Origin of the sequence: Bradyrhizobium sp. AZCC 2289 (assembly GCF_036924615.1) — a bacterium.
In the GTDB taxonomy this organism is placed as follows: domain Bacteria; phylum Pseudomonadota; class Alphaproteobacteria; order Rhizobiales; family Xanthobacteraceae; genus Bradyrhizobium.
In genome coordinates this window covers 3,549,664-4,011,036 of sequence record NZ_JAZHRY010000001.1, presented here as the reverse complement: position 1 = coordinate 4,011,036, position 461,373 = coordinate 3,549,664, and the positions used below count along the sequence as shown (strand labels likewise).

The window sequence follows — 461,373 nt, the reverse complement described above, 5'->3', positions numbered from 1 at the left end:
CCGGTGGCAGGTTCAAATAATCCGAATGCTCGCATTCTTGCCGGAGAATGTTTCTGCGGCGCGGTACGCTACGCCGTGGCGGACGCGTTTGCCTATGCCCTCAACTGTCATTGTTCGAATTGCCGGCGCACGACCGGCTCGGCGTTCAAGCCGTTTGCCGGAATCGAACGCGATAAATTCAGGGTGACCGAGGGCGATAGCGACCTGATGACATATGGCGAGGAGACCGGTCACGACGCGCACTGCAGGCGTTGTGGTTCCCTGCTCTATTCGGTGGTGCGCGACGGTACTTTCGTCCATGTCACGATGGGGACCCTTGCCGATGACCCCTCGATCCGCCCGACCGCGCATATTTTCGTCGGCTCGAAGGCGCCGTGGTACGTCATCACCGACGGCCTGCCGCAATATCAGGGGCATGTCACGGCGGACTGATCGCCAGCGGTTGGTGACATAACTCACAAAGCCCGGCTGCGGCTTCTGGTAGGCAGGCGGGTGTGTTAGAATATGCGAGCCTCCGGAAGCGGATCATGAAATCGGGATCGCTAAAATTGGATCGCTTTTTCCCTCGATTTTTCCCTGGAGTTTTGGCAGCCGCACTGCTGTTGCTGTGCCAGCCGGCCCTTGCCGAGAAGCGCGTGGCGCTGGTGCTCGCCAATTCCGCCTATCAAAACGTCGCGCCGCTGACCAACCCGGTCAATGACGGTGCGGTCATGGCGGCGACGCTGAAGGACGCCGGTTTCGAGGTCGTCGATTTCCGCCGCGATCTTCCGGCGGCCGAGACCCGCCGCGCGCTGCGCGACTTCGCCGACCGCGCGCGCGACGCCGATATCGCCGTGGTCTACTACGCCGGTCATGGCATCGAGGTGGACGGCGCCAATTATCTGATTCCGGTGGACGCAAGGCTGGAGCGCGACACCGACGTCTATGACGAAGCATTTTCGCTCGACCGCATCCTGATCGCGATCGAGCCGGTCCGGAAATTGCGGCTCGTGATTCTCGACGCCTGCCGCGACAATCCCTTTGCCAAGAGCATGAAACGGACGGTGGCGTCGCGCGCGATCGGGCAGGGGCTGGCCAAGGTCGAGCCGAGCAGCCCGAACATGCTGATCGCCTATTCCGCCAAGGCCGGCTCGACGGCGGCCGACGGCGACGGCAAAAACAGCCCGTTCACGATCGCGCTGTCGAAGCATCTGACGACGCCGGGGCTCGATGTGCGGCGCGCCTTCGGGTTTGTTCGCGACGACGTGCTCAAGAGCACCGGCAACCGGCAGGAGCCGTTCGTCTATGGTTCGCTCGGTGGTGATGACGTGCCGCTGGTTCCCGCGCCGGCCCGAGCGACGCAGCCACCCGCGCCCGCGCCCACGGCGCAGAGCGAGGCCCGCCGCGACTACGAGCTGGCGCTGCAGGTCGGCAACAAGAGCGCGCTGAATGCGTTCCTCGCGCAATATCCGGACGGATTCTACGCCAGCCTTGCAAAGCTTCAGCTTGAGAAGATTGCCGCCGAGGAAACCCGGGTCGCCGCCACCGAAAAGGCACGGCTGGCCGAACAGGAGCGCGCGCGGCTCGTTGCCGAAGGGGCGCAGAAGGTGCAGCAGGCCAAGGCTGACGCCGACGCCAGGGCCGCCGAGCAGGCGCGCCTTGCGGCCGAAAAAGCCAAGCAGATTGCCCAGGATCAGGCCGCCGCCGCCGAGCAGAAACGCGCCGCGGCCGAAACGCTCCCTTCCGACAAGGCGGCTGCCGCTCCGGCACCCGCCGACAAGGACATGAACCTTGCAGCCCTGAACGCCGGGTCGCCGCAAGCCGATGTCACCAAATCGGTGCAGGCTGAACTGCGCCGCGTCGGCTGCCTGACGGGTGCAGCCGACGGTGACTGGAATTCCTCGTCGCAGCGTTCGCTCACGCTGTTCAACCGCTATGCCAAGACCAAATTCGACACCAGGCTGGCCAGCACGGATGCGCTCGATGCGATCAAGCTGAAGACGTCGCGGGTCTGCCCGCTGGTCTGCGAGCACGGTTTCAAGGCCGATGGCGACCGCTGCAGCAAGATCGCCTGCGCCGAAGGCTCGTTCCTGAACAGCGACAATGAATGCGAGAAGCGGCGCGAGAAGAAGCCGGTCGCCAAACGCGACAGGCCGGAAGCAAGGCAAGTTATTGCCAGGCCTTCCCATGCACCGACTTCACCGCCAACGGCTGCGGGTTCACCGGGTGCGGGCCAGTCGGGCCAGCCGCTTACCGGCGAACAACGTGCGTGGGGTTGCAACACGAACAGCGCCATAATGTCGGGAAAGTGCCCATAACCACCGCCGCGTGTTATCGAACACGCTGGGTCCGAGCTTAAGGCCGGGACGACGCGGATGGATTTCGCGCGCTTCGCTAGATCGCACTCGCGGCGATGTTCACCATCAACGCCACCAGCGCAGTATTGAACACGAACGAGATGATCCCGTGCACGGTCGCCGTGCGGCGGATGATCTTGTCGGTGATGCCGACGTCGGACACCTGCGCGGTCATGCCGATCACGAACGAGAAATAAATAAAATCCCAATAGTCGGCATCGGCATGCTGGTCGCCGCTCGGAAACTGCAGGCCGCCGGGTTTGTCGCCGCGGTAAAATTCGTGGGCGTAGTGCAGCGAAAACGCAGTGTGCACCGCCGCCCATGACAGCGCGATCGTCCCCGTCGCCAGCGCCAGCCCGGGGACGCTGCGGTTCGAGGCGCCGAGTTCGAACACGATGGCGGCGATGCTGGCAAAGGCGCCGAGCGCCGTCACCAAAAGAATCAGAAAACGGCCATCGTCCTGCAGCGCCGCGTTGAGCCGGACATGCCGGACGCCGCTGCTCAAGACCATGGTGAACACCAGCACCAGATAGAACGCGACGAAGACGTCCCAGCCGATCAGCGCCCGCGTCACCAGCCGCAGCGAGCCGGGCAGCAGGAAGAACGCGACGATGCCGATCAGAATCGAAATGAAGGTGCGCGGCCGCCCATAGACCACGCGGACCGGCTTCGGCATTTTCCTGAATCGATGAAGGCGTTCCTCGAATTCCTTGCCGGACATCTGGTTCCCTAGCTCTTGCGTTCGGCGACGAAGTGCGCCGCCGCCCGCAGCACGTCACCCCTGGCGCCGAAGATCGACAGCGCCGAATCGGCGCGCGCCAAAAGGTCGCGCACACGCTGCCTGGCGCCGTCGATGCCGAGCTGGGTGACGAAGGTGGTTTTGCCGAGCGCTGCGTCCTGGCCGGTCTGTTTGCCGAGGGCTGCGGCATCGCCCTCGACGTCGAGCAGATCGTCGGCGATCTGGAACGCTTCGCCGAGTGCGCGGCCGTAATCGTCGAGCGCCTGATATTGTTTCGGCGTGGACTGGCCGAGGATCGCGCCGGCGATGCAGCCATAGCGCAACAGCGCGCCGGTCTTCATCTGCTGCAGGCGGGCGACGTCGACCGGCTCGCGGTCGCCGAACCGGCCTTCGCCGGCGAGGTCGAGCATCTGGCCGCCGACCATGCCGCCAAGGCCCGATGCGCGCGCCAGCGCCCGGGTCAGCAGCAGGCGGACCGTTGGGTCCTTGTGGATCTGGTCGCGGGTGATGATGTCGAACGCCAGCGTCAACAGCCCGTCGCCGGCGAGGATCGCGGTGGCGTCGTCGGTCTTCTTGTGCAGCGTCGGCCGGCCGCGGCGCAGGTCGCTGTTGTCCATCGCGGGCAGGTCGTCATGGATCAGCGAATAGCAGTGGATGCATTCGAGCGCGGCACCGGCCAAAAGCGCGGCCTCACGGCCGACGCCGAACACGGCCGAGCTCTCGACCACCAGAAACGGCCGCAACCGCTTTCCCCCGCCGAGGCTGGAATAGCGCATGGCGTCCATCAGCCGCTTGGGCCGCGCGATCTCGTCGGGCAACAGCACATCGGACAACAGTTTTGCCAGCAGGGCTTCGGTATCCTCCGCAGTCTGGTCCAGTCGTTTCGAGAAGTCTGCAATGGTAGCGGTCGTCATCAAGAATAACTCCAAATCGATTTCGGCCGGACAATCGTTGATGCCACCGGCTTCGTCAATTCCGCTGGCCGGCCGGAAACGCCTTAAAAGGGCTGGAAAAACCGGTAATTATCATGGAGATGTCAGCTGATACGGGCTTGTTCATCGGCCCCGGGGCCGGGCGGCTCGAACCGGAAGCATCCTGATTTGCGTTTGGTCCGAATTCTTTTGCTGATTTTGCTGGTCGTGCTGCTGCTGCCATATCTGCTGACGCCGCTCTATCGCACCGGCCATCCGGTCTCCACGCTGATGGCCTGGCGCTGGCTGAGGGGCGCCCAGGTGATGCGGTCATGGACCGATTTCCATGCGATTTCGCCGGCGCTGCCGCGCTCGGTGGTCGGCTCCGAAGACGCCAGATTCTGCAGCCATCGCGGGGTCGATTGGGGCGCGCTGCGCGAAGTGATCGACGACGCCGAGGATGGCGAGGTGGCGCGCGGCGGCTCGACCATCACCCAGCAGGTGGCCAAGAACCTGTTCCTGTGGCCGGGCCGCAGCGTGGTCCGCAAGGCGCTGGAGCTGCCGCTGGCGCTATGGATCGACCTCGTGCTGCCGAAGCAGCGGGTTCTCGAGATCTACCTCAATATCGCCGAACTCGGGCCCTCCGGGCAGTTCGGCGCCGAAGCCGGCTCGATCTACGCCTTCGGCCATTCCGCCGCGACGCTTTCACCGCGCGAGGCGGCCCTGCTGGCGGCCATCCTGCCCAATCCGGTCAAGCGCAGCGCCCGCAATCCCGGGCCCGGCGTGCGGCGCCTGGCCGGGACCTATATGGTGCGGGCGAACGCGGTTCAGCGATGTTGGAGCGAAAATCGTGCTTTTTGAGCCAATTTTTGGCCGTTTTAACCGCAACGCGGCCTAGCTTTACGCCACCCCATCCTCTATAAGCGCGGCCTTATCGGCATTTCAGCCCGCGCGGGATAAGCGCCGGGCGTCCGCACCCGGACGATGCCCTCCGACAACACCCCTAGAGGACCGTTATGGCCGTTCCCAGAAGAAAAACCTCGCCGTCGCGTCGTGGCATGCGCCGCTCGGCGGATGCGCTCAAGAAGCCGACCTATGCCGAGGACAAGGATTCCGGCGAATTGCGCCGTCCACACCACCTCGACCTCAAGACCGGCATGTACAAGGGCCGGCAGGTCCTGAAGGCCAAGAAAGAGTCCTGATCGGGCTTTGCGGGCGGGGCGCTGCGGCGCCTGCCCGAATTCGACCACCGAGAGGTATGACAGTTCCCGGTGGCGGCGCGGACAGCGCCGCACAAGGGAATGTTCCGGTTCTACCAACAGGGCCTCGCCGATGATCGGGTTTCCGCTGCTTCTGATTCCGCTCGCGGTCTACAACATCATCGTCTTCCTGATGCCCGGCGTGTCCTTCGCCGATCCGCTGATCAAGCTGACATTAGTGTCGGGTGCGGAATGGCAGGTGACGCTGAGCGACATTCTGCTCGGGCTCGGCATCCTGCTATTGCTGTTCGAAGTCATCAAGGGCGCTCGTCCCGGCGCGAAATATCTCACCGACCATTTGCTGTCGCTGATCGTGTTCGGCGCGGCCGCGGCCGAATTCGTGCTGTGGCCGAAATTCGCAACCTCTACCTATTGCCTGCTGACGCTGCTGGCGCTGGTCGATTTCCTGTCCGGCATTGCGCTGCGCACGCGCCGGTCAGCGCTCGCGACCTCGCCCGCCACCGTTTCCAGAAAGAGCGCCAGAAAAGCCGATCCGCCGGTGGCCGAGCCTCAATTCGAACCGGTCCACGCGCCTGCCGCATCGGTGCCGCCCGCAGTCTCCGTCGCCGAATCCGTGCTGCTGGATCACCCCGAACCGACGCTGGCGCAGCCTGCGGTGCAATCCCCGGGACTGCAGCCGGGCGGTAACCCATCGCCGGATACGCCGCAGCGCTAACTCAAATAATTTGCCGGGTCCGGAAGCCGACCCGCGGGCGCGGGTGCGGGCCATAGGCGGTCTGCGCGTCGGCCAGCGAGGCCCGGCGCAGGCTTCGGGTTTGCGGCGCCTGCTCGGCGGTCGCGATCAGTTGGGTGACAAAGCCCGGATCGGGGCGCGTGAGGGGTCGTTTCGGCGAACCAATGCACCGACGCGGTCACCGGCACGAGTTCGACAGAGGCGGGCCCAGCGTCATCCAGGACCTCGCCATCCAACACCTGCTCTGATCGATCGATATCCAGCACCGCACACCGTAACCGACTGAATTGTCACGTTTTGGGACGTTACGTCCCCTGCGATCTGACCCTCGCAAGCCCTATGCCGGTTCGTTGTAGATCGTTCCGGGCGGGTGTGAGAATGGTTTGAAACATGGTTTCCAGATTATTTATCAACTTTGCCTAGCGTGTGATTCGAAACAGCCACTATCCTTGGGATGTTAGAATCACCCGGCGGTGTGCCGAAACGAGGCGAATTTGATGCCCTCTGTCCCGCAAGCCTCCAGCATCCTCGCTTCGCTCGGGCAGGCGGCCTTCGTCTGGGATTTGGCTGCCGATACCATCGCCTGGAGCGACAACGCCGCCCAGGTTTTCACCGACATTCCCCAGGCCACGCTGGCCAGCGGCGCCGAGTTCGCCAAGCTGATCGAACCGGCGCGCTCGGTCCGCTCCGACGCGCTCGCGCAGTCGGGGCCGCCGCGCGGCGGCGAAGGCGTGGCCTACCGGATCGAATATGGCGTGCGGAACTCGACGTCCGCGCCGGTGATCTGGATCGAGGAAACCGGGTGCTGGTTTGCCGGCCCGGACGGCAAGCCCGCGCGTGCGCAAGGCATCGTCCGCGTCAACAATGAGCGCCGCGCCCGCGATGAACAATTGCTCAAACTTTCGCGGCACGATCCGCTGACCGGCGAGCTCAACCGCACCCATCTGATCGCCTCGCTGGCCGAGGCGATCGAGGAAACCGCGCGCTTGCGTTCGTCCTGCGCCTTCATGCTGATCGGCATCGATCATCTGGCGCGGGTCAACGATGCCTTCGGCTTCGATGTCGCCGACGCCGTGATCGCCGAAGTCGGGAAACGCATTCGCGCGCGCTTGCGCGGCGGCGACGTGCTCGGGCGGTTTTCCGGCAACAAATTCGGGTTGATCCTGCGCAACTGCACCGTCGACGACACCAATGTCGCGGCCGAGCGATTCCTGGCCGGCATCCGCGACGAGGTGGTGCCCACCAAATCCGGACCGGTGTCGGTCACCGCATCGATCGGCGCGATCAGCGTGCCGCGCTATGCCAAAAATGCCGACGAGGCGGTCAACCGCGCCCAGGAAACGCTCGACGGGGCCAAACGCCGCCGGGCCGGATCGTTCGCGCTGTGGCGGCCGAACGTCGAACGCGACGCCCAGCGCCGCGTCAATATCCGCGTCACCGACGAGATCGTGACCGCCCTCAACGAACGCCGGATCGTGACCGCGTATGAGCCGGTGGTCGAGGCGCGCTCGCGGCAGCCGGCGTTCTACGAGTGCCTGGTGCGGATGGAGCAGGACGACGGCCAGGCGCTGCTGGCGCCGGATATCGTTCCGGTCGCAGAGCGATTGGGCCTGATCCGGCTGGTCGATCACCGCGTGCTCGAACTCGCGGTGGCGGAATTGGCGGCCTCGCCGAATGTACGGCTCTCGCTCAACATCTCGCCCGACACCACGATGGATCCGGACTGGTGGAGCACGATTGAATCGCTGATGCGCGCGAGTCCCGGCGTCGGTGAACGGCTGATCGTCGAGATTACCGAAACCGTCGCGATCCAGGATATCGATGACATCAGAGGTTTCGTGACGCGGCTGAAGAATTTCGGCAGCCGGATCGCGATCGACGATTTCGGCGCCGGCTACACCTCGTTCCGCAATCTGCGCAAGCTCGGTGTCGACATCGTGAAAATCGATGGCGCCTTCGTGCAGAACATCGCGCGCTCGGGCGACGACCGCGCCTTCGTGCAGACGCTGATCGATCTGGCGCGCCGCCTGCAGATCAAGACGGTGGCGGAATGGGTGCAGGACGAGGAGTCCGCGGTCATGCTGCGCGAGTGGGGCTGCGATTATATCCAGGGCCGCCTGATCGGACTCGCTTCGCCGGAGCGGCCGTGGAGCGTGGCGGATGAAGCGGTGCTGCCCGCGGCGAGCTGAGCGTCGTCTCGCGGCTAAGCGAGCGCAACTTTATCCGCCGTCGTCCCTGCGAAAGCAGGGACCCATACGCCGCGGCTTATCGATAAGGCGATTGGGTAGACGCCTTCGCGCAATATCAAAGATTTGTGGTTATGGGTCCCCGCTCCGTGCGCAATTGCGCACTCGGCGGGGACGACGTGCCGAAAGATTTGCGCTTTTAGAACAACGAAAGAAGAAAACTACTCTTCCTTCTTCGGCTCTTTCGACATGCGCTCGAGGCGCTCCTGCATTTCCTTCATCTGGCGGCGAAGGTCGTCGATGTTGTCGTCGTCGACGGCAGGCTCCGGCACCTTCTCCGGTTCGGGCGCGGTTGCGCCAGCGCGCGGCGGCACGAACGGCTTGAACATCGAGAAGGTCTGCTGAAACAATTCCATGTTGCGGCGGACATGCTCTTCGAGCGGAGCAAACGGCGTTCCGCTGAACGTGTTGGTGAGCTGCTTGCGGAATTTTTCCTGCTCGCGCGTCAGCGTGTCGATCGACTGCTCGAGATATTTCGGCACCACCATCTGCATGCTGTCGCCGTAGAAGCGGATCAGCTGGCGCAGGAACGTGGTCGGCAGCAGATTCTGCCCTGCCTTGTTTTCCTGTTCGAAGATGATCTGCGCCAGCACCGAGCGCGTGATGTCGTCACCGGTCTTGGCGTCATAGACGAGGAAATCCTCGCCATCTTTCACCATCGCCGCGAGATCCTCGAGCGTCACATAGGTGCTGGTGCCGGTATTATAAAGCCGCCGGTTGGCGTATTTCTTGATCGTGGTGGGTTGGTCTGATTTCGCCATGGCTCACACATGCACACCGAGGACGGGGGAACCCGACGGCATCGCCGGCGGGCAGACGAGCAACGCAACGCAGCAAAGTAAGCATTTTCAATGCGGTTCGGCTACCGTTTTGTGCGGCACGGTTAATTCCAAGGCATGGAGGCTGCTCTGGAAAACCGCCATCGACGCTAATTTGAATGCGTCGCGGCGTAATTTAGGCCTCGGAACGATTGACATGCCTCAATGACGTTAACAGGATGAGGCGAGAGACTGGCCAGCCAATCCGGCCGCCCGCCGTCCAAGAAACCTCAACCCCAGGAGATGTCCATGTCAGACGATGTCGTCATCGTCAGCGCCGCCCGCACCCCGGTCGGCAGTTTCAACGGCGCGTTCGCCACCATGCCGGCCCACGACCTCGGCGCGATCGCCATCAAGGCCGCCCTGGAGCGGGCGGGTATCGAGCCCGGCCGCGTCTCCGAAGTCATCATGGGGCAGATCCTGACCGCGGCGCAGGGCCAGAACCCGGCCCGCCAGGCCTCGATCGCGGCCGGCATTCCGGTCGAAAGCCCGGCCTGGGGCGTCAACCAGCTCTGCGGTTCGGGCCTGCGCACGGTCGCGCTCGGCTATCAGGCGCTGCTCAACGGCGATTCCGAAATCGTCGTCGCCGGCGGCCAGGAATCCATGAGCATGGCCCCGCATGCGCAATATCTGCGCGGCGGCACCAAAATGGGTCCGATCGAGTTCGTCGACACCATGATCAAGGACGGCCTGTGGGACGCCTTCAACGGCTATCACATGGGCAACACCGCCGAGAACGTCGCCCGGCAGTACCAGATCACCCGGGCCCAGCAGGACGAGTTCGCGGTGCATTCGCAGAACAAGGCCGAGGCCGCGCAGAAGGCCGGCAGGTTCAAGGACGAGATCGTCCCGGTCACCATCAAGACCCGCAAGGGCGACATCATCGTCAGCGACGATGAATATCCGCGCCATGGCGCCACCATCGACGCGATGGCCAAGCTCAAGCCGGCTTTCGAGAAAGACGGCACCGTGACCGCCGGCAGCGCGTCCGGCATCAATGACGGCGCCGCCGCCGTGGTGTTGATGACCGCCAAGCAGGCTGCCAAGGAAGGCAGGAAGGTTTTGGGCCACATCGTGTCCTGGGGCCAGGCCGGCGTCGATCCCAAGATCATGGGCACCGGCCCGATCCCGGCCTCCCGCGCCGCGCTGAAGAAGGCCGGCTGGAGCATCGGCGACCTCGATCTGATCGAGGCCAATGAGGCCTTCGCTGCGCAGGCCTGCGCGGTCAACAAGGACCTCGGCTGGGATACCTCCAAGGTCAACGTCAATGGCGGCGCGATCGCGATCGGTCACCCGGTCGGCGCATCCGGCGCGCGGGTGCTGGTGACGCTGCTGCACGAGATGCAGAAGCGCGACGCCAAGAAGGGCCTCGCCACGCTGTGCATCGGCGGCGGCATGGGCATCGCGATGTGCATTGCACGCGACTGAACAACAGGCAGAGTGACCGGTTGAATGATGAAAAGATCATCTGTCAACTTCAGACCACGCTGATAAAAAAGAAATGCCCGGTCTTGCGCCGGGCATTTTCATCTCTGGCGTTTTCGAACGAAGCGGGGACCCTTCGTTAAAGAAATGCCTCACGTTCAACGATCAGGCTTCGTCAGGAGACCGGGACAATTCCGGCTTAAAAAACGACCGAGGAGGAGACCGACATGGCACGTGTTGCATTGGTGACTGGGGGTACGCGAGGCATCGGCGCGGCAATCAGCAAGGCGCTGAAGGCTGCGGGTTACAAGGTTGCGGCGAGCTATGCCGGTAACGACGCGGCGGCCGAAAAATTCAAGGCCGAAACCGGCGTTCCCGTCTACAAATGGGACGTCAGCTCGTTCGACGCCTGCGCCGCCGGGGTCAAGCAGGTCGAGGCCGATCTCGGTCCGATCGATGTCCTGATCAACAACGCCGGCATCACCAAGGATGGCGCCTTCCACAAGATGACGCTCGAGCAGTGGAACGCCGTCATCAACACCAATCTCGGCTCGCTGTTCAACATGACCCGGCAGGTGATCGAGGGCATGCGCGCCCGCAAATTCGGCCGCGTCATCAACATCTCCTCGATCAACGGCCAGAAGGGCCAGTTCGGCCAGGTCAATTATTCGGCGGCCAAGGCCGGCGACATCGGCTTCACCAAGGCCTTGGCGCTGGAGAATGCCAAGGGCGGCATCACCGTGAATGCGATCTGCCCGGGCTATATCAACACCGAGATGGTGCAGGCGGTGCCGAAGGAGGTGCTGGAGAAGAGCATCCTGCCGCTGATCCCGGTCAATCGCCTCGGCGAGCCCGAAGAAATCGCCCGTGCCGTGGTGTTCCTCGCCGCCGACGAAGCCGGCGCCATCACCGGCTCGACGCTCACGATCAATGGCGGGCAGTATATGGTGTGATTGTTGCTCATCGTCATTGCGAGGAGCGATAGCGACGAAGCAATCCATCTTCGCTATTGAAGACTGATGGATTGCTTCGCGGAGTTTATCATCGGGCGCGCATTTCGCGCGACCCGTTGGCTCGCAATGACGGATCAATGACCCCCCGCACCGCCACGCTGATCGGACTGACCGCAATCCTGATGTGGTCGCTGCTGTCGGTGATGACGGTTGCGACTGGAAAAATCCCGGCGTTTCAGCTGGCGGCGATGACGTTTGCGATCGGCGCCGCGGTCGCTTTCATCAGCTTCATCTGGCGGCCCACAGCGTTCGGCGCGCTGAGGCAACCATTGGTGGCGTGGGTGGTCGGCGTCGGCGGGCTGTTCGGCTACCACGCGCTGTATTTCCTGGCGCTGCGCTTTGCACCGCCGGCCGAAGCCGGGCTGTTGAATTATCTCTGGCCGCTGTTGATCGTGCTGTTCTCGTCGTTGTTGCCCGGCGAGCGGCTGGCGCCGCACCACATCATCGGCGCGCTGCTGGGGCTCGCCGGCACGGTGCTGCTGTTCGCCGGCAACAGCGGCGGCGGGTTCGCGCCCGGCCAGATCCCGGGACTGGCTGCCGCCTTCGTCGCCGCTTTCGTGTGGGCGGCCTATTCGGTGATGTCGCGCAAGCTCAAGGCGGTGCCGACCGACGCGGTGGCGGGCTTTTGCCTCGCGACCGCGCTGCTCGCAGCAATCGTCCATGGCCTGGTCGAGGCCACGATCTGGCCGGAGACCACGACGCAGTGGCTGGCGATCATTGGGCTCGGCGTCGGTCCAGTGGGGGCAGCCTTCTTTGCCTGGGACATCGGCATGAAACGCGGCGACATCCGCGTGCTCGGAGCGGCGTCCTACGCCACGCCGCTGCTCTCGACCGCGTTTCTGATTGTCGCGGGCTTTGCCGAGCCGAGTGCAAATATCGCCATCGCCGCGATCCTGATCGCCGGCGGCGGATTGATCGCAGCGAAGGATATGGTCTGGAAGCGCTGAATCACACTCTCACTCCCCGTCATTCCGGGGCGCGCCAACGGGTCCGCGCAGAGCGCGGCCCGATGACAGGCTCCGCGCGAGCTTTGATGTGCAATTGCACATCAGAGAATCCATAACCACGATCGTGAGTATGGATTCCGGGCCTGCGCCAAGGGGCGCATCCACGATGTGCAATTGCACATCGGGGAATGACGAGCTCACGTCGGCTCCCAGTCCTTCGGCGCCAGCTCGAACGTCGCAAAATCGAATCCGGGCGCGACCGTACATCCGACCAATGTCCAGTCGCCGCTGCTTTCGGCGGATTGCCAAGTGTCCGGCGGCACGATGGCCTGTGGCAATTCGCCGGCCGCGAGATCCGGGCCGAGCCTGAAACTCCACTGCCCGTCGTCATCCACAGTCTTCAATGTCAGCGCGCTGCCGGCGTAATAATGCCAGACCTCGACCGCGTCGATGCGATGCCAGTGCGAGCACTCGCCGCGCGCCAGCAGGAAATAGATCGCGGTGGATCGCGAACGTCCATTGGCGTCGGTGCGGGCATCGCGGAACGTCTCGCGAAAGTGCCCGCCTTCCGGATGCGGCCGCAATCCAAGCCGCGCGATGATGTCGGTAGCCGCCAGCGGAAGCGCCATCAGGATTTGTTCTTGCGTTCGCGCAATTCGCCGAACACATCGGCGGGATTGGCGCCCTTCATGTGCAGCTTGGCGGCGACCGACGGATCGTCGGCGCGCAGGAACACGTTGGCCTTCTTCTCGTCGCCGAGCAGCGTCGGGATCGTCGGCTGGTTGGCGGCGCGCAGCCGCGTCACTTCCTCGGCGCGCGCTTTCAGCGCGGCATTATCCGAATCCACCGACAGCGCGAATTTGACGTTGGCCGCGGTATATTCGTGGCCGCAATACAGTTTGAAATCGTCGGGCAAAGCGCGCAGCTTCAACAGCGAATCCCACATCATCGGATAGGTGCCCTCGAACACCCGGCCGCAGCCGATCGAGAACAGGGTGTCGGCGGCAAACAGCGCCTTTTCGCCGTCGAAGACGTAGGAGATGTGATCGAGCGTATGGCCCGGCGTCTCCAGCACCCGCGCCAGCAGGCCGCCGACCTTGACCACGTCGCCATGGGCGGCGCGCAGGTCGACATTGGCGATCTTGGCGGATTTGTCGTGCGGCGCCACGACGCGGCAATGATATTTCCGCTTCAGCTCGGCGACGCCGCCGACATGGTCGTGATGATGGTGGGTGACCAGGATATCGGTCAGCGTCCAGCCTTCGCGCTCCAGCGCCTTGATGATGGGACCGGCCTCCGGCGCGTCGATCGATGCGGTCGCCTGGGTCGCGGGATCGTGGATCAAATAGCCGAAATTGTCGTTGAGACAGGTGAAAGTACGAATTTCCGCGGCCATGATATCTCCGTAAGTAAGGCGAACAGCCCCATGCGCCCAAGAAATATGGCGTTAACGCTCGCAGGGCAATGCAGGAATTGGCGCGCCGCACCAGCCAGCGGCGTGCCCTGTTGTTTTGACGCGCTTTCTCGGCGCGAACCGGTATCCACTTCGCTCGAAAACGCTATAGATTAAGCTCATGACCATCGATGTCATCGACCTCCGTGATTTCTATTCGCAGCGCCTCGGCATCGTGGCGCGGCAGCTGATCAACCGCGGCATCCGGGCGCGATGGCCCAATGCGGACGGCCAGCGCGTGCTCGGGCTTGGCTATCCGACGCCCTATCTCGGCCTGTTTCGCGAGGATTCGGAACGCTGCATCGCGTTCATGCCGGCGGCGCAGGGCGTGCTGAAATGGCCGACGGCGCGGCCGGCGCTGGCGACCCTGATCGATGAATTCTCGATGCCGCTGCCGGATGCCGCAGTCGATCGCATCCTGCTGGTGCATGCGCTGGAAATGTCCGACGATCCGGAACGGTTGCTGCGCGAGGTGTGGCGCGTGCTGGCGCCGTCCGGCCGGCTGATCGCGGTGGTTCCAAACAGGCGCGGGGTGTGGACCCGCACCGACAACACGCCATTCGGTCACGGCCGGCCCTATTCGCGCGCGCAGATCACGCAATTGCTGCGGCAGACCTGGTTCACGCCGACGGCGTGGGGCGAGGCGCTGTTCCTGCCGCCGGTCGGGAAAGGCTGGTTCCTGCGCTCGGCCATGGCGTGGGAGCGCGTTGGCGCGGCGCTGTCGCTGCCGTTCGCCGGCGTGCATATCGTGGAAGCGACCAAGCAGGTCTATCGCGCGATCCCGGCCGAGCGCACGCGGCTAATTCCATCGCTGCAGCCGGTACTGGTGCCGACGTCAACGGCGACGCGGGGATGATTTTGTAGGTGGGCAAAGGCGCTCTTGCGCCGTGCCCACCATCTACTTTGCCAGATGAACTCTGGATTTGGCGGGCACGCGGAGCCTGTCATCGGGCGCGCGTTCGCGCGACCCGGTGGCTTTGCCCAGCCTACGGTCCGAACGCGCTACTTACTCATTCCCCGGATTGAAATCTTCGCTCGGGGCGGCCGGTGCGGCCGCGCCTTCGGGGCGCGGGCCGTGCGGCCGGCGGCGACGGCGCGGGAAGCGCTCTCCGCCGCCATTGCCTTCGAACCCGCCGGGGGTGCCATTTACCTGCGGCTGCGGGCCGGTGATGAACGACGGCAGGCGATCGACCCCGCCGGCATCGGCAATCACCGGCTGCGGCTGGGGCTGCGGCGGCTGATATTGCGGCTGCGGACGATGCTCGCGATCACGATCGCGATAATGTTCGCGCGGCTGCTGGTCGCGCGGCTGGTAGGGCTGGCCTTCGCGCTGATTGTTGTCGCGCGGATTATTGTCGCGAACGTAGGGCTGCGGCTGCTGCGGAACGAAGCCCGGCTCCTGGCCGAAATGCGAGAAGCTCTCGCCCTCGTCGTCGCCTTCCTCGGCGGGCATTTCGTTGTCGGTGCGCGGCTGCGGCTGGTTCTGCCGGAACTGCTCCTGGGCAGCGGCGATCAGGCGGAAATAATGCTCGGCATGCTGGTAGTAGTTCTCGGCGGCGACCGGATCGCCGGACGAGCGCGCGTCGCGCGCCAGCTGGACGTATTTTTCCGCAACGTGGGACGCGGTGCCGCGAATCTTGATGTCCGGTCCGTTGGATTCGAACACCCGGGTCATCGGGTTTTGACCGCGCCGGTTATTGTTGTTGTTATTATTATTGTTGTTATTCCGGTTACGCATCCGCTTGTTGTTCTGACCGTTTCTCATGTCTCGCCTTTTATTCCAGCCCTGAAGTTATGCAGTTGCCGTCGTAGCCTGATCCGATCCGCCGCGCGATTGCGCGCACCGAATCACGATGCCGTCCAGATTCCTGTCGATTTCGCCAACCATCGCGTTCAGCAAAGACGCGTTCCCCAACGGCCGACATTCGTGCCAGCCGGACCAAATCATTCAGCCCGCCAAAGCAGGCCAGGTTCCTATTGCGTACGTGTTTCTTGCGTAAGTCTTCAAGCGCAATATCAGGCTTTCGTTCGCTTTGCGGTCGAGAGCAGCACAGCTTTGGCTATTGCGCTCGAATGGACCTGCGTTTTGGAACCTTTCAATCGGCGGGCTCTCGTCTCGAGAACTCTGGCCTTCACCCGTACACCTACGGGGCCAGTACCCCTGGACCGATGCTGTGGCCGGAACGTAGTCGCTCCCGGGCAATATTCCAAGCGATTTTTTTGCGTTCCAATGGGACTTTATCGGGGCATTTTGCGGCCGGCGACGGCCCTCTGGATGCCCGCCAGGTCGGCTTTTGGGGCGCCTGCAGGCGTTAATCCCGCCGCCGTCATCAAACCCTGAATCGGGCCGCTTTGGCCCTGTCCGGCCTCCACAACCAGCGCACCACCCGGTGCCAGAAGACCCGCGGCCTGCGGGATCAGCGCCCGGTAGGCGTCAAGCCCGTCGGCGCCGCCGTCGAGCGCGGCGCGCGGGTCGTAATCCCTGACCTCGGCGGCGAGGCCTGCGATGTCAGCCCCGCGGATATAGGGCGGGTTGGACACGATCAGGTCGAACGGGCCGGAGAGCCCGGTTGCGTAATCGCAGGCCACGAACGTCGCGCGATCGGCGAGCCCGGCGCGCGCCGCATTGGCGCCGGCGGTCTGCAGCGCTTCCGCCGAGATGTCGGTGCCGAACCCGTGGGCCTGCGGCAACTCCGACAACAGCGCCAGCAGGATCGCGCCGGAGCCGGTGCCGAGATCGGCGATGCGCAATGGACGACGAGAGGCGCCGTCGTTGCGCAGCATCTCCAGCGCCAGTTCGACCACCGTCTCGGTGTCGGGCCGCGGCACCAGCGTCGCGGGCGAAAGTTGCAGCGGCAGGCCCCAGAATTCCTTGTGGCCGAGGATCCGCGCGACCGGTTCGCCGGCGAGACGGCGGCGCGTGAAATCTTCCAGACGAAGCGATTCGCCGCAGTCGAGAGGGCGGTCCGCTGCCATGATCATGCCGGTGAGGTCGAGGTCGAGAACCGCGCCGACCAGCATTCGCGCATCGAGTTCGGCGGAATCGATGCCGCCGGATCTGAAGCGCGCGGTGAGCGCGCGCCGCGCGGCTTCGACGGTTCGGCCGGCGAAGGGGTCGGTCATTTTCCGAGCTCGCTCACACCTATCGACCCGTCGTCCCTGCGAAAGCAGGGACCCATACGCTGCGGCTTCTCGATTCGGGTGGTGGATGTCGATATCTCGGGCAATAACGAAGGCCTGTGGTTATGGGTCCCTGCTTTCGCAGGGACGACAACTCATTTGTGTTCACGCCGCGGAGCCCTGGGCAGCGAGCTGGGCGGCCTGATGCTCGGTGGTCAGCGCGTCGATCAGCCCTCCCAGCGCTTCGCCCGCAATCACCTGCGGTAATTTGTAAAGCGTCAGATTGATGCGGTGGTCGGTGACGCGCCCTTGCGGGAAATTATAGGTGCGGATGCGCTCGCTGCGGTCGCCGGAACCCACTTTCTCCTTGCGATCCGCCGAGCGCACCGCGTTGATGCGCTGCTGCTCGGCGTCATAGATGCGCGAGCGCAGGATGTTCATGGCCGAAGCGCGGTTCTTGTGCTGCGAACGGCTGTCCTGCATCATCACCACGATGCCGGTCGGAATGTGGGTGATGCGGATCGCCGATTCGGTCTTGTTGACGTGCTGGCCGCCGGCGCCCTGCGCGCGCATGGTTTCGATCCGCAAATCGTCGTTCTTGATATCCACGTCGACATCCTCGACCTCGGGCAGTACCGCAACCGTCGCCGCCGAGGTGTGAATCCGCCCCTGCGTCTCGGTGTCGGGCACGCGCTGCACCCGGTGCACGCCGGATTCGAATTTCAGCTTTGCGAATGCGCCGCGGCCCTGCACCTCGGCGACGATTTCCTTGTAGCCGCCCATGGTGCCTTCGCTGGCGGAGATCACCTCGACCTTCCAGCCCTGCAGGCCGGCAAAACGCTCATACATCCGGAACAGGTCGCCGGCGAACAGGGATGCCTCGTCGCCGCCGGTGCCGGCGCGGATTTCCAGCACCACGTTGCGGTCGTCCATCGCGTCCTTGGGCAATAGCGCGACGCGGATCTGCTGCTCGAGCGCGGTGTTGCGGGCCTGCAGCGTCTCGAGCTCGGCCTCCGCCATGCTGCGCATCTCGGGATCAACCGCGGAGTCCGCGATCAAGCTCGCGGTATCGGCGATCTCGGCCCGGACGGCGCGATAAGCCTTGACGGCATCGATCAGCGGATTGAGTTCGGCAAGCTCGCGCCTGATCGCAACGTATTTCTCGGAATTGAGCTGGCCAAGCAGCTGGGCCTCGAGGGAGGCGTGATGGGCGAGCAGGATATCGAGTTTGGCTTCGGGTAACATTGGGGCGTTCTCAACTGCGAAAGAGGGAGGCGGCGTTGTCGCGACCGAGCCTCGCTACAACGACAGCCCCTCGGCTTCCGCGAATGCAATCAGCTTCTCGCGGATCGACACGCTGCCGGACGGTGCGTCCAATAGCGGCATGATCATCGCTTCGGCCTTTTTGGCATCGAGATCGAGGATCAGCGCCTTGACCGGACCATGCCCGGTGGCGGACAGCGACAGCGAGCGGTAACCCAGCGCGATCAGCGCCAGCGCGCCGAGCGGCTTGGACGCCATCTCGCCGCACAGGGACGCAGCTTTTTTCGCCGCGTTGGCTTTGCGCACGATGTCGCGCAGCGCGCGCAGGATCGGCGCCGACATGGTATCGAACCGTTCGGAAACTTTTGCGTTGCCGCGATCGACCGCGAACAGGAACTGGAACAGATCGTTCGACCCGACCGAGACGAAATCGACCTTCTTCAAGAGTTCGTCCATCTGATAGAGCAGCGCCGGCACCTCCACCATGGTGCCGACGTCGATGCGTTCCGGCAGCGCGTGGCCATGCTGGCGCAGATAAGTCAGTTCGCGCTCGACGATGCCCTTGGCCTGATCGAACTCGGCGACTTCGGAAATCATCGGAAACATGATTTTCAGCGCGCGGCCGCCGCCGGCGCGCAGCAGCGCGCGAATCTGGCCACGCAATAATCCCGGCCGATCCAGCCCGAGCCGGATCGCGCGCCAGCCGAGCGCGGGATTTTCCTCGATCACGGTCTCCATATAGGGCAGCGCCTTGTCGCCGCCGATGTCGAGGGTGCGGAACGTGACCGGCTTGGTGCCTGCGGCATCCAGCACCGTGCGGTACAGCGCGAGCTGGTCGCTGGTCCGCGGCAGGCTCTGGCCGACCATGAATTGCAGTTCGGTGCGGAACAGGCCGATGCCGGCGCTGCCGGTATCTTCGATATGCGGCAGGTCAATCACGAGGCCCGCATTGATCATCAGTTCGACCGGCTGGCCGTCCTTGGTCACGCAGGGCTTGTCGCGCAGCGCCGCATATTGCGCCTGCCGCCGCGCCCGGAACCGCACTCGCTCGGCATAGGCCGATTCGATCTCGGCCGAGGGGCGGACGTAGATCGAGCCCGAGGTGCCGTCGACGATGATGGCGTCGCCGGGGTCGGCGATCCCGGGCGCGTTGGGTATTTCGCCGACGGCGGGAATGCCGAGCGCGCGCGCCACGATCGAGACGTGGGAATTGGCGGTGCCTTCCTCCAGCACCAGGCCGCGCAGCCGCTTGCGGTCATAGTCGAGCAACGCCGCGGGGCCCATCGCGCGCGCGATCAAAATGGCGTTTTCGGGAAGCTGCTCGCGCGACGGCGCATGATCCTGGCCCACCAATTGCCGCATCAGGCGGTGGCCGAGATCCTCGAGGTCGTGCAGGCGATCGCGCAAATAGGGGTCGGTCGAACGCAGCATGCGCGCGCGGGTGTCGGACTGCACGCGTTCGACGGCGGCTTCCGCGGTCAGGCCGGTGGCGACCGCCTCATGCAGCTTGTGCGACCAGCCGTGATCGTTGGCGAACATGCGGTAGGCTTCCAGCACCTCGCGGTGTTCGCCGCCCTCGGCGACGTCGCCGCGCTCCAGCATGCGGTCGAGATCGGCGCGCAGCTTGGTGAGGGCGGCATCCAGCCGCTTGATTTCCTTCGGCAGGTCTTCGGCGATGTAATTGGTGATGACGACGCGGGGCTCGTGCAGCACCACATGGCCGAGCGCGATACCGTCGGACAGGATCGCCCCGGTTTTGTGCAGGGAGTGCCGCGCCGCGGGCTCGGCGCCGGGTTGCGCCAGCGCGGCCAGTTCGCCGGAGGCGATCATCTCCGCCAGCACCATCGCGGTGGTCTGCAGCGCCTCGACCTCTTCCTCGACGTAGGTGCGCTTGGCGCGGTTCTGCACCACCAGCACGCCGAGCGTGTTGCCGGCGCGCAGGATCGGCACGCCCAGGAAGGAATGGTAGATTTCTTCGCCGGTCTCCGGGCGGAACGAGAACGCCGGATGGCTTTGCGCGTCGCTCAGATTGAGCGGTGTCGCCTCGCTGGCGACCAGGCCGACCAGGCCTTCATGCGCGCTCATCACCGTCCTGTGCACGGCGTCGCGGTTCAGACCCTCGGTGGCGTAGAGTTCGAGCGTGTTATCGACGCGCAGCACATAGGTCGAGCAGACCTCGGCGACCATGTTGGCCGCGATCAGCACCACGATCTTGTCCAGCCGCTCCTGGGCCGAGACCTGCTCCGCCATGGTTTCGCGGAGCCGTCTTAACAAGACGCGGGGGCCTCCCGACGCGCTCCGCATGTGCTGGTACCCTCCCCCGAAAGGCCAGCCTGCCGGGTGGCCGGTAGCTGGCGTGAAACGCAAGAAAAACGACAATTTTATTCATTCGGCGCCGCCACAAGCTCGCTCCCGGCCGAATCAGGATCGCCAAAAACTGTGGCACAGTTTGCGGCAGCTCACCTATCAGGCCGTATAGCCAATCGAGGCTTGCTTTGCCAAGCAAAACACCTGCCAGACGCAATAACGCCTCTGTAACGTCTCTGTCAGCCAATGCTGCGCCCGCGAAGCGCGTTATCCGCCAAATGCGGGCGGTTTGGCGGTCAAATCACGCGCCAAGGCGTAAGGGAAAAATCTGCTACTTCGATCGCCGAAAATGGATTGGAAGTCCGCAAAACCCGGCTCAACCTTCCCAAAATCACACCTGATCGAGTCCATAGAGCGTGTGCAGGGTGCGCACCGCCAGTTCGGTGTAGGCGGCGTCGATCAGCACCGAAAACTTGATCTCGGAGGTGGTGATGGCGCGGATGTTGATATTGCGCGCGGCCAGCGCCTTGAACGCCTGCGCGGCGACGCCGGCATGGCTGCGCATGCCGCTGCCGATCACCGAGACCTTTGCGACATCGGTGGCGCTGTCGAGCCGCGCATAGCCTATTCTGCTCTTGGACGCCGTAATGGTGTCGCGGGCGCGGTTATAGTCGGAAGCCGGCACCGTGAAGGTGAGGTCGGTGGTCTTGCCGTCCTCCGAGACGTTCTGCACGATCATGTCGACGTTGATATTGGCTTCCGCCAGCGGTCCGAAGATCGAAGCGGCGACGCCCGGCTTGTCCTCGATCTGGCGCACCGAAATCTGGGCTTCGTCCTTGGAGAAGGCGATGCCGGTGACGACGTGGCTTTCCATGATTTCCTCCTCGCTGCAGATCAGCGTGCCCGGCGGCGTGCCGTGCGGGTCGATATCTTCGGGCTTGTCGAAGCTGGAACGGACGAACACCGGCATATTGTGCACCATGCCGAGTTCCACCGAACGCACCTGCAGCACCTTGGCGCCCTGGGAAGCCAGTTCCAGCATGTCCTCGAATGCGATCTTGTCGAGCCGCCGCGCCTTCGGCACCACGCGCGGGTCGGTCGTATAGACGCCGTCGACATCGGTATAGATATCGCAGCGGTCGGCGTGGATGGCGGCGGCAATCGCCACCGCCGAGGTGTCGGAGCCGCCGCGCCCGAGCGTGGTGATCCGGTTGGTCTGCGGATTGATGCCCTGGAAGCCGGCGATGACCGCGACCTCCTTGCGATCCTTGAAGCGCTTGACGATCTCGGAGCCGTCGATCTCCAAAATCCGCGCCGAGGCGTGGGCGTCGGAGGTCCGAATCGGGATTTGCCAGCCCTGCCAGGAGCGGGCCTGGATGCCGATGGCCTGCAGCGCGATCGCCAGCAGGCCGGAGGTGACCTGTTCGCCGGAGGCGACCACGGCGTCGTATTCGCGGGCGTCGTGCATCGGCGACGCGTCGCGGGACCATTCCACCAGTTCGTTGGTCTTGCCGGACATCGCCGACACCACCACGGCCACGTCATGGCCGGCATCGACTTCGCGCTTCACATGGCGCGCGACGTTGCGGATTCGATCGACATTGGCGACGGACGTACCGCCGAATTTCATCACGAGGCGGCCCATGACGACGCGTGCATTCCCTGCGAGGATAAGTAAGGTAACCCGCGCGGAAACTCGAGCGCCCGGGACGAAAGCGGCGTATACATAGCGGCGCGGTCGGGGGCAAGCAACCGGGTTCATTTTCACCCGGAAATGGCGCAAATTGCTGTGGTAGCAGGTTAATTCAGGGCAGTCGTATGGGGCGTTATATCGACGAAATCCTCCAGCCCGGCGAAAAGGTGCTGTATTCGACCAATGCGCACTGGATGTTCTATTTGCCGGCGATCGCGGCCTGGATCGTGGCCCTGATCCTGCTCATCCTGTCCCGCGCAGCGACGACCGAGGGCGTCGTCCTGTTGTGCCTGTCCGCCTCGGCCGTGGTGGCGATCGCCGCGCTGTACTGGAGCGCCAAAGCCTGGTTCCATCGCTGGACCACCGAGACCGACGTCACCAATCTGCGCGTGATCCACAAGACCGGGTTCATCAAGCGGCGCACCTTCGAGATGAGCCTGGACAAGGTCGAGAGCGTCGACGTCAACCAGAGCATTCTCGGCCGCATCATGAATTATGGCGACGTCACGGTTCGTGGTGTCGGTGAGGGCGCCGAGACGATCAGGACGATCGCTTCGCCTCTCGACTTCCGCAGCCACATCACCGCGCGATAGGGAGCGGCGCACAAACCCATGGCCATGCAACAAAATTCTTCCGCCAACATGTCAGGCGCTTCCACCAGCACCGTCGACCCCGCCGAAGTCGCGAAATTTTCGAAACTGTCGGACGAGTGGTGGGATCCCCGCGGCAAGATGGCGCCGCTGCACAAGATCAATCCGCTGCGGCTGACCTATATCCGCGATGCCGCCTGCCGCAAGTTCGAGCGCAACGTCAAAAGCCTGAATTGCCTGTCCGGCCTGCGCATGCTCGATATCGGCTGCGGCGCCGGCCTGTTGTGCGAACCGTTCACCCGGCTGGGTGCTCAGGTGATCGGGATCGATCCGTCCGCCACCAATATCGCGGCGGCAAAGCTGCATGCCGACAAGGGCCATCTGTCGATCGACTATCGCTGCACTACGGCGGAAGAGATGGATGTGCGTGAACGCTTCGAGATCGTATTGGCGATGGAAGTGGTCGAGCACGTCACCGATGTCGGCGTGTTCCTCAACCGCTGCACGGCGATGCTCAAGCCGGGCGGGATGATGGTGATCTCGACGCTCAACCGCAACTGGAAGAGCTTTGCGCTGGCGATCGTCGGCGCCGAATACGTGCTGCGCTGGCTGCCGCGCGGCACCCATCAATGGGACAAGTTCGTCACCCCCGACGAACTCGCCCAGCATCTGGCTGACAACAAGCTCGCCATCACCGAGCAGGCCGGCGTGGTCTACAACCCGCTCGCCGACAAATGGAACATCTCGTCCGACATGGACGTGAACTACATGGTGGTGGCGGAGGGGGGTTAAAAAGGTATCTCGTCGTCCCTGCGAAAGCAGGGACCCATAACCACCGGCCCGCGTAATTGAGCACGAACATTTCCACATCCAACCTCTGTTTCGAGCATGTACTACGTCTACATCCTCGCGAGTCGGCGTAACGGCACCCTCTATATTGGCGTGACCAATTCCTTACAAAAGCGGCTGGAACAGCATCGCGATGGGCAAGGCTCGTCGTTCGTTAAGACTTACCGGGTGTTTCGGCTCGTATATGTCGAGTCTTATGATCGCGCAGACGAAGCAATCACTCGCGAGAAGCAGCTGAAACGGTGGAAGCGTGACTGGAAGATCGAACTGATCGAGCGCGAGAATCTTGAATGGCGCGATCTCAGCGATTTACTGGTTTAGCGCAGGTGTTTTCGTTAGCCCGAGACCTTCCCGCGGGTCGTCCCTGCGAAAGCAGGGACCCATAGCCACCGATGTCGAGATAGAAAAAGGCGATTGCCGGCGTGCCTTTTAGCGGGGGCCGCGGCGTATGGGTCCCTGCTTTCGCAGGGACGACGACGGGGGATGTCGTATGCAATCGTGAAGGTTGACCGCATGCCTCGCGCCCGGCACGGTGGCCGCCATTTCAGCCGGTCAACGAATCCCCGCACATGTTCAGCATCGCCTCGCTCTGGATTCCCTTCACCATTACTGCCGCGCTCGGCCAGGTCGCGCGCAATGCGATGCAGCGGTCGCTGACGGGGCCGCTCGGCACCTGGGGCGCGACCAATATCCGCTTCCTGTTCGGCTTTCCGTTCTCGATTGTGTTCTTTGCGGTCGTGATCGCCGTGACCGGCGACCATGTGCCGTGGCCGACGGCCCAGTTCTGGCCGTGGCTGCTGCTCGGCGCGCTCACCCAGATCACCGGCACCGGCATGATGCTGCTCGCCATGAACGACCGTTCGTTCGTGGTGACGACGGCTTACCTCAAGACCGAAGCGATCCAGACCGCGATCTTCGGTTTCGTGTTCCTCGGCGATCATCTGACCTGGCTCAAGGTGATCGCGATCCTGATCGCGACGGCCGGCGTGGTCATTGCTGCGCTGCGGCCGGGTGCCGGAAAGGGCTTTGCGGATTTGAAGCCGACGCTGCTTGGCCTTGGCGCGGCCGCGTCGTTCGCGTTGTCCGCGGTCGGCTTTCGCGGTGCTGTTATCGTGGTGCCCGGCGTGTCGTTCGTGACGGCGGCGTCCTACACGCTGGTGTTCGGGCTGTTCGTGCAGACGCTGGTGCTGACGATCTATTTGTTGTTCCGCGCGCCCGACGTGCTCAGGAAGATCCTCGGATTGTGGAGGCCCTCGATGCTCGCGGGCTTCATGGGCGCGTTCGCATCGCAGTTCTGGTTCCTGGCGTTCGCGCTGACCGCCGCCGCCAACGTCCGCACACTGGCGCTGGTCGAAGTATTGTTCGCGCAGGGCGTGGCGTATTATTCGTTCAAACAGCCGCTGTCGGCGCGCGAATTGTCCGGCATCGTGCTGATCGTGATCGGCGTGGCGCTATTGGTCGCGGTCTAGTCAACGCTTGAAAGCGATCAGCACGGCACCCGCGGCGATCAGCGCGATGCCGAGCTAGCCGTTCAGCGACGGCCGTTCGCCCAAAAACACCACGCCGAACAGCGCCACCAGCACGACGCTCAATTTGTCGATCGGCGCCACCAGCGTGGCCGGGCCGAGTTTTAACGCGCGGAAATAGCAGATCCAGGAGGCGCCGGTGCCGAGGCCCGACAGCACCAGGAAGATCCAGCTCCTGGTCGAGATCGGTCCGAACTGATTGAACTGGCCGGTCGCGAACAGGATCAGCGCCAGGCTGAACAGCACGACGACGGTGCGGATCAGGGTGGCGAGATCGGAATTGATGTCCTCGACCCCGATCTTGGCGAAGATCGCGGTCAGCGCCGCGAAAGCGGCGGAGAGCAACGCCCAGACCAGCCAGGAAGGAAAGGTGTCGGGGCTCATGAGGTATCCTTCAAACGACACCGCCCGTCATTGCGAGGAGCGAAGCGACGAAGCAATCCCTACTTTCTGTGCGGAAAAATGGATTGCTTCGCTTCGCTCGCAATGACGTGGAGCCGCCAGCTACCGTTAACGCATCAATTTCGGTCGTCCGGCAGTACCGGCAGCGGCGACACCTCGACGCCTTCGTCGATCAGCGCGCGCGCTTCGTCCGGCGAAGCTTCGCCATAGATCGGGCGGTGCTCGATATCGCCATAATGCATCTTGCGCGCTTCGTTGGGGAAGCGCTCGCCGACATTGTCGGCGTTTTTCACGATGTGATCGCGCAACTCCTTGATCTTGGCGCGCAGCTCGCGCTCCTGCGCCATCAACAGCGGCGTCGATCCCGGCGCCGCTACCTCTGTGGCTGCAACATCCGCAGGTGCTGCGGGCGCGGCACTTTCGCGGCCCTTCTTGCTTACGATCTGCGGGGCCATGATGGCCCGCTCGACCTTGGCCGAACCGCAGGCCGGGCAGTTCACCAGTTTGCGCTTTTCCTGGGTTTCATAGGCCGAGGAACTCTGAAACCAGCTCTCGAACGTATGGCCGCGCTCACAGCGCAGGTTATAGCGGATCATGCCGATCCCCGGACGAGATGCAGATGTTCCGGACCGGCCTTGGGGTCGGCGATGCCAAAACGCCGACCGTGCTGCAGCGACGGCACGGCTTTGCGCGCCGTCTCGACCTTGGTGGGATCGATCCTGGCGAGGAAAACCCCGGGCTCGACGCCGCCCTCGGCCAGCACGACGCCCCAGGGGTCCACGATCAGCGAATGGCCAAACGTTTCGCGCTTGTTCTCGTGCATGCCGGCCTGAGCGGCCGCGAACACGAAACAGCCGGTCTCGATGGCGCGGGCGCGCAACAGCGTATGCCAATGCGCCTCGCCGGTCTTGCGGGTGAAGGCCGAGGGCACCGTGAGATACGACGCGCCGCTTTCGGCGAGCGCGCGATAGAGCGCGGGAAAGCGCACGTCATAGCAGATCGTGAGCCCGATCCGGCCCCATGGCAGGTCCGATATCACGGCGGTTTCGCCGGGCTGGTAATTGGCGGACTCGCGATAGCTCTCGCCGCCGGGCAGATCGATGTCGAACATGTGGATCTTGTCGTAGCAGGCGAGCAAATTGCCGTCAGGTCCGATCAGGAACGAGCGGTTGACGGCGCGCTCCGGCGAAAAGCGCAGCGCCAGCGAACCGATATGGATGTGGATCTTCAATTCGGCCGCAAGCGCGCGATAGGCCTTCAGCGACTTGTCGTCCTCTTCGGGCGCGAGATGTTCGAACAGCGCCTTGCGGTTCAACTGCATCATGTTGCTCACCTCGGGGGTGAGCACATAGTCGGCGCCTTGCGCCGCCGCCTCGCGGATCAGTTTTGTCCCCTGCTCGAGGCTGGGCTCAGGCAACAATCCGGTGCGCATCTGCACCATTGCTGCGGTGAAAGTGTTGTCAGTGCTCATGAGCCGGCCTTTTCGCCCGCCAGCAGCCCATCGAGCCTGCCCTCGCGGTCCAAGGCGTAAAGCTCGTCGCAGCCGCCGACATGGGTTGCGCCGATGAAGATCTGCGGAAAGGTCGAGCCGGCGCCGGCGCGATCCCACATCTGCTGTCGAAGTGTCGGGTCGGTCGCGACATTGAACTCGGTGAATACGGCATTCTTGCGCGTCAGCAACGATTTGGCGGCGGAGCAATAGCCGCAGCCCGGACGGGTAAAGATTTCGATGGCAGCGGTCATGACGCGCTCTGTTGTTGAGGGTTGCCGATTATATGGGAGCTTTATGGGTGTCCACAACCCGCGCAAATACCAGCACGTCGACTGCGGCGGCCTTGGCGCGCAATAACGCCCGCGCGCAGGCATCTACCGTGGCGCCGGTGGTCAGGACGTCATCGACCAGAATCACCCGGCGGCCGGCGATGTCGGCGCTCCGGTCGCTGGCGACCTTGAACGCGCCCTGGACGTTGCTGGCGCGCTGCGACCGGGACAGGCCGATCTGCTGCTCGGTGGCCCGGACACGGCGGAGCGCTTCGGAGGCTAGTTTCACGCCGCTTTGCCTGGAAATGATGCGCGCCAGTGCACCGGACTGGTTGTAGCGGCGGCTCCAGCCGCGCCGCCAATGCAGGGGAACCGGGACCAGTATGTCGGCTTGGTTAAGTAATTCCTGACCCGCCCGCGCCATCCAGCGGCCCATCGCGGGCGCCAGATCGGTGCGGTCCTGGTATTTCAGCGCATGCACCAGCGTGCGCGCGACATCGTCATAGCGCACCGCGGCGCGGGCGCGCGCATAGGCCGGCGGATTGGCGATCGCTTCCATCGACAATAATTCGGGGCCGGGATCGTAGACAAAGGGAATGCCGAGCCGAGGGCAGAACGGCGGCGCGATGAACGACAATTTTGCCCAGCACTCGGCGCAGACGCCTTCGCCGTCGACCGGTTCGCGGCAGGCCACGCACAGCGTCGGCAGCGCGATGTCGAGCGCCAGCCACGCCGTGTGGGCCCACACGCCACGGGCGGCGTTCAATGCGCCGCGCAAATGGCCGGTAATTGAGCGTGGTGGTGATGCCTCGGCGTCCATGGGCGAAAGCTAACGCCGCGGAGCGCGATGCTCAAGTGGCGGATTGCCAGATGTTGCGGGATCGGAGTACCAACCGGCATGGCTGCAAACCCCAATGCCGCGCCCATCCTGTTCGACCGCGCCTTGCTGCGCGCACGGCAGGCGCGTGCGCAGCGCGGCGAGCCTGCGACGTTCCTGCTCGACCGCGTCACCGAGGATATGGTCGAGCGGTTGCAGGTGGTGACGCGGAATTTTTCTGATGTCGCTGATGTTTGGACACCGGGCGCGGCGCTGCAGGAATTGCTGCGCGGTCGATTCAAGTCGGTCGGCCATGTCGGGCTGGGAGATTCCGAGACCCTCCCGCTGCAGCCGGAATCGCTCGACCTCGTCATCTCCGCGCTAGCCTTCCAGTTCGTCAACGATCTGCCGGGCGTGCTGGCGCAAATCCGCTGCGCGCTAAAACCCGACGGGCTGCTGCTGGCGGCGATGATCGGCGGCGATACGCTCACCGAGCTCAGGCAAGCCTTTGCGCAAGCCGAGGCCGAATGCGAAAGCGGGGTGTCGCCGCGGGTAGCACCGTTCGCCGATCTGCGCGATGCAGGCAGCCTGCTGCAGCGCGCCGGATTTGCGCTGCCGGTCACCGACGTCGATCGCACAGTGGTGCGCTACGACAACGCCTTCGTGCTGATGGAAGACCTGAGACGGATGGGCGCGACCAATGTCATGATCGAGCGGCGGCGGACGCCGACCCGCCGCACCACCCTGTTGCGGATGTCGCAGATCTACGCCAACCGGTTTTCCGATCCCGACGGCCGCATCCGCGCCACCTTCGACGTGATCTGGCTGTCCGGCTGGGCGCCACATGAAAGCCAGCCAAAACCGCTGCGGCCGGGTTCGGCGAAGGCGAGTCTGGAAGCGGCGGTGAGGAAAGCTGCACCCAAATCAACCTGACCCGTCATTGCCGGGCTTGACCCGGCAATCCATCCACTTCGCATAGCTCTTTCTCAAGTTCGATGGATGCGCGGGTCAAGCCCGCGCATGACGAGTGTGGGCGTTGCGGCCAGTTCACATCAGCAAATCGATCAAATGCGGGATCAGCGGGATGTCCGCCGGCGGCATCTTGTAGTCGCGCAGTTTGTTGGCGCGGACCCAGGCCAGTTGCTGGCCTTCGCGCGCGGTCACCTGGCCTTCCCAGCGCCGGCAGATATAGAGCGGCATCAGCAGATGAAAACTGTTATAGGCATGGCTGGCGAAGGTCAGCGGCGCCAGGCACGGCTCGCTGACGGTGATGCCGATCTCCTCGTGCAATTCGCGGATCAGCGTTTGCTCGGGCCGTTCGCCGGGCTCGAGCTTGCCGCCGGGAAATTCCCACAAGCCGGCCAGCGCCTTGCCGTCCGGGCGCTGCGCGATCAGCACCCGCTTGTCGGCATCGACCAGCGCGCAGGCGACCACGAGGGTAAGTTTGATGTCAGCCATGCGCCGATGTTTCGCTCACGACCGGTAGTCGCCATTGATCGCGACATATTCCTTGGTGAGGTCGCAGGTCAGCACGCGGTCGCGGCCCTTGCCGAGCCCAAGGGCGATCTTGATCTGGATCTTCGGGTTCTTCATCACTTCGGAAACTTCCGCCTCGTTATAGGACGGATCACGCGCGCCGCTCCTGGCGACGCGGATGCCGTTGAACGAGATCGAAAGCTTGTCGCGGTTGGCGGGCTCGCCGGCCTTGCCGACCGCCATCACCACGCGGCCCCAATTGGCGTCCTCGCCGGCGATCGCGGTCTTCACCAGCGGCGAATTCGCCACCGACATCGCGATTTTGCGCGCCGAGGCCTTGGTGGTCGCGCCGTCGACGATGATCTCGACCAGCTTTCGCGCGCCTTCGCCGTCGCGGGCGACCTGTTCGGAGAGGTCGGCCAGCACCGCGTGAAACGCCTTGGTGAAGGCCTTCAGCCTGGGATCGCCGGCGCGGCTGATTTTCGGCGCGCCGGTGGCTGCGGCAGCGCCGGTGGCAAAGGCGAGCAGGGTGTCCGATGTCGAGGTGTCGCTGTCGATGGTAAGGGCATTGAACGTGTCTTCGACGCCGCTCTTGAGCAGCGATTGCAGCACGCTTGAGGACAGCGGCGCGTCGGTGAACACGAACGACAGCATGGTCGCCATGTCGGGCATGATCATGCCGGCGCCCTTGGCCATGCCGTTGATGGTGACCTTGGCCTTGCCGAGCTTGACGGTCCTGGTCGCGACCTTCGGGAAAGTATCGGTGGTCATGATGGCCTTGGCCGCGCTCATCCAGTCGCCCGGTGATGCGCTTTCGGAAAGCGTCGCCAGCACGCCGTCGAATTTGGTCGCATCCAGCGGTTCGCCGATCACGCCGGTGGACGCCAGATACACCTCATTGGTGCTGCAGCCGACCGCCTTGGCAGCGATCTGCGCCGTCAGTGCGGTCGAGCTCTTGCCGGTCTTCCCGGTGAAGGCATTGGCGTTGCCGGAATTCACCACCAGCGCGCGGGCAGCGCCCTTGGCCAGTTTGGCGCGGCACCACTCCACCGGGGCGGACGGGCATTTCGACTTGGTGAAGACGCCGGCCACGGTGGTCCCCTTGTCCATCACCGCCAACAGGACGTCGGTGCGCCCCTTGTAGCGGATGCCGGCCGCTGCGGTCGCGAGCTTCACGCCCGCGATCACGGGCATATCGGGGACATCGGTCGGGGCGAGGGGGGAGATGGCGGTGGACATGGGGGCAAATCCGAAAGCGACAGGACAACAAAATGGTTCGTCATGGCCGGGCTTGACCCGGCCATCCACGTCTTTGCTCTCGCTGAACGATGCTTCAAGACGTAGATGGCCGGCACAAGCCCGGCCATGACGATCGTAAATACTATTGGCTTCGCCGAAGTGACAGCGAATTTTACTTCTTCGCCGGCGCCATCTTGGAATCGGCGGGCTTGGCCGGTTCTTTGGCCGCGTCCGGCTTGGCATCGGACTTGGCCGTCTCTTCCGGCTTGTCCATGCGCTCGACCTTGGCGGCTTCGCGCAGTTTTGCGACGTAATCGGCCTGCGCCTTGCGCGTCACATAGGTTTCGATCTGGGCCTTGACCTGCTCGAAATCGGGCGCCTTGCGGTTGCGCTTTTCCTCGACCTTGATGATGTGCCAGCCGAACTGCGACTTGACGGGATCGGAGATCTTGCCGGGCTCCAGCGCAAACGCGACCGCGGAGAATTCCGGCACCATCTGCTCCTTGGTGAAGAAGCCGAGATCGCCGCCGTCGGAGGCGCCGGGATCCTTGGACTTCTTTTTGGCCAGTTCGGCAAAATCGGCACCCTTGTCCAGTTCCGCCTTGACCGCCTTGGCGTCGTCCTCGGTCTCGACCAGGATGTGACGGGCGTGCACTTCCTGCTCGCCGGTGATCTGCTTGGAAGCGTCCTCATAGACCTTCTTCATGGCCTCGTCGGTGGTCGCAGCCTTGCCTTCGGTCGCCAGCAGGCTGTCCATCAGAAGCCGGCTACGCGTGAACGCCAGGCGTTTCTTGAAATCCTCGGAATTCTCGACCTTCTTGTCCTCGGCGGCCTTGGCGACGACCTTCAGGTCGATCAGGAAGGACAGCACGTTGTCCTTTTTGGTCGCCGGGTCCATCTGCGCGAGGCTGGGGCCGAGTTCCTCTTCGGCCAGGGCGACGTCGCTCTGGCGGATCTCCGCGCCGTTGACCTTGGCCAGCACGGGGTTGTCCTCGGCGCGGGCCGGCAGGCCCAAGCCCGGAGCAATGGCCAGAACCGCCGCCAGGCAGCCTGTTACGGCTAGGGAGGCCAAGCCGAAGCGCAGGCCGGTTTTCATTTCCGGGAACGGGGAGGTCATGCAAAATCCTTGTCTTGAAGATGGGATCCTAAAGGCGGCGGGACACTCGCCCAATCATGGGGCATTGGCAACGCGAAAAGTCTGTCAAAATGATGAATTCCCGGACAGGCCGGCGCCCCAAATCGGCGCCACCAGCCACGTTGACAAGCCCCTAACCCAGCCATATCTCTGCCCGATCGTGTCAACGGCGATAGCGCTTATTTTGCTGCGTTTTTGGCCGTTGAACCTTGGATTGCTTAATTCCCACTCATTAGGCGGATGACCCCTCGATTTGGGGCTTTTGCCGCGATGCGTCACGGTGAGTTGATAGGCAATCCGGTGGACCACGTCACGGCTGCAACGCAGAACCGCTAAAGACAGGAATTCGGTATGATCGGCGCGCTCGCCCGCAAGTTTTTCGGCTCCGCCAACGACCGGCGGGTGAAGGGATATCAGTCCCGCGTCAGCGCCATCAACGCGCTCGAGCCCGAGCTCGCCGCGTTGTCGGACGACGCGCTGAAGGCCCGCACCGCCGAATTCCGCCAGCAATTGGCCGAAGGCAAGAAGCTCGACGACATCCTGGTTCCGGCCTTTGCCACCGTGCGCGAGGCGGCCAAGCGTACCCTCGGCCAGCGCCATTTCGACGTCCAGCTGATCGGCGGCATGGTGCTGCATGAAGGCGACATCGCCGAGATGAAGACCGGCGAAGGCAAGACGCTGGTCGCAACGCTTGCGGTCTATCTCAACGCGCTGGCCGGCAAGGGCGTCCATGTCGTCACCGTCAACGACTACCTCGCCAAGCGCGACTCCGAATGGATGGGGCAGATCTATTCCTTCCTCGGCATGACCACCGGCGTGATCGTGCACGGGCTCGACGATGGCGAGCGCAAGAACGCCTATGCGTGCGACATCACCTACGGCACCAACAACGAATACGGTTTCGACTATCTGCGCGACAACATGAAGTACCGGCTGGAGGACATGGTCCAGCGCGCCCACTTCTACGCCATCGTCGACGAAGTCGACTCGATCCTGATCGACGAGGCGCGCACGCCCTTGATCATCTCCGGCCCGCTCGACGACCGCTCGGAATTCTACAACACCATCGACACCTTCCTGCCCAAGCTCGACAAGACCGATTACGACGTCGACGAGAAGCAGCGCACGGTGACGCTGACCGAAGCCGGCATGGAGAAGATCGAAACGCTGTTGCGCGACGCCGGCCAGCTCAAGGGCGATTCGCTGTACGACGTCGAGAACGTCTCGGTGGTTCACCACATCAACCAGGCGCTGCGCGCGCATTCCTTGTTCACCCGCGACAAGGATTACATCGTCCGCGACGACGAAGTCGTCATCATCGACGAGTTCACCGGCCGCATGATGCAGGGCCGCCGCTATTCCGAAGGTCTGCACCAAGCGCTGGAAGCCAAGGAGCACGTTCAGGTCCAGCCGGAAAACCAGACGCTGGCCTCGATCACCTTCCAGAATTATTTCCGGATGTACGAAAAGCTCTCCGGCATGACCGGCACGGCGCTGACCGAAGCCGACGAATTGTTCGACATCTACAAGCTCGAAGTGGTGGAAATCCCGACCAACGTGCCGGTGGCGCGTCTGGACGAAGACGATGAGGTCTATCGCACCCAGAACGAGAAATACGCGGCGATCCTGGCCGAGGTGGAGCGCGCCAACGCCCGGCTGCAGCCGGTGCTGGTCGGTACCGCCTCGATCGAAAAGTCCGAAGTGCTGGCCGATTACCTGAAGAAGAACGGCTACAAGCAGATCGATTTCGGCAGCGAACACGGCATGGAGAAGCTTTATGCCGCGGCGCGCGCGGGCAAGCCGGCAAAGCTGTTCGCGGTCCTGAACGCGCGCTTCCACGAACAGGAGGCGTATATCGTCGCCGAGGCCGGCGTGCCCGGCGCGATCACGATCGCGACCAACATGGCCGGCCGTGGTACCGACATCAAGCTCGGCGGTTCGCTCGACATGCGGATCCTGCAGGAGACCGTTGGCATTACCGACGAGGCCGAGAAAGCCGCCAAGATCGAACGCATCAAGGCCGATATCGAACGCTTCCGCGAACTCGTGCTGAAAGCCGAAGACGTCGTCGAGGTCGAGCCGGCCAAGGGCGCCAGGCCAGCGAAGACGGTTTCAAAACCGGGCGGACTCTACATCATCGGCTCCGAACGCCACGAATCGCGTCGCATCGACAACCAGTTGCGCGGCCGCTCCGGCCGTCAGGGCGACCCCGGCCGCTCGAAATTCTTCCTGTCGCTGGAAGACGATCTGATGCGGATCTTCGGCTCCGACCGGCTCGATTCCATGCTGACGCGGCTCGGCCTCAAGGAGGGCGAGGCCATCATCCATCCCTGGATTAACAAGGCGCTGGAAAAAGCCCAGCAGAAGGTCGAGGCCCGCAACTTCGACATCCGCAAGAACCTGCTCAAATTCGACAACGTCCAGAACGACCAGCGCAAGGTGATCTTCGACCAGCGCGTCGATCTGATGAAGGAGGACAGCGTCGCCGAGACGGTGGCCGACATGCGCCACGCATTCGTCGAGGATGTCGTCAACAAGCACGTGCCCGAGCATGCCTATGCCGAGCAGTGGGACGTGGCCGGCCTCAAGGAAGAATTGAAGCGTGTGCTCGACGTCGATCTGCCGGTCGACGCGTGGGCCAAGGAAGAAGGCATCGCCGACGAGGAACTGCTGTCGCGCATCGAGACGCGCGTCGACGAGCACATGGCGGCCAAGGTCGCGCAATGGGGCCCCGACGTGATGCGCTACGTCGAGAAAACCATCCTGCTGCAGACGCTGGATCATCTCTGGCGCGAGCATCTGGTGATGCTCGACCATCTGCGCCAGGTGATCGGCCTGCGCGGCTACGGCCAGCGCGATCCGCTGCAGGAATACAAGTCGGAAGCCTTCAGCCTGTTCGAGGCGATGATCGCGCATCTGCGCGAGGCGGTGACGGCGCAATTGATGCGCGTCGAGATCGTGCCGCCGGAGGAGCAGCAGCCGGTCTTGCCGCCGATGGAAGTCCACAAGCTCGATCCGAATACCGGCGAAGACGAGATGGCGTTCGCCAATGCCTCATTGGTGCCGGCCGCGGTCGGCGCCGATCGCGATCCCAAAAATCCCGCAAGCTGGGGCAAGGTCGGCCGCAACGAGGATTGTCCCTGCGGAAGCGGCAAGAAGTACAAGCACTGCCACGGCAAGTACGCGTAGGCTTGCGCTGACTGTCATCATCCGCGAAAGTGGATGATCCAGTACGCCGCGCTATCTCGATTGCTATCCAAATTCCCGGGATACTGGATGCCCCGCCTCGGCGGGTGCGACCCGCTTTTGCTGTGGCAGGGTATGTCCAACCGCGCTTGCTTCATCGTCCCGAAGCGGACGCTTGCCTCGTTAGTCAGCCCGAAGTGCTCTTAAATGCCTTTAACGCGAAAGCAATAGCGACGACCAATGCCAGAGCTACTATCATTGCAAGTAGCAGCATATTCCGCTCATGCTCGGTGAGGAGAAACTGCATGAGGAGGAAAATGAATATACCGAGGCCCGAGCCTGTGCGGCCAAAGCGCCGTGGTTGATTTTGCTTCGACGCTGTTGACGGCATCAACGGCTCGCGTTGCAGACCCTCTACTGCATGATAGTCCTGGTGGATAATCGCTGGGGCGAAGGCCCCACGATCGGCGCGCAGGTGCCAAATGTAGGCGCCGAGCATTGCTGGAATTGGAACGCCGTACGTCGTCAGGGCATCAAGCCAGTGCGGCATGTGAGCGGTAGTATCTCCGCCGTGGCCGCCCCAAATCGCGTCGCAGACGCAAAACACAAACCATGCCGAGATCGATAAGGCGCCATTCAGGAGTTTCTCGTCTGGTGCTATTTTCGCGGCAATGTAGCCCGCCGGAATCGGCGCCAGGAAGAAGATTAATGTCGTTGCGGCAAGGAGCCCAGTCGACGATTTCATCTGGCCGAAGATGGCCGCCACGCCTGCGGCCCCGTCCGACGAAATAGTTGCGCCAGCCCAATAAAGAACGATCGCGAGGACCCAGCCAGTCACAAAGAATATCCAATGCGCGAGGTTGGAAACGATAAACGCCTTTGGAGATATCATCCGGAGCATCAGTGCCTCACCGAGACGAAAGGGCTGCGCTGAATACAACCATAAATCAGTGAACAAAATTAAAGCTCAATCAACCAAAAGCTCTCGCATAGGTTGTCGAGTCTTTAATCATTCCGCTCGATGATGGCGACAGTGCCTTATGATCAGGCATGGCAGGCTCCCGCAAGCTTCGGCGTGAGGATACATGCATCGGCTCGGAATTCTGTTTTGTGCGACAGCTCCGTCACTCGTGCTCTTGCAGTACGGCATCGCCAAAGCGCGGGCCAGGTGGGACGACCGGACGATCTGGGAGGCATTCTTCAGTGGCGGCATGGCCACCATCTTCGTGCTTCTTCCCGAGATGCTGTTGAAGAAGGCGTTTCCAGTCGATGTCATGTCGCCGGTTCATGGCGCTGTGACGCAAGCATTCGTGATCGCGGCGATTCCGGAGGAGATCGCGAAGTTTGCTGCGATCCTTTACGCCATCAAGCGATATGGCGCTGGCGACGATCGGCATGACGTGATTACAACGTCGTTCGCAGTCGCGCTCGGCTTCGCTGCTATTGAAAATCTCGCCTACCTTCTCGCTCCCGGAGAGTGGCCGCTGTTGGCGGCAAGCCGGGCGGTGCTGGCCGTGCCGATGCATGGCCTCAACGGCCTTGCCATGGGTTCATTTTTGACGGTGGCGCAGTTTCATCCTCGTCAGCGGCGGGTCTGGCTCACGGCCGCCCTCGCCGTGCCGATGCTTCTGCATGCGGGCTACGATTTTCCGTTGATGCTGATCACCAGGAATGAAGCTTTCTTCGGCGTCCTTCCTGCCTGGTTCCTGATGGTGGTCCTATCGACCATCTGCGTTCTGTGCCTATGCAATAAGGTGAGAGCGTTTGCGGAGCGAGTCTATGTTCCGCTCAACGGGGCCTCCAGCCCTCGACTTTCCGGCGCAGTGTTGCTGCTGCTTGTGCCAATCCTGGCCAGTATCACCCTCGTCGGCGCTGGTAATTTTGGAATCGTGGGCGCCGCCGCATTCAGCATATTGCCAGCGATCTTGGGCATAGATCTGCTGCGCACGAGTTCGAAGGTTTCTCCTGCGGCGACGGCTAAGCGATAACATTCCTCCCTGCCATGCCGCTGTTGGCACATCGCGACATTTCGCTGCGCTGCGGAACTAGTCGGCTATCTCGATCTTAGCGAAATCGGAGCGCGTCTATGAGAAGTCGGAGCGCCGGAGAGAGCTGGCGTCGGCTTGGATAATAGATGTGATAACCCGGAAACGGCTCGCACCAGTCCTCCAAAACCCGGATCAACCGGCCGTCGGCGATGGCCTCAGCGGCCATGTCGTCCAGGCAGTATCCCAGGCCGAGCCCGTCGAGCACTGCGCGCAGAGCGAGGTTATTCGTGTTGAAGATCAACTGGCCTTCCACGCGTACTGTAATCGAGCGACCATCCTTGTCGAACTCCCAAGGCAACAGGCCGCCGTGGGTTGGCAGCCGTATGCCGATGCAATCGTGTTGTGTCAGGTCCTGCGGAGTTTCTGGCCGCGGGTGACGCTCGAAATAGGCCGGTGTGCCGACGATCGCCATGCGCATGTCAGGGGCGATCCGCACAGCAACCATGTCGCGCTCGACATGCTCACCCAACCGGATGCCCGCATCGAACCGTCCAGCGACGAGATCGGCTAGCATGTTATCGACATTCACCTCGATCTTGATCTCGGGATAGTCAGCTGCAAGGCGCGCCAAAACCGGATATATCACCGTGTAAGCAGCATGTTCGCTGGCAGTGAGCCGGATTGTTCCCGCAGGGATGTCGCGAAGCAGGTTCAGCGCGGACAACTCGGACTCAATTCCCTGGAGGTGCGGCAAGACAACGGTGAGCAGCCGCTCTCCGGCCTCGGTCGGCGCGACGCTGCGGGTGGTCCGTGCAAGCAGTCTGACGCCCAGTCTTTCTTCCAGGCCGCGCATCGCGTGACTGAGGGCCGATGGGGAAATGCCCAATCGTGCCGCCGCCTTGGTGAAGCTGTGAGCTTCTGCCACAGCAACGAATGCCGAGAGGTCGTTGAGGTTTTCGCGCGCCAATTGTGAATTTTCCTCACAAGCCCATCCCGATTTCCCTCTCTTATCGAAATAGTGCGGAAGCGCTACCTGGTCAATCTGACGGCACGAATGACGAGGTATGCAATGAAGACGCGGCAATTGGGAACCAACGGTCTCAAAGTCTCTGAAATAGGTTTCGGCTGCATGGGCCTGAATTCCACTTACAGCCACTCGCTCGCCAGTGAAGAGCGCATCGCGCTGATCCGATCGGCAGTCGATCTGGGCGTCACCTTCTTCGATACCGCCGAAATCTATGGTCCCTTTACCAACGAGAAGATTGTCGGCGAGGCTTTGCGCAACGTGCGCGACCAGGTCACTATTGCGACCAAGTTCGGCTTTGCAATCGATCCAACGACCAAGGCGAACACCGGCCTGAGCAGCCATCCGGACACCATCCGCAAGGCCGCCGAGGGATCGCTGAAGCGACTGGGTATTGAGGTCATCGATCTATTGTACCAGCATCGCGTCGATCCCAACGTGCCGATCGAAGATGTCGCCGGCACCGTCCGCGACCTGATCGCCGAAGGCAAGGTCAAGCATTTCGGCATGTCCGAGCCGAGCGTCGAGACGCTGCGCCGTGCCCATGCAGTCCAGCCCGTCACCGCGCTCCAGAACGAATATTCACGGTGGACGCGTGGCCCTGAGACCAACGGCATCCTCGGCGCCTGCGAAGAGCTTGGCATCGGCTTCGTGCCGTACAGCCCGCTGGGCAGGGGGTTCCTGACTGGCGCCATGTCATCGGAAACCAGGATTGCGGAGGGTGATTATCGAAAGCTTCTGCCCCGCTTTACACCCGAAGCGATGCAGAAGAACCAGGCGCTGGTCGACCTGCTGAAGCGGATCGCGCGCGAAAAGAACGCCACCCCGGCTCAGCTCGCGCTCGCCTGGCTGCTGGCGCAGCGCCCGTGGATCGTCCTATCCCAGGCACTACGAAGCTCCATCGCCTGCAGGAGAATATCGGCGCATCGACCGTCGAGCTGACCGCTGCCGATCTCGCCGAGATCGAACGCGCAGCTGCTGCGATCCAGGTCGAGGGCGACCGCTATCCCCCGCAGCTCCAGGCGATGATTGGTCGCTGATTGAGCTGCACTCTGCGGCCCTTGGTCGCCATACCCGATCATATCCAGCGAAGGATTGCCACGCTTACGCGGTGCGCGCCTCATCGCATGCCGTTGCAAGCTCCACCTGGAATTGTCGAATCTGCTCCCAGATGAAATCGATCACAAGACGCGTGCGTGGCGCGAGATGCCGTCGCGAGGGATAGAGCAGGCTGAACGGAATACCGGCAGCGGGAAAGTCCCTTAGTACGCGAACCAGCCTGCCATCGCGGAGGTCATCGGCCACTTCGACCAGAGCGAGATAGGCGATGCCGTATCCGGTCCGAGCGGCCAGGTGCACCGCACGCACGTCGTTGGCGAGAAAGCCGCCCGACACCCGAAAATTCTTGGAGCCATCCGGCGTAACAAAGGTCCAGACGTCCGAATTCGGTCCGACGCCGTGCACAATGCAGGTGTGGTTTGCGAGATCGGCGGGACTGGATGGTTCGCCGTGCCGCTTGATGTAGCTTGGCGCTGCCGCGGCAACGCGCACGGCGATCCCGCTATGGCGCACCACCAGTGACTCATCCTTGATCTCGCCGACGCGCAGGGCAAGGTCGAGCCGCTCTTCGATCATGTCGCCGAGCCGATCACCTACCACAAGTTCGACCTTCAACCCCGGATGATCGGCGAGCAAGATCGGCAGACGTTGCGCGAGAAAGCGGCTGGCCCTCACCGTGACACCCACCCGCACGAGCCCGACAGGTGAGGCGCTCTGCTGGCCGAGCGCTGCTTCCAGCCCGTCAACACCGTCCAGCACGGGCCGGGCCAGACCCAGCAGCATCTCGCCATCGTCGGTCAGGCTGAGCTTTCGCGTCGTGCGGTGAAAGAGGCGGACCCCGAAATGTTCCTCCAGCTGCGAGACCTGGCGGGCGACCGCAGCCTGGCTGAGCTCGCGCTCACGGGCGACGGCCGAAAACGAACCCGTCTCCACCACGCGGACCAGGATTCCGAGCGCGCCGAGAAGGTCCATCGATTTCCTCGAAGAACGCAAAGATCATTCAAGGAAATGTGGGCTAATCGCGCCGATTCAAGGGGATTATGTTGGCAAAAGCAGGCACGTGAACCAAGTCGCATTTCACTCTTGCGACGCAGCCCGGAAAAGAAAGCGGGGTGTCCGATGTCAAAGCTTCTCGCAATATTGGCCACTCTGAAGGCCACTCTCATCGCGGCCAGCGTCGCCTTTGCACGCGGCGACATGCTTCCGGTCATCCTGATCTCGATCTTGCTCAACCTTACCCAGTTGGGCGCGAAGCCGATTGGCGGTGTTGCGAGACCCGGTTGCGAGTCCGCCGAGCCAAGATCGAAACCGCTGACTTCGAATGCACGCAACCAAGTCTCTGGTGATGGTTATGGAACGACCAGAGATCCTCCAACATTTGGCTGACGCACATGCATCGCACCGTAGTTCACAGGAAGCTGAGGTTCGGCCCTTTTGAACTTTCGATTGGCGAGAGGGTGCTCCGGCGCGACGGTCGAGTACTTCCCCTCGGGGACCGGGCGCTGGATATTTTGAGCTATCTTGCCGACCGCCCAGGTGAGGTCATCGCGAAGCAGGAGCTGATGGATCACGTCTGGTCGGACGTAACCGTTGAGGAAGGGAGCCTCCGGGTCCACATTGCCGCCATCCGCAAGGCGCTTGGTGACGGCCAATTTGGCAATCGATACATCGCAAACATCAAGGGACGGGGTTATTCGTTCGTCGGCACCGTCGTCCCTCTCGCAGGCAGTACGGAGAGCGGGAACGACTATGTGGCATTGAGCATACTCGGCTGCCTGACGGCCCTCTTTTCTGGCGATTTCGATATTGCAAGGGAGATGGTGGACCGTGCGGTCGCCTTAAACCCTAATTCATTGCGCGCATGGGAACAGCGAGGTTGGACTTATGTAATGGCGGGGCAGCCCGAAGAGGCAATCCGGAGTTTTGCGCGCACCATTCGGCCAAGCCCATTTGACCCGTCGCTTTTTTCAGCGTTTACGGGAATGGGCGCTGCATTCATCGGTCTTGGTCGTTTCGATGAGGCAGTCGCGGCAACCAGGAAGGCCATCCGCCAGAACGAGCTTTATCCGGTGACGTATCGTTGCCTTGCAATTGCCCTGGCGCATCTAAGGCGCGAAGCAGAAGCGAGGGAGGCAGCAGCCGGTCTGCTCAAACTCGAACCCGGTTTTCGCATTTCTGAATGGCCTGCCGGCCGACGGCTACCTCAGATCTATATCGACGGCCTCCGCCAAGCAGGGCTTCCGGAGTAATGCGCCGCCTTGTCTCGCGGCACCAACGATCGAGTAGACCGCGACTTCCGCTGTGGGCACTTTTCGGACATGCCAACTGCATTGCGCGATGTCCGCTTCCAGGGGCAGAGCGGAAAACATATGCTCACATTGAGCTTTTCCGGTTTTGACCCACAAGCGACATTTACCATCTCGTTATTATCGAGCTGTCGGAAGGTTGATTATTTGGCCTCTTTGCTATGGACAAAATCTAGATACTCGGTCCGACATCCCGCTCTTGCGACGATATGATCTCCGAGTTCGAGGTACCGATCGGACCCAATCCGGTATGGCTGCCAATAAGGTAGATTGCCTCCATTTGGATCAGGATTAGCATCAAAAACGTACCATCATGCCGCGGCGTCGGCCCCAATTCCCGCAGCCGGAAATGATTGTTGCGAAACGTGCAAACAAATGTTGGAGTGCTGGTCGAAATCGACCAAAGCCCTCGCCGGAATACCGAATGTCGCAGGAAGCGGCCGATCGGGCGAGTGCTCGACGTTTCGTCGCAACGGCGATACGGAGGCGCCAAAATGGACTATCTGGGCGCGCTGCGTATGTTCGTGCGAGCGGTGGAGGTCGGCAGCTTTTCGAAAGCTGCAATTGCCACGAATACCAAGACATCGACCGTCTCGCGAGCGATCGCCAGCCTTGAAGAGGATCTTGGTGTCAGCCTGTTTCATCGCACCACGCGCCGCGCGCATCTCACCGAGCCGGGCGCCACATTCTACGAGCACGCACGCGGCGTTCTGCGGGGCCTGGAGGAAGCGCGGGATGCGGCCTCGGCAATGGAGGGGCGGCCACAGGGATTGATCCGCCTGCATGTCCCGAGCGCCTTCGCCCGCCTGCATATAATGCCGTTCGTGCCAGACTTCCTGGCCGCCTATCCCGATATTCGTCTCGATGTCTCATTGACCGATGTGCGAGTCGATCTGCTGGCCGTCGGCGCCGACTTGGCGATCCGTATCGGTCCACTCATCGATTCCAGCATGCTCGCCCGCAAGCTCGCGCCGCACCGTCGCATTGTCTGCGCGAGCCCGGCCTATCTGGACCGCAGGCCGCCGATCGCCGAGCCGATCGATCTGCTGCAGCACAATTGTCTTGTCTATGCGCTGCAGCCGACCGATCGTTGGTTCTTTCGTCACCAGGCCGAGCCAGGCGATGCTTTCGAGCAAGTGCCCGTCACCGGCACGTTGCGAGCCGACGACTCCGAGCCGCTGCGCGATGCGGCGGTTGACGGCGTAGGGGTCGTGCTCCTCCCGACATGGCTGGTCGGAGAGGATATCAAGGCGGGTCGTCTGCGGCATGTGCTTCCCGAATGGTCTTCTATGATCGCTACGAAGCCGAGTGGCATATTCGGGGTCTTTCCTCCGCATCGCATGGTGCCATCGAAGGTGCGGGCTTTTCTGGATTTTGCCCAGAAACGGTTTGGCAGGCCGCCCTACTGGGATCCTGATTGGACAGAGGACCGGAATAAGAGCTCGCACGACGTCACCGAATAAGACGGCTCAGAGAGCGTCTGACAATCGCGGTGCGTTGCGCGCCCCGCACTAATCTTTCCCAGCATCGGGCATAGAGCGCAGCCGATCGCTAACCCACATAAGCCTTACGCCTGACGGCGATGGTTTTGTTCTAGGTTCTTAAGGAGAAGCGTAATGTCGAAACTTGGTATTGTAGGGGCGACGGCCCTGTCACTCGCGTTAGCAGTTGCGACCCCGGCCTTCGCCATGGGGCTCCGCGGCGTCCGCGGTGGCGGTGCGATGTATGTCAGCAGCGGCGGGTCCCGCGTTGCTCAGACAAGCGCGGTATCGAGCGCTGATGCTTCCTATTGCCGGAGTCTCGGGGCGTACTACGACTCGACATCCCGGGAGTATATGGACGGCACTGGTCTGTGGCGTCCTTGCCCATAAAAGCAGGAAAAGAGCGGCTCAGGCCGCTCTTTTCTTATGCTCGACACTTTCCAAGCTCGACAATCGGCCGGAGTAGATTGAAAGCTATCAAGCCTCGCACTGTTCGGGCGGGTTTTCATTCGGCCGCCTCAGTTTGAGGGCTCGAACGAGCTGAGATGAACCGATGACCGTTGCGCAGTTCTGGTTATGGCACCCTTGAGACATGCCGGGCGGTCTGACGATGTCCGCTGATCGGGGTAGAGCGGAAGTCTCGTTTCGGGGCCGTCAGGGCCGTTGTTGACCCTGGCTGTGTGAAAACGTGAAATCTTGCGAACGCTGGAGAATCTACTTCTCAGATCACGCGGCACTGGAGCTCAGTATGCTCTCCGTAGTCTCAGAAGCGGCGTCAGAAGGAATGCTTTTCTCCGCAATTTGCGCGCCGTCGCGTTTTCACACGGCCAAGACCACGGCCAAGACCCACACCGGACATCGATCTCCAAGCGCAAACGAGTTACACTGAGATCACACTGGGTGCCAAACTATGCTCACCGCCCCGCTCCCGAGATCCGCGATGAGATCGACGAAGAGCCTAATACGCGGCGGAATCATAGGCCACGCGCGGCCCCCCAACGAGCATGGGAAATGAACCGATTTTGCGGTCCAATCTAGACGCCGAGCGTGCCTGCCTTCGCGGCGGCATAGCGCTCCGCGATCTTGCCCCAGTTCACAGTGTTCCACCAGGCTTTGAGGTAATCAATGCGGCGGTTCTGGTAACTGAGATAATAAGCGTGCTCCCAGACATCGTTGCCAAACAACACCCGCTTTCCATCCATGAGTGGAGTGTCCTGGTTCGGGCGGGTCTCGATCTTGAGCTTGCCATCCTTTGTGACAGTTACGAACACCCAGCCCGAGCCGAACTGGCGTCCGCCCGCAGCATTGAAATCGGTCTGGAACTTCTCCAGGCCGCCGAGATTGCGATCAATCGCTGCCAATACCTCGCCTTCGGGCTTGCCGCCGTTTGGTCCCATGATTTCCCAGAACATGGTGTGATTGGCGTGGCCGCCAAGATTGTTGCGCACACCGGTGCGGATGGACTCCGGCACCGCCTCAAGGTCGCCCAGCACTTCCAAGACCGGCTTTTCTGCGATCTGCGGATGGTCCTTGGCAAAGCTATTGAGAGCGGCGACATAGGCTCCATGGTGTTTGTCGTGGTGGATTTCCATGGTCCTGGCATCGATGTGCGGCTCAAACGCATTGGTCGGATAGGTGAGCGGCGGAATCGTAAATGGACCGCTCGGCACAGGCTCCGGTGCGGCTGCGGGCGCTTGAGCGAATACAGTACGAGGCGCCGTTACGGCGGCCGCGATGCTCGCAGCACCGCCGAAAAAATGACGACGCGACAATGATGATAACGACATGAATCCCTCCTTAAGATGACGAGTCCGGGTTGTTAGATACGGATTATGGCGTGAAGCGACTCCGCCGATTCAACCTAACGTCCCATCAAATTGACGTGTTGGCGTGGCTTCGTAGTGAACTGCTCATGCGAACGATCGACGAAGATCGAGTCTCATGGATTGCAGCGCAATACCGGTGCAAACATTGCTATCCTGTTGGTGAACCAAGTACGTCAGCAGCTGCGTCGTTGCCATTAAACAAGAATTTATAAAGCTGATCGCTTTCACCGAGCAGGTTAGGCTGCGCCTTCACTATCCATCATGGATGTCGGGTTGTGGCACGAACCGGACCTCCAGCGACGTCCGCTATTCGGTCGCTATCGGGTGTAGACCGGACATGGCGCAGACAGCCCAGTTCGGTCGTGAATGACCCCGGCTGTGTGAAAACGTGAAATCTTGCCAACGCTGGAGAATCTACTTCTCAGATCACGCGGCACTGGAGCTCAGCATGCTCTCCGTAGTCTCAGAAGCGGCGTCAGAAGGAATGCTTTTCTCCGCAATTTGCGCGCCGTCGCGTTTTCGCACAGCCAAGACCCATTTCGGAAGTAAGAAGACCAAAGCGCGAATTCGGTGATTGAGGGCTGAACCCGCGAATATCCCGATCAGTGGCTGTGGCTCACCACTGCTGGCGGTAACGCCCACATCTTGGATGGGATTACGGACCGCGGGCTTTCCAAGCCAAGCGCACCAGCGAACTTTGCCGTCCACCAAACGGCATCCTCGATGAGCTCACAGCACAAGCTCCGTGGCCCTCACGGAGGCACCGTCCAACTCGGCAATCCGGCGGTCAATCTCACTGATCACGCGCTTCGAGAACGGCCCGAGGTGCATGTACAGCGCCATCAGCATCACGATGTAACGCAGCGCGCCTGGATTGGACTTGGCGACCTCGACGAAGGTCTTCCAGAACGGCTCGCGAACCTCCGGCAGGGCACGCATGATCTTGTATACGCTGTCGATGCCGCCAAGCCTCTTGCGCACGTCGCCATCCGGCAGATCGCGGCGCCGGTTGGACCGGTCGAGCATGACGGCAAGCCGCGACAGCCGCCCTGCATATGCCGCCGGGCTGAACACGTGCCCGAGCACGGCCTTGTAATCCATAAGGATATCACGAAGCGGACGTTTGGTGTCGAAATTGCAGCCGAGCGTGCATTGATCGCCCGCGTGCTCGACCTTCATGAGATCATGGCCTTTGTGCAGGCGGCCTTCCTGGGCTAGCCGCCGCGTCAGCTGTGTGCCAGGCAGTGCATAGAGAAGTCCAACCATGCAGACTGGAATGCTCGCCTCCTCGATGAAGTCGATCATCGCCTGCTCGATCGAGACTTTCTCGGTGTCGAACCCGACGATGAAACCCGCGGTGACGAACATGCCGTAGCCGTAAATCTTGTGAACGCACTCGGCGATGTTGCGCCTGGTGTTCTGTTTTTTCTTCATCTGCACGAGGGTCTCTGGATCCGGGCTCTCAATGCCGACGAAAATCCCGAAGAAGTTCGCGTCCTTCATTGCCTGCAACAGCTCGCTGTCGTCCGCGATATTGATCGAGGCTTCGGTCGAGAACTCGAACGGATAGTCTCGCTCTTCCAGCCAGGCTTTGAGCCGCGGCAGTAAGATGCGGAGGTTCTTCTTGTTGCCGATGAAATTGTCGTCGACGAAGTCGACATGCCCGCGATAACCGTGATCGTAGAGCGCTTGCAACTCAGCGAGAATCTGATCGGGGGTCTTGGTGCGCGGCACGCGACCATACAGCTCGATAATATCGCAGAACTCGCAGGTGAACGGGCAGCCACGCGAATATTGCACGCCAATGAAGAGATAATGATCGAACTTGATCAGATCGTAGCGGGGCATCGGGCTTAGCGTGACGTCGATCTTGAATTTCTCGGCGATGAACACGCCCTTGCGCTCGCCGCTTTCCCAGGCGGCGATGAATTGCTCGATGATTTGCTCGGCCTCGCCGATCACCTGGAAGTCCGCGTCCGCGTAAAGATGCGGGCTGGAGGAGACGTCAGGCCCACCGACACATACTGGCTTGCCGTGCAGGTGGGCGAGATCGATCAGGTGAAGAAAATCAGGCTGCTGGTTGAGCATCCCGCCGATCATTACGAGATCGGTCCAGTCGAGGTCCTCGTCCGTCAAAGGCTCGGTGTTACGGTTGACGAGACGAATGTCCCAATGCTTCGGCAGCATGGCGGCGACGGTGATCAGTCCGAGTGGCGCCGCCGGATACTTCGCGCCGACGAGTTCGCAAGCTTCCGTATAGTTCCAGAACGAGTCCGGAACGAACTTCGGATAGATCATTAGGACGCGGCAGGGACTCGTCATGTTGCTCCGGCCTGGACGTTAAGGGTCACGATGCCATGCAGCTTGTCGGGACTCAAGTGTTCGTTTCGCTCGTCGATACAGGCGTTAAGTGCTTGAAATGGTGGAAGTGTGCAACTGAGGTTCCGTTCGCACACCCAACAGTTCGACGGCCGATTGTCAGACGATCTTGCGCATAAAGTCTACTACGTCGCTTATTGGCGATTTTCGGAAGTGACCGCTCTGACACGTGATATCCGTTGTTCGGGGTAGACCGGAAGTCGCGCGGCGGGGCCGTCAGGACGGTTTTTGACCCAAATGTATGGTCCGGCCGCGCGTTGCAAGAAGATTTCGTCGAATTGGCGGCGGCGGTCTTGCATCAATGTATCCGGCCTCTGATTGGAGCCCATGTGGTGCTCCGGGCCATCATGGATATCAGCGCGCGTGCGTTCTAATTAGCGGACAGGCCTCGATTGGGCCATTTGGGTCACCAGTGTTCGCACGCGCTCGGAAGACCGAACCTCCATCTCGTCTCATCCTCTCGCAGACCTCGGCTGGAAACTGTTGATAGGGTTACGTCATCGCTTGCTCCTCATGTCGCGCAGTTCCTTTGTTCGAGCCAAGGGCCGTTCCTTCGTCCCGGCCCGCAGAACGTCGATCGCGTCGCGCGCAGGGGCGGTCAAGGCCGGCCGTCGCGCCTGGCTTGCGGCGGGCGCCGGCGTCGCCAGGCTGCGCCTTGACCGCGCCGAGCACGGCGCGAGGATCAAGCGGGTCGGACGCCTGCATCGTCGGTCCTCGTCAGCTCGAAGGCGCGTCCTTTGGCCAGCACCGCCCAGGCGATCCGGGCAAGCTTGTTGGCGAGCGCGATCGCCAGCACGTTGTGGTGTAACCGCCTCTTGGCGGCTTCGATCCAGGATTTGAGCCCGTAACGTTCCCAGTCCTTTATCCTGACCAGCACAACCCATGCCGCCTGCACGAACAGAACGCGCAGGTAGCGATTGCCGCGCCTGGAGATTTTGCCGAGGATCGTGCGGTCTCCCGTCGAGATCTGCTTGGGCACCAGTCCGAGCCAGGCGCCGAAGTCGCGGCCTTTGGAGAATACGTCTCCAGTGCCGATCGCGGCCACCATGGCGCTCGAAATGATCGGCCCGATGCCGGGCACCGTCATCAGGCGCGAACATGCCTGATCCTGACGGGCCAGGGCTTCGATCTCGCCGGATAAGCCATCGATGCGCTGATCCAGCCGGCGCCAGTCGCCTGCCAACTCCTCGATGATACGCAACATGCGGGGCGACAGGGCATCGGTGCGCGTCGCAAGGATGGTGGGCAGTTCCGTGCGCAGGAAGCCGATCCCCTGGCGCACGGCGATCCCGCGTTCCAGCATGAAGGCGCGAATCTGGTTGATGATGCCGGTGCGTTGCGACACCAGCCGCTCGCGCACCCGATGCAGCGCCTGCAGATCCAGTTGCTCCGCGGTCTTGGTCGCCACGAACTTCATCGTCGGGCGCTGCACGGCTTCGGCAATCGCTTCGGCATCATTGAAGTCGTTCTTCTGTCCCTTGCTATAGGGGCGGACATATTTGGCCGGCATCAACCTGGCATCGTGACCAAGCGATGCGAGTTTGCGGCTCAGGTGATGGGCGCCGACGCAGGCTTCCATGCCGACCAGGCAGGGCGGTATATTGGCGAGCCGCGCTTCCACTTGGCCACGCGACCACTTTTGCCGCAGCACGATGGCGCCGCGCGCATCGTGGCCCACGGCGTGGAATGAGTTCTTGCCGATATCGATGCCGATCACGGCGATCGCGGTATTGGGTATCTGAGACATGGCGTGCTCCTTGTCCTTGGCGCCCCTTGCCAGCTTCGCTTGCTGGCGGGGCAGGAGCACGGCCGGACCATCCCATTAGAAGACTCTCGGCGGCGGCATCCTCGTCGCGTATGCCATCCGCACCTGCAATGTCTCTTGCGAAGAAACGAGCCTTAAGCCTTCAGATCCGTGATCCGCATGATTGCGACCACGCTCCCATCGTTGTGCGCCTGCTCCTTTGTGTCCTTGTTGCAGGTCCAGACAAAGTTCTTCTTGGCCGTAAAGGTTTTTCCCTCCTGCTCGATCCGAAGCTCCCCCTCGGGGATATGGCAGATCATGGCATTCATCATCGGGGGACCCATAGTCTTCGATCCCGGCTGCATGATGACATCGCGCATTGAGACGGTCTTAAAACCGGGGATGAGGGATGGTGTCTCGCCATCATAAGCACGCACTACGACACCTGGCCACGGCGTCGTATCCTTGTAGCCGGTGGTTTGAGCGGCGGCGGGCTTCATCATAGCCGCCGAAGCCGCTGCCAACCCGATTCCCAGTGCTGACCTTCGATCGATCTTGTTCATCGCTTTTCTCCCGAGGTTACGCAACGAGCCGTCGCAGAAGCGGCGTGTACGTGGTGAATAGTGGTGCGAAACCGGAAAAGAGGTCGGTCTCTTAAGAGCGCGTGCCTGCCGATGGCACCAGTGCTCGTTCGCCCCCAACGGTGATTTCGGCACGTCCCGCTTCAAGGGCAACTGCATTCTACGTCACCTGACGCGCCTGAGAAACGGGTGGCTTCGCCCGAAGGCCCGATTGGGATACCGCCCGGAGGCGGCGACCGCGGCTCCCAGGAATGTCCGGAGTTGGCCCGAATGCGCAGTGTCGGACAGCGCCGACGACGTCCGATCACGGCAACAAACCGGAAGCCACCGGCCGACCGTCAAAGCGACGCTTTTGACCCTGAGCCGACGTCGCCTGCTTGTGTTGCCCATCTGGCACCCAGGTCTGTCCTTCCTGCCGAGTTTGCATTGTGGACCTGCCCACCGCTCATTATGGTCGGCGTGCTGCTGAATAGGTAAAGCGGGAGCGGCTTATGAAGCGCCTAATACCACTTATCACTCTGATCCTGCTGCTGCTGCCCCCTGCCGCCGCCGGTGAAACCACCCAAAATACCTTCGCTCCCCAGCTCCGTGAGGAGATATGGGCAATTCCTTCAGCCGTCCCATTGTTGGCGTACATGATCCGTCCGATCGGCGAAGGACCATTTCCGCTTCTGGTCATGAACCACGGAGTTTCGCTTGATCCGAGGGAACGAAGCTACTTTCCCGTGATCGAGTTTCGCGACGCCGCGATTTGGTTCGCCAAGCAGGGGTACGTCGTCGTCGCGCCTGTGCGTCCAGGATATGGCGCCACAGCTATCGAAATCCCCGAGCGAGGCCTGTTCGGGCTCTTTTTCTCAGGCGTCGGCAATTGTTTGGACGCCAACTTTCGGGATGCCGGACTTGCGATTGCCTCGATTAACAAGTGGGTGATCGAATACATGTCGGTTCAGCCGTTCATCAAGCGGGATGAAGTCGTTGTCGTCGGTCAATCGGGAGGCGGCTGGGGCGCGATCGCACTTGCCAGCCAGAATCCAACATCAGTGCGTGCCATTATCGGCTTTGCGGCCGGGCGCGGCGGCCACTTAAACGGTAAACCGAACAACAATTGCGCCCCGGACAATCTGGTTGAGGCGGCGGCCCAGTTCGGACGAACGGCCAGGATACCGATGTTATGGATTTACACCCATAACGACAGCTACTTCGGGCCCGAACTTACGAAGCGATTGGCGGCGGCTTTTCAAGCCGCCGGCGGCAACGTCGAATATCACCTCCTGCCGGATTTTGGAGGAGACGGTCATTTCATGATCGACTCAGCCGATGCCGTGCAACTATGGGCTCCGCTGGTATCCGAATTTCTGAAGAACCATCGATAGGAACGACCGTCCGTTTGTAAGAGGGGTCTGGCCATGAATCTCCAAACCGCCCGATCAATCAACAGTCCCGAAGCATGGCGATCGGTCCTGGTTGCCTTCATGGCGCTGGGCATTTCAATGGCTGGGACAGTGGCGAATAGCCAACAAGTCATCCCGTTTGGTGACGTACCCGCAACGGCCGATTTTTCCGAAGCCGAGATTGCTGCGCGAGGACAGCAGAAGCTTCCAAACCTTACCTATTCGACCTGGAAGAAACTGTGCTTCCGGGGTGCACAGGGTGCAGATACGAAAATGGTCTGCCGCACATCCATCGAAGGCACGTCCGACCTGGGCCAAATAATCCTCAAGGTTGATCTCATCGAACGCGAAGATGCCCCTTCCACACGATTGCAGATATTCGTTCCGACTGGAAACCTTGTGCAGCCCGGCATCAGACTTACCGTAGATAAGGGTACCACGATTCTCGTTCCTTACACGATTTGCTTGGCAAACGGCTGCGTGGCGGCAACTGTTCCCGAACCGGAACTCCTAAGCGAACTCGAAACCGGCAGAATGCTTTCTCTTGAAGCAGTCAATTCCAATGTCGTTACCGTCATTGCTTCGCTGTCGCTCGACAACTTTGCAAGCGCCCGCCAAGCCGTCGCTGCCCAGGTTTTCGAGCAGAAGCTGGAAGGAAATTGGGAACGGCCCACGGACGAAGGCAACAGAAAATAGCTTTGCGAATTCGAGCGGGCGCGCCGTCTTGGCCCAAGCAAAACTAAAAGTGATCGGCAGAGGGTCAAAACTGCGTTAATGACCCAAATGTATGGTCCGGCCGCGCGTTGCAAGAAGATTTCGTCGAATTGGCGGCGGCGGTCTTGCATCAATGTATCCGGCCTCTGATTGGAGCCCATGTGGTGCTCCGGGCCATCATGGATATCAGCGCGCGTGCGTTCTAATTAGCGGACAGGCCTCGATTGGGCCATTTGGGTCACCAGTGTTCGCACGCGCTCGGAAGACCGAACCTCCATCTCGTCTCATCCTCTCGCAGACCTCGGCTGGAAACTGTTGATAGGGTTACGTCATCGCTTGCTCCTCATGTCGCGCAGTTCCTTTGTTCGAGCCAAGGGCCGTTCCTTCGTCCCGGCCCGCAGAACGTCGATCGCGTCGCGCGCAGGGGCGGTCAAGGCCGGCCGTCGCGCCTGGCTTGCGGCGGGCGCCGGCGTCGCCAGGCTGCGCCTTGACCGCGCCGAGCACGGCGCGAGGATCAAGCGGGTCGGACGCCTGCATCGTCGGTCCTCGTCAGCTCGAAGGCGCGTCCTTTGGCCAGCACCGCCCAGGCGATCCGGGCAAGCTTGTTGGCGAGCGCGATCGCCAGCACGTTGTGGTGTAACCGCCTCTTGGCGGCTTCGATCCAGGATTTGAGCCCGTAACGTTCCCAGTCCTTTATCCTGACCAGCACAACCCATGCCGCCTGCACGAACAGAACGCGCAGGTAGCGATTGCCGCGCCTGGAGATTTTGCCGAGGATCGTGCGGTCTCCCGTCGAGATCTGCTTGGGCACCAGTCCGAGCCAGGCGCCGAAGTCGCGGCCTTTGGAGAATACGTCTCCAGTGCCGATCGCGGCCACCATGGCGCTCGAAATGATCGGCCCGATGCCGGGCACCGTCATCAGGCGCGAACATGCCTGATCCTGACGGGCCAGGGCTTCGATCTCGCCGGATAAGCCATCGATGCGCTGATCCAGCCGGCGCCAGTCGCCTGCCAACTCCTCGATGATACGCAACATGCGGGGCGACAGGGCATCGGTGCGCGTCGCAAGGATGGTGGGCAGTTCCGTGCGCAGGAAGCCGATCCCCTGGCGCACGGCGATCCCGCGTTCCAGCATGAAGGCGCGAATCTGGTTGATGATGCCGGTGCGTTGCGACACCAGCCGCTCGCGCACCCGATGCAGCGCCTGCAGATCCAGTTGCTCCGCGGTCTTGGTCGCCACGAACTTCATCGTCGGGCGCTGCACGGCTTCGGCAATCGCTTCGGCATCATTGAAGTCGTTCTTCTGTCCCTTGCTATAGGGGCGGACATATTTGGCCGGCATCAACCTGGCATCGTGACCAAGCGATGCGAGTTTGCGGCTCAGGTGATGGGCGCCGACGCAGGCTTCCATGCCGACCAGGCAGGGCGGTATATTGGCGAGCCGCGCTTCCACTTGGCCACGCGACCACTTTTGCCGCAGCACGATGGCGCCGCGCGCATCGTGGCCCACGGCGTGGAATGAGTTCTTGCCGATATCGATGCCGATCACGGCGATCGCGGTATTGGGTATCTGAGACATGGCGTGCTCCTTGTCCTTGGCGCCCCTTGCCAGCTTCGCTTGCTGGCGGGGCAGGAGCACGGCCGGACCATCCCATTAGCGGACTTCGCCTTGGTTAGGCCGCCTCGGATGCTGGCGCGCCGCTCGCATGTCGCGCCGTTTGCATTTTGGAACCGAAACATTTTCCAGCCTGAGTGGTTTACTCTCGGGGCTTCGCAAGATGCGAGGCATTCATGAGCCCTCTCTCGCCGAGCGACGTGTTCCTTACGGTCGCGATCATGAGCGTCACTTTCCTGACCGAGGTCGGGCTTTTCATTTTGATTGGAATGCTTTGAAAGGAGCACGCGATCTGGGCAACGCGCAGCCGATGCGAGGTCTAGGACTCCGCAAGCTTGATGGTTGAGACTGGCCATCTTCCATCATGACCTTCGATGGAAATCCGAAGCCCGTGCAATTCATCCAGCCAAACGTTTTCGACCGTGCCAGCCTTTCCGTCGGTAAGCACGACGGCTTTGCCGATCAATTCGGATTGCGCCGCACCATACTCGTTCAGAATTTTTGACGCACGGCGCTTCACCGATGGCATTGCTCGTCCATGTTCGTCCGAGCCGTCTTTGGCTCAACGGCGAGGTTTCTTCCAATGCTCGGCACTGGGAACGATTGACGGTGAGCGCTCCTCCAATTCGCAGAGCCGGTCGATTTGTTTTTTAAATCTCGTTGGTAGTTCCGGCTCTGGTTTCAGCGACGCGTGCAATCTCTCGCCGATCTCTCGAACGATGGCTCGGTTGTGTGTGTGGTCGATGTCGATGCGGTTGAGCATAACGAAGCCTCGTTCGGGTAAGAAAGCGCCAGCATCCGCCGATCTCTCGAACGATGGCTCGGCTGTGTGTGTGGTCGATGTCGATGCGGTTGAGCATAACGAAGCCTCGTTCGGGTAAGAAAGCGCCAGCATCGGCACCCACCCCTCCCGCAGCTCTCCCGCTTGCGAGCACAGCTGGCAATTCTCAACGGAACCGGAGACCGCCGCTTTTGGCTATCCGCGCGAGCGCTTGGTTTTAGAACAGCGGGCCCTGCAGTAGGAACCTTTGGCTATCCGCGACATGCGCCATGTAGTTAACGGCGAGCGACGGTCTCGTAGTTCTAAAGTCTTGACCGGAGCTTTCGTTCCCAGACTTCGGATCGTGACGCCGTTCGGACGGATGGGGGAAACAATTGGAGCGCCGAGCCGACGCATTGAGGAACTTGCCCGCGCGGAACATCGGGTCATTGGGCCCCAAGTTCGGAAGCTTTTGTCCCGGCGGCTAGGGTCAAGCAGCGCTGTGGAACCATTTCAGAGAGTGTCCGGTTAGTCTGCGGGGCCGATGGAGGAACCATCACCATGAGGATCGAATATCTTGCTGCAATTGCGATAGCTGCCTTTGCCGCTGGTTCTGGACTGGCGGTCTATTCTGTCGGCTCGCTGCCGCCCGAAAAGCAGTCCACGCCTGCCGCCACCCAATTGGCGACCCTGCTAGCTGAGTCCGTGGATCCGTTTTTGCATCGGTCCGGTGGCTAACGGCCGGCGCAACTCAAAACGCATTGGCGGCGCTGCCTAAGTCATGGGGGCATCGCGCCCGTTCGGCAGAGCGATCGGCTCGTCGAATTCACGGCCAAAGTCCGCGCGCGACGATACTTAGCGCCTCGTCCGGCAAGGAACGCTGTAACGCCTTTGCCTCACATCCCATGGCGCTCGCATCTATACGTCGCGTTCCTCGTCTGTCGGATTGAACGCGAGAATAGTTCCGCTGTTTCTGGCTATGCCACCCAAAGCGGAAGTGGCGCCTTTTTACGATGTCCGCTACCGCCGCAGGAAACGACGCGGCAGTATGTTCATGTCGACGCAGCCTTCATGATATCCAATGTTCCGCGAAGCATCATCTCAACTGCGACGTAGAGAACGACGGCCAGACCAACGTAAGCAATCCATCGATGATTTTGCAGAAGGCGCGCAATGAGGGAAGCGGCCACGCCCATCATCGCAATAGAAAGCCCCAGGCCGAAAATCATGACGACTGGATGCTCGCGTGCCGCCCCTGCGACGGCCAAGACATTGTCGAGCGACATGGAAACGTCAGCCACGATAATCTGCCAACTCGCTTGGACGAGTGTTTTGCGGGGCTTGTCTTCGCCATATGTTCCTGCGACTGCTCCAGCAGCCTCCTTCGCTTCTATGGCCCCTGCCGGGGACGCGCGCAACTCCCGCCACATTTTCCAGCAAACCCACAACAACAGAATCCCGCCCGCGAGTAGCAGGCCGACGATCAGCAGAATTTGCCTCGCCAGCCCGGCGAACAGAATGCGCAAGATCGTCGCGGCGACGATGCCGATCAAAATCGCCTTGCCTTGTTGCGCCTGAGGCAGGCCCGCAGCAACAAGGCCGATGACGATGGCGTTATCGCCAGAGAGCATGAGGTTGATCAGAACGATCTCAAATAATGTGGTCAGGACATCTGTGCTGAGAAATTCAAACACGGCTCACGCTCCCCTTCTTGCCGGGAGAATGGCCCCTCTTTCGGCCCGGATTTTTTGGCAATGTGTGTAATGGGGTTCACCGACACGTGCCCCAATCCCGTGCCGCATATCAAAACAGGGCCACTCCAACTTAACTCCAGTCCGACACCGCAGCCTGATGGCTGCCAGAGGGGCCCGGCTTGGTGGCTATCTCCTACAGCGGTGTATCCGAATGATGTTCGAACAGTTGCTCGAAAAGCCGTACCACTTGATCCGGCTCGCTAAAAATCGCCGCTGCGCAACCCATCATGGTGAATGCGCCGGCAACATCCCATAACGTTACATTTTGCGAATTTCCGTGGGCGTGGATTGCGCGGGCCACGATGGCGGCGATCGCTGCGTCCGAGAAAAGCAGAATGCTGAACGCAGGCAAGACGAATCCGGGTTCCAGCAAGCGGATCATCATGAATACTTGGGCCGCGACCAATAGGCTCAACAACGCGAGTATGCCGAATGATTCCAGCGAAGGAACATTTCTCCTTATCCACCCTGCATTAGAAGCAATCATTTGTTCCCCTTGACATAAGGGCATCCTAACCGAGCCCGCGCCGTTGATTTACTGAACGCACTTCTCCTACGCTGGCCTGAGTGACCGGTTTGCCGACGTCTCCCCGGATCACTCTTTTGTCGGCCACGTTTATCGCCGCCGACCTTGCACCAGCGTAATAACGCCAGCACCCACCACGACAAAAACGATGACGGTGGCAAGCGCTTCCACCGAGGCCAGGGTCTGGTACCAATTGTTCCAAAGCTCAAGCATGCGCTCGCCTCTATCGAAGCCGCGCCCAGCACTGAGAAAATCCCAATGTGTCGAAAAGACCTGCCTCTGCAAGCAAAAATGCAATGCTACGTTTCGTCGCGCGCGCTTTCATCGCGCGGCAACATGACTTGTGCCGTACCGGTAGTGAGGCCGCTACCGTATATCGAGCGAAGGTAGATTGCGGTCGCCGCGCAGCGAGTTGGCCGGACCGAGAACGTGAGCGGTCTTGACCTTAAACCCCGTATGCTTGTCGAGACTGGTACTGGCGGCACTTTTCGGAAGTGACCGCTCTGACGCGTGATGTCCGTTGTTCGGGGTAGACCGGAAGTTGCGCGGCGGGGCCGTCAGGACGGTTTTTGACCCGAACCGGTCGTTGCGCGCGAGAGAAAATCAGTTCTATACTCTCAAGACGCCGACAGCTGTGGAGGCGGTCATGCCCAAAGGAATCCGTCATCCTTCAGGGGATGCTGTAGCTGGAAACGGTCTGATCGACCGGCGTGCACTGCTCGGGCAGGGCGTCGCTATAGCAGGCGCGCTCAGCACGGGCGTCGGGGCCTCGCTGACAAGCGCCGCGGCCGAGCCACTCAAGGATGATCCATGGAGCCTTGAGCCCGGTTCGAGCATCAAATCGTATGAGCTGCCGTCTCGGTTTGAGAAGAACGTCGCGCGGACGCTGAACAACCCCGACGGCCTGCCATTCGTTCAAACTGCGCGTACCCCGCATCACATGCTAAACGGAATGATCACGCCGAATGGCCTGCACTTCGTGGTCGCCTATGGCGGCCCGCCCGACATCGATCCGGATAAACACCGCCTCGTGATCCACGGCCTCGTCACGCGCCCCTTGATGTTCTCGCTTGAGGCACTTGCGCGCTATCCGATGGTGTCGCGTATCAGCTTCCTGGAATGCGGCGGCAACAGCGCACCGCTGTTTTCCCCCCAGCCGCTGCAGGGCAACGTTCAGGCACTGCACGGCCTCGCGTCTTGTGCTGAATGGACGGGTGTGAAGCTCTCCACCCTGCTCGAAGAAACCGGCATTGATCCAAAGGCGAAATGGTTCATCGCCGAAGGCGCGGACGCGCCTCACCTGACACGCAGCGTGCCCGTGGCGAAGGCCTTGGACGACGCCATGATCGCCCTTTATCAAAATGGCGAGCGCCTCACGCCGAGTAACGGGTATCCGGTGCGCCTGCTGTTGCCGGGCTACGAGGGCAACATGAACGTCAAGTATCTGCGGCGCATCAAGCTCGTGGCGGAGCCAGCCATGGGCTTCTGGGAGACCAAGACCTACACGCAGCTTCTCCCGAACGGCGAGGCATACCAGTTTTATTTCCTGCAAGAAGTCAAATCGTTCATCACGCAGCCGTCTCCTGGAATGACCCTAAAGCAGCCCGGCCTTTACCAGATTTCCGGTGTCGCATATTCCGGCACCGGCCGGATCGCCAGGGTTATGGTTTCGGCCGATGGCGGGCAGAGTTGGGCCGAAGCGGCGCTGCAGGAGCCGGTATTGGCGAAGGCTTTCACCCGTTTCCACATGGCTTGGCATTGGAACGGTGGCCCCGCAATACTTCAAAGCCGGGCCTGGGATGAAGCCGGGAACTTCCAACCCACACGCGCCGAGTTCGTAGCTCAGCGCGGCGAGTTGAAGAATGTCCCACCGATCGGGGCGTTTCCCAACCAGCACTTCAACGCGGTCACTAGTTGGGCGGTCGACGCCAAAGGGCAGATCAGCCATGCCTATAGCTAGAATTTTCGCCTATAGCGCTTCGTGGGTGTTCGCTCTGAGCATCAGCGTAGCGTTCGCCGACGGGCCCAATCTTGGCACGCCTATCGACCCCGCCGACGTCGCGGCTTGGGATATCGGCGTTATGCCTGACGGCTCCGGCCTGCCGGCAGGAAGCGGTACGCCGGCGCAAGGCGAGCGGATATACGCGGAAAAATGCGTCGCCTGCCACGACAAGGACGGCAAGAACAAATTCGGTTTTTCACCACTATTCGGAGGCGGCAAGATCACCGACATATCGGCCGGGATGAAGACCATCGCGAACTTTTGGCCTTATTCCACGACGCTCTTCGACTTCATCCGTAGAGGGATGCCGTGGCAGCAGCCGAAGTCACTCACCGACGACGAGGTCTACGCTCTGACCGCGTTCATCCTGGCGAAAAACAAACTCATAGGTGAGACCGACACGATGAACCCCGAGACGCTGCCCAAGGTGCGGATGCCGAACCGTGGCGGCTTCATAATCCGTTTCCCCGATAGAATTTAAGTTGAAATGTCGGCTCATGGCACATCGCGACATTTCGCTGCGCAGCGGGATTAGTCGGCCTTCGGGCGCAGCGGCCATTGGTCAAGTCAGCAAATTTATCGGTTCACGGCCTAACTGAACCAACCTGCTCAACAAAAACGAAACACTGTCACACTGGCGACGCAGCCCAAGGAATAGAGGCAGCTCTGAATGCGTTGCGCGAAAATCGCAAATTCCTGAAGCCGATCAACGTGATTTGGGTCGTCCAGTCCCCGTCGAAAAAATATTCCGCTTGTCGCGTCGGGCAAATCAGTGGTGTTTCTCCGCCCGTCTCACCCGACAAGAGGGGCGGCTCGCGATCGTCACGAAACGCGCGGTGGGATGCGGTGGACGCGGAAGCTGCGACTGACGAGCGCGGCTGATGCGGACGGCAAAATCGTGTGGTCCTGGCGCCCCGATGCTGGCGTCAAGTTTTTGAGAAGCAAGCTTCTCAGGGATGACGGTGGCAAGAAAACCGGTCACCGGGGAGAGCGCGCTATGAGCCGTAAAACCATTGCGCAGGGAAGGCCGGATGCTCTCCGCTGAACCTGTATGCTCGTGTGCGCATCTTTTTGCACAATTTTGCACACGAGACCGCGGGTGCAGCGCGCACCCGGCTTTCCCTGCGCCCTCTGTCGAGAGAGGGCGGAAAGTGATGCAAAGCTCGGGCATTTCATGCCGCGAGAATGCGCACGCATATTCTCAAGCTGTTTGACATTCGGATCAGAAATCTTATCCCGTCATTGCGAGGAGCGAAGCGACGCGGCAATCCATTCTCTCCCCGCGTAGAAACGTGGATTGCTTCGCTTCGCTCGCAATGACGGTTGAGGCTAAGGGCTGGAAGCGCGAGCCGCGCTTACTTCACCGCCCCGAAGCGGCTGTCGAACGAATTCGACGACACGATCGGCGCCGATCCCGCAACCAGGCTATCCTTCGCGGCGGGCGCAGGGGCAGGTGCCGCGGAGGCTGTGTCGGAAGCCGACGGCTTCAGCGCGGGCTTGGCGGCGGCCTGTTTGGTCTCGGCCTTTGGCGCGGCGGCCGGATGCGGCGTTTCGGTCCGCTTGGCTTCGATCACTTTCGGCTTCGCGGGCGGGGGTGGCGCGGTGCTTGCCGTGCTCGCCGTAGCGTCGGCCGTGCCGCCGATGCCGACCTTGCGGGCGAGGTTGCTGAAGAACCCGTCGGATTGCGCGTTCGGCGCTGCATTCGCCACCCGCGTCGGTCCCGCGGCAGGGGCCGCAGCCGCTGCCGCGATCTTTGGTTCCTGCGGCGCGCCGAGCAGAAGATTATCGGACGGCGCGCGCGGCGGATTGACGGTCGAGGGAATGGTGCCGGGCGCACGTGCCATCGACAGCAGCGACAGGCTCTGGCCGTCGCCGCCTTCGGACAAGCCGGTGTTGCCTTCGGGCACCCGGGCGGCAAATATCTTGTTCATGCCGCCATCGATGCCGGTGTTCAGCCGGGCAACCGGCGTTCCCTTTGAGATCAGCTTGGCGGTCTCGGCGGCGTCCTGTTGTTCCCTTTCGCGCGTGGCGTCGGCGAGCTCATCGGGAATGGCGTAGGCTGGGCACTTGGCGGAAGCGTCGAATACCGGATCGCGGGTGGCGTTCGGCGCCTTGATGGCATCGAACACGTATTTCTTCTCGCAGAAATCGACCTTCGGCTCCTGCCGCGTGATCTCGAAATGATCCCAGCCTTCCTTGATCATCTTCCAGAACGGCATGTTCGGGTTGTTGCGATGTTTCGCCATGTTGATTGGCGTCATCTTGAACGGATAGGCCTGCAGCTGGAACGCGCGCTGGCCGCCGAAGAAGGATTCGCGGCCGAGCGAATAGATTTCCGCGATCTGTTCGTCGGTCATCGCGTAGCAGCCGCGCGACGAGCAATCGCCATGTACCATCAGCTGCGAACCGGTGCGCCCAAGCGCGCGATCGAACGCGTTCGGATAGCCGGTATTGAACGACAGATAATAGGCCGACTGCGGGTTCATCTGCGCCGGCGAGATCGCATAGAAACCTTCCGGCGCCTGGCGGTCGCCTTCACGCACCTTCGGGCCGAGATCGCCCGACCAGCGGCAGATCGGATAGGTCTTGAGCAGCGCAAAGCGGCCGGAGCGATCCTGCTTCCAGACCTCGAGCTCCGCTTCCTCCTTGAACAGCCGGACCAGGATCGGTGAGTTCAGATCCATGTCCTTCTCGACCATCGCCTGGATCAGCTTGGGCGGGACCGGCTGGTTGGCCTTGGCGTTGGTGGCGAGCGAGACTTCGTCGCTGTTGCAGCCGGCCAGCAGCACACCGGCCGCAATGGCGGCCGATGTAACGAGCGCGCGAACCAGCGTGCGATATATCAAAGGCTAAGCTCCACACCCACCGGGCATTTTACGCACCCCAACATAGCGTTCATGCCCTGAAGCCATTGTTTAAAATACTACCCTTTGGTCCCTCGCCTCGCAACCCGAACGGGGCCCCAAGGCCGGTCACATGACAGGCATAGTCAACAGAGGTTAAAGACTGGGGTCTGGGCCTAATTGCGGCCGAATCGGCTGATTCGACCAAAAATCGACGATTTTCGAGGAAATGGGCCCAACTTGCCACCCGGATTGACGAACCTCCGTCGCCCCGGCCCCGCGGATGTAGGCGCAGATCGCGCGTGAGAAGGCGATGGAGAGAGCCGCAATTGTGTCGAAGGCGACAGGCAAGCCCGCGAATGGAGACGCCTTCCGCCTCGACATCAACGCGCTGCGCGCGGTTTCGGTGGCTGCGGTCGTTGGCTACCACTTCCAGATACCGGGGTTCGCCGGGGGATTTGTCGGCGTCGATATCTTCCATCACCGGCTACCTGATGACGGGCAAGGTGCTGAACGACCTGGCGCTGGGCCGGTTTTCGTTCATTGCGTTCCTTCTGATGCGGCTGCGCCGGATCTATCCGGCGCTGGCGGTGATGATCGCTTCGACCATCGTCGTTGGCTGGTTCGTGACCTTGCCGAACGAATATTTGAAGCACCTGCTGCAGGCGTTGTCGGCGCTGGTATTCCAGTCGAATTTCGCCTTCAACAGCGACAACGGCTACTTCGCGATGGCGGCCCAGACCAAGCCGCTGTTGCATACCTGGTCGCTCTCGCTGGAGGGGCAGTTCTATTTCTGGATGCCTCTGGTCGTACCGCTGGTCTGGCGCCTGGCTCCCGCCTCGAGGCCGAAGATCAGCGCAGTGATGACCACGTTTCAGGTTGTCGCGGCGGGCGCTGTCGCTGGCGTGGTGTTTGTGGGAGAGCCAGAACGACGCAACGGGCTCGTCCTTTTTCGCCCTGCCGGCCAGAGCCTGGGAACCGTTGGCCGGCGGATTGGTCGCCATCGCAGAGTTGCAGCGCCGATCCGAAAGTCCTGCCAAGAAATTTGCCAAGAATCTTGCCAAAGCCTCGTGGTTGGAAACGCGGATGATCGCTGTCCTCGGCTGGACGCTGGTCGCAGGCTGCATCCTCTCCCCTTTCCCGGAATCGCGATGGCCGGGCGTGCTCACCATCCCGCCGATCCTGGGCGCGGCAATGATCGTCGCGGCGCGACAGGATACCGGCGCGGGCGGCTTGCTGGCGATCTCATCGATCCAGCGCATCGGCGACTGGTCCTACTCGATCTACCTGTGGCACTGGCCGATCTGGGTCTTCGCGCTGAGCTGGCTGTCCCTGCGCGGTTATGGCGCAGGCGCCACGCAAAAGACATTGATGGTGCTGGCGTCGCTTGGGCTCGGCGCAATCTCCTATCGCTTCGTCGAACAACCGGTCCGATTGCGGCGGGATTTCTGGACGCCGCGCAGGCTGCTGGCGAGTTCCGGCGCTGCGTTCGCGCTGTCCATCGGGTTCGTGGCGCTGGCGTTCCTGAACCGCGGTTTCCCAAACAGGCTGCCGGAGTACATGTTGTCGGCCGAACTGGCGCGACGGACCAGCACGCCACGGGACGAGTGTTTCAGAGATTCGAATTCCACCAAAAAGGCGACCGAGACCTATTGCAGTTTCGGCAGCGCGGAGGTCGCGGGGAGGCCTTCCGCAATCCTCTGGGGGGATTCATATGCCAACCAGTACCTCGAGCCGGTTTCTGCAGCGGCGCTCGCCGGCGGAATCCATGGGCTGATCGCGACACAGAACGGTTGCAGGGCTTTCCTGGACGATCCTGCAGGGAATTCGGGGGATCAGCCCTCGTGCCGGAAATTCAACCGCAGCACGCTGGATTTCGCGCTGGGCCGGACTGAGCCGAGCATCGTCGTGCTGGCAAGTAACTGGGCCGATGGGCTCGAGGTCTCGGCCCTGGTTGAAAAACTGCTTGCCTCGGGCAAGACCGTCATCCTGATCATGCCGCTGCTGCACTTCGGCTTCGACCTCCCGCAGCGGTGGATTGAAAATCAGGTCCGGGCCGGCAGGGCGATCGACGAATGGAAGGTCAAGGCCGATCCCGTCCTGGCGATGAACTCGCTCAGGAACGCGATGGTGCAAATTGTGCAAAAGCACCGGAACAATCCGCGGCTGGTTACAGTGGATCCATTGTCCGTGATCTGCGAGCAGGGTGATTGTTATCTGGTCAGGAACGGGCAGGCCAATTTTCGCGATACCGCCCACATTTCCAACCTCAATGCGATGCAGTTCCGGGGCGTGTTCGACGCCGCGTTCAGGTCAGCTCTCCGCGCCGGACCTGACGCCGAGAAAAAAGCCGACTGAAATCAACCGAGCTTCCGGCCGATATCGAGAAACTTCTGCCGCCGCAGCCGTCGGATGCCGTCGCCATCGAGATTGCGCAAATCGTTGAGCGCCTGCGCAATGGCGTCGCCGGTAGCCGCGATCATGGCCTTGGAGTCGCGATGGGCGCCGCCGGCGGGCTCTTTCAGGATCTGGTCGATCACTCCGAAGCGCAGCATGTCCTGCGCCGTGATCTTCATGCTGGTGGCGGCTTCCTGGGCCTTGGTGCCGTCCCGCCACAGGATCGAGGATGCCGCCTCCGGCGAGATCACGCTGTAGATCGCGTGCTCGAACATCAGCACGCGGTTCGCGGTGGTGATCGCGATCGCTCCGCCCGACATGCCTTCGCCAGTGATGATTGCGATATTGGGCACGCCCAGCGACAGGCAGGCGTCGGTGGAGCGGGCAATCGCCTCCGCCTGGCCGCGTTCCTCGGCCCCGATGCCGGGATAGGCGCCGGCCGAGTCGACGATCGACAGCACGGGGATACCGAAACGGTCCGCCATCTCCATCAGCCGGACCGCCTTGCGGTAGCCTTCGGGGCGGGCCATGCCGAAATTGTGCTTGATCCGGCTTTCGGTGGTGGCGCCCTTTTCCTGGCCGATCACGCAGATGCTCTCGCCGCGGAAGCGGCCGAAGCCGCCCATCAGCGCCTCGTCCTCGCCGTACTTGCGGTCGCCCGCCATCGGCGTGAATTCCGGGATCAGCGTGGTGACGAAATCGGTGAAGTGCGGACGCTGCGGATGGCGCGCCACCAGCGTCTTCTGCCACGGCGTGAGGTTGGCGTAGAGGTCGCTCAGTGCTTGCGACGCCTTGTCCTCGATCCGCGAAATCTCATCGCCGATGTCGCTGCCGGTCGCGGCAAGCGCGCGCAATTCGTCGACCTTGGCCTCGAGTTCGGCGACGGGTTTTTCGAAGTCGAGATAGCTGCGCATCTGATCCGGCATCAAATCAATATAGAGAGGAACATGCTTGCGGGCGAAGCGGTTTCGGTAGGGGGCAGAGAACGTTCGTATCTTCAACGATTTAGCGTGCATTCGGAGAGAATGCGCGCCGCCGGTTGCGGGCGGGTGACGGCTCTTTCGGGGGAGAAGCCGCCGAAGTCAAGGCGCGCGCGCGTTTTCGAACCTACTTCTCCGCCAGCGGATGCAGGTCGCGCACCAGGCTTTTCAGCCGCTCCTCGACCACATGGGTGTAGATCTGCGTGGTCGAGATATCGGTGTGGCCGAGCAGCGTCTGCACGATGCGCAGGTCGGCACCGTTATGCAGCAGATGGCTGGCAAAGGCGTGCCGCAGCACATGCGGGCTGACCAGCCGCGGCGCCAGGCCGGAGGCGGCGGCGAGCTCCTTGAGGTCGCGCGCAAAATGCTGCCGCGTCAGATGCCCGCTCTCGCCGAACGAGGGGAACAGCCATTTCGAGCTGGCGGCGTTTTTCTTTTTCTCCGGTTTGAGCGCCTCGATCGCGGCCAGGTAATCGGCCATCGCCTGCCGCGATGCCTCGTTCAGCGGCACCAGCCGTTCCTTGTTGCCCTTGCCGCGCACCACGATCATGCGGGCGTCGCGGCGCGCGGCCGACAGCGGCAGCGAGACCAGCTCGGAGACCCGCAGGCCGGTGGCGTAGAGCACTTCCAGCAGGCAATACAGTCGCAGCGCGCGGAGCCGTTGCGCAGGCGAAACGTCCGTGCGCGTCAATTCCTGGGCGCGCGTCAGCATGCGGTCGACGTCCGAGATCGACAGCACCTTTGGCAGGCCGCGGCCGCGTTTCGGGCCCGACAGGATTGCCGCCGGATCGTCACTGCGAATCCGTTCGTTCAGCAGAAAGCGGAACAAATGCCGCATCGCCGACAGCCGGCGGGCCACGCTGGAGGATTTGAAGCCGCGCGAATCGAGATCGGCGAGGTAGTCCCGCAGCGTTTGGGTCTCGGCGCCGGCAAAGCTTTGGCCGGCGTGCATGAGGAACTCGGAGAAATCGGTGAGGTCGCGGCGGTAGGCGTCGAGCGTATTGGCGCCCGCGCCCTGTTCGGCCGCGAGCATGTCGAGGAACAGGCTGGTCAGTTTGGCATCTGGGGGGTTGGAACGCATTCCAGGATGATAGCCCCTATTTCTTGAGGAACTTATCTGCGGGGATGGTGACGGTGATTTCCCGGGGCTTCGGGTTCACAAAATTCGCCAGCGCGAAAATGATGCCGTAGATGATTCCGGCGATCACGGCCACGACCGTCAGGAAGCGGAACAGGCTGGGCATCAGGAAGCCTCAGGTGGCAAATTAACCATTGAAATCATCGGGGAAGCAGGGCCCGACTACCTACATGTTCCTCCCGGCGTTGCAAGAGTCTCTGGCAACGGTATCGGCGGGGGTAGTATAGGTGGCGTGAACCGCGGAAAATCCGCCGATGACAAGGTTTTGATGCCCGAGACAGCCACACCGGCACCCGCCAACGCACCCCAGGACGCCGCAATCACGGCGGCCCTCGGAAGGCGTTCGATCGTGCTGGTCGGCATGATGGGCGCCGGCAAATCCACCATCGGACGCCGGCTGGCCGGACGGCTGCGGCTGCCGTTCCTCGATGCCGATATCGAGATCGAGGCGGCGGCCGGGATGTCGATCCCCGATATTTTCGAAACCCATGGCGAGCCGCATTTCCGGGACGGCGAGGCGCGGGTGATCGCGCGACTGCTCGACAACGGCCCGGCCGTGCTGGCCACCGGCGGCGGCGCCTTCATGCGCGAGGAAACCCGCAACCGCATCCGCGACAAGGCGGTCTCGATCTGGCTCAAGGCCGATGCCGACATCATCATGCGCCGGGTCAAGCGTCGCGCCGACCGGCCGCTGTTGCAGACCGAGGATCCGGCTGCGACCGTTAGCCGTCTGCTCGAACAGCGCGAGCCGGTCTATCAGAACGCCGATCTGACGATCTGGTCGCGCGATGTGCCGCACGAACGAATTGTCGATGAATGTATCGAGGCCCTGCGCGCCCGGCTGTGCGGCGACGCGACGCCGCCGACCCAGCAAACAACCGACGGAATGAGCGTCACGTGATGACTGCGCCACTGAAGCATTCGAAACCGATCACCGTCGACGTCGCGCTCGGCGACCGCGCCTATGACATCATCATCGGCCGTGATGTGCTGCAGACGCTGGGCGGACGCGTCGCGGCGTTGCGGCCGGGGGTGCGGACCGCTGTTGTGACCGACCGCACCGTCGCAAAGCATTGGCTGGAGCAAACCGAAAGCTCGCTGGCGGCGGCCGGCATCGCCACCTCGCATGTCGTCGTCGAGGAAGGCGAGGGCTCGAAGACTTATGCCGGACTGGAGAAGGTCTCGGAAGCGCTGATCGCGGCCAGGATCGAGCGCAACGATCTGGTGATCGCGCTCGGCGGCGGCGTGGTCGGCGATCTCGCAGGCTTTGCGGCGGCGATCCTGCGCCGCGGCGTTGATTTCGTGCAGGTGCCGACCTCATTGCTGGCGCAGGTCGATTCGTCCGTCGGCGGCAAGACCGGGATCAATTCGCCGCAGGGAAAAAACCTGCTCGGCGCGTTTCATCAGCCGGTTCTCGTGATCGCCGACACTTCGGTGCTCGACACCCTGTCGCCGCGCCAGTTCCGCGCCGGCTACGCCGAAGTCGCCAAATATGGCGTGCTCGGCGACGAGGCGTTCTTCACCTGGCTGGAAGCCAATGCCGCCGAGATCTTTTCGGGAAGTGCCGCGCGCGAGCACGCGATCGCGACCTCCTGCCGCGCCAAGGCCGCAATCGTATCGCGCGACGAGCGCGAGACCGGCGAGCGGGCGCTGCTCAATCTCGGTCATACCTTCGGCCACGCGCTGGAGGCGGCGACCGGTTTTTCCGATCGGCTGTTCCACGGCGAAGGCGTGTCGGTCGGCATGGTGCTGGCGGCGGAATTTTCCGCGCAGCTCGGCATGATCTCGGAAGCCAGCGCCGCCCGGGTCGAACGCCACCTTGCTTCGGTGGGCCTGCCGACCCATCTGCAGGATATCGCCGGCTTTGCCCAGGAGGGTCTCGCCGATGCCGACGCGCTGATGACGCTGATGGCGCAGGACAAGAAGGTCAAGCGCGGCAAGCTGACCTTCATCCTGCTGGAGGCCGTGGGCCGCGCGGTGATTGCCAACGACGTCGAGCCCGCGCTGGTCCGCGATTTTCTTCAACGCAAGCTGGCGAAGACCTGAACTCTGTCCGGATGAATAACTTGGATTGGATCGCGCTCTCCATCGTCGTCGCCTGTCTCTTCGTCTCCGCGTTCTTCGCGGCGAGCGAGACCGCGCTGACCGGCGCCTCGCGCGCCAGCATGCTGCGGCTGTCGAAGCAGGGCAACCGCGAGGCCGGCGTGGTTTCCAGCCTCATCGCCATGCGCGAGCGCTTGATCGGCGCGCTCTTGCTCGGCAACAACATCGCCAATATCGGCGCCTCGGCGCTCGCGACCGGCATATTCACCGCCTGGTTCGGCGAGGTTGGCGTGCTCTACGCCACCGGCCTCATGACCGCGCTGGTCGTGATCTTTGCTGAGGTGCTGCCGAAGACCATCGCCATCAATGCGCCGGACCGGGTGTCGCTTCTGGTCGCCCGCCCGATGCGGCTGATGTTGTATCTGCTGGGCCCGCTGCTTGCCGTTGTCGAAGCGATCGTCCGACTGCTGATGCGGATGCTCGGCGTCAAGATCGGCCACAATCAGCCGCTGCTGTCGCCGACCGAGCGGCTGCGCGGTGCGGTCGATCTGCTGCATCACGAAGGCAACGTCGAAAAGCAGGACCGCGACATGTTCGGCGGCCTGTTGGACCTGCGCGAGCTGCAGGTGTCCGACGTCATGGTCCATCGCACCGAGATGGTGATGATCAATGCCGACCTGCCGCCGGAAGACCTGGTGCGCGAGGTGCTGGCGACCGAGTACACCCGCATTCCCTTGTGGCGCGACAAGCCGGAAAACATCATCGGCGTGCTGCACGCCAAGGACCTGTTGCGGGCGATCCGGGCTTCCGAAGGCGACACCGCCAAGATCGACGTCTCGACCATCGCGCTGCCGCCATGGTTCGTGCCGGAGATGCGGTCGGTGTCCGAACAGCTGAAGGCGTTCCGCCGCCGCAAGACCCACTTCGCGCTCGTCGTCGACGAGTACGGCGAGGTCGAAGGCATGGTGACGCTGGAGGATATTCTCGAAGAGATCGTCGGCGATATCTCCGACGAGCACGACGTGGTGGTGGCCGGCGTCCGCGCCCAGCCCGACGGCTCGGTCGTGGTCGATGGTTCGGTGCCGATCCGCGATCTCAACCGAGCGATGGATTGGCATCTGCCCGACGAGGAAGCGACCACCATCGCGGGGCTGGTGATTCACGAGGCGCGTTCGATCCCCGAGCGCGGCCAGAGTTTCACCTTCCATGGTTTCCGCTTCCGCGTGCTGCGCCGCGAGCGCAACCGCATCACCGCGCTGCGGATCGTGGCGGTGCCGCGCGAGGCCGAAACCGAAGAGAAAAAGCCGAAGCGGGCGGGGACGGCGTTCTGAGCGCGGGTCCTCGTCACCAATTCAGAGGTAGATGGCAGGAACCTTGAGCCAGTTGGCAGAGGTGGATTGCCGCGCCGGTCTTGACGACTATCCCGGTTCCCAAAAGCAGCAGGATGCAGCCCAGTGTGGAATAAGGGCTCTCGCCGCTCCGTTGCGAATGATTGTCCATGACCGCACCAAAATAACAGGAAATCGCCCAAGCCCGCGCATCGCGCGCCGTTTCCTGCGGCCAATATGAAAAGGCCGGCGTAGGAATTCCAGACGAACGGCGCGGTCACGTCATAATGGCGGAATAAGTGTCACTGCGCTCAACCCCGTCACCCCGTTGAGGCCGCGTCGCGGCCGTCTCGAAGGGCGCAGGTGACGGATTTCGGAGAGATTATTCGATATCGATGCTGACGCCGCTCAGCTTCCAGGTGCCGTCGGCCGGAATGAAGCCAAGCTGGTATTTCACCTGCTTGGGCGTCGTCTCGAAATGGCCTTTCAGCCGCAACACGCCCTTCTCGTCGATTTTGGCGTCTTCGTCGGAAACGATCGGCTTTGCGACCACGGCGTCGAATACGGCGTGCTTCTCGATCAAATCCTTGAAGATCGTCCGCAGCTTTTCCGGCGAAAACTGGTCGCGGAACGGCTTTGATATTTTGGCGTGGAATACCGTGAAATTGTCCGCCGCCACCGCGTCGTTGAGCGACACCAGGATGCTCTTGACCAGAACCTCCTGCACGAACGGGCTCGGCATGTCCTGCGCCGAGGCCTGGTCCGCGCCGCATACAGCAAGAGCGGCAACGACGGCAGCTGCAAATCGCAGATATGCCCAATGAACCATCGGACTGCCTCTTCGATTGGCGGCAACGGCCCGGGGTAAGCCTGATCCTCGTTCAAAAGGAACCGGTTCATCGCCTGCGCGATCATCCAAAATAATGGAAAATGGCGACGGCGTCTGCCGCGATCTTGATCGGCTCAGGCGCGCCGCTCCGAATTCAGCCGCTGGCTTCCCCTGGGGCCTCGGCCTTGATCGCCAGCGCGTGTACCGAGTCCTTAAGTTCCGCCGAAAGCGTCGCGTTAATCATGCGGTGGCGTTCGATCCGGCTCTTCCCTTCGAAGGCCGGCGACACAATATACACCCTGAAATGCGTCTCGCCGCCCGGCCGGTGGCCGGCATGGCCTTCATGCAGATGTGATTCGTCCGCGACGTTGAGGCTTTCCGGCGTGAAAGCTTCACGCAACTTGTTTATGATAACGTCCCTGGTGCTCATGGCGGCGGCAATACGCTCCAAAGCCGCTGTTCGTCAATGGCGCATCCGAAGTGAGGGTTTGGCAATGTCAAGACTTGAAGCCTTGGGCATTGCGTAGTCAAAGTTAGCTATGGCGATTGATTCATCCAAATTCTTCGACTCCATTCGCATCAAGCCCAACAAGCTGAGCGCGAAGCAGCAGGCGCAGGCGCGGGAAGAATCCGCGATGTGCGAATGGGCGGGTTGCCCGAACAAGGGGCCGCACCGGGCGCCGAAGGGCCGTGAGAACTCGAAAGAGTACTGGCACTTTTGTCTCAACCACGTCCGCGAATACAACCAGTCCTACAATTTTTTCCAGGGCATGAATGCCGACGCCGTCGCGCGCTACCAGAAGGATGCGCTGACCGGCCATCGTCCGACCTGGAAGATGGGCGCCAACGGCGGCAAGAAGGGCAAGGCAGGCGCGGAGGCCGATCTGGACGCGGCCGCCGATCCGTTCAGCATGTTTAGCGAACTCAACGGCCGTGGCCGCTGGCGGCCGGGCCCGGGCGGCGCGGCCGGCGAGGCCAAGCCTGAGACCCGGAAGGTGATGAACGCCGAGCGCAAGGCGCTGCAGGTGATGGGGCTCGGCCCCGACGCGACGCTGGAAATCGTCAAGGCAAAATACAAGGCGCTGGTGAAGCAGCACCATCCCGACGCCAATGGCGGCGACCGCTCCACCGAGGATCGCCTGATCGAGATCATCAAGGCGTATAATTACCTGAAAACGGTGGTGCGGGGCGCGAGCTAGCCCTTCTCATTCGATGATCTGATCGGCGCGGCCGAGCAGCGAGAGCGGCACGGTGATGCCAAGTGTCTTAGCGGTTTTCAGGTTGACGATCAGCTCGACTGTCGTGGACCGTTGCACCGGCAGGTCTGCCGGCTTTTCGCCCTTGAGAATCCGCCCCGCATAGATGCCGGCCCATCGATAGGATTCCTTGATGTTGCCGCCATAGCTCATCAGGCCGCCAGCACTGGTGAACTCGGTGTACTCGTAAATCCCGGGTATCGAATAGCGCAGCAATAGTTCGGCGAGCAAACGGCTCTTTGCATTGAAGAAGGCGTCGGCGCCGACCAACAAAACGCCGGCCTTTTGCCGAGGAAAGTCCGCGAGTGCGGCTTCGATCTCGGCCTCGGTGCCTGCGCGCAGGATATGAAGCTGCAATCCAAGGTGGGCGGCCGCAGCCTGCACTTCTGCCAACACCTTCTCAGCCCGTGGCGGGTCTCTTGGATTCAAAAGGAGCGCGATGAGGGCTGCGGTGGGCATCAGCTCATGCGCTAGTTCCAACCGTTTTGGTCCCAACTCGGCGTTCAACTGGCTCACCCCGGTGACGTTGCCTCCGGGCCGGCTCAGGTTTGGGACGAGGCCTATGGCCACCGGGTCGCTGGCGGTGGTGAAGACGATGGGGATTGTGTCGGTCGCCTTCTTGGCCGCGAGATTGGCAGGGGTGTTGGCGACAATCACCGAAACCCGCCGGCGCACCAGATCGGCGGCTATTTCTGGCAACCGATCATAACGCCCCTCTGCCCAGCTATATTCGATCGCTACGTTCTGACCTTCGATATAGCCGCTTTCCTTCAGACCATCGCGAAATGCGGTGACGTAGGGACCATAGCCCTCCGGCCAGGTGCCATTGATAAATCCGATCACGGGCATTGCCGCTTGCCCGCGTGCAACAAGCGGCCACGCCGCCGTGCCGCCGAGCAGCGTGATGAACTCACGGCGTTTCATCGTTGGTAGTTTCCGCGCCAGCAAAGGGGTGATGCTCTTGAGCAATAACTAACACACCACCGCAACATGTTGCAGTCAAGCCGCGCTCAATCCGGCATCGCTCCGATATAGGCCGAACTCGGCCGGATCAGCCGGCCGCCGCGCTGCTGCTCGCGGGCGTGTGCGGTCCAGCCGGCCGCGCGCGCGACCGCGAAGATCGGCGTGAACGCCTGCCGCGGGATCGCGAGCGCGTCGAGCAGGATCGCGGTGAAGAATTCCACATTGGTGTCGAGCGGACGGTCTGGATTTTTCTGCCGCAACGCCGCGCGGATATAGGCCTCGACTTCGCCGGCGAACGGCAGGTCGGTGCCATCGACCGCAAGCCGCTCGATGGCCTCCTTGAGCACATCGGCGCGCGGATCGCGGACGCGATAGACGCGGTGGCCAAAACCCATCAGCCGTTCGCCGCGTTTAAGCGCGCTGTCGACCCACGGCTTGATCCGCTCGCGTGAGCCGATCGCGTCGAGCATTTCCAGCACCGGCTCCGGCGCGCCGCCATGCAGCGGTCCGGTCAGCGCACAATATCCACCGGTGACGGCTGCGAACAAATCGGCCTGGGTCGAGGCGATGACGCGCGTCGTGAAGGTCGATGCGTTCATGCCGTGATCGCACACGGTGACGAGATAGGCGTCGAGCGCCGCGACCTCGCGCGCACCGGGTTTGCGGCCCAGCATCATCGACAGCGTATCGGCGGCATGGCCGAGCGTCGCATCCGGCGCGATGGGGTCGTTGCCGCGGGCGAGCTGCACCAGCGCGCCCGCGATCACCGGAAACGCGCCGACGATGGTGGCCTCATGCGGCAGTCCATTTTCGGCGCGCAGCCCTGCGATCGCGGCCCGGAAACCGTCGACGACCGACAGCCCACGGGTAATTCCGAGCAGGTCCGGCAACCTGGCAAAGGCGCGTTCGCGGGCGGCGCCCAGTGCGGCGCGGACCCCGGCTTCGCCGACCGGCTGGCCGGTTCCGCCGCTCCATAACCTTGCTGTGACACCTTCGAAGCCGGTCTTGCGGGCGAGGTCGCCGACGTGCTCGCCGGCAATGATCAGTTCGCCGCGCTCGCCGTCGACATGGCTCAGCACGGTTTCGGCGGCCGCAACGCCGTCGAGGCCGATCGGGGTTTTGGAAAGCTGGATGTTCATGACGGGTCTCCTTTGCTGTCCCGCAAAAATCGACCCTCTCGACAGATTGATCAATCATGATTATATAAATCAATATGAAAAAATCCGCAGGGCTTTACCTCTCCGCCCGCGAGGCCTCGGCCGAACTCGCGGTCGCCCCGGCGACGCTCTACGCCTATGTCAGCCGCGGGCTGATCCGCTCGGAGCCGTCGTCGGATTCGCGCAGCCACCGTTACCGGGCCGAGGACATCCGCACGCTGAAGGAGCGGCGCGTGCCGTCGCCGGAACCGCGCGGCCTCAAAAGCTTCGATGCTGATTTGCCGGTGATGGATTCGGCGATTGCGACCATCACCGAGGACGGCCCGATCTACCGCGGCGTCAACTGCGTCGATCTCGCGGAAAAAGACACGCTGGAGCATGCCGCGACGCTGCTGTGGGATGTCGCCGGCGTCGATCCGTTCGCGGCCGACAACGATCCGCAGATTTCCGAGGAGATGCGCGCGATCGCGGACGCCGCGCGCCGCGCCGCGCCGATCGATCGCGCCATCGCCGTGCTGGCGCTCGCGGCCAGCGCCGATCCGCGGGCGTTCACCCGCGCCGCTGACGGGCGCGCCATGGTCGGTGCGCGCATTCTGCGGTTGGTGGTCGCGACCATGCTCAACACCGCGCCGTCGCCGCAGCCGCTCCATCTGCAGATTGCGCAGGCCTGGGCGCCTGACAACAAACATGCCGCCGATCTGATTCGCCGCGCGCTGGTGCTGCTGGCCGATCACGAATTGAACGCCTCGACCTTCACCGTGCGGTGCGCGGCTTCGACCGGACTGAACCTGTATGACGCCGTGATCGCGGGCCTCGTCGCCCTGAAGGGCCCGAAGCATGGCGGCGCCGGCGTGCTGGCCTCGCGGCTGGTCAGGACGCTGGTCGATAACGACGTCGCGCCCGTCATCCGCGAACGGGTTGCGCTCGGTGAACGCTTCGCGGGCTTCGGCCACGGCGTTTACAAGCGAGGCGATCCGCGTGCCATTTCAATGCTGGAAGCGCTGGCGCGCGCCGGCGCCGCGCGAAAATTCACAAGGGAAATCCCGGAGCGGATCGCGGAAGCCACCGGCGAGTTCGTCAACATCGATTATGCGCTGGCGGTGCTGGTGCACAGTTTGCGGCTGCCCGCAGGCAGCGAATTGGCGTTATTTGCCATGGCGCGCACGGTCGGCTGGATAGCGCATGCAAGCGAACAGCTGCAGCACGGCGGGCTGATCCGCCCGCGCGCACGCTATGTCGGCCCGGCGCCGGGGCGAGGGACGGCATCGAACGACAGGTGAGGCTACTCGGCGGGCTTGGCGGGCTCGATCACGCCGCCGCCGTGACGGCGGTGGATGGTCCAGACCGCGAGCGCGACAATCAACGCGCCACCGAGCACCGCAAACATCCAGAGATGCTTGCCGACATGCTCATGATGCGGCAGGCCGGCATATTCGTGCAGCGCCGAGACCGCGAGCACGCCCGGCAGCACATGCGCCGGCGCCCAGGCCAGAATCGCGGGAACGTTGACACCGTAGAATCGCAACGGCGGCATCCCGAGCGCACCGGCTGTGATCGGCACGAAAGCGCGGATCGGCGGCACGAATCGCGCAAAGAACACCGCCAATGCGCCCCAGCGATTGAAGAACGCCTCGCTTTGCGCCACCACGCCCGGATAATTCGTCATCGGCCAGGCGCTGAGGATCTCGCGTTGCGAGCGATGGCCGACCCAGAATGCGGTCCCGTCGCCGAGCAATGCACCGGCGGCAGCCGCCGCCAATACCGGCCCGAGCTGCAACTCGCCGCCGGGCACCAACGCGCTCAGGGCGAGGATGATGGTCGAGCCCGGAACCAGCGAGCCGACCACCGGGACGGCTTCCAGCAGGGCGGCAAGGAACAGCGTGAGGTAGGCCAACCACGCATGGGCCGAGACGAACGCAATCAGGGGATCAAGGAATGAAGTCACAAGGTTCCTGTCTCAATAGGGGCCAGATGCTTGATGTTCAGAAGTAACAACTCGAGGCGGAGGTAGAAAGTGCCATCCAGCCCCACCGGTTCCGGGTGGGCGGCCCGGCCGCCGGTAAAAGTGCGGCGTGATTCGCAGGGCAGCCCTCCAAAAATCGAGTTCAGCACCTATCTCAATGATAAGGCAACGGAACTTTGATTGTGCCGCGGGCTTCTGCCGGCCGTTGCTCTCTGCTAGGTTTGTGCCTGCACCCATCCGCAGCCATGCCGCAAATCTGGTTTCGGGAATGCCCGGGACCTCGGAGGATTGATGACGACCGCCGCCATGACCAAAACTATCGAGCCCGTCGGTTTGCCTGACATGAAGGTGTCGGTCCGGCAGGTGTTCGGTATCGACAGCGACCTTGAGGTGCCGGCTTATTCCGAGGTCGATCCGCACGTACCCGACGTCGATTCGGATTACCGTTTCGATCGTGCCACCACGCTTGCGATCCTCGCCGGCTTTGCGAAAAACCGCCGGGTGATGGTGACCGGCTATCACGGCACCGGTAAATCGACCCATATCGAACAGGTCGCGGCGCGGCTGAACTGGCCCTGCGTGCGCGTCAATCTCGACAGCCACATCAGCCGCATCGATCTGGTCGGCAAGGACTCCATCGTCGTCAAGGACGGCAAGCAGGTCACGGAATTCCGTGACGGCATTCTGCCCTGGGCGCTGCAGCACAATATCGCGCTGGTGTTCGACGAATATGACGCCGGCCGTCCCGACGTGATGTTCGTGATTCAGCGCGTGCTGGAAGTCTCCGGCCGTCTGACCCTGCTCGACCAGAACAAGGTGATCAAGCCGCATCCGGCGTTTCGCCTGTTCTCGACCGCCAACACGGTGGGCCTCGGCGATACCTCCGGCCTCTATCACGGCACCCAGCAGATCAACCAGGGCCAGATGGACCGCTGGTCGATCGTCACCACGCTGAATTATCTGGCGCATGACGAGGAGGTCGAAATCGTGCTGGCGAAAGCGCATCACTACCGCACCCAGGAAGGCCGCGACATCGTCAACAAGATGGTGCGGCTCGCGGACCTGACCCGCAACGCATTCGCCAATGGCGATCTGTCGACGGTGATGAGCCCGCGCACGGTGATCACCTGGGCCGAGAACGCCGATATCTTCACCGACATCGGCTTTGCGTTCCGCGTCACCTTCCTCAACAAATGCGACGAGCTGGAACGGCCGCTGGTGGCTGAATTCTATCAGCGCTGCTTTAACGCAGAGTTGGCCGAGAGTTCAGTGAACGTGGCGCTCAGCTAGTCCATGCCGTCCATTTCCGTCGAGCGCACCATTGGAAAGACCAAGAAAGCGGTGTTCGGCGGACTTATCGGCTACAACACCGAGAAGATGGGGAAGCAAAAATACAAACGCCTCGCCGTTTCACTGACCGAAGGCAACAAGATCGTCGGTGGGATTGTCGGGGAGGTCTGGACTACGGTGCTGTTCATACAGTTGTTCTGGATCGAGCAGAAGCTTCGCGGCAAGGACTATGGAACAAAGCTGATAAGGGCGATTGAAGACGAAGCGAGACGCTTTGGGGCGACGAAGTCTTATCTCGACACGATGAGTTTTCAGGCGCCGGGCTTCTACCGCGCATGCGGCTATGAGGAATTCGGTTCGATCGAAGGCTATCCAGGCGGCGTGACGCGCCATTGGTTCACAAAAACGCTATGAGCACATCCAACTCCAAATTCCGCACCGGATCGAAGGAAGCGCCGACCGAACCGTTCAAGCGCGCGGTGACGTCTTGCCTGCGCGCGATCGCGAAAAAGCCGGAACTCGAAGTGACGTTCGCCGCCGAGCGGCCGGGTCTGGCGCCGGGCAAGGCGCGGCTGCCGGAGCCGGCGCGCAAGATGACCCGCCGGGATGCGGCGATCGTGCGCGGACACGCCGATTCGATCGCGCTCAAACTCGCGTGCCACGATCCCAAGGTTCACCGCAAGCTGATGCCGGGCAATCCGCAGGCGCGCGGCGTGTTCGAGGCGGTCGAGCAGGCCCGCGTCGAGGCGATCGGCTCGCGCCGGATGGCGGGCGTGGCGAAAAACCTCACCGCGATGCTCGACGATCATTTCCATCGCGGCAAGTTCGACGAGATCACCGATCGCGCCGATGCGCCGCTGTCGGATGCCTTGGCGATGCTGGTGCGCGAACGCCTGACCGGCCTGGCGCCGCCTGCAGCTGCGAAAAAAATGGTCGATCTCTGGCGCCCGGTACTGGAAGACAAGATCGGCGCGCGCCTCGACAAGTTGAGTCGCGTCACCGAAGACCAGGCCAGGTTCGCCGATCTGGTGCATGACCTGTTGTCGGCGCTGGACCTCGGCGACGACCGCAACGCCGATGCCGATGACGACGAGAACCAGGACGAGAATCAGGACGGCGAGAACGATCAGTCCGGCGCCGAGGGCTCGCCCGATAGCGACGCCGCGCAGGAGATGAGCGCCGATCAGGCGCAGGCGACCACCGACGAGATGTCGGAAAGCGCGATGGAGAGCGCCCAGGCCTCCACCAGCGACACCTTCGACGACGGCGAACTCGGCGACGACGAGACGCCGGGCGAAGCGACGCGGCCGAATTCGCGCGGTGCCAACGAACCGCGCGGGCCGGAATACCATGCCTTTGCGCCGAAATTCGACGAAGTGATCGCGGCCGAAGACCTCTGCGACCACGACGAGCTGGAGCGGCTGCGCTCCTATCTCGACAAGCAGCTCGCGCATCTGCAGGGCATCGTCGCCCGCCTCGCCAACCGGCTGCAGCGCCGCCTGATGGCGCAGCAGAACCGGGCCTGGGAGTTCGATCTCGAAGAGGGCATTCTCGACCCCGCCCGGCTGTCGCGCGTGGTCACCGATCCCTATCATCCGCTGTCCTTCATGCACGAGAAGGAAGCGACCTTCCGCGATACCGTGGTGACGTTGCTCTTGGACAATTCCGGCTCGATGCGCGGTCGGCCGATCACGGTCGCCGCGACCTGCGCGGATATTCTGGCGCGCACGCTGGAGCGTTGCGGCGTCAAGGTCGAGATTCTTGGCTTCACCACGCGCGCCTGGAAGGGCGGGCAGTCGCGCGAAGCGTGGCTCGCCGCCGGCAAGCCGGCCAATCCGGGTCGCCTGAACGATCTGCGCCACATCATCTACAAATCCGCCGACGCCCCCTGGCGTCGCGCGCGCAAGAATCTCGGCTTGATGATGCGCGAGGGTCTGCTCAAGGAAAACATCGACGGCGAGGCGCTGGATTGGGCGCACAAGCGCCTGCTCGGCCGCTCCGAGCAGCGCAAGATATTGATGATGATTTCCGACGGCGCGCCGGTCGACGACTCCACTCTGTCGGTCAACCCCGGCAATTACCTCGAGCGGCATCTGCGCCACATCATCGAAGAGATCGAGACCCGCTCGCCGGTCGAATTGATCGCGATCGGTATCGGTCACGACGTCACCCGCTATTATCGGCGCGCGGTCACCATCGTCGATGCCGAAGAACTCGGCGGCGCCATCACCGAAAAGCTCGCCGAACTGTTTAGCGAGACCCACGGCGCCGCGCCCGCGACACATGGCCGGCCGCGCCGCTTGCATTCCTGAGAGATGCGCTCGCGTCTTAGCCGCCGCCGCTTCCTGAACTTCACGGCGGCGGGGCTTTCGGCGATGACGATGCCTGCCGTCGCGCGGGCGCAAACCGCCGTCCAGCCGCCGTCGAAACCATTCAAGCCCGACGAATATTCGGTCACCGCGCCGGTTTCGATCGAGGTCAACGCCCGGCCGTTGCCCGCGTTCGATACCCGCGATCGCTCGCATGTGCGGTTCGGTTCGCTGGAATACCGCAGCGGGTTGATTCTGACCTCGGCGTTTCGTGGTTTTGGCGGACTGTCGGGAATAAGGCTCGACGCCAAGGGCGAGCGCTTCATCGCCATCAGCGACAAGGGGAGCTGGTTCACCGGCCGCATCGTCTACAAGGGCCGGGAGATGACGGGCCTTGAAGATGTCGAGGCGTCGCCGATGCTCGGCCCTGACGGCAAGCCGATCACCAGCCGCAGCTGGTATGATTCCGAATCGATCGCGCTGGACGGCTCGTTCGTCTATATCGGCCTCGAGCGCGCCAATCAGGTGCTGCGGTTCGATTTCTCCAAGGGTTTTACGCGCGCATCCGGCGAGGTCGTGCCGATGCCGCCGGCGGTGCGCAAGCTGCCGAACAACAAGGGACTCGAGGCGCTGGTTTGGGTGCCGAAGGGCCAGCCGCTGGCGGGGACGCTGATCGCGATCTCCGAGCGCGGCCTCGATGCCAACGGCAACATCATCGCGTTCCTGGTCGGCGGCAAGAAGCCGGGCCAGTTCAGCGTCCGCCGCACCGACAATTTCGACGTCAGCGATGCGGTGCTGCTGCCGTCAGGCGATCTGTTGCTGCTGGAGCGGAAATTTTCCTGGCTCGGCGGCATCGGCATCCGGATCCGTCGCGTCGCGCTCGCTTCCCTGGTGCCCGGCGCCCTGATCGATGGCCCGGCGATCTTCAACGCCGATCTCGGCGACGAGATCGACAACATGGAGGGCATCGACGCCCATGTGACACCGGAAGGCGACACCGTGCTGACCCTGGTCTCCGACGACAATTTCTCGCCGATCCAGCGCAATCTGCTGCTGCAGTTCACGCTGGTGGAGTGATATTCGAACTTGTTCGGGCTTTGCGCCGACCAACGATCATGAAAGTCAGCTGTATCCTGTCGGCCCTCCTCGCCGCGCTCGTCCTGTTCGCCGTTATGCCGGCCCGTGCCACCAGCGAGCACGACTATGTCAAGGACGAATACGCCATCATTCGCGACGGACTTGCGCCCAACAAGCAGCTGTCGTTGGCCTCTCATGGCGACGGCGATGGCGGACGCGAGAACTTCCATGTCTGGCTGATGGCCGAGCCCGCGCACCGCAAGATCGTGGCCCTCGACGATATCGGCGGCAGATTGGATACCGGCCCCGACGCCTACTACGCTTTCTGGTCGGCGGATTCGCGCCACGTCGCCGTCACCTTCCGCAGCGAGCGCCATGTGGTGGAACTCAATCTTTATCAGATCGAAAACCGCCGCGCGCATTTGATCTCCGGCCCCAGCCTGTTCCGCGATGTGACCAGCCGCGACCCCGGTGCGGGTGACGACGAGCGCCGGAGCGTTCCCGAGTTCGAGTGGAAGGGCACAAGGCGCTTTCTCCTCAAGGAGCGCCGGCTGTTCACGACATCCGATCCCGGCTTTGCGCGCATGATGGGCGCCTACGGAAAAGTGACCGACAAATTGGACGACGGCAGGTGGTTCGTCGAATTCTCCGCTGAAGCCGACTGCATGCTGATGCCGGGCAACCGCTATCGCATCGTTGATCTCCGGGTCGGAAAATTCGGCGAATAATGCCGCCAGCGGAATGGTTCTTGCATCGCTCTGGCCAGTGAAATCGGAGCGTTTGATGAACACATCCATTCGAATCGTCTGCGTGCTGGCGGGTCTCCTCGCCGTCACCACGGGGCATGCCGAAACCTGGCCATCCCGGCTGATCAAGGCGACCATTCCGTTCGGCGCCGGCAGCGCGGCCGATGTGGTGCCGCGGCTGCTGTTCGATCGTCTGGCGATCGAACTCGGCCAGCCGATCGTGATCGAGAACCGCGCCGGCGCCGGCGGAACGCTCGGCTCGGGTCAGGTGGCGAAGGCCGATCCCGACGGCTACAGCATTCTCTCCAACTCCAACGCGCTGACGATTGCCCCGGCCATCTTCCCGAACCTCGCCTTCGACGCCACTCACGACCTCGCCTCGGTGCTGATGATCGGCTCCAGCGCCAATGTGATGATCGTGCCGAATGCGCGGCCCTGGAAAACCATCCAGGATTTCATCGCCGACGCCAAGGCCAAGCCCGGCTCGATTTCGTTCGGCTCGGTCGGCATCGGCAGCGCCGTGCATATCAGCACCGAGAAATTCCGCCTCGCCGCCGGCATCGAGGCCACGCACGTGCCCTATCGCGGCGGGTCGGAAGTCATCGCCGATATTCTGGGCGGCCGGATCGACCTGTATTTCTGTCCGCTCGCGACCGCGCTGCCGCTGATCCGCGAGGGCCAGGTGCGCGCGCTGCTGGTATCGACGCCCAAACGCGTTCCCGATCTGCCCGATGTGCCCGGTACGGTCGAGATCGGCTTGAAGGATGCCGACAGCGTGATCTGGTTCGGCGTGTTCGTGCCGGCGAAGACGCCGCGCGACATCGTCGAGAAACTGCATATCGCCGGTGAAAAGGTGCTGGCCGATCCGGCGACGCAGGAGAACCTGAAGAAGCTCGGCATCGAGCCGCTGCCGATGACGCCGGCCGCGATGGACGATCTCGTCAAGCGCGAGACGGCGGCTAACTTCGAGCTGATCAAGGCCACGGGCATCAGGCAGTAGGGGGAGGGTTGCAGCAGGCGCGGGTTGAGGAGCGGGGGGTGTATGACTACACAGGAAGCGACATCTTCCCTCGCATCCGGACATCCTCCCATGAGCGTATTGTTTTCCCCGATCAAACTGCGCGGTTTGAACCTGCCCAATCGCATCATGGTATCGCCGATGTGCCAGTACTCGGCCGTCAATGGCGAGGCCAATGACTGGCATTTTACGCACATCAACTCGCTGGCGCTGTCGGGGGCCGCGATGTTCTGCATCGAGGCCACCCATGTGGAAGCGATCGGCCGCATCACGCCGGGCTGTCTCGGGCTGTACAACGACGCCACCGAAGCCGCGCTGAAGCCGATCCTGGCTTCCGTGCGCAAGCGCTCCAAAACCGCGGTTGCGATGCAGCTTGCACATGCCGGGCGCAAGGGCTCGAGCCATACGCCATGGGACGGCGGGCAGCAGATCCCGGTCGCCGAGGGTGGCTGGCAGGCGGTGGCGCCGTCGGCGATTGCGCACAAGGCAGGCGAGGCCGCGCCGCTGCAACTCGATGCGGCGGGCCTTGCGCGAATCCGCGACGCCTTCGTGGCTGCCGCAAAAAGCGCCGAGCGGCTCGGCATCGATGCGCTGGAGCTGCACGGCGCCCATGGCTATCTGCTGCACCAGTTCCTGTCGCCGATCTCCAACAAGCGTAGCGATCAATATGGCGGGTCGCTCGAAAACCGCATGCGCTTTCCGCTGGAAGTGTTCGACGCCGTGCGCGCGGCGTTTCCGGATACGAAACCGATCGGCATGCGGGTCTCCTCGACCGATTGGGTCGAAGGCGGCTGGGATCTCGCGCAGACCATCGAATTCGTCACGGAATTGAAGAAGCGCGGCATCGACTGGATCGACGCGTCCTCCGGCGGCGTCTCGCCGCTGCAGAAAATCCCGCTCGGCCCCGGCTATCAGGTGCCGTTCGCGCAGGCCATCAAGCAGGCCACCGGCGTCACCACCATCGCGGTCGGCCTGGTCACCGAGGCGAAGCAGTCCGAAGACATCGTCGCCTCCGGCAAGGCCGACATGGTCGCGCTCGCCCGCGGCATGCTCTACGACCCGCGCTGGGGCTGGCACGCCGCCGCCGAACTCGGCGGCCAGGTCGAGGCGCCGCCGCAATATTGGCGCTCGCAACCCTCGACGCAAAAGGCGCTGTTCGGCGCCACCACGTTCGGGACGCGGTGAGGGGTTCGGCGTAGAGCCGTTCCTCAATTAATCCCCGGCGCCGACGGCGTCGAGCGAACCTGCCAGAATCGCAGCAGCCGGCGCGCGTTCTCGAGGGTTAGCTTCGCGAACGCGCCTTTGGCCTTGGCGAGCTCATGCGGCCCCATCGCGCCGGAGGCAAATCGGCTTTCCAGCACGGCGGCGACCGTGTCCCAGCCGAGGCCCGCCACCCGGCACGGAATCAGGATGCCGTCGTCGCGCAGGCTCTGCATCAGCGGACGGATGACGTCGACGGTCGATTGCGACAGGACGGCCAGTGCCGCCACCGTCTCCTCGTATTTCCGCTGCTTCGCAAAGCCCAGCAACGCTGCTTCATGAAGCTGGCCGCTCTTGTTGAGTTGATCGACGAAATGCCGCGCCGCCTGGAAGTCGCGCACTTTTGCCATCTCGCGGCCGGCGCCGGCCGAGGCTGCGGCGATGGCGCTGCGGATTTCCTCGAACAGATGCGGCGGCGCGCGCGACAGCAATCGCGACCGCACCGCCTCGGTGGCGCTGCGCAATAATTGCTGCCGGAGCTCCGCCGGCAGATCGACCCGGATACCCATGTCGACCGCAAGCTCCGGATCGGATTCGGCCTGCGCCAGCACGACGGCATACCCGTTTGCCGAAACCCGCGCGCCGGGATTGTTGACGAGTCTGCGGCTGACGCTCGGATAGTGCCGCGCCAGCAGCGCGTCGGTGACCACTTCCTTCAGCCACCAGCGGCCGGAAATCGCCAGCAGATGCTGCTCGCCTTTGGAGCCTGCGAGTTCGACCAGATCGTCGTCGCTAAGCCGCGCCGATTCGGTCAGCACGGGACCTGCGACGGAAATCTCGTCATGCCGCGCCAGATGGCGGATCACGTCCGGCGGCGCCTTCGGCACCGACGCCAGCTGCGTGCTCATCTCGGCCAGCGCGATGCGCGCGCTGACATCGGTGAGCGCCCGGATCTCGATGGTCCGGATCAGGCGTTCGAGCACGTCGCCGAACAGCTCGATCTGTTCGCCATTGCAGCCGTCGGCGGACAACAGAAACAGGTCCGTCACGCGCTTGAAGGTTTCGAGGTGTTTTTCCGCCGAGCCGGCCCTGATGGCGGCTTCAACTTCGTCGGCGATCGATCGGTCCAACATCGCTCGTCCTGAGCGTTTTAAAGCCAATTCTGGCAGGCGCGCGATCATCTTGGAAATAGCTGAACGTTCGGTAAATGCATTCTTTCTCTGCGCTGAGCGATGGATTGCTTCCGCCTTCGCTCGTTGAGCTACGGCGGACAAGTCGCTTCGCTCGCAATGACGGGTGTGTCAGCGCGCCGCGCCGCCAACCCAACCCAGGCTGTCATGCCCCGCGAAAGCGGGGCATCCAGCACGCCGCGGCCTCTCGATTCAATCACCGGCGTCTCTGGAATACTGGATCACCCGCTTTCGCGGGTGATGACAATTGGGGGTGCGGCGCGAAATTCTCTCGTCATTGCGAGGAGCGAAGCGACGAAGCAATCCATTCTTTCTTTGCGCTGTGCGATGGATTGCTTCGCTTCGCTCGCAATGACGGGTGTGTTGGCGGCAACAATCAATCTTCAAACCTCATCCTTCGCTGGTTCGACCGCCGCCACCCCCTCCGTCGGCCCCGCCGGCATCGGGATCACCTGGTGCTGCGCCGGAAAATTCACCGGCTTGTAGTTCAGCGCCGGATCGTTCATCCGCTCGATCACCGACTCGTGGACGAACGCGCCGTCCGGAATCGGGCGCGGCTCGGCGTCGGGGATGTAGAACCCGAAATACACCTTGCGCTCCGGCCATTCCCTGTATTTCGCGAGTTTCGGGATGAATTCGAGCAGCCACCAGGCGCCGTGCAGCGAATTGTGCAGCTGGTCCCTGAAGTCGGGTTTGACGTAATGGAACGGGCTATTTTTCCTGTCCTTGCCCCAGGCCAGCGTGTTGACGGTGCGCTGGTCGACCTTGAGCCCGCATTTGACGGCCTCGTCGATCATCCAGATCAGCGGATATTTCGACAGCCCGCTTTGCTTCTCGGGGTAGCCGCCGCCGATGTCGGAATGCACGCCGGCGAACCAGCACTGCAGGATATCCTGCGGCTCGGCATTGTGGGTCAGGCTGAAGCGGTTGTGCATGAAGGTCTGCGGCTGGTCCCATTTCTTCAAGCGGAACATGCAGCGGCGCTCGTCGATCGAGATCGCCTGCCGGAACGTCTGCACGCTCGGATTTTGCAGCGTGAACGCCAGCTCCTCGAAGCTCGGCACGTAAAACCGGTCGGGCCGCGGTACGATCACGCTCGCCACCGTGTCCCAGATGCCGACGAAGCGGATGGTCGGCCATCGCGTCGACAGGATGCGCGCGAACTGCGCCGCCTGGTCATCCCTGTTCGCGGGCAGCGGCCCGGCTTCGTCGGCCGCGGTATCGGTCAGCGCCTTCTGATCGACGCCATGCTGGCCGTCGCTGGAAAACTGCTTGTAGGAGGTGAGCCCGCTGCCTGCGAGGTTGACCTGCTCCGGCGAGATCAGCCCGACCTTGTGGATCAGGCCCGCCAGCACGCGCACGGTGTAGGCGCCGCGGGAAAAGCCGAACAAATAGATCTGGTCGCCTTCGCGGTAATTGTGCACCAGGAAGTGATAGGACTGCAGCACCTTGTCATCGAGGCCATAGCCGGTGGCGAGCCCCAAAATGGCGCTGAAATCCTGCCGCAGCTTCTTCCACGGGTCCGGCCGCGCCAGCGTGCCGACGCCGGGATCGTAGAACACGAGCTGGCGCGGCTCGGTCTTCCCGGTCTTGCGCAGGCAGCGATAGAGCTTGAGCACATTGGAAATGTTCTCGCTGATTTCGTTGCCCGTGCCGTCGCAGCAAATGATGATGTTCCGCTTCGCCGTTTCCATCGTTTCCGTCATGCCGCAGCTCCCGCGCTTCGCGTCGCTCTCAACCACAGGATGCTCGCTTCGGATTGGGCGGGCAAGGGGAGATCGCGGTCCGCAGTGGGCCACGCATCGTGCGAAGGCGACCGCTCTGCCGCCCCACCCCGACTGTCATGCCCCGCGAAGGCGGGGCACCCAGTACGCCGCGGCCTCTCGATTGAATCACTGGCGTCTCTGGAATACTGGATCACCCGCTTTCGCGGGTGATGACGAGTGAGAGTGTACCGGCACACCTCCGCGATCCCGCCGCCCGATCCGCGCGAGGTTTTCCAAAACATCGCGCCATCTGAAATCAGAGGGCGCAGGGAAATGCCGGGGGCGCGCTGCACCCGCGGTCTCGTGTGCAAGATTGTGCAAAGAAACGCACACGAGCATACAGGTTCAGCGGAGGCACCCCGGCATTCCCTGCGCAATGGTTTTACGGCTTATAACGCGCTCTCCCCGGCGACGAATTCCTTTTGCCACCGTCATCCGCGGATTGAAGGTTTTGCGAAACCCGGTCGGGCCAGCAACACCTCCGCGGACTTGACACCAGCAACGGGTGCCAGGACCACACGCCTTCGCCGTCCGCCTCAGCGCCGTTCGTCCAGCGTTTCATTGGGTAGCTCACGGAGTTTACCCGCCCTGCCGCCCAATTCCGCGCCTGACGCTGCAAGCGTCCACCGCATCCCGCCCCACGTCCGTGACGATCGCGAGCGCCCCTCTGGGGGACGGGACGGCGGGAGTTCTACCGGTGATTTGGGGTCGGCGCGAAGAGGAATATTTTTGCGAAGGGGGCTGGACTCGGGCATCGCCGGAAGCGGCAAGTGATTTGCCCGTCGGGCTAATTATTACTTCGCCGTCCGCTTTAGCTGATTTACGGGTGCAGTGGTCAGCTCTCCCAAGAGGCAACTCTCAAGTGCTTAGAACAAGCAGAAAACTAGCGCTCTTAGTAGTCGAAGGGTACGGAAAATATCAACTATCGTCGCCTGTCCTGTTTGCGCAATTTTGCGATCTCACGAAGAAGCGACACCACCACGCCAGCGTCCTGACGACTGCCGTCCCAAATTGAGATCGCACTGTTAGCGATCTGCTTTCGATCTTCGTCCTCGCGGGTGTTTTCATAGTAGTTCTGTGGTTCCAGTCCAAATGTTATGCAAATTTTGATTATATTTGAGCTGAAGGTCTTGAAGTCTCCGGCTACAATTCGACTTATCTGACTTTGATGTACGCCAGAATTGGCGGCCAAATCCGATATGTTCCAGTCGCGCTGCTGCATATATCGCTGAAGGTCAGCGATAAGTTTCTTCTTTCCTTCGCTTGTAATCTTCATGCAAATCTGCATACATACGAGTATGAGTTTTTGCAACCCTTTCGGCTCAAGGCCATGTTCAGGTCGTCACTGACCGCCTATATTCTCAGGAGAGCGTAATGATTTGGAGACAGGGCCGAATGGCTGCTGTGAGGGTTGGTGTCGGTCCGACGATTATGCTTCGGAGCGGGGCATGGTTCGATTTTTGCGCGCCAGCGTCCAGCGACTTTACGATTGAGGACATAGCGCACGGGCTGGCGAACATTTGCCGCTATTCCGGGCAGTGTAGCAGCTTCTACTCAGTAGCAGAGCACAGCATTCTGGTGAGTGAAACGGCTGTAGGGTTTGAATTCGAGGCGCTGTTGCACGACGCGGCGGAGGCATTCCTCGGTGACATCACCCGTCCCTTGAAGCAGATGCTTCCCGAATACAAGAGAATAGAGGCAGAAGTTGAGCGCGCTATCCTTGATCGGTTCGGAATCACGGGGAAGCTTCCCGCGCAAGTAAAGAAGGCTGACCTGCGTGTTCTTGCCGCGGAGCAAAAGCAGATCATGCCGGAAGGCACCGACGGCTGGGTGCGCGGCCAGAAAGTCGATCCCGCCCCAATCGTCGTTCGCCACCTGCCTCCCAGCGAAGCCAAACGCGTCTTTCTGGAGCGTTTTGAGACGCTGCGTCCAGCGTATGTGTTACGCAAGCCCCAAGGTGGCGGATTCTCATCGGGCAGTGAACAACGGTGACAAGTCGGGGCGGCGATGGACCCCCCTACGGCGGCATCGTAGCGGTTGAGTGTCGACGTCGGCAGTTAATCTGACATTGCATTAAGGGATGCGTATCATGTCCTTCAGAAAGGACCGCTCGCTGGACGAGCTTGCCCGCGTTGGCAACGTAGCCCAGTTTGTAAGTTTCGCGCCCGGAGGCAGCGGAGCCGTGCAGCAATTCAGCCGCGTTGCGGGCTATGAGCCGAACCACGTCTTTGGCGCGAATTATGACGCCATCGCTTCCTTGCTGGCGTCTAGTCCCGATGGCACGATCAACTTGCGCAGCTTCACGCCAGACAGCCCACGCAGCCGTGATTTTCATTATGGAATCGCGGGTGTCGAGGAGGCGCACGCCATTGCCGAGCGTCTCTCGTCCGACGGACTGTTCGTGATTGCTAACGAAACCGTGGATGTTTCCGACGGTGGCGTGTCCGGCGTCATCCAAGGAGGTGTGATTGAGTTCGCGCCTGACGACACACCACGTTGTGTGGAGAAGGAAGGCACCGCCTCGTTGCCGATCGCGTGGGGCCTTTCGATTATCCGCCGCGTCTATGGGTTTGAGCCCGATATCGTGGATGCCGGAAGGGGACGTGTCGAATTCAGCATTCATCCCAAGCCTCGAGGCTGGAAGAAGACGCATACGTTGATGTGGGAATACGAAGCGTCTGATAGCCCCCCAGCGAGTCCGAATCTGACTTGGCCAAACAGATTCAGTCGCCACATCGGAGACAAGGCGTTCGGCCTGCTTGTGGCCGACGTTATGGGGCTGCCGATTCCAAAGACGACGGTTTTCGCGCGACGTGTTGCACCGTTCTCGTTCGGCCAGCCGACCGGTTCGTTCGAGGTATGGACGCGAACGTGTCCCATTGAGCAAGAGCCCGGTCGTTTTACGACTGTGAAGGGGTGGGTCGACCCATTCAAACTTCTCGCAATCGAGGATCCCGACGGTACTGTGATCGCTTCGGTTCTCTCGCAGTCAGCGGTGCAGGCGCGCTTTTCCGGTGCGGCGATAACCGATCGCGACGGACGTCGTGTGATCGAAGGCGCGCGCGGTGAGGGCGACCGGTTCATGCTCGGCCAAAGGGCTCCCGAAAATCTGCCCGCGCAGATCGTCGCCGATGTGGAAAGTACCTACACCGACGCGGCATCGGTTATCGGCCCCGTTCGATTCGAGTGGGTCCACGATGGTGAACGCGTTTGGATCGTTCAGCTTCATAAAGGAGGAACCAACAGCGACGCGGCGATGCTGGTGCCAGGCGAGGCTGCCGAATGGGCGGTCTTCCAAGCGTCCCAAGGGCTAGAAGAGCTGCGACAGTTCCTCGCCGGATTGCCGGATGATGTCGGAGTTAGGATCGAAGGCGAAGTCGGCCTAACAAGTCATTTTGCCGATCTTTTGCGCAAAACCAGACGCCCCGCGCGGATATCGAGGCCTACACTCGAAACGGCCTGACTCGTTACGGTCCGTCGCCGGCGGCCGTGCCCGGCTTACGCCAAAGCTCCTTCTGCTTTCCGTTGTGGATGTGATGCGCGGCGACGAGATGATCGGAGATGTCTGGCACGCCCTCGCGCACCACGAGCTCGACGACGGACTTGTCGACCGACCGCGTCTTGCGTCGTTCGTCGAAAGGGTAGCCTTCCACTGCAAGGAAAGTATCGCGCCCGCGTGGCTGAGGATTATATATCGTGGCTCCGCTGTTGAGCGGGCTAAGCTCGATCCGCTCTCTGTGCGCCTCCAGCAGACTGGCCGTGTCCACGGTCAGGACTGTCTGTGGACGGCCTCGATAGGCTCGCGCGCCGAGCAGTCCACGTAGCCGGTCACGCGACAGCCAGAAAAAGGCCCGGCCGTTGAGAATTTCGAACCATTGCTTCGGGGTGAGATCTTTCGCAAGGCACTTCTTCAACGCGCTTTCGGTCATCGGCTTCTGATCCCGCACGATTGCGTTCGGAAGTCCGGGTTTCGAGATGGTCACCGATTCCGGACGCCTCTCCGATTCCAGCACAATCCGCTTTTGTCCCGTGATGCCGTAGAGATCGAGCAAGGAAGATGTGCTAAGAAGCCCGTACTTCCTGATCGACTCGAAACTTCCATCTTCCGCCATGTGCCAAAGCCGCGGAAAGTGCTTAACTAGATCGGCCTCGTTCACCGCCACGTCCTCCGGTCGATCACGCTGAACCTGTGGAAGCGTGTCGCTATCATCGACACAGGCGCGTTTGCAACCCGCTCGACCTCCGCGATGAATTCCTTCGTTTCGACGGAAAGCTGATCGAATCGTCGCGCGTTCCGGTTCTCGGCCGTTATGTAGTCGGCGAACGTCAATGCGATGTCTGTCGCGCCATTGAGCACTGCAGAGCGCCGAAGCTGCTCCCAGTCGAATTCCGCCATCCGACGCTTCGTGCCTGAGATGGTTCCGACCTCAGTTTTCTCGATGTCGTCTAGAGGAAGACCCGAGCGGTCTGCAACGACCTTCGTGTCGATCGGCAGCGCCATTGGGCCTGACGTGCCGCCAACCCGGATGGGATAGGTCCTGGTCACCATCACGACGCGGCGCACACGCGTCGGAGCAATGCCGGCGTCGGCAAGGCAACCCGAGGCCGTTGTCTCGCGTGAAGTGACGTGCGGATAGCTTCCATGGTGAAGGCTCAAGCTTGTACCTTGGGTGCCCTCAAGCATCACGCGCTGCCCCGAGGTGTAGGCATTTTCGAGCTCTCGGGATACGGAGCCGAGATAAGGCTTCAGTGCGGGATGGTGTTTGGCAAGACGCACCTTTCCACCGAGATGCGATTGGTCGTCCCTCCCGATAATTTTTCGCGCGGTGGCGGCGCCGACGCCCTGCTTTGTCGATCCGATGACCCCGAGTGTCTTCGATTCCAGGTCGATGTCCGATTGCTCAATGATCATGGCCTGCTCATCGATGACGATGCGCTTGTCGGTCAGCCCGCAATCCTGGATCTCCTTCAGGATCTGATCCGGCCAAATCGTTGCACCGGCGCCGATCAGGATCTGGGCATTGGGGTTGGACTGAGTGCCGGAAGGGAGCTGCACGTATTTGTACTTTGGATATGCGACCTTGTGGCCCGCGTTGGGACCGCCGACCCGCAATAGCACGTCGTAATCCCTTGCCAGGTGAGCGCAGACGTTTCCCTTACCCTCGCTTCCGTACTGGCCGCCGACAAGAACATCGACGAGTCTCTCCGCCTCGAGCGGAAACAAGTTGAGACCAGCTACGGCCAGCGCAAGCAGAGATGCGGGGTCCTTCGCATCGTTGTTGTGCACGACCCGATTTGCGACCCGGTCGAGTGACCAAACGCCGCTTTCCGTGGGGTCCGCCCGGACGTCTTCATAGGGGACATTCTTGTCCCAGTCAGCCTTGCGGTCTTCGTAGCGCTTCTTTGCTACGCTGTACGGCACGCTCACATGAATGTGGAAGAACTTCTCCCCGAATTCTTCGCGTAGATGGTGGATCTGACGCTCGGTGCGGACCGCGTCGATCAGAATGATGTCGCAAGTTTTCTCGTTCTGCTGGATGTATGAACGACTGCCGTCACGGACCCAAGTTCCGTCCGTATCGCGGTCAAGCCGCTTCCCGGCTTCGATCAGCGCGTTTCGTTCATTCGGAGCGCCGGTGTCCGCGAGAAGCTGGCGAGTAGAGATGCGGTGAGTCTTGAAACGCTTGAGCAATTCGCCCGCGAGGGCCGACTTTCCCGATGCGACGGGACCGGAGACGGCAATCAGATACTTCACTGAGCTTTTTCCTCTCTAAGGCAGCGTTTCCATTAGGCACGTTGGCGCGAATCGATCCATTTCAGCGACCGATGGTTGCGGTGAGATATCGTAGTTCCAGCGTCGTTCCGCAAGTTCCAATAGGAGCCCGCGGACGAAACCAGCAGTTTTTAAGAAGTATTTGTGCTGTCCAAAACAAAAACGGCCGGGTCTTTCGACCCAGCCGCTCAAAACTCTCAACCGCTAAATCAGCTTGACGAGAAGCTCAGCTCGCCTGCGCCACCGGCGCGGCGGTCGCGGCCTTCTTCTTCTGGATCGCGCGCTTCAGGTCCAGCGCGCGGGGCGACAGGTTTTCCGCCTTGGCTTTCAAGAGGAAGCTGTCGAGGCCGCCATTGTGGTCGACGGTCTTGATCGCGTTGGTCGAGACGCGCAGGCGCACGTTGCGGCCGAGCGCGTCCGAGATGAAGGTGACGTTGCACAGGTTCGGCAGGAACCGGCGCTTGGTCTTGATGTTCGAGTGGCTCACCTTGTGACCCACCAGCGGGCCCTTGGCCGTCAGTTCGCAGCGCCGTGACATCTCAACAAATCCTCTGCCATCCCCGGCTACAGGCAACGCTCAAGGCGGCCACGCGGGGGTCCAAAATCATGTCCATTTCCAGGAACCGCGGACGTATAGGGGGAGATGCCCGGACCGTCAAGGTTTTAAGGCCGGTTTTCGAGAGGCGCCCGGGGGCCGGGATGGACCGGTTCACAAGCGGTTCCAGCGACTTAAGCCATCATATAAAGGGCGCATTCGCCGCCGACATCTTGGGCTTAGCGTTTCGACCCATGTTCTGGCCGGATCACGCCGGCCGCACAGGCTTTTGAAGTTACGCTTTTCGCCTAATGCGCGTTGTTTGCCGGATATTTCTGCTTAAATGAAGCCCGATCGCGCCAATACCAGGACCGCCAGTCAGTGACACGCTGCGCCATTTCGCCCCGATGGGTGTTTTTTTGCCTGTGCGCCGGCGCATTCCTGTCGCAGGCTGAGCCAGCGTTCGCGCAGGGGCGGCTGGATGCCCAATACGAGGCGTCGCTCTCCGGGATCCCGGTCGGCAAGGGCTCGTGGACCATCGAAATCGGCGACGACACGTTTTCGGCTGCCGCCCACGGCGCCACCGCGGGGCTCTTGAAGGCGTTTTCCGGCGGGACCGGCTCAGGCGCCTCCCAAGGCAGAATCGTCAACGGCGCGCTGGTCTCCTCCGCCTATACCGCCACCACCACGACGTCGAAAAAGTCCGAAACCATCCGCCTGGCGCTGGTCAACGGCAATATCAAGGAATTTTCCATCGAGCCGGAGCCGCCGGTCGATCCCGACCGCATCGTCGTCACCGATGCGCATCGCAAAAACGTCTACGATCCGATGACGGGCTCGATGCTGCGGGTGCCCGGCAATGCCGATTTGATGAGCCCGGACACCTGCCGCACCGCCGCCGGCATCTTTGACGGCCGGCTGCGCTACGATCTGAAACTCGATTTCAAGCGCATGGAAACCGTCAGGGCCGAGCGCGGCTATCATGGCCCGGCGATCGTCTGCTCGATCTATTTCACGCCGGTCGCGGGCTATATCCCCGACCGCCCGGTGATCAAATATCTGGCCAGCCAGCGCAATATCGAAATCGCCTTCGTGCCGATCGCCGGCACCCGCGTGCTGGTCCCGTTCCGGTTGACGATCCCGACCCCGTTCGGCCCCGCGATGCTGGAAGCCACAAGTTTCGTGACCACCGCCGCCCCGCCGCGGGTGGCGAAGACGCAGTAACTCGATGATACGGATGGAGCTGAACCTCTCTGCCGTCATTGCCGGGCTTGACCCGGCAATCCATCCTCTTGAGGAAGGCTTCTTGCCTGATGGATGCCCGGGTCAAGCCCGGGCATGACGAGTTTGGCGCCGACTCCGCGCTTGACTCTTGATGGCTTCTGATTCGACTCCGAGGCCGCCTGGACTTTAAGGATTCCGCCGGAAAACCGCCGCTTGTGAAGCGCCAGGAAACTTGATCTAGTGCCGCACCATTAGCGCCAACGCGAGATGTTGCGGTGAACGAAGCCGGTTCCGGGAAGAGTCAGCGATTCGGGCGCGATTCGTTCCGGACTCGTTCCAGAGCTTAAGCCGCGACCCCAATGCGTCGCAAAGTGAGACAAAATCGGCGCAAATGGTGCCAAAAGAAATGAACTCAGGTCTTTCCCGTCATTGCGAGGAGCGAAGCGACGAAGCAATCCACACTTGCTTTGTTGCTTGATGGATTGCTTCGCTGCGCTCGCAATGACGACAGGCGCCAGCACATAAAAGAACACCTGAAAAATATGGCTTTCTCTTACTCGTCTACGTTCGGCCACGAACGGTCAAATGAACGGGCCCCCGGCGCCGGCGTTACCGCTGTGCTGGGACCGACCAATACCGGCAAGACCCATCTCGCGATCGAGCGGATGCTGGCGCATTCCAGTGGCGTGATCGGCCTGCCGCTGCGGCTGCTCGCGCGCGAGGTCTACAACAAGATCGCCGCGCGCGCCGGCGCGGAATCCGTCGCGCTGATCACCGGCGAAGAGAAGATCAAGCCGAAGAATCCGCGCTTCTGGGTCTCCACCGTGGAAGCGATGCCGCGGGATCTCGACGTCTCGTTTCTCGCCGTCGACGAAATCCAGATCGCGGCCGATCTCGAGCGCGGGCATGTCTTCACCGATCGCATCCTGCATCGCCGGGGGCGCGACGAGACGCTGCTCTTGGGTGCGGCGACGATGCGCCCGATCATCGAGCGGCTGCTGCCGGGCGCCTCCATCGTCACGCGTCCCCGATTGTCGCAGCTCGAATTCGCCGGCGACCGCAAGATCACGCGCCAGCCGCGAAGAACCGCGATCGTCGCGTTCTCCGCCGATGAAGTCTACGCGATCGCCGAATTGATCCGCCGCCAGCATGGCGGTGCTGCGGTGGTGCTGGGCTCGCTCAGCCCGCGCACGCGCAACGCGCAGGTGTCGATGTTCCAGAACGGCGACGTCGATTATCTCGTCGCCACCGATGCGGTCGGCATGGGGCTCAATCTCGACGTAGATCACGTCGCGTTTGCCTCCGACCGCAAATATGACGGCTACCAGTTCCGCCGCCTGAATCCGTCCGAATTCGCGCAGATTGCCGGCCGCGCCGGCCGCGCGACGCGCAACGGCACCTTCGGCACCACCGGGCGCTGCGCGCCGTTCGAGCCGGAACTCGTCAACGCGCTGCAGAACCACACTTTCGACAGCGTCAAAATGCTGCAATGGCGCAACTCGAAACTGGATTTTTCCTCGCTCGGGAGCTTGCAGGTTTCATTGGCGCTGACGCCCAACCATGAGGTGCTGACGCGCGCGCCGATCGCCGAAGATCTGCGCGTGCTCGATCACGCGGCCCGCGACGGCGACGTCCGCGACATGGCCCATGGCGCTAGCGCCGTGGAACGGCTGTGGGACGCCTGCCAGATCCCGGACTACCGCAAGATCGCGCCCGCGGCCCATGCCGAACTCGTGACCACTTTGTACGGGTTTTTGATGAAAAAGGGCCGGATTCCAGATGCATGGTTTGCCGCCCAGGTCGAGCAGGCCGACCGGATCGACGGCGATATCGACACGTTATCGGGCCGGATCGCGCAAATCCGCACCTGGACCTTCGTCGCCAACCGGCCGGACTGGCTGTCCGATCCCGATCACTGGCAGGGGATCGCGCGCGAGGTCGAAAATAAATTGTCCGATGCACTGCACGAACGGCTCACGGAGCGTTTCGTTGACCGCCGTACCAGTGTATTGATGCGCCGCCTGCGGGAGAACAGCGTTTTGAATACGGAAATTGGCAAGACCGGCGAAGTGACCGTTGAGGGCCACGTGATTGGCCGGCTCGATGGATTCACCTTTGCACCTGATGCAGCCGAAGCCGGCTCGGATGCGAAAGCGTTGCAGGCCACGGCGCTGAAAGCGCTCGCCGGCGAGATCGATGCGCGCGCCGAAAAGCTTGGCGCAGCCCCGGACGATCAGTTCGTGCTGACCTCGGACGGCACCATCCGCTGGACCGGCGATGCGGTTGCGAAACTGGTCGCCGCCGACGACGCGCTGCATCCGCGGTTGCGCATCATTTCCGACGAGCGCCTCAACGGCGCGCCGCGCGAAGCGGTGCAGACGCGGCTCGATCTGTGGCTGAAGACGCATATCGAAAAGTTGCTGGGGCCGCTGTTCGGTCTCGCCAAGGCCGAGGACATCACGGGAATCGCGCGCGGCATCGCGTTTCAATTGATCGAGGCGCTCGGCGTTTTGGAGCGCACAAAAATCTCGGCCGAGATGAAGGATCTCGATCAGGCCTCGCGTGCGACGTTGCGCAAATACGGCGTGCGGTTCGGCGCCTATCACATCTATTTCCCCGGGCTGTTGAAACCCGCGGCGCGTTCGCTGGCCTCGCTGCTGTGGGCCGAGAAGCAGGACAATGTCGACATGTCGCTGCTGTCGAATGCGCAGCATCTGGCGTCGAGTGGCCGCACTTCGTTCCCGGTCGACAAGGCGTTGCCGCGCGACGCCTATCGCGTGCTCGGCTATCGCCAGTGCGGCGAACGCGCGGTGCGCGTCGATATCCTGGAGCGGCTCGCCGATCTCATTCGGCCCGCTTTGGCCTGGCGCGAGAGCTCGCCCGGTGAAAAGCCCACCGGCGCGTTCGACGGCCGCGGCTTTGTCGTCACGCAGGCGATGACCTCGCTGACGGGATCGGCCGGCGAGGATTTCGCCTCGATCTTGCGCGCGCTCGGCTATCGCATGGACAAGCGCCCGCCGCTGCCGCCGAAGCCGGCCGTGGTGGAGGCGCCTGCCGCGGAGACGCCTGCAGAGGGTGTCGCGGAGACGCAGCCCGTTGAGGCCACGGCCGAAACTCCAGTCGAACAAGTAGCCGCCGCCGATCTGCCGGTCTCCGGCGATCCCACGCCGTCGGCGGCGCTGCTGCCCGAGATCACGCTCGTGCCCGCCGCGAGTGAAGAGGCGCCCGCCGTTGAAGTGGCGCCGGAACCCGTTGAAGCTGCCGCCGAGCCTGCGCCGGTAGAAGCACCAGTGGCCGAAGCGCCGCAGGAAGCGGCCGCTGCCGAGCCGATAACCGCTTCTGAAACAACCGAGCCGGTCGCCGAGACCGCACCGGCCGAAGCCGCTGCCGCCGAGGCTGCGCCGGAAACGCCCGCGGCGCCCGAACTGATCGAGGTCTGGCGTCCCGGCGGCCGTTCCGAAGAACGCCGCCCGCCGCGTCACGATCGCAACCGCCCGCGGCATCAGGGCCGTCAGGAACGGGCGCCGGAAGGCGCGCAGCCCGTAGCCGCTGCGGCCGAAGGTGGCGAGGGCGCAAAGCCGGAACGTCACCGCCACGGACGGCGCGACCGCCACCGCGATTTCCGAAAGCCGCGTGAAGGCGCGCCGGCCGAAGTCGCCGCAACGCCTGCCGCCGAAGGTGCGCCGGCCGTCGAGCCGCGTCCGGATAACGCCCGCCCCGCCCGCGAGCGCTTTGAAGGCAAGGGCAGGGATCGCGACAACAATCGTGACAACGACCGCAACAAGGGCAAGTTCGGCGGCGATCGCAACAAGGACCGCGACCGCGGCGGTCGCGACAAGGGCCGCGATTTCGGTGGCCGCGACAAGGGCGGCAAGGGCGGCCGCGACAGCGGCCCGTCGCATCGCCAATACGCCACCAGCGCCGCACCGCGCGAGCGCGACCGGCCGATCGATCCGAATTCGCCATTCGCCAAGCTTGCGGCATTGAAAGAGCAGCTCGCGGGGAATCGCAAGGAGTAGCGTTTTCGAGCGAAGTGGGTACCGGTTCGCGTGAAGAAAACGCGTCAAAACAAATAAGACTAATCTGTTTCGAAGCAGGTCTATTTGGAGCGCCAGCGTCTCGATAAATGGTTGTGGCATGCGCGGGTGGTGAAGGCCCGCACCAGCGCCGCCGCGCTGGTCGAGGCCGGTCATGTCCGCATCAATGGCGTGCGCGAAAAAGCCCCCGGCCATGCGGTGAAAATCGGCGACGTGCTGACGATCGGGCTCGACAACAGCGTACGCATCCTGAAGGTCGCCGGATTTTCCGAACGGCGCGGCGATGCGACCGCCGCGCGCGTGCTCTACGAGGATTTGCAGGGCCGGCGGGAATGACTATCTGGGGGCCATGAAACGCGCTTATCCGCGTTCGGCTTCCCTTGCGGCAGCGCACTAGCTGCGCTACGCAAACCGAGAAATTGATCCCGTTCGGAGTCCTGGATGACTTACGTCGTCACTGAAGCCTGCATCAAATGCAAATATACCGACTGCGTTGAAGTCTGCCCCGTCGACTGCTTCTACGAGGGTGAGAACATGCTGGTGATCCACCCCGACGAATGCATCGACTGCGGCGTCTGCGAACCCGAATGCCCGGCGGATGCCATCAAGCCGGATACCGAACCGGGGCTGGAGAAGTGGCTCGAGGTCAATACCGAGTACGCCAAGGCCTGGCCGAACATCACCCAGAAGAAGGAATCCCCGCCCGACGCGAAGGATTTCGAGGGCATGGAAGGCAAGTTCGAGAAATATTTTTCCAAGGAACCCGGCACCGGCGACTGATTCGGTGACGGCCTGCAACGGCGAGTTGAGACCGTTTCGGACCTATTAAGGCCCGCCGATTTAACCCTGTTGACGGTCTTATGACGGAAAGCTCCCTGTATGCGCCCGGAATCGGGCGTAAATCATTGATTTTTGCGGAAAATGTGCTATATTGGGCACATTACAAGCCGAACCCCGGCCATGCGTATCTGTGGTCCCCTTGGGTTCCCGTAAAAACTCGAACAGGGGCGTGGCAGTTTCCGCGCGCAGGCTGTGTCACAGAAAACGCGTAAAAAGAGTGTTTCCAAGAGTTCGAAGAAAGTCGCTGCGGTCAGCCGCAGCGCACCCAAAGGCCGTGCCAAGGCGCCCGTGAAGGATGCCAGGAGGGCAGCGGCCACAAAGTCCTCGAAAAACAAAAGAAGCGCAATGCCAGACAAGACTGCCAAAACTGCCGCGAAAGCGACGGGTTCGAAGACCACTGCTTCGAAGGTCGCCCCCAAGATTGCCCCCAAAGCCGCTGCCCCTAAGGCTATCGCCCATAAAGCCGCGGCGCCTGCGCCGAAGGCTGCCGTCGTCGCTGCGAAGCCTGCCGCCAAGCCGGTGGCTGCAGCACCCCGGGTCGAAGAGCCGAAGAAGGTTCTGACCCAGCGTCAGGGCTTCAAGACCAATGAATTCGTGGTCTATCCCGCTCACGGTGTCGGCCAGATCCTGGCGATCGAGGAGCAGGAGATCGCGGGCGCCAAGCTTGAGCTGTTCGTGATCAATTTCATTAAGGACAAGATGACGCTGCGGGTGCCGACCGCCAAGGTCGCCAATGTCGGCATGCGCAAGCTGTCGGATCCGTCGCTGGTCAAGAAGGCGCTGGAGACCCTCAAGGGCCGTGCCCGCGTCAAGCGCACGATGTGGTCGCGCCGGGCGCAGGAATACGAAGCCAAGATCAATTCCGGCGATATCGTTGCGATCGCCGAAGTGGTGCGCGATCTCTATCGCTCCGAATCGCAGCCCGAGCAGTCCTACAGCGAACGCCAGTTGTACGAAGCGGCGCTCGACCGGCTGTCGCGCGAAATCGCCGTCGTGCAGCATTCGACCGAGACCGAAGCGGTCAAGGAAATCGAAAGCCAGCTCGCCAAGAGCCCGCGCCGCGGCGCCAAGACCGAAACCGAAGCCGGCGCCGACGGTGAAGCCGACGAGGCAGACACGGAAGCCGACAGTGACGACGCGGCCGTGGCCGACGAGGCCGCGTAAGCGGTTTTTACGAACTGGAATTGAAAAGCCCGGTCGAGAGACCGGGCTTTTTGTTTTTCGTCATTCCGGGGCGCGCGTAGCGCGAGCCCGGAATCCATAACCACGATCGTGAGCATGGATTCCGGGCCTGCGCCAAGAGGCGCATCCCGGAATGACGAGGTCGGATTTAGTTCACCGCGATCTTGACGCGGCCGCGCGGCTTGACCTGGGCGTGGTGCCGTCCGCTGAGCTTACGTGTGCGCATCTAAAATTAGGCACCGAGCAAGAACTGCGACGGCAGGCTGCTGCCAATGGCGTCATCGCAGCCGCTTCAATTCTCCATGCAATTGGCCTCGCCCAGCACGTCGTCAACCTTTCGATAGAGCGGGAGGGCGTCCTGGCGGAAATGTAGGAATCGCAGGGGTTCTCGATGTGGATACAGATGTAGGTCCAGTGAGTAGAGCTGTAGGATACACTGTGGGAATGGTCCGCTGAGTCGGAAACTGAGATGACACCGTTCGAACTAGGCCGCGGGCATGACCTCGATATCGAGCGGCAGCGCTTCGGGAACGAGTGGCTGTTCAAGTGGTACTGCCTGAACATGGAAGGGAAGACCGTGGATGTCCCGAGCTACGATGGCGGCCGGATTACGATTGGCGGGGTTCTGTTTCAGGGGCAGGCTCAGTCGATCTATTGGCAGGCAATCGGGCGGTATTTGAACGGAAAGGTCCATGAGACCTTCCAGAAATGGGATCAGGAGACCCGTTCCTACCCGCCAGCCTTGCGGGCGTCATCCTTGGACGGGACTGAGCGGATAGCGCGGCAGTTCGTTGCAGGGGTGGCCGAGCGGTCGCTAGAGACCTTCCGAGCGGTCGCAGGACGCGGCGTTCCGGTGACCGAACCCCCGCACGAGGGAAGCGGGATGCACAGTAGGGCCAATCTGGAGATACTTCGGCTTGTGCAGGCGCATGGGGGATTATTGTCAAGTGTGCAGGGTGCAGAGGTGAAATGGTGGCGACGGTTGGTGGATGCCCTGAACATTAAGCCGGGGATGTTCGGAATGAACATTGATCTTAAAAAGTTGTTCGGCCGGCAGAAGTAACCGCCCAGCAGGGGTCACTGTGGGGTGGTCCGCGAACGATTGAAGCCGAAGGCCGAGACCGGATGGGCTCAGCGCCCGCTACGCTCGCTTGGCCGGGACGACGAAACTGGGTGCGCGCGCCGATGGCGAAGTGCGTCGATCAGCATCGACAGGACCGACGAGCGCTGATGGCGGGTCGGGTAGAAGAGGGGATGAGTTGAACCCGCCTCGCTCCTCAGGTCTTGGTCGCCTTCGCGGAATCCCGGCGCGAACGCCACGAAGGGGCCGCCGAGATCCGAATGATGGAAGGGGGTTCGTGTCGGCCGTCGCATCTTGTGTCATGCTCTTTCAGGAGACGCGCGAATTCGGTGCGATAGAGCCTGCTCCAGCGCGTACTCAGGCTGGCGAGGAATTCGAGTTCGTGGCCTGTGGGAAGCGACACGTCGGATCGATCGCGAAATGTCGCTACATCCATTGCATTCCGGCGAATTGCCAGCCGCTGTAAGGGCCGACATAAACGCCAGTCTGCAGGCACTGGGCTTTGGCGGCCGTGCACATCGGGACCCTGTCCCTCCGCGCGCTGGAAACGCGAATGCACGAGGCGGCATAGGCGCTGCAGGTTTGGGGAATCGCAGCCCTTCTCGTCGCCATCCGGTATCGAAAAGAGCGCCCTCCATCGGACGACATGCAGCACTTGCCGTTCATTCTGCTGGCCGACGCGGTGGTGAATTCGGACGACAAAGCGAGGCCGGAAATGGCGAGCAACAGGATAACGGGGAATCGCTTCATGGTAGACCTCCCTGGTTAGCCGACCAGACCTGATGTCGGCGTGACGTCGGCACTTTCAGGAAACACGGTGCTTGCGAGCGCGCGCTCATCGACCCTCAAATGATCCCTGAGCAGGCCCTTGAGCACGGCGCGCAGATCGGTGGTTGGTTTGAGGTCGCGATCCTCATAAAGCTGGGCCTGCTTCAGTCCCGGCCAGTCGGCGATCACGCGCCCGCCGCGCAGCGCGCCGCCGACGAGAAAGGCGACGGTGCCGGTGCCATGGTCGGTGCCGTCGGTGCCGTTAATGCGCGCGGTGCGCCCGAACTCGGTGACGACGGCGACTACGGTCTCGCGCCAGGCATCGCCCATGTTGGTCTCGATCGCGGCCAGCGCGACGTCGAGCGCGCCCAGGAGATTGGCGAGTTGACCGGAAGCCGCGCCCTCGTTGATGTGTGTATCCCAGCCGACAAAGCCCGCGGCCCCGACGCGCGGACCATCCGGTTTGGCGAGAAAGCGCGCGGCGGTGCCTGCGGTTTCCGCGACATAGGCACGCAAGCGCGCAATGCCAAACTCCGGAAGCTCGCCAGGCGCTGGCGCATCCATGCCGCCGGTGCCTGCAAGGGCTGCAAGGCGCACCCGCGCTTGCAGCGCAACCGCAAGCTTCGGGTCGGTGTGCTGATAGAGGTCCAGTAGCCGCGCTTGGGTGTCGTCGCTGGCTGCGAGCAATTTTTGCGGGACCCAGGACATCACGGGGGCCTTGCCGCGCACCACCAGCGGCGTGACCGCGCCGACGCCTAGCGCCCGGCTGCCGCGCAAATCCACCTGGCCGTCCGACGCCAGTTCGACCAGCGCGCGATTGAGCCAGCCGGTATCGATGGCACCCGGCCGCGCGAGCCCGCTCTCGAGGACGTCCTGGCCATCGAAATGCGAGCGCTCGCGATAGGGCGTCGCGGTGGCATGCACGATGGTTGCCTGCTGCGCCTTGTAGAGCCGGTACAGGTTCGGCATCGCGGGATTGAGGGCGAAGAAGCTGTCGAGCGGCAGCGCCGGCGTTTTGCCGTCGAGCACCAGCGCCCGGTCGCCGCGCAGGCCGATCCAGTCGGGGTCGCCGACGGGTGCTACCGCACCAAGTCCGTCGAGCGCGCCCCTGAGCACGATGACGAGCAGGCGCGGATCGCGCCCCTCTGCCCGTGCCAGCCTGGGCATCTGGCTCCATGCGAACAGCGAACCGGCACCGAGCAGCGCCTCGCGACGGTTGGGCAAATGGTGGCGAAAGCCCATCTTCACCTCCTCTGAAACTCGGATGACATGAACAGCAGCGCGAGCGCCTGCTGGCGGCTCTCGGCGCGGCCCACCGCCTGCATCACCTCGGCCGATACGCACGATCCGAGCACGTTCTCGATGACATCCTGCGGATCCACCCGGTCTGACACGCGCTCCGCAAAGTTGTTGGCGACGTCGAGCCGCCGTCCCACGCCGTCAATCCAGGATCCCTCGTCGTCCGGAAAGCCTTTCGGCGACGGCGGACGCCACAGCGGTTCACCGAGCAGCGCCTGCCCATCCGTGAACCGCTGGGGATTGGCTTGCGTGATCCCGGTTGCCCGCACCATGCCGACGACCCACTCGCTCGGGCGCTTCAGCTTGGAGGCGGGCTGCGTCCAGGCTTCGTCGGACTTCACCATCGCCCTGGCAACCTCCTTGAGATCGCCCTCGGTATCGACGAACACCTTTGTCATCCGCTCCACCAGCGCAGGCGGAGGCGCGTCGGCAACGAAATGGCGGGCGAGCTTGGTGGCCACATGCGTGGCGGTCGCGGGATGCGCGGCGAGATCGCGCAGCACGGCGCGGCCCTGCTCCACCGTTTCGTCCTCGTAAGACTTTCCCAGCACCTTCTGCGCGCCGGGCTCGTGCAAGCGCGGATTGAAGATGAATTCGCCGCCATGCTCGGGATTGTCGCCCGGCGGCACCAGCGTCCATCCGGTCAGCACGTTGGCGAAGGCGATGACGTCATCCTGGGTGTAGCCGCTGCGCACGCCGAGCGTATGCAGCTCCAGAATCTCGCGGGCGAGATTCTCGTTGAGGCCACGGGTGCGGTTGATGCCGGCGATCGAATTCGTGCCCATCGAAACGGTCTGGTCGAGATAGAACAGCATCGCCGGATGGCCCGCGGCCGCCAGCAACAGATCGACGAACCGGCCAAGCACGTGAGGGCGGATCGCCTCGCGCTCATAGGCGCCGGACATGCTCCTGATCTTGTCGGCCGAGATGCAGAAATGATTGGACCAGAACCAGACCAGCCGCTCGACAAATCCGATCTCGGCACTGAACGCAGCCTCGGTGCGAATCCGCGCCTCTTCGAGATAGATCTGCCGTCCTGGATCAGGCACGGCTTCGGCAGCCATCTTGGCCGCCATCTCACCGGCACCCGGCGTGGATCCTTCGGTCATCGCAGGCGCTTGCGCCATCTGCTGCGTTTTCGCGTCCTGTTCCTTCCTGGCGAGGATCGCTTTGGCTTGCCGCTTGGCATTGGCGTCGTTTACCGCGCGGAAGGCCTTGGCACTCGACAGGCCGGGAAGCGCGATCTCGCTTGCGGCCGAGCGTTCGAGTTCGGCGATCAGCGCGCCGCGCGGGTCGGCCCCGATCGCCGCAATCGAACCCGGGCGCGGCCCCATCCCGAACCGGTGGAGGGCCAGCACTGCCTCGGCCTTTGCGGAACTGCTCATGGCAACGCCCCGAAGGATCGGGAAGCCCGCGCGCGCCGGAAATACCTGCCGCGTCGAGCCTCGGAAATTGTTACGCCCAGTAGTGCTACGTGTTGTAGCATTTGGAAATTGTCGATGCAAGTACCGATTGAGTGACGATGGCGGCGCTTGGCAGGCCGGGTCTGAAGCGTGCTGCTCGCCCGTGCCGGCGACGTGATCGAATGAGAGGGGCGATGTCCGCTATCGCACCATTGGGACACGCCGACGGGCCTTCGAAATTGGTCTGCTTTTCGGCGAAGATCGTACGAAAAACGATGCACTTTTGGCGATTGGGCACCGATCGGGATTGCGCCGTGCGCGGGAGATGATGACGGAAATCCTTGGCGAGCTTCTCGGCGCCTTGGGAAAACAAATACCGTTAAGTATGACGCTACGTTAGTTTTTCCCTAAAAACATTCCGGTTGCGAGCATTTTTGTTTTATGCGCAGCTAAAAAGTGATTTAATTTTGAACCAAACAAGAAACGGCCGGCTCACCTTAAATGGCCGGGCGGAAGCTGTCGAATTTTCACATACTGGCAGCGGATGCGGCGTCGATGGTCGCAGCAGAGAAAATGTTGCGGCGCAACATAACCAAGAGGCGTAGCGCCTTTTTAAACAGGAGTGCATTTTATGAAGCGTATTATGATTGCTTGTGTAGCAGTAGCAGCCTTTGCGGCCCCGGCGCTGGCCGGCGGTGCCCCGACTGCAGGGCAGCCAGGGTATTACGGTCAGGTTCGCTCCACCAATGCGAGCACAACCTATAATCCTACCAACACATCGAGCCCGGTTGCCAACATCGGCGCTTATTTCTCCGATCGAGGCGCCAGCAACTCGACAGACAATATCCTCTGGAAGAACGACTTTAGCGGCATGAGCATCCCGGCTACGCCGCCGGCTCCGGTCTGCTGGTCCGGCTGCTGAGTCAAAGAGATTGGGACGGGAGAAGCTGTACGTTTCTCCCGTCCGTTTTTTCGTAAATAAGCTCCGAAAGACCTGGACGGCCTAGACCTCCGCGTCCGACCCGGGGCCGTCTAATTCGTCAGCGCTTATTTCCGCGTTCGGTAGCCTTTATCATGAACATTATTCTTCGCGCTTTCTCGGGGATCGGCAGGTCTGCGCTTGTACTGACGGGCGCGTTCGCGGTGGTCGGAGCGATCTTCCTGTTTCCGCACTGGTCCAGTGCAAATGCCCCGGCCTACAAACTCGCTACGCTTGATCGCGGCCCAATCGTCAGCACCGTGACCGCGACCGGCACCATCAACCCGATCACGACCGTCATCGTCGGTTCGCAGCTTTCCGGCCAGCTGGTCGAGATCCTGGCCGATTACAACGACAAGGTCACCGCTGGACAGATTCTCGCACGCCTCAATTCCGATCAGATCAGGTTCAAGCGCGATGCTGCCAAGGCGGATCTCGAGCAGGCTCGCGCCGCGCAGGCCATGCAAGAGGCCAAGGTGGCCGAGGCTGACTTGAACCTTGCCCGCCAGGTACGGCTCAAGCCCACTGGCGCCGTCTCCGACGTGAGCTATGAATCGGCGCGCACCGCTGCCGTCGTCGCGAAAGCACAGCTGCAAGTCGACGCGGCCAAGATCTTGCAGGTGGAGGCGGTGCTTCGCCAGGTCGAGGTGGACCTGGCCAATACCGATATTCGCTCGCCGGTGGCTGGCGTGATCATCCAGCGCAGTGTCGAGCTTGGCTCAACGGTCGCTGCTTCCCTGCAATCGCCAACGATATTTACCATCGCGGACGATTTGCGCCGGATGGAAATCGCCGTTTCGATCGACGAGACCGACGTTGGCCGTGTAAAGCCGGGCCAGCGGGCCGTATTCACCGTCAGCGCGTACCCCGGGCGCGAATTCGAGGGCAAGGTCAAGCATGTGAGGCTGGGTTCGCAAACCGTGTCCAACGTCGTCACCTACACCGGTATCGTGTCGATCGAGAATCCAATGATGGAACTGCTTCCCGGGATGACGGCGAGCGTCAAGATCGAAACCGAGTCACGGTCCAACGCGCTGCTCGCGCCAAACGCAGCGCTGCGGTGGAAACCCGCGGGAGCGGTCGTGAAGGGACCGGGTGTCTGGGTGCTCGGCGCCGATGGAGATCCCCGGATGGTGCCGGTCCGCCTCGGCGTGGGTGACGGCAGCGTCACCGAGATCACCGCTGTGGAGCCAGTCCGCGAGGTCATCGTAGGCAAGAAGCAGTGATCAGGACCGAGAACCTTACCCGACATTTTCAACTGGGTGAGCAGGTGACGGCGCTTGAAGGGGTCAGCGTTTCTATTGACGATGGAGAGTACGTCGCGATTACCGGACCGTCCGGGTCAGGCAAATCGACCTTCATGGGAATAGTGGGATGCCTGGATCGGCCGACACACGGGAGGTGCTGGATTGATGGCGTCGATACGTCCGATCTTGCTTCCGACGATTTGGCCGCGATCAGAAATCGCAAGATCGGTTTTGTTTTCCAAAACTTCAATCTGCTTGAGCGGCTGAACGCGCGGGAAAATATCGAGCTGCCGCTGATGTACGCTGGCGTGCGCCGGCGGTCCCGCCGCGAGATCGCGGAAACGGCGCTGCGCACGGTCGGTCTCGCCGATCGCGGCGATCATCTCCCCTCGCAGCTTTCCGGAGGCCAGCAGCAGCGGGTCGCTGTTGCGAGGGCGCTCGTCTGCTCGCCTAAGATTATCCTGGCGGATGAGCCGACGGGAGCATTGGACAGCAAATCCGCAAGCGAGATGATGACGCTGTTCCAGCGGCTCAACGAATATGGCAAGACCATTGTCGTCGTCACCCATGATCCACAGGTTGCCCGGCACGCATCAAGGGTGATCCGCTTTTTCGACGGCAGGGTTTTATGAACCCGTTGGAGACAATCCATACCGCCGTCATGGCGCTTCGCAATCACAGGCTGCGTTCCGGTTTGACGGCTCTGGGCATCATCATTGGGACCTCGGCGACGATCGCGATGCTGGCCGTCGGTGCAGGCGCCCGTGCGCAGGTTGCGGCCCAAGTCCAGAGCCTTGGATCCAACCTGTTGATCGTTGTCTCCGGCAATGTCAACCAGTCCGGCGTCAGGCTCGGCGCGGGCGCAGTCCCAACGCTCACAGATGAGGATGCCGCGGCAATCGGCCAGGAAGTTCCATCGGTCCAGGTGACGTCTTCGCTGGTCAGCGGAAAAATCCAGATCGTTGCGGAAGCGGCCAACTGGGCGACAAATATATACACCGTGGATGTCGGCTATCTTGAAGTACGTGACTGGGGAGTGGAAAGCGGACGTTCGTTTGAGCCGGACGAAGCGAAGGCCGGTGCTCAGGTCGCACTGCTGGGACAGACGGTGGCAAAGCAGCTGTTTCCCGACGTCGATCCGATCGGACGCGAGGTCAGGATCAAGAACGTGCCGTTCAAGGTGATCGGGATGCTCGCGAAGAAAGGCCAGTCCACCGGAGGGCAAGATCAGGATGATGCGCTGATTGTGCCTCTAAACACCGGCAGGCGCGTGCTGGGAAGCAATCAAGCAAAGTCCCGGTCGATTGCCGCCATCCTGGTAAAGGTGCGCGATGGCGAGAGCATGGTTCAAACGAGCGAAGACGCCGAGGTGCTGTTGCGTCAGCGGCATCGCCTGGCGCCACTCCAGGACAACGACTTCACAATCCGGAATCTGTCGGCGATTACGGAGGCCAGGGAGGCCGGTGTTAGAACGCTGTCCATCCTTCTGGCATCGGTCGCACTTGTTTCGCTCGTAACCGGAGGAATTGGCATCCTCAATATCATGCTGGTATCGGTCACCGAGCGAACCAAGGAAATCGGCATTCGGTTGGCTGTCGGGGCCAGGCGGCGCGACATCCTTTTGCAGTTCTTGTTCGAGGCCGTGGGCTTGTCAGTCTTCGGAGGCGTTGCAGGCGTAATCCTGGGTTTGCTTGCCGCTTTTGGTTTTGCGCACGTGGCGGATTGGTCCTTGATTGTCGAGCCCTGGGCAGTGGCGTCGGCTGTCGTGTTTTCGATGCTGGTCGGGATACTCTTTGGTTGGTACCCGGCCCTGCGAGCCTCTCGGCTTGCGCCAATCGAGGCGATACGGACGGTTTGAAGTGCATCTAGCCTCTCGACGCCCGGAAACAGTGCGCCGCGCAAATCCCGTCCTGAAGCTATTCGCGCGGATGTAGCGATTTACAGGACCGAGCCATCGCCAAGCATGGCGGGGCTCGTCGAATGAATGCTGCACTTCCGGAATTGGCGGCACTTTTCGGACCTCACGCGATGCAGTTGGCAATTGTCGATGCAAGTACCGATTGAGTGACGATGGCGGCGCCGGGCAGGGCGGGTCTGAAGCGTGCTGCTCGCCCGCGCCGGCGAGGTGATCGAATGAGAGGGGCGGTGTCAGCTATCGCACCTTTGGGACACGCCGACTGGCTTTCGAAATTGTCGGCTGTTCGGCGAAGATCGGAAGTCCTCGCGGCGCGGTCAGAACGACGAGATTGACCCCCAACCGGACATCGATGTCATACGAAGGCCCACTCGTTTCGTTCCACTTGCGGCCGAGGTAAGCGAACTCACGGTCAGTCCGCAAGGCCTGCATTTCGGAGACCCCTGGCGAACGTTGCGAGGTCCTCCGCGCGGCGAAATGGTGTTGAATTTATCAGGTTGGAGGCGCGCAAATCGGGACTGCGTTCGAGTGCCCGCGCCATGGCTTTCTGTGCTGGCTCAAGCCGCCCGGCGAGCGCATTGCTGGCTGCGGAAACGCACATCGCCAGAAGGAAAGTCGGATTGTCGCGCGTCGCCTTCTCGGCGTATGACGACGCCATGTCATAACGGCCCGCGAGAAAATGGGCATACGCCATGGCTCCATGCATGCTGAACATGGACGGATCGAGTGGGCTCAGGCGCATGGCATGCGCAGCGTGATCGAGTGCGACGTCGGGCTCACCTCTCCAAACTCTCAGCCAGGCACTAAGATTCCAAGCTTGCGCTAAGTTCGGATTGACCGTCAGTCCCCGATCCATGAAAGCCACAGCGTCGTTGAACTCATGGGCTACAAAGGCGAGTGCATATCCACCCATACACAGCGCTACCGGGTCACCTCCACCGAGATGCACTGCTTTCCGGGCCAGCCGCGTAGCTTCGGCGCTCTCCTGCACACCCTCGATCATCCAGCCACGCGCCTTGCGCTGCATGTAGCACCAAGCGGCCATGCCGTAGGCGCAGGCTAGACGAGGGTCGAGCTCGATCGCCTTGCAAAAGAGCTGGAGCGCCTCGCTGTTCGAGTCCCTGTTCCAATAACGAGCTTTCGCCAGCCCACGCAGGTAATAGTCGTATGCATCCAGATTCTCGGTTGGTTTGCGAGTGGCCCGCTTGATATCCTCACTCTGCAGCTTGGGGGCGATTGCACCCACGACGCTGGAAGTCACATGGTCCTGTAGATCGAACATATCTTCGAGCGCACCATCAAACCGGTCCGCCCAGAGATGTGCTCCGGTTTCGGCATCGATAAGCTGCCCCGCGATTCGAATACGGTTTCCGGCCTTGCGCACGCTGCCTTCGAGTAGGTAGCGCACACCAAGCTCGCGGCCGATCTGCTTCACGTCCACGGCCCGGCCTTTGTAGGTGAAACTCGAATTACGTGCGATCACAAACAGCCAACGAAAGAGCGACAGCGCCATCGTGATATCCTCCACGACACCATCTGCGAAATACTCCTGCTCCGGATCGGCACTAAGGTTCTGGAAAGGTAGCACGGCAATCGAGGGTTTGTCCGGCAGCGCCAACGCGGGTCTTTGTTCTGCTGCCGCAACACGATCCTTCACTCTGAAAACCCGGACTGGTCGCACAATGTTCTTGAGGTTCTGCTCGCCGGCATCATCGAAGACAATATCGAGTTTGTCGCGGAGTTGTCGGTAGGCATCATACGAGACACAGATGCCGCCTGGCTCCGCCAGTCCTTCCAGCCGTGCCGCCACGTTCACGCCGTCGCCGAAGATGTCGCCACGATCAATGATGATGTCGCCGACATTGATCCCAATGCGAAACTCGATCCGCTTCCCCTCCGGCACGTTTACGTTGCGCCCCACCATGCCACGCTGAACATCAAGAGCACAGCGCATGGCGTCGACCACGCTGCTGAACTCGGCCAGCATTCCATCACCGGTGTTCTTGACAACACGGCCGCGGTGTTCGGTAATCTTGGGATCGATGAGGGTGCGTAGATGATCCTGGAGCTGGACGTGTGTGCCCTCTTCATCCAGGCCAGTTAACCGGCTGTAGCCGGCCACATCGGCTGCCAAGATCGCAGTGAGTCGACGCTCGACGCGCTCGCTGGCCAAGGCTCGCCTCCGAGATAGGTGGGATGCAGTTTACGCCTCCCAGTTCCGAGAGCCAAGTAATGAGAGACAGTGTTTGGCATCCACTGAGCCCAGCGCCCTGAGGGTCCGTCCGTGGCTGATCATGTCCGGATGTGGCACCTTTGAGACATGCCAACGCGCGCCGAAAATGTCTGTTTGTCGGTGTAGACCGGAAGTGACAGGTGGGCGGCCAAAACGACGCGAATGACCCGGAACGCACTTCAACAATCCCAAACATTTATCGTCTCAGACCCTAACCGGTTCGATCGAGGCTGCTATGATCCGGAAATTGGGCACGATACGTTCTCGGTGGTTCAAATGCGGCGGCGCCATTTCATCGGCCTGATTGGAGGCGCCGCAGCGTGGCCGCTTGCAGCGCGTGGACAGCAGAAAGCCCGCTATCCCACGATCGGCCTCGTGGGGTCTGCTTCGACGGACGACGAGGAGACACGGCGTAGCATCAGGGCGTTTGAGTCTGCTTGCTCCGAGTTTGGTTGGGTCGAGGGGCGCAATATCCACGTCGTCTATCGGTGGGCAGAATCTTCCCAAATGCGCGCCGTCGTGGCCGAACTTGTGGCCTCGGCACCGGATGTCATCGTTGCCAACGGGACATCAGTCCTGACTGCCGTGCGGGAGGCGACGAATTCGATCCCGGTGGTTTTTGTCGGGATTTCCGATCCGGAAGGTGTCGGCATCGTCGCGAACCTTGCCCGACCGGGCGGCAACATGACTGGCCTCGCAAACTTCGAGCCTTCCATGGGCGGGAAATGGCTGCAGACGCTGAAGGAGATAGAGCCGCACCTGACCCAAGTCGGCGTCATCAGGTTCGCGGGGACGCAAGTGAGAATTCTGCGGAACATTGAGGACAACGCTGCTTCGAACGGCATGAAAGTCGTCGATTGCCCCGTGCACGACGGCCGCGAAATCCGGGCGGCGATCGGTGCTTTCGACGGCGAGCCGGGCACCGGCTTGATTGTGCTCCCTGATCCGATCTTCGGGACTTACCGTTCATTGATCTTTGAATTGGTTGCAAAACAACATCACCCCACGATTTACCCGTTTCGGAATTTCGCGGAGGCGGGCGGGTTGTTGAGTTATGGGATCAACATATTGGATCAGGTGCGACGATCGGCCTTCTATGTCGACCGGATTTTGAAGGGAGCGCGACCAGGCGATCTGCCGGTACAAGCGCCGACCAAATTCGAGTTGGTCATCAATTTAAAGACGGCCAGGGCGCTGGGTCTGGATGTTCCCCAGACGCTGCTCGCCCGCGCCGATGAAGTGATCGAATAAGCCCGCCGACTTCCGCAATTGGGCACCTTTGAGATATGCCCGCCTATCCTGAGAATGTCCGTTCACGGAGGTGGACCGGAAGCCGCCGATGTCCCGCCAAACCAACGCGAATGACCCAAACCGGGCTTCGGGTCAAAAACTCAATTGCCGGCGGATGCTTCTATCCCGTCGATCAGCGACATCCGGTATTTGCTGAAATGATGTCACTCATGACCTGCTTCTGAATCGAAGGCGAAGTGGTCACAGAAACATGTCCGAGTTCAGGACTGCTCTTCAGGTCCACGTTTCGCAGTAAGCCGTGGAAATGCTCGCCAGGCTGTACCGGCACTCCCAAACCATCGGAAATATAAAAATTTCTCATAAGATGGACGTTGCCGGGGACGGCAGATCTGACGACGGGGTCAAACGTAACAGCCAGGGCGACGTGGAGGCCGGCTTGCTGCAGTTGCTCTGCCATACTCAGGACCGCGCTGGCACCAAGCGAGTGACCAACCAGGACAATTGAGCTTACGCGCCCGCTCCTGCAATCCTGAATTGCCTCGTTTGCAAGAGAATTCCAAAATAAATGATTGGTTACCGTCGCACTGATATTCCTCTGGCGGAGCTCATCTGCGAGTTGATCAATGCCCGGCGACAAAACGTTCGTTAATCCCCGAAATAAATAGACCTTTTTGTGTGTACCCGGACTGTCTTGCTCAGCGAACGTTGCCGATGATGCTCCGACAACGAACAGAGTTATCAGCAAACACTTGACCGCAAAACGTGACATCGCGGAAGCCCCAGAACGGTGTGATTACGAGACTATAAGGACTAATGCATGGCTGCGCACCAATCCAGAGGAAATGTTTCCAGTGCAGATATCTGCGGTGTAATTTCGTCAGCTTGATGTCGCTCGCCGGCACCCACCGGACCAAACGGGCCGGTCCGTTGGTGTCCGTTAATCGGGGCAGACCGGAAGCGGCTGGCAGAGGGTCAAAATGGAGCGTTTGACTCACAGCAGACATCGACGTGCAGCATGTTTTCTTTCGGTTCAGTCGATCACTTCGTCGGCGTGGATCTTTGGATTTCTCTGCTGCTGCGTCGCTTTTCAACGCCACTACGGAGGTCCGAGATCGATTTTGAATGAAACGATATGGTCCCTCACGTCGCCGCGCGTAAAGCGCATCAGCGGCTGTAGAAATTTACCTTCGCCACCCCAAAAAGACTTTTGCAATAATATGGCCAGTCGTCCGTGAAGAACGCTGATTTCAGGCGGGATTGATCAAAGGTCTGGGGTAGAGAGCGCTGAGGAGTTGCCGCAATAAAAGGCTGAGCCAGCGGATCAGGCGGCGGAAGTTGTAGCCGACGGCGGCGAGGACGGCGTTGTTGGCATCGCCCCGACGGTACCAGAGATAGTTGCGGCCCATGCGGTGCTCGGCCTTGAGATGGCCGATGACGGGCTCGACGGCGGACCTGCGGCGTAGTTCGCGCTTGATCCTGGGCGTCACGCCTCGCTTCTGGCCCGACATGAAGACCCTGAACTTGTAATCGGGCGGCGCGTTGTGGCCGCGGTACCCCTTGTCGGCGAGGATGCGCGCGATGGTGTTGCCGACCAGCGATCCATGTCCGGGATTACGGTTGCCAGCGTATGACCGTCATACGGGTTGCCGGGCAGCGCCTTGGCCACTTTTCGCACCTCGCGCGACGTCCGACACGAGTCCGGAGTGCGCACAACAACGGACATCCGGTGACCACCCTGAATTTATGGGCGCGCAGCCCTACTGCGGACCCAACGCAATTCGTCCGATGGTGCCGTCCTTGACCAGGCCAATCCGCCATTCCGCCATACCGTTGGCGAAATGGGCGATGTAGATGTCGTTGCCCATGCTCGTCACGCCCCGAAACGACATCGCGCGCAGCGCGCCAAGCCGGTTCAGAATGGCCTGGTTAAAGGGAAGCTGCTGACGCGTCTGCGCCGCCATTTCGGCGGTCATGCGATCGTAATTCGGCTCACCGCGCCCCACGGTCTCGATGTATTGCCGCAGCATCTCTTCGCTTCCGGCCAGGGGAGCGGTGCGCCGCCACGCCGGGTGCTCCGGCTGGCCGTCCACCCTGGCCCCCTCGACGGTGTGATAACGCGTTTGCTGTCCCGGCAGCACGATCTCGAGACATTTCCCGGAGGCGTCTGCGACAACCCAGGGAGCATTGACGGAGGTCAGGACCGAGGACGATATGTTCTCGCCGATGGTAGTGCCGTGGGCCGTCCGTTTTCCCTCGGCGTTCAGTTGGTACAGTTGGATGTCCGCGCCGGTGGCGTTATAAAACAACACATGGACCGGCGTGGTGTCGGCCCGGGGTCTCAAATCCTGTTCCTGGGAACAGGCGGCTGTTCAGCCGGGCGCATCATTGCCGTCTGCCCGGAAGGTAACATCGTCGGCCTTGCCATCTGCTCCGAGCAGCAGCCGAATCTCCGCAAAACCGTTCGCGAACTTCACGCCATAGACGTCATAACCACCGGGGCCGACGCCGCGAAAGAAGATCGACTCGACGGCACCGAGCGCATTGAATATGGCCTGCAGCTCGGAAACCTGGCGACGGAGTTTCGTTCCCAGCGATGCACTCATCCGGTCATAATTCGGCGCGCCGCGCCGCAGGTCCTCGATCCCTCGCAGGATGGCTTCCTTGCTGCCCGGCAGCGGGGCCTGGTCTCTGAAGCGATCCGGGACTTCCGCAATTCGCCGGGCGTATTCCTCTTCGATCGCTTTTGCCCTGGCAACGCCGACCCGCGGGGCGAGCCGGGCGCCGGACGACGGGTCCTGCAGCAACAATTGCGTCACCTTGGCCTGGCCATCGCGCAGGAAAATAATGAGGTCGTCATGGCCGCCGGAAAAGGCATCGGCGCCGTAGGCCCTGACCTCGACTTGCGGCCGTCCAGTCTCACGGACCTGGAGCCGCTCACCGTCGCGGCTGACCGTGAGCACGCGGCCCGACGCCAACTGATACCAGCCGACATATGAATCGAGCAGCTGTGCATCGGCCTCGATACCCTGCAACGACAATTCGGCGATCCGCGCGGCGCGCATGTCGCGGCCGTTCTGGCTCACCGTCAGTTCGGACGGTTCCCGGTCGCTGCCGACAGCCAGAGTGATCCGGCCGGCCGCCATCGGGTAGGAATAGCTCCCATCGCCTGCCGCGGCCAATCGGAGTTTCCGTTGCCCGCTCAACTGTCCGAACAGATCGTCGTCTTCCCTGGAAACGGTGAAGATCGAGGCCCGGCCCAATGAATAGAACGAGACGTGTTCGGGCATGCGCACCGTCGCAGCTGCTGCGCCGTCAATCGCCCGCGGCGATACCGGCGCCGTGGTGTAGGTGATGCTGCCGGCCGAAACGACGATGACCGGCAGGACGGCCGCGGCCGTCCATATCCGTTTCCGCCAGCCCAGCTTCGCCGGCGCCGTGGTTGCGGCGAGAATGCGCTCCACGCGCGCGCGTACCGTGCACGCCCTTGCCATTTCCAGCCCCACCGGGGCCGGGGCCCGCCGGACGTGCTGTACGAGATCGAGCAGAATCTCGGCGTAAGACAGCCTGTCGTCGAGAACTTCAAGCGCCCTTGCGTCGCTGATGATTTCGGCCAGTTCGGCCAGCCGGGTCAGGTGCCACCACGCGAAAGGGCTGAACCAGAACACCGCACGATTGAGCGAGGCCAGCAACAGGACATAGAAATCGCGGTTGGCGACGTGGGCCCCCTCGTGGGCGAGCACCGCCCGGCGCTTCAGCCCATCCCAATCGCTGCATTGAGGCGGCAGCAGGATGGTCGATCCGAACGTGACCGGACCGGCGATCACGCTGCTCACGCGCACGCTCCAGTCGGCGGTCCAGGGTTCGCGCATCGGCTTTGCGGCGCGCACCAGGCGCCAGGTCAAATAGAATCCGACCGCCAATCTCAGCAGCAGCAGGCCGGCAACCAACGCGTAGATCGCGGTGGCAACGGCCAGCCAATCGACCACCGCGTGGCCGGCGCCGCTGATAGTGGCGGGCGTGCCGGGATCCGACGGCAGCGGCGAGGGCAGGGGCTCCGTCAAAGGACCCGTCAACGGATTGTTGGCAGGCCACAGGCTCTCCGGCGCCGGCACCGGCAAAGCGTCCAGCGTGACGGTCACGGTGGTCCAGTGCATCAGCAGCGGCATCGACAGCGACGCCACCAGCACCATGACCCAGGATGTCATATGCACGTGCGGATTTCGCACGCGAAGAAGATTCAAACCGATCCACACGACGCTTCCGAGAATGAGGCAGCGAAGCGCCGACTCTGCCAGAATCGCCAGGATCATTTCTTCCCTCCCTTCGCCTTGGCCTTCGCAACCTGGTCGGCCAGCATGCGCAACTGCCGCTGGTCAAGCATGGCCGTATCCACCATGCCGACCAGGACCTCTTCGACGGAGCCGTTGCAGAACCAGTCGACGATGCGCTGGACCGCCTTGGCCGCCACCCGTCCGCGCGGCTCGGCCGCGTGGTAGACATAGGTTCGCCCATCCACCGTGTGCGTGGTGTAGCCCTTGTCTTCGAGCCGTCGCAGCACGGTGCGAACGGTCGATTCCTTGAGCCGACGCGAGAGCCGTTCGCGCACGGCCTCGGCCGTTATGGGCGCGTTGGCCCAAACCAGTTGCATTACCTCGCGCTCGAGGTCACCTAGCTCGGGCAGGCTGTCGTCCATGTTGCCACCTTGCGATCTCAGGCCGTTTTAATGCTACAGAGCGTCGCACACGTTGCCGTTTTCGGCAACGGCTATTCTACTCATGATGGCGGGATCAGTGGGTTGGGTGATCGGTTTGGTAGTTGGTCAGCGCTTTAGCGACGGCGAAGACTAGCAGCCACGTCATTGCGAGGAGCGAAAGCGACGAAGCAATCCATTCTTTCTTTGAGGGGTGAAATGGATTGCTTCGCTTCGCTCGCAATGACGGCACCCAGTCGATCGAGATCCCGGGTTCGCTTTGCGCCCTCAGATGCGCCATTGCGCATCGGAGATGACGCGCTCCGCCTCAATCCACCACGATCTTGACGCGGTCGCGCGGCTTGACCTGGGCGTGGGTGTCGAGGCCGTTCAGGACGCGGAAGCGTTCCGCCGGGCGATCGACGCCGGCCATGCGGTGCGACAGCGATTCCACGGTGTCGCCGGGCTGCACGGTGATGACCTTGATGCGCAGCGGGCGCGCGGCCTGGATTTCGTCGAGCGTGAGGCGGCGGAACGAATTCACGGTCTCGCGCGCGTTGCGCTCGCTCTCGGTGGTCTTCTGCTTGGCGGCGAAGATGAACCGGTAGACGTCGCTGCCGAAGCGCAGCGCATAGACCTTGAACTGCCAGGCGTCGCCATGCGCGGCGGCGGAGGCCGCCGGGAACCCGTTGATGGTGAGATCTTCCGTCGACGCCTTGTCGACGCCTTCCATCCAGCCCGAGTTGAGATAATCGGCGAGCGTCTGTTCTGCCGGCACCCGCACCACGTCGAAGCGCATCGCCTGGGTGCCGCCCTCGCGGACGCCGATCACGGCCTGCGCGGTGTTGTCCAGCGTAAACGTATCGGGCGCTGCGAAGGTGAAGCCGAGTTTGGGATGGAGGAATCTGCGGCCGCGAACAAAGCCTTCTGAGGGGTCTTCGCCATAGACGATGTTGTCGATCGCCGCGAGATAAGTCTCGCGGTCGCGCTCGCCGCCTTCGGGCGAAGTGTATTGCCGGGCGTTGGCTTGCGCGTTCGCCACCCGCTCCGGGGTTGCCGGATGCGAGGACAGGAAGTCCTGCGTGCGCGGATCGAGCGAGGTCTTGCCGGCCTTCAGCGCGGCGTTGCGCTCCATCGAGGTCAGGAAGCGCGAGGCGCCATAGGGATCGAAATGCGCGCGCGCCGAAATGCCGACGCCGATGCCGTCGGCCTCAAATTCCTGCTGGCGCGAGAAGCTCGCCATCGTCAGCTTGGTTTTCGCCAAGGCCAGCGCGGTCAGATCCGGATCGTTGCTCATGTCGGTGACGACGCGGGTCACGACCGCGGCCTGCCGCGCCTGGTCTTCGCGGATCGAGGCGTGCTTGGCCAGCACATGCGCCATCTCATGGCTCAGCACCGACGACAATTCGGAGGTATCGCTGGCCAGCGCGATCAGGCCACGCGTCACGTAAAGCTGGCCGGTCGGCAGCGCGAACGCGTTGACCGCGCCGGAATTGAGGATCGTCACCTTGTAGGCCTGGTCGGGACGATCGGAGGCGGCGACCAGCCGCTCGACGGTCTTGGTGATCAAAGCTTCCAGCTTCGGATCGTCATAGGCGCCGCCATAGGAGGAGAGGATGCGCTCATGCTCGCGCTCGCTCGCGGGCGTTTGCGCCACCGTGCGGTTCGGCTTCGCCGGCGACACCGAGGGGGTCGACGAGGCCGTCTGAAACCGGCCCATGTCGCCGCAGGCGGACAGTGTAAAGGCCAGGCACAGCAAAGACGCCGCAGCCAAAAGGCGGCGGCCTGTCCTTTGCTTGGGCCATCCTGCACGCTCAGACACGTCAGCTACTCGTAATTTGCCCTAATTCCCGCCGAGCATTTCAATTTGCCCCACCCGGAGCACCTCGATTCGGGGCCCACCCCGCGCCTCGACAAAGCCGCGGACACGAATCCTCTTATTTTCGAGGGACTTAGGCGCCAGTCCCGCCGCCTCGAACGCCGGCATCATGCGCCTCGAAATAGTCACAGCAAAGTCCCGTGTCCAGTTTCGGCCGAAATTCAGGTAGGTCGTTGCCCCTGCCTGACGCACGGACAGTACCTTGCCCTCGATAACCGTAAAGCGCCCAATCCCGGCCAAAATATCGCCCGGACTTTCGGCGTTTTTTATGGCGGTGGGATCGGCCCAGGTTCCCCTTTTGGCCCCGCGGGCCTCGGCCTCGGCCGCCACCAGCGCCGAAGCGCAGTCCTTGTCGGTCGCATCGGCCGCCACCAGCGCCTCGCCGCGGCTCAAAAGCTCACTCTGAACTGGAGCCTCGGAACCCGCGAGAAACACAAAGCCCGGCTGGCGGCCGTAGCGGTCCGGCATGTCGTCTGCGCCGCGCAGGGTGACGTCGCGCCCCATCAGGATCGCCGACAGCGCCGCCGCGCCCTTTGCCCTGTCCGGGCCGGCCGGCTCGATGCCGGCGAGGCGGATTTCGCGGCCATCCTCGAGCCGAAAGGTTCTGAGATCAATCACGGCGGCGACCCGGCCCTCGCCCTGCGGCTCGAAGGAACAGGCCGCCGACATCGCCGGGCCGATCGCACTCAGCAGCGCGAGGCCGACAAGCGCGGCGACGCATCGCCTGGAACGCAAGGCCGTAGGGTTGATCACGCGGCTTGCCATCAGGCCGGTTCCTGTATGCTGCCGGTCACCGGCGTCAGCTTATTATCCGAAATTGCGACCAAGGGGGAGGCCATGGAGATCAACGGCATCGCGCATGTTTTTCTCACCGCTTCGAATTTCGAGCGCTCGCGCGAGTTCTATCGCAAGCTATTGCCGTTTCTCGGGCTGACGCCGGTGATCGATACCGAGACGACCTATTACTGCGTCGGCGGACGCACCGCGGTTGGCATCAGCGCGCCGTCGCCCGAGCATGCGGGCACAGCCTTCGAGCAAAAGCGCGTCGGCCTGCATCATCTGTGTTTCCGCGCCCGCGAGCGCGCCCATATCGACGAATTGCATGGCTTTCTGTGTTCGCCCGACGTCAAGATCATTCGCGCGCCGCGCGAGGATCAATGGGCGCCGGGCTATTACTCGCTGCTGTTCGAAGACCCCGACGGTATCAGGCTCGAGCTCAATCATGTGCCGGGCAAGGGGCTGTTGGGGTGATGTAAGGATGCATGGGCCGCGCGCCTCATGGTTCGAGACGCGCGGCGTTGCCGCACTCCTCACCATGAGGGTCCGGTGTCTGAACCTCATCCTTAAGGAGCGGCGTAGCCGCGTCTCGAAGGATGAAGCCAACCAGTTTGCAGACGCTTCCAACAGTCATTCCGCTTAGCGGAAAAACGCCTGATCGCCGCATCCGCTCGCGCCTTGCCGCTCCGCATGCCATGCGGCATGATCGCGCCAACAGAAATTGAAGTCGCAGGCAATGCGGCACAGGGAGGCCTCTATGAAGCGAATTCTCACAAGCGTGTTCGCCTGCGCGCTGGCGATGTCGCCGACATCGGCGCTGGCGCAAGGCAAGCCTCCGCTCAAGCTCGGCGGCATCCTCGATATGTCGAGTCTTTATGCCGATATCACCGGCGCCGGCAGCGAGACTGCGGCGAAGATGGCGGCGGAGGATTTCGGCGGCGAGGTGCTGGGCCGCAAGATCGAGATCATTGCAGCCGACCATCTCAACAAGGCCGACCTTGCCGCCAACATCGCGCGCGACATGATCGACAACCAGGGCGTCGAAATGATCTGGGACGTCGCGGCGTCCGCGACTGCGCTGGCCGCCGGCGAGATCGCGAAAGCGCGGGGCAAGATCGTGATCTTCAACGGGCCCGGCTCGATCCGGCTCTCCAACGAAGCCTGCGGCCCCTATACCGTGCATTATGTGTTCGACACCTTCGCGCAGGCCAATGTGACCGGGCTTGCCGCGGTCAAATCCGGCCTCGACAGCTGGTTCTTCCTCACCGCGGATTATGCGTTCGGCCAGGACCTGGAAAAGGACACCGCCAATGTGGTGGTGAAGACCGGCGGCAAGGTGCTGGGCAACGTCCGCCATCCGCTCAACACCTCGGATTTCTCGTCGTTCCTGCTGCAGGCGCAGGCCTCGAAAGCCAAGGTGATCGGGCTTGCCAATGCCGGCGGCGACACCGTCAACGCGATCAAGCAGGCCGCCGAATTCGGCGTCATGAAGGGCGGCCAGAAAGTCTCGCCGCTGCTCGCCTTCGTCACCGATATCGACTCGATCGGGCTCGAGACCGCGCAGGGCCTGTTGCTCGCCGAAGCCTTTTATTGGGACCTCAATGACGACACCCGCGCGTTCTCAAAGCGCTTCATGGAGCGGATGAAACGGGTGCCGACCTCGGCGCAGGCCGGCGTGTATTCCTCGGTGACGCATTATCTGCAGGCGGTGAAAGCCGCCGGCACCACTGACTCCGCCGCGGTCATGAAGGTCATGAAGGAGACGCCGATCAACGACATGTTCGCGAAGAACGGCAAAATCCGCGAGGACGGGCGCATGGTGCACGACATGTATCTGTTCGAGGTCAAGAAGCCGTCGGAATCAAAAGGCCGCTGGGACGACTACAAGCTGCTGGCGACCGTTCCCGGCAACGAGGCGTTCCAGCCGCTGGAAGCCTCGCGCTGCCCGCTGGTGATGAAGTGATGAAGTGACGAAGTCACGCAGTCATTCCGGGGCGATGCGCAGCATCGAGCCGGAATCTCGAGATTCCGGGTCTGGTCCTTCGGACCATCCCGGAATGACGGTGCCAACCAATAACAAAGAAAGCCACACTCCATGAGCCAGAACGAAATGGTCCTCCAGAACCTGGACAAGGGCCTCCTCACCATCACCATGAACCGTCCCGACCGGCGCAACGCGCTCAATCCGGACATGACGCGCGGGCTGGTCGAGGCGGCGCGGCGCGCGGCCGAGGATCACGAGGTGCGCGCGGTGTTGCTCAAGGGCGCCGGCGGCACGTTCTGCGTCGGCGGCGACGTGAAGTCGATGGCGGAGGGGCGGGCGCCGTTGCCGTTCGAAGCCAAGATGGCCAATCTCCGCCGCGGCATGGAAGTCTCGCGCATCCTGCACCAGATGCCGAAGCCCGTGGTGGCACAGGTCGATGGCGCCGCGGCCGGCGCCGGGCTGTCGATCGCGCTGTCCTGCGATCTGCGCGTCGCCAGCGCCTCCTGCAAGATCACCACCGCCTTCGCCAAGGTCGGGCTGTCAGGCGATTACGGCGGCACCTATTTCCTCACCCAATTGCTCGGCAGTGCGAAAGCGCGCGAGCTTTATCTGACCTCGCCGGTGCTATCAGCGCAGGAAGCCTACAACCTCGGGATAGTGACGAAGGTCGTCCCCGACGCCGAAGTCGAAGAGGCCGCGCATGACCTGGCGATGTCGCTGGCGCAGGGCCCCTCGGTGACGCTGGGCTACATCAAGCGCAACATCAACAACGCCGAAACCATGTCGCTGGAAGAGTGTTTTGACGCCGAAGCGATCCATCACTCGCGTTCCGGCGAGACCGACGACCACAAGGAAGCCGCAAAAGCGTTCGTCGAAAAGCGCAAGCCCGCATTTCAAGGTCATTGAAGATGGCCGGCTATATGAGGCTGCGGCAGATCTGCCTGGTGGCGCCGCAGCTCGAGCCCGTGATCTCGGATATCGCCGGGATCATGGGGCTCAACGTCTGCTACCGCGACGGCAACGTCGCCAAATATGGCCTCGAGAACGCGCTGCTGCCGGTCGACACCATTTTGCTGGAAGTGGTGGCGCCGTTCCAGCCCGGCACCGCGGCGGGACGCTTCATCGAGAAGACCGGCGGCCGCGGCGGCTACATGGCGATCTTCTGCTGCGACGATCCCGATGAACGCGGCAAGCACGCCAATGCGATGGGCGTGCGCACCGCGAACGTGATCACGCACGCGCCCTATCACGGCGTGCAATTGCATCCGCGCGATTGCCGCGCCGCCTTCATCGAGTTCAACCACACCGCCGGCAGCGACGATGTTCTGGGGCCCTATCCGCCGGCTGGACCCGATTGGCAGAGATCGATCCGCAAGGACGTGACGCAGGCGCTGACCGGCGTCGAGATGCAGAGTCCCGATCCCCAAGGATTGGCCGAGCATTGGGGCAAGATCATCGGCGTTGCCGCGAGCAAGAATGGGAGCGGCGAGCCCGAGCTGAAACTGCCCAATTGCAGTTTTCGTTTTGTGAAGGGTGCGAGCGATCTGATGAGCGGACTGACGTTCAGGGTTGCCGATATCGCCAAGGTGCGCGACGCCGCCAAGGCCAAAGGCAACGCAGTGTCGGGCGACGGGTTCGAGCTTTGCGGCGTGATGTCCAAGCTCGTGGCGTGAGCCGTTTTGTCGTCATTGCGAGGAGCGAAGCGACGAAGCAATCCATTCTTTCTTTACGTGGTGAGATGGATTGCTTCGCTTCGCTCGCAATGACGATCTTGAGAGCCGCGCAATAACCATGAGAGCCAACAAAATGCCGCATCCGCTCGACAGTTTCTTCGCGCCCGAAAGCATCGCCTTGATCGGCGCCTCGCGCGACCAGGATAAGATTCCGGGGCGGCTATTGTCGATGCTGCGCAAGAACGGCTATGCCGGAAGGCTCTATCCGATCAATCCGAACTACGGCGATATCGATGGGCTGAAATGCTACCGATCGATCGCGGATGTCGGCCAGCCGATCGATCTCGCAATCGTCATCATTCCGGCGCGCGCCGTGCTCGGCGCGCTCGAGCAATGCGCTGCCGCCGGTGTCAGGAACGCGGTTATCATCTCGTCCGGATTCGCGGAGGAGGGCGGCGACAGCGCGGCGATGCAGGATGCCATCGTGGCGCTGGCGAAGAGGACCGGCATGCGGATTTCCGGTCCCAATGCCGAGGGGTTTTACAGCCAGGTGCAGCGCGTCGCTGCGACCTTCAGCCCGACCGTCGACGTCAAGCCGGACGCGCCAAATCTGGTCGCGACCAAAAGGCGGATCGGCATCGTCGCGCAAAGCGGCGGCATCGGCTTTGCGATCTACCATCGCGCCAAGGCGCTCGGCGTCGCGCTGAGCTACGTCGTCAGCGCCGGCAATGAGAGCGATCTCGGCGCCGGCGAGTTTTTGGATTACATGGTGCAGGATGCTTCCACCGACGTGATCCTGCTGTTCATCGAGGGCATCCGCGACGTCGACAAGTTTCTCGCGGCGGCAAAGCGCGCGGCGGAGATGCGAAAGCCCGTCATCGTGACCAAGGTCGGCCGCTCCGGTGCGGGCGAGCGTGCGGCGGCCTCGCACACCGCCAGCATGGCCGGCTGGTCGGCGGCCTATGACGCGGTGTTCGCCAAATTCGGCTTCATCGTTTCCAACGATCTCGATGAAGCCGTGACCATCGCCGCGGTCCTGACCACCAATCCGCTGCCGAAGGGCGACCGCGTCGCGGTTCTCACCGTGTCCGGTGGCGCCGGCATCTGGGGCGCGGACGCGGTCTCGATGCAGGGACTGAAAGTGCCGGAGCTGTCATCGTCGATCCAGGGCGAAATCAAAAAACTGCTGCCGTCCTATGGTGCGACGGGCAATCCGATCGATGTCACCGCCCAGGGCGTACACTCCGGCGGCCTGCAGCGGAGCATCGACCTGCTCGACGTCTCCGATGAGGTCGACGCCATCCTGGTGGTGCTGTCGCTGTCGAGCGACATCCGGATGCCGTTCAAGGAGGCGGAGCTGAAGCCGGTGCTATCGGCGCAGAACAAGCCGGTCGTGTTCTATTCCTACACGCTGCCGTCGCATTTCGCCCGCAGCGAGCTGGCGAAATCCGGCGCCGTCGTGCTGTCGGGCTTGACGCATGCCGGCGTCGCAATGCGGCAGGCGGCGGATTACGCCAAATTCAAACTGGCCCCGCCGGCGGATGTTGCGGCGCTGCCGCCGCGCGATCTCGCACGCTTTCTGACATCTCCCGTACTGTCCGAATTCGACAGCAAGTCGCTGCTGCGCGCCGCCGGCATTGCCTTGGCCGACGAGGTGCTGGTGACGGAGCGGGGCGGGCTCGACGCCGCGATCGCGCGCGCGGGTTTTCCGCTGGTCATGAAGATCCAGTCGCCTGACATCCCGCACAAGAGCGAAGTCGGCGGCGTCCGCGTCAACATCACCACCAAGGGCGAAGCGTTTACGGCCTTCCAGGCGCTGCTCGACAGCGCACAACGCCACCGATCCAACGCCGCGATCCAGGGCGTGCTGGTCGGCCCGATGGCCAAAAAGGGCGTCGAGATCATCGTCGGCACGTTGCTCGATGCAACCTTTGGTCCGATGATCATGGTTGGCCTCGGCGGCATCACCACCGAACTGTTCAGGGATGTGATCTATCGCCCGGCGCCGGTGAGTGCGGCGGAAGCGTCCGCAATGCTGGATGCGCTGAAGGCGGCCCCGCTGCTCCACGGATTCCGCGGCGCGCCGAAGGCCGACGTCGCGGTGCTGGCGCATTTGATCGCGCAAATCTCGCTGCTCGCGGCCCAGCACGCCGGGGAGATTTCGGAAATCGAGATCAATCCGGCGCTGGTACATCGGGAAGGCCAGGGCGTGACCATCGTGGACGCGCTGGTGGTGGGGAAGAACTCAGCTGTCGTCCCGGCCCATATGCGCAATTGCGCATCAGGAGCCGGGACCCATAATCCGCGGCCGTAGTTGTGTCAGCAGGTATCTGACGTCGGTACTCTCACCGAGACGACACGGCGTATGGATCCCGGCCCAAGGCCGGGACGACGCCTTTTCTCGTCACAACAGATGGAAATCCGAGGTGTGCAGCAGTGGAGACTCTGCGGACGGAACCGGAAGGCCTGCGTATCCGCCGGCCCCACTCACCACGTGGATCGCCACGGTGTCGGTATCCGTCTTCGGCCCGCCGCTTCCGCTGCTGCCGCCGTCGTTGCTGATCATGGTCAGCGTGTCGGTGCCGCCGAATCCCGTCTGGGCGACATAGACGAAATTATGCGCCGCACCCAGCGTGGCGTCGATCTGCGCGACACTGCCGACCAGCGTCACCGTGCCGGTCCCGCTGCCGCTGACGGCGGCGCCGCCGACGGATGCGAGTGTCAGCGTGCCGTGATCGACGTGAAGCGTGGCGGTCAGCGTCGTGGCGTCGGGGTCCGCGACAGAGAGTCCTGTGATCTCGAGCGCGACATGGGCGAACGTGTTCAACGGGCCTGGAACGGTGTTCACCGGCGGCTGATTGACGTGGTCGAAACGGAACGAATTGGCGGTCGCGATGGCGGTGCCGGGTGCGGGGTCCGTCATCGTTACCGTAATGGTGTCCTGCCCGGTGGTCGCATAGGTGTGGGTGCCGCTGACCGCGAATAATCCGTTGGATCCCGCGATCGTGCCCGCCGAGGTCGTTCCGTCGCCCCAGTCGATCGTTGCCAGGAAGTCGCTCGCCAAGGCGGCCGTGTCGGTGTCGGTGAACGTTGCGACTGTGGCGTTGGCGAGCGGCTGCCCCGAGACAGCGGTTAGCGTCGTACCCTGGCCGGCCAGAACATCGTGTTCGGCGACGGCGACCGGTCCCGAACTGGTGACGCTTGCATTGTCCGAGATGCGGGTGGTCGCGGTCACCGTGAAGCTGCCTTCATCGGCGTAGCTGTGTCCGCCTTCGATCGAGAACGCGCCGTTCGATCCCACGATCGACCCCGCCGAGGTCGTCCCGTCGCCCCAGTTGATGATCGCGGTGAAACCACCGGGCAGATCCGCCAGATTGCCGTCCAGAAAGCTCGCGACCACCGTGCCGGGCGCCAGCGCCACCCGCTCGGTGGCCGAATTCAGCACCTCCTGCCCGATCAATCCGATGGTGGCGGTGCCGGTGGCGTTCACGATGGCGGTGCCGGGTGCGGGGTCCGTCACCGTCACCGTGATGGTGTCCTGCCCCGCGTTCGCATAGGCGTGGCCGCCGCCGATGACCGCGAATGAGCCGTTCGAGCCCGTGATCGTGCCCGCCGAGATCGTTCCATCGCCCCAGTCGATCGTTGCGAGGAAGTCGCTCGCCAGTGCGGCGGTGTCGGTATCGGTGAATGTTGCGACCGTGACGTTATTGAGAACCTGCCCCGGATTGCCGGATATCGTCTTGCCCTGGGCAGCCAGCACGTCGTGTTCGATGACGGCGACGTCGCCGATGCTGGTGACGACCGTATTGTCCGAGGTGCGGGTGAGGGTCGTCGTCAGCGTGAAGTCGCCTTCATCGGCGTAGGTGTGCCCGCCACCCAGGATCGAGAATGATCCGTTCGACCCCACGACGGTGCCTGGTGAGGTCGTTCCGTCGCCCCAATCGATGACCGCGGTGAAACCACCAGCCAGATCCGCCAGATTGCCGTCGGTAATGCTGGCGACGACCGTGCCGGGCGCCGTAGCCACCTTCTCGGTGGCCGAAGTCAGCGACACCTGGGCGGCCAAGCCGATGTTGGCGGTGCCGATGGCGACCGTATTGGCGGAGCCGGGCGCTGTGTCCACCAGTGTCACCGTGATCGTGTCCTGTCCCGCGCTCGCATAAATGTGGCTGTCGTGGACCGCGAACGATCCGTTGGATCCCGTAATCGTGCCCGTCGTCGTGGCCGTTCCGTCGCCCCAATCGACGATGGCCTGAAAGTCGCCCGCCACGGCCGCCGTATCGGTGTCGGTGAATGTTGCGACCGTTACGTTATTGAGAAGCGACCCCGGGTTGCCTAATAGCGTCGTACCCTGGGCGGCCAGCACATCGTGTTCGGCGACGGCAATGTTTCCAGTGTCGGTGATGGTTGCATTGTCCGAGGCGCGAACGATGGTCGCGCTCAGCGTGAAGTTGCCTTCGTCGGAATAGCTGTGGCCGCCCAGCACCGAGAATGACCCGTTGGATCCGGTGATTGTGCCCGGCGAGGTCGATCCGTCGCCCCAGTCGATGGTCGCGGTGAAGCCGCTGAGTAAATCCGTGAAGTCGGTATCGGTAAAAGTGGCGACCTTGGTGGTGCTCGCCAGGGTCAGGCGTTCGGTAGCCGAAGCCAGCACGATGTGACCGGACAGGATTCCTGCCATCAAACTCTCCACACGCTAATATCAATGTCGTCTGCGACTATCAGAAGGCGCGTTCCAGAAAGGCGAGTCTCAGAAAGTTCGGCCAGGCGGGGCAAAAACGTCCCGCGGTCTCTACGATGCGAAAAGCATCGATCTATCCAAGCGAACAATCGCTGCGGCAAATTCCATGATGTGGGGCACACCCCACCAACGCCAGCACTTTAGCAGTCAAACGAGATCGCAAACAAGGTGTCTCGATGCCGTTCGATTGAGCACAACGAGCTTATTCCCCTACTTCGTTTGACGTAGGGGGTATTGTCATAGCCGAAGCGTCGCATTGGCGCATTGAAGAACGGCGGCCGGAGGTCGCCTATGGGGCACTTCTCCCGCAAGGGGAGAAGTAAAAACTCACCGCCCGCGGAAATTCGCGACGCGGCGCTCGGCGGTGGCTTTGACGCCTTCCTTGAAATCCTCGGTCGCGCGCAGTTTGGTTTGCTCGACGAGTTCGTGGTTGGTGGCGGCGAGCACGCGGTCGGCGAGGCCCGCGCGCATGGTGGCGCGGGTCGAGATCAGGCCGAGCGGCGAGCATTCGGCGATCTCGGCTGCAAGCTTCATCGCCTCGGCGCGAACCTGATCCTGCGGCACGCAGACATTGGCCAGGCCCATCCTCGTCGCCTCTTCGCCGGTGACGCGGCGGCTGGTGTAGAAGATCAGTTCCGCATTGTTCTTGCCGACCAGTTCGGGAAGCGTCGCCGTCAGCCCGAAGCCCGGATGAAATCCGAGTTTTGTAAAATTCGCGGCAAAGCGCGCTTCGGGGCAGGTGACACGGAAGTCGGCCGATACCGCAAGGCCGAGGCCGCCGCCGATGGCCGCGCCATGCACGGCCGCGACGATTGGCTTCTTGTTGCGGAAGATGCGGACGGCCTGGACGTAGAGGTGGTTGATCGGCAGGTTCGACGCCGGATCGGTCTTGGCCTTCTCTTCCTGCTCCTGCCGGGCAGGGTCGCCGAAATTGGCGCCGGCGCAGAACGCCTTGCCTTGGGCGGCGAGCACCGAGGCGCGGATCTCGATGTCCTTGTCGAATTCTTCCAGCGCGTCGGCGATCTGGTTGATCAGCGCGACGTCGAAGAAGTTCAGCGGGGGCTTTCGGATTTCGATCAGGCCGACATGGCCGTGCTTCTCGACGCCGATATCAGTATATTTGGTCATGAGGTTTCCTCGTTGAATTAGCGCAAACCGGGCCCGCGCGCCTAGCGCAAACCGAGCCCGCGGGCGATGATGCCGCGCAGCACTTCGGTGGTGCCGCCCTGGATCGTCAGCTTTGGCGCGGTCTTGATGGCGAACGACAATTGATTTTCCAGCGTCTCGTGGTTGGTCGCGTCCGCATCGACGAAGGCGGCGAGGTCGCGCACCCGATGCGGCAATTGCTGCTCCCACACCGTGCCGATGTCCTTGACGATGGAGGCTTCGACCACCGGCTCCTTGCCGGCCTGCAGCATGCCGGCGACCGAGACCGACATCCGCCGCATGGTGTGCAACTGCGCTACCAGTCGGCCGATGCCTTCGGCGCTGCGGGTATCCGGGTTCTTGCCGACCGCGCGGACCAGTTCGGTCAACACGTAATAGGTTTCGAGGAAACGCTCCGGGCCCGAGCGCTCATAAGCGAGCTCGGAGGTTGCCTGCTTCCAGGCGCCGTCGATTTCGCCGAGCACATGATCGTCGGGAACGAAATGGTCGGTAAACACCACTTCGTTGAATTCGTATTGCCCGGTGATCTGGCCGATCGGGTTCACCTGGATGCCCGGCTGCTTCATCTTGACCAGGAACTGGGTCAGGCCGTGGCGGCGGTTTTCCTTGGTCGACGGCGAGGTCCGGAAGATCGCGATCATGTAGTCGGCGATATGCGCCGACGAGGTCCAGATCTTGGTGCCGTTGATCAGATAGCCGCCGTCGGTCTTGGTCGCTCGTGTCTTGGCCGCGAACAGATCGGAGCCGGAATTCGGTTCGCTCATGCCGATCGCAAAGCAGACCTCGCCGCGGCAGATGCGCGGCAGGATGTCCATTTTGACGTGCTCGGGCGCGTATTTGAGCAGCACCGGGCCGCTCTGGCGGTCGGCGACGAAGAAGCGCCGGGTCGGCGCATTGGCGACGCGCATTTCCTCGGTGACCACATAGCGCTCGAGGAACGAGCGCTCATGGCCGCCATATTTCTTCGGCCAGGTCATGCCGAGCCAGCCGCGCTCGCCGACCTTGCGGGAAAATTCCGGCACGTCGGTGTCTTCGCGGTTGGGCTTGTGCGGATCGAAGGTGCCGGCGGCGATTTCCTCGGCGAGGAAGGCGCGCACTTCCTTGCGAAGTTTTTCGCATTCGGGCGGCAGGCGGATCGGATCGAAACGGAGGGCTGCGGTCATGATGGGTCTCGACTTCCAAATTTCGTGAATCTCAGCGCGAAGCCACCAGCGGCCACAATTCATCGGCGCCTCTGTTGGCCACGAGCTTGCCGAGCTCGACCGCCCAAAAACTCTCGGAGCCGAAATCGTCGCGCCATGCCAGTGCGCGCAGCGAATAGCGGTGCAGGATGTGCTCGATGGTGAAGCCGATCGCGCCGTGCACCTGGTGCGCGATGGCGCCGCCCTTCTCGGCCGCTTCCGCGCAGCGGATCTTGGCGGACGCGGCTTCGAGGAACACTTCGTCGTTGAACGAGGTGCTGTTGGCGATGGCATCCGCGGCCGAGGTGGCGGCAGCCAGCGCCGCCGCGGACTCGCCGGCAAGTCGCGCCAGATTGTGCTGGACGGCCTGGAATTTCGAGATCTTTTTCTCGAAGGCGACGCGCTCGTTGGAATAGCGCACGGAAATTTCCAGCATCGATTCCAGCGCGCCGGCGATCTGTAAGGAGCGCGCGACGCCGCCCATCAGCATCAGCTGGCTCTGGTCAAAACCCTTCGGCGCCGGCTTGATCGTGATCGGCTGCACCTTGTCTAGCGTCACGGTATCTGAGTGATCGCCGCCGAGATTGAGCCCGGCCTCGATCCGGCATTTGCCGGCCTCGACCAATGCGATCGAGAGGCCGCCGTTGCCGCTCGCCAGCACTGCGATATGTTTTGCAGCTTTGCCAAAGGGCACGCCGCGGGCACGGCCTGACAGGCTGCCGTCGGCATTGAGCGTGATGCGATCCTTCGGGCTCGCCGGTATCACCGTCATCTCGCCCTCGGGCGAAGAGATTTTGGCCTGCGCCAGCAGCCAGCCGGCCAGCATGGTCTCGGCCAGCGGCACGGCGACCGCGGAACGCCCGGCGGCGCTCAAGACGCTAAAACCTTCGGCCAGGCTTGCGCCGGAACCGCCGCAATCCTCCGGCACCCATGCCAGCGGCAATCCGGCTTCCGTCAGCGCCTGCCAGAGCGGTGCTCTCCACGCGCCCTTCTTGTCGTTGTTGATGGTTTGCGCGTCGGCGAGATCGGCGAAGATTTTCTCCGCGGTCTCGGCAACAATGTTCTCACTCTCCGCCACAGCGTTCCCCGATATTGATTTGGCACGCGTCAGGTCCGGCCGTTCCGCCGGCCCCAAGTGCGGTCTTTTCTTGCGCTCAATGATGCGGAAAAGCCATAGCCGTGACAAGCGCTGCCCGCAGGGCCGCTTGCGGGGGCGGCATGAGGCTCATCAGGCGATGAATAAATTCCGCATAGCGGAGTTTCGCGGATTTGCAGGGACTTGGCCGCGCGATATGGTATGCCACCGCGAGCGAAATTCAGCTCAAAACAACAAGAGGAAATGCGGATGTCGAAGGATGGTTTGTGCGCAATCGTAACGGGCTCGGCATCGGGTCTCGGAGCCGCGACCGCGGCGATATTGGCCAAGGGCGGCGCGCGCATCGTCGTCAACTATTCCAACAGCAAGGCCGAAGCGGAAGCCACCGCCGACCTCTGCCGCACCGCGGGCGCCGACGTCATCGTCGTGCAGGGCGATGTCTCCCGCGATGAGGATTGCAAGAAGATCGCCGCTGCCGCAGCACCCTTCGGGCGTCTCGACGTGCTGGTCAACAATGCCGGCACCACCAAGCACGTGCCGCACGGCGATCTCGATGGCCTGTCGGCGGAGGATTTTCAGCGCATCTATGCCGTCAACACCATCGGGCCGTACCAGATGATCCGCGCCGCGCGCGCGCAGCTTGAAGCTGGCGCCAAAGCGTCCGGACGGCCGTCCGCGGTGGTCAACGTGTCGTCGGTCGCGGGCATCTCCGGCGGCGGCTCGTCGGTGGCCTATGCCGCGAGCAAGGGCGCGCTCAACACCATCACGCTGTCGCTGTCGCGCGCGCTGGCACCCCTGATCCGCGTCAACACGGTTTGCCCCGGCTATATCGATACGCCCTGGTTCACCAAGGGGCGCGGCGAGGCGGGCGCGAAAGCGGTGCGCGATTCCGTTGTGGCGAAGGTGCCGCTGAAGGTGGCGTCGACCGCCGACGACATCGCCCAGCTCGTATGTTTCCTGGCGTCGCCGGCATCGAGCAACATGACCGGCGAAATCGTCCGCATGGATGCGGGAATGCATCTGGTGTTGTGAAACCGTCATTGCGAGCGAAGCGAAGCAATCCATAGTGCAACAAAGCAAGTGTGGATTGCTTCGTCGCTTCGCTCCTCGCAATGACGAGGGTTTGCGGTTACGCCGTCACTTGTTCATATCGGGAATCACGCCGCGGGCGACCAGCCGGTTCCAGATGAACAACACCACCAGCGCGCCGATGGTGGCGGTGATGAATCCGGCGCCCGTTGCCCCCTGACCTTCAGCGTAATACCCGAGTTTTTGGCCGACGTATGTCGCCAGCGCCGCACCGACGATACCAAGGATAGTGGTCAGCACGAACCCGGTGGGGTTATTCGGTCCTGGGGAGAGCATCCGCGCGATGATTCCTGCAACGAAGCCGACAATGATGACCCAGATAATGCCGCCCATGGCTGTCGTCCTTTTCAATGCCGCAATAACAACAATGCCGCGGCGCGAACGACGCCGCGGGCGTGAAACGTCAAATCCGGCCGGACAATTCGTTTTCGTCCGGCAGCCGTCCGTCCGGCGTCAGATGATTGACCGCGTCGGGCAGATATTGGCTGAGGCCCTTGAGCAATTCATCGCGCGACATGCCGCTTTGCGAGGACAGCTGGTCGATCTGATCGGCGCCCAGCGCGTTGGCGAGATCGCCCGGTGAAATCGGCTTGTTGGGACCGTTGCTCACCCAGGAGTTCGCGGTGTCGCCGTGGCCCTTCTGCTGGAGCTGATTGAGGAGATCGCCGAGGCCGCCGCTGATTACGCTGCCGGCCGCGCCGCCCGCGAGCAGTCCGCCCAATCCACCCTTGAGGACATCGCTGAGACCGCCGCCCATTCCGCCGGGCAGACCGGCAGTCACATTGCCGGGCGAGGGGGCAGGTGTTGGCGCCGGCGCCGCACCGGGCTGACCGGCGGTAAAATGCTTGACAGCCTTCCAGGCCAGCAACCCCAGGATGGCCATGGTCATCGGCGACATCCCGCCGTCGCTGCCGGATTGCGCGCTCGGAGTGCTCGGACCGCGCGGGCCGTTCTGCATGCCGTTGAGTACGTCGAGTAAACCCATTGTCGTCTCCTCCCGCGTACCAGCCCCGCCGGAAAACATAGAACCCGCCCATGACGGTTACAAGGCAGGCTCGGCCAAGCCCTTGCGCGTCGAAAGGTAGCGTCGATAGGCGGTTGGCGCCAACTCTGCTACCGATGCCGGTATGAGGTTGAACGGCACATGAATGCAGACTTGGCGAATGCAGACTTGGCGATTGGCGTGGCGGGGGCCGGCAGTATCGGCTGCTTCGTCGGCGGCATGCTGGCGGCCGCCGGGCGCAGCGTAGCGTTGCTGGCGCGGCCGCGCGTGATCGGGGAAATCCGGGCCGGCGGGCTGCGGCTGACGAGCTTTGAAGGTTTCGATCAAACGATTGCATCGAGCCGGCTCGCATTGTCGGATGATCCCTCCGTTTTTAGCGAAGTTGCCGCGGTGCTGGTCACGGTCAAAAGCGCGGATACAAGCGAGATGGCCGACCTCATTGCGAGACATGCTCCGGCCGATGTCGTCGTCGTCAGCCTGCAGAACGGCGTCGGCAATGTCGCGGTATTGCGCGACCGCCTGCCCGGCCGTCGCGTGCTCGGCGGCATGGTGCCGTTCAACGTGATTTCGATGGGCGAGGGCCGGTTTCACCGGTCGACCTCGGGCGACATCGTCATCGAAGCCGACGCGGCCGGTACGGCCGAAAGATTTTCGGTACCGGGCCTCCCTATGCGCGCGACCGACAACATCGACGGCGTGCAATGGGGCAAGCTGATCGTCAATCTCAACAACGCCCTCAATGCGCTGGCCGATATGCCGCTGCGCCGGCAACTGGCGCAGCGCGGCTGGCGCAGGCTGTTCGCCGACCAGATGGCCGAAGGACTGGCGGCGATCAGGGCGGAAGGCATCAAGCCGGTGTCGCCGACGCCGATCCCGGCGGGCTGGATGCCGCCGCTGCTGCGTCTGCCGGACACCATCTTCGAAGCATTGCTGGGGCGAACGATGAAGATCGATCCCGAGGCGCGCTCGTCGATGTGGGAAGATCTGCAGCGCGGCCGCCGCACCGAGATCGACTATCTGCAGGGCGTGATCACCGAAATCGCCGACCGGCGCGGGCTGCAAGCGCCGCTGTCGCGCCGCATCGTGGCGCTGATCAGGAAAGCCGAGGCGGACGGCAAGGGCTCGCCCGGCCTGACGCCGGAACAGATCAGGGCCTGAATTGCTGGTCGTGCCTTGAAATGGCAACGATCTGGGGCGACTTTCGCCCGATGCGGCGAACGGGAGAGACGAGATGAAACGAACTCGCGCAGCGCTTTTGGCCGTTGCCGCCCTCATCGGCGGGGTTGGTGTGGTCCCGGCCCATGCCGCGCCACCCACGGTGACGCCGTCGCCGGGCTATGACGCGCGGCTGCAGGAGCAACGGGCCGCCGCGCCGGCGACGGTCTATGAGCCGGCCGCGCCGGTCGTCAGACCGGTGGTGCGGCACCGCGCTAAGCACACCCACGCGCACTGATCCGGTCCACGCTCATGCGATTCCAGATGAGGCTGTTTCTCCTCGCGCTCGGTTTTGTTCTCGGCTTCGCGGCAACGGCGGACGCCGCCGATTATGCCGGCGCGATCAGCGCCTATCGCCGCGCCCATGGTTTTCCGTCGGTGAAGCTCGACGGCAAGCTCAACACGGTGGCGCTCAAACAGGCGCAGGCGATGGCCGCGTCCGGTTCCGTCAGCCACAGCGCCGCCGGCAGTTTTTCCTCGCGCGTGGCGCCGTTGCGCAAGTCGCGCGCCGCGGAAAATATCGGCGCAGGATTTTTGACGTTCGCCGAGATGCTGAAGGAGTGGGAAAATTCAGCCGGCCATCGCGAGAATCTGCTGTTACCGGGAATGCGCCGGGTCGGCGTCGCATCGGTCGACAATTCGCCCTACCGGAAATTCTGGGCGATGGTGATCACGGATTGACCCCACCGTCGTCATTCCGGGGCGCGCGTAGCGCGAGCTGAGATGTGCAATTGCACATCCGAGAATCCACACTCACGATCGTGGTTATGGATTCCGGGCCTGCGCCAAGAGGCGCATCCCGGAATGACGACGTTGGCGTCAGCCCCGCTTGCCCTTGCTCGGCGACGAAGTGAACAGCTTCTTCAAACCGTCGATTCCCTCCGAGAGCCACGGCCATTCGCAGGAGAACGAACTCTTTGCGCAGTTGGATGCCTTGATGCGCGCGGCCTGCTTGACCGGGCTCGCCACCGGCACCGGTATCTTTTCAGTCTCGGAGCGCAGGGACACCTGCTGCACGCTTTGCGGCACTTTCTGCGGCTGCGGCTGCGGCTGCTGCTGCTTGGCTACGAATGCCGCGGTGATGGTGCTGCGACGCTGGTTCTCCAGATAGACGGTGTATTGCTGGTCGATTTTCTTCTGCTCTTCCGGCGTCGGATTGGGACCGGCGATATCGAAGGTGCGGTCCTGCATGAAATCGTAATAGGTGTAGCCGCCGCCCGGCTTGCGGCGGCCGGCGAATTTGGCGTTGCATTCGGCCAGCGCCGCCGTCTTGTCTTGCTTGGTCGCGGCCTTCTCGGCCTTGTCGGCGCATTCCTCGAAATCGACCGGCGCGCTGCGCCACCATTGCGCCTGCGCGCGCAACGGCGTGAGCAGAGCGCATCCGGCGAGCGCGGCAACAGCAAGCGCAGATGGTCGCGAGGCGATCACGGACGAAAATTTCCTTTAGTGAGTTCCCAAGAAGCGAATCGAGAGAGGCGAATCGCAAGACACGAAGCTTGAGACACGAATTTGGCGGATTGTTGCCATTTTGGCCGGGCTTGTCACCCTGGAACCGGGCATTTTTCCCGCGCGGGTTACGCGCTTATATCCCGGATGTGACCGATGGAACATAGCCGCGCACCGTTGGAATTGTTGCGGAAATTCAAACGGACGACCCGCGAGCCTCAGCGGCGGGCGAGATCAGACCGAAACCGGCGCTGCGCCAAAAACGGAACTCATGGAACCCGTCGTGCTGGCGAGGCTGAAAAGTGTCGGGTAAAGCAATGGCAGGCAACGAGCGGTATTCAACAGTTCTTCAACAGTTCTTGGGTTGACCAAACCTGTTCGCTTGAATGGTCGATGGGGCGGAGGCGATACCAAAAAGGGCGCGGGGGATGATTTTCGTATTCGTTCGTCATGGCGGTGTCGCGGCGCTGCTGCTGGGCGTGGCGGCCGAAGCGCTGGCCTGGCTGTTCGGCGCCGTGGCGCTGCAACCCGTCATGATCGTGCTTGGCGCGCTGCTGTTCTATCTCAGCGAATACGGCATGCACCGTTTTGCCTTTCACGCAGCCCCGCTGTCATGGCCGCCGGCGCGCCGGCTGCAGCACCGTCTGCATTACGACCACCATGTCGAGCCGAACCGGCTGGATTTGCTGTTCCTGCCGCTCTGGTTCCTGGTGCCGAACCTCGCCGTCGCTGCCGGGCTGTTTGCGCTGGTGTTCGGGATCGAGGCCGCGGCCTCCGGCCTGCTCGGGATGATGCTGGCGATCCTGCATTACGAATGGGTGCACTACGTCGCGCATATTCCCTACCGGCCGCGCACGCGGCTGGGACGCTGGGTCAAGCAATACCACCTGCGTCATCATTTCATCAGCGAGAAGCACTGGTTCGGCGTCAGCAATCCCACGCTCGACGGCGTGTTCGGGACCTTTCGCGGCCCCGGCGCCAGCGAAAAAAGCGCGACGACGCGGAATCTCCATTCCTGATGACAGATCCGGCGGGACATGAAGGCTCGGCGGCGATTTTGTCCGCCCCTTGGAAGCGAGCCCGGTGACATTGTGGGCGTATTCAAAGGCTGGCGATCACGCTTCCGCTCTGGTATTTAGCTCGCAACACCCGCTCACTTAAGCGGGTTCGCGGTCCCGTAGCTCAGCCGGATAGAGCGACGGTTTCCTAAACCGTAGGTCGCATGTTCGAGTCATGCCGGGATCGCCATTTTCCACAACAGCTTCTACGCACCGCCTTCGAGCAGCGCCTTGAAATCGGCGCGGGCGCGTTGCGCCTCGCGCCTGGCGGTTTCCGAGGCCTCGCCGAGGCCGAAATAGCCGTGGATCAGGCCGGCGCCTTCGTAATATTTCGTCGCGACGCCGGCGGCGGCGAGTGCGTCGGCGTAGGCCTTGCCCTCGTCGCGCAACGGATCGAACCACGCCGTGCAGACGATCGCGGGCGCGAGACCGGCGAGATTTTTTGCGCGCAACGGCGAGACGCGCCAGTCGGTGCCCTGGCCGGTATGGCTAAGATAATGGCCGGCGAACCATTGCATCACCGCGCGCGACAGGAAATAACCTTCGGCGTTTTCCACGCGCGAGGGGAAGCGCGCATTCTGTTCGCGGTCCGCGTAATTGCCGGCGACGTCGGTGACGGGGTAGACCAGCAATTGCGCCGCGAGCCTGATGCCGGCGTCGCGGCAGGCGATCGCGCTCGCAGCGGCCAGATTGCCGCCCGCGCTGTCGCCGGCGACGCCGACGCGCGCGGCGTCACCGCCGAACTCGGCGATGCGTCCGACGATGTCCTTGACGGCGGCAAAGGCGTCCTCGAAGGCGCCGGGAAAGCGCGTCTCCGGCGGCCGCCGGTAGTCGACGGAGATCACGACGGCGCCGGTCTCGATCGCGAGCAGCCGCGCCTGCCGGTCATGGGTTTCGAGATCGCCGGCGACCCAGCCGCCGCCGTGGAAAAATACCACCGTCGGCGATTTCCCGTCGGCATTCCGGTAGACCCGTGCGGCGAGCGGACCGGCGGCGCCCTGCACCCTGGTATCGTTGGCGCTCCTCACCGCTGGCGGCGGTATCGCTGCGCGCGCCGCGGCGAGGGCGCGTAACGCATCGCGCGCGCTCTGCGGCGTCATTGTCGCGGGATCGCGCAGCGGCAGCAGCGGAATGATTTCGGCGATGACGGGATCGAGCGGCGTGATCATGCGGGTCCTCACAAAAGGCAACGGCGGCAGCATAGGGATCGCGTGCGGCGCCGGCAATTGCGGCCTGCCGCACATGCGTCTTGCGTTCTGGCTGGTTGCCTCGCGCCGGACAGAAGCGGAATATGAGGTTTGGTCGAAAGAGGAGAGTTGGATGCGATCCGAGTTTGAGACCATCGTCGTTAGCCGGTACGACGATCAAATCCTGCTTGTCACGCTCAATCGGCCGGACGTGTCCAATTCGCTGAATACGCGGATGGGCCTCGATCTCATGGAAGTGTTCGAAGCGCTCTCGATCGATCTGGAGGGCCTGCGCGCCGTAATCGTCACGGGCAGCGGCGAAAAGGCGTTTTGCGCCGGCGGAGATCTCAAGGAGCGCAACGGGATGACCGACCAAAGCTGGCAAGCGCAGCACGCGATCTTCGAGCGAATGGCGCGGGCGATCATGGGATGTCCGCTTCCCGTGCTCGCTGCGGTCAACGGCGCCGCCTATGGCGGCGGCTGCGAGATCGCCGCGGCTTGCGATTTCATCTACGCCGTCAGCCATGCGCGCTTTGCGTTGACGGAAGTGACGCTCGGAATCATACCGGGAACGGGTGGTACGCAGAACCTGGCCCGGGCGGTCGGCGAGCGCAGGGCGAAGGAGCTCATCCTTTCCGGCCTTCCCTTTACCGCCCTCGAGGCCGAAGCATGGGGGCTGGTCAATCGCGTCGTCGCACCCGAGGATCTTCTGGAGACCACGCTCGGCATCGCCCGGCGGATTGCCGCCAACGGGCCGATCGCGGTACGTCAGGCCAAGCAAGCCATCCATCGCGGCATGCAGATGTCGTTGTGGGACGGCCTGGCGTTCGAGATCGAGGCCTATAACCGTCTGGTTCCCACCGAAGACCGCCGCGAAGGGGTGCGGGCGTTCAACGAACGCCGCAAGCCGGTATTCCGGGGACGTTGAGCCGGGATGCGCGGCTGCTATTCGAAGCCGGGTGCAGGCTTTAGCCCGGCCGCTTTCACCGGTTTGCGCAAGCCGAGCTTAGCGAACTTCTGCTCCGACAGCCGATAGGCCTCGTCGTACACCTTGTTGCGCTCGACGAAATAGTTGAAATATCCCGCCGGCGTTTTCGGCTCGATTTCCACCAATTCGACTTTCTTGAATTTCGAATGGGTGATGAAGCCGTCTTCGATCAAATCGTTGATACGCCTGAGCGCGTCGACCTCGGCCTTGTAGCCGACCGAAAACCACATCTCGCACTGCCAATCCTGGACCTCGAACCAATTGCTCGGTGCCCTGCCGATCCAGGCATTCGCGAGCGGCCGCGCGACAAAGACGCGGTCGAAATTGTGCAGTTCAGAGACGATACAGGAGCGATGATAGGCGCCGTCCATCCTGCCGACGGGCATGTTCTGAAACCCGTACAGCGACAGCCACAAGGCGGATTTGACGCATTCCGCATCGATCGGATGAATTTCGGTCTCGGCGGTTTCATGAGATACATAGCGCATGTCAGTTTCGCGCGGATCCTGCTTCACCTCGGCGGCATGCCTGTTTTGGAAGGCCTTGTCCGGCGGCAGCGCCTTTCTCGCGGCGTCATTGCCGTAGAGAACGCCGGTTCCCTTGGCCAGGTCGTAGCTGTTGAAAACAACACCGGTCGCGCTTTCGTTGAATATATCGGCGACGGTTTGAAAGCATTTTTCGGGCCGGTCGGGCACATATTGCTGCGCGGGGAGGAAACGGTCGGCGAAGATTTCGATCGGGCTTTCCTTGAAATTCGGCAGCGAGGCGAACCTTGCAAACGCCTGCTGGTAGGCCGGTTTGAACACGCCGGGATAGCCGAACAACATCGTCTGGAGTTGGGCGACCGGATTGCCGTCCTGGCCGGGCGAGATCAGGCTTGCCCTTAGATCATCCGCGCCACGCAGCCAGTCCGCGAGCACGAGAATCTGTCCGCTGGTCGCGGTGACCAGTTCCGGCTGGATGCCCCACGCTTTGGCGGCGGCCAGGAATCCCGCGCCGTGGGCGTTGAACCCGCCGAGGCCGGCCAGGGCAAATGCGGTGCTCATCGAACCTCGCTGAGCCGTTAATGTCGGTCTCGATACTGTATGTCGCACCAACAATGCAAAACAAGGCCGCACCTCGATCCGCTCCAGGTCGGATCGATGAAATTTCGTGCAAGTCTCGCAAGACGCGATTCGCCCGCAGCATCCGCTCCCTGCGCAAAACGGATTTGTGAATTTACCCACACATACGCATAACAATTTTTAGTTGTATTGCTGAAAGACACCTAGCAAGATGACGGGCGCTGCGCCGGCGCACGGACATACATCGGCCTGTCGGCGCGGGCGGGCGGGGAGCGAAATGACACAACAGCCATTTACGGTCGCAGATTATCTCCTCACCCGATTGAAACAGCTTGACGTCACCGAGGTCTTTCAAATCCCGGGTGACTACGTCAAGCATTTCACCCAGGCGCTGGAGCATTTCCCCGGCGTCAATGCCATCGGCGCCATCAACGAACTCGATGCGGCCTACGCCGCCGACGCCTACGGGCGCACGCGCGGCTTAGGCGCCGTATCGTTGCAATATGGCGTCAGTACTTTCAGTGCGCTCAATGCGATTGCCGGGGCTTACGTTGAATTTAGCCCGGTGGTGGTGATCAGCGCGACGCCCGGCGCCGACGCAAGGCAGATCACCAGGATGTACGACGTGCTCTATCACCATTCCACCGGCAATTTGCCGGCCGACCAGGAGGTGTACCGGCAGGTCACCGTGGCGGCCGAGACGCTCAGCACGTCGGTCGGCGCGCCCGAGAAGATCGACAATCTGCTGATTGCCGCGATCACCTACAAGCGGCCGGTCTACATCGAATGTTACAAGGAAGTCTGGGGTGAGCCGTGTCTGAAACCGTCCGACGACGTGTTGCAGCCGCTCACGTTCAAGAGCGAACCGCTGGCGCTTGAAAATGCCGTCACCGCGGCCTGGGCGCAAATCACCGTCGCGAAAGATCCGATGATTTTTGCCGGTGTCGAGGTGCTTCGTCACGGCCTGTCGGATCTGCTGCAGCAAATCATCGATGCCAGCGGATTCCTCTACACCACCACCACGCTCGGCAAGACGGTGCTGGATGAAAAGGGCAACAAGTTCATCGGCACCTATTCCGACGCCGCCTCGATCCAGAGCGTGCGCGACCTCGTCGTGCAAGCCGATTGCTTCCTGACCTTGGGCGCGATCATTACCGACGATTATCTGTGGTTCATCGAAAACAAATATGCCGACATGGTGTTGGCCACCACGGAACAGATACGGGTGGGCTATTTCATCTTCGAAGGCGTCACCATGAAGGATTTCATGGAAGCCTTGCTGGCGCGCTTCAAGAACACCAAAGGCTATCCGCTTTCGACGATAGCGCCGCCCCCGCCTCCCTATCCTGAGCCGTGGGCTTCCAATTCGGATCCGCATTGGAATGACAAGCCCGAGACCATCACCTACAACCGCTTCTTCCAGCACTCGATGAAGTTCCTGCACGACAACAACATGCTGGATCAGATCGTGATGACCTATGGTGTCAGTTCGGCGCTGTATGTGGCGACCAACGCCTACGGCCTGTCGCAGGGCAGCTTCATCGGATCGGCGGCGTGGCAGTGCATCGGCTTCGAGACCGGAGCAGCGTCGGGCGCGCAGTTCGGCAGCGGCAAGCGGGCCTGGACCGTCGCCGGAGACGGCGGTTTCATGATGGTCTGCCAGTCGCTGTCGACGCTGGCCAGAAACAAGCTCAACGCCGTCATGTTCGTGATGAGCAACGCGGTCTACGCCATCGAGCAGGTCTACGTCGACATCACCGCCTTTGAATCCGGTCCCGAACATAAGTTCGATACCTTCGATATCCTGCCCAAATGGGACTATCTCGCTTTGGCCAAGGCGTTCGGCGCCAAGGGCTATCGCGTGACGACCGTCAGCGAACTGAACGCAGTGCTGCAGGAACTCAAGAAGCCGACCGACCTGCCTTCATTGGTCGAAGTCGTCATCCCCGAAAAGGACCTGCCCAGACAGATGCTCCGGCTTGGAGTGGAGTGAAATCATGGCGAAAACCTATTCGATCTTCGGTGCCGGCGCGTCCGGGCTTTATACCGCGTGGCGGTTGCTGGACGGCACGGTGGCCGGCGAGAAGGGCAAGGCGAAGCAGCTCGGCAAGGGCGACGTCCTCGAACTCTACGACTGGGGCAAGTACGATTTCTCGAAAGAATATCCGGGAAGCCGCGCCGCCGGCGCGCGCGTCTGCACCTGGCATTATAAGGACGACGAGAAGAACGCCTATCTGGAATTGGGCGGGATGCGCTATTCGGACTGGAACGGGGATAATGGCGGCGAGGCCGGTGGACACCGGGTGGTCACGACCGTGATCAAGCAGATGGGCCTCGACAAATATTCGGTGCCCTTCAACGAATCGACCAATCCGCTGTTCTACCTGCGCACCAAGAACATGTATCTCAACGCCATCACCTCGGCCAACCCCGCGCCGTATTACGTCGATCATTACGGCGCCGACGATTCGCCCGACAACGGCTTCAACACGGTGGAGAGTCTGGCCGGGACCCAGAAGACGCTGCCGCAGACCCGGGCTGCGTGGTGTGAGTTCTATCAGAACGGCCGCATAGCCGTGGACTTGCCGGAATCGTCGGTGTTCCAGCGCGGCGAACTATTCAAGGACATCGGCTACTGGAATCTGATGTTCGACCAGTTGGGCTCGGAAGGCTACGGCTATACGGCCGACGGCAACGGTTACACCTCCAACGTCATCAACTGGAATTCCGCCGTTGCGCTGCAGTCCAACAACGAATTTACCCCTGGCACCGAATACAAGACGCTCACGACGGGCTATTCCGGTATCTTCACCGCCTTGTTCGATGCGATCGTGAAACTGGCAAAGGAAAAGGGTATCAGTTTCGAATACCACCCCGATACGAGGCTGCATTCGATCCTGAAAATCGGCAATGCGACCCGTTATTCCATCGCCACCCGCAAGAGCCCGAACAAGAAATCGGCTACCAAAACCACGGACGCGGCGTGGTTGGCGATGCCGCGCCACGCCATCGATCTGGTGGCGCAGGCCACCCGCTACGAGGACCACGAGGGCCTCGACGTTCTCAATCACCAGAAAGTACAGCTCTATCTGGAGTCGGCGATCATGCAGCCGTCTTATAAGGTGGGCATGTTCTTCGATCACCAATGGTGGACCGATACGACGAATCCGGCGCTGCAATATCCGGCGCCGATCGAGAGCTACGAAGTCACGCTGGCCGTGCTTGATCGACTGGCCAAGGGAGGCTTTCCCGCCAACTATATCGCTGCGATGAAGAACAAGGATAACGCAGTTCTCGAAACGCCGTACGCTTCAGTGCCCAGCTTCATCCAGGCCGTCGAACACGCCATCCGGGAGCGCCTCACCGTGAAGCAGGAAGAGCAATTGCTCGCGGCGGCCGTTCGCAACACCATCGGGCCGAGCGTGACCGATACGCCGATTCGCCAGGTGGTCTATTTCGGCAACAACGCGCGCGATCAAGCCGTGGCGCCGGTCTATGGCCTGCTCGCCAGTTACGACGACGAGATGTACACCGATTTCTGGAAAGAGCTCGAACTCGGGCCGGACACCAACCGGAAAGTCCCGATTTCGGAGGATACCCAGCCGCTGGAAGGCCCGCGCAAGGCGCCGCCCGTCATGGTGAAAATGCTGCGCCAGCAACTGGCGGCCATTCATTTCGGGCCGCAATCGGATTTCAGCTTCGTGCCGGAACCGCTGGAAACGCGTTACATGGACTGGTCATTGCCGCCCTTCGGCGCCGGTTACCACGCCTATGCCGCGCACTACAATATTTGCGATGTGCAGCAGAAGATCCGCAAACCCTCGCAATTGATCGACGGTGCCGACGCCGACATCTTCATCGTCGGTGAAGCCTATTCGAACGATCAGGCCTGGGTGGAAGGCGCGTTTTGCACGGCCGAGTCGGTGCTGAACGATTTTTTCGGAATCGTCCCAATTATCGACAACAAGAATTATCCGTTCATTTGCCCGACGCGTTGAGCCGTGGCGCAAGTCTATTACGCCACGCAGGCACGGGGCAGGGCAGCCGTGAAACCCGAAAGGCGAGAACCCGGCTGAATTTTCCGAAATTGCCGTTTCTTAAATTGCGACCGAATCTCTCAAGCAAATTGGAGCCTGCGCTTGATACGCTGATACCCCATTTGGTTGGTTATCCCTGGAGACCGAGCGCAGGGAACAGCCGGCTCGGCCATCCATTACTCCTCATCCAGGGAGCGGTGCGATGCGTGAGCTGGCCGCGATGGATCGGGCGCTTGATGAGTTGCTGGTGCAGCTCGGAGGGATCGTCTTGCGACTGTCCAGTCCGCAGCTGACGAAAAGCGGGGAAGAGCGGCGCGCGCTCGCGCGATCGGTCAATCAATATTCCATTTGTGCGGCGAGTTCGGACGATCCCCGCGTCCAACGGCTCAAGCTAGAACTCCAGGACACCCTGAAGCCTCGATTGCGGCTGGTTGCCAGCAGATAATCGTCGATCGCCGATAAAATCGAGATCGCCGCAAGTCGCCTCCAGCATCGAATCTTCGACGCAAGACGATTGACTTGTCTTGTAACTTGTCCAGAGTTGACGCCGAAGGCAGGTCTGCTATCTTAGCGAGCGTTGTTGAAGAGTGACCATCTTGTAGTTGCCGGTGACGGCGAACAGCAAATGCTGTTATTCGCCGAAATTCGTCGGCGGAACTCGTACCGTTGCAGGTCCGTTTGGTTGGGACGATACGAGTGTTCAGCAGGCAATTCACCGTTGGCGCTTTGGCCCTAGGCAATTTTATTGTCGGTCTCAGCATCCTTCTGCCGACGGGAATGTTGGCGGATCTGGCGTCCGGTCTCGGCGTCCCGATCGGGACCGTGGGGCTGTTGATCAGTCTTGGCGCCATCGTCGTCTGCCTGTCGCCGCCCTTTGTGGCCTGGCTCACCAGCCGCTTCGACCGGCGCCTGCTGTTGAGTGCGATATTGCTGTGGCTTGCGCTCGGCCATTTCGCTTCCGCGTTCGCACCCGGTTACGCAAGCCTGTTGGGGATTCGCCTGGCAATGCTCGCTTTCGCCGGTGCCTTTACGTCGCTCGCAGCCGGTACCGCGGCGCTGTTGGGCTCGGATGACCAGCGCGCCTCGCTGATCGCGTCGGTCCTGCTTGGCTGGGCGCTTGCGATCGCCGTCGGATTGCCGTTGATTTCGGTGACGGCGCCGCTGATCGGCTGGCGAGAGACCTACGGCCTGATCGGCGCGCTCGCGGCAGCGGGCTTTCTTGCCCTTCTGCTCGCCATGCCGAGCGGGCTCAAGGGCGCTCCGGTGATTTTTGCGACCTGGCGGGCGGTCTGCCGCAGCCGGCAATTGCTGCTGCTGTTGTTGATCACCTGCCTGCTGGCCGCCGGGCAACTCGTCGTCATCGCGTTCGTCGGACCGCTGTTGACGCAATTCACCGGTGCGACACCGCACGGGATCGCGATCGTGTTCATGCTGTTCGGCGCGATGACGCTCGTCGGCAATGTTGCCGCCGCTCAGCTCGTCAAGGGATGGGGCGCGTTCAAGACGTCAGCCGTTTTCATGGTCTGCATCGTTGCCGGCGCCGCATTATGGGCCGCCGGTACCGGTCTCTATCCCCTGATGGCCGCGGGCGCCGCGATCTGGGGTCTCGGCTTTGCCGCCGCGAGCGCGATGCAGCAAGTAAGGCTGATTGCGACGGCGCCCAGGCTCTCGACCGCCTCGGTCGCGATCAACAACACGGCGCTGTATCTCGGCCAGGCTATCGGCTCCGGAATAGGCAGCGTGCTGTTTACCCGGGGGCAATCCGATATCATGGGCTTCGTTGCGCTGGCCCTGGTCGCTTCGGCTTTCGGCGTGCTGTGGTTGACGCGGTTCGCGCCGGAGGAGTGCGGAGAAGGTTTTGTCGAGGCGTCACCGCAGTTCGATTGACGTCCTCGCCACCGGTCTCTTCAGACCACCGGCACGCGCCTGGCGGCAACCGCTGCCGGTGAAATCACCTCGATATCCAGCGGCACGCGCCATCGCTCGGTCAACCGCACGCGCGGCGCTTCGTTGCCGGCGTTGGCGCCATCGATGACAAAACCTTCGAACCCGTTGGTCATGACCTCGTTGCACTTTTGAACGTAGACCGGGAAGCCGCCGATGTAAGGCATGAAGACGCGCGGTCGCCCCGGGATGTTGGCGCCGACATACCAGGAACTGCAGGTCGACCGCAGCGAGACTTTTGACACTTCGTTGACGTGCTCAACCCATTCATCCTCAAAGTCGGGCAGCGGTTCGACGGTCGCCGCGCCGACGTCGCGCAGATGCGCCATGAAATCGGCCATCCAGTCGACGTGCTGCTCGATCGCCTGGATCATGCTCGCCAGCACGGACGGACTGCCCGGTCCGGTGATCGTGAACAGATTGGGAAAGCCCGCGGTCGCCACGCCGAGATAGGCGCGGGGGCCGGCGCGCCACTTCTCGGCCAAGGTTATGCCATTGCGGCCGGTAATCCGGATCTTGTCGAACGAGCCCGTCATCGCCGCAAAGCCGGTGGCGTAGATGATGGCGTCCAGCGGGTATCCGACGCCGTTGACTTCGATGCCGTCAGCCGTGAAGCGCTCGATCGGCGTCTTCGACACATCGACCAGTTTTACATGCGGCAGATTATACGTCTCGAAATAGCCGGTATCGACGCACAGCCGTTTGCAGCCGAACACGTTGTCCGGGCATAGCAGCTCCGCCGTCGCCGGATCCTTGACGATGCTCCGGATCTTGCGGCGCGCGAACTCGGCGATGGTGTCGTTGGCGGCTTTCTCGAACAACAGGTCGCCATAGGCGCCGAGAAACGGCAGGCCGCCGCGTTCCCACGCTTCCTGATATTGCCGTTCGCGCTCCTCCTCCGTCGCCTCCAAAGCGGGTTGCATGTTGAAGGGGAAATAGAAGCCGGTCGGCCGCGCCCGGGCCTTGGCGCGAAGCGCCGGGTAGTCGGCCTTGATGCTGCTGCGATATTCCGGGGTCAGCTTGGCGTTCCATGCCGGGACGGAGTAAGTGGCCGTGCGCTGGAATACCGTTAGCTCGCAAGCCTGTTGCGCGATGATCGGGATCGACTGGATCGCCGAGGACCCGGTGCCGATGATGCCGACGCGCAGCCCGGTAAAGTCGACGCCTTCGTGCGGCCATTCGCCGGTGTGATAGACAGGGCCGCTGAAATCCTCGCGCCCGCTGAACGGCGGATGGTTGGCCGCCGACAGGCAGCCGACCGCCATGATGCAGAATTTGGCGGAAACCTTGTCGCCGCGGTCGGTCTCGATGCGCCAGCATTTTGCGGCTTCGTCGAAACTTGCCGCGGTGACGCGGGTGTCGAACCGGATGTGCCGGCGAAGATCGAAGCGGTCGGCGACATGGTTGGCATAGGCCAGGATTTCGGACTGGGGTGCGTATTTTTCCGACCAGTCCCACTGCTGATCGAGTTCCTCCGAGAACGAAAAGGAATATTGCATGCTCTCGACGTCGCAGCGGGCACCCGGATAGCGGTTCCAGTACCAGGTGCCACCGACGCCGCCGCCGGCTTCATAAACCCGCGCCGTAAAACCCAGGCCGCGAAGGCGGTGCAGCATGTACAGGCCGGCGAAACCCGCGCCGACGACGACCGCATCGAAAACCGCGTCGACTTCCGGGCGACGTTCAGGCTCATTCAGGGGGCTGGGAACCATGGAAAATTTCCTGCCAGAGATTGTTCTTGTTTTTTTGGGTGCGCTGACGCGGTGGTCGCGGCAATCAGGCGCGTTACATCAGCCCAAAGCGCGCCGGCGGTCAATCGCGTCACGATGCCGGCGGGCCGGCGATGGTTCCGTCGCGGTCGCGGCCGGCCGAACCGCAAGTCGCACGCCGCGATCCCTGCACCCAATTGTCGCCGCGCGTAACGCTTTTCTTGTCGCGAAAATTGGCGTACAAGCATGAGCGTCAATCTATTTTCTTGGCAACTTTAAGTTAAGAGTCATTTTGCGCTTTCGCGCGCTTCGAATTTTTGCAGGGGAATGGATATGGCAACCACGCCCAATTTGCCGACGCCCGATTTTACCTACGATCCCACTTTGCCCGGCGCATGCATTGCGGGTGTGAGGCCCTACCGCAACGGCTCCTATCGGCTGGATAGCGAAACCATCGGGAGCAAGTTCATCGTCCATAATTACGGGCATGGCGGCGCCGGCATCACCCTGAGCTGGGGCTGCGCGGGCAAGGTGCACGATATCGTCAAGGGCTTTCTGGTCGGCACGCAGGATACCAAAGTGGCGGTGCTGGGCGCAGGCGTGATGGGCCTGACCGCGGCCACAAGGATGCTCGATCTGGGATTGGCGGTCACGATCTATTCGGATCGCAAGCCGCTCGAGACCACATCCTCGAAAGCGGGCGGCCAGTGGGCCGTGTCGGTCGTGGAATACTCCGGCAAAGAGCGCGAACTGACCGACATCATCAAGACCGCCTATACGACCTTCAAGGCGAGCATCGGTCAGGGTTTTGGCGTCTCCGAACGGCCCAATTACACGGCCACGTCGTCGCACAATCTGGATATCGTGATCCAGCTGGCGCCGGGCCTCATTCCACCACGGAAGTCGCTGGCGCGACTACCGTTCGAGGGCCATACCCAGCCCGGCTTCGTCTACCAGACCCTGCTGATCGAGCCGCCCATCTTTCTCGCCAGGTTAGAGGCGGACTTAAGGGCGCGCGGCGCCGTTTTCGTGAACAGGAAATTTACCGGCAAGTCCGACATCCTGGCGTCGGTGACGGAGAACATCCTGATCAATTGCACCGGCCTCGGCTCGATGACGCTGTTCAGCGATACGAAAATGCAGCCGATCAAGGGACAATTGGCGATGCTGCCGCCGCAAGCCGCGCTGAAATATCTCTATGGCCAGAACGGATACATGTTTCCGCGCGCCGACCACGTCGTGATCGGCGGGACTTTCGAGGTCGGCGTCAACAATGAGACGCCTGATCCCACGGTGTGCCAGGGTCTGGTCGATCACATCGCATCGCAATTCGGCAAGGCGCCGGTCAAGCCGCTGCCCGATATCCATATTCACCATCCGGATCATGCCCCGATCGTCAATCCGGACATCCCGGTGGCCTGAGATTTCAAGACGGATGATTTTCATCGATTGTCGGGGGCAGAGGCGTGGCTTTCACCGTTGCCGATTACATTTTGAAACGGCTCAGCGAACAACGTGTCGACCGGTTGTTCGGCGTGCCGGCCGCCTACTGCGCGCCCTTGTTCGATGCCGCGCCTAACCACGGCATCAAATCCATCGTTGCGGCGAGCGATCTGGAAGCCGGCTACGCCGCCGACGGTTATGCGCGCACCAAGGGGCTTGGCGCGGTGTCGGTTGCCTACGGTGTCGGAACGCTGAGCATGATCAATGCGATCGCCGGCGCCTATGTCGAACGCAGCCCCGTCGTCGTGATCAATGGCGGGCCGACGGCGATGAATATCGCCAATCTGCACCAGTACGACATCGTGTTCTCCCACTCGCTCGGCAAGGATGCGACCGATCTCGCCGCCTACAAACTGGTCACCGCAAAGGCTGCGCGCGCGGGCAAGGCCAGCGAGGTGCCCGCCATCGTCGACGACGCGATCTCGACCGCGATCAGGAGCAAGCGGCCGGTCTATATCGAGATCGACATGAGCATCTGGGATGCCGCCTGCCCGATGCCGGGCGGACCGCTGCCTGTCACCACGCCGCCTGCCGGCACCGAACACGCGCTTGCCACCACCATTGTCGCGCTGATCCGCGCCGCGCAATCGCCGCTGATCCTGGTCGGGACTGAAATTCAGCGCTACGGCCTTGCCGATGCGGTGGCCGGCCTGATCGCCAAACTGGGCGTGCGATGGGCGACCGCCCTGCAGTCCAAAGCCACGCTCGCGGAGCAGGGCGACGGCTGGGTCGGCGTGTACGACCCGCCGCATTCGCATGCCGATGTGAAGAACGCGGTCGAGCAATCCGATATGCTGCTGACGCTGGGATGCGTCTTTCCCAACACCTTTGCCAACCTGGTGCAGTGCTCGTTCGGCCGTATGGTCCAGGTTTATGACGGCAAGGTGAGGATCAAAGCCGGCGCCAAGCAGAATGCGGAGCTTGCTACGCTGGTTGCCGCGCTTATTACGGAGGCCGCGAAAAAGCCGCCCGCGCCGGCGCCGATCGGGGCATTGCCTGTGCCCCCGGGGCCGGCTGCGGGTGCGCTGACCTACAGCCAGGTGTTCGAGCGCATCGCAGCCTCGCTGGACCATTCCTGGCTCGTCATCCCCGATACGTTCCTTGGCGTCTATTCGGCGGCCAACCTCCCGGTGATGGGCCGCGATGGTTTTCTGTGCAGCGCGGTGTGGGCCTCGATCGGGCACTCGGTCGCCGCCGCCGTCGGTGCGTCGCTCGGCTCGAACCGCCGCCCATTGGTCGTCTGCGGCGACGGTGGATTTCACATGACGGCGCAAACCCTGTCGACCATGGTGCGGCATGGCTGCGACCCCGTCATCGTCGTGATAGCCAACGGCATCTATGGTTACGAACAGTTTCTGGTCGATCCATCATTCTTCAACAATGCGGCGAACCAGCCGCGTTCCTACGCCGTCCTCAATCAATGGGATTTCGTCAAATTCGCGGGCGCGCTCGGCGTGCCGTTCACGCAAGCAGTCGATACCGCCGCCGCGCTCGATGCCGCGCTGGCCGCGGCAAAGGCCTTCAACGGACCGGCGCTGATCGCAGCCGCGGTCGATCCGCACGGTCTGCCCGCGGAGCTGCCGTAATATTGCTGATTGCCGTTTCGACGTCGATCAGATCGCAGGAGGGAATGCCATGGAACATCCGCTTCGCGTCGATGAATTCGATGCCTCCGAAATGCCGTCATCCGTCGGCGTAGAGCCGGCCGCAGCCGCTCCGCCACCGCCCGCTGCCGCCAGCGCGCCGCTTCCGCCGCTGCCGAACCTTCCGGCAACCGACGTGCTGTTCCTGAAGCCGTCAGATGCGCACTATGCCGACTATCTGCCGGCCGCCAACAGGCGCACGCAGCTCAGCCCGTCGCTCCGCGCGGTGTGCAAGACCGAACACGCCGTCGCCGTCATGGTCGATTGGGTCCGTACCAACAATCTGAAATTTGCGGTCCGCTGCGGCGGCCATTCCTACGAAGGCTTTTCCCAGTCGGTCGATGTCGTGATCGATGTCCGCGGCCTGAGCACGATTTCGGTCGACAAGACCGCCGGTCTGGTTACCGCAGGCTCGGGCGTTTCGCTGTATCACCTCTATCAGGCGCTGGCCGCCCAGGGCCTGGCGCTGCAGGCCGGAAGTTGTCCGACCGTCGGCATCTCCGGGCACCTGACGGGCGGCGGCCATGGGCTGCTGGCGCGGTCGCACGGCCTGACCTGCGACAGCCTTCAGCAAGTCACTGTCATCGACAGCCAGGCCCGGACCTTGCAGGCGAGCGCCACCTCCGAGCCTGATCTCTATTGGGCCTGCCGCGGGGGCGGTGGCGGCAGTTTTGGTGTTGCCACGCAATTTGTGATCCGCGCCTTTCCGCTGCAGACGGCGCTGGTGTTCGGCGTCTCCTGGACCCTGTCGCAGGCGCATGCCGCGCGGATGTTCGCGGCGTGGCAGGCCTGGGCGCCGAACGCGCCCAGCACGATCACGTCGATCATGAAGGTCGGCCCCGCGGGAAATGGCCTGATCACCATGCGTTGCATCGGCCAGTCGGTCGGCACCGAGACCGAGTTGCGCAATCAGCTGCAGACGCTCACGACACTGGCGACGGCGTCAAGGCCGTTGTCGGTGCAGTCGCTGAGCTTCCTCAATGCGGTGCTGCATTTCGCCGGGCCGCTCGACTATGAGTCGGTCTACATGAAAGCCAAGTCCGATTACGTGCTGACCCCGCTCGACACGGCCGGCATAAGCGACATGATGGCGGCGGTCGCGCCGATCCCTGTCGGCGGCGTGGTCCTGTTGTGCGATTCCTATGGCGGCAAGATTGCGGATGTCGCGGCCGACGCCACCGCGTTTCCGCGCCGGGCCGGCACGCAATATTGCATCCAGTATTATTCGAGCTGGACCCGCGCGGCGGATACGCCCGTGCATGTTGCGCAAGTCGCAAAGGTCTACGCCGCGATGCGGCCCCATCTGCCGGGCGCGTCCTATGTGAACTATTGCGATCTCGACCTGCCGGATTACGCGACCGCCTATTGGGGCTCCAATCTCGGCCGCCTCGTTGCCGTGAAGCAGGAATACGATCCCGACAATCTGTTTCACCACGCCCAGAGCGTGCCGGTCAGTCTACCGGCCGCCTGAGCTTCAATGGCCTCAACTCAAAGCGTCTTGAGGTACTCGATCAGCGCCTTTCGCTCATCGGGCGCCAATGCGCGTCCGACACGGCCGTAGGCCTTCTCGTCGTTGGTGAATTCATGACCCCTGTTGGAATTTCCGCGTAGCGAGGTATCGAATTCGAACCCGTTGGTGAGGGGTTCGATGCTGTAACCGAGATTCACGGGATCGTACTCGCGGTTGCCGAGATAGAATGTTTTCGGCCGGTTCTCAGCCGCGCCCAGCAGCGCCTCGATGTTCGGGACCGAACCGTTGTGGAGATAGGGCGGCGTGGCCCAGACTCCATTGAGCGAGCGGACCTTGTAGGCGAGTTCGCCCTGGATCTTGTTGGGCATGTTTCCGTTGATGTTCGCCTTCTCCTTGTCGCTCAAGGGCGGCGGTTCCTGCTCCTTGATCCAGAAATTGACGGTGTTCTCGACCACATCCTTGAGCGCGTCCGCGAACGCGTACGCCTTGATACCGAGATTTGAGGGAAGCTCGACCGTTCGATTGATCATGTCCGTCGCCTGGGCGGGATCGGTACCGACATGGCTGATCGGGATGTTTTCGACCACGACGATCGGCTGGCCGGCCTCGTTCGTCGTCCACCATTTCTTGTTGTTGAAGTCGAAGAACTCCTTGCTCGTCACAGGCGGGCGATGACAATCCTGACAAATGGCCTTGTAGAGTTCGGCACCCTGGGCCGCCCGCGGCTCGTCGATGGGCGGGAGGATAGTGCCGGGCCATTTCGGGGATTTCAGGCCCGAGAAGCCTTTTTCCGCGCTCGGCGGATCGCCCTTGATCATGCTTTCCATCTTGTCCAGCGTCTTCACCTGCACGCTCGATTTGTACAGGCCTTTCGACGGGTCGATCAGATTGAGCTCCGCCGACACGCCCAGCGCTTCGCCGGCATTACGCACCATCGGTTGCATGATGGAGCCGTTATACTGCACCCAGTCGAACCAGGGCGTGTTCCAGATCCGCGGATAGTGCACCGGCGCCGACGAGGCGGCGTAGTTCTTCGGATTGTTGAGGTCGATGGAGAAGACCTGGTTGCCGATCCGGTTGAGCGCATCGAGGCGCCCGTAACCTTCCACGATACTGAGCGGCGCAACGCTGTCTTCGAGTTTCTTCGCCTTGTTGTACTGGTTCAGGACCAGAATGAGCTGCTTTTTCAGCAACGCGCGGTCGGCGGACGTTGCGTCAGGCCCGAGGATCCGCTCGGCAAAGCGCTGGAAGCGGAGCGGCAGGATTCGCGTCAGCAACAGCGACACCCCAATCCCTTGCTTCAGGTTGAAGAGATTGGTGAGCGCCGGGCCGCCGTCGATGATGACGGTCGTGTCCTTGTAGGTGAACCGTCCCGTATGACAGGCCGCGCAGGTCAACCCGAGGCCGGTCATGTCCTTTTTCGAGCGCGGGTTGCGCCATGGATTGCCCGATGCGTCGGACATTGTACTGCCCGACGCGAAGCCGATGGGCAGCGACTTTTTGCCGGGTTCGATCACGTCCGGAATGAAGCCGTAGCGATCCAGATAGGCCGGGTCGCTGAGGAGGCCGGCGGCCGTCAGCGTGATGACCGGCTGCTCCAGCGCCTCGAACCATTCAAGGGGTATGCCGAAGGTCCGTGTCCCCTGGTCGGCGTGATAGAACCACGCGAGCTCCTTTTTATCGTTGTTCACGTTCTGGTCGAGCCAGACGGTCTTCTTCGTCGCTTGATATTCCGGCAGGCTTACGTGGATAGCGTCGAGAAACTTGTCGAGGGCATAGATGCCGACACCGACGCCGATCACCACCACCGCGCCAAGAATGATTTTGATTTTGCGACCCATCGTCCCCGCCCCCTTATTCCGCGCTGCCCGCCGTGCTAATCATGCACTATTAAAAATCGCCAGAAAGTCACTCAGCTCTGGCGTGCCTACGAAATGAGTCACCAGCTTATAGTAGCAACATTACCCTGTCCATAAATCCGGTCTTGTGAACCGATTAACAGTTTTTACCGGGAGTTGGCGCGTTTGCCTGTCGCGCGCCGGAGACGTAGAACCCTTGAAATCGCTTGATCCGGGATTGCCGATTTGAAAGCCGCCGCACAACCGCTCCAAATCGAGATCAGCCCTGCGGCGTCGGTCTCCGCGCTTCTGGTCCGGCCGCCGCAGGCGCGCGCGTGTTACGTTTTTGCGCATGGCGCCGGCGCCGGCATGACCCATGCCTCGATGGAGACGATTGCAACGGGACTCGGCGAGCGCGGCATCGCGACCCTGCGTTATCAGTTTCCCTACATGGAAAAAGCCGGCAAACGGCCGGATCCGCCGGCGGTCGCGCATGCCGCAGTGCGCGCGGCGGTGGCCGAGGCCGCACGATGCTGTGCCGGGCTGCCGCTTATCGCGGGCGGAAAATCATTCGGCGGGCGGATGACATCGCAGGCGCAGGCGATCGCGCCGCTCGACGGCGTTCGCGGCCTTGCCTTCCTCGGCTTTCCCCTGCATCCGGCGGGAAAACCTTCCAGCGACCGGGCCAAGCATCTTTCCGCGGTCAAAATCCCGATGCTGTTCCTGCAGGGGACGCGCGATGCCCTCGCCGAACTGAACCTGCTCGAGCCCATGGTCAAAAGCCTGGGCGCGCAGGCTGCGCTGCATCTGGTGAAGGAGGCCGATCATTCCTTCCACGTGCTGGTGCGCTCCGGGCGCAACGACCGCGAGGTGATGAACGAAGTTCTGGACGCGTTCGCGGCGTGGGTTGATTCCATTATTCGCTAATCACCCGGCGCGCTGAACGCCATAGATCTTGTCGCGCTGCCGCCGCATCCCGGCGAGCCAGCGGTCCCTGCTGGAAGCCTTTCGCTGCATGTACTCGGCGACCTGTTCGTGCGACAGGATCAGGAAGCGTTCGGCCTCCATCCCCGCGATCACGATGCGGGCGACTTCGGCCGGAAGCATCACGCCGTCGACCCGCGCGGCGCTCGGACCCGGCGTAGTCATTCCCGTCTGCACCGATTGCGGGCACAGCACGGAAACGCGGATGCCACGGTCGCCATATTGAATGGCAAGATGCTCGGCGAGCGCAATCGCGGCGTTCTTCGTCACCCCATACGGCATCGAATTGAGCGAGGCCAAAAGGCCCGCCGCGGACGCGGTGTTCAGCAGATAACCCGAGCCTCGCGCCAGCATCCCCGGCACCAGCGCGCGCGCCGCGAATACGTGGCTCATGACATGGACCCGCCAGCTGACGTCCCAGTCGGCATCCGATGCGCTCTCCTGTCCCTTGCGCGACAGGCCGGCATTGGAAAAGAACACGTCGACCGGCCCATACTTGGCCTCGGCGGCCGCGATCAGCGCCTTGACGTCTTCTTCGAGCCCGACATCGGCGGTCACCGCCAGCCCGTCGATATCGCCTGCGACCGCCGCCAGCCGGTCGCGCGAGGACTTGAGGTCGGCGACCACGACGCCGCGCGCCCCGGCCGCGGCATAGGCGCGCGCGACCGCCTCGCCAATTCCGCTCGCCGCTCCCGTGACCACACAGACCTTGTTCTTGACTTGCATGTTCGGTTCCCGTTCCCCTTTTTGGCGGGGCGAGATCGGAGAGTGATACGACCGCCGACGCGCGGTCAACGTCCGTTTGCCTTCGTCCGTTTGCCTTAATGCCCGTTTGCCTGGCGATCAACTTTTCAAACGCATGGCCGGCTTGCACTGGTCTTCCCTGTCGTCATCGTGCAATGGTCTTGACGCAATCGAAGGTCTTGCCGCAATCGGAAATTTCGGAGAACTGGGAATGCTTGACGCAAGAGACGGGACGACTTCGATGGGCGCGCCGGCGGCCTCGCCGAATTGGACGGTTGAAGCAGCATGGGCGCTTTACCGGATGCCGTTCAACGACCTCCTGTTCAAGGCGCAATCCGTTCATCGGCAGCATTTCGATCCCAACCGCGTGCAGCTGAGCAAGCTGCTCAACATCAAGACCGGCGGCTGCCCCGAGGATTGCGGCTATTGCAGCCAGTCCTCGCATCATTCGACCGGGCTCACGGCCTCGAAGCTGATGGAGGTCGAAAAGGTCGTCGCCGAGGCGCGCAAGGCCAAAGACGGCGGCGCGACGCGCTACTGCATGGGCGCCGCATGGCGGAATCCGAAGCCCAGGGACATGGATGCCATTGTCGAGATGGTAGGTCGGGTGAAAGCGCTCGGCCTCGAGACCTGCATGACGCTGGGCATGCTGGACCGCGAACAGTCGGATCGCCTCAGCGCCGCGGGTCTCGACTATTACAACCACAATATCGATACGTCAGCGCGCTATTATCCGCAGGTGACCTCGACCCGCACATTTTCCGATCGCCTCGATACGCTGGAAAATGTCCGGCAATCCGGCATGAAAGTGTGCTGCGGCGGCATTCTTGGAATGGGCGAGGAAGAAGCCGACCGCGTCGACATGCTGGTCACGCTCGCCAACCTGACCGAGCCGCCGGAAAGCGTCCCGATCAACATGCTGATTCCGATTGCCGGCACGCCGCTCGCCGAATCCGCTTCCGTCGCGCCGATCGAGTTTGTCCGGATCGTTGCGCTCGCGCGCCTCATGATGCCGACTTCCTATGTCCGTCTGTCGGCCGGCCGTTCGGCGATGAGCGATGAGATGCAGGCGCTTTGCTTCTTTGCGGGCGCCAACTCTATCTTCGTCGGCGACACCTTGCTGACGACGGCCAATCCCGAAGACGAAGCCGACCGGAAGCTGTTTGATCGGCTGGGATTGCAGCCGGTCTGACCGGCCTCGCATCGATCCAATCTTTAGCCCTGGCAGAGTCCCTTGTCCCGCGCCTGGCGGATCGCCAGCGCCGCCATCAGGTCGATCATCGGCGTATCGAGTCCCGCGGCCCTGGCGAACGCGGCGGGCGCGCGGACCAGCACGTCGATCTCCATGGCGCGGCCGAGTTCGTAATCCTGCAGGATGGATGGCTTGTGGTCGGGCGCAGGCCCGGTGCGGGTGACGCGCTTGACCTCCGGGATATAGCGTTGGGCGATGCAGTTGGCCTCGTCGAGCAGGCGCGGGATGATTTCGCGCAAGGCCGGGTCGTCCCGCACCGCTCGCGCGGTTTGCCCGGTCAGCAGGCACAGCACCGACATCGACATGTTGGTCAGGAGTTTCGACCAGATCGTCTCCCGAATCTCCGGGACGTCAGGCGATTCGATTGAGGCCTCGTTGAGGACGGCGCGCAGCCGCGCGATCCGCCTGGAGGGGCGGTCGTCGCATTCCCCGATCAAGAGCCGGTTCCGGTCGGGAGAGAGATTGGCGACGACGCCGGGTTCGACCACCTCGTTCGACGAAAAGATCACGCCGCCGATGATCCGCGCTTTGGGAATGGCGGCGCGCAACCGGCCGCCGGGATCGAGAAAGCCGAGGTCGGGAACATCAGGATGATTTGGCGGCAGGCCAAGATCGTACCACCAGGGAATGCCGTTCTGGGCAAAGACGACAGCAGTATCTGCGTTCAGCAAGGGTTTGAGGCCGGTTGCGAGCGCGCCGACTCCGGTCGCCTTCAATGTGCTGATCACGACATCCTGCGGGCCGAGATCAGCCGGATCCCCGGATGCTTTGACCTTTGCGATGAACCTGGCGTCGCCGACCCGAAGCGTCAGGCCGCGCGCCTTCACCGCTTCAAGATGTGGCCCGCGCATCACGCAGGATACTTCATGCCCTGCCAGCGCCAGCCGCACCGCAAAATGGCTGCCGACGGCGCCGGCGCCGAAAATGCATATCCGCATGGGAATTGGCGTTCCTGTTGGGAGGGAGAGGGTCGAGCCGCCAGTTTCCACAAGCTTGCGCCGGAGCGCAACGGGTCATGCGATCAGCGCCACTGGCGGCGCGGAAAGCGAAAGTGATAGATCAACGTCCGCGGTCCCGGCAAGCTGCCCGACCTGACAAACGCAAATAACAAACCAAGGGATCATCCATGTCCGCCAATCCAGTGCTGTGGAACCTCGATGAACGCGGCGTCGCGACGGTCACGCTGAACCGCCCGGAGGTCAACAATGCCTATGATGCCGGCCTGATCGGCGGCGTGCTGCAGGCCATGGACGATCTCGGCAGCAAGCCGAACCTTCGCGTCGTCGTCCTGAAGGGCAATGGCAAGCATTTTCAGGCCGGTGCCGACCTGAAATGGATCAACGGTGTGCGGCCGAAGTCGCCTGAAGAGAATGAGGCGGTCTCTCGCGCCACGTTCGAAGCCGTGCAGCGGCTCAACACGCTGCCGATCCCGACCGTGGCGCTGGTGCAGGGCGGCTGTTTTGGCGGCGGCACCGGAATCATCTCCGCTTGCGACGTGGTGATCGCCGCCGACAATGCGCTGTTCTCGATCACCGAAGTCCGCTGGGGCCTGACGGCTGCGATCATCATTCCGCAACTATGCGACGCCATCGGTGTCCGCCAGGTCCGCCGCTACGCGCTGACCGGCGAACGGTTCGGCGCAGAGGACGCACGCCGCATCGGCCTCGTGCACGAGGTGGTGCCATTAGCGGATCTGGAAACATCAGGCGCCAAAGTCGTCGAGCAATTGCTGGCCAACGGCCCGCAGGCGCTGGCGGAAACCAAGGCGCTGGCGATGGAAAGTTCGTTCGGCGGAATGAGCGTCGAAGACGACGCCTATGCACGCCTGGTCCGGATGCATGCGGCCAAGCGGCAGACATCGGAGGCTTCAGAGGGCCTGGCGTCGTTCGCCGAAAAGCGCGCGGCCAGCTGGGGCGCGAGCAATGCATAATTTCGCGCTGCCGCTCAGCAACCCCGGCAAATGCTGCGCAGGCTTTTGTAAACCGCTTCGTCTTCCTGCCGCATCTGCTGCAGCGATTCCAGCGTCTTCGTGTCGGCGGTGGGTTCGGGCTTGCGCTTGGCGGCCAGCGCAGCTTCCTGACGCGTGTAACAGGCTTCCCGCTCGGCCTTGGCCTGGATGAACCGGCATTGTTCCACCGCCGCCGAGGCGGGAGCGGCGCCGATCAAGAGGCCAAGCAAAATGGATAGAAGGGTACTCAAAACCGTCGGTCTCGTCGCAATTCTGCGTTTCCCTCCTTACTTAGCCTGCCAGCCCCTTGCTCCGATAGCCAAAATCTTCCGCCCGGGGCATGATGGCCGGCACTCCATCCGGGAACCCAATTTGTCCTCCAAAACCATCGAAGAACCCGCACGCCAGATACCGCTGTATGGCGAATATGAAGTCGCCGTCCTCGGCGGCGGACCGGCCGGGATTGCGGCGGCAGTCGCGGCCGCCCGCGCCGGGCGCCGCACGCTGCTGATCGAGCGTTATGGCTTTCTCGGCGGCATGGGCACCGCGGCGGGGGTGACCAATTTCTGCGGGCTGCATGCCAATGTGCATGGCGAGATGCACCGGGTGGTGCAGGGCATCGCCTCCGACCTGCTCGCGCGCATCGACCGTCTCGGCGGGCTCAACGCGCCGCATCTCGTCCTCGGAAAAATTTTTGCGCAGGCCTACGACACTCCCGCCTACAAGATCGCGGCCGACGATCTCTTGGCCGCCCACAAGGTCGACATTCTCTTTCATGCGCTCGGCGCCGGCGTAGTGATGCAGGATGACAGGCGCATCAACGTGCTGATGGTCGAGACCAAGGCCGGCCGTCAGGCGGTGCGCGCCGGCATCTTCATCGATTGCTCCGGCGACGGCGACCTCGCGGCCTGGGCCGGCGCGCCGTTCGAGGTCGGCGATAACAACGGCAGCATGCTGTATCCCTCGATGATGTTCCGCCTCAACGGCATCGATCCGGAACGCGCCGGCGAGGCCTGGCGGACCATTCCTGCGCTGATGGAAAAAGCCGAAGCCGCCGGCACGCACCGTTTTCCGCGCAAGGCCGCGATCGTCCGGCCGCAGCGCCACGGCATCGAATGGCGGGTGAATTTTACCCAGATCGCGCGCGAGGATGGCACCGCCGTCAACGGCCTCGAGCCCGACGATCTCACGCGCGGCGAGATCGACGGCCGCCGCCAGGCGATCCAGGCGTTCGAATTCCTGCGCACCGTGCCGGGCTTCGAAAACTCCTACATCGTCGATCTGCCGCCGCAACTCGGCATCCGCGAAACCCGGCGCGTGGTCGGCGGCTATATGCTCTCGGGCGACGACGTGCTCGGCTGCGCCTCGTTCGAGGATTCCATCGGCGTCAATGGCTGGCCGATGGAGCAGCACGTCGCTGGCGATGTGATCTTCAAGTTCCCGCCGATCCCGGAATCCCGCGGATTCAACGAATTGCCGTATCGCATGCTGGTGCCCGAGGGCGTAGACAACCTGTTGATGGCGGGACGCTGCGCCTCGATGACCCATGACGGCCAGTCGGCCGCGCGCGTTTCCGGCGCCTGCTTTGCGATGGGGGAGGCGGTGGGTGTGGCCGCGGCGCTGGCGCTGTCAGGCAATACGATTCCGCGCGACATCGCGCTGGAAAAGTTGCAACAACAGCTGAAAGAACAGGGTGCCTTTATCGGGCGCGATCAGAATGTGCCGGCCGGCCTGTAAGAAATAAACGGAGGAAACCGGATGAGGAGAATTGTGCGGCTCGCACTGGTGGGCCTGCTGGCGTTGGCGGCGGGCGGGATGGCGCGGGCCGATGATGTCCTGAAGGCAAAGATCGGCGTGCTCCGGCTGTCGTCGTCGGCGCCGGTGTTCATCGCGCAGGACAAGGGCTATTTCCGCGAGGCCGGGCTCGACATCGAATTGAAATTCTTCGATGCGGCGCAGCCGATCGCGGTGGCGACGACCTCGGGCGATGTCGATTTCGGGATCACCGCGTTTACCGCGGGACTGTATAATCTCGCCGGCAAGGGCACGCTGAAGGTGATCGGCGGCATGAGCCGCGAAAGGGCCGGCTACCCCCTGATCGGTTATTTCGCCAGCAACAATGCCTATGCCGCCGGCCTGAAGACGCCCAAGGACCTTGCGGGAAAACGCATCGCGGTGACGCAAGTCGGCTCCAGCTTTCACTATTCGCTCGGCCTGCTCGCCGACAAATACGGTTTCAAACTCTCCGACGTCAAAGTGCTGCCGCTGCAATCGCTGTCGAACGCCGCCGCTGCCCTGAAGGGCGAAACCGTCGATGCCGCTTTGCTGCCGATCTCGACCGCGCGTTCGCTGCTGGATTCGGACGGCGCCAAGTTTTTGGGCTGGGTCGGCGACGAAACGCCGTGGCAGTTGGGCGCGGTGTTCGCATCGCCGAAGACGCTGACCAATAGGGCGCTGGTGACAAAGCTTCTCGCCGCGCTGGTTCGCGCCGACCGTGAATATCACGACGTGATTTTGTCGTCGGTGAAAGACGGCAAGGCAGAGATCAACGAACAGACAAAACCGCTGCTGGAGATCATTGCGAAGTACACCAACCTGCCGCTTGAGCAGGTGGTCGGCAACTGCGCCTACATCGATCCCGACGGCAAGCTCGATGTGAAAAATGTCGACAACCAGATCGCCTGGCTGCAGGAGCAGGGTTTTGTCGACAAGGGATTTACGGCGGACACGATCATCGCCAAGGATTATGTGAAGCCGGATTAGGCCGTCATTGCGAGCGTAGCGAAGCAATCCATAGCGCGGCATAACGGATAGATGGATTGCTTCGTCGCTTCGCTCCTCGCAATGACGGTGTTCGTGACGACGGACTGGAGACGCGATACGAGAATGGACCTGATCGCCGACCATATCAGCCACCGCTTCGGCTCGCTCGAGGTGCTCGACAAGGTGTCGTTCACGGTGCGCTCCGGCGAGGTGGTCGCGATCGTCGGGCCTTCCGGCTGCGGCAAGAGCACGCTGCTGTCGATCCTCGGCGGCTTGCTGCGGCCGAGCGAAGGGCAGGCCGAACTGCGCGGCGCGCCGCCGGCCGACAGTCTCAACCCGCTGACCTTCGTATTCCAGGATTTTGCGCTGCTGCCCTGGTGCACGGTCGAGGAGAACGTCGAATTTCCGCTGGCGCATACCGGGCTGAGTCCAACCGAGCGCCGCGCCGTCATCGACGACGCGCTACGCCGCACCGGGTTGACGGATTTTCGCGGCACCTATCCAAAGCAATTGTCCGGCGGCATGCGTCAGCGCGTCGGTATTGCGCGTGCGCTCGCGGTGCGGCCGGCGATCCTGCTGATGGACGAACCCTTGTCGGCGCTGGATTCGCAGACCCGCGAATTGCTGATGGAGGATTTCATCGGCCTGCTGGCCGATGGCGCGATGGGCGCGGTCTATGTCACGCATAATCTGGAAGAAGCCGTCCGCCTCGCCGACCGCATCGTGGTGCTGTCGCGGCGGCCCGGCCGTGTTCGCGAGGTCGTGACCATTTCGATGACCCGCGACGAGCGCGGCGCGATCGACGCCCGCGGCAAACTGCTGGCGTTGCAGAACGAACTATGGTCGCTGATCCGCGAGGAAGCGATCGACGCCGAGCGCGAGGTCCAGCATGCTTGACCGCGCGTCACAGGATACGCAACAGGACGATTCTGCGGCCAAGCCGCGGCCGGTGGCGTTTCGCGGCGGCGGCTTTGCGCCGGCCGCGGGCCGCTATTCCGGCTGGATCGCGCTGGGGCTGGTGATCGCGCTCTGGCAACTGGCCGGCAGCGCGGGTTGGGTCAATCCGCTGTTCCTGCCGGCGCCGTCGGCGATCGCGGTTGCGATCTACAGGCTCGCGATCTCGGGCGCGCTCTGGCATCATCTGTCCTGGTCGATCATGCGGATCGGAACGGGCTGGGTACTCGGCACCACCGCCGGCGTCATCGTCGGTTTTGCGGTCGGGCTCTCGAGCCTCGCGCGCGGCGTCGGCATCACCTTCATCTCGGCGCTGTTTCCGATTCCAAAGATCGCGCTGCTGCCGCTGTTGATCCTCTGGCTCGGGATCGGCGAGGAGCCGAAGATCGCGACCATCGCGCTCGGCGTGTTCTTCTCCACCGCGATCTCGGTCTATAGCGGCGTCGATGCCGTGCCGCGCAACCTGATCCGGATGGCGCAGAGCTTTAACGTGCCGTTCCATCTGATCGTGCGGCGGGTGATCTGGCCGGGCGCGCTGCCCTCGATCCTCGCGGGCTTTCGCATCACCGCGTCGGTCGCGCTGCTATTGGTGGTCAGCGCCGAGATGATCGGCGCCGAATACGGCATCGGCGCCTTCGTGCTGCAGGCCGGCAATCTGATGCAGACCGATCAGCTGCTCGCCGGCGTCGTGATCCTGTCACTGTTCGGGCTGGCGGTGGGGAAACTGATCAACTTGCTCGAGGTGCGGCTGTTGCACTGGCGGTGAGCGTTCTCCCGTCATTGCGAGGAGCGCAGCGACGAAGCAATCCATACTTTATGTGCGGCCCGATGGATTGCTTCGCTTCGCTCGCAATGACGGTTAAGCGTTCCCGCGGTCTTCGCGGAACAGGTCGAGCTTCTGCTGCACCGGGCGATCGGAGAAGCTGAACAGCACCGAATCCTGATCGGCCTCGTGGGTGACCCACTGCCAGCTCGGCACCACGAACAGGTCGCGCGGGCCCCATTCGAAGGTCTGCTCACCGACCCGGGTGCGGCCCTTACCTTCGATCGCGGCGAACACCGTGGCGTCGGTCGAGCGATAGCGCGCGGTCTTGAATCCCTTCGGGATCAGCTGGATGAAGGTGCCGATGGTCGGCATCGCAAAATCGCCGGTCTCGGGATTGGAGAATTTCAGCTTCAGCCCGTGGCAGGCGTCCCACTCGCCGCTGGTCTTGGCCTGCTCCAGCGCTTCGCGGGTGTAGCTGTAGGGATAGTTGAAGATCGGCGAGGTTTTTGAAGCGCGCTTGCCGTCGACCGGCAGCAGATTGTGGCCGTAGCGGGCAAAGCTGTCGCCGGCGGGCCGGGTGATCTTCTGCTGGTCCTCGTTCGATCCCTCGGCAAAGGACGCATCGAAGAACTGCACCATCGGTATATCGAGCCCATCGAGCCAGAACATCGGCTCGCTGGTTTCGTTGGAATGGTCGTGCCAGGTCATCGACGGCGTGATCACGAAGTCGCCGGGCTCCATCGCGGTCCGCTCGCCGTCGACCGCGGTATAGGCGCCCTTGCCTTCGAGCACGAAACGCAGCGCCGACTGGCTGTGCCGGTGGGCCGGCGCGATATCGCCGGGCACGACCATCTGCACGCCGGCGAACAGCGACGTCGTGATCTTGGACTGGCCGCGCAGGCCGGGGTTTTCCAGCACCAGCACCCGCCGCTCGGCTTCCTTGGCGGTGATCAACTTGCCGGCCTCGGTCATGTAGTCGCGGATCTGGTCGAACTTCCACAGATGCGGCCGGCAGGCGCTGCGCGGCTCCGGCGTGATCAAATCGCCCATCACGTTCCACAGCGCGGAAAGATTTTCGCCGTCGATCTTCTTGTAGAACGCCTCGCGTTCCGGGGTCTTCTGCACGGCTTCCATGGTCGGGCCTCCGCTGTTCTTGTTGGTTCAATTTTATTGACAGTATACTTACAATATGGCTAACGTCAACCAAGCCGATGAAAAATCCAGGCTGACTTGAAATACCAGGGGAGGTTCCGATGAAGCTGCACGGCTATTTCCGCAGCAGCGCGTCTTACCGGGTCAGGATCGCGTTGAATCTCAAGGGGCTGACCACCGAGCACCTCCCGCATCACCTTCGCAAGGGCGAACAATGCGCCCCCGCCTATCTCGCGATCAATCCGCAGGGGCTGGTGCCGACGCTGGAGGACGATGCGGGCACGGTGCTGACCCAGTCGCTTGCCATCATCGAATGGCTCGACGAGACCCACCCCACGCCGCCGCTGCTGCCGAAGGATCCGCTGCGCCGCGCCAAAGTCCGCGCCTTTGCGATGGCGCTGGCCTGCGACACCCACCCGGTGCAGAACCTCAAGGTTCTGGCCCGGCTGCGCCAGCTCGGTCTTGCGGAAGAAAAGGTGACGGAGTGGGCGGCCTGGGCCAACCGCGAGGGGCTTTCGGCCTGCGAAACCCTGATCGCGGCCGAGGCCGGTCCGTTTTGTTTTGGCGACAAGCCTTCCATCGCCGATCTCTGCCTGGTGCCGCAGCTCGCCAATGCGCGGCGCTTCGGCGTCGACGTCTCGGCCTATCCGCGCCTGCTCAAGGCCGAAACCGCCGCCAAAGCCATGAAAGCATTCGCCGATGCCGCGCCGGACCAGCAGCCCGATGCCGAGTAAGACCCCGCCGATCACGATGGATGCGGTCTACGCCGCGCCGGGCTATCTGTTCCGGCGGATGCAGCAGATCGCGGTCGCGATCTTTGTCGAGGAGTGCCGGGCCTTCGACCTGACGCCGGTGCAATATGCGGCGCTGGTCGCGATTCACACCCATCCCGGCATCGACGCGACGCGGCTGTCGGCGGTGATCGCGTTCGATCGCTCGACGCTCGGCAATGTGATCGAGCGGCTGGAAACGAAATCACTGGTCGAGCGCAAACCCGCCCGCGAGGACAAGCGCGTCAAGCTGCTCTACCTCACCAAGTCAGGCGCGGCGCTGCTGCGCGACATCGTGCCGTCGGTCGAGCGGGCGCAGGCGCGGATGCTGCAGCCCCTGAAGCCGGCCGACCGCAAGACCTTGCTGGCGCTGCTGACGCAGCTCGTCGATCTCAACAACGAGGCCTCACGGGTGCCGCTGCGCGCCGAAGACGCGCTCGAACATCTGGGAAAGTCGAACTGATGGCGCCGTCAGACGCACGGCCGGTCCTGATCGCGGGCGGCGGCATCGGCGGCCTCGCCGCAGCGCTTGGGCTGGCGCAAAAGGGCATCCGTTCGGTCCTTTTGGAAAAGGCCGCCGTGCTCGGCGAAATCGGCGCCGGCATCCAGCTTGGGCCGAACGCGTTCCACGCCTTCGACTATCTAGGCGTTGGCGAAGCCGCGCGAAGCATGGCGGTCTATATCGATCAGCTTCGGCTGATGGACGCGCTGACCGCCGAAGAGATCACCCATATCGATCTGCGCGAGGCGTTTCGCGCGCGGTTCGGCAACCCCTATGCGGTGGTGCATCGCGGCGATTTGCACGGCGTGTTCCTGCGCGCCTGCCAGGCCCACGAATTGATCGAGCTGCGCGTCAGCAGCGAGGTTGTCGGCTACGAACAGGACGGCGCGTCGGTGACGGCGCGGCTGGCGAACGGCGAGCGTATTACGGGGCGGCTTCTGATCGGCGCGGATGGGCTGTGGTCCAATATCCGCAAGCAAGTCACTGCGGACGGCCCGCCGCGGGTCTCCGGCCATACCACCTATCGCTCGGTGATCCCGACCGAGCAGATGCCCAAGGATCTGCGCTGGAATGCGGCGACGCTGTGGGCCGGTCCGAAATGCCACATCGTGCATTACCCGCTGTCGGGTTGGAAAGTGTTCAACCTCGTCGTCACCTATCACAACGACGCTCCCGAACCGGTCGCCGGCAAGCCGGTGTCCGAAGACGAGGTCATGAAGGGTTTTACGCACGTGCATGCGCGCGCCAGGGAGATCATTCGCCACGGCAAGAACTGGAAGCTCTGGGTGTTGTGCGACCGCGATCCCACGGAACGCTGGATCGACGGCCGCGTCGCGCTGCTCGGCGACGCCGCGCATCCGATGCTGCAATATTTCGCGCAAGGCGCCTGCCAGGCGATGGAAGACGCGGTGTGCCTGTCGCACATGCTGTCGCAGCATGAGGACTACGCCACCGCGCTCGAAAACTACCGCGCGCAACGTTTCCCGCGCACCGCGCGCGTGCAGTTGCAATCCCGCGCCATCGGCGAGCACATCTATCATCCCGCCGGCGAACACGCCCGCCTCCGCAACGCGATCATGCGCGCAAAGACGTCGGAGGACTATTACGGCCATCTGGCGTGGCTGTATGGCGGGACGGGGCTGGCGGGGTAAAGGCTTCCCGTCATTGCGAGGAGCGAAGCGACGAAGCAATCCATTCTTTCTTTCTGCGGCGCGATGGATTGCTTCGCGGAGCCTGTCATCGGGCGGCGCTTCGCGCCGACCCGTTGGCTCGCAATGACGATCGTAAGACCCTACATCTTCATCAGCGCCTGCCGGTCGATCTTGCCCGTACCCGTCTTCGGCAATTCATCGATGAATTTCACCTCGCGCGGGTATTTGTACGGCAGCAGCTTTGCCTTGACGAAATCCTGCAGCCGCTTGGTCGCCTCGCCGGCTTCGAAGCCGCCGCTGTTCATCACCACCACGGCCTTCAAGGTCATGCGCCGGTCCGGCAACTCGACCGCGAATACCGCGCATTCGCGTACATCCGGGTGTTCGGCGAGGCAAAGCTCGACTTCGAGCGGATAGACCCATTGCCCGGAGATTTTGATCAAATCATCGGCGCGGCCGCGGAAGAAATAAAAACCGTCGGAATCGCGCACAAAGCGGTCGCCGGTATAGATCCATCCGCCGTCGCGGATGGTCTCCGCCGACTTGTCCGGCCGGTTCCAGTACAGCGGCGTATTGGAATCGCCGCGAACCCACAAAATGCCTTCCTCGTCGTCGCCGACCTCGCGGCCGTCCTTGTCCCGCAGCGCAATTTCATAACCGGGGACGCGCAGGCCGGCGGCGCCGAGCTTTTTCTTCTCGGGCCGGTTCGACAGATAGATGTGCAGCGCTTCCGTCGATCCCAGCCCTTCGACGATCTCAAGGCCCGTCAGCGCCTTCCAGCCGTTGAAGACGTCAGCGGAAAGCACCTCGGCGGCGGACAGCGCCATCCGCAGCGACGAGAAATCCGCTAGCGGCGCGCCTTCGGCCTTGGTCAGCGACGTATAGAGCGTCGGCAATCCGAAGAAGACGCTGGGACGGAAGCGCCCGATCGCCTCGAAGACCGCCGCCGGCCTCGGCTGCCCCGGCAGCAGCAGCGTGGCCGCGCCGACCGCGAACGGGAAGGTGATGGAATTGCCGAACCCGTAGGCGAAGAACATTTTTGGCACCGAGAAGCAGATGTCGTCTGGCCCGAGTTTCAGCACGTCGCGCGCGAACGCCGCCTCGCTATAGGCCATGTCGTGCTGCAGATGCACGATGCCCTTCGGTCGTCCGGTCGAGCCGGACGAATACATCCAGAACGCCATCTCGTTGCGGTTTGTGTCGGCCTCGGCGAGGGCGGTGGGGAAATCCTCCAACCACTTGTCCGCGGGGATGGCATGGGGCACGGCGTGTGCGCCCGCGGCGCCGTTGACCACGATCAGGGTGTGCAGCGGCGTATCCTTGCAGGCGATGGCGTCGAAGCGCGAACAGAATTCGGCGTCGGCAACGGCCACGGACGCACCCGCATCCGAAAGATAAAATTGCAACAGATCCGGCGGCGTCAGCGTATTGATCAACAGCGGCACGAATCCTGCGCGCACCGCGCCGAAGAAAGCCGCGGGATAGGCCGGCGTGTCGTCTAGGAACATCAGCACGCGGTCGCCGCGGTTCAGCCCAAGGGATATAAAGCCGTGTCCCCATTGGGCGGCCTCGGCGCAGAGCTGTGCATAGCTGCGCGTGCCGCCCGGACCGGTGAGCGCCAGCCGGTCACCGCGGCCGTGGGACAAATTGTCGAACAGGATGCGGCTGGCGTTGTAGCGGTCGGGGATCGTAAAGCCGATCTCGCGCGCGCCGGCGTTATCCAACGGTACCTGATGGGCGATTTCGTGCGTCATGACCGGCTCCCGATTTTCCTCGCCGCCTCAAAGCGCGCCATGAACAACGGCGACATCGCGCGCAGGCGCGCATCGTCGATCCGCCCGGAGCGGGTGATGTAGCTGTAGGCAAAATCCAGCAAATCAAGCTTCATATGTTCGGGAAAATGCTCGTACCAGTCGGCGCTGGTGCGCGCCGCCGTCACCAGCTTTTTCACGATCGGTTTGCGTTCGGCCTGATAAAGCGCGAGCGCCGCCGGGATGTCCGGCTCGGCTTCCAGCGCCTTGGTCAGCGCGATCGCATCCTCGATCGCCAGCCGCGTTCCCGATCCGATCGAAAAATGCGCTGAATGCAGCGCGTCGCCGATCAGCACCATATTCCCCGACGACCAGTTCTCGTTCCAGATCCAGGGGAAATTGCGCCAGATCGATTTGTTCGACACCAGTCTATGTCCGTCGAGCGTTGCGGCGAATACTTGCTCGCAGGTCGCCTGCGATTGCTCGATGGTCTTGTGTTCAAATCCATAATTCTCCCACGTCGCGGCGTCGCATTCGACCAGGAAGGTGCTCATCGACGGCGAATAGCGATAATGGTGGGCGTTGAAGGTGCCGAGTTCGGTCGCAACAAACGTCTGCGACAGCGTGGCGAAGCGCCTGGTGGTGCCGTACCAGGCGAATTTATTGGTTGAATGCGAAACCGACGCGCCGAAGTCCTGCTCGAAACTGCGGCGCACCAGCGAGTTCAGGCCGTCGGCCGCGACGATCAGGTCGTAACCCCTGAGTTCATCGACCGACTGAATGAGGGTGTCGTATCGCGGCGTGATGCCGGCGTCGCGGACGCGTTGCTGCAGGATGGTCAGCAGCTCGAGCCGCCCGATCGAGGAGAAGCCGACACCGTCGATCTCGACGCTTTGCCCGCGCAAATTGAGCGTGATGTTCTTCCAGCTCTCCATCCTTGGCGCGATCGCATCGACCGTCTCGGGGTCGTCGGCGCGCAGGAATTCGAGCGCCTGCTCGGAGAACACGACGCCAAAGCCCCAGGTCGCGCCGGCAGCGTTCTGCTCGAACAGATCGATGCGGGCGTCCGGGTGGCGCTTTTTCCAGAGATAGGCGAAGTAGAGGCCGCCGGGGCCTCCGCCGAGCACGGCGATACGCACAGTCTTCCTCCCTAATTGACAGTACACTTACAATATGGGTGAGAATAATCGCTGCGCGGCCGGGACGCCAGCGTAAAAATACGGGGAACTGCGTCTTGGGTCAGTAGCAGCGACGTACCTTCACGCCGCCCACCCACACCCAGCGGCAGCCTGCGACAACCGGCTTGCGCACGACGACCGCGCCGCGATATCCGGCGCAGCCGGCGCGGTGGACGCCGCGGGCGCAGACCACCGCATTGGCGTCCGTCGGCCCGACGGTCATGGTCGCACCAAAGGCGATGACGGCGGCGGCGATGAGCAGAAAGTAACGCATGTTGATCTCCCGGACTTGTTCAGGTGGATCACCGGATTTGAACGAAGGTTCGACGGATGCCGTTCGGGCGCTTGCGCGCCGAACTCGTTCGAATTCTCGGCTGGTACCGGCGGCAGCCGTTCAAGGCTGCTCTACTTCTTCTCCGCCGCCTCCAGCACTTTCTTGCAAGCCGGCGTCAGCTTGTCGCTCTCCTTGGCGAGGCAGGCGATAATCCGTCCACCGCCCGGTACGACGCTTTTGCAATATTTTTGGTAGTCGCCCATGCAGGCGTCGCGCTGCGCGGCGGTCAGTTCCTGCGCGAACGCGGTTTGGGAAATGCACAGCACCGTGGCGGCCGTCAGGATAACGCGCAGCATTGGTTTCTTCCTTTCCAGATTGCTGTTGGTCATATCCCGCGCGGGAATCGCGTCGCCGACGATCCCCGATGGAAGGATCGCCGGCGGCGGGCGCGATTTATTGCGCGGAAAACTGGGCCAGGACGTCCTTGCAGGCGGGCGACAGCGAGGCCGCCTGCGTCGCCAGGCATTGCACGATACGGCCGCCGCCGGGCGCCACGCCGCCGCAAAGCGAGCGGACGTCGCCGCCGCATGCCGACCGCAGGACGAACAGTTGCTCGCGCGGCCGCATCGGCCGCAGCACGATGACGGCTGGCGCCGCCGGCGCTGTGGCTGCCGGAGCGTCGGTCGCTGCTGCCGCAGGTGCGCCGGCCGCCGGCGCTGCGCCACCGCCGCCGGCTGCGGCGACGGCCCTCTCGCAGGCTGGCGAAAGCTTCGATTTGTTCTTCTCCAGGCACTGCAAAGCCGGCGCGCCGCCGGTCGGCACCCCCGCGCAGACTTTTGGATAGTCGGAACGGCAGGCGCTGCGGATGGCGGAAATTTGCGCGCTGTTCGGCTGCTTCGCCGTCGTTCCCGCCGCGGCCTTGGGCGCTGCGGTTTCCGGTTTGGTGGTTGCAGCGGCCGGAGCCGACTCCGTTTTCGGTGCAGCCGGAGCGGACTCGGCCCTGGGTTCGGCCGGGGGTTCGACGGTCTGAACGGCGCTCTTGCAACTCGCGGAGAGGCTCGACATGTTCTTCTGCAGACATTGCAGCGATGCTTCACCGCCCGGCGGGATGCTGGAGCAATGCGCGATGTAATCGGAGCGGCATTGGGATTTGATCGCGTCGCGCTGGGCCTGGCTCGGCGCTTGCGCAAATCCCGGTGCTGCAGTTGCGAATGTCGCAGCCGCCAGCAGCACCCAAAGCTTCGCCGCACGTTTCAACGTGTTGATCATTTGCATAAATCCTTTTGTTGTCGCTGGAGCCGCCGCTTCAACCGAATTGAATTATGAACAAACCGGCGAAAAAACTTTCGCGGCCGACATCATTTTAGCTTTCGGGTTCCACTGCAAGCAGATTGTTGCTATTCATGGCTCGCGAAACGTTGTCGAACAAAAAGCCTTTTCCTGAAGCAAACTTCATAGAGGCACGGAAATGAGACGTACGCGCGCGCCGGCACATTTCAAGCTGGATGATATTGTGCGGCTGCGAACCGCCGCTGCTTTGCGTATTGCCTTCGTCACATTTTCTTTCGTCGGCTTAAGTGCCTGTGAACAAAATAGTTTTGTGCCGCCGCCGCCACCCAAGGTTGAAGTCGGGTTGCCGGTGCAACGCTCCATCACGCGCTACATCGAGGCGACCGGCAACACCGCGCCGATCAAGAACGTCGATCTGGTCGCGCGGGTGCAGGGGGTGCTGCAATCGATCAATTATCAGGACGGCAACTTCGTGAAGGAAGGCACCACGCTGTTCACGATCGAGCCCGATACCTACAAATTCAAGCTCGAACAGGCGCAGGCCGCCGAAGCCGGCGCGCAGGCATCGGTGAAGCAGGCCGAGGCAGACTTCAAACGGCAGTCGGATCTGGTCCAGCGGCAGGCCGTCTCGCAGGCGACGCTCGACACCTCCACGTCCGCGCGCGACAACACCCAGGCCAATTTGCTGCAGGCCGAGGCGAACACCAAGATCGCGGCGGTCAATTACGGCTACACCAATGTCGTGGCGCCATTCGACGGCGTGGTCAGCGCCCATCTCGTATCCGTCGGCGAACTCGTCGGCGCGGCGTCGCCGACCCAGCTTGCCACCATCGTGGCGCTCGATCCGATCTATGTGAATTTCAACGTCAACGAACAGGACGTGCTGCGGGTCCGGCAAGAGGCGCGCCGTCGCGGCCTGACGTCGAACGAGCTCAAGACGTTCCCGATCGAGGTCGGATTGCAGACCGACAGCGGCTACCCGCACAAGGGTAATCTGGATTACGCCGCGCCGACGCTCACTCAGTCGACCGGGACGCTCGCGGTGCGCGGCGTGCTGCCCAATCCCGATCGCGTGCTGTTGCCCGGCTACTACGTTCGTGTCCGCGTTCCCTTCGAACAGCAGGCGAACGCGCTGCTGGTCCCCGACGTCGCTCTCGGCAGCGATCAGGCCGGACGCTATGTGCTGGTCGTGAATGGCGACAACGTCGTCGAGCAACGCAAGGTCCAGGCCGGGCCGCTGGAGGGCGATCTGCGCGTCATCGAAAGCGGCCTCAAGGCCGATGATCGCGTCGTCACCGCCGGGCTGTTGCGCGCGATCCCCGGCCAGAAGGTCGATCCGCAGCTAACCAAGAGTGAAGCGTCGCCGGCTCCAGCCAAATAGGATCGGCCATGATTTCGAAATTCTTCATCGAGCGGCCGGTTCTCTCCAACGTCATCGCGATCCTGATGATCCTGATCGGCGGTGTGTGCCTGTTTCGGCTTGCGGTCGCGCAATATCCCGACGTCGTGCCGCCGACGGTGCAGGTCACGACACGCTATCCCGGCGCTTCCGCCAAGACCGTGATCGACACCGTGGCGCTGCCGATCGAGCAGCAGGTCAACGGCGTCGAAGACATGCTCTATATGCAGTCCTACAGCGGCGCCGACGGCACCTATTCGCTGACGGTAACGTTCAAGATCGGCACCGATCTCAACTTCGCGCAGGTGCTGGTGCAGAACCGGGTGTCGAGCGCGCTGTCGCAGCTGCCGCAGTCGGTGCAGAACCAGGGCGTCACCGTCCAGAAGAAATCCACGGCGATCCTGCTGTTCGTGACGCTGACCTCGCCGAAGGAGACCTACGACAGCCTGTTCCTCTCGAACTACGCCACCATCAATGTCCGGGACGAATTGTCGCGATTGCCTGGGGTCGGCAACGTCACCGTGTTCGGCGCCGGCCAGTATTCGATGCGGGTCTGGCTCGATCCGAACAAGCTGCAGGTCCGCGCGCTGATGCCGCAGGACGTCATTTCCTCGATCCAGCAGCAGAGCCAGCAGGTCACCGCGGGTCAGGTCGGCATGCCGCCGACGCCGGCGGGACAGGCCTTCCAGTACACGCTCAACGTCAACGGACGGCTCGACGACACCAGTCAGTTCGAGGACATCATCGTCAAGACCGGCACCAATGGCGATGTGACCAGGGTGCGCGACGTCGGCTGGGTCGAGCTTGGCGCGCAGACCTACAGCCAGGTATTCTCGCTCAACAACAAGCCGGCCACCGGCATCGGCGTATTCCAGTCGCCCGGCGCCAACGCGCTCGAGGTCGAGGCGGCGGTCCAGAAGAAGATGGCGGCGCTTGCGACGCAATTTCCGCAGGACATCAAGTACGACACGCCGTTCGACACCACCAAGTTCGTCTCGGCCTCGATCAACGAGGTCTACAAGACGCTGATCGAGGCCGGCTTCCTCGTCCTGATCGTGATCCTGATCTTCCTGCAGGACTGGCGCGCGATGCTGGTGCCGGCCACCACGGTGCCGGTGACGATCATCGGCGCCTTCGCCGCGATGGCGGCGCTCGGTTTTACCGTCAACATCTCGACCCTGTTTGCGATCGTACTCGCGATCGGGATCGTGGTGGATGACGCCATCGTCGTGGTCGAAGGCGCTGCCCATAATATCGAAAAGGGCATGTCCGGCCATGATGCGGCGATCAGCGCCATGGATGCGCTGTTTGCGCCGATCATCGGCATCACGCTGGTTTTGATTTCGGTGTTCCTGCCGTCGGCCTTCCTGCCGGGTTTGACCGGCAGAATGTACTCGCAATTCGCGCTGGTCATCGCCGCGACCGCGCTGTTGAGCGCCGTCAATGCCGCCACCTTGAAGCCGACGCAGTGCGCGTTGTGGCTGCGCCGCCCGGTGCCGCCGGAACAGCGCAACTTCTTCTATCGCGGCTTCAACGCCGTCTATGACCGCCTGGAGCGGGGGTACGCCCGGTTGATCGGCCGCCTGGTGGCGCACAGCAATCTGTCGGTGATATCGGCGCTGATCCTGATCGGCATCGCCGGCTACGGCCTGTCGAGGGTGCCGACGGGCTTCATTCCGATCGAGGACCAGGGCTATTTGCTGGTGGCGGTGCAGTTGCCCGACGGCGCCGCACTCGATCGCACCCAGCGCGTGCTCGATCAGGTCAGCGACCTCGCCGGCAAGACGCCGGGCGTCGAGCAGGTGATCAGCATCGCCGGCATATCGGCGCTCGACAACAGTTCCAGCCTCGCCAATGCCGGCGTCGCCTATCTGATCCTGAAGGAGTGGAGCGAGCGTGGCCCGGGCCAGGACCTCCGGTCGCTGTTCGTCGGACTGAACGAGAAACTGTCGGTGATCCCGGAAGCGCGGATCCTGGTGGTTCCGCCGCCGCCGATCCAGGGCATCGGCAACGCCGCCGGCTTTGCCATGCAGGTCCAGCTCCGCGACGGCAATTCCGATTTCGGCAAGTTGCAGGCCATCACCGGTGCCATCGTTGCCAACGCGCAGACGCAAAGCGCGCTGCAGCGCGTCAGTTCGCCGTTCCGCTCGATGGTGCCGCAGTTCGACGTCGATGTGGACCGGATCAAGACCCAGACCCTGCATGTCACCACCGACCAGATCTTCTCGACCTTGTCTTCTTATCTGGGGTCTTCCTACATCAACCAGTTCAACAAGTTCGGCCGCACGTTCCAGGTCTACGCCCAGGCGGATGCGCAATTTCGCCTGACGCCGCGGGACATTGAAAAACTGTATGTGCGCAACAGCCAGGGCGACATGGTTCCGCTCGGCACGGTGGCGAAGATCATGCCTTCGGTCGGCCCTTCGCTGATCAGCCTGTACAATCTCTATCCGTCCGCGACCATCATCGGCCTGCCCGCCACGGGCTACAGTTCCGGCCAGTCGATGACGCTGATGGAGGAGATTGCGGCCAAAACCTTGCCGCCGGGCGCCGGCTATGAATGGACGGCGATGTCGTACCAGGAGAAGGTCGTCGGCGGCCAGATCTACTGGGCTTTCGGGCTTGCCCTGCTGCTCGTGTACCTCGTGCTGGCCGGACAATATGAAAGCTGGTACGCGCCGATCTCCGTGATCCTGGCCGTGCCGCTTTCATTGCTGGGCCCGATGTCGGTGCTCACGGCGTTGCGGATCGAGAACAATCTCTACACCCAGATCGGCATCATCCTGCTGATCGCGTTGTCGGCCAAGAACGCGATCCTGATCGTCGAGGTCGCGCTCGAGCTTCATGTGCGCGACCGCAAGCCGCTGCTGGAATCCGCGGTGGAGGCGGCGCGCGCGCGGTTCCGGCCGATCCTGATGACGTCGTTTGCCTTCATCCTCGGCGTGGTGCCGCTGGTGCTCGCGACCGGCGCCGGCGCCAACGCCCGCAAGTCGATCGGCATCACCGTGTTCTCGGGCATGCTGGCCTCGACCTGTCTGGCCGTGCTGTTCGTGCCGACGTTCTTCGTCGTGGTGCAGCGGTTCGAGAACTGGCTGGCAGGGAGAAAGGCAGGGAAGGCCGGCGCGCAAGGGATTCCGCAGGCGCCGACGTTGCATTAACAAACTCGTCATTGCCGGGCTTGACCCGGCCATCCCACGTTCTGGCGGTCGCTCCGCAACAAAGGCGTGGATGGCCGGGCGTAGGCGAGCGGAAGCGACGCCGTCCTTCGGACGGCTGTGCCCGGCCATGACGGAAAGTGAAGTATCTTCGCTTTAAAAGGCCCTCACACCTTCACCATCCGCTTGCCGCGGTTTTCGCCGGCGAGCAGTCCGATCAGCGCCTTTGGCGTATTCTCCAGGCCGTCGATCACGTCCTCCTGTACCTTCAGTTTGCCGGAGGCGACCCAGGACTGCAGGTCCTTCAGGGCGGAATCGCGCTGGTCCATATAGTCCATCACGATGAAGCCCTGCATGATGAGCCGCTTCACCACGATCAGGCCCGGGACGCCGCGCGGGCCATGCGCCGACGGCACGCCGTCATATTGCGAGATCGCACCGCAGCAGGCGATGCGGCCGCGATTGTTCATCAGCGACAGGCAGGCTTCCAGAATGTCGCCGCCGACATTGTCGAAATAGACGTCGATGCCCGTCGGCGCCGCCGCCCGCAGCGCCTTGTAGGTCGCGCCGTCCTTGTAATCGACCGCGGCGTCGAAGCCGAGTTCGCTGGTGAGCCAATGGCACTTGTCCTTGCCGCCGGCGATGCCGACGACATGGCACCCCTTGATCTTGGCGATCTGGCCGACGATCGACCCGACCGAGCCGGCCGCCGCCGAGACCACGACGGTTTCACCTTCCTTTGGCTTGCCGACGTGGAGCAGGCCGAAATAGGCGGTGAGGCCGGCGATGCCGTAGACCGAGAGCAGATGTGTCATCGGCTCCAGCTTCGGCATCTTGTTCAGGTGTTTTGCCGGCACGGCGGCGTAATCCTGCCAGCCGGTATCGCCGAACACGATGTCGCCCGCCTTGAGGCCAGGCGCTTTCGAGGACACCACTTCGGCAATGCCGCCGCCGGCCATCACGGTGTTGGCCTCGACCGCTGCACGGTAGGTTGCGCCGTGCATCCAGGCCCGGTTGGCGGCATCCAGCGAGATATAGCGCGTCCGCACCAGGGCCTCGCCGTCCTTCGGCTCGGGGACAGCCCCCTTGGACATCTTGAAATGCTCGGGTCCGAGTTTCCCGGTCGGCTTTTCCACCAGCAGGATCTGGCGATTGACGGTGTCGTTCATGGCGGTCTCTCCCCTCGACTTGCGGTTCTTTTGGCAATTCTTGATGCAATTGACCGCGCATGAGGCGCTCAATTGCACACATTGTGCGCTGCATTGAACGCTAGTCGGCGCGCGCGCATTCCACAACGGGAACATTGCGGCAAGGCCGCCGATCTTTTTAAGCGTGTTGCGTCGCTCCCGAAATCTGCCAAACTCTGGGCTGCCGGAACTTACGGGGGTAAAAATGTCCAGCAGGTTTACGCAATTCATTTTGATCGCGATGGGGCTCGGCATCGTGATGGGGACACTGATTTTCAATTATCTGCCCGACAGCCGGGTGGAGATCGCAGCCGACGTAAACCTGATCGCGATGCTGTTCCTGCGCCTGATCAAGATGATCATCGCGCCGCTGGTATTTGCCACGCTGGTCGGCGGCATCGCTCATATGGGCTCCGGCGCCAAGTTGGGGCGGGTCTTCGCCAAGACCATGGGCTGGTTCGTCAGCGCCTCCTTCGTCTCGCTGCTGCTCGGCCTCCTGATGGTCAATCTGCTGCAGCCCGGCGCCAACTTCCCGGGCACGTTGCCCGACAAGGCGCAGTCGACCGGCCTGCCGGTATCGGCGTTCTCGATCGAGAAATTCCTGACCCATTTGATCCCGACCTCGATCGCGGACGCGATGGCGCAGAATGAAATCCTGCAGATCGTGGTATTTGCCGTGTTCTTCGCGGTGGCGCTGGGCGCCATGCCGGAGCGGTCGAAGCCGATCATGTCGCTGATCGACGATCTCGCGCACATCATGCTCAAGGTCACCGGTTATGTGATGCTGTTCGCGCCGATCGCGGTATGGGCGGCGATCACGGCGACCGTGGCCAAGAATGGCCTGCTGGTGCTGTGGAAGCTGATCGTGTTCATGGGCGGCTTCTATCTCTCGCTGCTGATCCTGTGGGCGATCCTGGTCATCGTCGGCTTCGTCGTCATCGGGCCGAGATACAGCCATTTGCTGCGGCTGATCCGCGAGCCGCTGATGATCGCGTTCTCGACCGCGTCTTCGGAGGCCGCCTACCCGAAGACGCTGGAAGGCCTCAATCGCTTCGGCGCGTCTTCGCGGATCTCGGCCTTCGTGCTGCCGCTCGGTTACTCGTTCAACCTCGACGGCACCATGATGTATTGCACCTTCGCGAGCATCTTCATCGCGCAGACCTACCACATCGAGATGCCGCTCGCGACGCAGCTTGCGATGCTCGCGACGTTGATGATCACCTCGAAAGGCGTCGCCGGCGTGCCCCGCGCCTCACTGGTCGTGATCGCCTCGACGCTCAGTCAGTTCGGCATCCCCGAGGCTGGCCTCTTGATGATCATGGGCATCGATACCTTCCTCGACATGGGACGCAGCGCCACCAACGTGATCGGCAACTCGCTGGCCACGTCCGTGGTGGCGAAGTGGGAGGGCGAGCTGAAGGCAGAGCATGAGCTCGGACCCGACGACGTCGTTCCCTCCGATACTGTTCCGGGTGACGCCGTATTGGCCGGCCACTGAGGGAGAGATGCATGCATCGATCTCCGGGGAGGCCGATATTGGCGGGCGGCTTGTTGCTGGCAGCATGTCTCCTGGCAACGGCCGCTTCCGCGCAGACAGCCGGAAGCGAGGGGCTTAGCCCCACGCTCGCCAATATCAAGAACACCCATACCGTGCGGCTGGGCTATCGCGAGAGCTCGCCGCCGTTCTCGTTCCTCGATCACTCCAACCGGCCGATCGGCTACAGCCTCGAATTGTGCGAGGCTATCGTCGACGAGATCGGCGTTGAGGTCGACGACTCCAATCTCAAGATCGAATACGTCAAGGTCACGTCGGACGACCGTATTCCGGCGGTGACGCAGAACAAGATTGATCTCGAATGCGGATCGACCACGGCCAACGCCGAGCGCGCCAAGCTGGTGGCGTTCTCGCCTTTGATGTTCGTGGCCGGCACCAAGCTGATGGTGCCGAAGGCCTCGGGCATCGCGGCGCCCGCGGATCTCAAGGGCAAGACCGTGGTGGTGACGAAAGGCACCACCAACGAACAGGCGATGCACAATGTCGACAAGAAATTCTCGTTGGGGCTGAACATCGTCACCGCCGGCGACCACGAGCAATCTTATCAGATACTGGTGGACGGCAAGGCCGATGCGTTTGCGACCGACGACATCCTGCTCTACGGCCTGATTGCGCGGCACAAGAGCCAGGACAAGTTCAAGGTGACGGGCGAATATCTGTCCTACGATCCCTACGGCATCATGTTCCGCAAGGGCGAGCCGCAGCTGACCGCGGTGGTCGAGCGGACCTTCCGCAAGCTCGGCTCGAACCGCGACCTGATCCCGCTCTACAACAAATGGTTCGTCTCGCGCCTGCCGACGGGGGAACGGCTCAACGTCGCGATCTCGCCGCAGCTCGAAGAGGCTTTCAAGGTGCTCGACGATACGCAAGGCACGAGCAACAACTAGGTGGCGGAATCGTAGGGTGGGCAAAGGCGCGCTTGCGCCGTGCCCACCGTCTATCCGCCTCGTTATTACGAGTGGTGGGCACGCGGAGCCTGTCATCGGGCGCGCATTAGCGCGACCCGTTGGCTTTGCCCACGCCACGAGATCATGCGGACGCGTTCACCCAAACACCTTGTCCAGCGCGGCATTGTAGGCGGCGTAGACGAGGTCGGGATGCAGTCTGCCGAGCGCTTCCATCTTCACCCCGGAATTGACTTCGAGGACTTGCCAGGCTCCGCCGGAGCGCACGACGTCGATCGACCCGAACCGGATGCCGACCGCCGTCGCGGCCTTGATCGCGAGTCCAACGCAGGCATCGCGGATATCGCCTTGTTCCAGCAGGACAGGCTGCGCGCCTGAATCGAGGTTGTGACGCCAGCTGAGCATGCGCCGCTGCCCCAGGGGCGGCACCGCGTCGAGGTCGGCCTTGTCCAGGTCGCCGGTCATGCCAGGCAGCACGCTCGATCCCTGCTCGGTCGATGTCGTTGCGAGCGCAAGCTCGCGCAGGGAATGCTTGCCGTCGCCGACGACCGACGGGCGGGTCTTGCTGTAAACGATGAGCGGAAGATCATCCAGCAGGACCACGCGAACCTCGTCTTCGATATCGACGTAAGGTGAAATCGCAAGACTCGGATAGGCGGAAAAAATCCGGGTCACGGCGCGTTCGAGTCCGGGTCTGGTCTTCACCAGGAAGACGGATTCGCCCGAGGTCCCTTCATTGGGTTTGACGACGAGACCTTCCGGGTGCTCCTCGAGTTGACGAAGCATCGCATCACGCGATCCCGATTCAGGGACATGCGAACTGAGTTTGGGGCCGAGATACAGCGTGTGTGGAATGCGGGGTACGCCGGAAAGCTTCAGGACATCGGCGGTTGCCGCCTTGTCGTTGGCGATCTGATGCGCGGCGGCGCCGTTCAGTCCGATATCATAGCCGAATGCGAGGCGGCGCCGCGATCCGCGCTGCATGACGATCAGCCAGCCGCCGGACTTAACCTCGATCGCAATTTCGTGCGCGAGACAATATTTCCTGACGGCATCGACGAATATTCGCTGGCTGGTAAGGACCACTAAATCATTTTCCCTTGGCGGCGGCTTTTGTAGCAATTAATTGCCAGATCGGCGGCAATCTCAGCAAGTTAATTACGCGCTCGTTTGGGCCTTAACGATATTGCGTCGAACCTTTTTATGAAATTAATCGACTGCCATTTCGAGTTCTCAATTGCGCGTCAGAGCATCTTGACTATCTCTGTTATCGGCGCAAATCACACGCAAGATCGTCAATGATTTCGGCCACTTTCGTGCGGTCGACGGCAGCTTAAGTCAATCGTTCTACATCAGGTCAATCGGAAAAACCAAAACACATGAGCGCATTCTATAGAGAGAAAGTTCTTTCTGTCCGGCACTGGACCGACACGCTTTTCAGCTTCACCGCCACCCGCGATTCCGGCTTCCGCTTCCAGAACGGGCAGTTTGCGATGATCGGCCTCGAGGTCGAGGGCCGGCCGCTGCTGCGGGCCTACAGCATGGCGAGCGCCAATCACGAGGAAGAACTCGAATTCTTCTCGATCAAGGTCGCCGACGGGCCGCTGACCTCGAAGCTGCAGAAGATCAAGCAAGGCGATACGATTCTGGTCGGGCGCAAGGCGACGGGTACGCTGATCACCGACAATCTGATCCCGGGAAAGCGCCTGCTGTTGCTGTCGACCGGCACGGGTCTGGCGCCGTTTGCGAGCCTGATCAAGGACCCCGACGTCTACGAGCGCTATGAGACCATCGTGCTCGTTCACGGCTGCCGGCAGGTTTCCGAGCTCGCCTATGGCGAAGAGCTGGTGGCAAAACTGCGCGACGATGAACTGTTCGGGCCGCTGTTGTCGGAGAAGCTGCTCTATTACCCGACCGTGACGCGCGAGCCGTTCCGCAACCGCGGCCGCATCACCGACCTGATCACCTCGGATCAGCTGTTCAACGACATCCACCAGCCGCCGCTCGATATCGAAACCGACCGCATCATGATGTGCGGCAGCCCGGGCATGCTGGTAGAGCTGCGCCAGCTGTTCGAGACGCGCAGCTTCCTCGAAGGCAGCCACAGCGAGCCCGGCCACTTTGTGATCGAGAAGGCGTTCGTCGAGCGGTAAGTCTGGTGTCCCGGACGCGGTGCAGCGCTTCTTCAGCGGTGCACCGCAGAGCCGGGACCCAACTTGCGGAAACATAGACCTTGGATCAGCAGCGCACCGCAAGAGCGCTGCGCAGCATCCGGGGAACGCACCTACATTCGCGCTCATTCGTCATTCCGGGGCGATGCGAAGCATCGAACCCGGAATCTCGAGATTCCGGGTTCGCGTCGTCGACGCGCCCCGGAATGACAACCACCGCCATAGCTTCCCCCGTTCCACCGCTGCTATAACGCCCCGAACGTCGCGCGGCCGGTTGCCGACGCGGCGACCCCAGGGAGCGAACAGGCGTTGTCGGTACTCGAACAGATTGGCCCGGTGAAAACGGCATTCGTTTTCGCGGGCGGAGGCAGCTTCGGCGCCATCCAGGTGGGGATGTTGCACTCGCTCGCCGCGCACGGAATTGTTGCCGACATGGTGGTCGGCTCCAGCGTCGGCGCCCTGAACGGCGCATTCTATGCGGGCGATCCGACGCTCGGTGGGGTCGAGAGACTGGCTACCATCTGGCGCGGGCTGCGGCGGCGCGACGTTTTCCCGATGAGCTGGCGGACGGTGCTGAGCTTTCTGTGGCGCCGTGATTTCCTGATCCCGCATGACGGCATCCGCAAGCTGGTCGACGATCATATTCCCTATCGCAACCTGCAGGACGCCAGACTGCCGGTGCATATCGTCACCACCGATATCATCTCCGGCGACAGCGTGGTGTTGTCGGAAGGCTCGACCGCCGAGGCGATCGTCGCCTCGACCGCGATTCCCGGTGCGTTTGCGCCGATCCGTCACAACGACTACTACCTTGCCGATGGCGCGATCTCCAGCAACACGCCGATCAAGGTCGCGGTCAAGAAGGGCGCGATGCGGCTGATCATTCTGCCGACGGGGCATGCCTGCGCGACGCAGGCGCCGCCGGTTGGCGCGGTCGCCAATGCGCTGCATGCGCTGACGCTGTTGATTGCGCGGCAATTGGTCAGCGAGTTGGAAAGTCTCGATCCTGCAATCGAATATTTCGTGGTGCCGCCGCTGTGCCCGCTGGTGGGATCACCCTACGATTTCTCGCGAACCGCCGATCACATCGACCGCGCCATTGCGACCACCGATGCCTGGCTGGCGCAGCACGGCCTCCAGCAGGGCAAGATCCCTCACGAGATGCGGCCGCATCGTCATTAGCGGCGAGAGATTCGGCGGTTACGCTGCACTGCAAAAGGCGTTCTGGATTATTGGATTGACCGCGGGAATAACTAACTTTTTCCGCGATCCGCTGTCACATCGGTGATCGCCGCACCGTATATCGTATAGTGCTTGTTCCGCTGGTTGGATTAAGCTGTGGATGACAAGGATCATCCGCCCGAGGGATAATATGGAAACGCTGCTGCTTCCGTTCTCGCCACGCTTCATCGTGCTGACGATTTGCGGCGTCGTCACCGCGCTGCTTCTTTCGATCGGCGTTTTTGACCACAATCCCAAGATTTGGGAAGTGGTGTTGGTTCCAATCCTGATCTTCGGCGCCCTCACGCTGCTCGGAGTCCGCGATCTCGTGCAGAAGAGCCACGCGGTGCTGCGGAATTATCCGATCTCGGCGCATATCCGTTTCCTGCTCGAAGAGATCCGGCCGGAAATGCGGCAGTATTTCTTCGAGAGTGAAAAGGACGGCATGCCGTTCAGCCGCGACACCCGCGCCCTGGTGTACCAGCGCGCCAAGATGGTGCTCGACAAGCGGCCGTTCGGCACCCAGGAAGACGTCTATCGCGACGGCTATGAATGGATGCACCATTCGGTGGCGCCGAAGCCGCGTGCCGAGGAGCAATTCCGCATCACCATCGGCGGTCCGGATTGCACCAGGCCGTATTCGGCCTCGGTCTTCAATATCTCGGCGATGAGCTTTGGCGCGCTCAGTCCAAATGCGGTTCGTGCTTTGAACGCCGGCGCCAGGAAGGGCGGCTTCGCGCACGACACCGGCGAGGGCGGCGTCAGCCCCTATCATCGCGAAATGGGCGGCGACATCATCTGGGAAGTCGGCTCCGGCTATTTCGGCTGCCGCAACCGCGACGGCAGCTTCAATCCGGAGGAATTCACGCGCGTCGCCGGCGACGACCAGATCAAGATGGTTGAGCTCAAGATCAGCCAGGGCGCCAAGCCCGGGCATGGCGGCGTGCTGCCGGCAGCCAAAGTCTCGGCGGAGATCTCCAAGATCAGGGGCGTCGCGATGGGCGAGGATTGCATCTCGCCGGCCTATCACCGGGCGTTTTCGACACCGCTGCAAATGATGGCGTTCATCGGCGAGATGCGAAGGCTGTCCGGCGGCAAGCCCGCCGGATTCAAGCTGTGCATCGGCCACCCCTGGGAGTTCCTCGCGATCTGCAAGGCGATGCTGCAGACCGGAATCTATCCGGATTTCATCGTGGTCGACGGCAATGAAGGCGGCACCGGTGCTGCGCCGCTGGAGTTCATGGACCATCTCGGCATGCCGATGCGCGAGGGCGTCAACTTCGTGCACAATGCACTGATCGGCATCAATGCGCGCGATCGCATCAAGATCGGCGCTTCGGGAAAGATCGCGACCGCCTTCGATATGGCGCGCGCCATGGCCATCGGCGCGGACTGGTGCAATTCGGCGCGCGGCTTCATGTTTTCGCTGGGCTGCATCCAGTCACTGAGCTGCCACACCGACCGCTGTCCGACTGGCGTAACCACGCAGGATCCAAGCCGCGCTCGGGCGCTGGTGGTGCCGCACAAGGTCGAACGGGTTTACAATTATCATCACGCCACCCTGCATGCGCTGTCGGAGTTGATCGCAGCCGCAGGCCTCGAACATCCCCGGGATATTCGGCCGATCCATTTCTCGCAGCGAACCTCGACGAGAGAGGTCTGTTCATTCGCGAAGCTCTATCCATCGCTTCGTCCGGGCGAGTTGATCGACGGCACCGCCGATCCGCGCTTCCGCGAGGCCTGGGCCATGGCGCGGGCGGAGTCGTTCCAGCCCGCGGGGTGACGTTGGCGCGGCAACTCAGCGCGCGGAGGCGCGAAACAGATCGTCGAACCGGAAGGAATATCCGACGCCGACGATATAGTTCGGGGAATTCCGGTTGAGACCGAACGCGACGTGGAAGTCGATCTGCTGGGTCCTGGTCAACAGATAGCCGCCGCCGGTATTGAACAGCTGCACGCTGCTGCCGCGGGAGGGATAATCGCCGACATATTCGACGAACAGTGACGCGCGCTCGGTGACTTTCTTTTCGAGCACGAAAGTCGCCTCCGTGGTCTGCCTGTTGGCAAGGTTGGCGGGAAAAAAGAAGGTTGTCAGCATGCCGCTGGTCCCCCAGCCGCCGCCAAGTTCATGCGACCATGGGAATTGCAGATAGGGCTGCAGACCGGGTCCGGTGATCTTGGCAGCGCCGGTGGGCAGACCCGCGCCCGCCGTCACCGACAAATTCCACGGCTCCGGAAGCGAACTGAACTGCCATTTGACGGCAGGCGCCACATTGCCGAAGCCGCTGGCCGCATCGCCCTTCAGGCGGCCGAAATAATTCGGCACGTCGACCAGAAATTCCAGGCATGGGGCAATGCCCAGCCTCAGCCAGCTATTGGTGCCGTCGAAAGTCTTTTCGGACCCGCGCCCGGTTGTGTTGATTCCGTTCTCGCTCTGCAGGCTGCCCACGGGAACGACGAGGCTGGAATTGGTAACATCGGGCCGGTCGGTGGCGATCTCCGAGCCGGAACCCGGGCACTCGCCGGCGTAGGCAATCGTCGGCGCGCCCAGGATTGCGAGAACCATAGCCAGGGCCCGGGCGAGCGACCCGCGCCTGGTGTTGACGGCTGAAGCGTCAGAACTCGCCATGGAGGCGGCCGGAGAAAATCGAGACGGGGCCACGGTCGGCATTGTAGGCGGGGTTGGCGATCAGCTGATAGTCGGCCGTCAACGTGAAGTGCGTGTCGATCGAATAGGCGTAATACGCCTCGAGGATGCGTTCGTTGCGGTAATTAAGCTGGCCGTCGCCGATCAGGAGACCGAGGCCGCCCGCGGCCAGGAAATCGCGGTGCGCGCTGGAAAGTCCATTGATGGCGCCGCCAACGCCAATCGTGTCGCTTGGGCGTCCCCAATAGCTGCCTTTGACCGACAGGCCGCCTGAAACGCTGCGATCGACGTCGGTAAACGAAAGGATTTCGTTCTGCCCGTCATTCCAGCTTGCGCGCGCGAACAGGCCAATGTCCTTGGCGATCTGCTGCTCGGCATTGGCGTAGAATCCGTATTTGGGATTATCGCGCCGGATACCCGTCATGACAGCGTTGATATCGAGCGCGGGATCCATCCCCTCGATTGCCAGCGCCTCGCGATAGTTGCCGGTGTTGCCACGATTTCCGAACACGCCGAGCCGGACCTTGCCGGGCTGATCGAAGATCGAATATCGGCCTTCAAATTCGACCACGGCGCCGCCCGTCTTGAAGACGAGGATATCGGTGTTGGGAGCGTCCGGCACCTGGAATAGGCCCGCGCGTACCGCCCAGTCCTTGCGGTTGAGCTCGACCACGGCGCCGCGGGTGTAGCCCGGCAGATCGGCGGGAAAGTCGTAGGCCGCCGACGACCACATCGCCCAGTTCATGAAATCCGCGCGCGGGTCTTTGGCGTAGGAATTGCCGTCGAAGAAGTCGCCGACCGCGAAACGTCCGACGATCAGCGTCACGCGATCGATATCGCGCTTGCCCGGCAATTGATTGGGGCCGTCGGCGACATCTTCCTGTTCGCCGCCAAGGCCGAACGTCTGCTTCAGGTAATAGCGTTGCGGACGAATTTTCGGAAACGCTGCGCCGGCTTTTTGCGCTTCTCCGTTCGGAAAACCGGCCAGTCCCAGCGTGCCGTTGAGGCCAAAGCCCTGCGCGAGCTCCGGGTTGAAATAGAACTCGCCGCCTTCCCAGAGCCGCAGCCCCAGAAAGGCCGTCGTCGTCCAGGTCTCCTGAATCTGTCCTGGTCCCGGAAGGCTGTTGGCGCCAGCGTAGGGCGACCGGAAGGATGGATAGGCTTGCGGAATAAACGTCGTCTGCGCATGCACATTCCAGTCGTTCGATTGCGCAAACGCGGATTGACCGTTGGTGAGAACCGACGGAGCCCAGGGCGTATCGCCAAACCGGTAGTTGAGCCCAAACTTGATCAGGTGGATGCGGGGATCGACATTGACGCCCGGCAAGGCGAAGTCGCTGAGATCGTACATCCGGTGCGCGAGATCGATGTAGTCATATTCGAGCTTGGCGCTCCAGTTGCCGCCGACGGCAAACTCGGCGCCGGCGCCGACGGTCCAGCCGGTGTGGTATTGCCCGGGAGAGGAGAGGATCTCTCTGCCGCCATCGTTGATATTGATGTGGCTGTGCCCCCAGGCAAAGCCACCCGTCAGATATGGCATCCACATTCCGAATGCATAGCCGACACGGCCGCGCAAAGTGCCGGTGTAGTCGATCGTCGCATTGAACGGAGCCGGTGCTCGCCGCGGCAGGTCGACCGGACTGGGGAACGACGCGTCGGCCTCGATGCCGAGCACGACGCGGTTGGAGAACTGCCTGTTGTAACCGGCTTGATAACCGCCGATCAGGCCCGTGACGCTGTGCGGAAAGAACGCGCCCTGTTCGGGAAGCGGATTGGTGCCGGCGCCCAAACCGCCGTCGCCATAACCGACATGGCCGCCGAGATAGAAGCCGGTCCAGTCATAAACCGCTTTATAGGCAGGCGCTTTCAGCGCCATATCAGCGGCGAGCGCAGGACTGCCGAGCGCGAGCGCGCCGAAGGCGGCGCCGGCAAAGACATGTCTTGGGGAGCGGCGGTCGCAGTTCATCGATGCGGATACTTCCAGCGCGAATATTCCGGCAGCGTTTTGCCGCATCACTGCAGATTTGATGGCTCGCCGCCACCCAAGAAATGAAGTCATCAACCCCGCCGCCCCCGGTCGGATTCCACAATTCTCCCGATCAAAGCCAGATCGGGAAAATGCACGATTCATTTCCGATCGTTATTGCAAGTAATTCGCAATAGCAAGAAGGATTGGGAACCTCCATGTTGGATGGCATTGCCTGATGACAATTGCGCAACAGGGTTCGGGCCAGCCGATCGAAGGGGACGGGGTGGGGGGCGAACCAGCCGGCCGGATGAGGCGCCCGCGTCGGACGCGGGAGATCAAATCAGCCGACCATCAGCAATTGGCGGCACGAGACTATGGCGGCACCCTTGACGCACTTGACCACGAAATGGGTCAGATCGGAGGCGAAGCGCTACAATTCCTGTTGCTGCGAAAGTCAGGGCTTGTGCGCAACCTCGACGGTGAGATGCGACAACGATTTGAAGCGCGCGAGCCGGTTGCGATAATAATCAGCCTCACGTTCCCGGCTGGTGACGACCGAAATGATCGCCCCGAGATGTCCCGGTCCGAGGCGCCAAAGATGCAGATCGGCGAGCGTGTCACCCCCGGCCTCAACCTCCTCACGCAGCTTGTCGGCCATGCTCCTGTCGGGATTCATATCGAGCAGGATAGCGCCGGTGTCGCGGATCAGTCCGTAAGACCAACTGGCAATGACGCAGGCGCCGACGATGCCTGCAAGAGGGTCCATCCAGAGCCAGCCAAAGGCGCGGGCGAGCAACAGGCCGACGATCACCAGCACCGATACGGCGGCGTCGGCGACAACATGGATCACGGCGGCGCGCATATTGTTGTCACGGGCCGTTGATCCATGCGCGTGTTCGTGCTCTTCGAAAACGACGGGATAATTCATCTCGCCGGTACGAACTGTTGCGGTGAATGCGTGCGGTTCAGGAATCTCGCCGTGCGACTCCAGGAAGCCGCCCTTGTCCCGCATGGCGAAAAGCTGTCGTGTGCCATCGGGACGCACGGTTTCGATTGACCACGCCTGCGCCTCGAGGGCGGAGCCGGTGATGCCGCGCAGCCGGAAGCGCGGCGGTACGCCGTCTTCAAAAACTTCGAGGACAACGAACCCGGCGGTGGTTGCGATTTGATGCGACTCGTCATGGTCATGGTCATCATGCGCGTGACCGTGTCCATGGCTATGTCCATGACCTCGGTCATGGCTATGTCCATGACCGTGGTCGTGATGCCCGCCGCTCAGCAGCCATGCGCTCGCGATATTGACCGTCAGGCCAAGGCAGGCAATCGGGATGGCCTCCCTGAAATGAATGGCGACGGGTTCGAAGATACGACTGACGGATTCATAACCGATCAGCAACGCGATCATGGCCAGCACGATGGCGCTGGTGAAGCCGGCGAGATCGCCAAGCTTACCGGTGCCGAAGGTGAAGGCCGGATTGTTGGCGTGCTTGCGGGCGTAAGTATAGGCGAGCGCGGCCAACAGCAGCGCGCCGGCATGCGTGCTCATATGCAATCCATCCGCCACAAGAGCGATGGAACCGAACAGCAGGCCGCCGACGATTTCCGCGACCATCATCATCGCGCAGAGCCAGATGACCGCCCAGGTCCGGCGCTCGCTGGTCTCGTGCCCCTCGCCGAGGAAGACATGGCTGTGAAAGGCCGCGGCTGCGCCGCTGTTATCGTCGATCATGCGAATTCTCACTTCAGATAGGTGTGGACCACTTCGATGAGCTGATCCGCCGCGTCGGCGTTAAGCGCGCCCGGATTTTTCTCGGGGTCGACGAGATGGGTGCGGATGTGGTCCTCGACCACTTCGGCCATCAGGCCCGCGACGCCGCCGCGAACGCCCGCAATCATATGCATGATGCGCTCGCATTCCGCCTCGTCGGTCAGCGCCCGCTCGATCGCTTCGATCTGGCCGCGAATGCGGCCTACCCGGGCCAGCAGCTTCTTCTTCTCTCGCACGGTATGTGTCATGCGGGCTAGATAGGGTACCCCCCTATTCTATGTCAAGCCGGGGATCGATCGCCGGGATCAATGAAATCGTTGCCAAAAAAGGTTGACCCGCCCGGGGGGACAACCGGGCGGGTCGGGTGCGGCACGGGGTGGATGAGGCGCCCGTGCCGGACGCGGAATCCACGATCAGAGCGTTTTCAAGCGAGAGCCTGCTCCGGACTTGATCCGGGGTAGACGGCGGTCGCGGGAGGAAAACGCGTCAAACCAAAAGTCGATCGTCAGTAACCGCAGTTACGCACGCGTCCGAGATAGTTGCCGTAAGCGTCGAACTGGCGAACCCAGACGCAGCGGCGATAGCCACCGTCGTAGTAGTAGCCGTCATTGCTGGCGGCGATCGCGCTGCCGACAATCGCGGCGCCGACGAGGCCGGCGCCTACGCCCCAGCCCCAGCCGATCGGCTTGGCTTGTGCCTGGGTGGTGGACGCGATCGTACCGGTAACGGCAAGGGCAGCGAGGGCAGCAGCGGCAATCCTGGTCTTGATCGACATGAGAAACTCCATCCGGTTTTAAGCGGCCATGTGGTCCGCATGCCCAGTTGGACGGAGGCTTTTCGATTCCGGTTCGAATCGCGATCGACGATGTCCGGATATGGACTATTCGCTAGATAATACAGTTACTTAGACGATCCGCAGGGGCCGTCTGAAAGCTTCATCACGTCGAAGTTATCGACATCGGCGAGCAATTCGCAGAACGCGCGGGCGCCGTGATCGAGCAGTTGTTCGCCCTTCTCGGCGGTGGCCTGTGTCGCGTCTCCGGCGGCGCCGCTCGGATGGAGATCCTGCGCCTGCCACGCGAATGGCGCCGGCCGGTGCGCCGAAAGCCAGCGATAATCCTTTTCCATCGCGATACTCGCGGGACGAAAATCCGCGATCGCCGCTTGGCGCACGGTTTCCGGATAGCGCGCCAGCATGATCGAGGTTTCGATCGCACCGCCATGGATGCCGTGGCGCAATTCTTCCGCTGGAAACAGTCCCTCCGGCGTACCGAAGCGCGACCAGCTCGTGGTGACTACCAAAAGTCCGTGCTGCGCGCGCAAATCCTGCGCGACCAGCGTCATGGCCGCACTGTTGCCGCCATGGCTCGTCACCATCACCAGCTTGCGGATTCCGGCGCGCGCGACGCTCTCGCCGAGCGCCATCCATGTCTTTAACGCGATGTCCGTGGGCAGCGTCAGCGTGCCCGGATAATGGAGATGTTCGGTGGAAATGCCGACCGGCTGCAGCGGCAGGAAGGTGGCGGGGATCGTGTCCGCCAGACGTTCCCGCACCCGCGCCAGATAGGCCTCCGCAATCATGACGTCGGTGCCGAGAGGCAAATGCGGGCCGTGCTGTTCGGTCGCCGCCAGCGGCAGCACCGCGATCCAGCGCGCGGGCTCGCTTGCTGCGATATCGGGCCAATGGATGTCGGTCCAGTCGCGGGGCGGAAGGGGAGAGGTCATCAAGCGAAGCGTTTCATTGGACGAATTTGCGAGGTAGTTTGTTAGTCCTTCCGGGGACGTGATCCCTGCCCTCGGGCGTGATTCACGTCCAGAGGACGTGATCCACGTCCACAACCACCTATTATGGGCCAGAATGATCGACGGAGTCCAACCATGAACCCGGCCTTTTTGCCGCGAACGTTAACCGCGGCTGTTTTCGCCGTTATTGCGGCGCTCGTGCCTGCGCGCGCCCAGACCCTGGACAAGGTCTCGTTCGGAACCAATTGGGTCGCGGAAGCCGAGCATGGCGGCTTCTTCCAGGCCGTTGCCGACGGCACCTACAGGAATTACGGGCTCGACGTCACCATCGTGCCCGGCGGTCCCAACAACAACAACCGGATGCTGCTGACCGCCGGCAAGCTCGACTTCTTCATGAGCGCGAACACGCTGCAATCATTCGATGCGGTGGCCAACAACGTGCCGCTGGTGACGGTCGCCGCCATTTTCCAGAAGGACCCGCAGGTCCTGCTCACCCATCCGGAAGTGAAAGTTACCAAGCTCGAGGATCTGAAGCCGCTGACGCTTTTGGTGTCGAAGGAAGGGATGACGAGCTATTTCCAGTGGCTGAAATCCGAATATGGCTTCAGCGAGAGCAAGGTTAAGCCCTACACCTTCAACTCGCAGCCATTCATCGTGAACAAGCAAAGCGCGATGCAGGGCTATGTCACCTCCGAGCCCTACGCGGTCGAAAAGGCCGCAGGCTTCAAGCCCGGAATTGTCCTGCTGGCCGACTATGGCTTCAACAGCTATTCGACCCTGATCGAGACCCGCCGCGAGATCGTCGACAAGAAGCCCGACCTGGTTCAGCGCTTCGTCGACGCGTCCGTCATCGGCTGGTACAATTATCTCTATGGCGACAACAAGCCGGCCAATGCGATGATCAAGCAGCTCAACCCTGACATGACCGACGAGCTGCTGGCCTATTCCGTCGCTAAGATGAAGGAGTATGGCATCGTCGATTCCGGCGATTCCCTGAAGAACGGCATCGGCGCCATCACCGACGAGCGGATGGCGAGCTTCTTCGACAAGATGGTCCGTGCCGGCGTCGTCCGCCGCGACATCGATTATCGGCAGGCGTATACGCTGCGCTTTGCCAACAAGGCCGTTGGTCTCGATTTGCGGCCGAAGAACTGAACCCGATGGCGGAGCCCACCTTGTCCGAAACCGGCGTCCGCGCCTCGGGGCTCGCGGTGAGCCTGCGCGGCGTGACGAAAATCTATGACAATGGCGTGACGGCGCTGGGACCGTTCGATCTCGACGTGGTCAGGGGCGAATTCGTTTCCCTGCTCGGCCCCTCCGGCTGCGGAAAATCGACCGCCTTGCGGCTGATCGCGGGGCTTAGCGCACCGAGTTCAGGCACGGTCAAATTGTCCCGTCGCACCGCGCGCGCGGGACATGCCATCGGCTTCGTCTTTCAGGAGCCGACCCTGATGCCGTGGACCAGCGTGCGGGAAAATGTCCGGCTGCCGCTGAAACTCGCGCAGGCGCCGGCGGCCGAAGCGGATGCGCGTGTCAGCGAGGCGCTGGTACAGGTCGGACTCGCCGAATTTGCCGACGCCTATCCGCGCGAATTGTCCGGCGGCATGAAGATGCGGGTGTCGCTGGCGCGCGCATTGGTGACCGATCCGGATATCCTTTTGATGGACGAGCCGTTCGCGGCCCTCGACGAGATCACCCGTTTCCGGCTCAACAACGATCTGCTGGCGCTGTGGCGCAATCTGCACAAGACCGTCATCTTCGTCACCCATTCGGTGTTCGAGTCGGTTTATCTGTCGCAGCGGGTGATCGTGATGACGTCGCGGCCCGGACGCATCAGCGCCGAGTTTCGCATCGACACGCCGGAACCGCGGGTCGAGGATTTTCGGATGTCGGCCGGCTATGCCGGCTACTGCCGCGAGGTTTCGCGTGCGCTGGCGCCGTCCTACTCCGGGCTGTCAGGCGCATGAGTTCAACGCAGAATCTTTTCCGCCTGTTGCTTCCCGTCGTCGTGCTTGCCTTGGGCATCGCGATCTGGGAATTCGTGGTCCGCGTCAACGATATCAAACCCTTTGTGCTGCCGGGACCTCTTTTGGTGTTTCAGACGCTGGTCAGCGACTGGCCGGTGCTGTCGCAATCGCTGGGCGTTACCCTGCTGACGACGCTTGAAGGGTTCTTGGCCGCGGCAGCCGGCGGCGTCGCGCTGGCGCTGTTGTTCAATCAATCGAAATGGCTGGAATATTCGCTGTTCCCCTATGCCGTGATCCTGCAGGTCACGCCGGTGATTGCGATTGCGCCGCTGTTGCTGATCTATCTGCAGCAACAGACCGCCGTGATCGTCTGCGCCTGGATCGTGGCCTTCTTTCCGGTGCTTTCCAACACCACGCTCGGACTGAATTCGGTCGATCGCAATCTGGCCGGGCTGTTTCAGCTCTATGGCGCGTCGCGGCTGCAGACGCTGCGTTACCTGAAATTGCCGGCCGCGCTGCCCTTCATCCTCGGCGGCTTGCGGATCGCAGGCGGCCTGTCCCTGATCGGTGCGGTGGTCGCCGAAATCGCGGCGGGGACCGCGGGCGCCGGTTCCGGTCTTGCCTTTCGCATAGCCGAGTCCGGCTATCGTCTCAACATTCCCCGAATGTTCGCGGCGCTGTTGCTGCTCTCGCTCGCCGGGATTGTCATTTATGGTGTGCTGGCGCTAATTTCGCATCTGGTACTGCGGCGCTGGCACGAAAGCGCGCTTGGAAAGGAAAACTGATGACTGCCGGAAATATCTCCTCTGAAAAGGTCGATTTGCTGGTCTACGGGCCGGTCAGGCCGATCCTTGAGAATGGCTTTTCGGACCAGTTCGTCCTGCATATGGCGGAAAGCCGGGGCGACCTCGAGCGATTGACGCCCGATGTGCTGGCCAGGACCCGCGGCATCGCGGTGACCTATCATACGGTGCCGGCCGACAGGAAGGCGCTGTCGCATTTTCCAAAGCTCGAGATCGTCGCCAGCTTCGGCGTCGGCTACGACCACGTCGATTCCGCCTACGCGCGCGAGCGCAATATCGTCGTCACCAATACGCCTGATGTGCTGACCGAAGAGGTCGCCGACGTCGCGATGGGACTGCTGATTTCGACCCTGCGCGAATTCGTCAAGGCTGACCGCTATCTGCGCTCGGGCCTGTGGCAGACGCAGAATTACCCCTTGAGCGTCGGCTCGCTGCGCGATCGCAAGATCGGCATCGTCGGCATGGGCCGGATCGGCCAGGCGATCGGACGACGTCTGGAAGCGTCACTCGTTCCGGTCTCCTATCACTCGCGCAAGCCGGCCGAAGGCGTGTCGTACAAGCATTATCCCGACCTGATGGAAATGGCGAAGGCGGTCGACACGCTGATCGTGATCGTGCCCGGCGGCGCCTCCACCGCGAAGATGATCAATGCCGATGTGCTCAAGGCCCTTGGGCCGCGCGGCGTGCTGATCAACGTGGCGCGCGGTTCGGTCGTCGACGAGCAGGCTTTGGTCGCGGCGCTGAAGTCGGGGACCATTCTGGCGGCCGGGCTCGATGTGTTCGCCAACGAGCCGAATGTGCCGGATGAATTGAAGGCGATGCAGAACGTCGTGCTGCTGCCGCATATCGGCTCGGCCTCCGTGGTCACGCGCAATGCGATGGATCAGCTCGTGGTCGACAATCTGAAGAACTGGTTTGCCGGCAAGCCGCCGCTGACGCCCGTCGCGGAGACTCCGGTGAAGGGGCGCTGATGTCCGGCGGTCGCATCCGGGTCGCGGTTGCAGCGCCGCTGGCGCTGCTCGCCGTGCTGGGATCCTCGGGATCGCCGGTGTGGTCGCAGGATGCCTCGACCCTGAAAAAGGACATGGTCGGCCAGTGGGAGCTCGCCACCACCGATCGCAGCAAGACCTGCGTCGTCACGCTGAAGAGCGATACGACGCCGCAGGGCCTCAAGCTCGAACTCGAGCCCGGCTGCGCCGCTGCGCTGCCGTTCACCAAGGATATCGTCGCCTGGAACATCAAGGGCCTCGGCGATATCGTCCGGCTGCAGAGTGCCAACGGCGAGGCGGTGGTCGACTTCACCGAAGTCGAGAGCGGCATTTTCGAGGGATTGCGAACCGGTGAGGGCGTCTACATCCTGCAAAATCTCGCGGCCGCCCGTTCGCTGGCCAAATCGATGGACCAGATGATCGGCGACTGGTCGATGGTGCGCGGCAACGGCCAGGCGATCTGCGGCCTGACGCTGACCAACACCGAGGCCAGCCAGGATAATTTCCAGGTCTTTCTGAAGCCGAAATGCGATGCCGCGATCTCGGCTTTCGCACCGACGCAATGGCGGCTCGATCATGGCCAGATGCTGCTGATGTCGGCCAAGGGCGAGACCTGGCAGTTCGAGGCGGACGACAACGCGCAGTGGCGAAAAGTGCCCGACAGCGCCGATCCGCTGATCATGGTCCGGGGGCAGTAGGCGCACGGACGGTTCAGCCGGCCGATTCGGGCATTCTCCCGGGAACCGGGGCGAAATTTTTCCGAAACGCGTGTCGATCCGGCCCCGGCTGGATCGTCGATCCCTATAGCGAGACAGTTTTGCGGTAATAATTGCCGCTTCTCGCCCAACAGGAGTTCATTTATGCGCTTCATGTATATCGTCACCTCCTCGCAACCCCCTCGGTCGCCGACGCCGGCGCTAATGGAGGCGATGGCCAAGCTCGCCGACCGGGAAATCAAGGCCGGCCGCATGATCGACAACGGCGGGCTGATGCCGGTCCAGACCGGCGCGCAGGTGCGCATCACCGACGGCAAGCTCAGCGTCGTCGACGGCCCGTTCGTCGAGACCAAGGAGATGATCGGCGGCTACGCGATCTTCGAGCTCCGGGACAAGGAAGAGGCCGTGGCGGCGGCCGTCGAGTTCATGCAGCTCCACCGGGAACACATGCCGGGCTGGGATGGAACCTGCGAGGTCCGCGCCTTCGCGACCCCGGGCATGGACGGCGCCTGCCAAGTCAATGTGAGCGCCCACGCCTGATGGCCGGGCCGGCTGAACGACGTCGGCGGCGATGACGGCCGCCGACGTCCATCGCACGATCCTCGCGGTCTGGCGCATCGAGCAGCCGCGGCTGATCACCAGCCTGTCGCGGATGCTGCGCGATGTGCCGCTGGCCGAGGATTTGACGCAGGAAGCGCTGCTGGCGGCGCTCGAACATTGGCCCGCGGCCGGGGTGCCGGAACAGCCCGGTGCGTGGCTGATGGCGACGGCAAAACGCCGGGCGCTGGATCATTTGCGCCGCGGCCGGATGCTGGCCCGCAAGCACGGCATGGTCGCGCTCGATCTGGCGCAGGAGCAGCAGGCGATGCCGGATCTGGACGCGGCCCTGGACGACGATATCGGCGACGAATTGCTGCGGCTGATCTTCACCGCCTGCCATCCGCGATTGTCGCGCGAGGCCCGCGCGGCGCTGGCGCTGCGCATGATCTGCGGCCTGACCACCGAAGAGATCGCGCGCGCCTTCCTGCTGCCGGAGGCGACCATCGCCCAGCGCATCGTGCGGGCGAAGCGGACGCTTTCGGAATCCGGACTCGCCTACGAAACCCCGCGCGGCGAAGAACTTTCGGAGCGGCTCGCCTCAGTGCTGGAGGTCGTCTATCTCATCTTCAACGAAGGCTACACCGCGGCACGCGGCGAGGAGTGGCTGCGGCCGCAACTCTGCAACGATGCGCTTCGCATGGGCCGTGTGCTGGTCAGGGTCGCGCCGCTTGAAGCGGAAGCCCACGGCCTGCTGGCGCTGATGGAGCTGAACGCCTCGCGCATCGCGGCGCGCACCGACCAGGCCGGCGATCCCATTCTGCTGATGGATCAGAACCGCGGCCTCTGGGACCGGCTGCAGATCCGCCGCGGCATGCTGGCGCTGAAGCGCGCGCATGAGCTCGGCGGCGCCGGCGGCTTCTACGCCTTGCAGGCCGCCATCGTCGCCTGCCACGCCGGGGCGAGCACACCGGAGGCCACCGACTGGCCGCGCATCGCGGGACTCTATGCCGAACTCTCAGCGCTGGTGCGTTCGCCCATCATCGAACTCAACCGCGCGGTGGCGGTCGGCATGGCCGACGGCCCGCAGGCCGCGCTTGCGATCGTGGACGCGCTCGCGCACGAGCCCGTGCTGAAAGCCTATCATCTGTTGCCGAGCGTGCGCGGCGATCTGCTGCACAAGCTTGGCCGCTACGAAGAGGCGCGCGCGGCGTTCGAAGCGGCGGCAGAACTTGCCGGCAACAAGCGGGAACATGATCTGTTGAAGCGCCGCGCCGCCGAGGCTGGCGCAGCGGCGATATCGCCATGATCCGTTGATGCGCGACGCCGCATGCCTGGCCGGAGGCTACGTCCCCGCAAGGCTCCGCAGCGTCGCCATGCTCGGCAGCAGGCCATAGGCCGTCCCGCGCGTTACGATGAACTGCGGCAGGCTTGGAATTTTGATCGGATTGCCGTTCGGAACCGGAATCGTGAACGACGGGTCGCTGGCGGGCGGCGGGATGCGGTTGGCGATCAGAGCATCCTGCGTGTCCAGATTGGGGGAAAACACGTCACTGAAATTATTGACGTTGATCCATGAATAGAGCTGTTCGAACTGCCCGGCCAGCGCGCCGCACAGGAACAGACCGATCAGGCCGCGCTCGCCGTCGTAGTCCGGCGGTGCCGGCGGCGCGCCATAGGGCATCCCGCGGCGTAACAGGCGCGGCACCGGTGTGTCGGTGCCGGGGAATGTCGGCTCGTCGCGTGGGTTCGCCACGCGGGAATGCGCCGCGAACGGACATTTCAACGCGGCGGTGTCGCCCGAATAGCCGAACTTGGTGGCGTCGCTGGTCTTCGGATCCGGCGCATCGGGTGACAGGATGAGCGGCGAGCCATTGCGCCAGCGGCCGACCAGCTTGGCCGCCAGCCATTCCATGGCCTGATCCTGCGAGCCGCCGATCGCCGCAACGACCTTGGGCGCGTTGTCGGTGAGAAATTGATCGAAAGCCTTGACGTCCTGATAGAGGATGCGGAAAGCGTTGTAGCACCCGTCCTTGGCAAATTTGCCTGCAGCCCCGGTTTCCGGTCCCGGCGAGAATGCCGATCCGGGATAGCCGATCAGAAAGTTGTTGGCGTCGCTCGGGTCGGTGGACGCGGGATCGGGCGGCCAGCCGAGCGCGGGATTATCAATTCCGTCGTGGTAGCCGAAGTGAATGAAGTCGCGTAGCGGCGCGTATTCTTCCAGCCGGCCGCTCCCCGACTTGAGCGGCAGAAACTCGCTCACGCCGTTGGCCTGGGCGGCCTGCGACACGGTCGCGACCAGGCTGTCGAGCGCATCGGCAGTCATCCCGTAGACATGGACGATGCAGTGGATGGCGTCCTTGGCGTAGCCGTTCCACCACAGGCTCGGATCGCTCGGGCCGGTATCTCCCAGCGATGCTTGCGACCCCTGGGACCAGGGCCCTTGCTGAAACTCGGTCGGGAATTGACCGGCCAGCGCAGGTTCGAACGTCACGATGCCGTTGTAGGTGAGCGAGATATTGAGCATCCGCGCCGGCTTGTCGTCGCCCCAGTCCTGTGCGGATTGAACATAAGGAAGCAGCGCGCGGATGAATCCGGCGGCGCCCGGCTTCCCTGCGAAAGTGAACAGCATATGGCACGAATAGGGATGCGTGTAGCCGCGCAGGATCATGCCCTGTACATTGCGCGGATCGGGCGGTGGCATCGGGGTGTTGGTCATGCGAAGTCGCTTCCGGTGTCCGTCATCAGCCGGTCACGCCGGCCGAGGCCTCGATGCTGGATGCAGTCATGGACGAGGCGCGTGACGCCGTTACGCCGGGTGTGGAAACGCGCCTTGAATCTGCCGGACGGTCTGCGGATATGTGTTATAGAGATCGTTCGGATTATTGAGATTGTTGTTGTTGATGAAGTTCTCGAATCCGGTCAGGTCGGTAACCGGCGGATTGGGTGGATTGAGCGCAATCGCGGCCAACCCCGAGAACACCTTCTGAAGCGCGCCGTTGTTCCAGAAGAATTTGAGATAGGGATTCATCGGCCCGTCGAACGTCGTGATCAGGCAGATCGCCAGAATCCCCGTCCCGCCGGGATTGGGAATCAGCGCGAGGCGCGCGTAGTGGACGATGTGCGAACCGTCGAGTCCGTGCTGGACGCTGGACACGAAGTTGGCATAGGCGAGCTTGGCTTCGGCTTGCGTGATCGGATCCTGCTTGATCGGGACGTAGAGCGTGAGCGGATTAGCCATCGGTGTGCTCCCATGAGTCGGACATGACGTGATCGCCGGTTGGACCGGTGGCCTGACGCGACACGCCATTGCGCGTGCAACTCCGGGACCGCGGATTATCTTAAGGTTGAATGTGTCAGTGATACAATTACAAGTCAAGTTGACGAAGGCCGGTTCTTGTAAAGAAAACGTGTGAGAACAAAAGTTGGAGCCCCGATTCTGATTCGATCAGAATCGGGGCTCCAGGCGGCGAAGCCGATTTGCCACAAGACGTTTTGAGTCGGGCCCTGAGGTCAGATGAACCGGAACTGGGACCGCTCGCGTTTTGCAAGCCTGGGGACCGCCTGGCCGACAATGATGTTCTTGAAGTGCTCGGTTTGCTGATGGTCCGCGAAGGCGGCCTCTCCCGCGAACACCTCGTAGAAGAAGAATTCCCGCGGCTTCGATATGTTCTGGTGGATCTGAAATTGCTTCACGCCCGGTTCCTGCTGCGCCTGCGGCAGAAAATCCTTCAGAAGGTTCGCAATCGCGCCTTCCTCGCCCGGATTGGTTTCCCAGAATGCGGTCACGACCAGGTTTTGATTCGACGCTGCCATATTTTTCTCCTGTGAACATCCAGCACCGGTCCGATTCCGACCGGCGGATGAACATCATCATGGCGATTATTTCGACAGGAATGCTTCGATAATCGTCGAATTGTTATATCGACGCCGGAACCGGCGCGGCGATCGGAGCGTTGGTCACGCGGCTCTCTCATCGGACAGTTTAAGAGGATGGACATTAGAGTTCAGCCCTCGCGTCTATTCGAAGCGTAATGCCACAATCGGATCAAGCCGCGCGGCCCGATGGGCCGGATAGAGGCCAAACGAAATTCCGACGAACCCTGCAAATCCACAAGCCAGGATGACAGCCCAGGGGCTGATCAGGATAGGCCAGCCAGCTTTCCAGGCGATTGCGACCGCTGCCGCGGCTCCCAACGCCGCGCCCACCAGCCCGCCGATCAGCGCCAGGATCAAGGCTTCGATCAGGAATTGCCACCGGATATCGCGGCGGCTGGCCCCCACGGCCATGCGCAAGCCGATTTCGCGGGTGCGTTCGGACACCGAAACCAGCATGATGTTCATGATGCTGATGCCGCCAACGACCAGCGAAACCGCGGCCACAGCGATTAACAGAATTCCGAGTGTCCGCACAGCGGCCCCGCGTGCAATCAGGACATCCGCCGGATTCTCGATCCTGAAATCGCTGGGGGCATCCCCGCGAATGCGGTGCCGCTGCCGAAGCAACGCCTCGATCTCGCGTTCCATCTCCGACATCGCGGTCGCATCCGACACCTTGATCGAGATGAAATCCAGTGCTTGGCGGGTCGTGCCGCGCACGGCGCCGAGCACGCGGCTCTGCGCAGTCGACAGCGGAATGAACACGACATCGTCCTGGCTGCGGCCAGCTGCGCCCAGCCCCTTGTTGTCCAGCACACCAATCACGGTGAATGGGACGTTGCCAATCCGAAACGTCTCTCCTATTCCCGCACGCCCATCGAAGAGCTCTTCGATGATAACCGATCCCACGATGGCAACTTTGGCTCCGGATGCGATCTCCTCGCCCGTGAAGGATCGGCCGTTGGCAACTTGCCATTCGCGAGCCACCAGATAGTCGGCATTAATTCCAGCCACCAGCGTCACCCAGTTCCTGTTTGCGGCCACGAGGGGCATGGAACGCGACAGCAGCGGGGCCGCGACCTGCGCATCCACCAGTTCGCGGCGGATGGCCGCGGCGTCCTCTTCGGTCAGCGTCGGCTGTGTTCCGGATTCGAGCCTCGCTCCCCCGGCGTTTCGGGCTCCGGGCATGACCAGCAGGAGGTTGGCTCCAAGTGTGCGGATCTTCTCCGAAACTTCCGCTTGTGCGCCGGCTCCCACCGATACCATGCAGACTACGGCTGCGACGCCAACGACGATCCCAAGCATGGTCAAGGCGCTCCGCAGTTTGTTGACGCGAAGCGCTCGGGTGGAGATTCGTAAACTCTCCAGGGGACTCATTGGGAAGAATCCAACGGGATGGCGTTCAGGAGCGAACGCTTGCCGGATGCCACGGCGTCCTCGATGATTCGTCCATCGTGCAGGGTGATCTGTCGTCGCGCGCGATTGGCGACTTCGGCGGCATGCGTAACCATGATGATCGTATGACCATCGCGATGAAGGCCCTCGAACAGAGACAGAATCTCGTCGCTGGTGCTGCTATCCAGTGAGCCGGTCGGTTCGTCGGCCAGGATGAGGGCAGGATCGTTCACCATCGCACGGGCAATGACAACCCGCTGCTGCTCTCCTCCCGAAAGTTGATTCGGCCAATGATGGCTGCGGTCAGCCAAGCCTACGCGGTCAAGCGCATCTTTGGCTGTGCGACGTCGTTTGGCGCGAGGAACGCCGGCGTAAACAAGAGGAAGTTCGACATTTTCCAGCGCGGTTGCCCGCGGCAGGAGGGCTGGCAGTTGGAATATGAAGCCGATGTCTTTTCTCCTGATGGCCGCGCGCGTATCCTCGCTCAGCCTTGCAGCTTCTCGGCCCCTGAGCGCATATTCGCCGGAATCCGGCCGCTCCAGGAGACCCAAAAGGCTCATCAAGGTCGACTTCCCCGAACCCGAGCGGCCGCGGATTGCAACGAACTCGCCGTGCTCGATCGAGAGCGACACGTTTGATACCGCATGGATGATCGTCCCCCCGGAGGGATAATGTTTTGAAATTCCAATGGTCCGGACCAGCGGCGGCATCCCAAAATCCAGTTTCAAAATCCAACCTTAGAATCCAACCTTAGAATCCAAGACGAACGCCGAAATAGCCCTTCTGCTTCTGCGAGTTCGCAATCCCGATGATCACTTGCTGGCCCTCGTTGAGCGCGCCCCCCAGCAGCGCTGCGCTGCTGTCGTCGCTCGCGCCGAGCCTCACGGCAACCGGGTCCGGTCGCCCGTCCTCGCCCACCAGCCACACCGTCGCGGGCGCCTTGGAGGAAGCGGCTGGGTTCGCACTCGGGTGACCCGATGCAGGACCGGCGCCGTTCGGCCGGAAGCGCAGTGCCTGGCTCGGAATTTTGAGAATCTCGCCGGTATTACTCACCACGATCCGCAGCTGCGCAGTCATTCCCGGCAACAGCAAGAGGTCCGGATTCGGCGCGGACACGACGGTCGTGTAGGTGACGACGTTTTGCACGACCTCGGGAGCCTTGCGTATCTGTAGAACCCGTCCGCTGAAGGTTTGATCCGGATAAGCGTCCACTGTGAACCGGGTCGCCTGGCCCGGCTTCAGCTGCCCAACATCGGCCTCGTCGATCTTGCCGTGGACCTCCATCTCACGCAGATCGTTCGCGATCTTGAACAATGTTTTGGCTTCGAGGCTGACGGCGACGGTTTGTCCCGGATTGACATCCCGCTTGATGACGATCCCGTCAATCGGCGCGCGGAGGACAGTACGTTCGAGATCAAGTCCCGCCTGATCGAGCGCCGCCTGCCTCTGCTCGACTACAGCCTCGGCATTCTCAAGATTGGCCTCGGCCATGTGCTTTTCTGCTCCCGCAATCGCAATGGCCTCCTCCTTCATCCGGATCTGCTCGAGGGAACCGCGCAGGTCGGCAGCCCCGGCGTCGCGCAGAGCTTGCACCTGACTCAAGTCTCGCTCTGTTCCGCTTCCGGTGCGCGCCAGCTCGCGCTTTCGCAGGAGATCTCTCTCCACTTCATCTTGCCTGGCCTTGCTTGCCGCCGACTGTGCCTCCGCCAATTTCCTGGCGGTCTGCGCATTCGTCACCGCGACTGTCGCTCGTTCCAGCGCAGCCTTTTCCACTTCGGCAGTCGCCCTCGCCACCCTCAGTGCGGCTTTCGCTTCACTGACGCGGGCGGCAAAGATCTCCGGATCGATCTGCGCGATCGGCTGCCCGGCCTTTACGGTATCGTTGAAATTGACGAACACTTGCGCAATTCGCCCCGACAGTTGCGAACTGACATCGACGCTGACAACTGCCTCGATTGTGCCGCTGGCCTTCACCAAAGTAGAGATGCTGCCGCGTTCGACCGGTGCGGTGAGGAAGGTGGGGACCGAGCTTTCCCGGCCATAGGTGTAGCCCAGCCCGACTATCAGCGTGCAAAGCAGACCTGCCACAACTACGAAACGCATGCGGCTATCACCCTGTCTCAACCTTTTGCCGTTCTCCTCGAGACGTCAACCCACGCCTCAACGCCAGAACGGGTTGGTCAATTCAAGCCGAACGTGTCCCGCGAGCGCGCGTAGAACGCTGCCGCTGCCATTCGCAAACAGCAGCAGCTGCTTCTCGTAGTTGGACGGCAAACCGCGACGACGGCCGCCGGAAGCGAACGAGACCCGACGCTCAATGCCGGACACCTCGCGCTATGGCACCTGTGTTGTGACCTGCAAGCACGCGACGTCGTATTGCGAAACGGCATTCGAACTTGCGGGTGTGCCGGTGTTAGCACCCGATCCAGCATAGACGGTGCCCGCTTTCCCACCGCCTGAGGTGGCGCTGGGTTCGTTGAACGGAGAACCTGGCGACGCCGCCGCATTGCCTGGCGTCGCGGTGGCAGGCGCGGTCCCGCAAGCGACCGCGGGCGAGCCGGGCTGTCCCTTGCTCGACCCCATATGGGGATTTTCAGCAAAAACCACACCAGCCGTCGGAAGCAGCAGGCTAGCGCCAATTGTGAGAGAGGCTAACACGTGTTTCATCTCTGCACTCCCTTTCAAGATTATGTTGCGCATTGGAGACAGTAGTTCGGGGAATTACGTAGAGCGTATTGGCCAACGCTCTAACTCGCGCATTGACCATCGCCGTCCAGGCGGTGGGCTCGATCGCTGCCAACAAAAACACCGGAAGGGCGCAAAATATCCCGAGCTATCCCGATTTTTTTGAACCAACCCCCTCGATCGTGCCCGAGCATTTTTTCAGGCCCGCGGGAGTCAAGATTCTGCTAGAGGTACCCAGGTAATGCGTCGCTCTCTTCGTAAATCCGGGACAATCAATGCGAAGAAGACCTGCTGCGGCGGCTGCGCAGCGATGTCGTTAAAAGGCACGGTCGTCGACTGTAGTCCAGCTCAGGTCACCGCAGCTGGTCGAGCAAAGCCGTTGCCTGTTTTAGATCTTGCGTGTCGAAGCCCTCGGTGAACCAGGCGTGGATCGGCGCTAGAAGATCGAGCGCTTCCCCGCGCCTGCTCTGATCGATCCACACCGCGGCAAGGTCCCCTGCAGCTCGAAGTTCAAGGGCTTTGGCGTGTTGGCTTCTTGTTGTGGTCAAGGCCTGGTCGAGCAGTGACAGCGCCTCGGTCCTGGCGTCTGGTTCGCCACGGACGAGCAGCGCGCGCGCCTTCAGCCGATACAATTCTGCCTCAAATATCCGTTCGCTGTTACGGCGGGTTGTAGCTAGGCCCTGCTCGATCAGCTCCAGGGCAGCCTCGCATTTGTGACTAGACAAAAAGGCCGGACACAAGAGCACGTAAAGTGCCGTGATGCCCAACTGATAACCCGCGCCACGATATTCATCCAGCGCAGCCCGGATTTCCTCGAGGGCGCTGGATGAAGGGTCAAGCAAGGTCACGCATATGCCTCGGATGGCGTGTGCCAATCCGCGCCATTGCCGGAATCCGTGTTCCTCCGACAAGGCAAGACAGCGTTCGGAATAGCCTTGCGCAGTCAATAGCTCACCGCGCAGAGCGTGGAGAATAGATGCATAATAACAAGCATACGCCTGGGAATGCGGATGACTGATGGCGTCGGCACGCTGAATGGCGCCGTCCATTCGTGTGATTGCCGTATCGGCGTGGCCGAGCAGCCAGAGAGGCCACGACATCAGAGCGAGGCCGGCCACGCCGGCATCCTGGCCAGCTGCACGCGCCGCCAGCCTATCCTGCTCGCTGCTCGCGTCGAACGCCTCGACGGCCCGTTCGATCGCTTCGCGGGCACCGAGGAGATTTCCCATGAAAAGGCGAATCATTGCCTGCCCGCGCATCGCGTTCAACAACGCTGGACGATCATCGTGCGCTTCGGCTAGATGAAGCAGGGCCGCGATCGTTTCCTGGGCCAGCGGCAATTCACCGCGAATGACGCTCGCGGTGGTCAACCAAAACATGACCTGGAGGTGCTCGGGGGGATCTCCGAGGCGCTCGCACAGCTCACGAGCGCGGGCGAACGTCGCCACCGACTTGTTCGAGGCGGGCCCTTGGGTAGCGATCAAACACGGCCCCAGAGCGAATTGGAAATCAAGTTCCAGCCGGTCCTTTGGTGCGCCATCGGGCAAATGAGCCGAGGCCTCGATACCTCGTTGCGAGTGTGCGATGGCCTCAAGGTTGGCGGAGCGCATGGCGGCCTTCTTGCAGGCCTGCAGCCAATATCCCTCCGCCTCTTCGAACAGTCCGGCCTCTGTGAGATGGTGCGCGAGAGTTTCGGGTTGAGCCTCCACAATTTCCGGGAACCGTTGCTCGAAAGCGTCTGCGATCGTGGCATGCAGCGCTGAGCGTCGGCTCTTCAGGAGTCCCGAGTAGGCAGCGTCCCGCACAAGCGCGTGCTTGAAGGTATAGATCGCGTGAGGTATCTCGCCCCGGCAGAATATCAACTCCGACCGAACTAATTGGGCGAGCGCCTCCTCAAGCCTCTCTCCAGGCAACCCGGCTACGGTGCTCAGCAGTTCGTACGAGAACTCGCGACCCACCACAGCGCCGATCTGAGCCACCTCCCTCACCGGCGCCAATCGGTCGAGCCTCGCCATCAGCGATGCGTGCAATGTGGTCGGAATTGCCATCGAGGGCAGCGGACGGTTGAGCACGTAGTGGCCCTCCTGCTCCTCCAGCAATCCGGTTTCGAGTACCGTCTTGGTCAGCTCTTCGACAAACAGGGGCACGCCATCGGTACGGGCGAGAATCTGATTCATCACCTCCTCGGGCAGCGTCTTGCCGGCCGTGACGCGGTCGATTAGCTCCGCCCCATCGTGCCGGCTCAGGCGTGTGAGCGAGACCGTCGTCACATGCGCATGACCTGGCCAGGGCGGCGTGAACTCCGGCCTCGCGGTGATGAGCAGCAGCACTCGAAGCCGCGATACCCGTTCCAATGTAAGCGTTAGCAGCTCGAGCGAGGTCGGGTCCGCCCAATGGACATCCTCAAAGAGGATGAACACTGGCAGCTGCACCGCCAGGCCATTGAGCTGATCCAAAAGCGCCGCCAATGTCATCTCCTTGCGCTTCTGCGGGCTCAGATCCGGTAGGCGGTAGCGGTCACTGGGTGGCAACGATAGAAGGCTGGCGAGAAGTGGCAACGTATAGTCCGCGTCAGAGCGAGATTGCGCGAGCAGAGCTTCGAGCTTGGCGAACTTTTCTGCCGGCGCGTCACTTCGCTCGAACCGGGCGGCCCGTTCGAGTTGGCCGATGAATGGGTACAACGCACTGTTGGTGTGGTGTGCCGAGCAGAAATAGCGCAATCTTATGTGTGGTTCGGCCTGGAGCCTTTCCTGGAGCGCTTGGGCAATGTGCGACTTCCCGATGCCCGGTTGTCCGGTCAGCACCACAACACAACCTTCGGCCCGCGCGGCATGCCGCCAGCGACGCAGTAGCAACTCGATTTCTTCGCCACGCCCGATTAGCGGTGTCAATCTGGTCTTGTGCTGCGCCTCGAAGCGGCTTTCTACTCCACTCGTCCCAAGGATCTGCCAAGCTGGCACCGGTTCTGCCCAGCCCTTAAGCGCGACAGGGCCCAGATTGCGGTATTCGAAGAGCCCCTCGGTGAGCCGGCGGGTACTCTCGGAGACAAGCACCGTACCAGGCTCGGCGAGCGTTTGCAGGCGCGCAGCCAGGTTCGGCGTCTCGCCAATGACCGCCTGCTCCTGAGCAGCGCCTTCGCCGGTCAAATCGCCCACGACCACCATACCGGTGGCGATGCCAACGCGAACCTGTAGCTTGGTGCCGATATCTGTCCGGAGGTTAGCCACGGTATCGACCAGCGCCAGCCCCGCGCGTGTCGCCTGCTCGGCATCATCCTCGTGCGCCTGGGGATAGCCGAAATAGGCGAGCACGCCATCCCCCATGTACCGTGCGATGACGCCCTCATTCCGGGCGATAACCTCGGCGATGCAGGCGTGATAGGCGCCGATTACCGCCCGCAAGTCCTCCGGATCAAGGCGGGCCGAAAGGGCCGACGAGCCCACCAGATCGCAAAACATGACCGTAAGTTGACGCCGCTCGGCACTGTCCCGCGCCGCCGGTTTGGTGTCGGTTTGGGGTGTTCGGAGGACGCCCCTCTTAAGGTCTGCGATCGCCCGCAGCATCTTGCGTCGGTGCCCAAGCAGGACGCCGAGATCCTTGAGGTCCTGCTCCGTAAGATCGCAGACGACCGAGAGGTCAATGGCGTTCTCGCCGAAGCGCTGGGCGTACTCTCCCAAGCCGATCGATGCTAGCCACTCTGCAATACCTGTCATGGTATACCTATGGCTTATGGGATGAGAATATCACATTGGAGAGGCTTGCGAAGGCACATCTGTCGACGGGAGCGCCGATCGCCGGACCTCTCGCCCAATGCAAAACAGTGGCCCCGGCGCAAAGTGGACGCTGCCAAGCGCGATGTCTGTCAGGAGTCAATCGCGTCATTTTGGTCGTTGGCCGACGACTTCCGGTCTTCCCCCGGGAGCGGACATCGTTACCGTCGGTCGGCATGTCTCAAAAGTGCCAAAAGCGGCGGTATCCGGATCGAACAGAAGATTTCTGCTTAGCCCCAAAAAAAGCCTACCTGAAAAACGCTTCAGCTCAGCCGCCGCGCATCAATGTCGCCGAGCGACACCGCGTCCCGGATGTCGCGCACGCTGTGGAAGCCGCTGCGCATTAGACCGAAGTTTGCTCGTGTCGTCAGGAGAGACTTGAGTCAGTGCAGTGGGTTAGGGTGGGAATGATCCTGTGATTGTGTCCATGTAAGGGGATTCCCAAATCGGCGAGGATATGATTCGATTCGGGCATGTTCATCGAGATGGTGCCCAATCGAGACTCTCCGCCTGCGGTGTTGCTGCGGGAGAGTTATCGCGACGAGCAAGGCCGTTCGCAGAAGCGGACGTTGGCCAATCTCAGCAAGCTGCCGCGTGATATGATCGATACGTTGAAGGCGGTGCTGAAGGGCGGAACGGTCATCGGCACTGGTCCGCAGGAACTGGAAGTCGAGCGCTCATTGCCGCACGGCCATGTTGCGGCGGCGCTTGGAATGATCCGCAAGATTGGCCTCGACCGGTTGATTCTGGGTGCGGCGAAGGATCCGGCCTCGCGACGCTGCTGCGATCTCGTTGTCGCCATGGTGGTTGATCGGTTGATTGCGCCACGATCGAAGCTGGGCTTTGTCCGCGCGATCGATGAGGAGACGGCGGTATCGAGTCTGGGCGCGGTCTTGCACCTTGGCCGGGTCAAGGAGCGGGAGGCCTATGAGGCGCTGGATTGGCTGCTCGAACGTCAGGGCCGCGTCGAAAATGGCTTGGCGCGGCGGCATCTCGAAGACGGCGTGCTGGTCCTCTATGACGTCAGCTCATCTTACTTCGAGGGCCGCTGCTGCCCGCTGGCGCGCTATGGCCACAGCCGGGATCACCGCAAGGACCGGCCGCAAATTGTCTATGGGCTGCTCTGCACACGCGAGGGACTGCCGATCGCCGTGGAGGTGTTCGACGGCAACACCGCGGATCCCTCAACCTTGAGCGCGCAGATCGAGAAGGTGAAGGATCGCTTCAGGATCAGTCGTCTGGTGCTGGTCGGAGATCGCGGCATGATCACCTCGGCCCGCATTCGCGACGAACTTAGGCCCGCGAATCTCGATTGGATCACCTGCCTGCGTGCACCGGCGGTGCAGGCGCTGGCCGCGGAAAATGGGCCGTTACAGCTGTCGTTGTTCGATGATCGCGATCTCGCCGAAATCAGCGCGCCGGACATGTTCCCAGGCGAACGGCTGATCGCGTGCCGCAATCACGACCTCGCCGCCGAACGGGCGCGCAAGCGTGAGGACTTGTTAGCAGTGACTGAACGCGAACTGGCCCGGATCGAAGCCAAGGTCCGGCGCAGGAACGCTCCCTTGCGTGACGCTGCCGAAATAGGTCTGGCGGTCGGCGCGGTTCTTAACAAAAGAAAGATGGCCAAGCACTTCGTCGTTACGATCCGCGATGGTCATCTCTCCTGGCATAGACGGCTCGATCAGATCGAGGCAGAGGCGCGCCTCGACGGCATCTATGTGATCCGAACCAGCATGCCTGCCGAGCATCTGAATGCCGCAGAAGCAGTTCAGGCCTACAAGGATCTCTCGCACGTCGAACGGGCATTCCGATCCCTGAAGAGCGTCGATCTGGAAATCCGGCCGATCCGTCATTGGACCGCGGACAGGGTGCGGGCTCATGTCTTCCTGTGCATGCTCGCCTACCATGTCGAGTGGCTCCTACGGGAGGCCCTAGCGCCGCTGTTGTTCCACGACACCGATCTGGCAGCAGCCAAAGCGGAGCGAACTTCTCCAGTTGCGGCCACCGCACCGTCAGACGTCGTCAAGGTCAAGAAGACAACCAGGCGATCGGCAGACGGTCAGCGCGTCATGAGCTTCGGTGACCTCATTGCGCATCTCGGAACACTCGCTCGCAACACCATGCACGTGCCCGCGCGCCCCAAGCACCGCTTTACCCTTCACTCCAAACCAACCGCCCTCCAGGAGGCGGCCTTCGATCTGCTCGGGCTCAATCCCGTTCGTGTCCAGTAACCGAGTAGCCTCGCGGACGAATGATCAAACCGCATCAGATACTTATGCGATTCATGGGTGAAAACTTCGGATTAGACGAGTGGCGAAACCCGGATCTCGTGGAGCCTGTCATCGGGCGCGCATTCGCGCGCTCCGTCACCTGGTCCGGCCACACTTGCTCTTGCCTTGACCGAACAGGGCTACGTGTTACCCGACGGCGGACTGGCAAAACTTGAAAATGATGAAGTTGCTGAAGTGCCACTCCGCGTTATGAGCGCTCGCTGGGCTCGTGTCGACGGAATGGCCGAGGACTGCGTCGTGCCCCGCGGCCACGTGGGGATCGTTCACAAGCGCGGTCAAGTTGCTGTGCGCAGCATCCCCGTCCATTGAGATCCCGGCTTCCGGAATTTGCGCATGCTGCTGGAAAGCAAAAGCATCGTTGCCAACGCCTCCAACCATGACCGATGGGGCGACCGGTCCGCCGGTAGAGGCTGCCGGCGCGGCTGCGAAATGAAAATTACGGAAGCATCCATCGCCACGGTGCGAACGACGACGCAGCCGCCGCGGATTCGGATGCGGTTGCAGAAGCGGATGCGTGCTCAGATGCGGATGTGAACCAGGATGCCTGGGTGCGGAAGCGGATCAATGTTGCGGTCTGGTCAGGATCGAGTCCTGCCCCCAACCGGTGCCGTTGGAGACGGCCGCAACGATCTGACCCCGATCGACCCGGCCCGTGTTACCGGCCATATACTGGTTCAGCAGCGCAAAGCTTTGGCTTGCCAGGGACGCCATGGCCTTGCCGGTCGCAGGCGCAGAATCGGTCTCGGCGATCGTCTGCGGCACGGAGATAGGCGCGGCGCCGGTGACCCCGTCCAGATGCTGCTGCAGCAGCGTAAAGCCGTGGTTTGCCAGGGACCCTATCGTCGCAGCGATCGCCTGCGGCTCGGTGGTCGCCACGGTGCTGGCAGCCTGGTCCTGGTTCAGCCACGCAAAGCCCTTGCCTCCCGGGAACGCCGTGGTCGTGTCGGTCTCTGGCGCAGGATTCGTTAGGCTGATCGTCTGCGGGGACGCCGTGGTCGCGTCGCTCGCAGGCGCAGGATTCGTCACAGTGGTCGTGTGCGGCGACGTTGTGGTCGTGCCGGTCGCAGGCCGAGGATCTGTCACGGTGATGGTCTGCGACGCGGACGGCGATGACTGTGTCGATGGTGAGGATGACGACGTCCCTGAGGAGGTTGACGACGATGACGTCGCGACCTGGAGACCGGAGAACGTCTTCACTGCGCCCGCGAGGTTCGCCGCAGCGCCGGATGCATCATGGATGCTCGCACCGTTCGCAAGATTGACCCCGGTGATGGCGAGCGCCGAGGTGTTCGTGTTGTTCGACGCGACCGTGGTGCGGAAGGTGAGCGAGCTCGTGCCCGAGCCACCGACATAGATGGCCGTTCCGCCGTCATTAAGCTTCAGTGTAGGCGTGCCAATGACTTTCACGGCCTCGTTGAAGCCGAGCGTCATGTGGTGGTATCGCCGGCGTGTTCGATTCCTGTCCCCGGTGAAGCGGAGACCTGCGTCACTGTCGGCGCGAGCGATGACCCAGTCGTCGCAGGTGCGGATGCAGATGCGGATGTGGACGGGTCGCCAAAATACTTCGCCCACGCCGCAGCCTCGAGCGGCTTGTGGTCGGCGGAACTGGTGAAGTGATATTGTCCGCCGGAGTTCGAATTCCAGACGTTCACAAAGCTGACCCTAACCCCCGATCGATGCAGCGTGTCCGCCAGCCACTGCACGAATGTCGGATTGTCGGTGAGGCCCGCGCCGTCATGGGTATTGCCTGCACTGGTCTCGGCAATTGCGAATGGCTTGCCGGTCGATTTGGCGAGATCAATCAGTTGCTGAAGCGTGGTCGCATGGCCCTCGCTGCCATCGAGTGACCATTGGTTGGAGGCCGGGTAGGTATAGTAATGCCCAAGGTTGACCGGATCTGCCGCCCATTGCTGGACGCTGGTGTCGTAGACTGGGTGGGACGAGTTGAGGACTTGCCCGCTCTTGTCCCAATCATACAAATGTGTCGGCGAGCCGTAGGGAAACACATCGCCATAGACGTCGGCGGCGATGATATCGACATACTGGTTCCCGGGGTAAGCCGTCTCGATGACGTTGCCGGCGTGGCTGTAATTCACCACGCTCGGATTCCACGCCACCTGGACGTTCACGCCCTCGGCCTGGCCCGCGGCATGCAAGACCGTGTAGATGTGCTGGAACGCCTTGACCCAATCGGCGCGTGTCGCGGCGTCGCCGCCGGCATAGGACGGCATGGTGTCGATATTCATCTCCCAGCCGGGCCGCCAGATCTGTGTCGTGAAGCCGCTGTCGGCCCAGGCCTTGACCATGTCTTTCAGGACGGAATCGTATTTCCCGGTCGCGAAGTCCTTGTAAAACTGATCAGGAGTTCCAGAGCCTGACGCCGTCGAGGTCATCGGCAACCCGATCACCGGCGTAACATCTTTAAGCACGGGCGACTGTGCCATCGAGGCTGCATTCCAGCTCGCCTGACCAACCCAACCCGAGATGGGCAGGCGCTGATCACCATATTGGTCGAGGAACTGCGGCTTGGTCTTCATCAGGTCTGAGAAGGCGTTGAAGTTTCCTTCGAAACTCGCCTCCTCGTTCGAATCAAAATAGTTCGGGTTCCCGACAAAGACGCCGAGAGGAAACGGCGTTGCGCCGGTTGTGTTCTGAGCCATGTCTTGCTGCCCCTGTTTCCTTTCATCCGTGTTTAACCCGCGATTGCGAAATAGTCGTGTCGCCTCTCGACACCTAAACGCCGCGAATCCGCCACGCACCTGGCAGTTGCCGATGGAGCTATGGAGATGCTGATGCGGAAAGGACATCAGGGAGCAAATGACTTCCGCTGTTAACCCAAACACGGACATTGAGTGGGGTCTGCAACAGGGGGCGGCTTGCCCAGGCGTCAGATCAGCTTCAATCCCTTCAAACTCGCATGTCCGTTCTTGCCGACGATGATGTGATCGTGCACGGAAATACCGAGTGGACCCGCGATGTCGATGATCGCTTTTGTCATCTGGATATCCGCCTGCGACGGCGTCGGATCGCCGGAGGGGTGGTTGTGCACCAGGATCAGCGCGGTTGCGGATAGTTCCAGCGCGCGCTTGATCACCTCGCGCGGATAGACGGGGGTGTGGTCGACGGTGCCGGTCTGCTGCACCTCGTCCGCGATCAGCCGGTTGCGCTTGTCGAGAAACAGCAGGCGGAACTGCTCCTTGTCGGCGAACGCCATACCGGTGCGGCAATAGTCGATGACGTCGTTCCACGATGACAGCGCGACACTCCGCTTGATCTCGCCTCTGGCAATCCGGTGTGCAGCGGCCGCGATCAGCTTGAGCTGGTTGATCGAGGCTTCGCCAATGCCGTCGACCTCGCGCAGCCGCGCCACCGGCGCGTGGATGACTTCGGCGAATGAGCCGAAGGTCTTGAGCAGGGTTTTGGCGAGCGGCTTGGTGTCGCGCCGCGGCAAAGCGGGATACAGCGCCATCTCCAGCAGCTCATAATCACTTAGCGCATCGGGACCGGCGGCATGGAAACGCTCGCGCAGCCGCTCGCGATGGCCGTGATAATGCGGCTTCTCGTCGGGCTGGCTCGTGGGTTCGCTGGTCTTGGCGGGCATCGGCAGCAAGCATGCCGTGCCGGTCAGCTTTTGCAATCGCGAATTGCAGGTTTCGTCAGACCGCTCCCCGATCGCGCGCGCCCGTCATAGCCCGGAAAGCTTGCGTTCGCGTCCGATGGTCAGCGCGGTCATGAGATCGACGGCCAGGGAGGCGGCGACGGCCGCGGCGCCGATCACGAACAGGACGGCGTAGTCCCCGCCGGTGCGTGCGAACAGGTATGAAAGTCCGTAGGCTCCGGCAGCCTGAAACAGGGCGAAGGTGGTGGTGGCCTGCGCCCAGGCGGCGCGTTGACCCGAGCTCGAGTGGGGCAGCAGCTCGTGAATGCGGCCGAGGACCAGCGGCACGATCCCGGGCGTGAAGCCGCCGACGATGATGCTGGAGACGATCATGGTCGCCGGTGCCGAACTGAGGGCGGGCAGCAGGATCGCGATCGCCTCGACGAGGAACGCGACCCGGAGTGCCGGGCCAAATCCCGCGCGGTCGGCGAGATGTCCGGTCAGCAGCGGACCGACGGTGGCGCCGATGCCATAGAGCACCCAATAATGCGAACCGGCTGATATTCCCTGGCCGAGCCCGCGCGCGACGAAGTCGACGAGGAACACCATGTGTGGCACCAGCGCCAGGGCATTGAGGCCATATTCGGCGCTCAGCACCCGGACGATGGTCAAGCTCCGCCCGCGCGATGGAAGATGAGCGTCGGGCGCAGATTCCGTGGCGGGCGCCTCGGTGGGCCATGCTTTCCAGCTCGCCAGCGTCAGAACGCCGGACAGCAGCCCGAGACCGTACCAGCTTTGCTTGAGACCTTGCTGCAGCAGCAGCGGAACGAGCGTGCCGGATGCGGCAATGCCAAGGCCGACGCCCGCGAAGATCACGCCGCCGACCAGGCCGCGCTTGCCCGGCGCGATATGCGGCAGGATCGTCGAGGCCGCGAGAACCATGATCACGCCGCCCGTCACCCCGGCGAGGAATCGCCAGCCAAAGAACCAGATGAACGAGAACGGCACGGAGCATGCAAAGCAGCACAGCGAAGCCAGAACCATCATTCCGCGCAGCGAGCGAACCGCGCCCAGCCGGGTGCCAAGCTCGCGTGCGATCAGTGCGCCGGCGAGATAGCCGGCCAGATTGGCCGCGCCGAGATAAACGGCATCCGCGGGGTTGAACCACTTCGCCGCTATCAATGCGGGGATCAACGGCGTGTAGGCAAAGCGCGCCAGCCCAAGCCCGACGAGCGATGCGCACAACCCCGCCGCGGCGGAGAGCCAGACCGGCCGCTCCTCCCTGTGGCGATGGGGTGTCGCCTGGCGATGATGACCGACATTCGTGCTCGACATGGACATGGGTTAGAACCCCGGATGGTCTGTGAAAAATGATGAGTTCAGATCGCAGCCATCGCTGACAGCGATGGCGCCGCGATCTTCCAATCGTCTTGCGCCGCAGCCGGTGCGGGAGCGTCATCAGTGGCCGGCGCTCTGGCCGCCATCGACATGCAGGATTTCGCCGGTGACGAAGGGGGCGCTCTCCAGGAACAGGACGGCGTCAACGATGTCCTTTGTCTCTCCCATGCGTCCGACCGGATGCAGGTTGGCGAGGAACTCGTGGGTCTCGGGCGCGTGCATCGGTGTCTTGATGACGCCGGGAGCAACCGCGTTGACCCGGATGCCCTTCTTCGCGTATTCGATCGCCAGCGACCTGGTGGCGGCGTTCAACCCGCCCTTGGTCAGCGACGCCAGCACCGACGGAACCTTGCTGTTGGCGTGATCTACCAGGCTGGTGGTGATCTGCACGATATGGCCCGAGCCCCGCTTCAGCATTTCGGCAGCGACACGCCGCGTTAGCGAGAAGAATCCGCCAAGGTTGATCGAGACAATCGATGCATAATCTTCGTCCGTGTAGTGGGTGAAGGGCTTTGCGATGAAGATGCCCGCGTTGTTGACCAGCGTATCGATGCGGCCAAAGCGCTCGATCGCCCGCGTGACCAGCCGTTCCGCGGTCTTGGGATCCGCGACGTCGCCGGCGACCGCCAGGATATCGGGATCGGAAGATGGCTTGATCGCGCGGGAATTGGCGACGACCCGGTAATTGCGGTCGCGATAGGCCTTGACCAGCTCGGCGCCGATGCCTTGCGATGCGCCGGTGATAATGACGACTTTCTGTTCTGCACCCATGATAAGCCTCCGTGATCCCTGTGAATGAAGCGGCAGGTTTGCCGCTCCGACGAGAATCAACGTAGGCTCGTGCGACGAGCGAGCGAATGCCCGCTATTCGGCAGACAGTCTTCCGCGCCGCGATCGAATGGACTCGGTGTTCCGGCTGGCTTCGCTCGACAGCCGCGTGAAGTAACGCTTGAGGCGGGGCACCGCAAAGTCGACAAAGGCGCGCACCTTGGGCACCGAGAAGCGCCCGTGCGGCGCCAGCAAATGCGCGGGCAGCGGCGGGTATTCGTCCTTGCCGAGCAGGATCTGCAGCCGTCCTTCGCGGATCTCGTCACTGATGTGATAGGAAAACAGCCGCGTCACGCCGTGCCCTTCCGCGGCGGAAGCGACCGCGGCGCGAACCGTGTTGACGACCAGCCGCGGCGCGAACTGGACCGCCCTCGGGACGGACGATCCTTCCGCCGGTGGGAAGCTCCAGGAATCCAGCCCGAAATGGGTCATCGCGATAATCTGGTGTTTCGCAAGATCGGCCGGTTCATGGATCACCGGGTGCCGCGCAAGATATCCCGGCGATGCCGCGATGACGCGGCGCACTTCGCCAAGGCGGATCGCGACGAAGCTCGAATCCGCCAGATGCGCGATGCGGAGCGCGACGTCGATGCCCTCATCGATCAGGTTCACCGGCCGGTCGAGCAGATAGAGTTTTACCGACACCATCGGATGCTCGTCCATGAAGGCGTCGAGCACTGGCCGCAGGACATCCTCGCCTGTGATCACAGGCGCTGTGATGGTCAGCGTGCCGCGCGGGGCCGAGCGTTCGCCGGCCGCAACGATGTCGGCCTCCTCGAGATCGATCAGCACGCGGCGGCAGGCGGCGGCATAGCGCTCGCCGGCTTCGCTCAGTTTGAGCGAGCGGGTGGTGCGATGAAGCAGTTCGGCGCCGACATGCTGCTCAAGGAAGGCGATCGCGCGGCTCACGGCCGCCGGCGATCGGCCGAGGCGTCGGCCCGCACCGGCGAGGCTGCCCTCGTCGACGGCGGACACGAAAACCTTCATCGCATCGATGCGATCCATCGGCTCTTCCGATCAGAGGAACAAGGGCTGCCTTGGCAAACGTCAGGCGATCATGCCTTGCCGGTCAGCTTTTGCAATCGCGGGATCGTGGCGCCGGCGGGGAAATTACGCCCCGGCCCATTCAGGTTGTGGCTGGAGGCTTCTCGGCGTGGCGCTGCGACAGCGTGAAGATCTCGACGCCGGTTGAGGTCACGCCGACCGAATGCTCGAATTGCGCCGACAGCGAGCGATCGCGCGTCACCGCGGTCCAGCCGTCGGACAGGATTTTCACATGCGGCTTGCCGAGATTGATCATCGGCTCGATGGTGAAGAACATGCCGGGCTTCAGCGCCACGCCTTCGCCAGGCCGGCCGATATGGATGATGTTCGGCTCGTCGTGGAACATGCGCCCGAGGCCATGGCCGCAGAAATCGCGCACCACGCTCATGCCCTGCGGTTCGACAAAACTCTGGATGGCGTGGCCGATGTCGCCGGTGGTGGCGCCGGGTTTGACGGCGGCGATGCCGCGCATCATGGCCTCGTAGGTCACCTCGATCAGCCGCTCCGCCTTGCGGGCGATCGGGCCGATCGCGTACATCCGGCTGGAATCGCCGTACCAGCCGTCAACGATGAAGGTGACGTCGATATTGACGATGTCGCCCTCCTTCAGCGCGCGGTCGCCGGGCATGCCGTGGCAGACCACGTGATTGATCGAGGTGCAGGTCGAATAGCGATAGCCGCGATACATCAGCGTCGCCGGATAGGCGCCATGGCTGAAGGCGAAGTTGCGTACGAAATCGTCGATCCGGGAGGTCGGGATGCCCGCCTTGACCACGTCGGTGAGCTCATCGAGGCATTTGGCGACCAGGGAGCCTGCCTTGCGCATGCCGGCAAAGGCGCTCGGTCCATGCAGCTTGATCTGGCCGGTCTTTCGCAAGGAGGTATCAGTTGCTTCGATATAGCTCATGGGCGGGTCATTTTCGGCGGGAATGGGCGGTGGATAGCTGATTTGTAGCCTAATTTAATGATCGGAGCGGTCAGTGCAAGCCAAGGTTGGCATCAGCTGGTCGGAACTTCGACCATGGTTTCGACCGGCAGCGCGCCGCCGCGGACGCGGATTTCGCGCACAGGGTAGGGTACCCGGATGCCCTCGCGCTTGAAAGCGTCCCACAGCGCCAGCATCACCTCGCTCTTGACGTTGTCCATGCCGTCGGGGTCGGCGATCCAGAAGGTCAGGGAGAATTTCATTCCGGCTTCGGTGAACTCGGTCAGGATGCAGTTAGGCTGCTTGCTCTTGATGGCGCGCGGTGCTGCCGCGGCGATTTCCATCGCCAGCTTGCAGACCAGGCGCGGATCCGCGTCGTAATTGGTGCCGAAGCCGACCTTCACCAGCGTGTTCTTGTCGGTATAGGTCCAGTTCACGACCTTCTGGGTCACCAGATCCTCGTTCGGGATCAGGAACTCGCGGCCGTCGCCGGCGGCGACCGAGATATAGCGCGTCTTCATCGCGCTGATCCGTCCCGAGCTGTCGCCGATGGTGACGAGATCGCCGGGTTTGACGGATTTGTCGACCAGCAAAATGAGACCGCTGATGAAATTGGCGACGATCTTCTGCAAGCCCAGGCCAATACCGACGCCGGTCGCACCGGTGAAGACCGCAAGCGCCGAAAGGTTGATGCCGACCGCGCCGAGCGCGATCGCGATCGCCACCACCACGAGCCCCATGCGGATCATCTTCACCAGCAGCACCTGGATCGACGGCGTCAGGTCGCTGGAGCGGTTGATCCGGCCTTCGATGAAATTGCTGGTGATGTTGGTCAGCCACAGCGCGAGAATCAACAGCGCGCCGGCCTTGATCAGAAGCAGCGGCGTCAGCCGCAGGCCGCCGAGCACGACCGCAACCTGATCCGAGTCCAGCGCATCCACGGCAAAATCGAGCTGCCCGACGATGCTCAATGCCGCGACCACCCACGCCGATACCGACACCAGCTTGACGATGAAGGCGTTGCGGATCACTGAGGTCACCAGCCGGATCATCAGCCAGGCGAGCGCCAGCTTGGCGGCCACCATGAGCATGTAACTGCGGCTCGGCCAGGTCGAGTGATACATCGTGACCCGCGCCGCGATCACCAGGATCGCGAATATCGCGGTGGAGGCGCTGGAGACCAGCACGCGGGCGAAATGCCGCAGCGGCAGCGGCCAGCGCATCGCGAGCGAGGTCATGTCGACGCGCGAGCGAATGGCGGCGTCGGCGGCATAAGCCATGCCGGCCGCGGTCAGGATCAGGCCGAACTGCAGATAGAACCAGGGCGAAGTGACCTCCGCGCCGATCGAACCCGCGGCGGAGTGCAGCAATTCGACGATGTCCTTCAGCTCAAAATCCATAGGCAATTCTCGTTTCGAGGCCGGTTCGCCCGCAGTCAAAGTTCGTTCGCAAAGCTCGCTGGCAAAATTGATTCGAATGTCCGGCAGATTCCCATAATCGGGCTGCAGACGCCATTGAAACGGCCTGCCCGCAAGGCGAGTTAGGTCGCTAAATCGGGCACATTGCCGCTATCCCGAGAAATGGGTTGGCGTCCAACTGTGGCGACGATAAGGATGCAATTGCAAGTATTTGCTCTGGTTTTAAGAAGGCGCAAGACTTCCCTCAATCAGGACTTCTCTCGATCAAGGCTTCCCTCGATCATGGCTTCCCTCGACGCGGTCAGCATAGCCATTCTTCTCGGCGCGGTTCTGGTGATGGCCGGAATCCTGTCGAGCCTGCTTGCGCTCCGCTTCGGCGCGCCGCTGCTGCTGGTCTTCCTGCTGATCGGCATGCTGGCGGGCGATTCCGGGCCCGGCCAGATCCAGTTCGACGATGTCCGCACCACCTATCTGGTGGGATCGGTGGCGCTGGCGCTGATCCTGTTCGACGGCGGACTGAAAACACGCTTCCAGAGCATCCGCACCGTGCTGGCGCCGTCGATGATGCTGGCCACGATCGGGGTGCTCTTGACCGCGCTGATCACAGCACCCGTCGCCAAATATGCGCTCGACCTGAACTGGACCGAGGCATTTTTGGTCGGCGCGGTGGTGGCATCCACCGACGCGGCGGCGGTGTTTCTGCTGGTGCACACGCAAGGGTTACGCCTGCGCCCGCGTGTCGGCGCGACGCTGGAGGCGGAATCCGGCACCAACGATCCCTTCGCGATCTTCCTCACCCTGATGCTGGTCGAATTCATTTCGAGGGGCGAAAGCTCGCTATCGCATATCGCGATGGAATTCGCCCGCGAGGCGGTACTCGGCGCGATCATGGGCGTGATCGGCGGCCGCCTCGTCGTGCTGGCGCTCAACCGCATGGCGCTGCCGCAGGGCCTGCATGCGCCGTTCGTCACGACGGCCGCGCTGGTGATCTTCGGCGGCGCGCAGATCGCGCACGGGTCAGGCTTCCTCGCGGTCTATCTCGCCGGCATCATCGTGGGCAACCGGCCGACGCGCGCGCATAATTCGGTGGTGACGTTCCTGGATGCCGCGACCTGGCTGGCGCAGATCGTGATGTTCGTGCTGCTCGGGCTCCTGGTCTCGCCGCATCGCCTGCTCGGCAGCGTCGGTCCCGCCGTCCTCGTTGCCTTCGTGCTGATGCTGGTGGCGCGGCCGGTCGCGGTGTTTCTGTGCCTCATGCCGTTCAAGTTCAACTGGCGGGAAAAGGTCTTTATCGCCTGGACCGGGCTGCGCGGCGCGGTCGCGATCTTCCTCGCGTCGATCCCGATGCTGGTCGGCCTGTCGAAAGCCTATCTCTATTTCGACGTCGCTTTCGTCGTCGTCATCATCTCGCTGTTGCTGCAGGGCTGGACGCTGGCGCCGGCGGCGCGGCGGCTGCACGTGGCGCTGCCGCGCGCCGACCGCGGCCCGCGGCGTGTCGAACTCGATCTGCCCGGCCAGCTCGAGCAGCAGCTGGTCGGCTATCCCGTGCGGGCGAAAAGCCTGTATTTCCGCCGCGGTCTGATCCCATCCTGGTCGAAGCCGACCCTGGTGATCCGCGAGGAGCACATCCTGACGCCCTCCGAGGCCGATCCGGTCGCGGCCGGCGATTACATCTATTTGCTGGCGCCGCCGGAAAAGGCAGAGGCGCTGGATCGCTTTTTTGTCGACATGGCGCCGAGTTCGGCGCCCGATCCGCATTTGCTCGGCGACTTCGTCGTCTCCGGCGAGCACACCCTCGGCGAACTGGCCGAGATCTACGGCGTGGCGGTGGACGAAGAGCAGGGCAAGCTGACGCTATCGGATTATTTCGACATTCATCTCGACCACGCGCCGAAGGAAGGCGCCGAGCTTGCGCTCGATTCCATCGTCCTGGTGGCGCGCAGCATCGGCGGCGGCCGGGTCAATGTGGTCGGCCTCAGGTTGCCGGAAGACGAGGAAGCGGCCGCGCCGCTGACGCGCGCGCAGACATTCAAGCGCAAGCTTGCGGAGATCTGGTCGTCGGTGGCGGGGGTTTGACCGCAGTACAGGCGCAGCTCGGTGGGCCGGCTCGTCGGGCGGGTCGAGTGGTCAACAAATGGCGTAAGCCGTAATCGCCACTTGCCGTTTCGGCAGTGTGAGCCCATCCTGACCAAGGATCCGGGGCCCGCTCGAAAGGACCAAGGATCAGATCGCGCCATCGCGGCTTTCCGCGAGATTTTGATCCATGAACTGCGCTTGTTGCGGTTCCGAGGTTCAGAGCGGCTTCGCTTTCTGCCCAAAGTGCGGCACCAAGCAGCCGAACGCGTGCCCCGGTTGCGGCCATCTGTGCGCACCGAATTTTGCGTATTGCCCGAAATGCGGCACCCTCGTCGCTGACGCCCCCAAAGCCGGCCGGCCGCAAGCACTACGGCCGAATCCCCTGACATTGCCAACGGTGGACCATTCGCCGGCGTTGGCGCCGAACGCGGTTGTCGAGGCCGAACAGGCATCGCGGCCGAAGCTCGACAAGATCGACACCGAAGCCAACCGCCGCACCATTACGGTGCTGTTTGCCGACCTCAGTGGCTTCACCACGATGAGCGAGCAGCTCGACCCGGAAGTCATGCGCGCGCTGCAGAACGAACTGTTCGAGGAATTGACGGCCGCGGTGCAAAATTTTGGCGGCTTCGTCGACAAGTTCATCGGCGATGCGCTGCTCGCGCTGTTTGGTGCGCCGGCCGCGCATGAAGACGACCCCGAGCGGGCACTTTGGGCGGCCCTCGACATGATCCGGCGGACAACGCAACTGGGCGAACGTTCGAAGGTATGTGCCGGTTCGCCGCTGATACTGCACATCGGCATCAACACCGGGCACGTCGTGGCGGGTGGGTTAGGTGCCGGCGCTACCAAATCCTATTCGGTGACCGGCGACACGGTGAATACCGCGCAACGATTGCAGTCGATGGCCCCCTCGGGCGAAGTGTACGTGGGGCCGCTGACCTTCCGCCTCACGCGCCATGCATTCGCCTACGAGTCCCTGGGCGATGTTGCGCTTCGCGGCAAGGTGGGCAGCGTCCTGGTCCATCGTCTAAGGGGACCGCTCGACACGCCGCGGGCAGCGCGAGGACTGGAAGTGCTCGGCCTCAGCGCGCCGCTGATCGGGCGCGATGCAGAGATTGCGCGCATGACCGACAGCCTTGAGCTGGCCTGTGGCGGTGCGGCTCAACTGGTGCGGCTGGTCGGCGAAGCCGGCATCGGAAAATCACGCCTGGTGAACGAATTCGTTACCCGCGCTCGCGATGAGGATCGCTTCGCAGGCGTGGCGATCCGGCGAGCGAATTGCTCGCCGCTGGGTGAACAATCCTACGGCACGCTCGCTGCGGTGCTGCGCAGCGCTTACGGCATCGCCCAGAAGGCTTCCGCGGCAGAGGCGCAGGCCGGGCTGACCGAAGCGTTGTCGGAGCTTGGCCTGGCGGCGGAAGAAGTCGAGCGCCTGATGCCGCTCTATTTCCATGTTCTTGGTCTCGGCGACCCTGACGCCGTCCTGCAGCATATTGAGCCGGAACAACTCCGGCGGCAGATATTCTTCGCGATCCGCACCGTGTTCGAACGGCGTCTGGCTTTGTCGCCCCTCCTGATCATCGTCGAGGATCTGCACTGGGCCGATGCCGTGTCGCTCGAGGCGCTACGGTTCCTGACGGACCGGCTGGAGCGCTCGCGGCTGATGCTCGTGTTTACCCACCGGCCCATGCTCGAAATGGATCAGTCCGGTTCGGGTCGAATTAGCCATACGACCCTTCGGCTGGCGCCCCTTGGCGTTGCTGACGGACAGAAGCTGCTCGCGGCCCTCTTCAGTCATGGCTGGCGTGAACCGCCCGGAAATCTGTTCAATCGAATTCTTGAACGCGCGAGCGGCAATCCGCTCTTCATCGAGGAGATCATACGCGGGCTGATCGATGCCGGCGCTTTGGAACGTGACGGTTCGCAGTGGCGGATCAAGTCCGATGAAGCCGCCGCTGACATCCCGGCAAGCATTCAGGCATTGTTGCTGGCGCGACTGGATCGGCTGCCGCACGAAATCCGCAGGCTGGCCCAGGAGGCCGCGGTCATTGGCCCGCGCTTTGATACGGCTGTCCTCGGTGCCACCGCGACCGAGCCGGCGAGAGTGGAAACGGGGCTCGAACTGCTGTGCGACGCCGAGATCGTCGAGGAGGTCGCGGGTGCGAACTCGATTTCGCTGCAATCCTATCGCTTCACGCAAACCATGCTGCAGGATGTGATCTATCAAAACCTCCTGTTGCAACGGCGCATCGAGATCCATGGACGGATCGGTGCTGTCCTGGAGCGGCTGTATGGGGACGACCCCGAGCGGCTCGACGACCTCATCCTGCTGGGACACCATTTCAGCCTCAGCGCGAACAAACAGAAGGGCGTCCGTTACCTCAGTGCGGCGGGCGACCGGGCGCGAGCGATTTACGCCAACGATGATGCGATCCGTCTGTATCAGCAGGCGCTCGCGGTGTTGTTGACCACCGGCGATCGAGGACCGGAACAGCTTGTGCTCTACGAGCAAATTGCCGAGCTGTGTGCGGCGGCGGGTCAGCGCAATATGGCCGAAGAGCATTACCAGACGGCGTTGGCGGCCCACCGCGCTGCCGGGGATCGCGTCTCCGAAGCGCGAATACTTCGCAAGCTGGGCCGATCGTTGTGGGATGCCGGCAAACGAGACAAGGCGGAGGCGCATTACGCCGAGGCCGCGGCACTGCTCGAAGGGATGGACGCGCCGATCGAGTGGGCGCAGCTCCTGCAGGAGCGCGGCCACCTCGCGTTTCGCATGGGCGATCACGCGGCGGCCGTGCGATGGGCAGACGAGGCGCTGGCCTATGCTCAATCGGTGCCGCCGAATCTGGACGAGCAAGCCGGGCTCGAAGCGGCCCGCGCGACTGCGGAGGCTCTCAACACCAAGGGCGTTGCGCTGGCGCGGCTTGGGCGACTCCAGGAGGCGGTGCGCGAGGTGGAGCAAAGTGTCGCAGCCGCGGAAGCCGCCGGCCTTCTAAATGTGGCCTGCCGCGGTTACACTAATCTCGGCGTGCTCTACACGATGGTCGACCCGGCGCAAGCCATCGAGGTGTGCCGGCGTGGCCTCGATGTCGCGCGTCGTATCGGCGATCTCGGCTTTCAGGCGCGTCTTCTTGTCAATCTTGCCGTTGCCTGTTGCACATTCACGGAGAGATGCACCGAAGAGGGCGTGCCGGCCGCCGAGAAGGCGATCGAACTCGACCGTGCCCTCGATCAGCGCGAGCACCTCCCGGTGCCGTTGATTGTGCTCGGGCAGATCTATCAATGCCATTTCCAGCCGGAACTGGCCGCCCGCTGCTACAACGAGGCAATTGAGGTGGCGGGCGAAACGGGCGAGCCGCAACAGTTGTTTCCGTGCTATGATGGTCTGGCGACGCTGAGCCTCGATCGCGGCGACATGCCAGAGGCCGAGCGGTATTTTGCTTTGGCACAAGATGTCTGCGCCCGGCACGGGCTCGATCCCGCAGGGCTGATCGTATTGCCATTTCTCGACTAGAGCATGATCCGGAAAAGTGGGTACCGGTTTTCCGACAAGATCATGCTCAAACAAAAAGTCTAGTAAACGTGAGGGAGGTCAATCATGTCAGAAAATCATGTCGATGGGCCACTGCAGCCGGGCGATCGTGCACCGAACATTGTGCTGGACGCGATCACGCGCCAGGGAACGATCTCGCTGGATGATTTTCGCGGCCAAAGCCCGATATTGGTGGGCTTGTTTCGAGGCCTGCATTGCCCGTTCTGCCGGCGCCATATCGCCGCCCAGGCGCAACTTGACACAGCGCTGCGCGAGAAGGGCATCGAGAGTCTCACGGTGGTCAATACGCCGATCGAGCGTGCGCGGCTCTATTTCCGCTACCATCCGTTACCCAATCTGCTCGCCGCGTCGGATCCCGAACGGGTCTCGCACCGTGCGTTTGGATTGCCCAATCTCGAGTTTACCGAGAGCGAAACCGAATGGCCGCGCAAGGTGGGTATGAACGTCGTGATGGGCATGCGGATGGATCTGCCGGGCGAATTGCCCGAGCCGATGAATCCGGTCGCGGCGACTGATGTCCTCAACAAGAAAGACGGCTACGAAATAACGGAGGCCGATCAGCGCATGCTTGCAACCGGCCACGGCCAGCTGTTTGGTCAGTTCCTGCTCGACCGCGAGGGCATCGTGCGCTGGAGTTTTACCGAAGTCCCCGAGGGTGGTCATCGCATGTTCGGGGCGCCGAGCCCGCAGGAGCTGATGTCGGCCGCCTCGCAGGTGGCAGGCTGAGCATCAGAAATCGCCTGATCGGCATCGCGGGCTTCCGCGTACTGCCCGTGGCTGGTGATCGCCACGGGCCGTATTGCTTGAATTCCGCGCGGGGTGTTTTGCCGAGAATTAGCCTTCCAGCGTAAATCCAACCCGCAAGGTGACCTGATAATGGCGAACAGACCCGTTTTCGATTTGGCCTCTCGTCTGCACGACTTCGAACCATTTCATTTCGCGAATGGTCTTTGATGCGCGGGTGATCGCATTCTGAACGGCATCCTCGATGCTTTTTTCGGAAGATCCTACGAGCTCCAGGATCTTGTAAACGTGATCCTTCATTTCGGTAGCTTGCGGCATGGCTAGCCTCCGTTCTGATGTTGTCGGGCCAATCCCGGTCTATCTCTTCCTCCCCGGGGTCTGATCGGATCGGGAGCGAAGTTCATTCTGAACGGGCTCTCAACCGTTTGAGTTCCACTGCTTCCTCTAAATACAGGCCAGCTACGGAGGCCGAACTGCGGTGACAGCGGCTCCAATGCAGACGTCCCCTGTGCATCCTGCGACCGATGCCGAATGATCGTCGTGAATGCAATCGACGCACAGGCTTAAAACGGCGGATTACGCCTTTGGCTCCAATCCGCCCTACGAGCTGACTCCCCGCTACTCGCGGTGATGACGCCCGCCACCCCTCTTTTCAGAAAAGCCTTTACTGCCTAATTCACGCCTTATTGGATGATACGATTGGCTGTCGGCGGAAGGATTCTCCCATGGCCGACAGTATGGTTAACAAGCGATTAAGTCGATTTTTACTTTGCCCGTGCACTATTGCTCCCAACAACGGGAGCGTGTCGTGACAGATTTCCAACTTGTGTTGAGAGTAGTTGGCTATATCTTTGGGGCCTGCGCTTTTCTGGCAGTAGCCGAAACCGCGATTGACGCCTGGGTACATCAGCCTATGGCGGAATTCCTCGTAAAGCGATTCGCCGACCTTATGCTGGTTTGCGTCAGCACAATTGGTGGATTGCTTGCCGGTCAGAAAATCGAAGGCCGCAAACGACTGAGGGACTAAAGCGCGCTGCCCTTGGCGCGCACAAGAGGGCCGAACTTCATAAGGGTTGCGGCCGCACACAGACCCTCTTGCATTTACCTACCCGGACTTCGCCAGAATTGCATTTCAAATCTCAACCATCACAAATCCCTTGCGACGAAATCATCTTTAAGCGGCTTGCCCTCTTCAAGACGCTTTTGCAGAGCCTCCTGCGCTCTTAGCCCGTCGTCGAGCGCATACAGCAGCGAAACCGCACCGCCAAGCGGCCCGCCAAGATCAAATCGAGTTTCTGATCGGAAGTAATGGCCATCTATTGCGTTCAGAACGTCGGCGAGCGCCTTGAGAGCCGCCTTTACATCCGCCCGGCTGCCTTCCGCAAGCGGCTCGGTATGTTGTTCAAGCGCGAGTTTGAGATCACGATGGGCAATATGCCGATTGCGCCAATCGCGGCAAAATTCCGTCTGTTTAACCGCTTCGGCGACCAATTTGCGCAGTGTCTCTTTGAGCTTGGCGTCAGTGATCAGTGCTGGCAGCGCTTGGATCGTTAGATTGGCGGGAGCCTGCTTGCCTGGAGAATTCGCCGAATCCGTCAGGCGAGCAAGATGAAGCAGCGAGTTCTCCCACAGCTCGTCTTGCAGCATTCGGAAGAAGGCAGGCGCCGCCCGATTGAGGAGATCGATTCGCTCCGGCTTAGTGCCAAATAATTCGACGTATTCCTGCCAATGAAAATGGATTGTCGCAACCGCTTGCCAAAGCGCGGAATATAGGGCGCCAAGGGCCTCGCCCATCTTGGCGATATTTTCTTTCTTTGTCTCTTCGGCCGTTCGTTCAACCATGGCCCCCCTCATGCGTCCACTATCGCGCTCGATCGAGTAAGACCGCGAGGGTTGCCCAGCGCGCTGTTCTCGCTCGACCCAATCGCGCGCATATGATTTCGCGTCGGTACCCACCGGCACGCTGAGCACCTGAAATGCTGTTTTGTTGTCGGTATTGAAAAATGTGACCTGATCGACGCTCACGCGTTCACCCATTCGGTACACCCGTGCTGGCGGTACTTCCCTCTATCCCCACAGCAGCAGTTAAATTGGACTCAACTAATGCGATAATCACTGAGCGAAGTAATAAATTCTGGGCATTACGGTGATAGTGCACTCAAATATTTTGCCTATACGATTGTCCGCCAGCTTGGCCCGTAATGACTCGATGCGGCAAATAAGTGCACCGTAATTCTGCCCATCGACTGAACGCCGATTGCCCGACGGGCAAATCAGCGTTCCGCTCGCGGATTTCCTTGTCCAGCCCTCTGCGAGAAAATATTCTATTTGTGCCGTCGGGCAAATCAGTGATTTGACTCTGCCCGTCTCACCCGAGAAGAGGGGCGGGTCGCGATCGTCACGAAACGCGCGGTGGGATGCGGTGGACGCGGCAGCGTCGGTGCGAGACGGAATCGCAGGGCGGGTTTGTCCCGTGAGCGAGCATCCTTCGCGCAAGACGACGGCGCCATAGCCCGGTTGAGCCTTTTGGCGAAGACGGGACGGCTGCGTACGGCAAAAGCGTGTGGTTCTGGCATCCGTTGCTGGTGTCAAGTCGGCGGAGGTTTTGCGAGCCCAACCGGGCGCGGCAAGACCTTCAATCCGCCGATGACGGTGACAAGACGAATTCGTCGCCGGGGAGAGCACGCTATAAGCCGTAAAGCCATTGCGCAGGGAAGGCCGGATGCTCTCCGCTGAACCTGTATGCTCGTGTGCGGTTCTTCGCACAATTTTGCACACGAGACCGCGGGTGCAGCGCGCACCCGGTCTTCCCTGCGCCCTCTACTTTCGAGGAGGGCCAAACATTGGCAAAACCTTGGGCGCATCGCGCCGCGAGAATGCAAACCATGTCCGAGGGCCGTCATTGCGAGGAGCGAAGCGACGAAGCAATCCATGCTTCCGCGTATGCCGTTCCATGGATTGCTTCGCTTCGCTCGCAATGACGGTTTTGCTGATTGAGGCTAGGCTCGGGGCAGTCCCCCTGCGGGGGCTGAGTTGCTATTTCGGCAGTTGAGGAACCGGCGGACTATCTCTAGTCTGGACCAAAGGTCGATTGACGATCTCGCGGTGGAAACGCAGGAGAAAAAACCATGTCCGGCTCGCTCGATGACCAACTCGGCTTTGCGCCCGACTACGATTCTCCCATCCCCTATATGCAGCGGACCCGCGACTACTACGCCGCGATCGGCTACACCACGCCGTACCGTTGGGCGCATTATGTCGATGCGCCGTTCCAGCCGCTCAAAAAGCCGCTTTCGCAATCGCGCGTCACGATCGTCACCACCGCCGCGCCCTATGATCCCGCGAAGGGCGATCAAGGCCCCGGCGCGGCCTACAACGGCGGCGCAAAATTCTACAAGGTTTATGACGGCGACACCTCGAAGCCGCACGATCTGCGCATCTCGCATATCGGCTATGATCGCAAGCACACCACTGCGACCGACAGCGGCACCTGGTTTCCGCTGCCGCAGCTTCTGAAGGCCAAAACCGCGGGGCGGATCGGCGAGGTCGCGCCGCGCTTCTTCGGCGCGCCGACCAATCGCAGCCATCGGGTGACGATCGACGTCGATGCTCCGGACATCCTCGCCCGCTGCCTCGCCGACAAGGTCGATGTCGCCGTGCTGGTGCCGAACTGCCCGGTGTGCCACCAGACCTCCGCTTTGGTTGCCCGCCACCTCGAAGCCAACGGCATTCCCACCGTGGTGATGGGATGCGCCAAGGATATCGTCGAGCACGCCGCGGTGCCGCGCTTCCTGTTCTCTGATTTCCCGCTCGGTAACTCGTCCGGCAAGCCGCATGATGTCGAGTCGCAGGCGCTGACGCTGGAGCTGGCCTTGCGTCTGCTGGAGACGGCTTCCGGCGCGCGCACCACGATGCAGTCGCCGCTGCGCTGGAGCGAGGACGCCTCCTGGAAACTCGACTACAACAACGTCGCGCAGATGAGTCCGGAAGAACTGGCGCGGCGCCGCGCCGAATTCGACAAGCAGAAAGAGATCGCGCGCGGCAACCGGGCGGCGTGATCTTCACCTCTCCCAAAGGGAGAGGTGAAGAGCAAGAACATTCGTCATTGCGAGCGAAGCGAAGCAATCCATGCTGCGGCACAAAGAAAGAATGGATTGCTTCGTCGCTTTCGCTCCTCGCAATGACGCTCGCAGGAGGACGCCTCAGTGACCCGACCGTTCGAAGGCGTGAAGATCCTCGACTTCACGCAAGTGCTGGCCGGCCCCTACGCCAGCTACCAGCTCGCCTTGCTGGGCGCCGACGTCATCAAGGTGGAGCGGCGTGAAGGCGAGGACATGCGCCGCACGCCGCTCAGCCGCGAATGGGCCGAACGCGGGCTCGCTCCCGGCTGGCAGGCGATCAACGGCAACAAACGCAGCCTGACGCTCGACCTGCAGAAGCCGGAGGCGATCACCATCGTCAAGCAACTCGCTGCGAGCGCCGACGTGGTGATGGAAAATTTTCGCCCCGGCGTGATGGACAAGCTCGGCATCGGTTATGCCGCGCTGTCGGCGATCAATCCAAAACTGATCTATTGCGCGATCTCGGGTTTTGGCCAGACCGGTCCCGAGCGCAATGGCGCCGGCTACGACGGCAAGATCCAGGCGATGTCGGGCATCATGGCGATCACGGGTCACGAGGAGACCGGGCCGACCCGCGCCGGCTTTGCGGTCTGCGACGTGCTGTCCGGCGCTACCGCCGCGTTCGGCGTGTCGAGCGCGCTGTTCCAGCGCACCCATACCGGCAAGGGGCCACTGGTCGACGTCTCCATGCTCGAGGCGACGCTGGCGTTCCTGTCGGGACAGGTGGCGGATTACTCGGTCGCGGGCCATCGCCAGCAATTGTCCGGCAATCAGGCCGTGAGCCGCCGGCCAACGGCCAATCTGTTCAAAGCAGGCCAGGGCTATCTGCTGCTGGCGGTGAACAGCGAGAAGCAATATCGCGCGCTGATGACCGCGCTCGGCCGCGCCGACGCGCTGGAAGACCCGCGCTTCGTCGACTGGTTCGCGCGGCAGGAAAATGAGCCGGCGCTGCGCGCCATCATCGAGGAAGCGCTGGCGAAGAAGGATCCGCGCGAATGGGAGAAAATCCTCGACGCGGCCGGCGCGCCCTGCGCCAGCATCTGGAAGATCGAGGAGGTGATCGATCATCCGCAGATCGCGGCGCGCCGCGCCGTTCAGGAAATCGATACGCCCTACGGCCGTCTGCGCTTTGCCGGCACCGGCTTCCAGCTCGCCCATGGCGGCGGCAGGCTCGATTCCATGGCGCCCGAACTCAGCGCCCACACCGACGAGGTGCTGAGCTCGCTCGGCTATGACGCCAGCGCGATCGCGGATTTGCACGCACGGGATGTCGTCTGAGCGAGTCCGGAACGCGAACTCGTGAATGCCATCGGCGTTCAATTGTTTGCGTGGGCCAAAGCCAGCGCCTATCTATTGAGACCGCGACCTGAGCGCGGCGCAGGACGAAAATGGCGAGACCGGACCGGCCATGCAGAACGAGGGTGAGACAGGTCTGAGCCGGCGCGATCTGCTGTCGCTGGTGGGCTCGGTCGCCGGCAGCGCCGCGATGTATCACGCCATGACCAGCCTCGGCTTTGCGTCGGAGTCAACCTATAACGGGCCGATCAAGCTGGAGGGCGATACCAAAGGCGCCTCGGTACTTGTGCTCGGCGCGGGTCTGGCCGGTATGACGGCGGCGCTGGAATTGCGCGCGGCCGGCTACAAGGTTCAGGTGCTGGAATTCAACAGCCGTCCCGGCGGCCGCAACTGGACCCTGCGCGGCGGCGACAGTTTTACCGAACTTGGCGGCGCGACCCAGACCTGCGGCTTCGAGCAAGGCCTCTATCTCAATCCGGGGCCGTGGCGGATTCCCTATCATCACCGCGCCGTACTCGATTATTGCAAGCGGCTGGGCGTCGCGCTCGAACCTTTCATCCAGCTCAATCACAACGCGCTGCTGCACGCCGCCAATGCGTTCGACGGCAAGCCGCAGCGCATCCGCGATATCAAGACCGACTTTCAGGGTCACGTTTCGGAATTGCTCGCCAAGGTGACGCAGCAAAGCAAGCTCGACGAAGCGGTGTCGGTGGAAGACAGGGAGATTCTACTGCAGGCGTTGCGGTCCTGGGGCGCGCTGGACAAGGATTATGCCTACAAGGCCAATCTGATCTCGGCGGATTATCGCGGCTACGCGAAGCCGCCCGGAGGCGGACTAGGTGCAGCCCCGGTCGCCGGCGAGCCCGTAAAGCTGTCGGAGATCCTGCAATCCCGGCTCTGGCGGTATCTCCAGAGTTTTGCCCTGCATCAATTCCAGACCACCATGTTTCAGCCCGCCGGCGGCATGGACATGATCGGCAGAGCCTTCGCCAGGGAGGTCGGCGACCTCATTCAATACGACGCGAAAGTCACCCGCATTCAACAGAACGATGGCGGCGTCACCGTCAGCTATGTGAATTCCAAAACGCCGGCGTCGCCGCAACTGGCAAAGGCCGACTGGTGTGTCTGCTCCATTCCGCTATCCATCCTGAGCCAGATCCAGATCGACGTCGGCCCGCGCATGAAGGCGGCGATCGACGCGGTGCCCTATGCGTCCTCGGTCAAGATCGGCCTGCAATTTAAACGCCGGTTCTGGGAGGAGGACGAGGCGATCTACGGCGGCATTTCCTATACCGATATGCCGATCCGGCAGATCTCCTATCCCAGCAGCGGCTTCAACCGCAGCGGCCGCGGCGTGCTGCTCGGCGCCTATGTCTTTGAGGGCGCCAATGCCTACGAGTTCACCTCGATGGCGCCTGTGGACCGGGTAGCGCGCGCGGTCGAGCTCGGCGCCCGCATCCATCCGCAATACCGCGCCGAGTTCGAGAACGGCATCGCGGTGGCCTGGCATCGGGTGCCCTTCACCCTGGGCTGTGCCGGAAGCTGGACCGAGAAAATGCGCGACGAGCACTACGATAATTTGTGCCAGATCGACGGCAGGATCGTTCTCGCCGGCGAGCACGCCTCCTACATTCCGGCGTGGCAGGAGGGCGCGATATTGTCGTCGCTCAACGCCATCACGCGGCTGCATGAACGTGTCGTCAGGACCTGATGCGATGCTGCCAATCCAGACCACACCCGTGAAATCGAATGCGACGAAGCCGCACAGCCATTTTCTCCTCGCCGTCGTGCTGGGCGTCGGGATGACGTCACTGGCAGCACCTGCGGCGCACGCGGACGAGGAAGCGCGTTCGCGGCCGCCGGCGCTGAGTCCGGGGTTCAGATTTACCGAAGCGACCGGAGAAGAGCTGTTCGCGAGCGCGTGTCAGGGTTGCCACATGCCGGACGGCAAAGGCGCGGTTGGCGCCGGCACCTATCCGTCGCTCGCGAAAGACAGCAATCTCGAGGCCGGAAATTATCCGGTTCATGTCGTGGTCCGGGGCCAGCGGGCGATGCCGCCGGTCGGCGCGATGATGAGCGATGCCCAGGTCGCCACCGTGGTGAATTATGTCCGGACGCATTTTGGCAACGAATACCGGGACGCGGTCAGCGCCGAGGATGTCAAGCTGGCTCGGCCGGAGAAATGATCGCCATCAGGGGGAGACGAAGATGAAACATGCAATGCTCGCGCTGGCCCCCTTGCTGCTCGGCTCAAGCGCCGTTGAAGCCGAGATCGTGCGTTATCCGATTCCCAATTCGACATTTCCGATCGCCCAGGCGGTGCGGGTATCCGGCGACGCCGTCACTTATTACGTGAGCGGTCAGGTGCCGCCCCTGGTCAACAAAGACGCCGACCCGGCCAGCCCGCAGGCCTATGGCGACACCAGGACCCAGACGGTCGGTGTGCTCAACAAGATCAAGGCGATCCTTGAAGGGCAGGGGCTCGGCATCGGCGACGTCGTCAAGATGCAGGTGTTTCTGGTCCACGACGCGCGCGCGCCGATGGACTTCAAGGCCTTCATGGAGGGATACACCCAGTTCTTCGGCGGCACGCAGCCAAATCTGCCGGCGCGTTCGGTTGTCGGCGTCGCCGCACTGGCCAATCCCGGATTTCTGGTCGAGATCGAGGTCGTTGCCGCAAAAGACTCGAAATAGTTTTGGGCCAATCGAATTGAAGGGTGGATGAGATGCGTTGGATTTCCGGTTCGGATTTAGGGTGGCGGCCGCGTCGCTTTGCTCTGCTGTGTGCGATGGCGCTGTTGTCGACGGCCTTATCAGTTGCCTTGGCGACGCCCGGGCAGGCGGCCACCGAAGGTCTCAACCCCAACCAGCAGCGCGCCCTGGACATCTACAAGGAGCTGATCGAGATCAACACGGTGACGGCGACCGGCGACACCGCGAAGGCGGCCGAAGCCATGGCCGCACGCTTGCGTGCCGCGGGTTTTCCCGATGCCGATGTCCACGCCTTCTCCCCGGCGCCGCACAAGGGCAATCTGGTCGCGCGCCTTCGCGGCACCGGCGCGCGCAAACCGATCCTGTTGGTGGCTCACATCGATGTGGTCCCGGCCAGCCGTGAGGACTGGTCGACCGACCCGTTCAAACTGACCGAGCAGGACGGCTATTTTTATGCGCGCGGCAGCGGCGACGACAAATACATGGCGGCCTCCTTCATCGCCAATCTCATCCGTTACCGGCAGGAGGGTTACAAGCCGGACCGCGATATCATCGTGGCGCTGGAGACCGACGAAGAGATTTTGGACAAAGGATGCGCTCGGCATTCAATGGCTGCTGAAAAACCACCGCGACCTGATCGATGCCGAATTCGCGCTCAATGAAGGCGGCGGCGTCGGGCTGAAGGACGGCAAGCCGATCCGCACCTCGGTGCAGACCAGTGAAAAGGTCTCGGTGAGCTACGCGCTGACGGTCAAGAACAAGGGCGGTCACAGCGCCGTTCCGGTCAAGGACAATGCGATCTACCGGCTGGCTGCGGGATTGACCCGTCTTTCGGCCTTCAGCTTTCCGGTGAACCTGAACGAGACGACCCGGGTTTATTTCGAACGTACCGCACAGATGGAGGGCGGCCAGGTGGCCGACGATTTGCGCGCGGTGTTGTCGGGACAAACCGACTCCACTTCGTTGCCGGTGGTGCGTCTTTCGGCCAATCCGGGCCTCAACGCACAATTGCGAACGACATGCGTCGCGACATTGCTTGAAGGTGGGGTAGCGATCAATGCGCTGCCGCCGCTGGCGACCGCCAAGGTCAATTGCCGGGTCATGCCCGGCGAGCCGATCGACGGGGTCAAGGCAACGCTCGAACGCGTGCTGGCCGACGATCAGATCGTTGTGACGCAGATCGATCCGCCGACGCTCAGCGAACCTTCCGCTCTCAGCGACGAAGTCATCGGACCGATCACAAAACTGTCGGCCGAATTCTGGCCCGGCGCGGTGGTGTTGCCGACGATGAGCGCCGGCGCCACCGACGGCAGCTATCTTCGTAATGCCGGCATACCGACCTACGGTCATTCGGGACTGGCGGGCGACGTCGCTGAATCGCGCGCGCACGGCCGCGACGAGCGCATTCCCGTCAAATCGTTCTTTGAGGGCGGCGAATATCTGTACCGTCTCGTCAAGGCATTCGCCGGCGGTCAATGATGTCTGCGAAACGACAGCCTCATGTCGGCGAACCACCCGACAAAACCTTCACGCCGCCGAACGCGCTGACACGTCCGTTGCGCACCATCACGATCTGGGTGGCGAGCTGGCGCATCTCGGCCGCGTCGTGGCTGACATAGACCATCGGCACATGGGCCTCGTCGCGCAGCCGCACCAGATAGGGCAGGATCTCGACCTTGCGGCTTTCGTCCAGCGAGCCCAAGGGCTCGTCCAGCAGCAGCAGCCGTGGCTTCGACAGCAGCGCGCGGCCGAGGGCGACGCGCTGACGTTCGCCGCCGGAGAGCTGACCGGGGCGGCGGTCCAGAAGGCCGCCGATATCGAGCAGGTCGGTGACGCGCGCGCGCTGTGCGGGATCCTCGGCGAGCTTGTTCATGCGCCGGCCATAGTCGAGATTCTGCCGGACATCGAGATGCGGAAACAGCCGCGCATCCTGGAACACGTAGCCGATGCGGCGCCGGTGCGGCGGCACGTGCACGCGCGCGGCGACGTCGTCGAGCGTCTCGCCATCGATCGAGATGATGCCGCGATCGGGCTTCAGCAGGCCGGCGATCATGTTGATCAGCGAGGTCTTGCCGGCGCCGGAAGCGCCGAACAGGCCGGTGACGCGGCCTTCGCTGGCAAAGGACGCTTCGATCGAGAATTCGCCGAGCTTTTTTGTGACGTCGACGCGCAGCATGGTCAATTCCCGTGCAGGCGTTTGGTGGCGCGGCGCGCGAACCATTCCGAGGCGATCAAGGCGCCCATCGCGATCACGATGGAAATCACCACCAGCCGCGCCGCCGCGGTGTCGCCGTCCGGCGTCTGGATCAACGAATAGATCGCCGACGAAATGGTCTGGGTTTCGCCGGGAATGTTGGACACGAAGGTAATCGTGGCGCCGAACTCGCCGATCGCCTTGGCAAAGCCGAGCACCATGCCGGCCAGCACGCCCGGCAGCGCCAGCGGCAATGTCACGGTCGCGAACACCTGCCAGGGCGCGGCGCCGAGCGTGCCGGCCGCTTGCTCCAATCGCCGGTCGATCGCCTCGATCGACAGCCGGATCGGCCGCACCAATAGCGGGAACGACATCACGCCGCAGGCGAGCGCGGCCCCGGTCCAGCGAAACGCGAACACGATGCCGAGATGGTCGGCAAGCCACGCGCCGACCAGGCCCCGGCGGCCGAAGGTCAGCAGCAACAGATAACCGGTGACCACAGGCGGCAGCACCAGCGGCAGATGGATCAGCGCATCGAGGACGGATTTGCCCCAGAAATCCCGCCGTGCCAGCAGCCACGCCAGTCCGATTCCGAACGGCGTCGCCACCAGCGTTGCGATGATGGCGACCCGCAGTGACAGCAGGATCGCCGTCCATTCGGTCGGCGAGATATCGAACATCAGGTCGTTGGGCTGACGAGGAACTTGAAGCCGTATTTTTCCAGAATGGCTTTTGCGGCCGACGAGCGCAGGAAGGCGAGATAGTCGGCGGTCTCCGCTTTCGCGGTCGTCGTCGCCGCCACCGGGTAGATAATCGCCGGATGGGAGTCGGCGGGGAAGGTGCCGATGATCTTGACACCGGGTTCGACCTTGGCGTCGGTCGAATAGACGATGCCGAGGGCGGCTTCACCGCGTGCGACCAGCGTCAGCGCCGCGCGCACGCTATCGGCCATCGCGAATTTCGGTTCGGCCGCTTGCCACGCGCCGAGTTTCTCCAGCGCCGCCCTGGCATATTTGCCGACCGGAACGGCCTTGACGTCGCCGGTGGCGATCTTGCCGTCGCCGGCGAGCTTCGCCAGGTCGAAGCCTTGCCCGATCGTCACATTGTCGATTTTGGAATCTTTCGGGGCGATCAGCACGATGCTGTTGCCGAGCAGATTGACCCGGGTCGGTTCGTTGATGTTCTTCCCGGCCGTGGCGTAGTCCATCCAGTCGGTGTCGGCGGATACGAACACGTCGGCCGGCGCGCCCTGTTCGATCTGCTTTGCGAGCGCCGAGCTGGCGGCATAGCTCACCGGGATCTTGATGCCGGTCTTGGCGGTGTAGGCGGCGTCGATGTCGTCGAGCGCGTTCTTCATCGAGGCGGCGGCGAATACGGTGAGGGTCTTGTCCTCCGCAGCGGCGGGCGCGTGGGCCGCCGCTAGCAGGATGACGAGGGCGGCAAAAATTCCGGATAGACGATGCATCGTGGCGCTCCGTGCGTGTTCGCTGGCGCTTTCGCGCGAGCAAATCAGGCATTGGTTCGGTCTGGGTACGACAGGCGGAAGCGCCGTTCCGGCCATTTCCTGCGACTTACGGTCGATCAGGATATCGCTAGCCGGAAACAATATCAGGCCCGGGCCTTGGGTAAAGCCTTCCTTTGCCTACTCCGTCGGCAGGATCGCAATCGAGATCGAATTTTCCCTGGCGCCGCTGACCTGCAGCACGAACGGGCTCGCCGAAAGCTCGTATTTCATGGTCTTGCGGATGCCCTCGCAATCGGTGGCGCCGCTGAAGGCTTTTGGCTTCACGAAATGCCCGTCCTGCACGATGTCGACCCAGCCGCCGGCGGAAAGGCTGATGGTGTAGAGACCGGCCTTCGGGGCCGTCTTGACGCTCGTAAAGCCGGCGAAGGTGCCCTCCTTGGGCGCCCGCTCGGGCGGCGTCGGCAGCTTGGCGTCAGCGGGCGCAGCCAGCGCCAGCGTCACGCCGGTTGACGGCAATGCCGCGATTTCACCGCCCGACGCAAGCTTCGCCCGATCCGGTGCGGTCAGCGCCGCACGCTCCCGCTCGATCGGCCATTTGAACTTGTCGCAGCCGCTCGGTTCTTCCGCCGCCCAGGCGGGGACGGCGCCGAGCAGCAGCAACGCGGCAAGCAAGGGTGCGCGCATGTCAGTCCACCGCGATCATGACGTCGGAGGCCTTGATCACGACGGTGGCTTTGCTACCCGTCTTGATGCCGAGATCGTCGACGGCTTCGTTGGTGATGGAGGAGGTCACGATCTGGCCGCCTCCGATGTCGACGCGGACATGCGAGGTGGTCGCGCCCTTCTTCACTTCGACGACGGTGCCCTTGATCTGGTTACGTGCACTGAGGCGCATGACGAATCCCTCTAAATTGCCTACCCCAAGCGCGGACATGCCGCGCGGATGTGGCTTTTGATTGAAATTTGAAGGCGGGGCCAGCGCCCCTGTCGTGACGCGCGCTTACGGCGCGGCGTCGGGCAATAGTAGCGCATTTCGGCGCTGCGGGGATAGCGGGCTGACGAAGAGTTCATTGCTTGGCGTCCGGCGCGGCCAGCACCGCTTTGCAGGCGGCCGGGAGTGCGGCCATCGTCATCGGCGGCCGCGGCTTCGACGGCTTGGTTTCAGGCTTCGGATGGATGATCGAATCCTTGAACCAGTAGGCGAGGTCGGCGGGCTTGCAGCCTTCGTCCTCCGACTGTGACGGCTGCCCCTGGCATTCCGTATTGCCGGCCGGGCATTTGATGCGGATGTGGAAATGATAGTCATGGCCCCACCACGGCCTGATCTTGGAAAGCCAGCTCCGGTCACCCCTGGCCTCGCGGCACAGCGCCTTCTTGATCGCGGCGTTGACGAAGATCCGCTGCACGCTCGGCTCCTGCGCAGCGTCGCGAAGAACCAGCACATGTCCGGGCGTGAACACCTTCGGATCGACATCGAGCCGGTCGTCGCGCACCATCATGACCGCCGACATCTCCTCACGGTCTTCCCGCGACAACATGTGATCCGGCATCGGCGTCAGCCAGATGTCGGCATCGAGCCCGATCTGATGGCTGGCATGGCCGCTCAACGCCGGGCCGCCGCGCGGCTGGCCGATGTCGCCGACCAATATTCCGGGCCAGCCGGCATCCTTGTGGGCCTTGACCGATAACCGCTTCAACAGCGCGATCATGTCGGGATGGCCCCAATTGCGGTTGCGCGACAGCCGCATCACCTGCCAGGTGTCGCCATTGAGCGGCATCTGCTCGGCGCCCGCAAGGCAGCCTTTGGCATAGGAGCCGATCACCCGCGTTGGCATCGCCGCCGGCAACACCTTGCGTGCGAACAATTCCCTGGCGCCGATCTTGGGATCGTTGGGATTGGCCAGCGGCGGCAACGGTTTTGGATTGACGCTGCCCTTGTCCTGCGCCGACGCCGTGCCGGCACTGAACAACAAGACCGATAAGCTCAGCAGGATCAGAACCAGGCGGGGCGTCATGGGGTCACTCTATTGGCACCAGCGTAGCATGGAAATGGCGCGGTATTATTTCTCGCGCAAATATTACAGCGTGCCGATGCCGCACGCGATCTTCTTCTATTACGGCTTCGCCATTCACGGCACCAATGAACTCGCGCGGCTCGGCGGTCCTGCCTCGCACGGCTGCGTCAGGCTGCGTCCTGCGCACGCGGCGGCGCTGTTCGCATTGGTCCAGCGCAACGGACCTCGCAATACGCGCATCGAGATCAACTAAAGTAGGGCGGCCGCCGACGGTTCTTAACCATTCGATAACCCTGCCCGTCATTGGCGAATATTCATGCGCGACGTCGGATTCCGCGCATTCATTGTGCAGGCGCACCTGATGTCGCATACCCGTCACCGGCAATCTGCGATTTTGCCTTGTGTCGTTGCTGCCGGCGCGATCGGCCTCGTGCGAGACCACACGCATGACGCGAGTTCGCCCTTTTAACGGGCAGCCGAGGCCGGCTGCCGGATCGGTGGAACCGGCAAGAGATACCATTTTTTCAGACACTTATCGGAGAACATTGCACGCAGAATGCGAGTGGGGCGTGGCAATGCCGATAATTCGGCCAAAGACAACCAAGAGAACGAAGCATAGGGCGATCGCCCGCATTCCCGGCCGGCCGGCAAAACCCAGTCCGAAGCTATCCGGCAGCGGCCGGCGTGTTTCCGGCGAGATCGGCGAGATCGTGCGCAAGCGCGCCGAGGTGGAGGCTGCGATTGCGGAGGCACGCAAATCGCACGAGCGGCTGCGCGAGGCGATCGACATCCTGCCGCAAGGCATCGTGTTCCTCGACGCCGAAGGCCGCTACATCCTCTGGAACAAGAAGTATTCGGAAATCTACAACCGCAGCTCGGACCTGTTCGAGCACGGCGCGCGGCTGCAGGACACCATCCGAATAGGCGTCGAGCGCGGCGATTATCCGGAAGCGATCGGCCGCGAGGAAGAATGGATCGCCGAACGGCTTACAAAACTCTACCAGCCCGGCGAGCGTCATGAGCAGACCCTGGCCGATGGCCGCGTCATCCTGATCGAGGAGCGGCTGACCGAGGACGGCGGCGTCATCGGTCTGCGCGTCGATATCACCGAGCTGAAGCAGCGCGAGGCCTCGTTCCGGCTGCTGTTCGACTCTAATCCGGTTCCGATGATCGTCTGCGCGCTGGATGGCGAACGCATCCTTGGCGTCAACGATGCCGCCGTCGAGCATTACGGCTACAGCCGCGCCGAGTTCGAGAAGCTGACGATCCGCAACCTGCAGGCCTTCGACAGCGAGCTGCCGTGGGCCGGAGACCACTCCAGCGACGAGCAGACGGCGCGGACCTGGAAGCATGTCCGGGCCGACGGTGCGCTGATCGATCTGGCGATCTATTCGCGCCAGCTCGTCCATGGCGATCAGCCGGCCATATTGCTGGCGCTGATGGACATCACCGAGCGCAAGCGCGCCGAGGCGCGGCTGGCCTTCATGGCCCAGCACGATAGCTTGACCGGGTTGCCGAACCGCAATCTGCTGCGCCAGCAAATGGACGACATCCTGCTGCACACCCGACGCGGCGCCGAAAAGGCCGCGGTGCTGGTGCTCGGCCTCGATAATTTCAAGGCGGTCAACGATACGCTCGGCCACGGCATCGGCGACAAGCTGTTGCGCGGCGTCGCCAAGCGGCTGCGATCGACATTGCGCGAGGAAGACATACTGGCGCGCCTCAACTCCGACGAATTCGCGATCGTGCAAAGCGGGGTGACGCGCCCCGAGGACGCGGTGTTGCTGGCGCGGCGCCTGCTGGAGGCGATCGGCGACCCCTATCTGCTGGACGGCCATTCCGTCGTCATCGGCGCCAGCATTGGCATTGCCGTGTCGCCCGGCGACGGCGAGGAGTCCGAAAAACTCCTGAAGAACGCCGACATGGCGCTGTCCCGCGCCAAGAACGATTTTCGCGGCACCTTCTCCTTCTTCGAGGCGGAAATGGATGCGCGTGCCCAGACCCGCCGCAAGATCGAGATCGACCTGCGCGACGCGATCCAGAACGGCGTGCTGCGGCCCTACTACCAGCCGCTGGTCGATCTCTCCACCGGACGGATCACCGGTTGCGAGGCGCTGGTGCGCTGGCCGCATGCCGAACGCGGCATGATCTCGCCGGCCGAATTCATTCCCGTTGCCGAAGAGACCGGCCTGATCAACGCGCTGGGCGGGCTGATGCTGCAGCGTGCCTGCATGGATGCCGTGCAATGGCCCGACGACGTCCGCGTTGCGGTCAATTTGTCGCCCCTGCAGTTCAGGGTCGGCAATTTGCTGTCGGTGGTGATGGACGCGCTGAAGCAGTCCGGGCTGCCCGCCAGGCGGCTGGAGCTCGAGATCACCGAGACGCTGCTGCTGGAAAAGAGCAGCCAGGTGCTGGCGACGCTGCACGCGCTGCGGTCGCTGGGGGTTCGCATCTCGATGGATGATTTCGGCACCGGCTATTCCAGCCTGAGCTATCTGCGCAGCTTTCCGTTCGACAAGATCAAGATCGACCAGTCGTTCGTGCGTGACCTCGGCTCCAACCGCGATGCGCAGGCGATCGTACGCTCGATCATCAGCCTTGGCATGGGGCTCGGGGTGACGATCACGGCTGAAGGGGTCGAGACCGAAGCCGAATTCAGCTGCCTGCGCGACGAGGGTTGCCACGAGGGACAGGGCTTCCTGTTCAGCCACGCGCGGCCCAATGCCGAGATCGTCAACCTCTTGAAGGCGCAGAGCGGCGCGGGGGCTGAAGACGAAGCGGCGCTGGTGGCGTAAGGTAGTCGAGATCGAGAACGGCATCATTGCGATCTTCTTTTTTGCCGGCGCTGCGGGGGTATTTGATGGTGTAGAGGTCATACCTCACGAACAACGACCAAGGGTGTAGCGCGCTGGTGCCGTGCGCTCTCTGCGTCGTCCCGGCGAAGGCCGGGACCCATACGCTGCGGCGGTCATGTTACGGAAGGTATCTAACGCCAGCGCACTCACCGATAGGCCGCGGCGTATGGGTCCCGGCTCAAGGCCGGGACGACGCGGGTAGAATTTCCGATTCGAGTTTCAAAGAGCTGAATATGCATGTCTTCGCGATCTCGCGGCACGGAGCGCCCGAAGTTTTGCACGAACGTTCTCCCTCGAAGAGGGAGCAGGGAATGCCGGGTGCGCGCTGCACCCGCGGTCTCGTGTGCAAAGCGCACAAAAGAAACGCACACGAGCATACAGGTTCAGCGGAAACACTCCGGCATCCCCCGCACAATGGTTTGACGACTTATGCCGCGCTCTACCCGGCGACGAATTCGTCTTGTCACCGTCATCGGCGAATTAAAGGCTTTGTCGCGCCCGGTTGGGCTGACCAAAACCTCCACCGACTTGACACCAGCAACGGGTGCCAGGACCACACGGTTTTGCCGTACGCATCAGCGCCGTTCGTCCTGCGCGCCGGTTGATCGCTCACGAGAGACTCGCCCTGCGACACCGTTTCGCGCCGACGCTGCAGCGTCCACCGCATCCCATCCCGCGTTCGTGACGATCGCGATACGCCCCTCTTGCCGGGAAAGGACGGGGCGAGCTGGTAGCGCTGATTTGCCCGACGGGGAAAGGGAAATATTTTTATCGGAGGGACTGGACGGGTTTTTGCCCGACGGGCAGTGATTTGCCCGTCAGGTGCAAAACGCGCACACGAGATGGATGGAGCGAATGAGTTTAGCCTCGGCGGGGGTCGTCGGGGAGCGGGCTCATTAGCGTGCGGCCAAATTCGGATTGATGCGAGCCTGAATCACGTCCATGGCGGCGCCATCAATCCGCAATGGCCCCTCGGGAGCCGCTATTGCTCTGAATTTATTTCCGCTTTCGGCGGCATAACAGACATGGCCGAACTTGCCGCTGGCACGCCGCGATCGCGCATGACCCCAAGCGGACCTCAAGCAAACAAGAAGCCACGAACTTTGGGAGCCTGTCCCCCGAAGTCACGAACAAATCGCTGCGCAGGTTGTTTTTGCTCAAGATACACAGCTGGCGCGGCCTTGTGCTCGACTCTCATCACCAAAGTCTGGAGCACGATTGGCCCCAATCGAGCAGCCACGTACAAGCGCCGTCCGTGCTGAGGATGCATCGTGGCTGTGCAACGACCCGTCCCAACTCTGCGGAGCGGCCGCAATATTACCTAAGGCAGCAAGCGATATTTTGCAGGAGATTGAACTCAAAGCACCTATGCGGCCAAGTGACCGGTGGATGTTGACATTTCGAACCTCAATCACCTCCGCGGTGATGGTGTTTATCGTCGCTCTGGCCGCGCTGCTGATTGCTATTCAGGTCCGGGCTCTTCATTCTGCAACGCAGGAAGCTGCGTCTGCCTATATGGACGCGACCAGCGCGAAGGCGTTGGGACGTCTTCAGACGGAGATAACCGCTATAGCGTCGTTGGTGCGTGTGCTGGCAACCAGTTCCAGCGTAGCCGATTCAAATGAAGCGACCGAGATCGGCCCTGCGATCGCACTTTTTAAAGCCGCACTGCAGGAACTGCCCCAAATGGACAGTATCATTGCCGGCTTCGAAAATGGCGCTTCGTTGGAGGTGCGGCGAACCGGTGACCTCAACGAGGAGCAGCGCGAGAAGTTACGTGCGACACCTCGCGCTGATATTGCCATCACTTTGGTCCGCCCCAGCCCCGGTGGGGAACTGCCCATGCGACGAATTTTCGAAGATCGGCAGGGCAACGAGGTTGGACAACTGGATCTATGGAAATACGGATACGACGCCCGCAAGCGGCCCTGGTATCGCGAGACGATGAAAGCCGACCGATCGCTGGTCTCATCGCCTTATCTTTCGTTTAGAATCCGCGCACCGGTGATTGCGATTAGCGCACCCCTGCGGGGCAAGGTGCCGGGCGTCGTTGCCGCCAATCTCAAGCTCGACACTTTCAGCGATTTCGTCCAGGCGCAACGGCCTGGAGAGCACGGTATCGTCTTGATTCTCGACTCGACCGGCTCGCTCATCGCCCACCCCGATTTTGCACAATTCGCTACCGGCGCGATGACACATCCAACCCGACCGCAAATGCCCAACATCAAGGGGATCAACTCGGGGGTTGTAGCGGCTGTGTTGCGAGGGTCGCATGGCCGCGACCAATACGACGGAAATATCCGTGACGACCAGGGCAACGGCTACCTGTTCAGGTTAGCGAAATTCACTCTGGGCGAGCAGCACAACGCCAACATATTGTTGCTGGCGGCCCAAGGAGACTTTGTCCAAAATGTTCGCAGGCTGCAGTTCGCTGGACTAATCCTCGCAATTATTGCTGGTGCTGCGTTTATTCCGGTCGTTTGGATATTTGGTACCGGAATGTCACGATCCTTGAAAAGCATAACGGCTGAGGCAGTTAAACTCCAGAAGCTGGCCGAGCCCACCCCCTCGCCGGTCGCATCACGCATTAAGGAAATTCACGAACTTGGCAGTGCGGTGAATCTCGCGCAGCGCACCATACGGTCGTTCGCGCGCTTCGTCCCCAAGGAGATCGTCCGAGGGGTGATGGACAAATCCGTATCCACTGAGCTTGGCGGAGTCAGAGCGGAGGTTACCGTCGTCTTCACCGACGTTAGAGATTTTGCGACTATCGCCGAGGCAGCCGACCCCGACATGCTCATGCGCCAAATGTCGCGGTATTTCTCCGTGCTGACAGAGGCTTTCCTCGCCGAAGGCGGAACAGTCGACAAGTTTATTGGCGACGCCGTGATGGTGTTCTGGAACGCACCCAATCCACAGCCCGACCATATCGAGCGGGCTTGCCGCGCAGTCCTTTCGGGCAGAATGGCGTGCGAAAAGCTCAACGCTCAGTTCGAAGCTGAAGGCCTGACGCCATTCTTCACCCGGTTTGGCATTCATGTCGGGGAGGCCGTCGTCGGCAACCTCGGCTCGATCGAGCGCATGAACTACACGGCTCTCGGCAATACGGTGAATCTGGCAGCGCGCCTTGAAGGTCTGAACAAGGAGTTTGGGACCGCGATCCTTGTGAGTGAAGGCGTCTACTTGCGGGCTCAACATTGCTTTCAGTTCAGACCCCTCGAGTCGGTCATTGCCAAGGGCATGACAAAGGGAACCCGCATTTTCGAGTTGGTCGGGGCAGCGACATGAAATCAACTTCCACGCTACGAGGTGTCATGCCAAGGTTGTTCGGTTTGTGGCTCGTGCTCGTCGTTTCGGCGGCTCACGCGGGCGAAGACACCATCAAAATCGGAATTCTTCATTCTCTGTCAGGCACCATGGCAATCAGCGAGTCGGTACTCAAGGACACGGTTCTCATGCTGATAGCCGACCAAAACAGGAAAGGTGGGCTGCTGGGACGGAAATTGGAACCGGTGATCGTTGATCCCGCGTCTGATTGGGACGCCTTTGCGAAAGAAGCCAGGGAACTACTTTCGAAGCAAAAGGTCGCGGTCGTGTTCGGCTGCTGGACTTCCGCCTCCCGTAAGTCCGTTCTGCCGGTCTTCGAGCAATTGAACGGCCTGCTTTTCTACCCAGTGCAATACGAGGGTGAAGAAAGCTCGCGCAACATTTTCTACATGGGGGCCGCGCCGAATCAGCAGGCAATTCCGGCTGTTCGATATCTGATGAGCAAGGAAGGAGGCGAAGTCCGCAGATGGGTTCTGCTCGGTACTGACTACGTCTATCCGCGCACGACCAACCGAATCTTGAGCGCGTATCTTTCCGCAGAGCGGGTATCGCCAGACGACATTACGACGATTTATACGCCGTTCGGCCATTCCGAATGGCAAGAGATCGTCGAGAGGATCAAAGCCTTCGGTTCGGAGGGAAAAAAGACCGCGGTCATATCGACCGTTAACGGAGATGCAAATACGTATTTCTATAGGGAACTCGAAGCCCAACAGGTAGACGCCAACGCAATTCCAGTCATGGCTCTCTCCATCGGCCAGCGCGAATTGCTCGGCGAGGACATCGCCCCCGTCGGGCACCTGGCGGCCTGGAATTACTTCCAGTCGATCAACTCGGCAGAAAACGAAGTGTTCGTGAAAATGTGGGCGGACTTCAACGAGCAACGAGACAAAATCACAAATGACCCGATGGAAGCCACCTTCATTGGCTTCCGGATGTGGGCGCAAGCCGTTGTCCAGGCGGGCACCACCGACGTGGATGCGGTCCGGCAGGCCATGTACGGTCAAAGGATCAAGGCGCCGAGCGGCTTCGAGGTTGTGATGAACACTAATCACCATCTTTCCAAGCCAGTCATGATAGGCAAAATAAATTCTTCCGGGACCTTTGATGTCGTTTGGCAGTCGATCAATCCGGTCCGAGCGGATGCCTGGAGCAAGTACATTCCCGACAGTGCCAAGCGTACGGCCGATTGGTCCTTTCCTTGGGTCTGCGGGGGGTGCATCGAGCCGACATTCAAGAACTGGTGACGGTCCGATTATTGGTGATCGGGGTCCTTTTGCCCTGCGATCGAGAGCCTACGCTGTGTTTTCTGTGACGGTCATATCAGTGCCGGCGGGATTCGAGCGTCGCATCAGTTGGAGACCTCTTCGACACGCAATGTCGCCCATCGGCACATCGCTTCATGTCGCTGCGATGCGGAATTTGAGCCGCAGACGGCCGATCGGCGGGAGCGCCGCGTCTTCCGATTGTTCAGACGATAGGTCAGCGCCGGCGGCACGCAGTGGCGCAGCGCGGCTGCGGGGGCTTGTCGCCGGCGTTGAGCAGGATGCTGCGGTTGCCGGCAAACTCAGCTCCGGATAAAGCTCGCGAAACGTCTCGACCGGATTGGTCTGGCAATTGAAATAGACCGCGACCTGGCCGGCGTCCGGCTTCACCTGGTCGATCCGGATCGTGCTGCCGCTCTTCGTCTCAGGCGTGAGATAACTCGGCTGCCGCCATTTCAGGGTTTCTTGCAGCGCGCCGACGCCTTTTGTGGCTTTCGCGGTATCGAAGATCAGCCGGCGCAGCGCCAGCAATTTGGCCTTGACCGACCGGGGATGGGCGCCGAACACGGCTTCGACCGCGGGATTTGAACTTCCCGCGCGCGGTTTCCTTGCCGCGCTCTTGGTCACCGGCTTCTTCATTCCACTTCGTCCGCGCATTCCAAAGAAAGTTGCGCAGACCAGGGCAATTGCTTCGCCGGCGAAAGCCGGCCTGCGCTCCCTCTCCCGCTTGCGGGGGAGGGTTGGGGTGGGGGTGCCGCCGCGAGTCAGACTGTTCGTGTGGAGAGAGTTTCCCCCACCCGTATCGCATCTATCGATGCGATACGACCTCCCCCGCAAGCGGGAGAGGTGACGCTAGGCCGCGGACACCAGATTCAACCGAAAATCATTTCCGCTCTATGCAGCATTGCGCAGGCCGGCCAGGAAGCTATCGACGCTCTCGAACAGCGCATTGGCCTGCTGGCTGAGTTCGCCGGTCGCGGCGCGGACGTTGTCGGCCAGCGCGCGCGACTGGTCGGCGGACTGGCTGGCGCCGGCGACGTTGACCGAGACTTCGCCGGTGCCGGCGGCAGCCTGCTGCACGCTGCGCGCAATCTCGCGCGTCGCTGAACCCTGTTCCTCCACGGCTGCGGCGATGGTGGTGGCGATGCCGCTGATCTCCCGGATGGTGTCGCTGATGCCGCCGATCGCGGTCACACAGTGGCCGGTGGCGGACTGGATCGCGGCGACCTGTCCGGCGATCTCCTCGGTTGCCTTCGCCGTCTGGCTGGCGAGCTCCTTGACCTCGGACGCGACCACGGCAAAACCCCGGCCGGCTTCGCCGGCGCGTGCGGCCTCGATCGTCGCATTGAGCGCCAGCAGATTGGTCTGGCTCGCGATTGCCCCGATCAGGCGCAGCACATCGCCGATCTTTTCGGCGGCGGTGGCAAGGCTGCCGACCATCTCGGTGGTTTGTCCGGCCTTGACCACGGCGTTATCGGCAACGCTGCTGGAATGGGTGACCTGACGGCCGATCTCGGTGACCGACGACGCCAGCTCCTCGGTGGCGGCGGCGACCGTGCTGACGCTGGCCGAGGCTTCTTCGGAGGCGGCGGCCGCAGCGGCCGCGCGTTGCGAAGTGCCATCGACGCTGGCCGTGATCTCGCCCGCCACCCGCTGCATGTCCTTTGTCGCCTTGGCGACGGCATTGACCACGCCCTTGACGTCGGCCTCGAAACGGTCCGCCATCTGGCGTTGCAGGGCCTTCTTCTCCAGCTCCGCCTGCTGTTTGTCGGCCTCCTGCGCCTCGCGCAGCGAACCTGCCTCGAGCATGTTGCGGCGGAACACGTCGACCGCGCCCGCCATGGTGCCGAGTTCGTCGCGACGCTCGCTGCCGGGAATCGTGACCGTGGTGTCGCCGCTCGACAGGCGGTTCATGACCGCGGTGATCGCCGTCAACGGACGCGACAGGCCGCGCCCGAGCAGAAAAGCCAGCAACACCGCACCGGCCAGGATCGCGACGGTGCCGAGGATCAGATTGCGCTGCGAGGCCGCCGCGGCCGCCTCATACTCGGTCGTATCCTTGATGATCTCCAGCACCGCGACCGGCTGGCCGGCATAGTTCCTGATCTGCCCGAGATAGAGCGCAGCGGGATGGCCGTCGAGGAAGGCATCGCGGCGCAAGGCCGCGCCATCCATCACGCCCTTGAGTTCGTCCTGGGTGGCGACCACACTGTCGCCAAACGTCGACGAGAGTTTTTTGAAGGCCTTGCCTTCGTACGAGTGCACGGCAAGGTCGATGCCGAAGCGCTTCTTGGCGCGGTCGACGAATTCCTTGCCGAAGGCCGCACCAACGTCGACATTCGCAAAGCTCTTGCCGTCACGCATGATCGGCGTCAGGCCGAAGATGGAAAGCTGCTCACGTCCGGGCTCGACGCCGACAATCTGTTTGCCGGTCTTGTTCGCTTCCACCACGGTGGATCGCCGCGCGGAGGCGTCATCGCCGAACACCTTCGGTGCATGGACGCGGTAAAAGGCGACTGCCGGAGTCTGCCAGAACGAGATCAGCGGAATTCCTTGTGCCTTCATCGACTCCATGGCCTTGCCGAGCAGCGCGCCAAGGCCGTCGCGATCGCCCTTGGCAATGGCCTCGCCGACCGGCGGCAGCGCGGCGATCACGGAACTGACTGCGAGTGCGGCCCGCCCCTCATAGTCGACGGCGGCGATGACGCTGTCATATTGCAGCTTCAGCTGCTGGTCGAGCGCAAGCCGCGTCAGGGAGCGCTGTTGGGCGATCGAAAAGCTTCCGAGGATGGCGCAGGCTACCGCAACCGTCAGCGAAATGGCGAGGATCAGTCGGGCAGCGATCGATCGAATCTTGAACATGGGGAATCCGGAGCTCCACGAAGCGAATATTCCGCAGACTCCCAGAAATTGTTTAACAACAAGGCCAATTATGGTCTCGGTAGCACTGCGGGGAGCGCATGGCCCCGATGCGGTTACCCGCTTGCTTCGGCCTCATCGCGTCGTGGGAGGCGTGGCGAGATTAGCCGAAAGTATTGCCCTGCCGGCATCCTCGTAATGGGTGTCGCGCGCCTGGATCTGCTGCGCGATGGTGTGCATGTCGCGAAAACGGCGTTCGAACTCGTTGGCGGCGAATACCGCGGTAGCGCCGGCCATGTGATAGGCGGTATCGACCACGGCGGCCGATTGATGGATGGTCCAGGTCGCGGCGATGCGGAGCGCGATGCGATGCTCCTCGGTGATGGGCTCGCCGCGCGCAAGCTCGCGCCAGACCTCGGCGGCGGTGGCGTAGAGATAGGCGCGCGCCGCGCGCAGGCTGGCTTCGGTGCGTCCGATCTTGCCCTGCACCGCGTTGTTTTCGCGCATCGCCTTGAGGCCTTGCGGCGTCTTGCCGCGCGACAGCTCGATGGTGGCATCCAGCATGGCGCGTGCGACGCCGAGCGAGGTCGCGGCAAAACCCATGCTGAACACCATGTTGGTGGTGAGCTTGTAGAGCGGTCCCTGCTCGCGCAATGCCGAGGGCACGTCGCGGAGGGCCGCGAATTTGTTCGGAATGAACAGATTGTCGACCGAATAGGAATCGGTGCCGGTGCCCTTCAGTCCGATCACGTCCCAGACGTCGTACATCGTGGCGCTGGTCACCGGAAACAGGATGGTGCGGATTTCCGGCGAACCGTCCGCCTTCTTACGCTGGGTGCCGTCGGCCTCGACGACCCGGACATGGGCCCCCAGCCAGCTCGCCTGCCGGGAGCCGGAGGCAAAATCCCAGCGCGCACTGGCCTTGTAGCCGCCGGGCACCGCCTGCACCTCATGGGCGATCGCACCCCAGGCGAGGATGCCGGGCGCGACATTGAAGATCTCGTTGGCGGCATCGGGATCGAGATAGGCCGCCGTCATGGCGCAGACGCTGCACTGGCCGAGGCACCACGCCGTGGAGGCGTCGGCCTTGGCGATTTCCTCCTGCATCTGCATGAAGGCTTCGAGCGGCGCCTCGGTACCGCCCAAGCTTTTGGGCAGCAGCGCGCGATAAAGCTCGTTCTCGATCAAGGCCTGCGTCACCGCCGGCGTCAGTCGCCGCGTCCGCTCGATCTCGTCGGCGTCGCGCGCGATCAACGGCGCAAGCGCCCGCGCACGCTCAACGAGGTCGAAACCGAGATGCTTGGTCATGCGCGTCCTCGCATTGTTGAATTTTCTGTTTTGGCGCAAATGCAATGGTGGCCTATCCGCGGTTACCGATCAAGACGGGTGGGAATGCCCGGACGGCTTTGTCACCGCGCCAGCCCGAGCACTACCAGCAACGCTCGATCGAGGTGTTCGGATGTTTCCGTATCAATATGGCCGATGACGCTCCGAACCCGGTCACGGCGCAGGGCGATCATCTTGTCCGTCATGATCTGCGAGCGAAGGCGAAGACCGTTTGACGGTGTGGCTTCGATTATTGGTCTGAGCCGCAACTTGTCCTGGAGGTCTGACGATAAGGGACAGATGACGATCGTCGAAAGGTCTTCATTGAATTCGTCAGCCTGTACGATCACTCCGGGTCTTGGTCGTCCTGGCTCGCTTGGAACCACCACCAGCACGACATCCCCGCGCTTCACTTCCAGGCGCTCCAGTCATAAGCCGCCTCGTTCCACGCATCGACGGCATCGTTTTCCGGATGCTGCGCCATCAGCTTAGCCTCCCGGCGGATGGCCGCGAGCACCTTCGGATCGCGCAAATCCGGCACCCAATGCTGCACCGGCCGCAGCCCCTGCGCGCGCAGCCGCTCGCGGCGCGATGCCATGCGCTGTCGCGGGGTAAGGGACTTTGGCTTTTTCGGGGTGGTGGTCATGCTTTGAGCGTAACATGTTACGCTCAAAGTTTCAATTAATTCGGCTGAGCCACAATGGATAGACGCCGGAACTGCAGAACTCCCGTCGCTCAGCTATCCACCTTGAGCGCGGCAATGAAGGCTTCCTGCGGGATGTCGACCTTGCCGAACTGCCGCATCTTCTTCTTGCCTTCCTTCTGCTTCTCCAGAAGTTTTCGTTTACGCGTGATGTCGCCGCCGTAGCACTTTGCGGTGACGTCCTTGCGCAGCGCGCGGACGGTTTCGCGGGCGATCACCTTGCCGCCGATCGCAGCCTGGATCGGAATCTGGAACATGTGCGGCGGGATCAGCTCCTTCATCCGCTCGACCATGGCGCGGCCGCGGCCTTCGGCGCGGGTGCGGTGCACCAGCATCGACAATGCGTCCACCGGCTCGTTGTTGACGAGGATCTGCATCTTGACGAGATCGGCCGGCTTGTAGTCGGTCAGGTGGTAGTCGAACGAGGCATAACCCTTCGAGACCGATTTCAGGCGGTCGTAGAAATCGAACACGACTTCGTTGAGCGGCAAATCGTATTTCACCATGGCGCGGGAGCCGACATAGGTCAGCTCCTTCTGCGAACCGCGGCGGTCCTGGCAGAGCTTCAAGACGCTGCCGAGATATTCGTCGGGGGTCAGGATCGTGGCTTCGATCCACGGCTCATGGATTTCGGCGATCTTGACCACGTCGGGCATGTCGACGGGATTGTGGATCTCGATTTCCTGGCCGTCGGTCAGATGCATTTTGTAGATCACGCTCGGTGCGGTCGCGATCAGGTTGAGATCGAATTCGCGCGACAAGCGCTCCTGGATGATCTCCAGATGCAACAGCCCGAGGAAGCCGCAGCGGAAGCCGAAGCCGAGGGCGGCGGAGGTTTCCATCTCGAATGAAAAACTCGCATCGTTGAGGCGCAGTTTGCCCATCGCGGCACGCAACACTTCGAAATCGTTGGCATCGACCGGGAACAGGCCGCAGAACACCACCGGAATGGCCGGCTTGAAACCCGGCAGCATGTCGGTGACCGGCTTGCGGTCGTCGGTGATGGTATCGCCGACGCGCGTATCCGCGACTTCCTTGATCGCGGCGGTGATGAAGCCGATCTCGCCGGGGCCGAGTTCGTCGACCTGCGTCATCTTCGGCGTAAAGAAGCCGACGCGCTCGACGTCATAGGCCGCATCGGTGCCCATCATGCGGATGCGGCTACCCTTCTTCATGGTGCCGTCGACCACGCGGATCAGCACGACGACGCCGAGATAGACGTCGTACCAGCTGTCGACTAGCAGCGCCTTCAGCGTCGCGTCGCGGTCGCCCTTCGGCGGCGGCAGCCGCGTGACGATCGCCTCCAGCACGTCGGGGATGCCAATGCCGGTCTTGGCCGAGATCATCACCGCATCGGCGGCGCTGATGCCAATCACATCCTCGATCTGCTGCTTGACCTTGTCGGGCTCCGCCGCCGGAAGGTCGATCTTGTTGAGGACCGGCACGATCTCATGACCCGCGTCGAGCGCATGGTAGACATTGGCGAGCGTCTGCGCCTCGACGCCCTGGCTGGCGTCGACCACCAGCAGGGAACCTTCACAGGCCGCCAGCGATCGCGAGACCTCGTAGGCGAAGTCGACATGGCCCGGCGTGTCCATCAGGTTGAAGATGTAATCCTTGCCGTCCTTGGCGTGGTACTTCAGCCGGACGGTCTGCGCCTTGATGGTGATGCCGCGCTCGCGCTCGATGTCCATGGAATCGAGCACCTGTTCCTTGCCCGCCATTTCGCGATCCGTCAGGCCGCCGGTGGTCTGGATCAGGCGGTCGGCCAGCGTCGATTTGCCATGGTCGATATGGGCGACAATGGAGAAGTTGCGGATGTTGGAAATGGGAGTGGTGGTCATGGGGCGCGGGATAGCATTGGTGCCCCCAAGCGGCAACCATATTGCTGTATTTTAAGGGGCTATCTTCACGCCAAGCTGATTCCACTGGTGCGGAAAACGCGCTACGCACAGGGCCATGTCGACTGCATCAATTTTGCCCGCCGGCGCGCGCGCGAACCGCAAACTGTCCATCCGGCGGCTGGCGGCGTGGCTTGCCGCGCACGCCAGCGATCCCAGAGCCGCCCTGTGGCTGGTCACTGGCTTCGCCGCGGTCCATGCCGCGCTGTGGACGGTGATCCTGGTCAATCTGAAGACCGGCCAGGACATCCATATGGACGTCGCGGAAGCGTTCGGCTGGGGTCAGAAGTTCCTGCTTGGCTACGGCAAGCATCCGCCGCTGTCGGGATGGGTCGCCGGCGTCTGGTTCAGGATCTTTCCGGTCGCCGACTGGGCGACCTATGCGCTGGCGATGGCAACGCTTGGCTGCGGCCTCGTAATCTGCTGGCTGATCGCGCTGCGCGTGGTCGACCACCGCCGCGCGTTCCTCGTCGTCGTGATGCTCGCGCTGTATCCGATCTTCAACTTCAAGGGTTTCAAGTACAATCCGGACCTGCTGCAGCTGGTTACGCTGCCGCTGGTGGTGCTGGCCTTTCTGGATGCGTTCGAGAAGCGCAGTGTGAAATCCGGACTGTGGCTTGGGCTTGCCGGCGCGCTGGCGCTGATGACCAAATACTGGGCGCTGACGGTGATCGGCGCGGTCGGCCTTGCCGCGCTGATCCATCCCGCACGCCTGCAGTTCCTGCGCTCGCCGGCGCCGTGGGTTGCGATCGCGACGCTTGCGGTGGCGATGATCCCGCATTTCACCTGGCTGATGCAGGTGAACTTCGCCCCGCTCACCTATGCCGGTGAATCCTATTATTCGATCGCCGACCGCACCGAAATCAACAATCTCGCACTGGGGTATATCGGCCATAATCTCGCGCTGCTGGCGTTGCCGGTGGCGCTGGCGGGCCTTGCGCTGAGCTGGCCGTCGCGATGGCGGAAATCGTTCGCGTTCTGGTCGCGCGGGGCCAATTCCGGCGTGCAGACGTCGCAGGCCCTCAATGTCTGGGTCATCCAGGCCGTGCTCGCGATCGGGCCGCCGCTCGGCGCGGTGATTTTCCAGATCTACATCAAGACCGATTGGGGCATCCCGCTGTTCTTCCTGGTGCCGCTGGCGCTGATCGCTGTTCCGCGGTTGCGCGTGCGGCAGATCGCGCTGCTCCGGATGGTGGCGAGCTGGTTCCTGCTCACGCTCGCGGTGCTGGCGGCCTCGCCGAAGATCGTCGCCTACGAAGTGAGCCAGCATCGCAATGAGGGTGCGAGTTTCCGCGCACGCTCCGAACTCGCCCGTGAGCTGACCACGGAGTGGCACGCGCGGTTTCATTCGCGGTTGCCCGTGGTCGCGGCCTATGACGATATCGGCCAGCCCGTCACCTTCTACAGCCCCGATCATCCGGCCGCGCTGACGCCGGACGAGCCATGGTCGTCCGGCCTGACCTCGCTCGATGAAGCCAAACGATCGGGCTTTATCGGCATCTGCGAAGCCGGCGACTGGAAGCTGGAAAAATGCGAGGCGTGGATGAAGCAGCATGCGGCCAACGGCGAACGCATGGTGATCACGACCCGCCGGTTTTTCCACGGGACCGCAGGTGCCGCCACCGCCTGGAACGTCATCGTGGTGCCGCCGGCCAAATAGGCGAGGCTTAGGCGATCAACGAATCCGTTTTAGGCAAAACGTCTTCGAGCGAAATGGTTGCCGGTACGCGTGAAGAAAACGCGTCAAGCGAAGAAGGATCACGTGCCTTCTTCGTTGAACTTGCCGGCGACGAGCTCGGCAATCGCATCGACCGCGGCCTGGGCTTCGGGGCCGATCGCGGAGACCACGACCGATGTTCCCGGTCCCGCGGCCAGCATCATCAGTCCCATGATCGAGGTGCCGCCGACGGTCTCGTTGCCGCGCGTCACCCAGACCTCGGCGTTGAAGCGCTCGACCATCTGCACGAATTTTGCAGAAGCCCGCGCGTGCAGGCCGCGTTTGTTGATGATGAGAAGTTCGCGGGAAACGGCGCCCGCAGGCACGCTCGCCCCGACTGCATTTTCGGGGGAGGCTTCGTCGCTCATTTGCCGGCGAGAACGCGGCTGGCGATGGTGACGTATTTGCGGCCGGCTTCCTGGGCCATGGCGATGGCGTCGGGAAGCGACCGCTCCTCGCGCACCTTGGCAAGCTTGACCAGCATCGGAAGATTGATGCCTGCGAGCACTTCCACTTTCGGGCGGCTCATACAGGAAATCGCCAGGTTCGAGGGCGTGCCGCCGAACATGTCGGTAAGGATAGCGACGCCATCGCCACTATCGACGCGGTTGACCGCCTCAATAATGTCGCTTCGACACAAATCGGAGTCGTCCTCGGCCCCAATCGTGATGGCTTCAATTTGTTTCTGCGGACCCATAACGTGTTCGAGCGCTGCCCTGAACTCGTCGGCAAGGCGCCCATGGGTCACAAGCACTAGACCAATCATCGGAAACTCCTCGCGGGTGCTTTTTGGTGCACCGCACGAACGCGCCACTTTGACCATCCAGAGCCCCCGCGCAAGAGGGGATCTTGGCTAATCTCCCGGAATTCGCTGTTGGAAAGGGGAGCCTGCGCCGGTCTATTCGGTCGCAATAGTGGGGCTGATATGGTTACCAAACCCCTTCAAACAATCCTCCATATGGTTACCGGAAGATGAACTCTCAGTTGTCGTCAGCGCGGCGACAACCAGCGGAAGGGGTGCGAAGCCCATCCCAACGAGGATTCGCGGTAATAAGACACCATTTAGGCGGGTCTGGAGCGCTTCGGGCGGCGGCAGCCGTTCCGCGTCTGCGGCGTCAAGATCCACCACGAGGGCCACCACAGCCTCACGGACGACGTCGCAGCGACGGATGCCGAGCCCCCGAATCTCGATCAGCCCGGCCAATTCCGGCACTGGCCGAACCACCAATTGTCCGCCAACTGTGTCGAGATAGACACGGTCATCGCCGACCAGGATGGCCGGCGGAACCTGCCCCGCGCGTCCGGCCAGGATCAGATCGAACGCCAGCCGGGACTTGCCGGCGCCTGAGGGACCGCGGATCAGCACGCCACGATCACCGACCAGGACGGCCGAGGCGTGCACGCTCGCCTCCGGCGTCATGGCGCCGGCAGCCTGACCACGAAACGCGCGCCCGAAACCGTAGGCCCGCCCTCGGCATCCGCGGGGCCGGCGCGATTTTCCGCCCAGATTCGCCCGCCATGCGCTTCGATGATCTGCTTGGAGATTGAAAGCCCGAGCCCCGAATTCTGGCCAAAGCCCTGATGCGGCCGGTCGGTGTAGAAGCGCTCGAAGATGCGCTCCAGCGCATGCTCGCCAATGCCCGGCCCGTCGTCGTCGATCACAATCTCGATTTCCGATCGCACCCGGCGGCAAATGATGCGGACCTTGCCGCCCGCGTTGGAAAACGACCGCGCATTGGACAGCAGATTGGAGATCACCTGCCCAAGCCGCGAATCATGGCCGGGCACCGAGAAGGTGTCGGTCGGGGTTCGGCCCTCGAAGCGCACATCGACGGCGACGCCGTCGTGGCCGAGCCGCGTTTCGTTGGCGACCGATGTCAGTGTGGTCAGGAGCCGGCGCAGGTCGACCGGCGTCATGTCCTGCCGCTGCAGTTCGGCATCGAGGCGGCTGGCGTCGGAGATGTCCGAGATCAGCCGGTCGAGCCGCTTGACGTCGTGCTCGATCACGGCGAGCAGCCGCGCGCGGCTGTTCTCGTTGCGCGCCAGCGGCAGCGTTTCCACCGCCGAGCGCAGCGACGTCAGCGGATTCTTCAATTCATGGGCGACGTCGGCGGCGAACATCTCGATCGCCTCGATCCGGCTATAGAGCGCGTTGGTCATGTCGCGCAGCGCGCCGGAGAGATGGCCGATCTCGTCGCGGCGGCGGGTGAAATCGGGAATTTCGACACGGGTCTGGATGCGGCGGCGGACCCGCTCGGCACCGTCGGCAAGCCGTCGCACCGGGCCGGCGATCGTGCTCGCGAGCAGCAATGACAGCACGATCATGACCGCGGAAGCGACGCCGCCGACCTTCAGGATGGCCAACCGCTCGGCGGTCACCATCTGGTCGATTTCGTCGCCCTGGGTCGAGAGCATCAGCGCGCCCCGGATTTCGCGGGATCGCTGCACCGGCACTGCGACCGACACGATCACCTCGCCGCGCGCGTTGACGCGCACCATGCTGCGCTTCTGGCCGCCCAGCGCATCCGCGACTTCCTGGTAGCCGTTGCCGTTCTCCGGCCCGAGTTCGCGATACAGCGGCAGATCGCCCCGATTGAGCCAGAGGCGAATGGCGATCATCGTTCGCTCCGCGAGGCCCGGCTTCTCCGAGGACGGCGGCGGCAACGGCAAGCTCCACACGATTTCGAGGCTGCGGCTGTCGAGGATCAAGCCTCCGTCGCCATCGAAGATCCGCGCGCGGGTCTTGGTCGGCAGAATCAGCGTCTTCAACACCGGCGCGACGCGCTCCGGATTGATCGAGAAATTGAGGCCGGAATACTCGTCCGGCGCGCGATAGACCTCGCCGGGCTTCAGGTCGAGCAGCCGTTCGGGATCGATGGTGATGGTGTTGGTCTGAACCGTGGCGGATGCCGCGATCGCGCCCGCGATGATCTCGGCCTGCACCAGCAGGCTCTGCGCGCGCGCGTCGATCAGGCCGGCGCGGAATTGCGAGAGATAGAGAATGCTCGCCACCAGCGCCACGAGGCCGGCCAAATTGAGCGAGACGATGCGGCGGGTGAGGCTGGAGAAGGACAGCGCGAAGAAGAACTGGCCGGCGCGGCGCAGCCAGCCGAGCGGCCGCCGCCAGCCCTTCTCGGGCAGGCTGTCGTCGGCAACGTGGTCCCCATCGAGGTGCGGGAAAGCATCCTCGTTGGTCAGGCTCGCGTCAGGCTGCGTTCGATCTAGCAATGGCCAAAACTGCCCGTTGTCTCAAATATATCCCGCGTGCGCGCTGCTCTCGTATCCTACCCCAGACGCGCGGACGCGCCAGTTCACACTGCGCAGATCAGGCTTCCTTGAAGCGATAGCCGACGCCGTACAGCGTCTCGATCATCTCGAAATCGTCGTCCACCACCTTGAACTTCTTGCGCAGCCGCTTGATGTGGCTGTCGATGGTGCGGTCGTCGACATAGACCTGGTCGTCATAGGCCGCGTCCATCAGCGCATTGCGGCTTTTCACCACGCCGGGCCGTGTCGCCAGGGCCTGCAGGATCAGGAATTCCGTTACCGTCAGCGTCACCGGCTCGTTCTTCCAGGTGCAGGTGTGACGCTCCGGATCCATCCGTAACAGGCCGCGGTCCAGCGCCCTTGCGTCCGGCTCCTTGGGAGCGGCGGTCGGATCCTTCGGCTGGCCACGGCGGAGCACGGCTTTGACGCGCTCGACCAGCAGGCGCTGCGAGAACGGCTTGCGGATGAAATCGTCGGCGCCCATCTTGAGGCCGAACAATTCGTCGATCTCCTCATCCTTGGAGGTGAGAAAAATCACCGGCAGATCGGATTTCTGCCGCAGCCGCCGCAGCGTCTCCATGCCGTCCATGCGCGGCATCTTGATATCGAGGATCGCAAGATCCGGTGGTGAGGTGCGGAAACCGTCCAGCGCCGAGGCTCCATCCGTATAGGTCATGATGCGATAGCCTTCGGCTTCGAGCGCGATCGAGACGGATGTCAGAATGTTGCGGTCGTCGTCGACCAGGGCGATTGTGGGCATGAGCCTGCTTTCAGATCAGAGAGTGGCTTAAACGGCGGGCAATTCAGCTATGCGCCGTATAAATGGGCTTCCTACGCGGTCAACGAGCAATGCAAGCTGGGCTGAAGTGTGACCGAGTTCCGCAAAAACGGTTCTGCGGGTGATGCGTTCTATCCCATATAGCACCCTCAAGGCCTGAGAAAAGGCCCTTTTTGCAATAAGATGGCTGATTGGAACCATGCAACCGCCCCCCGATTTTAACGCTTCCAGGCTGGCCCGCTCGCTGCTCCGGCGCAGCCGGCAGGGGGCGCTGGCGACCCTGATGGTTGGCAGTGGCGACCCCTATTGCTCGCTGGTCAATGTCGCCAGCCACGCCGATGCGTCACCGATTCTGCTGATTTCGCGGCTGGCGCTGCACACCAGGAACATCATTGGCGATTCCAGGGTGTCGCTGATGCTCGACGAGCGGGCCGCGGGCGACCCGCTGGAGGGTGCCCGGATCATGCTGGCGGGCCGGGCCGAGGAGGCCACGGGCGATGAAGCCGCGTTGTTGCGCCGGCGCTACCTCAACGCCCATCCGTCGGCGGAAGGCTTCGCGGACTTCAAAGATTTCTCTTTCTTCCGGATCGCGCCCTCCGGCGCCCATCTGGTCGCCGGTTTTGGGCGGATCGTCGACCTCAAACCTGGGCAGTTTTTGACCGATATTTCGAACGCGGAGGCGCTGCTGGAAGCCGAGCCGGGCGCGATCCAGCACATGAACGAGGATCACCGCGAGGCGATGAACCTCTATGCGACAAAACTGCTCGGCGCCGACAGCGCCGACTGGACATGCACCGGCTGCGACCCCGACGGGATGGATATGCAGGCCGGTGCAACAACATTGCGGCTGGATTTCCCGGAACGGGTGACCGGGCCGGGCGAGTTGCGGAAGATGCTGGTCAGGCTGGCGGGTGAGGCCCGGGCCAAGGACTAGCGGATCATCGCAGGCGGATTGAACGGGCAGGTAGGTTTCCGCGACTTAGTCGATGCCGGCGCGCGTCGCGGCGGTTAACCAACGCAAGTCGGCAGGATGAAACCGCGCAATCGATTACGTCTTGTGCTGTGGCTCGCGCTGATCGCGAGCACCGGCTTCAGCGCGCCGTCGTCGGCGCAAAAAGGCGAGACGGCGGCACTCAGCGCCAAAATCGCCGAGCTCAGCCGGGCCGGAAAATATGCCGAAGCAACCACGCTGGCGCGGCATCAGCTGGAAGCCCTGGAGAAGACCCGCGGTCCCCTTGATCGCGATGTCGCAGGCGCGCTGAACAATCTGGCGGATCTCTATGGCCACCAAGGCAGGGACGCCGAGGCCGAACCGTTGCTCAAGCGGTCGATCGCCATCCTGGAGCAGGCGGCCGGTCTCGACTCATCCGCGATGGCCCCTGAATTGAACAATCTGGCGGCGCTGTACCAGCGACAGGAGCGCTATGCCGAGGCCGAACCGTTGTTCAAGCGGGCGCTGACGCTGCGCGAAAAATCGCTTCCACAAGACCATCCCGATGTCGGGCAGTCGCTAAACAATCTAGCGACGCTGTATGAGAAGCAGGGGCGCCACGCCGATTCCGAGCCGTTGTTCAGGCGTGCGCTTGGGATCTACGAAAAAGCGGCTGGACCGGAGCATCCCGCGGTCGCGACGCTGCTGAACAATCTCGGCCAGGTCGACAAGGCTGGAGGCCGCTACGCCGAGGCCGAGCCGCTGATCAAGCGGTCGCTTGCGATCCGCGAGAAAGTGCTCGGCCGCGATCATCCCGATGTCGCGCGTTCGCTGAACAATCTGGCGGACTTTTATGAACGGCAGAGCCGTTACGCGGATGCCGAGCCGCTGTATCAGCGCGCGGTGGCGATCCGCCAAAGCGCGCTCGGCGCCGATCATCCGGATCTTGCGATGTCGCTGAACAATATGGCCTCGCTCTATCAGGCGGAGGGACGCACGGCCGATGCATTGCCGATCGTGGAACAGACGATCGCGAACGGACGGGCTCAGCCGCGCGTCGCGCTCGCCGTGTTGTTGTCGGCGCAGCAGCAACAATTGATGCCGGCCGAAAAGGCGCTCGACGATGCGCTCAACGCGGTCCAGCGCGGCACCCAGTCATCGGCCGCTTCCGCCGTGAACAAGCTGGCGGTGCGGCTGGCGGCCGGGACCGATCGTCTCGCGCAACTGGTGCGCAGGGATCAGGACCTCGCCGCGGAGGCGGAAATGCTCGACAAGGCGATCATTGCAGCGGTGTCCAAAGAGCGGTCGAAGCGCGATGTCGCGGCCGAGCAGCGGAGCAGGGAACGCCTTGCCGCTGTTTCCGCGGAACGTGCGGGTCTGCAAAAAACCTTCGCGGCCGAATTCCCCGACTATGCCGCCCTGTCGAATCCGCTGCCGATGACGGCGAAGGAGATTCAGGCGCTGTTGTCAGGCACTGAGGCCATGGTGCTGTTCTCGGTCACGGAAAAGGAAAGCTATGTCTTTGCGATCACGCAGGACGCGTTTGACTGGAAGTCCGTTCCGCTCGGCGCCGAGGCCTTGTCGCAGAAGGTTGCGCGGTTCCGCCACGGCCTTGATGTCAGTCACGCCAGCGATGCGTCCGGCAAGTCCGGACTGTTCGATCTGGCGCTTGCCAACGAGTTGTATGCGACCCTGCTGGGTCCGGTCGAGGCGCTGGTCAAGGACAAGCGGAGTCTGCTGGTTGCGCCCGCGGGCGCGCTGACGGCGCTGCCGTTCCATCTGCTGGTGACGGAAAAACCCGCGGCGGCGATCCCGGAAACACTCGATGGCTATCGCGACGCTGCCTGGCTGCTGAAGCGGCAGGCGGTGTCGGTGCTGCCCTCCGTCGCGAGTCTGAAATCGCTGCGCGTCGTTGCGCACCGTGCTCAAAGCACAAAACCGATGACCGGTTTCGGCGATCCGCTGTTCAACCCGTCGCCGGAGGGCACTGGTGATAATCGCGCCGCCGCCAAACCGGGTGCCACCAAGTCTGCGTCCCGGGCGCTGGTGACATCGGCCTATACCGACTTCTGGCACGGCGCCGGCGTCGACCGCGCCAGGCTCGCGGCAGCCTTGCCGCAACTGCCCGACACCGCCGACGAACTCAAGGCGGTCGCAAAAGATCTCGGCGTTGCCGCCGGCGATATTCATCTGGGCAGCGACGCAAGCGAAACCACCGTCAAGCGCCTGGCCCTCGCCGATTACGGCATCATCTATTTCGCGACCCATGGCCTCGTCGCCGGCGACGTAAGGGGTGTCGGCGAACCGTCGCTGGTGCTGAGCCTGCCGAAACAACCGAGCGAACTCGACGACGGCCTGCTCACCTCGAGCGAAGTCGCGCAATTGAAGCTCAATGCCGATTGGGTGGTGTTGTCCGCGTGCAATACCATCGCCGGCGACAAGCCCGGCGCCGAAGCGCTGTCGGGTCTCGCGCGATCGTTCTTCTATGCCGGTGCAAGAGCATTGCTGGTCTCGCACTGGTCGGTCGATTCGGAAGCGGCCACCCGCTTGACCACCTCGACCTTCGATCGTCTCAAAACCGATCCCCGGCTCGGCCGCGCCGAGGCGCTGCGTCAGGCCATGCTGGCCTATCTCAACGATGCCTCATCGCCCAGGAATGCCTATCCGGCGTTCTGGGGTCCATTCGCCCTCATTGGCGAAGGAGCGCCCCGTTAAGCATTCAATGGTGCGCCGCAATAAAAGATTTGGCGGGAGCGCGACTGATCGTCGCCATGACAGCGCTAACATCGTCAAAATACCTTGCGGATCAGCCTCCGCGCTGCAGCAAAAATTGATCCAGATCAAAGCCATGGCCGGAATATACCAAAACGCACGGGATCGGCTTGGCAAGCGCGGCGTTCATCAGTATTAGGTCGCCGGACCATGGCCGGAAGGCTATATTCACAGGGTCACCGCGACACAGGCGCGTTTGGCGGCATTCGCGCGATCGAGATACGCGGGTTCGAGGAGGATTCTTCGTGCAAGAGACGGGCGTGCATAACGGTGCCTTTGGCGCCGACAAATTCGGCTTAAAAAATCTTGGGGGCGTGAACTGGAACTTTGGCGCGCCCCAGCTTTACGAGCACGCGCTGCGTGCGGGCGAAGCCGTGGTCTCGGCCGATGGCGCGCTCTGCGCCGATACCGGTGTATTCACCGGCCGCAGCCCGAAGGACAAGTTCACGGTTCGCGATGGCTTGACCGACAAGAACATGTGGTGGGCCGGCAACCAGTCGATCACCTCGGACCAGTTCGCCACGCTTTACGCCGACTTCCTCAAGCACGCCGAAGGCATGACGCTGTTCGCGCAGGATCTCTATGGCGGCGCCGACCCGAGCCACCGCATCAAGACCCGCGTCTTTACTGAATTGGCCTGGCACTCGCTGTTCATCCGCACGCTGCTGATCCGCCCCGAGGCGTCGGAACTTGAAAGCTTCGTACCGGAACTGACCATCATCGACCTGCCGAGCTTCCGCGCCGATCCCAAACGTCACGGCTGCAAATCCGAGAACGTCGTCGCGATCGATTTCGCCCGCAAGATCGTCCTGATCGGCGGGTCTTATTATGCCGGCGAGATGAAGAAGAGCGTGTTCACGACGCTGAACTATTATCTGCCCGAAAAGGGCGTGATGCCGATGCACTGCTCGGCCAATGTCGGCCCCGACGGCGACAGCGCGATCTTCTTCGGCCTGTCGGGCACCGGCAAGACCACGCTCTCGGCCGACCCGAAGCGGACGCTGATCGGCGACGACGAGCATGGCTGGGGCGAGGACGGCATCTTCAATTTCGAAGGCGGCTGCTACGCCAAATGCATCAAGCTGTCGAAGGAGGCCGAGCCCGAGATCTATGCCGCCAGCAAGCGCTTTGGCGCGGTGCTGGAAAACGTGGTGCTCGACAAGAACACCCGCGTGCCCGACTTCGACGACGGTTCGAAGACCGAGAACACCCGTTCGGCCTATCCGCTCGACTTCATCCCAAACGCCTCGCGGACCGGCCGCGCCGGTCACCCCAAAAATGTGGTGATGCTGGCGGCCGACGCCTTTGGCGTGATGCCGCCGATTGCCAAACTGACGCCGGCGCAGGCGATGTATCATTTCCTGTCCGGCTACACCGCAAAGGTCGCGGGCACCGAGCGCGGCTTGGGCTCCGAGCCGCAGCCGGAATTCTCGACCTGCTTCGGTTCGCCGTTCCTGCCGCGCGATCCTTCCGTCTACGGCAACCTGCTGCGCGAATTGATCGCCAAACACAATGTCGACTGCTGGCTGGTCAACACCGGCTGGACCGGCGGCAAATACGGCACGGGCCGCCGCATGCCGATCAAGGCGACGCGGGCGCTGTTGACCGCAGCGCTCGACGGCTCGCTGCGATCAGCCGATTTCCGCACCGACAAGTACTTTGGCTTTGCGGTGCCGACCTCGCTGCCCGGCGTCGAGCCGCACATCCTCGATCCCATCAAGACCTGGGCTGACAAGGCCGAGTTCGACAAGACCGCCCGCGCGCTGGTCGGCATGTTCCAGAAGAACTTTGCCAAGTTCGAATCCCAGGTCGACGCCGAAGTCCGCGCCGCCGCGCCGGAAGTGAAGCTCGCGGCGGAGTGAGGCTGCGAACGATTCCATGACTTCAATCAAAGGGCGGCCGATCAGGCCGCCCTTTTCTGTTTCGGCGACGACCTGACCGTTAGTCCGGGAAGACCGCGTTGCTCGGTGTCGGCCGGTCGGTGATCTGCAGCCCGAACAGGCTGCCGATCAGTTCCACCGCGACCCGCGCGGTGCGGCCGCGTTCGTCGAGGAACGGATTGAGTTCGACGATGTCGACCGACCGCACCAGTCCGGAATCATGCAGCAACTCCATGATCAGATGGGCTTCGCGGTAGGTGGCGCCGCCCGGGACCGTGGTGCCGACACCCGGTGCGACCGCCGGATCGAGAAAGTCGACGTCGAAACTGACATGCAGAACGCCGTTCCGCGCTTTCACGCGTTCGATCACGCGCCTTATCAACACGCCGACGCCGTGCTCGTCGATCGCGCGCATGTCGGCCATCGCGATCGGACGATCGCGAATGAGCTTCTTTTCCAGCGGGTCGATCGAGCGGATGCCGAACAGATCGAGCTGGTCGGGCGTGATGGAGGCGCGGGGCTGGTCGCCGAGCAGGCCGTCGAGGCCGGGTTCGCCGCACAGGAACGCGGCCGACATGCCGTGCATATTGCCGGTGACGGTCGTCGCCGGCGTGTTGTAGTCGGCATGGGCATCGAGCCACAGCACGAACAGCGGCCGGCCCTTCTCCTGCCAGTGGCGCGCGACGCCGTTCACCGATCCCATCGACAGGCTGTGATCGCCACCCATGAAGATCGGGATGGCGCCGGAACGGGCCAATGCAAAGGAACGCTCGCCGAGGATCCGTATCCAGGTCTTCACTTCTTCATAGAATTTGGCATTTGCCGGTGGCGGCCCGTCCGACGACACCCCCGATATTGCGAGATCGCCGTGATCCTCGACGCAGAATCCCAACTGGTCGAGCACCCGCGCGATGCCGGCGGTGCGCAGCGCCGCCGGCCCCATCAGCGTGCCCGCTTGCGAGGAGCCGATTTCGATGGGGATGCCAAGCAGGGCGATGCGGGGATGTTTGGCGTCGGGTTCGGACATCAGGTGTCTTTCAAAGGCCGAACAACGGCGTCGCCGGTATGTTCCGCTACGCCTTGAAATACGCGATCTGCGTCGTGGTGGCGAGCAGGCGTCCGGACGGTGACCACAATTCGCCGTTCTGGTCGCCGTAAGACTTGTGGAAAATCTTGGCGTCGGCCACCGCGAGCACGCGCGTGATGTCCTCGGCGGCGAGATCGACGGCATCGGCGTGAAAATAGGTCGTCAGCGATACCGTGCCGAACGGCACCAATGTGCGCCGGGCGTGAAAGACGCGGCCGAAGAACGCGTCCGACATCGCCACCAGTGACAGCGCGTCGATTTTCCGCGGCACGCGGTCGCCGATCCATAATTTGGAGTAGGCGTTCGGCGGCGCCGATGTCGGCGTGCCCTCGAAATTCGGTTCGCCCTCGACGAAGCGAAAGTCGTATTGCTTGACCCAGGCCGCCGCGACTTTTGCGTAAGGCAGCGTCTGCTCGTACGGCTTCGCGCCCGGAAACGGCGCCTGCGGGTGCGACCATGACGGCCGTCGTTCGGCGAACACCGCGGTGGCAAGCGTCGCGACGTCGCTACCGCCCTGCGTCATCTCAACGCACCAATGCTGTGTCGAGCGGTTGGCCTTCACCAGCCGGACGTCGAGATCGAAGGCGCCCGCCGCGATCGGCGCGCAGTAATTGACGGTGAGCGACAGCGGATCGCCCGATCGTTGCGGATGGTCGATCAGCGCCCGCAGGATGGTGGCGGCGGTGGCGCCGCCGAACGGGCCGACAAAGGCCCAGTAATCCTCGCTGGTCTTTCCCTGCCAGCGGCTGTCGCCGGCGGTGACTTGCGTGGCGTCGTCGAACAGGTGTGGGGTTTTGGTGAGCATGGATGTTCTTCGGTTTTGAGAGACGCGGTGCGGTTGACGCAAATTCCGTCATTGCGAGCGAAGCGAAGCAATCCATCGTGCCGCAAGCGGAGGAATGGATTGCGTCGTCGCTACGCTCCTCGCAATGACGTGGATGCAGTATCGCGGTAATTGCGTTGAATTCAATGACGTTGGAGGTAGTGGATTTCCACTCGCCGGAATTCTATCGCGTCGCCCCGCGCTGCGCGCCCGGCTCCTGCAACAATCGCGGCGAGGCCGGATGTACCGGCACGTTCCAGATTTCCTCGGCATATTCGCGGATGGTGCGGTCCGAGGAGAACCACGGCATTCGCGCGACGTTGAGGATCGAGGCGCGCGTCCAGGCCGGCATCACCTGCCAGCGCGCGTCGATGCCGCGCTGGGCGTCGTAGTAGGAATCGAAGTCGGCGCTGACCATGTAATGGTCGAGATAGCGCAGCGCGTGCCCGATCGATTGGAACCGGGTGCGGTCGTCGGGCGAGAAGGCGCCGCTCTCGATCGCACTGATCGCGCGCGCCAGCCGCGGCGAGCGGCCGATCACGTCGCTGGCGTCGAGCCCCTGCTTGCGCCGTATCATGACGTCGCCGGCCTCCATGCCGAAGATCGCGATGTTCTCCTCGCCGACATGATCGCGGATTTCGATATTGGCGCCGTCCAGCGTGCCGATGGTCAGCGCGCCGTTCAGCGCCAGCTTCATGTTGCCGGTGCCGGAGGCCTCCATGCCCGCGGTCGAAATCTGCTCGGAAAGGTCGGCGGCGGGAATGATCATTTCGGCCAGGCTGACATTGTAGTCGGCGAGAAACACGACCTTCAGCCGTCCGGCGATGTCGGGATCGTTGTTGACGATCTCGGCGACGTCGTTGATCAGCTTGATGATCAGCTTGGCGTAGCGATAGCTCGCCGCCGCCTTGCCGGCGAAGATTTTTACCCGCGGTACCCAGTTGCGCTGGGGTTCGTCCTTGATCGCCTGATACAGCGCGACCGCCTCGAGGATATTGAGCAGCTGCCGCTTGTATTCGTGGATGCGCTTGATCTGGACGTCGAACAGCGCCGACGGATCGACCATGATGTTGTTGCGCTCGGCGATCAGCCGCGCCAGCGCCAGCTTGTTCTGATGCTTGACGTCGCGGAAACGCTGCTGGAACGAATTGTCGCTGGCGCGGGCTTCGAGATGTTCGAACCGCGAGAAATCGTCGAGCACGGCCTCGCCGCAGGCCTCGCGGATCAGGTCGGTCAGCCCCGGATTGGCCAGCATCAGCCAGCGGCGGAAGGTGATGCCATTGGTCTTGTTGGTGATGCGTCCCGGATAAAGATGGTTGAGATCGTTGAATACGGTCTCCTTCATCAGGTCGGAATGCATCGCCGAGACGCCGTTGATGCGATGCGAGCCGACGAACGCCAGTTGCCCCATCCGCACCCGGCGGCCAGACTTCTCGTCGATCAACGACACCGAGGCCCTGAAATCGATGTCGCCGGGACAGCGCTGGTCGGCCAGCGCCAGATGCGCGACATTGATGCGGTAGATGATCTCGAGATTGCGCGGCAGCAGCCGTTCGAACAGTTCGACCGGCCAGGTCTCGAGCGCCTCCGGCAGCAGCGTGTGGTTGGTATAGGACAGCGTCGCCACCGTGATCTTCCACGCTTCGTCCCAGCGGAAATTGTGCAGGTCGACCAGGATGCGCATCAGCTCGGTGACGGCCAGACTCGGATGGGTGTCGTTGAGCTGCACCGCGACCTTGGACGCCAGGCTGCGCAACTGCCCGTCGGCGGCAAGGTGCCGCTTGACCAGATCCTGCAGCGAAGCGGAGACGAAGAAATATTCCTGGCGCAGCCGCAGCTCGCGGCCCGCGGCACTTTCGTCATTCGGGTACAGGAACTTGCAGATCGATTCCGCGCGCGCTTCCTCGGCGACCGCGCCGAGATAATCGCCGGAGTTGAAGATGTCGAGCTTGAGCGGGTCAGGCGCGTGCGCCGACCACAGCCGCAGCGCGTTGACGTGCTGGCCGCGCCAGCCCACGATCGGCGTGTCATAGGCCATGGCCTCCACGGTTTCCGCCGGATGCCAGGTCGCGCGGTCGCGGCCGCGGTCGTCGCTATGTTCGACATGGCCGCCGAAGTGGATGTTATAGACCACCTCCGGCCGCTGGAATTCCCAGGGGTTGCCGCAGCCGAGCCACTCGTCCGGATATTCGTGCTGCCAGCCGTGCGCGATGATCTGGCGGAACAGGCCGAAATCGTAACGGATGCCGTAGCCGATGGCGGGAATCGCCAGCGTCGCCATGCTCTCCATGAAGCAGGCCGCGAGCCGCCCGAGACCGCCATTGCCGAGCGCGGCATCCGGCTCGCATTTGCGCAGCTCGCCAAGGCCGACGCCGAGATCGCCTAGCGCCGCCTCGAACACCTGCAGCAAACCCATATTGTTCAGTGCGTCGGTGAACAGCCGGCCGATCAGGAATTCGAGCGAGAGATAATAGACCCGCTTGCGGCCCTCGTCGTAGCTCTGCTTTTCGGCCATCAACCAGCGGTGCACGATGCGGTCGCGCAACGCCAGCGCCGCCGCCTTGTACCAGTCGCGTTTGGTCGCCATGCCGGCGTCCTTGCCGATCGCCAGCCGCAGCTTGGTGAGGATCGCGCTTTTGATCTCGGCCAGCGCCAGCTCGTCGATCGGCTGGTTCAGCGCGGGATGGCTTCCTGGGAAAGATTGTTCTTGCACTGCGTCAATCCTGACAGTGGGAGTTACTCAATGATACGCGTCTTGCACCGCAACCGAAACCGCCCAAGGGATTGTTGTACACATACGCAGGTATGATTTTATGCAAGGACCGGGCCGATTTGCGGCCTCCGCGTGGCGCGGCTTTGGTGATAACATCACGTTCGAAAGCCAAGGGATATCCACGGGATCACGATGGCTTAGGGGAGGATTGGCATGAGATTGATGATCGAGATCACTGCCGCGACGCTGCTTGTATTTTGCATCATCGCCACAAGTGCCGCCTCCGCCGCCAGCAAGGCCGGGCGCAGCGCCGATGGCCTGAGCTGTTCGTTCAGCGTGCCCGCGAACGCTTCTCCCGCGGCACGATGTGCGGCGATCAAACGGCAATGCGGCGGAAAATTCTACGCCAATTATTGCGGCGACAAGATGCTGTCGGCGATGTGAGGAAGAGGCGGTCTCAAAGCGACGTCGTCCCGGCGAACGCCGGGCCTCCTAATCTACAATATTTATTCCCTCGTCGCTCAAAGCCTCCATGATGGCTTCGATATCTTCCGACTCGGTCGTGGCTGAGGGGGCCAGCTCGTTGAGTTGATCGAAGGTGATGAAGCCTGTCGGGCGGCCAAGCTCGATGGCTCTCCGGATCACGCTCTGCAACTCCATTTTGTCGATGCTCCTGAAATTGGGGCTCCTACTAAATGGAGGGAGGACACTTCACGGCATCCTCACTTTCGTCGGAACAAATTAAGAACACTTTAGCAAGTCTTTGATATATCATTGTGATTCGGCGCAGTGCCGACACAATATCTATATCTATGGTCTATCCGAGTTAGCGAGGACTACATGTCCACCATCGCCTTCGATCAATTCGCGCTCACCCGCATTGCCGATTTCGCGCGTTCGCTGTCGCGCCTGCATCAGGCGTCACGCCGCCAGGTCGTCGACGACGATGCGATCGACCGCGAATTCAACGCGGTCTGCATGTCGGTGTGGGGCTACACCACCGACGATTTCAGCGACGATCTGTTTTCGCTGGGGGATCACGCCTGGCTCGATTCGCTCGATGAGGCCCATGCCCGCATCTTTGCCGCCGAGCAGGGCTACGACCTCGTCGACGATCAGGGCATGCTGACGGACTGGTGGGGCTATTGCTGGATGATCCTGGCCGAAAAGCGCGGCCTGCTGACGCCGGAGAACCGCGCCGCGGCGCGCGCAAGCATCGAGGAAAAATATCTGTCGGCGCCGAACGTGATCGGCGTCATCGTCGGGCGGTAGGGTTTCCCGTGGCTTTTTCCGTCGTTGCGAGGAGCGAAGCGACGAAGCAATCCATTCTGCCATCGTTGGCCGAGCTATGGATTGCTTCGCTCCGCTCGCAATGACGGTAGAGAGACCGTCCTTAATTCACTTCCGCCCGCTTCGCCTTCGGCGCGACCGTCTTCGGCACTGACGTCGTCGGCAGCGCGACGTCGCGGCTGGTTTCGGGCGTCACGGTTTCGCCAACCATTTCCACGGTCACGGGCGCGACCTTCATTTCTCCCAACCGCGCGCGGACCTCGGCGGTGAGGCCCGGATACGACGCGACCGGCGTGAAGTCGGCGGTCTGGTTGGCGCCCAGCCTGACGCCGGTATAGGCGACCAGACCGTCGGTGGTGGCCACCACATCGCCGGCGCGCAGCGATGTGTCGAGCGTCAGATCGACCGGCGCCAGGCCTGAGGGGTTCCGTCCGTTGCAGGTGCAATCGGCGCGCAGCGCCTTGCGGTAGGCGAAGGCGTTTTCACTGTCGGCATAGCGCTCGCCGGTGCTCGAGGCCGCGCCGTCGATGGTGCTGCCGTAGAACACCTTGGTGGCGCTGGCCGGACAGAACGCCTGGCAGGTCGCCACCGGCGTGGCGTTGCCGCGCATGGTCAGCGGAAAATATTTGCCGTCGCAGCTGCGCACGCAGAAGGCGGGCCCAGAGCCGGCGACGCGCGGCGCAGGTGCCGATGCGGGTTGCTGTTGCTGATTGAGGCCGAACGGATCGGCAAAGAAGCTCGCCTGCGGCGGCGCCTGTCGCGCCTGCTGCTTCTGGCCGCCGAAAAACAGATCGAACAGGCCTTCGGCGGATGCGCCGCCGGGCACAAGCATCAGCGATGCTGCAAGGGTACCGGCGACCACAAGCATCGCGCGGCGCGGCACGCGCGAAAAAGACAACTCTGTACGCAACGCTAACTCCACCCAACGCAACACGACGCACCGAAACAACACGTGCTTCAGTCGGGATTCACCATAGGACGGGATGGTAAACGAGCAGTGACCGCGGAACGGCGGGCTGAAAAGAAATGCGTCTCTTCCCCCTCTCCCGCTTGCGGGGGAGGGCCGGGGCGGGGGTGCCAACCAAATAACTGATGCCGGAGATTTCGGAGAGAGCCCCCACCCGCCGCGCGTTGCGCGTCGACCTCCCCCGCAAGCGGGAGAGGTAAGAAACATCCGCCGATCAATCCTTCAAAAACTCGCCGGCCCTGTAGAGCGAGCGAAATTCGAGCCCGGCTTCGGCGAAGGTTTCGGTCGCACCCTCTTCGCGGTCCACCATGGTGAAGACCAGCACGATCTCGCCGCCGGCGTCGCGCACGGCTTCAACTGCCTTCAGCGCCGAGCCGCCGGTGGTGGTGACGTCTTCCACGATCACGATGCGCTTGCCTTGCAGGCTCTCGCCCTTGGCGAGGCCCTCCACCGCCAGCCGCGCGCCATGCTCCTTCGGCTTCTTGCGCACGAAGAAGGCTGCGATCGGGTGGCCCTTGAGCCAGGACAATTGCGCGATTGCGCCGGCCAGCGGCACCGCGCCCATTTCCAGCCCGCCGACGAAATCGAGCTGGTCGTCCTTCAGCGCCTCATAGGTCAGTTCCGCCAGCAGCGCCGCGCCTTCGGGGTCGAGCATGGTCGGCTTGAGGTTGAAGTAGAAATCGCTCTTGCGGCCCGACGCCAGCGTGATCTCGCCGCGGCCGAACGAACGCTTGCGGATGATCTCGGCGAGGCGGGCGCGGGAGGCTGATTTGGACAAGGTTTTGTACTCGGGCGGTTGAGGCGGGCCGCAATCTATCGACGGATGGCCGCACATTCCAGAGCCGATCTCATGCCGTCAACAGCGCCCCGCAAGCCTGCCGCGGGCGCGGGGACGCCCCGTGGAAAGCGCGGTTGTAAGGTTTGCGGGTTCCGGGGTACGGGATAGCCAAGCTTTTGTGGGGGAAACCGGAATGACGATCGAACTGCACACCTGGAACACGCCCAACGGCCGCAAGATCTCGGTCGCGCTGGAGGAAATGGGGCTGCCCTACAAGGTGATCCCGGTGAATATCTCAAAGGGCGAGCAAATGGCGCCTTCCTTCCTTGCAATCAGCCCGAACAACAAGATTCCCGCGATCGTCGATCCCGATGGCCCGGACGGCAAGCGCGTCAGCGTGTTCGAGTCCGGGGCGATCCTGCTCTATCTCGGCGAAAAGACCGGCAAATTCCTGCCCAAGCCGCTGACCGAGCGCATCCCGGTCTATGAATGGCTGATGTGGCAGATGGGCGGTTTTGGGCCGATGCCCGGCCAGGTGCACCATTTCATCGCGCTGGAGCACGAGCAGGACCGCGCCTATGGCCTGAAGCGCTATATGGCCGAGACGCGCCGGCTTTACGCCGTGCTGGATCGGCGCCTCGCGACCCGCGAATTCGTCGCCGACGCCTTGTCGGTCGCGGATTTCGCGATCCTCGGCTGGGCATGGCGCCACCCGCGCCACAAGGTCGAGCTTTCGGATTTCCCCCACGTCCAGCGCTGGTACAACGCGCTGATGGCGCGCCCCGCCACCAAACGCGGCATGGAGGCGAAGCTGGATTGAAATCCAGTTGTCATCACCCGCGAAAGCGGGTGATCCAGCACGCCGTGGCATCTGTTGATGACGGAGGCGCCTCGGAGTACTGGGTGCCCTGCCTTCGCGGGGCATGACGACCTCCTACGCCCGCTTCGCCTCGAACGCCAACTTCAGCGCAAAGCCCGCAAGCACGGTGCCCATCAGCCAGCGCTGGGCCTTGAGCCAGGCCGGGCGGGTGCCGAGAAATCCGGTGATGGAGCCCGCGGTCAGCGCGATCAGCGCGTTGACGCTGACGCTGATGACGATCTGGATGGTTCCGAACACGATCGACTGCGTCAGCACGCTGCCATCAGCGGGGTCGATGAACTGCGGCAGCAGCGCCAGATACAGCATCGCGATTTTCGGATTGAGCAGGTTGGTGAGAAACCCCATTGCGAACAGTTTGCGCGGGCCGTCGACTGGCAGTTCCCGCACCTGGAATGGCGAGCGGCCGTTCGGCTTCAGCACCTGCCAGGCCAGCCACAGCAGATACAGCGCGCCGCCAAGCCGCAGCGCGTCGTAGGCATAGGGCACCGCGAACAACAGCGCCGTGATGCCGAACGCCGCGCACAGCATATAGAACACGAAGCCGAGCGCGACGCCGCCGAGCGACACCATCCCGGCGCTCGATCCCTGCGCGATCGAGCGCGAGATCAGATAGATCATGTTCGGGCCCGGCGTCAGCACCATGCCGAATGAGACGAGGGCGAAGCCGAGCAGGGCGGAGAGATGGGGCATCGAGGGACTCGCGGGAAGGGGTCAGCGTGTTTCTAGCGCGCAGCATGCTGCGATGTCATTTTGTAAATTGCACCGAGGGCAATTCGGTCTGCGGTTGCTCTCGTCCAGCCCTCCATTGTCATCGCCCGGCTTGACCGGGCGACCCAGTACTCACTGACGTATTTGATAAAGCGCCGCTGCTCGCCAAACAGGCCGGATGACCGACGGTGATCTGCCGCGAATTCTCTGGAATACTGGATCGCCCGGTCAAGCCGGGCGATGACAGCAATCCCTTAATGCGCCTCGTCCCAATTGTTCGCCGCTCTTGCATCGACCTGCAGCGGCAGCGACAGCAGCACCGCGGGGAACGGCGCGTCCTGCATGACGTGCTGCACGACCGGCAGCGTCGCCGCCACCTCGTCGTCGGGCACTTCGAAGATCAATTCGTCGTGCACCTGCAGCAGCATCTGCGCCGAGAGTTTCTTCTCGGCGAGCGCATCCTCCATCCGGATCATGGCGCGGCGGATGATGTCGGCGGCCGAGCCCTGCAGCCGCGCGTTGACGGCGGCGCGCTCGTTGAAGGCTCGGACCGAGCCATTGCTTGCCTTGATGTCGGGGTAGTAGCACTTCCGTCCGAACAGCGTGGCGACATAGCCGTGTCTGCGGCAGAACTCCTTGGTCTCATCCATGTAGGCGCGGATGCCCGGAAAACGCTCAAAGTATTTCTTGATGTAGGCGGAGGCTTCCTCGCGGGCGATGCCGAGCTGGTTGGCAAGGCCGAACGCCGAGATGCCGTAGATGATGCCGAAATTGATCGCCTTGGCGCGCCGGCGCACTTCGCTCGGCATGTCCTTGATCGGCACGCCGAACATTTCAGACGCCGTCATGGCGTGAATGTCGAGCCCGTCGCGGAACGCCTGCTTCAGCACGGGGATATCGGCGATCTCCGCCAGCAGCCGCAATTCGATCTGCGAGTAATCGGCCGACACCAGCTTGTGACCTGGCGTGGCGATGAAGGCGCGGCGGATTTTTCGGCCGTCCTCGGTACGCACCGGGATGTTCTGCAGGTTCGGCTCGTTCGATGACAGCCGCCCGGTGGTGGTCGCCGCCAGCGCGTAGGTGGTGTGGACGCGATGGGTCTGCGGATGAACGTAATTCGGCAGCGCGTCGGTATAGGTCGATTTCAGCTTTGAGACCTGCCGCCACTCGAGGATCTTTTTCGGAAATTCGTGCCCCTGCTCGGCGAGTTCATCGAGGATTTGCGCCGAGGTCGACCAGGCACCGGTCTTGGTCTTGGTGCCGCCGGTTATTCCCATCTTGCCGAACAGGATGTCGCCGATTTGCTTCGGGCTGCCGACATTGATCGGCTCGCCCGCCAGTTCCTGAAGCTCGGCCTCGACCCGCGCGGCGGTCTGGGCGAAATCGCCCGACAGCCGCGACAGCACATGGCGGTCGATCGAGATGCCGCGCCGCTCCATCCGCGCCAGCACAGAGACCAGCGGCCGTTCCAGGGTCTCATAGACCACGGTCATGCGCTCGGCGACGAGGCGCGGTTTCAAGACGCGCCATAGCCTCAAGATCACATCGGCGCTTTCGGCCGAATATTCGCCGGCCCTGTCGATCGCGACCTGATCGAACGAGAGCTTGTTCTTGCCGCTGCCGGTGAGATCGCCGTAATTGACGACGGCATGGCCGAGCCAACGCTCGGCCAGCGCCTCCAGCCCGTGCGCGTTGCGGCCGGCATCCAGCGCATAGGACATCAATTGCGCATCGTCCTGGTTGCGCAGCGTGATGCCATGCTGCGCCAGCATCACGGCGTTGAACTTGATGTTGAAGCCGATCTTGAGGATGCCGGCCGATTCCAGCAGCGGCTTCAGCGCCGCTAGTGCATCGGCGGCCTTGATCTGATCCGGCGCAAGCCCGGCATCGAACAGGCCGGCGCCGCCGCCGGACTGCTTGTGGCCGAGCGGGACATAGCAGGCGTCGTTGGGCGCCAGCGCCAGCGCAATGCCGGATATCTCCGCCTGCATCGGGTCGATCGAGTCGGACATCGCCTCGATGACGAAGTGTCCGACGTCGTGCACGCGCGCCAGCCAGGCCTTGAGCTGATCGAGGTTGTGGATGGTCTGATACTTCTTGCGATCGATCGGGATCTTCCGGATCGCTTCCTCGCGCGCGGCGGCGAGCGAGATCGGGGTGCCCTTCAGGCTGGCGGCCTTGTCTTGCCGGTCACCCGTCGCCTTGCTCGGTGCGCTCCCTCTCCCGCTTGCGGGGGAGGGCGGGGTGGGGGTGTCTCCGCGAGTGAAGAGGTCAAGGCCCCCACCCGCCGCGCTCTGGCGCGCAAGTGCGCTGCCGAGCGCGTCGACCTCCCCCGCAAGCGGGAGAGGTGTAGAAGCCTTCGCGCTCTTGTTCCCTGCATCCGCCTCGATGTCCGCAGGATCGATCTGCGAATAGTCGGCGACGCGCCGGGTCAGGGTGGAGAATTCCATCGCCTTTAGAAACGCAATCAGCTTGCGCGCGTCGGGCTCGTGCACGGCAAGATCGTCGAGCGGCACGTCCAGCTTGACCTTGTCGTCGAGCAGCACCAGTTGCCGCGAGATCCGCGCCTTCTCGGCGTTCTCGATCAACGCCTCGCGCCGCTTCGGTTGCTTGATCTCGCCGGCCCGCAAGAGCAGCGTTTCAAGGTCGCCATATTCGACGATCAGTTGCGCGGCGGTCTTGATACCGATGCCGGGCACGCCCGGCACGTTGTCGGTGGAATCGCCGGCCAGCGCCTGCACCTCGACCACTTTCTCGGGCGGCACGCCGAATTTCTCGATCACCTCTGATATACCGATGCGGCGATCCTTCATGGTGTCGTACATGGTCACCTTGTCGGTGACGAGCTGCATCAAATCCTTGTCGGAAGAGACGATGGTCGCGGTCGCGCCGCGCTCGCCGGCCAGCCGCGCATACGTCGCGATCAGGTCGTCGGCCTCAAAGCCTCCCTGTTCCAGGCAGGGCAGGTCGAACGCGCGCACGGCTTCCCGGATCAGCGCAAATTGCGGGATCAGATCGTCCGGCGCCGGCGGCCGGTGCGCCTTGTAGTCGGGGTACAGCTTGTTGCGGAAGGTGACTTCGGACTTGTCGAACACGATGGCGAGGTGCGTCGGCCGGTTATCCTCGGGCATATCGCGCAGCAGCTTCCATAGCATGTTGCAGAAACCCAGCACGGCATTGACCTGCAGCCCGTCGGATTTGCGGTTCAGCGGCGGCAGCGCGTGATAGGCGCGGAAAATGTAGGAGGAACCGTCGACCAGAAAGACATGGTCGCCCTTGGCTGGGGCTTTGGCGGCAACGGGTTTGGTGGCGGTTTTGGGGGCTGTTTTCGGCATGGCGGAAATTTAGGGATTTTTGCGCGGATTGACAGCCTTGGAAGGCGTAATTTGGGAGTGCCCAACAACCAATTTATCGTCGTCCCGGGCAAGCCAACGGGTCACGCGAATGCGCGCCCGATGACAGGCTCCGCGCGACCCCGGGACCCATAACCACCGGCCGAACGTGTTAAGCAGGCTGGAGCGACATCCAGCGTCACAACAAAAGCCGGTGGTTATGGGTCCCGGCTCAAGGCCGGGACGACAAACGACCTACTCCGCCGCCTGCAATACCGGTGCGGCCTTTTTCGGTGCGATCCAGAACGCTGCGGGGCGTTCGAACAGGAAGTTGGCATGCAGCGCCAGTGCGATCCGCCAGATCACGAGCGACGCGGCGACGCCGACAACGGTGACGATCAGCGAAACCGTGCCGATGTCGTGGATCAGCCCGCTACGCAGCAGCAAGGTCCGGGTCGCCGCCATCGGCAGAAAGAACGCCAGATAGATGACGATGGAATGCTCGCCGCAATAGCGCAGGAAATTCAGCCAGTGCATGCGCGCCAATAGCGTGCCGGTCACGATGATGGCGCAGGCGCCGGCCAATCCAAGCGCGAGCGAAACAATGGGCCATTCACTGGCGCCAAGCTCGACCAGGCTGCCGTTGACGACGGCCCACAGCGCCAGGCCTGCCAGCGCCAGCACGGGGCGGGCCCGCGCGCGATCGGACAGCGCGAACACGTAAGGCGCAAACAGATAGCCGGAATAGAAATAGACGAAGCGTGCGCAGAATTCGTCGATCACGGTCCAGCCGGTCACGACATGCGCCATCTCCAGCGCCGCGGCCAGGGCCAGAATCGCGAGCGGTGGCGTCTTGCGTGTCAGTTTTGTGACGGCGAAAAAGATCGGCAGCAGATAAATGAACCACAAGGTGCCGAACGGCTCGATGAAGGATTCCAGATAAAACAAGCCAACATGGCTCCAGCCGGCCTCGGCGGCCAGCGACGGCGCCTTGAAACCGAACTGGATCGTCACCCACAGCACGTAGAAATAGGCGAAATGCACGACCTTGCGATCGAGATAGGTGCGCCAGCCGCGGTCGATCACGACCGACAGGAAAAGCCCGGAAATCAGGAAGAAATCCGGCATCCGGAACGGTTTGGCGAACGTCACGACGAGGTGCATGAAGCCGGTCTGGTCGGCGGCCTTTTCCACGCCCAGCACCGAATGCATCATCACCACCATGACGATGCAGATGCCCTTGGCATAGTCGACCCAATCGACGCGTCCGCCCGCGGGAAATGCGGAACGCCCTGTCGGCGCGGATGTGCCGTTAGATGTCATTGTTGTCCTGTTTCGGCGTGTCGGCGGCGCATCATCGGCCGGATCGGTTTCTTTCCCCTTTATCTTACAAATGGCATGCCGTTTTCCGGCGCTTTTTACGGTTTCCCCTTTGCCGCCAAATGTTTTAAGAGGCGCACAAGTTCGAAAAACCGTTAACCATAGAGAGCGGGTTATTCCATGCGCATTGCCATGATTGGCACGGGCTATGTGGGGCTGGTGTCCGGCGCCTGCTTTGCGGATTTCGGCCACCAGGTCACCTGCGTCGACAAGGATGCTGGCAAGATCGCCGCACTTCACCGCGGCGAAATCCCGATTTTCGAGCCCGGCCTGGACGCGCTGGTGGCGTCCAACGTGAAAGCCAAGCGGCTGGATTTCACCACCGATCTGGCCGCCCCGGTCGCCGAGGCCGACGCGGTGTTCATCGCGGTCGGCACGCCGTCGCGGCGCGGCGACGGCCATGCCGACCTCACCTACGTCTACAGCGCCGCGCGCGAGATCGCAGCCGTGCTCAGGGGATTTACAGTCGTCGTCACCAAATCGACCGTACCGGTCGGCACCGGCGACGAAGTCGAGCGCCTGATCCGCGAAGCCAACCCGTCCGCCGACGTGGTGATCGCCTCCAATCCGGAGTTTTTGCGCGAGGGTGCGGCGATCCGCGACTTCAAATTCCCCGACCGTATCGTGGTCGGCACCTCGGACGAGCGCGGGCGCAAGGTGCTCGGCGATGTCTACCGGCCGCTGTCGCTCAATCAGGCGCCGCTGATGTTCACGGCGCGGCGCACCGCGGAACTGATCAAATATGCGGCGAACGCGTTCCTTGCGACAAAGATTACCTTCATCAACGAGATCGCCGACCTCGCCGAACGGGTCGGCGCCGACGTGCAGGAAGTCGCGCGCGGCATCGGCCTCGACAACCGCATCGGCTCGAAATTCCTGCACGCCGGTCCTGGTTTCGGCGGCTCATGCTTTCCAAAGGATACCCGCGCGCTGGTGAAGATCGCGCAGGACCATGACGTGAACCTGCGCATCGTCGAGGCGGTGCTCGGCGTCAACGAAATCCGCAAGCGCGCGATGGCGCGGAAGGTTTCCAACCTCGCCGGCGGCAGCCTGCGCGGCAAGACCGTGGCCGTGCTCGGTCTGACCTTCAAGCCCGACACCGACGACATGCGCGAGGCGCCGTCGATCCCGCTGGTGACCGGCCTGCTCGACATGGGCGCAAAGGTCCGCGCGCACGATCCGGTCGGCATGGAGCAGGCGCGCAAGGAATTGCCCGACATCGAATATTGTGACGATCCCTACGCCTGCCTGAAAGGTGCCGACGCCATGGTGGTGGTGACCGAGTGGGTGCAATACCGCACGCTCGACCTGGAACGCGTCAAGCGCGAGATGGCGCAGCCCGTGGTGGTCGATTTGCGCAACATCTACCGCCCCGAGGAGATGGCGGCGCTCGGGTTCACCTATGAGAGCATCGGGCGGGCGTCCGAGCCGGTGGTGTGATGTTATTGCTAAATCCGTCATGGCCGGGCATAGCCGTCCGAAGGACGGCGTCGCTTCCGCTCGCCTATGCCCGGCCATCCACGTCTTGTCTTCTGATTGCCCAAGAAAGACGTGGATGCCCGGCACATCTACGCGAAGACGCGCTTCGCGCTTTTGGCCGGGCATGACGAGTGGATGGAAAAACCTTGCCCCGCAGCTTCGACACCCCACTCCCGATCGACGCGGTGCTCGACGAACTCGCGCGCACGCTGACGGCCAACAACGCCGCCGTGCTGGTGGCGCCGCCAGGCGCCGGCAAGACCACGCGGGTGCCACTGGCGCTGCTTGATGCGCCCTGGCTGAGGGGCAAGAAGATCATCATGCTGGAGCCGCGGCGGATCGCGGCCCGTGCCAGCGCCGAGCGGATGGCGAAGACGCTGGGCGAGCGCGCCGGCGAGACCGTCGGCTACCGCGTCCGCTTCGGTTCAAAAATATCGCGGGCGACGCGGATCGAAGTCGTCACCGAGGGCATCTTCTCGCGCCAGATTCTCGACGATCCCGAATTGAACGGCGTCGCCGCGGTGCTGTTCGACGAGTTCCATGAGCGCTCACTCGACGCCGATCTGGGGCTAGCGCTGGCACGCGATGCGCAGACCGGATTGCGCGAAGACCTTCGTATCCTCGTGATGTCGGCAACCCTCGACGGCGCCCGGGTCGCAAAACTGCTCGGCGACGCGCCCGTTATTGCCAGCGAGGGCCGCGCCTTTCCGGTCGAGACGCGCTATCTCGGCCGCAAACCCGATGCACCGCTGGAGCGGCAGATGGCGGATGCGATCGCGACCGCGCTGCGCGCTGATCCCGGCTCGGTGCTCGCGTTCCTGCCGGGTGCGGCCGAAATCCGCCGCACGCAGAATTTTCTCGGCGAACGCATTCACGACGCCTCCATCGAGATCGTGCCGCTGTTCGGCGCGCTCGACGCCAGCGTCCAGGACCGCGCCATTGCGCCGGCGCCGAAAGGGTGCCGCAAGGTGGTGCTGGCGACCTCGATCGCCGAGACCTCGCTGACGATCGAGGGCGTCCGCATCGTCGTGGATTCCGGCATGGCGCGGGTGCCGCGCTACGAGCCGGATATCGGGCTGACGCGGCTGGAGACGGTGCGCGCCTCGCGCGCGGCGGTCGATCAGCGCCGCGGCCGCGCCGGCCGCACCGAGCCCGGCGTATGCTATCGGCTCTGGGACGAGCCGCAGACCGCCTCGCTCGCGGCCTATACGCAGCCTGAAATCCTCTCCGCCGATCTGTCCTCGCTGGTGCTCGATCTCGCGCAATGGGGCGTCAGCGATCCCGCGACGCTTGCATTCCTCGATGCGCCGCCCGCGCCGGCGTTGAAGGAAGCCAACAGCCTGCTCGGCGAACTCGGCGCGCTCGATGCCGACGGCCGGATCACCGAAGAAGGCAAAAGCCTGCGGGCGCTGGCGCTGCCGCCACGGCTGGCGCGGATGATCGTGGATTCGGACCGGCTGGGGGCAGGGGAGGAAGCCGCTGAAATCGCGGCGATCCTGACCGAACGCGGCCTCGGCGGCGACAGCGTCGATCTCGACGCCCGGCTCGACCAGTTCCGCCGCGACCGCTCGCAACGCGCTTCCAGCGCCCGCAGCCTGGCGCAGCGCTGGGCCTCGCAGGTGGCGTCTTCGAACTCACCGCAGGGCTCAGGCGAACTCTCCACCGGAATCATGCTCGCGCTTGCATTTCCGGACCGCGTCGCGCGCAACCGTGGCACTGGCAGTTTTGTGCTGGCCAACGGCCGCGGCGCCGCAGTCGATCAGACCTCCGCGCTGGCGCGCGCGCCCTATATCGCGGTCGCTGAGCTGACGGGCACGGCCGCGCAGGGTCGCATTCTGCTGGCCGCGCCGATCACCCAGGAAGAGATCGAATTGCGCTTTGCCGGTCAGATCGCAAGCACGGAGGAGATTTCGTTCGATCGGGGCGCGATGGCGCTGCGCGCGCGCCGCAAGCGGACCCTGCGCGCGATCACGCTGTCGGAAGCGCCGATGGCGCTGTCGCCGACGGCGGAGACCGCGCGCGTTTTCGCCGACGGACTGATCGCCGCCGGTCTCGACAAATTGCCGTGGTCGAAACCCCTCAAGCAATGGCGCGACCGCGTCATGTTCCTGCGCAAGGCGGAAGGCGAAAGCTGGCCGGATTTGTCCGACACCGCGCTCGCGGCCGGGCGGGAGACCTGGCTGGTGGCGGCGCTTTACGACAAAACATCGCTGAAGGATTTTTCCGCCGGCGATTTGTCGGACGCGCTGATGAACTTGCTGCCCTGGGAATTGCGCGCACGGCTGGAGCGCGAAGCGCCGACGCATTTCGAGGCCCCGACCGGCACCATGCTGGCGATCGACTATGAGGCCGAGCAGGGCCCGACCATTGCCGTCCGGCTGCAGGAATTGTTCGGGCTCAACACCCATCCCGCGATCGCCAAGGGCGCGGTGCCGCTGGTGCTGGAACTGCTGTCGCCGGCGCAGCGGCCGGTGCAGGTGACGCGCGATCTGCCCGGCTTTTGGCGCGGCAGCTATGCCGCCGTACGCTCCGACCTGCGCGGCCGTTATCCCCGGCATCCCTGGCCGGAAGATCCGGCCAACGCGATGCCGACGCGGCGGGTGAAGCCGCGCGGGACGTGAGAGACAAACTCGTCATTGCCGGGCATAGTAGTCTGCCCTGCGCAGACTAAATAGACTTGTCTGCGCTCCCGGCAATCCATCTCTTGAGAAGGCTCGTCTTTTTGAAGATGGATACGCGGGTCAAGCCCGCGTATGACAGCGCCCGTTAACACTTCACTCATCCTTTTCGCCGAAATGGCAGCCTCGACCGGCGTTGTTAGTCGCCGGTTGCCAGCCGGCGTGGTGATATCGGCGGCTGTATGAACCGAGTGTGGCGTCATGCGTAACATAATGATCTTCGCCGCGGTCCTGGTCGCCCTTGGCACCTTCATGGCGCAGATGGCGGACAAGCTGACGCCGGCGCCCGCATCCGCCAACGCGGCGCCGCGAAAGGCCCCGGAAGAGACGGTCGCGCAGGCCGGTAGCCGCAGTCTCAGCATTCCCCCCGATGCCCGCGGCCATTTCCAGACCGACGGCCGGATCGAGGGTCAGCGCATCGACTTCATGGTCGACACCGGCGCCTCGCTGGTGGCCTTGAACGAAAAATCCGCAGCGCGGTTTGGTCTGCGCCCCACCCCCGGCGATTACAAAGCCACCGTCGCCACCGCCAACGGCACAATCAAGGCCGCGCGCACCCGGCTTGCCAGGGTCGAACTCGGTGGCCTCGTGGTGCGCGACGTCGACGCCATGGTGCTGCCGGATGAGGCGCTGTCGGAAAACCTGCTCGGCCTGTCGTTCCTGTCGAAGCTGAAACGCTTCGAATACGCCAACGGCAAGATGGTGCTGGAGCAGTAACTGTAGTGTCATGCTCCGCGAAAGCGGGGCATCCAGTACGCCGCGGCTCCAGTTGAGATAATACGATAGTTCACTGGAATACTGGATCGTCCGCCTTCGCGGACGATGACGACCGTTCGGCCTTCAAATCTGCCGCAATTATCAACTACAAGACGCCAATCCTGCCTTCCTCTGCGCCCGTGCTTTCGCTAAGCCTGCGGCGTTGCCCCTCAGCAAGCTCACGAGGCCCTTATTAAATGTTTCCGAAGCCGAAATCCGTGCTGGTTCCGAATACCTATGCCTTTGAATCCGAGCCGATGGTGAAGGCGACCGGCTTTCGCGAATATGACGCGCGCTGGCTGTTCAACAAGGAAATCAACCTGATGGGCATTCAAGCGCTGGGCATGGGGCTCGGCACGCTGATCGCGGAACTGGGCCGCAAACAGGAGATCGTCACCGGCCACGATTTCCGCGGCTATTCGGCCTCGATCAAATACGCGCTGATTTCGGGGCTGATGGCGTCGGGCTGCAAGGTCCACGACATCGGCCTCTGCATGACGCCGATGGCCTATTTCGCCCAGTTCGACCTCGACGTGCCCTGCGTCGCGATGGTGACCGCGTCGCATAACGACAATGGCTGGACCGGCGTCAAGATGGGCGTCAACCGTCCGCTGACCTTCGGCCCCGACGAGATGACGCGGCTGAAGGAGATCGTGCTCAACGCCGATTTCAAGAACAAGGCCGGGGGCTCCTATCAATTCCACGAAAACTTTCCGGCGCGCTATATCGCCGATCTCACCAAACGCCCGAAGCTGAAGCGCAAGCTGAAGGTCGTGGTCGCCTGCGGCAACGGCACTGCCGGTGCGTTTGCGCCGCAGGTGATGGAAGCGATCGGCTGCGAAGTTGTGCCGCTCGACACCGAGCTCGATTACACCTTTCCGAAATACAATCCGAACCCCGAAGATATGGAAATGCTGCACGCAATCCGCGACGCGGTACTCGCGCACAAGGCCGATGTCGGCCTTGGCTTCGACGGCGACGGCGACCGCTGCGGCGTGGTCGATAATACCGGTGAAGAAATCTTTGCCGACAAGGTCGGCGTGATGCTGGCGCGCGACATGTCGGCGATCACCAGGGACGCGCAGTTCGTGGTCGACGTCAAATCGACCGGGCTTTTTGTCACCGACCCCGTGCTGCAAAGACAGGGCGCCAAAATCACCTATTGGAAGACCGGCCATTCCTACATGAAGCGCCGCACCAACGAGCTGGGGGCGCTGGCGGGCTTCGAGAAATCCGGCCACTTCTTCTTCAACAAGCCGTTCGGCCGCGGTTATGACGACGGCCTGATCTCGGCGATCGCGATCTGCGAAATGCTCGATCGCGCGCCGGACAAGTCGATGGCTGATCTGAAAGACGCGCTGCCGAAAACCTGGTCGTCGCCGACCATGTCACCGCATTGCGCGGACGAAACCAAATATGGTGTCGTCGATAGCGTGGTGAAGCATTTCGAGGCGCTGCAGAGCAAGGGCGAGAAGGTCGCCGGGCAAAACATCCGCGATCTCGTCACCGTCAACGGCGTCCGCGTGACCGCCGAGGACGGCAGCTGGGGCCTGGTGCGGGCCTCCTCCAACAAGCCGGAGCTGGTGGTCGTGGTCGAGAGCCCGGTCTCGGAAAAGCGCATGCACGACATGTTCGAGGCGATGGATTCGGTGCTGCGCACCCATCCCGAAGTCGGCGAATATAATCAGAAGATCTGAGGCGGGCGCCCGAGCGCACTGTCTTCTCGGCGGGCATCCCCCGCGAAAGCGGGGGATCCAGTACGCCGCGGCTCCTCGGTTCAATCACTACTGTCTCTGGAATACTGGATCGCCCGCCTTCGCGGGCGATGACAGTAACCTACGCCGCGTGCAGCGAGCCCAAAAAGCCTTCGACCTCGGACTTCAGCCGATCGGACTGCGACGACAATCCGTTGGCGGCGTCGAGCAGCTTTGAGGCCGCCTTGCCGGCTTCCTCGCTCGCCCGGCTGACGCCGGCGATGTTGTTGTTGACGTCCCTGGTGCCGTTGGCGGCCTGCTGCACATTGCCGGCGATTTCGCGCGTCGCTGCGCCCTGCTGGTCGACGGCGGCGGCGATTTCGTTGGAGATTTCGTCGATCTCGGCAATGGTGCCGCCAATCGCCTGGATCGCGGTCACGGCTTCGCCGGTCGCGGTCTGGATGTCTTGGATCTGTGCTGAAATTTCCTCGGTTGCCTTGGCGGTCTGATTGGCCAGCGCCTTGACCTCGCTGGCGACGACCGCGAATCCCCGGCCATGTTCGCCGGCGCGCGCGGCTTCGATGGTGGCGTTCAAGGCCAGCAGATTGGTCTGGCTCGCGATGTTCTGGATCAGTGTCACGACTTCGCCGATCTTCTGCGTGCCGGCGGCGAGCCCTTCGACCACGGTGTTGGTGCGGCGGGCTTCCGCGGCGGCTTTGGTGGCGATTTCGGCCGAACGGGTGACCTGCTGGGCGATGCTGTTGATCGACGCCGTCAGTTCTTCGGTCGCGGACGCCACCGTTTCGACATTGGCGGAGGCCTGCGTCGAGGCCGCGGCGGCAGCCGCGGTCTGGCGCGCGGTTTCGGTATTGCTGGCGCTGATCGACGACGACAGGCCCTGCATGTCGCCGGCGGCCACGGCGACCGCCTCGACGATGCTGCCGACCTTGCGCTCGAAGCCGGCGGCGAGTTCGCGACGGGCCGCGTCGCGTTCCTGTTTCGCCTTGCGTTCGGCCTCACTGCGATCGGCATTGGCACGCGCCTCGGCGGCGCTTGCGGCCTCGGCTTCTGTGGTCTTCTCGGCCGCCATCTCGAACAGATGCGAGAGCTTGAGCGCCAGCCAGCCGAGGACGCCGGCTTCGATCAGGAGGATGGTGACGTGAAGAACGACGCGGCCAAAATCACCGCCGTCGGGAAAGATCGCCGCCGGAAGCAGGAAATTCAGCGCCAGATGGTGCAGGGCCACCGCAACCGTGCCGACGACGATCGGCCGATAGTCGCAATAGGCGACGAGGCAGGCCAATGCTGCGAAGAAGTACATGTGCATGTCGATCTGCCAGGGGTGGCCGGCAAGCTCGAACGCAAGCACCGACACGCCGCCCATCAGGGCTACGGCGAAGATCAGCCGGGTCGACAATCCATTGCCCGAAGCGCGCCACGACATCATCGCAGCCAGCGCCATCGCGGCCACCAGAGCCGTCGGCACGATCCATTCCGTGCCGCGCATGACGCCGATCGCAACGGCAATCGGAACCTGAAGCCAGAGCACGCCAAGCAAGGTCTTGCTCGTAATCTCACGCAAATTGGCCAGCTCATCGCTTTCGATGGTCATTCCCAGTCCCCCAAATGGTATTCAAAAAAAGCGCTCTATTTCGTCAGGCAGGCGGCGACGGCCTGCGGATCCATGCTGAGCCAGACGCCGGCACCGCGCAGCCGCGTTAGTCCGTCGTGGTCATCCGGCCGCACCACCGGCAGTGACGGGATCGCCGTCATCCGGATAATGGCGGCGTTGGCGGACGCCGCAGCCGCGAACACTTGCAGGGCGCTCCACCATGGCGGGAAAACCACCGCCACGGCCTCAGCGCCGGGACGGACCTGCAGCGACAGCGCCGCGATCCAGTTCGCGACCAGCAACACGGCCGCGTTCAGCCAGGCGGGCCATCGCGTCGTTTGGATGATTCTTCCCAGCTCCATCGCGCGACCATAACGTGACGAAGCTAATTGCTCGTAAATGTTGAGTTAACGAACCGTATAAGCAGGGGGAATCGCGTGTGACGCCGGTCGGACGGCTTGCCGCTACCGTCATACCCCGCGCATGCGGGGTATCCAGTACGCCGCGGCCTCTCGATTCTATTTCGACTGCTCTGGAATACTGGATCATCCGCTTTCGCGGATGATGACAGCAGTGCTAAGCCGCCGGCACCGGCAGGGCGGTGACCGACTTGATCTTCTCCATCGCAAAGCGCGAGGTGACGTTCTTCAGCGGCACGGCGCTGATCAGCTTTTTATAGAACACGTCATAGCTCGCCATATCGGCGACCACGACGCGCAGCATGTAATCGACGTCGCCTGCCATCCGGTAGAACTCCATCACCTCGGGCATGGCGCTGACGGCGGTGGCGAAGGTCTTGAGCCAGGCTTCCGAATGATCGGAACTCTCGACCGAGACGAACACCGAAATGCCGAGCCCGATCTTGTTCTGATCGACCAGGGCGACCCGGCGCAGAATCACCCCGTCGGCCTCCAGCCGCTGGATGCGTTTCCAGCACGGCGTCGAGGACAGGCCGACCCGGTCGCCGATCTCGGCCACGGAGAGCGAGGCGTCCTCCTGCAGCACGGTCAAGATTTTACGGTCGATGGCGTCGAGGCGACGATTGGCTTCATGAAGCTGAACGGCTAGGTCGGTCATGAGAATAAAGTTCCATATGAAAGGGTTGTATCCCTCATATATAGAAAAATCTTCCAAATCAAGCCCGCTATTGATCAGCCTCCGCCGGGCCCACCCCCTGGCTTTGGCCTAAAAGTGCTTCAACCTCAGCACGTTGCGGGGCCGCGAAGGCGCCGCCGAACCGGGTGCATTTCAGCGCGGCAGCGGCGGATGCGAAGCGGAGGGCCTGGCGGATCTCCTGTTTTTCCGTGATGGCGAGCGCGAATGCGCCATGGAACACGTCACCGGCGCCCAGCGTGTCGACGGTATGGACCGGGAAGGCCGGGGTCTCCTGCAAATTGCCCTGCTCATCAAGCCAGATGGTGCCCTTCGGTCCGCGCGTTCCCGCGAGGAACGAATGCGTCAGCTTTGCGATCTTCTTCAGCGCGGCGCCGTCGTCTTTGACGTCGGCGGTCTCCTGCAGCGGCTCGCTCGAGAACACCAAATGAGAAGAGGCGTTGAGCAATCCCTCGCGCAGCGACATCGCGCGATCGACGTCGACGATCACGGGGATGCCGCGCCGGACCGCCTCGGCGCAAAGATCGGTACAGAATTCTGCGCAGCGGTTTTCGGTCAGGATGGCGGCGCAGTCGTCCAGCAGCGTCTTGGTGGGCGGCAGATGGACCTTCCACAATTCCGGATCTCGGAACGTGACGATGGTGCGCTCGCCGCTCGGATCGACCATGACGGTGGAGATCGGCGTCACCAGACCCGGCATGTGCACCACGTGCTTGGTCTCGATGCCTTCATGCGCGAGCTTGTCGAAGATAAAGCGGCTCGACGTCTCGCGCGCGTCGCCCATCGGCCCGCAGACCGAGGCGCGGCCGCCGAGGCGGACGATGCCGATCGCGGCATTGAGCGCGTTGCCGCCGCAGATCTCGTCGAAATGGGTGGCGTTCTCCTTGGAGCCGCGGGCGGGCACGCTGCGGACGCGAAATGTCAGGTCGCGCACCGGCATTCCGATGCAAAGGATGCGCGGAGGGATTTTCGGCGCTTTGGCGTGAAAGTTCATAGCGGGATCCGTCATGCCGGTTCCGCGTTCTGCCGGAACCAATGTCCGGAGTTAATGGATTGGTCCATGGTACGGTTCCCCGCTATGCGCCGGCGTTGTCTTCCCCATGCACCCAGCGTCCAAGCAAATGGTGCGCGATCGCAAACGGATGCGGCCCGGCGAGGCCGTCCGGGTGCTGGCGCTTGATCATCAGGGTCGCTTCGGCGCGGTCGAACCAGCGGGCGTCCTCGAGTTCGGCGCGGTCGACGACGATATCCTCGCTGGTGGCGCGCGCGGTGCACCCGATCATCAGCGAGGACGGGTAGGGCCAGGGCTGCGTCATGTAATAATTCACGTCGGTACAGCGTATCCCGGACTCCTCGAAAATCTCGCGGCGGACCGCATCCTCGATGGTTTCGGCGGCTTCGACAAATCCCGCAAGACAGGAATACATCCCGGCCGGGAACTGCTTCTGCCGGCCGAGCAGGCATTTGTCGCCAGAGGTCACCAGCATGATCACGACAGGATCGGTGCGCGGAAAGTGCTCGGCCTTGCAGTTCGGGCACTCGCGCTTCCAGCCGCCTTCCTTCATCGCGGTGCGGGTGCCGCAATTGGCGCAAAACCCGTGACGCTGATGCCAGGTCACCATCGATTTCGCCATCGCGATCGCGGAAAGCTGCTCCGGCGGCACCACGCCCTGCATCGCCATGCCGCGAAGCTCGGTTACGACTGCTTCCTGGCCGGTCAGCAGCTTTTCCACCGCGGCGGCCGCGATGCCCATCCCGAATATCGGCGCGCCGTCGCGCAAGCCTAAGAAGATCGTGCCGGGATTGGCGCCGAACTTCAGCGCCTCGTCGATCCGCAGCAGCACCCGCGGGCCGTCCGGCTCCTGCTTTGCCACCAGCGAGTCGCGATAGATCACATAGGCCCGGGCATCGCGGTGGCTTTCCAGCGCGAACAATTTTTCATCATTGCCGCGCAGATGCGCGGCGCGATCGAGAACATGGGTGACGAAAGCCGGCTGCCCGAGCGGAAACGAATCGAATGCTGACATGTATTCAACCTAGCCAAATCTTGCGGCGAAGCGCGCTGATGAAATTCTGCACCTCCTCGGCGTCATGCGCCAGCGGCGGCATCACGCCCCAGACCGGGCGCGGCCAGGCGACGTCGCTCGAACGGCGCGCGATAACGTGCACGTGAAGCTGCGGCACCAGATTGCCAAGGGCGGCGATATTCAGCTTGTCGCACTGCGTGACCTCTTTCAGGGCCCGGGCGACGCGGGAAATTTCGGTCATCAGCTGCGCCTGCTCGACCTCGTCGAGGTCGATGATTTCCGACGCGCCATCCCGGCGCGGCACCAGCAACAGCCACGGGTAATGCGCGTCCTTGATGACCAGCACCCGGCACAGCGGCAGGTCGCCGATGTCGATGGTGTCCTTTTTGAGCTGTGAATGCAGCGACCAGGCGGAGGCGTCAGTGGGCATATAGGTTCCCAAATGCCCGATACGCGTCGGGCTTATAGGTGCCTTCAGTGGGCACCGGTGCGGCTTCATATCAAGGCGTCATCATCCGCGAAAGCGGATGATCCAGTACCCTGCGGCCTCTCATCTGATCGATCGGCCGCCGGGTACTGGATACCCCGCTTTCGCGGGGTATGACAGCCAATGGCCCGCTTGCTTTCCGGCCCTTTTGGCCCCAAATAGGGACCGGGAGATTGGCGGTGGACGAGCCACTCGCCAACCGGGTCAGGTCCGGAAGGAAGCAGCCCTAACGAGGTCCGGATCGGGTCGCTCGTCAGTCTCCTACCTGTTTTTTCGAGCGAATCGCGCTGAGAGCGGCCACCACCGCCCTTGCGCTTGATTCTACTCCTTTCCGCAAGCCGGCCGTGAGAGACAATCAATTGCGGATCGACCGATGAACGACGCTGGCGCTCCCCCTGATCAGCCCGACAGCGCCAACCAGGGCGGTTTCGATCTTGGCGGTCAGCCTTCCGAGGTCCCTGGGGCCGGCAAAGCCTATCGGGTGCTGGCGCGTAAATACCGGCCCTCAAGCTTTGACGATTTGATCGGCCAGGAGGCCATGGTCCGCACGGTTTCGAATGCGTTCGAAACCGGGCGAATTCCGCAGGCCTGGATCCTGACCGGGGTGCGCGGGGTCGGCAAAACCACCACGGCGCGGATTCTCGCGCGCGCGCTGAATTACGAACTGCCGGACGGCTCGGTGAAGGGACCGACCATCCATATGCCTGAGCTCGGCGTGCATTGCCGAGCGATCATGGAAAGCCGGCACATGGATGTGCTGGAAATGGACGCCGCCTCGCATACCGGCGTCGACGACGTGCGCCAGATCAATGACAGCGTGCGTTATGCCCCGGCCAGCGCGCGCTACAAGGTCTACATCATCGACGAAGTCCACATGCTGTCGACCGCGGCCTTCAACGCGTTCCTGAAGACGCTGGAAGAGCCGCCGGAACACGCCAAATTCGTTTTCGCCACCACCGAAATCCGCAAAGTCCCGGTCACGGTGCTGTCGCGCTGCCAGCGGTTTGACTTGCGCCGGGTCGAGGCCGACGTGCTGATGAAGCATCTGTCCAATATCGCGGCAAAGGAGAATGTCGAGGTCGAGCCCGAGGCGCTCGGCATCATCGCGCGCGCGGCGGAAGGCTCGGTGCGCGATTCGCTGTCGCTGTTCGATCAGGCGATCGCGCACGCGGCAGGTACCGTGCGCGCCGATGCGGTACGCCAGATGCTCGGTCTCGCCGACCGCACGCGGGTGATCGACCTGTTCGATTCGCTGGCGCGCGGCGATATCGCCGGCGCGTTCAAGGAGTTTCGCGAACAGTATGACGTCGGCGCTGATCCGATCGTGGTGCTGTCCGATCTCGCCGAATTCGTTAATTTCGTCACCCGCGTGAAGGTCGTGCCTGCGACTGCCGACAATGTCGCCTTCGGCGAGACCGAACGGCTGCGTGCGCGCGAATTCGCATTGAAGCTTTCGATGCGGGTGCTGTCGCGGATGTGGCAGATGCTGCTCAAGGGCATCACCGAAGTGCAGACCGCAACCCGGCCGGCGGCCGCCGCGGAAATGGTGCTGGTGCGCATCGCCTATGTCGCCGACATGCCGACGCCCGATGAAGCGATCAGGATGATCGAGCAGAACGGCGGCGCCTCGCCGGTGGTCTCTGGCGGCGCATCGGTGTCACGGCCTGCGCCAGCCTCGACAGTATCGTCGATTTCTTCTTCGCCAATGCGCTCACCGCCCGCCGCGCCGCGCGCCGGCGCCGAGGCGTCCGCGCGTCCGCAGGCCGTCGCTTCCGTACCGGAGGCGCAGTCCGCGCCGGCGCTGCGGATCACCAGCTTTCCGCAGCTCGTGGCGCTCGCCGGCGAGAAGCGCGATCTCATGACCAAGGCGGCGCTGGAAGCCGATGTGCGCCTCGTGCGCATCGAGGACGGGCGGCTGGAAGTCGCACTCGAACGCAATGCCGCGCGCATGCTGGTCAACGATCTCTCCCGCAAACTGGAGCAATGGACCGGGCGGCGCTGGACCGTGATCGTGTCCAACGAGGCCGGACAGCCGACGCTGCGGTCGCAGAACGAGGTCATCAAGAACGAGCGCGAGCGTGCCGCGGAGGCCGACCCGCGCGTGCAGGAAGTGCTGGCGCGGTTTCCCGGCGCCAAGGTCGTCGAGGTGCGCAAGCTCGCCGCCGAGCCGCCGGAATCCGATGCCAGCGGTGAAGACCCGCTCGATCCTTCCGACAGCGACGATTGAGCGATACCCAGAAGGAAGCACGCAAGGAAAATATGAATGGCTGATTTTCTCGGCATGATGAAGCAGGCGGCGCAGCTGCAGTCCAAGATGCAGGCGATGCAGGAAGAACTCGGCAACGTCGAAGTCGAGGGCATTTCCGGCGGCGGGCTCGTCGCCGTGCGCATGACGGCCAAGATGGAAGTCAAGGCGGTGAAGATCGATCCGTCGCTGATGAAGGTCGACGAGCGCGAGATCCTGGAGGATCTGCTGGTGACCGCGCATAATGACGCGCGGCGCAAGGCGGAAGCCGCGGTGCAGGAAAAGATGCAGGCACTGACCGGCGGCTTGGCTTTGCCGCCGGGATTTGGTCTCGGCTGAAATGGCCTCTGCGGTTGCCGGTCCCGAAATCGAGCGTCTGATCCAGCTGTTGGCGCGGCTGCCGGGGCTTGGGCCGCGCTCGGCGCGGCGCGCGGCGCTGCATCTGATCAAGAAGCGCGAAGCCTTGATGACGCCGCTCGCCGGCGCGCTGCAGGTGGCGATCGACAAGATCCAGGTCTGCAAGACCTGCGGCAATATCGACACCCAGAGCCCGTGCACGGTGTGCACCGACCCGCGGCGCGACGGCAGCATCATCGTCGTGGTCGCCGACGTCGCGGATTTGTGGGCGCTGGAGCGGGCGAATGCGACCAACGGCCGCTATCACGTGCTCGGCGCGACGCTGTCGCCGCTCGATGGCGTAGGTCCCCAGGACCTCACCATCGACGCGCTGGTGGCCCGCGCGCATGACCCGCAGGTCAGCGAAATCATCCTGGCGCTGAACGCAACGGTGGATGGCCAGACCACCGCGCATTACATCACCGATCTCCTGCAGGAGGCCAACGTCAAAGTGACGCGGCTCGCCCACGGGGTGCCGGTCGGCGGCGAACTTGATTATCTCGACGAAGGTACGCTATCGGCTGCCATGCGGCAGCGGACGCTGTTCTAGAGCATGATCCGGAAAAGTGGGTACCGGTTTTCCGATAAGATCATGCTCAAACAAAGAAATAGAGTGTGATGACGATTCGAAGAAACGTCATCACACTCTAGAATCGCACAACGGAACTGATTCGACATGACGAAACAACGATTCGGCAAACGCCTGGCCTTTGCAGCAATCATGGCGGTGGCGTTTGCCGCGCCTTCCGCAGGCGCGCAGCAGGCCGAGCCCGTGCCGAAAGCGGGCAAATTGATCAGTGCCGGCGGCGTTCTTTCCGGGGAACTCAACACCATGAAGGTCCGTGGCGGTAAAGCTGGCAAGCGCGTCTCCACCTATCAGATCACCAGCGAGCCGCGCCGGCTGCCGCCGCCGAACGGTCTGTGCAACCTGGAAACCGGCCCGGAAACATTCCAGCTGATCGCCTCCAGCGATGCGCAGACCGCGCAGCTGAAGAATCTCGTCGGCAAGGAAATCTCGGTCAAGGTCGATGAAGTCGCCTGCGCCCAGGATGCCGGGCAGATGAGCGAGGCCGTGGTCACCAAGTGGAGCATCGTGACCGCGCATTGAGCTCGCGTCACAAGCTACGCTGTCATCGCCCGGCGAAAGCGAAGCGCGGGAGACGACAAGTGGCGCTAAACCTTCACCGGCCCCAATTCGTCAAAATGCCCGCGCCGCTGCAGCCAGGCCAGCAGGATCAGGCTCGGCACCGCGACCACGACGCAGATCGCAAAGAACAACGGCCATCCCGTCGCCTTTGCGACATAGCCTGCGCCCGACGATAGATAGGTGCGCCCGACGGCGGCGAGCGCGGTCAGCAGCGCGTATTGGGTCGCGGTGTGCAGCGGGTTGCGGCACAACGCGGATAAATAGGCGACGAAGATCACAGTTCCGATGGCGCTGGTGAAATTTTCGGCGGTGATGGCGAAGGCCAGCGCCCATTCGTTGACGCCGACCAGCGCCAGCCACGAGAACGAGAGGTTGGCGACCGCCTGCAGCAGGCCGCCGATCCACAGGCTTGCCGCCAGCGAATAACGCCGCGCCACGAACCCGCCGGCAAAGCCGCCGATCAACGTGGCCGCCAGACCCACGCCCTTGACGATGGCGGCGTAGTCGTTGCGCGAAAAACCGAGGTCGATCACGAACGGCGCGGTCATGGTGCCGGAAAACGCATCGGTGAATTTGAACAGCACCACGAAGGCGAGCGCGGCCCAGGCGTCGCGGCGGGTGACGAATTCCGAGAACGCGCCGATCGCGGCATGCAGCACGCGCTCGAACGCGGTTTCCGTGCGCGTCGCGGCTTCCGCGCGCGCGGATTGCTCTGGCTCGGTCGCGGCCAGCGCCGTGGCGGTGCCGATCAGCACCAGCGCCGCCATCACCACATAGCCCCACATCCAGGCCGATGCGCGCGCGATGCCGGTGCCTTCGAAGCCGCTGACGATGAACAGCGCGCCCGCGGTCGAGACCAGCATGCCGATGCGGTAGGCGGCGACATAGGACGCCATGCCGGCCGCCTGCTCGCTTTCGGGCAGGCTCTCGACCCGGAACGCATCGACGACGATGTCTTGCGTCGAGGACATCGCCGCGACCAGCAGCGCGCCAAGGGCTACAAACAACGGCGAGCGCGCCGGGTCGGTCAATGCCAGCAGCAGGATCGCCACGATCAGCAGCAATTGCGAGAACACCAGCCAGCCGCGCCGGCGGCCGAAGGTCCGCGTGAAGAACGGCACATGCAGCGCGTCGACCAGCGGCGCCCACAGGAATTTCAGCGTGTAGGGCGTGCCGACCAGCGCGAACAGGCCGATGGTGCCGAGGTCGACGCCGGATTCGCGCATCCACACCAGCAGCGTCGATCCCGACAGCGCCAGCGGCAGCCCGGAGGAAAATCCGAGCAGCAGCACGATCAGCACGCGTGGCTGCAGGTAAACGGCAAGGCCGTCGCGCCAGGAGGGCGCGGGGGCTGGCGTAGCTGAGGCTGGGGAGGCAGCTTCGGGTGCAGTCATGGAAGGGTGTTAGCAGAGATTCGGGCGTCTTTCCCTCTCCCACAAGGGGAGAAGGGAAGATACTACTCCCCCGCCTGCAGCTTGCGCGGCGCGGGGAACAGCTCCGGCGTGCCGCTCTTGACGATGCGCGGGAGTTCCACCGGCGTCTCGGTCTTGCTGAAATCCAGCTCCTCGATCCGCCCGGCGCGTTTTTCGATCTTGTCGGCGGAGATCAGGATCTGCCGGACGTCCTCGTTGACGTCGCCAAAATGCTTTTGCAGCTTCAGCACGCGGTCGCGCAGGCGGCCGAGATCGTCGCCAAGGTTGAGCACCTCGGTGCGGATCTGGTCGGCGGCGTCGCGCATCCGCGCGTCTTTGAGGATCTGCTGCATGACCTGGATCGCCAGCATCAACAGTGACGGCGATACCAGCACCACCCGGGCGCGATAGGCTTTCTGGATCACGTCGTCGAAGCCGTCGTGGATCTCGGCATAAACCGATTCCGACGGCACGAACATTAGCGCGGTGTCCTGGGTCTCGCCCGCGATCAGATATTTCTCGGCGATGTCGCTGACATGCTTCATTACGTCATTGCGCAGCTGCTGCGTGGCGTACTTCTTTTCCTCGTCGGTGCGTGCGTCGTGCAGCGCGGTCATTGCTTCCAGCGGGAATTTCGCGTCGATGCACAGCGGGCGCTGGTCGGGCAGGAACACCACGCAGTCCGGCCGCTTGCCGGTCGAGAGCGTGAACTGGAATTCGTAACCGCCCTTCGGCATGCCGTCCTGGACGATCGCTTCCATCCGCGCCTGGCCGAACGCGCCGCGCGACTGCTTGTTGGCGAGCACGTCGCGCAGCGTGGTCACCTGCGAGGTCAGCTCGGTGAGATTTTTATGCGCATTGTCGATAATGCCGAGCCGCTCGTGCAGCACGCGCAGACTGTCCATGGTGTTGCGCGTGGTCGCTTCCATCGACTGGCCGACGCGGTGGGTCACCGAATCCAGCCGCTCGTTGACGGCGCGCGCCATCTCGGCCTGGCGGCCGGCCAGCGACTGTCCCATCGCATCGACCCGCCCGGTGGCCACGTTCTGCGCCTGCAGCATCTCGCTCAGGCGTTCCTCGAGTTCGTCGGCGCGGATCGCCTGCGCCATCGCCAGTTCCGCGCCGCGGCGGCCGGAGCGCGCGATCACGATGGCGATGACCAGGAGCAGGACAAGGGCGAGCGCGCCAAAGCCGATCAGCGCGTCAATGGTGCGGATCGGCCAGTCGCCGATGACAAAAATAATCTCGTTCATGGCCTGCTTGTAGCCGATTCGCGGGTTTGCGCGAACGAAGAGGGAACATTTATGGTAAATGGCAGGTAAATTTTCGTGGTTAACGCGGTCTTAAAAATCATGGTTAAGCCGGGGTTAACGGGTTCCTCCGCGCATTGACCCCGGCAAATCAGCAGCTTAAATCGCCCGCTATGGCCTTAAGAGAAATCATCATCCTGCCGGACAAGCAGTTGCGGCTCGTTTCCAAGCCCGTCGAAAAGGTGACGGCGGAGATCCGCAAGCTCGCCGACGACATGTTCGAGACCATGTATGACGCCCCCGGGATCGGCCTTGCGGCGATCCAGGTCGCTCAGCCGTTGCGGCTGATCACCATGGATCTCGCCAAGAAGGCCGAGGACGGCGAGACCAAGCCGCAGCCGCGGGTCTTCATCAATCCGCAGATCATCTCCGCGTCGGAGGAATTGTCGATCTACGAGGAGGGCTGCCTGTCGATCCCCGAATATTACGAGGAGGTCGAGCGGCCGGCGCGGGTGCGCGTGCGCTTTACCGATCTCGACGGCAAGCTGCATGAGGAGGACGCCGACGGCCTGTTCGCGACCTGCATCCAGCACGAGATCGATCACCTCAACGGCGTGCTGTTCGTGGATTATTTGTCGAAATTGAAGCGCGACCGCGTACTGAAGAAGTTCACCAAAGCCGCCAAGCGCGCGGCGGAGTAGGCCCGGCCTCGCACGAACGAAGTGCCATCACCCTGAGGTGCGGAGGCGCCTCCTGGCGCCGTAGCCTCGAAGGGCGACGGCAGACACAAGCGACGCTCTTTCTTGTCCGCGCATCCTTCGAGGCTCGCAACAGCTCGCACCTCAGGATGACGCTCGTTATCTTGATGTTCGGTTCAAAGGAATTTTCTGCGCAATGCCTCTCCGCTTGATCTTCATGGGCACGCCTGACTTCGCGGTGCCGACGCTGCTGGAGTTGGTGGCGCACGGCCATGAGATCGCGGCCGTCTATACCCGCGCCGCAAAACCGGCCGGGCGCGGCATGAAGCTGCAGCCAACCCCTGTCGAACAGCAGGCGCGGCGGCTCGGCATTCCCGTGTTGACGCCTTCGACGCTGAAAACCCCTAAAGCGCTGGATGAATTCCGCGCGCATCGTGCGGATGCCGCCGTGGTCGTCGCCTACGGCATGATCCTGCCGCAGGCTATTCTCGATTCGCCGCCGCTCAGCTGCTTCAATTTGCACGCGTCGCTGCTGCCGCGCTGGCGCGGCGCGGCCCCGATCAACCGGGCCATCATGGCGGGCGACGCCGAGACCGGCGTCATGGTGATGAAAATGGATGTCGGCCTCGACACCGGCGATGTCGCGATGGCGGAACGGCTGACCATCGCCGATACGATGACGGCCGCCGATCTGCACGACGCGCTGGCGCCGCTCGGCGCCGATCTGATGGTGCGCGCGATGGGCGCGCTGGAACGCGGCAAGCTGCAACTGACAAAGCAGAGCGAACACGGCGTGACCTACGCCGCCAAGATCGACAAGGCCGAGGCGCGGATCGACTGGAACAAGCCGGCGCATGCAGTGTTGCGCCACATTCACGGGCTGTCGCCTTTTCCCGGCGCGTGGTGCGAGATCGCGATCGATGGTGAACCGGCCCGCGTCAAAATCCTGCGTTGCGAACCGACGAAGGGCGCGGGCACGCCGGGCGCCGTGCTGGACAACCGCCTTGCGATTGCCTGCGGCGAGGGCGCCATCCGGATTATTGAACTGCAGCGCGCCGGCAAGGCGCCGATGAAGGCTGCGGATTTCTTGCGCGGCACGCCGCTCAAACCGCCGGCGCGGCTCGCCTGATGCCCCGCTACAAGCTCACCATTGAATATGACGGTACGCCGTTCTGCGGCTGGCAGATCCAGGACAATGGCGCGACCGTGCAGGGCGCGCTGGAGACCGCGGTCAAGGCGATCTGCGGCGAGCAGGTGCGCGTCCACGGCGCCGGCCGCACCGACGCCGGCGTGCATGCGCTGGCGCAGGTCGCGCATTGCGACATCGCAAAACATTTTCCGCCGGGCCGTTTTCGCGATGGCTTGAACGCGCATTTGAGGCCGCATCCGATCGGCGTGCTGTCGGCCGAGATCGTGCCCGACGATTTCGAGGCGCGGTTTTCCGCCAAAAAACGGCATTACCGTTATCGCATCACCAATCACAGGGCGAACCTCGCCCTCGATATCGGGCGAACCTGGCGGCTGCCGCGGCATCTCGATACGGATGCGATGCACGCCGCCGCGCAGCGGCTGCTCGGCAAGCACGATTTCACGACGTTTCGCGACACCGAGTGCCAGGCGAAATCGCCGGAGAAGACGCTCGACCAGATCGACGTTGTCAGGGACGGTGACGCCATTTCCATCCTGACCTCGGCGCGCTCGTTCCTGCACAGCCAGGTGCGCTCGATGGTGGGATCGTTGGTCTGGGTCGGCGAAGGCCGCTGGAGCGCCGACGATCTCGCCGCCGCCCTCGCCGCCCGCAACCGCGCCGCCTGCGGCCCCGTCGCGCCGCCGGAGGGATTGTATCTGGTGCGGGTGGAATATTAGTGCTCTCTCAACCGTCATGGCCGGGCTCTTCACCTCTCCCCGCTTGCGGCCGCAAGCGGGGAGAGGTCGAAGCCGAAGGCTTCGAGTGAGGGGGACTCACCGCGTATTCGGTGTTTGTTGAAGCAGCCCCTCACGCCAACCCTCTCCCGCAAGAGCGGGCGAGGGAGAAGAGGCTCACCCGAAATACCGATCCAACACGCCGCGATAGATCTTTGTCAGGTTTTCCAGATCGGACACCGGCGTGCGCTCGTTGATCTGGTGCATGGTCTGGCCGACCAGGCCGAATTCGATCACCGGACAATAGCTCGAGATGAAGCGCGCGTCCGAGGTGCCGCCGCTGGTGCTTAGTTCCGGCTTGCGGCCGGTGACTTCCTCGATCGCCGCAACCGCGAGATCGGTGAACGGACCGGGTTTTGTCACGAAGACGTTGGAGTTGGAAGGCTCCCACACGATCCGCGCTCGGATGCGGTTGCCGGCGGCCTTCTCGAGACGCTCGTCGACCAGCTTGCGCAGCGTATCCTGGGTGTGATTGTCGTTGAAGCGGATGTTGAATTTCGCGCGCGCCTGCCCTGGGATCACGTTGCTGGCGGCATTGCCGACATCGACGGAAGTGAATTCGAGATTCGAGGCCTGGAACTGGGCGCTGCCGTGGTCGAGCGGCTCGTCGCTGAGCGCCACGATCAATCGCGAAATATCCGGCACCGGGTTCGCCGCCCGATGCGGATAGGCGACGTGGCCCTGCACGCCGTCGACAACCAGCGTGCCCGATTGCGAGCCGCGGCGGCCGACCTTGATGCAGTCGCCCAGCACTTCGACATTGGAGGGCTCGCCGAGCACGCAATGGTCGAATTTCTCGGCCCGCGCGGCGACCCACTGCAAGAGCTTGATGGTGCCGTTGACGGAGATGTCCTCCTCGTCGCCGGTGATCAGAAAAGAGATCGAGCCTTTAGGTTTGCCGCCATTGTCGGCGAGATAATCCAGTACGGCGGCGACGCTGCAGGCGATGCCGCCCTTCATGTCGACAGCGCCGCGGCCATAGAGAAAGCCGTCCTTGACCTCGCCGGAGAAGGCGCCGTGGCTCCATGCCGCCTCGTCGCCGGGCGGCACCACGTCGGTATGGCCGGCAAAGGTGAGGTGCGGCGCCGTGTTGCCGATGCGGGCATAGAGATTGTCGATATCGGCGGTGCCGGGCTCGGAGAAGGTGACGCGATGCACCTCGAAGCCGGCGGCTTTCAGGCGTGTTTCGAGAACGCCGAGCGCGCCGGCATCGGCCGGCGTGACCGACGGGCAGCGGACGAGGTCGCGGGTAATGGAAACGGCATCATTCATGCCCCCGCTTAACATGAGGTCCCGGCGATGGGCCAGCGCTGTGCGGAACAAATTCCAGCTCGCTTTGCTGGTCCCAGTGCGGCCTTGTGTCGCGCGGCGCCCGCGGCGCCAGCGGGTCAGGGCCGAACCGGTTAGCTTTGTTCGATCCCCTTAGGCAACACAGTTCGATGAACCCCCACAGCGAGAGACCAGACGCGATGAAGGCGAGCAACAGCACCGGGTAGGAATCGTCGAGCCGATCCTCGAACTGATGGAAGAGGCCGGGGAGGACGAAAAACGGGACCGCCCACCAGAATTTGGCGCGGTTGATGCGGCCCTCAAAGCGGAACAGGAACCGGAAATAGTCCATCGCAACCTGCCGGACGGCGGAACATCCGCAGTCCGGAATATTGGTCGCATCACGTCGATTTCGGGTTCGACTTAGTCCCGCAGCAGCTCGTTGATGCTCGTCTTTGACCGCGTGCGTTCGTCGACGCGTTTGACGATCACGGCGCAGGCGGTGGAGGGGCCCGGTTGGCCGTTCTTCAGCGGCCTGCCCGGCAACGCGCCCGGTACCACCACGGCATATTCCGGGACCTCGCCGATAAAGATCTCGCCGGTCTCGCGGTCGACGATCTTGGTGGAGGCGCCGAGGAATACGCCCATCGCCAGCACTGCGCCCTTGCGCACGATCACGCCCTCGGCGACTTCAGAGCGCGCACCGATGAAGCAATCGTCCTCGACGATCACGGGCTCGGCCTGCAGCGGCTCCAGCACGCCGCCGATGCCGACGCCTCCGGAGATATGCACGCGCTTGCCGATCTGGGCGCAGGAGCCGACCGTCGACCAGGTGTCGATCATGGTCGATTCATCGACATAGGCGCCGAGATTGACGAAGGACGGCATCAGCACCACGTTGCGGGCGATGAAGGCCGAGCGGCGCACGATCGCGCCCGGCACCGCGCGAAAACCGGCGTCGCGAAACCGGTTCTCGCCCCAGCCCTCGAATTTCGAGGGCACCTTGTCCCACCACGCCGCCTTGCCCGGGCCGCCCGGAATCGAACTCATGTCGTTGAGGCGGAACGACAGCAGCACCGCCTTCTTCAGCCACTGATTGACCTTCCACTTGCCGCCGGCCTCGCGCTCGGCGACGCGCGCCTCGCCCTTGTCGAGCAGTTCGAGCGCATGATCCACGGCGTCGCGAACCTCGCCCTTGGTCGCGGTCGAGATGCCGTCGCGGGCATCGAACGCGGTGTTGACGGTGGATTCAAGCGCGGACAGGGACATCGGGGATTCCTTGGGAGCGGGATCATTCTCAGGTGAATTGGGAGCGCTTTTTCGGGATTTGGCGGGAGAGAGTCAAGGCTCTGTCCGGTGTCGTCTCGGCCTGGTGCGCAATTGCGCACGGGGGGCCGGGACGACGCGTGGAAACAACGATGTCGCGATAACCACGTCAAGATCCGAAGAATGCGACATCGCCGTTCGGCGCCTTGGGCCGCCTTGCGGGCTGCGCCTGCCGGTGTCACATTTCTCCCCACGTCCCGCGGCAAAGACCGGGCAAACCGGCATGGGACGCTGGAGGAACGATGAAGCCCGTTGCGAGCCTGTTCGCCGCCTTACTCGTGCTGCTCGTGGTGCAGACAGCATCGGCGCAATCCAACTATCCGAACCGGCCGGTGAAGATCCTGGTCGGCTTCACACCCGGCACGGCTCCCGACCTTGTGGCGCGCATTCTTGCCGACCGGTTTTCGGAAGTCTGGGGCACGCCGTTCGTGGTCGAGGACATTCCCGGCGCCGGCAGCAACATCGCCACCGATCGCGTCGCCAAGGCGGCCGCCGACGGCTACACGTTGCTGATGGGCGGCAACCCCTCGCTCGTCATCAATCCGAGCCTGTATGAAACACTGCCATTCGACCCGATCAAGGACTTCGCGCCGATCTCGCAGGTGTTCATCGCGGCGAACGTACTCGCCGTTCCGCCCGAGCTGCCGGTCAAGACCGTGGCGGAACTGGTGGCGCTCGCCAAAGCGGAGCCCGGCAAGCTTTCCTATGGTCATGCCGGCGTGGGCACGTCGCAGCATCTGGCCGCCGAATTGTTCAAATACATGGCGCATGTCGATATTGCACCGGTGCCCTATCGCGGCACCACAGCGTTAATTCCGGACCTGCTCGCCAACCGGATCACCATGTCGTTCGCCAATATCGTGAACGTGGTGCCGCTCGCGCGCGAAGGGAAATTGCGCGCGCTGGCCATCACCTCGATCAAGCGCTCGGCGCTGATGCCCGACCTGCCGACCATGGCGGAGTCCGGATTCCCTGGCTTCGAGGCCGTGCCATGGTTCGGCCTGCTCGCGCCGACCGGCACGCCGAAGGATGTTCTGGATAAGTTGCACGGCGAAACCGTCAAGACCCTGGCGATGCCAGAGGTACGCAAGAGGTTCGATGAACTTGGCCTCGAGCCGGTCGGCAACACGCCGGCCGAGTTTGCGGCAATCATCAAGAAAGAGACACCCGAGTGGGCCGAGGTAATCAAGGACGCCGGCATCAAGCTCGGCAACTAGCCTGGCCCCACAGGCCTAACTCTTTTGGGAATTCGTCGACGCGGCGAGCCCCTGCAAGAACCCGGTCAGATCATCGGTGACATGATCGACATGATCGGCGTCGCGGCCTTCCAGCTCCCAGTCTTCGCGTACCACTTCCTCGGTACCATCAGGCACCACCAGCACCGTGGTCATGCCGAGCTGGTGCGGCACCACGAGGTTGCGGGCGAGATCCTCGAACATCGCCGATCTGGTTGGCTCGACGCCGTGCAGCCTGAGGAACTTGTCATAGGTCTGCGGCGCCGGTTTCGGCTCCAGTTCGGCGGCGATGATGTCGAACACCGCCTCGAAATGGGCGCCGATGCCGAGCCGTGCCAGCACCGCGTCGGCATGGTCGGTCGAGCCGTTGGTCAGGATCAGCTTGCGCCCGGTCAGCTTTGCGATCGCCGCGCCCATCGCCGGGTTCGGCTGCAGCGGCGAGTGATCGATCCGGTGCACATAGGCGAGGTAATCGTCGGCGCGCACGCCATGCTCGGTCATCATGCCGCGCATCGAGGTGCCGTAGCGGAGATAATAGTCCTTCTGGATCCGGCGCGCTTCCTGTGACGAAACCTTCAGGAAGGCGCCGATATATTCGCCGATCCGGGCGTCGACCTGCTGCCACAGATTGACGTGATGCGGGTACAGCGTGTTGTCGAGATCGAACACCCAGGTGTCGATATTCGTGAAGGCGCGGGGTGTTTTCATGGCTCTCTCACCCCGTCGTCCCGGCCTAGTGCGCAATTCCGCACGGGGGCCGGGACCCATACGCCGTGCAGGTGATTGATGAGCACGGTGTTAGTTGCCTTTGATCGTTGAGCCGTCATTGGCCAAAACTCAGACCGGTGGTTATGGGTCCCGGCGTTCGCCGGGACGACGAAGTAATTCATCACGGCATCGCAAATCGCAGCGTCTTGCCGCCGCCGCTCATGTCGACCGCGGCAAAGCCGATCGGTGCGAGGCCGCGGCTGCCGCAATCGCCCTGCTCGTTGATCTCGAACTTGCTCTCGCGCGTGCACAGCTCTTTCGCGCCGCCCCAGTTCAGCGGCTTGTCCTTGTATTTGACGGTGCGGTTTTCGCCGTCGACGGCTTCGGCAAAGCTGAAGATCTGTTTCGGCTGGCCGGTCACGTCGGGATGCAGGCATTTGCCGGGATCGATGCGATACCAGCCGCGGCTGGTCACGACCTTGCCGTCATCGGTCGCGACCGCGGCCATGATCTTGTGCCGCGTGTCGTTGCACCAGGTCAGCCCGGTCGAGGACGGCGACTGCACCGCGTCGATCATGGTGGTGAAGAAATTCGGCGACTGCACGATGTCGGCGCTTAGCCCGCGGCCTTTCAGGAACGCGGCCAGGGCGCCCTGCGTCTTCGGGCCATCGACGCCGTCGATCGGGGCTGCGTCATAGCCCGCGATGACCAGCAGTCGCTGGATGCCGGCGAGGCGCGCCTGCTCGTCGTCATATTCGGAGTCCTCGGCGAGATAGGCGACCAGATTGCCATCGTCGGCCTGGGTCGGCGTGATCTGGGTGAAGGGCGCCGGGGTCTGGCCGGCGCGGCACTGGCGCGCGGCGGCGATGACGAAATTCTCCGGCGCGATGCAAAGCGTATCGGTGCCGTTTTGCGGGATCGGCGAAGCGCCGTAGACGCCGAGCGCCCGGGCGTTCAACAGGTAGCGGTCGGCCATCAGCGTGCCCTGCGCCACGACGCGGCAGGCGGCGGGATCGATGCGAAACCAGCCGCGCGTGGCGGTGGCCGATTTGTCGTCGATGCCGATCGCGGCTTCGACCACATAGCTCATGCGATTGCAGAGCTTCAGGTCGGCCAGCGCCGGCGCGGACGAGAAGAACAGCGAGATCGTCGCGGCCGGCAGCGCCAGGATCGTGCGCGCCGCGTATCGCCGCATTCTTGCGCTGAAGCGGCGCTTGATCATCGGGGGCGATGGGTTCGCGCGGGTCACTTGTGGATCAGCGTACCGGTGCCTTGATTGGTGAACAATTCGAGCAGCACGGCGTGCTGCGTCTTGCCATCGATGATGACGACGCCCTGCACGCCCTGCTCCAGCGCATAGATGCAGGTCTCGACTTTCGGGATCATGCCGCCGGAAATCGTGCCGTCGGCGATCAGCTTTCGCGCATCCTTGACCGACAGTTCCGGAATCAGCCTCTTCGACTTGTCGAGCACGCCGGGAACGTCGGTCAGAAGCAGCAACCGCTTGGCCTTCAGCGCGCCCGCCACCGCACCTGCAAAGGTGTCGGCGTTGACATTGAAGGTCTGGCCGGACTTCGAGGTCGCCAGCGGCGCCAGCACCGGGATCAGGTCGTGGCCGATCAGCTGATTGAGCAGCGTGAGATCGACCTTCTCGGGCTCGCCGACGAAACCGAGATCGACCACCTTCTCGATATGCGAGTCCGGATCGACCATGGTGCGCGTCGCCTTCGACGCCGACACCATGTTGCCGTCCTTCCCGCTCAAGCCCACGGCCTTGCCGCCGGCTTCATTGATGTAGCCGACCAGCTGCTTGTTGACCGAGCCGGCCAGCACCATCTCGACGATCTCGATGGTCGCGGCATCGGTGATGCGCAGGCCCGCGGCGAATTCCGACTGGATACCGAGCCGCTTCAGCATGGTCGCGATCTGCGGCCCGCCGCCATGCACCACGACCGGATTGATCGCGGTCTGCTCCAGCAGCACGATGTCGCGGGCGAAGGCCTTGGCGGTCTCTTCCGCGCCCATGGCATGGCCGCCATATTTGATGACGATGGTCTCTTCGTCATATTCCTGCATATGCGGCAGCGCCTCGGACAGGATGCGGGCCTGATCGAGCGGGCTGATATTCGACACATCGGTCATGAAGCGGGTCTCATTATCGAAGAGGTCGGGCGGGGTTCTATCTGATTGGCGGGCAGGGCGCAAAGTGGCGTTCTTTTCCCTCTCCCCTCGTAGGAAAGCGCAAGAAAGAGGCCTGGCCTCAACTACGGGGCCATGCCGCGGCCACCGCGACGGCCAGCCAGCTCAGAATCAAAAGCGTGCCGCCCGTCGGCGCGGCCATCGGAAACAGACTGTGACCGGCATATTGCCGTAAGCTCAGGTCGCCGGCGAACAGGGCGGAGGCGATCACAAAGCCGAAGGCGGATGCTATCCCGATCCGGGCATGGACGATTGCACGCTCGGCGAGCACAACGATTCCGAGCACGGCCGTGGCATGGAACAGCAGCATCGATGACGCCGATGCCAGCCGGGACGCATCAGGTTGATGTGCGGAGGCCGCGGCCAGCACAATTCCGTCGGCGCCCATGATGCCGGCCAGAACGGTCAGGATGCGATAGGCCCGGCTCATCAACGGCGCTCCTCGAGCAGGCGCACCATGGCGGCGCGCAATTCCGGCATTCCGACGCCCGAGCGCGAGGATGTCACCAGCACATCCGGAAACGCGGCAGGATGCTTTGCCAGGGCCGCGATGGTCTCGGCGATGCACTTTTCGAGCTCGGCCGGCTTGACCTGATCCGCCTTGGTCAGCACCACCTGATAACTCACGGCCGACTTGTCGAGCGTCTTCAGCACGTCCTGATCGACGTCCTTGATGCCGTGGCGGGCGTCAACAAGCACATAGACCCGCGCCAGCGTGCTGCGGCCCTGCAGGAATTTGTGGATCAGCGCGGTCCATGACGCGACTTTTGCCTTTGGCGCCGAGGCGTAGCCATAGCCGGGCATGTCGACCAGCCGGAAGTCCGCGTTTTCGGGGCCCTGGAAAAAGATCAGCTCCTGGGTGCGGCCCGGCGTGTGCGAGGTACGCGCCAGCGCGTTGCGGCCGGTCAGCGCGTTGATGAGGCTGGATTTGCCGACATTGGAGCGGCCGGCGAACGCCACTTCCAGGCCGGCTTCCGGCGGCAGCGTCTCGATCGAGGGCGAGGCCCAGATGAACTGCCAGTCGCCGGCAAATAATTTGCGGCCCTGCTCGATCAGCTTCGCATCGGTCTCAGCGGTCATGCGAAGGTTTCCATTCATCGTCATGGCCGGGCTTGTCCCGGCCATCCACGTCTTGTTTGTTACTAACCGCCAAAGACGTGGATGCCCGGCACAAGGCCGGGCATGACGACTTGGAGATTTCGCGTCCTACGACCAGGTGTAAGTCGTCAGGTTTTCGACGCGGCCTTCCTGGCGAACGTCGCTCTCAGATTATCGAACAACTCCACCTTCACGCCATTGCGGCGCATGATGAAGCTCTGCTGCAGCACCGACAGCGTGTTGTTCCAGGCCCAGTAGATCACCAGACCCGCCGGGAAGCCGGCCAGCATAAAGGTGAAGATCAGCGGCATCCAGTCGAAGATCATCTTCTGCGTCGGATCCGGCGGCGTCGGATTGAGCTTCATCTGGAACCACATCGTGATGCCCATGATGATCGGCCAGATGCCGAGCGCGAGATAGTGCCCGAAGATCGGCAGCTGCGTCGGGTCGAAATGCAACAGGCCGAACAGCGTGAACAGATTGGTCGGATCGGGCGCCGACAGGTCCTTGATCCAGCCAAAGAACGGCGCGTGGCGCATTTCGATGGTGACGAACAGCACCTTGTAGAGCGAGAAGAACACGGGAATCTGCACGACGACGGGAAGACAACCGGCGATCGGGTTGATCTTCTCCTTCTTGTAGATTTCCATCATCTCCTGCTGCTGCTTCTGCCGGTCGTCCGGATAGCGTTCCTTGAGCGCGGCGAGCTGCGGCTGCACCGACTTCATCTTCGCCATCGAGGCGTAGGATTTGTTGGCCAGCGGGAAGAACAGCAGCTTCACCAGCACGGTCACCAGCAGGATGGCGATGCCGAAATTGCCGACCAGATGATAGAACCAGTCGAGCGCCAGGAACATCGGCTTGGTGATGAAGTAGAACCAGCCCCAGTCGATCAGGAGATCGAAGTGGTTGAGCCCGAGCTGCTTGGTATAGCCGCCGAGGCCGACCAGCGGGAAATTGATGCCGACGACGCGGGCTTCCTTGGCGCCGGCAAACAGCCGCGCATTGGCGCTGATCGTGCCGCCGATCGCAACAGTCTGCGCGTCCTGCAGATAGTCGGTCTGGTAGGTATGCACCGTGCCGACCAGGTTGGAAGAGTAGCGCGCCTGCAGTTTTGCCGCGGTGTCCGGCAGCAGCGCCGACGCCCAGTATTTGTCGGTCATGCCGAGCCAGCCATTGGTGACGTCGAAGCTGACTGATTTGGCCTCGTCGATTTTCTTGTAGCCGTATTCCTGCAGGCCCTTCTCGCCGAGATAGCCGATCAGGCCTTCATGCAGGATGTAATAGCCCGAGACCTGCGGGGTGCCGTGGCGCGAGATCAGCGCGAACGGATAGAGCGTGACCGGCGCAGCGCCGATATTGGTGACTTCATCCTTGATGGTGAAGAGATAGCTATCGTCGATCGAAATCGTGCGTCGGAAGGTGAGGCCGTCGCCATTGTCATATTTCAGCGTTACCGGGCTGGTCGGCGAAAGGCTGCCGGAGCCCTCCTGCTCCCACATCGTGGTCTGATCGGGAATGCGCGCGGTCGAGCCGGTCGCCGGAACCCAGCCGAACTCGGCATAATAGGGGCTCGCGGTGTTCGAGGGCGAGTACAGCACGATTGCAGGAGATGTCGGATCGACGGTTTCGCGGAACTGCACCAGCGCGAGATCGTCGATGCGCGCGCCCCTGAGCGAGATGCTGCCGGTCAGACGCGGCGTGTCGATCTTGACGCGCGGGGTTGCGGCAATCGCGGTATCGCGGCTGACGACGGGCGCGGCCGAGGCCGGCACACTGTTCGCGGGCGCGTTGGCGGACGGCGCCGAGCCGGCCTGCGGCGTGGTGCTGCCGGGGGTCGCCTGCGGCGTCGGCTTCACCAGTTCGGCCTGCGTCTGGGTCTGCACGCGCTGCTTTTCCATCTGCGGCACGTTGTAGAAATATTGCCAGGCGATCAGCACGATGCCGGATAGAATGACGGCGAGGATGGTGTTGCGATTGTCGGTCATCGTTTCAAGGTCTCGTCGTTCAATTCGGTTGACGGCTGGTGCCAGTGTCTGTTTTGGGCGCGTTTTGACGCGAACCGGAGGCCGCTTCGCTCGAAAACGCCTTGTCGCTCGAAAACGCCTTGGACGGTGCCTGCCGGTCGAGGCGACGGAACGCCGAGCGAAGATCTTCGAGCATGGTCGCGAAGTCGCGATCAAGTGCGGCACGACGGCCGACTAGCACATAATCATGGTGCGGTCGCATTGATATGACGTCGAGCCGCTTCACCAGTTCGCGAAGCCGGCGACGGATGCGGTTGCGCTGGGGGGCGTTGCCGTTCTTTTTGGTAACGGTGAAACCGATCCGGATCGGGCCGTCATCGTCGCGCGCACGCGCCTGCAGCACGAACGCAGTGCCGTTGGCCCGCGCGCCATTGGCAACGGCGAGGAAGTCCGCCCGCTGCCTTAGCCGATCCATAATGTAATCTCCGGAGACGCCCGGTTCAGGCGCTCAGACGCTTGCGGCCCCGCGCGCGGCGCGCAGCGAGGACCTTGCGGCCGCCGGTCGTGGCGAGACGAGCGCGGAAGCCGTGACGGCGCTTGCGCACCAGTTTGCTGGGTTGATAAGTCCGCTTCACGGGTAGTTCTCCGCTGACCGGGCAATTTGCCGCTGGTTAAAGTAAATCCGAATTGAGGTAAGTCCGGTGATGCTGGCCGGCCCAAAACGAGGCCATTTACGGCCCCAAATGAGCCGCCCCCGGTCAGACCGGGCCATCGCGGACAATTGCGCGGCTTATACGGGAGCGACCCGTTTCCGTCAATGTTGCGCGGTGCCGCAATCGAGGTTCTTTGAAACGTCGCAATTGGCGCGAATATATCTGTTTTCGCGGGGTTTTTACGGTCGAGGCGGCGGTTAACGCCGGCGGCTGGAACCGGCAGACATTAGCGATCCGTAATTTGACCGGTTAGGGGGCGGGAACGCATCCTGAACCGCAGAGCGCGAGCCGCCGGACAGGCGTCGGTTTTGCGTCGGTTCGCGCTCTGGAAAATCAGCCCTCTGGAAACAGAGGCTTTGAAGGCAGATATTGGTGTCAGTGACCGACGACCAGCCAGTAACGCAAATGCCACGGCCGACGACGCCGCGCCGGCTCGGTTTGTCCGGCAAGCTGCTGCTGCTCACCATTCCCCTGGTCATGATCGCCGGCCTGATGATCTACGTGCCTGCGATCGCGAATTTCCGGATGAACCGGCTGAACGAGCGGTTGGCGGCGGCCAATACCGCGGCATTGGTGCTCGACGCCGCACCCTTGGGCATGGTCCCGGATTCGTTGGCGCGGCAGATTCTTACCAGCGTCGGCGCGCGGGCGGTGGCCATCAAGATGGGGCAGCAGCGCCGGCTGCTCGCCAGCGCCGACCTGCCGGCTTCGATCGACCATGACATCGACATGCGGACGATGACGGTGTGGTCGGCGATCGTCGATTCCTTCGAGACCATGCTGGAGACGGGGAACCAGGCGATCCGCGTGGTGGGCCCTGCGCCCGGCGGCGCGCAATTCATCGAGGTCGTGATTGACGAACTGCCGCTGCGGCAGGCCATGTACCGGTTCTCGCGCAACACGTTGCTGGTCTCATTGGGGATCGCGATGCTGACGTCGGCGCTGGTCTATTTCGCCATGCATCATCTGTTCGTGCGGCCGATGCGGCGCCTGACGGCGAGCCTGGTCGGATTCCACGAAAACCCGGAGAGTTCGGCGCGAATCATCGTGCCGAGCCAGCGCGGCGACGAGATCGGCGTGGCGGAACGCGAATTGTCCGACATGCAGCGCGACCTCGTGTCGATGCTGCATCAGAAGAGCCGGCTGGCAGCACTTGGGCTCGCGGTATCCAAGATCAACCACGACCTGCGCAACCTGTTGGCATCGTCGCAATTATTGTCCGACCAGCTCGCCAGCGTGCCGGATCCCCGGGTGCAGCGCTTCGCGCCGAAACTGATGCGCTCGCTGGAGCGCGCCATCGCGTTTTGCCAGTCGACGCTCTCTTACGGCCGCGCCCAGGAAGCGGCCCCCGACCGCCGCGTGATCATGGTCGAACCGGTGGTGGCCGAAGTGCGCGAATCGGCCGGGCTCGCGGCCGACGCCTCGCTCGCCTGGATCAGCGCGATCGAGCGCGGGCTCACCATCGACGCCGATCCGGACCATTTGTTCCGGGTGCTGCTCAACCTCGTGCGCAACGCGGCGCAGGCGCTGGAGAGCCGGCCGAACAGCGATGCGAGCCTTCAGATCCGGATCACCGGCCGCCGCGAAGGCACGGTCGCGATCATCGAGGTCTCCGATACCGGTCCCGGTGTGCCGGAGAAGGCGCGCGAGCACCTGTTCGAGGCGTTCCAGACCTCGGGCAGACCCGGCGGCAGCGGGCTCGGGCTTGCGATCGCCGCCGAACTGGTCCGCGCCCATGGCGGCGACATCCATCTGGTCGAGGGCACCATCGGCGCCACCTTCCGGATCGCGATCCCGGACCGTCCGGTGGAACTGCTCAGCGTGCGCCATGAGCGGGCGCGGGCGTAAAGCTGCCGTTTCGCTGCCCTTTGCGGCCGTTTTCGCCCGATTTACCCGAGCACATCGATGGGCAGAACCCGCGTTCCGGACCTTGCCAATCGGGGCCGGAGCGGGTAGCTAAGGCGCTCTTCGCGACGTTTCCGAACCAATCTCGGATGCATCCGGGCTTTCAAGCCCAAGACGCCACGCGAAAAACGCGCCCGTAGCTCAGCTGGATAGAGCACCAGACTACGAATCTGGGGGTCAGGAGTTCGAATCTCTTCGGGCGCGCCATCTAACTTCTTGCAAATTCTAAGATTTGTCGTTCTTGGTTTTCCCCTTTGGGGCGCTGGTTTGCAGTTGGTTTGCAAAATCTGTTCGCGGTGAGTTCTCGAAGTTCATGATCGCCGCATCCGACAAGCCGCGAGTTCGAGCCAAATATTTCTCTAAGATACTTGTCACGGTCTTTAAGGAGTGCCCGGTCACGGAAGCCACCTGTTGGACCGTGTTCCCAGCTTCAGAAAGCAACGTTACCGCTGTGCCGCGCAAATCGTTGAAGTGCAAATCCGTGATCTCAGCCGCTTCAGTCGCCGACTTCCACTGCGAGGCGAAGTAGCGCTTCTTGTATGGCCTGCCGGTCTTGGTGGTCAGTATTATTGGTGAGCTTCTGGGAAGTTCGTCGAGCATTTTGCTAAGTGCCGCCGTGCATCGAAGCGTTATGGGAGCCGCCCGGACACCCCTGCGGGATGCCTTGCCCTGTCTCAACGTTATTGTTTGCCCGTCATACGATGACCAAGGCAGCTTTAAAATGTCGGCTTGGCGCTGGCCCGTATGCAATGCGATAATAAGTGCTCGCTGCATTTCAAGCGGAGCGACCTTCATGAAGGCTTCGATATGTTCGGGCAACCAGATCTGTTCTGACCTGTCTGCGTGATAGAGTCTTTTGAATCCTCGAACGTGGTTCGAAGTTACATGACCCCGGTCAATCGCCCAACTAATCATCGCCGACACCGCCGAGAGTCGATGGTCCGCTTCCCTGCTGCCAGACGACCTTGCGATTTTTTCTCGCCAGTCTAAGAAATCTTTCCGGACGCGAGGATCATTAAGTGCCTTTTGAGGAAGGTCACCGAGATCTTGCTCGGCCTTTGTGAGCATCCGCCGATATTGATGACGGGTGTTCTCAGCAAGCAGCTTTTCAAATTCTTCCGATAGCGTATAGGCGCGAATTAGCCCGGCAAGCGTCCCCGCCGTTCGACTGGACATTGTGGATTCTGCCAGAGCGAAATCAGAAATGAATTCGCTTGATCCCGGTTGCCCTCGCAACCGTTTGCCTGTTGCACGATGATACCAATATGTCTTGCGCGATCCATCGCGCATCATCTTGTAGGTTGGAAAGACCCCTTTAATGTGTGCGCGAACCACGATTTCTCCAAGCATCCAATGCCGATGACGGTGTTTCCTCTTTGTCGATGCCGCTCAAGCGGTCCATCGTTCTCTCAATAAGGGTACGATCAAATTTGCCGCCCGGCAATGTAGGTCCGGGGTACTTGCCTTCGCGTCTTGCTTTATCAAACCCGGTTGGGGACAGGCCAGTCAGAGCGGCAGCCTGAATTCTATTCAATCCTCGCGGTATAATGCTCGGCACCGTATCGCGACGAGAGCGTCCGTAAGAGAATTGCATTTCGCTTTTGGAAGCGAGATCTCGCCATTCGGCAGCCAGCAGCGCTTCGAAGTTGGTCCAAGGAATTTTTGCGATATTGGAAGTGCGCGTCATCGAGGAGAATCTTCGTCGTGATCATTCGTCCGTTTCCGGCTTAGGGGACAATGGATTGACTCCTCAAGCGATTCCACCGCACTCGAACTCTGCAGACGAAGGAAGTGTTTGTTTATCTTTGCAAAAGCGGAATCGCTGCGGCGAATTGTCTCGAAAGAGTCAAGAACGACACGAATCTGCGACCGCCAATCCGGAAAACGGCGGCGTGCCGCAATGTCGCCATTTGCATTAGGGGCCGCGCTGAGATTGAGAGCGCCGCTGGTAAGCGAAAATCTAGCCGCACCTCACCTACGTCGGACAATGAGATAAAAGCGCGTTCTATTGATTGAATTGAGGTCGTCGCGATGCGCTGAGTCATTGCAGCAAAAGTCACGAAGGCGCTGCAGCAAAGGCGTTTCTCGCATTCAGTTATCTTGAAAATTCCAGCGGCGACCTTACCTCAGACGATGATGACCGGGGGGACATTGAGAGCAATATCATGCCCCCTTCCAAGACGACGAAGAGTTCGACCGCCGTCGCCGATGGCGACCAACAGCTTCCCGTTATTGCCGACCGAGATCTCCCCATTGCGCCCGATCTGTTCCCCGGTGAACAGATCTCCGACACTGAACTCGTTCAGCACTACGCCAGACTTATTGGCCCAAGATGGCAGAGGCAGACGGACACGATCTTAGCAATCGCCAAGGACTGCGCCGAAGCAAACGCAAAGATTCCCGGGCGTTTAAGGAAATCGTTCTACGAACAGGCGAAGATCAGCGCTGAAGTCTTCCGGAAATTGGCCGGGATTGGACACAGCCATGCCCTTCATAATCCCGATATCGCGGCGGCACTCCCACCCAACTACTCAATCCTCTATATCGCGAAAAATATGTCTGCTGTCGAACTCGACCGCGCCATCGCGGCGGGGATCATAAATCCAAATTCCAGTCGCAAAAAGGTGGAGGAGTGGGTTGCTGATCCTAAGAACTGCCGCTATCGGGCCAAACACGAACCAGACGAGATCGCTCTCGCCAAGATGGAAGGGCGGGCTAAAGAAGTCAAAGTTCTCTTGAACCTCTGGAATGATTCACCGGAACTGGCTCGGAGATTTCGGCAATCAATGGGTGTCGTCAAAGAGGCGTTTTTCAAAGAGATTTGTAAACAGAAGCTTGGCTAAATTCTTCCATGGATCAAGGTCGAAGTCACTTGCGGCCCTGCGACCATCAATTATCCCGGGCTGCTACGATGTCGGTGCCATCTGATCGTGGCAGTCCGTAGTCGTTTTCGCCGACCCCTGTACTTTATTCACCGATCCTATTTCCCAAACGATGTGCGCGCGGCCCTCTGCGCGATGCCCGAAAATAATTTCAATTCCGGCCGTGATGGTCTGACACCGCAGCTAAATAGATTTGGCGGACGGATTGGCCCAATCAACTTCGTCTGCCGATAAATTCACTTTTCAAAGGGAGACGATAATGAGTTCAGTTTTGCACTTCGGAAAAAACCAAGGGAAGACATTGGTCGAGACCGTATTCTCCGACCCAGCTTGGTTTGCATGGGCAATCGATGTCGGCGCTTTTCATGATCGCGGTGGACCAGCACTTCAGCGCGAAGCCGAAGCGATATGGGTTAAGGCTCGGCACATACGGAAGCCACGGGGGTGTCCTGCGGGGGCGCAGGTCGCATACTATTATCAGGGCTGGAACCACAAATTCTCAGACATCAGGATCGTGATCGATGGTGGGTACGAAGAACATGCTGACCTGAAAGATGTTCTCGATTTAGGGCATGTTTGTGAGAGCGGTGGCCGCGATGGTATTGGCAACAAGCTTTTGACCAAAGCCATCAAGCGGATCGTCTTTGGCGAAAAGGCCCGCGTCACTGCCGAGCAGCTTGAGCAGTTTTTTGCCAATCCCGACAATTTCGATCTGCCTGAACCAATGCAGCAAGCAGCCGAGTGACATCCATGTCGGGGACGGACCGGCATTCAGGACGTTTCCCCGATGGTGGAGGTTGTGGAGGCTGATCAGTAACTTTCCCCAATATTGTTCGATAGTGATTTTTAGTGATGTTTAGAGAAGTTACTAGTGAACCTCCACAACCTCCACTCTTTCGAGGCGGTGGGGCAAAAAGGGCGGTTTCGAAAAGAAATTAGACATGACGAAAATATTTTTGGTGTTTCTCCGTTTTTGTCGAACAGCGAAGCTAAATAAAACGAGAGCGAAAATGGGAGACCTGAGATGCAAATGGATTCGCGACTTACTTTTCGGATGACTGCAAGGCAACTTGAACAGCTTCGTCGTTATGCCGATGAACAGCGGATAACGTTGTCCAGAGCAGCCCGCCGATTGGTTCTTGAAACTATGGCGCAGTGATCCTGCGGTAACGGTAAGTGCCGTTTCGACAGCATCATCACGTCCGACATTCAGCTTCTCAACAACAGGAGAAATAACCCAAATAATAGGAGACCATCTTAATGACGATCACTGCCAATACCACGACCGCCGAGACGCTGAACATTCCGCTTCATTATGCCCGACTCTATTTAGCTGCTGGCTATTGCCCCATCCCAGTGAAGTCTCGGGATAAAGAGCCAGTAGATAAGGCATGGCAAAAGCTTCGGCTTACCGAACCAGAATTGCCATGCAGGTTTCGGCGGGATCATAACGTTAGTGTGCTCTTGGGTGAACCATCATCTGGCATTGTTGATATCGACCTCGATGACCCTGATGCCGTGAAGCTGGCCCCATATTTCCTGCCTGAAACCGAATTCGTCTTCGGTCGGGCTTCGAAGCCACGCAGTCATTTTGTTTATCAGGTACCGTCTCCGGGCAATATTAGGAAGTGCGCCGCAGGAAAGAAGAACATCATCGAAGTGAGGGCTACTGGTGGACATACCGTATTCCCCGGTTCAGTCCACAGGGATACCGGCGAGATAATTGAGTTCAGCCATCCCATTGGGGACGAACTGTCAGTTCCGGCCCAAACAACGCGGGAAATTCTTGATGTAGCGGCCACCAAGATTGCTATTGGCTCTGTCTTGCTGGACCAATGGCCAAAAGGCATTCGCCATGATCTCTCATTGGCGACGGCTGGATTGCTGGCCAAGAATGGCTGGGCAGAAGATGAGGTTGTCCAATTTATAGAGGCCATTTGCGCAGTAGCAAACGATGATGAAGTGTCGGACAGGATCAGAGCCGTCCGAGATACTTTCGAGAGATATCGCAATGGCGAAACCGTAAGGGGTTGGACAGCATTGGTTGAATGCATTGGCCGCGACGCAGCAGGCCATATCGAGAAATTCCTCGGCGGTACGTCGGGCAATGGTGATCATCACCCACCGAGGGGGGCTGCCAATTCCAATTGCCAATGGACCAAGGCAAACTTTGCATCGGACCACGATGCCGCAATGACCTTTGCAGCCCAATGCGAGGGCAACCTTCGCTTCTCCACCGGCACAGACCAATGGTACCACCGCACGGTTCAGGTATTTGAACCGGTCGCACCGGCAATTGCCCAAGGCATTGTGGGAGATTTCGCCGCAATGGCTCAACAGCAGGTAGGTGACGATGCGGGTAAGATCAAGTCGCGCGCCAAGATCAACGCGATTCTAGAATTGTCCCGCGCTCCACTTGCCATTGGTCAGGACGTAATTGATTGCGACCCTAACCTCGTAGGATTAGCAGACGGTCGAATTCTTGATTTGCAGACCGGCGATATCGTTCCTGCCAATCAAGATGCCTTCGTTACGAAGAAGCTTGGTGCGCCATATGATCCGACAGCCCAATGCCCACGATGGCTTGGGTTCCTCGATACGATCTTCGAGGGCAATCAAGATATGATCGACTTTGTGCAGCGCGCGGTAGGGTACAGCGTGTCCGGAGAGGTCACTGAACAATGTTTGTTCATCTTGATCGGTAGCGGTGCGAACGGAAAGAGCACCTTCATCAATGCGGTTCGGCACATGTTGGGGCATTATGCTGGCGCAACGCCAATGCAAACATTGACCGCAATGCCATTCTCGAATGGCCAGACCAATGATCTTGCCGCGATGGAAGGGAAGCGGTTTATTTCCGCGTCTGACGGCGAAGCTGGTCAGCGATTGGCCGAAGCCAAGATTAAAAACATGACTGGCGGCGACCCCATCAACTGCCGCGCAATGTATAAGGAGTTTCATGATATTTACCCCCAGTTCAAACTATGGGTAGCAACCAACGACCTCCCGAAGGTCAGCGGGTCAGACGACGCTATCTGGCGTAGAATTAGGGTCATCGAATTTAGGGTCACCATTCCGGAGAGCGAGCGCGACCCCCATTTGTCATCCGCCTTGGCCGCCGAGGCTTCAGGGATTCTGAACTGGGCGCTGGACGGATACCGATCTTGGAAAGCGAACGGCTTGAAACCGCCTATCGAGGTGACCGAAGCAACCGGCAGCTATCGCAACGATAACGATCTCGTCGGTCAGTTCATCGATGACCGATGCGTCCGACAGCCCACGGCCAAATGCACAAGCAAGATGCTGCATGAAGGATACGTGCAATGGTGCAGTGACAACGGTCATACGCCAATGCCGATTAATACATTTGCCAAGGAACTGAAAAAGAAAGGATTTACTTCTCGCAAGGCTCAAAAGGGAAACGGTTGGACAGGTATCGATATCAAACCTGCATTCCAGAATTCCGACAGTGATGAAAACGTGTTCGCTCATCGGCCCCACTCGTAGCCAAGGGCATTAGTAATTCTTCGGCCTTTAAGGTTAAATCGAAACGCAACTACCCCCGACATCGTATCTCTCTATGTTGTCTCGCGAGAGGGGGGCTATGATGATCAATCTAGAGGAAGTTGAGACGCTGAGATTACTCAGAGCGTTTTCGAAAATTAAGGACCGGGCGAAGCGCCGCGAAATAATCGAGTTGGTCGAAAACCTTGTGCTGCCCAAAGCTGCACCGGATAACGGGCGGCCAAATCCTTAACGCAGGCAACAAGAGACTGCGGCCCAGCCGTGCTCTAACCGACAGCAAATAAAGACCCAATGATGTACCAAATGATTGTGGATGCAATGCAAGAACTGGCGGAGGCTGGGTCGATCTTTGGCTCGGTAAACCGGCAGAAAGGTGAAATCGAATTTCAGTTAGCGCTCGGGAGAAAACTTGAAGAATTGACAGGATTAGATGGTTGGAGTTGGCGCTACGGCAGCACCGAAGAGCGCTTCAAGACAGCGGCCCTCAAAAATAAGGAGGGAATCGAGATTGATCTTGTTGGACGCCATCGTACCAAAGGAACGGTGGCCATCGAATTGAAATACGTGATGGCAGCAGCCGATCTTGGCGCGCCCTCCGACCGAGCCGCGTTTCCTTGGGACATAGCTAAAGACTGTTTGAAACTAGATTTGCTTCGAGGTGGTCACTGCACGCCAGCCGATACTTCGGTTACGCTTCCGGACCCCAACAATCTGAAAACATGTGTAATAGCTATGACAGATTGGCCAAACTACTGGCGGGGAGAGAGACCGTTGGCATGGGCGACCAATTTTGTGAAAGCTATGCGGAAAACTCCGGTTCGTTTTGAGGGATTATTCGAAACGACGGGAGGCAATCCTGAAAATACAATCTTTAAGCAGGGACGTTGCCATATCGCGTTTGGGCTATGCTGGACCGGAGAATGGAGGCCGTACAGGTTGACGAAACAGGCGGAGCGATTCCGGTTCTTATTGTTACGTCCCGAGCCTGACGCCAAACCTCAGTGGACGCACCACCAAACCCTTAGCGTCAAGGAACAGTCGGCCATCTATCCGTTTTTGAACAACGACTCTCGCGAGGAATGGCGTAGGCGTAAGGTCTCGCCGTTCGACAATAATTCTAGCGGTCCAGTCGCGCTCTAAGCTTGCGCATTTGTTTTGTCAGCACGGCATGAAACGCCCATCCTCCGCCAGATAGCATTCCGGTCGGTTTCCAACTGGGATTGTTCGGCCGCCGCCGTATCCGCTGCAACATTTTCTGTTCGACACGAAAGCGCAGTGGCGATTGCATCCATTGTTCGAATGCCCAACGTTCCTGGGCCTGACGGATGCGATCCAGTTCACGTTGCAAATCGACAGGCGGCAACCCAGCCTGCCGTCGAATCAGATTCCGCTGCTCCACCGCAGCATAAGTTTCAAAATCGGATGGTAGCTGCCTATCATTGCCCACGGCCACATCTCCTTTTGGGAAAACCACCTTACCGGCATTGGCAGGTTGGTGCCTGAAACAGGCTCTGGATGCTGTGTGGAAGTATAGAGCATTCTAAGCCACCCCGAAAGTCGCGGGACCGAGTTCGCCCGCCCGCTACGCACCGCCCGTACCCTCACAAGATCCTTCGGTTCGGGTTGAACTTTTTACTTATCGCCCCCTCGCCAAGCCCCAAGAAAGTATGCAATCTGCGGCTGGGGCTGCATGCTAAATGATACCTACAGTTAACTTCGGCTTTTTGGCTTCTCACGATCCCATGCTTGTCCAACTTGGGGGACAGGCGGAGCGTTACTTTCGTGAAGACCCAGCCATCTCGCTGTTCAAGCTTCGTCAGTTCGCAGAGCTACTGTCGAAGATCGTTGCTGCCCGGCATGCCCTTTATCGAGATGAACGCGAGACCTTCGAGGAAACGCTTCGAAAGCTTTCTTACGCGCGGGTAATGCCAAAAGAGACCGCCGACGTTTTCCATTTCCTTCGTAAAGTCGGCAACACAGCGGTGCATGAGGCAAGGGGAACTCATGCGGATGCATTGTCGGCACTGAAGTTCGCCCGTCAGCTTGGGATTTGGTTCCATCGCACCTATGGCAAGCAACCGACCTTCAAGCCCGGAGGGTTCATCGCGCCGCCTGAACCGTCCGATGACACGGCGGAACTCCGGGCGAAGATCGAGACACTCGAACGCCGGATTGCGGAAGTCGAAGCGTCCGCAGCGAACGCCAGCAGGATCGCCACCGACAGGACTACCGCCCTCGAAGGTGCCGAAGAACGCTTGAAACGCGAGGCCGAGGAACGTGCCGTTTGGGAGGCTCTTGCCCAAGAGTTAGAAGGCGACAAAATCAAGCTTGTAAGCCGTCTTTCGGAGCTAGAACGCAGAGGCGAAGATCGCACCCCATCCGCATTGGATGTGCAGTTCAGTGTAGGACTGTCGGAGTCGGATAGGCCATTTCTCGATCAGCCTTTGCAGGATGCTGGGGTTGAGAAGCGACTCTCCGCCCTGCAAGCGGAAGCCGAGAAGTCACCAAATGCCGAAGCGCAGGCTCTTGTTGAGCGCGGCGAGCGTGCTGCTGCTCAGTATGACCTCGATGAATCTGCAACGCGGGCGTTAGTTGACCAGCAACTCCGTGATCGCGGCTGGGAAGTCGATTCTAAGTTCCTCCGGTTTGCCGAAGGAACGCGCCCCATCAAAGATCGCAATTTAGCGATAGCGGAGTGGCCCACTAAGAGCGGCCCAGCCGACTACGCTCTGTTCTGCGGACTAACGCTTGTTGGAGTCGTCGAAGCAAAGCGAAAACGCAAGAACGTATCTGCTGCGATAGATCAGGCTGAACGGTACTCTGTGGGGCTGGTCCAGCAGGCTGACTTCGGGTTCGCCGGTGGGCCGTGGGCAGATCATAAGGTGCCCTTCGTTTTTTCGGCGAACGGACGGTCCTATCTCAAGCAGATCGAGACGGAGAGCGGCATATGGTTCCGCGACACGCGCCGGGCCGCCAATCATCGCCGGGCACTCGTCGATTGGCCGACGCCTGAGGGCCTTCTGGCGTCACTTGCCATCGATCAGGATGCCGCGACCGAGGCCCTCAAGAATCTTCCATTCGACTTCGGCTTCCCTCTTCGGGATTACCAGCAGCATGCCATCGAGGCAGTAGAGCGAGGACTGGAAGCCGAACGCCGTACCATGCTGTTGGCCATGGCAACCGGCACAGGGAAGACCAAGCTGGCCATCGCTATGCTTTACCGCTTGCTCGCTACCAAACGCTTCCATCGTATTTGCTTTGTGGTGGATCGATCCGCGCTTGGTCATCAGGCTGCGGGCGAATTTTCGACCACTAAGATCGTATCCGGCAGGGCATTCGCTGATATTTTTGGGCTTAAGAAGCTTGAGGATATAACGCCAGATGCCGAAACGAAGGTGCATATTTGCACTATTCAAGGGTTGGTGAAGCGTGTGCTATTCACGGCGGATGACTCGGAAGCGCCACCAATAGATCAGTATGATCTCATCGTGGTTGACGAGTGCCATCGCGGCTACCTTCTCGACCGGGAAATGTCAGATGCTGAACTCAGCTTCCGTGGTCAGGACGACTACATTTCAAAATATCGACGGGTGCTGGACTATTTCGATGCCGTCAAGATCGGGCTTACGGCGACACCTGCCCTGCACACGACGGAGATATTTGGTGACCCGATCTTCACTTACTCTTATCGGGATGCCGTGGTCGAGGGACATCTCATCGACCACGAACCGCCGATCAGGATCGAGACCGCCCTCGCTAAGGCGGGGATCGTCTTCGAGAAGGACGAAGCGCTTGAACTCTTGAACACCAAGACCGGCGAAGTCAATTTGGCCCACGCGCCAGACGAAATTCGATTCGAGGTTGATAAATTCAACAAGCAGGTGATCACGCCCGAATTCAACAGGGTCGTCGCCGAAGAACTCGCAACGCAGATTGACCCTGCATTCGGCAAAACGCTGATCTTTGCCGCTACGGATGCACATGCCGATATCGTGGTCAGCGCAATTAAAACGGCGTTTGCAGAAAAGTACGGTGAAATCGAGGACGCGGCGGTTAAGAAGATTACAGGAAGCGTTGATAAGGTTCAGAGCCTCATTCGCTCCTTCCGAAACGATACCAATCCGAGGATCGCGGTCACGGTTGATCTTCTCACCACCGGCATAGATGTTCCGTCGATCACCAACCTTGTTTTCTTGCGCCGGGTGAACAGCCGAATTCTTTATGAGCAAATGATCGGTCGAGCGACCCGCCAATGCCCAGAAATTGGTAAAGAAGTGTTCCGAATCTTCGACGCCGTTGACCTTTATCCGCACTTGCAAGACCTGACGGACATGAAACCGGTGGTCGTTAATCCATCGATCAGCTTCGAGCAACTCGTCAAAGAATTGATTGCAGCCGAAGAAGTCGAACACCGCGAGAGCATTCGGGAACAGTTGGCGGTGAAGCTGCGCCGTAGGCTCAAGAAGATGCCTGCCGAGGCGCGAGAACAATTCGAGGCGGTAGCCGGAGAAACTCCGGAACAAACTCTGAAACGGTTGCTGGAAGCCCAGCCTGCGACGCTTTCTAAATGGTTTTCCGACCGCGCAGCTATAGGACCAATTTTGGATTGGCGCAGCGATGGCGACACGCCAAGGTTCGTTCCGATCTCGACGCATGCCGACGAGGTAGTCGCGGTTACTCGCGGTTATGGCCAAGCTGTAAAGCCTGAGGACTTTCTTGACAGTTTCACTGCCTTCGTGCGCGACAACATCAATAACATTGCCGCACTCAAGGTGGTCTTGCAGCGCCCGCGTGATTTGACACGGACGCACCTGAAAGAGTTGCGCATGGCGCTTGACCTCAAGGGCTTCTCGGAGGCCAACCTCCGCCGTGCTTGGGCGGACGCCAAGAACGAAGATATCGCCGCATCCATTATTGGTTTCGTGCGTCAGGCCGCGTTGGGTGATCCCTTGATCCCCTATGCCGACCGGCTAAATGCTGCCATGCGTGCCGTAATGGCCAGCAGAACATGGTCAGCGCCGCAGAAGGGGTGGCTCAAGCGAATCGGCGAGCAGATAGAAAAATCTATCGTGGTGGACCGGGAAACCATCGACACTAACGAACCTTTCGCGTCTGACGGCGGATTTAGACGGCTGAATAAGGTATTTGACGGCGAGCTAGAAAGCGTTATTGCCGGGATCAACGAAGAGATTTGGAAGAGGACGGGCTGATGACTACCACTACCGACATTGTTGCCAAGCTGTGGGCGCTCTGTCACGTCCTCCGAGACGACGGCGTAACCTACAATGAGTATGTAACGGAACTGACCTTCCTGCTTTTCCTGAAGATGCTAGAAGAAACTGGCAAGGAAAGCCGCTTGCCGAAGACGTACCGGTGGAAGGAACTGGAGAAGCGCGAGGGTCTAGACCAGCTTGACTACTACAAGCGGCTGCTTCTCGACCTCGGTCAGCCCACCGTCAAAGATGTTCTGGTCCGCGCCATATTTACTGACGCACAGACACGCCTTCGCAAACCCACCAACCTGAAGGCACTGACCTCCAGCATCGACCAGTTGGATTGGTTCTCTGCCCGGGAAGAAGGGCTGGGGAACTTGTATGAAGGATTGCTGGAAAAGAATGCGTCGGACAAAAAGTCAGGGGCTGGTCAATACTTTACGCCGCGCCCGCTGATCGACTGTATTGTTCGGCTGATGAAGCCTCAGCCCGGCGAAACGGTGCAGGATCCGGCAGCAGGTACGGCTGGTTTCCTTGTCGCCGCTGATCGCTTCATTAAGGATCACTCCGATGACCTCTACAAGTTACCGGAGGCGCAAGCCTTCTTTCAGCGAAATAACGCCTTCATGGGTGCTGAGTTGGTGCCCGACACCCATCGCCTCTGCATGATGAACCTGCTGTTGCACGGCATCGAGGGCGGCGTCGAGTTAGCCGATACGCTTTCACCGGACGGCGAGCGCCTATCGAAAGCCGATATCGTTCTGACCAACCCTCCCTTCGGCACCAAAAAAGGCGGCGGTCGTCCAACACGTCCGGACTTCTCGATCACAGCAGACACATCAAACAAACAACTCGCGTTCATCGAGCATGTCGTTCGCGCCCTGAAACCGGGAGGCCGGGCAGCAGTCGTCGTACCGGATAATGTGTTGTTCGAGGACAATACCGGGCAACGGCTGCGGTCATGGTTGATGGAATTGTGCAATTTACACACCATCCTGCGGCTGCCTACCGGCATCTTCTATGCGCAAGGGGTCAAGACCAACGTGCTATTTTTCCAGCGCGGAAAAGCTGACAAGGCAAACACCAAGGCCATCTGGGTCTACGACCTACGTGCAGATGCGCCAGCTTTTGGCAAAACCCGCCCTTTGACCGTTCAAGATTTTGCGGAATTTGAGAAGGCTTACGGCGGCGACCCCAATGGAACAGCCAAGCGTAAGGATCAGGGTGAGGAAGGTCGCTGGCGATCGTTCACGCGGGAGGTGATCAAGGCGCGAAATGACAATCTCGATATTTCGTGGCTGCGCGATACAGAGGTGGACACGGAGGAACACTTAACTGAGCCTGAGGACATCGCCGCTGCGATCATCGGTCATCTCAAGGCAGCACTAGAGGATATTGACATAATTTCCGATGAACTTGAGCCGGAAACGGTCGACGCGGCTGCCGAGGCAGCAGAATGAGCGAGTTGCCGGGCGCTTGGGTGCATGCTGAATTTGGTCAGCTATTTGATTTTAGAGGCGGCTCCCAACCGCCAAAGGAAACTTTTAGCGATCATCCGCGTCCGGGCTATGTTCGATTGCTACAGATCAGAGACTTTGGAAGTGATGCAAAGGCAATCTTCATAAAAGATAGTTCACGGTGGCCGAAATGCTCCGCTGACGACATTATGATCGGTAGATATGGTGCAAGCGTCGGCAAAATCCTAACCGGCAAGAGCGGAGCGTACAACGTCGCTCTCGTCAGAATGCTTTTCGATAGAGAATTGCTTGATGCGTCTTGGGTTCGATTGTTACTTCTCAGCAATCATTTTCAAGACCCCCTCAAAAGGATTTCGCGGTCGGCGCAAAATGGATTTAATAAGGCTGACCTAGAGGAGATCGATGTCCCACTCGCTCCGCTCTCCGAACAGCGGCGAATCGTCGCGAAGATCGCGAACTTGTCGGCGAATTCCAATCGTGTCCGCGAGCATCTCGATCACATTCCGCGACTGGTTGAGAAGTACAAGCAGGCGATCTTGGCTGCTGCATTTCGAGGAGAATTAACGCGGGAATGGCGTCGATTGCATCCTGATGTCGCTGGGGCGAAGCGCTTATTGGTGCGCATTCGGGATTTGCACCGGACAAATTGGAAGGAAGCCCGTCGAACACCTTTTGTGCCACTAGCTCCGCTCTCAACCCGCGACGAGAGTTTTGGAATTCCTCCGTCATGGTGCTGGGCAGCGGCTGAGGAAATTGTGGAGCCGGGCGCAGATATTGTTTACGGAATAGTTCAACCGGGCCCGAAGCTCGCAAGTGGGGTCCCTTATGTTCGAGGGACTGATATTGAGGATGGCCAAATCAAGATCGACCAACTTCTCTTCACGAGTAAGGAGATAGCGGAGAAATATTCCCGTGCCTCGCTTCAAGGAGGCGACATTTTGCTCGGAATTATCCGAGCAACCAAAGTTGCAGTCGTTCCGAAGTCGTTGGCAGGCGCCAATATAACGCAGGGGACCGCAAGGTTTCGACCTTCTAGCATTATCAGAACAGCTTTTCTGGCTCGTTGGCTTGAGGGCGGTATTGCTCAAGCTTGGTTACATTCAAAATATCGCGGAATAGACATGCCCGGGTTAAATCTGCGAGATGTTCGCAGACTTCCAGTTCCGCTCGCGCCGCTCGATGAGCAAGACGAGGTGGTGCGTCTTACTGGAACTGCGTTCGCATGGATCGAACGTCTAGCTTCCGAAACCTCCAGCGCTCGCAGACTAATCGACCACCTCGACCAAGCTATCCTAGCCAAAGCCTTCCGGGGCGAACTTGTCCCGCAGGACCCCAACGATGAACCCGCCAGTGTTTTGTTGGAACGGATTAGGACAGAACGAGAAGGTCAGGTGGCTACAAAGCGCTCAAAGCGGGCTGGGAAATAAGGAATCAGCATCGACCATGATGCCCATGGATAAGACTTGCACCAGATGTGGAGGAAGCCGTTTCAATTCTTGGGATCGCTGCACAAGCTGCCGGTCTACCACGGAGGAACAAATGACATCTCAAACATCCAGCCCGAATGTTATCGATGCAATTTTGAAAAGAATGCGGGACGGCTAACCCGTGAGATGAATCGCTAGTTGCTCATTTGTTTAGTTGGTGGAGAGACCTCTGGTCGCCCGATAATTGGATTGACGATGACCGACTTTTCCAATTTCAACGCGGTGTACAATGAATTATGCGACGCAGTAATGGGTGCGCGCTACCAGTTCTTCCGCGATCATCTGGCAAACTTCTTCGACACAATCGACCAAACGCCAGCGGCTAAGAAGATAGTCGGCAATCTGGAAAGTCAGGTCGATCTGAAGTCGTGGTACGCGGAATGCAAGAAATCCATCGGCAGCATGGTCGGGAGTGGAAGGCTTGATTGGCCGAAGGATCGAACCGATAAGTTGGCGATGCGCGTGGCGTTGTTGCGGGCATTCAGCACTGGCCAGATCGAACCCATAGATTTTACGCATGACTTTCTCTACTCGGAGAACAATTTCAACACGAACATCTCGGACATCGGGCAACAAATCTTTCAACCCACGGCTCGCGAACTCATTCGGCACATCGAACAACATTTTGACAATCCGCCCGACATCCCAGCGGCGGATCGCGTCGTCGCGGTTGATCACAACAGCAAGGGCTACCTCGATGCCGACGAGGCAATGGAGGCGCTTGAAAAGGCTATTCGAGAAGCGAACGATTTCGACGATCCCCTCGAAAGGGAACAACGTGAAGCCGAGGTGTCGGCTGCTCGGCGTCTCCTGCGAGCTACACGGGTTCGGGTGGATGCGCTGGTCGCGCTTTTAAAGCCTTTGGTCATCCAATATGCGACGAAGCTGAAAGACAGCTTGGTTGGGATAGCAGTTGCCGGAACGATAACTGCTCTCGGATATCTGTTCGGGAAGATATTCGGATAGCCTGTTCGGCCCTATCGTCGATGACTTGAGCCACCAAGGCGGTCCCTTCCCGACCGAATCCTTGGAAGGGCGATTATGCGTGACTTGACAGAAAGAGATCAAAACCCCTACGATGGCTGAGACAGGGCGGCGCGGTTCTTGGACTGCTTGGTGTTTTGGGCTGTGTCGCGAATGCGGCTCTAGCTGGCCCTGTTGCCAGCATACCCATCAACGACGAGGGATGTTTCATCGAGAATCCCCCTCGAATCGACCGTAAGTTCGTAGCGATATTCGGTCCAACGCGGTTTGTTGAAGACATCAATGTAGTCGATCCGACCGAAGACATAAAACACTTGTTTTTTTGCATTAAGCTCGGGCTTCATATCTTCCCATTGGTTGAATGGGATACTGAATCTAGAGAAAGTCTCTTGTCCCGGAGCCAGGTCAACAATCTCACCTCTTTTCGCTCTATCCAATGCGAAACTGCTTTCTCTCGGATCGATAGCTACTTTCACTTCATGAGTGTTCACTATCTCACGCGCGGGTGTCTGGCCGAAATTCTTGATGATAACTTCAATATTGGGATTAAACCCGGAATTCATCTCGGACATGACCACATCGCGCACATGGACATAGGCCCTCAACTGGCGTTCGGCAGTAGCTTCGGCATTCCAGACAAGATTGCGGGTTTCTCTAGCACTTTCTTCGGCGGCGACGGCACTGTCTTTCAAGGCAGTGATTTGTTCGGATATCTGGTCATATTGGACGTTCCTGTGAAAATCCGCCGCTTCGGATTCGGATTTGGCATGGGCGAGTTGTCTTTCGCCAGCGAAGTAGAGAAGGATTGTGGCAGTCCACAAGCCTACTGTGGAGACCGCCAAAACGAGGGTGAACATAGCGATAGGATCGCTCGTCGTCCGCTCCCAGAAGGTTTTGCATTCCTCTGTGCTACGGCCGGACTTTTCGGCGGCTTGATAACATGCCTTCTTGTCTGGATTGGCAGGCGCATATGATGTCGCCCAAGCGAGAACCGCTATCCAAAAGAGACTGGCGACTAACAAGGCCAGCGCAAACTCGCCGTTTGTCAGGCGCTTTAGCATCCCTCAATCGCCGTTCTGAAAATGTCATCATTGAAGCGATTGTTTTGAAATTCGGCAACGTACAGCGGCATGTATTTGGCGCTGACCTTGTGGAACGAGCCGACGATACCGCGCTTGAAGATGCTCCAGAAGCCTTCAATCGTTTGAGTGTGGACAGCGCCGACAATATACTGATGCTTCGCATGGTCAACGGTGGCGTGCGGATAGGTCTTGTCGAGACCCTTGTAGCCAACCCATTGATCCGTGCAGAGCAAGCTAACCTTGTTCGAAACGGCCTCGTTGACGAACGCGACCAAGGTGGAAGCGCGAACGTTATCGACGACGCGGGCGATCACGTTACCCTTGCGGCGGACAGCGCCAGCGACAATCGCTTTGCCAGAGGCGGTCGGCCCGGGCTTGCCGTCGCGCTTATCCCAATGCCGGTTCTTGGCTTTGCCGCCGACGAAGGTTTCGTCAACTTCAACGATGCCGCCAAGCTTGGTTTCGGGCTCGATGAGGGCCGCGCGGATTTTGTGGCACATGGAATGTGCCGTGCCGTAGCTCCCGAAGCCCATGACGCGTTGAATTTGAAGGGCGCTAATTCCCTTCTTGCTGGTCAGCATCAAATGGACGACGCGAAACCACTCGCGAAGCGGCTTGTTTGTGTTCTCAAAAATGGTGCCAGCAATGTGCGAAAAGCGATAGCCGTTCGCTTGGCAGGCTTCGCACTGCCAATGATAGCCCGATGCCAGCGCGTAGACCTTGGCATTGCCGCAACGCGGGCAATGCACACCGTTCGGCCAACGGCGCGCAACCAGATAGCTGCGGCAGGCTTCCTCATCAGGAAACGCCGCCTCGAATTGGGCGATAGTCATTTGATGAACTGGTTTGGGGCGCTTGACGGCAGTCATGGCGTTTCCTCGTTTGTAGGAGGATATTGCCATGGCTGAGGCTTCTGTCAAGTACCGCATAATCGCCTTGGAAGCGCGTGTCAGAATTCAACAATAAAGGGACGGATCACACAACCTGCACGATCAATGGCTTGCATGTGTCATAATTCCGTGTCATAATGGGGCATGAAAATCGGATACGCGAGGGTCAGTACCACCGGCCAGTCCTGTGATGGTCAGGTCGAACAGCTAAAGGCCGCAGGATGCGACAGGGTGGTTCAGGAGACCGCCAGCGGCGCAAAGACAGATCGACCCGCCCTTGCCAAATTGGTGGCCTCCCTGAGGCCCGGAGACACGCTGGTGGTCACGCGGCTGGACAGGCTGGCAAGGTCCACTATCGACCTTCTGACGCTTCTAAAGGCCGTTGGAGACCATCGGGCGTCGTTCCAATCCCTCGGGGAGCAATGGGCGGATACGACAACTGCTGCCGGTCGGCTGATGCTGACGATCCTTGGCGGTCTGGCGGAGTTCGAACGCGAACTTATCAAGGCCCGGACTGCAGAAGGCCGGGAGCGGGCCAAAGGCCGAGGTGTCCGAATGGGCCGCAAGCATAAGCTGACGCCTCATCAGCAAGACGAAATACGCAGGCGAAAAGCCGAGGGACAGTCTGTTCGGGAGTTGGGAAGGTCTTATAATGTTTCGCCCAATACGATTAGTCGAGTGCGGTGAAACGGTACGCATTGGCTGCTCGAAAGTAACAGAAAGTTGGGCGCTTCGAATGTTGTCCGTTGCGTCGGCGATATTGATAGCGAGATCAGGAAATCAATTGCTGCGGTTTGCGAGGAGACTCGTTGTGTCGACTAAGACCAATTTAGCTGTTCGCGTTATACTGATTGCTTTTTCTCCATTGATGAGTCGGGAAGGTTTTGCTCAAGACGTTCCTATAACCGACTGTGACAGGCTTGCAGCAAGCGATGTTGATCAGCAAAAACTTGGCGGTGGCGTGCCTCTAGAATCAATTAAATCCGACTCTGCAATTTCAGCCTGCTTAGACGCATCGAAGCAATATCCCAGTACTGCTCGTTTCGTTTTTCAGTTAGGTCGAGCCTACCAAAAGGCTAAGTTATTTGACAAATCAATGGAGGCTTATAAGCAGGCCGCTGACCTCGGTTATTCACAGTCAGTCGTTGCTGTAGGCACGCTATTCTACAATGGACTCGGAGTTCCGAGGAACGAAAGCCACGGTGCAGAGTGGTTCAGGAAGGCCGCCGACAAGGGAAATGCACTCGGTCAAGCGTTTACTGGACAGGCGCTGAAAAGTGGAAGAGGTGTCAAAAAGGATGTGAGCGAAGCCGTACAGTGGTTTCGACTATCCGCCGACAACGGAAATCCCGTTGGCCAATTGGAAATGGCGAAAAGCTATTTTGAAGGAATTGGCGTTCCTCAAGACGACACCGAGGCTGCAAAGTGGGCGCGAAAGTCCGCCGATCAAGGCTATTCTTCGGCGCAGCTTTATCTCGGCTATTTAACCGAGAAGGGTCGCGGCACCTCTCAGGATTTTGCGGGGGCAATTAAGCTATACAAATCGGCCGCCGAACAAGGAAACGCTATTGCCGCGAACAACCTCGGTAATATGTATTCGGACGGGTACGGCGTTACTAAGGATCAAAAGGAAGCATTGAAGTGGTATCGGTTGGCGGCTGACCTTGGAAATCCAAAAGCCCAATATCAACTGGGCAAGAGCTATGAGGTCGGCCAAGGCGTTCGAGACGACCCAAAGGAAGCCGTCAAATGGTATCGCCTTGCTGCCGAAGGCGGTAACGCCAATGGGCAAACGAGATTAGCTCAATTGCTCCTAGCAGGACGAGGCGTCGCCAAGAATTCTGGCGAGGCCCTTAAGTGGTTCAAGTTGGCAGCTGCGCAAGGACAACCAGCCGCACAGAACGATCTAGGGGCAATGTACGGGCAAGGCGAAGGGGTGCCTCAGGATTTTGCGGAAGCAGCCAAATGGTACGCCCTGTCAGCGGCTCAGGGTGATTCAGTCGCTCAGTTTAATCTAGCGAGGTACCTTATACTGGGCAAAGGCGTCTCGCAGGATTTTGTTCAAGCACATATGTGGTTAAATCTCGCCTCTTCGCGGGGAATGGATGAAGCAAAAAAACTTCGCGATGCGCTGGTAGTGAAGATGAATGCCCAGCAGATTGATAAGGCGCAGCGAATGGCGCGCCTCTGCCAAGCAAGCCAATTCAAAGACTGCGGTGACTCCGCTAACGGCGGTTTGCAGGATGACCGCACTCGCACGGGGAATAGATCTGATCGGTCAGTGGCCGGAAGTTCGTCCAAATCTTCGGGAAGTGGCTTTTTTGTATCGGGCGACGGCTACATCATTACGAATGAGCATGTCATCAAGTCATGCGGAAAGTTGGTGGCAACCGACAATTCTGGAGACCGACTCTCACTTCGATTCGTCCGAGCATCCACTTCAGACGATCTTGCTTTACTTAAAGCAGATACCAGCCGAGAAGCGTTTGCGCGGATACGGGAATCGGGGCGGGTCAATCAAGGCGAAGCGGTCGCATTGTACGGCTTTCCGCTTATAGGTCTCTTGGCATCATCAGGTAACGTATCGACAGGATTCGTGACAGCTCTTGCCGGCATCAAGGATAATGATCGTCAGCTACAAATTTCGGCACCGGTGCAGCCCGGAAACAGCGGCGGACCACTGGTTGATTTCAGAGCGAACGTCGTTGGGGTTATAGTCGCAAAGCTGAATGCGATTGCTGTAGCAAATGTGACGGACGATATTCCGCAGAACATCAATTTCGCCATAAAGGCTTCGTCGGTCATAAACCTTCTCGATCTCGGCAATGTAAATTATCAATCGTCCGCTCAGACAGAAGAGCTGAACTTAGAAAACCTGACGAAGAAAATTAGACAATTTACTGTTCTGATTGAGTGCTACTGATCTCGAACTGACCTTGGCGTCCCATTGGCCGCAAGCACAAACTGCTCCCTCGCGGTCCCCCATGAATAGCTTTTCAGCCACCAAAGGCGCGAAATGAGGAAGGGTGCCGGTTCCGGGTACCCCTCCGGTGAGGGCCGCAGGACGATTTAATCGTCGGCCGCCGTGTCGGCGCACATCGCAACCGCCCGACTGGCAGCTAATGAATCACCGGCTCGCCATGGAAACGACGGTGCAGCTTTTCGCTGACGCCGAAGCTGATCTCCAGGACGAGCCGCGGCGCGCGTTTGGCCAGCGAACCCATATGGAATCCGAAGGGATCCTCGACAAAGCCGAAGCCTTCAGGGCCCGTTAGTTTTACGATCGCTTCGCGGCCATAGGTCCGCTCGATCTCCTCCGAGGGGTGGCCGACCACGAGGGTGAACTGGTGCCGCAGGAAGCGCTGCCTGTGGCTGCCCACGACATAGACATGCGGGCCCGAATTTTCGTCAACCGCTTCGATGTAGAAGAAGTACTTGATCATCCTCCAATCATCGAGATCAAAATGAAACCGGTCCTGTGAGGCCAAATGGAGGTCGTAGTCTTTCGCCTTCTTGCTCGGAAAGCTCCACCACAGCCGCGTCGCGGTGACGCGCGCCTCGCCTCCCAGGTAGTTCTGGGCGATCTGCAACAATAGCGGATCCTGCTGGACGCGGCGGGCCGCTTCGCAATCCAGCACGCGTTCGAAGAAGTGGCCGGTGAGAATGGCCTTCCCGGTCGCAAGCTCGACCGAGCGATGGTCCTCGGCGACCAGCTCAATTTTGCGGTCGAAATTGCCGAAACAGGGCGTGCGTCGGGCAAAGGAAGAGATCTCCGACGTGATATCTGTCGGAAGCCTGACGCCCTGAAACAGTCCGTCTCGCCGCAACTGCTCCGTCACATGCTCGACGTCAAGTTCCGGGAAAAGCGTGTTCGTGAAATCGATGTGTTCGGGCGGAGCGGTCAACTTCCATGCGAGGCTGCGGAACAGCATCACGCGCCCCAGCGCAAACATCGGCAGCCATCGGGGATTGTCCTTGATGTCGGCTACATGCGTCGGCAAACGTTTGAGCATTCGCTGTAGTCTTGTGGCCATTTCTTGCCTCGCTGTACGCATTACGATGGAACCAGTCCTTGCAGCAATTCAGACTCCATTGTTGTTCCAAATTGGACCAAACCACGACGCGCTCTGTTATGCGGCGTACAATGTTATGCGGCGTACAATTTTGGACACACGATTGACGCCAATCCACCATGCCCGCTATCGCGTCCAAGGAAGGTAAGCCTTCCCGTCCGCATCGCGACGTCGACATTTTCCGCGACGAGATGGCCCTAAGACACTTCACGCCTCAGTCCATGATCGCTTTCAAGTGTCAGCGTCACCGCACTAGTCGGCGACCACAGGCGACTTTGTTCGCAGCTATTGCGACCACCGATTGACCACCAATATGCTGTGAACAAACGAAGCCAATCGTGAGCGAACGTGGTCAGATTCACCAGTAAACAAAGGGGATTCCGAGGGACTGTCGCCGCTCATAACGGTCTGGTTGCAGGTTAGAGGCTTGGCCAATCTTACTGCAAGGTTCAATTGCGGCTCTAACCCGGCTGGCTGAACGCCCCCAAAGAACTGCCGGATTCAAGGCGCGCGTTATCCACTGTTTGCACGATTGGGAACACGCCTTGGGGACGTGTCAATAACGTTGTCTTTTCTTTTCTCGTTTTCGGCGCAAAATATAGGTATCCCCAACGGCGGGAAACTGCGGGAGAAGTCCTTGAACGACATTTCCGAATGCCGCGAGATGGAGTTGCGCTGCCTTCAACGCGCAAGGGCAGAGCCAGAGAACAGTTGGAAGTGGTTAGGCCAAGCAGAACGCTGGCGCGAACTCGCGCATAGCCGTGTCGCCGTTAAATTTCAAAAGCCCGTTGCCCAGCAGCAGATGACGGCGGGGCCGATGCAGATGGGGCCAGACCCGATAACTGGCAGACAGCTTCAACAATAGAACTGAGACCTTGGCGGTTGCTATTGCGCTGAAGCCGAGGCCGCGCGTGGTCTGCCTTCGTTCTGGTTCGGAAACAAGTTGCCCATTTCGGGAAAGTTCTTTCCGTTCCCTGAACGTTTCTTGAACGAAAGAAGTCGGGATATTTACGGACTGGCGCAATCGGCCTGTGGTCGCTCTCAGAGCAACTAATGCGCTATCACTGCGCCCACAAAGATTGGCAGCGATCTTGCGCGCCCCCTTGATTATCGGAAGGGCGACACTGGGCGACGTGCCTGAACGGGGCCAAATGGTTTGCAATCCAGATGTAACCCGTTGTCATCGCGGGTTACCAATTTGACGTTGTTTGCAAAAAATACTGGTGATTTCAACGAATTAGATTTGACTACGAATCTGGGGGTCAGGAGTTCGAATCTCTTCGGGCGCGCCAGCAATCCAAGAACTCCTTATTTTCTGGGAATAACTCGAAAGTTCAATGGCTTCGTCCTGCCGCACTGGTATCAAGCGGTGGGATCAATGGCGCGTGTGGGAATGGGTTTAATCAAGAACGAACACGGCGTCTTTCATGTGCGCAAGAAGGTTCCTAAGGGGCTCGAAATAGCCACCGCAAGGGCGATGGGTGTCCCCAAGGAGCGCGTCTCGTGGCTCAAGGAGACGCTGGGAACCAAGGACGAAAAGCAGGCGAAGGTCCTCGCCAAACCCGTCATGATGAAGTTCGACCGCATCCTCGCGCAAGCTGAGGCGCTCCTTGTCGAGCATCCGGTGCGGACAGAGTTGACCGAAGCCGAAATCAAACGGATCGCCGATTACTTCTATGCGCATGAGCTTGGCGCGGACGAGGAACTGCGCGAGGAAGGCATCGGCTCTGACCCGGGTTTCGCAAGCGTCCACCGGCAGCTCACGGAGGCGGGGATCGAGTTCGAGACCCCATTCTCTGTTGCTGAAGAGAATGGCTCTGGCTTGTCGGATCGCATGATGCACAAGATTGAGGAAGATGTCTCAATAGTGCTGCCCGCAGCGAAAGAGGCCTTGGCGCGCGGCAACGTCAACTTCATCCGGTACGAGTTGAACGAATTGCTTCAGCTATTTCGGATCAACCTAGACCCCGCTTGCGCCGACTACCGAAAGGTAGCGCTCGCTGTGATCAGAGCAGAGGTGCGCGCCTTAGAGGACATCCGTGCGCGCAACCGGGGTGCGCCGATTGATAGCCCGAAGTTGCCTGAGCCCAGCAGCGCAGCCCCAGTGTCGAGTTGTTCCCTGCGTGCCGCCTACCAAGGCTGGGACAAAGTGGAAGCTCGTCCAATCTCTACACGAATGGAGTTCGCGCGCGGGATTGACCGCTTTATCGAGCTACACGGTGATTTGGATGTGGCTCAGATCAACAGGAAGCATGTTCGTGAGTTTCGCGATGCGGCGCAACTCGTTCCAAAGCAACGAGCAGGAAAGCTCAGAAAAGCAGCTTTGCCAGAACTTGCAAAATGGTCGCGCGAGCATCCCGGTACGATCTGTATCGGTGCAGCCACCATCAACAAATGGCTGACATGTCTTCAAGGCGTACTGAACTGGGCACGCAAGAACGGTGTCATTCCTGATGAAATCCCTTGGACCGATCCGGTAGCGGGGATGCGGTTAAAGGTTCCTCGATCCAAACGGCGACCTTGGGAGCCGGAGGAGCTTTCAGTTCTCTTCGGTTCGCCGATTTACATTCAAGGAGCCCGACCGAAAGGTGGAAAAGGCGAGGCTGCGTATTGGCTACCGTTGCTTGCGCTCTACAGCGGTGCCCGACTGAACGAGCTTGCGCCGATGTGTGCCAACGATGTGAAGTTCGATGCTCATTCTGGCGTGCGCTTCCTGACCGTCATTGAGGACGACGAAGTAGGTCGAAGCCTCAAGACCGAGAACTCCGTTCGGGCGGTGCCCATTCACCCGGAGTTGGTGCGGATCGGCTTTATGGAGTTCGTCGAGCAGATGCGAAGTTGCGATGGCCAATCCGCTCGCCTTTTCCCCGAACTGCAGCAAGGCTCCAAGGGAGGATTTGGGGAAGCATTCTCGAAGTGGTTTGGACGTTACAAACGGTCGCTCGGTATCGACAACGAAAATAGTGTCTTTCATTCATTCCGCCATGGCTTCAAGGATGCATTGCGCGCTGCGGGTGTGAACGAAGATGTCAATGATGCGCTAACGGGCCACGCCGGCGGAAATGCTGTAGCGCGGGGCTATGGTTCGGATGACATGGTCCGGCGGTTCGGCTTCGCTACACTCAATGCAGCTGTTGAGAAAGCTCAGTACAATGGCCTCCACCTATCAGGCATTCGATGGACGCCGCCCACCAAATCAAAAGCGCGCTCCGCCAATGATGTGGAATAATGCCGCCTTTGAAAAAAGGCCGCACGCGGGCTCCTGAGGAAACCTGTGTGCGGCCTGTCTGTTCGTTACGCCTTCACGAGGTAGCTCTTGCTGCCTCTACCGATGCCCGTGACGAGATAACTCACGCCAATCTCTCGGAGAGCTTTGGCGATGTTGCTGCCCCCGTCGAGCAGTTGCTCCTTGACCCTGCTTATCTGCTTCTTGCTGAGCGATAGCTGTCGTTGAATGAACGGGAAGGGCGTCAGACCCGGCTCGCGGCACCCCATCAGGGAGATGATGCCAGCGTGGGCTGAGCTACTGCGGGGCGCATACACCTTAGGACCGTCGGGCTCGAAGTCCCAAGGAACCACGTTGATCCCCGGCATGTTGGCCTGAATGTCGTCAAGGATGGCGTCCCCCTGCCAGTTCTTTGGCAACAGGACGTACACGTCAGACATCGGACAGCGGCCGTCCTCGTCTATCACACGTCTGCAACAGATGCGATTGATTGCCTGCACTACCGACGTTGATAGGTGCCGTTGCATGATGACGTTGACGAGAGTGACGCGCTTCTTGTGGGTGTTTGCTTGCAGCCACGCGGTATCCTGAGGCCCATGAGTGGCGAACAGATTGTTGATAGCGCGCCGTTGATCCATGTAGGGCAGTCCGTAGATGACAGCGACGTCGCAATCCTTCCAAGTATTCTTGCCGTCAATTGCTCCCCAGTGACCGACATTGAACTTGAGCTTGTCAGTACTGAAAGTCTCTGCGAGCGCTTCGGAGTGCTTGTGGACACACAGGAACACTGAGCGCCCGGGGGCAATCTCCTCTGAAAGACGTTTTGCGAGACGTGGGAGCCTAAGATGCTTCGTGTCATCTGTAACGCTCTTGCCAAGCCCCGAGGCTGTCCGAGCGACGTGGAGGGTCACGTTGCTGTAGTCACGCACGCCGGGCGGAATAGGAGCGACATACACGCGACCCTTGAGCAGTTGGTACAGGACGTCATTGTTCGCTGTAGCGTCCAAGATCACAGCGCCCGGTAATCCGGGAGGCAGCAAGTAGGTTGCGCCGTTGATCGAATGCTGGTCGCCGCTCTTGAAGTAGTAGGCAAAGCTCGCAAACATGGCTTCAACGTCCTGAAGTATCTCGTCCACGACTGTCGGTGCATCTTCCTTGAAGAGACTGGGGTCGAAGTCCACACCCCTCAACGCCTCACGAAGGAGCCGAAGTTCTTTAGTGACATTTTCCGATCCTTCACCCCACAGAAGTGACGTGCTGTCCCCAGCGTCTCCGGCTTCCTTCGCCTTCAACCAACGCTTCATGCACTCCAGTGTCCTGATGGCACCGGGGAAGAGCTGCCTAAGCTCATGCGGGATGCTCATCAACGCTGTCGTCAAATTAGCTGTAGTCGCTTTATTGCTGTCAACGACGTTTGCTAAGGCTTCGTCGATTATGACAAGACGCCGAGCACCACCGCGCCATTGTGAGATACGATCCCACCGCCCACGATCCTGCACGCTCCAATCCTTGGCGGCATTGAGAAACGCTTGATGGCAGATCACCAGAACATCGCTATTGAACACCTTCATGATGTCCGCTTTGTTCTTGGTATGGTGCGCCACAGCCACAACACGGCCCGAAAGCTCGTTAATCTGTTTGGCAATATCGTCAGCGTCTTCGATCAGGCGTGTAACGATCACCACGCCGACAGGCTTGAGGTTCTCCTTGGCATGGGCATTCAAGTCAGCCTGCATAGAGGCATAGAGACACGTGCCTTGGGTCTTACCGCTCCCCGTGGGCAACGGGAGCACCACGGAAGGGCTGCCATCGTCGTTGGTGGCGTTGTTGATAATCTGACGTTGGAACTCTTCTGCCATTAGCAGATGAACGTCTATCAAGGCTGGTGGCATGGGCATGTTGAGCGTCTCAGACCAATGCTTGCGCATTTGCACTGAGTAATCCTGCGGCGACACGAGAGCGAGCCCGTGCGAGCCGATAGTAGTCTGCATGAGGAATTATCCTGATAATGGTAGTTAAGAGCAACTTGTGTCAGCTCGGGGGATAAATGAGCGTGTACGGATGCTGATGGATGATGATTGAGCGGTGATGCCGCTAATGCACCCCCCAAGGCTCTAAGAATATAAATCTGGAGCCGTATAAAAGGGGGTGTGTTTCTGGTGTTACTAAGAGGCGCCAATGCACCCTCCTGAGCCCACGGAGGAGCCCTCTTAGGAGGTTGAGGGGTGCATTAATGTCGCAGACCGGGTGGTGTTTTTCCTCTCTTGTGGCCCTTCGCAGCCTTTGGGCCACCCGTGTTCCCACAGAGAAGCCCGTGGAAGCGATTTGGCTGCGTGTCTGACCCTTGTGGGGCCGGTGTATCCCAAAGCTCTCCACGGGAGCGTTTGGTGCCTCAAGGCGCCCCGAGGCACACCCGACGTGAACCGCTTCCCATGGTGTCTGCACCGGGCTCCCCCAGGGTGAGCATCGGTTTTCGTGGGGATGCTCTCCACCATCTGCGAGGATGTTCTTGGGCATGTGCGGTATGTCTTTCATTCGGCCTCTCTGCTCAGTGTGGGGAGGCGGTATATGCAGAGGAGAGGTATGCTGAGTAGTGCTGCGGCAAGCATGGTGGCCACGGCGAACTCAATGATTGACGAAGGTCGTCACCGGCTGCGCTGCAGGAAAACATGTCAAGCGCCTACCTTAGGCGGAGCAGAAGACCGATGCTTCAGACAATCTTTTTTTGGTGACCGGTTGCCCTTGGTTATACGTAGACTGGTGTCTCGTCTGTACGGAGAGTGGGGCAGCTTTCTTTCGCTTCGAGAGCTTGCCTGCGCGTCCATGGGGAACCAATGTCCCCGACGCCGCGTTGGCTTCCCAGGTCCCCGGAGGGCGCAAAATGGCTTGGCGTTGGCTTCTATTGCTCGCGGTCCTTTGCTCCCAGTCCGGTCCCGCCGAAGCGAGCGACCATCCGAAGCTCGACCTCAAGCATCGCATGTCCTGTGTGCTCGTTCGTTACTACGTGGCCCTCTACTCAGCCACTGCTGCTGAAGCCTACGCGCGGAGCAAGGGTGCATCGGATGCGGACATCGAAGCTGCTCGGCGCTGTGTTGCGGCAACGGTTACGGCACAGGGCGCATCATGAGATACCGTCGATAGTCCCCTAAGCGCCCCCGCGCGACACAGGAAACGCAAGCACGTTCGGTGCACATTCAGCCACACCATCCGGTGCCACGCCGAGACCCTTCTGGGCGACCACCACGACGCTCCGTAGCAACACCTTGCGTTGCGTGTCGTCCTTCAATTCGGCCGATGCTTCCACGAGGGTGCGAATGTGCTGCAGTGCTTCGCTAGGCGTCACTGTTGCGACCCCCTATTGATTGCCCGGTAAACGATACGCCAGCCCTGCCGGATGCGCGAGGTTCACTTTGGGGCGCTCAGGTTGGTTCGGTAGTCGTCAGCAAAGATGTCCGGGATAACCCAAACCGGACCTGAGGCGGACGTGCCGGAGGCGGCGCGAATGAACCAGCTCGGACATTTGCCCCCGTTTAGTCGCCGGTCGGAGTGATCCTGAACTCAACGACCTCAGGCCGTCCACGAAGGTAGGTAGACAGTGCCTCCGCATTTTTGCGGTCTCTACTTTTGATCGTCATGCGGTATTCGAACTGCTGGCCACTCTCGCTTAGTCGCGACGACAGGTTGGCAATCGTGAACCCGTGGTCATGGATAAGCTTGTGCACCTCTTCCTCGCCTATAACGTGATCGCGTGCAAATCTGAGCATGTGATGCGCGTAGAACTCGCTTGGCAGCCGAGCTTCAATATAGCGAAACAGAGCCAGCACAATGAGGGCGGCTGCCGTGCCGACAATGGCAGCAAACCAAAACCCGATACCGACCAAGATGCCGATAGCTGCCGTTACCCAGATAGAGGCGGCTGTAGTTAGGCCGCGTACCGTTAGGCCCTCTTTAAAGATTACTCCCGCGCCAAGAAATCCGATGCCGGTCATGATGCCCTGCGCCATGCGGGTTGGATCGGTTCGGATGGCGTCATGCTCTAGAAACGTCATCCATTGGTTTTGATAGACCGTCACGATCATAAGGATCGCGGAAGCGATGCAGACGAGGGAGTGAGTACGGAAACCGGCAGGGCGACCGTGAAAGGTTCGCTCAAACCCAATCAGCGCTCCGATCACGAGGGCGCCCGACACTCTGCCGATGATCACCATGTCTTCGTGGCCCATGGATGCCCTCTCGTTGCGATTTCTCATCTTACATCAATTTCCTCGCCGTCGATCCCATGTTATGATTGCTATTGGCGTCGGGTTGTTGACCCCGGCGCTTAGCACAAACTTCCCCGTCCCGTTCGCGGGCGGGCGGGGCTTTCTGCCCGGTTCGAAACGAGGGCACTTATGCGCCTCCAATCATTCGTCGGCGTCGGAATGCTTGTCCTACTTTTGGGGCTTGGCGTGTGGGTCGCCCTTCAATACGTCCCGGTGCACTTGCATTAGGTCGCGCGGTGGTGAAGGAAACAAAATACTTTCGGAAGCAGGCGGCTAAGGCCGAACGCATGGCGCGGACCGCTTCGGACGCCGAAATTTCCGAACGCTTCCAGAATCTGGCGAAGGCCTATCGCAGTCAGGCGGATGTGCTGAAGGCTAAGAAAAAGTCCGGCAAAAAGCGACGCTGACAGCAAGCATCCGTCAGTTAGGTAACGCCCATTTATTGCCTCAAGGATTATCTTATAAAATCGTGCGGTGATTCGATGTTAGGGTGGTGCGTTACAGCAATGGCGAAATCATCAAAGCTCGTTGCGGCAAAGCGCGGGCGGATCTTGTTGGTGAGAAGAAGGCGGGACCAGTTATGGATGTTCCCGGGGGGGCGCAGGCGCGGGCGGGAAACGGAAAAAGATTGCCTACGCAGGGAAATCCGGGAGGAGCTTCCAAAGCTCAAACTGGGGCGGTTGAAGCTCTGGAAAGAGGTCAAGGCCAAGAACCCCAAATCAGGACGGAAGATGAGCGATGCTATATTCATCGCTAGTGAAGCCTCCGGTCATCTCGCGATTGGTGACAAGAAGGAAATAGACAAGGCGATGTGGCGTAAACCGCGGGGCATCCGGCTAACACCGACCTCTCGTTACATCCGGGACAAGCTGTTCCCCAAGCGAGGTTAACTATTTCCGGGTTTGGCACTCAGCGGACTTGGCGCGAGACACGATTTACGTCTGCAACGCGTTCCAAAGCGGACATCAAAAGTTGGTGCCCAGCGAAAACCTTGGGACCACATAGGCCACCCGCTGGAAAACGAACACCCCTGCCGTGACCTCGGTGGCGGCTGACGCCCTTTAACTCGACAGAGTGAAGCCGGGGCGGCTGGGTCGACCAAAATAGGGTCCGGTGCAGTCGAAGAGGCTCATTTTCAGGCGTCCATCCTCGCCCCCTTCGGTGCAAACTGCCGGAGCCGACCTTGCTCCCCGTTCCTGATTGCGGAATGATGACGGCGCAACACAAGTGGCATCGGGGCACCGAATGTCCAACCTTGGCGAGGTCAGCCGTAAGCTCGTCGCAGTCTTCGCGGCAGGCGTGGAGGGCTACAGTCTGCTCATGGGAGCCGATGAGGTAGGTGCGCTCAGAGGGCTCACCGAGCGCCGCGCGATCCTCGATAAACTCATTGCGGACCACAGGGGCCGCCTAGCGAACACTGCGGGCAGCAGTGTACCTGCTGAATTTACTTCCGCTTTCGGCAGCATGGCGGACGTAATCGGAATTGCTGCTGGCTCGGCTCGGTCGCGAATGACCATTAGCGGACCTTCAGGATCATCTACTAACCGGCTAATTGCCCTTCACAAGGATCAAATTCGTCGCTATTCAGAGAGTTCGCCCCTCGACCTGCCGTAAGCAGAGTTGAGAAGAACACCGGCACGACGGCTGCGGGCATCACCTCATTTCAGAGTAGTCGTGCCATGCCCGATATTTCGGTTTTGCTTCTTGCTGCCTGTATGTTTGCGGGCGCTGCCCTCTACACCTCGGTAGGCCACGCGGGCGCGTCCGCCTACATCGCCCTTATGGCGCTGTTCGGCATCCAAGCCGCCGTGATGCGCCCCACCGCGCTTGCGCTCAACATCTTTGTATCTGCCTTCACGTCGTTCCGCTTCCTGCAAGCGGGCCTGTTCCGCTGGCGCGTGTTCTGGCCGTTCGGTGTGGGCGCGATCCCGTTTGCATTCGTCGGCGGATCGATCCAACTGCCCGGCCCCTACTACCGGCCCCTGGTCGGCGTAGTGCTTTTGCTCAGTGGTGTGCGGCTGCTCTGGCCGCGCGAACTAAAATCCAACCTTGAACCGGATGACCCGCCGATCTGGGCTGGCATTCTGTGCGGCATCGGAATTGGATTTCTCTCTGGTCTCACGGGCACGGGGGGCGGCATCTTCCTGTCGCCGTTGTTGCTTTTCTTGGGCTGGTCCGATACGCGCTCCGCCTCAGGCGTCGCCGCCGTATTCATCTTGTGCAACTCCGTCGCCGGGTTGCTTGGCAATGTCGCTATTGTGAAGGCACTTCCGCCCAATCTATGGGTCTATGCAATCGCAGTCGGCCTAGGCGCACTGCTGGGAACCACGCTCGGCATACAGTGGCGGCCGCCGATGATCCTCAAGGCCCTTGGCTTCGTGCTGCTAATCGCTGGCTTAAAGCTGATCGGCGTGTATTGACTGAGCTTCCGTTAGCGGCTTGGTCGTCCGCTTCTGGCCCATCGCGTCACTTCGGGGCCGTGCGGAATTTTGTTGCTATTGGCGCATAGCGGAAGTCGAGTTTCAGTACACCCCGCGCTCGGTGTTCCGTCAAATGCTCACCTACGCCACCTCGCGTTCCGTCGTATCGAGTGCGCTGGCTTTTGACGCCTGAAGGTTCTCCAGCATGGCGATGGTGGCCCCGATGTTCTCCCTTCGCGTCCTCAGGCTCCGCGCCAGCACCGAATAAGCCGGGTCCGAGAAGTCGCGAACTCCCGCGCGGGTCTCCTCGTGCTCGATGTCGGCGGTGAGGATGTCCACCGACCGAGATAGGTTGGCAATTAGTGTCGCGATTTGTAGCTCGTTTGTCGCTGCGGTTCTCTGGAGTGTCTCAAGAAGATACGAGTTTGCCATTGGTGGCCTCTGCGCTGGTATGTTTTGGTACGCGCTCGCCGCGCATTCAGGCGTACAGCAAGGGCGGTGCCAATTACGCCACTGGAGGCTCCGTAGTTCTCCGGCCGTGAACGCCGTCCTTGTAAGCAAACCGCTGCTGTTAGCTCGGCGGCGGCCGCAACCTTTAAGTCGACCATTTGAAGCCGAGGGCCGGGGCTGCACCAGATTAGGATCCAGTGGCGTCGGAGAGGCTCATTTTCGAAGAGCCCCACGGTCCTTCGCGAGCGGGTGGTGCCTACCCCCGTGGCCGATCACGTAGAATGCCAATGCGCCGAACACCGCAGCGGTCACAGTCATCTCGAATGAGACCGCGAGGACTGCGAGGAAGGCGAAGAACGCTCCCACTGTCATTGCGCCTCTCCCTGCGTTGCGCTGCCGACCGCACGATCCGAAGCTCTTGCCAGCATTAGCTTGATAGCTGTTGGAGCGTATGGCTTGCCCGTCTTGGTGGTGTGCCCAGCTTCGGCAAGCGCCGCTGAGATTTCTCTGAGTGACCGCTTGCCCCCCTTGGGCCTCGCGCGTGCCAATCTGCGTGCAAGCTCAACCGTCTCGGGCCGCTCCTCGCCGATGGACTTTCGCCCCTCGACCTTGACACCAGTGCGACGCTTCCGATCCCGAGCGCCCTTCAACTTTGCCACTAACATGGCCTTCTCGAACTCGGAGATAGCGCCGAGGACCTGCCTGATCAGCCGGGCGGTCGGCGTGTCGTCCAGGAATGAGCTTGGACTATCCGCGGCGATCAAATCGATCCCTCGCGCCTTGAGCATCGCAAAACCAACCTCCTGAACCATCAGGTCACGCGCGAAGCGGTTCGCGGTTTCGACGATGATGGTCTTAGTGCCGTTCGCCTCTAATGCCTCAAGCATCTCTGCGAAGCCGGGGCGGGTGTCGATGGGATCAGAGCCCTTCACCGCTTCATCATGATACGTGCCCACAAGCTCGATACCGCTCCGCGCTGCGAACGCTTCGATGGCTTGGAGCTGCCTGCGGCCGCTGTCCTTGTCCTCCCCAATGTTTGCCGCTGAGGAAGTCCTCAAGTAGGCAAATGCTCTGACGGATTTTGATGAGGCGCATCTTCAAGAGCCGCTTTGGAATCTCAGCGATTCGTTTCTGCATGGGTGAAGGCAGGTGCGGCGACTCTTCAGGCGGGTCCAAGAGGCGGCGCGTACAGAGCCCAATCGGGCATTTAGGTGTTATGCAACTGTTGTTTGGACTATTGATGTTTCTCTCTAGTTGTACTTCGGTCGTGGACATCGTGACGCAAATCATGGAAGGGTTCCCCACACCGGAGATACCGAAGACTAGCACAACCCCAATTTTAGAAAAACTCGGCTTGTTCAAAGAGGGGCGCTCGCTGATGGCCGACATACATGAAAGACTGAGGCGGACTGAAATTTTCCATCACGTGGGAAGGGTTTATGTGCTCTGCAAATGGTCTGACAGCACCAATTTTGAGGGCATAGGCCTGCGTTCGTCCGCAGAAATAGCCATCGTAGTATTCCTTTGAGATACCGGAGCCTGACCGAGTTTTAAGCCATAACCGCTCTGGGTGGTCCTCCAGAATCTCCGCGATATCAAACTCTCCAACCAATCGGCCGACCGGGCGGGTGCAATAGATCAACACTGTTTTGATATCCCGCCGTGAGAATATCTTGCGTCTGAATTCAAAGGTTTTTGCGCCAGAAAGGATGTTCTCAACGTGTACGGGCTTAATCGACAACAATACGCGCATTTACGTCTCCCATCTCTACAATCGTGCGAAACTGCGTCGACGTAAGTTCTCGAAGATCCCATCTTGGCTGTTCTGTGACATGGGCCTCGTCGAGTAAGCGGCCACGAGTGATGCGCCGATTGAACGCAACATTGTATGTCATGCGCGCAACATACAAACGGTCGCTCTCCACATATTGGTCTCGCAGTTCGTCTTCGGTGAAAACGCTGTGCGGGGCCGTGTATTCCAAAAATGCCTCGATGTTCGCGAAGTCTCTCTTACGACGAATTTCTTCTATAATGCAAATGGATGATGCAACCGAACGGTAGTATGCTGGCCCTTGGTGATCTGTTGTCCGGTATATTACAGCTGCGTCTCCTGAAGACATCCGGGTCAGCGGTATCTTACCGATATAGACTTTGTGGATCGTATTCGTGTGCGAGACGTCCCGAACAATTTCTCGGGATTCGTTTTTCAGGATTGAGTCAGGTAAAAGCTGCGTATGGTATTCGGGGTAGACCGCAAGTAGCCAAGCCTTCTTTCCAGCAGTATGCACAAAAGGGTAGTCGCTGATCATGTTGCCCGAAAATTGATCCAGTCGTCTCGCGTAAACCAGTTCCTCGCCGCTTTCTGTTGTCTTCGTGCCGACCTTCTGAAATCCATACCGTTCAAAAAGACGGATTAGGTCTTCATGCACATCAAAGATGGTCACGTAGATGCCGTCCATGTTTTCGTCGATGGCGGTATCGAAGATTTTCTTGAGCACTCGCTCGCCCAATTTGGTGCCACGGCCCTCTATCTTCAGGGTGCCAACCTTCAGCCATTTGAGATTCGGCAGCGGGGGGGTGACGTCAGAAACAGCGCCCTGTTCGGGCTTGAGGTAAATCATGCCGCTTATGGCGGCAGCGTCGTCCTCGACCACGTACACGTCCGAGTCTGCTTTTCGAGCAAACCAATCCGCGAACTCGACATAGCCCTTCTTGAGGCTGTCAAAGAACGGATCGTTTAGCCGAAGTTCACGGAATTTCGTTAGTCGAAGCTGCCTTGTTACCACGCTGCCCCCCCCCCCAGCCGAGTGATCACAACTCTTAGACTGATTTGCTCTGGTTTCACAACCTCATGTAAGGCGTGGGACCGGCCTTTCGGCGAGTGAAGGCAGCATCGACGCAACAGGAGATGGGGGGATCGGTGACTGGGACTGGAGCCGTCGCTGAATGGGCCGACGTTTAATCAGGCTCTAGCGTTTCGGGTCTGGCTGCAAGGTCGCCGCTACAGCTTTAAGAACGGTAACTCGTGCCACAGGTAGGCCATTTCATTCCAATACAAAAGCCAATACAAAGCGGTCGCCGGAGCGACGAAATTATCTAGTCTTTTCAATGCTAATCGGGTGGTTTTTTGGTTCCCACCCAATTGTACTGCGTGTATGGCCTTCGCGGGTTATGCGAGGTCCATGGAAAGCAGCTCCGCACGTACTTTAAGGCAAGCAAGCGAAGGCCGTTTGATGCCGACCTGCAACTGCTTGCCTTGATAAGCTGCGTAGCCCGCATGGCAGACGCTTTCATCGAAAGTGACTATGAGGGTGATCGGGTCGATCCACACGAGAAATAGATCGAAGAGCGTGTGTATGTCTGCCCGCAAGAGCAGTCCGTTGCTAAGGTCGTTGTGCGAAGCATTGCGGTAAGGAGCGATATGCGCAGCCTCGAGTAGCGCTTCTAGCTCGCAGCCGGTGACCAAGCAGCGACTGCCATAGCGCTTGATCAGACCGCGCCTGAAAGATGACTGCCCGCGCCGGACCTTGATTGCGCGAAGTACCTGCTCGCGTTCATCGGCAACGGACGGCACAAGATCCGTTTCGTGTTCCTCGTCGGCTTCGTCGGACGCAGGAGACCTAAGGAAGCCAGCCACCGCCACCATGTTCAACGCTTCTTGACTGGTTGGAAACATCAATCTCTCCAATCCAGGCAAGTCCAATTCCTCGATCGAAGTCTGATCGCCCGGCCTCAATGCAATGCTTTTGAGCTGGGTGACTGAAACAGCCTGCCCCAGACGAACGAAGGAGCTACCGAACCGCGCCACGTACTTGTCGACCGGCTCTTCGCTCTCTGAGGGGGGTTCAAATTCGTGCCCGTTGTTGCAACGCCACTTTGGGTGCTTTTTGACCCGCTCCTTGAGGCCAGTAACCCGACATACAGGGCAACGGCGTATCAGTTTGGTTCCCGGGCTGCTTGTGACCTCTTCTACCGTCGCCATTCCAAGGGCACGGTCACCGTCTCTTAGGATTATCAGGTCGCCTTTCGATACTTGTTTGTGGTTCGCTACGTTGCTGTCGAAGCTGTATCTGCTGGCGAGCTCGTCATCATAGCCACTGTTGCCGCCATACTGCCGGTCGTCGCCAACCGCGATACAACTCCAAGCTCTCGGCATTACTCTCGTCCCCCAGAGTTACAAGATGACGCTTTCGGAACCTTACGGTGTCTCAGGCTGCGCGATGCTCATCCATCAGTTGCGACATACCGCCCCCTTCGCAATGAAGGTGTAACTGAGCCGCCATAGCGTTCAAACCAGGTTCGACAGCGCAGGTCGTGGTTATGGTCGTTGCGTCGCCAAAGGAAATGCTTCTGCACTAATTTTCTGTTCCGCCAAAGCTGCCCCAGCAGCAATACCTCGGGTGCATCGAGATAATCATCGATCCAAGAATAACACCAAAGCTGCGCTTCGACGTTCGCCCATCCGTCGTCGGGAATGTCTCGATCCTGCTGCCGGGTTGTCTTTTGTTCGATAATTAAAACCGTTCGATCATTTCTATTGCGGAGCACAACATCGGGCTTGCCTCGAAGCGGAACGTTCCCCACAAGCAGATTGCTCGCCAGTAGCGGTTTGGGATCTTCGTGGAAGGCGTCAACATACTCCTTGGTCCAGTCCGATGGCGTGTAAATTCCAATGTGCTTTTGGAACCAAGTTGTCTGAATAGACAAGTCAATCAAACGATGATCAAGAATGCCCGCCTTTCGTTCAAATCGATTGTAAGCGTCCCAAGTATCTATTCCAGAGCCGGGGGAACGTCGCGGGAGGGAATATCTGTAAACCCAATCAGCGAATTCGTGCGGCAGAGCCACGGGCCGAGTTGGTGCAGGTGCGCTTTTACTCCAGTCATTCAACAACTCGTCACCCCACTCGATCAGCTAAGGAACCTCGGGAGGGACGTTAGTGTATTTTGGGGAGGTGTGGAAATCCGCTGCTTGCGGATTAGCCCCTGAGACGCCAAGGATCTCCTATCCAGCCATAATAGGGTTGGCTGTGGTACCCACAGGTGGTATCAACTGGTACGGCAGGCGTTCAAGTTATTCAATAAATATGCGGGTTTCTGTTGGCGGGCAGGTCCTCTCTTCGGGCGCGCCATTTTGCCACCACCCAGAATAAAACTGCGAACTATCCAACCGCGAATTTTTGGCAAAAAAGACGGCGGCAGTTCGCACCTGCATGCGTCGCGTCAGGGACTGTGAGATCGACCTCGGTACTCGTCCCCTCCGCGCATCGCCAGGCCCTCGACTGGAATACCGAAGGACAAGGAAGCGTACACAACGACGCTCCTGCAGCGTTCTCCGCAACCTGCTCTAAGCCGCCCGGCTATGCCCCTCGTCGCCGAACAGATGGACCTTGTTGCGGCCAGCGGCCTTCGCATCATAGAGCGCGATGTCGGCTTCCGTGAACAATTCGGTGATCCGCCGGTGATGCGGGCGGCCGACGAGAGCAGCTCCGATCGAGGCACCGACCTCGAAGCGAAGACCGTTCCAGAAAAGCGGTCGGCTCAACATCACGACGGTCTGCTGCAGCACGTGTGCGATTCGGGCTGGGTTTGTCGGAGCGCGCAGGATGATCGCGAATTCGTCGACCCATCGCGGACACGGCACGGACGGCGCGATCCGTTGTCAGCCGGGTTCAGCGCTCCGGCAACCCCGCCGCGATCATGAACTGGATGACCCGATCGGTCGCCTGGAGAAAAACCGGACTGGCGTTCTTCGTCGACAGCCCGATATTGAGCGCCGTCGTGCCGGGTCGCAGTTTCAACCCCTCTTTCATGGTCGCCTTTGCTTCGTCGATCCGACCCGCTTTCTGGTAGACCGCGGCCAACAGCATTTGCGAGCGCCCGGACGCCGGCGTAGTGGCGATCGACCGCTGCAGCCATGGGACCGCTTCTTCGCTGCGGCCCATGAGCATGTAAGCCCATCCTGCACCAAGAAGCCAGGTCCAGCGCGACACCTGCGGCGTGTCGAAACGGTCGGCTTGCTTGAACGTCGTGAGCGCGTCTTCGAAGCGTCCCAATTGAATCTGGGCCAGACCGATGTGGTACAACGCGAGTCCGTTCCACGGATCGAAGCTCAGCGTCCTGGCACAGGTCACGAGGCCTTCGACGAAACGGTTGGTCGCGGTGAGGAAGCGGCAATAGGGCTTCGAGCACCGGAATATAAGTGGGTTTGGCCCGCAGCGCGCGCTCCAGTGTCGCGCCGACCTGCGCTTCGGCCGCGACCGCCTCGTCCCGGCTGTACCAGACCAACTGGATGCCGCGCAGTTGAAGCGCCGCCAGTGCGACGGCGAGGTCGACATTGTCGGGCTCGGCGGCGAGCGCGCTCTGCAGCATTGTCTGCGCCATACCAAAACGCTCGCGCGTCGTCTGATTGATCGACGCAACCGCCTCCGCGATGACAACTTTGGCATCGCCGTCGGCCGAGCCGCCGGTCGCGGCCGAAGACTCGCCGGCCTCCAAGAGCCGGTTGAGGCCGCGCGCCATCAGATCGCCTGCTCCCGCGGCAAGCCGCGACTGCTGGAGTTGCACGTCAGGCTCGTCGACGTCGACCGAAACCGTCGCGACCGATTGAATCTCGCCGGTGGCCGTCTTGATCATGCGCGCGCGCAAGATCCACGAGCGCTCGCCGCGCTGCAATAGGCCGCGCACTTCAAAGTCCGATGACTCGGAGGGCGTGGACACGTATTCGGGGTGCGCCGCCGTCGCTGCTGATCGCGACGCGACCACCCTGGTATTGTCGATCTTGGCGAAACCATCTGTCAGGCGGTCGGTGACATCCTCCGCCATCGCCGGGCCGCGAGGGTCGTTGCTCGCGTCGACAATCGGCATCACGGCGATGATCGGCGGCGTTCGCTTGAAGATGAAGTCGGGTCGCAAGATGGGAGCCGCGACGGCAAATCCGATGATTGTGCAGAGACAAGCGACCGTGGCGACGGCCGCCGGTCCGCGTAAACCGAACAGGGGCCGCTGCGATTTTGTGAGTTCGGCCGTGGGCTCGCACGTCGCTACTGGCTCGACGTCCGCGGCCTGGATGGACAATGCCGCTTCGGTGTTGGCCGGAATGCCGGCTGGTTTGGTCGACACCTCTGCCCCAGAGACTTGGGCCGCAAACAGGTAACCGCGGCCGGACACCAGCTTGACCAACTGCCGCCGGTCGTCGCCGAGCGCCGTGCGAATCTCGCGGATGCATTGGAACAGACTGTCTTCGCCGACATGAACGTTCGGCCAGACCGCCTCCATCAGCTCCTGCTTGCTCAGGACCCGGCCGGCGTTGGCGGCGAACAGCCGGAGCATCTCGAAGGTCTTCGGCCGCAGCTTGATCGCCGTCCCATCGGGCCCACGCAGCTCCAAGCGCTGCTCATCCAGCTCGAAACCGGCAAAACCAAACACCGAACCACCTGCAGCTTCCTGATCGCCCAATCCAGCGGAAAAGTATCGAAAATGTTCTAAACGAGAACTTTGAAATGCGAATATCAGAAAAATTTCAGAATGTCTCCATCGCTTTGTCAGGACACCCCCCGCGCCCCAATGCGATGAAGCTGGTGCAGACTCGATTTTTTCGGCTGCCGGGACGATTGCGCATCGCAGATCGGGAGGAGGCCGCACACGGCCTTGCGAAGGGGGAGGTCGTAGCGTTGCGGATTGTGAAGGATCGGTTTGGGGCGGGCCGTGGGTTGCGAGCCGCCTTGCTGGCGTCGTCGGCCCTGGCATCGACACTGCCGGCGGCGGAGCCGGCGCGTGCGCAGGACGCGACCTGGCTCGCCAATCCCGGCACCGGCGACTTCAACACCGCCGCCAACTGGACCCCGGGCGCGGTGCCGAGCGGCACCGCCTTCTTCGGCACCTCCAACAGGACCGCGCTGTCGTTCTCGAGTGACACCACGGTCGGCGGCTGGACGTTCAACGCGGGCCCGTCGAACTATAGCTTCAGCAACAGCCAGTCGCTCAGTTTCACCGGCGCCGGCATAGACATCCAGGCCGGCAGCGCCACCATCACCAACAACTTCGGCTTCGTGAATTTCGACGCCACCAGCACGGCCGGCAGCGCCACCATCACCAACAACAACGGCTTCGTGAATTTCAACGCCACCAGCACGGCCGGCAGCGCCACCATCACCAACAACTTCGGCTTCGTGAATTTCGACGCCGCCAGCACGGCCGGCAGCGCCACCATCACCACCAACAGCGGCGGCGGCAGCATCATGACTGGTGGCGCCAGCGGTGGAACCGCGCGGTTCATCCTGAACGGCACCGGCCTTCTCGACATTTCAGGGCTCACGACCGGCGGCACCACGGCCGGCTCGATCGAGGGCGCCGGCAACGTTTTTCTGGGCTCGAACAACCTGGCGGTCGGCGGCAACAATCTCTCGACCACGTTTTCCGGCGTCATCCAGGACGGCGGTTTCTCTGGCGGCACCGGCGGCTCGCTGACCAAGACCGGCAGCGGCACGCTGACGCTGTCGGGCGTCAACACCTATACCGGCGCTACCACCGTCGATGGCGGCACGTTGCGGGCGGGCGTCGCCGGGGCGTTCGTGGACAATAACGCCTATGCGCTGAATGGCGGCACGCTCGATCTCAACGGTTTCAATCTCACCATGTCGTCGCTGTCAGGCACGGGCGGCACCGTCGCCTTGGGAGCGGCCGCGCTCACGATCGATCAGGCGACCGCCACGAGCTATGCCGGCGCTGTTACCGGCACCGGCTCGCTGACCAAGACCGGCGCCGGCACGCTGACGCTGTCGGGCGCGAACACCTACACCGGCGCCACCACCGTCGATGACGGCGAGCTGGCGGTGAGCGGCTCGATCGCGTCGTCCAGCATCACCAACAACAGCCTCCTGCGTTTCCTCGCCACCAGCACGGCCGGCAGCGCCACCATCACCAACATCGGCCTCCTGGCCTTCAACAACAGCAGCACGGCCGGCAGCGCCAGCATCACCAACACCAACGGCGTGGACTTCTTCGACACCAGCACGGCCGGCAGCGCCAGCATCAGCAACAACGGCTTCGTGAATTTCTTCGCCACCAGCACGGCCGGCAACGCCACCATCACCAATGACGGCGGCGGCAGCCTGTTTTTCAACAACACCAGCACGGCCGGCAGCGCCACCATCACCAACAACGGGCTCCTGGCCTTCAACAACAGCAGCACGGCCGGCAGCGCCAGCATCATCACCAATAGCGGCGGCCGCAGCTTCCTATTTGATAGCGCCAGCGGTGGAACCGCGCGGTTCATCCTGAACGGCACCGGCCTTCTCGACATTTCAGGGCTCACGACCGGCGGCACCACGGCCGGCTCGATCGAGGGCGACGGCAGCGTTTTTCTGGGCTCGAACAACCTGGCGGTCGGCGGCAACAACCTCTCGACCACGTTTTCCGGCGTCATCCAGGACGGCGGTTTCTCTGGCGGCACCGGCGGCTCGCTGACCAAGACCGGCAGCGGCACGCTGACGCTGTCGGGCGTCAACACCTATACCGGCGCTACCACCGTCGATGGCGGCACGTTGCGGGCGGGCGTCGCCGGGGCGTTCGTGGGCAATACCGCCTATGCGGTGAATGGCGGCACGCTCGATCTCAACGGTTTCAATCTCACCATGTCGTCGCTGTCAGGCACGGGCGGCACCGTCGCGTTGGGAACGGCAGCGCTCACGATCGATCAGGCGACCGACACGAGCTATGCCGGCGCTGTTACCGGCACCGGCTCGCTGACCAAGACCGGCAGCGGCACGCTGACGCTGTCGGGCGCGAACACCTACACCGGCGCTACCACCGTCGATGGCGGCACGCTGGCGGTGAGCGGCTCGATCGCGTCGTCCAGCATCACCAACAACCGTTTTCTGATATTCGAAGGCACCAGCACGGCCGGCAGCGCCAGCATCACCAACAACTTCGTACTGACCTTCTTCAGCACGGCCGGCAGCGCCAGCATCACCAACAACGGCGCCCTGGCTTTCAACAACAGCAGCACGGCCGGCAGCGCCGCCATCACCAACAACTTCGGCGGCAGCCTGAATTTCAACAACACCAGCACGGCCGGCAGCGCCAGCATCACCAACAACGGCGACCTGGACTTCCTCAACAGCAGCACGGCCGGCAGCGCCACCATCACCACCAACAGCGGCGGCCACAGCTTCATAGCTGATAGCGCCAGCGGAGGAACCGCGCGGTTCATCCTGAACGGCACCGGCCTTCTCGACATTTCAGGGCTCACGACCGGCGGCACCACGGCCGGCTCGATCGAAGGCGCCGGCAACGTTTTTCTGGGCTCGAACAACCTGGCGGTCGGCGGCAACAACCTCTCGACGACGTTTGCCGGCGTCATCCAGGACGGTGGCCTCGCCGCCGGCACCGGCGGCTCGCTGACCAAGACCGGCAGCGGCACGCTGACGCTGTCGGGCGCGAACACTTACACCGGCGGCACGACGATCAATGCCGGCACGCTGGCGATCTCGGCCGACAACAACCTCGGCGCCAATACCGGCGGCCTGACGTTCAACGGCGGTACGCTGCAGTTCGGCGCGAGCTTCGATCTGGCCAACACCCGCGCCATCACACTGAACGCGGGCGGCGGCACGTTCGACACCAACGGGTTCAACACGACGGTCTCCCAGGCGATCGGCGGCACCGGCGCGCTCGTCAAGGCCGGCAGCGGCATGCTGACACTGTCGGGCGTCAATACCTATACCGGCGGCACCACCGTCGAGGCCGGCACATTGCGGGCGGGCGTCGCCGGGGCATTCGCGGGCAATACCGCCTATGCGGTGAATGGCGGCACGCTCGATCTCAACGGTTTCAATCTCACCATGTCGTCGCTGTCAGGCACGGGCGGCACCGTCGCCTTGGGAGCGGCAGCGCTCGCGATCGATCAGGCGACCGCCACGAACTATGCCGGCGCTGTTACCGGCACCGGTTCGCTGACCAAGACCGGCAGCGGCACGCTGACGCTGTCGGGCGTCAACACCTACACCGGCGCGACCACGGTGAATGGCGGTACGCTGGCGGTGAACAGCTCGATCACCGCGTCGAGCGGCGTAACCGTCAACAACGGCGGCACGCTCGCGGGCGTCGGCACCGTCGGCAATACGGCCATCAACAGCGGCGGCACGCTCGCGGCGGGCAACGGCATCGCGGGCTCGTCGATGAATGTGACCGGCAGCCTCGCGCTGCAGTCCGGCGCCTTCTACATGGTGCAGATCAATCCGGCGGCGTCGAGCTTCGCCCATGTGACGGGCGCGGCGACGCTGGGGGGATCGACGGTCAAGGCGATCTATGCCAATGGCGCCTACGTCGCGAAGCAGTACACGATCCTGACCGCCGGCAGCGTCAGCGGCACGTTCGCCTCGGCGGTCGAGACCAACCTGCCGTCGAATTTTCATTCGACGCTGAGTTATGACGGCACCCACGCCTATCTCAATCTGCTGCTGAACTTCGTTCCGCCGCCGGGTCGCGGCCTGAGCGGAAACCAGCAGGCCGTCGGCAACGCCATCGTCAGCTTCTTCAACAGCAATGGCGGCATCCCGCTGGTCTACAGCGCGCTCACGCCCACCGGGCTGACCCAGGCCTCCGGCGAGATCGCGGCGGGATCGCAGCAGGCCACGTTCAACGCCATGAACCAGTTCATGGGCGTGATGACCGATCCGTTCCTCGCGGGCCGTGGCGATCCCGTCGGTGCGGGCGGAGCGCCGAATGCCTATGCCGGGGAAAGCCTCGCTTACGCATCGAAGGGGGAGGGTCGTTCGCAGAGCGAGCGCGATGCCTACGCGATGTTCACCAAGGCGCCGCTGGCGCAAACCTACGAGCCGCGCTGGAGCGTGTGGGCGGCGGGCTTCGGCGGTTCGCAGACCACGGATGGCAATGCGGCGCTCGGATCGAACGCCACCACGAGCCGCCTGTTCGGCACCGCGGTCGGCGCCGACTACCGCTTCTCGCCCAACACCATTGCCGGCTTCGCGCTCGCCGGCGGCGGCACCAATTTCAGCGTGACGGGCGGCGGCAGCGGCCGATCCGACCTGTTCCAGGCCGGCGCCTTCGTGCACCACACGGTCGGCGCGGCCTATCTCTCGGGCGCGCTGGCCTATGGCTGGCAGGACGTCACGACGGATCGCACGGTGACGATCGCCGGGGTCGATCGGCTGCGCGCGGCGTTCAATGCGAACGCGTATTCGGGACGTGTCGAAGGCGGCTACCGCTACGTCACGCCATGGGCCGGCGGCGTCGGCCTCACGCCCTATGCCGCCGGACAATTCACCACCTTCGACCTGCCCGCCTATGCCGAACAGGCGATCTCCGGCGCCAACACCTTCGCGCTGGCCTATGGCTCGAAGAGCGTCACCGACACCCGCAGCGAACTCGGCCTGCGCGCCGACAAATCCTATGCCGTGCCGAACGCCATCCTCACCCTGCGCGGCCGCCTCGCCTGGGCGCACGACTTCAACCCGGACCGCACCATCGGCACCACCTTCCAGGCACTGCCCGGCGCGAGCTTCGTCGTCAACGGCGCGCGGCAGGCGAGCGACTCCGCGCTCACCACTGCCTCCGCCGAGATGAAATGGATCAACGGCTGGTCGGCGGCGGCAACCTTCGAAGGCGAGTTTTCCAATGTCACCCGCAGCTACGCGGGCAAAGGTGCGGTGCGATATGCGTGGTAGCGGGTGCTCGAATTGCATCGCCGACCTGTGCATAAATATCCCATGGGGCGCCTAACGATATTATATTGCAATCTCAACAACATATGAGTTCGCAGTTTTATTCCGAATGGCGCGCCATTCAGAATAAAACTACGAATTCGCATGTGATTGAAATAGCTTTTTAATTCTTGGTTATGGAATGTCCGGCCCGCACCAGGATTGCCGCCGCGCCCGGCCACGGGCGGCGACGGTCGAGTGCCTTGCTCACAGTGTCCCGCCCTCGTTTCCGCAAGCATGGCGAAAGTTGTATGAGCGGAGCCCGACGCCTCGCGCGGGCCGCCGCCTTCTCACCTACTGCACTCGCTCGACACCGCCGTCGCAGACCCGAGCGCGGTTCGCTTCGTCATCCCGTCGCGACGACTTGCGCACCATCGCGCGTGACCGCGACTACACTTCGGTCAACTGAAAGCTCCTTTGCGGAAAGCGCGTCTGTATCCGTTGCTTCTCATGATAGGGACACCGGCGTCCGGTTAAGCTTTCGCAGACCGTCTCGCCTTCTTCCTGGTGACCGGCGGTTTCGGCACTTTGCCCGTATCCACCGGAATTTGCTTCAGGCGATCGACAAACCATCGGCCGGCGGGGCCAGGCGGTGACTTGGTCTGCCACACCGCCGACATCGCCAGAATCAAACCATCGAGAGGCACGTCCTCGATAAGCAGCGCGGAAAGGCGCCCTTCTTCCAAATCCTTGCGCACGGCATGCAACGGCATTCCGCCCCAACCCAGACCGTTGAGCAAAAAATGATGCTTGGCGAAGAGGTCAGCAAGCCGCCAGACCGTCGGCGACATGACGCCGAATTCGCGTCCCGAGGATAGCTCCGACCTGTCGGTGAGAACGATCTGGGTATGTTTTCCAAGAACTTCCTTGGGAATTTTGCCTCGGTAGGAAGTCAGTGCATGATCCCGGGAAGCAACCATGAGAAACGCGATACCGGGCAACCGCTCATAGGTCAGTGTATCCGGAATCGCCGGGAGTGATCCGACGACGCCGACGCTGCAGCGACCGTCAAGCACGGGCTTAACGGCTCCTCCGAGCGCCTCGACATAGATGCGGAGCGCCACTCCCGGGTATTTCTGCCGAAACTCCTTGGCCACTTGAGTAATCGCGTCGATCGGATAGAAGACGTCGATCACCACGGACAATTCCGGCTCCAGGCCAACCGACATGCCCTTCGCCCGGGCCTTCAGGAAGTCGACCCCGGTGATGATGCTGCGAGCATCGCCCAGAATGGCCAATCCCGCCGGGGTGAGTTTGGGATAGCGGCCAGAGCGGTCGAACAACTGCACGCCCATCTGGTCCTCAAGATTGCTGATTGTCTCACTCACAACAGACTGCGAGCGCAACAACTTGCGGGAGGCGGCAGAAAAGCTTCCTTCATCGACCGCGGCGATGAACGTGCGCAGTTGATCGAGAGAGACGGCGTCGAGCATGGGACCTACCTATCGACCAAACCGATGCTAAAACGCATGATATACTGCCCAATTGGCGGGTCATATCAACCATTGAGGTCGCGCTATTCGACTCGTGGACACTTTCTAGCTTGCGAATTACCAAGGCCTTCACCGTTTCAGGGCGGGGAAGAGGTACGATTCGTCAACGTCAGGTGCTCAGAGCGCCCATTGATCCTCCTGGTCGCTCCAATCGCTTTTGTTTAAACGCCGAGCTATCTCCTCGCTCATCGCAGGATCGGCTGCTACCGCGATAATGGCGCCGTGCTGTGTGACGATCTCGCGGCCTCTTGCCTGGACTGGGAAGTGTTCTGACCGGAGCGGCAAGCGTCTATCGGACCTGTCCGGGCACTCCCGGGCCCCGGCTACGCGTCGAAAAAGCTGAACTCCACCTGATCCAAACATTGCTTTCCTCCACAGTGTTCTCAACTGGGCTAATCTCTCCAATCCTCAGCGTCCTGTGCGTGCCAAGACACCCTGGTTGCGCAGCCGGCGGCCAATATCGGCGATATTGCTCTCTCCAATGCGCAAGGAATCCGCGTTGGTATGCACGGAGTAGTGCCCGGTCACCAGGTCGTAAGGGTGCTTGACCGCGGAGCCGAGGATGAAGCCGGCATCGGAGAGCGCTTCGAACTCGATCGCCTGATCGCCCTCCTCGAATACGGCGACTTCGCCCATCGATACCTGCTCTGGCGCTGTCACGATCCCTTGGTGCGATGCGATCCAGGCGACGTCGTGCCCCTTGGTCGGGTGAAAGGTCCAGCGCTCTCCGGCCTTGAGGCGCACGTCGAGGTAAGTGATGCTTTGAGGCGACTCGACAATGCTTTTCACACCGCCGTATTCGCCTGCGATAACCCTCGCGGGACCGGCAGAATCGAAGTCGGAAGCGTCGAGATATTGGCTTTGGGGTTCGGCAAGTTCGAGCTCGGGCGGCATGGCGACCCAGAGCTGAAAGCCCTTGATCCGCTCCTTGCCGAACATTCCGCCGGTATGCCAAACGCCACTACTGGCGCGCATCCACTCAACACCGCCGGTCTCGATGACGCCTTCGCGGCCGGTGGTCTCCTTGTAGAAAGCCTGCCCGGACAGAATTAGGGTTAGAGTCGCAATTCCTGAATGGGGATGAAATCCGAATTCTGGTGCAGTCGCCGGATCGGCGTCGAAGTAGTCGAGAAAGACGAACGGCTTGATCAGTTCACCAATGTCGCCCGGACTGACCAGTCGGGTAACGCGCCCATGCGAGTGTCCACGCGTGCGCAGAGCAATCTGCCGGGAAGTCTCTTCAGCGCGTATCGGACGCGTGAACACTGCATCGGTCTTCATTTTCGTTCTCCTGAGGTTTGGCTATCTCTAAACTTCAAAGCTCAGCCCTTGACCCGGTGAAGCAAGCCAGCAAGTTCATCGCGCCGCAGGTAGACAACCACCGCGTTGAGCAATCCCAGGACGATCGCCGGGACCGGACTGGTGTGCAGGACGAACACATGGGTTGCCACGGCACAGACCATGGTGAATCCGAGCCACAGGGCGCCGATTGAAGCCAGGCCGGGAACGAGCAGGGCGACGGCGCCGGTCACTTCCACCACGCCGGTCGCGAGGCGAAACCATTGGCCGAGTCCGATCTGCTCGAACAAGTCGACCATGAAAGGAACGCCCGCCAGCTTGGCGAGGCCGGCGGCAAGGAAAGCCGCCGCGAGGATACCCTGCAACGTCCAGGCGCCGATGCGACGCGTAGGACGAACTGATTGGATAGAAGTTGCGCTCATATTGGACTCCGTTGGGTGTGAGGTTGAAAGTGAGACGAAGCTAAGATGCCGACCGTCCGGGCAACAGCCGATTTATTTCGATGATATCCATCGGTTTATCCGATATGCGGCCGATGCCGCACCCACCCGGAGGGGTGGATGTTTTCCGCACGGCAGTGATCGGGAGATCCGTCGGAGGCTCAACGTCGCAAGGTGGTCACGCCTTCTCGGACTTGATCCGCCTTAGGCGGTCACGATGGCTCGTCGAACCTCGAGCGTTGGCGGAGTGAGTTCGATAGCAATGCCCGCGTATATCGGCGGTTTGAGCAATTCGTCGCCAGCGGCAACACGGCGCCGGGCGCACTTGCTTCCGATAGAAGGGTGTGACTGGTCAGGCCGCTCGCGGAGGGCGTCGTTTTACGTCGGCCGGTTTGTGTGGCGGAAAGCTGCAGCCAATCTCGCCGATCCACGCATAATCGACCCCAATGATGGGGTCGATCAGTTTGGCCATGCCACGCAGGCCATAGGCCCGGAAATGGCTGCCATGATTTGCCGCTGGACCGAAGCGATGACGGACGTAGCCGCGCGCCTTACGCGGCCGTGGCCGCCTCACGCGCGGGATAGTCGGTATAGCCCTGCGCGGCGCCGCCAAAGAAGCTGGCGCGATCCGCGTCGTTCATCGGCGCACCGGTCTTCACCCGTGCGACGAAATCCGGGTTGGCAAGGACCATCTGGCCGTAGGCTTCCAGGTCGGCCAGCCCCGAAGTCACATCAGCGCCGATCTTGTCGCGCGGACGACCGGGCCGGTTCACGATCAGCGATTGCTTCCACAGCGCGCGTACGTCGCCCGCCAGCTGCTCGTCGCCGGTGTGCAAGATGTGCAGGTAGGCCAGACCAAGCTTGTCGAGTTCGGCGACCAGATAGCGGTAGAGGGCCGGGCCTTCCGCGCCTTCGTCGATCCCCCACATGGTGATGCCGGGGGACAGGCGGATGGCCGTCCTGTCCGCGCCGATTTCATCGGCAATCGCCGTGGCAACTTCGATGGCGAAACGGGCGCGGTTCGCGATGGAGCCGCCATATTCATCGGTGCGCGTGTTGGCGCTCGGGGCGACGAACTGTTGGACGAGATAGCCGTTCGCGCCGTGAATCTCGACACCATCGGCGCCAGCCTCGATGGCGCAGCGCGCCGCATGGCGGAAGTCGGCGACGGTCCGGCGCACTTCCTCGGTCGTCAGCGCGCGCGGTGTCGGAATGTCCTGCATTCCTGTTGCCGTGAACATCTGACTCCCCGGCGCGATCGCGGCGGGCGCTACGGCTTGACGATGATGCGGCGTGTTGTCGGGGTGCGACATACGTCCCGCGTGCATGATCTGGATGAAGATACGGCCGCCCTTGTCATGCACAGCTGCGGTCACCTTCTTCCACCCCGCGATGTGCGCGGGCATGTAGATGCCCGGCGTGGCGAGGTAGCCCTGTCCGTCATCCGAGGGTTGAGTGCCTTCGGTGACGATCAGGCCGACGCCGGCGCGTTGGGCATAATATTCGGCGGCCAGTTCTCCCGGCGTGCCGTCGAACTTCGCGCGGCTGCGGGTCATCGGGGCCATGACCAGACGGTTTGGCAGAGTGTAGCGTCCGACACGGACGGGCGTGAATGATTGGTTCATCGTGTTCTCCTCGACAGGGCCTGGATTGCCGATGAGGAGAAACTAGGGAATGCAGCGTAGTCAGATAAGCCAGCTTATTCAGATGGGATCCATCGGCACATCGGATACAACGTCGGCGGATTCACCCTGCCATCCCGGGGAAATGGCGCTCTCGAACGTGATCGTCAGAGGCTGCGATGGGAGAGAGGTTTTCCTTAACGTGGACAAGTAACCACACCCCTTCACCCACGGCACGTCGTGCCCAAGCCGGCATAGGCGTACGAGCCCGAACCTCCGCGCGCGCGTGACCGCGCGTTTTTCAGAGCTGGTTTGCGAACATGCTTCATCGTCTTCCCGTCTTGATCTGGTCGATCGGGATCACGGGGATGGGGATATCCAGCAGCGGACGATATTTCCGATCGTCGCATGTGACGGCAATGGGATGCCGTTGGCCGCCGACGTGATGCAGCGCGCATTGCGAACGCCTTTTCAAGCGGGTATCGCCGGCGTGCCGGACCGCGTTTTCCATGTCGGCCAGCCCGTCGCGGTCGGAAATCACAGCGCCGTTCGTGTCTGTCTGGGCGCGCCAGCGATCGCCGGGGTCGGCGAGCGGACGCGCGCGGGGCAGGGGTTCGATGCGGCCTTCGCGCCGTTGGCGGCCGATGTCGCCGATCTCTTCGCAAAATGGTCGTACGTCGCGTCTTTGCCTTTTCAGCCGGGATAGCTATTGATGCGCGGCAAGGTAGCCACAATTTTGATCCCAACCTGCCATCCATGACCGCACCCTCCGTCACGCCCTCGCAAGTCCGCAGCGCGCTGCTGCTGCGCGATGAAATCGCACTGCTCGATCTGCGGCACGAGGCCGATTTTGCCACCGGCCATCCCCTGTTTGCCGCCAACATGGCGGCCGGCAGGATCGCGCTCGAGGCCGAGACGAGGCTGCCCCGCAAGGACGTGCCGATCGTCGTCTACGACGCCGGCGAAGGCCTGGTTCCGCACGCCGTCGATCGCCTTCAGGCGTTGGGCTACAACGACATTCGCCAGCTCGACGGTGGACTGCGGGCCTGGCGGGACGCAGGCTACGAACTCTTTCAGGATGTGAATTCCTACGCCAAGGCGTTTGGCGAACTGGTCGAGTCCCGCCGCCACACGCCCTCGCTGCCGGCGGAAGAAGTCGCCGCCCTGATTGCGAGCAAAGCCAATATCGCCGTGCTCGATGTCCGGCGCTTCGACGAATATGCCACCATGAACATCCCGGGCTCCGTCAGCGTGCCCGGGGCCGAACTGGTGCTGCGTGCGGGCCGCGCCGCACCCGATCCCGCGACGACGATCGTCGTCAATTGCGCCGGCCGCACCCGCTCGATCATCGGCACCCAGTCGCTGATCAACGCCGGCGTCCCGAACAAGGTGGTGGCGCTGCGCAACGGGACCATCGGCTGGACGCTGGCAAAGCAGAATCTCGAGCATGGCGCTGACCGGCGCGGCGGGATTGGTCCGTTCGAGGGCGCGCAACAGAATGCCCGCGACGTCGCCTATCGCGCCGGCGTCCGGCATGTCGGCGTGGCGGAATCGATGGCACTGCAGGCGCAGACCCGCCGCACGCTCTATCGCTTCGACGTTCGCGACGCCGAAGAATATGCCGCCGGCCACGTCGCAGGTTTTCGCCACTATCCGGGCGGGCAGCTGGTCCAGGAGATCGACATGGCCGCACCGGTGCGCGGAGCACGCATCCTCCTGACCGACGACAGGGGCGTCCGTGCCGACATGACGGCGTCCTGGCTCGCGCAGATGGGCTGGGAGACCTATGTGCTCGATGGCGGTTACGATCGTCAGCTGGAAGTGGGGCCGCCTTTAGTCTTGCCAAAACCCGATGCGGCGCATCGCTATCGCCGTCCCTACGAGGGCACCGATGTCGATACCGGCGCGATGCAGGCCTATCTCGATTGGGAGTACGGCCTCGTCGAACAGCTGCGGCGCGACGCGACCCATGGATTCTTCGTGATCTGATCGCCTGAGGCGGCGCGGCAGAAGATCAGCGCCACGCCAGCAATATCGCGACGAGAATGATGAGGCTCGCCGACAATAGCTTCCAGAACATCAGCGGATTGCGGTCGTAGAGCGCCTGCCGCTTCGCCACGGCGGGCTTTGCCCACATCGCGCCGTTCTCCAGCTCGTGGGCGAATTCGATGACGTCGCCAAAACGTTGGGTGGGATCGACGTGGAGCGCCTTGCCGATCACCGCATCGAGCCAGGCCGGCAAATCCGGGCGATAGCGCGACAGCGAAACCGGCTTGCCGAAGCGCGGCCGCGAAAACGGTTCGATCTCGCCATAGGGGTAGGCGGCGGTGAACATGCGGTAGACCGTCACGCCCAGCGCATAGAGATCGGAGTATTCGTCACCGGTGCGCCCGTTGAAGAGTTCCGGCGCCATGTAGCTTGCGGTGCCCGGAATGTCCTGCGCCGGGAAATCTTCCAGCAGCGGCACCCTTGCAACGCCGAGGTCGACCAGCCGCAATCCGCCGGCCGTCAGCAGGATGACGTTGTCCGGCTTGATGTCGCGGTGAATGATGCCGGCGCGATGCAGGGTTGCCACCGCACGCGCCAGCTTGGTGGCGATCCCGATGCCCTCGGTCAACGAGATCTGCGGCGAACGGTTCAGGCGCTGCTCGAGCGTTTCGCCCTCATAGAACGGCATCACCGAATAGAGCCGCGTCTGGCGTCCGGCGGGGACTTCGATGATCTCCCCGATCCACAGGCTTCGCACACGAGCCGCCACCCATGCTTCGCGCACGAAGGCGAGACGATATGAGCCTTCGCTGGCGACGCGCGGATGTGGAAATTTCAGCACCAGCTTGCGGTTCTGCCGCTTGTCGATGGCGACGAACAGCCGGCTGTAGCGTCCGTCGGACAGCATCTCGTCGAGCACGAAATCGTCGATGGTGTCGCCGGACGACGGCAGCTCCAGGATCGGAAGCGTCTCGATCGCATGGGTGAGTTCGTCGCGGTCAGCGGGCGGCAGATCGACGACGTCGAGCACCAGCGCGGTCATGTTGTCGTTGCTGCCGGCGGCCAGCGCCGCATCCACCAGCGCGCGGGCGGTTTCTTCCGGCGACGCGCGCTCGTCGAGCAGCACCTGCAGGCGGTCGTCGCCGAGCACCCCGTGAACGCCGTCGCTGCAGAGCAGTAATCTATCGTGTTGGCGCAGGCCAACCGCGGCATAGTCGACGCGCGCGAAATCCTCAAAACCGATGGCGCGGTTGAGCAAATGGGCGAGGTCGCCGCGTCCGGCGACGTGATCCTTGGTCAGCCGCTCCAGCCGGCCCTCGCTCAAGCGGTAGGCGCGGGTGTCGCCGATGTGAATGACATGGCAGGTGCGCCGCGACAGGATCATCGACGAGAATGCGCAGCTCATGCCGCTCAGCCTGGAATCGACGCGGCCCTGCTGATAAATCCAGCTATTGGCGGCCTCCAGCGCCCGCGAGGCGATGCGCCGGACGCCCAATGTCTCGGGAAGCGAATAGTAGGCGTCGAAAAAACAACGCACGGTCAGCTCGGCGGCTTCGCGTCCGCCCTTGTGACCGCCGACGCCGTCGGCCACGGCGGCCACGATGTCGCGGTTGAATGCGCCGGTCTGACCGAGGCAGGCCGCGACGTAGTCTTCGTTGGCGGCGCGCTTGCCGGTCTCGCTGACGAAACCGACGCGAACCTGAAGATTTCTCTGCGAGCCAATCGTCACGTCAGAGACCTGCCGAGTCCTTGAAAGTGCGGGTCGTCAGACGCGCGCTCCGGAAACCGCGCCCCATGTCGTGCGCCACCGGACCTTGACCATGGCAAGTCCGATAAAGCCAAGCAATGCCAGCGCTCCGAAAAACACGAAGCCGGCCCCGAAGCCGCCGGTGGCGGCCTTGGCGGTGCCGAGCGTCTGCGCCAGGAAAAAGCCGCCGACGCCGCCGGCGCAGCCGACCAGGCCGGTCATCAGGCCGATGTCCTGGCGGAACCGGAGCGGAATCAGTTGGAATACAGCGCCGTTACCCATGCCGAGTGCCAAGACGCCGATCGAGAACAGCAGCACCGAGATCCATGCAATGCGCGGCATCTGCAGCAGCGGCCAGCCCGCCGCGGTCGGCGCCGCTGGTCCTTCCGGCATGAAGGCGATGACGAGATAAGCGGTGATCACCACCGCAAACAGCACCGACAGGGACTTGATGCCGCCGATGCGGTCGGCGATCAGCCCGCCGACCGGACGGAAGCCGGAGCCGAAGGCGACGATCAGCGACACCAGCAGGCCCGCCGCCACGCCGGATACGTGGTACTGCACGGTGAAATACAGCGGCAGCGCGTTGGCAAGTCCGACGAAGCCGCCGAACGTGATGAAATAGAAGAACATGAACCAGCGGCTGTCCGGATCGCGCAGCAGCGTGCCATAGGCCTTCAGCGAGATCGGCTTGCGTTCGCCCGGCGCGTCCTTGGCGGCGAAGGCGTAATAGCCGAGAACCAGCAGCATCGGAATCAGCAGCAATCCGAAAACCGACTGCCAGCCGGCGTGTTCGGCGATCGATGGCGCCAGCATCGTGTCGAGCACGACGCCCATATTTCCAGCGCCCGCGATGCCCATCACCACGCCCTGATATTGCGGCGGATACCAGCGGCTCGCCTGCGGCAGCGCGACGGCAAAGGACGCACCGCCGACGCCGAGCGCGAGGCCGAAGATCTCGATCGCAAGTTTGCTGTCGAGCCCGAACCGCCAGACCCACGCCGTCGCCGCGGTGACGACGAGCTGCGCGATGATTCCGGTTCGCTTGGCGCCGATGATATCGGCGAGGATGCCCATCGGGACCCGCAGCAACGCGCCGGCCAGCACCGGTATCGCAACCAGCGAGAACTTCTCGCTGACCGCAAGATTCATGTCGCGCGCGATGTAGACGATCAACGGGCCGAGCGCGACCCAGGCCATGAAACTGATATCGAAATACAGGAACGCGGCCAGCAGTGTCGGCCAATGGCCTGCTTTCTTGAACTCAGCAAACTTCATTGCGATAGCCTCGCGATCATGCGGCCGATAACGTGCGCGCAGATGCGGCAGGTCTCGGCGCAAACAGATGGAATGTGGGTGAAAGCGAGCGCCGTTCTCGTCATTGAGACGGTCTCGATTTGCGCTAAGGGCAGCAATATCTGTGCCATCCGATCGTGCGCGGCACTTTGCCTTTAATCGCAACGCGTTGACGCTATTCCGCCGCCACGGAAGAAAATCTGCTCTGCCGCTGCGGGCGGCAAACCGCGCCACTCAAACGCGCAGGGTGGTGCTTTTTTGTGCGGTGCGAACGCCAGCCCAAGTTTGCGGCAGTCGATAAACCTATTGATATCGCTCGTGGAATCGCTGCCGCCGAGTTGGCACGCGTTTTGTATTCAAGGGAATATCGATCGTCATTGATGATGGTCAGCTGCCCGCGGATGGGCTCCCCAAAACTCCCAACAGCTATTCGATCGGTCGACGACGCATGTCGCGTCGACGCGCGGTGTCGCCGGAATTTGAAAGGCAGATGATGCTCGAGAAATTGATCAAGCAAAAGCTGGTGGTGATCGGCAACGGCATGGCCGGCATCCGCACAGTGGAAACGCTGCTGGAGCGCGCGCCTCATCTTTACGACATCACGGTGTTCGGCTCCGAGCCTTACGGCAATTACAATCGCATCCTGCTGTCGCCGGTTCTCTCCGGCGAGAAGTCGGTCGACGACATCATGCTCAACACCGAGCAATGGTACGACGACAACGGCATCACGCTGCGCAAGGGTGAGACCATCGTCATGATCGACCGCCGCACCTGCGAGGTCGTCACCGCCGAGGGGGCTCGTGTTCCCTATGACCGCCTGCTGATTGCGACCGGGTCCAATCCGATCATCCTGCCGATTCCGGGCAAGGATCTGCCCGGCGTGATCGGCTTTCGCGATATCCAAGACGTCAACAGCATGGTCGAAGCCTCCAACAGCCGGAAGCACGCCATCGTCATCGGCGGCGGTCTGCTCGGCCTGGAAGCCGCCAACGGCCTGATGAAGCGCGGCATGAACGTCACCGTCGTGCATCTGCTCGACTGCCTGATGGAGCGCCAGCTCGATCCGGTCGCCAGCGGCATGTTGCGCAAGTCGCTGGAAGAGCGCGGCATGGTGTTCAAGATGCCGGCGCAGACGCAGGCGATCCTCGGCGACGACCATGTCACCGCGGTGCGTTTCGCCGACGGCTCGGAACTCCCGGCCGATCTGGTCGTGATGGCCGTCGGCATCCGCCCGAACATCGAGCTGGCGCGGAAGGCCGGCATCCATTGCGAGCGTGGCATCGTCGTCTCCGACACGATGCAGACCTATGATGGCCGCATCTATGCGGTCGGCGAATGCGTGCAGCACCGCCGCCAGACCTATGGTCTGGTCGCGCCGCTGTTCGATCAGGCCAAGGTCTGCGCCAATCAGCTCGCCATGAAAGGCTTTGCCAGCTACCCCGGTTCGGTGGTCTCGACCAAGCTCAAGGTGACCGGCATCGACCTGTTTTCCGCCGGCGATTTCGCGCCCGGTGCGGACAAGGAAGAAGTTGTGATGCAGGACGCCGCGCGCGGCGTTTACAAGCGCATCGTGCTGCGCGACAAGAAGATCGTCGGCGCCGTGCTCTACGGCGACACCGTCGACGGCCCCTGGTATTTCCAGCACCTGCGCGACGGCACTGACATTTCGCAGATGCGCGAGCGGCTGGTGTTCGGCGCCGCCAATCTCGGCGACGGCGGTCACGCCGGCCAGAATTCGGCCGCCACCATGAGCGACGAGGCCGAGATTTGCGGCTGCAACGGCGTCTGCAAGGGCACCATCGTCAAGGCGATCATGGAAAAGAAGCTGTTCACGATCGACGACGTCCGCGCCTACACCAAGGCGTCGTCATCATGCGGGTCCTGTACCGGCCTCGTCGAACAGGTGCTCGCCTTCACGCTCGGCGGCGACTATTCGACGGCGCCGAAGGTCAAGCCGATGTGCAAGTGCACCGACCACAGCCATGATGACGCGCGCCGCGTCATCATCGAGCAGCAGTTGAAGACCATCCCCGATGTCATGAAATTCATGGATTGGAAGACCGACAACGGCTGCCACTCCTGCCGGCCGGCGCTGAACTATTATCTGCTCGCCACCTGGCCCGGCGAATATCGCGACGACCAGCAGTCGCGCTACATCAACGAGCGCGTCCACGCCAACATCCAGAAGGACGGCACCTATTCGGTGGTGCCGCGGATGTGGGGCGGCGTGACCACGCCCGGCGAGTTGCGGGCGATTGCCGACGTCGCGGACAAGTTCAAGATTCCGACCGTCAAGGTCACCGGCGGCCAGCGCATCGATCTTCTCGGCGTGAAGAAGGAGGATCTGCCCGCGGTCTGGGCCGACCTCAACGACGCCGGCATGGTGTCGGGCCATGCCTATGCCAAGGGGCTGCGCACGGTGAAGACCTGCGTCGGCTCGGAATGGTGCCGCTTCGGCACCCAGGATTCCACCGGTCTCGGCATCAAGATCGAGAAGTTCATGTGGGGCTCGTGGACGCCGGCCAAGGTGAAGCTGGCGGTGTCGGGTTGTCCGCGCAACTGCGCCGAGGCGACCTGCAAGGATGTCGGCGTGGTCTGTGTCGATTCCGGATACGAGATTCATTTCGCCGGCGCCGCCGGCCTTCACATCAAGGGCACCGAGTTCCTCGCCAAGGTGGCGACCGAGGACGAGACACTGGAAGTGATCTGCGCGCTGACGCAGCTCTATCGCGAGCAGGGCTGGTATCTGGAACGCATGTATAAATGGTGCGACCGCGTCGGTCTCGATGCCATCCGCAAGCAGGTGGTCGACGACATAGCCAACCGCAAGGCGCTGTTCGGCCGCTTCTCCTACTCGCAGCAATTCTCGCAAAGCGATCCATGGGCCGAGCGCGCCCAGCGTGGCGTCGATCGCAACGAGTTCGTGCCGCTGGCGGAATTGGAACTCGCATGACCCAGTGGATTGAAATCGGAGCCTTGGACGACATTCCGCGCCTCGGCTCGCGCGTGGTGCGGACCGCGGCGGGCGACATCGCGGTGTTCCGGGGCCAGGATGACGAGGTGTTCGCGCTCGACGACCGCTGCCCGCATAAAGGTGGTCCGCTGTCGCAGGGCATCGTCCACAACAAGCGCGTTACCTGTCCGCTGCACAATTTCGTCATCGAGCTCAGGAGCGGCGAGGCGGTCGCCCCGGACCAGGGCTGCACGCGCGTGCATCCGACCAGGGTGGAAAACGGTATCGTATGGCTGTCGCTTCGCCAGGCAGCGGCCGCTGCCGCCGAGTGAGGGTGACGCGTGTCAGTGAAGACAACCTGCCCTTATTGCGGCGTCGGCTGCGGAATCGTCGCCGACAAGGATTCCGCGGGGGCGGTCACCGTCCGCGGTGATCCGCTGCATCCCGCGAATTTCGGGCGGCTGTGCGCGAAGGGTTCGGCGCTGGCCGAAACCATCGGCCTCGAAGGACGCCTGCTCGAGCCGATGGTCGACGGCCGGGCCGCGACCTGGGATGCCGCGCTTGAGCATGTAGCGGACGGATTCAGCAAGGCCATCCAGGAGTACGGGCCGGACTCGGTGGCCTTCTACGTCTCGGGTCAGCTTCTCACCGAGGATTACTACGTCGTCAACAAGCTCGCGAAGGGCTTTGTCGGCACCGCCAATATCGATACCAATTCGCGGCTCTGCATGGCCTCCAGCGTGGCCGGCCACAAGCGCGCGTTCGGCAGCGATACGGTTCCCGGCTGCTATGAAGATCTGGAACTGGCCGATCTCATGGTGCTTGTCGGCTCCAATGCGGCCTGGTGCCATCCCATCCTTCACCAGCGTATGATGGCGGCGAAGGCCAAAAATCCCGCATGCCGCATTGTCGTCATCGACCCGCGCCGGACCGCGACATGCGAGGGCGCCGATCTGCATCTGGCTGTTCGTTCGGGCAGCGACTCCGTTCTGTTCAACGGATTGCTGGCTTATCTCGCGAAGACGAAGGCGGCCGACGGCGCGTTCGTCGGCGCTTTCACCACCGGCGCGGAGGCGGCATTGGCGCAAGTCGCCGGCCAGACCGTGGCGCATACCGCCGATGTCTGCGGGCTGGCAGGCGGCGCGGTCGAATTGTTTTTCGACTGGTTCGCCAAGACCGAACGGGTCGTCACGCTCTATTCCCAGGGCATCAATCAGTCGAGCAGCGGCGTCGACAAGGTCAATGCGATCATCAACTGCCATCTGCTGACCGGCCGGGTCGGACGGCCCGGCATGGGGCCGTTTTCGCTGACCGGCCAGCCCAACGCCATGGGCGGCCGCGAAGTCGGCGGGCTCGCCAATCAACTCGCCGCCCACATGGAGATCGAGAATCCGCAACACCGCGAATTGGTGCAGCGGTTCTGGCGTTCGCCTGTGATCGCAGACAAGGCCGGGCTCAAGGCGGTCGATATGTTCGAGGCGATGGCCGATCGCCGCATCAAGGCGGTCTGGATCATGTCGACCAATCCGCTGGTCAGCCTGCCGGACGCCAATCGCGCGCGCGCCGCGCTCGATAGCTGCGACCTCGTCGTGGTGTCGGATTGCATGCGGCATACCGATACCACACGTCACGCCCATGTGCTGCTGCCGGCGACGGCGTGGGGCGAAAAGGACGGCACCGTCACCAATTCCGAACGGCGTATATCGCGGCAACGGCGGTTCCTGCCGGCGCCCGGCGCCGCGCGGCCCGATTGGCGGATCGTTTGCGATGTCGCCCGCCGCATGGGATTTTCGGGCTTCGACTACACGAACGTGGCCGAGATCTTTCGCGAGCATGCCGGTCTCTCCGGCTTTGAAAATCGTGGCGCGCGGGATTTCGATCTCTCTGCGCTGAGCACGCTCGATGACCGCGCCTACGATGCGCTGGCGCCGGTGCAATGGCCGGTGACGCCGGATTATCCGACCGGCACGCCGCGGCTGTTCGAAACCGGGGGGTTCTTCACATCCGATCGCAAGGCGCGCTTTATCCCGGTGGTGCCGCGCCCGCCCAAAAACGCGACCAGCCGCGAATATCCCCTGGTCCTCAACACCGGCCGCATTCGCGACCAGTGGCATACGATGACGCGGACCGGCAAGTCGCCGCGGCTGATGATGCACATGTTCGAGCCGTGCGCGGAATTCCATCCGGACGATGCGCGCAAGGCCGGCCTCGACGACGGCGCGCTCGCCCGTTTGTCCAGCCCCTGGGGCCAGATGGTGGCGCGCGTGACCGTCACCGCCGAACAGCGGCGCGGCTGCGTGTTCGTGCCGATGCACTGGAACGGCGAATATGCCGGCGACGGCCTCATCAACGCGCTGGTCAATCCCGCCACCGATCCGATGTCCGGACAGCCGGAATCCAAGCACACGCCGGTGAAGGCGGAACCTGATCTGCCAAAATGGCATGCCTTTATCCTCAGCCGTCACGCGATCGAACGCCCGCAGACGGGCTACTGGGTTTCCGGACGCGCGGGCAATTGCTGGCGCATGGAGCTGGCGATGGAGGAACGGCCGGCGAGCTGGCGCGACTGGGCGCGCGCGCAGCTCCGCGCCGAGGATGCGGACGTCGAATGGATCGCCTATCGCGATCCCAGCATCGGCCGCTATCGCTATGCCAGCACTCGCGACGGCCGACTGGAGGGATGCATCTTCATCGCACGGGACCACAAACTCGTCTCGCGTTCCTGGCTGACCAGTCTGTTCGCGAAAGACATGCTCTCGCCGAAGGCGCGGATGTCGCTACTGACAGGGCAGCCGCTGGAAGCCGGCGAAGACATCGGGCCGATCGTCTGCTCCTGCTTCGGCGTCGGGCAGCGCCAGATCTCGGCCGAGATCCTCAAAGGCGCCAAAAATATCGAAGCCATCGGCCGGCGGCTGAAAGCCGGCACCAATTGCGGCGCCTGCAAGCCGGAGATCGCCAAACTGCTCGCCAACGCGCTGGCCGCGAAACCCCAGCCGGCGTGAGCTTCTGCGCTCGGTAACCTACTTGCCGGGTCCATTCCTGTCGGTGATGAACACGTCATGATGCGGGAATTTTTCGAACAATTCCGGCGGCTGGCTGAAATTGGTGGCGAGCACGTCGGTGGGGTTTCCCGCGATCCATTGTGACAGGTCGATGCCCTCATAGATCCCGGTGTTGAACCCGATCAGGATGCGCGCGGGCTTGTCGCCGACATTCTCGATCGAGTGTCCGTAGCCCTGCGGGATGTAGCCGACGTCGCCCTGGTCCAACTGTTCGGTGCGGAAGCGGCCATGGGAGCCGAACAAGGTGACGCTGACGGTGCCGTCGATGACGTATTGCCACTCGTCGGCGGTCGGATGCCAGTGCAGCGTTCGCAGCGCGCCGGGATCAAGCTCGAGCACGACGCCGGTGATGGTTTTCGCGATCGGGAAGCGGCTGGAATCGACCCGCCACTCGCGACCGCCCGGATAGACCGCGAGCGGCGGCTGTGCCAGCAGGCGATATTTGTGCGTCTCCGGCGGCAAAACCCATCCCTGCAGCGGCACCGCCGGCTCGGCGGGCGGCTGCTTGCCGCGGGCAAAATACACCTCTTCCCTGGGGAAGCTGTCGAACGCGGATTCGGGCACGCCGAAATTCTTCGCCAGCAGCGGCTTTGGCGTATGTCCGATCCAGTCGGTGATGCTGAAGGTGCCGAACTCTGAAAAGTAGCCATTGTCGAAGATCAGGATGAAATGACAGGGCTTGTCGCCAAGACATTGCAGCATGTGGCCGTGGCCGCGGGGAAAATACCAGACGTCGCCGGGGTCGAAGTCGTTGGTCTCGGCGCGGCCGGCGGGATCGATCACGGTGGTGCGAACGCGCCCCTCGATGACGAACGCCCACTCGGCCGCGGTGGCGTGCCAGTGCAGCTCGCGCATCGCGCCCGGCTCGAGCCGCATCGAAACCCCGGCTAGCCCCTTGGAAATCGGCAGTTGCGCGACGGTTGCTTCCTTGCCGTAGCTGTTGCCGATGACCTTGCCCTCTGATTTCTCGAGCGCGAACTTGAAGGTCGGCAGATCCTTGCCGGACAAAACGGGATCCGGAACGTTGTTCATGAAGCTGGGATCGCCGGCGAGGGCCGGTTGCGCCCCGCTCAGCGTTGCCAGCGAGGCGATCCCGGCTGCCGCGACCAGAAACTCCCGGCGTTGCGGATCCGACATGTTGCTCTCCCGATAGACAAAGCAATCCTCTCGCGCGCGGCCGGTCGGCCGCCGCTTAAACCAGGAAGCGTGATGAACTCACGTCGTCTAGCCGATCTGAGCCGTCATCTGATCCGCAAAGGTGACCCACCGACATTTCACGCCATGTCGCTGATTAGCACATTTCGGGCGGCAGGAGTGCCTGCCATGCGTCAATGATGGGCCGAAACGCTCTTGACGCACTCGGTCAGCAAATCGCCGGACGCGGAATGGCTGAGGTCACCGAGGCTGATCATGCCGACCATCCGCTTGCTCTTGTTGATCACCGGCAGCCTGCGGACCTTGAGCGTCTCCATATGGTGCACCGCCTTGGCGAGGTCGTCATCCTCGCGGCAGCAATGGATACCTTCGGTCATCACATCGCGCGCCATCGCGCGGCCGGCATCGAACTTGCTTTTCGCAAGCCCCTTGCAGACGATATCGCGGTCGGTCACCATTCCGACGAGTTGGTCATCCTCTCCAATCGGGATGCAACCGACGTCGTGCTCCCGCATCAATTTCGCGATTTCGGTGATGGGCGTGTTGGGGCTAACCCAGTCGACGCCCTTGTGCATCACTTCCTTGACTTTCATGGCGGATCTCCCTGGTTGGGTTTCGGACACACTTGTTGCAACGCAGCACGTCCCCCCGCTGTTCTCGACTATACAACCAATCGGGTATGGCGGGACCAGCGCCCGGCGTCGCAGAGCATCATTCCTGCGCGATTGAACCCGACGATCGCCGTTACCGTCGCTGCCATCCTCCGGAACATTTGATGAGTGGAATCCAGCAAATTCGCGCGTCTCGCATTGGACAGGGAACACGTGTGTCCACTAGCTTGACTGCCAGCGTCGTTGCGCACGCCAGACGAGACCAAACGTAATGAAAGAGAAAAAGGACATCGTGGAAAACTGGCTGCCGCGTTACACCGGCACGCCGCTTGCTGAATTCGGAGAATATGTTCTGCTGACCAACTTCGACAATTATGTCGAATGGTTCGCCGCGCAGCACGGCGTTTCGGTCAAGGGCATCGATCGGCCGATGCCCAATGCGACTGCCGAGGGGATCACCTTGATCAACTTCGGCATGGGAAGCCCGAATGCCGCGACCGTGATGGATCTGTTAAGCGCCATCGCGCCGAAGGCCGTGTTGTTTCTCGGCAAATGTGGCGGGTTGAAACGCAAAAATCATATTGGCGATTTGATCCTGCCGATTGCGGCCATTCGGGGTGAGGGCACTTCGAATGATTACCTGCCGCCGGAGGTCCCCGCGCTGCCAGCGTTCGAGTTGCAACGCGCGGTGTCGACGATGATCCGCGATCTCGGCCAGGATTATTGGACAGGAACCGTGTACACGACCAATCGTCGCGTCTGGGAACACGATGATCACTTCAAGGATATGCTGCGCCGTACGCGAAGCATGGCGATCGACATGGAGACGGCGACAATCTTTGCCGTTGGATTCGCCAACCACATTTCGACCGGCGCGCTGCTTCTGGTGTCCGATCAGCCGATGATCCCGGAGGGTGTGAAGACGGAAGCGTCGGATCGGACCGTGACCGAGAACTATGTCGAAATGCACATTAAAATCGGGATGGAGGCCTTGAAGGTCGTGCGGCGCCGTGGCCGTAGCGTCAAGCATTTGCGTTTCGAGGATGATTTCGATCGGGGGCGTGAGACGTAAGGAGGCGCCGCGTCTCGCCATGCTCATGCTTCAATCGGATTGCGGATACACCGGCCAGTGGTCCTGGATTTTTCCGCCGCGCAAGGTGATCAAGTCGCCGAATTGCAGCAACACGCCTTCGACGATGGCCGGCCGCAGAATATCTGGTCGTCCGCGTGCAGGCCTGTCGCGGGGGAGTCGGTGATGTTTTCCTGGTTGGCACTGTGGTGAGCGAACCCCTACCCCTCACTCCTCCCCACCAATAAATCGCGCCAGCGTCTCGTTGCTGTAATTCTCCCCGATCGACATCGCGCAAATCCGTGACATCTGCGTGTAGGGCAGCCCCGTCTCCTCGGCCCAGGCGTTGAACTGCGCCTGCACCTTGGCGAGGTCGCGCTTGGAGGTGACCGTCTCGGCGACGTCGAGGCCGGCATCGCGCAGGCACGCCACCACGTCTCGCGATGTCACAAAGCCGTCCCAGCCGAGGAAGCGCAACAGCATCTGGCCGGTATTGCCGCCGAGCCGGCTGCCGCGCTTGGCGAGCAGCGCCAGCAATCCGATCTCGTCGGATGCCGGCCACTTCGCCAACATCTTGCCGAAGCTGCCATGTTCTTTCGCCACGTCGCGGACGAAAGAGGCGTTGGCGCGCACCGACATGATCTTGGCGCCGTTGCGGACAATGCTCGCGTCCTTCATCAAGCCGTCCCAGAATTCATCGGGCTGCAGCGCAAGCCGGCCCGGCTCGAATCCGAGAAACGCTTTTTCAAAACCCTGCCATTTCGTCTCGATGACGCTCCAGGCGAAGCCGGCGCAAAATACCCGCCGGGTCATCTCCGCCAGCGCGCGATCGTCGCGCAATCTGGCAAGCGCCTTCAGGTCCGGCTTGGGCGGCAGCAGCTTGTTCAGCGCCTTCGGCCCGCCCTTGCGCTTCTCGGCGCGGGCGCGGATCGTCTTGAACGGGGTGGTCATGGACAAAATCCTGCTAAAGCCGGAGCTGGATCCGTAGCGACGCCGTGCGCGGCCTCTTCAAGCAAGCCAATTTTCCACGTTCAAGCCACGGATACGTTTGAACTCGCCAGAATTGGCGGTCACGATCGTGGCGCCGGTTGCATAGGCGTGGGCGGCGATCAGAAGGTCGTTGCCGCGGATCGGCTTTCCGGCCGCTTCCAGTTCCGATCGGATGCCGCCGTATTTGGCGTCGGCCGGCACCTCGAGCGGGAGCACCTCGATCTCGCCAAGCAGATCTTCGACGGCCTTGAGTAACCGCTGCGAGCCGCTCTTTGCGCATCCGTAGCGGAGTTCGGCGGCCACGATGATGCTGATGCAGATGTTGTCCTCGCCAACCCTGGCAATTCGTTTCGCGGCTTTGCCCTGCGGATTCCGGATCAGATCCGACATGATGTTGGTATCCAGCATGTAGCGGGTCAAAACATTTTCTCCCGCGCCGGCACGGGATCGACGATCTCGGGAAAGTCCTCTTCCAGCGGCTTCATCATCTTGAGCAGGGCGACCAGCCCACGCTTGCGCACCGGCTCGATCACCAAACGATCGCCGTCACGGTGCATGATGGCTTCATCGCCCGGCAGTTCGAACTCCACGGGAATCCGGACCGCCTGGTTGCGGCCATTGCGGAATAGTTTGACGTGTCTCTGCTCGGGCATGCGGTGCCCTCCATGGCATATGCCATAGACATCTGCCAAAATGCGCGCGGTCGCAAGAGGTCGCCCGGCGAAAGCGCCCGTTCGCAACCCGTTATCCGGATCAATCCACCTGCGCGCCGGATTCCCGGATGATCCTGGTCCACTTCGCCGTCTCATCGGCGAGGAATTTTCCAAACGTCTCGCCTGAAAGCGTACCGGGCTCGGCGCCCAGTTCGGTGAAACGCTTCTGCACATCGGGCATTTTCAGGATCGCTTCGACATCGCCTTGCAGTTTTGCCAGCACCGGCGCGGGCGTGTTGGCGGGCGCCACCAGTCCGAACCAGGCCGAGGCCTCGAACCCGGGCGCGCCGGACTCCGCGACCGTCGGCACGTCGGGCAACGCGCTGGCGCGGGTAGCACCCGCGGCCGCGGTGGTGCGCGGCCGACTCCGGATCAATGTCGATCCCTTCTTCGCGCGTCTCGTGCTCGCACCGCGCCTTGGAAAATTCCTGGCCGCCTACCCTGAGCTGTCGGTTGAGATCGTGGGACGCGACCGTCTCGGCGACCTCGTGACCGACGGCTTTGACGCCGCTGTGCGTTTCGGCGAGCCGGAGCCCTCGGCGCTCGTCGCACGGCGGCTCCTTGAGACAAGGATCCTTACCTGCGCCGCGCTCTCCTACCTGGCCAAGCACGGCCACCCGGCGCATCCCCGCGACCTCGGCGCGGGACGGCACGAATGCATTCACTACCTGGACCCCGTCACCGGCCGGCCGTTTCACTGGGAATTTCACCGCGGCCGGCAGAAACTGCGGGTCGCGGTTTCTGGCCGCCTGACAGTGAACAACGTCGGCACGATGTTGGGCGCCTGCGCGGCCGGTCACGGAGTGGCGCAGATCCTCGCGCTCGGGACGGAGGATCTCCTCAGCCGCGGCAAGCTCATTGAGCTGTTCCCCGATTGGTCGGACGAGCGGTTTCCGCTCTACGCATTCCATCTCTCACGACACGTGCCGCCCGCGAAGGTGCGTGCGTTCCTGGATTTCGTAGTCGGCTCGGTTCGCTGACCGCCCAATTCCCTCGTACCAAGCCAGGCCATGTCCACAAAGGGTCTTGGCTGTGTGAAAACGCGACGGCGCGCAAAATTGCGGAGAAAAGCATTCCTTCTGACGCCGCTTCTGAGACTACGGAGAGCATACTGAGCTCCAGTGCCGCGTGATCTGAGAAGTAGATTCTCCAGCGTTCGCAAGATTTCACGTTTTCACACAGCCAGGGTCAAAAGGCGAAATTCCGGGGTTTCCAGCGCATGTCTGCTTTTGCCGCAACAGCGGACACCGTTGATGGCTCGCACCGTGTCGCGGTGATGACGTGATGTCCGCGACGGCTGGCGGGGATCGTCGAAGGATGGCGGTCCCTCCGCAATCGGTCGGCAAGGTACTGTGGAGAGCGCCCCAAAGCGCGGGGACCGCGCGACCGCGCCCTTTTAATATATTTGCAATTTCGCATTACTGTCTAAATTACGTACCATCCGGTACACAAAGGCGACGGGCGATGTGGCGCATGTCGGGGATCGAGGCGCTGATCTTCATCGCGGTGGTCGCCATCGCGGTCGCGCTGCTGCTGCTTCTGCTGCTGCTGCTGCTGGCGTGAGCGATTGCACAAACCTGTACGCCTCCCGGACTTCGCTGCCGCTTCGCCGTGACGGTCATACCAAGGTTTGTTGCGGGCGATCAGAAGAGGTTATGCGACCGCACGCACGTGTAATGGAAGAACCTACCCAAATCGCCGATTGTGTCACGCAGCAGAGGCGCTGCTCGGGCCTGCACTCTGTTCGGTCGAGCATCGCAGTTGGCAGGTGTATCATGCGCAATCACGATTTAGTCTCCGATGGGTTCCTCACGCTGATAGCGGCTAGCCTCGTGCTGCTGGGTTCGAGCTTGCTGGCTTTCGCGATCGTGTGAGTTGCCCGACGGGCAAATCACTATTTTCTGTCAAGCCCTCGTTGAGAAAATATTCCTCTTTCTATCCAACCCAAATCAGGTCTAGAAATCCCGCCGTCTCATCCCGCAAGAGGGGCGTATCGCGATCGTCACGGACGTTGGGATGGGATGCGGTGGACGCGGCAGCGTCGGGCGCGTGGACGTGATTGCAGGGCGAGCTTTGGCTCGTGAGCGATCGAGAGCGCGCAGACGAACGATGTTGCGGCGTACGGTGAAGCCGTGTGGTCCTGGCACCCGTTGCTGGTGTCAAGTTGGCGGAGGCATGCCGACCCGACCGGGTGCCGGGCATGCCGTTAATTCGCTGACGACGGTGACAAGACGAATTCGTCGCCGGGGAGCACGGAATAAGCCGTAAAGCCATTGCGCGGGGAATGCCGGAGTGCCTCCGCTGAACCTGTATGCTCGTGTGCGTTTCTTTTTGTGCATCTTTGCACACGAGACCGCGGGTGCAGCGCGCGCCCGGCATTCCGTGCGCCCTCTGATTTCTGGGGCGCGAATGATTGCAGCATAACTCGGGCACATGCCGCGAGATTGCGAAGCTGTGTCTGAGATTTGAGCACCGTCATTGCGAGGAGCGAAGCAACGAAGCAATCCATTCTTTCTTTGTATGGCGACATGGATTGCTTCGCTTCGCTCGCAATGACGGCTCGAAGCCGTCAGCGTCATCGTCCCCGAAAGCGAACGATCTGGATATCCTAACAATATCAATGGCATGGCGCGTAGCCTCATTCTGCATGGCGGCCCATTAAGACCATCGCCAACATTGCATGGCGCTTTGGCCGCGAATGGCCTAAAGGGTGCCATCTCATTCAAATACGTCGGGGCCATGCGGCCGCGTATCTTCAGGCGGCACCTTCGAACCGTTCGGGTTCGGGCCTGCTCAATGTTCCGGCGTCAAACGCCAACCTAAGGTCAACCATCTCGTGACATTCCTATCCACCAATCCGCCGCTCGTCCGAGCCTTGGCGGAACGCAACTATGACCGGCCGACTCCGGTGCAGACCGCGGTGCTCGCGGACGAGGCCGCCGGCCGCGACCTGCTGGTTTCGGCGCAGACCGGATCCGGCAAAACCGTCGCCTATGGGTTGGCCATCGCAAAGAATCTTCTTGGTGATGCCGAGCGGTTCGAGCGGGCGGCCGCACCGCTTGCCCTGATCGTCGCACCAACGCGCGAGCTTGCCTTGCAGGTCCATCGCGAACTCGCCTGGCTTTATCACTATGCCGATGCGCGCGTGGTTTCCTGCGTCGGCGGCATGGATCCGCGCCGTGAACAGCGCGAACTGGCCGCGGGCGCCCACATCGTGGTCGGCACGCCGGGCCGGCTATGCGATCATTTGCGGCGCGGCCGTCTCGACATCTCGGAATTGAAAGCGGTCGTGCTCGACGAGGCCGACGAAATGCTGGATCTCGGTTTTCGCGAGGACATGGAATTCATCCTCAAGACCACGCCGGATACCCGCCGCACGTTGCTGTTCTCCGCGACCTTGCCGCGCGGCATCGTCGCATTGGCAAAACAGTTTCAACGCCAGGCCTTTCGGGTCGAGGTCGCCGGCGACGAGGGCGGTCATGCCGATATCGAATATCGCGGCATCCGCATCGCGTCAGGCGATGTCGAGCACGCGGTCGTCAACGTGTTGCGATTTTACGAATCGCCGAGCGCGCTGGTGTTTTGCAACACGCGCGAAGCCGTCCGGCATTTGCAGGCCACGCTGCTGGAGCGCGGCTTCTCGGTGGTCGCGCTGTCGGGCGAATTGACCCAGAACGAGCGAACCCAGGCGCTGCAGGCGTTGCGGGATGGGCGCGCCCGTGTCTGCGTCGCCACCGACGTGGCGGCGCGCGGCATCGACCTGCCGAACCTCGATCTCGTCATCCACGCCGATATCCCGAACGATGCGGAGGTCATGCAACATCGCTCCGGCCGCACCGGCCGTGCCGGCCGCAAGGGCGTCAGCGTCGTGCTGGTGCCGCCGGCGCGAAAGCGACGCGCGGAATTGCTGCTGAATCTCGCCGGCATCGATGCGATCTGGGGCACCGCGCCGCAGCCGGATGAAATTCGCAAGCTCGACCACGAGCGCATGCTGAAGGACGCGCTGTTTTCGGAGGAGACGACCGCGGAAGATCTGATGCTGGCGCAAGCCTTGCTCGCCGACCGGTCGCCCGAGGATATTGCTGCGGCGCTGGCGCGGCTGTATCGCGCGCGGCTGCCGTCGCCCGAGGACATTCTCGATCCCGGCCAGGGCGGTAGCCGATCCCGCGAGGATCGCGGCCGGGAGAGGGACGCACGTCCCCCACGCGGCGAGGATCGCAGCGCCGGGCCGCGACCGAAGAAGGGGAAATCATCGCCGCGTCACGGCAGCATGGGCGAAGGCAGCGTCTGGTTCCGCGCCTCGATCGGAGCCAAGAAGAACGCGGAAGCGCGCTGGCTGTTGCCGATGATCTGCCGCCGCGGCGGCATCGACAAGAACGATATCGGCGCCATCCGCATCATGGACACGACGACCGAGTTCGAGATCTCCGGACGCGCCGCGGAGTCCTTTGCGGTCAAGATTCGGCGCCCCGACAAGGAAGACAACATCCGCATCGAGGCGCTGCCCGAGGGCCCGCAGGGCGAGGCGGCTGCAGAGAAGCGGCCGCACGCGTCGAGGCGTGAAGAGGCAACGTTCGACCGCAACGCCGGCCCGGGCGATCGATCCCGCGAGGAGAGGGCGCCGAAACCATACGCCAAGCCTCACGGCGGCAAGCCCGGCCACGAAAAGGCGCCGGGATTTGACAAGGAAAGGCGTTACGATACCAAGAGGCCATTCCGCGAGAAGCCCGCCTACGCCGGAACGCCGAAGCATGACGGCGAACGCCCTGCGAAACCTGAATTCGGAAAGAAGCCTTCATTCGGAAAAAAGAAGAAAAAATTTCGCGGCTAGGTGGTCCGATGATGATCTCGACGCATGTCATCGATGAAGGATCGGCGGTGCCGCTCACCAGATCGAGGCTCGCCGGCATTCAGCCGGAATGATTCACGCGAGCCTGCCGCAGGAAACGACCATGCCCGCCTTCCCGACCTCGACCACCGTCCTCGATTCCATCCTGTTTCGCGACGCGTTCGGGACGCCCGCGATGCGCGAGGTGTTTTCGGATTTCAGCCTGATCTCGCGCTACGCCGAGGTCGAGATCGCGCTGGCCAGGGCCGAGGCGCGCTGCGGCGTGATTCCGGCAGAGGCTGCGGAAGCGATTGCCAGCCGGACCGACGTCTCGGCGCTCGATTTCGACCTGTTGCGGCGCGAGACCGATATCGTCGGCTATCCGATCCTGCCGCTGGTGCACCAGATGGTGAAGCAATGCGGCGAGGCCGGCCGCTACGTGCATTGGGGCGCGACCACGCAGGACATCATGGACACCGCCGTCGTCCTGCAGGTGCGCGCCGGGCTGGAGATCATCGCGCGGGATATCGCCGATCTGCGCGGCATTCTCGCCGGTCTGTCGAAACGCTATCGCGATACGCCGATGGCGGGCCGCACCCATCTGCAGCAGGCGCTGCCGGTGACGTTCGGCTACAAAACCGCGATTTATCTTGCGATGTTCGACCGTCACGCCGAGCGCCTCGAGCAATTGAAGCCGCGCGTGCTGGTCGGCCAGTTCGCCGGCGCCGCCGGCACGCTGGCCTCCCTCGGCGACAGGGGCTTTGATGTGCAGCAGGCGCTGTGCGAAGAGCTCGGCCTCGGCGTTCCCGTTTCCACCTGGCACGTGGCGCGCGACGGGCTTGCGGAAGTGATCAATTTCTTCGGCCTCGTCACCGGCTCGCTCGGCAAGATCGCGCTCGACGTCATGTTGATGGCCTCGACCGAATTCGGCGAACTTTATGAGCCCTTCGTGAAAGGCCGCGGCGCCTCCTCGACCATGCCGCAGAAGCGCAATCCGATCTCGTCCGAACTGATGCTGGCGGCGGCCAAGGGCGTACGCCAGCACGCCGGCCTGATGCTGGACGCCACGGTGCAGGATTTCGAACGCGCCACCGGGCCGTGGCATGCCGAGTGGATGGCGATCCCGGAAAGTTTTGTGCTGACCGCTGGCTCCCTGCATCAGGCCAAATTCGCGCTCGGTGGCCTGATCGTCGACGAGAAGAAGATGGCGGAAAATCTCGACATCAGCCGCGGCCTGATCGTCGCCGAAGCCGTGATGATGGGGCTGGCGCCCGATATCGGACGGCAGGAGGCGCACGACGTCGTCTACGATGCGTGCCGCGTCGCCAACGAGAACGGCATGACGCTCGCCGACGCGCTGTCGGAGGACCCCCGCGTTTCCGGCCGCATCGATCGCGCCACGATCGATCGCCTGACTTCGCCGAAGAACTATCTCGGCCTTGCACGGGAGATGGTGGACCGGGTGCTGGAATCAGGGAACCGTTGAAGGAACCCAGCCGTTCGCCTATCTCTGTAGCAACGACTGATTTGAGGGCCCGCCATGACCGCACACCAACGCAACGTTTCCGCCTCGATCGACCCCGTCAAACTCGACCGCCTCGCCGAAGTCGCCGTCAAGGTCGGGCTGCAGCTGCAGCCGGGGCAGGACCTGCTGCTGACCGCGCCGGCAGTAGCACTGCCGCTGGTGCGCCGGATCGCCGAACACGCCTACAAGGCCGGTGCCGGCCTCGTCACCTCGTTCCTGTCCGACGAGGAGATCACGCTGTCGCGCTATCGCTACGGCCATGATGCCGGGTTCGATCGCGCCGCCGGCTGGCTCTATGAGGGTATGGCGAAGGCGTTCGCCGCCAACACCGCGCGGCTTGCGATCGTCGGCGACAATCCGATGCTGCTGTCGGGCGAGGATCCCGCCAAGGTGGCGCGCGCCAGCAAGGCCAATTCGATCGCCTATCAGCCGGCGCTGGAAAAAATCGTCAATTTCGAAACCAACTGGAACATCATCGCCTATCCGAGCCCGGCCTGGGCGAAACAGATGTTCCCGGACGATGCCGAGGATGTCGCGGTGGCCAAGCTGGCCGACGCGATCTTTTCGGCCTCGCGCGTCGACAAGGACGGCGCCGTGGCGGCCTGGGAGAAGCACAACGCGGTGCTGCGGGAGCGGACCGAATGGCTCAACGGGCAGCGCTTCCACGCGCTGCAATATTCGGGCCCGGGTACCGACCTGACCATCGGCCTCGCCGACGGCCATGAATGGGAAGGCGGTGCCTCCACCGCCAAGAACGGCATCACCTGCAACGCCAATATCCCGACCGAGGAAGTCTTCACCACGCCGCATTGCCGGCGGGTGAGCGGCCATGTCGTCTCCTCCAAGCCGCTGTCCTATCAGGGCACCCTGATCGACAACATCGCGGTCAGGTTCGAGGACGGCCGCATCGTCGACGCCAAGGCCTCGCGCGGCGAGGAAGTGCTGAAGAAAGTCCTCGATACCGATGAGGGCGCTGCGCGCCTCGGCGAAGTGGCGCTGGTGCCGCACTCCTCGCCGATCTCGAAAAGCGGGCTGCTGTTCTTCAACACGCTGTTCGACGAGAACGCGGCCTCGCACATCGCGCTCGGCCAGTGCTATTCGAAATGCTTCGTCGACGGCGGCAACCTGACCCCGCAACAGATCGCAGCACAGGGCGGCAACGCGAGCCTCATTCACATCGACTGGATGATCGGCTCGGCCGAGACCGATATCGACGGCATTCACGCCGACGGCCGGCGCGTGCCGGTGTTCCGCAAGGGCGAGTGGGCGTAAGCGGACGCTCACGCCGACCGCTTCGCCGGCATCAGCCAAGCTTCGGCTTGTAAAAATCCGTCGCCGTTTTCGAGAACAGCGCCGTCTTCTCGGCCTCGCTGTATTGTGCGGCGATGCGCTTGAAAGCGTTGAAGATCACCTGATAGCTGCACTGGCCTTTGTCGGGCGGAAAATTGCTTTCGAACATGCACCGGTCAGGGCCGAAGGCCTCGATGCAGGTCTCGATATAGGGCTGCCATGCCGCGGCGGCCTGCTCCGAGGACGGCGGTTTTGGCCGCAGGTGAAAGTCATAGCCGAGCAGGCACATCGCGAGCCCGCCGAGTTTGACCACGACATTCGGGCATTTGGCGATCTGCTGGATCGAGGCTTTCCAGACCGGGAAAGTCTCCTCGCGCTTGCCGGCATAGCGGCCGATGCCGATCGGGCCGCCGCAATGGTCGAGCACGATTTTGGTATCCGGAAAGGCGCGGGCGAGGTCGGCGGCTTGCCCGATCTGCGGATGAAACAGCCAGGCGTCGAAGCTGAGGCCCAGCGGCGCGAGGCAGGCAAAGCCCTTGCGAAACGCCGGATCGAGCAACAGCCCTTTCGGCCGCGTCGCATACATGTGAGCAACATTCGGGTCCGCATCCCACGCGGAAGAATGCCGGATGCCGCGGAAGCGGCCGTTGCCGGCTGTGATCTCCGCCTCCAGCACGGGTTTCGCGCCGTCGCCCAGCAGGAGATTGACGTGGCTGACGATGCCGGCGCAGATCGCGGCCTTGCCGTAGCCGCCGCTCGCGGCCATCGCCGCGACGCCGTTGGCGAATTCGACCTCGCCGACCGGACGGAACGCCTCCGGTCCGCTCGCGCGGTACATCGAGCGGCAATCGACATAGACGGTGGCGGTGATGTTGTGGCCCGACGCGATGTCGGCCGACATCTCCTCGATCATGTAGCGCAGCCCGCCACGATCCCAGAGATGGTGATGCGGGTCGACGATCGGACGCTGGGGATCGATGATTTCTTCGGTGTATTGCGCAAGCCAGTCTTCGCGTGGATCGGCGTAGAGCCCGCTCTTCGAGGCGGGTGCAGTGCTGGCGGCCATCAATTTCGCTCCCCTGTTTTTTGCTTGGTCTTGCTTGTACTACACGGTCTCAAACCCCGTCGAGAATGATCACCGTCGGCGTCGACGGCAGCGTGTCGCGTGAAATCCTCAAAGTCCGTTCGCTGCGCTGATCGATCTCGAACTGCTGGCCGATCAGGCGCATGAATTCGTCGAGCGGGGTCGCAAAACGGTGCATCGGCAGCACCACGGAGGCGCGCAGCCGCCTGGTGATCTCGGAGACGCCGTCGAGCGACATGGTGTAGGTGCCGTCGATCGGCACCATCACGATGTCGAGCCGGCCGATCGCCGCGAAATGGGTTTCGTCGAGCTTGTGATGCAGGTGCCCGAGATGGCCGATGCAGAGGCCCGCGACCTCGAAGATGAAGATCGAGTTGCCGTCCTTGATCATCTCGCCGCTGGAATCTTCGCCAAAATAGCGGCGGATGTCGGTGGTGACGTTACGGATATAGACGTCGCCGATGCGCATCGCGTAGTGCGCCGGCTGTCCGTCGTCGCCCCAGCCGTGCAGCACGTGTTGAATGTGCGGATCGGGAAACAGCGAGTAATGCGTGCTGTGGGCCCGGTTCATGGTGACGATGTCGGGCAGGCGGCCAGTCCGGTAGGCGCCGCTGTAATCGGTCGCGATCCTGATGCCGCCGGGCGTTTCGATGTAATAGGTCGAATGGCCGGCATAGGTGATGGAAACTTCGTCAGCCTTGGCGGCGATGCGGCGAAGGCTGACGGGCGTCGCGCGCGGCGGCGCGTTCGCCATCGCCAGGCATTCACTGCGCAGCGGCTCCTCGGCAACGGCCGGAACGATCAACCGACACAACAGGGCGGAGACGACAGCGAAATAACGCATCATGGCGCGGCCCATCCAGACGGCGTCAGTGTATCGCCGGATTTTGCCGCCGTCATGTGCGCGACGCGAATTGCGGGGGCGGCCCATTTGCATTGCCGCTTCCCGAAATTCCATGCAAACGCAGCCTTGCGATGCTGCCGGCGCCACCTCATTCTCAGCGCGGCCGTTTCCGTTGCCGATGGAGTTCAGATTGACCGAAAAAGCCCCTGCCCAGGCCACAAGCCCTCCGCGCGCCCCTTCGTCGCGACGGCTGGAACCGCTGCATAATGTCGATGCTGGCGTGCTCGACATCGCCTATTACGAGGCCGGTCCTGCGGGCGGACCGGCCGTGATGCTGATGCACGGCTTTCCCTATGACATTCACTCTTATGTGGATGTGGCCCCGTTGCTGGCGGCGCAGGGTTGCCGCGTCATCGTTCCCTATCTGCGCGGTTACGGTCCGACGAAATTCCGCGACAAGGCGACGCCGCGCTCGGGCGAACAGGCGTCGATCGGCGCGGACATGATGGCGTTGATGGACGTGCTTGGCATCAAGCGCGCGGTGTTCGCCGGCTATGACTGGGGCGGCCGTGCGGCCTGCGTCGGTGCGGCGCTATGGCCGGAGCGTTGCATCGGCCTGGTGTCGGTGACCAGCTATCTGATCCAGGACATTGCCAAAGCGATGGTGCCGGCGCGGCCGGAGCGCGAGGTGCCGCTCTGGTACCAATACTACTTCCAGCTCGAACGCGGCCGCGCGGGGCTTGCCGCCAACCGGCGCGGGATCGCGAATATCTTGTGGAAGCAATGGTCGCCGAACTGGGATTTCGATGATGCCTGTTTCGAACGCACGGCGGTGGCGCACGACAATCCTGACTATGTCGATGTCGTGATTCACAGCTATCGCCACCGTTTCGGTCTCGCCGACGGCGATCCGCAATACGCGGAAGTGCAGCGCCGGCTGGCGGCGCTGCCGCAGATTACGGTGCCGACCATTACGCTGGATGGCGCCGGCGATGGCGTTGCGCCTGCGACCGACGGCAGCGCGAGCGCGCCGAAATTTACCGGCCGCCGGGTTCATCGCGTGATACCGCGCGCGGGCCACAATCTGCCGCAGGAAGAGCCCGAGGCGTTTGCGGCCGCGGTGATGGAGCTGATCAAGGCTTGAGCCATGCCGGATTCCGTCGACCGCCAGCGTCGTTTCATTCTCGGCACCGCGCTGTCGGGCGTGGCGGCGATCGAACTGGCGCGAACCGGCAACGCCTTTGCGCAAGGTGGGCCGTCCGTTCCCGCGGCGCGCGCGCCGTCGTCGAAACGGCTGGAGCCGCTCCGCCACATTGATGCCGGCGTTCTCAACATCGCCTGTTATGAAGACGGACCCGCGACCGGGCCGGCCGCGATCCTCCTGCACGGCTTTCCCTACGATATTCACTCTTACGTCGATGTCGCCCCGCTGCTGGCAGCGCGGGGCTTTCGCGTCATCGTTCCCTATCTGCGCGGCTTTGGCGCAACCCGTTTTCGCGATCGCGCGACATTGCGCTCGGGAGAGCAGGCCGCGATCGGGGCTGATGTGATCGCCTTGATGGATGCGCTTGGCATCAAACGCGCCGTGTTCGCCGGCCATAATTGGGGCGGACGCGCGGCATGCGTCGCCGCCGCGCTTTGGCCGGAGCGATGCGCCGGCCTGGTGACGGTGAACAGCTATCTGATCCAGGACCTCGCCCGCGCCATGGTGCCGATCGGCCCGGAATATGAAGCCGCACTCTGGTACGAATATTATTTTCAGATCGAACGCGGGCGCGCCGGGCTCACGGCCAACCGGCGCGAGATCGCCAGGATCTTATGGGAAGAGTGGTCGCCGGACTGGGAGTTTGACGACGGCACTTTCGATCGCTCAATGGCGGCGCACGACAATCCCGATTACGTCGATGTCGTGATCCACAGCTACCGGCATCGTTTTGGTCAAGCCGCCGGCGATCCGCAATACGCCGAACTACAGCTCCGGCTGGCCGAGCTGCCTCCGATCACGGTGCCCGCGGTTACATTGGATGGCGACGCGGACGGCGTTCTCCCCGCCGGTGACGGCCGCGCCAGCGCGTCAAAATTCACCGGCCGCCGCGTCCACCGAATCGTGCCCGGCGCCGGTCACAATGTCCCACAGGAAGCGCCGGAAGCGTTTGCGACGGCGGTAATGGAGGCGGTCAAGGCGTAGGAGGACCGATCGCGGCCATTTCATCGATAGACAGAGAAGGGCCATCCTTGCGTTTAAGCAGACCAAAAGCGTCTGAAATTTTTCCGGTCGGCCGGAATGCCTTCATTACGACCCGGCCGTCTGAAAGCTTTTCTATAGTAATCTGCTGACCAGGCCGCATGCCAAGATGCTTCAACAGATCATCATCAAGAGTGATCTGTCCTTCCGCTGAAATGGTAAGTGTGGCCATGGCGATCTCGTGAACGACGATTGCGCGAGCGATAATACCTACCACAACACGACGAGAATTGGGAGAGCTCACCCCCGTCGCGGGCTGATCTTCCACGTCGCGGCCAAAATCCCTGCCGTCATCAGGCCGCTGACAACCGCGGCGATCGGCATCGAGAGCGCCAGTGCGCCGGTCGCGGCCCAGCCGATCGAGCAAAAGGCTTCCGCGAATGTCGCCACCCGTGACGAGGTCTGGCGGCGGCGGAACTGGCTGCGTTTGGCCTGGACCCGGAACCAGAGCTGGATCGCGGCGGCCGATAGGGTCGCGATGATGACGCCAAGCGCGGTGACCGCAGCCTGGAGCGGCGAGGCAAATGCCAGCGCCGTTACCAGTGGCGCGAAGATGACGGCGATCACGATCAGGACCACCTCGATCTTGGCGCGAGTCACGCGCGAGGGCGGCATCGGGGCGGTCGAGACCAGGTCGGCGGCGTCCTCGCCCGAGATCGTCAGCCAGGCGAGACCACCGGCGAGCTGGCCTGCCGCCATCACGATGACCGGCGTAATCAGCACGATGGCGGCTGAAGTCTCGGAAAAGCTTCGCCACAGCATCAACGCCGGCGGCACCAGATAAAGCAGCTGCATCAGGCTCTGCGAAACCAGCCAGGGGTCGCGGCGCAGCAGCAGAAATTCCTTCCATCGCAGCGCCTGTTGCCGCGAGCCGGCGCGGAACGCGGTCACGCGCGTCCCCCGCTGCACCGTCGTTGCGGTGGCCGCGACGCGGACCACGGTGTCGGCAAACCTCGGCGACAGGACCGCCATGACGCCGCCGAGCAGCACGAGACTGGAGGCCAGCAGCAGCGCCAGCACCTCACCATTGCCAAGCGCTGCATGGGCAGGCCACCAAACCGGGCTGCCGAGATCGGGGGCAAAGGCCGTCGCGGCATCCGAGGTCAGAACCGCGAACCGCGACAAGGTGCCGTAGGAAAAGATCGCGGCAACCTGCAGCGCGATGACGAAACCGGCGCCGATCACCGCGGAGACGATCTGCGCGACGAGGCGGGTCCGGCTCGGACCGATCAATCGAAACAGCAGGACCGTGATCACGATCGCCACCGCCGCGGCCGACACGCCGATCGCGATGACGACGCCGAAGGCCGACAGCCATCTGATGCCGCCGCCGATCACGAGAACGTCGACAAAGGGTGTCGACAGCAACAGCGCCATCGCAGTGACCGATAACGCGATTGCTGCGATCCGGACCGAAAATATGTTGGCCAGCCGGACCGGCGACGACATGATCAGATCGAGGTCGGCGCGGGCATAAAACACCCGCGTCACCGATTCGATCGCCTGCGACAGCATCAGGGCCCAGGCCAGGAAGATGGTCGCGGTGATGACGATCAGCTGCGATTTGTCGAGCGGAAGCTTCAGGTCGGCGAACCGGCCGATCACCGCATAGGCGGGCAGGTGCAGGATGGCGGCAAAGATAAGCAGGCCGATCGCGGCGCGCTTTCGCTTGCCGCGGCCGCCCGTCATCATCGCGAGCCATTCGCGCCATGCCAGCCGGATTTCGTGCCGGGCAAACCAGGTCAGATCGGCCGTCGAACTCATGCGGCGGCAGCCTCGGTGTCGACCAGCGCGATGAACATGTCTTCGAGGCTGGTGTCGTTCTTGCCGTTCTGCTGGCGCAACTCGGCGAGCGTGCCTTCGGCGATCAGCCGGCCCGCGGCGATGACGCCGATCCGGTCGGCCATCCGTTCGGCGACTTCCAGAATATGCGTCGTCATGATCACGGTGGCGCCGGCGCGGACGCGCTCCTGCAGCAGTCCCTTGACGTGACGTGCCGACAACGCGTCGAGACCGGTGAGCGGCTCGTCCAGGATGATCAGCCGGGGGTCGTGGACCAGTGCGCCGGCCAGCGCAACTTTCTGGCGCATGCCCTTGGAAAATCCTTCGCAGCGCTCGTGCAGATGCGGCTCCAGCCCGAGCGAGACCAGAAGATTGTGCGCGGAAGGTTCGGATACCCTGGGGTCGATGCCCCACAGGCCGGCGACGAATTCGAGATATTCCAGCGGCGTCAGCTTGTCATAAATCATCGGCTCGTCCGAGACCCAGGCCATGATCTGCTTGGCGGCGACGGGATCGTTCAAGGCATCGATGCCGAGAATGGAGACCGAACCGGCGTCGGGCCGCAGTAGGCCGGCCACCATGCGCAGCGTCGTGGTCTTGCCGGCGCCGTTGGGCCCGAGCAGGGCGTAAAACTCGCCCGTGCGGACAGTGAGATCTAGCGCATCGACCGCGGGGCGGTCAAAACGCTTCGTTAACCCTCGCACCTGCAGCGCTGATACATCGGGTGTCATGATTTCGGGACAATCCGGTTTGCGTTGTCGCTTCCGGATCATGGACCGAAACCGTTTCGGCACGGTGAATCGCGGGCGGCAAATCGCGGCGATATTGGCGAATACCGCACCGCGGCCGCTTCTCCGCAATAGTGACTAGGTCCCGCAACCAGCGCTTTGTTGACAGGGATCGGCGCTTTTGGCTCAATTGGGCAGGACATATGCGGCTTTCAGCGCTTCCAGGGGCGCGGAAGCGGGATGCGAAACGGCGATCGTCAGAATCGCCGCGCATCCGGGGGAGGGAAGCGATGCTGGACTTCGTTCAGCAGCTCGTAAGTGGCATCGCGCTTGGCTGCGTTTACGGCCTGATCGCGCTTGGCTTTGTGCTCGTTTACAAGGCAACCGAGGTCGTCAATTTCGCCCAGGGCGATTTGATGATGCTGGGCGGCTTCTTCGCCTTCACCTTCATCGGCATCCTCGGCCTCAATTACTGGATCGGCTTTGCCGGTGCGGTCGCGGCGATGGCGCTGTTCGGCATGCTCGCCGAACGCGTGGTGGTGCGGCCGATCCTCGGCTATCCGCAGTTCTCCATCATCATGGCGACGATCGGGCTCGGATATTTCCTGCGCTCCGTCGTCGGCATGATCTGGGGCACCGACGACTTCAAGATCGAGACGCCGTTCAGCCAGGGTGTGCTGCGGATCGGCTCGCTGGTGCTGGCCTACGACAAGCTTTCGGTGATCGCTGCGACCGTTATCCTGTGCGCGCTGCTCTATCTGTTCTTCAACCGGACCACGCTCGGCACCGCGATGCGCGCCAGTTCGGAGAACATGCTGGCGGCCTATTACATGGGCATCCCGGTCAAGCGCGTGGTGTCGATCGTCTGGGCGATATCGGCCGCGGTCGCCACCTGCGCTGGCGTGCTGCTGGCGCCGATCACCTTCATTCATTCCAATGTCGGGCTGGTGCTGGGGTTGAAGGCATTTCCGGCCGCGGTGCTCGGCGGCTTCGGCTCGATCCCGGGCGCGGTGGTCGGCGGCGTCTTGATCGGCGTGATCGAGAGCATGGCCGGCTTCTATCTGGCGCAGGGCTGGAAGGATGTCGCGCCCTACATCGTCCTGCTCGTGGTGCTGCTGCTCAAGCCCGAAGGCCTGTTCGGCGTTCACATGCGCAAGAAAGTTTAAGATGCGGTTCCTGTTCAAGACCGATTATGAAGACGACATCCGGCTGGTGCCGCACAGCGGGTATTTCGTCTCTTACGGCATCCTGCTCGCGCTGCTGGTGATCGCGCCGTTCGTGCTCTCCAGCTATATCATGAGCCAACTGGTGTTCGTCTGCATCTACGCCACCGTCGGCGTCGGGCTGTTGATCCTCACCGGCTTTACCGGGCAGGCGTCCTTGGGCCACGCCGCCTTTCTCGCCATCGGCGCCTATACGGCAGCGTATTTGCAGCAATTCAACGTTCCGTTTCCGGTCTATTTTCTCGCTGCCGGGCTGTTGACCGGCGTCGTCGGCGCGCTGGTCGGATTCCCGGCGTTGCGGCTGCAGGGCATCTATCTGGTGATCGCAACGATCTCCTTCGCCCTCATCGTCGAGGAGATTTTGGCGCGCTGGGAAAGCGTGACCAACGGCAACGAGGGCATGCGGGTCAAGACCATCCAGATGCTCGGCACATCAGTGCCGCGCGACAGTCCGGCCTTTTACTTCCTCTGTCTTGGCCTGCTGATCCTGACCATCGTCGGCACGCTCAATCTGCTGCGCTCGCCGACCGGCCGCGCCTTCGTCGCGATCCGCGACTCCGAGACGGCAGCGCGCAGCATGGGCATCAACGTCTCGCTCTACAAGGTCAAGTCGTTTGCGATCAGCGCCGCGATTACCGGATTTGCCGGCGTGCTGTTTGCCCACAAACTGTCCTTCATCAGCCCGGAAATGTTCACGCTGCAGCTCTCGATCGAGTTCATCATCGTGATCCTGATCGGCGGCACCTTCAGCCTGCACGGCGCGGTGCTCGGCGCGATCTTCCTGGTCATGATCGATCCGTTCCTGACTTACCTCAAGGACGATATGCCCGGCGTGATATCGGGCATGGCAGCGACGCTCGGCGCAGGCAAGGAAACGGCGGCGCATGTTCAGGACAAGGTCGCTGCCATTGCGTCCGCCAACGGCTTAAAGGGCGCGATCTACGGCATCATCATCGTGCTGTTTGTGCTGTTCGAGCCGCTCGGCCTCTACGGCCGCTGGTTGAAGATCAAGCTCTTCTTCCAGCTGTTCCCGCTCTACAAGCGCGCCACCTTCAAGCGGCAGAAGATCTACGTGAAATCGGAGCGGAACCGATGAGCTATTTTCGCGCCGAGAATCTGTCCCTGTATTTCGGCGGCCTGAAAGCGGTCGACGCCGTCAGTTTTGTGGTGGAGAAGGGCGAGATCCTCTCGATCATCGGGCCCAACGGCGCCGGAAAAAGTTCAATCTTCAATTTGATCTCGCGGATCTATCCGCCGACCTCGGGAAAGATCTTCTTCGAGGACCAGGATATCACCCAGCAGCCATCCTACGACATCGCACGGCTGGGCATTGCCCGCACCTTCCAGAACATCGAACTGTTCGAGAATGCGACCGTGCTGTCCAACCTGCTGGTCGGCCGCCACCGCCACTCCACCACCCAGCTCTGGCAGGAATTGCTGTTCCTGCCGAGCGTGCGCGCCAGCGAGAAAGCCCATCGCCGCCGGGTCGAGCAGGTGATCGAATTCCTCGATCTCGAACCCTATCGCGACAAGCTGATCTCCGGGCTGCCCTACGGTGTGCGCAAGGTGATCGAACTGGCGCGCGCGCTGTGTTCGGAGCCGAAACTGATCCTGCTCGACGAGCCGTCCTCCGGGCTCAATGTCGAGGAGACCGGCGATATGTCGTTCTGGATCCGCGACATGAAGACCGAGCTCGGCATCACCGTGCTGATGGTCGAGCACGACATGACGCTGGTGAACCGGGTGTCGGACCGCGTGATCGCGCTCAATTACGGCCGCGTGCTGGCGATGGGCTCGCCGGCCGAGGTGCAGCGTCATCCCGACGTCATTGCCGCCTATCTCGGCGCATGAGGATGATGCCATGAGCACGCCGGACATCATCCTCAAACTCAGCAACATCGAGAGTTACTACGGGCCGATCATGGCGATCCGCGGCATCAGCCTCGAGGTGCCGCGCGGGCAGATCGTCACCCTGCTGGGGGCCAATGGCGCCGGCAAGACCACGGTGCTGAAAACCATTTCCGGCATTCTCGATCCGCAAAAGGGCTCGATCGAATTCCTCGGCAAGCCGATCCAGCGCATGGAGGCCGACAAGATCGTGCGGCTGGGCCTGAGCCATGTGCCGGAAGGACGCGAAGTGTTTCCGTTCCTGTCGGTGCGCGAAAACCTGATGATGGGTGCCTATCCACGCCGCGACCGCGACGGCGTCGCCGAGGATCTCGAACGTGTTTACGGCTATTTTCCGCGGTTGAAGGAGCGGCTCAACCAGCCGGCCGGCCAGCTTTCCGGCGGCGAGCAGCAGATGCTGGCGATCGGGCGCGCGCTGATGAACCGTCCGACGCTGCTGCTGTTGGACGAACCGTCGCTTGGGCTGTCGCCGATCCTGGTGAAGGAGATCTTCACCATCATCCGGCGGGTCAACGAGGAGCAGGGCATGTCGATCCTGCTGGTCGAGCAGAACGCCAAGGTTGCGTTGGAGACAGCGCATTACGGTTACGTGCTGGAAATCGGCCGTGTCGTGATGAACGACAGCTGCGAGCGGCTGATGCATTCAAAGGACATCCAGGAGTTCTATCTGGGCGCCAAGGAAGAGGGCGCGCGGGGTGAGCGGCGCTGGAAAAAGAAGAAAACATGGCGCTGAGAGCGACTTGGCGTTAGATTTGAGGCTCTGTTTCCGGGAAAAGACTGGCTCAAGCCGGCATCCGGGCGGATCGGGAGAGGGAGAAACGAGCATGGCCGGACCGGCAGTGCTGACGGTTGCCGACACGATCGCGAAGAGTTTTCTGCTTGCCGCGGAAACGCGTGGCGACAAGCCTGCGATCCGGGAAAAGAAATTCGGCATCTGGCAGCCGACCAGCTGGCGGCAGTGGCTGCAGATATCCAGGGATATTGCCTGCGGGTTGCACGCCATCGCCTTCCGCCCCGGCCACGTCGCCTCGATCATCGCCAATGCGGTGCCGGAATGGGTGTTCGCCGACATGGGCATCCTCTGCGCCGGCGGCGTGTCTTCCGGAATCTACCCGACCGACTCGTCCGCGCAGATCGAATATCTCATCAACGATTCCGCTACCCGCGTCGTCTTCGCCGAAGACGAAGAGCAGCTCGACAAGCTCCTGAGCTGTCGCGCGCGTTGCCCGACGCTGGAAAAGATCGTCGTGTTCGACATGGAAGGGCTGAGCGGTTTTGTCGACCCGATGGTGATGTCGCTGGCCGAATTCATGGCGTTGGGGCGCAACCACGCCCAGGGCAATGAAGCAGTGTGGGATCAGATGGTCGCTAGCCGCAGCAGCGGCGATCTCGCCATCCTGGTCTATACCTCCGGCACCACAGGTCCGCCCAAGGGTGCGATGCATTCCAACCGCAGCGTGACGCATCAGATGCGCCACGCCAACGATCTGTTTCCGTCCACCGATAGCGAAGAGCGGCTGGTGTTCCTGCCGCTGTGCCACGTCGCTGAGCGGGTCGGCGGCTATTACATCTCGCTGGCGCTGGGATCGGTGATGAATTTCGCCGAAAGCCCGGAAACGGTGCCCGACAATCTGCGCGAGGTGCAGCCGACTGCGTTTCTCGCGGTGCCGCGGATCTGGGAGAAATTCTATTCGGGGATCACGATCGCGCTGAAGGACGCGACCCCGTTCCAGAACTGGATGTACCGCCGCGCGCTCGCGATCGGCAATCGCATGACCGAATGCAGGCTGCAGCGCGAAACCCCGCCATTGTCGTTAAAGCTTGCCAACCACGCCGCCTACTGGCTGGTGTTCCGCAACATCCGCCGCATGCTCGGGCTCGATCGCTGCCGGATCGCCTTCACCGGCGCAGCGCCGATCGCGCCGGACCTGATCCGCTGGTATCTCGCGCTCGGCATCGACATGCGCGAGGTCTACGGCCAGACCGAAAATTGCGGCGTCGCCACCATGATGCCGTCGGACCGCATCAAGCTCGGTTCGGTCGGCAAGGCCGCCCCCTGGGGCGAGGTGATGATTTGCCCGAAGGGTGAAATCCTGATCAAGGGCGATTTCCTGTTCATGGGTTATCTCAACCAGCCGGAAAAGACCGCGGAGACCATCGACGCCAAGGGATGGCTGCACACCGGCGACGTCGGCTCGATCGACAATGAAGGTTTCGTCAAGATCACCGACCGGATGAAGGACATCATCATCACCTCGGGCGGCAAGAACATCACGCCATCCGAGATCGAGAACCAGCTCAAATTCTCGCCTTACGTCTCGGACGCCGTGGTGATCGGCGACAAGCGGCCGTATCTGACATGCCTGATCATGATCGATCAGGAGAATGTCGAGAAGTACGCGCAGGATCACGACATTCCCTTCACCAATTACGCGAGCCTGTGTCGTGCCACGGAGATCCAGGATCTGATCCAGCGCGAGATCGAGGCGGTCAACGCCAATTTCGCCCGCGTCGAAACCATCAAGAAATTCTTCCTGATCGAGCGTCAGCTGACCCCCGAGGACGAGGAACTGACGCCGACCATGAAGCTGAAGCGCAGTTTCGTGAACAGGCGTTACGCCGCCGAGATCGGCGCCATGTATGGCGAACGGGCGGTGGCGTAAGCCGATCTGATTTTGGAGTGACGCATCGAAAACGGCGAAGGACCAGAAGGCCCCACCCTTCGCGCAACACGGGCCAACCAAGAGGAGACTGCAATGTCGAAATCGTTCAGGGCGCTGGGCCTTGCGGTGAGCGCCCTTTCGCTGACCTGTCTGCCGGCCGCGGCCCAAACCAAGGTCACCAATGAAGGCATCTCGGCGACCGAGATCGTGATCGGCACCCATCAGGATCTGTCCGGGCCGATCAAGGTCTGGGGCGTTCCGGTTTCCAACGGCATGAAGATGGCGGTCGAGGAGATCAATGCGAGCGGCGGCATCAACGGCTGCAAGATCAAGCTGATCCTCGAGGACAGCGGCTATGATCCGAAGCGCGCGGTGCTGGCATCGCAAAAAATGGTCGAGCGCGACAAGGTCTTCGCCATGGTCGGTCCGATGGGCTCGCCGACCGTGCTGGCCGCGCAGGATATCCTGTTTGATGCCGGCGTGCTGCAGCTGTTCCCGCTGACGGCGGCCGAATTCACCTTCAAGTTCGATCCGGCCAAGCCGCAGGAGCGGCTCAAGTTCAACAATCTGCTGCCCTATGTCGAGAGCACGCGCGCCGCGCTCAAATACATGATGGAGGCGAAGAGCTTCAAAAAGCCCTGCATCATGCATCAGGACGACGAGTACGGCAAAAACGTGCTCGACGGATTCACGCAACAGCTCGATGCGATGAAGGTGCCGGCGGCCTCGGTGACGAGCTACAAGCGCGGTGCATCCGATTTCAGCGCCCAGGTCGCCAAGATGAAGTCCGACGGCTGCGACCTCGTCGTGCTCGGCACCGTGATCCGCGAGACCATCGGTGCGATGAGCGAAGCCAGGAAACTCGGCTGGGACGTCACCTTCCTCGGCGCCACGCCGACCAACGTGCTTGAAGTGCCGACGCTCGGCAAGGACGCGGTGGAAGGGCTCTACGCCGCCGCCGCTTTCGAGATTCCCTACGAGGATACGGCCAAGGGCAAGGTCAAGGAGTGGCTGGCCAACTACAAGAAGATGTTCGGCACCGACGCCAATACCCAGGCGATCATCGGCTACAACGCGGTAACGACGTTCGCGTTTTACGCGAACAAGGCGGGCAAGGATCTGACGGGTCAGAAAATGCTCGACGCGCTGGAATCCGGCGACAAATTCCTGGATATCTTCAACTCGCCGCCGACGATCTTCTCCAAGACCAACCATCTCGCCAGCACCATCACCCAGGTCCAGCAGATCAAGAACGGCCGCTGGGTGCTGATGCAGGACAATTTGATGTTCTGAGGAGACTGCTCAGAACGATGTACCTCGTCATTGCGAGCGAAGCGAAGCAATCCATCTCGCGCCGGAAAGAAAGAATGGATTGCTTCGTCGCTGCGCTCCTCGCAATGACGATCGCTACTTTTTGACCTGCCGGCCCGCTACGGCCCGCTCAGCGCGACCCCGAGTTCGATCGGCTGCAGCGCATCCGTGTTGCAGCGCCAGCCGTTGTCGGCCTTCTGAAACGCGAATGACTTTTCGATTCGGAGCCGGTGCGCGAGCGGCTGGCTCTCCCGGCTTCCCGGCGACGGTTTTGCCTGCCCCGAGCCTAAGTCCCAGCAGGTTCCGGTGCAGGTCGACGCGATCGGGCTGCAGACGGCGAATGGCGAGAGGACCTTCATTTCCACTTCGGCCGTCACCAGGGCGGCCTCGGCCGACACTTCGGTATCGAGCTGGATGATACGGCTTACGCGCAGGAAATCGCCGCAGGCGTTGGCTGAATGAATCTGCGCGATACACAGATCGACCGCGTCGGCATCGGGGGCGGGCGAAAGCTCGGACTTGCCGAACACCCGTTGCGGGTCGCCCTTGGCCGCGATGATCTCGGCGGTCTTCCGGCTCATATCGTCCGCCAGGCAGGCTTCCGACGGCGACAATTCGTCCAGCGGCACGTTTTCCTTGTCGGCCAGATGGCACTTGCGGTCGCGGGCCCGGATCCATCTGGCGTATTCGGCGAAGGCTCCCTTGGCTTCGTCGTCCTTCATTTTGGCGATCAGCGCGACAACGTGACCGTTGAGCTCCCTGTCGGCGATCGCCAGGGCGGGATCGCTGCAGATCAGCATGCCGGCGGTGGTGTTGTTCGCCAGGCAATCGAAGTTCGGATCGGCCAATATCTCGATCCGCTCTTCCGTCTCTTTCAACAGGCAGGCCTTGACCGATTGGATGTTCCGGCTTGCGACACTTAGTCCGCCAAATATCCCGCAACTCAAATTGCGGCCTCTGATCCATTCCACGTTCTCTTCGACCGCAAGCCGGCGATCGGCAATCCGGTTGATCCGGTCCTGCAAGGCATTGCTCAGCCGGGCGCCGGCGCTCTGCAGGTCGGGATCGCCGCAGAACAATTGTCCCGCCGTATCCTTGATGTCGGCGCAACGGTTCTTTTCATAGAGCGGCAACGTCTCGCGCAGCGACCGGTCGGCTTCCGCCTCGGTATCCGCGCAAGCGGGATACAGCAGTCCAACCTGGGCCGCAACGAAAGCCAGCATCATCAGGCGCATTCAAATTCCTGTCCGAAAAACAAAGGCCCCGTGGCGAATGCGCCTGGCCAGTTCAGCCGCAACGTTCGTTTGGCGACGACCGAAGCGGCTTCTCAATCGCCGCAACGAAATGAAATTGCGAGGCGGCTGTCAATCGGCTTTGCGCGGCGGCCTGGTTCAGGGACGGATCTGGCTGGGCTCGGCCAGCGAAGTCACGGCAACCGGAGAAGCAAGATCGCGGCCGGTTGCGCCGGCGAGCAGCGGCGCATCGCCGTACTGCATGACGCCATGCCGGTCGATCACAAAGGTCGGCCGGTAATTCCTGATGTCGGAATCCTCGACCATCGCCATGCGGCGGCTGTCGAGTGTCAGCCAGTGCCCATCCAGCCGCGCGGCGGCAACGGCATGGTCCTCGCCGTGGATTGTGTCGTGCATGATCACGATCCGCAGGTCGTCCGGCGCGATGCCGGCCAGCCGCAGCGCAACAAATTTCGCGATTGCGTAATCCTCGCAATCTCCGCCGCCCCTTGTCAGGGTCGCAAGCGGCGACGTCCAGACGTCGATCTCGCCATATTGCTTGAGATCGCTGACCGGCCTGATGGCGAGATTGAGCGCGCGATTGATCTCGCCAAGCCGGGCGCGGCCTTCGCGAAGTTTTGCCACATCGATAATGGCGAGGAATTGCAGCGCGGCCGAGGACGCGCAACCGTCGCGGTCGCCCTCGCAAAGCGCGAGCTGCACCATTTCATCGTCGAGACGGCGCTGCACGCCGAGCCACTTCTGGCGCAGGCCGCCGCCGGACAGCGCGGATGCCGCAAGCCCGAACGGCTCGGCCGATTTCTGGACCAAATCCTGGGCGCCGGAAGACCCCGGCGTTTCCGCCCTGAGGTCGGCCGTTCCGAACCAGAGTAAACCGCACGCGAGTATGACCTCGCGCCACGCGCGCGAATGACCTGACAACCGCATCTGACGCCCCATGTCCGGGCATCGACGGGGCTATAACCCGCTCGTGACCGGATCGTTTCGTGGGGGGCAGGATGGGCGGCGGGACTTTTAATCTGCTTAAAGCGGGCCATAACGGGCCGGAAAGCGCAAAACAGCTTAAAATTAGCCTCGCCGGTTTGCTGAAACTTTTATCGATCCTTTTAGGACGGACTGTCGTATCTTTGTGACACTTGGTATTAACTATGCCTTATCGTTGATTTCCGGTTAATATGGCTAATGTGTTCAGAATCACGTGATTTGTTAGCCAAATCACAGTTTCGACTTGGGGAACCGCGCTATATCGCCTTGCGGAATCCAAGGGAAGAAAATTGAAGTATAGGTTTTGATTTTTATACTAAGAAATACGTAAACTAACTTTCCTCCAGCTCAAAAATGATGACTTGTCTTCTTCGCTCATCGGCCATGAATACTTGTAATATTTAAGGATCGGAAGCGAACAGCTCCCTATACTGCACGCTTTGCTCAGTAATGGATGGTTCCCCACGGAACCCTCCAATGATATGCAAGCTTAGACTTTCGAATATTGTATGAATATTAACCTTAGTGGCGACGGTGCCCATTTGAGCTTTGCCGGTAAATTCGACGGTACTCTGTCTGACGGTCAGGGCTCCCAGCCCCATGGGCATGGCCATGTCGACAGCGTTTCGACTCATGCGCCAGCGGGCGCCATTATCGTCCAGGACGCCCATCTGCTCTTCACCGGCGATTTCAAGCGCTCCGGGGTCGACCTGATCCTGTCCGCGGACGACCGCAAACTGGTGCTGCACGATTACTTCAAGGGCGAGAAGCACGCCGCGCTGGCTTCGCCCGATGGTGCGCATCTCACCGGCGACATCGTCGACGCGCTCAGCGGTTACACGCAGTTTGCGCAGGCCGACGGCAGTGCCAGCGTTGCCCAGGTGATCGGCCATGTCACCAAGCTGACGGGCACCGCGACCGTGATCCGGAACGGCGTGTCGATCATCCTGAACCAGGGCGACAACGTCAACAAGGGCGACGTGGTCCAGTCCGGCTCCGACTCCTCGCTCGGCATCACCTTCATCGACGGCTCCGTGTTCGGCCTCGCGTCGAACGCGAAGATGGTGCTGAACGAAATGATCTATGACCCGAACGGGTCGAACAACTCGTCGCTGATCAGCCTCGTGCAGGGGACGATCTCGTTCGTCGCGGGTGCTACCGCCAAACACGGCGATATGAAGGTCGATACGCCGGTCGCGACAATGGCTTCCGCGGCACTGCGGTGCTGGTCGAGATCGATTTCGATGTCCCGGCCCAGGGTGGCGCGCCGCCGGCGAAATTCCAGGTGCTGGTCGAGCCGGACGGCACCACCGGCTCCTATATCCTGTTCGACAAGACGACCCTGACCCCGATCGCGACCGTCAATCTGGCCGGAACGCAAACCATCGTCAATGGTCAGGGCACCGTCAGCTTCCTGTCGTCGGCCCAGCTGTCGGCGGATGCGCAAAAGATCATCACGGACGTCTTTGCGCAGAAATTCACCGACAATACGAACCCCAAAGACACCACCCATTTCACCGATTCGATCACCCAGGAATCGCTGACGGTCAAGCTGGCGAACGGGGACACCGTCCCCGTGACAGTGAAGGTGGGCTTCGTTGCGGACAACCCTGCGGCGCTGTCCAACCCCAACACCCCGCCCAGGACCGATCACATCGATGGGCCGCCGACGGTCGTCACCTTCAACAGCGCTTTCACCGAACGTGACAATGCTACACACACTGTCACCCACAGTTCGACCCTTGATACGCTGTCCGACAAGATCAGGTGGGTCGACATCAACGCCGGCGACCTTCCGAGCGCGACTGCCAAGTTCGATTCCTTCAGCTACAAGGATGCGAACAACCACGACGTCACCGCGTCACTGACGGCGGAGCAACTGGCGGCGATCCAGGCGGTCGAAATACCGCTTACCGTGGTGCAGGACCCCGGCAACACCAACAACGGATCGGCGACCTGGACCACAATATTGCCGACAGCGCCTTCGACTTTCTTGCCGCCGGCGAGACGTTGACGCTGACCTACATGGCGCGGGTGGACAACAACTACGCGCCAAACGATGAATGGACGTTGACGCCGATCACGATCACGATCACCGGCACCAACGACACGCCGACCATTGCGACGACGGGCACTGGCATCACCGAGCGATTAGGCACCGGCAATACCGCCATCGATACGGCGTCCGGCACCGTCACCTTCACCGACGTCGATCTGACCGACCGTCCGATCGTGAGCGCGGCACTCTCCGCGTCGCATCCGTTTAGATATCTCGACGCCCAGGGCCACGACATCACCGGTTCGCTGACGGCCGAGCAACTGGCGGCGATCGCCGCCGTCGAGGTTCCCCTGACGGTCGTGCAGGCGGCGGGAAATACCCACAATGGTTCGGCGACCTGGATCTACAGCATCGCCGACAAGGCGTTCGATTTCATCGCCAAGGGCGAGACGCTGACTCTCAACTATGTGGCCGAGGTCGATGACGGCCATGGCGGAGTGGTTTCGACGCCGATCACGGTATCGATCAACGGCGCCGACATTTCCATCAACGGCACCAACGATAATCCCGTGGTCACGACGACCAGCAACGCGTTTGCCGAACTGTCGAACGACAGCCAGCCGAATCCGACCGGATCGACGGCGCTCGATACGGTTTCCGGCACCATCGGCTTTACCGACGTCGACCTGACCGACCGTCCGGTGGCGAGCGCGGCCTACACCTCGTTTACCTATACGGACGCATCCGGCCATGCGCTGTCCTTGACGGCGCAGCAGCAGGCCGATGTGGCGGCGGTCGCGGCGCCGCTGACGGTGACGCAGGCCGACGGAAATACCGACAACGGCTCTGCGACCTGGACCTACAGTGTTGCCGACGGCAATTTTGACTTTTTGGCCGCGGGCGAAACCCTGACGCTGACCTATACCGCGACCGTCGATGACGGCCATGGCGGCGTGGTGACAAAGCCATTCACCGTCACCATCACCGGCACCAACGATACCCCGACCATTGCGACGACCGGCACTGGCATCACCGAGCGATTAGGCACCGGCAATACCGCCATCGATACGGCGTCCGGCACCGTCACTTTCACCGACGTCGATCTGACCGACCGTCCAATCGTGAGCGCTGCGCTCTCCGCGTCGCATCCGTTTAGATATCTCGACGCCCAGGGCCACGACATCACCGGTTCGCTGACGGCCGAGCAGCTGGCGGCGATCGCCGCCGTCGAGGTTCCCCTGACGGTCGTGCAGGCGGCGGGAAATACCCACAATGGTTCGGCGACCTGGACCTACAGCGTCGCCGACAAGGCGTTCGATTTCATCGCCAAGGGCGAGACGCTGACTCTCAACTACGTCGCCGAGGTCGATGACGGCCATGGCGGAGTGGTTTCGACGCCGATCACGGTATCGATCAACGGCGCCGACATTTCCATCAACGGCACCAACGATAATCCCGTGGTCACGACGACCAGCAACGCGTTTGCTGAACTGTCGAACGACAGCCAGCCGAATCCGACCGGATCGACGGCGCTCGATACGGTTTCCGGCACCATCGGCTTTACCGACGTCGACCTGACCGACCGTCCGGTGGCGAGCGCGGCCTACACCTCGTTTACCTATACGGACGCATCCGGCCATGCGCTGTCCTTGACGGCGCAGCAGCAGGCCGATGTGGCGGCGGTCGCGGCGCCGCTGACGGTGACGCAGGCCGACGGAAATACCGACAACGGCTCTGCGACCTGGACCTACAGTGTTGCCGACGGCAATTTTGACTTTTTGGCCGCCGGCGAAACCCTGACGCTGACCTATACCGCGACCGTGGATGACGGACATGGCGGCGTGGTGACAAAGCCATTCACCGTCACCATCACCGGCACCAACGACACCCCGACGATCGCGACCACGAGCAATGCGTTTGCCGAACTGTCGAACACGCCACAGCCGAACCCGACGGGCTCGACCGCGCTCAATACCGTCACCGGCACCGTCAGCTTCACCGATGTCGATCTGACCGACCGTCCGGTGGTGAGTGCGAGCTTCACTTCGTTCACCTACACGGATTCATTGCACAACGCCCTGGCGTTGACGGCGCAGCAGCAGGCGGATGTGGCGGCGGTGGAAGGGGCGCTGACGGTCGCACAAACCCCGGGCAATACCGACAATGGCTCGGCAACCTGGACCTACAGCCTGGCCGACGGTGCGTTCGACTTCCTGGCCGCCGGCGAAATCCTGATGCTGACCTATACCGCGACGGTCGATGACGGCCATGGCGGCGTCATCTCAAAGCCGTTCACCGTCACCATCACCGGCACCAACGACACCCCGACGATCGCGACCACGAGCAATGCGTTTGCCGAACTGTCGAACACGCCACAGCCGAACCAGACGGGCTCGACCGCGCTCGATACCGTCACCGGCACCGTCAGCTTCACCGATGTCGATCTGACCGACCGTCCGGTGGTGAGTGCGAGCTTCACTTCGTTCACCTACACGGATTCATTGCACAACGCCCTGGCGTTGACGGCGCAGCAGCAGGCGGATGTGGCGGCGGTGGAAGGGGCGCTGACGGTCGCACAAACCCCGGGCAATACCGACAATGGCTCGGCAACCTGGGCCTACAGCCTGGCCGACGGTGCGTTCGACTTCCTGGCCGCCGGCGAAATCCTGATGCTGACCTATACCGCGACCGTCGATGACGGCCATGGCGGCGTGGTGACAAAGCCATTCACCGTCACCATCACCGGCACCAACGACACCCCGACGATCGATACGACCAGCAACGCGTTTGCCGAACTGTCGAACACGCCACAGCCGAACCCGACGGGCTCGGCGGCACTCGATACCGTCACCGGCACCGTCAGCTTCACCGATGTCGACCTAACCGACCGCCCGGTGGTGAGCGCGGTATTCTCCTCGTTCACCTATACCGACGCGTCGCATACCGCCCTGACGCTGACGGCGCAGCAACAGGCCGACGTGGCGGCGGTGGAAGGCGCGCTGACGGTCGCACAAACCCCGGGCAATACCGACAACGGCTCGGCGACCTGGACCTACAGCCTGGCCGACGGTGCGTTCGACTTCCTGGCGGCGGGCGAGATCCTGACGCTGACCTATACCGCGACGGTCGATGACGGCCATGGCGGCGTGGTGACAAAGCCATTCACCGTCACCATCACCGGCACCAACGACACCCCGACGATCGATACGACCAGCAACGCGTTTGCCGAACTGTCGAACACGCCACAGCCGAACCCGACCGGGTCGACGGCGCTCGATACGGTTTCCGGCACCATCGGCTTTACCGATGTCGACCTGACCGACCGTCCGGTGGCGAGCGCGGCCTTTACCTCGTTTACCTATACCGATGCATCGGACCACGCGCTGAGCTTGACGGCGCAGCAGCAGGCCGACGTGGCAGCGGTCGCGGTGCCGCTGACGGTGACGCAGACCGACGGAAATACCGACAACGGTTCTGCGACCTGGACCTACAGTGTTGCCGACGGCAATTTCGACTTCCTGGCCGCCGGCGAAACCCTGACGCTGACCTATACCGCGACCGTCGATGACGGCCATGGCGGCGTGGTGACAAAGCCATTCACCGTCACCATCACCGGCACCAACGACACCCCGACGATCGATACGACCAGCAACGCGTTTGCCGAACTGTCGAACACGCCACAGCCGAACCCGACCGGGTCGACGGCGCTCGATACGGTTTCCGGCACCATCGGCTTCACCGACGTCGACCTGACCGACCGTCCGGTGGTGAGCGCGGTATTCTCCTCATTCACCTATACCGATGCGTCGCATACCGCCCTGACGCTGACGGCGCAGCAACAGGCCGACGTGGCGGCGGTGGAAGGCGCGCTGACCATTGCGCAGACCCCTGGCAATACCGACAATGGTTCGGCGACCTGGACCTACAGCCTGGCCGACGGTGCGTTCGACTTCCTGGCCGCCGGCGAAATCCTGACGCTGACCTATACCGCGACCGTGGATGACGGCCATGGCGGCGTCATCTCAAAGCCATTCACCGTCACCATCACCGGCACCAACGATACGCCGGTTGCGGTGGCCGACAGCGACCAGGGCCATGTCGTCGAGGCCGGCAACGACGTCCACGACAACGTCGTTCCCGGCGTTCCGACCACGACCGGCAATGTGCTCACCAACGACACCGATGTCGACCTCACCGACACGCATTCAGTCGTTGGCGTTGCAGCGGGGACGGCGAGCGGCGTGCTTTCGACCGGCGTCGGCGCCACCATCATCGGCACTTATGGGTCGCTCGTTCTCGGTGTGGACGGAACCTGGACCTACGCGCTCGACAACAGCCGGCCCGCGACCAACGCATTGGCGCAGGGCGCGCACGCCAACGACGTCTTCAGCTACACCGAATCCGACCACAACGGCGGCACCTCGACGACGACGCTGACGATCGGAATCACCGGCACCAATGACGCGCCGGTCACCAACGATGCGCCGGTCGCCGCGACCGACCTGAATACCGGCGCGCCGGTGGTCGAGCAGGGCGTCCATCCGGGAAATACCGCGTTTGCCGGCATCGATACCGCGACGGGCAATGTTCTTTCAAACGACTCCGACGTCGACACCGGCGACACCATGACGGTGCAGGGGGTCGCGAGCGGAACACCGAGCGGTCCGTTGACGGGACACGTCGCCACCGTGGTTGCCGGTACCTATGGCAGCGTCACCATCGCGGACGACGGCAGCTGGACCTACACGCTCGATAACGGCAAGGCCACCACGCAGGCGCTGACCCAGGATCAGCACGTCGCGGACGTCTTTACCTACACCATGCATGATGCGGCCGGCGCGACCGCATCCGCGACGCTGACGATCGACATCACCGGCACCAACGACGCGCCGGTGGTTGCGGCGGTGAACGCGGGTACGCTCACCGATACCGCAGGGAACGACAGCTTCGGCAACCTCACGGGAACGCTGGTCGGGAACGACGTCGACAACGGCGATGCCGCAACGCTGCTCTATACCGCGATCGTCCCAATCAGCCATCTCGCTGTGAATTCGGCCGTCGCGGGCCACTACGGCTCGCTGACGGTGAACCTCAACGGCAGCTACAGCTATGTCGCCGACGCCGGCGCGATCAACGCGCTGCATGCCGGTACATATGCCGATACGTTCACGGTGCAGACCACCGACGTGCACGGCGCCACCGGCACCGCGACGCTGACGGTTGACGTGACCGGCGCCAACGACTCGCCGACGCTCGCCAACGTGAATGCCGGCACGCTCACCGATACCGCCGCGAATGACAGCTTTGGCGATCTCACGGGCACGCTGGTCGGGAGCGATCGCGACAGCGGTGAGACCGCAACGCTGCAATATGCCGTGCTCGACGCGCCGAACCACGTGGCGACGTCGGCGGTCGCCGGCCTCTATGGTTCGCTGACCGTGAATGCCAACGGCAGCTACGATTATGTCGCCAATGCTGCCGCGATCAACGCGCTGCCGGCGGGCTCCCATACCGACACCTTCACCGTGCAGACGTCAGACGTGCACGGCGCCACCGGCACAGCGACGTTCACGGTGAATGTGACCGGCGTCAACGACACGGCGGTGATCGGTGGCACCGACACCCAGAATTTGACCGAAACGAATGCGGTGCTGACGACCGGCGGGAAGCTGTCGATCAGCGATGTCGACAGTTTGGCGACGTTCAATGCGCAGACCGACGTGGCGGGCAGCCATGCCTATGGTCACTTCTCGATCAACGCCGCCGGGGTGTGGACGTATACCACCGACACGGCGCACAACGAGTTTGTCGGCGGCACGACCTATACGGATACGCTGAGCGTGTCGTCGGCGGACGGCACCTCGCATCTGCTGACGGTGAACATTCTCGGCACCAACGACCCGGCGGTGATCGCCGGTCAGTCGAGCGGTGCCGTGGAAGTAGCCGACGACAGTCCTGGCAATGGTACGCTAACCGTCACCGGCACGCTGACCGACACCGATGTCGACAACGCGCCCAATACCTTTGTCGCAGCGGCGGCCGGTTCGGGCACCGACCACGGTTACGGTACCTATCAGATGACCGAGGGCGGCGTCTGGACCTACACGCTCAATAATTCCAATGCGGCAGTGAAGGCGCTCGGTGAAGACCAGCATCTGACCGATACGTTCACTGTCCATACCGTGGACGGCACCGCGCAGATCGTCACCGTCGCCGTCACCGATAATGATGATCCGGACCACGACATCTATGCCGCAGACGGAACGACGCTACTCGCGGCCAGTACAGCGTTCATAAGTGGAAATAATCACAATTTCATCGGGGGGGCGACCGATAGCACGATCATCGGCAATAACGACTCAACGGCTGACCACATCAACGCGCAGGGTGGCAACGATACGATTTATGGGCGGGGCGGGAACGATACTATTCAGGGTGGCGACGGTAACGATGTCATCTATGGAGGATCCGGGAACGATACCATTACCGGCGGGGCCGGCGCGGATCAGCTCTGGGGTGGTTCGGGGAGGGATACATTCGTGTTTGCAGCTGCGGCAGATTCGACACCCGCGAGCTTCGATACGATCCAGGATTTCCAGGTTGGTGTGGATCATATCAACGTTTCTGGGCTGGGATTCGCCGCGGGTATGAGTGGCCTTGGAGCCCTGGCTGCGCACGGTCTCAATTGGTCGCAGGTTGGATCCGATACAGTGGTCCTGGGCGATACGAACGGAAACGCTGGAAATGCGGAATTCCAAATCGTCCTGAAAGGCGTGACCGCAACCAGTCTTCATCTCTCCGACTTCATTCTTGCCTAGCTTATCGCGACACCGAAGCTGAAGGTTGCACGATCATCGGGCATCGCGGTTCGATAAAATCCAGATGGGTACCGTGCAAAAATCAAAATATGTCTGAAGCGCTGTAGGGCAACGGTTTCTCTCGTGCAGATGGCACGTGCAAAATAATCCGCCATCTCCTGATGGCTTATCAAGGACCGGTTTGCCTTGGTGGCGTCTACTTGGGTGCCGCCGGCCAAATGCCTCAAATTCCTGGCGTGTGCAAACCAACCGAGCGTGATATCCAGACGACATGAAGCGACTGAGGTTATTGCGACGGTGGTTCAAGCTGCGCTTCGGCTACGCCCGGCTGGCGTGCCTCGCGCTGCTGGTCGGCTTCGCCGCGCTGCGCGTGCTCGATCCGGCCCCGGTCGAGGAGATCAGGGTCAGGATCTTCGATGGCTTCCAGCGCATCGATCCGCGCAAGAAGACCGCAAGGCCGGTCACCATTGTCGATATCGACGACAAGAGCATGGAAAAGCTCGGACAGTGGCCATGGCCGCGGACGCGGATCGCGGATCTCGTCGTGGAGCTGACCAGGCTCGGCGCTGTCGTGATCGCCTTCGACGTGGTGTTTTCCGAGCCCGACCGCCTCAATCCCGATGTCGCGGCCGACACGTTCCGCAATCTCGACGAAGAAACCCGCGCCAGGTTGCGGGCGCTGCCGAGCAACGATCAGATTTTCGCCGATGCCATCAGCGCGTCGCGCGTGGTGCTGGGCGAATCGGGGCTGCCGGAAGAACTCACCGCACTCGACAAGACCCTGCCGGTGACGGGGCTGGCGATGCTGGGCGAGGAGCAGCCGCAACGGTTCATGTTCGATTTCCCGGGCCTGCTGCGCAATGTCGGGGTCCTGGAGCATGCCGCGGCCGGGCGTGGCCTGTTTACGATCAATCCCGAACGGGACGGCATCGTGCGGCGGGTGCCGATGATTATGCAGGCCCAAAGGCCTGACGATGCCGTCGCTGACCTTCGAGATGCTTCGGGTCGCCACCGGTTCGGGCACGATCCTGATCAAGGCCGAGAAGGCCGGCATCAAGAGCCTCCGTATCAAGGGCTTTCAGATCCCGACCGACAATAATGGCCAGCTCTGGATTCATTTCGCGCGCAACGATTCCTCCCTCTACGTTCCCGCCATCAACGTGCTGGACCGGACTGTGGCGCCCGACAAGGTCGCGGGCAAACTGGTGTTGATCGGGACCTCGGCGGTCGGCCTCAACGACATCAAGACCACGCCGGTTTCGCGGGCTATGCCGGGCGTGGAAATCCACGCCCAGGTGCTGGAGAGTGCGTTGACGGGGTCGGTGATCTTGCAGCCGATTTACGGCATCGTCGTCGAATTCGCGACTGCACTTCTGTTCGGGCTGCTGGTGATCGCCTTCGCGCCGCTGTTCGGGCCGATCACGCTTGTCGCCCTCGGCGCGGTGTTTGCCAGCGCGCTGGTCGGAACGTCCTGGTATTTCTACACCCAGCACCGCCTGCTGATCGATTTCACCTATCCATTGATGTCGACCACGGCGATCTATCTGACGCTGATCTTCTCGAGCTTCGTGCGGGAGCAGCAGCAGCGCAAACAGATACGAACGGCGTTCTCGCAATACATGTCGCCCGCGCTGGTCGCGCAGCTGGCGCAGTCGCCGGAAAAACTCGTGCTCGGCGGCGAAGAGCGCGAGATGACCATCATGTTCTCCGACATGCGCGGCTTCACCTCGATCTCGGAGACCTACAAGAACGATCCGCAGGGCCTCACCGCACTGATGAACCGCTTCCTGACGCCGCTGACCAACGCGATCCTCGGGCGTAAAGGCACCATCGACAAATATATGGGCGACGCCATCATGGCGTTCTGGAACGCGCCGCTCGATGACAGGGAGCATCAGCTCAACGCCTGCGAGGCGGCACTCGACATGCTGGAGCGGGTCGACGAACTCAACCAGGCGCGCGAACAGGAGGCGCTGGAAGGTGGCCACAGATACATCCCGCTCAATGTCGGCGTTGGGCTCAACACCGGCACCTGCGTGGTCGGCAATATGGGGTCCGACGTTCGCTTCGACTATTCGGTGTTCGGCGACAGCGTCAATCTGGCGTCGCGCCTCGAGGGCCAATCCAAGGAATACGGCTTCCCGATCATCGTCGGCTCCAGGACCGCGCTTGCGGTCAAGGACAAGTTCGCGATCCTCGAGCTCGACTTCATCATGGTCAAGGGCAAGAAAGAGCCGGAGGTGATCTACGCCATCGCCGGACGCGAGGACACCGCGCAGTCCGGCCGCTTCCAGCGGCTGCGCAACCTGACCATCGAGATGCTGGCGTGCTATCGCGGCAGGGATTGGGACGGCGCGCTGGCGGCGATCGAGCGCGGCCGCCGCACCGACGAGGCGCGTTCGCTTGAACTGCTCTACAATCTGTACGAGGCCCGGATCCGCCTCTATCAGGAAAACCCGCCGCCGCAAGACTGGGACGGCGCGTTCGCGCTGTTGACGAAGTAGCCCCTCGTTTAAGCAAGCGCTGTTCGACGACTTGCGCGTAACCACGAGCGCCGGTGGTTATGGGTCCCGGCTCCTGATGCGCAATTGCGCATAAGGGCCGGGACGACGAGGAGATATTACTCCAGCCCGATCTGGGTCAGATCCTGGAACCAGTGCTGCGCCTGCACGAATTTCTTCACCTTCGGCGACAGCGCGTGCGGGTTGGTGTCGTGCACCACCCACACCAGCGCCGCGTCGTCGACGATCAGCGAATGCGCCTGCGCGATCAGTTCGTCCTGCTTGGCGGTATCGAAGGTCTGTTTGGCCTCATTAATCAGGGCATCGACCTTCGGATTCTTGTAGCCGCCCCAGTTGACGCCGACCGGCGCCACCTGGTCGGAGGCAAAGAAGCGCACGATCGCGTAGAGCGGGTCGGAGGTCACATAGGCGATGTTGTTGGCGGTGATGCCGGCATTCATCTCGTCGGCCGCGCCCTTGCGCCAATGCGTATATAATGTCTCGAGCTCGACCACCTTGAAGTCGACGTCGATGCCGATTTCCTTAAAGCTCTGCTGCAAAAATTCGTTCATCGGCAGCGACAGCATCTGGCCGGTGCCGCCCTGCGCAATGATGAAGGTGGTCTTCAGCGGCTTCTCCCGGGAATAGCCGGCTTCCTCGACCAGCTTCCTGGCCGCGGCGAGATCGTATTTGAGTTCGAAATTCGGCTTGCCGAACCAGGGACTCGACGGGTCGACCTGGCCCTTGGCGGGTTTCGCCAGCCCGTTCATCAGGCCGACGACGGCATCGCGATCGATCGCGAGATTGAGCGCCTTGCGCAGGCGGACGTCGGTCCAGGGCGAACCCGGCAGCACGCTGAGGTGATAATTCCAGACATGCGGCGTGATGTTGTCGACGATCCGCATCCCTGCGGATTTCAACTGCGGCACCGCGTCCGGCGCCGGGGTTTCGATCAAATCGACTTGCCCTGCAAGCAGCGCGTTGGTGCGCGTCAACGCTTCCGGCATCGGAATCAGGACCAGCTTGTCGACTTTCGGAATCCGCTTCTTGTCCCAGTAATCCGGGTTCTTCGACAATTCGGCGAGCTCGCGCGGCACCAGCTTTGTCAGCTTGAACGGCCCGGTGCCGGAGGGCTGGCTGGCAAACTTGTCCCAATCCTTGCCGAGCTTTTCATATTGCGCGGGGCTGGAGACCAGGAACCAGAGCATCTGGTAGGGAAAGAACGAGTCGACGGTCTTGGTCGTGATCTCGACGGTGTCGTCGTCGATCTTGGCGTAGCTCGCGACCGAGGGCAGGCGGGTCTTGACCTGCGCGCTCTGGCGCTTGTCGAATTGCGGCGCCTTGTCGTTCAAAACCTTGTCGAGATTCCAGATCACCGCGTCGGCGTTGAACTCGCTGCCGTCATGGAACTTGACGCCCTTGCGGAGGGTGAAGCGCCATTTGGTCTTGTCCTTGTCGTCCACTTTCCATTCGGTGGCGAGCCCGGGCACCAGTTTGCCGGGCCGGTCGGCTACATCCATTTCCCAAGCGACCAGGGGATCGTAGATCGTATAGGCCGTGAACTGGTAGGCGCCGGCGCCGCGATCCGGCTGGCCTGTCGTCAGCGGGATGTCGGCCATCGAAATGCCGTAGCGCACCACGGATTCGGCGTGCGCGGACTGGATGGGCAGGCCGGCGCCGACGGCCAGCGCCCAGGCACCTATCAAGCCGGCGATAAGGATCGAATTTCGGGCACGCATGATCTAAGCTCCGTTGGATGAGTATTGGGAATACCTAATGCCAAATCCTGCAAGGTTGATGCCAGAATAGGCACCGCTGTCTTTTCTTGGTGCGAAGCCGGAAGAAATGACCCATCCGAAGGTTATTAGGCGAACAACTATCCCCCTTGGCACAACCATTGCATACTCTTGCACAAGAATTAATCACCGGAAGTTGATGAGGGGACTACTGCGATGCATAACGGGAAATCGAACAAAACGGCGGCCGCGATGGTGCTGGCGGTGGCGCTGGCGGCAGGGTTGCCGGCCATGGCGGGTGCCGAAACCGTCCTTCGCATCGGCATGACCGCGGCCGATATTCCGCGCACGCTCGGCCAGCCCGACCAGGGTTTCGAGGGCAACCGCTTCACCGGCCTCACCATGTATGACGGGCTGACGATGTGGGACCTGTCGTCGGCCGACAAGGCGAGCGTGGTGATCCCGGGGCTCGCGACCGAATGGAAAGTCGACGACGCCGACAAGAAGAAGTGGACCTTCAGGCTTCGCCCCGGCGTCACCTTTCACGACGGCTCGCCGTTCAACGCCGACGCCGTGGTCTGGAATGTCGAGAAGGTGCTGAAGCAGGATGCGCCGCAGTTCGATCCGAGCCAGGTCGGCGTCACCGCCTCGCGCATGCCGACGCTGGCCTCGGCGCGCAAGATCGACGACATGACGGTGGAACTGATCACCAAGGAGCCCGACAGTTTCCTGCCGATCAACCTGACCAATCTGTTCATGGCGAGCCCTACGAAATGGCAGAAGTTTTTTGACGCGGCTGAAGGCGCCGACGCCAAGGCGAAATCGCAGGCCGCATGGGCCGCGTTTGCCAGGGACGCCTCGGGCACCGGCCCCTGGAAGATGTCGGGCTTTACCCCGCGCGAGCGGCTCGAACTCGTCAAGAACGCGAATTACTGGGACAAGGCGCGCGTTCCCAAGGTCGACAAGATGGTGCTGCTGCCGATGCCGGAAGCCAACGCCCGCACTGCAGCACTGCTCTCCGGCCAGGTCGACTGGGTCGAAGCGCCGGCGCCGGATGCGGTCGCCGAAATCAAGCAGCGCGGCTTCGTGATCAGGACCAACGAGGAGCCGCATGTCTGGCCGTGGCAGTTCTCGCGCGTCGAAGGCTCGCCCTGGAACGACATCCGCGTGCGCAAGGCCGCCAATCTCTGCATCGATCGCGAAGGCCTCAAGGACGGCCTGCTCGCCGGCCTGATGGTGCCGGCGACCGGCACCTTCGAGCCCGGCCATCCCTGGCGCGGCAAGCCCACCTTTGAGATCAAATACGACAAGCCGGCGGCGCAGAAGCTGATGCAGGAGGCCGGCTACGGCCCGAACAAGAAGCTGTCGGTCAAGATCCAGACCTCGGCGTCGGGATCGGGCCAGATGCTGCCGCTGCCGATGAACGAATATCTGCAGCAGGCGCTGGCCGAATGCTATTTCGACGTGCAGCTCGACGTCATCGAATGGAACACGCTGTTCACCAACTGGCGCCGCGGCGTCAAGGATCCCAGCGCCAATGGCTCCAACGCGACCAACGTCACCTATGCGGCGATGGATCCGTTCTTCGCCATGGTGCGCTTCCTGCAGTCGTCGATGGCGCCGCCGGTGTCGAACAATTGGGGCTTTATCAACAATCCCAAATTCGACGAACTGGTGACCAAGGCCCGCCAGACCTTCGAGCCCTCCGAGCGCGACGCGGCCCTTGCTGAACTGCATGCGGCCTCCGTCGATGACGCGGCGTTCCTCTACGTCGCCCACGACGTCGCGCCGCGCGCCCTGAGCCCGAAGATCAAGGGCTTTGTGCAGCCGAAGAGCTGGTTCGTGGACTTCTCGTCGATCACCATGACGCCGTAGACGCTATCAAGCAGCTGCGTCGCTTCCCCTCTCCCCTTGTGGGAGAGGGTGGCTTCGCGAAGCGAAGACGGGTGAGGGGTCTCTCTCCGCGGACGAAACTCCCTCATTTGAAGTGTCTGAACCCGCGGATAGAACCCCTCATCCGCCTTCGATGCTTTGCATCGAAGGCACCTTCTCCCACAAGGGGAGAAGCCAAGAAGAAAGTGACCTGTGCTTCTCTATATCGCCAGACGTATCGTCTACGTCATCCCGATCGTAATCAGCGTTGCGCTGGTGTGCTTCCTCTTGGTGCACATCACGCCCGGCGATCCCCTGGTTGCGGTGCTGCCGGCGGATGCGTCGCAGGAACTCGCGGCGCAATTGCGCACGGCCTATGGTTTTGATCGTCCGCTGCCGGTACAGTTCGGGCTGTGGCTGTGGCGCGCGGTCAATGGCGATCTCGGCCATTCCATCGCCACCGGCCGTCCGGTTCTGACCGAAGTTTTGCGCGCGGTCGGCAACACCGTAACCTTGGCGATTGCGGCCGCCCTGATCGGATTTACCCTCGGATTGTTCTTCGGCCTGATCGCCGGCTATTTCCGCGACACCTGGATCGACAAGGTCGCGACCTCGATTGCGATCGCCGGCGTCTCGGTGCCGCATTACTGGCTCGGCATGGTGCTCGTGATCATCTTCTCGGTGCAGCTCAACTGGCTGCCCGCGGTCGGCGCCGGACCCGGCGGCTCCGGCGCCTGGGGCTGGGACTGGGAACATCTGCGCTACCTGATCCTGCCCGCGATCACGACCTCGGTGATCCCGATGGGCATCATCACCCGCACCGTGCGCGCGCTGACCGGCGACATCCTGTCACAGGATTTCGTCGAGGCGTTGCGCGCCAAAGGCCTGCGCGAGACCGACGTGTTTCGCCACGTCATCAAGAACGCCGCGCCGACGGCGCTTGCGGTGATGGGGCTGCAACTCGGCTACATGCTCGGCGGCTCGATCCTGATCGAAACCGTGTTTTCCTGGCCGGGCTCGGGCCTATTGCTCAATTCGGCGATCTTTCAGCGCGACCTGCCGCTGTTGCAGGGCACCATCCTGGTGCTGGCGCTGTTCTTCGTGGCCCTCAATCTCCTGGTCGATATCGCGCAAGCCGCGATCGATCCGCGCATCAAGCGGAGCTAGCCGATGAGCGCGATTACAGATGACGCCCTGCAGGCCGCGCCCGCCACCAAGGCGCGCGGCTATTGGGCCACCGTCGGCCGCCGCATCATGCGTGACAAGGTCAGCATGGCTTGCGCCTTGATCCTGGTGCTGATTTTCGTGTCCGCTTTGTGCGCGCCGTGGCTTGGCCTCGCCGATCCCTATCAGGGCTCGATGATCCGCCGGCTCCGCCATATCGGTACGCCGAATTATCCGCTCGGCACCGACGAGCTTGGCCGCGACATGCTGGCGCGCCTGATCTATGGCGGACGGCTGTCGCTGATCATCGGTATCCTTCCCGTGATCCTCGCCTTCGTGATCGGGACCTCGCTCGGCCTTGTCGCCGGCTACGTCGGCGGCAAGCTCAACACCGCGATCATGCGCACCGTGGACGTGTTCTACGCCTTTCCGTCGGTGCTGCTGGCGATCGCGATTTCAGGCGCGCTGGGGGCGGGCATCGTCAACTCCATCGTGTCGCTGACCATCGTGTTCGTGCCGCAAATCACCCGCGTGGCCGAGAGCGTCACCACCGGCGTGCGCAACATGGATTTCGTCGAGGCCGCGCGCGCCTCCGGCGCCGGCCCCTTCACCATCATGCGCGTGCACATGCTAGGCAATGTTCTGGGGCCGATCTTCGTCTACGCCACCGGCCTGATATCGGTGTCGATGATCCTCGCCGCCGGCCTGTCGTTCCTCGGCCTCGGAACAAAACCGCCGGAGCCGGAATGGGGCCTGATGCTCAACACGCTGCGCACCGCGATCTACGTCAACCCCTGGGTCGCGGCGTTGCCCGGCGCCATGATCTTTGCAGTCTCGATCTGCTTCAACCTGCTCAGCGACGGCATGCGCAGCGCCATGGATATCAGGAACTGACGCATGAGTGAAACCAGTCCATCCGTCGAAATGCTGGCGCCGGTCGAGGACATCGGCGGCGCGGCGCAGCCGCTGTTGCAGGTCAACGGGCTTACAAAACATTTCCCGGTGCGGGGCGAGCTGTTCAGCGCGCGCAAGACGGTGCGCGCGGTCGATGATGTCTCGTTTTCGGTTCTCAAGGGCGAAACCGTCGGCATCGTCGGCGAGTCCGGCTGCGGCAAATCGACCACGGCGCGGCTGTTGATGCATCTGATGAAGCGCGACGCCGGCGATATCGTCTATGACGGCTTGCAGGTCGGCCGTGCGCTGTCGCTGCGCGAACTGCGCCGCGGCATGCAGATGGTGTTTCAGGACAGCTACGCCTCGCTCAATCCGCGCCTGACCATCGAGGAATCGATCGCGTTCGGCCCAAAGGTCCACGGTATGGCCGATGGCGCGGCGCGCACCTTGGCGCGCGAACTGCTCGGCAAGGTGGGATTGCGGCCCGAGAATTTCGCCAACCGCTATCCGCACGAGATTTCCGGCGGCCAGCGCCAGCGCGTCAATATCGCCCGTGCGCTGGCGCTGTCGCCGCGGCTGGTGATTCTGGACGAAGCGGTGTCGGCGCTCGACAAATCGGTCGAGGCCCAGGTGCTCAATCTGCTGGTCGACTTGAAGCGCGAATTCGGGCTGACCTATCTCTTCATCAGCCACGATCTCAACGTGGTGCGCTATATCAGCGATCGCGTGCTGGTGATGTATCTCGGCGAGGTGGTCGAGCTCGGTCCGGTCGATCAGGTCTGGGACGCGCCGGCGCATCCCTATACGCGGGCGCTGCTGGCGGCGATGCCGTCGTCCGATCCCGATCACCGCACCGAGACGCCGCCGATTTCGGGCGATCCGCCGAATCCGATCGACCCGCCATCGGGGTGCCGGTTTCACACAAGATGTCCGTTTGCGGAGCCGCTCTGCGCAAACGCTACGCCTAAACTCACCGCAATCGATACAATGGGGCACGAAGCGGCCTGCTACATGGCCATTCCAGGCTCGGGGCACAGCCGCGCACCGGCCCAAAAAACCAATAGAGAAACGGACAAGGGAGCAAACCCGGCATGACCACACCGACCGCAAAAGAGATCAAGGCAATGACGGATGTCGCGGGCGTGCCCGTCGACGCCGAAGTCGCCGCGCGCATCGCCAATTCCATTGGCCCGGCCTTCGCTGGCTTTGCCCCCGTCGCCGGCACGCTGCCGTTCGATCTGGAGCCGGCGGGTTTTCTGCTGGTGCAGACCGCAAAGGTTTCGGCATGAGCACCGAACCGGCTTTGATGTCGCTTGTTTCGGTCGCGAAGGCGATCGCGGCGAAGAAATTGTCGTCGCATGAAGTGACGCGATCCTGCCTGCACCGGATCGCAGAGTGGCAGCCGCGCCTCAACGCCTTCATGGCCATCGAATCGGAAGCGGCGCTGAAGGCGGCCGACGAGGCCGATGCGGCGCTGGCCAAAGGCGACAAGCGCGGTGCGCTGCATGGCGTGCCGCTGGCGCACAAGGATATGTATTACGACGTCGGCAAGGTCGTGACCTGCGGCTCGCTGATCCGCCGCGATTTTGTGGCTACCACGACATCCACGGCGCTGCAGCGCCTGAAGGACGCCGGCACGGTCCGGCTGGGTTCGCTGCAGATGGTGGAATTCGCCTATGGCCCGACCGGCCACAACGTCCATTACGGCGCGGTGCACAACCCCTGGCACGTCGACCACATCACCGGCGGTTCGTCGTCCGGGTCGGGCTCGGCGGTTGCCGCGCGCTTGACCTTTGCGGCCCTGGGCTCGGATACCGGCGGCTCGATCCGGATGCCCGCGCATTTCTGCGGCGTCACCGGGCTGAAGACGACGGTCGGCCGCGTCAGCCGCGCCGGCGCAATGCCGTTGTCGCAATCGCTCGATACCGTCGGGCCATTGGCGCAGACGGTGGAAGATTGCGCGCTGCTGCTGGGGCTGATGGCCGGCGCCGATCCCGAAGATCCCACCGCGTCGACTTTGCCGGTGCCGGATTACATGGAAGCGACCAAGGGCTCGATCAAAGGCCTCAGGATCGGCGTGCCCACCGCGTTCTATGTCGACGATCTCGATCCCGAGGTGGCGCGTGTCCTCGACGAGACCATCGCGGTTCTCAGACAAGAGGGCGCCGAAATCGTCCAAATCGAATTGCCGGACCAGCGCCAGCTCACGGCCGCATGCCAGTTGGTGCTCGCGACCGAAGCGGCGGCGTTGCATAAAAGATGGATGATCGAGCGGCCGCAGGATTACGGCCCGCAAGTCCTGATGCGGCTGCAGAACGGGCTTGCGATTCCCGGCGTGTCCTATCTCGAGGCGATGCGCTGGCGCGGCCCGGCGCTGGCGGCCTATCTCGCGGCGGTGACGGGTACCGATGCCGTGCTGGCGCCGGTAGCACCAGTGCCGGCGCCGACCATCGCCGAGAGCGATGTCGGCAACAGCGATGGCGCCGAAGCTGTGATCCAGCGGCTGACGCGGTTCACCCGGCCGGTGAACTATCTCGGCCTGCCGTCGCTGTCGATTCCCTCGGGCTTTGCGAAAAGCGGCCTTCCCGTCGGCATGCAGCTGATCGGCCGCTCGTTCGATGAGGCGATGCTGCTGCGGATCGGCGCGGCGTTCCAGCGGGTGACCGATTTCCATAGCCGGGTACCCGCACTCAAATGACCAACCTCGTCGAAATCCGCGACCTCAACATCCGCTTCACCGGCGAGCGCACGGTTCATGCCGTCAACGATCTCTCGCTCTCGCTCGGCGAGGGCGAGGTGCTCGGCCTGCTCGGTGAGTCCGGTTCCGGAAAGAGCGTGACGCTGCGGGCGCTGATGCGGCTGTTGCCGAAGAAGCGGACGCAGATCTCGGGCAGCGTCAACGTTTTGGGACAGGATGTGCTGGCCCTCAACGACGAGGCGCTGTCAGCGTTTCGCGGCCAGACCGTCTCGATGATCTTTCAGGAGCCGGCGCTGGCGCTCGATCCCGTCTACACCATCGGCCGTCAGATCTCGGAATCCGTGATGCGCCACGAGGGCAAGAGCGAGAAGGAGGCCACGGCGCGCGCGCTGGAAATGCTGGAAGTGGTGCGGATTCCCTCCGCCAAACGGCGGCTCGATGCCTATCCGCACGAGATGAGTGGCGGCATGCGGCAGCGCGCGATGATCGCGCTGGCGCTGGCCTGCAAGCCGAAGATATTGCTGGCGGACGAGCCGACCACGGCGCTCGACGCCACCGTGCAGATCCAGATCCTGCTGCTGCTCCGCGAATTGCAGCGCGAGTTCGGCATGTCGGTCATCTTCGTCACCCACGACATTGGGGTTGCGATCGAAATCTGCGACCGCGTCGCGGTGATGTATGCCGGCCAGATCGTCGAGCAGGGCAGCTTGAGCCAGATCGTGCGTTCGCCGGTGCACCCCTATGCCAAGGGGTTGCTGGCTTCGACCGTCCACGGCGCCAAGCGCGGCCAGCGGCTGGAGACGATACCGGGGACGCCGCCCTCGCTCGATCACGCGCCGACCAGTTGCTCGTTCGCGCCGCGCTGCGGCTTTGCGCAAGCCCGCTGTACCGAGCGATTGCCGCCCAATGTGCAGATCGCGCCGCACAGGATCGCAAGATGCGTTCTGGCGGAGCCTGCTCCGGCCGTTGCTGCGACCTGACCGTCGCCGCCTATCCGCCGAGCCCGGGATCAGCCCATTCTTCGATCTGGGAAGCTCCGACGATCCGCCTGGGCTGATGCGGATTGAGGGTGCCGGCGCTGGCGGTCCATCCCTTGGCCAAAATCTGCATCGCGAACAGTTTTGCGTCGACCTCGGATTTGAATGTCCGGGTCGAGCGGACCGCGCTCATCGCCCCGTCGTCCGTTTTCACGGCTTTGTCCGGCCCATAGGCCACATACCAGATATCGGCTTGTGCGGGGCAAAGTTTCCTCCGCCGGGCGGAGTGCAGATTGGGGTCGTCACATCAGACAATTATCGATAGGCTGGAATACAGCCGCGGAAATGACGCGTGCGAACCGGGGGGATTTCCAATGTACATATCGAGCGAAAGCCTGATCGTTATTCTGTTCGTCGGCCTCGTCGCCGGCTGGCTGGCCGGCAAGATCGTGCGCGGTACCGGCTTCGGCATCATCGGCGATATTGTCGTCGGTATCGCCGGCGCGTTCGTCGCCAGCTTTCTGTTTCCCAAGCTCGGCATCCATATCGGCACCGGGCTGGTCTCGGAGATCATCTATTCCGCGATCGGCGCCATCGTGCTGCTCTTGGTCGTGCGTCTGGTTCGATCCGGCGGCCGATTCTAAAAGCGGCGAATCAGCTTCGAACGGGCGCGTCCGACGGCGGCACCGCCGCGGATGCCCGTTCTGGATTCGATTCGGTCGGTATCGCCTGAGCGCCCGCAGTGACCTCACTTCGCAAATGCTGCTTCGATCTCGGCCTTGAGTTCCGCCGCGCTGAACGGCTTGACGATATAGCCGCTGACGCCGGCCTTTCCTGCCGCGATGACGTTCGCAGCCGTCATGTCGGAAGTGATCATGATGAACCGGATTTCGGCGAGCGCTTCGTCCATCCGAATTTTCTTGAGTAGCCCGTAGCCGCTCATTGGCTCCATATTCCAGTCCGAGATCACCAAGGCATATTTCTTCTCGCGCATCTTGGCGAGCGCCACCAAGCCATCGGTGGCCTCATCGACGTCGCTGAAGCCCAAACGCGTCAACAGGGTTCGCAGGATGAGCGCGGTCGCGATGTGATCCTCGACCACCAGAACCGGCATCGACAGACTCACAGCCATTGTTTTGCTCCCGTTTGCCGTCGTTCCCGCCCGGGCCTTACGCGTTTGCGGCTCTTGGCGTCGCTGTTATCAAGGTGCCGGAACGCTGTGCTCAATGCATACAAGCTCAATACGTACAATATATCCATACACATACGGGCCCTGTACTGAGCTACTTCAAGGATTTACGCATTCTTTAGCATTTCCGATTAATCTCGCTTCAATATCCGATTCTGCCGCACGACGGATAGTTGGGAATTCCGCGGATGGGGTGCCTCGTTCGGCTGCCCCGGCTGGTTGGGCGAGTGCTGTGGTGCCAGCGCATATCAGGGCAGGGAAGACGGCGCTCCCCAATGAATCTCAACATTCGAACCCGACTGAACATCCTCGTCGTGGCGGCCATCCTGCCGCTGCTCCTTCTCGCCGGCGCTTTTCTCTGGGAGCGATCGAACGACGACTATTTGAAGGCCCAATCGGAGGCCCGCAGCGCCGCGACACTCAGCGCGGCGCGCATCGACGATTACCTCAACAATGTGAATACGCTGCTGCGCACGATAGGGCGATCTATCTCTGGCGATCCGGCGGATGTCGAAAAGAACGATGCGCTTCTCCGGGCGGTCCGGGCGGATCTCCCGGCCTATGTGAGCAATGTGCTGGTCACGGACCTCAAAGGTCACAATATCGGAACGTCGCAGTGGCCTTTGACCGACAAGAGCCGAACCTTCGTAGGCGATCGCCCCTATTTCAACGAGGCGCTCGAAAAAGGAAGGATCACAATCAGCGAGCCAATCCTTAGCCGAATGTCCGGCGTTTGGGTTGTTGCCATTGCGTGCCCGTTGATCGACGCCACTGGTGCTACGCGGGCAGTCATCGTTCTTGGCACGCAGTTGGCGCGCATCAACGAGATCACTGAATCGGCAAGCTTGCCGCGGGGAAGCGCAGTCAGGATACTGAACGAGCGCGGCATCATCGTCGGCCGCACCGGTCAACCCGGGTGGATAAGCCGTGATGTCAGCGGTGATTCAACTGTCCGCCATCAACTTGAACTCGGGGAGGCAAGCGGCGAGACGGTTTGGCTCGACGGCATTACCCGCGTGACGGCGTCGGTTACGATACGGGCCGTTCCGTGGGTCGTGACGGTCGGTCTGCCCACGGATGCGACACTGGCTAACTTATCTCAGGATATGCGATGGGGGCTAATCCTGACCGTCCTGGCTATCGTGGCGGCATTTCTGCTCGCGTGGGTGTTCTCGTCGGGAATAGTCCGTCCGATTCGGCAATTGCGGCGCGACGCCGCTCTCATCGAAGCTGGAGAGTTCAGTCATCGGTCGAGCGTTCAGACAACAGGCGAATTGGCGCGGCTGGTGGGAGCCTTTAACGGGATGGCGGATTCGCTGCTGCAGGCCAAGGACGCGGCCGAGGCGGCGACGAGAGCCAAGTCCGAATTCCTGAGCGTCATGAGCCACGAGATCCGCACGCCGCTCAATGGCGTGATCGGGATGATAGGGCTCCTGGCCGATACCAAGCTCGACCCGAAGCAACGCAACTACGCGGAGATGGCGAGGCAATCGGGAGAAGCTCTATTGGATGTGGTCAACGACGTTCTCGACTTCTCGAAGATCGAAGCCGGCAAAGTCGAGCTCGAGATCATCGATTTCGATCTCCACGACATTGTCGAGAGCGTCACCGGCATGGTGGCCGTGCGTGCCGCTGCCAAGGGGCTCGAGGTCGCCAGCCTGATCGACCACGACCTGCCGGAGATTCTTCACGGCGATCCGTTCTATCTGCGCCAGATCCTCGCCAATCTGGCCGGCAATGCGGTCAAATTCACTGAGCGAGGCGAGGTGGTGTTGCGCGCCAGGCGGCACGCCGGGAACGAGCATGGGGTGACGATCCGTTTTGAAGTCACCGACACGGGCATCGGTGTCGCCCCGGAGCAACAGTTGCGCCTGTTCGAGGCGTTTGCGCAGGCTGACCTTTCGACGACGCGCAAGCATGGCGGAACCGGTCTCGGTCTCGCCATCTCCGCGCAGCTTGTGAGGTTGATGGGCGGCGAAATAGGCGTGGACAGTGAAACCGGAAAGGGTAGCACGTTCTGGTTTTCCGTTTCGCTTGGTCTCGCATCCACCCAGGTGCCGCGTCAGCGCATGAACCTGCGCGGCTTGCGCGTGCTCGCGGTCGACGACAACGCGGTCAACCGTGCCATTCTGCATGAGCACATTGTTGGCTGGCATATGCACAATGGCAGTGCCGCATCCGGCCCCGGCGCCCTCGACATGCTGCGTGCGGCGGCGGCGCGCGGCGAACCTTACGACGTGGCGATCGTCGACATGCAGATGCCGGGCATGGACGGGCTTGCGCTTGCGCGAACGATCAAGGCCGACCGTTCGATCGTCGGGACGCGGCTGATCCTCCTGACCTCTATCGGTCAAACCGGCCCTGAGCCGAACCGCGATGGTTTGTTCGATGCCTGCCTCACGAAGCCGGCGCCGCAATCACAGATCTACGACTGTCTGGCGCGTGTCATGGCAGGGTCCAATCTGGCAGCAGAAGAACTCCTGCGCGTTGAAACTCCTTCGGCCACTCGGAAACGGGCGAAGAGATCGGCAAAGCGACGGGACGGGCGTATCCTGATCGCCGAAGACAACGTCGTCAATCAGCAGGTCGCGGTCGGCGTCCTCGCGGCGCTCGGCTATCGCGCCGATGTCGTGGCCGATGGCCGCGCAGCCGTCGAGGCCGTGAGCCAGGTGCCTTACGCCGCGATATTGATGGATTGCCAGATGCCGGAGATGGACGGCTATCAGGCGACCCAGGAGATCCGTCGGCGCGAAGGAGCCGGGCGGCATACGCCGATCATCGCGCTGACCGCCGATGTGCTGAAGGACGCACGTGCCAAGAGCCTGTCGGCGGGAATGGACGACCACATTACCAAGCCTCTCGACCCACAGGAACTCGCCGCCGCTCTCGATCGATGGCTGCCGAGCGTTGATGAACTCGAAAGCCAGGCTGTCGCGGCCGCGCGGCGACCAGAGGGAGCCGTCGATCGCACTGTGCTCGACGGCTTGCGCGAACTCGAACGCTCGGGAGCGCCCGGGTTGGTAAAGAAAGTACTGGATCTGTTCCTTCTGGATACGCCGGAGCAACTGGCCGATCTGCGGGATTCACTGCGGAAGGGAGATTCGGTTCGTCTGGTCAAAGTCGCTCATAGCCTCAAGGGAAGCGCCGCTAATCTGGGCGCGCGCGAAATGGTCCGGATCTGTGCCGAGCTGCAAATGCTGGGAGAAGCTGAAAATATCAGTATTGCACCGTCGCTGATCGCCAATCTCGAAAGCCAGTTCGGATCAGTCCGCGCCGAGATCTTGTCCGACGGTGCTACGAGGTAGGCCATGCGCATTCTTGTTGCGGAAGATAACGCCGCCTCACGTCAGATTTTCAAAGCTGCGGTCATATCGCTTGGCCATGAATGCCTCATAGCATCCGGCGGTGAGGAGGCATGGCGCCTGTTCGAGACGGTCGATGTGGATGCCGTCATTAGCGATCGGGTGATGCCCGGAATGGATGGCATCGAATTGTGCAGCCGAATCCGGGCGTGTGGGAGAGACGCATATACTTATTTCATCTTCCTGACGGTGCTCGACAACAAGGCGGAGGTGCTGCGCGGTATACAGGCTGGCGCGGACGATTATCTCGTCAAACCTCTCGACATCAATGAGCTGAAGATGCGGCTGCTCGTCGCGTCGCGGGTCACATCGCTGCACCGGCAATTATCCCGGCAGTCGGCGCAACTGGAGCGGCTCAATCGTCAGCTGTTCGAGCAGTCGCGTACCGACCCGCTGACCAAACTCGGGAGCCGGCTCAAACTGAGCGAGGATCTCGAAAGCATCAATGCCAGGGTGGATCGCTATGGCCACACCTGTTGCGCCGTCATGTGCGATGTCGATTTTTTCAAGGCTTATAACGACAGCAAAGGCCACCTCGCCGGCGATGAAGTGCTCCAGGCCGTGTCGCGGGCGCTCATGAACACGGCCCGGAGCGGCGACCACGTCTATCGCTACGGCGGCGAGGAATTTCTGATCCTGTTGCCCGAACAGTCTCTCGACGCCGGATTGGTGGCGGCCGAGCGCTTCCGGCGGGCAGTCGAGCAATTGGCGATCCCGCACGATTGCAGTCCCGTAGACAATGTCGTGACCATCAGTGCCGGGGTGGCGTTGCTATCGCACTCTGACGGCAAATCGGTAGGCGCATGGTTGAACGAGGCGGACGCCGCACTCTACCGCGCAAAACAACAGGGACGTAACCAGGTCGTGCTGACTGACGCGGAATGAGGGTCTTGCTCTCGGTTGCGGCCGATATCTAATCCGGACTCTTGGGGGGCTGAGTGTCCCCCGCGAGCCCATTACTGTTTCGCGCGGCCGACGGCCTCCAGGATCCATCGCCGTACCGCGGCAATTCGCCGGTCCCGCGCCTGTTCGGTGTGGGACACCAGATAGATCGTCTCGCTGTGCGCGGGCTCGAACGCAAACGGCGCGACCAGTTTTTTACCAAAGCCCGGCCGCGCCTTGATCAGCGGCGCCATCGCCAGGGTAACGCCGAGCCCGTGCTCGGCGGCTTCCAGCATCGCCGGCACGCTGTCGAGCCAGAGATGGCCGCGCGGCTCGAGATGCGACAGCCCGGCCTCTTTCAGCCAGGCCGGCCACCCCCGCGGTTGCGTCGTGATATGGATCAGCACCTGGCGGGACAGATCCTCGGGGCTGCGCAGGCCAGCCTTGACCAGCGCCGGCGCGCAGACCGGCAATCCCTTGACCGCGACCAGCGGCTCGAATTTCAACCCGGTCGAATGTTCGCGGCCATAGCGGATGGCGACGTCGACACGCGAGGCGTTGAAGTCGGCGTATTGATGGGTGGCCTCGATCCGCAGCGTTAGCCCGGGATAGCGCTGCCTGAAATCGGGCAGGGCCGGGATCAGCACGGTCGAGGTGAAGAACGGCAGCGGTTGCAGGGCGGGGCGGTCGCGAGCCTGCTGACGGCCGAGGTCGAGGCGCTGGCCGCCGTCCGCAACTGGGGCACCGCGGTCAGCGCAACGGCTTGGTTCCTGCGGCCGACGCCGATGACGGATTTGCGAACGCAGCTTTCAGTCGTGAGCGAAGGCGGCCGGGTCAGCGTGATCGACAACACGCTGTGGCCCGCCAGCGAGGACCTGCCCTGCGCCACCGTCCGGCTGACGCTCTCGCGCGAACGCGCGATCGAGATCCCCGGGTTTGGCGATCAGGCCAGCGAGCCGGTGGATCCCTTGCAATTTCCGCTGCGCAGCCCGCACGCCGCACGGCCGGTCCTGGTTCATGGACGCGATGGAAGCGCGCGCCAGCGATGACGCCGCCTGGTTCCGGCTCAACCATCCGATCATCGACGGTGCCGGCCCGCTTGCCGGCGTTCTCGGGCCGGCCGACTGGACCCACGGCATCGCGCGGCCGTTCCGGAACGTCGTGGCGGACCCCAACCCCAACCTGACGGTTCAGTTGTTCAGGCCGCCGGTCGGAGCATGGGTGGGCGTTCGCGCGCAAACCAGATGGCGACCGGCCGCCGGGATCGGAACCGGGAGCGGCGTGCTGCTCGACGTCAATGGCGAAATCGGCCGGGTCTCGATGTCGGTGATCCTGGTGCCGTTTCCGAAGGCCGAACCCGCCTCACAAACCGCACCCACGCAGGGTTAACCGTAGTATCGGCTTTTTAGCGAAAGCCGCCCCGCGATCGATCCGGGGCGGCGGCCGGGTCGCGCGAAGAAATCGCATCAGACAAAAGACTTAAAGCCTCACCTCTTCCTGTCCCCGGGTTACGGCGATGAACTGTATTCAGGTTAACGCGACTTAAATAGACGGTCGCCATAAAGATCGGTAAAACGATCGCGTCGTCCATTCCTTTTTCCTTTTGAAGAGATCCGAATTAATGGCAGCCGCTCCCGGCGTCCGGCGATCCGAACTCGGTGAAGCGTTGCGCGCCTGCCGCGACGCCTTCATCGGCGTCGGCGTCATGAGTTGCATGATCAATCTGCTGTACCTGACCGGCTCGATTTTCATGCTGGAGGTCTATGACCGGGTGCTGCCAAGCCGGAGCGTGCCGACCCTGGTCGGCCTCGTCGTGCTGGCCGCCGGCCTCTACGCCGCCCAGGGCTTTCTGGACCTGCTCCGGGGACGAATTCTCGGGCGCATCGGTACCTCGCTCGATGAGGCCATCAATGCCCGCGTGTTCGAGACCGTGGTGCGCCTCCCGCTGCTGGTCGGCGGCCGCAATGAGGGGCTGCAGCCGCTGCGCGATCTCGACAATGTCAGGTCGTTCCTCGGCAGCATGGGCCCGGGCGCGTTCTTCGATCTGCCCTGGCTGCCGTTCTATCTGGCGATCTGCTTTGCGTTCCACTGGCTGCTCGGGCTAACCGCGCTGATCGGCGCCATCATTCTGGTGACGCTGACCCTGATTACCGAATTCATGTCGCGCCGGCCGGCCAAGGAGGCGATGAGCCTTGCGGCGCGGCGCAACGATCTGGCGGCTACCAGCCGCCGTAATGCCGAAGTGCTGGTCGCGATGGGCATGTCCGGGCGGCTGGGCAAGCGCTGGGGCGAGGCCAACGAAAACTATCTGGCGGGCAACCAGCGCGCCAGCGACGTCGCCGGAGGTCTCGGCGCGATCGCCAAGGTGCTGCGCATGATGTTGCAATCATCGGTCCTCGCGGTCGGCGCCTATCTCGTGATCCACCAGGAAGCGACCGGCGGCATCATCATCGCCGGCTCGATCCTCTCGGCCCGGGCGCTGGCGCCGGTCGATCTGGCGATCGCGCACTGGAAGGGTTTTGTCGCCGCGCGCCAGAGCTGGCACCGCCTCACCCGGCTGCTCGAGCAGATGCCGGCGTCGAACACCCAGACCCTGCTGCAGAGCCCGTCCAAGCGGCTGTCGGTCGAGGGCGTCAGCATCGTGCCGCCGGGCGATCAGCGGGTGATCGTCCAGGACGTCACCTTCGCGATCGAGGCCGGCAGCGGCGTCGGTGTCATCGGGCCCAGCGGATCGGGCAAGTCGTCGCTGGTGCGCGCGCTGGTCGGGGTCTGGATGCCGTTCCGCGGCAAGGTACGGCTTGATGGCGCCGCACTCGATCAGTGGTCGTCCGACGTGCTCGGCCGCTATGTCGGCTATCTGCCGCAGGATGTCGAATTGTTCGGCGGATCGATCGCCCAGAACATTTGCCGCTTCGATCCGGACGCCAAGTCTGAATCGATCATCTCGGCCGCCAAGGAGGCCGGCGTCCATGAGATGATCATCAAGATGCGGGACGGCTACGACACCCAGATCGGCGAGCAGGGCACTTCGCTGTCGGCCGGCCAGGCCCAGCGCGTGGCGCTGGCACGGGCGCTGTACGGCAATCCGTTCCTGATCGTGCTCGACGAGCCGAACTCCAATCTCGACAGTGAAGGCGACGAGGCGCTGACCCGCGCCGTTCGCGGCGCGCGCGAGCGCGGCGCCATCGTGGTGGTGGTGGCGCACCGGCCGGTCGGCATCGAGGCGGTCGACCAGCTGCTGGTCCTGAAAGACGGCCGCATGCAGGCGTTCGGGCCGAAGGAGACTGTTCTCGGCCAGGTGCTGCAGCGCGTCGCGCCGCCGACGCCGATCAAGATCGTGTCCGATGCGGGAGCCAAATCATGACCGCAGAACTGCGCGGCGCCCGCCGCTCGATACGGGCGCATCTGATCGTGGGGCTGGTCGCCGTGCTCGTTCTCGCCGGCGGCTTCGGCGGCTGGGCATCGACCGTGCAGATATCCGGCGCGCTGATCGCGCCGGGATCGGTGGTGGTCGATTCCAACGTCAAGAAAGTCCAGCACCCGACCGGCGGCGTGGTCGGCGAAGTCCGCGTGCGCGACGGTGACCTGGTCAAGGCCGGCGATATCGTGGTGCGTCTCGACGAGACCGTCGTCAAGGCGAGCCTTGCGATCGTGGTCAAGACGCTCAACGGTCTGTGGGCGCGCGCCGCCCGGCTCGAGGCCGAGCAGCGCGGCCTCGACAAGGTCCAATTTCCGACGGCGCTGACCGATCGCGCCGACGACCCCGACGTCAGGGATGTGATGGCCAGCGAATCCAAATTGTTCGAGGTTCGCGTCTTTGGGCGGACCGGACAAAAGGCGCAATTGCGCGAGCGGGTCACGCAGCTGAACGAGGAAATCGCTGGGCTCACCGCGCAGGAGCAGGCGAAAGACAAGGAAATCGCGCTGGTCGAGAAGGAGCTGGTCGGCGTCCGCCAGCTTTACGACCAGCACCTCGTGCAATTATCGCGGCTGACCACGCTGGAGCGCGACCAGGCCCGGCTGTCGGGCGAGCGCGCGCAATACATCTCCTCGCGCGCCCAGGCCAAGGGCAAGATCACCGAGACCGAGCTGCAGATCATCCAGGTCGACAAGGACATGGTCAGCGAGGTCTCCAAGGATTTGCGCGAGACCAACGACAAGATCGGCGAGTTCGTCGAACGCAAGGTCACCGCCGAAGATCAACTCCGCCGCATCGATATCCGCGCCCCGCAGGACGGCATGGTGCTGCAGTCGACGGTCCATACGGTCGGCGGCGTCATCACCGCCGGCGACGCCATCATGATGATCGTGCCGCAGGCCGACGCCCTTTCGGTTGAGGCCAAGGTCAATCCGCAGGATATCGACAAGCTGCAGATCGGCCAGAAGACGCTGCTGCGGCTGTCGGCCTTCAACCAGCGCACCACGCCGGAACTCAACGGCGTCGTCACCCGCGTCTCCGCCGACGTCACCACCGACCAGCGCACCGGGCAAAGCTACTACACCATCCGCGTCTCGATGCCGCCGGAAGAGGTCGCCCGCCTCGGCGACAACAAGATCATCCCGGGCATGCCAGTGGAAGCCTTCGTGCAGACCGGCGACCGCACCATGTTCTCGTACCTGCTGAAGCCGCTCAGCGACCAGTTCATGCGCGCGTTCCGGGAGAAGTGAGTTTATCGTGTCGTCCCCGCGAAAGCGGAGACCCATACGCCGCGGCCCGCGAAAAGGGCACATGGGCAGACGGCTTCTTTAACCAACGAGCATCGGTGGTTATGGGTCCCTGCTTTCGCAGGGACGACGAGCTTACTATCGCTCGTCGTACTGGTCCGGTCCCATCGCCCACGCCCATTGCTCGTGGCCGGCGGCGTAGGTGCGGTTGGTCTCTGCCGGGTTGCGGTTGATCAGCGGCCGCAGGTACATCGGGTGCGTGGCGCTGCGCACCTCGTGCTCGACCGTGAACAGGTGTTTGCCGCTGGCGGGATCGACGATTTCGCGAAAGCGGTATTGGTACTGGTTGTCCTCTTGCGAGACCAGGCCGCGATCCCTGAGTTTGCGATAAGGGCCGGAGAAGTTGGTGATGTAGATCTGCACATGGTGGCCGTCGTATTCCGGCTGCGGCCGGTCGGTCTCGCGGAATTGCAGATACTGGTCCTTGCCCACCTTGGCGCGTGCGACCGTGCCGTCGCCGTTCTTCAGTTCGGTCGCAATTCCCATGAACTCCGGATAGAAGGCGCAAATGCCTTGCGCGGTCCCGGGCGGCACGTCGAACTCGACATAGGGGATGCCAAGCGTGATGCGCCCGAAGCGCGCGGCGTCCGGCTCGTAGCAGCGCAGGCGATTACCCCAGGGACAAAGCGCCTCGACGTAGTCGTTATGCTCGCTGAACGCGAATGAAGTACCCTCTAACTTCTTCGCAACGGACGCGAGCCGGTCGAGCAGGGCCTGCCGGCCCGAGATGACGAGGGCGGTATGGCCGCGAAGCACCTGCGGCCCGCCGTTCGGCAGATGAAACTGGCTGCGGCCGACATTGACCCACATGTTGGTGTCGGACACCATCAGATAGGGATCGCGGGTCAGCCCGAGGCCCGCGACATAGAACAAGGTCGCCAGCCGCTGATCGGGCACCGTGACGTTGACGTGTTCGAGATGGATCGAGTTGCCGAGATCCTCGGCGGTGCGGTCGAATGTTGGCTGCATGGGTGCGGTCCTGGAAGCCCGTGGCCGGTAGGGCGGATTGGCGATAGCGTAATCCGCCGGACGCCGGCGATAAAGAGGCGGGTTATGCTTCGCTAACCCGCCCCACGCGTTCGGGCGCGGGTTCCACGGTCTCTGTTCGCTGCAGGGCAATAACTTTCTGATATTTAATGCCGGCGCGATGGCTCCGGCCACACCGTTTTCACGTTTCTACACCATCTGTTGAATCAAAAACGTGATCGGGACGGAAACGATGAGACGGGGAATTACGGTTCTGGCGTGTCTTTGTGCCATTACCGGTGCGGCTTATTTCGCCATCAGCAAATGGGGCATTCAGCACGAGACGCTGGATTTGTTCGACAGCGCGCGGCAGCGGCCCGTCGCTGTCGACGTTGCAGTGCGCTGGGACTACGAGATGAAGGCGAATGACGGCATCTGGAAGCTTCCGGTCGCCATCATCAGTAACGGCAATACCGTCAAGAACACCGAGTATTCGTTCCTTGCCAACGTATTTGCGGCGAGGGGATATCTGGTGGCCAGCATCCAGCAGGATATTCCGACCGATCCGCCGTTGATGACCAAGGTGGGGCTGCCCTATGTCGGTCGCCTCGGCGTGTACGAAAAGGGTGAAGCCAACATTCTGTTCGTCATCCAACAATTGAAGAAACGGCATCCGAATGCCGATTACGGTCACCTGACCCTGGTCGGGCATTCGAACGGTGGCGACACCGCGATGTACTTCGCCAAGCAACACCCGGACCTGGTTTCGAAAGTGGTTACGCTGGATAATCTGCGCGTGCCCTTCGTGCTCAGCAACAAGCTGAAGATCCTTTCCTTCCGCTCCAAAGATCCGAATTTCGCCACCGATCCCGGCGTGCTGCCGACAGTCCAGCAGGCCAAGGCCGACGGCATCGATATTGTCCCCACCCAATTTCAGCACACCTGGATGAGCGATCGCGGCCCCGACTTGGCCAAGGCGAGAATCCAGGCCACGCTCGACAAGTTTCTGGGCAACGGCAGCGCCAGTGAGCTGGCACCGGTCGACACCGGTAACTTGATTGTTTCCAACGCCGGCACGCCGCTTCCTTGAGCCATTCGCCGTACAAATTGCTCAGCCAGGCGCACCCATGATGTAGGGCTTCAGCATCGCATACATCAGGCTGTGGGTCGGCGTCGGGACGCCAAGTTTGTGGCCGAGTTCGGCGACCTTGCCGCCGAGCCAGGGCAGCTCCAGCCGGTTGCCGCGTTCGAGATCCAGCGCCATCGACGCCTTCATGGTGGGCGGCGCATGGCTGTTGAATTCGAGAATGATGTCGAGCGCATTGGAAGGCAGCGCCACGCCCCTGGCGCGGCCGACGTCGATCACTTCCTGGTGGGCGGCGATGAAAACCGGACGGATCTCCGGATCGTCGCGCAGCTTGCCGATCGGCTGGCGGGCCAGCGCCGTGATGCTGGCGTTGGTGGCGAGCAGGACGAACTTCATCCAGAGATCGGTGAGGATCTGTTCGCTCAGGACCGCATCGAACCCGGCTTTCTGACAAAGTGCCAGAAAATCCTCGGCCCGCTTGCTGCGCTTGCCGTCGAGCTCGCCGAAGATCATGCGCATGAAGGTGCCGACCTGCTGGATCGTACCGGGGGCGATGATCGACGCAGAGATCTGCGCCACGCCGCCCATCACGGCGTTGCTCCCGAGAATCGGGATCAGCCGCTCGGCGGCGTCGATGCCGTTCTGCAGCGGGATGACAGCGGTGTCGGGGCCGATCAGCGGCTTGATGGCAAGGCCTGCGCTTTCGACGTCCCACAGCTTGACGCAGAACAGCACGATATCGACCTTGCCGATCCCGGCGGGATCGTCGGTGGCATGGGTCGGCACCAGATGGGTCTCGCCGCGGCCGCCCTGGACCTTCAGGCCCGCGCTCTTCATGGCGGCCAGATGGGCGCCGCGCGCGATGAAGGTGACGTCGGCGCCCGCCTTGGCCAGTGCCGCGCCAAATCCGCCTCCGACGCCGCCCGCGCCGACAACCGCAATACGCATGGAGTTTCCTCTCGTTGACTACAGCCCGACAGTGTGGCCTGTCGGTGCGCAGGAATCCAGACACGGCAGCGGGGGGCAGCAATGAGCGACTGGTTACACAATTTGCCGGTGCCGTTGATGGCGCTGGCGATCTTCGGCTTCACCTATCTGCTCGCCCTGGTCATTTTCGCCGCCATTGCCGCGCTCGCGACCGACGCGCGGGCAAAGTCGTTCAAGGCGATCTCTCCCGGCTTGCTGCCGGTGCTGGGCATCATCTTCGGCCTGTTCGTTGCTTTCATCGCGGCCCAGGTCTGGGGTGACAATGACCGCGCCGCTGCGGCGGTGAGCCGCGAAGCCAGCGCGCTCCGCGCTGTCACGCTGCTCGGCGCCGGCCTGCCGGCCGAGCAGGAGGGCCGGTTGCGCGACCTCGTTCGCGGCTACATCGAGCGGGCAATCACAGAGGAGTGGCCGATGATGGCGCGCCAGACCGCCTCGCTGCGGGCGGCTCCCACAGACCTTGCCGTGGCGCTGCAGCTCGTTGTCGCGATGACGCCGTCAGGCGTCGGCCAGCAGACCGCGCAGCGGGAAATAATTGCCGCCCTGGGGACCGCGCTGGACGCGCGCAGGCAACGGATCATCATCAGCCAGGCGGAAGTCAATCCGGTCAAATGGTGGTGCCTGTACCTGCAGGCGATCTGCGAGTTGCTCGCGATCGCTCTCATCCACTGCGATAACCGGCTGGCATCCGGGATTGCGCTTATGCTGTTCGCGACCGGCGTGGCCGCCTCGGTGCTGCTGATCGCGGCGCATGACCGGCCGTTCACCGGTCAGATCTCGGTCGGGCCGGAACCGCTTCGGCAAATCATGCCGGGCGCGTCGACGAGTCGATGAGAGGCGCGCGCCCCTCAACGCGAAGGCGGCGCATTCGCCAGCGACGGGAACCGGCCGCAAGCCCGCCGATCCGAACGAGGCAGCTAGGCCGGTGCGGGCGCGTCCTGCGGCACGCCGGCAGGGCCCTTTTCCGTCGGAAACACGCTCTCGTATATCGCGCGAGCTTCTTCAATAAGGCGCGCCTCGTTGCGGTCGCGATCAGGTTTCGGGAACTTTATGACTTCACCCATTTGATCTCCAGGGGAGGAAGCGTCCAGCGAGAATCAAAATGCGAATATCGTGCCAGACCGGGAGCGCCGCTATCCGTACTAAACCGGGAGTCGGAACGCCGGTTGAGAATCCTCGCTGCGGGTTTTAGTGCGTCCCGGACACCTGCGATGGCGGAAAGAACCATGGCGATATGAACAGCAACATCGCCAGCACCGGATTGTACAAATCAAGCACCGATTCTTCCCGCCATTTTTTCATGACGATCACTCCCGACCGGGTGCCTCAATCCCGCTGTCCGTACACGCCCGATCCGCTGATATCTTTTCCGGTGTAGTCGGTCATCAGCGCGGTCGCGACCAGCGTGATGACGGCGCATATCGCGATGTAGACCGCGATCGCGGTTGCCGAATGAAACGACCCGAACAGCCAGGTTGCGATCAGCGGCGCCGGGCCGCCGGCGATGATGGATGCGAGCTGGTAGCCGAGCGACGAGCCGCTGTAGCGCAGCCGCCCCGTAAAACTTTCGGCAATCAGCGCCGCCTGCGGTCCGTACATCATGTCGTGCGGAATCAGCGAAAGGAAGATCGCCAGGAAGATGATCGCCTCCGATCCGGTATTCACCATCGCGAAATAGATGAAGCCGAATACGCCTGTTGTCGCCGCCCCGATCATGTACATGTTCTTGCGGCCGATCCGGTCGGACAGATGGCCGAACAGCGGAATCGCGACAAACGACAGCACGGAGGCCGACATCACCGCGGTCAACAGGAAGTTGCGCGACATGTGCAGGGTGCCGATGCCATAGGAAAAGATGAACGCGGTGAAGATATAGAACGGCGCCTGCTCGGCCATGCGCGCAAAGGCGGAGAGCAGGATTTCGCGGGGATACTGCTTGATCACCGTCAGCATCGGCGTGCGCTCGACCTTGTTCTCGGCCAGCAGTCGGGCGAACACCGGGGTTTCCAGGATGCCGAGCCGGATGTAGAGGCCGACGCCGACGAGGATGAGGCTGAGCGCGAACGGGATACGCCAGCCCCAGCCCAGGAACTGCTCCCCCGACATCTGGCTGAACGCCAGCACCGCGAGGTTGGCAAGGAACAGTCCGCACGGCACCCCGAATTGCGGCCATGACGCGATCAGTCCGCGCGACCGGTCGTCGCGCGCCCATTCCATCGACATCAGGACCGAGCCACCCCATTCGCCGCCGACACCGACTCCCTGGATGAATCGCAGGGCGGTCAGGAGCACCGCGCCCCAGATGCCGATGCTCTCGTAGGTCGGAACGATCGCCACCGCGGCCGTGGCCAGTCCCATCAACAGCAATGTCGCGATCAGGGTCGCCTTGCGGCCGATGCGGTCGCCGTAATGCCCGAAAATGGCGGCGCCGATCGGGCGCGCGATGAAGCCGACCGCGTAGATCGCGAACGCCTCCAGCGTGCCGACCCAGGGGTCGGAATGCGGGAAGAACAGTTTTGCGAAAACCAGGCCGGTGACGGTGCTGTAGAGGAAGAAATCATACCATTCGATCGCGGTGCCGATGGTGGACGCAACCACGGCGCGGCGAAGCTGAACCTGATGCTCGGATGGGCTGAGGGGGGTGGTGTGAACACCGGGTGTTGCCATGAGCGTTTCCTCCGCAACAACCCCCATTTGACACAGGCCGCAACAGGCCTTTGCGCAGCAACGCGCTGATCCGTTGCCGGTTCCAGCCGGTGCCGGCAATTGCGGCTAGACTTTAGGCGGATTGGCCGGAAGATTTTTGCACAACTTGAACAACAAACACCTACGTCGTCCCGGCCCATATGCGCAATTGCGCATCAGGAGCCGGGACCCATAACCACAAGCCTGAGTAGTTACCCGCAAATCGTCGAACGGCGTCTCTCAAAACGCGCGGCCGCGGCGTATGGGTCCCGGCGTGCGCCGGGACGACAGAAAGCGCCGATCGTTGAAATCACCGCGACAAATTCTGCAGCAGCAAATTCAACGCCGCATTGGCAAAAGCCTGCATATTCGCCTGGCGGTCGGCGCTGCCGGTTTCCAACGTGATCACGGACGTTTGCGGCCCTGCCACCGCCATGCAGCTATGGCCGGCGGCGTCGCCGTAGCGGTTGCCGGTCGGCCCGGTGGCACCGGTTTCCGACAGGCCCCAGTCGGTGGCAAAGCGTTGCCGCATCTGGCTGGCGAGCAGTTTTGCGTAAGCCTCGGACGCCGAGCGGATGCCCTTCATGGCTTCGTCGGGAATGTCCATCAGGATCCGCCGCGCGTCGCGGGTGTAGATCACGCCGCCGCCGAGGAAATAGGCGGATGCGCCGGGCACCGCGAGCAGGGCGGCCGAGATCAGCCCGCCGGTCGAGGATTCCGCAACTGCGATGGTCTGTTTCCGCTCGATCAGTTTGGCGGCGATTTTCTCGGCGATGGTAACCAGCTCTTTCATCTCAACTCCGGTGCAGGATTCGTTTCAGCAAAGGTTTGTTCTCGGCAGCAGGCTTGTCGGCGAGCGAATGATAGACCACGCGAATGAAATTTTTGCTGGCGAGATCGGTCGGCGCCCATTTGGCATCGAGATCGGCGAACGGCTTTGCCGCCACCGCGTCGTCCTCGCTCTTGCCGTCCTTCACCAGCTTCGCCATCCGGTCGCGCGCGGTGACCAGCATGGTGCGGTACTCCTTAAGCGCCGACTTGTCGGCGATCGGGCCGTGGCCGGGCACGATCCGGCTCCTGGCGTTGGTCAGCTTGAGATAGGCGTCCGTGGCCGCGATCATGCCCTTGATGTTGCCGCCATTGGCGAAGTCGATATTGGGATAGCGGCCGTTGGTGAAGGTGTCGCCGGTCGACAGCACGTTGGCGGTCTTGAACCAGACATAGGTGTCGCCGTCGGTATGGGCGTTGGCGATGTGCTTGAGGTCGGCGACGCGGCCGTTCATCCGGATCTTGAACGCGCCGGTATAGGTCTTCCCAGGCAGCGCGCCGGCCGATGCCGGCGGCGTCTTGGCGCCGGTCAGGCCGTTGGTGGTCCCGGCGGCGAGCCGGGTCTTGACGTTGACCTCGGAGACGACGAGGGCGCCGTCCCTGGCGAAGGGCTCATTACCGCCGGTGTGGTCGCCGTGGAAATGCGTGTTGACCAGATATTTGACCGGCAGGTTCGAGATCACGGCAATCGCGGCCTTGATCTTGTCATGCAGCGGCGCGAACTCGCTATCGACCATGATGATGCCGTCTTGCGCGGTCGCCACGGTGATGTTGCCGCCCTGGCCTTCGAGCATATAGACGCCGTCGCCGAGGTCGGCGGTCTTGATTTCGACCTTGGAGAAATCGACCGGGGGCGGTGCTGCGGGCGGCGATTGCTGCTGGGCGCCCGCAATTCCTGTCAGCAGCACGGCGGTGGCAACAACGGCTAATCCAGTCCGAATCATGAAATTCCCCCCGGCGCCCAAATTGTCCTGTCGCCATGTTGTCCTAGCACATGAGGGCCGCGTTTGCCGAGTTGCGGGCGGCAGGCGAGCCTGCTTGAATGCGCTGCAAGAACCAGGCGGCGCGGCTTACAAGATGCCGTGAGTGCGCGCCGCCAGGGCATGATCCGGAAAAGTGGGTACCGGTTTTCCGAAAAGATCATGCTCAAACAAGAAAGATAGAGCGGGATGACTTTTCGAAGAAAAGTCATCGCGCTCCAGCGAGGAAACATCATGACCGCACCGATCGCGGGCGGCGTGGATTGCGATCTGCATCCCGCCGTGCCGCATCTCACCAGCCTGCTGCCGTATATGAACGATTACTGGCGCGACCAGGTGACGACGCGCGGCATGACCGACCTGATCTCGCAATCCTATCCGGTCAATTCGCCGATCTCGGCGCGGCCGGACTGGCGGCCCGCGCAGGGCAAGCCGGGATCGAGCCTCGAGGACATGAAGCGGCAGGCGCTCGACCCGTATCGCGTGAGCTTTGGCATCTGCAATCCGCTGTACGGCGTGCAGATGGTGTTCAGCGAGGATATGGCGGATGCGTTCTGCCGCGCGCTGAACGACTGGCTGGTGAAGGAATGGCTCGACAAGGACGAACGCCTGCGCGGCTCGATCGTGATCCCCGTGCAAAGCATCGAGAAGTCGGTGGCGGAGATCGAGCGCTGCGCCAAGGACAAGCGCTTCGTCCAGGTGCTGATGCTGGTCATGGGCGATATGCCGCTCGGCAAGCGCCACTACTGGCCGATCTATGCCGCGGCCGAAAAACTGGATCTGCCGATCGGCGTCCACGCCGGCAGCAATTATCATAACCCGCCGACCTCGGTCGGCTGGGGCTCCTATCACATCGAGGATTACGTCGCGCAAGCCCAGGCGTTCCAGACCCAATTGACCAGCCTGATCGTCGAAGGCGTGTTCGCCCGCCACCCGAACCTCAAGATGGTGATGCTGGAATCGGGCTTCACCTGGCTGCCGGCCTATCTGTGGCGGCTGCATAAATTCTGGCGCGGGGTCCGGATGGAGACGCCCTGGGTCGACCGCGCGCCGCTGGAAATTGTGCGCAGCAACATCCGCTTCTCGCTGCAGCCGGTCGATGCGCCGCCGGACCCGACCACGCTAAATCGCCTGTTCGACCATATGCAGTCGGACGAATTGCTCCTATTCTCGACCGACTATCCGCACTGGCAATTCGACGGCGACAAGGTGCTGCCGGACGGGATTTCGGATGATCTCGTCCGCAAGATCATGATCGATAACCCGCTCGCGACATATAGTCGGTTGAAACAGCCCGCGATCAAGGAGACGACGCCATGAACATCCAGTTCCGCGACCGTCCGGAGCCGGCGCCAGCCGCCAGCGTCAAGACCGCGATCGCCGATTGCGACATTCATCCCGCCCGCGCGACGCCGACCGAGCTGTACCCGTATCTGGCAAAACGCTGGCACGAACATCTCCAAACCTACGGCAAGCACGCCTATCAGGGCATGATGGAGGGGCCGCCCTATCCGAAAGCGCAGCCGAATGCGTCGCGCCGCGACGCCTATCCGCCGGAAGGCGGGCCGCAAGGGTCGTCGCTGTCCTTCATGCAGAAGCAGCTTCTCGATCCGAATAATGTTGCACTCGGCGTCCTTAATCCGCTCCAAACCGGGCAGGGCTTGCGCAACCAGGACCTCGCCGCAGCGCTGGCGACCGCGATCAACGACTGGCAGATCGAGAAATGGACAGCCAAGGATTCGCGGCTGAAGGGTTCTGTCGTCGTCGCCAATGAAGACGGCCCTGCCGCGGCCTCCGAAATCCGCAAGCGCGCGGGTGACAAGAATTTCGTCCAGGTGCTGCTCTTGAGCCGCAATGTCGAGCCGCTCGGCCAGCGCCGCTACTGGCCGATCTACGAAGTCGCGCAGGAAGTCGGCCTTCCGGTCGGCGTGCACGCCTTCGGCTTCGGCGGCAATCCGATCACGGCGTCGGGCTGGCCGAGCTACTACATCGAGGAGATGGTCGGCCATTCGCAGTGCCAGCAGACCGCGCTGGCCAGCATCGTTCTGGAAGGCGTGTTCGAGCGCTATCCAAAACTGAAAATGGTCATGATCGAAGCCGGTTTTGGCTGGGCGCCGTCGCTGGCCTGGCGGCTCGACAGGAACTTTGAGCGGCTGCACAGCGAGGTGCCGCATCTCAAGCGCAAGCCGTCGGAATATATCCGCGACCACATCTGGTGGACCACGCAGCCGATGGAAGACCCGGAGCGGCGCGACCATCTGTTCGAGCTGATCGAGTGGATTGGCTGGGACAAATTGCTGTTCGCGACCGACTACCCGCATTGGGACTATGACGACCCGTCGCGCGTGCTGCCGGCCGGCGTCAGCGACGCCAACCGCGAAGCGTTCTATCTCGGCAATGCGAAGAAGCTGTACGGGATCGCATGATCCGGAAAAGTGGGAACCGGTTTTCCGAAACAGATCATGCGCAGAGATTAAAATGGTCCGTCATGTCATTGCCCCGGTGGACGAGTTGCCGCCGGGCACGCGAAAATTCCTCGTTATCGATGAGCGGCCGATCGCGATCTTCAATATCAAGGGCGAGTTCTTTGGCCTGTTGAACCGCTGCCCGCATCAGGGCGCGGCGCTGTGCGAAGGCCCCTTGATCGGGCTCGCGCAATCCACCGACCCCGGCGAGATCGAATATACGAGGCTCGGCGAGATCCTCCGCTGCCCCTGGCACGGCTGGGAATTCGATATCCGCACCGGGCAATCCTACTGCGACCCCAAGCGCTTTCGCGCGAAGGCGTATCCGGTCAATGTCGAGCCGGGGTCAGCCGTGGTGAAGGGGCCGTATGTCGCAGAGACGTTGGCGGTGTCGGTCGAGAGCGATTACGTGGTGGTGGATTTGTAGTTCACCGTCATTGCGAGGAGCGAAGCGACGAAGCAATCCATTCTTTCTTTACGTGGCACGATGGATTGCTTCGCGGAGCCTGTCATCGGGCGCCCGCGTTTGCGCGACCCGTTGGCTCGCAATGACGGCGCAAGACGGTGCGCCCCATTCACGCTGCCGAAACGGCCGGCTCGGACAGGTCGGGGGTGGCTGCCGGTTGTACCGGAGCCGCTCTCGCGATCAGGCGGTCGAGATTCCGGACGTTCTGCTGCTCGATGAACTTGACCGCGATCCCGTCAGGCAGCAGCCGAACGACGCGGCCGATGCACGCGCCGACCGCGAGCGGCATGCCAACGGGCGGCTGCACCGCGGCCGATACCGCAACGCCGGAGGCCGAGGCATCGATGATGAAGCAGGGATGGATCGATCCATCCGCCAGCGTCAGCATGGAATGCGGATGCGGCGGGACGATGCGCGCATGCCTTCTGCCATCGAGAATCGTCGAATCTTTCTGCTTCTTCTCAATCCAGGTCAGCATATCGGAGAGCTTCTCGCGCCTGGCGCGGGTCATCTCCAGCTCGAGCAGGAAGCTGCCCTGCATCGTGTCACTGATGCTGCCTTCGAATTTGCCGAAGTCTCGAAAGTAGGAGGTGAGACGGTCGCCGATCTTGCCGACCACGGGGACGTCGACAATCATCCGGAACGGCGACACGCGCGTGGTGCGGCAGGCAAAGGTGCGAAGCTTGCCCTGCGGGTCATACCAGTTCGGAAGCGTGTAGCTTCCGCTGACCACGACGTTCACCGCTCGCTGGTTGAGAAAATCCTGAACTGGCACGGCAATTCCGCAAGGTGAGTGGATGAGTTTGAGCGGCCGCTGATCTCTGTCAGCTTGATGGTCGCTCCTCGGCCATTCGCGACCTCGGATGCGTGGAGCGAAGACACGGCGTCATCTCTGATGCAGGGATGCGGCGGCCTCGGCACGGTGCTTTTACGGGGGATTCGTGAAAGAGAGGTAAAAAGGTAGGCAGATTTTCTGGCTTTCGGGGTGCGGCCGTGGTCGAACGTCGTGCAAAGCTTGCCCGACGGGCAAATCAAAAAAAGCTGTCCAGCCCCGCTTGAGAAAATATTCCGCTTGTCCCGTCGGGCAAATCAGCGCTACCAGCTCGCCCCATCCTTTCCCGGCAAGAGGGGCGTATCGCGATCGTCACGAACGCGGGAGGGGATGCGGTGGACGCTTTAGCGTCGGCGCGAAACGGTGTCGCAGGGCGAGTTTCTCGTGAGCGATACCTGCGCGCAGGACGAACGGCGCTTTCAGCGTACGGCAAAACCGTGTGGTCCTGGCACCCGTTGCTGGTGTCAAGTTGGCGGAGGCGAAATCAACTCAACCGAGCTTGATCAGCCTTGATCCGCCAACGACGGTGACAAGAGGAATTCGTCGCCGGGGAGAGCGCGGCATAAGCCGTAAAGCCATTGCGCGGGGAATGCCGGAGTGTTTCCGCTGAACCTGTATGCTCGTGTGCGTTTCTTTTTGTGCATCTTTGCACACGAGACCGCGGGTGCAGCGCGCACCCGGCATTCCCTGCTCCCTCTACGATCGAGGGACAGACATTCATGCAAACCTCGGGCAAATCATGCCGCGAGAAGGCGAACGTGCATCCGCTGTTTGAAAGTTGAATCGCGATCCCACCACGTCATTGCGAGGAGCTCTTGCGACGAAGCAATCCATTCTTCCTTTACGCGGTGAAATGGATTGCTTCGCTTCGCTCGCAATGACGAGGTCGGATGCTCGCAATGACGACCTTAAACATGCCCCATCATCTGCCGCTCCCGCGCATAGCGTACCAATGCGACGAAACGATAGATGCCGTGGACGAATTTGCCGTAGGGCATGGTGATGAACAGCGCGAACACCACGCCGAGATGCAGCGCCAGCAGCGGTCCCATCGCCGCCGTATCGCGCCAGAGCAGCAGCGAGATGCCGGTCAAACCGGTCAGAAACAGCATCGCAATGAAGGCGACATCCATCCCCATGCGCGCTTCATCGACCAGTACGGGATCGCGCTTCCATTTTTCGGCGAGCAATCCCACGGGCCCAATCAGCAGCCCGATGCCGCCGAGCGTGCCCAGTACCACCGGCAGATCCCACCACGCATACGGCGCCTCGCGCGCGAACAGGAAATGATAGAGCGTCGCGACGCAGGTGGCCGCAAAACACAGCGCAAAGCCGTAGAAGGTGAGGTGATGGTAGATTTTGCGGCGGTCGGTCGGCTTATCGTCCTCGTTGAAGCAGCCGACCCCGCCGCCGTCGAGATAGCGCAACTCGCCGGCATCCCGGATCGCCTGCAACAGCGATTTGGCGTCTGTTTTCATGCCGACGGGCTCTGCGATGTCGCGCCAGAACGCGCGCACGCCCATGATCAGCGCGACGATCGCATAGAGAAACGCCGCGCCGAACAGCGCCGCCATCGCGTTGTGCGGCATCAATTTGTAGAACGCGCCCGGGCCGGTATGAATGCCGAGCAATACCTGCCGGTCGGTGAAAGCCGCAAAGCCGAAGATGAAGGCAGCGACGCTGAGCGCGGCGATCACGCTGATGGCGAGGCCGTTGCGGGCGAATATGCCGGAGAACGCCCGCGGCCAGGCATAGGCCGCGTAGGACTCGTTTCGCGCGATCGCCAGCGTCTGCGGCACATTGACGTTGAACTCATGCGGCGGCGAGAACTGGCAGTCGGTGTAGCAGGCGCCGCAGCTATGGCAGAGATTGGCGAGATAATTGAGGTCGCCGTCGGAGAACGAGCGGCGCATTTCCATCGCCGGAAACACCGCGCAGAGGCCTTCGCAATAGCGGCAGGAATTGCAGACCGTCATCAGACGGTCGGCCTCTTCGAGAATCCTGGTTCCGTGCATGCTGCGCCGCTTCCTGTCCCAAAGCCAAATTGGTTATTTCGTCAGGCCTTTGCCTTCCAGCCATTTCTGGATCAGGCCGGCGATTTCGGCGTTGTTCTTGTCCATCATCATCATGTGCGAATTGCCGGTGATGCCGACCTTGGGCAGATCGACCACATCGACGCTGCCGCCAGCGGCCTTGATGCTGTCGGCGAAGGCAACGCCGGTGGCGCGGATCTTCGGCCAGCGCGAGTCGCGGTCGATGTAGTCGCCATAGACGATCAGCGTCGGGATGTTCTTCAAGCTTTCCACCTTCGCGGGATCGCCGACCCCGGCGGGCTCGATTGCGATCAAGGCCTTGACCTTGTCGGGCCGCGCCTGCGCCACCTTGAAACCGAACGTGCCGGCCTGGCTGTGGAACAGGATAATGCAGGGGCCGACGCGGTCGATCTCGGCGATATAGGCCGCGACGATCGCATCGTCAGTGGTGGTCCAGCGCGGCACGTTCTGCTTGACGAAATTCTCGTAGCCTTCGTTCGGAAACTGGCTGCCGGGCATCAGTTTTCGTTTTGCGGGATCGGGATCGTAGGAATTCGGCCCGTCGCCGATGCGAAAGCGCTCGAACGGATTGCTGGTGGTCAGAAACACCGGCTCGCCCTTGAAAATATCGGGGTATTGCGCCCAGCCGGCGCGGCCGCGTTCGACCGCATCCGAATTGTAGACGCTCCAGCCCTTGCGCAAAAAGTAATTCAGCCAGCCTTCGCGGCCATCGGGCGTGGTCTCGTAGGTGACGCCGGTGAGGCCGCCGCCGTGCCACATCAAGAGCGGATAGGCGCCCTTCTCGTTGGCGGGCAGAAAATACTGCACATACATCTGCTCGACCTGATAGGTGCCGTTCGGATCGACCTTTGCCGGCACGCCGCCCGGCGTAAAGGTGACCTCCTTGACCGGCTTGCCGCTGATCTCGACCAGGCGGCCGCCGACATGGAACGAGCCCATGTCACGCAGTGCCAGCGGCTCGGCGGCATTGGCCAACGTCGAGGCCATCAGAACAGCCGCGGCGGAAGCAATCGCAAGGCGTGGCATGGCTTCTCCCTCAGATATTGGCGGCCATTAGTTTTTCGCATTTCTGGCCGCTTCCCGTCCCGCAACCCGTCCGAACACGCTGCCGATGGTCATGCCGATGCCGGCGGCATAGCCCTTGCCGAGCACGTTGCCGGCCATGATCTCGCCGGCCGCGAACATGTTGGCGGCGGGCTTGCCGTCCTTCATCAGCATCTGCGACTGCTTGTTCACGCGGGTGCCGAGATAGGTGAAGGTGATGCCGGGCCGCACCGGATAGGCGAGATAAGGCGCCGTCTCGATCTTGCGCGCCCAATGCGTCTTCGGCGGTGTCACGCCTTCGGTGCGGCAATCGTCGAGGATGGTGTGGTCGAAGGTGCCGGGCTGCACCGCGGCGTTGAAATCGGCGAGGGTTGTTTCGAGCGCCGCCGGATCGAGTTCGAGTTTGACGGCGAGTTCGGCGATCGATTCCCCTGCGATCGGCGGGAACAGTGTCGGCATGAAGCTCGTGACAACCGTCGAATCGAAAATGATGTAGGCGATCTGGTCGGGCTGGGCGGCCACCAGCCGGCCCCAGATCGCATAGCGTTTCGGCCAGATGTCCTCGCCCTCGTCGTAGAATCGCTGGGCGTGCTTGTTGACGACGATGCCGAACACGACCGAGTCATGCCGCGTGATGATGCCGCCGTCGAATTTAGGCGCGCGGGCGTCGATCGCGACCGCATGGCATTGGGTGGGATCGCCGATTTCCTGCACGCCCTTGGCAAGCAGCATCTTCAGGATCGAGCCGCGGTTATAGGGCGTGCCGCGGATCAGGAAATTGTCGGCGGCCTCTCCCCAATATTCCCTGAGCCATTCGATATTGGCCTCAAAACCGCCGGCCGCGGCCACCAGCGCCGAGGCGCGGACATCGACGCGGCCGTCGCCCTGCTTCAGCGCGGCCGAGAGGAACATGCCGTTGTCGATCTCGAGGTCGAGCACTTCGGCGTCGTAGAGGATGTCGACGCCGAGTTTTTCGGCGGTGAGATAGAGCGCGTTCAGCATCGCCCGGCCGCCGCCGAGGAAGAACGAATTGGTGCGGCCGAGGCTCAGCGTGCCGCCGAGCGACGGCTGCCAGCGCACGCCCTGTTCGACGACCCAGCCCAAAATGTCCTTGGACTCCCGGATCATGAACTTTGCGAGTTCTTCGTCGGTCTGGCCGCCGGTGACAACCAACAGGTCGTTCCAGAATTCCTCTTCGGTATAGGGCCCGGTGAGGATGTCGGTCGCCGAATCATGGGCGCAGCGCATGTTGCGGGTGTGGCGGGTGTTGCCGCCCCGATAGAATTTCGGGGCGCCTTCCAGCACCAGCACGGAGGCGCCGGCGCGGCGGGCGCTGATCGCGGCGCACAACGCGGCATTGCCGCCGCCGATCACCAGCACATCGAATTTACGCGTCAGATCGACCATGCGCTCTTGTTATCTTGTTTGCATGGAAAGCAAAACCGGCAGCCGGCCGTCTCACGCCTGCTGCGCGGCGACCGCCTGTTCGCGCGCCTCGATCGCTCCACTGCGGTAGATGACGATTGCAGCGATGAAACCGCTCGCCGCGGCGCACATCAGCCAAAAGCCGGGGGACGCCTTGTCACCTGTCATGGCGATAAGCTTGGTTGCCGCAAAGGGCGTAAACGTGCCGAACAGCGCCGCTGCGAGAGAAAATGCCAGCGAGAAACAGGTGGTGCGAACATGCGCCGGGACGATTTCAACCAGCGCGCCCAGCATGGTGCCGCTGTAAACGCCGAAATAGAGCGAAAACATCATTCCGACCGCCAGCAGCTTACCGAAAGTCGGAGCGGCTGTGAGCCAAAGCAGCGCGGGATAGGCGGTCACAAACGACAGGCCTGCAATCGCCAGCAATACGGGCCTGCGACCGATCCGGTCAGACAGTGCGCCGCCGACCGGATTCCAGATGAAGTTGGTGACGGCCACCAGGAGGGTGACCAGAAGGCTGTCCTGGGCGGAGAGTTTCAGTTCCTTGCCAAAGGACGGCGTATAGACGGTGACGAAGTAGAAGGTCACGGTGGTCATGGCGGCCAGCATCATTCCGAGCAGGATGATCTTCCAGTTGACGGCCGCCGAACTGAAGACTTCTGCCGTGGTCGGATGTTTCTTCATGGCGAGGAATGCCGGCGTTTCTTCCAGCGTCCGGCGCAGCACGAAAATGACGGGAATGATCATGCAGCCGATAAAGAACGGAATTCGCCAGCCCCATGCTTCGATCATCGCAGCCGGCATCATCGCGTTCAGGATAAAGCCGATGATGGCCGCAACGAAAATGGCGACCTGCTGACTGGAGGACTGAAACGAGGTGTAGAATCCTCTGTTGCCGGGGGTGGCAATCTCGGAAAGATAGACCGACACGCCGCCAAGTTCGACGCCGGCGGAAAAGCCCTGCAGCAGGCGACCGATCAGCACGATGACAGGTGCGGCAACTCCGATGCTCGCATAGGTCGGACAGAACGCGATAATAACCGTGCCCATTGCCATGATCGCCAGCGTCACGATCAGGCCGAGGCGGCGGCCGATCCGGTCGATATAGGCGCCGAGCACGATCGCGCCGACCGGGCGCATCAGGGCGCCGAGCCAGAATACACCGAAGGTGTTGAGCAAAGCGGCGGTCTCGTCATGGGACGGAAAGAACGCCTTGGCGATAAGGGGCGCGTAAAAGCCGAACAGGAAGAAATCGAACTGCTCGAGGAAATTGCCGCTGGTCGCGCGCAAGATGGCGCCGATGCGCGATTTGATTTGCGGTGTGTCCGAAGTCCCCGATTGCGCCATGACGCCCCTTCTCCCCGTTACAAAGGGCCGACGGAAAAAGCTTCGCCAGCCGAGGCAGTTACCCTGCCTTGTGCGGCAATTTGGCACGCCCGCGTGGCGCGACCAACCCCGAAAACGCATAGCTCGATTGGAAAACGGCCGAATGGCGCAGCGTCAGGATTTGCCCTGTGCGGACGCGATAAGCCATTGCCGGAACGCCGAAAGTTTTGGGGAATCGGCTCTGCCCTGCGGCGAGACGAGGTAGAATCCGGCGTCGGACGGCAGTGCGATCTTGAATGGAACCACCAGCCGGCCCTTGGCGATGTCGTCCTGCACATAGGCAGTCCGGCCCATCGCCACGCCGACGCCGTCGATCGCGGCCTGCACGGTCATGAAGATGAGGTCGAAGGTCACGTCCGGCTGTTTCGAGATGTCGGTCGGCAGGCCGGCGGCCGTCAGCCACAGCCGCCAGTCGTCGCTGTTGGCGTTGCTGGTGTGCAGCAGCACATGATCCCTGAGGTCTTCGGGGCATTTCAGCGGCTTGTTTCCGTTCGCGAGCGCGGGGCTGCACACCGGGAAAAGCTCGTCCGCCATCACCCATTCGGCGCGAACGCCCGGCCATTGGCCGCGGCCGTAGCGGATCGCGGCATCGACATTGTCGCGATGAAAGTCGACCAGGCTGGTCGAGGTCGTGATCCGCACGTCGATGCCGTGATGGGCTTCCTGGAATGCGGAAAGCCGCGGCAACAGCCATTTTGCGGCCAGCGACGCCAGCGTCGAAACCGTCAGCACATGGCCGTCGTCCTTGCGCAGCAGGCGGTCGGTCGCAAGCCGCATATCGTTGAACGCGGCACGGATCCCGGGGAGGTAGTCTTTCGCCTCCGGCGTCAATGCCAGCGCGCGGTTCTGGCGGACGAACAGCCGAACCCCGAGCTCTTCCTCCAGCCGTTTGATCTGATGGCTGATCGCGGTTTGCGTCACGTTCAGCTCGGAGGCGGCCTGCGTGAAGCTTAAGTGCCGGGCCGCAGCCTCGAAGGCGCGGAGTCCATTGAGCGAGGGCAGTCTGGCGGTCATTTCCGCAATTCCAAATACATGAGTTTATCTCATGTGAAGCGGCACAAAGTGTCGTTTGTAGAAAGCCCTGATGGCGCAGATATTAGCGGCAACAGATTAGCCGTAGGAGGCCAAAATGTCTACCTGCACCCATGAATCGATGACAAATCATCATGTTCCGGGCTTGTTGAGCCAGTTGAGCGATACTTTCCACCTCTGGCGTCAGCGCTACCAGGCTCGCCGCGAGCTGGCCCAGTGGACCGACCGCGACCTGCACGACGTCGGCTTGTCCCGGAGCGATGTCGCTTTCGAAGCCGAAAAACCGTTCTGGCGGGCGTAACTGCGCAGCCGAGCCGGCGCCGCCTCTGGTGAGGGGTGCCGGCAACTTTTTTGAGATTGATGGGAGCGTGTGATGACAGCGCTGCGTTTCGACGATCTCCGGCAGTATTCCGACGTGCTGCGCTCGCGCAGCGGCAGCGCCGTGACCGTGCGCTTCGTCGAGCCGCGCGATGCCGAGGAATTGCAGAGCTATTTCCGCGCGCTCTCGACCCGCTCCCGCTACAACCGCTTCCTCGGCGCCATGAGCGAACTGCCCAAGAGCCTGCTCGAGCATTTCATCCATGTCGGCGAGGCCGAGCGGTTCAGCGTGGTCGCGACCATGGTGGTCGACGGCTTTGAGACCATCGTCGGCGAAGCCCGCTACGCCTTCAATGCCGACACCGCGAGCATCGAATTCGGCCTGTCGATCGACGACCGCTGGCAGGGCCACGGCATCGGCAGCGCGCTCCTGAAAAATCTCGAGTGCCGCGCGGCTTCGTTCGGCGCCGAGCGGCTGTTCGGCGACACGCTGCGCTCCAACGACGCCATGATCGGGCTGGCGCGCAAATCCGGCTACGCCTTCACGCATTCGCCCGACGACTGGAAGCTGGTGCGTTTCGAAAAGCATATCGATGTCGAGCCGCGAGACATTCCCTGTGCAAGCTGGCGGCTCGCCGCCCTCTCCCGCCAGGGCGCTTTGTCCTCGGCCGCGGCTTGACAAGACTGAGCCCGGTTCTGGCCAACCAGAACCGGGCTTTTTTTCTTTTGCAAAGCTCGCGTCAGCTCGCAGCGATTCGAGAGCGCTTGATGCCGTATCGGCTAGCCGGGACAGAACTCGAAAGCTTGCCGGACATCGCGCGGCGTGCCGCGTCGAACCCGTCCCACTCGGCCTTGTCGGGCAACGACGGAATGGTGACGGTCTCGCCCTGATCGAGGCCGGCAAGCGCGGCATCGACCATGTCCTCGGCCGACATCACGATCGCGGTCGGTAAATTGTGAACCGGCAGGCCGGCGATATCCCAAAACTCCGTTGCCGTCGCGCCGGGCAGGACCGCCTGGACCCGCACACCCTTCTGGGCCAGCTCATGCTGCAGCGATTGGCTGAACGCCAGCACGAACGCCTTGCTGCCGCCGTAGACGCCGTTGAGGGTCTCGGGCGAAATCGCCACGATCGAGGAGATGTTGATGATCGTCCCACCGCCGCGCGCAACCAAACCGGGCACGGCCGCGTAGGTCAGCCGGGTCAGCGCACCCACGTTCAGGCGGATCATCTCATCCATCTTCTCGACGTCGGAATTGAGCAGCGGTCCGGCCGCGCCGACGCCGGCGTTGTTCACCAGCAGCGTAATGCCGGCATTGTTGCGCAGCGTCGTCTCGATCCTCGCCAGATCCGCCTTGTCATTGAGATCGGCTGTAATGGTTTCGACCGATCGGCCGGTCTCGTTTCTCAGGCGCTGGGCCAATGCAGCGAGCCGGCTCTGGTTGCGGGCGACCAGGATCAGGTCGTAGCCGCGTTTTGCCAGACGGTCGGCGTAGATGGCCCCGATACCCGCGGAGGCGCCGGTGATCAGTGCCGTTCCCATTTTTGTGGTGGTGCTCATGTTTCTGGTCTCCTCTGATGCCCCGACGAATTCGGGCCTCTGGTGCAGATCTAGGCTTGCGGGTCGATGTCTCAAATGTCATATAAACGGCGTTTTAGGACATTGTTGGAGGCCCTCATGCAGCGCATCGGCTTCGTCGTTTTCCCCGGCTTTCAGGTGATGGGTTTTGCCGTCATCTCCGCCTTCGAATTCGCCAATGTCCATCTCGGCGAGACGGTTTACGACGTGCGGCTGCTGTCAGAGACTGGCGGGCCTGTTCCCGCCTCGATGGGCATGAGCGTCCTGGCAAAACCGTTCGGCGATGCGAATTTCGACACGCTGATCATTGGCGGCGGCACCGTGATCGAGCCGTCGACGCCGGGCCTGATCGAATTTGTGCGGCAGGCCTTGGGGCGAAACCGGCGGGTCGCCGCAACCTGTACCGGTGCGTTCATCCTGGCCGAAGCAGGTCTGCTCGACGGACGGCGTGCGACCACACATTGGTTCTATGCGCGCGATTTGCAGGCGCGGTTTCCAAACGTGAAGGTGGAGGAAGACCGCATCTTCATCGCGGACGGTCCGGTATGGACCTCGGCTGGCGCGACCGCGGGCATCGACCTCGCGCTGGCGCTGATCGAGCAGGACTTTGGCGCCGACGTGGCCCGCGCCGTGGCCAAAAAGCTCGTGGTTTATCACCGGCGCGCCGGTGGCCAGTCGCAATTTTCGGCGCTGCTGGAGCTGGAGCCGAAATCCGACCGCATCCAGGGCGCATTGGCCTACGCGAAGCGCAATCTCGCCTCGAAGCTGACGGTAAGGGAGTTGGCGAAAGCGGCGCATCTCAGCCCACGCCAGTTCAGCCGTGCGTTCCACGCTGAGACCGGTCAGTCGCCGGCCAAGGCGGTCGAGAACCTGCGCGTCGAGACTGCACGTTTGATGATGGAGCAGAGCCGCCATCCAATCGAAGTCATCGCCCGGCAAACCGGCTTTGCCGATCGCGACCGCATGCGCCGCGCCTTCCTGCGCGCCTTCGGACAGCCGCCACAGGTGATCCGGCGGAATGCGCGCGCGGAAGCCGCGGCTTGAAAGTCTAGCCCCCTTTGAACACCGGCTTGCGCTTGTCGATGAAGGCCTGCACCGCTTCCTTGTGATCGGCGGTCGTCGTCAGGCGGACCAGACGCTCGGCCTCATGGTCGCGCGCCGTGGCGAAATCGAACAGTATTGCTTCGTCGAGATTGTCCTTCATGTAGCGCAAGGCGACCGTCGGCCCTTCGGCCATCGATTTGGCCAGCGCAAAGGCCTCGCTTTGCAGCTTGTCGTCCGGCACCACGCGATTGACGAGGCCGATCGCCTCGCATCTGGCCGCATCGACCTTGTCGGCGGTGAACATCAGTTCGCGCGCCCGCGCGGTGCCGACCAGCCGCGTCAGCAGCCACGCGATGCCATAGTCGCCGCTCAGCGCCACACGCAGATAGCCGGTGGAGACGAACGCCGATTGCGCCGCGATCCGGATATCGCAGGCCATGGCGAGCGCGAGGCCGGCACCGACCGCGGGGCCGGGCAGCGCCGCGATGGTCGGCTTGCGCACCGAGACCAGCGCGCCGGTCAAGAGCCGCTGGCGCTCCTGCAGGTCGGCGACCTTCTCGTCATAGGACATTTCCAGCTTCTTCTTGTCGCGATGGGCGCCCATGCCCTTGACGTTGCCGCCGGCGCAGAAGGCGGTGCCGGCGCCGGTGATCAGGAGCACGCCGACGTCGGGATTCTCGCCGCAGGTCTTGATCATGGTGCGCAGCGCCGGCGTCAGCGTGTCCGACATGGCGTTGCGGACCTCGGGGCGGTTCAGCGTTATGATGGCGACGCGGTCGCGGATCACGCACAACAATTCGTCGGTGCCGGTGTCGATTTTGGTCTCGGTGGTCATGTTTCCCCCATTGTTTCTTTTTGCCCGTCATTCCGGGATGGTGCGCAAGCACCCGACCCGGAATCTCGAGGTTCCGGGTTCGATGCTTCGCATCGCCCCGGAACGACGGCGCCTAGAACTTCTCGACCCATGGCCGCAATTCGAGTTCCCAGGTCCAGGCGCTGCGCGGCTGTTGCAGCACGTTCCAGTAGCTGAGCGCAATGGCGTCGGGATCGAGCATCGAGTCCGGCCGCTCCGCGGGCTCAGCGCGCGCCGCGCTGCGGATGCCGCCGTCGATCACGAAATGCGCGATATGGATGCCCTGCGGCGACAATTCGCGCGCCATGCTCTGCGCCAGCCCGCGCAGCGCGAATTTGCCCATCGCAAACGGCGCCGATTGCGCGTAGCCCTTGACGCTGGCGGATGCGCCGGTGAACAGGATCGCGCCATGCTTGTCGGGCAGCATGCGGTTCACCGCCTGCTGCGCCACCAGAAAACCGCCGAAAGCGCTGATCGCGATGGTCTGCGCGACATCGGCTGCGACCAGATCGGTGAAGGCGCCCCGCGCCCGCCCGCTGGCATTGTAGACCACGAGGTCGGGCGCGCCGATCTCGCGTTCGACCAGGCCGAACAGCCGCTCGACCTCTTCGGCGTTGGTGGCGTCGCAGGCAAAGGCGCGGGCGCCGGTCTCAGTGCAAAGCGCGCCGAGTTTTTCGACCTTGCGCGCGGCCAGCGCCACCTTGATGCCTTCGCGCGCCAACAGCCGCGCCAGCGATGCGCTAAGTCCCTCACCGGCGCCCACGATCAGGGCGTTCTTGTATTTTGGCGTTTCCATGCGCGCTTTCCTTGGATGATCGGGAGTCCGTATCTAGGCGCGCAATCCGGCAAGGCAACCCGCCGCCGCCAAAACAGAATCGAGCGCGGCCTTGTCGGCAACATCTGCATATCGGGCGCGCAGCATGCCGAGCGATCGCGCGTGATACTTTTGGGGCTTCTGGATCCAGACCTTGTCGCCGAGCTTGACGCTGAATTCTTCCTGTTTTTCGGCCAGCGCCTTTTCGTTGGCCAGCGTCCAAGGCATGAACTGTCCGCCAATCTGATTGGTCAGGATCGGCATCAAGGTGGGCGCCAGCGCCGTCCATGATTCGAATACACCTTCGTCCCTGGGCCAAAGCATACGGTGCACCCAATCGAGCACATGCGGTGCACCGCCGCCGATCAAGGCACCGACCGTCGGATCGGTCCACATCTCATAGAATTGGCTCCAGAGACCGAAATCGCCGTAGGCCGGACGTGCGCCGAACAGATAGGGCCGCTTTGCAAGATGATCATTCAATAAGCCGAGCATTTCGTGGAAGCCGGCCTCGATCTGCGGCGCGGTTGCGGCGCTGGAGCCGACGAACCAGACCCGATCGACCATTCGGGCGCGCACCTGGGCTGCGAACGCGGCATGCTCCTGCTCGGTAGCGTTCGGGCTGCGCATCCGCGCGATGCGCCCGGCCGCACTAATCTGGTCGACGTCGCGGGCCCAGCGGTAGTGAAACATCCATTTGTTGCCCCACTCGTCGCCGAATTCCTCGATCAGCGCAGAGATGAAGTTCGCGACGGGGTCGCCGGGATGGATCGACGGCTCCGGGTGCAGCTTCTCGACCGCGTCGATGATCGGCGTGGAATCCTGGATACCAGTGCCGTCAGGCGTCACCACCAGTGGAATGATGGGCATCCTGGCATATTTCTCATATTCCGCCTGGCTTGCCGCATTGCGCAAAACCCATTGGTGCGGAATTCCCTTGTAGCGGAAATAGGAACGGACCTTGACCGAGTAGGGCGACATTTCGGCGCCGATGATGCGATATCCGTCCGCCATGGGGGTGCCCTCCGATTATGATGTTGACGGCGTGATCGCCTGCTTTATCGGTAGATGAGCAAGATCGGGCGGAACGAACAAGAGGCAAAAAATGCAACCACTCAAGCACGACCGTAAGGTTGCTTCTGCCGGCCAGCCGGGCCTGCTCGCGCCGGACACTTCGGGGATGAACTTTTATCGGGCCGATCCGGCGCTGACGGATCTGCTCCGTCTGCATTTGCCAGAAGCGCTGTTTCGCCATATCGAGCCGCATCTCGACCGGCTCGGCGGACTGGCCGGCGGTCATCTCGACGAATGCGCGCGCCTTGCCGACCGTCATACGCCGGTGCTGCACCAGCGCGACCGTTTTGGCCGCGACTCCCAGTATATCGAATATCACCCGGCCTATCGCGAACTGGAGAAGGCAGCCTTCGGCGAATTCGGCATTCACGCGATGTCGGTCCGCAAGGGCATTTTGGGTTGGCCGGATAAATATCCTGTGGTGGCAAAACACGCCTTTACTTTTTTGTTCAATCAGGCCGAGTTCGGCCTGGGCTGCCCGATCAATGTCACCGATGGTTGCGCAAAGCTTTTGAATAATTTCGGCAGCGAGGCGCTGAAGGCGAAATATCTCGACGGCCTGACCCAGACCGACATGAGCAAGCTGACCCAGGGCGGCCAGTTCATGACCGAGAAGGAAGGTGGCTCCGACGTCGGCACGCTGACGACGACGGCGGTGCAGGAAGGTGATCACTGGCGGCTCACCGGCGAAAAATGGTTTTGCTCCAACGCTGACGCCGAAGTGGTGATGCTGCTGGCGCGGCCGGAAGGCGCGGGTCCGGGCACGCGCGGCGTCGGCCTGTTCCTGATGCCGCGTCGGCTCGAGGATGGCTCGCAGAACCACTACCGGATCGTGCGTTTGAAGGACAAGCTCGGCACCCGCTCGATGGCCTCGGGCGAGATCAAGCTGGAAGGCGCCATTGCCTATGCGGTCGGCAAGCTCGATCGCGGCTTTGTGCAGATGGCCGAGATGGTGAATTCGTCGCGGCTGTCCAACGGCGTCAAATCCACCGCGCTGATGCGCCGCGCCTACCACGACGCGATGACGGTGGCAAAGGGCCGCGTGGTGTTCGGCCAGCGTATCATCGACCTGCCGCTGGCGCGGCGGCAATTGATGAAGATCATGTTGGCGACCGAGCAGGCGCTGTCGATGAGCTTTCTGACCGCGGACGCGCTCGATCGCGCCGAAGCCGGTAGCCAGGACGCCGCGGCGCTGCTGCGTATCCTCACCCCGACGCTGAAATTCCGCGCCACCCGCGATGCCCGCAAGGTGTGCGGCGATGCCCTGGAGATGCGCGGCGGGATCGGCTACATTGAGGAATTCGCCACCGCCCGGCTTTTGCGCGACGCCCATCTCGGCTCGATCTGGGAAGGCACCGGCAACATCGTCGCGATCGATGCGCTGAAACGCGCGATCGGCCGCCACGGCGCGGACGCGGCACTCGCCGCCGATCTGCACGCCCGCCTCGACGACAGCGCCAATGTGCCGCAGGCCTTGCGCAATCGCCTGCGCGATCTGGCCGACCGCGCCATTGGCTTTGCGCGCGACGTCGCCAGCCGGATGGAAAATGAAGCCGACGCGCGGCGCGCCACCAGCCTGCTGTATCATGTCGCCAGTGCGGTAGCGCTGGCGTGGGAAGGCGGCCGCATCCACGAGATGCGCGGCGATGCCAGGCGGCTGTTGGTGTCGCGCATGGTGATCGACCATCGCGTCGTGGCAAGCGATCCGTTCCGGCTCACGGAAAATGCGGTTCAACGCGCCATCACCGATCATCTGCTCGGTGAGCGCGGCGTCGGCATGGCTGAGGTTGGCGAATTGATTTCGGCGGCGTAGGCTGCCGGAGGACAACAAGCTCTGGTTCAAGAAATAGAAACGCGAGGGAGTATTCGATGAAGGCCGCCGTCCTGCATGAAGTCAACAAGCCGCTGGTGATCGAGGATGTCAGTGTGCCCAATCCTGGTCCGCGCGAAGTCCTGATCCGCACCCGCGTCGCCGGCCTCTGTCATTCCGATCTGCACTTCATGGAAGGGCTCTACCCGCATCCGCTGCCCGCCGTGCTCGGCCACGAGTCAGCCGGCGTTGTCGAGAAGGTCGGCTCCGACGTCACCTATGTGAAGCCCGGCGATCATGTCGTGACGTGCCTCTCGGTGTTTTGCGGCACCTGCGACAATTGCACCACCGGCCGCACGGTGCTGTGCACCGACACCACGGTGAAGATGCTGCCGGGCGCGTCCAACCGGCTGTCGTGGGCGCGGTCGGAGAAACTCAATCAGTTCCTCAATCTGTCATCGTTTGCCGAGCAGATGCTGGTGCACGAGAACGCCATCGTCAAAATCCGCAAGGACATGCCGCTTGAACTGGCGGCGCTGATCGGCTGCGGCGTCATCACCGGCTATGGCGCGGTGGTGAACACGGCAAAGGTCACGGCCGGCGAAACCGTGGCGGTGATCGGTTGCGGCGGCGTCGGCATGGCCGCGATCAACGGTGCGGCGATCGCCGGCGCCGGCCGCATCATCGCGATCGATACCAACCCGGTGAAATTACAACTTGCCACCAAACTGGGCGCCACCGACGTCGTCGATCCCCGCAACGGCGACGTGGTGCAGCAGGTGCGCGAACTCACCAGCGGCGGCGTGCAGCATTCCTTCGAAGTGCTGGGCCGCAAGGAAACCGCCGAGCAGGCGTTCGCGATGCTGGCCGCCGGCGGCACCGCGACCATCGTCGGCATGATCCCGTTCGGCCAGAAGATCGAGCTGCACGGTTTCGATTTCCTCAGGGAACGCAAGATCCAGGGCTCGTCGATGGGCTCGAACCATTTCCGCGTCGACATGCCCCGCCTGGTCGAATTCTACATGCGTGGCAAGCTGCATCTGGAAGACTGGATTTCCGCGAAGCTGAAGCTCTCCGAGATCAACGAAGGTTTTGCCGCGATGAAGGCGGGCAAGACCGTGCGCAGCGTGATCATGTTTGATGCGTGAGTGACGTCGTCCCGGCCTTCGCCGGGACGACAGTTGGGCTCACCTCGATACATGCGCGGACACCGCCAGCCATTTTCCATTCTGCTTGGCCCAGCAATCGGTGTAGCGCCCGTTGGCCGGCTTGCCGTCTGCCGTGGTATAGCTCGTGCTGGCGTGAATGATGGCGAAATCGCCCAGCACGCGAATCTTCACATCATGCGCGGCTAGATTCCTGATGGTGACCGGCACCGCTGTTTGCTTCAAAAATCCGGCGCGGTCGACCAGCGACTTGTCGGGATTGGAACAATAAAAATCCTGCGCCAGGATTTCGTCGAACCGTTTGACGTCGCAATTCTGCACCGAGGCGACGTAGTCGCGATTGAGCGACGTTAGCTCTTCGAGATCGTTGCTCATGGGTTTTCCTCCGTTTTCCCGACCCTCATGGTGAGGAGGCGCGTTAGCGCCGTCTCGAACCATGAAGCCCGTAATGTCTCATCCTTCGAGACGCGCGCGAGAGCGCGCTCCTCAGGATGAGGCCTTCTTGTCAATCATCAAACATCGGCGGCGGCACGAAGCCGCCGAACTCGCGCTCGATCAATTCCGCCAGCATCAAGGGCGTGCGATCCTCCAGCCAGGGGCCGACGATTTGCACGCCGACCGGCAAGCCAGCTGGCGAGAAGCCGGTCGGGATCGCGGTCGACGGCAGGCCGGGCAAGGTGGCGATGCCCGGCCATGCAAGCTGATCGGGATAGACGTGCGCCTTGCCATCGATGTCGATGCGGCGGGTTTCCTGATCGGCGGAATGATCGTGCGGATAGGCCGGGGTCGGCATGATCGGGCAGATCACCGCGTCGAACGTCTTGAACAGCTCGCGCCACTGCGCCCGCAGCCGCGAGCGCCCGCCGTCGGCCATCACCCAGTCGCGATGGCTCAGCGCCATGCCGCGCAGCCGCTCCGCGCCGAGGCTGAGGTCGCCGGGCGGCAATGCTGAGGCGGCGGCCTGCGCGCCGGCATAGACCTCGGGCGCAAAAGATTCGGACAGGAACGACATCAGCATCCGCATATAGAGCCGCGTCGAGGCGCCGAAGTCGGGCAACAGCGGGCTGTGGCGCTCGAGTTTGACGCCGGCCTTGCCGAGGTTGGCGGCCAGAGTATCGAGGGACCCGCGGACCACCTTGTCGGTCGGCATGACCGGATCGGTGTCGATCAGCAGCACGCGAAAATTCCTGAACTCAGTGTGGCGCGGCGGCGGCAGCGCGAGCTTGTAGGCCTTGCCGGCCTCCAGTGGATCGGGCCCCGCGATCACGTCCAGCAGCAGCGAGAGATCGGCGGCGCTGCGCGCCATCGGGCCGATTACGGAGAGATCGCGGTCGAACGGCAGCGGCGGCAATGGTGGCGGCGTGTGGCCGCGCGACGGCGCCAACGCAAATGTCGGCTTGTGCGCATAGACGCCGCAGTGAAACGCGGGCACCCGCAGCGAGCCGCCGATGTCGGAGCCGAGCGACAGCGCGCCGTAACCGGCCGCGAGGGCCGCCGACGATCCGCCGGAAGAGCCGCCCGGCGTGCGGCCGAGATCGTGGGGATTGTTGGTGGTGCCGTAGATCTCGTTGTAGCTCTGCCAGTCGCCGAGCCCGAGCGGCACGTTGGTCTTGCCGAGGATCACGCCGCCGGCGTCCTTGACGCGGGTAATCGACAGCGCGTCTTCGGTTGGCCTGAAATCCTTTTGCGCGGGAATACCCCAGGTCGTCGGCAGCCCGGCGATATTGTAGGATTCCTTCACCGTCATGGGGATGCCGAGCAGCGGCTTGTTCTCGCCGCGCGCCAGGGCAGCATCGGCGGCGCGGGCGGCGGCCAGGCCACGTTCGAAATCGCGCACGCAAACCGCGTTGATCTTGTTGTCGTGCCGTTCGATGCGGCCGATCGCGTCCTGCGCCAGTTCGACCGCCGATACTTTCCTTGCAGCCAGCGCGGCCGACAGTTCGACGGCGGTACTAAAACTCCATTGCGATTTGGCCAAGGCGTACTCCCGATCTCGTTTTCGATGTGGTGCGAATGATGCTCAGTTTGGGCCGGAGCCGCAAGAGCAATACCTGTACAGCGGCGGGCAGGCGCGCCTGCTATTGGCGCGCGCGCCGTTTGCTGTGTAGTCTCTCGATCAACAAAAAATAACTGCAAGGCTGCGGGGAGAAAACAATGAGGTCGGCTTGGATTTTGGGCGCGGTGGTCGCCTTCGTCATCGGCAACGCCACGATCGCGGCTCGCGCCGCCGAGATCCGGCTGGCCGAGCAGTTCTCGATGGGCTACCTGCAATTCAACATCATGAAGCGCGACAAGCTGATCGAGAAGTACGCTGCGCAACGGGGCTTGAAGGATTTCAAGGTGTCCTGGCAGCGCTTCA

402 protein-coding genes, 2 tRNA genes, 1 other RNA gene, 4 pseudogenes and 1 riboswitch (1 of these 410 only partly in view) are annotated in these 461,373 nt (G+C 62.2%); of the genes and pseudogenes, 199 read left to right on the top strand and 210 right to left on the bottom strand.

The window, feature by feature from the left end:
- Positions 1–3 precede the first annotated feature (3 nt).
- On the top strand, positions 4–432 hold the full coding sequence (locus tag V1289_RS19100) for a GFA family protein (protein WP_334398324.1): 429 nt from the start codon (positions 4–6) through the stop codon (positions 430–432).
- A 95-nt stretch (positions 433–527) separates the two neighbouring features.
- Positions 528–2,297 carry a caspase family protein gene (locus V1289_RS19095; RefSeq protein WP_334398323.1) on the top strand — a complete coding sequence of 590 codons (1,770 nt, stop codon included), beginning with the start codon at positions 528–530 and terminating at the stop codon, positions 2,295–2,297.
- Positions 2,298–2,373: 76 nt separating this feature from the next.
- Here V1289_RS19095 and V1289_RS19090 read toward each other — a convergent pair whose 3' ends face one another.
- Together V1289_RS19090 and V1289_RS19085 are read right to left on the bottom strand one after the other, a co-directional pair.
- Positions 2,374–3,057 carry a DUF1345 domain-containing protein gene (locus V1289_RS19090; RefSeq protein ID WP_334398322.1) on the bottom strand — a complete coding sequence of 228 codons (684 nt, stop codon included), beginning with the start codon at positions 3,055–3,057 and terminating at the stop codon, positions 2,374–2,376.
- A gap of 8 nt (positions 3,058–3,065) precedes the next feature.
- Positions 3,066–3,989 (bottom strand): polyprenyl synthetase family protein, encoded by a 924-nt coding sequence (locus V1289_RS19085; protein ID WP_334398321.1) that lies wholly within the window; start codon positions 3,987–3,989, stop codon positions 3,066–3,068.
- Between the two features lie 186 nt (positions 3,990–4,175).
- Between V1289_RS19085 and mtgA the strand changes: the two genes are divergently transcribed.
- From mtgA to V1289_RS19065, 4 genes are all read left to right on the top strand, one after another.
- Positions 4,176–4,847, top strand: a complete 672-nt coding sequence (gene mtgA / locus V1289_RS19080; protein WP_334398320.1) for a monofunctional biosynthetic peptidoglycan transglycosylase — start codon at positions 4,176–4,178, stop codon at positions 4,845–4,847.
- Positions 4,848–5,002: 155 nt separating this feature from the next.
- The gene (gene rpmF, locus V1289_RS19075; protein WP_027540899.1) at positions 5,003–5,188 is read left to right on the top strand and encodes a 50S ribosomal protein L32; all 186 of its coding nucleotides are present in this window, start codon (positions 5,003–5,005) and stop codon (positions 5,186–5,188) included.
- A 130-nt stretch (positions 5,189–5,318) separates the two neighbouring features.
- Positions 5,319–5,921, top strand: a complete 603-nt coding sequence (locus V1289_RS19070) for a hypothetical protein (RefSeq protein WP_334398319.1) — start codon at positions 5,319–5,321, stop codon at positions 5,919–5,921.
- Positions 5,922–6,436: 515 nt separating this feature from the next.
- Positions 6,437–8,128 carry a putative bifunctional diguanylate cyclase/phosphodiesterase gene (locus tag V1289_RS19065; protein WP_334398318.1) on the top strand — a complete coding sequence of 564 codons (1,692 nt, stop codon included), beginning with the start codon at positions 6,437–6,439 and terminating at the stop codon, positions 8,126–8,128.
- Between the two features lie 218 nt (positions 8,129–8,346).
- Here V1289_RS19065 and phaR read toward each other — a convergent pair whose 3' ends face one another.
- Positions 8,347–8,946: a polyhydroxyalkanoate synthesis repressor PhaR gene (gene phaR / locus V1289_RS19060; protein WP_309180613.1), complete on the bottom strand. Its 600-nt coding sequence runs from the start codon at positions 8,944–8,946 to the stop codon at positions 8,347–8,349.
- A 306-nt stretch (positions 8,947–9,252) separates the two neighbouring features.
- Here phaR and V1289_RS19055 point away from each other — a divergent pair, with 306 nt between their 5' ends.
- The 3 genes from V1289_RS19055 to yddG all read left to right on the top strand — a co-directional run bounded on the left by V1289_RS19055 (position 9,253) and on the right by yddG (position 12,388).
- Positions 9,253–10,431, top strand: coding sequence for an acetyl-CoA C-acetyltransferase (locus tag V1289_RS19055; protein ID WP_334398317.1), 1,179 nt, complete (start codon positions 9,253–9,255; stop codon positions 10,429–10,431).
- A 224-nt stretch (positions 10,432–10,655) separates the two neighbouring features.
- The gene (gene phbB / locus V1289_RS19050) at positions 10,656–11,381 is read left to right on the top strand and encodes an acetoacetyl-CoA reductase (RefSeq protein ID WP_334398316.1); all 726 of its coding nucleotides are present in this window, start codon (positions 10,656–10,658) and stop codon (positions 11,379–11,381) included.
- Between the two features lie 137 nt (positions 11,382–11,518).
- Entirely contained in the window at positions 11,519–12,388 is an 870-nt protein-coding gene (gene yddG, locus V1289_RS19045; RefSeq protein WP_334398315.1) for an aromatic amino acid exporter YddG, read from the top strand.
- Positions 12,389–12,585: 197 nt separating this feature from the next.
- Here yddG and V1289_RS19040 read toward each other — a convergent pair whose 3' ends face one another.
- Both V1289_RS19040 and gloB read right to left on the bottom strand, forming a co-directional pair.
- Complete coding sequence (locus V1289_RS19040; RefSeq protein ID WP_334398314.1) at positions 12,586–13,017, bottom strand: cupin domain-containing protein; 432 nt, start codon at positions 13,015–13,017, stop codon at positions 12,586–12,588.
- Positions 13,017–13,784, bottom strand: a complete 768-nt coding sequence (gloB, locus tag V1289_RS19035) for a hydroxyacylglutathione hydrolase (RefSeq protein WP_334398313.1) — start codon at positions 13,782–13,784, stop codon at positions 13,017–13,019. The genes V1289_RS19040 and gloB overlap by 1 nt, the downstream gene beginning before the upstream one ends.
- A 178-nt stretch (positions 13,785–13,962) precedes the next feature.
- On the opposite strand from gloB, the gene V1289_RS19030 reads away from it, so the two are divergent.
- Entirely contained in the window at positions 13,963–14,697 is a 735-nt protein-coding gene (locus tag V1289_RS19030; protein WP_334398312.1) for a class I SAM-dependent methyltransferase, read from the top strand.
- Between the two features lie 150 nt (positions 14,698–14,847).
- Here V1289_RS19030 and V1289_RS19025 read toward each other — a convergent pair whose 3' ends face one another.
- The 5 genes from V1289_RS19025 to V1289_RS19005 all read right to left on the bottom strand — a co-directional run bounded on the left by V1289_RS19025 (position 14,848) and on the right by V1289_RS19005 (position 22,176).
- The gene (locus V1289_RS19025) at positions 14,848–15,606 is read right to left on the bottom strand and encodes a DUF4167 domain-containing protein (RefSeq protein ID WP_334398311.1); all 759 of its coding nucleotides are present in this window, start codon (positions 15,604–15,606) and stop codon (positions 14,848–14,850) included.
- Positions 15,607–16,079: 473 nt separating this feature from the next.
- Positions 16,080–16,964 carry a peptide chain release factor N(5)-glutamine methyltransferase gene (gene prmC, locus V1289_RS19020; protein ID WP_334398310.1) on the bottom strand — a complete coding sequence of 295 codons (885 nt, stop codon included), beginning with the start codon at positions 16,962–16,964 and terminating at the stop codon, positions 16,080–16,082.
- Between the two features lie 162 nt (positions 16,965–17,126).
- A complete protein-coding gene (gene prfA / locus V1289_RS19015) occupies positions 17,127–18,206 on the bottom strand; it encodes a peptide chain release factor 1 (RefSeq protein WP_334398309.1) in 1,080 nt (359 codons plus the stop codon).
- Positions 18,207–18,260: 54 nt separating this feature from the next.
- Positions 18,261–20,528, bottom strand: a complete 2,268-nt coding sequence (gene ptsP / locus V1289_RS19010) for a phosphoenolpyruvate--protein phosphotransferase (RefSeq protein WP_334398308.1) — start codon at positions 20,526–20,528, stop codon at positions 18,261–18,263.
- Positions 20,529–20,922: 394 nt separating this feature from the next.
- Entirely contained in the window at positions 20,923–22,176 is a 1,254-nt protein-coding gene (locus V1289_RS19005) for an aspartate kinase (protein WP_334398307.1), read from the bottom strand.
- Positions 22,177–22,349: 173 nt separating this feature from the next.
- Here V1289_RS19005 and V1289_RS19000 point away from each other — a divergent pair, with 173 nt between their 5' ends.
- From V1289_RS19000 to V1289_RS18985, 4 genes are all read left to right on the top strand, one after another.
- Complete coding sequence (locus tag V1289_RS19000; protein ID WP_334398306.1) at positions 22,350–22,817, top strand: PH domain-containing protein; 468 nt, start codon at positions 22,350–22,352, stop codon at positions 22,815–22,817.
- Between the two features lie 18 nt (positions 22,818–22,835).
- The gene (ubiG, locus tag V1289_RS18995; protein ID WP_334398305.1) at positions 22,836–23,606 is read left to right on the top strand and encodes a bifunctional 2-polyprenyl-6-hydroxyphenol methylase/3-demethylubiquinol 3-O-methyltransferase UbiG; all 771 of its coding nucleotides are present in this window, start codon (positions 22,836–22,838) and stop codon (positions 23,604–23,606) included.
- 96 nt (positions 23,607–23,702) lie between these two features.
- The gene (locus V1289_RS18990; protein WP_334398304.1) at positions 23,703–23,984 is read left to right on the top strand and encodes a GIY-YIG nuclease family protein; all 282 of its coding nucleotides are present in this window, start codon (positions 23,703–23,705) and stop codon (positions 23,982–23,984) included.
- Positions 23,985–24,232: 248 nt separating this feature from the next.
- Positions 24,233–25,132: a DMT family transporter gene (locus V1289_RS18985; protein ID WP_334398303.1), complete on the top strand. Its 900-nt coding sequence runs from the start codon at positions 24,233–24,235 to the stop codon at positions 25,130–25,132.
- Between the two features lie 54 nt (positions 25,133–25,186).
- On the opposite strand, the gene V1289_RS18980 is transcribed toward V1289_RS18985, so the two are convergent.
- The 5 genes from V1289_RS18980 to V1289_RS18960 form a co-directional block, all read right to left on the bottom strand.
- Complete coding sequence (locus V1289_RS18980; RefSeq protein ID WP_334398302.1) at positions 25,187–25,573, bottom strand: EamA family transporter; 387 nt, start codon at positions 25,571–25,573, stop codon at positions 25,187–25,189.
- A gap of 134 nt (positions 25,574–25,707) precedes the next feature.
- Entirely contained in the window at positions 25,708–26,187 is a 480-nt protein-coding gene (locus V1289_RS18975) for a DUF1178 family protein (RefSeq protein ID WP_334398301.1), read from the bottom strand.
- Complete coding sequence (locus V1289_RS18970) at positions 26,184–27,062, bottom strand: carbon-nitrogen hydrolase family protein (protein ID WP_334398300.1); 879 nt, start codon at positions 27,060–27,062, stop codon at positions 26,184–26,186. Before V1289_RS18970 ends, V1289_RS18975 begins: the two co-directional genes overlap by 4 nt.
- A complete protein-coding gene (grxC, locus tag V1289_RS18965) occupies positions 27,059–27,334 on the bottom strand; it encodes a glutaredoxin 3 (RefSeq protein ID WP_334398299.1) in 276 nt (91 codons plus the stop codon). The genes V1289_RS18970 and grxC overlap by 4 nt, the downstream gene beginning before the upstream one ends.
- A 28-nt stretch (positions 27,335–27,362) precedes the next feature.
- Positions 27,363–28,172, bottom strand: coding sequence for a ComF family protein (locus V1289_RS18960; protein WP_334398298.1), 810 nt, complete (start codon positions 28,170–28,172; stop codon positions 27,363–27,365).
- A 78-nt stretch (positions 28,173–28,250) separates the two neighbouring features.
- Here V1289_RS18960 and V1289_RS18955 point away from each other — a divergent pair, with 78 nt between their 5' ends.
- Entirely contained in the window at positions 28,251–29,102 is an 852-nt protein-coding gene (locus V1289_RS18955; RefSeq protein ID WP_334398297.1) for a methyltransferase domain-containing protein, read from the top strand.
- A 114-nt stretch (positions 29,103–29,216) separates the two neighbouring features.
- Here the strand turns inward: V1289_RS18955 and mutT are convergent, their stop codons facing one another.
- The 3 genes from mutT to V1289_RS18940 form a co-directional block, all read right to left on the bottom strand.
- On the bottom strand, positions 29,217–29,627 hold the full coding sequence (gene mutT / locus V1289_RS18950; RefSeq protein WP_334398296.1) for an 8-oxo-dGTP diphosphatase MutT: 411 nt from the start codon (positions 29,625–29,627) through the stop codon (positions 29,217–29,219).
- Positions 29,628–29,642: 15 nt separating this feature from the next.
- Positions 29,643–30,884, bottom strand: coding sequence for a bifunctional glutamate N-acetyltransferase/amino-acid acetyltransferase ArgJ (argJ, locus tag V1289_RS18945; RefSeq protein ID WP_334398295.1), 1,242 nt, complete (start codon positions 30,882–30,884; stop codon positions 29,643–29,645).
- A gap of 172 nt (positions 30,885–31,056) precedes the next feature.
- Positions 31,057–32,001 carry a peptidylprolyl isomerase gene (locus V1289_RS18940; protein WP_334398294.1) on the bottom strand — a complete coding sequence of 315 codons (945 nt, stop codon included), beginning with the start codon at positions 31,999–32,001 and terminating at the stop codon, positions 31,057–31,059.
- 369 nt (positions 32,002–32,370) lie between these two features.
- Between V1289_RS18940 and secA the strand changes: the two genes are divergently transcribed.
- A complete protein-coding gene (gene secA, locus V1289_RS18935; protein ID WP_334398293.1) occupies positions 32,371–35,208 on the top strand; it encodes a preprotein translocase subunit SecA in 2,838 nt (945 codons plus the stop codon).
- Between the two features lie 184 nt (positions 35,209–35,392).
- Here the strand turns inward: secA and V1289_RS18930 are convergent, their stop codons facing one another.
- Complete coding sequence (locus tag V1289_RS18930; protein ID WP_334398292.1) at positions 35,393–36,106, bottom strand: hypothetical protein; 714 nt, start codon at positions 36,104–36,106, stop codon at positions 35,393–35,395.
- A 235-nt stretch (positions 36,107–36,341) separates the two neighbouring features.
- On the opposite strand from V1289_RS18930, the gene V1289_RS18925 reads away from it, so the two are divergent.
- Positions 36,342–37,193 carry a PrsW family glutamic-type intramembrane protease gene (locus V1289_RS18925; RefSeq protein WP_334398291.1) on the top strand — a complete coding sequence of 284 codons (852 nt, stop codon included), beginning with the start codon at positions 36,342–36,344 and terminating at the stop codon, positions 37,191–37,193.
- Between the two features lie 76 nt (positions 37,194–37,269).
- Here V1289_RS18925 and V1289_RS18920 read toward each other — a convergent pair whose 3' ends face one another.
- Positions 37,270–38,160 carry a LysR family transcriptional regulator gene (locus tag V1289_RS18920; protein WP_334398290.1) on the bottom strand — a complete coding sequence of 297 codons (891 nt, stop codon included), beginning with the start codon at positions 38,158–38,160 and terminating at the stop codon, positions 37,270–37,272.
- Positions 38,161–38,262: 102 nt separating this feature from the next.
- On the opposite strand from V1289_RS18920, the pseudogene V1289_RS18915 reads away from it, so the two are divergent.
- A pseudogene (locus V1289_RS18915) lies at positions 38,263–39,257 on the top strand (aldo/keto reductase).
- A 64-nt stretch (positions 39,258–39,321) separates the two neighbouring features.
- On the opposite strand, the gene V1289_RS18910 reads toward V1289_RS18915, so the two are convergent.
- A complete protein-coding gene (locus V1289_RS18910) occupies positions 39,322–40,248 on the bottom strand; it encodes a LysR family transcriptional regulator (RefSeq protein WP_334398289.1) in 927 nt (308 codons plus the stop codon).
- A 147-nt stretch (positions 40,249–40,395) separates the two neighbouring features.
- Here V1289_RS18910 and V1289_RS18905 point away from each other — a divergent pair, with 147 nt between their 5' ends.
- The 3 genes from V1289_RS18905 (at position 40,396) to V1289_RS18895 (ending at position 43,045) form a co-directional block, all read left to right on the top strand.
- Positions 40,396–40,662, top strand: coding sequence for a hypothetical protein (locus V1289_RS18905; RefSeq protein ID WP_334398288.1), 267 nt, complete (start codon positions 40,396–40,398; stop codon positions 40,660–40,662).
- Positions 40,663–40,667: 5 nt separating this feature from the next.
- Entirely contained in the window at positions 40,668–41,525 is an 858-nt protein-coding gene (locus V1289_RS18900; protein WP_334398287.1) for a winged helix-turn-helix domain-containing protein, read from the top strand.
- Positions 41,526–42,076: 551 nt separating this feature from the next.
- Positions 42,077–43,045, top strand: a complete 969-nt coding sequence (locus V1289_RS18895) for a LysR family transcriptional regulator (RefSeq protein ID WP_334398286.1) — start codon at positions 42,077–42,079, stop codon at positions 43,043–43,045.
- Positions 43,046–44,097: 1,052 nt separating this feature from the next.
- Here the strand turns inward: V1289_RS18895 and V1289_RS18890 are convergent.
- From V1289_RS18890 to V1289_RS18875, 4 genes are all read right to left on the bottom strand, one after another.
- Entirely contained in the window at positions 44,098–44,850 is a 753-nt protein-coding gene (locus tag V1289_RS18890) for a superoxide dismutase (protein ID WP_334398285.1), read from the bottom strand.
- Between the two features lie 768 nt (positions 44,851–45,618).
- Positions 45,619–47,211, bottom strand: a complete 1,593-nt coding sequence (locus V1289_RS18885; protein ID WP_334398284.1) for a B12-binding domain-containing radical SAM protein — start codon at positions 47,209–47,211, stop codon at positions 45,619–45,621.
- Positions 47,212–47,950: 739 nt separating this feature from the next.
- Positions 47,951–49,015 (bottom strand): IS110 family transposase, encoded by a 1,065-nt coding sequence (locus V1289_RS18880; RefSeq protein ID WP_334398280.1) that lies wholly within the window; start codon positions 49,013–49,015, stop codon positions 47,951–47,953.
- 152 nt (positions 49,016–49,167) lie between these two features.
- On the bottom strand, positions 49,168–49,575 hold the full coding sequence (locus V1289_RS18875) for a hypothetical protein (protein ID WP_334398283.1): 408 nt from the start codon (positions 49,573–49,575) through the stop codon (positions 49,168–49,170).
- A 509-nt stretch (positions 49,576–50,084) separates the two neighbouring features.
- On the opposite strand from V1289_RS18875, the gene V1289_RS18870 reads away from it, so the two are divergent.
- Positions 50,085–50,966 carry a dienelactone hydrolase family protein gene (locus V1289_RS18870; RefSeq protein ID WP_334398282.1) on the top strand — a complete coding sequence of 294 codons (882 nt, stop codon included), beginning with the start codon at positions 50,085–50,087 and terminating at the stop codon, positions 50,964–50,966.
- 33 nt (positions 50,967–50,999) lie between these two features.
- Positions 51,000–51,680 (top strand): invasion associated locus B family protein, encoded by a 681-nt coding sequence (locus V1289_RS18865; protein ID WP_334398281.1) that lies wholly within the window; start codon positions 51,000–51,002, stop codon positions 51,678–51,680.
- Positions 51,681–52,212: 532 nt separating this feature from the next.
- On the opposite strand, the gene V1289_RS18860 is transcribed toward V1289_RS18865, so the two are convergent.
- The 3 genes from V1289_RS18860 to V1289_RS18850 all read right to left on the bottom strand — a co-directional run bounded on the left by V1289_RS18860 (position 52,213) and on the right by V1289_RS18850 (position 54,076).
- A complete protein-coding gene (locus V1289_RS18860) occupies positions 52,213–53,277 on the bottom strand; it encodes an IS110 family transposase (RefSeq protein ID WP_334398280.1) in 1,065 nt (354 codons plus the stop codon).
- 355 nt (positions 53,278–53,632) lie between these two features.
- On the bottom strand, positions 53,633–53,842 hold the full coding sequence (locus tag V1289_RS18855) for a PRC-barrel domain-containing protein (RefSeq protein WP_334398279.1): 210 nt from the start codon (positions 53,840–53,842) through the stop codon (positions 53,633–53,635).
- Positions 53,843–53,875: 33 nt separating this feature from the next.
- Complete coding sequence (locus tag V1289_RS18850; RefSeq protein WP_334398278.1) at positions 53,876–54,076, bottom strand: hypothetical protein; 201 nt, start codon at positions 54,074–54,076, stop codon at positions 53,876–53,878.
- A 558-nt stretch (positions 54,077–54,634) separates the two neighbouring features.
- Here V1289_RS18850 and V1289_RS18845 point away from each other — a divergent pair.
- Entirely contained in the window at positions 54,635–54,811 is a 177-nt protein-coding gene (locus V1289_RS18845) for a hypothetical protein (RefSeq protein ID WP_334398277.1), read from the top strand.
- Between the two features lie 314 nt (positions 54,812–55,125).
- Here V1289_RS18845 and V1289_RS18840 read toward each other — a convergent pair whose 3' ends face one another.
- The 3 genes from V1289_RS18840 to V1289_RS18830 all read right to left on the bottom strand — a co-directional run bounded on the left by V1289_RS18840 (position 55,126) and on the right by V1289_RS18830 (position 56,566).
- Positions 55,126–55,767, bottom strand: a complete 642-nt coding sequence (locus tag V1289_RS18840; RefSeq protein WP_334398276.1) for a YjbE family putative metal transport protein — start codon at positions 55,765–55,767, stop codon at positions 55,126–55,128.
- A 193-nt stretch (positions 55,768–55,960) separates the two neighbouring features.
- A complete protein-coding gene (locus V1289_RS18835; RefSeq protein WP_334398275.1) occupies positions 55,961–56,314 on the bottom strand; it encodes a hypothetical protein in 354 nt (117 codons plus the stop codon).
- Between the two features lie 129 nt (positions 56,315–56,443).
- Complete coding sequence (locus V1289_RS18830) at positions 56,444–56,566, bottom strand: hypothetical protein (RefSeq protein ID WP_334398274.1); 123 nt, start codon at positions 56,564–56,566, stop codon at positions 56,444–56,446.
- Positions 56,567–56,999: 433 nt separating this feature from the next.
- Here V1289_RS18830 and soxC point away from each other — a divergent pair, with 433 nt between their 5' ends.
- Positions 57,000–58,313: a sulfite dehydrogenase gene (soxC, locus tag V1289_RS18825; protein ID WP_334398273.1), complete on the top strand. Its 1,314-nt coding sequence runs from the start codon at positions 57,000–57,002 to the stop codon at positions 58,311–58,313.
- Entirely contained in the window at positions 58,300–58,836 is a 537-nt protein-coding gene (locus V1289_RS18820; RefSeq protein WP_334398272.1) for a c-type cytochrome, read from the top strand. Before soxC ends, V1289_RS18820 begins: the two co-directional genes overlap by 14 nt.
- Before the next feature lie 874 nt (positions 58,837–59,710).
- Here the strand turns inward: V1289_RS18820 and V1289_RS18815 are convergent.
- Together V1289_RS18815 and V1289_RS18810 are read right to left on the bottom strand one after the other, a co-directional pair.
- Positions 59,711–61,201 carry a murein L,D-transpeptidase family protein gene (locus tag V1289_RS18815; protein WP_334398271.1) on the bottom strand — a complete coding sequence of 497 codons (1,491 nt, stop codon included), beginning with the start codon at positions 61,199–61,201 and terminating at the stop codon, positions 59,711–59,713.
- 571 nt (positions 61,202–61,772) lie between these two features.
- Positions 61,773–61,913 carry a hypothetical protein gene (locus V1289_RS18810; protein WP_334398270.1) on the bottom strand — a complete coding sequence of 47 codons (141 nt, stop codon included), beginning with the start codon at positions 61,911–61,913 and terminating at the stop codon, positions 61,773–61,775.
- Between the two features lie 371 nt (positions 61,914–62,284).
- On the opposite strand from V1289_RS18810, the gene V1289_RS18805 reads away from it, so the two are divergent.
- Positions 62,285–63,556, top strand: a complete 1,272-nt coding sequence (locus V1289_RS18805) for an acyltransferase family protein (protein ID WP_334398269.1) — start codon at positions 62,285–62,287, stop codon at positions 63,554–63,556.
- 2 nt (positions 63,557–63,558) lie between these two features.
- On the opposite strand, the gene V1289_RS18800 is transcribed toward V1289_RS18805, so the two are convergent.
- From V1289_RS18800 to V1289_RS18790, 3 genes are all read right to left on the bottom strand, one after another.
- Entirely contained in the window at positions 63,559–64,521 is a 963-nt protein-coding gene (locus V1289_RS18800) for an acetyl-CoA carboxylase carboxyltransferase subunit alpha (protein WP_334407547.1), read from the bottom strand.
- A gap of 181 nt (positions 64,522–64,702) precedes the next feature.
- Positions 64,703–65,656 (bottom strand): site-specific tyrosine recombinase XerD, encoded by a 954-nt coding sequence (gene xerD, locus V1289_RS18795; protein ID WP_334398268.1) that lies wholly within the window; start codon positions 65,654–65,656, stop codon positions 64,703–64,705.
- 16 nt (positions 65,657–65,672) lie between these two features.
- Positions 65,673–65,819, bottom strand: a complete 147-nt coding sequence (locus tag V1289_RS18790) for a histidine kinase (protein ID WP_074272649.1) — start codon at positions 65,817–65,819, stop codon at positions 65,673–65,675.
- A 162-nt stretch (positions 65,820–65,981) separates the two neighbouring features.
- On the opposite strand from V1289_RS18790, the gene V1289_RS18785 reads away from it, so the two are divergent.
- From V1289_RS18785 to V1289_RS18775, 3 genes are read left to right on the top strand one after another with little or no spacing between them, the layout of a single operon-like run.
- Positions 65,982–66,614, top strand: coding sequence for a shikimate kinase (locus tag V1289_RS18785; protein ID WP_309180561.1), 633 nt, complete (start codon positions 65,982–65,984; stop codon positions 66,612–66,614).
- Positions 66,614–67,759, top strand: a complete 1,146-nt coding sequence (aroB, locus tag V1289_RS18780; RefSeq protein WP_334398267.1) for a 3-dehydroquinate synthase — start codon at positions 66,614–66,616, stop codon at positions 67,757–67,759. Before V1289_RS18785 ends, aroB begins: the two co-directional genes overlap by 1 nt.
- 11 nt (positions 67,760–67,770) lie before the next feature.
- Positions 67,771–69,087, top strand: a complete 1,317-nt coding sequence (locus tag V1289_RS18775) for an HlyC/CorC family transporter (protein WP_375143959.1) — start codon at positions 67,771–67,773, stop codon at positions 69,085–69,087.
- Positions 69,088–69,466: 379 nt separating this feature from the next.
- Here the strand turns inward: V1289_RS18775 and V1289_RS18770 are convergent, their stop codons facing one another.
- Together V1289_RS18770 and V1289_RS18765 are read right to left on the bottom strand one after the other, a co-directional pair.
- Positions 69,467–69,913 carry a hypothetical protein gene (locus tag V1289_RS18770; protein WP_334398266.1) on the bottom strand — a complete coding sequence of 149 codons (447 nt, stop codon included), beginning with the start codon at positions 69,911–69,913 and terminating at the stop codon, positions 69,467–69,469.
- Positions 69,914–70,067: 154 nt separating this feature from the next.
- The gene (locus V1289_RS18765) at positions 70,068–70,343 is read right to left on the bottom strand and encodes a BolA family protein (RefSeq protein ID WP_334398265.1); all 276 of its coding nucleotides are present in this window, start codon (positions 70,341–70,343) and stop codon (positions 70,068–70,070) included.
- Between the two features lie 109 nt (positions 70,344–70,452).
- Between V1289_RS18765 and V1289_RS18760 the strand changes: the two genes are divergently transcribed.
- On the top strand, positions 70,453–71,112 hold the full coding sequence (locus V1289_RS18760; RefSeq protein ID WP_074272653.1) for a J domain-containing protein: 660 nt from the start codon (positions 70,453–70,455) through the stop codon (positions 71,110–71,112).
- Positions 71,113–71,118: 6 nt separating this feature from the next.
- Here the strand turns inward: V1289_RS18760 and V1289_RS18755 are convergent, their stop codons facing one another.
- Complete coding sequence (locus V1289_RS18755) at positions 71,119–72,138, bottom strand: ABC transporter substrate-binding protein (RefSeq protein ID WP_334398264.1); 1,020 nt, start codon at positions 72,136–72,138, stop codon at positions 71,119–71,121.
- 41 nt (positions 72,139–72,179) lie between these two features.
- Entirely contained in the window at positions 72,180–73,271 is a 1,092-nt protein-coding gene (locus tag V1289_RS18750) for a citrate synthase/methylcitrate synthase (RefSeq protein ID WP_334398263.1), read from the bottom strand.
- A 74-nt stretch (positions 73,272–73,345) separates the two neighbouring features.
- On the opposite strand from V1289_RS18750, the gene V1289_RS18745 reads away from it, so the two are divergent.
- Entirely contained in the window at positions 73,346–74,569 is a 1,224-nt protein-coding gene (locus V1289_RS18745; RefSeq protein WP_334398262.1) for a citrate synthase family protein, read from the top strand.
- Positions 74,570–74,571: 2 nt separating this feature from the next.
- Here the strand turns inward: V1289_RS18745 and V1289_RS18740 are convergent, their stop codons facing one another.
- Positions 74,572–75,234, bottom strand: coding sequence for a DedA family protein (locus V1289_RS18740; protein WP_334398261.1), 663 nt, complete (start codon positions 75,232–75,234; stop codon positions 74,572–74,574).
- 309 nt (positions 75,235–75,543) lie between these two features.
- Here V1289_RS18740 and cobS point away from each other — a divergent pair, with 309 nt between their 5' ends.
- From cobS to V1289_RS18705, 7 genes are all read left to right on the top strand, one after another.
- On the top strand, positions 75,544–76,542 hold the full coding sequence (cobS, locus tag V1289_RS18735) for a cobaltochelatase subunit CobS (RefSeq protein WP_309180552.1): 999 nt from the start codon (positions 75,544–75,546) through the stop codon (positions 76,540–76,542).
- A 3-nt stretch (positions 76,543–76,545) separates the two neighbouring features.
- Positions 76,546–76,956 (top strand): GNAT family N-acetyltransferase, encoded by a 411-nt coding sequence (locus tag V1289_RS18730; protein WP_334398260.1) that lies wholly within the window; start codon positions 76,546–76,548, stop codon positions 76,954–76,956.
- Entirely contained in the window at positions 76,953–78,854 is a 1,902-nt protein-coding gene (gene cobT / locus V1289_RS18725; RefSeq protein WP_334398259.1) for a cobaltochelatase subunit CobT, read from the top strand. Before V1289_RS18730 ends, cobT begins: the two co-directional genes overlap by 4 nt.
- A gap of 3 nt (positions 78,855–78,857) precedes the next feature.
- Positions 78,858–79,928: an esterase-like activity of phytase family protein gene (locus tag V1289_RS18720; RefSeq protein WP_334398258.1), complete on the top strand. Its 1,071-nt coding sequence runs from the start codon at positions 78,858–78,860 to the stop codon at positions 79,926–79,928.
- Between the two features lie 38 nt (positions 79,929–79,966).
- Positions 79,967–80,656, top strand: a complete 690-nt coding sequence (locus V1289_RS18715) for a hypothetical protein (protein ID WP_334398257.1) — start codon at positions 79,967–79,969, stop codon at positions 80,654–80,656.
- 55 nt (positions 80,657–80,711) lie between these two features.
- Complete coding sequence (locus V1289_RS18710) at positions 80,712–81,674, top strand: Bug family tripartite tricarboxylate transporter substrate binding protein (RefSeq protein WP_334398256.1); 963 nt, start codon at positions 80,712–80,714, stop codon at positions 81,672–81,674.
- Between the two features lie 90 nt (positions 81,675–81,764).
- Positions 81,765–82,877, top strand: a complete 1,113-nt coding sequence (locus V1289_RS18705; RefSeq protein WP_334398255.1) for an NADH:flavin oxidoreductase/NADH oxidase — start codon at positions 81,765–81,767, stop codon at positions 82,875–82,877.
- A gap of 23 nt (positions 82,878–82,900) precedes the next feature.
- On the opposite strand, the gene V1289_RS18700 is transcribed toward V1289_RS18705, so the two are convergent.
- The 3 genes from V1289_RS18700 to V1289_RS18690 all read right to left on the bottom strand — a co-directional run bounded on the left by V1289_RS18700 (position 82,901) and on the right by V1289_RS18690 (position 87,124).
- The gene (locus V1289_RS18700; RefSeq protein ID WP_334398254.1) at positions 82,901–84,025 is read right to left on the bottom strand and encodes a DUF2336 domain-containing protein; all 1,125 of its coding nucleotides are present in this window, start codon (positions 84,023–84,025) and stop codon (positions 82,901–82,903) included.
- A gap of 440 nt (positions 84,026–84,465) precedes the next feature.
- Positions 84,466–85,788, bottom strand: coding sequence for a DUF2235 domain-containing protein (locus V1289_RS18695; RefSeq protein ID WP_334398253.1), 1,323 nt, complete (start codon positions 85,786–85,788; stop codon positions 84,466–84,468).
- A gap of 982 nt (positions 85,789–86,770) precedes the next feature.
- Positions 86,771–87,124 (bottom strand): helix-turn-helix domain-containing protein, encoded by a 354-nt coding sequence (locus V1289_RS18690; protein ID WP_334398252.1) that lies wholly within the window; start codon positions 87,122–87,124, stop codon positions 86,771–86,773.
- Positions 87,125–87,243: 119 nt separating this feature from the next.
- Here V1289_RS18690 and V1289_RS18685 point away from each other — a divergent pair, with 119 nt between their 5' ends.
- Together V1289_RS18685 and V1289_RS18680 are read left to right on the top strand one after the other, a co-directional pair.
- Entirely contained in the window at positions 87,244–87,840 is a 597-nt protein-coding gene (locus V1289_RS18685; protein ID WP_334398251.1) for a hypothetical protein, read from the top strand.
- A gap of 97 nt (positions 87,841–87,937) precedes the next feature.
- Positions 87,938–89,311 carry a hypothetical protein gene (locus V1289_RS18680; protein ID WP_334398250.1) on the top strand — a complete coding sequence of 458 codons (1,374 nt, stop codon included), beginning with the start codon at positions 87,938–87,940 and terminating at the stop codon, positions 89,309–89,311.
- A 4-nt stretch (positions 89,312–89,315) separates the two neighbouring features.
- Here the strand turns inward: V1289_RS18680 and V1289_RS18675 are convergent, their stop codons facing one another.
- From V1289_RS18675 to rpmB, 3 genes are all read right to left on the bottom strand, one after another.
- Positions 89,316–90,005 carry a DUF7002 family protein gene (locus V1289_RS18675; RefSeq protein WP_442896029.1) on the bottom strand — a complete coding sequence of 230 codons (690 nt, stop codon included), beginning with the start codon at positions 90,003–90,005 and terminating at the stop codon, positions 89,316–89,318.
- On the bottom strand, positions 90,002–91,603 hold the full coding sequence (locus V1289_RS18670) for an adenylosuccinate synthetase (RefSeq protein ID WP_334398248.1): 1,602 nt from the start codon (positions 91,601–91,603) through the stop codon (positions 90,002–90,004). Before V1289_RS18670 ends, V1289_RS18675 begins: the two co-directional genes overlap by 4 nt.
- Before the next feature lie 244 nt (positions 91,604–91,847).
- Positions 91,848–92,159, bottom strand: coding sequence for a 50S ribosomal protein L28 (rpmB, locus tag V1289_RS18665; protein ID WP_334398247.1), 312 nt, complete (start codon positions 92,157–92,159; stop codon positions 91,848–91,850).
- Between the two features lie 420 nt (positions 92,160–92,579).
- On the opposite strand from rpmB, the gene V1289_RS18660 reads away from it, so the two are divergent.
- A complete protein-coding gene (locus V1289_RS18660) occupies positions 92,580–93,380 on the top strand; it encodes a DUF3108 domain-containing protein (protein ID WP_334407545.1) in 801 nt (266 codons plus the stop codon).
- 251 nt (positions 93,381–93,631) lie between these two features.
- Here V1289_RS18660 and V1289_RS18655 read toward each other — a convergent pair whose 3' ends face one another.
- Positions 93,632–93,955 (bottom strand): hypothetical protein, encoded by a 324-nt coding sequence (locus V1289_RS18655; RefSeq protein WP_334408003.1) that lies wholly within the window; start codon positions 93,953–93,955, stop codon positions 93,632–93,634.
- Here V1289_RS18655 and V1289_RS18650 point away from each other — a divergent pair.
- From V1289_RS18650 to V1289_RS18630, 5 genes are all read left to right on the top strand, one after another.
- Positions 93,923–97,399, top strand: a complete 3,477-nt coding sequence (locus tag V1289_RS18650) for a helicase-related protein (protein ID WP_334398246.1) — start codon at positions 93,923–93,925, stop codon at positions 97,397–97,399. The two genes, V1289_RS18655 and V1289_RS18650, sit on opposite strands and share 33 nt — an antisense overlap.
- A gap of 84 nt (positions 97,400–97,483) precedes the next feature.
- Complete coding sequence (locus tag V1289_RS18645) at positions 97,484–97,753, top strand: RNA-binding S4 domain-containing protein (RefSeq protein WP_334398245.1); 270 nt, start codon at positions 97,484–97,486, stop codon at positions 97,751–97,753.
- Positions 97,754–97,858: 105 nt separating this feature from the next.
- Positions 97,859–98,197, top strand: coding sequence for a ferredoxin FdxA (gene fdxA / locus V1289_RS18640; RefSeq protein ID WP_309180536.1), 339 nt, complete (start codon positions 97,859–97,861; stop codon positions 98,195–98,197).
- 405 nt (positions 98,198–98,602) lie between these two features.
- Entirely contained in the window at positions 98,603–99,421 is an 819-nt protein-coding gene (locus V1289_RS18635; protein WP_334398244.1) for a CarD family transcriptional regulator, read from the top strand.
- A 487-nt stretch (positions 99,422–99,908) separates the two neighbouring features.
- Positions 99,909–100,502 (top strand): hypothetical protein, encoded by a 594-nt coding sequence (locus V1289_RS18630; protein WP_334398243.1) that lies wholly within the window; start codon positions 99,909–99,911, stop codon positions 100,500–100,502.
- A 444-nt stretch (positions 100,503–100,946) separates the two neighbouring features.
- Here the strand turns inward: V1289_RS18630 and V1289_RS18625 are convergent, their stop codons facing one another.
- The 3 genes from V1289_RS18625 to V1289_RS18615 are packed head-to-tail and all read right to left on the bottom strand — an operon-like array spanning position 100,947 to position 103,972.
- Complete coding sequence (locus V1289_RS18625; protein WP_334398242.1) at positions 100,947–101,270, bottom strand: hypothetical protein; 324 nt, start codon at positions 101,268–101,270, stop codon at positions 100,947–100,949.
- Between the two features lie 15 nt (positions 101,271–101,285).
- On the bottom strand, positions 101,286–102,530 hold the full coding sequence (locus V1289_RS18620; protein ID WP_334398241.1) for a DUF1501 domain-containing protein: 1,245 nt from the start codon (positions 102,528–102,530) through the stop codon (positions 101,286–101,288).
- 2 nt (positions 102,531–102,532) lie between these two features.
- On the bottom strand, positions 102,533–103,972 hold the full coding sequence (locus V1289_RS18615) for a DUF1800 domain-containing protein (protein WP_334398240.1): 1,440 nt from the start codon (positions 103,970–103,972) through the stop codon (positions 102,533–102,535).
- A gap of 649 nt (positions 103,973–104,621) precedes the next feature.
- On the opposite strand from V1289_RS18615, the gene V1289_RS18610 reads away from it, so the two are divergent.
- The 4 genes from V1289_RS18610 (at position 104,622) to V1289_RS18595 (ending at position 108,074) form a co-directional block, all read left to right on the top strand.
- Complete coding sequence (locus tag V1289_RS18610) at positions 104,622–104,912, top strand: hypothetical protein (protein WP_334398239.1); 291 nt, start codon at positions 104,622–104,624, stop codon at positions 104,910–104,912.
- Positions 104,913–105,064: 152 nt separating this feature from the next.
- Positions 105,065–106,195, top strand: coding sequence for an efflux RND transporter periplasmic adaptor subunit (locus tag V1289_RS18605; protein WP_334398238.1), 1,131 nt, complete (start codon positions 105,065–105,067; stop codon positions 106,193–106,195).
- A complete protein-coding gene (locus V1289_RS18600; protein WP_309180517.1) occupies positions 106,192–106,848 on the top strand; it encodes an ABC transporter ATP-binding protein in 657 nt (218 codons plus the stop codon). Before V1289_RS18605 ends, V1289_RS18600 begins: the two co-directional genes overlap by 4 nt.
- Positions 106,845–108,074, top strand: coding sequence for an ABC transporter permease (locus tag V1289_RS18595; RefSeq protein ID WP_334398237.1), 1,230 nt, complete (start codon positions 106,845–106,847; stop codon positions 108,072–108,074). The genes V1289_RS18600 and V1289_RS18595 overlap by 4 nt, the downstream gene beginning before the upstream one ends.
- Positions 108,075–108,543: 469 nt before the next feature.
- Here the strand turns inward: V1289_RS18595 and V1289_RS18590 are convergent, their stop codons facing one another.
- Positions 108,544–110,304, bottom strand: a complete 1,761-nt coding sequence (locus tag V1289_RS18590; RefSeq protein ID WP_334398236.1) for an adenylate/guanylate cyclase domain-containing protein — start codon at positions 110,302–110,304, stop codon at positions 108,544–108,546.
- 222 nt (positions 110,305–110,526) lie between these two features.
- Here V1289_RS18590 and V1289_RS18585 point away from each other — a divergent pair, with 222 nt between their 5' ends.
- Positions 110,527–111,615: an ABC transporter substrate-binding protein gene (locus V1289_RS18585; RefSeq protein ID WP_334398235.1), complete on the top strand. Its 1,089-nt coding sequence runs from the start codon at positions 110,527–110,529 to the stop codon at positions 111,613–111,615.
- 172 nt (positions 111,616–111,787) lie between these two features.
- Here the strand turns inward: V1289_RS18585 and V1289_RS18580 are convergent, their stop codons facing one another.
- From V1289_RS18580 to V1289_RS18550, 7 genes and pseudogenes are all read right to left on the bottom strand, one after another.
- Complete coding sequence (locus tag V1289_RS18580; RefSeq protein ID WP_334398234.1) at positions 111,788–112,384, bottom strand: hypothetical protein; 597 nt, start codon at positions 112,382–112,384, stop codon at positions 111,788–111,790.
- Positions 112,385–112,862: 478 nt separating this feature from the next.
- Positions 112,863–113,278, bottom strand: a pseudogene (locus V1289_RS18575) (IS5/IS1182 family transposase); the annotation flags it as partial.
- Positions 113,279–113,372: 94 nt separating this feature from the next.
- A complete protein-coding gene (locus tag V1289_RS18570; protein WP_334398233.1) occupies positions 113,373–113,957 on the bottom strand; it encodes a hypothetical protein in 585 nt (194 codons plus the stop codon).
- A gap of 27 nt (positions 113,958–113,984) precedes the next feature.
- Complete coding sequence (locus V1289_RS18565) at positions 113,985–115,925, bottom strand: M56 family metallopeptidase (RefSeq protein ID WP_334398232.1); 1,941 nt, start codon at positions 115,923–115,925, stop codon at positions 113,985–113,987.
- Complete coding sequence (locus V1289_RS18560; protein WP_334398231.1) at positions 115,922–116,308, bottom strand: BlaI/MecI/CopY family transcriptional regulator; 387 nt, start codon at positions 116,306–116,308, stop codon at positions 115,922–115,924. The genes V1289_RS18565 and V1289_RS18560 overlap by 4 nt, the downstream gene beginning before the upstream one ends.
- A 325-nt stretch (positions 116,309–116,633) precedes the next feature.
- A complete protein-coding gene (locus V1289_RS18555) occupies positions 116,634–118,025 on the bottom strand; it encodes a M48 family metalloprotease (RefSeq protein ID WP_334407543.1) in 1,392 nt (463 codons plus the stop codon).
- 123 nt (positions 118,026–118,148) lie between these two features.
- Positions 118,149–118,853, bottom strand: a complete 705-nt coding sequence (locus V1289_RS18550) for a thermonuclease family protein (RefSeq protein WP_334398230.1) — start codon at positions 118,851–118,853, stop codon at positions 118,149–118,151.
- A 111-nt stretch (positions 118,854–118,964) separates the two neighbouring features.
- Here V1289_RS18550 and V1289_RS18545 point away from each other — a divergent pair, with 111 nt between their 5' ends.
- The 5 genes from V1289_RS18545 (at position 118,965) to V1289_RS18525 (ending at position 124,932) form a co-directional block, all read left to right on the top strand.
- Positions 118,965–119,435 (top strand): VOC family protein, encoded by a 471-nt coding sequence (locus tag V1289_RS18545; RefSeq protein ID WP_334398229.1) that lies wholly within the window; start codon positions 118,965–118,967, stop codon positions 119,433–119,435.
- 283 nt (positions 119,436–119,718) lie between these two features.
- Entirely contained in the window at positions 119,719–120,924 is a 1,206-nt protein-coding gene (locus V1289_RS18540) for an ABC transporter substrate-binding protein (protein WP_334398228.1), read from the top strand.
- A gap of 132 nt (positions 120,925–121,056) precedes the next feature.
- The gene (locus V1289_RS18535) at positions 121,057–121,851 is read left to right on the top strand and encodes an enoyl-CoA hydratase (protein ID WP_334398227.1); all 795 of its coding nucleotides are present in this window, start codon (positions 121,057–121,059) and stop codon (positions 121,849–121,851) included.
- Between the two features lie 2 nt (positions 121,852–121,853).
- Positions 121,854–122,618, top strand: coding sequence for a hypothetical protein (locus V1289_RS18530; protein ID WP_334398226.1), 765 nt, complete (start codon positions 121,854–121,856; stop codon positions 122,616–122,618).
- Positions 122,619–122,751: 133 nt separating this feature from the next.
- Positions 122,752–124,932: an acetate--CoA ligase family protein gene (locus V1289_RS18525; protein ID WP_334407541.1), complete on the top strand. Its 2,181-nt coding sequence runs from the start codon at positions 122,752–122,754 to the stop codon at positions 124,930–124,932.
- A gap of 90 nt (positions 124,933–125,022) precedes the next feature.
- On the opposite strand, the gene V1289_RS18520 is transcribed toward V1289_RS18525, so the two are convergent.
- The 4 genes from V1289_RS18520 to V1289_RS18505 all read right to left on the bottom strand — a co-directional run bounded on the left by V1289_RS18520 (position 125,023) and on the right by V1289_RS18505 (position 130,785).
- Entirely contained in the window at positions 125,023–127,299 is a 2,277-nt protein-coding gene (locus V1289_RS18520) for a beta strand repeat-containing protein (protein ID WP_334398225.1), read from the bottom strand.
- A 387-nt stretch (positions 127,300–127,686) separates the two neighbouring features.
- Positions 127,687–128,487, bottom strand: coding sequence for an enoyl-CoA hydratase/isomerase family protein (locus V1289_RS18515; protein WP_074272699.1), 801 nt, complete (start codon positions 128,485–128,487; stop codon positions 127,687–127,689).
- Between the two features lie 41 nt (positions 128,488–128,528).
- Positions 128,529–129,689 carry an acyl-CoA dehydrogenase family protein gene (locus tag V1289_RS18510; protein WP_334398224.1) on the bottom strand — a complete coding sequence of 387 codons (1,161 nt, stop codon included), beginning with the start codon at positions 129,687–129,689 and terminating at the stop codon, positions 128,529–128,531.
- A gap of 31 nt (positions 129,690–129,720) precedes the next feature.
- Positions 129,721–130,785: an acyl-CoA dehydrogenase family protein gene (locus V1289_RS18505; protein WP_334398223.1), complete on the bottom strand. Its 1,065-nt coding sequence runs from the start codon at positions 130,783–130,785 to the stop codon at positions 129,721–129,723.
- 267 nt (positions 130,786–131,052) lie between these two features.
- Between V1289_RS18505 and V1289_RS18500 the strand changes: the two genes are divergently transcribed.
- A complete protein-coding gene (locus V1289_RS18500) occupies positions 131,053–131,835 on the top strand; it encodes an SDR family NAD(P)-dependent oxidoreductase (protein ID WP_074278003.1) in 783 nt (260 codons plus the stop codon).
- Positions 131,836–131,940: 105 nt separating this feature from the next.
- On the opposite strand, the gene V1289_RS18495 is transcribed toward V1289_RS18500, so the two are convergent.
- Together V1289_RS18495 and V1289_RS18490 are read right to left on the bottom strand one after the other, a co-directional pair.
- Positions 131,941–132,225, bottom strand: coding sequence for a GlsB/YeaQ/YmgE family stress response membrane protein (locus V1289_RS18495; protein WP_334398222.1), 285 nt, complete (start codon positions 132,223–132,225; stop codon positions 131,941–131,943).
- 70 nt (positions 132,226–132,295) lie between these two features.
- Complete coding sequence (locus tag V1289_RS18490) at positions 132,296–132,877, bottom strand: YidB family protein (RefSeq protein WP_334398221.1); 582 nt, start codon at positions 132,875–132,877, stop codon at positions 132,296–132,298.
- A gap of 171 nt (positions 132,878–133,048) precedes the next feature.
- Between V1289_RS18490 and V1289_RS18485 the strand changes: the two genes are divergently transcribed.
- The 3 genes from V1289_RS18485 to V1289_RS18475 all read left to right on the top strand — a co-directional run bounded on the left by V1289_RS18485 (position 133,049) and on the right by V1289_RS18475 (position 134,791).
- A complete protein-coding gene (locus V1289_RS18485) occupies positions 133,049–134,053 on the top strand; it encodes a 2-dehydropantoate 2-reductase (RefSeq protein WP_334398220.1) in 1,005 nt (334 codons plus the stop codon).
- A gap of 73 nt (positions 134,054–134,126) precedes the next feature.
- Complete coding sequence (locus tag V1289_RS18480; protein WP_334398219.1) at positions 134,127–134,348, top strand: hypothetical protein; 222 nt, start codon at positions 134,127–134,129, stop codon at positions 134,346–134,348.
- Positions 134,349–134,374: 26 nt separating this feature from the next.
- The gene (locus tag V1289_RS18475; protein ID WP_334398218.1) at positions 134,375–134,791 is read left to right on the top strand and encodes a CAP domain-containing protein; all 417 of its coding nucleotides are present in this window, start codon (positions 134,375–134,377) and stop codon (positions 134,789–134,791) included.
- 138 nt (positions 134,792–134,929) lie between these two features.
- On the opposite strand, the gene V1289_RS18470 is transcribed toward V1289_RS18475, so the two are convergent.
- Positions 134,930–135,535 carry a hypothetical protein gene (locus V1289_RS18470; protein WP_442896188.1) on the bottom strand — a complete coding sequence of 202 codons (606 nt, stop codon included), beginning with the start codon at positions 135,533–135,535 and terminating at the stop codon, positions 134,930–134,932.
- A 449-nt stretch (positions 135,536–135,984) separates the two neighbouring features.
- On the opposite strand from V1289_RS18470, the gene V1289_RS18465 reads away from it, so the two are divergent.
- On the top strand, positions 135,985–136,575 hold the full coding sequence (locus tag V1289_RS18465; protein ID WP_334398215.1) for a sterol desaturase family protein: 591 nt from the start codon (positions 135,985–135,987) through the stop codon (positions 136,573–136,575).
- 152 nt (positions 136,576–136,727) lie between these two features.
- Positions 136,728–136,804 (top strand) — tRNA-Arg (locus tag V1289_RS18460).
- Positions 136,805–136,820: 16 nt separating this feature from the next.
- Here the strand turns inward: V1289_RS18460 and V1289_RS18455 are convergent.
- On the bottom strand, positions 136,821–137,783 hold the full coding sequence (locus V1289_RS18455; RefSeq protein ID WP_334398214.1) for an alpha/beta hydrolase: 963 nt from the start codon (positions 137,781–137,783) through the stop codon (positions 136,821–136,823).
- A gap of 151 nt (positions 137,784–137,934) precedes the next feature.
- On the opposite strand from V1289_RS18455, the gene V1289_RS18450 reads away from it, so the two are divergent.
- Positions 137,935–138,729, top strand: a complete 795-nt coding sequence (locus V1289_RS18450; RefSeq protein WP_334398212.1) for an enoyl-CoA hydratase/isomerase family protein — start codon at positions 137,935–137,937, stop codon at positions 138,727–138,729.
- A 17-nt stretch (positions 138,730–138,746) separates the two neighbouring features.
- Here V1289_RS18450 and V1289_RS18445 read toward each other — a convergent pair whose 3' ends face one another.
- Entirely contained in the window at positions 138,747–139,835 is a 1,089-nt protein-coding gene (locus V1289_RS18445) for a hypothetical protein (protein WP_334398211.1), read from the bottom strand.
- 295 nt (positions 139,836–140,130) lie between these two features.
- On the opposite strand from V1289_RS18445, the gene V1289_RS18440 reads away from it, so the two are divergent.
- The 4 genes from V1289_RS18440 to V1289_RS18425 all read left to right on the top strand — a co-directional run bounded on the left by V1289_RS18440 (position 140,131) and on the right by V1289_RS18425 (position 145,777).
- Positions 140,131–141,846, top strand: coding sequence for an alpha-keto acid decarboxylase family protein (locus V1289_RS18440; protein WP_334398210.1), 1,716 nt, complete (start codon positions 140,131–140,133; stop codon positions 141,844–141,846).
- A 4-nt stretch (positions 141,847–141,850) separates the two neighbouring features.
- Entirely contained in the window at positions 141,851–143,851 is a 2,001-nt protein-coding gene (locus tag V1289_RS18435; protein ID WP_334398209.1) for a hypothetical protein, read from the top strand.
- A 241-nt stretch (positions 143,852–144,092) separates the two neighbouring features.
- Complete coding sequence (locus tag V1289_RS18430; RefSeq protein WP_334398208.1) at positions 144,093–144,335, top strand: hypothetical protein; 243 nt, start codon at positions 144,093–144,095, stop codon at positions 144,333–144,335.
- 251 nt (positions 144,336–144,586) lie between these two features.
- Positions 144,587–145,777, top strand: coding sequence for an MFS transporter (locus tag V1289_RS18425; RefSeq protein ID WP_334398207.1), 1,191 nt, complete (start codon positions 144,587–144,589; stop codon positions 145,775–145,777).
- A gap of 20 nt (positions 145,778–145,797) precedes the next feature.
- On the opposite strand, the gene V1289_RS18420 is transcribed toward V1289_RS18425, so the two are convergent.
- Positions 145,798–147,546, bottom strand: a complete 1,749-nt coding sequence (locus V1289_RS18420) for a flavin-containing monooxygenase (protein ID WP_334398206.1) — start codon at positions 147,544–147,546, stop codon at positions 145,798–145,800.
- Between the two features lie 330 nt (positions 147,547–147,876).
- Here V1289_RS18420 and V1289_RS18415 point away from each other — a divergent pair, with 330 nt between their 5' ends.
- Genes V1289_RS18415 through V1289_RS18405 form a run of 3 tightly spaced genes read left to right on the top strand, consistent with a single transcriptional unit; the run spans position 147,877 to position 152,160 of the window.
- Positions 147,877–148,965 carry an FAD-dependent oxidoreductase gene (locus V1289_RS18415; RefSeq protein WP_334398205.1) on the top strand — a complete coding sequence of 363 codons (1,089 nt, stop codon included), beginning with the start codon at positions 147,877–147,879 and terminating at the stop codon, positions 148,963–148,965.
- A gap of 44 nt (positions 148,966–149,009) precedes the next feature.
- Positions 149,010–150,632, top strand: a complete 1,623-nt coding sequence (locus tag V1289_RS18410) for a thiamine pyrophosphate-dependent enzyme (protein WP_334398204.1) — start codon at positions 149,010–149,012, stop codon at positions 150,630–150,632.
- 49 nt (positions 150,633–150,681) lie between these two features.
- Entirely contained in the window at positions 150,682–152,160 is a 1,479-nt protein-coding gene (locus V1289_RS18405; protein ID WP_334398203.1) for an FAD-binding oxidoreductase, read from the top strand.
- 17 nt (positions 152,161–152,177) lie between these two features.
- Here the strand turns inward: V1289_RS18405 and V1289_RS18400 are convergent, their stop codons facing one another.
- Positions 152,178–154,001, bottom strand: coding sequence for a di-heme-cytochrome C peroxidase (locus tag V1289_RS18400; protein ID WP_334398202.1), 1,824 nt, complete (start codon positions 153,999–154,001; stop codon positions 152,178–152,180).
- 243 nt (positions 154,002–154,244) lie between these two features.
- On the opposite strand from V1289_RS18400, the gene V1289_RS18395 reads away from it, so the two are divergent.
- Complete coding sequence (locus V1289_RS18395) at positions 154,245–154,925, top strand: alpha/beta hydrolase family protein (protein WP_334398201.1); 681 nt, start codon at positions 154,245–154,247, stop codon at positions 154,923–154,925.
- Here the strand turns inward: V1289_RS18395 and V1289_RS18390 are convergent, their stop codons facing one another.
- A complete protein-coding gene (locus V1289_RS18390) occupies positions 154,926–155,708 on the bottom strand; it encodes an SDR family oxidoreductase (RefSeq protein WP_334398200.1) in 783 nt (260 codons plus the stop codon). It lies immediately after the preceding gene.
- A 229-nt stretch (positions 155,709–155,937) separates the two neighbouring features.
- Between V1289_RS18390 and bioB the strand changes: the two genes are divergently transcribed.
- The gene (bioB, locus tag V1289_RS18385; RefSeq protein ID WP_442896027.1) at positions 155,938–156,918 is read left to right on the top strand and encodes a biotin synthase BioB; all 981 of its coding nucleotides are present in this window, start codon (positions 155,938–155,940) and stop codon (positions 156,916–156,918) included.
- 23 nt (positions 156,919–156,941) lie between these two features.
- Here bioB and V1289_RS18380 read toward each other — a convergent pair whose 3' ends face one another.
- Positions 156,942–157,916, bottom strand: a complete 975-nt coding sequence (locus V1289_RS18380; protein WP_334398199.1) for a ketopantoate reductase family protein — start codon at positions 157,914–157,916, stop codon at positions 156,942–156,944.
- Positions 157,917–158,104: 188 nt separating this feature from the next.
- Here V1289_RS18380 and V1289_RS18375 point away from each other — a divergent pair, with 188 nt between their 5' ends.
- A complete protein-coding gene (locus tag V1289_RS18375) occupies positions 158,105–158,908 on the top strand; it encodes an enoyl-CoA hydratase-related protein (protein WP_334398198.1) in 804 nt (267 codons plus the stop codon).
- Between the two features lie 14 nt (positions 158,909–158,922).
- Here the strand turns inward: V1289_RS18375 and V1289_RS18370 are convergent, their stop codons facing one another.
- Positions 158,923–159,144 (bottom strand): hypothetical protein, encoded by a 222-nt coding sequence (locus V1289_RS18370; protein WP_334398197.1) that lies wholly within the window; start codon positions 159,142–159,144, stop codon positions 158,923–158,925.
- Positions 159,145–159,298: 154 nt separating this feature from the next.
- Here V1289_RS18370 and V1289_RS18365 point away from each other — a divergent pair, with 154 nt between their 5' ends.
- From V1289_RS18365 to V1289_RS18350, 4 genes are all read left to right on the top strand, one after another.
- Positions 159,299–160,663 (top strand): FAD-dependent oxidoreductase, encoded by a 1,365-nt coding sequence (locus V1289_RS18365; protein ID WP_334398196.1) that lies wholly within the window; start codon positions 159,299–159,301, stop codon positions 160,661–160,663.
- 21 nt (positions 160,664–160,684) lie between these two features.
- Entirely contained in the window at positions 160,685–161,689 is a 1,005-nt protein-coding gene (locus V1289_RS18360) for an ABC transporter substrate-binding protein (RefSeq protein ID WP_334398195.1), read from the top strand.
- Between the two features lie 123 nt (positions 161,690–161,812).
- On the top strand, positions 161,813–162,586 hold the full coding sequence (locus V1289_RS18355; RefSeq protein WP_334398194.1) for an ABC transporter ATP-binding protein: 774 nt from the start codon (positions 161,813–161,815) through the stop codon (positions 162,584–162,586).
- Positions 162,579–163,409 carry an ABC transporter permease gene (locus V1289_RS18350; RefSeq protein WP_334398193.1) on the top strand — a complete coding sequence of 277 codons (831 nt, stop codon included), beginning with the start codon at positions 162,579–162,581 and terminating at the stop codon, positions 163,407–163,409. Before V1289_RS18355 ends, V1289_RS18350 begins: the two co-directional genes overlap by 8 nt.
- Positions 163,410–163,502: 93 nt before the next feature.
- On the opposite strand, the gene gtdA is transcribed toward V1289_RS18350, so the two are convergent.
- Positions 163,503–164,543 carry a gentisate 1,2-dioxygenase gene (gtdA, locus tag V1289_RS18345; protein WP_334398192.1) on the bottom strand — a complete coding sequence of 347 codons (1,041 nt, stop codon included), beginning with the start codon at positions 164,541–164,543 and terminating at the stop codon, positions 163,503–163,505.
- Between the two features lie 119 nt (positions 164,544–164,662).
- On the opposite strand from gtdA, the gene maiA reads away from it, so the two are divergent.
- Genes maiA through V1289_RS18330 form a run of 3 tightly spaced genes read left to right on the top strand, consistent with a single transcriptional unit; the run spans position 164,663 to position 166,984 of the window.
- Complete coding sequence (maiA, locus tag V1289_RS18340; RefSeq protein ID WP_334398191.1) at positions 164,663–165,295, top strand: maleylacetoacetate isomerase; 633 nt, start codon at positions 164,663–164,665, stop codon at positions 165,293–165,295.
- Positions 165,285–165,794: a MarR family winged helix-turn-helix transcriptional regulator gene (locus V1289_RS18335; protein WP_074278010.1), complete on the top strand. Its 510-nt coding sequence runs from the start codon at positions 165,285–165,287 to the stop codon at positions 165,792–165,794. Before maiA ends, V1289_RS18335 begins: the two co-directional genes overlap by 11 nt.
- A complete protein-coding gene (locus V1289_RS18330; protein ID WP_334398190.1) occupies positions 165,794–166,984 on the top strand; it encodes a 3-hydroxybenzoate 6-monooxygenase in 1,191 nt (396 codons plus the stop codon). Before V1289_RS18335 ends, V1289_RS18330 begins: the two co-directional genes overlap by 1 nt.
- Positions 166,985–167,124: 140 nt before the next feature.
- Here V1289_RS18330 and V1289_RS18325 read toward each other — a convergent pair whose 3' ends face one another.
- The 5 genes from V1289_RS18325 to V1289_RS18305 form a co-directional block, all read right to left on the bottom strand.
- Complete coding sequence (locus V1289_RS18325; RefSeq protein WP_334398189.1) at positions 167,125–168,738, bottom strand: benzoate-CoA ligase family protein; 1,614 nt, start codon at positions 168,736–168,738, stop codon at positions 167,125–167,127.
- A complete protein-coding gene (locus V1289_RS18320) occupies positions 168,735–169,874 on the bottom strand; it encodes an FAD-dependent monooxygenase (RefSeq protein ID WP_334398188.1) in 1,140 nt (379 codons plus the stop codon). The genes V1289_RS18325 and V1289_RS18320 overlap by 4 nt, the downstream gene beginning before the upstream one ends.
- A 100-nt stretch (positions 169,875–169,974) precedes the next feature.
- The gene (locus V1289_RS18315) at positions 169,975–170,187 is read right to left on the bottom strand and encodes a hypothetical protein (protein WP_074272734.1); all 213 of its coding nucleotides are present in this window, start codon (positions 170,185–170,187) and stop codon (positions 169,975–169,977) included.
- 131 nt (positions 170,188–170,318) lie between these two features.
- Positions 170,319–170,543, bottom strand: a complete 225-nt coding sequence (locus V1289_RS18310; RefSeq protein WP_334398187.1) for a cysteine rich repeat-containing protein — start codon at positions 170,541–170,543, stop codon at positions 170,319–170,321.
- Between the two features lie 97 nt (positions 170,544–170,640).
- Positions 170,641–171,456 carry a cysteine rich repeat-containing protein gene (locus V1289_RS18305; RefSeq protein WP_334398186.1) on the bottom strand — a complete coding sequence of 272 codons (816 nt, stop codon included), beginning with the start codon at positions 171,454–171,456 and terminating at the stop codon, positions 170,641–170,643.
- A gap of 199 nt (positions 171,457–171,655) precedes the next feature.
- Here V1289_RS18305 and V1289_RS18300 point away from each other — a divergent pair, with 199 nt between their 5' ends.
- Both V1289_RS18300 and V1289_RS18295 read left to right on the top strand, forming a co-directional pair.
- The gene (locus V1289_RS18300) at positions 171,656–172,858 is read left to right on the top strand and encodes an efflux RND transporter periplasmic adaptor subunit (RefSeq protein ID WP_334398185.1); all 1,203 of its coding nucleotides are present in this window, start codon (positions 171,656–171,658) and stop codon (positions 172,856–172,858) included.
- Between the two features lie 8 nt (positions 172,859–172,866).
- Positions 172,867–176,034, top strand: a complete 3,168-nt coding sequence (locus V1289_RS18295; RefSeq protein WP_334398184.1) for an efflux RND transporter permease subunit — start codon at positions 172,867–172,869, stop codon at positions 176,032–176,034.
- A 164-nt stretch (positions 176,035–176,198) separates the two neighbouring features.
- Here V1289_RS18295 and V1289_RS18290 read toward each other — a convergent pair whose 3' ends face one another.
- On the bottom strand, positions 176,199–177,200 hold the full coding sequence (locus V1289_RS18290) for an NADP-dependent oxidoreductase (RefSeq protein WP_334398183.1): 1,002 nt from the start codon (positions 177,198–177,200) through the stop codon (positions 176,199–176,201).
- Positions 177,201–177,423: 223 nt separating this feature from the next.
- Between V1289_RS18290 and V1289_RS18285 the strand changes: the two genes are divergently transcribed.
- Positions 177,424–178,716 (top strand): dicarboxylate/amino acid:cation symporter, encoded by a 1,293-nt coding sequence (locus V1289_RS18285; protein ID WP_334398182.1) that lies wholly within the window; start codon positions 177,424–177,426, stop codon positions 178,714–178,716.
- Between the two features lie 11 nt (positions 178,717–178,727).
- Entirely contained in the window at positions 178,728–179,660 is a 933-nt protein-coding gene (locus tag V1289_RS18280; RefSeq protein WP_334398181.1) for an amino acid ABC transporter substrate-binding protein, read from the top strand.
- A gap of 156 nt (positions 179,661–179,816) precedes the next feature.
- Here the strand turns inward: V1289_RS18280 and V1289_RS18275 are convergent, their stop codons facing one another.
- The gene (locus V1289_RS18275) at positions 179,817–180,764 is read right to left on the bottom strand and encodes an ATP-grasp domain-containing protein (RefSeq protein WP_334398180.1); all 948 of its coding nucleotides are present in this window, start codon (positions 180,762–180,764) and stop codon (positions 179,817–179,819) included.
- A gap of 293 nt (positions 180,765–181,057) precedes the next feature.
- Between V1289_RS18275 and V1289_RS18270 the strand changes: the two genes are divergently transcribed.
- The 3 genes from V1289_RS18270 (at position 181,058) to V1289_RS18260 (ending at position 184,853) form a co-directional block, all read left to right on the top strand.
- A complete protein-coding gene (locus V1289_RS18270; RefSeq protein WP_334398179.1) occupies positions 181,058–181,831 on the top strand; it encodes a ferredoxin--NADP reductase in 774 nt (257 codons plus the stop codon).
- A 327-nt stretch (positions 181,832–182,158) separates the two neighbouring features.
- A complete protein-coding gene (locus tag V1289_RS18265) occupies positions 182,159–183,031 on the top strand; it encodes a patatin-like phospholipase family protein (RefSeq protein WP_334398178.1) in 873 nt (290 codons plus the stop codon).
- A 190-nt stretch (positions 183,032–183,221) separates the two neighbouring features.
- Complete coding sequence (locus V1289_RS18260; RefSeq protein ID WP_334398177.1) at positions 183,222–184,853, top strand: FMN-binding glutamate synthase family protein; 1,632 nt, start codon at positions 183,222–183,224, stop codon at positions 184,851–184,853.
- A 15-nt stretch (positions 184,854–184,868) separates the two neighbouring features.
- On the opposite strand, the gene V1289_RS18255 is transcribed toward V1289_RS18260, so the two are convergent.
- The 6 genes from V1289_RS18255 to V1289_RS18230 all read right to left on the bottom strand — a co-directional run bounded on the left by V1289_RS18255 (position 184,869) and on the right by V1289_RS18230 (position 191,179).
- Positions 184,869–185,636 carry a transporter gene (locus V1289_RS18255; protein WP_334398176.1) on the bottom strand — a complete coding sequence of 256 codons (768 nt, stop codon included), beginning with the start codon at positions 185,634–185,636 and terminating at the stop codon, positions 184,869–184,871.
- Positions 185,637–185,685: 49 nt separating this feature from the next.
- On the bottom strand, positions 185,686–187,683 hold the full coding sequence (locus V1289_RS18250; protein WP_442896187.1) for a carbohydrate porin: 1,998 nt from the start codon (positions 187,681–187,683) through the stop codon (positions 185,686–185,688).
- 457 nt (positions 187,684–188,140) lie between these two features.
- Positions 188,141–189,415: a CDF family Co(II)/Ni(II) efflux transporter DmeF gene (gene dmeF, locus V1289_RS18245; protein WP_334398175.1), complete on the bottom strand. Its 1,275-nt coding sequence runs from the start codon at positions 189,413–189,415 to the stop codon at positions 188,141–188,143.
- 8 nt (positions 189,416–189,423) lie between these two features.
- Positions 189,424–189,702: a metal/formaldehyde-sensitive transcriptional repressor gene (locus V1289_RS18240; RefSeq protein ID WP_074272746.1), complete on the bottom strand. Its 279-nt coding sequence runs from the start codon at positions 189,700–189,702 to the stop codon at positions 189,424–189,426.
- Positions 189,703–189,959: 257 nt separating this feature from the next.
- Entirely contained in the window at positions 189,960–190,229 is a 270-nt protein-coding gene (locus V1289_RS18235; RefSeq protein ID WP_334398174.1) for a hypothetical protein, read from the bottom strand.
- 125 nt (positions 190,230–190,354) lie between these two features.
- On the bottom strand, positions 190,355–191,179 hold the full coding sequence (locus tag V1289_RS18230) for a creatininase family protein (protein WP_334398173.1): 825 nt from the start codon (positions 191,177–191,179) through the stop codon (positions 190,355–190,357).
- A 153-nt stretch (positions 191,180–191,332) separates the two neighbouring features.
- On the opposite strand from V1289_RS18230, the gene V1289_RS18225 reads away from it, so the two are divergent.
- From V1289_RS18225 to V1289_RS18195, 7 genes are all read left to right on the top strand, one after another.
- Complete coding sequence (locus V1289_RS18225; protein ID WP_334398172.1) at positions 191,333–192,352, top strand: ABC transporter substrate-binding protein; 1,020 nt, start codon at positions 191,333–191,335, stop codon at positions 192,350–192,352.
- A gap of 5 nt (positions 192,353–192,357) precedes the next feature.
- Positions 192,358–193,164 (top strand): ABC transporter ATP-binding protein, encoded by an 807-nt coding sequence (locus V1289_RS18220; protein WP_334398171.1) that lies wholly within the window; start codon positions 192,358–192,360, stop codon positions 193,162–193,164.
- Positions 193,161–193,949 (top strand): ABC transporter permease, encoded by a 789-nt coding sequence (locus V1289_RS18215; protein ID WP_334398170.1) that lies wholly within the window; start codon positions 193,161–193,163, stop codon positions 193,947–193,949. The genes V1289_RS18220 and V1289_RS18215 overlap by 4 nt, the downstream gene beginning before the upstream one ends.
- Complete coding sequence (locus tag V1289_RS18210) at positions 193,949–194,938, top strand: 2-hydroxyacid dehydrogenase (RefSeq protein WP_334398169.1); 990 nt, start codon at positions 193,949–193,951, stop codon at positions 194,936–194,938. Before V1289_RS18215 ends, V1289_RS18210 begins: the two co-directional genes overlap by 1 nt.
- Complete coding sequence (locus tag V1289_RS18205) at positions 194,938–195,654, top strand: AprI/Inh family metalloprotease inhibitor (RefSeq protein WP_334398168.1); 717 nt, start codon at positions 194,938–194,940, stop codon at positions 195,652–195,654. The genes V1289_RS18210 and V1289_RS18205 overlap by 1 nt, the downstream gene beginning before the upstream one ends.
- A 162-nt stretch (positions 195,655–195,816) precedes the next feature.
- Positions 195,817–196,212: a YciI family protein gene (locus V1289_RS18200; protein WP_334398167.1), complete on the top strand. Its 396-nt coding sequence runs from the start codon at positions 195,817–195,819 to the stop codon at positions 196,210–196,212.
- Positions 196,213–196,243: 31 nt separating this feature from the next.
- Positions 196,244–197,518: an RNA polymerase sigma factor gene (locus V1289_RS18195; protein WP_334398166.1), complete on the top strand. Its 1,275-nt coding sequence runs from the start codon at positions 196,244–196,246 to the stop codon at positions 197,516–197,518.
- A gap of 36 nt (positions 197,519–197,554) precedes the next feature.
- On the opposite strand, the gene V1289_RS18190 is transcribed toward V1289_RS18195, so the two are convergent.
- From V1289_RS18190 to V1289_RS18160, 7 genes are all read right to left on the bottom strand, one after another.
- Positions 197,555–198,928: a Dyp-type peroxidase gene (locus tag V1289_RS18190; RefSeq protein WP_334398165.1), complete on the bottom strand. Its 1,374-nt coding sequence runs from the start codon at positions 198,926–198,928 to the stop codon at positions 197,555–197,557.
- A 90-nt stretch (positions 198,929–199,018) separates the two neighbouring features.
- The gene (locus V1289_RS18185) at positions 199,019–199,450 is read right to left on the bottom strand and encodes a hypothetical protein (RefSeq protein WP_334398164.1); all 432 of its coding nucleotides are present in this window, start codon (positions 199,448–199,450) and stop codon (positions 199,019–199,021) included.
- 272 nt (positions 199,451–199,722) lie between these two features.
- A complete protein-coding gene (locus V1289_RS18180; RefSeq protein WP_334398163.1) occupies positions 199,723–200,025 on the bottom strand; it encodes a putative quinol monooxygenase in 303 nt (100 codons plus the stop codon).
- Positions 200,026–200,229: 204 nt separating this feature from the next.
- Positions 200,230–201,393, bottom strand: a complete 1,164-nt coding sequence (locus tag V1289_RS18175; protein ID WP_334398162.1) for an ABC transporter permease — start codon at positions 201,391–201,393, stop codon at positions 200,230–200,232.
- 68 nt (positions 201,394–201,461) lie between these two features.
- The gene (locus tag V1289_RS18170; RefSeq protein WP_334398161.1) at positions 201,462–202,193 is read right to left on the bottom strand and encodes an ABC transporter ATP-binding protein; all 732 of its coding nucleotides are present in this window, start codon (positions 202,191–202,193) and stop codon (positions 201,462–201,464) included.
- Between the two features lie 40 nt (positions 202,194–202,233).
- Positions 202,234–203,586: an efflux RND transporter periplasmic adaptor subunit gene (locus V1289_RS18165; RefSeq protein WP_334398160.1), complete on the bottom strand. Its 1,353-nt coding sequence runs from the start codon at positions 203,584–203,586 to the stop codon at positions 202,234–202,236.
- 935 nt (positions 203,587–204,521) lie between these two features.
- Positions 204,522–207,881, bottom strand: coding sequence for an adenylate/guanylate cyclase domain-containing protein (locus V1289_RS18160; RefSeq protein WP_334398159.1), 3,360 nt, complete (start codon positions 207,879–207,881; stop codon positions 204,522–204,524).
- Positions 207,882–208,411: 530 nt separating this feature from the next.
- Between V1289_RS18160 and V1289_RS18155 the strand changes: the two genes are divergently transcribed.
- Positions 208,412–210,172: an IS1634 family transposase gene (locus tag V1289_RS18155; RefSeq protein WP_334395305.1), complete on the top strand. Its 1,761-nt coding sequence runs from the start codon at positions 208,412–208,414 to the stop codon at positions 210,170–210,172.
- A 393-nt stretch (positions 210,173–210,565) separates the two neighbouring features.
- Positions 210,566–210,766 carry a hypothetical protein gene (locus V1289_RS18150; protein WP_334398158.1) on the top strand — a complete coding sequence of 67 codons (201 nt, stop codon included), beginning with the start codon at positions 210,566–210,568 and terminating at the stop codon, positions 210,764–210,766.
- A 27-nt stretch (positions 210,767–210,793) separates the two neighbouring features.
- Here the strand turns inward: V1289_RS18150 and V1289_RS18145 are convergent, their stop codons facing one another.
- The 8 genes from V1289_RS18145 to V1289_RS18110 all read right to left on the bottom strand — a co-directional run bounded on the left by V1289_RS18145 (position 210,794) and on the right by V1289_RS18110 (position 219,425).
- Entirely contained in the window at positions 210,794–211,663 is an 870-nt protein-coding gene (locus tag V1289_RS18145; protein ID WP_334398157.1) for a hypothetical protein, read from the bottom strand.
- A complete protein-coding gene (locus tag V1289_RS18140) occupies positions 211,660–212,892 on the bottom strand; it encodes a hypothetical protein (RefSeq protein WP_334398156.1) in 1,233 nt (410 codons plus the stop codon). Before V1289_RS18140 ends, V1289_RS18145 begins: the two co-directional genes overlap by 4 nt.
- A gap of 227 nt (positions 212,893–213,119) precedes the next feature.
- Positions 213,120–213,833 carry a RadC family protein gene (gene radC, locus V1289_RS18135; protein ID WP_334407535.1) on the bottom strand — a complete coding sequence of 238 codons (714 nt, stop codon included), beginning with the start codon at positions 213,831–213,833 and terminating at the stop codon, positions 213,120–213,122.
- A gap of 84 nt (positions 213,834–213,917) precedes the next feature.
- On the bottom strand, positions 213,918–215,171 hold the full coding sequence (locus tag V1289_RS18130; RefSeq protein ID WP_334398155.1) for a YbfB/YjiJ family MFS transporter: 1,254 nt from the start codon (positions 215,169–215,171) through the stop codon (positions 213,918–213,920).
- 117 nt (positions 215,172–215,288) lie between these two features.
- Complete coding sequence (locus V1289_RS18125) at positions 215,289–215,999, bottom strand: SDR family NAD(P)-dependent oxidoreductase (protein WP_334398154.1); 711 nt, start codon at positions 215,997–215,999, stop codon at positions 215,289–215,291.
- A 93-nt stretch (positions 216,000–216,092) separates the two neighbouring features.
- Positions 216,093–217,061: a LysR family transcriptional regulator gene (locus V1289_RS18120; protein WP_334398153.1), complete on the bottom strand. Its 969-nt coding sequence runs from the start codon at positions 217,059–217,061 to the stop codon at positions 216,093–216,095.
- Between the two features lie 121 nt (positions 217,062–217,182).
- Positions 217,183–218,007: a type I methionyl aminopeptidase gene (map, locus tag V1289_RS18115; RefSeq protein ID WP_334398152.1), complete on the bottom strand. Its 825-nt coding sequence runs from the start codon at positions 218,005–218,007 to the stop codon at positions 217,183–217,185.
- Between the two features lie 92 nt (positions 218,008–218,099).
- On the bottom strand, positions 218,100–219,425 hold the full coding sequence (locus V1289_RS18110; protein ID WP_334398151.1) for a mechanosensitive ion channel family protein: 1,326 nt from the start codon (positions 219,423–219,425) through the stop codon (positions 218,100–218,102).
- A 300-nt stretch (positions 219,426–219,725) separates the two neighbouring features.
- On the opposite strand from V1289_RS18110, the gene V1289_RS18105 reads away from it, so the two are divergent.
- From V1289_RS18105 to V1289_RS18095, 3 genes are all read left to right on the top strand, one after another.
- Positions 219,726–221,519 (top strand): potassium/proton antiporter, encoded by a 1,794-nt coding sequence (locus V1289_RS18105; RefSeq protein ID WP_334398150.1) that lies wholly within the window; start codon positions 219,726–219,728, stop codon positions 221,517–221,519.
- A gap of 187 nt (positions 221,520–221,706) precedes the next feature.
- The gene (locus V1289_RS18100) at positions 221,707–225,036 is read left to right on the top strand and encodes an adenylate/guanylate cyclase domain-containing protein (protein WP_334398149.1); all 3,330 of its coding nucleotides are present in this window, start codon (positions 221,707–221,709) and stop codon (positions 225,034–225,036) included.
- A gap of 84 nt (positions 225,037–225,120) precedes the next feature.
- Complete coding sequence (locus tag V1289_RS18095) at positions 225,121–225,801, top strand: peroxiredoxin-like family protein (RefSeq protein ID WP_334398148.1); 681 nt, start codon at positions 225,121–225,123, stop codon at positions 225,799–225,801.
- A gap of 108 nt (positions 225,802–225,909) precedes the next feature.
- Here the strand turns inward: V1289_RS18095 and V1289_RS18090 are convergent, their stop codons facing one another.
- Entirely contained in the window at positions 225,910–226,137 is a 228-nt protein-coding gene (locus V1289_RS18090; protein WP_442896025.1) for a dodecin, read from the bottom strand.
- A gap of 490 nt (positions 226,138–226,627) precedes the next feature.
- On the opposite strand from V1289_RS18090, the gene V1289_RS18085 reads away from it, so the two are divergent.
- Entirely contained in the window at positions 226,628–226,846 is a 219-nt protein-coding gene (locus V1289_RS18085; RefSeq protein WP_334398147.1) for a hypothetical protein, read from the top strand.
- Positions 226,847–226,965: 119 nt separating this feature from the next.
- On the opposite strand, the gene V1289_RS18080 is transcribed toward V1289_RS18085, so the two are convergent.
- Positions 226,966–227,856, bottom strand: a complete 891-nt coding sequence (locus V1289_RS18080) for an AbiU2 domain-containing protein (protein WP_334398146.1) — start codon at positions 227,854–227,856, stop codon at positions 226,966–226,968.
- A gap of 1,091 nt (positions 227,857–228,947) precedes the next feature.
- Between V1289_RS18080 and V1289_RS18075 the strand changes: the two genes are divergently transcribed.
- The 7 genes from V1289_RS18075 to V1289_RS18045 all read left to right on the top strand — a co-directional run bounded on the left by V1289_RS18075 (position 228,948) and on the right by V1289_RS18045 (position 235,427).
- Positions 228,948–229,877, top strand: coding sequence for a glycine reductase (locus V1289_RS18075; RefSeq protein ID WP_334398145.1), 930 nt, complete (start codon positions 228,948–228,950; stop codon positions 229,875–229,877).
- Between the two features lie 147 nt (positions 229,878–230,024).
- A complete protein-coding gene (locus V1289_RS18070) occupies positions 230,025–231,218 on the top strand; it encodes a CaiB/BaiF CoA transferase family protein (protein ID WP_334398144.1) in 1,194 nt (397 codons plus the stop codon).
- A 130-nt stretch (positions 231,219–231,348) separates the two neighbouring features.
- Positions 231,349–232,947: a flavin monoamine oxidase family protein gene (locus V1289_RS18065; protein WP_334398143.1), complete on the top strand. Its 1,599-nt coding sequence runs from the start codon at positions 231,349–231,351 to the stop codon at positions 232,945–232,947.
- 4 nt (positions 232,948–232,951) lie between these two features.
- Positions 232,952–233,422 carry a c-type cytochrome gene (locus V1289_RS18060; protein ID WP_334398142.1) on the top strand — a complete coding sequence of 157 codons (471 nt, stop codon included), beginning with the start codon at positions 232,952–232,954 and terminating at the stop codon, positions 233,420–233,422.
- Positions 233,423–233,444: 22 nt separating this feature from the next.
- Positions 233,445–233,930, top strand: a complete 486-nt coding sequence (locus V1289_RS18055) for a RidA family protein (RefSeq protein WP_334398141.1) — start codon at positions 233,445–233,447, stop codon at positions 233,928–233,930.
- Between the two features lie 32 nt (positions 233,931–233,962).
- A complete protein-coding gene (locus tag V1289_RS18050) occupies positions 233,963–234,610 on the top strand; it encodes a M20/M25/M40 family metallo-hydrolase (protein ID WP_334398140.1) in 648 nt (215 codons plus the stop codon).
- Positions 234,495–235,427 carry a M20/M25/M40 family metallo-hydrolase gene (locus tag V1289_RS18045; protein WP_334407531.1) on the top strand — a complete coding sequence of 311 codons (933 nt, stop codon included), beginning with the start codon at positions 234,495–234,497 and terminating at the stop codon, positions 235,425–235,427. The genes V1289_RS18050 and V1289_RS18045 overlap by 116 nt, the downstream gene beginning before the upstream one ends.
- A 19-nt stretch (positions 235,428–235,446) precedes the next feature.
- On the opposite strand, the gene modC is transcribed toward V1289_RS18045, so the two are convergent.
- From modC to mepA, 6 genes are all read right to left on the bottom strand, one after another.
- Positions 235,447–236,124 (bottom strand): molybdenum ABC transporter ATP-binding protein, encoded by a 678-nt coding sequence (gene modC, locus V1289_RS18040; protein WP_334398139.1) that lies wholly within the window; start codon positions 236,122–236,124, stop codon positions 235,447–235,449.
- Between the two features lie 2 nt (positions 236,125–236,126).
- Positions 236,127–236,822: a molybdate ABC transporter permease subunit gene (gene modB, locus V1289_RS18035; protein WP_309180264.1), complete on the bottom strand. Its 696-nt coding sequence runs from the start codon at positions 236,820–236,822 to the stop codon at positions 236,127–236,129.
- Complete coding sequence (gene modA / locus V1289_RS18030) at positions 236,822–237,607, bottom strand: molybdate ABC transporter substrate-binding protein (protein ID WP_334398138.1); 786 nt, start codon at positions 237,605–237,607, stop codon at positions 236,822–236,824. Before modA ends, modB begins: the two co-directional genes overlap by 1 nt.
- A gap of 177 nt (positions 237,608–237,784) precedes the next feature.
- Positions 237,785–238,291, bottom strand: coding sequence for a hypothetical protein (locus tag V1289_RS18025; protein ID WP_334398137.1), 507 nt, complete (start codon positions 238,289–238,291; stop codon positions 237,785–237,787).
- Position 238,292: 1 nt separating this feature from the next.
- On the bottom strand, positions 238,293–238,502 hold the full coding sequence (locus tag V1289_RS18020; protein WP_334398136.1) for a TOBE domain-containing protein: 210 nt from the start codon (positions 238,500–238,502) through the stop codon (positions 238,293–238,295).
- Positions 238,503–238,674: 172 nt separating this feature from the next.
- Positions 238,675–239,622: a penicillin-insensitive murein endopeptidase gene (gene mepA / locus V1289_RS18015; protein ID WP_334398135.1), complete on the bottom strand. Its 948-nt coding sequence runs from the start codon at positions 239,620–239,622 to the stop codon at positions 238,675–238,677.
- On the opposite strand from mepA, the gene V1289_RS18010 reads away from it, so the two are divergent.
- The 4 genes from V1289_RS18010 (at position 239,621) to urtA (ending at position 247,051) form a co-directional block, all read left to right on the top strand.
- Positions 239,621–239,875 (top strand): L,D-transpeptidase, encoded by a 255-nt coding sequence (locus V1289_RS18010; RefSeq protein ID WP_334398134.1) that lies wholly within the window; start codon positions 239,621–239,623, stop codon positions 239,873–239,875. The two genes, mepA and V1289_RS18010, sit on opposite strands and share 2 nt — an antisense overlap.
- A 322-nt stretch (positions 239,876–240,197) precedes the next feature.
- Positions 240,198–242,417, top strand: coding sequence for a putative bifunctional diguanylate cyclase/phosphodiesterase (locus V1289_RS18005; RefSeq protein WP_334398133.1), 2,220 nt, complete (start codon positions 240,198–240,200; stop codon positions 242,415–242,417).
- Positions 242,418–243,695: 1,278 nt separating this feature from the next.
- Positions 243,696–245,765, top strand: a complete 2,070-nt coding sequence (locus V1289_RS18000) for an adenylate/guanylate cyclase domain-containing protein (RefSeq protein WP_334398132.1) — start codon at positions 243,696–243,698, stop codon at positions 245,763–245,765.
- Positions 245,762–247,051: an urea ABC transporter substrate-binding protein gene (gene urtA / locus V1289_RS17995; RefSeq protein ID WP_442896024.1), complete on the top strand. Its 1,290-nt coding sequence runs from the start codon at positions 245,762–245,764 to the stop codon at positions 247,049–247,051. The genes V1289_RS18000 and urtA overlap by 4 nt, the downstream gene beginning before the upstream one ends.
- Positions 247,052–247,204: 153 nt before the next feature.
- Here the strand turns inward: urtA and V1289_RS17990 are convergent, their stop codons facing one another.
- From V1289_RS17990 to lepA, 6 genes are all read right to left on the bottom strand, one after another.
- Positions 247,205–247,708, bottom strand: a complete 504-nt coding sequence (locus V1289_RS17990; protein WP_334398131.1) for a DUF1801 domain-containing protein — start codon at positions 247,706–247,708, stop codon at positions 247,205–247,207.
- A gap of 255 nt (positions 247,709–247,963) precedes the next feature.
- Complete coding sequence (locus V1289_RS17985; RefSeq protein WP_334398130.1) at positions 247,964–249,931, bottom strand: methyl-accepting chemotaxis protein; 1,968 nt, start codon at positions 249,929–249,931, stop codon at positions 247,964–247,966.
- A gap of 132 nt (positions 249,932–250,063) precedes the next feature.
- Positions 250,064–251,236: an acyl-CoA dehydrogenase family protein gene (locus V1289_RS17980; RefSeq protein WP_334398129.1), complete on the bottom strand. Its 1,173-nt coding sequence runs from the start codon at positions 251,234–251,236 to the stop codon at positions 250,064–250,066.
- Positions 251,237–251,337: 101 nt separating this feature from the next.
- Positions 251,338–251,667 carry a type II toxin-antitoxin system PemK/MazF family toxin gene (locus V1289_RS17975; RefSeq protein ID WP_334398128.1) on the bottom strand — a complete coding sequence of 110 codons (330 nt, stop codon included), beginning with the start codon at positions 251,665–251,667 and terminating at the stop codon, positions 251,338–251,340.
- The gene (locus tag V1289_RS17970; protein ID WP_334398127.1) at positions 251,664–251,900 is read right to left on the bottom strand and encodes an antitoxin MazE family protein; all 237 of its coding nucleotides are present in this window, start codon (positions 251,898–251,900) and stop codon (positions 251,664–251,666) included. Before V1289_RS17970 ends, V1289_RS17975 begins: the two co-directional genes overlap by 4 nt.
- Before the next feature lie 89 nt (positions 251,901–251,989).
- Positions 251,990–253,801, bottom strand: coding sequence for a translation elongation factor 4 (lepA, locus tag V1289_RS17965; protein WP_334398126.1), 1,812 nt, complete (start codon positions 253,799–253,801; stop codon positions 251,990–251,992).
- Positions 253,802–253,916: 115 nt separating this feature from the next.
- On the opposite strand from lepA, the gene V1289_RS17960 reads away from it, so the two are divergent.
- Entirely contained in the window at positions 253,917–255,518 is a 1,602-nt protein-coding gene (locus tag V1289_RS17960) for a glycosyltransferase family 39 protein (protein WP_334398125.1), read from the top strand.
- Positions 255,519–255,616: 98 nt separating this feature from the next.
- Here the strand turns inward: V1289_RS17960 and V1289_RS17955 are convergent, their stop codons facing one another.
- The 5 genes from V1289_RS17955 to V1289_RS17935 all read right to left on the bottom strand — a co-directional run bounded on the left by V1289_RS17955 (position 255,617) and on the right by V1289_RS17935 (position 259,602).
- Complete coding sequence (locus V1289_RS17955) at positions 255,617–255,943, bottom strand: HPr family phosphocarrier protein (protein WP_334398124.1); 327 nt, start codon at positions 255,941–255,943, stop codon at positions 255,617–255,619.
- Positions 255,940–256,341 carry a PTS sugar transporter subunit IIA gene (locus V1289_RS17950; RefSeq protein WP_021076632.1) on the bottom strand — a complete coding sequence of 134 codons (402 nt, stop codon included), beginning with the start codon at positions 256,339–256,341 and terminating at the stop codon, positions 255,940–255,942. Before V1289_RS17950 ends, V1289_RS17955 begins: the two co-directional genes overlap by 4 nt.
- Before the next feature lie 132 nt (positions 256,342–256,473).
- On the bottom strand, positions 256,474–256,995 hold the full coding sequence (locus tag V1289_RS17945) for an HPr kinase/phosphorylase (RefSeq protein ID WP_334398123.1): 522 nt from the start codon (positions 256,993–256,995) through the stop codon (positions 256,474–256,476).
- Positions 256,992–258,803 (bottom strand): sensor histidine kinase, encoded by a 1,812-nt coding sequence (locus V1289_RS17940; protein ID WP_334398122.1) that lies wholly within the window; start codon positions 258,801–258,803, stop codon positions 256,992–256,994. Before V1289_RS17940 ends, V1289_RS17945 begins: the two co-directional genes overlap by 4 nt.
- A gap of 97 nt (positions 258,804–258,900) precedes the next feature.
- Positions 258,901–259,602, bottom strand: a complete 702-nt coding sequence (locus V1289_RS17935; protein ID WP_016843287.1) for a response regulator transcription factor — start codon at positions 259,600–259,602, stop codon at positions 258,901–258,903.
- Between the two features lie 217 nt (positions 259,603–259,819).
- On the opposite strand from V1289_RS17935, the gene V1289_RS17930 reads away from it, so the two are divergent.
- From V1289_RS17930 to V1289_RS17920, 3 genes are all read left to right on the top strand, one after another.
- Positions 259,820–260,554 carry a HugZ family pyridoxamine 5'-phosphate oxidase gene (locus V1289_RS17930; protein WP_334398121.1) on the top strand — a complete coding sequence of 245 codons (735 nt, stop codon included), beginning with the start codon at positions 259,820–259,822 and terminating at the stop codon, positions 260,552–260,554.
- Positions 260,555–260,650: 96 nt separating this feature from the next.
- A complete protein-coding gene (locus tag V1289_RS17925) occupies positions 260,651–263,266 on the top strand; it encodes a CHAT domain-containing tetratricopeptide repeat protein (protein WP_334398120.1) in 2,616 nt (871 codons plus the stop codon).
- 302 nt (positions 263,267–263,568) lie between these two features.
- Positions 263,569–265,185, top strand: coding sequence for a phosphoenolpyruvate carboxykinase (locus V1289_RS17920; protein ID WP_334398119.1), 1,617 nt, complete (start codon positions 263,569–263,571; stop codon positions 265,183–265,185).
- A 79-nt stretch (positions 265,186–265,264) separates the two neighbouring features.
- Here the strand turns inward: V1289_RS17920 and rocF are convergent, their stop codons facing one another.
- From rocF to V1289_RS17905, 3 genes are all read right to left on the bottom strand, one after another.
- Entirely contained in the window at positions 265,265–266,230 is a 966-nt protein-coding gene (gene rocF / locus V1289_RS17915; protein ID WP_334398118.1) for an arginase, read from the bottom strand.
- Between the two features lie 46 nt (positions 266,231–266,276).
- A complete protein-coding gene (locus tag V1289_RS17910) occupies positions 266,277–267,095 on the bottom strand; it encodes an acyl-CoA thioesterase (RefSeq protein ID WP_334398117.1) in 819 nt (272 codons plus the stop codon).
- 202 nt (positions 267,096–267,297) lie between these two features.
- Positions 267,298–269,826, bottom strand: a complete 2,529-nt coding sequence (locus V1289_RS17905) for a glycogen/starch/alpha-glucan phosphorylase (RefSeq protein WP_334398116.1) — start codon at positions 269,824–269,826, stop codon at positions 267,298–267,300.
- 213 nt (positions 269,827–270,039) lie between these two features.
- On the opposite strand from V1289_RS17905, the gene V1289_RS17900 reads away from it, so the two are divergent.
- Positions 270,040–270,270, top strand: a complete 231-nt coding sequence (locus tag V1289_RS17900) for a hypothetical protein (protein ID WP_334398115.1) — start codon at positions 270,040–270,042, stop codon at positions 270,268–270,270.
- A 48-nt stretch (positions 270,271–270,318) separates the two neighbouring features.
- On the opposite strand, the gene V1289_RS17895 is transcribed toward V1289_RS17900, so the two are convergent.
- Positions 270,319–270,486: an RNA polymerase sigma factor region1.1 domain-containing protein gene (locus V1289_RS17895; protein WP_334398114.1), complete on the bottom strand. Its 168-nt coding sequence runs from the start codon at positions 270,484–270,486 to the stop codon at positions 270,319–270,321.
- 180 nt (positions 270,487–270,666) lie between these two features.
- On the opposite strand from V1289_RS17895, the gene V1289_RS17890 reads away from it, so the two are divergent.
- Positions 270,667–271,098, top strand: a complete 432-nt coding sequence (locus V1289_RS17890; RefSeq protein WP_309180240.1) for a hypothetical protein — start codon at positions 270,667–270,669, stop codon at positions 271,096–271,098.
- 121 nt (positions 271,099–271,219) lie between these two features.
- Here the strand turns inward: V1289_RS17890 and V1289_RS17885 are convergent, their stop codons facing one another.
- Complete coding sequence (locus tag V1289_RS17885; RefSeq protein ID WP_442896023.1) at positions 271,220–272,026, bottom strand: DUF2865 domain-containing protein; 807 nt, start codon at positions 272,024–272,026, stop codon at positions 271,220–271,222.
- 271 nt (positions 272,027–272,297) lie between these two features.
- Positions 272,298–272,861, bottom strand: coding sequence for an orotate phosphoribosyltransferase (pyrE, locus tag V1289_RS17880; RefSeq protein WP_334398113.1), 564 nt, complete (start codon positions 272,859–272,861; stop codon positions 272,298–272,300).
- 193 nt (positions 272,862–273,054) lie between these two features.
- Here pyrE and V1289_RS17875 point away from each other — a divergent pair, with 193 nt between their 5' ends.
- On the top strand, positions 273,055–273,681 hold the full coding sequence (locus tag V1289_RS17875; protein ID WP_334398112.1) for a glutathione S-transferase family protein: 627 nt from the start codon (positions 273,055–273,057) through the stop codon (positions 273,679–273,681).
- Between the two features lie 114 nt (positions 273,682–273,795).
- Here V1289_RS17875 and V1289_RS17870 read toward each other — a convergent pair whose 3' ends face one another.
- The 3 genes from V1289_RS17870 to V1289_RS17860 all read right to left on the bottom strand — a co-directional run bounded on the left by V1289_RS17870 (position 273,796) and on the right by V1289_RS17860 (position 279,104).
- Entirely contained in the window at positions 273,796–274,431 is a 636-nt protein-coding gene (locus V1289_RS17870) for a LysE family translocator (protein ID WP_334398111.1), read from the bottom strand.
- Positions 274,432–274,703: 272 nt separating this feature from the next.
- Entirely contained in the window at positions 274,704–277,784 is a 3,081-nt protein-coding gene (gene polA, locus V1289_RS17865) for a DNA polymerase I (protein WP_334398110.1), read from the bottom strand.
- Positions 277,785–278,036: 252 nt separating this feature from the next.
- Complete coding sequence (locus V1289_RS17860; RefSeq protein ID WP_334398109.1) at positions 278,037–279,104, bottom strand: acyltransferase family protein; 1,068 nt, start codon at positions 279,102–279,104, stop codon at positions 278,037–278,039.
- A 177-nt stretch (positions 279,105–279,281) separates the two neighbouring features.
- On the opposite strand from V1289_RS17860, the gene V1289_RS17855 reads away from it, so the two are divergent.
- The 4 genes from V1289_RS17855 (at position 279,282) to V1289_RS17840 (ending at position 285,771) form a co-directional block, all read left to right on the top strand.
- Positions 279,282–280,601 carry a UDP-glucose dehydrogenase family protein gene (locus V1289_RS17855; RefSeq protein ID WP_334398108.1) on the top strand — a complete coding sequence of 440 codons (1,320 nt, stop codon included), beginning with the start codon at positions 279,282–279,284 and terminating at the stop codon, positions 280,599–280,601.
- A 185-nt stretch (positions 280,602–280,786) separates the two neighbouring features.
- Complete coding sequence (hrpB, locus tag V1289_RS17850; protein ID WP_334398107.1) at positions 280,787–283,261, top strand: ATP-dependent helicase HrpB; 2,475 nt, start codon at positions 280,787–280,789, stop codon at positions 283,259–283,261.
- Between the two features lie 258 nt (positions 283,262–283,519).
- Positions 283,520–284,035, top strand: coding sequence for a TIGR02281 family clan AA aspartic protease (locus V1289_RS17845; RefSeq protein ID WP_334398106.1), 516 nt, complete (start codon positions 283,520–283,522; stop codon positions 284,033–284,035).
- Between the two features lie 236 nt (positions 284,036–284,271).
- On the top strand, positions 284,272–285,771 hold the full coding sequence (locus V1289_RS17840) for a phosphomannomutase/phosphoglucomutase (protein WP_334398105.1): 1,500 nt from the start codon (positions 284,272–284,274) through the stop codon (positions 285,769–285,771).
- Positions 285,772–285,910: 139 nt separating this feature from the next.
- Here V1289_RS17840 and V1289_RS17835 read toward each other — a convergent pair whose 3' ends face one another.
- The 6 genes from V1289_RS17835 to V1289_RS17810 all read right to left on the bottom strand — a co-directional run bounded on the left by V1289_RS17835 (position 285,911) and on the right by V1289_RS17810 (position 290,950).
- Entirely contained in the window at positions 285,911–287,380 is a 1,470-nt protein-coding gene (locus V1289_RS17835; protein WP_334398104.1) for a methyl-accepting chemotaxis protein, read from the bottom strand.
- A gap of 35 nt (positions 287,381–287,415) precedes the next feature.
- Entirely contained in the window at positions 287,416–287,742 is a 327-nt protein-coding gene (locus V1289_RS17830) for a hypothetical protein (protein ID WP_334398103.1), read from the bottom strand.
- Between the two features lie 214 nt (positions 287,743–287,956).
- Positions 287,957–288,457: an Lrp/AsnC family transcriptional regulator gene (locus V1289_RS17825; RefSeq protein WP_309180232.1), complete on the bottom strand. Its 501-nt coding sequence runs from the start codon at positions 288,455–288,457 to the stop codon at positions 287,957–287,959.
- A gap of 67 nt (positions 288,458–288,524) precedes the next feature.
- Positions 288,525–289,487, bottom strand: coding sequence for a sugar kinase (locus tag V1289_RS17820; RefSeq protein ID WP_334407525.1), 963 nt, complete (start codon positions 289,485–289,487; stop codon positions 288,525–288,527).
- A gap of 82 nt (positions 289,488–289,569) precedes the next feature.
- Positions 289,570–290,520 (bottom strand): NAD(+) diphosphatase, encoded by a 951-nt coding sequence (gene nudC / locus V1289_RS17815; RefSeq protein WP_334398102.1) that lies wholly within the window; start codon positions 290,518–290,520, stop codon positions 289,570–289,572.
- A gap of 4 nt (positions 290,521–290,524) precedes the next feature.
- Positions 290,525–290,950: an HIT domain-containing protein gene (locus V1289_RS17810; protein ID WP_074278031.1), complete on the bottom strand. Its 426-nt coding sequence runs from the start codon at positions 290,948–290,950 to the stop codon at positions 290,525–290,527.
- Positions 290,951–291,175: 225 nt separating this feature from the next.
- Between V1289_RS17810 and ffs the strand changes: the two genes are divergently transcribed.
- From ffs to V1289_RS17785, 5 genes are all read left to right on the top strand, one after another.
- Positions 291,176–291,272: signal recognition particle sRNA small type (ffs, locus tag V1289_RS17805), an RNA gene on the top strand.
- A gap of 108 nt (positions 291,273–291,380) precedes the next feature.
- Entirely contained in the window at positions 291,381–293,234 is a 1,854-nt protein-coding gene (locus V1289_RS17800; protein ID WP_334398101.1) for a DNA polymerase III subunit gamma/tau, read from the top strand.
- A 36-nt stretch (positions 293,235–293,270) separates the two neighbouring features.
- The gene (locus V1289_RS17795; protein ID WP_309180235.1) at positions 293,271–293,591 is read left to right on the top strand and encodes a YbaB/EbfC family nucleoid-associated protein; all 321 of its coding nucleotides are present in this window, start codon (positions 293,271–293,273) and stop codon (positions 293,589–293,591) included.
- A gap of 1 nt (position 293,592) precedes the next feature.
- Positions 293,593–294,198: a recombination mediator RecR gene (recR, locus tag V1289_RS17790; RefSeq protein WP_074272838.1), complete on the top strand. Its 606-nt coding sequence runs from the start codon at positions 293,593–293,595 to the stop codon at positions 294,196–294,198.
- Positions 294,199–294,324: 126 nt separating this feature from the next.
- Positions 294,325–294,756, top strand: coding sequence for a hypothetical protein (locus V1289_RS17785; protein ID WP_334398100.1), 432 nt, complete (start codon positions 294,325–294,327; stop codon positions 294,754–294,756).
- A gap of 65 nt (positions 294,757–294,821) precedes the next feature.
- On the opposite strand, the gene V1289_RS17780 is transcribed toward V1289_RS17785, so the two are convergent.
- Positions 294,822–296,189, bottom strand: coding sequence for an AmpG family muropeptide MFS transporter (locus V1289_RS17780; RefSeq protein WP_309180223.1), 1,368 nt, complete (start codon positions 296,187–296,189; stop codon positions 294,822–294,824).
- A gap of 62 nt (positions 296,190–296,251) precedes the next feature.
- Positions 296,252–297,460 (bottom strand): DNA recombination protein RmuC, encoded by a 1,209-nt coding sequence (locus V1289_RS17775; protein WP_334398099.1) that lies wholly within the window; start codon positions 297,458–297,460, stop codon positions 296,252–296,254.
- 170 nt (positions 297,461–297,630) lie between these two features.
- On the opposite strand from V1289_RS17775, the gene def reads away from it, so the two are divergent.
- The 3 genes from def to truA all read left to right on the top strand — a co-directional run bounded on the left by def (position 297,631) and on the right by truA (position 300,021).
- Positions 297,631–298,158, top strand: coding sequence for a peptide deformylase (gene def / locus V1289_RS17770; RefSeq protein WP_334398098.1), 528 nt, complete (start codon positions 297,631–297,633; stop codon positions 298,156–298,158).
- A gap of 193 nt (positions 298,159–298,351) precedes the next feature.
- Positions 298,352–299,284 (top strand): methionyl-tRNA formyltransferase, encoded by a 933-nt coding sequence (gene fmt / locus V1289_RS17765; RefSeq protein ID WP_334398097.1) that lies wholly within the window; start codon positions 298,352–298,354, stop codon positions 299,282–299,284.
- Positions 299,284–300,021, top strand: coding sequence for a tRNA pseudouridine(38-40) synthase TruA (truA, locus tag V1289_RS17760; protein WP_334398096.1), 738 nt, complete (start codon positions 299,284–299,286; stop codon positions 300,019–300,021). The genes fmt and truA overlap by 1 nt, the downstream gene beginning before the upstream one ends.
- Positions 300,022–300,195: 174 nt before the next feature.
- Here the strand turns inward: truA and dapE are convergent, their stop codons facing one another.
- The 3 genes from dapE to dapD all read right to left on the bottom strand — a co-directional run bounded on the left by dapE (position 300,196) and on the right by dapD (position 302,616).
- Positions 300,196–301,350, bottom strand: a complete 1,155-nt coding sequence (gene dapE, locus V1289_RS17755; protein WP_334398095.1) for a succinyl-diaminopimelate desuccinylase — start codon at positions 301,348–301,350, stop codon at positions 300,196–300,198.
- Positions 301,343–301,699 carry a DUF805 domain-containing protein gene (locus V1289_RS17750; RefSeq protein ID WP_334398094.1) on the bottom strand — a complete coding sequence of 119 codons (357 nt, stop codon included), beginning with the start codon at positions 301,697–301,699 and terminating at the stop codon, positions 301,343–301,345. Before V1289_RS17750 ends, dapE begins: the two co-directional genes overlap by 8 nt.
- A gap of 71 nt (positions 301,700–301,770) precedes the next feature.
- The gene (gene dapD / locus V1289_RS17745) at positions 301,771–302,616 is read right to left on the bottom strand and encodes a 2,3,4,5-tetrahydropyridine-2,6-dicarboxylate N-succinyltransferase (RefSeq protein ID WP_334398093.1); all 846 of its coding nucleotides are present in this window, start codon (positions 302,614–302,616) and stop codon (positions 301,771–301,773) included.
- 299 nt (positions 302,617–302,915) lie between these two features.
- Here dapD and V1289_RS17740 point away from each other — a divergent pair, with 299 nt between their 5' ends.
- A complete protein-coding gene (locus V1289_RS17740; protein WP_334398092.1) occupies positions 302,916–303,890 on the top strand; it encodes a Bug family tripartite tricarboxylate transporter substrate binding protein in 975 nt (324 codons plus the stop codon).
- A gap of 15 nt (positions 303,891–303,905) precedes the next feature.
- On the opposite strand, the gene V1289_RS17735 is transcribed toward V1289_RS17740, so the two are convergent.
- From V1289_RS17735 to rpmH, 8 genes are all read right to left on the bottom strand, one after another.
- Positions 303,906–304,616, bottom strand: coding sequence for a pyrimidine 5'-nucleotidase (locus V1289_RS17735; RefSeq protein ID WP_334398091.1), 711 nt, complete (start codon positions 304,614–304,616; stop codon positions 303,906–303,908).
- Between the two features lie 181 nt (positions 304,617–304,797).
- Positions 304,798–305,784 carry a DUF1036 domain-containing protein gene (locus V1289_RS17730; RefSeq protein ID WP_334407522.1) on the bottom strand — a complete coding sequence of 329 codons (987 nt, stop codon included), beginning with the start codon at positions 305,782–305,784 and terminating at the stop codon, positions 304,798–304,800.
- A 77-nt stretch (positions 305,785–305,861) separates the two neighbouring features.
- The gene (gene argB / locus V1289_RS17725) at positions 305,862–306,758 is read right to left on the bottom strand and encodes an acetylglutamate kinase (protein WP_334398090.1); all 897 of its coding nucleotides are present in this window, start codon (positions 306,756–306,758) and stop codon (positions 305,862–305,864) included.
- 118 nt (positions 306,759–306,876) lie between these two features.
- The gene (locus V1289_RS17720) at positions 306,877–307,245 is read right to left on the bottom strand and encodes a DUF423 domain-containing protein (protein ID WP_334398089.1); all 369 of its coding nucleotides are present in this window, start codon (positions 307,243–307,245) and stop codon (positions 306,877–306,879) included.
- Positions 307,245–307,895: a ribosome biogenesis GTP-binding protein YihA/YsxC gene (gene yihA / locus V1289_RS17715; RefSeq protein WP_334398088.1), complete on the bottom strand. Its 651-nt coding sequence runs from the start codon at positions 307,893–307,895 to the stop codon at positions 307,245–307,247. The genes V1289_RS17720 and yihA overlap by 1 nt, the downstream gene beginning before the upstream one ends.
- A 146-nt stretch (positions 307,896–308,041) precedes the next feature.
- On the bottom strand, positions 308,042–309,901 hold the full coding sequence (gene yidC, locus V1289_RS17710) for a membrane protein insertase YidC (RefSeq protein ID WP_334398087.1): 1,860 nt from the start codon (positions 309,899–309,901) through the stop codon (positions 308,042–308,044).
- Between the two features lie 19 nt (positions 309,902–309,920).
- On the bottom strand, positions 309,921–310,355 hold the full coding sequence (gene rnpA, locus V1289_RS17705; protein WP_309180208.1) for a ribonuclease P protein component: 435 nt from the start codon (positions 310,353–310,355) through the stop codon (positions 309,921–309,923).
- Between the two features lie 25 nt (positions 310,356–310,380).
- Entirely contained in the window at positions 310,381–310,515 is a 135-nt protein-coding gene (rpmH, locus tag V1289_RS17700) for a 50S ribosomal protein L34 (RefSeq protein WP_006609582.1), read from the bottom strand.
- 483 nt (positions 310,516–310,998) lie between these two features.
- On the opposite strand from rpmH, the gene V1289_RS17695 reads away from it, so the two are divergent.
- Both V1289_RS17695 and V1289_RS17690 read left to right on the top strand, forming a co-directional pair.
- On the top strand, positions 310,999–312,441 hold the full coding sequence (locus V1289_RS17695; RefSeq protein WP_334407520.1) for a HAMP domain-containing sensor histidine kinase: 1,443 nt from the start codon (positions 310,999–311,001) through the stop codon (positions 312,439–312,441).
- Between the two features lie 187 nt (positions 312,442–312,628).
- Positions 312,629–312,705, top strand: a tRNA-Arg gene (locus V1289_RS17690).
- 18 nt (positions 312,706–312,723) lie between these two features.
- On the opposite strand, the gene V1289_RS17685 is transcribed toward V1289_RS17690, so the two are convergent.
- Together V1289_RS17685 and V1289_RS17680 are read right to left on the bottom strand one after the other, a co-directional pair.
- Positions 312,724–313,833, bottom strand: a complete 1,110-nt coding sequence (locus tag V1289_RS17685; protein WP_334398086.1) for a tyrosine-type recombinase/integrase — start codon at positions 313,831–313,833, stop codon at positions 312,724–312,726.
- Positions 313,814–314,185, bottom strand: coding sequence for a hypothetical protein (locus V1289_RS17680; RefSeq protein WP_334398085.1), 372 nt, complete (start codon positions 314,183–314,185; stop codon positions 313,814–313,816). The genes V1289_RS17685 and V1289_RS17680 overlap by 20 nt, the downstream gene beginning before the upstream one ends.
- 478 nt (positions 314,186–314,663) lie before the next feature.
- On the opposite strand from V1289_RS17680, the gene V1289_RS17675 reads away from it, so the two are divergent.
- The 4 genes from V1289_RS17675 (at position 314,664) to V1289_RS17660 (ending at position 320,045) form a co-directional block, all read left to right on the top strand.
- Positions 314,664–315,341: a hypothetical protein gene (locus V1289_RS17675; protein ID WP_334398084.1), complete on the top strand. Its 678-nt coding sequence runs from the start codon at positions 314,664–314,666 to the stop codon at positions 315,339–315,341.
- Between the two features lie 298 nt (positions 315,342–315,639).
- Positions 315,640–316,125 carry a hypothetical protein gene (locus V1289_RS17670; RefSeq protein WP_334398083.1) on the top strand — a complete coding sequence of 162 codons (486 nt, stop codon included), beginning with the start codon at positions 315,640–315,642 and terminating at the stop codon, positions 316,123–316,125.
- Between the two features lie 515 nt (positions 316,126–316,640).
- Positions 316,641–318,887 carry a phage/plasmid primase, P4 family gene (locus V1289_RS17665; protein ID WP_334398082.1) on the top strand — a complete coding sequence of 749 codons (2,247 nt, stop codon included), beginning with the start codon at positions 316,641–316,643 and terminating at the stop codon, positions 318,885–318,887.
- Positions 318,888–319,196: 309 nt separating this feature from the next.
- Positions 319,197–320,045 carry a hypothetical protein gene (locus V1289_RS17660; protein WP_334398081.1) on the top strand — a complete coding sequence of 283 codons (849 nt, stop codon included), beginning with the start codon at positions 319,197–319,199 and terminating at the stop codon, positions 320,043–320,045.
- Here V1289_RS17660 and V1289_RS17655 read toward each other — a convergent pair.
- Complete coding sequence (locus V1289_RS17655; protein ID WP_334398080.1) at positions 320,023–320,352, bottom strand: hypothetical protein; 330 nt, start codon at positions 320,350–320,352, stop codon at positions 320,023–320,025. The two genes, V1289_RS17660 and V1289_RS17655, sit on opposite strands and share 23 nt — an antisense overlap.
- A riboswitch (SAM-I-IV-variant riboswitch) is annotated at positions 320,331–320,429 on the bottom strand. It overlaps the preceding gene by 22 nt.
- Positions 320,430–320,602: 173 nt before the next feature.
- Here V1289_RS17655 and hsdR point away from each other — a divergent pair.
- Genes hsdR through V1289_RS17635 form a run of 5 tightly spaced genes read left to right on the top strand, consistent with a single transcriptional unit; the run spans position 320,603 to position 328,049 of the window.
- Positions 320,603–324,115, top strand: coding sequence for a type I restriction-modification system endonuclease (gene hsdR, locus V1289_RS17650; RefSeq protein ID WP_334398079.1), 3,513 nt, complete (start codon positions 320,603–320,605; stop codon positions 324,113–324,115).
- Positions 324,115–325,578 carry a class I SAM-dependent DNA methyltransferase gene (locus tag V1289_RS17645; RefSeq protein WP_334398078.1) on the top strand — a complete coding sequence of 488 codons (1,464 nt, stop codon included), beginning with the start codon at positions 324,115–324,117 and terminating at the stop codon, positions 325,576–325,578. Before hsdR ends, V1289_RS17645 begins: the two co-directional genes overlap by 1 nt.
- Positions 325,575–327,023: a restriction endonuclease subunit S gene (locus tag V1289_RS17640; RefSeq protein ID WP_334398077.1), complete on the top strand. Its 1,449-nt coding sequence runs from the start codon at positions 325,575–325,577 to the stop codon at positions 327,021–327,023. The genes V1289_RS17645 and V1289_RS17640 overlap by 4 nt, the downstream gene beginning before the upstream one ends.
- A gap of 45 nt (positions 327,024–327,068) precedes the next feature.
- A complete protein-coding gene (locus tag V1289_RS49765) occupies positions 327,069–327,221 on the top strand; it encodes an HNH endonuclease signature motif containing protein (protein ID WP_442896186.1) in 153 nt (50 codons plus the stop codon).
- A 57-nt stretch (positions 327,222–327,278) separates the two neighbouring features.
- On the top strand, positions 327,279–328,049 hold the full coding sequence (locus tag V1289_RS17635; RefSeq protein ID WP_334398076.1) for a hypothetical protein: 771 nt from the start codon (positions 327,279–327,281) through the stop codon (positions 328,047–328,049).
- A 179-nt stretch (positions 328,050–328,228) separates the two neighbouring features.
- Here V1289_RS17635 and V1289_RS17630 read toward each other — a convergent pair whose 3' ends face one another.
- Together V1289_RS17630 and V1289_RS17625 are read right to left on the bottom strand one after the other, a co-directional pair.
- The gene (locus tag V1289_RS17630; RefSeq protein WP_334398075.1) at positions 328,229–329,128 is read right to left on the bottom strand and encodes a hypothetical protein; all 900 of its coding nucleotides are present in this window, start codon (positions 329,126–329,128) and stop codon (positions 328,229–328,231) included.
- Positions 329,122–330,018, bottom strand: a complete 897-nt coding sequence (locus V1289_RS17625; protein WP_334398074.1) for an IS1595 family transposase — start codon at positions 330,016–330,018, stop codon at positions 329,122–329,124. Before V1289_RS17625 ends, V1289_RS17630 begins: the two co-directional genes overlap by 7 nt.
- Positions 330,019–330,183: 165 nt before the next feature.
- Here V1289_RS17625 and V1289_RS17620 point away from each other — a divergent pair, with 165 nt between their 5' ends.
- Positions 330,184–330,726 carry a recombinase family protein gene (locus V1289_RS17620; RefSeq protein WP_334398073.1) on the top strand — a complete coding sequence of 181 codons (543 nt, stop codon included), beginning with the start codon at positions 330,184–330,186 and terminating at the stop codon, positions 330,724–330,726.
- A 124-nt stretch (positions 330,727–330,850) separates the two neighbouring features.
- Positions 330,851–332,962 (top strand): trypsin-like peptidase domain-containing protein, encoded by a 2,112-nt coding sequence (locus V1289_RS17615; protein WP_334398072.1) that lies wholly within the window; start codon positions 330,851–330,853, stop codon positions 332,960–332,962.
- A gap of 196 nt (positions 332,963–333,158) precedes the next feature.
- Here the strand turns inward: V1289_RS17615 and V1289_RS17610 are convergent, their stop codons facing one another.
- Positions 333,159–334,052, bottom strand: a complete 894-nt coding sequence (locus tag V1289_RS17610) for a hypothetical protein (protein WP_334398071.1) — start codon at positions 334,050–334,052, stop codon at positions 333,159–333,161.
- 697 nt (positions 334,053–334,749) lie between these two features.
- Between V1289_RS17610 and V1289_RS17605 the strand changes: the two genes are divergently transcribed.
- Positions 334,750–334,977, top strand: coding sequence for a hypothetical protein (locus tag V1289_RS17605; protein ID WP_334398070.1), 228 nt, complete (start codon positions 334,750–334,752; stop codon positions 334,975–334,977).
- Between the two features lie 333 nt (positions 334,978–335,310).
- Positions 335,311–337,341: a site-specific integrase gene (locus V1289_RS17600; RefSeq protein ID WP_334398069.1), complete on the top strand. Its 2,031-nt coding sequence runs from the start codon at positions 335,311–335,313 to the stop codon at positions 337,339–337,341.
- Positions 337,342–337,406: 65 nt separating this feature from the next.
- Here the strand turns inward: V1289_RS17600 and V1289_RS17595 are convergent, their stop codons facing one another.
- From V1289_RS17595 to V1289_RS17585, 3 genes are all read right to left on the bottom strand, one after another.
- Positions 337,407–339,329, bottom strand: coding sequence for a DEAD/DEAH box helicase (locus V1289_RS17595; protein ID WP_334398068.1), 1,923 nt, complete (start codon positions 339,327–339,329; stop codon positions 337,407–337,409).
- Positions 339,330–340,483: 1,154 nt separating this feature from the next.
- Positions 340,484–340,681 carry a hypothetical protein gene (locus V1289_RS17590; protein WP_334398067.1) on the bottom strand — a complete coding sequence of 66 codons (198 nt, stop codon included), beginning with the start codon at positions 340,679–340,681 and terminating at the stop codon, positions 340,484–340,486.
- A 187-nt stretch (positions 340,682–340,868) separates the two neighbouring features.
- Positions 340,869–341,561, bottom strand: coding sequence for an MgtC/SapB family protein (locus V1289_RS17585; protein WP_334398066.1), 693 nt, complete (start codon positions 341,559–341,561; stop codon positions 340,869–340,871).
- 545 nt (positions 341,562–342,106) lie between these two features.
- On the opposite strand from V1289_RS17585, the gene V1289_RS17580 reads away from it, so the two are divergent.
- The 3 genes from V1289_RS17580 to V1289_RS17570 all read left to right on the top strand — a co-directional run bounded on the left by V1289_RS17580 (position 342,107) and on the right by V1289_RS17570 (position 344,020).
- Positions 342,107–342,490, top strand: a complete 384-nt coding sequence (locus V1289_RS17580) for an NUDIX hydrolase (RefSeq protein WP_334398065.1) — start codon at positions 342,107–342,109, stop codon at positions 342,488–342,490.
- Between the two features lie 355 nt (positions 342,491–342,845).
- Positions 342,846–343,214, top strand: a complete 369-nt coding sequence (locus tag V1289_RS17575; protein WP_334398064.1) for a hypothetical protein — start codon at positions 342,846–342,848, stop codon at positions 343,212–343,214.
- A gap of 65 nt (positions 343,215–343,279) precedes the next feature.
- Positions 343,280–344,020, top strand: coding sequence for a sulfite exporter TauE/SafE family protein (locus V1289_RS17570; protein ID WP_334398063.1), 741 nt, complete (start codon positions 343,280–343,282; stop codon positions 344,018–344,020).
- A gap of 141 nt (positions 344,021–344,161) precedes the next feature.
- Here the strand turns inward: V1289_RS17570 and V1289_RS17565 are convergent, their stop codons facing one another.
- The 9 genes from V1289_RS17565 to V1289_RS17525 all read right to left on the bottom strand — a co-directional run bounded on the left by V1289_RS17565 (position 344,162) and on the right by V1289_RS17525 (position 350,603).
- A complete protein-coding gene (locus tag V1289_RS17565; protein ID WP_334398062.1) occupies positions 344,162–344,452 on the bottom strand; it encodes a hypothetical protein in 291 nt (96 codons plus the stop codon).
- Positions 344,453–344,683: 231 nt separating this feature from the next.
- A complete protein-coding gene (locus tag V1289_RS17560) occupies positions 344,684–344,842 on the bottom strand; it encodes a hypothetical protein (RefSeq protein ID WP_334398061.1) in 159 nt (52 codons plus the stop codon).
- Complete coding sequence (locus V1289_RS17555) at positions 344,839–345,528, bottom strand: recombinase family protein (RefSeq protein ID WP_334398060.1); 690 nt, start codon at positions 345,526–345,528, stop codon at positions 344,839–344,841. The genes V1289_RS17560 and V1289_RS17555 overlap by 4 nt, the downstream gene beginning before the upstream one ends.
- A 281-nt stretch (positions 345,529–345,809) precedes the next feature.
- Positions 345,810–346,223, bottom strand: a complete 414-nt coding sequence (locus V1289_RS17550; protein WP_334398059.1) for a hypothetical protein — start codon at positions 346,221–346,223, stop codon at positions 345,810–345,812.
- Complete coding sequence (locus tag V1289_RS17545; protein WP_334398058.1) at positions 346,201–347,256, bottom strand: GNAT family N-acetyltransferase; 1,056 nt, start codon at positions 347,254–347,256, stop codon at positions 346,201–346,203. The genes V1289_RS17550 and V1289_RS17545 overlap by 23 nt, the downstream gene beginning before the upstream one ends.
- 383 nt (positions 347,257–347,639) lie before the next feature.
- Positions 347,640–348,626 (bottom strand): HNH endonuclease, encoded by a 987-nt coding sequence (locus V1289_RS17540; RefSeq protein ID WP_334398057.1) that lies wholly within the window; start codon positions 348,624–348,626, stop codon positions 347,640–347,642.
- A 68-nt stretch (positions 348,627–348,694) separates the two neighbouring features.
- Complete coding sequence (locus V1289_RS17535) at positions 348,695–349,363, bottom strand: hypothetical protein (protein ID WP_334398056.1); 669 nt, start codon at positions 349,361–349,363, stop codon at positions 348,695–348,697.
- 453 nt (positions 349,364–349,816) lie between these two features.
- Positions 349,817–350,113: a diguanylate cyclase domain-containing protein gene (locus tag V1289_RS17530; RefSeq protein WP_334398055.1), complete on the bottom strand. Its 297-nt coding sequence runs from the start codon at positions 350,111–350,113 to the stop codon at positions 349,817–349,819.
- 28 nt (positions 350,114–350,141) lie between these two features.
- On the bottom strand, positions 350,142–350,603 hold the full coding sequence (locus V1289_RS17525; protein ID WP_334398054.1) for a tetratricopeptide repeat protein: 462 nt from the start codon (positions 350,601–350,603) through the stop codon (positions 350,142–350,144).
- 169 nt (positions 350,604–350,772) lie between these two features.
- Between V1289_RS17525 and V1289_RS17520 the strand changes: the two genes are divergently transcribed.
- Complete coding sequence (locus tag V1289_RS17520; protein ID WP_334398053.1) at positions 350,773–351,147, top strand: hypothetical protein; 375 nt, start codon at positions 350,773–350,775, stop codon at positions 351,145–351,147.
- A 528-nt stretch (positions 351,148–351,675) separates the two neighbouring features.
- Here the strand turns inward: V1289_RS17520 and V1289_RS17515 are convergent.
- Positions 351,676–351,801: pseudogene (locus V1289_RS17515) on the bottom strand (winged helix-turn-helix domain-containing protein); the annotation flags it as partial.
- Between the two features lie 248 nt (positions 351,802–352,049).
- Between V1289_RS17515 and V1289_RS17510 the strand changes: the two are divergent.
- Positions 352,050–357,158, top strand: a complete 5,109-nt coding sequence (locus V1289_RS17510; RefSeq protein ID WP_334398052.1) for a beta strand repeat-containing protein — start codon at positions 352,050–352,052, stop codon at positions 357,156–357,158.
- A gap of 509 nt (positions 357,159–357,667) precedes the next feature.
- Here the strand turns inward: V1289_RS17510 and V1289_RS17505 are convergent.
- The 4 genes from V1289_RS17505 to V1289_RS17490 all read right to left on the bottom strand — a co-directional run bounded on the left by V1289_RS17505 (position 357,668) and on the right by V1289_RS17490 (position 362,051).
- Positions 357,668–358,627 (bottom strand): LysR family transcriptional regulator, encoded by a 960-nt coding sequence (locus tag V1289_RS17505; protein WP_334398051.1) that lies wholly within the window; start codon positions 358,625–358,627, stop codon positions 357,668–357,670.
- A 468-nt stretch (positions 358,628–359,095) separates the two neighbouring features.
- Positions 359,096–359,968 carry a pirin family protein gene (locus V1289_RS17500; RefSeq protein WP_334398050.1) on the bottom strand — a complete coding sequence of 291 codons (873 nt, stop codon included), beginning with the start codon at positions 359,966–359,968 and terminating at the stop codon, positions 359,096–359,098.
- A 41-nt stretch (positions 359,969–360,009) separates the two neighbouring features.
- Positions 360,010–360,408, bottom strand: a complete 399-nt coding sequence (locus V1289_RS17495; RefSeq protein WP_334398049.1) for a DoxX family protein — start codon at positions 360,406–360,408, stop codon at positions 360,010–360,012.
- A gap of 569 nt (positions 360,409–360,977) precedes the next feature.
- Positions 360,978–362,051, bottom strand: a complete 1,074-nt coding sequence (locus V1289_RS17490; RefSeq protein WP_334398048.1) for an alkene reductase — start codon at positions 362,049–362,051, stop codon at positions 360,978–360,980.
- A 283-nt stretch (positions 362,052–362,334) separates the two neighbouring features.
- Between V1289_RS17490 and V1289_RS17485 the strand changes: the two genes are divergently transcribed.
- Complete coding sequence (locus V1289_RS17485; protein WP_334398047.1) at positions 362,335–362,754, top strand: hypothetical protein; 420 nt, start codon at positions 362,335–362,337, stop codon at positions 362,752–362,754.
- A 50-nt stretch (positions 362,755–362,804) separates the two neighbouring features.
- Positions 362,805–364,037, top strand: coding sequence for a rhodanese-like domain-containing protein (locus tag V1289_RS17480; protein WP_334398046.1), 1,233 nt, complete (start codon positions 362,805–362,807; stop codon positions 364,035–364,037).
- Positions 364,038–364,062: 25 nt separating this feature from the next.
- Here the strand turns inward: V1289_RS17480 and V1289_RS17475 are convergent, their stop codons facing one another.
- Together V1289_RS17475 and V1289_RS17470 are read right to left on the bottom strand one after the other, a co-directional pair.
- A complete protein-coding gene (locus V1289_RS17475; RefSeq protein ID WP_334398045.1) occupies positions 364,063–365,766 on the bottom strand; it encodes a protein kinase domain-containing protein in 1,704 nt (567 codons plus the stop codon).
- A 36-nt stretch (positions 365,767–365,802) separates the two neighbouring features.
- Complete coding sequence (locus V1289_RS17470) at positions 365,803–367,062, bottom strand: MFS transporter (protein WP_334398044.1); 1,260 nt, start codon at positions 367,060–367,062, stop codon at positions 365,803–365,805.
- 526 nt (positions 367,063–367,588) lie between these two features.
- Here V1289_RS17470 and nirB point away from each other — a divergent pair.
- From nirB to V1289_RS17455, 3 genes are read left to right on the top strand one after another with little or no spacing between them, the layout of a single operon-like run.
- Entirely contained in the window at positions 367,589–370,033 is a 2,445-nt protein-coding gene (gene nirB, locus V1289_RS17465; protein ID WP_334407517.1) for a nitrite reductase large subunit NirB, read from the top strand.
- Positions 370,030–370,365, top strand: a complete 336-nt coding sequence (gene nirD, locus V1289_RS17460; RefSeq protein WP_334398043.1) for a nitrite reductase small subunit NirD — start codon at positions 370,030–370,032, stop codon at positions 370,363–370,365. The genes nirB and nirD overlap by 4 nt, the downstream gene beginning before the upstream one ends.
- Positions 370,366–370,374: 9 nt before the next feature.
- The gene (locus V1289_RS17455) at positions 370,375–373,035 is read left to right on the top strand and encodes a nitrate reductase (protein WP_334398042.1); all 2,661 of its coding nucleotides are present in this window, start codon (positions 370,375–370,377) and stop codon (positions 373,033–373,035) included.
- An 18-nt stretch (positions 373,036–373,053) separates the two neighbouring features.
- Here the strand turns inward: V1289_RS17455 and V1289_RS17450 are convergent, their stop codons facing one another.
- The gene (locus tag V1289_RS17450) at positions 373,054–374,232 is read right to left on the bottom strand and encodes a cupin domain-containing protein (protein WP_334398041.1); all 1,179 of its coding nucleotides are present in this window, start codon (positions 374,230–374,232) and stop codon (positions 373,054–373,056) included.
- A gap of 191 nt (positions 374,233–374,423) precedes the next feature.
- Positions 374,424–374,843, bottom strand: a complete 420-nt coding sequence (locus V1289_RS17445) for a CBS domain-containing protein (RefSeq protein WP_334398040.1) — start codon at positions 374,841–374,843, stop codon at positions 374,424–374,426.
- A gap of 289 nt (positions 374,844–375,132) precedes the next feature.
- On the opposite strand from V1289_RS17445, the gene V1289_RS17440 reads away from it, so the two are divergent.
- Complete coding sequence (locus V1289_RS17440) at positions 375,133–375,933, top strand: AMP nucleosidase (RefSeq protein WP_309180190.1); 801 nt, start codon at positions 375,133–375,135, stop codon at positions 375,931–375,933.
- 225 nt (positions 375,934–376,158) lie between these two features.
- On the opposite strand, the gene V1289_RS17435 is transcribed toward V1289_RS17440, so the two are convergent.
- The 4 genes from V1289_RS17435 to V1289_RS17420 form a co-directional block, all read right to left on the bottom strand.
- On the bottom strand, positions 376,159–376,881 hold the full coding sequence (locus tag V1289_RS17435; protein ID WP_334398039.1) for a DNA-3-methyladenine glycosylase I: 723 nt from the start codon (positions 376,879–376,881) through the stop codon (positions 376,159–376,161).
- Positions 376,882–376,938: 57 nt separating this feature from the next.
- Positions 376,939–377,328: a type II toxin-antitoxin system VapC family toxin gene (locus V1289_RS17430; protein WP_442896185.1), complete on the bottom strand. Its 390-nt coding sequence runs from the start codon at positions 377,326–377,328 to the stop codon at positions 376,939–376,941.
- 8 nt (positions 377,329–377,336) lie between these two features.
- A complete protein-coding gene (locus V1289_RS17425) occupies positions 377,337–377,573 on the bottom strand; it encodes an antitoxin (RefSeq protein ID WP_334398037.1) in 237 nt (78 codons plus the stop codon).
- Between the two features lie 100 nt (positions 377,574–377,673).
- Complete coding sequence (locus V1289_RS17420) at positions 377,674–378,009, bottom strand: tripartite tricarboxylate transporter substrate-binding protein (RefSeq protein ID WP_334398036.1); 336 nt, start codon at positions 378,007–378,009, stop codon at positions 377,674–377,676.
- On the opposite strand from V1289_RS17420, the gene V1289_RS17415 reads away from it, so the two are divergent.
- The 4 genes from V1289_RS17415 (at position 377,987) to V1289_RS17400 (ending at position 385,258) form a co-directional block, all read left to right on the top strand.
- Positions 377,987–378,613: a substrate binding domain-containing protein gene (locus tag V1289_RS17415; RefSeq protein ID WP_334398035.1), complete on the top strand. Its 627-nt coding sequence runs from the start codon at positions 377,987–377,989 to the stop codon at positions 378,611–378,613. The two genes, V1289_RS17420 and V1289_RS17415, sit on opposite strands and share 23 nt — an antisense overlap.
- 1,856 nt (positions 378,614–380,469) lie before the next feature.
- Positions 380,470–382,464, top strand: coding sequence for a DEAD/DEAH box helicase (locus V1289_RS17410; RefSeq protein WP_334398034.1), 1,995 nt, complete (start codon positions 380,470–380,472; stop codon positions 382,462–382,464).
- Positions 382,465–382,585: 121 nt separating this feature from the next.
- Positions 382,586–383,947: a class-II fumarase/aspartase family protein gene (locus tag V1289_RS17405; protein ID WP_334398033.1), complete on the top strand. Its 1,362-nt coding sequence runs from the start codon at positions 382,586–382,588 to the stop codon at positions 383,945–383,947.
- A 54-nt stretch (positions 383,948–384,001) separates the two neighbouring features.
- Positions 384,002–385,258, top strand: coding sequence for an aminopeptidase (locus tag V1289_RS17400; RefSeq protein WP_334398032.1), 1,257 nt, complete (start codon positions 384,002–384,004; stop codon positions 385,256–385,258).
- 31 nt (positions 385,259–385,289) lie between these two features.
- Here V1289_RS17400 and V1289_RS17395 read toward each other — a convergent pair whose 3' ends face one another.
- Together V1289_RS17395 and V1289_RS17390 are read right to left on the bottom strand one after the other, a co-directional pair.
- Positions 385,290–386,342 (bottom strand): amidohydrolase family protein, encoded by a 1,053-nt coding sequence (locus V1289_RS17395; RefSeq protein WP_334398031.1) that lies wholly within the window; start codon positions 386,340–386,342, stop codon positions 385,290–385,292.
- A gap of 49 nt (positions 386,343–386,391) precedes the next feature.
- A complete protein-coding gene (locus V1289_RS17390; RefSeq protein ID WP_334398030.1) occupies positions 386,392–387,207 on the bottom strand; it encodes an MBL fold metallo-hydrolase in 816 nt (271 codons plus the stop codon).
- A 256-nt stretch (positions 387,208–387,463) separates the two neighbouring features.
- On the opposite strand from V1289_RS17390, the gene V1289_RS17385 reads away from it, so the two are divergent.
- Positions 387,464–388,348, top strand: coding sequence for an alpha/beta fold hydrolase (locus tag V1289_RS17385; protein WP_334407515.1), 885 nt, complete (start codon positions 387,464–387,466; stop codon positions 388,346–388,348).
- 3 nt (positions 388,349–388,351) lie between these two features.
- Positions 388,352–389,392, top strand: coding sequence for an alpha/beta fold hydrolase (locus V1289_RS17380; protein ID WP_334398029.1), 1,041 nt, complete (start codon positions 388,352–388,354; stop codon positions 389,390–389,392).
- Here the strand turns inward: V1289_RS17380 and V1289_RS17375 are convergent.
- The 3 genes from V1289_RS17375 to V1289_RS17365 form a co-directional block, all read right to left on the bottom strand.
- Positions 389,382–389,621 (bottom strand): AbrB/MazE/SpoVT family DNA-binding domain-containing protein, encoded by a 240-nt coding sequence (locus V1289_RS17375; RefSeq protein WP_334398028.1) that lies wholly within the window; start codon positions 389,619–389,621, stop codon positions 389,382–389,384. The genes V1289_RS17380 and V1289_RS17375 overlap by 11 nt on opposite strands.
- 68 nt (positions 389,622–389,689) lie before the next feature.
- Positions 389,690–391,213, bottom strand: coding sequence for a permease (locus V1289_RS17370; RefSeq protein WP_334398027.1), 1,524 nt, complete (start codon positions 391,211–391,213; stop codon positions 389,690–389,692).
- The gene (locus tag V1289_RS17365) at positions 391,210–391,962 is read right to left on the bottom strand and encodes an ABC transporter ATP-binding protein (RefSeq protein WP_309180172.1); all 753 of its coding nucleotides are present in this window, start codon (positions 391,960–391,962) and stop codon (positions 391,210–391,212) included. The genes V1289_RS17370 and V1289_RS17365 overlap by 4 nt, the downstream gene beginning before the upstream one ends.
- A gap of 287 nt (positions 391,963–392,249) precedes the next feature.
- Here V1289_RS17365 and V1289_RS17360 point away from each other — a divergent pair, with 287 nt between their 5' ends.
- The 6 genes from V1289_RS17360 to V1289_RS17335 all read left to right on the top strand — a co-directional run bounded on the left by V1289_RS17360 (position 392,250) and on the right by V1289_RS17335 (position 399,046).
- Positions 392,250–393,125, top strand: coding sequence for a branched-chain amino acid ABC transporter permease (locus tag V1289_RS17360; RefSeq protein ID WP_074278053.1), 876 nt, complete (start codon positions 392,250–392,252; stop codon positions 393,123–393,125).
- A gap of 1 nt (position 393,126) precedes the next feature.
- Positions 393,127–394,278 carry a branched-chain amino acid ABC transporter permease gene (locus V1289_RS17355; protein WP_309180170.1) on the top strand — a complete coding sequence of 384 codons (1,152 nt, stop codon included), beginning with the start codon at positions 393,127–393,129 and terminating at the stop codon, positions 394,276–394,278.
- Positions 394,275–395,033 carry an ABC transporter ATP-binding protein gene (locus V1289_RS17350; RefSeq protein WP_442896020.1) on the top strand — a complete coding sequence of 253 codons (759 nt, stop codon included), beginning with the start codon at positions 394,275–394,277 and terminating at the stop codon, positions 395,031–395,033. The genes V1289_RS17355 and V1289_RS17350 overlap by 4 nt, the downstream gene beginning before the upstream one ends.
- A 10-nt stretch (positions 395,034–395,043) precedes the next feature.
- Positions 395,044–395,823 carry an ABC transporter ATP-binding protein gene (locus V1289_RS17345; protein ID WP_309180168.1) on the top strand — a complete coding sequence of 260 codons (780 nt, stop codon included), beginning with the start codon at positions 395,044–395,046 and terminating at the stop codon, positions 395,821–395,823.
- Positions 395,824–395,914: 91 nt separating this feature from the next.
- Entirely contained in the window at positions 395,915–397,753 is a 1,839-nt protein-coding gene (locus tag V1289_RS17340; RefSeq protein ID WP_334398026.1) for an AMP-dependent synthetase/ligase, read from the top strand.
- 93 nt (positions 397,754–397,846) lie between these two features.
- A complete protein-coding gene (locus tag V1289_RS17335; RefSeq protein WP_334398025.1) occupies positions 397,847–399,046 on the top strand; it encodes an ABC transporter substrate-binding protein in 1,200 nt (399 codons plus the stop codon).
- Positions 399,047–399,183: 137 nt separating this feature from the next.
- Here V1289_RS17335 and V1289_RS17330 read toward each other — a convergent pair whose 3' ends face one another.
- Together V1289_RS17330 and V1289_RS17325 are read right to left on the bottom strand one after the other, a co-directional pair.
- Positions 399,184–400,299, bottom strand: a complete 1,116-nt coding sequence (locus V1289_RS17330; protein ID WP_334398024.1) for a lysozyme inhibitor LprI family protein — start codon at positions 400,297–400,299, stop codon at positions 399,184–399,186.
- 156 nt (positions 400,300–400,455) lie between these two features.
- Positions 400,456–401,244 carry a transglutaminase-like cysteine peptidase gene (locus tag V1289_RS17325; protein WP_442896184.1) on the bottom strand — a complete coding sequence of 263 codons (789 nt, stop codon included), beginning with the start codon at positions 401,242–401,244 and terminating at the stop codon, positions 400,456–400,458.
- Positions 401,245–401,810: 566 nt separating this feature from the next.
- Here V1289_RS17325 and V1289_RS17320 point away from each other — a divergent pair.
- From V1289_RS17320 to V1289_RS17305, 4 genes and pseudogenes are all read left to right on the top strand, one after another.
- A complete protein-coding gene (locus tag V1289_RS17320) occupies positions 401,811–402,647 on the top strand; it encodes a FecR family protein (RefSeq protein WP_334398022.1) in 837 nt (278 codons plus the stop codon).
- The gene (locus V1289_RS17315; protein WP_334398021.1) at positions 402,587–403,315 is read left to right on the top strand and encodes a hypothetical protein; all 729 of its coding nucleotides are present in this window, start codon (positions 402,587–402,589) and stop codon (positions 403,313–403,315) included. The genes V1289_RS17320 and V1289_RS17315 overlap by 61 nt, the downstream gene beginning before the upstream one ends.
- Entirely contained in the window at positions 403,312–410,118 is a 6,807-nt protein-coding gene (locus V1289_RS17310; protein ID WP_334398020.1) for a VCBS domain-containing protein, read from the top strand. The genes V1289_RS17315 and V1289_RS17310 overlap by 4 nt, the downstream gene beginning before the upstream one ends.
- A 271-nt stretch (positions 410,119–410,389) precedes the next feature.
- Positions 410,390–412,622 (top strand): annotated as a pseudogene (locus tag V1289_RS17305) (CHASE2 domain-containing protein).
- A gap of 116 nt (positions 412,623–412,738) precedes the next feature.
- Here V1289_RS17305 and V1289_RS17300 read toward each other — a convergent pair.
- Positions 412,739–414,358: an ABC transporter substrate-binding protein gene (locus tag V1289_RS17300; RefSeq protein WP_334398019.1), complete on the bottom strand. Its 1,620-nt coding sequence runs from the start codon at positions 414,356–414,358 to the stop codon at positions 412,739–412,741.
- Between the two features lie 213 nt (positions 414,359–414,571).
- Between V1289_RS17300 and V1289_RS17295 the strand changes: the two genes are divergently transcribed.
- The 7 genes from V1289_RS17295 (at position 414,572) to V1289_RS17265 (ending at position 421,963) form a co-directional block, all read left to right on the top strand.
- Positions 414,572–416,230, top strand: coding sequence for an ABC transporter substrate-binding protein (locus V1289_RS17295; RefSeq protein ID WP_334398018.1), 1,659 nt, complete (start codon positions 414,572–414,574; stop codon positions 416,228–416,230).
- 210 nt (positions 416,231–416,440) lie between these two features.
- Positions 416,441–417,394: an ABC transporter permease gene (locus tag V1289_RS17290; protein WP_074272941.1), complete on the top strand. Its 954-nt coding sequence runs from the start codon at positions 416,441–416,443 to the stop codon at positions 417,392–417,394.
- 3 nt (positions 417,395–417,397) lie between these two features.
- Positions 417,398–418,285: an ABC transporter permease gene (locus V1289_RS17285; protein ID WP_334398017.1), complete on the top strand. Its 888-nt coding sequence runs from the start codon at positions 417,398–417,400 to the stop codon at positions 418,283–418,285.
- A 3-nt stretch (positions 418,286–418,288) separates the two neighbouring features.
- On the top strand, positions 418,289–419,380 hold the full coding sequence (locus V1289_RS17280; RefSeq protein WP_334398016.1) for an ABC transporter ATP-binding protein: 1,092 nt from the start codon (positions 418,289–418,291) through the stop codon (positions 419,378–419,380).
- Positions 419,377–419,574: a hypothetical protein gene (locus tag V1289_RS17275; protein ID WP_334398015.1), complete on the top strand. Its 198-nt coding sequence runs from the start codon at positions 419,377–419,379 to the stop codon at positions 419,572–419,574. The genes V1289_RS17280 and V1289_RS17275 overlap by 4 nt, the downstream gene beginning before the upstream one ends.
- On the top strand, positions 419,571–420,983 hold the full coding sequence (locus tag V1289_RS17270) for an amidase (RefSeq protein ID WP_334398014.1): 1,413 nt from the start codon (positions 419,571–419,573) through the stop codon (positions 420,981–420,983). The genes V1289_RS17275 and V1289_RS17270 overlap by 4 nt, the downstream gene beginning before the upstream one ends.
- Entirely contained in the window at positions 420,980–421,963 is a 984-nt protein-coding gene (locus V1289_RS17265) for an ABC transporter ATP-binding protein (protein WP_334398013.1), read from the top strand. Before V1289_RS17270 ends, V1289_RS17265 begins: the two co-directional genes overlap by 4 nt.
- Positions 421,964–421,973: 10 nt before the next feature.
- On the opposite strand, the gene V1289_RS17260 is transcribed toward V1289_RS17265, so the two are convergent.
- Positions 421,974–422,174 carry a hypothetical protein gene (locus V1289_RS17260; RefSeq protein ID WP_334398012.1) on the bottom strand — a complete coding sequence of 67 codons (201 nt, stop codon included), beginning with the start codon at positions 422,172–422,174 and terminating at the stop codon, positions 421,974–421,976.
- Positions 422,175–422,334: 160 nt separating this feature from the next.
- Between V1289_RS17260 and V1289_RS17255 the strand changes: the two genes are divergently transcribed.
- Positions 422,335–422,604 carry a GlsB/YeaQ/YmgE family stress response membrane protein gene (locus tag V1289_RS17255; protein WP_334398011.1) on the top strand — a complete coding sequence of 90 codons (270 nt, stop codon included), beginning with the start codon at positions 422,335–422,337 and terminating at the stop codon, positions 422,602–422,604.
- A gap of 104 nt (positions 422,605–422,708) precedes the next feature.
- Here V1289_RS17255 and V1289_RS17250 read toward each other — a convergent pair whose 3' ends face one another.
- A complete protein-coding gene (locus V1289_RS17250; protein WP_334398010.1) occupies positions 422,709–423,092 on the bottom strand; it encodes a response regulator in 384 nt (127 codons plus the stop codon).
- Positions 423,093–423,424: 332 nt separating this feature from the next.
- Between V1289_RS17250 and V1289_RS17245 the strand changes: the two genes are divergently transcribed.
- Both V1289_RS17245 and V1289_RS17240 read left to right on the top strand, forming a co-directional pair.
- Positions 423,425–426,454: a hybrid sensor histidine kinase/response regulator gene (locus tag V1289_RS17245; protein ID WP_334398009.1), complete on the top strand. Its 3,030-nt coding sequence runs from the start codon at positions 423,425–423,427 to the stop codon at positions 426,452–426,454.
- Positions 426,455–426,457: 3 nt separating this feature from the next.
- Positions 426,458–427,396 (top strand): GGDEF domain-containing response regulator, encoded by a 939-nt coding sequence (locus V1289_RS17240; protein ID WP_334398008.1) that lies wholly within the window; start codon positions 426,458–426,460, stop codon positions 427,394–427,396.
- 71 nt (positions 427,397–427,467) lie between these two features.
- Here the strand turns inward: V1289_RS17240 and V1289_RS17235 are convergent, their stop codons facing one another.
- Positions 427,468–428,061: a LysR substrate-binding domain-containing protein gene (locus V1289_RS17235; RefSeq protein WP_334407512.1), complete on the bottom strand. Its 594-nt coding sequence runs from the start codon at positions 428,059–428,061 to the stop codon at positions 427,468–427,470.
- A gap of 3 nt (positions 428,062–428,064) precedes the next feature.
- Here V1289_RS17235 and V1289_RS17230 point away from each other — a divergent pair, with 3 nt between their 5' ends.
- Both V1289_RS17230 and V1289_RS17225 read left to right on the top strand, forming a co-directional pair.
- A complete protein-coding gene (locus V1289_RS17230) occupies positions 428,065–428,442 on the top strand; it encodes an acyl-CoA thioesterase domain-containing protein (protein ID WP_334398007.1) in 378 nt (125 codons plus the stop codon).
- Positions 428,411–428,782 carry a hypothetical protein gene (locus V1289_RS17225; RefSeq protein ID WP_334398006.1) on the top strand — a complete coding sequence of 124 codons (372 nt, stop codon included), beginning with the start codon at positions 428,411–428,413 and terminating at the stop codon, positions 428,780–428,782. The genes V1289_RS17230 and V1289_RS17225 overlap by 32 nt, the downstream gene beginning before the upstream one ends.
- A gap of 16 nt (positions 428,783–428,798) precedes the next feature.
- Here V1289_RS17225 and V1289_RS17220 read toward each other — a convergent pair whose 3' ends face one another.
- A complete protein-coding gene (locus tag V1289_RS17220; protein WP_334398005.1) occupies positions 428,799–428,984 on the bottom strand; it encodes a hypothetical protein in 186 nt (61 codons plus the stop codon).
- A 30-nt stretch (positions 428,985–429,014) separates the two neighbouring features.
- On the opposite strand from V1289_RS17220, the gene V1289_RS17215 reads away from it, so the two are divergent.
- Together V1289_RS17215 and V1289_RS17210 are read left to right on the top strand one after the other, a co-directional pair.
- Positions 429,015–430,757, top strand: a complete 1,743-nt coding sequence (locus tag V1289_RS17215) for a type I secretion system permease/ATPase (RefSeq protein WP_334398004.1) — start codon at positions 429,015–429,017, stop codon at positions 430,755–430,757.
- Positions 430,754–432,061: an HlyD family type I secretion periplasmic adaptor subunit gene (locus tag V1289_RS17210; protein ID WP_334398003.1), complete on the top strand. Its 1,308-nt coding sequence runs from the start codon at positions 430,754–430,756 to the stop codon at positions 432,059–432,061. Before V1289_RS17215 ends, V1289_RS17210 begins: the two co-directional genes overlap by 4 nt.
- A 135-nt stretch (positions 432,062–432,196) precedes the next feature.
- Here the strand turns inward: V1289_RS17210 and V1289_RS17205 are convergent, their stop codons facing one another.
- Positions 432,197–433,087, bottom strand: coding sequence for a VOC family protein (locus V1289_RS17205; protein WP_334398002.1), 891 nt, complete (start codon positions 433,085–433,087; stop codon positions 432,197–432,199).
- Between the two features lie 250 nt (positions 433,088–433,337).
- Here V1289_RS17205 and V1289_RS17200 point away from each other — a divergent pair, with 250 nt between their 5' ends.
- A complete protein-coding gene (locus V1289_RS17200; RefSeq protein WP_334398001.1) occupies positions 433,338–434,174 on the top strand; it encodes an alpha/beta fold hydrolase in 837 nt (278 codons plus the stop codon).
- 21 nt (positions 434,175–434,195) lie between these two features.
- Here the strand turns inward: V1289_RS17200 and V1289_RS17195 are convergent, their stop codons facing one another.
- Positions 434,196–435,119, bottom strand: coding sequence for a ketopantoate reductase family protein (locus tag V1289_RS17195; RefSeq protein ID WP_334398000.1), 924 nt, complete (start codon positions 435,117–435,119; stop codon positions 434,196–434,198).
- A 117-nt stretch (positions 435,120–435,236) separates the two neighbouring features.
- Between V1289_RS17195 and V1289_RS17190 the strand changes: the two genes are divergently transcribed.
- Positions 435,237–435,989, top strand: a complete 753-nt coding sequence (locus V1289_RS17190) for a bestrophin-like domain (protein WP_334397999.1) — start codon at positions 435,237–435,239, stop codon at positions 435,987–435,989.
- A gap of 83 nt (positions 435,990–436,072) precedes the next feature.
- On the opposite strand, the gene V1289_RS17185 is transcribed toward V1289_RS17190, so the two are convergent.
- From V1289_RS17185 to V1289_RS17170, 4 genes are all read right to left on the bottom strand, one after another.
- On the bottom strand, positions 436,073–436,219 hold the full coding sequence (locus V1289_RS17185) for a hypothetical protein (protein ID WP_171985641.1): 147 nt from the start codon (positions 436,217–436,219) through the stop codon (positions 436,073–436,075).
- Between the two features lie 262 nt (positions 436,220–436,481).
- Positions 436,482–437,822: an MFS transporter gene (locus V1289_RS17180; RefSeq protein WP_334397998.1), complete on the bottom strand. Its 1,341-nt coding sequence runs from the start codon at positions 437,820–437,822 to the stop codon at positions 436,482–436,484.
- A 328-nt stretch (positions 437,823–438,150) separates the two neighbouring features.
- On the bottom strand, positions 438,151–438,633 hold the full coding sequence (locus V1289_RS17175; protein ID WP_334397997.1) for a CinA family protein: 483 nt from the start codon (positions 438,631–438,633) through the stop codon (positions 438,151–438,153).
- Between the two features lies 1 nt (position 438,634).
- Positions 438,635–439,612, bottom strand: coding sequence for an MBL fold metallo-hydrolase (locus V1289_RS17170; protein WP_334397996.1), 978 nt, complete (start codon positions 439,610–439,612; stop codon positions 438,635–438,637).
- 270 nt (positions 439,613–439,882) lie between these two features.
- Between V1289_RS17170 and V1289_RS17165 the strand changes: the two genes are divergently transcribed.
- Genes V1289_RS17165 through V1289_RS17155 form a run of 3 tightly spaced genes read left to right on the top strand, consistent with a single transcriptional unit; the run spans position 439,883 to position 442,540 of the window.
- Positions 439,883–440,968, top strand: a complete 1,086-nt coding sequence (locus tag V1289_RS17165) for an amidohydrolase family protein (protein ID WP_334397995.1) — start codon at positions 439,883–439,885, stop codon at positions 440,966–440,968.
- A complete protein-coding gene (locus V1289_RS17160; RefSeq protein WP_334397994.1) occupies positions 440,965–442,074 on the top strand; it encodes an amidohydrolase family protein in 1,110 nt (369 codons plus the stop codon). The genes V1289_RS17165 and V1289_RS17160 overlap by 4 nt, the downstream gene beginning before the upstream one ends.
- 52 nt (positions 442,075–442,126) lie before the next feature.
- Positions 442,127–442,540, top strand: a complete 414-nt coding sequence (locus V1289_RS17155; protein ID WP_334397993.1) for a Rieske (2Fe-2S) protein — start codon at positions 442,127–442,129, stop codon at positions 442,538–442,540.
- 148 nt (positions 442,541–442,688) lie between these two features.
- Here the strand turns inward: V1289_RS17155 and V1289_RS17150 are convergent, their stop codons facing one another.
- The 6 genes from V1289_RS17150 to V1289_RS17125 all read right to left on the bottom strand — a co-directional run bounded on the left by V1289_RS17150 (position 442,689) and on the right by V1289_RS17125 (position 450,337).
- Positions 442,689–443,354 (bottom strand): PilZ domain-containing protein, encoded by a 666-nt coding sequence (locus tag V1289_RS17150; RefSeq protein ID WP_334397992.1) that lies wholly within the window; start codon positions 443,352–443,354, stop codon positions 442,689–442,691.
- A gap of 965 nt (positions 443,355–444,319) precedes the next feature.
- Positions 444,320–445,426, bottom strand: coding sequence for a tricarballylate utilization 4Fe-4S protein TcuB (gene tcuB, locus V1289_RS17145; protein WP_334397991.1), 1,107 nt, complete (start codon positions 445,424–445,426; stop codon positions 444,320–444,322).
- A 33-nt stretch (positions 445,427–445,459) separates the two neighbouring features.
- Positions 445,460–446,491: an esterase gene (locus V1289_RS17140; protein WP_334397990.1), complete on the bottom strand. Its 1,032-nt coding sequence runs from the start codon at positions 446,489–446,491 to the stop codon at positions 445,460–445,462.
- A gap of 27 nt (positions 446,492–446,518) precedes the next feature.
- Positions 446,519–447,907, bottom strand: coding sequence for an FAD-dependent tricarballylate dehydrogenase TcuA (gene tcuA / locus V1289_RS17135; protein WP_334407510.1), 1,389 nt, complete (start codon positions 447,905–447,907; stop codon positions 446,519–446,521).
- Between the two features lie 60 nt (positions 447,908–447,967).
- Positions 447,968–449,284 carry an MFS transporter gene (locus V1289_RS17130; protein WP_334397989.1) on the bottom strand — a complete coding sequence of 439 codons (1,317 nt, stop codon included), beginning with the start codon at positions 449,282–449,284 and terminating at the stop codon, positions 447,968–447,970.
- Positions 449,285–449,437: 153 nt separating this feature from the next.
- Positions 449,438–450,337 (bottom strand): transcriptional regulator GcvA, encoded by a 900-nt coding sequence (locus tag V1289_RS17125; RefSeq protein WP_334397988.1) that lies wholly within the window; start codon positions 450,335–450,337, stop codon positions 449,438–449,440.
- Positions 450,338–450,452: 115 nt separating this feature from the next.
- Here V1289_RS17125 and V1289_RS17120 point away from each other — a divergent pair, with 115 nt between their 5' ends.
- On the top strand, positions 450,453–450,656 hold the full coding sequence (locus V1289_RS17120; protein ID WP_334397987.1) for a DUF1127 domain-containing protein: 204 nt from the start codon (positions 450,453–450,455) through the stop codon (positions 450,654–450,656).
- Between the two features lie 72 nt (positions 450,657–450,728).
- Positions 450,729–451,352 carry a GNAT family N-acetyltransferase gene (locus V1289_RS17115; RefSeq protein ID WP_334397986.1) on the top strand — a complete coding sequence of 208 codons (624 nt, stop codon included), beginning with the start codon at positions 450,729–450,731 and terminating at the stop codon, positions 451,350–451,352.
- Positions 451,353–451,413: 61 nt separating this feature from the next.
- Here the strand turns inward: V1289_RS17115 and V1289_RS17110 are convergent, their stop codons facing one another.
- A complete protein-coding gene (locus V1289_RS17110) occupies positions 451,414–452,235 on the bottom strand; it encodes an SDR family NAD(P)-dependent oxidoreductase (RefSeq protein ID WP_334397985.1) in 822 nt (273 codons plus the stop codon).
- A 117-nt stretch (positions 452,236–452,352) separates the two neighbouring features.
- Here V1289_RS17110 and V1289_RS17105 point away from each other — a divergent pair, with 117 nt between their 5' ends.
- Positions 452,353–453,297: a GlxA family transcriptional regulator gene (locus V1289_RS17105; protein ID WP_334397984.1), complete on the top strand. Its 945-nt coding sequence runs from the start codon at positions 452,353–452,355 to the stop codon at positions 453,295–453,297.
- Positions 453,298–453,301: 4 nt separating this feature from the next.
- Here the strand turns inward: V1289_RS17105 and V1289_RS17100 are convergent, their stop codons facing one another.
- The 3 genes from V1289_RS17100 to V1289_RS17090 all read right to left on the bottom strand — a co-directional run bounded on the left by V1289_RS17100 (position 453,302) and on the right by V1289_RS17090 (position 455,978).
- Entirely contained in the window at positions 453,302–454,132 is an 831-nt protein-coding gene (locus V1289_RS17100) for an enoyl-CoA hydratase (protein WP_334397983.1), read from the bottom strand.
- 112 nt (positions 454,133–454,244) lie between these two features.
- Complete coding sequence (locus V1289_RS17095) at positions 454,245–454,946, bottom strand: SDR family NAD(P)-dependent oxidoreductase (RefSeq protein ID WP_334397982.1); 702 nt, start codon at positions 454,944–454,946, stop codon at positions 454,245–454,247.
- A gap of 33 nt (positions 454,947–454,979) precedes the next feature.
- On the bottom strand, positions 454,980–455,978 hold the full coding sequence (locus V1289_RS17090) for a glutathione S-transferase family protein (protein WP_334397981.1): 999 nt from the start codon (positions 455,976–455,978) through the stop codon (positions 454,980–454,982).
- Between the two features lie 91 nt (positions 455,979–456,069).
- Between V1289_RS17090 and V1289_RS17085 the strand changes: the two genes are divergently transcribed.
- The gene (locus tag V1289_RS17085; RefSeq protein ID WP_334397980.1) at positions 456,070–457,851 is read left to right on the top strand and encodes an acyl-CoA dehydrogenase family protein; all 1,782 of its coding nucleotides are present in this window, start codon (positions 456,070–456,072) and stop codon (positions 457,849–457,851) included.
- 56 nt (positions 457,852–457,907) lie between these two features.
- Positions 457,908–458,996: a Zn-dependent alcohol dehydrogenase gene (locus V1289_RS17080; protein WP_074272975.1), complete on the top strand. Its 1,089-nt coding sequence runs from the start codon at positions 457,908–457,910 to the stop codon at positions 458,994–458,996.
- A gap of 39 nt (positions 458,997–459,035) precedes the next feature.
- Here the strand turns inward: V1289_RS17080 and V1289_RS17075 are convergent, their stop codons facing one another.
- Positions 459,036–459,389, bottom strand: coding sequence for a nuclear transport factor 2 family protein (locus V1289_RS17075; RefSeq protein ID WP_334397979.1), 354 nt, complete (start codon positions 459,387–459,389; stop codon positions 459,036–459,038).
- 130 nt (positions 459,390–459,519) lie between these two features.
- Positions 459,520–460,992, bottom strand: coding sequence for an amidase (locus tag V1289_RS17070; RefSeq protein WP_334397978.1), 1,473 nt, complete (start codon positions 460,990–460,992; stop codon positions 459,520–459,522).
- 176 nt (positions 460,993–461,168) lie between these two features.
- On the opposite strand from V1289_RS17070, the gene V1289_RS17065 reads away from it, so the two are divergent.
- Positions 461,169–461,373: the 5' portion of a hypothetical protein gene (locus V1289_RS17065; RefSeq protein ID WP_334397977.1), read on the top strand. 74 nt of this gene lie beyond the right edge of the window; the window shows 205 of its 279 coding nt (coding positions 1–205); the start codon lies at positions 461,169–461,171; its stop codon lies beyond the right edge, outside the window.

Coding starts and splice junctions, on each gene's coding strand:
- V1289_RS19095 (WP_334398323.1), top strand. CDS start 528: ATGAAATCGGGATCGCTAAAATTGGATCGCTTTTTCCCTCGATTTTTC.
- V1289_RS19090 (WP_334398322.1), bottom strand. CDS start 3,057: ATGTCCGGCAAGGAATTCGAGGAACGCCTTCATCGATTCAGGAAAATG.
- V1289_RS19085 (WP_334398321.1), bottom strand. CDS start 3,989: ATGACGACCGCTACCATTGCAGACTTCTCGAAACGACTGGACCAGACT.
- rpmF (WP_027540899.1), top strand. CDS start 5,003: ATGGCCGTTCCCAGAAGAAAAACCTCGCCGTCGCGTCGTGGCATGCGC.
- V1289_RS19070 (WP_334398319.1), top strand. CDS start 5,319: ATGATCGGGTTTCCGCTGCTTCTGATTCCGCTCGCGGTCTACAACATC.
- V1289_RS19065 (WP_334398318.1), top strand. CDS start 6,437: ATGCCCTCTGTCCCGCAAGCCTCCAGCATCCTCGCTTCGCTCGGGCAG.
- phaR (WP_309180613.1), bottom strand. CDS start 8,946: ATGGCGAAATCAGACCAACCCACCACGATCAAGAAATACGCCAACCGG.
- V1289_RS19055 (WP_334398317.1), top strand. CDS start 9,253: ATGTCAGACGATGTCGTCATCGTCAGCGCCGCCCGCACCCCGGTCGGC.
- phbB (WP_334398316.1), top strand. CDS start 10,656: ATGGCACGTGTTGCATTGGTGACTGGGGGTACGCGAGGCATCGGCGCG.
- yddG (WP_334398315.1), top strand. CDS start 11,519: ATGACCCCCCGCACCGCCACGCTGATCGGACTGACCGCAATCCTGATG.
- V1289_RS19040 (WP_334398314.1), bottom strand. CDS start 13,017: ATGGCGCTTCCGCTGGCGGCTACCGACATCATCGCGCGGCTTGGATTG.
- gloB (WP_334398313.1), bottom strand. CDS start 13,784: ATGGCCGCGGAAATTCGTACTTTCACCTGTCTCAACGACAATTTCGGC.
- V1289_RS19030 (WP_334398312.1), top strand. CDS start 13,963: ATGACCATCGATGTCATCGACCTCCGTGATTTCTATTCGCAGCGCCTC.
- V1289_RS19025 (WP_334398311.1), bottom strand. CDS start 15,606: ATGAGAAACGGTCAGAACAACAAGCGGATGCGTAACCGGAATAACAAC.
- prmC (WP_334398310.1), bottom strand. CDS start 16,964: ATGACCGACCCCTTCGCCGGCCGAACCGTCGAAGCCGCGCGGCGCGCG.
- prfA (WP_334398309.1), bottom strand. CDS start 18,206: ATGTTACCCGAAGCCAAACTCGATATCCTGCTCGCCCATCACGCCTCC.
- ptsP (WP_334398308.1), bottom strand. CDS start 20,528: ATGCGGAGCGCGTCGGGAGGCCCCCGCGTCTTGTTAAGACGGCTCCGC.
- V1289_RS19005 (WP_334398307.1), bottom strand. CDS start 22,176: ATGGGCCGCCTCGTGATGAAATTCGGCGGTACGTCCGTCGCCAATGTC.
- V1289_RS19000 (WP_334398306.1), top strand. CDS start 22,350: ATGGGGCGTTATATCGACGAAATCCTCCAGCCCGGCGAAAAGGTGCTG.
- ubiG (WP_334398305.1), top strand. CDS start 22,836: ATGGCCATGCAACAAAATTCTTCCGCCAACATGTCAGGCGCTTCCACC.
- V1289_RS18990 (WP_334398304.1), top strand. CDS start 23,703: ATGTACTACGTCTACATCCTCGCGAGTCGGCGTAACGGCACCCTCTAT.
- V1289_RS18985 (WP_334398303.1), top strand. CDS start 24,233: ATGTTCAGCATCGCCTCGCTCTGGATTCCCTTCACCATTACTGCCGCG.
- V1289_RS18980 (WP_334398302.1), bottom strand. CDS start 25,573: ATGAGCCCCGACACCTTTCCTTCCTGGCTGGTCTGGGCGTTGCTCTCC.
- V1289_RS18975 (WP_334398301.1), bottom strand. CDS start 26,187: ATGATCCGCTATAACCTGCGCTGTGAGCGCGGCCATACGTTCGAGAGC.
- V1289_RS18970 (WP_334398300.1), bottom strand. CDS start 27,062: ATGAGCACTGACAACACTTTCACCGCAGCAATGGTGCAGATGCGCACC.
- grxC (WP_334398299.1), bottom strand. CDS start 27,334: ATGACCGCTGCCATCGAAATCTTTACCCGTCCGGGCTGCGGCTATTGC.
- V1289_RS18960 (WP_334398298.1), bottom strand. CDS start 28,172: ATGGACGCCGAGGCATCACCACCACGCTCAATTACCGGCCATTTGCGC.
- V1289_RS18955 (WP_334398297.1), top strand. CDS start 28,251: ATGGCTGCAAACCCCAATGCCGCGCCCATCCTGTTCGACCGCGCCTTG.
- mutT (WP_334398296.1), bottom strand. CDS start 29,627: ATGGCTGACATCAAACTTACCCTCGTGGTCGCCTGCGCGCTGGTCGAT.
- argJ (WP_334398295.1), bottom strand. CDS start 30,884: ATGTCCACCGCCATCTCCCCCCTCGCCCCGACCGATGTCCCCGATATG.
- V1289_RS18940 (WP_334398294.1), bottom strand. CDS start 32,001: ATGACCTCCCCGTTCCCGGAAATGAAAACCGGCCTGCGCTTCGGCTTG.
- secA (WP_334398293.1), top strand. CDS start 32,371: ATGATCGGCGCGCTCGCCCGCAAGTTTTTCGGCTCCGCCAACGACCGG.
- V1289_RS18930 (WP_334398292.1), bottom strand. CDS start 36,106: ATGCTCCGGATGATATCTCCAAAGGCGTTTATCGTTTCCAACCTCGCG.
- V1289_RS18910 (WP_334398289.1), bottom strand. CDS start 40,248: ATGGACCTTCTCGGCGCGCTCGGAATCCTGGTCCGCGTGGTGGAGACG.
- V1289_RS18905 (WP_334398288.1), top strand. CDS start 40,396: ATGTCAAAGCTTCTCGCAATATTGGCCACTCTGAAGGCCACTCTCATC.
- V1289_RS18900 (WP_334398287.1), top strand. CDS start 40,668: ATGCATCGCACCGTAGTTCACAGGAAGCTGAGGTTCGGCCCTTTTGAA.
- V1289_RS18895 (WP_334398286.1), top strand. CDS start 42,077: ATGGACTATCTGGGCGCGCTGCGTATGTTCGTGCGAGCGGTGGAGGTC.
- V1289_RS18890 (WP_334398285.1), bottom strand. CDS start 44,850: ATGTCGTTATCATCATTGTCGCGTCGTCATTTTTTCGGCGGTGCTGCG.
- V1289_RS18885 (WP_334398284.1), bottom strand. CDS start 47,211: ATGACGAGTCCCTGCCGCGTCCTAATGATCTATCCGAAGTTCGTTCCG.
- V1289_RS18880 (WP_334398280.1), bottom strand. CDS start 49,015: ATGTCTCAGATACCCAATACCGCGATCGCCGTGATCGGCATCGATATC.
- V1289_RS18875 (WP_334398283.1), bottom strand. CDS start 49,575: ATGAACAAGATCGATCGAAGGTCAGCACTGGGAATCGGGTTGGCAGCG.
- V1289_RS18870 (WP_334398282.1), top strand. CDS start 50,085: ATGAAGCGCCTAATACCACTTATCACTCTGATCCTGCTGCTGCTGCCC.
- V1289_RS18865 (WP_334398281.1), top strand. CDS start 51,000: ATGAATCTCCAAACCGCCCGATCAATCAACAGTCCCGAAGCATGGCGA.
- V1289_RS18860 (WP_334398280.1), bottom strand. CDS start 53,277: ATGTCTCAGATACCCAATACCGCGATCGCCGTGATCGGCATCGATATC.
- V1289_RS18855 (WP_334398279.1), bottom strand. CDS start 53,842: ATGCCATCGGTGAAGCGCCGTGCGTCAAAAATTCTGAACGAGTATGGT.
- V1289_RS18850 (WP_334398278.1), bottom strand. CDS start 54,076: ATGCTCAACCGCATCGACATCGACCACACACACAACCGAGCCATCGTT.
- V1289_RS18845 (WP_334398277.1), top strand. CDS start 54,635: ATGAGGATCGAATATCTTGCTGCAATTGCGATAGCTGCCTTTGCCGCT.
- V1289_RS18835 (WP_334398275.1), bottom strand. CDS start 56,314: ATGATTGCTTCTAATGCAGGGTGGATAAGGAGAAATGTTCCTTCGCTG.
- V1289_RS18830 (WP_334398274.1), bottom strand. CDS start 56,566: ATGCTTGAGCTTTGGAACAATTGGTACCAGACCCTGGCCTCGGTGGAA.
- soxC (WP_334398273.1), top strand. CDS start 57,000: ATGCCCAAAGGAATCCGTCATCCTTCAGGGGATGCTGTAGCTGGAAAC.
- V1289_RS18820 (WP_334398272.1), top strand. CDS start 58,300: ATGCCTATAGCTAGAATTTTCGCCTATAGCGCTTCGTGGGTGTTCGCT.
- V1289_RS18805 (WP_334398269.1), top strand. CDS start 62,285: ATGATCGCTGTCCTCGGCTGGACGCTGGTCGCAGGCTGCATCCTCTCC.
- V1289_RS18800 (WP_334407547.1), bottom strand. CDS start 64,521: ATGCCGGATCAGATGCGCAGCTATCTCGACTTCGAAAAACCCGTCGCC.
- xerD (WP_334398268.1), bottom strand. CDS start 65,656: ATGCGTTCCAACCCCCCAGATGCCAAACTGACCAGCCTGTTCCTCGAC.
- V1289_RS18790 (WP_074272649.1), bottom strand. CDS start 65,819: ATGCCCAGCCTGTTCCGCTTCCTGACGGTCGTGGCCGTGATCGCCGGA.
- V1289_RS18785 (WP_309180561.1), top strand. CDS start 65,982: ATGCCCGAGACAGCCACACCGGCACCCGCCAACGCACCCCAGGACGCC.
- aroB (WP_334398267.1), top strand. CDS start 66,614: ATGACTGCGCCACTGAAGCATTCGAAACCGATCACCGTCGACGTCGCG.
- V1289_RS18775 (WP_375143959.1), top strand. CDS start 67,771: ATGAATAACTTGGATTGGATCGCGCTCTCCATCGTCGTCGCCTGTCTC.
- V1289_RS18770 (WP_334398266.1), bottom strand. CDS start 69,913: ATGGTTCATTGGGCATATCTGCGATTTGCAGCTGCCGTCGTTGCCGCT.
- V1289_RS18765 (WP_334398265.1), bottom strand. CDS start 70,343: ATGAGCACCAGGGACGTTATCATAAACAAGTTGCGTGAAGCTTTCACG.
- V1289_RS18760 (WP_074272653.1), top strand. CDS start 70,453: ATGGCGATTGATTCATCCAAATTCTTCGACTCCATTCGCATCAAGCCC.
- V1289_RS18750 (WP_334398263.1), bottom strand. CDS start 73,271: ATGAACATCCAGCTTTCCAAAACCCCGATCGGCCTCGACGGCGTTGCG.
- V1289_RS18745 (WP_334398262.1), top strand. CDS start 73,346: ATGAAAAAATCCGCAGGGCTTTACCTCTCCGCCCGCGAGGCCTCGGCC.
- cobS (WP_309180552.1), top strand. CDS start 75,544: ATGACGACCGCCGCCATGACCAAAACTATCGAGCCCGTCGGTTTGCCT.
- V1289_RS18730 (WP_334398260.1), top strand. CDS start 76,546: ATGCCGTCCATTTCCGTCGAGCGCACCATTGGAAAGACCAAGAAAGCG.
- cobT (WP_334398259.1), top strand. CDS start 76,953: ATGAGCACATCCAACTCCAAATTCCGCACCGGATCGAAGGAAGCGCCG.
- V1289_RS18720 (WP_334398258.1), top strand. CDS start 78,858: ATGCGCTCGCGTCTTAGCCGCCGCCGCTTCCTGAACTTCACGGCGGCG.
- V1289_RS18715 (WP_334398257.1), top strand. CDS start 79,967: ATGAAAGTCAGCTGTATCCTGTCGGCCCTCCTCGCCGCGCTCGTCCTG.
- V1289_RS18710 (WP_334398256.1), top strand. CDS start 80,712: ATGAACACATCCATTCGAATCGTCTGCGTGCTGGCGGGTCTCCTCGCC.
- V1289_RS18705 (WP_334398255.1), top strand. CDS start 81,765: ATGAGCGTATTGTTTTCCCCGATCAAACTGCGCGGTTTGAACCTGCCC.
- V1289_RS18700 (WP_334398254.1), bottom strand. CDS start 84,025: ATGTTGGACCGATCGATCGCCGACGAAGTTGAAGCCGCCATCAGGGCC.
- V1289_RS18695 (WP_334398253.1), bottom strand. CDS start 85,788: ATGACGGAAACGATGGAAACGGCGAAGCGGAACATCATCATTTGCTGC.
- V1289_RS18690 (WP_334398252.1), bottom strand. CDS start 87,124: ATGAAGATTACAAGCGAAGGAAAGAAGAAACTTATCGCTGACCTTCAG.
- V1289_RS18685 (WP_334398251.1), top strand. CDS start 87,244: ATGGCTGCTGTGAGGGTTGGTGTCGGTCCGACGATTATGCTTCGGAGC.
- V1289_RS18680 (WP_334398250.1), top strand. CDS start 87,938: ATGTCCTTCAGAAAGGACCGCTCGCTGGACGAGCTTGCCCGCGTTGGC.
- rpmB (WP_334398247.1), bottom strand. CDS start 92,159: ATGTCACGGCGCTGCGAACTGACGGCCAAGGGCCCGCTGGTGGGTCAC.
- V1289_RS18650 (WP_334398246.1), top strand. CDS start 93,923: ATGGCTTTCTCTTACTCGTCTACGTTCGGCCACGAACGGTCAAATGAA.
- fdxA (WP_309180536.1), top strand. CDS start 97,859: ATGACTTACGTCGTCACTGAAGCCTGCATCAAATGCAAATATACCGAC.
- V1289_RS18635 (WP_334398244.1), top strand. CDS start 98,603: ATGCCAGACAAGACTGCCAAAACTGCCGCGAAAGCGACGGGTTCGAAG.
- V1289_RS18630 (WP_334398243.1), top strand. CDS start 99,909: ATGACACCGTTCGAACTAGGCCGCGGGCATGACCTCGATATCGAGCGG.
- V1289_RS18625 (WP_334398242.1), bottom strand. CDS start 101,270: ATGAAGCGATTCCCCGTTATCCTGTTGCTCGCCATTTCCGGCCTCGCT.
- V1289_RS18620 (WP_334398241.1), bottom strand. CDS start 102,530: ATGGGCTTTCGCCACCATTTGCCCAACCGTCGCGAGGCGCTGCTCGGT.
- V1289_RS18615 (WP_334398240.1), bottom strand. CDS start 103,972: ATGAGCAGTTCCGCAAAGGCCGAGGCAGTGCTGGCCCTCCACCGGTTC.
- V1289_RS18610 (WP_334398239.1), top strand. CDS start 104,622: ATGAAGCGTATTATGATTGCTTGTGTAGCAGTAGCAGCCTTTGCGGCC.
- V1289_RS18605 (WP_334398238.1), top strand. CDS start 105,065: ATGAACATTATTCTTCGCGCTTTCTCGGGGATCGGCAGGTCTGCGCTT.
- V1289_RS18595 (WP_334398237.1), top strand. CDS start 106,845: ATGAACCCGTTGGAGACAATCCATACCGCCGTCATGGCGCTTCGCAAT.
- V1289_RS18585 (WP_334398235.1), top strand. CDS start 110,527: ATGACCCGGAACGCACTTCAACAATCCCAAACATTTATCGTCTCAGAC.
- V1289_RS18580 (WP_334398234.1), bottom strand. CDS start 112,384: ATGTCACGTTTTGCGGTCAAGTGTTTGCTGATAACTCTGTTCGTTGTC.
- V1289_RS18565 (WP_334398232.1), bottom strand. CDS start 115,925: ATGATCCTGGCGATTCTGGCAGAGTCGGCGCTTCGCTGCCTCATTCTC.
- V1289_RS18560 (WP_334398231.1), bottom strand. CDS start 116,308: ATGGACGACAGCCTGCCCGAGCTAGGTGACCTCGAGCGCGAGGTAATG.
- V1289_RS18555 (WP_334407543.1), bottom strand. CDS start 118,025: ATGGGCCGGTTTCAGACGGCCTCGTCGACCCCCTCGGTGTCGCCGGCG.
- V1289_RS18550 (WP_334398230.1), bottom strand. CDS start 118,853: ATGTCGGCGGCCTGTTCCTTCGAGCCGCAGGGCGAGGGCCGGGTCGCC.
- V1289_RS18545 (WP_334398229.1), top strand. CDS start 118,965: ATGCTGCCGGTCACCGGCGTCAGCTTATTATCCGAAATTGCGACCAAG.
- V1289_RS18540 (WP_334398228.1), top strand. CDS start 119,719: ATGAAGCGAATTCTCACAAGCGTGTTCGCCTGCGCGCTGGCGATGTCG.
- V1289_RS18535 (WP_334398227.1), top strand. CDS start 121,057: ATGAGCCAGAACGAAATGGTCCTCCAGAACCTGGACAAGGGCCTCCTC.
- V1289_RS18530 (WP_334398226.1), top strand. CDS start 121,854: ATGGCCGGCTATATGAGGCTGCGGCAGATCTGCCTGGTGGCGCCGCAG.
- V1289_RS18525 (WP_334407541.1), top strand. CDS start 122,752: ATGCCGCATCCGCTCGACAGTTTCTTCGCGCCCGAAAGCATCGCCTTG.
- V1289_RS18520 (WP_334398225.1), bottom strand. CDS start 127,299: ATGGCAGGAATCCTGTCCGGTCACATCGTGCTGGCTTCGGCTACCGAA.
- V1289_RS18515 (WP_074272699.1), bottom strand. CDS start 128,487: ATGACCAAATATACTGATATCGGCGTCGAGAAGCACGGCCATGTCGGC.
- V1289_RS18510 (WP_334398224.1), bottom strand. CDS start 129,689: ATGACCGCAGCCCTCCGTTTCGATCCGATCCGCCTGCCGCCCGAATGC.
- V1289_RS18500 (WP_074278003.1), top strand. CDS start 131,053: ATGTCGAAGGATGGTTTGTGCGCAATCGTAACGGGCTCGGCATCGGGT.
- V1289_RS18495 (WP_334398222.1), bottom strand. CDS start 132,225: ATGGGCGGCATTATCTGGGTCATCATTGTCGGCTTCGTTGCAGGAATC.
- V1289_RS18490 (WP_334398221.1), bottom strand. CDS start 132,877: ATGGGTTTACTCGACGTACTCAACGGCATGCAGAACGGCCCGCGCGGT.
- V1289_RS18480 (WP_334398219.1), top strand. CDS start 134,127: ATGAAACGAACTCGCGCAGCGCTTTTGGCCGTTGCCGCCCTCATCGGC.
- V1289_RS18475 (WP_334398218.1), top strand. CDS start 134,375: ATGAGGCTGTTTCTCCTCGCGCTCGGTTTTGTTCTCGGCTTCGCGGCA.
- V1289_RS18465 (WP_334398215.1), top strand. CDS start 135,985: ATGATTTTCGTATTCGTTCGTCATGGCGGTGTCGCGGCGCTGCTGCTG.
- V1289_RS18455 (WP_334398214.1), bottom strand. CDS start 137,783: ATGATCACGCCGCTCGATCCCGTCATCGCCGAAATCATTCCGCTGCTG.
- V1289_RS18450 (WP_334398212.1), top strand. CDS start 137,935: ATGCGATCCGAGTTTGAGACCATCGTCGTTAGCCGGTACGACGATCAA.
- V1289_RS18445 (WP_334398211.1), bottom strand. CDS start 139,835: ATGAGCACCGCATTTGCCCTGGCCGGCCTCGGCGGGTTCAACGCCCAC.
- V1289_RS18440 (WP_334398210.1), top strand. CDS start 140,131: ATGACACAACAGCCATTTACGGTCGCAGATTATCTCCTCACCCGATTG.
- V1289_RS18435 (WP_334398209.1), top strand. CDS start 141,851: ATGGCGAAAACCTATTCGATCTTCGGTGCCGGCGCGTCCGGGCTTTAT.
- V1289_RS18430 (WP_334398208.1), top strand. CDS start 144,093: ATGCGTGAGCTGGCCGCGATGGATCGGGCGCTTGATGAGTTGCTGGTG.
- V1289_RS18420 (WP_334398206.1), bottom strand. CDS start 147,546: ATGGTTCCCAGCCCCCTGAATGAGCCTGAACGTCGCCCGGAAGTCGAC.
- V1289_RS18415 (WP_334398205.1), top strand. CDS start 147,877: ATGGCAACCACGCCCAATTTGCCGACGCCCGATTTTACCTACGATCCC.
- V1289_RS18405 (WP_334398203.1), top strand. CDS start 150,682: ATGGAACATCCGCTTCGCGTCGATGAATTCGATGCCTCCGAAATGCCG.
- V1289_RS18400 (WP_334398202.1), bottom strand. CDS start 154,001: ATGGGTCGCAAAATCAAAATCATTCTTGGCGCGGTGGTGGTGATCGGC.
- V1289_RS18390 (WP_334398200.1), bottom strand. CDS start 155,708: ATGCAAGTCAAGAACAAGGTCTGTGTGGTCACGGGAGCGGCGAGCGGA.
- bioB (WP_442896027.1), top strand. CDS start 155,938: ATGCTTGACGCAAGAGACGGGACGACTTCGATGGGCGCGCCGGCGGCC.
- V1289_RS18380 (WP_334398199.1), bottom strand. CDS start 157,916: ATGCGGATATGCATTTTCGGCGCCGGCGCCGTCGGCAGCCATTTTGCG.
- V1289_RS18375 (WP_334398198.1), top strand. CDS start 158,105: ATGTCCGCCAATCCAGTGCTGTGGAACCTCGATGAACGCGGCGTCGCG.
- V1289_RS18360 (WP_334398195.1), top strand. CDS start 160,685: ATGAGGAGAATTGTGCGGCTCGCACTGGTGGGCCTGCTGGCGTTGGCG.
- V1289_RS18355 (WP_334398194.1), top strand. CDS start 161,813: ATGGACCTGATCGCCGACCATATCAGCCACCGCTTCGGCTCGCTCGAG.
- V1289_RS18350 (WP_334398193.1), top strand. CDS start 162,579: ATGCTTGACCGCGCGTCACAGGATACGCAACAGGACGATTCTGCGGCC.
- gtdA (WP_334398192.1), bottom strand. CDS start 164,543: ATGGAAGCCGTGCAGAAGACCCCGGAACGCGAGGCGTTCTACAAGAAG.
- maiA (WP_334398191.1), top strand. CDS start 164,663: ATGAAGCTGCACGGCTATTTCCGCAGCAGCGCGTCTTACCGGGTCAGG.
- V1289_RS18335 (WP_074278010.1), top strand. CDS start 165,285: ATGCCGAGTAAGACCCCGCCGATCACGATGGATGCGGTCTACGCCGCG.
- V1289_RS18330 (WP_334398190.1), top strand. CDS start 165,794: ATGGCGCCGTCAGACGCACGGCCGGTCCTGATCGCGGGCGGCGGCATC.
- V1289_RS18325 (WP_334398189.1), bottom strand. CDS start 168,738: ATGACGCACGAAATCGCCCATCAGGTACCGTTGGATAACGCCGGCGCG.
- V1289_RS18315 (WP_074272734.1), bottom strand. CDS start 170,187: ATGCGTTACTTTCTGCTCATCGCCGCCGCCGTCATCGCCTTTGGTGCG.
- V1289_RS18310 (WP_334398187.1), bottom strand. CDS start 170,543: ATGCTGCGCGTTATCCTGACGGCCGCCACGGTGCTGTGCATTTCCCAA.
- V1289_RS18305 (WP_334398186.1), bottom strand. CDS start 171,456: ATGATCAACACGTTGAAACGTGCGGCGAAGCTTTGGGTGCTGCTGGCG.
- V1289_RS18300 (WP_334398185.1), top strand. CDS start 171,656: ATGAGACGTACGCGCGCGCCGGCACATTTCAAGCTGGATGATATTGTG.
- V1289_RS18295 (WP_334398184.1), top strand. CDS start 172,867: ATGATTTCGAAATTCTTCATCGAGCGGCCGGTTCTCTCCAACGTCATC.
- V1289_RS18290 (WP_334398183.1), bottom strand. CDS start 177,200: ATGAACGACACCGTCAATCGCCAGATCCTGCTGGTGGAAAAGCCGACC.
- V1289_RS18285 (WP_334398182.1), top strand. CDS start 177,424: ATGTCCAGCAGGTTTACGCAATTCATTTTGATCGCGATGGGGCTCGGC.
- V1289_RS18280 (WP_334398181.1), top strand. CDS start 178,728: ATGCATCGATCTCCGGGGAGGCCGATATTGGCGGGCGGCTTGTTGCTG.
- V1289_RS18270 (WP_334398179.1), top strand. CDS start 181,058: ATGAGCGCATTCTATAGAGAGAAAGTTCTTTCTGTCCGGCACTGGACC.
- V1289_RS18260 (WP_334398177.1), top strand. CDS start 183,222: ATGGAAACGCTGCTGCTTCCGTTCTCGCCACGCTTCATCGTGCTGACG.
- V1289_RS18255 (WP_334398176.1), bottom strand. CDS start 185,636: ATGGTTCTCGCAATCCTGGGCGCGCCGACGATTGCCTACGCCGGCGAG.
- V1289_RS18250 (WP_442896187.1), bottom strand. CDS start 187,683: ATGAACTGCGACCGCCGCTCCCCAAGACATGTCTTTGCCGGCGCCGCC.
- dmeF (WP_334398175.1), bottom strand. CDS start 189,415: ATGATCGACGATAACAGCGGCGCAGCCGCGGCCTTTCACAGCCATGTC.
- V1289_RS18240 (WP_074272746.1), bottom strand. CDS start 189,702: ATGACACATACCGTGCGAGAGAAGAAGAAGCTGCTGGCCCGGGTAGGC.
- V1289_RS18235 (WP_334398174.1), bottom strand. CDS start 190,229: ATGTCGATCAAGACCAGGATTGCCGCTGCTGCCCTCGCTGCCCTTGCC.
- V1289_RS18230 (WP_334398173.1), bottom strand. CDS start 191,179: ATGACCTCTCCCCTTCCGCCCCGCGACTGGACCGACATCCATTGGCCC.
- V1289_RS18225 (WP_334398172.1), top strand. CDS start 191,333: ATGAACCCGGCCTTTTTGCCGCGAACGTTAACCGCGGCTGTTTTCGCC.
- V1289_RS18220 (WP_334398171.1), top strand. CDS start 192,358: ATGGCGGAGCCCACCTTGTCCGAAACCGGCGTCCGCGCCTCGGGGCTC.
- V1289_RS18215 (WP_334398170.1), top strand. CDS start 193,161: ATGAGTTCAACGCAGAATCTTTTCCGCCTGTTGCTTCCCGTCGTCGTG.
- V1289_RS18210 (WP_334398169.1), top strand. CDS start 193,949: ATGACTGCCGGAAATATCTCCTCTGAAAAGGTCGATTTGCTGGTCTAC.
- V1289_RS18205 (WP_334398168.1), top strand. CDS start 194,938: ATGTCCGGCGGTCGCATCCGGGTCGCGGTTGCAGCGCCGCTGGCGCTG.
- V1289_RS18200 (WP_334398167.1), top strand. CDS start 195,817: ATGCGCTTCATGTATATCGTCACCTCCTCGCAACCCCCTCGGTCGCCG.
- V1289_RS18195 (WP_334398166.1), top strand. CDS start 196,244: ATGACGGCCGCCGACGTCCATCGCACGATCCTCGCGGTCTGGCGCATC.
- V1289_RS18190 (WP_334398165.1), bottom strand. CDS start 198,928: ATGACCAACACCCCGATGCCACCGCCCGATCCGCGCAATGTACAGGGC.
- V1289_RS18185 (WP_334398164.1), bottom strand. CDS start 199,450: ATGGCTAATCCGCTCACGCTCTACGTCCCGATCAAGCAGGATCCGATC.
- V1289_RS18180 (WP_334398163.1), bottom strand. CDS start 200,025: ATGGCAGCGTCGAATCAAAACCTGGTCGTGACCGCATTCTGGGAAACC.
- V1289_RS18175 (WP_334398162.1), bottom strand. CDS start 201,393: ATGCTTGGGATCGTCGTTGGCGTCGCAGCCGTAGTCTGCATGGTATCG.
- V1289_RS18170 (WP_334398161.1), bottom strand. CDS start 202,193: ATGCCGCCGCTGGTCCGGACCATTGGAATTTCAAAACATTATCCCTCC.
- V1289_RS18165 (WP_334398160.1), bottom strand. CDS start 203,586: ATGCGTTTCGTAGTTGTGGCAGGTCTGCTTTGCACGCTGATAGTCGGG.
- V1289_RS18160 (WP_334398159.1), bottom strand. CDS start 207,881: ATGACAGGTATTGCAGAGTGGCTAGCATCGATCGGCTTGGGAGAGTAC.
- V1289_RS18155 (WP_334395305.1), top strand. CDS start 208,412: ATGTTCATCGAGATGGTGCCCAATCGAGACTCTCCGCCTGCGGTGTTG.
- V1289_RS18150 (WP_334398158.1), top strand. CDS start 210,566: ATGCTGCTGGAAAGCAAAAGCATCGTTGCCAACGCCTCCAACCATGAC.
- V1289_RS18145 (WP_334398157.1), bottom strand. CDS start 211,663: ATGACGCTCGGCTTCAACGAGGCCGTGAAAGTCATTGGCACGCCTACA.
- V1289_RS18140 (WP_334398156.1), bottom strand. CDS start 212,892: ATGGCTCAGAACACAACCGGCGCAACGCCGTTTCCTCTCGGCGTCTTT.
- radC (WP_334407535.1), bottom strand. CDS start 213,833: ATGCCCGCCAAGACCAGCGAACCCACGAGCCAGCCCGACGAGAAGCCG.
- V1289_RS18130 (WP_334398155.1), bottom strand. CDS start 215,171: ATGTCCATGTCGAGCACGAATGTCGGTCATCATCGCCAGGCGACACCC.
- V1289_RS18125 (WP_334398154.1), bottom strand. CDS start 215,999: ATGGGTGCAGAACAGAAAGTCGTCATTATCACCGGCGCATCGCAAGGC.
- V1289_RS18120 (WP_334398153.1), bottom strand. CDS start 217,061: ATGGATCGCATCGATGCGATGAAGGTTTTCGTGTCCGCCGTCGACGAG.
- map (WP_334398152.1), bottom strand. CDS start 218,007: ATGAGCTATATCGAAGCAACTGATACCTCCTTGCGAAAGACCGGCCAG.
- V1289_RS18110 (WP_334398151.1), bottom strand. CDS start 219,425: ATGGATTTTGAGCTGAAGGACATCGTCGAATTGCTGCACTCCGCCGCG.
- V1289_RS18105 (WP_334398150.1), top strand. CDS start 219,726: ATGGCTTCCCTCGACGCGGTCAGCATAGCCATTCTTCTCGGCGCGGTT.
- V1289_RS18100 (WP_334398149.1), top strand. CDS start 221,707: ATGAACTGCGCTTGTTGCGGTTCCGAGGTTCAGAGCGGCTTCGCTTTC.
- V1289_RS18095 (WP_334398148.1), top strand. CDS start 225,121: ATGTCAGAAAATCATGTCGATGGGCCACTGCAGCCGGGCGATCGTGCA.
- V1289_RS18090 (WP_442896025.1), bottom strand. CDS start 226,137: ATGCCGCAAGCTACCGAAATGAAGGATCACGTTTACAAGATCCTGGAG.
- V1289_RS18080 (WP_334398146.1), bottom strand. CDS start 227,856: ATGGGTGAACGCGTGAGCGTCGATCAGGTCACATTTTTCAATACCGAC.
- V1289_RS18075 (WP_334398145.1), top strand. CDS start 228,948: ATGTCCGGCTCGCTCGATGACCAACTCGGCTTTGCGCCCGACTACGAT.
- V1289_RS18065 (WP_334398143.1), top strand. CDS start 231,349: ATGCAGAACGAGGGTGAGACAGGTCTGAGCCGGCGCGATCTGCTGTCG.
- V1289_RS18060 (WP_334398142.1), top strand. CDS start 232,952: ATGCTGCCAATCCAGACCACACCCGTGAAATCGAATGCGACGAAGCCG.
- V1289_RS18055 (WP_334398141.1), top strand. CDS start 233,445: ATGAAACATGCAATGCTCGCGCTGGCCCCCTTGCTGCTCGGCTCAAGC.
- V1289_RS18050 (WP_334398140.1), top strand. CDS start 233,963: ATGCGTTGGATTTCCGGTTCGGATTTAGGGTGGCGGCCGCGTCGCTTT.
- modC (WP_334398139.1), bottom strand. CDS start 236,124: ATGCTGCGCGTCGACGTCACAAAAAAGCTCGGCGAATTCTCGATCGAA.
- modB (WP_309180264.1), bottom strand. CDS start 236,822: ATGTTCGATATCTCGCCGACCGAATGGACGGCGATCCTGCTGTCACTG.
- modA (WP_334398138.1), bottom strand. CDS start 237,607: ATGCATCGTCTATCCGGAATTTTTGCCGCCCTCGTCATCCTGCTAGCG.
- V1289_RS18025 (WP_334398137.1), bottom strand. CDS start 238,291: ATGCGCGCACCCTTGCTTGCCGCGTTGCTGCTGCTCGGCGCCGTCCCC.
- V1289_RS18020 (WP_334398136.1), bottom strand. CDS start 238,502: ATGCGCCTCAGTGCACGTAACCAGATCAAGGGCACCGTCGTCGAAGTG.
- V1289_RS18010 (WP_334398134.1), top strand. CDS start 239,621: ATGGGGTCACTCTATTGGCACCAGCGTAGCATGGAAATGGCGCGGTAT.
- mepA (WP_334398135.1), bottom strand. CDS start 239,622: ATGACGCCCCGCCTGGTTCTGATCCTGCTGAGCTTATCGGTCTTGTTG.
- V1289_RS18005 (WP_334398133.1), top strand. CDS start 240,198: ATGCCGATAATTCGGCCAAAGACAACCAAGAGAACGAAGCATAGGGCG.
- urtA (WP_442896024.1), top strand. CDS start 245,762: ATGAAATCAACTTCCACGCTACGAGGTGTCATGCCAAGGTTGTTCGGT.
- V1289_RS17990 (WP_334398131.1), bottom strand. CDS start 247,708: ATGAAGAAGCCGGTGACCAAGAGCGCGGCAAGGAAACCGCGCGCGGGA.
- V1289_RS17985 (WP_334398130.1), bottom strand. CDS start 249,931: ATGTTCAAGATTCGATCGATCGCTGCCCGACTGATCCTCGCCATTTCG.
- V1289_RS17980 (WP_334398129.1), bottom strand. CDS start 251,236: ATGACCAAGCATCTCGGTTTCGACCTCGTTGAGCGTGCGCGGGCGCTT.
- V1289_RS17970 (WP_334398127.1), bottom strand. CDS start 251,900: ATGACCACCACCCCGAAAAAGCCAAAGTCCCTTACCCCGCGACAGCGC.
- lepA (WP_334398126.1), bottom strand. CDS start 253,801: ATGACCACCACTCCCATTTCCAACATCCGCAACTTCTCCATTGTCGCC.
- V1289_RS17960 (WP_334398125.1), top strand. CDS start 253,917: ATGTCGACTGCATCAATTTTGCCCGCCGGCGCGCGCGCGAACCGCAAA.
- V1289_RS17955 (WP_334398124.1), bottom strand. CDS start 255,943: ATGAGCGACGAAGCCTCCCCCGAAAATGCAGTCGGGGCGAGCGTGCCT.
- V1289_RS17950 (WP_021076632.1), bottom strand. CDS start 256,341: ATGATTGGTCTAGTGCTTGTGACCCATGGGCGCCTTGCCGACGAGTTC.
- V1289_RS17945 (WP_334398123.1), bottom strand. CDS start 256,995: ATGACGCCGGAGGCGAGCGTGCACGCCTCGGCCGTCCTGGTCGGTGAT.
- V1289_RS17935 (WP_016843287.1), bottom strand. CDS start 259,602: ATGCCCACAATCGCCCTGGTCGACGACGACCGCAACATTCTGACATCC.
- V1289_RS17930 (WP_334398121.1), top strand. CDS start 259,820: ATGCAACCGCCCCCCGATTTTAACGCTTCCAGGCTGGCCCGCTCGCTG.
- V1289_RS17925 (WP_334398120.1), top strand. CDS start 260,651: ATGAAACCGCGCAATCGATTACGTCTTGTGCTGTGGCTCGCGCTGATC.
- rocF (WP_334398118.1), bottom strand. CDS start 266,230: ATGTCCGAACCCGACGCCAAACATCCCCGCATCGCCCTGCTTGGCATC.
- V1289_RS17910 (WP_334398117.1), bottom strand. CDS start 267,095: ATGCTCACCAAAACCCCACACCTGTTCGACGACGCCACGCAAGTCACC.
- V1289_RS17900 (WP_334398115.1), top strand. CDS start 270,040: ATGAGATTGATGATCGAGATCACTGCCGCGACGCTGCTTGTATTTTGC.
- V1289_RS17895 (WP_334398114.1), bottom strand. CDS start 270,486: ATGGAGTTGCAGAGCGTGATCCGGAGAGCCATCGAGCTTGGCCGCCCG.
- V1289_RS17890 (WP_309180240.1), top strand. CDS start 270,667: ATGTCCACCATCGCCTTCGATCAATTCGCGCTCACCCGCATTGCCGAT.
- V1289_RS17875 (WP_334398112.1), top strand. CDS start 273,055: ATGACGATCGAACTGCACACCTGGAACACGCCCAACGGCCGCAAGATC.
- V1289_RS17870 (WP_334398111.1), bottom strand. CDS start 274,431: ATGCCCCATCTCTCCGCCCTGCTCGGCTTCGCCCTCGTCTCATTCGGC.
- polA (WP_334398110.1), bottom strand. CDS start 277,784: ATGCCGAAAACAGCCCCCAAAACCGCCACCAAACCCGTTGCCGCCAAA.
- V1289_RS17860 (WP_334398109.1), bottom strand. CDS start 279,104: ATGACATCTAACGGCACATCCGCGCCGACAGGGCGTTCCGCATTTCCC.
- V1289_RS17855 (WP_334398108.1), top strand. CDS start 279,282: ATGCGCATTGCCATGATTGGCACGGGCTATGTGGGGCTGGTGTCCGGC.
- V1289_RS17845 (WP_334398106.1), top strand. CDS start 283,520: ATGCGTAACATAATGATCTTCGCCGCGGTCCTGGTCGCCCTTGGCACC.
- V1289_RS17840 (WP_334398105.1), top strand. CDS start 284,272: ATGTTTCCGAAGCCGAAATCCGTGCTGGTTCCGAATACCTATGCCTTT.
- V1289_RS17835 (WP_334398104.1), bottom strand. CDS start 287,380: ATGACCATCGAAAGCGATGAGCTGGCCAATTTGCGTGAGATTACGAGC.
- V1289_RS17830 (WP_334398103.1), bottom strand. CDS start 287,742: ATGGAGCTGGGAAGAATCATCCAAACGACGCGATGGCCCGCCTGGCTG.
- V1289_RS17825 (WP_309180232.1), bottom strand. CDS start 288,457: ATGACCGACCTAGCCGTTCAGCTTCATGAAGCCAATCGTCGCCTCGAC.
- V1289_RS17820 (WP_334407525.1), bottom strand. CDS start 289,487: ATGAACTTTCACGCCAAAGCGCCGAAAATCCCTCCGCGCATCCTTTGC.
- nudC (WP_334398102.1), bottom strand. CDS start 290,520: ATGTCAGCATTCGATTCGTTTCCGCTCGGGCAGCCGGCTTTCGTCACC.
- V1289_RS17810 (WP_074278031.1), bottom strand. CDS start 290,950: ATGCCCACTGACGCCTCCGCCTGGTCGCTGCATTCACAGCTCAAAAAG.
- V1289_RS17800 (WP_334398101.1), top strand. CDS start 291,381: ATGAACGACGCTGGCGCTCCCCCTGATCAGCCCGACAGCGCCAACCAG.
- V1289_RS17795 (WP_309180235.1), top strand. CDS start 293,271: ATGGCTGATTTTCTCGGCATGATGAAGCAGGCGGCGCAGCTGCAGTCC.
- recR (WP_074272838.1), top strand. CDS start 293,593: ATGGCCTCTGCGGTTGCCGGTCCCGAAATCGAGCGTCTGATCCAGCTG.
- V1289_RS17785 (WP_334398100.1), top strand. CDS start 294,325: ATGACGAAACAACGATTCGGCAAACGCCTGGCCTTTGCAGCAATCATG.
- V1289_RS17780 (WP_309180223.1), bottom strand. CDS start 296,189: ATGACTGCACCCGAAGCTGCCTCCCCAGCCTCAGCTACGCCAGCCCCC.
- V1289_RS17775 (WP_334398099.1), bottom strand. CDS start 297,460: ATGAACGAGATTATTTTTGTCATCGGCGACTGGCCGATCCGCACCATT.
- def (WP_334398098.1), top strand. CDS start 297,631: ATGGCCTTAAGAGAAATCATCATCCTGCCGGACAAGCAGTTGCGGCTC.
- fmt (WP_334398097.1), top strand. CDS start 298,352: ATGCCTCTCCGCTTGATCTTCATGGGCACGCCTGACTTCGCGGTGCCG.
- truA (WP_334398096.1), top strand. CDS start 299,284: ATGCCCCGCTACAAGCTCACCATTGAATATGACGGTACGCCGTTCTGC.
- dapE (WP_334398095.1), bottom strand. CDS start 301,350: ATGAATGATGCCGTTTCCATTACCCGCGACCTCGTCCGCTGCCCGTCG.
- V1289_RS17750 (WP_334398094.1), bottom strand. CDS start 301,699: ATGGACTATTTCCGGTTCCTGTTCCGCTTTGAGGGCCGCATCAACCGC.
- dapD (WP_334398093.1), bottom strand. CDS start 302,616: ATGTCCCTGTCCGCGCTTGAATCCACCGTCAACACCGCGTTCGATGCC.
- V1289_RS17740 (WP_334398092.1), top strand. CDS start 302,916: ATGAAGCCCGTTGCGAGCCTGTTCGCCGCCTTACTCGTGCTGCTCGTG.
- V1289_RS17735 (WP_334398091.1), bottom strand. CDS start 304,616: ATGAAAACACCCCGCGCCTTCACGAATATCGACACCTGGGTGTTCGAT.
- argB (WP_334398090.1), bottom strand. CDS start 306,758: ATGACCGATGTGTCGAATATCAGCCCGCTCGATCAGGCCCGCATCCTG.
- V1289_RS17720 (WP_334398089.1), bottom strand. CDS start 307,245: ATGAGCCGGGCCTATCGCATCCTGACCGTTCTGGCCGGCATCATGGGC.
- yihA (WP_334398088.1), bottom strand. CDS start 307,895: ATGACCGCTGAGACCGATGCGAAGCTGATCGAGCAGGGCCGCAAATTA.
- yidC (WP_334398087.1), bottom strand. CDS start 309,901: ATGACCGACAATCGCAACACCATCCTCGCCGTCATTCTATCCGGCATC.
- rnpA (WP_309180208.1), bottom strand. CDS start 310,355: ATGGATCGGCTAAGGCAGCGGGCGGACTTCCTCGCCGTTGCCAATGGC.
- V1289_RS17695 (WP_334407520.1), top strand. CDS start 310,999: ATGCCACGGCCGACGACGCCGCGCCGGCTCGGTTTGTCCGGCAAGCTG.
- V1289_RS17680 (WP_334398085.1), bottom strand. CDS start 314,185: ATGACGCGCACTTCCAATATCGCAAAAATTCCTTGGACCAACTTCGAA.
- V1289_RS17675 (WP_334398084.1), top strand. CDS start 314,664: ATGCCCCCTTCCAAGACGACGAAGAGTTCGACCGCCGTCGCCGATGGC.
- V1289_RS17670 (WP_334398083.1), top strand. CDS start 315,640: ATGAGTTCAGTTTTGCACTTCGGAAAAAACCAAGGGAAGACATTGGTC.
- V1289_RS17665 (WP_334398082.1), top strand. CDS start 316,641: ATGACGATCACTGCCAATACCACGACCGCCGAGACGCTGAACATTCCG.
- V1289_RS17660 (WP_334398081.1), top strand. CDS start 319,197: ATGATGTACCAAATGATTGTGGATGCAATGCAAGAACTGGCGGAGGCT.
- hsdR (WP_334398079.1), top strand. CDS start 320,603: ATGATACCTACAGTTAACTTCGGCTTTTTGGCTTCTCACGATCCCATG.
- V1289_RS17645 (WP_334398078.1), top strand. CDS start 324,115: ATGACTACCACTACCGACATTGTTGCCAAGCTGTGGGCGCTCTGTCAC.
- V1289_RS17640 (WP_334398077.1), top strand. CDS start 325,575: ATGAGCGAGTTGCCGGGCGCTTGGGTGCATGCTGAATTTGGTCAGCTA.
- V1289_RS49765 (WP_442896186.1), top strand. CDS start 327,069: ATGTGGAGGAAGCCGTTTCAATTCTTGGGATCGCTGCACAAGCTGCCG.
- V1289_RS17635 (WP_334398076.1), top strand. CDS start 327,279: ATGACCGACTTTTCCAATTTCAACGCGGTGTACAATGAATTATGCGAC.
- V1289_RS17630 (WP_334398075.1), bottom strand. CDS start 329,128: ATGCTAAAGCGCCTGACAAACGGCGAGTTTGCGCTGGCCTTGTTAGTC.
- V1289_RS17625 (WP_334398074.1), bottom strand. CDS start 330,018: ATGACTGCCGTCAAGCGCCCCAAACCAGTTCATCAAATGACTATCGCC.
- V1289_RS17620 (WP_334398073.1), top strand. CDS start 330,184: ATGAAAATCGGATACGCGAGGGTCAGTACCACCGGCCAGTCCTGTGAT.
- V1289_RS17610 (WP_334398071.1), bottom strand. CDS start 334,052: ATGCTCAAACGTTTGCCGACGCATGTAGCCGACATCAAGGACAATCCC.
- V1289_RS17595 (WP_334398068.1), bottom strand. CDS start 339,329: ATGCAGACTACTATCGGCTCGCACGGGCTCGCTCTCGTGTCGCCGCAG.
- V1289_RS17585 (WP_334398066.1), bottom strand. CDS start 341,561: ATGGGCCACGAAGACATGGTGATCATCGGCAGAGTGTCGGGCGCCCTC.
- V1289_RS17580 (WP_334398065.1), top strand. CDS start 342,107: ATGGCGAAATCATCAAAGCTCGTTGCGGCAAAGCGCGGGCGGATCTTG.
- V1289_RS17575 (WP_334398064.1), top strand. CDS start 342,846: ATGTCCAACCTTGGCGAGGTCAGCCGTAAGCTCGTCGCAGTCTTCGCG.
- V1289_RS17570 (WP_334398063.1), top strand. CDS start 343,280: ATGCCCGATATTTCGGTTTTGCTTCTTGCTGCCTGTATGTTTGCGGGC.
- V1289_RS17565 (WP_334398062.1), bottom strand. CDS start 344,452: ATGGCAAACTCGTATCTTCTTGAGACACTCCAGAGAACCGCAGCGACA.
- V1289_RS17560 (WP_334398061.1), bottom strand. CDS start 344,842: ATGACAGTGGGAGCGTTCTTCGCCTTCCTCGCAGTCCTCGCGGTCTCA.
- V1289_RS17550 (WP_334398059.1), bottom strand. CDS start 346,223: ATGCGCGTATTGTTGTCGATTAAGCCCGTACACGTTGAGAACATCCTT.
- V1289_RS17540 (WP_334398057.1), bottom strand. CDS start 348,626: ATGCCGAGAGCTTGGAGTTGTATCGCGGTTGGCGACGACCGGCAGTAT.
- V1289_RS17505 (WP_334398051.1), bottom strand. CDS start 358,627: ATGCTCGACGCCGTCTCTCTCGATCAACTGCGCACGTTCATCGCCGCG.
- V1289_RS17500 (WP_334398050.1), bottom strand. CDS start 359,968: ATGAAGACCGATGCAGTGTTCACGCGTCCGATACGCGCTGAAGAGACT.
- V1289_RS17495 (WP_334398049.1), bottom strand. CDS start 360,408: ATGAGCGCAACTTCTATCCAATCAGTTCGTCCTACGCGTCGCATCGGC.
- V1289_RS17490 (WP_334398048.1), bottom strand. CDS start 362,051: ATGAACCAATCATTCACGCCCGTCCGTGTCGGACGCTACACTCTGCCA.
- V1289_RS17480 (WP_334398046.1), top strand. CDS start 362,805: ATGACCGCACCCTCCGTCACGCCCTCGCAAGTCCGCAGCGCGCTGCTG.
- V1289_RS17470 (WP_334398044.1), bottom strand. CDS start 367,062: ATGAAGTTTGCTGAGTTCAAGAAAGCAGGCCATTGGCCGACACTGCTG.
- nirD (WP_334398043.1), top strand. CDS start 370,030: ATGACCCAGTGGATTGAAATCGGAGCCTTGGACGACATTCCGCGCCTC.
- V1289_RS17450 (WP_334398041.1), bottom strand. CDS start 374,232: ATGTCGGATCCGCAACGCCGGGAGTTTCTGGTCGCGGCAGCCGGGATC.
- V1289_RS17445 (WP_334398040.1), bottom strand. CDS start 374,843: ATGAAAGTCAAGGAAGTGATGCACAAGGGCGTCGACTGGGTTAGCCCC.
- V1289_RS17440 (WP_309180190.1), top strand. CDS start 375,133: ATGAAAGAGAAAAAGGACATCGTGGAAAACTGGCTGCCGCGTTACACC.
- V1289_RS17435 (WP_334398039.1), bottom strand. CDS start 376,881: ATGACCACCCCGTTCAAGACGATCCGCGCCCGCGCCGAGAAGCGCAAG.
- V1289_RS17430 (WP_442896185.1), bottom strand. CDS start 377,328: ATGCTGGATACCAACATCATGTCGGATCTGATCCGGAATCCGCAGGGC.
- V1289_RS17425 (WP_334398037.1), bottom strand. CDS start 377,573: ATGCCCGAGCAGAGACACGTCAAACTATTCCGCAATGGCCGCAACCAG.
- V1289_RS17405 (WP_334398033.1), top strand. CDS start 382,586: ATGCCCGCCTTCCCGACCTCGACCACCGTCCTCGATTCCATCCTGTTT.
- V1289_RS17400 (WP_334398032.1), top strand. CDS start 384,002: ATGACCGCACACCAACGCAACGTTTCCGCCTCGATCGACCCCGTCAAA.
- V1289_RS17395 (WP_334398031.1), bottom strand. CDS start 386,342: ATGGCCGCCAGCACTGCACCCGCCTCGAAGAGCGGGCTCTACGCCGAT.
- V1289_RS17390 (WP_334398030.1), bottom strand. CDS start 387,207: ATGATGCGTTATTTCGCTGTCGTCTCCGCCCTGTTGTGTCGGTTGATC.
- V1289_RS17380 (WP_334398029.1), top strand. CDS start 388,352: ATGCCGGATTCCGTCGACCGCCAGCGTCGTTTCATTCTCGGCACCGCG.
- V1289_RS17375 (WP_334398028.1), bottom strand. CDS start 389,621: ATGGCCACACTTACCATTTCAGCGGAAGGACAGATCACTCTTGATGAT.
- V1289_RS17370 (WP_334398027.1), bottom strand. CDS start 391,213: ATGAGTTCGACGGCCGATCTGACCTGGTTTGCCCGGCACGAAATCCGG.
- V1289_RS17365 (WP_309180172.1), bottom strand. CDS start 391,962: ATGACACCCGATGTATCAGCGCTGCAGGTGCGAGGGTTAACGAAGCGT.
- V1289_RS17360 (WP_074278053.1), top strand. CDS start 392,250: ATGCTGGACTTCGTTCAGCAGCTCGTAAGTGGCATCGCGCTTGGCTGC.
- V1289_RS17355 (WP_309180170.1), top strand. CDS start 393,127: ATGCGGTTCCTGTTCAAGACCGATTATGAAGACGACATCCGGCTGGTG.
- V1289_RS17350 (WP_442896020.1), top strand. CDS start 394,275: ATGAGCTATTTTCGCGCCGAGAATCTGTCCCTGTATTTCGGCGGCCTG.
- V1289_RS17345 (WP_309180168.1), top strand. CDS start 395,044: ATGAGCACGCCGGACATCATCCTCAAACTCAGCAACATCGAGAGTTAC.
- V1289_RS17340 (WP_334398026.1), top strand. CDS start 395,915: ATGGCCGGACCGGCAGTGCTGACGGTTGCCGACACGATCGCGAAGAGT.
- V1289_RS17335 (WP_334398025.1), top strand. CDS start 397,847: ATGTCGAAATCGTTCAGGGCGCTGGGCCTTGCGGTGAGCGCCCTTTCG.
- V1289_RS17330 (WP_334398024.1), bottom strand. CDS start 400,299: ATGCGCCTGATGATGCTGGCTTTCGTTGCGGCCCAGGTTGGACTGCTG.
- V1289_RS17325 (WP_442896184.1), bottom strand. CDS start 401,244: ATGCGGTTGTCAGGTCATTCGCGCGCGTGGCGCGAGGTCATACTCGCG.
- V1289_RS17320 (WP_334398022.1), top strand. CDS start 401,811: ATGAATATTAACCTTAGTGGCGACGGTGCCCATTTGAGCTTTGCCGGT.
- V1289_RS17300 (WP_334398019.1), bottom strand. CDS start 414,358: ATGCGTGCCCGAAATTCGATCCTTATCGCCGGCTTGATAGGTGCCTGG.
- V1289_RS17295 (WP_334398018.1), top strand. CDS start 414,572: ATGCATAACGGGAAATCGAACAAAACGGCGGCCGCGATGGTGCTGGCG.
- V1289_RS17285 (WP_334398017.1), top strand. CDS start 417,398: ATGAGCGCGATTACAGATGACGCCCTGCAGGCCGCGCCCGCCACCAAG.
- V1289_RS17280 (WP_334398016.1), top strand. CDS start 418,289: ATGAGTGAAACCAGTCCATCCGTCGAAATGCTGGCGCCGGTCGAGGAC.
- V1289_RS17275 (WP_334398015.1), top strand. CDS start 419,377: ATGACCACACCGACCGCAAAAGAGATCAAGGCAATGACGGATGTCGCG.
- V1289_RS17270 (WP_334398014.1), top strand. CDS start 419,571: ATGAGCACCGAACCGGCTTTGATGTCGCTTGTTTCGGTCGCGAAGGCG.
- V1289_RS17265 (WP_334398013.1), top strand. CDS start 420,980: ATGACCAACCTCGTCGAAATCCGCGACCTCAACATCCGCTTCACCGGC.
- V1289_RS17255 (WP_334398011.1), top strand. CDS start 422,335: ATGTACATATCGAGCGAAAGCCTGATCGTTATTCTGTTCGTCGGCCTC.
- V1289_RS17250 (WP_334398010.1), bottom strand. CDS start 423,092: ATGGCTGTGAGTCTGTCGATGCCGGTTCTGGTGGTCGAGGATCACATC.
- V1289_RS17245 (WP_334398009.1), top strand. CDS start 423,425: ATGAATCTCAACATTCGAACCCGACTGAACATCCTCGTCGTGGCGGCC.
- V1289_RS17240 (WP_334398008.1), top strand. CDS start 426,458: ATGCGCATTCTTGTTGCGGAAGATAACGCCGCCTCACGTCAGATTTTC.
- V1289_RS17225 (WP_334398006.1), top strand. CDS start 428,411: ATGGACGCGATGGAAGCGCGCGCCAGCGATGACGCCGCCTGGTTCCGG.
- V1289_RS17220 (WP_334398005.1), bottom strand. CDS start 428,984: ATGGACGACGCGATCGTTTTACCGATCTTTATGGCGACCGTCTATTTA.
- V1289_RS17215 (WP_334398004.1), top strand. CDS start 429,015: ATGGCAGCCGCTCCCGGCGTCCGGCGATCCGAACTCGGTGAAGCGTTG.
- V1289_RS17210 (WP_334398003.1), top strand. CDS start 430,754: ATGACCGCAGAACTGCGCGGCGCCCGCCGCTCGATACGGGCGCATCTG.
- V1289_RS17205 (WP_334398002.1), bottom strand. CDS start 433,087: ATGCAGCCAACATTCGACCGCACCGCCGAGGATCTCGGCAACTCGATC.
- V1289_RS17200 (WP_334398001.1), top strand. CDS start 433,338: ATGAGACGGGGAATTACGGTTCTGGCGTGTCTTTGTGCCATTACCGGT.
- V1289_RS17195 (WP_334398000.1), bottom strand. CDS start 435,119: ATGCGTATTGCGGTTGTCGGCGCGGGCGGCGTCGGAGGCGGATTTGGC.
- V1289_RS17190 (WP_334397999.1), top strand. CDS start 435,237: ATGGCGCTGGCGATCTTCGGCTTCACCTATCTGCTCGCCCTGGTCATT.
- V1289_RS17185 (WP_171985641.1), bottom strand. CDS start 436,219: ATGGGTGAAGTCATAAAGTTCCCGAAACCTGATCGCGACCGCAACGAG.
- V1289_RS17180 (WP_334397998.1), bottom strand. CDS start 437,822: ATGGCAACACCCGGTGTTCACACCACCCCCCTCAGCCCATCCGAGCAT.
- V1289_RS17175 (WP_334397997.1), bottom strand. CDS start 438,633: ATGAAAGAGCTGGTTACCATCGCCGAGAAAATCGCCGCCAAACTGATC.
- V1289_RS17170 (WP_334397996.1), bottom strand. CDS start 439,612: ATGATTCGGACTGGATTAGCCGTTGTTGCCACCGCCGTGCTGCTGACA.
- V1289_RS17165 (WP_334397995.1), top strand. CDS start 439,883: ATGACCGCACCGATCGCGGGCGGCGTGGATTGCGATCTGCATCCCGCC.
- V1289_RS17160 (WP_334397994.1), top strand. CDS start 440,965: ATGAACATCCAGTTCCGCGACCGTCCGGAGCCGGCGCCAGCCGCCAGC.
- V1289_RS17155 (WP_334397993.1), top strand. CDS start 442,127: ATGGTCCGTCATGTCATTGCCCCGGTGGACGAGTTGCCGCCGGGCACG.
- tcuB (WP_334397991.1), bottom strand. CDS start 445,426: ATGCACGGAACCAGGATTCTCGAAGAGGCCGACCGTCTGATGACGGTC.
- V1289_RS17140 (WP_334397990.1), bottom strand. CDS start 446,491: ATGCCACGCCTTGCGATTGCTTCCGCCGCGGCTGTTCTGATGGCCTCG.
- V1289_RS17130 (WP_334397989.1), bottom strand. CDS start 449,284: ATGGCGCAATCGGGGACTTCGGACACACCGCAAATCAAATCGCGCATC.
- V1289_RS17125 (WP_334397988.1), bottom strand. CDS start 450,337: ATGACCGCCAGACTGCCCTCGCTCAATGGACTCCGCGCCTTCGAGGCT.
- V1289_RS17120 (WP_334397987.1), top strand. CDS start 450,453: ATGTCTACCTGCACCCATGAATCGATGACAAATCATCATGTTCCGGGC.
- V1289_RS17115 (WP_334397986.1), top strand. CDS start 450,729: ATGACAGCGCTGCGTTTCGACGATCTCCGGCAGTATTCCGACGTGCTG.
- V1289_RS17110 (WP_334397985.1), bottom strand. CDS start 452,235: ATGAGCACCACCACAAAAATGGGAACGGCACTGATCACCGGCGCCTCC.
- V1289_RS17105 (WP_334397984.1), top strand. CDS start 452,353: ATGCAGCGCATCGGCTTCGTCGTTTTCCCCGGCTTTCAGGTGATGGGT.
- V1289_RS17100 (WP_334397983.1), bottom strand. CDS start 454,132: ATGACCACCGAGACCAAAATCGACACCGGCACCGACGAATTGTTGTGC.
- V1289_RS17095 (WP_334397982.1), bottom strand. CDS start 454,946: ATGGAAACGCCAAAATACAAGAACGCCCTGATCGTGGGCGCCGGTGAG.
- V1289_RS17090 (WP_334397981.1), bottom strand. CDS start 455,978: ATGGCGGACGGATATCGCATCATCGGCGCCGAAATGTCGCCCTACTCG.
- V1289_RS17085 (WP_334397980.1), top strand. CDS start 456,070: ATGCAACCACTCAAGCACGACCGTAAGGTTGCTTCTGCCGGCCAGCCG.
- V1289_RS17080 (WP_074272975.1), top strand. CDS start 457,908: ATGAAGGCCGCCGTCCTGCATGAAGTCAACAAGCCGCTGGTGATCGAG.
- V1289_RS17075 (WP_334397979.1), bottom strand. CDS start 459,389: ATGAGCAACGATCTCGAAGAGCTAACGTCGCTCAATCGCGACTACGTC.